At 72.2% G+C, this 461373-nt stretch carries 431 protein-coding genes, 10 tRNA genes, 1 other RNA gene and 2 pseudogenes (2 of these 444 running past the window's edge); 229 read left to right on the forward strand and 215 right to left on the reverse strand.

Features of this window, described 5'->3' with window-relative positions; translation table 11 throughout:
- Both recO and BIU94_RS04620 read left to right on the forward strand, forming a co-directional pair.
- A protein-coding gene (gene recO / locus BIU94_RS04615) for a DNA repair protein RecO (RefSeq protein ID WP_071254696.1) crosses the window boundary here: on the forward strand, positions 1-198 show its end. 651 nt of this gene lie to the left of the window's left edge; 198 of the gene's 849 nt are visible here — the last part of the coding sequence; its start codon lies beyond the left edge, outside the window; it ends in the stop codon at positions 196-198.
- A complete protein-coding gene (locus tag BIU94_RS04620) occupies positions 195-992 on the forward strand; it encodes an isoprenyl transferase (RefSeq protein WP_071254699.1) in 798 nt (265 codons plus the stop codon). Before recO ends, BIU94_RS04620 begins: the two co-directional genes overlap by 4 nt.
- Before the next feature lie 67 nt (positions 993-1059).
- Here BIU94_RS04620 and BIU94_RS04625 read toward each other — a convergent pair whose 3' ends face one another.
- Positions 1060-2007, reverse strand: a complete 948-nt coding sequence (locus tag BIU94_RS04625; RefSeq protein WP_071254702.1) for a LysR family transcriptional regulator — start codon at positions 2005-2007, stop codon at positions 1060-1062.
- Between the two features lie 70 nt (positions 2008-2077).
- Here BIU94_RS04625 and BIU94_RS04630 point away from each other — a divergent pair, with 70 nt between their 5' ends.
- The 3 genes from BIU94_RS04630 (at position 2078) to BIU94_RS04640 (ending at position 5501) form a co-directional block, all read left to right on the forward strand.
- Positions 2078-3133 carry an aminotransferase class V-fold PLP-dependent enzyme gene (locus tag BIU94_RS04630; protein WP_071254705.1) on the forward strand — a complete coding sequence of 352 codons (1056 nt, stop codon included), beginning with the start codon at positions 2078-2080 and terminating at the stop codon, positions 3131-3133.
- Between the two features lie 107 nt (positions 3134-3240).
- Positions 3241-4626 carry a glycine--tRNA ligase gene (locus BIU94_RS04635; protein WP_071254708.1) on the forward strand — a complete coding sequence of 462 codons (1386 nt, stop codon included), beginning with the start codon at positions 3241-3243 and terminating at the stop codon, positions 4624-4626.
- A gap of 140 nt (positions 4627-4766) precedes the next feature.
- Positions 4767-5501, forward strand: coding sequence for a DsbA family protein (locus BIU94_RS04640; RefSeq protein WP_071254711.1), 735 nt, complete (start codon positions 4767-4769; stop codon positions 5499-5501).
- 406 nt (positions 5502-5907) lie between these two features.
- On the opposite strand, the gene BIU94_RS04645 is transcribed toward BIU94_RS04640, so the two are convergent.
- Positions 5908-6393, reverse strand: a complete 486-nt coding sequence (locus tag BIU94_RS04645; protein ID WP_071254714.1) for an aminoacyl-tRNA deacylase — start codon at positions 6391-6393, stop codon at positions 5908-5910.
- Between the two features lie 47 nt (positions 6394-6440).
- Here BIU94_RS04645 and dusB point away from each other — a divergent pair, with 47 nt between their 5' ends.
- From dusB to BIU94_RS17985, 12 genes are all read left to right on the forward strand, one after another.
- Positions 6441-7604 carry a tRNA dihydrouridine synthase DusB gene (gene dusB, locus BIU94_RS04650; RefSeq protein ID WP_071254717.1) on the forward strand — a complete coding sequence of 388 codons (1164 nt, stop codon included), beginning with the start codon at positions 6441-6443 and terminating at the stop codon, positions 7602-7604.
- A complete protein-coding gene (locus tag BIU94_RS04655; RefSeq protein ID WP_071254720.1) occupies positions 7601-8881 on the forward strand; it encodes a deoxyguanosinetriphosphate triphosphohydrolase in 1281 nt (426 codons plus the stop codon). Before dusB ends, BIU94_RS04655 begins: the two co-directional genes overlap by 4 nt.
- A gap of 183 nt (positions 8882-9064) precedes the next feature.
- The gene (dnaG, locus tag BIU94_RS04660) at positions 9065-10981 is read left to right on the forward strand and encodes a DNA primase (protein ID WP_071254722.1); all 1917 of its coding nucleotides are present in this window, start codon (positions 9065-9067) and stop codon (positions 10979-10981) included.
- A gap of 796 nt (positions 10982-11777) precedes the next feature.
- Entirely contained in the window at positions 11778-13394 is a 1617-nt protein-coding gene (locus BIU94_RS04665; protein WP_071254724.1) for an ABC transporter substrate-binding protein, read from the forward strand.
- A gap of 131 nt (positions 13395-13525) precedes the next feature.
- The gene (locus BIU94_RS04670) at positions 13526-14584 is read left to right on the forward strand and encodes an ABC transporter permease (protein ID WP_254782941.1); all 1059 of its coding nucleotides are present in this window, start codon (positions 13526-13528) and stop codon (positions 14582-14584) included.
- A 2-nt stretch (positions 14585-14586) separates the two neighbouring features.
- Entirely contained in the window at positions 14587-15582 is a 996-nt protein-coding gene (locus BIU94_RS04675; protein ID WP_071254729.1) for an ABC transporter permease, read from the forward strand.
- Positions 15579-17309 carry an ABC transporter ATP-binding protein gene (locus tag BIU94_RS04680; protein ID WP_254782932.1) on the forward strand — a complete coding sequence of 577 codons (1731 nt, stop codon included), beginning with the start codon at positions 15579-15581 and terminating at the stop codon, positions 17307-17309. Before BIU94_RS04675 ends, BIU94_RS04680 begins: the two co-directional genes overlap by 4 nt.
- A 148-nt stretch (positions 17310-17457) precedes the next feature.
- A complete protein-coding gene (locus tag BIU94_RS04685) occupies positions 17458-18408 on the forward strand; it encodes an ATP-binding cassette domain-containing protein (protein ID WP_071254731.1) in 951 nt (316 codons plus the stop codon).
- Positions 18405-19406 (forward strand): D-isomer specific 2-hydroxyacid dehydrogenase family protein, encoded by a 1002-nt coding sequence (locus BIU94_RS04690; protein WP_083404583.1) that lies wholly within the window; start codon positions 18405-18407, stop codon positions 19404-19406. The genes BIU94_RS04685 and BIU94_RS04690 overlap by 4 nt, the downstream gene beginning before the upstream one ends.
- 134 nt (positions 19407-19540) lie before the next feature.
- Positions 19541-19613 (forward strand) — tRNA-Asn (locus BIU94_RS04695).
- A gap of 161 nt (positions 19614-19774) precedes the next feature.
- A complete protein-coding gene (locus tag BIU94_RS18070) occupies positions 19775-21307 on the forward strand; it encodes a hypothetical protein (protein ID WP_139196304.1) in 1533 nt (510 codons plus the stop codon).
- Positions 21304-22014 (forward strand): pentapeptide repeat-containing protein, encoded by a 711-nt coding sequence (locus BIU94_RS17985; RefSeq protein ID WP_254784752.1) that lies wholly within the window; start codon positions 21304-21306, stop codon positions 22012-22014. Before BIU94_RS18070 ends, BIU94_RS17985 begins: the two co-directional genes overlap by 4 nt.
- A gap of 31 nt (positions 22015-22045) precedes the next feature.
- Here BIU94_RS17985 and BIU94_RS04710 read toward each other — a convergent pair whose 3' ends face one another.
- The gene (locus tag BIU94_RS04710) at positions 22046-23533 is read right to left on the reverse strand and encodes a glycosyltransferase family 39 protein (RefSeq protein WP_071254739.1); all 1488 of its coding nucleotides are present in this window, start codon (positions 23531-23533) and stop codon (positions 22046-22048) included.
- Between the two features lie 56 nt (positions 23534-23589).
- On the opposite strand from BIU94_RS04710, the gene BIU94_RS04715 reads away from it, so the two are divergent.
- The gene (locus BIU94_RS04715; protein WP_071254775.1) at positions 23590-24069 is read left to right on the forward strand and encodes a hypothetical protein; all 480 of its coding nucleotides are present in this window, start codon (positions 23590-23592) and stop codon (positions 24067-24069) included.
- A gap of 40 nt (positions 24070-24109) precedes the next feature.
- Here the strand turns inward: BIU94_RS04715 and def are convergent, their stop codons facing one another.
- Positions 24110-24685 carry a peptide deformylase gene (gene def, locus BIU94_RS04720; protein WP_071254778.1) on the reverse strand — a complete coding sequence of 192 codons (576 nt, stop codon included), beginning with the start codon at positions 24683-24685 and terminating at the stop codon, positions 24110-24112.
- 39 nt (positions 24686-24724) lie between these two features.
- On the opposite strand from def, the gene BIU94_RS04725 reads away from it, so the two are divergent.
- From BIU94_RS04725 to BIU94_RS04750, 6 genes are all read left to right on the forward strand, one after another.
- Positions 24725-25639 carry a multidrug DMT transporter permease gene (locus tag BIU94_RS04725; protein ID WP_175472191.1) on the forward strand — a complete coding sequence of 305 codons (915 nt, stop codon included), beginning with the start codon at positions 24725-24727 and terminating at the stop codon, positions 25637-25639.
- A 139-nt stretch (positions 25640-25778) separates the two neighbouring features.
- A complete protein-coding gene (locus tag BIU94_RS04730) occupies positions 25779-26990 on the forward strand; it encodes a glycosyltransferase (RefSeq protein ID WP_071254780.1) in 1212 nt (403 codons plus the stop codon).
- Between the two features lie 9 nt (positions 26991-26999).
- Positions 27000-27074, forward strand: a tRNA-Ile gene (locus tag BIU94_RS04735).
- A 1-nt stretch (position 27075) separates the two neighbouring features.
- A complete protein-coding gene (locus tag BIU94_RS04740) occupies positions 27076-28206 on the forward strand; it encodes an AI-2E family transporter (RefSeq protein ID WP_254782930.1) in 1131 nt (376 codons plus the stop codon).
- Complete coding sequence (locus BIU94_RS04745; RefSeq protein ID WP_071254786.1) at positions 28203-29030, forward strand: DUF1684 domain-containing protein; 828 nt, start codon at positions 28203-28205, stop codon at positions 29028-29030. Before BIU94_RS04740 ends, BIU94_RS04745 begins: the two co-directional genes overlap by 4 nt.
- A 194-nt stretch (positions 29031-29224) precedes the next feature.
- Positions 29225-29725 (forward strand): DUF3145 domain-containing protein, encoded by a 501-nt coding sequence (locus BIU94_RS04750; protein ID WP_071254789.1) that lies wholly within the window; start codon positions 29225-29227, stop codon positions 29723-29725.
- A gap of 743 nt (positions 29726-30468) precedes the next feature.
- Here the strand turns inward: BIU94_RS04750 and BIU94_RS04755 are convergent.
- From BIU94_RS04755 to aceE, 6 genes are all read right to left on the reverse strand, one after another.
- Positions 30469-31713: a beta-ketoacyl synthase gene (locus BIU94_RS04755; RefSeq protein WP_071254792.1), complete on the reverse strand. Its 1245-nt coding sequence runs from the start codon at positions 31711-31713 to the stop codon at positions 30469-30471.
- 86 nt (positions 31714-31799) lie between these two features.
- The gene (locus BIU94_RS04760) at positions 31800-32048 is read right to left on the reverse strand and encodes an acyl carrier protein (protein ID WP_017886710.1); all 249 of its coding nucleotides are present in this window, start codon (positions 32046-32048) and stop codon (positions 31800-31802) included.
- 186 nt (positions 32049-32234) lie between these two features.
- Positions 32235-33314, reverse strand: a complete 1080-nt coding sequence (locus BIU94_RS04765; RefSeq protein ID WP_254782929.1) for a beta-ketoacyl-ACP synthase III — start codon at positions 33312-33314, stop codon at positions 32235-32237.
- The gene (locus tag BIU94_RS04770; RefSeq protein ID WP_071254795.1) at positions 33311-34270 is read right to left on the reverse strand and encodes an ACP S-malonyltransferase; all 960 of its coding nucleotides are present in this window, start codon (positions 34268-34270) and stop codon (positions 33311-33313) included. Before BIU94_RS04770 ends, BIU94_RS04765 begins: the two co-directional genes overlap by 4 nt.
- 133 nt (positions 34271-34403) lie before the next feature.
- On the reverse strand, positions 34404-35633 hold the full coding sequence (locus BIU94_RS04775; RefSeq protein WP_071254797.1) for a CdaR family transcriptional regulator: 1230 nt from the start codon (positions 35631-35633) through the stop codon (positions 34404-34406).
- A gap of 7 nt (positions 35634-35640) precedes the next feature.
- Positions 35641-38385, reverse strand: a complete 2745-nt coding sequence (gene aceE, locus BIU94_RS04780) for a pyruvate dehydrogenase (acetyl-transferring), homodimeric type (RefSeq protein WP_071254800.1) — start codon at positions 38383-38385, stop codon at positions 35641-35643.
- Positions 38386-38626: 241 nt separating this feature from the next.
- Between aceE and BIU94_RS04785 the strand changes: the two genes are divergently transcribed.
- The gene (locus BIU94_RS04785; RefSeq protein WP_071254803.1) at positions 38627-39115 is read left to right on the forward strand and encodes a peroxiredoxin; all 489 of its coding nucleotides are present in this window, start codon (positions 38627-38629) and stop codon (positions 39113-39115) included.
- Between the two features lie 46 nt (positions 39116-39161).
- On the forward strand, positions 39162-40088 hold the full coding sequence (locus tag BIU94_RS04790) for an alpha/beta fold hydrolase (protein ID WP_083404584.1): 927 nt from the start codon (positions 39162-39164) through the stop codon (positions 40086-40088).
- 7 nt (positions 40089-40095) lie between these two features.
- Here BIU94_RS04790 and BIU94_RS04795 read toward each other — a convergent pair whose 3' ends face one another.
- The 10 genes from BIU94_RS04795 to BIU94_RS04840 all read right to left on the reverse strand — a co-directional run bounded on the left by BIU94_RS04795 (position 40096) and on the right by BIU94_RS04840 (position 48382).
- The gene (locus tag BIU94_RS04795) at positions 40096-41682 is read right to left on the reverse strand and encodes an alpha/beta fold hydrolase (RefSeq protein ID WP_071254806.1); all 1587 of its coding nucleotides are present in this window, start codon (positions 41680-41682) and stop codon (positions 40096-40098) included.
- The gene (locus tag BIU94_RS04800) at positions 41679-42626 is read right to left on the reverse strand and encodes an amino acid--[acyl-carrier-protein] ligase (protein WP_071254809.1); all 948 of its coding nucleotides are present in this window, start codon (positions 42624-42626) and stop codon (positions 41679-41681) included. The genes BIU94_RS04795 and BIU94_RS04800 overlap by 4 nt, the downstream gene beginning before the upstream one ends.
- Positions 42623-43924 (reverse strand): acyl-CoA dehydrogenase family protein, encoded by a 1302-nt coding sequence (locus tag BIU94_RS04805; RefSeq protein ID WP_217639476.1) that lies wholly within the window; start codon positions 43922-43924, stop codon positions 42623-42625. The genes BIU94_RS04800 and BIU94_RS04805 overlap by 4 nt, the downstream gene beginning before the upstream one ends.
- Positions 43921-44208: an acyl carrier protein gene (locus BIU94_RS04810; RefSeq protein ID WP_071254812.1), complete on the reverse strand. Its 288-nt coding sequence runs from the start codon at positions 44206-44208 to the stop codon at positions 43921-43923. The genes BIU94_RS04805 and BIU94_RS04810 overlap by 4 nt, the downstream gene beginning before the upstream one ends.
- Positions 44209-44293: 85 nt before the next feature.
- Complete coding sequence (locus tag BIU94_RS04815; protein ID WP_071254815.1) at positions 44294-44671, reverse strand: holo-ACP synthase; 378 nt, start codon at positions 44669-44671, stop codon at positions 44294-44296.
- A 27-nt stretch (positions 44672-44698) separates the two neighbouring features.
- Entirely contained in the window at positions 44699-45250 is a 552-nt protein-coding gene (locus BIU94_RS04820; protein ID WP_071254817.1) for a hypothetical protein, read from the reverse strand.
- A complete protein-coding gene (locus BIU94_RS04825; RefSeq protein WP_071254819.1) occupies positions 45247-46227 on the reverse strand; it encodes an aldo/keto reductase in 981 nt (326 codons plus the stop codon). The genes BIU94_RS04820 and BIU94_RS04825 overlap by 4 nt, the downstream gene beginning before the upstream one ends.
- Before the next feature lie 50 nt (positions 46228-46277).
- A complete protein-coding gene (locus BIU94_RS04830; protein WP_071254821.1) occupies positions 46278-46811 on the reverse strand; it encodes a hypothetical protein in 534 nt (177 codons plus the stop codon).
- A gap of 54 nt (positions 46812-46865) precedes the next feature.
- On the reverse strand, positions 46866-47738 hold the full coding sequence (locus BIU94_RS04835) for a hypothetical protein (protein WP_071254823.1): 873 nt from the start codon (positions 47736-47738) through the stop codon (positions 46866-46868).
- Positions 47738-48382 (reverse strand): SatD family protein, encoded by a 645-nt coding sequence (locus tag BIU94_RS04840; protein WP_071254825.1) that lies wholly within the window; start codon positions 48380-48382, stop codon positions 47738-47740. Before BIU94_RS04840 ends, BIU94_RS04835 begins: the two co-directional genes overlap by 1 nt.
- A gap of 85 nt (positions 48383-48467) precedes the next feature.
- On the opposite strand from BIU94_RS04840, the gene BIU94_RS04845 reads away from it, so the two are divergent.
- From BIU94_RS04845 to BIU94_RS04870, 6 genes are all read left to right on the forward strand, one after another.
- Positions 48468-48543 (forward strand) — tRNA-Val (locus BIU94_RS04845).
- 355 nt (positions 48544-48898) lie between these two features.
- Positions 48899-49867: an aminoglycoside phosphotransferase family protein gene (locus BIU94_RS16980; RefSeq protein WP_083404585.1), complete on the forward strand. Its 969-nt coding sequence runs from the start codon at positions 48899-48901 to the stop codon at positions 49865-49867.
- 113 nt (positions 49868-49980) lie between these two features.
- A complete protein-coding gene (locus BIU94_RS04855; protein WP_071254830.1) occupies positions 49981-50307 on the forward strand; it encodes a hypothetical protein in 327 nt (108 codons plus the stop codon).
- 49 nt (positions 50308-50356) lie between these two features.
- On the forward strand, positions 50357-50566 hold the full coding sequence (locus BIU94_RS04860) for a hypothetical protein (RefSeq protein WP_071254832.1): 210 nt from the start codon (positions 50357-50359) through the stop codon (positions 50564-50566).
- A 237-nt stretch (positions 50567-50803) separates the two neighbouring features.
- On the forward strand, positions 50804-51646 hold the full coding sequence (locus tag BIU94_RS04865) for an NAD(P)-dependent oxidoreductase (protein ID WP_071254834.1): 843 nt from the start codon (positions 50804-50806) through the stop codon (positions 51644-51646).
- Between the two features lie 35 nt (positions 51647-51681).
- Positions 51682-52221 (forward strand): cysteine hydrolase family protein, encoded by a 540-nt coding sequence (locus BIU94_RS04870; RefSeq protein ID WP_071254837.1) that lies wholly within the window; start codon positions 51682-51684, stop codon positions 52219-52221.
- 81 nt (positions 52222-52302) lie between these two features.
- Here the strand turns inward: BIU94_RS04870 and BIU94_RS04875 are convergent, their stop codons facing one another.
- A complete protein-coding gene (locus tag BIU94_RS04875) occupies positions 52303-52752 on the reverse strand; it encodes a DUF4279 domain-containing protein (RefSeq protein ID WP_071254841.1) in 450 nt (149 codons plus the stop codon).
- Positions 52753-52884: 132 nt separating this feature from the next.
- Between BIU94_RS04875 and BIU94_RS17275 the strand changes: the two genes are divergently transcribed.
- The gene (locus tag BIU94_RS17275; RefSeq protein ID WP_139195931.1) at positions 52885-53211 is read left to right on the forward strand and encodes a hypothetical protein; all 327 of its coding nucleotides are present in this window, start codon (positions 52885-52887) and stop codon (positions 53209-53211) included.
- A 48-nt stretch (positions 53212-53259) separates the two neighbouring features.
- Here the strand turns inward: BIU94_RS17275 and BIU94_RS17735 are convergent, their stop codons facing one another.
- Positions 53260-53757 carry a transposase gene (locus BIU94_RS17735; protein WP_071254844.1) on the reverse strand — a complete coding sequence of 166 codons (498 nt, stop codon included), beginning with the start codon at positions 53755-53757 and terminating at the stop codon, positions 53260-53262.
- 211 nt (positions 53758-53968) lie between these two features.
- On the opposite strand from BIU94_RS17735, the gene BIU94_RS04885 reads away from it, so the two are divergent.
- Both BIU94_RS04885 and BIU94_RS04890 read left to right on the forward strand, forming a co-directional pair.
- Positions 53969-54613 (forward strand): hypothetical protein, encoded by a 645-nt coding sequence (locus tag BIU94_RS04885; RefSeq protein WP_071254845.1) that lies wholly within the window; start codon positions 53969-53971, stop codon positions 54611-54613.
- A gap of 93 nt (positions 54614-54706) precedes the next feature.
- Positions 54707-55486, forward strand: a complete 780-nt coding sequence (locus BIU94_RS04890; RefSeq protein WP_071254846.1) for an alpha/beta fold hydrolase — start codon at positions 54707-54709, stop codon at positions 55484-55486.
- Positions 55487-55532: 46 nt separating this feature from the next.
- Here the strand turns inward: BIU94_RS04890 and BIU94_RS04895 are convergent, their stop codons facing one another.
- The gene (locus BIU94_RS04895; RefSeq protein ID WP_071254848.1) at positions 55533-56168 is read right to left on the reverse strand and encodes a flavin reductase family protein; all 636 of its coding nucleotides are present in this window, start codon (positions 56166-56168) and stop codon (positions 55533-55535) included.
- Between the two features lie 221 nt (positions 56169-56389).
- On the opposite strand from BIU94_RS04895, the gene BIU94_RS04900 reads away from it, so the two are divergent.
- Positions 56390-57412 (forward strand): phosphotransferase, encoded by a 1023-nt coding sequence (locus BIU94_RS04900; protein ID WP_139195930.1) that lies wholly within the window; start codon positions 56390-56392, stop codon positions 57410-57412.
- Positions 57413-57553: 141 nt separating this feature from the next.
- On the opposite strand, the gene BIU94_RS17740 is transcribed toward BIU94_RS04900, so the two are convergent.
- Positions 57554-57709 (reverse strand): hypothetical protein, encoded by a 156-nt coding sequence (locus BIU94_RS17740; RefSeq protein WP_175472193.1) that lies wholly within the window; start codon positions 57707-57709, stop codon positions 57554-57556.
- Positions 57710-57777: 68 nt separating this feature from the next.
- On the opposite strand from BIU94_RS17740, the gene BIU94_RS04910 reads away from it, so the two are divergent.
- The 4 genes from BIU94_RS04910 (at position 57778) to BIU94_RS04925 (ending at position 59736) form a co-directional block, all read left to right on the forward strand.
- Positions 57778-57984, forward strand: a complete 207-nt coding sequence (locus BIU94_RS04910) for a hypothetical protein (RefSeq protein WP_071254862.1) — start codon at positions 57778-57780, stop codon at positions 57982-57984.
- A gap of 25 nt (positions 57985-58009) precedes the next feature.
- Positions 58010-58459, forward strand: a complete 450-nt coding sequence (locus BIU94_RS04915) for an AAA family ATPase (protein WP_071254865.1) — start codon at positions 58010-58012, stop codon at positions 58457-58459.
- A gap of 108 nt (positions 58460-58567) precedes the next feature.
- Positions 58568-59263 carry a YafY family protein gene (locus BIU94_RS04920; protein WP_071254868.1) on the forward strand — a complete coding sequence of 232 codons (696 nt, stop codon included), beginning with the start codon at positions 58568-58570 and terminating at the stop codon, positions 59261-59263.
- Between the two features lie 98 nt (positions 59264-59361).
- Positions 59362-59736 (forward strand): VOC family protein, encoded by a 375-nt coding sequence (locus BIU94_RS04925; protein ID WP_071254872.1) that lies wholly within the window; start codon positions 59362-59364, stop codon positions 59734-59736.
- 115 nt (positions 59737-59851) lie between these two features.
- Here BIU94_RS04925 and BIU94_RS04930 read toward each other — a convergent pair whose 3' ends face one another.
- Complete coding sequence (locus BIU94_RS04930) at positions 59852-60346, reverse strand: N-acetyltransferase (RefSeq protein ID WP_071254874.1); 495 nt, start codon at positions 60344-60346, stop codon at positions 59852-59854.
- Positions 60347-60625: 279 nt separating this feature from the next.
- Between BIU94_RS04930 and BIU94_RS04940 the strand changes: the two genes are divergently transcribed.
- The 3 genes from BIU94_RS04940 (at position 60626) to BIU94_RS04950 (ending at position 63651) form a co-directional block, all read left to right on the forward strand.
- Positions 60626-61084 (forward strand): HAD family hydrolase, encoded by a 459-nt coding sequence (locus BIU94_RS04940; protein ID WP_175472194.1) that lies wholly within the window; start codon positions 60626-60628, stop codon positions 61082-61084.
- A gap of 73 nt (positions 61085-61157) precedes the next feature.
- Positions 61158-62438 carry an MFS transporter gene (locus BIU94_RS04945; RefSeq protein WP_071254884.1) on the forward strand — a complete coding sequence of 427 codons (1281 nt, stop codon included), beginning with the start codon at positions 61158-61160 and terminating at the stop codon, positions 62436-62438.
- A gap of 250 nt (positions 62439-62688) precedes the next feature.
- The gene (locus tag BIU94_RS04950; protein ID WP_071254887.1) at positions 62689-63651 is read left to right on the forward strand and encodes a helix-turn-helix transcriptional regulator; all 963 of its coding nucleotides are present in this window, start codon (positions 62689-62691) and stop codon (positions 63649-63651) included.
- A 95-nt stretch (positions 63652-63746) separates the two neighbouring features.
- On the opposite strand, the gene BIU94_RS04955 is transcribed toward BIU94_RS04950, so the two are convergent.
- The 5 genes from BIU94_RS04955 to BIU94_RS04975 form a co-directional block, all read right to left on the reverse strand.
- On the reverse strand, positions 63747-64121 hold the full coding sequence (locus BIU94_RS04955) for a hypothetical protein (RefSeq protein ID WP_071254890.1): 375 nt from the start codon (positions 64119-64121) through the stop codon (positions 63747-63749).
- A 25-nt stretch (positions 64122-64146) separates the two neighbouring features.
- Positions 64147-64863 carry a YafY family protein gene (locus BIU94_RS04960; RefSeq protein WP_071254892.1) on the reverse strand — a complete coding sequence of 239 codons (717 nt, stop codon included), beginning with the start codon at positions 64861-64863 and terminating at the stop codon, positions 64147-64149.
- 25 nt (positions 64864-64888) lie between these two features.
- The gene (locus BIU94_RS04965) at positions 64889-65233 is read right to left on the reverse strand and encodes a nuclear transport factor 2 family protein (protein WP_254782927.1); all 345 of its coding nucleotides are present in this window, start codon (positions 65231-65233) and stop codon (positions 64889-64891) included.
- A gap of 150 nt (positions 65234-65383) precedes the next feature.
- A complete protein-coding gene (locus BIU94_RS04970) occupies positions 65384-66013 on the reverse strand; it encodes a GrpB family protein (protein ID WP_071254898.1) in 630 nt (209 codons plus the stop codon).
- Positions 66014-66078: 65 nt separating this feature from the next.
- Complete coding sequence (locus BIU94_RS04975) at positions 66079-66537, reverse strand: hypothetical protein (RefSeq protein WP_071254900.1); 459 nt, start codon at positions 66535-66537, stop codon at positions 66079-66081.
- 184 nt (positions 66538-66721) lie between these two features.
- On the opposite strand from BIU94_RS04975, the gene BIU94_RS04980 reads away from it, so the two are divergent.
- From BIU94_RS04980 to BIU94_RS04985, 3 genes and pseudogenes are all read left to right on the forward strand, one after another.
- Complete coding sequence (locus tag BIU94_RS04980) at positions 66722-67258, forward strand: phosphoribosyltransferase family protein (protein WP_217639477.1); 537 nt, start codon at positions 66722-66724, stop codon at positions 67256-67258.
- A 171-nt stretch (positions 67259-67429) separates the two neighbouring features.
- Positions 67430-67660 (forward strand): annotated as a pseudogene (locus BIU94_RS18255) (GNAT family N-acetyltransferase); the annotation flags it as partial.
- A 215-nt stretch (positions 67661-67875) separates the two neighbouring features.
- Positions 67876-68238 carry a hypothetical protein gene (locus BIU94_RS04985; protein WP_071254919.1) on the forward strand — a complete coding sequence of 121 codons (363 nt, stop codon included), beginning with the start codon at positions 67876-67878 and terminating at the stop codon, positions 68236-68238.
- A gap of 21 nt (positions 68239-68259) precedes the next feature.
- Here BIU94_RS04985 and BIU94_RS17280 read toward each other — a convergent pair whose 3' ends face one another.
- The 3 genes from BIU94_RS17280 to BIU94_RS05000 form a co-directional block, all read right to left on the reverse strand.
- Positions 68260-68811: a hypothetical protein gene (locus BIU94_RS17280; protein ID WP_071254923.1), complete on the reverse strand. Its 552-nt coding sequence runs from the start codon at positions 68809-68811 to the stop codon at positions 68260-68262.
- Between the two features lie 305 nt (positions 68812-69116).
- Positions 69117-69644 (reverse strand): hypothetical protein, encoded by a 528-nt coding sequence (locus BIU94_RS17285; protein ID WP_071254926.1) that lies wholly within the window; start codon positions 69642-69644, stop codon positions 69117-69119.
- Between the two features lie 107 nt (positions 69645-69751).
- Positions 69752-70588, reverse strand: a complete 837-nt coding sequence (locus BIU94_RS05000) for an alpha/beta fold hydrolase (RefSeq protein WP_071254929.1) — start codon at positions 70586-70588, stop codon at positions 69752-69754.
- Positions 70589-70825: 237 nt separating this feature from the next.
- On the opposite strand from BIU94_RS05000, the gene BIU94_RS05005 reads away from it, so the two are divergent.
- The gene (locus BIU94_RS05005; RefSeq protein ID WP_071254932.1) at positions 70826-71140 is read left to right on the forward strand and encodes a hypothetical protein; all 315 of its coding nucleotides are present in this window, start codon (positions 70826-70828) and stop codon (positions 71138-71140) included.
- A gap of 17 nt (positions 71141-71157) precedes the next feature.
- Here BIU94_RS05005 and BIU94_RS05010 read toward each other — a convergent pair whose 3' ends face one another.
- Positions 71158-71490 (reverse strand): hypothetical protein, encoded by a 333-nt coding sequence (locus BIU94_RS05010; RefSeq protein ID WP_071254937.1) that lies wholly within the window; start codon positions 71488-71490, stop codon positions 71158-71160.
- Positions 71491-71606: 116 nt separating this feature from the next.
- On the opposite strand from BIU94_RS05010, the gene BIU94_RS05015 reads away from it, so the two are divergent.
- Together BIU94_RS05015 and BIU94_RS05020 are read left to right on the forward strand one after the other, a co-directional pair.
- Complete coding sequence (locus tag BIU94_RS05015; RefSeq protein ID WP_254782940.1) at positions 71607-72542, forward strand: AraC family transcriptional regulator; 936 nt, start codon at positions 71607-71609, stop codon at positions 72540-72542.
- Between the two features lie 207 nt (positions 72543-72749).
- Positions 72750-73304 (forward strand): DapH/DapD/GlmU-related protein, encoded by a 555-nt coding sequence (locus BIU94_RS05020; protein ID WP_083404590.1) that lies wholly within the window; start codon positions 72750-72752, stop codon positions 73302-73304.
- A 52-nt stretch (positions 73305-73356) separates the two neighbouring features.
- On the opposite strand, the gene BIU94_RS18260 is transcribed toward BIU94_RS05020, so the two are convergent.
- From BIU94_RS18260 to BIU94_RS05040, 5 genes are all read right to left on the reverse strand, one after another.
- On the reverse strand, positions 73357-73728 hold the full coding sequence (locus BIU94_RS18260) for an isoprenylcysteine carboxylmethyltransferase family protein (RefSeq protein ID WP_368073083.1): 372 nt from the start codon (positions 73726-73728) through the stop codon (positions 73357-73359).
- A complete protein-coding gene (locus tag BIU94_RS05025) occupies positions 73668-74276 on the reverse strand; it encodes a hypothetical protein (RefSeq protein ID WP_368073082.1) in 609 nt (202 codons plus the stop codon). Before BIU94_RS05025 ends, BIU94_RS18260 begins: the two co-directional genes overlap by 61 nt.
- Before the next feature lie 99 nt (positions 74277-74375).
- Entirely contained in the window at positions 74376-74522 is a 147-nt protein-coding gene (locus BIU94_RS17745) for a hypothetical protein (RefSeq protein WP_175472195.1), read from the reverse strand.
- A gap of 73 nt (positions 74523-74595) precedes the next feature.
- Positions 74596-75495 (reverse strand): SDR family oxidoreductase, encoded by a 900-nt coding sequence (locus tag BIU94_RS05035; RefSeq protein ID WP_071254946.1) that lies wholly within the window; start codon positions 75493-75495, stop codon positions 74596-74598.
- A 1-nt stretch (position 75496) separates the two neighbouring features.
- Positions 75497-76717 carry a zinc-dependent alcohol dehydrogenase gene (locus BIU94_RS05040; protein ID WP_071254949.1) on the reverse strand — a complete coding sequence of 407 codons (1221 nt, stop codon included), beginning with the start codon at positions 76715-76717 and terminating at the stop codon, positions 75497-75499.
- A gap of 145 nt (positions 76718-76862) precedes the next feature.
- On the opposite strand from BIU94_RS05040, the gene BIU94_RS05045 reads away from it, so the two are divergent.
- Entirely contained in the window at positions 76863-77117 is a 255-nt protein-coding gene (locus BIU94_RS05045) for a Rho termination factor N-terminal domain-containing protein (RefSeq protein ID WP_071256265.1), read from the forward strand.
- A gap of 46 nt (positions 77118-77163) precedes the next feature.
- Positions 77164-77382 (forward strand): hypothetical protein, encoded by a 219-nt coding sequence (locus BIU94_RS05050; RefSeq protein ID WP_071254952.1) that lies wholly within the window; start codon positions 77164-77166, stop codon positions 77380-77382.
- Positions 77383-77397: 15 nt separating this feature from the next.
- On the opposite strand, the gene BIU94_RS05055 is transcribed toward BIU94_RS05050, so the two are convergent.
- Positions 77398-77661 (reverse strand): hypothetical protein, encoded by a 264-nt coding sequence (locus tag BIU94_RS05055; protein ID WP_071254954.1) that lies wholly within the window; start codon positions 77659-77661, stop codon positions 77398-77400.
- A 74-nt stretch (positions 77662-77735) separates the two neighbouring features.
- Between BIU94_RS05055 and BIU94_RS05060 the strand changes: the two genes are divergently transcribed.
- The gene (locus BIU94_RS05060) at positions 77736-78698 is read left to right on the forward strand and encodes an SDR family oxidoreductase (RefSeq protein WP_071254957.1); all 963 of its coding nucleotides are present in this window, start codon (positions 77736-77738) and stop codon (positions 78696-78698) included.
- 60 nt (positions 78699-78758) lie between these two features.
- Here the strand turns inward: BIU94_RS05060 and BIU94_RS05065 are convergent, their stop codons facing one another.
- Positions 78759-79985, reverse strand: a complete 1227-nt coding sequence (locus tag BIU94_RS05065) for a cobalamin-independent methionine synthase II family protein (protein WP_071254959.1) — start codon at positions 79983-79985, stop codon at positions 78759-78761.
- 82 nt (positions 79986-80067) lie between these two features.
- Between BIU94_RS05065 and BIU94_RS05070 the strand changes: the two genes are divergently transcribed.
- Positions 80068-81099 (forward strand): transporter, encoded by a 1032-nt coding sequence (locus BIU94_RS05070; protein ID WP_071254962.1) that lies wholly within the window; start codon positions 80068-80070, stop codon positions 81097-81099.
- A gap of 65 nt (positions 81100-81164) precedes the next feature.
- Here BIU94_RS05070 and BIU94_RS05075 read toward each other — a convergent pair whose 3' ends face one another.
- Genes BIU94_RS05075 through BIU94_RS05085 form a run of 3 tightly spaced genes read right to left on the reverse strand, consistent with a single transcriptional unit; the run spans position 81165 to position 84514 of the window.
- Positions 81165-82559, reverse strand: a complete 1395-nt coding sequence (locus tag BIU94_RS05075) for an extracellular solute-binding protein (RefSeq protein WP_071254964.1) — start codon at positions 82557-82559, stop codon at positions 81165-81167.
- Positions 82556-83509: a carbohydrate ABC transporter permease gene (locus tag BIU94_RS05080; protein ID WP_083404591.1), complete on the reverse strand. Its 954-nt coding sequence runs from the start codon at positions 83507-83509 to the stop codon at positions 82556-82558. Before BIU94_RS05080 ends, BIU94_RS05075 begins: the two co-directional genes overlap by 4 nt.
- Positions 83510-83512: 3 nt before the next feature.
- Complete coding sequence (locus BIU94_RS05085) at positions 83513-84514, reverse strand: carbohydrate ABC transporter permease (protein ID WP_083404592.1); 1002 nt, start codon at positions 84512-84514, stop codon at positions 83513-83515.
- Positions 84515-84679: 165 nt separating this feature from the next.
- On the opposite strand from BIU94_RS05085, the gene BIU94_RS05090 reads away from it, so the two are divergent.
- A complete protein-coding gene (locus BIU94_RS05090) occupies positions 84680-85933 on the forward strand; it encodes an ROK family transcriptional regulator (protein ID WP_071254967.1) in 1254 nt (417 codons plus the stop codon).
- Positions 85934-85966: 33 nt separating this feature from the next.
- Here BIU94_RS05090 and BIU94_RS05095 read toward each other — a convergent pair whose 3' ends face one another.
- On the reverse strand, positions 85967-86527 hold the full coding sequence (locus tag BIU94_RS05095; RefSeq protein ID WP_071254968.1) for a histidine phosphatase family protein: 561 nt from the start codon (positions 86525-86527) through the stop codon (positions 85967-85969).
- A 346-nt stretch (positions 86528-86873) separates the two neighbouring features.
- Between BIU94_RS05095 and BIU94_RS05100 the strand changes: the two genes are divergently transcribed.
- The 3 genes from BIU94_RS05100 to BIU94_RS05110 all read left to right on the forward strand — a co-directional run bounded on the left by BIU94_RS05100 (position 86874) and on the right by BIU94_RS05110 (position 90917).
- Positions 86874-87842 carry a hypothetical protein gene (locus BIU94_RS05100; RefSeq protein ID WP_071254973.1) on the forward strand — a complete coding sequence of 323 codons (969 nt, stop codon included), beginning with the start codon at positions 86874-86876 and terminating at the stop codon, positions 87840-87842.
- Between the two features lie 157 nt (positions 87843-87999).
- On the forward strand, positions 88000-89370 hold the full coding sequence (locus BIU94_RS05105; RefSeq protein ID WP_071254976.1) for an alpha/beta fold hydrolase: 1371 nt from the start codon (positions 88000-88002) through the stop codon (positions 89368-89370).
- Positions 89367-90917 (forward strand): GMC family oxidoreductase, encoded by a 1551-nt coding sequence (locus BIU94_RS05110; RefSeq protein WP_071254978.1) that lies wholly within the window; start codon positions 89367-89369, stop codon positions 90915-90917. The genes BIU94_RS05105 and BIU94_RS05110 overlap by 4 nt, the downstream gene beginning before the upstream one ends.
- A gap of 146 nt (positions 90918-91063) precedes the next feature.
- Here BIU94_RS05110 and BIU94_RS05115 read toward each other — a convergent pair whose 3' ends face one another.
- Positions 91064-91630 (reverse strand): GIY-YIG nuclease family protein, encoded by a 567-nt coding sequence (locus BIU94_RS05115; protein WP_071254980.1) that lies wholly within the window; start codon positions 91628-91630, stop codon positions 91064-91066.
- A 60-nt stretch (positions 91631-91690) separates the two neighbouring features.
- Positions 91691-92536 carry a siderophore-interacting protein gene (locus BIU94_RS05120; protein ID WP_071254982.1) on the reverse strand — a complete coding sequence of 282 codons (846 nt, stop codon included), beginning with the start codon at positions 92534-92536 and terminating at the stop codon, positions 91691-91693.
- 200 nt (positions 92537-92736) lie between these two features.
- Here BIU94_RS05120 and BIU94_RS05125 point away from each other — a divergent pair, with 200 nt between their 5' ends.
- From BIU94_RS05125 to BIU94_RS05165, 9 genes are all read left to right on the forward strand, one after another.
- Entirely contained in the window at positions 92737-95394 is a 2658-nt protein-coding gene (locus BIU94_RS05125; protein WP_071254990.1) for a phosphoenolpyruvate carboxylase, read from the forward strand.
- A gap of 155 nt (positions 95395-95549) precedes the next feature.
- Complete coding sequence (locus BIU94_RS05130) at positions 95550-96755, forward strand: Bcr/CflA family efflux MFS transporter (protein ID WP_254782926.1); 1206 nt, start codon at positions 95550-95552, stop codon at positions 96753-96755.
- 60 nt (positions 96756-96815) lie between these two features.
- Positions 96816-97151, forward strand: coding sequence for an STAS domain-containing protein (locus BIU94_RS05135; protein ID WP_071254999.1), 336 nt, complete (start codon positions 96816-96818; stop codon positions 97149-97151).
- Positions 97148-97564: an ATP-binding protein gene (locus BIU94_RS05140; protein ID WP_254782925.1), complete on the forward strand. Its 417-nt coding sequence runs from the start codon at positions 97148-97150 to the stop codon at positions 97562-97564. Before BIU94_RS05135 ends, BIU94_RS05140 begins: the two co-directional genes overlap by 4 nt.
- 95 nt (positions 97565-97659) lie before the next feature.
- On the forward strand, positions 97660-98622 hold the full coding sequence (locus tag BIU94_RS05145; protein ID WP_071255001.1) for a helix-turn-helix domain-containing protein: 963 nt from the start codon (positions 97660-97662) through the stop codon (positions 98620-98622).
- Between the two features lie 31 nt (positions 98623-98653).
- The gene (locus tag BIU94_RS05150) at positions 98654-99208 is read left to right on the forward strand and encodes an alpha/beta hydrolase (protein WP_071255003.1); all 555 of its coding nucleotides are present in this window, start codon (positions 98654-98656) and stop codon (positions 99206-99208) included.
- A gap of 116 nt (positions 99209-99324) precedes the next feature.
- A complete protein-coding gene (locus BIU94_RS05155; RefSeq protein ID WP_071255005.1) occupies positions 99325-100476 on the forward strand; it encodes a hypothetical protein in 1152 nt (383 codons plus the stop codon).
- Between the two features lie 29 nt (positions 100477-100505).
- Complete coding sequence (locus BIU94_RS05160) at positions 100506-101351, forward strand: Nif3-like dinuclear metal center hexameric protein (protein WP_071255007.1); 846 nt, start codon at positions 100506-100508, stop codon at positions 101349-101351.
- Positions 101352-101353: 2 nt separating this feature from the next.
- Complete coding sequence (locus BIU94_RS05165) at positions 101354-102088, forward strand: zinc ribbon domain-containing protein (protein WP_071255010.1); 735 nt, start codon at positions 101354-101356, stop codon at positions 102086-102088.
- A gap of 74 nt (positions 102089-102162) precedes the next feature.
- Here BIU94_RS05165 and BIU94_RS05170 read toward each other — a convergent pair whose 3' ends face one another.
- The 4 genes from BIU94_RS05170 to map form a co-directional block, all read right to left on the reverse strand.
- Complete coding sequence (locus BIU94_RS05170) at positions 102163-103053, reverse strand: alpha/beta hydrolase fold domain-containing protein (protein ID WP_071255011.1); 891 nt, start codon at positions 103051-103053, stop codon at positions 102163-102165.
- Between the two features lie 55 nt (positions 103054-103108).
- Positions 103109-103469, reverse strand: an RNA gene (gene rnpB / locus BIU94_RS05175) — RNase P RNA component class A.
- A 384-nt stretch (positions 103470-103853) separates the two neighbouring features.
- Complete coding sequence (gene ppgK / locus BIU94_RS05180) at positions 103854-104603, reverse strand: polyphosphate--glucose phosphotransferase (RefSeq protein ID WP_071255014.1); 750 nt, start codon at positions 104601-104603, stop codon at positions 103854-103856.
- A 22-nt stretch (positions 104604-104625) separates the two neighbouring features.
- Positions 104626-105489 carry a type I methionyl aminopeptidase gene (map, locus tag BIU94_RS05185; RefSeq protein ID WP_071256271.1) on the reverse strand — a complete coding sequence of 288 codons (864 nt, stop codon included), beginning with the start codon at positions 105487-105489 and terminating at the stop codon, positions 104626-104628.
- 232 nt (positions 105490-105721) lie between these two features.
- Between map and BIU94_RS05190 the strand changes: the two genes are divergently transcribed.
- The 6 genes from BIU94_RS05190 (at position 105722) to BIU94_RS05215 (ending at position 115739) form a co-directional block, all read left to right on the forward strand.
- Complete coding sequence (locus BIU94_RS05190; protein ID WP_071255015.1) at positions 105722-105901, forward strand: SPOR domain-containing protein; 180 nt, start codon at positions 105722-105724, stop codon at positions 105899-105901.
- Positions 105902-105990: 89 nt separating this feature from the next.
- Positions 105991-107328: a type I glutamate--ammonia ligase gene (glnA, locus tag BIU94_RS05195; protein ID WP_071255016.1), complete on the forward strand. Its 1338-nt coding sequence runs from the start codon at positions 105991-105993 to the stop codon at positions 107326-107328.
- Positions 107329-107344: 16 nt separating this feature from the next.
- Positions 107345-110293, forward strand: coding sequence for a bifunctional [glutamine synthetase] adenylyltransferase/[glutamine synthetase]-adenylyl-L-tyrosine phosphorylase (locus BIU94_RS05200; RefSeq protein ID WP_071255017.1), 2949 nt, complete (start codon positions 107345-107347; stop codon positions 110291-110293).
- A 778-nt stretch (positions 110294-111071) separates the two neighbouring features.
- Entirely contained in the window at positions 111072-112688 is a 1617-nt protein-coding gene (locus tag BIU94_RS05205) for a glycosyltransferase family 2 protein (RefSeq protein ID WP_071255020.1), read from the forward strand.
- On the forward strand, positions 112681-114309 hold the full coding sequence (locus BIU94_RS05210; RefSeq protein WP_071255022.1) for a glycoside hydrolase family 26 protein: 1629 nt from the start codon (positions 112681-112683) through the stop codon (positions 114307-114309). The genes BIU94_RS05205 and BIU94_RS05210 overlap by 8 nt, the downstream gene beginning before the upstream one ends.
- Entirely contained in the window at positions 114306-115739 is a 1434-nt protein-coding gene (locus tag BIU94_RS05215; RefSeq protein WP_071255024.1) for a UDP-glucose/GDP-mannose dehydrogenase family protein, read from the forward strand. The genes BIU94_RS05210 and BIU94_RS05215 overlap by 4 nt, the downstream gene beginning before the upstream one ends.
- Before the next feature lie 711 nt (positions 115740-116450).
- On the opposite strand, the gene glnA (BIU94_RS05220) is transcribed toward BIU94_RS05215, so the two are convergent.
- Entirely contained in the window at positions 116451-117875 is a 1425-nt protein-coding gene (gene glnA / locus BIU94_RS05220; RefSeq protein ID WP_071255026.1) for a type I glutamate--ammonia ligase, read from the reverse strand.
- Positions 117876-118056: 181 nt separating this feature from the next.
- Here glnA (BIU94_RS05220) and BIU94_RS05225 point away from each other — a divergent pair, with 181 nt between their 5' ends.
- The gene (locus BIU94_RS05225) at positions 118057-118512 is read left to right on the forward strand and encodes an RDD family protein (protein WP_071255030.1); all 456 of its coding nucleotides are present in this window, start codon (positions 118057-118059) and stop codon (positions 118510-118512) included.
- Positions 118513-118634: 122 nt separating this feature from the next.
- On the opposite strand, the gene BIU94_RS05230 is transcribed toward BIU94_RS05225, so the two are convergent.
- Positions 118635-119348 carry a DUF4191 domain-containing protein gene (locus BIU94_RS05230; protein ID WP_071255035.1) on the reverse strand — a complete coding sequence of 238 codons (714 nt, stop codon included), beginning with the start codon at positions 119346-119348 and terminating at the stop codon, positions 118635-118637.
- 128 nt (positions 119349-119476) lie between these two features.
- Here BIU94_RS05230 and BIU94_RS05235 point away from each other — a divergent pair, with 128 nt between their 5' ends.
- A complete protein-coding gene (locus BIU94_RS05235) occupies positions 119477-120292 on the forward strand; it encodes a hypothetical protein (RefSeq protein WP_071255037.1) in 816 nt (271 codons plus the stop codon).
- Between the two features lie 106 nt (positions 120293-120398).
- Here the strand turns inward: BIU94_RS05235 and sucB are convergent, their stop codons facing one another.
- From sucB to BIU94_RS05250, 3 genes are all read right to left on the reverse strand, one after another.
- Positions 120399-121904 (reverse strand): 2-oxoglutarate dehydrogenase, E2 component, dihydrolipoamide succinyltransferase, encoded by a 1506-nt coding sequence (gene sucB, locus BIU94_RS05240; protein ID WP_071255039.1) that lies wholly within the window; start codon positions 121902-121904, stop codon positions 120399-120401.
- 49 nt (positions 121905-121953) lie between these two features.
- A complete protein-coding gene (gene lpdA, locus BIU94_RS05245; RefSeq protein ID WP_071255041.1) occupies positions 121954-123327 on the reverse strand; it encodes a dihydrolipoyl dehydrogenase in 1374 nt (457 codons plus the stop codon).
- A 154-nt stretch (positions 123328-123481) separates the two neighbouring features.
- Positions 123482-124978: a leucyl aminopeptidase gene (locus BIU94_RS05250; protein WP_071255043.1), complete on the reverse strand. Its 1497-nt coding sequence runs from the start codon at positions 124976-124978 to the stop codon at positions 123482-123484.
- A 75-nt stretch (positions 124979-125053) separates the two neighbouring features.
- Here BIU94_RS05250 and BIU94_RS05255 point away from each other — a divergent pair, with 75 nt between their 5' ends.
- From BIU94_RS05255 to BIU94_RS17295, 6 genes are all read left to right on the forward strand, one after another.
- The gene (locus tag BIU94_RS05255; protein WP_071255045.1) at positions 125054-125983 is read left to right on the forward strand and encodes a proteasome assembly chaperone family protein; all 930 of its coding nucleotides are present in this window, start codon (positions 125054-125056) and stop codon (positions 125981-125983) included.
- 130 nt (positions 125984-126113) lie between these two features.
- The gene (locus BIU94_RS05260; RefSeq protein WP_071255047.1) at positions 126114-127433 is read left to right on the forward strand and encodes a nitrate/nitrite transporter; all 1320 of its coding nucleotides are present in this window, start codon (positions 126114-126116) and stop codon (positions 127431-127433) included.
- 195 nt (positions 127434-127628) lie between these two features.
- Positions 127629-128885 (forward strand): RNA polymerase sigma factor, encoded by a 1257-nt coding sequence (locus tag BIU94_RS05265; RefSeq protein ID WP_111041774.1) that lies wholly within the window; start codon positions 127629-127631, stop codon positions 128883-128885.
- A 6-nt stretch (positions 128886-128891) separates the two neighbouring features.
- On the forward strand, positions 128892-130151 hold the full coding sequence (locus tag BIU94_RS05270) for a MurT ligase domain-containing protein (protein WP_071255049.1): 1260 nt from the start codon (positions 128892-128894) through the stop codon (positions 130149-130151).
- Positions 130148-130921, forward strand: a complete 774-nt coding sequence (locus BIU94_RS05275; RefSeq protein ID WP_071255053.1) for a type 1 glutamine amidotransferase — start codon at positions 130148-130150, stop codon at positions 130919-130921. Before BIU94_RS05270 ends, BIU94_RS05275 begins: the two co-directional genes overlap by 4 nt.
- Positions 130922-131273: 352 nt before the next feature.
- The gene (locus BIU94_RS17295; RefSeq protein WP_139196306.1) at positions 131274-131531 is read left to right on the forward strand and encodes a peptidoglycan-binding protein; all 258 of its coding nucleotides are present in this window, start codon (positions 131274-131276) and stop codon (positions 131529-131531) included.
- A gap of 68 nt (positions 131532-131599) precedes the next feature.
- Here BIU94_RS17295 and BIU94_RS05280 read toward each other — a convergent pair whose 3' ends face one another.
- On the reverse strand, positions 131600-131824 hold the full coding sequence (locus BIU94_RS05280) for a hypothetical protein (protein WP_071255055.1): 225 nt from the start codon (positions 131822-131824) through the stop codon (positions 131600-131602).
- Positions 131825-131992: 168 nt separating this feature from the next.
- Here BIU94_RS05280 and BIU94_RS05285 point away from each other — a divergent pair, with 168 nt between their 5' ends.
- Entirely contained in the window at positions 131993-134119 is a 2127-nt protein-coding gene (locus BIU94_RS05285; RefSeq protein ID WP_071255059.1) for a type IIA DNA topoisomerase subunit B, read from the forward strand.
- A 698-nt stretch (positions 134120-134817) separates the two neighbouring features.
- Here the strand turns inward: BIU94_RS05285 and BIU94_RS05290 are convergent.
- The gene (locus BIU94_RS05290; RefSeq protein ID WP_071255061.1) at positions 134818-137304 is read right to left on the reverse strand and encodes a DNA topoisomerase (ATP-hydrolyzing) subunit A; all 2487 of its coding nucleotides are present in this window, start codon (positions 137302-137304) and stop codon (positions 134818-134820) included.
- A 77-nt stretch (positions 137305-137381) separates the two neighbouring features.
- On the opposite strand from BIU94_RS05290, the gene BIU94_RS05295 reads away from it, so the two are divergent.
- Positions 137382-138545 carry an alkaline phosphatase family protein gene (locus BIU94_RS05295; protein ID WP_071255063.1) on the forward strand — a complete coding sequence of 388 codons (1164 nt, stop codon included), beginning with the start codon at positions 137382-137384 and terminating at the stop codon, positions 138543-138545.
- Positions 138546-138573: 28 nt separating this feature from the next.
- Here BIU94_RS05295 and sepH read toward each other — a convergent pair whose 3' ends face one another.
- A complete protein-coding gene (gene sepH / locus BIU94_RS05300) occupies positions 138574-139599 on the reverse strand; it encodes a septation protein SepH (RefSeq protein ID WP_175472105.1) in 1026 nt (341 codons plus the stop codon).
- Between the two features lie 275 nt (positions 139600-139874).
- On the opposite strand from sepH, the gene BIU94_RS05305 reads away from it, so the two are divergent.
- A complete protein-coding gene (locus BIU94_RS05305; RefSeq protein WP_031263038.1) occupies positions 139875-140174 on the forward strand; it encodes a DUF4193 domain-containing protein in 300 nt (99 codons plus the stop codon).
- Between the two features lie 293 nt (positions 140175-140467).
- Here BIU94_RS05305 and BIU94_RS05310 read toward each other — a convergent pair whose 3' ends face one another.
- On the reverse strand, positions 140468-140899 hold the full coding sequence (locus BIU94_RS05310) for a DUF3093 domain-containing protein (RefSeq protein WP_071255067.1): 432 nt from the start codon (positions 140897-140899) through the stop codon (positions 140468-140470).
- A 65-nt stretch (positions 140900-140964) separates the two neighbouring features.
- On the opposite strand from BIU94_RS05310, the gene dut reads away from it, so the two are divergent.
- From dut to dxs, 5 genes are all read left to right on the forward strand, one after another.
- Positions 140965-141456, forward strand: a complete 492-nt coding sequence (gene dut, locus BIU94_RS05315) for a dUTP diphosphatase (protein ID WP_071255069.1) — start codon at positions 140965-140967, stop codon at positions 141454-141456.
- On the forward strand, positions 141453-142169 hold the full coding sequence (locus BIU94_RS05320) for a DUF3710 domain-containing protein (protein ID WP_254782924.1): 717 nt from the start codon (positions 141453-141455) through the stop codon (positions 142167-142169). Before dut ends, BIU94_RS05320 begins: the two co-directional genes overlap by 4 nt.
- Before the next feature lie 44 nt (positions 142170-142213).
- A complete protein-coding gene (locus tag BIU94_RS05325) occupies positions 142214-143026 on the forward strand; it encodes a DUF3159 domain-containing protein (RefSeq protein WP_071255071.1) in 813 nt (270 codons plus the stop codon).
- Positions 143027-143153: 127 nt separating this feature from the next.
- Entirely contained in the window at positions 143154-145991 is a 2838-nt protein-coding gene (locus BIU94_RS05330; protein ID WP_071255074.1) for an aconitate hydratase, read from the forward strand.
- A 111-nt stretch (positions 145992-146102) separates the two neighbouring features.
- A complete protein-coding gene (dxs, locus tag BIU94_RS05335; protein WP_071255076.1) occupies positions 146103-148040 on the forward strand; it encodes a 1-deoxy-D-xylulose-5-phosphate synthase in 1938 nt (645 codons plus the stop codon).
- A 132-nt stretch (positions 148041-148172) separates the two neighbouring features.
- Here the strand turns inward: dxs and BIU94_RS05340 are convergent, their stop codons facing one another.
- From BIU94_RS05340 to BIU94_RS05355, 4 genes are all read right to left on the reverse strand, one after another.
- Positions 148173-150317: a 3-hydroxyacyl-CoA dehydrogenase NAD-binding domain-containing protein gene (locus BIU94_RS05340; RefSeq protein ID WP_083404649.1), complete on the reverse strand. Its 2145-nt coding sequence runs from the start codon at positions 150315-150317 to the stop codon at positions 148173-148175.
- Positions 150314-151525: a thiolase family protein gene (locus tag BIU94_RS05345; protein WP_071255078.1), complete on the reverse strand. Its 1212-nt coding sequence runs from the start codon at positions 151523-151525 to the stop codon at positions 150314-150316. The genes BIU94_RS05340 and BIU94_RS05345 overlap by 4 nt, the downstream gene beginning before the upstream one ends.
- A gap of 126 nt (positions 151526-151651) precedes the next feature.
- Complete coding sequence (locus tag BIU94_RS05350; protein WP_071256281.1) at positions 151652-152836, reverse strand: HRDC domain-containing protein; 1185 nt, start codon at positions 152834-152836, stop codon at positions 151652-151654.
- A gap of 161 nt (positions 152837-152997) precedes the next feature.
- On the reverse strand, positions 152998-153579 hold the full coding sequence (locus BIU94_RS05355; RefSeq protein WP_071255080.1) for a DUF3000 domain-containing protein: 582 nt from the start codon (positions 153577-153579) through the stop codon (positions 152998-153000).
- Between the two features lie 23 nt (positions 153580-153602).
- On the opposite strand from BIU94_RS05355, the gene BIU94_RS05360 reads away from it, so the two are divergent.
- On the forward strand, positions 153603-154826 hold the full coding sequence (locus tag BIU94_RS05360; protein WP_083404596.1) for a S9 family peptidase: 1224 nt from the start codon (positions 153603-153605) through the stop codon (positions 154824-154826).
- A 233-nt stretch (positions 154827-155059) separates the two neighbouring features.
- Here the strand turns inward: BIU94_RS05360 and BIU94_RS05365 are convergent, their stop codons facing one another.
- The 3 genes from BIU94_RS05365 to BIU94_RS05375 form a co-directional block, all read right to left on the reverse strand.
- Positions 155060-155479, reverse strand: a complete 420-nt coding sequence (locus BIU94_RS05365) for a DUF6188 family protein (protein ID WP_071255085.1) — start codon at positions 155477-155479, stop codon at positions 155060-155062.
- Positions 155480-155802: 323 nt separating this feature from the next.
- Complete coding sequence (locus BIU94_RS05370; protein ID WP_071255087.1) at positions 155803-156252, reverse strand: SufE family protein; 450 nt, start codon at positions 156250-156252, stop codon at positions 155803-155805.
- Positions 156249-157160, reverse strand: coding sequence for a sulfurtransferase (locus BIU94_RS05375; protein ID WP_071255089.1), 912 nt, complete (start codon positions 157158-157160; stop codon positions 156249-156251). Before BIU94_RS05375 ends, BIU94_RS05370 begins: the two co-directional genes overlap by 4 nt.
- A gap of 135 nt (positions 157161-157295) precedes the next feature.
- Between BIU94_RS05375 and zapE the strand changes: the two genes are divergently transcribed.
- Both zapE and BIU94_RS05385 read left to right on the forward strand, forming a co-directional pair.
- Positions 157296-158318, forward strand: coding sequence for a cell division protein ZapE (gene zapE, locus BIU94_RS05380; RefSeq protein ID WP_071255091.1), 1023 nt, complete (start codon positions 157296-157298; stop codon positions 158316-158318).
- A gap of 545 nt (positions 158319-158863) precedes the next feature.
- Positions 158864-160138, forward strand: coding sequence for an ammonium transporter (locus BIU94_RS05385; RefSeq protein WP_071255094.1), 1275 nt, complete (start codon positions 158864-158866; stop codon positions 160136-160138).
- A gap of 194 nt (positions 160139-160332) precedes the next feature.
- Here the strand turns inward: BIU94_RS05385 and BIU94_RS05390 are convergent, their stop codons facing one another.
- Positions 160333-161304 (reverse strand): aldo/keto reductase, encoded by a 972-nt coding sequence (locus tag BIU94_RS05390; RefSeq protein WP_071255096.1) that lies wholly within the window; start codon positions 161302-161304, stop codon positions 160333-160335.
- A gap of 338 nt (positions 161305-161642) precedes the next feature.
- On the opposite strand from BIU94_RS05390, the gene BIU94_RS05395 reads away from it, so the two are divergent.
- Positions 161643-162611, forward strand: a complete 969-nt coding sequence (locus BIU94_RS05395) for a beta-ketoacyl-ACP synthase III (RefSeq protein WP_071255098.1) — start codon at positions 161643-161645, stop codon at positions 162609-162611.
- Positions 162612-162774: 163 nt separating this feature from the next.
- Here BIU94_RS05395 and BIU94_RS05400 read toward each other — a convergent pair whose 3' ends face one another.
- A complete protein-coding gene (locus tag BIU94_RS05400) occupies positions 162775-163644 on the reverse strand; it encodes a hypothetical protein (protein WP_175472106.1) in 870 nt (289 codons plus the stop codon).
- Positions 163645-163682: 38 nt separating this feature from the next.
- On the opposite strand from BIU94_RS05400, the gene BIU94_RS05405 reads away from it, so the two are divergent.
- Positions 163683-164345 carry a hypothetical protein gene (locus BIU94_RS05405; protein ID WP_071255100.1) on the forward strand — a complete coding sequence of 221 codons (663 nt, stop codon included), beginning with the start codon at positions 163683-163685 and terminating at the stop codon, positions 164343-164345.
- A gap of 23 nt (positions 164346-164368) precedes the next feature.
- Here BIU94_RS05405 and BIU94_RS05410 read toward each other — a convergent pair whose 3' ends face one another.
- The 5 genes from BIU94_RS05410 to BIU94_RS05430 all read right to left on the reverse strand — a co-directional run bounded on the left by BIU94_RS05410 (position 164369) and on the right by BIU94_RS05430 (position 169009).
- Complete coding sequence (locus BIU94_RS05410) at positions 164369-165292, reverse strand: hypothetical protein (RefSeq protein WP_071255102.1); 924 nt, start codon at positions 165290-165292, stop codon at positions 164369-164371.
- A 547-nt stretch (positions 165293-165839) separates the two neighbouring features.
- Complete coding sequence (gene fliW, locus BIU94_RS05415) at positions 165840-166217, reverse strand: flagellar assembly protein FliW (protein WP_071255104.1); 378 nt, start codon at positions 166215-166217, stop codon at positions 165840-165842.
- Entirely contained in the window at positions 166214-167095 is an 882-nt protein-coding gene (flgL, locus tag BIU94_RS05420; RefSeq protein WP_071256290.1) for a flagellar hook-associated protein FlgL, read from the reverse strand. The genes fliW and flgL overlap by 4 nt, the downstream gene beginning before the upstream one ends.
- A 2-nt stretch (positions 167096-167097) precedes the next feature.
- On the reverse strand, positions 167098-168519 hold the full coding sequence (flgK, locus tag BIU94_RS05425) for a flagellar hook-associated protein FlgK (protein ID WP_071255106.1): 1422 nt from the start codon (positions 168517-168519) through the stop codon (positions 167098-167100).
- A 4-nt stretch (positions 168520-168523) separates the two neighbouring features.
- Positions 168524-169009: a flagellar protein FlgN gene (locus BIU94_RS05430; RefSeq protein WP_071255108.1), complete on the reverse strand. Its 486-nt coding sequence runs from the start codon at positions 169007-169009 to the stop codon at positions 168524-168526.
- Positions 169010-169468: 459 nt separating this feature from the next.
- Between BIU94_RS05430 and BIU94_RS05435 the strand changes: the two genes are divergently transcribed.
- The 17 genes from BIU94_RS05435 (at position 169469) to BIU94_RS05515 (ending at position 184125) form a co-directional block, all read left to right on the forward strand.
- Entirely contained in the window at positions 169469-170287 is an 819-nt protein-coding gene (locus BIU94_RS05435; protein WP_071255110.1) for a sigma-70 family RNA polymerase sigma factor, read from the forward strand.
- Between the two features lie 119 nt (positions 170288-170406).
- Positions 170407-171264: a flagellin gene (locus tag BIU94_RS05440; protein ID WP_071255112.1), complete on the forward strand. Its 858-nt coding sequence runs from the start codon at positions 170407-170409 to the stop codon at positions 171262-171264.
- Between the two features lie 93 nt (positions 171265-171357).
- Positions 171358-172755, forward strand: coding sequence for a flagellar filament capping protein FliD (gene fliD / locus BIU94_RS05445; protein ID WP_071255115.1), 1398 nt, complete (start codon positions 171358-171360; stop codon positions 172753-172755).
- 10 nt (positions 172756-172765) lie between these two features.
- Positions 172766-173236, forward strand: a complete 471-nt coding sequence (gene fliS / locus BIU94_RS05450) for a flagellar export chaperone FliS (RefSeq protein ID WP_083404599.1) — start codon at positions 172766-172768, stop codon at positions 173234-173236.
- Entirely contained in the window at positions 173226-173540 is a 315-nt protein-coding gene (locus BIU94_RS05455; protein ID WP_071255120.1) for a hypothetical protein, read from the forward strand. Before fliS ends, BIU94_RS05455 begins: the two co-directional genes overlap by 11 nt.
- 447 nt (positions 173541-173987) lie before the next feature.
- Positions 173988-174332, forward strand: coding sequence for a flagellar basal body protein (locus BIU94_RS05460; protein WP_071255122.1), 345 nt, complete (start codon positions 173988-173990; stop codon positions 174330-174332).
- Positions 174329-174724 carry a flagellar basal body rod protein FlgC gene (locus BIU94_RS05465; protein WP_071255124.1) on the forward strand — a complete coding sequence of 132 codons (396 nt, stop codon included), beginning with the start codon at positions 174329-174331 and terminating at the stop codon, positions 174722-174724. Before BIU94_RS05460 ends, BIU94_RS05465 begins: the two co-directional genes overlap by 4 nt.
- Positions 174724-175065 carry a flagellar hook-basal body complex protein FliE gene (gene fliE / locus BIU94_RS05470; RefSeq protein ID WP_071255127.1) on the forward strand — a complete coding sequence of 114 codons (342 nt, stop codon included), beginning with the start codon at positions 174724-174726 and terminating at the stop codon, positions 175063-175065. Before BIU94_RS05465 ends, fliE begins: the two co-directional genes overlap by 1 nt.
- The gene (gene fliF, locus BIU94_RS05475) at positions 175065-176735 is read left to right on the forward strand and encodes a flagellar basal-body MS-ring/collar protein FliF (protein ID WP_071255130.1); all 1671 of its coding nucleotides are present in this window, start codon (positions 175065-175067) and stop codon (positions 176733-176735) included. Before fliE ends, fliF begins: the two co-directional genes overlap by 1 nt.
- On the forward strand, positions 176732-177781 hold the full coding sequence (gene fliG / locus BIU94_RS05480) for a flagellar motor switch protein FliG (protein WP_083404600.1): 1050 nt from the start codon (positions 176732-176734) through the stop codon (positions 177779-177781). The genes fliF and fliG overlap by 4 nt, the downstream gene beginning before the upstream one ends.
- Positions 177774-178412 carry a hypothetical protein gene (locus BIU94_RS05485; protein WP_071255134.1) on the forward strand — a complete coding sequence of 213 codons (639 nt, stop codon included), beginning with the start codon at positions 177774-177776 and terminating at the stop codon, positions 178410-178412. Before fliG ends, BIU94_RS05485 begins: the two co-directional genes overlap by 8 nt.
- Positions 178409-179752 carry a FliI/YscN family ATPase gene (locus tag BIU94_RS05490; protein WP_071255136.1) on the forward strand — a complete coding sequence of 448 codons (1344 nt, stop codon included), beginning with the start codon at positions 178409-178411 and terminating at the stop codon, positions 179750-179752. The genes BIU94_RS05485 and BIU94_RS05490 overlap by 4 nt, the downstream gene beginning before the upstream one ends.
- Positions 179752-180183 (forward strand): flagellar FliJ family protein, encoded by a 432-nt coding sequence (locus BIU94_RS05495; protein ID WP_071255138.1) that lies wholly within the window; start codon positions 179752-179754, stop codon positions 180181-180183. The genes BIU94_RS05490 and BIU94_RS05495 overlap by 1 nt, the downstream gene beginning before the upstream one ends.
- Positions 180180-180923, forward strand: coding sequence for a C40 family peptidase (locus BIU94_RS05500; RefSeq protein ID WP_071255140.1), 744 nt, complete (start codon positions 180180-180182; stop codon positions 180921-180923). The genes BIU94_RS05495 and BIU94_RS05500 overlap by 4 nt, the downstream gene beginning before the upstream one ends.
- A complete protein-coding gene (locus tag BIU94_RS05505; RefSeq protein ID WP_139195926.1) occupies positions 180920-182392 on the forward strand; it encodes a flagellar hook-length control protein FliK in 1473 nt (490 codons plus the stop codon). The genes BIU94_RS05500 and BIU94_RS05505 overlap by 4 nt, the downstream gene beginning before the upstream one ends.
- Before the next feature lie 30 nt (positions 182393-182422).
- Entirely contained in the window at positions 182423-182863 is a 441-nt protein-coding gene (locus BIU94_RS05510) for a flagellar hook assembly protein FlgD (protein WP_071255145.1), read from the forward strand.
- Between the two features lie 86 nt (positions 182864-182949).
- Complete coding sequence (locus BIU94_RS05515; protein ID WP_071255147.1) at positions 182950-184125, forward strand: flagellar hook protein FlgE; 1176 nt, start codon at positions 182950-182952, stop codon at positions 184123-184125.
- 76 nt (positions 184126-184201) lie between these two features.
- On the opposite strand, the gene BIU94_RS05520 is transcribed toward BIU94_RS05515, so the two are convergent.
- Complete coding sequence (locus tag BIU94_RS05520) at positions 184202-185413, reverse strand: ROK family transcriptional regulator (RefSeq protein WP_071255150.1); 1212 nt, start codon at positions 185411-185413, stop codon at positions 184202-184204.
- Between the two features lie 285 nt (positions 185414-185698).
- On the opposite strand from BIU94_RS05520, the gene BIU94_RS05525 reads away from it, so the two are divergent.
- The 6 genes from BIU94_RS05525 to BIU94_RS05550 are packed head-to-tail and all read left to right on the forward strand — an operon-like array spanning position 185699 to position 193890.
- Positions 185699-186940: an ABC transporter substrate-binding protein gene (locus tag BIU94_RS05525; protein ID WP_217639478.1), complete on the forward strand. Its 1242-nt coding sequence runs from the start codon at positions 185699-185701 to the stop codon at positions 186938-186940.
- Positions 186937-187878 (forward strand): carbohydrate ABC transporter permease, encoded by a 942-nt coding sequence (locus BIU94_RS05530; protein ID WP_217639479.1) that lies wholly within the window; start codon positions 186937-186939, stop codon positions 187876-187878. Before BIU94_RS05525 ends, BIU94_RS05530 begins: the two co-directional genes overlap by 4 nt.
- Position 187879: 1 nt before the next feature.
- Positions 187880-188773, forward strand: a complete 894-nt coding sequence (locus BIU94_RS05535) for a carbohydrate ABC transporter permease (RefSeq protein ID WP_071255156.1) — start codon at positions 187880-187882, stop codon at positions 188771-188773.
- A complete protein-coding gene (locus BIU94_RS05540) occupies positions 188770-189906 on the forward strand; it encodes a Gfo/Idh/MocA family protein (RefSeq protein WP_071255161.1) in 1137 nt (378 codons plus the stop codon). Before BIU94_RS05535 ends, BIU94_RS05540 begins: the two co-directional genes overlap by 4 nt.
- Positions 189903-190751 (forward strand): ThuA domain-containing protein, encoded by an 849-nt coding sequence (locus BIU94_RS05545; protein ID WP_083404602.1) that lies wholly within the window; start codon positions 189903-189905, stop codon positions 190749-190751. The genes BIU94_RS05540 and BIU94_RS05545 overlap by 4 nt, the downstream gene beginning before the upstream one ends.
- Entirely contained in the window at positions 190744-193890 is a 3147-nt protein-coding gene (locus BIU94_RS05550) for a glycoside hydrolase family 2 TIM barrel-domain containing protein (protein ID WP_071255164.1), read from the forward strand. Before BIU94_RS05545 ends, BIU94_RS05550 begins: the two co-directional genes overlap by 8 nt.
- Positions 193891-193998: 108 nt before the next feature.
- Here the strand turns inward: BIU94_RS05550 and mtnN are convergent, their stop codons facing one another.
- Positions 193999-194712: a 5'-methylthioadenosine/S-adenosylhomocysteine nucleosidase gene (gene mtnN / locus BIU94_RS05555; RefSeq protein ID WP_083404603.1), complete on the reverse strand. Its 714-nt coding sequence runs from the start codon at positions 194710-194712 to the stop codon at positions 193999-194001.
- Positions 194713-194843: 131 nt separating this feature from the next.
- Here mtnN and BIU94_RS05560 point away from each other — a divergent pair, with 131 nt between their 5' ends.
- Positions 194844-195404 (forward strand): DoxX family protein, encoded by a 561-nt coding sequence (locus tag BIU94_RS05560; RefSeq protein WP_071256301.1) that lies wholly within the window; start codon positions 194844-194846, stop codon positions 195402-195404.
- Between the two features lie 60 nt (positions 195405-195464).
- Here the strand turns inward: BIU94_RS05560 and BIU94_RS05565 are convergent, their stop codons facing one another.
- The 3 genes from BIU94_RS05565 to BIU94_RS05575 form a co-directional block, all read right to left on the reverse strand.
- Complete coding sequence (locus BIU94_RS05565) at positions 195465-197045, reverse strand: Na+/H+ antiporter (RefSeq protein ID WP_071256302.1); 1581 nt, start codon at positions 197043-197045, stop codon at positions 195465-195467.
- Positions 197046-197209: 164 nt separating this feature from the next.
- Positions 197210-198784 carry a UDP-N-acetylglucosamine 1-carboxyvinyltransferase gene (locus BIU94_RS05570; protein ID WP_175472108.1) on the reverse strand — a complete coding sequence of 525 codons (1575 nt, stop codon included), beginning with the start codon at positions 198782-198784 and terminating at the stop codon, positions 197210-197212.
- Between the two features lie 91 nt (positions 198785-198875).
- On the reverse strand, positions 198876-200003 hold the full coding sequence (locus BIU94_RS05575) for a hypothetical protein (RefSeq protein ID WP_083404604.1): 1128 nt from the start codon (positions 200001-200003) through the stop codon (positions 198876-198878).
- Positions 200004-200129: 126 nt separating this feature from the next.
- Between BIU94_RS05575 and BIU94_RS05580 the strand changes: the two genes are divergently transcribed.
- The 13 genes from BIU94_RS05580 to csrA all read left to right on the forward strand — a co-directional run bounded on the left by BIU94_RS05580 (position 200130) and on the right by csrA (position 210670).
- Complete coding sequence (locus tag BIU94_RS05580) at positions 200130-200432, forward strand: flagellar FlbD family protein (protein ID WP_071255167.1); 303 nt, start codon at positions 200130-200132, stop codon at positions 200430-200432.
- A 1-nt stretch (position 200433) separates the two neighbouring features.
- The gene (locus tag BIU94_RS05585; RefSeq protein WP_071255171.1) at positions 200434-201258 is read left to right on the forward strand and encodes a motility protein A; all 825 of its coding nucleotides are present in this window, start codon (positions 200434-200436) and stop codon (positions 201256-201258) included.
- Positions 201259-201260: 2 nt separating this feature from the next.
- Positions 201261-202190 carry a flagellar motor protein MotB gene (locus tag BIU94_RS05590; protein ID WP_071255173.1) on the forward strand — a complete coding sequence of 310 codons (930 nt, stop codon included), beginning with the start codon at positions 201261-201263 and terminating at the stop codon, positions 202188-202190.
- Positions 202191-202291: 101 nt separating this feature from the next.
- The gene (locus BIU94_RS05595; protein ID WP_083404605.1) at positions 202292-203173 is read left to right on the forward strand and encodes a flagellar motor switch protein FliM; all 882 of its coding nucleotides are present in this window, start codon (positions 202292-202294) and stop codon (positions 203171-203173) included.
- Complete coding sequence (fliN, locus tag BIU94_RS05600) at positions 203170-203874, forward strand: flagellar motor switch protein FliN (protein WP_071255179.1); 705 nt, start codon at positions 203170-203172, stop codon at positions 203872-203874. The genes BIU94_RS05595 and fliN overlap by 4 nt, the downstream gene beginning before the upstream one ends.
- Before the next feature lie 10 nt (positions 203875-203884).
- A complete protein-coding gene (locus BIU94_RS05605) occupies positions 203885-204424 on the forward strand; it encodes a flagellar biosynthetic protein FliO (RefSeq protein ID WP_071255182.1) in 540 nt (179 codons plus the stop codon).
- Between the two features lie 68 nt (positions 204425-204492).
- On the forward strand, positions 204493-205239 hold the full coding sequence (gene fliP, locus BIU94_RS05610) for a flagellar type III secretion system pore protein FliP (protein WP_254782939.1): 747 nt from the start codon (positions 204493-204495) through the stop codon (positions 205237-205239).
- 9 nt (positions 205240-205248) lie between these two features.
- Positions 205249-205521, forward strand: a complete 273-nt coding sequence (gene fliQ / locus BIU94_RS05615) for a flagellar biosynthesis protein FliQ (protein WP_071255183.1) — start codon at positions 205249-205251, stop codon at positions 205519-205521.
- A gap of 3 nt (positions 205522-205524) precedes the next feature.
- On the forward strand, positions 205525-206283 hold the full coding sequence (locus tag BIU94_RS05620; RefSeq protein WP_254782923.1) for a flagellar biosynthetic protein FliR: 759 nt from the start codon (positions 205525-205527) through the stop codon (positions 206281-206283).
- Between the two features lie 6 nt (positions 206284-206289).
- A complete protein-coding gene (locus tag BIU94_RS05625; RefSeq protein WP_071255184.1) occupies positions 206290-207468 on the forward strand; it encodes a flagellar biosynthesis protein FlhB in 1179 nt (392 codons plus the stop codon).
- A complete protein-coding gene (locus BIU94_RS05630) occupies positions 207465-209519 on the forward strand; it encodes a flagellar biosynthesis protein FlhA (RefSeq protein ID WP_071255186.1) in 2055 nt (684 codons plus the stop codon). Before BIU94_RS05625 ends, BIU94_RS05630 begins: the two co-directional genes overlap by 4 nt.
- Complete coding sequence (locus BIU94_RS05635) at positions 209494-210405, forward strand: hypothetical protein (RefSeq protein WP_071255188.1); 912 nt, start codon at positions 209494-209496, stop codon at positions 210403-210405. The genes BIU94_RS05630 and BIU94_RS05635 overlap by 26 nt, the downstream gene beginning before the upstream one ends.
- A 4-nt stretch (positions 210406-210409) precedes the next feature.
- Positions 210410-210670 (forward strand): carbon storage regulator CsrA, encoded by a 261-nt coding sequence (csrA, locus tag BIU94_RS05640; RefSeq protein WP_071255195.1) that lies wholly within the window; start codon positions 210410-210412, stop codon positions 210668-210670.
- Between the two features lie 272 nt (positions 210671-210942).
- On the opposite strand, the gene BIU94_RS05645 is transcribed toward csrA, so the two are convergent.
- On the reverse strand, positions 210943-213108 hold the full coding sequence (locus tag BIU94_RS05645; RefSeq protein WP_071255201.1) for an acyl-CoA dehydrogenase: 2166 nt from the start codon (positions 213106-213108) through the stop codon (positions 210943-210945).
- Between the two features lie 230 nt (positions 213109-213338).
- Between BIU94_RS05645 and BIU94_RS05650 the strand changes: the two genes are divergently transcribed.
- The gene (locus BIU94_RS05650; RefSeq protein ID WP_139196308.1) at positions 213339-214820 is read left to right on the forward strand and encodes a peptide MFS transporter; all 1482 of its coding nucleotides are present in this window, start codon (positions 213339-213341) and stop codon (positions 214818-214820) included.
- Positions 214821-214974: 154 nt separating this feature from the next.
- Here BIU94_RS05650 and BIU94_RS05655 read toward each other — a convergent pair whose 3' ends face one another.
- From BIU94_RS05655 to BIU94_RS05675, 5 genes are all read right to left on the reverse strand, one after another.
- Positions 214975-215259 carry a hypothetical protein gene (locus tag BIU94_RS05655; RefSeq protein WP_071297234.1) on the reverse strand — a complete coding sequence of 95 codons (285 nt, stop codon included), beginning with the start codon at positions 215257-215259 and terminating at the stop codon, positions 214975-214977.
- Between the two features lie 401 nt (positions 215260-215660).
- The gene (locus BIU94_RS05660; protein WP_071255212.1) at positions 215661-219038 is read right to left on the reverse strand and encodes an ATP-binding protein; all 3378 of its coding nucleotides are present in this window, start codon (positions 219036-219038) and stop codon (positions 215661-215663) included.
- Positions 219035-219817: a DUF4194 domain-containing protein gene (locus BIU94_RS05665; RefSeq protein ID WP_139195924.1), complete on the reverse strand. Its 783-nt coding sequence runs from the start codon at positions 219815-219817 to the stop codon at positions 219035-219037. Before BIU94_RS05665 ends, BIU94_RS05660 begins: the two co-directional genes overlap by 4 nt.
- The gene (locus tag BIU94_RS05670) at positions 219814-221340 is read right to left on the reverse strand and encodes a DUF3375 family protein (protein WP_071255216.1); all 1527 of its coding nucleotides are present in this window, start codon (positions 221338-221340) and stop codon (positions 219814-219816) included. Before BIU94_RS05670 ends, BIU94_RS05665 begins: the two co-directional genes overlap by 4 nt.
- Before the next feature lie 101 nt (positions 221341-221441).
- Positions 221442-221514: transfer RNA gene (locus BIU94_RS05675), tRNA-Val, on the reverse strand.
- 215 nt (positions 221515-221729) lie between these two features.
- Here BIU94_RS05675 and BIU94_RS05680 point away from each other — a divergent pair.
- From BIU94_RS05680 to BIU94_RS05720, 9 genes are all read left to right on the forward strand, one after another.
- Positions 221730-221801: transfer RNA gene (locus BIU94_RS05680), tRNA-Gly, on the forward strand.
- Positions 221802-221883: 82 nt separating this feature from the next.
- A tRNA-Cys gene (locus tag BIU94_RS05685) sits at positions 221884-221957 on the forward strand.
- Positions 221958-221972: 15 nt separating this feature from the next.
- A tRNA-Val gene (locus BIU94_RS05690) sits at positions 221973-222047 on the forward strand.
- A gap of 161 nt (positions 222048-222208) precedes the next feature.
- Complete coding sequence (locus tag BIU94_RS05695; protein ID WP_071255220.1) at positions 222209-222637, forward strand: hypothetical protein; 429 nt, start codon at positions 222209-222211, stop codon at positions 222635-222637.
- 148 nt (positions 222638-222785) lie between these two features.
- The gene (locus BIU94_RS05700; protein WP_071255223.1) at positions 222786-223391 is read left to right on the forward strand and encodes a TetR/AcrR family transcriptional regulator; all 606 of its coding nucleotides are present in this window, start codon (positions 222786-222788) and stop codon (positions 223389-223391) included.
- 34 nt (positions 223392-223425) lie between these two features.
- On the forward strand, positions 223426-225027 hold the full coding sequence (locus BIU94_RS05705) for an FAD-dependent monooxygenase (protein WP_071255226.1): 1602 nt from the start codon (positions 223426-223428) through the stop codon (positions 225025-225027).
- Between the two features lie 3 nt (positions 225028-225030).
- A complete protein-coding gene (locus BIU94_RS05710) occupies positions 225031-225387 on the forward strand; it encodes a hypothetical protein (protein WP_071255228.1) in 357 nt (118 codons plus the stop codon).
- A 79-nt stretch (positions 225388-225466) separates the two neighbouring features.
- Positions 225467-225808 carry a hypothetical protein gene (locus tag BIU94_RS05715; RefSeq protein WP_071255232.1) on the forward strand — a complete coding sequence of 114 codons (342 nt, stop codon included), beginning with the start codon at positions 225467-225469 and terminating at the stop codon, positions 225806-225808.
- Positions 225809-225831: 23 nt separating this feature from the next.
- The gene (locus BIU94_RS05720; RefSeq protein WP_139195923.1) at positions 225832-226140 is read left to right on the forward strand and encodes a hypothetical protein; all 309 of its coding nucleotides are present in this window, start codon (positions 225832-225834) and stop codon (positions 226138-226140) included.
- A 96-nt stretch (positions 226141-226236) separates the two neighbouring features.
- Here the strand turns inward: BIU94_RS05720 and BIU94_RS17305 are convergent, their stop codons facing one another.
- Entirely contained in the window at positions 226237-226422 is a 186-nt protein-coding gene (locus BIU94_RS17305) for a hypothetical protein (RefSeq protein WP_139195922.1), read from the reverse strand.
- A 176-nt stretch (positions 226423-226598) separates the two neighbouring features.
- On the opposite strand from BIU94_RS17305, the gene BIU94_RS05725 reads away from it, so the two are divergent.
- From BIU94_RS05725 to BIU94_RS05780, 12 genes are all read left to right on the forward strand, one after another.
- Positions 226599-227141 (forward strand): hypothetical protein, encoded by a 543-nt coding sequence (locus BIU94_RS05725; protein ID WP_071255235.1) that lies wholly within the window; start codon positions 226599-226601, stop codon positions 227139-227141.
- A 187-nt stretch (positions 227142-227328) separates the two neighbouring features.
- Positions 227329-228081 (forward strand): hypothetical protein, encoded by a 753-nt coding sequence (locus tag BIU94_RS05730; protein ID WP_071255237.1) that lies wholly within the window; start codon positions 227329-227331, stop codon positions 228079-228081.
- Positions 228082-228337: 256 nt separating this feature from the next.
- Positions 228338-229216 (forward strand): hypothetical protein, encoded by an 879-nt coding sequence (locus BIU94_RS05735; RefSeq protein WP_071255239.1) that lies wholly within the window; start codon positions 228338-228340, stop codon positions 229214-229216.
- 95 nt (positions 229217-229311) lie between these two features.
- Positions 229312-229962 (forward strand): SMI1/KNR4 family protein, encoded by a 651-nt coding sequence (locus BIU94_RS05740; RefSeq protein WP_139195921.1) that lies wholly within the window; start codon positions 229312-229314, stop codon positions 229960-229962.
- Between the two features lie 116 nt (positions 229963-230078).
- Complete coding sequence (locus tag BIU94_RS05745; RefSeq protein WP_071290530.1) at positions 230079-230321, forward strand: hypothetical protein; 243 nt, start codon at positions 230079-230081, stop codon at positions 230319-230321.
- Between the two features lie 335 nt (positions 230322-230656).
- On the forward strand, positions 230657-231421 hold the full coding sequence (locus tag BIU94_RS05750; protein ID WP_254784760.1) for a DUF1684 domain-containing protein: 765 nt from the start codon (positions 230657-230659) through the stop codon (positions 231419-231421).
- A 55-nt stretch (positions 231422-231476) separates the two neighbouring features.
- Positions 231477-232976: an ABC transporter substrate-binding protein gene (locus BIU94_RS05755; RefSeq protein WP_302846884.1), complete on the forward strand. Its 1500-nt coding sequence runs from the start codon at positions 231477-231479 to the stop codon at positions 232974-232976.
- A 65-nt stretch (positions 232977-233041) separates the two neighbouring features.
- Positions 233042-234004, forward strand: a complete 963-nt coding sequence (locus tag BIU94_RS05760) for an ABC transporter permease (RefSeq protein WP_071255250.1) — start codon at positions 233042-233044, stop codon at positions 234002-234004.
- Entirely contained in the window at positions 234001-234906 is a 906-nt protein-coding gene (locus BIU94_RS05765; RefSeq protein ID WP_083404608.1) for an ABC transporter permease, read from the forward strand. The genes BIU94_RS05760 and BIU94_RS05765 overlap by 4 nt, the downstream gene beginning before the upstream one ends.
- Complete coding sequence (locus tag BIU94_RS05770; protein WP_217639480.1) at positions 234903-235712, forward strand: ABC transporter ATP-binding protein; 810 nt, start codon at positions 234903-234905, stop codon at positions 235710-235712. The genes BIU94_RS05765 and BIU94_RS05770 overlap by 4 nt, the downstream gene beginning before the upstream one ends.
- Positions 235713-235714: 2 nt before the next feature.
- Positions 235715-236500: an ABC transporter ATP-binding protein gene (locus tag BIU94_RS05775; protein ID WP_071256331.1), complete on the forward strand. Its 786-nt coding sequence runs from the start codon at positions 235715-235717 to the stop codon at positions 236498-236500.
- Between the two features lie 151 nt (positions 236501-236651).
- A complete protein-coding gene (locus tag BIU94_RS05780) occupies positions 236652-237911 on the forward strand; it encodes an ice-binding family protein (RefSeq protein ID WP_083404609.1) in 1260 nt (419 codons plus the stop codon).
- Between the two features lie 80 nt (positions 237912-237991).
- On the opposite strand, the gene BIU94_RS05785 is transcribed toward BIU94_RS05780, so the two are convergent.
- Both BIU94_RS05785 and BIU94_RS05790 read right to left on the reverse strand, forming a co-directional pair.
- A complete protein-coding gene (locus BIU94_RS05785) occupies positions 237992-238810 on the reverse strand; it encodes a DNA-formamidopyrimidine glycosylase family protein (protein ID WP_071255253.1) in 819 nt (272 codons plus the stop codon).
- A 68-nt stretch (positions 238811-238878) separates the two neighbouring features.
- On the reverse strand, positions 238879-239085 hold the full coding sequence (locus tag BIU94_RS05790) for a hypothetical protein (protein ID WP_071255255.1): 207 nt from the start codon (positions 239083-239085) through the stop codon (positions 238879-238881).
- A 111-nt stretch (positions 239086-239196) separates the two neighbouring features.
- On the opposite strand from BIU94_RS05790, the gene BIU94_RS05795 reads away from it, so the two are divergent.
- Positions 239197-239268: transfer RNA gene (locus BIU94_RS05795), tRNA-Gly, on the forward strand.
- Between the two features lie 88 nt (positions 239269-239356).
- Here the strand turns inward: BIU94_RS05795 and BIU94_RS05800 are convergent.
- Both BIU94_RS05800 and BIU94_RS05805 read right to left on the reverse strand, forming a co-directional pair.
- Entirely contained in the window at positions 239357-240130 is a 774-nt protein-coding gene (locus BIU94_RS05800) for an FAD-binding oxidoreductase (RefSeq protein WP_175472109.1), read from the reverse strand.
- Complete coding sequence (locus BIU94_RS05805) at positions 240127-240720, reverse strand: molybdopterin-dependent oxidoreductase (protein ID WP_071255258.1); 594 nt, start codon at positions 240718-240720, stop codon at positions 240127-240129. The genes BIU94_RS05800 and BIU94_RS05805 overlap by 4 nt, the downstream gene beginning before the upstream one ends.
- 178 nt (positions 240721-240898) lie before the next feature.
- Between BIU94_RS05805 and BIU94_RS05810 the strand changes: the two genes are divergently transcribed.
- Both BIU94_RS05810 and BIU94_RS05815 read left to right on the forward strand, forming a co-directional pair.
- Positions 240899-241321, forward strand: coding sequence for an SIP domain-containing protein (locus BIU94_RS05810; protein WP_083404610.1), 423 nt, complete (start codon positions 240899-240901; stop codon positions 241319-241321).
- 93 nt (positions 241322-241414) lie between these two features.
- The gene (locus tag BIU94_RS05815; RefSeq protein WP_071255263.1) at positions 241415-241945 is read left to right on the forward strand and encodes a Dps family protein; all 531 of its coding nucleotides are present in this window, start codon (positions 241415-241417) and stop codon (positions 241943-241945) included.
- 48 nt (positions 241946-241993) lie between these two features.
- Here the strand turns inward: BIU94_RS05815 and BIU94_RS05820 are convergent, their stop codons facing one another.
- The 3 genes from BIU94_RS05820 to BIU94_RS05830 are packed head-to-tail and all read right to left on the reverse strand — an operon-like array spanning position 241994 to position 245774.
- On the reverse strand, positions 241994-242818 hold the full coding sequence (locus BIU94_RS05820) for a glycosyltransferase family 2 protein (protein ID WP_071255267.1): 825 nt from the start codon (positions 242816-242818) through the stop codon (positions 241994-241996).
- Between the two features lie 56 nt (positions 242819-242874).
- Entirely contained in the window at positions 242875-244368 is a 1494-nt protein-coding gene (gene rfaE2 / locus BIU94_RS05825) for a D-glycero-beta-D-manno-heptose 1-phosphate adenylyltransferase (protein ID WP_071255269.1), read from the reverse strand.
- Positions 244365-245774, reverse strand: coding sequence for an aldehyde dehydrogenase (locus tag BIU94_RS05830; protein WP_071255270.1), 1410 nt, complete (start codon positions 245772-245774; stop codon positions 244365-244367). The genes rfaE2 and BIU94_RS05830 overlap by 4 nt, the downstream gene beginning before the upstream one ends.
- A gap of 133 nt (positions 245775-245907) precedes the next feature.
- Between BIU94_RS05830 and BIU94_RS05835 the strand changes: the two genes are divergently transcribed.
- Complete coding sequence (locus tag BIU94_RS05835) at positions 245908-246987, forward strand: glycosyltransferase family 9 protein (protein ID WP_071255271.1); 1080 nt, start codon at positions 245908-245910, stop codon at positions 246985-246987.
- A gap of 817 nt (positions 246988-247804) precedes the next feature.
- Here BIU94_RS05835 and BIU94_RS05840 read toward each other — a convergent pair.
- The 7 genes from BIU94_RS05840 to BIU94_RS05870 all read right to left on the reverse strand — a co-directional run bounded on the left by BIU94_RS05840 (position 247805) and on the right by BIU94_RS05870 (position 254688).
- Positions 247805-248509 carry an SDR family oxidoreductase gene (locus tag BIU94_RS05840; protein WP_071255273.1) on the reverse strand — a complete coding sequence of 235 codons (705 nt, stop codon included), beginning with the start codon at positions 248507-248509 and terminating at the stop codon, positions 247805-247807.
- Between the two features lie 85 nt (positions 248510-248594).
- On the reverse strand, positions 248595-249995 hold the full coding sequence (locus tag BIU94_RS05845) for a PfkB family carbohydrate kinase (RefSeq protein ID WP_071255275.1): 1401 nt from the start codon (positions 249993-249995) through the stop codon (positions 248595-248597).
- A complete protein-coding gene (locus BIU94_RS05850; RefSeq protein WP_071255278.1) occupies positions 249992-250615 on the reverse strand; it encodes an SIS domain-containing protein in 624 nt (207 codons plus the stop codon). Before BIU94_RS05850 ends, BIU94_RS05845 begins: the two co-directional genes overlap by 4 nt.
- Positions 250612-251949, reverse strand: coding sequence for a glycosyltransferase (locus BIU94_RS05855; RefSeq protein WP_071255280.1), 1338 nt, complete (start codon positions 251947-251949; stop codon positions 250612-250614). The genes BIU94_RS05850 and BIU94_RS05855 overlap by 4 nt, the downstream gene beginning before the upstream one ends.
- Positions 251946-252947: a glycosyltransferase gene (locus tag BIU94_RS05860; RefSeq protein WP_071255282.1), complete on the reverse strand. Its 1002-nt coding sequence runs from the start codon at positions 252945-252947 to the stop codon at positions 251946-251948. The genes BIU94_RS05855 and BIU94_RS05860 overlap by 4 nt, the downstream gene beginning before the upstream one ends.
- Before the next feature lie 137 nt (positions 252948-253084).
- The gene (locus BIU94_RS05865; protein WP_071255285.1) at positions 253085-254113 is read right to left on the reverse strand and encodes a glycosyltransferase family 9 protein; all 1029 of its coding nucleotides are present in this window, start codon (positions 254111-254113) and stop codon (positions 253085-253087) included.
- Positions 254110-254688: an HAD-IIIA family hydrolase gene (locus tag BIU94_RS05870; RefSeq protein ID WP_071255287.1), complete on the reverse strand. Its 579-nt coding sequence runs from the start codon at positions 254686-254688 to the stop codon at positions 254110-254112. The genes BIU94_RS05865 and BIU94_RS05870 overlap by 4 nt, the downstream gene beginning before the upstream one ends.
- A gap of 101 nt (positions 254689-254789) precedes the next feature.
- On the opposite strand from BIU94_RS05870, the gene BIU94_RS05875 reads away from it, so the two are divergent.
- The 5 genes from BIU94_RS05875 (at position 254790) to BIU94_RS17010 (ending at position 260039) form a co-directional block, all read left to right on the forward strand.
- Positions 254790-255782 (forward strand): glycosyltransferase family 9 protein, encoded by a 993-nt coding sequence (locus BIU94_RS05875; protein WP_071256337.1) that lies wholly within the window; start codon positions 254790-254792, stop codon positions 255780-255782.
- 49 nt (positions 255783-255831) lie between these two features.
- Positions 255832-256188, forward strand: coding sequence for a PRC-barrel domain-containing protein (locus BIU94_RS05880; RefSeq protein ID WP_071255290.1), 357 nt, complete (start codon positions 255832-255834; stop codon positions 256186-256188).
- Positions 256189-256267: 79 nt separating this feature from the next.
- Positions 256268-257305: an SGNH/GDSL hydrolase family protein gene (locus tag BIU94_RS05885; protein ID WP_071255292.1), complete on the forward strand. Its 1038-nt coding sequence runs from the start codon at positions 256268-256270 to the stop codon at positions 257303-257305.
- A 117-nt stretch (positions 257306-257422) separates the two neighbouring features.
- Positions 257423-257881 (forward strand): NUDIX domain-containing protein, encoded by a 459-nt coding sequence (locus BIU94_RS05890; protein WP_071255299.1) that lies wholly within the window; start codon positions 257423-257425, stop codon positions 257879-257881.
- A gap of 112 nt (positions 257882-257993) precedes the next feature.
- Positions 257994-260039 (forward strand): collagen binding domain-containing protein, encoded by a 2046-nt coding sequence (locus tag BIU94_RS17010; RefSeq protein WP_175472110.1) that lies wholly within the window; start codon positions 257994-257996, stop codon positions 260037-260039.
- Between the two features lie 358 nt (positions 260040-260397).
- Here BIU94_RS17010 and BIU94_RS05900 read toward each other — a convergent pair whose 3' ends face one another.
- Together BIU94_RS05900 and BIU94_RS05905 are read right to left on the reverse strand one after the other, a co-directional pair.
- Positions 260398-261771 carry an MFS transporter gene (locus tag BIU94_RS05900; RefSeq protein ID WP_071255305.1) on the reverse strand — a complete coding sequence of 458 codons (1374 nt, stop codon included), beginning with the start codon at positions 261769-261771 and terminating at the stop codon, positions 260398-260400.
- Positions 261772-262014: 243 nt separating this feature from the next.
- Positions 262015-262722, reverse strand: a complete 708-nt coding sequence (locus BIU94_RS05905) for a hypothetical protein (RefSeq protein ID WP_071255308.1) — start codon at positions 262720-262722, stop codon at positions 262015-262017.
- A 720-nt stretch (positions 262723-263442) separates the two neighbouring features.
- Here BIU94_RS05905 and BIU94_RS05910 point away from each other — a divergent pair.
- Entirely contained in the window at positions 263443-263658 is a 216-nt protein-coding gene (locus tag BIU94_RS05910; RefSeq protein WP_071255311.1) for a hypothetical protein, read from the forward strand.
- Between the two features lie 4 nt (positions 263659-263662).
- Here the strand turns inward: BIU94_RS05910 and BIU94_RS05915 are convergent, their stop codons facing one another.
- Both BIU94_RS05915 and BIU94_RS05920 read right to left on the reverse strand, forming a co-directional pair.
- A complete protein-coding gene (locus BIU94_RS05915) occupies positions 263663-264406 on the reverse strand; it encodes a membrane protein insertase YidC (protein ID WP_071255315.1) in 744 nt (247 codons plus the stop codon).
- A 58-nt stretch (positions 264407-264464) separates the two neighbouring features.
- The gene (locus BIU94_RS05920) at positions 264465-264773 is read right to left on the reverse strand and encodes a hypothetical protein (RefSeq protein ID WP_071255317.1); all 309 of its coding nucleotides are present in this window, start codon (positions 264771-264773) and stop codon (positions 264465-264467) included.
- Positions 264774-264839: 66 nt separating this feature from the next.
- Here BIU94_RS05920 and ybaK point away from each other — a divergent pair, with 66 nt between their 5' ends.
- From ybaK to pdxT, 8 genes are all read left to right on the forward strand, one after another.
- Entirely contained in the window at positions 264840-265325 is a 486-nt protein-coding gene (ybaK, locus tag BIU94_RS05925; protein ID WP_071255320.1) for a Cys-tRNA(Pro) deacylase, read from the forward strand.
- A gap of 96 nt (positions 265326-265421) precedes the next feature.
- A complete protein-coding gene (locus BIU94_RS05930; RefSeq protein ID WP_071255322.1) occupies positions 265422-268028 on the forward strand; it encodes an ATP-dependent Clp protease ATP-binding subunit in 2607 nt (868 codons plus the stop codon).
- A 636-nt stretch (positions 268029-268664) separates the two neighbouring features.
- Entirely contained in the window at positions 268665-268901 is a 237-nt protein-coding gene (locus BIU94_RS05935; RefSeq protein ID WP_071255327.1) for a hypothetical protein, read from the forward strand.
- Positions 268902-269632: 731 nt separating this feature from the next.
- Positions 269633-270175, forward strand: a complete 543-nt coding sequence (locus BIU94_RS05940; protein ID WP_071255331.1) for an adenine phosphoribosyltransferase — start codon at positions 269633-269635, stop codon at positions 270173-270175.
- Between the two features lie 192 nt (positions 270176-270367).
- Complete coding sequence (gene thrS / locus BIU94_RS05945; RefSeq protein WP_071256340.1) at positions 270368-272272, forward strand: threonine--tRNA ligase; 1905 nt, start codon at positions 270368-270370, stop codon at positions 272270-272272.
- Between the two features lie 182 nt (positions 272273-272454).
- Positions 272455-273000: an HIT domain-containing protein gene (locus BIU94_RS05950; protein ID WP_071256342.1), complete on the forward strand. Its 546-nt coding sequence runs from the start codon at positions 272455-272457 to the stop codon at positions 272998-273000.
- Positions 273001-273012: 12 nt separating this feature from the next.
- Positions 273013-273933: a pyridoxal 5'-phosphate synthase lyase subunit PdxS gene (pdxS, locus tag BIU94_RS05955; RefSeq protein WP_071255335.1), complete on the forward strand. Its 921-nt coding sequence runs from the start codon at positions 273013-273015 to the stop codon at positions 273931-273933.
- Entirely contained in the window at positions 273930-274523 is a 594-nt protein-coding gene (gene pdxT, locus BIU94_RS05960) for a pyridoxal 5'-phosphate synthase glutaminase subunit PdxT (RefSeq protein WP_139195874.1), read from the forward strand. The genes pdxS and pdxT overlap by 4 nt, the downstream gene beginning before the upstream one ends.
- Positions 274524-274604: 81 nt before the next feature.
- Here pdxT and BIU94_RS05965 read toward each other — a convergent pair whose 3' ends face one another.
- Positions 274605-276062, reverse strand: a complete 1458-nt coding sequence (locus tag BIU94_RS05965; RefSeq protein ID WP_071255345.1) for a lipopolysaccharide assembly protein LapB — start codon at positions 276060-276062, stop codon at positions 274605-274607.
- The gene (locus BIU94_RS05970) at positions 276062-277390 is read right to left on the reverse strand and encodes an AAA family ATPase (RefSeq protein WP_071255347.1); all 1329 of its coding nucleotides are present in this window, start codon (positions 277388-277390) and stop codon (positions 276062-276064) included. Before BIU94_RS05970 ends, BIU94_RS05965 begins: the two co-directional genes overlap by 1 nt.
- A gap of 166 nt (positions 277391-277556) precedes the next feature.
- Here BIU94_RS05970 and BIU94_RS05975 point away from each other — a divergent pair, with 166 nt between their 5' ends.
- The 9 genes from BIU94_RS05975 to BIU94_RS06015 all read left to right on the forward strand — a co-directional run bounded on the left by BIU94_RS05975 (position 277557) and on the right by BIU94_RS06015 (position 286707).
- Positions 277557-278324, forward strand: coding sequence for a YebC/PmpR family DNA-binding transcriptional regulator (locus tag BIU94_RS05975; protein WP_071255350.1), 768 nt, complete (start codon positions 277557-277559; stop codon positions 278322-278324).
- Positions 278325-278326: 2 nt separating this feature from the next.
- The gene (gene ruvC / locus BIU94_RS05980; protein WP_071255353.1) at positions 278327-278974 is read left to right on the forward strand and encodes a crossover junction endodeoxyribonuclease RuvC; all 648 of its coding nucleotides are present in this window, start codon (positions 278327-278329) and stop codon (positions 278972-278974) included.
- Positions 278971-279588, forward strand: coding sequence for a Holliday junction branch migration protein RuvA (ruvA, locus tag BIU94_RS05985; protein WP_071255356.1), 618 nt, complete (start codon positions 278971-278973; stop codon positions 279586-279588). The genes ruvC and ruvA overlap by 4 nt, the downstream gene beginning before the upstream one ends.
- Positions 279585-280628 carry a Holliday junction branch migration DNA helicase RuvB gene (gene ruvB / locus BIU94_RS05990; RefSeq protein ID WP_071255359.1) on the forward strand — a complete coding sequence of 348 codons (1044 nt, stop codon included), beginning with the start codon at positions 279585-279587 and terminating at the stop codon, positions 280626-280628. The genes ruvA and ruvB overlap by 4 nt, the downstream gene beginning before the upstream one ends.
- Positions 280629-280718: 90 nt before the next feature.
- Positions 280719-281120: a preprotein translocase subunit YajC gene (gene yajC, locus BIU94_RS05995; RefSeq protein ID WP_071255365.1), complete on the forward strand. Its 402-nt coding sequence runs from the start codon at positions 280719-280721 to the stop codon at positions 281118-281120.
- 90 nt (positions 281121-281210) lie between these two features.
- Positions 281211-282962 carry a protein translocase subunit SecD gene (secD, locus tag BIU94_RS06000; protein WP_071255369.1) on the forward strand — a complete coding sequence of 584 codons (1752 nt, stop codon included), beginning with the start codon at positions 281211-281213 and terminating at the stop codon, positions 282960-282962.
- Positions 282962-283966, forward strand: a complete 1005-nt coding sequence (gene secF / locus BIU94_RS06005) for a protein translocase subunit SecF (RefSeq protein ID WP_071255373.1) — start codon at positions 282962-282964, stop codon at positions 283964-283966. The genes secD and secF overlap by 1 nt, the downstream gene beginning before the upstream one ends.
- Positions 283966-284313: a rhodanese-like domain-containing protein gene (locus tag BIU94_RS06010; protein WP_139195873.1), complete on the forward strand. Its 348-nt coding sequence runs from the start codon at positions 283966-283968 to the stop codon at positions 284311-284313. The genes secF and BIU94_RS06010 overlap by 1 nt, the downstream gene beginning before the upstream one ends.
- Before the next feature lie 69 nt (positions 284314-284382).
- Positions 284383-286707: a bifunctional (p)ppGpp synthetase/guanosine-3',5'-bis(diphosphate) 3'-pyrophosphohydrolase gene (locus BIU94_RS06015; RefSeq protein ID WP_254784763.1), complete on the forward strand. Its 2325-nt coding sequence runs from the start codon at positions 284383-284385 to the stop codon at positions 286705-286707.
- On the opposite strand, the gene BIU94_RS06020 is transcribed toward BIU94_RS06015, so the two are convergent.
- The 3 genes from BIU94_RS06020 to deoC form a co-directional block, all read right to left on the reverse strand.
- Entirely contained in the window at positions 286694-287245 is a 552-nt protein-coding gene (locus tag BIU94_RS06020) for a type IV toxin-antitoxin system AbiEi family antitoxin (protein WP_175472111.1), read from the reverse strand. The two genes, BIU94_RS06015 and BIU94_RS06020, sit on opposite strands and share 14 nt — an antisense overlap.
- An 83-nt stretch (positions 287246-287328) precedes the next feature.
- Complete coding sequence (locus tag BIU94_RS06025; protein WP_071256355.1) at positions 287329-288282, reverse strand: ROK family protein; 954 nt, start codon at positions 288280-288282, stop codon at positions 287329-287331.
- Positions 288283-288403: 121 nt separating this feature from the next.
- Positions 288404-289135, reverse strand: coding sequence for a deoxyribose-phosphate aldolase (gene deoC, locus BIU94_RS06030; RefSeq protein WP_083404615.1), 732 nt, complete (start codon positions 289133-289135; stop codon positions 288404-288406).
- Positions 289136-289178: 43 nt separating this feature from the next.
- On the opposite strand from deoC, the gene BIU94_RS06035 reads away from it, so the two are divergent.
- The 4 genes from BIU94_RS06035 to BIU94_RS06050 all read left to right on the forward strand — a co-directional run bounded on the left by BIU94_RS06035 (position 289179) and on the right by BIU94_RS06050 (position 293369).
- Complete coding sequence (locus BIU94_RS06035) at positions 289179-290711, forward strand: SDR family oxidoreductase (protein WP_071255380.1); 1533 nt, start codon at positions 289179-289181, stop codon at positions 290709-290711.
- Positions 290708-291292: a GDSL-type esterase/lipase family protein gene (locus BIU94_RS06040; RefSeq protein WP_071255382.1), complete on the forward strand. Its 585-nt coding sequence runs from the start codon at positions 290708-290710 to the stop codon at positions 291290-291292. Before BIU94_RS06035 ends, BIU94_RS06040 begins: the two co-directional genes overlap by 4 nt.
- Entirely contained in the window at positions 291292-291723 is a 432-nt protein-coding gene (locus BIU94_RS06045; RefSeq protein ID WP_083404616.1) for a DUF6804 family protein, read from the forward strand. Before BIU94_RS06040 ends, BIU94_RS06045 begins: the two co-directional genes overlap by 1 nt.
- Positions 291724-291815: 92 nt before the next feature.
- The gene (locus BIU94_RS06050) at positions 291816-293369 is read left to right on the forward strand and encodes a stealth conserved region 3 domain-containing protein (protein ID WP_071255384.1); all 1554 of its coding nucleotides are present in this window, start codon (positions 291816-291818) and stop codon (positions 293367-293369) included.
- Positions 293370-293922: 553 nt separating this feature from the next.
- Here the strand turns inward: BIU94_RS06050 and BIU94_RS06055 are convergent.
- The 5 genes from BIU94_RS06055 to BIU94_RS06075 form a co-directional block, all read right to left on the reverse strand.
- Positions 293923-294882, reverse strand: coding sequence for a phosphodiesterase (locus BIU94_RS06055; RefSeq protein WP_071255387.1), 960 nt, complete (start codon positions 294880-294882; stop codon positions 293923-293925).
- A 177-nt stretch (positions 294883-295059) separates the two neighbouring features.
- The gene (locus BIU94_RS06060; protein WP_071255390.1) at positions 295060-296757 is read right to left on the reverse strand and encodes a ubiquinol-cytochrome c reductase cytochrome b subunit; all 1698 of its coding nucleotides are present in this window, start codon (positions 296755-296757) and stop codon (positions 295060-295062) included.
- Positions 296757-297821 carry a ubiquinol-cytochrome c reductase iron-sulfur subunit gene (locus BIU94_RS06065; protein WP_071255395.1) on the reverse strand — a complete coding sequence of 355 codons (1065 nt, stop codon included), beginning with the start codon at positions 297819-297821 and terminating at the stop codon, positions 296757-296759. The genes BIU94_RS06060 and BIU94_RS06065 overlap by 1 nt, the downstream gene beginning before the upstream one ends.
- A 33-nt stretch (positions 297822-297854) precedes the next feature.
- The gene (locus BIU94_RS06070; protein ID WP_071255400.1) at positions 297855-298664 is read right to left on the reverse strand and encodes a cytochrome c; all 810 of its coding nucleotides are present in this window, start codon (positions 298662-298664) and stop codon (positions 297855-297857) included.
- A 21-nt stretch (positions 298665-298685) separates the two neighbouring features.
- A complete protein-coding gene (locus tag BIU94_RS06075; protein WP_071255404.1) occupies positions 298686-299324 on the reverse strand; it encodes a heme-copper oxidase subunit III in 639 nt (212 codons plus the stop codon).
- Between the two features lie 70 nt (positions 299325-299394).
- Here BIU94_RS06075 and trpD point away from each other — a divergent pair, with 70 nt between their 5' ends.
- Positions 299395-300450, forward strand: coding sequence for an anthranilate phosphoribosyltransferase (gene trpD, locus BIU94_RS06080; protein WP_071255407.1), 1056 nt, complete (start codon positions 299395-299397; stop codon positions 300448-300450).
- A 247-nt stretch (positions 300451-300697) separates the two neighbouring features.
- Here the strand turns inward: trpD and glpK are convergent, their stop codons facing one another.
- Together glpK and BIU94_RS06090 are read right to left on the reverse strand one after the other, a co-directional pair.
- Positions 300698-302209, reverse strand: a complete 1512-nt coding sequence (gene glpK, locus BIU94_RS06085; RefSeq protein WP_071255408.1) for a glycerol kinase GlpK — start codon at positions 302207-302209, stop codon at positions 300698-300700.
- A gap of 191 nt (positions 302210-302400) precedes the next feature.
- Positions 302401-303126 carry an MIP/aquaporin family protein gene (locus BIU94_RS06090; RefSeq protein ID WP_071255410.1) on the reverse strand — a complete coding sequence of 242 codons (726 nt, stop codon included), beginning with the start codon at positions 303124-303126 and terminating at the stop codon, positions 302401-302403.
- A 305-nt stretch (positions 303127-303431) separates the two neighbouring features.
- Here BIU94_RS06090 and dhaK point away from each other — a divergent pair, with 305 nt between their 5' ends.
- Genes dhaK through dhaM form a run of 3 tightly spaced genes read left to right on the forward strand, consistent with a single transcriptional unit; the run spans position 303432 to position 305816 of the window.
- Positions 303432-304433: a dihydroxyacetone kinase subunit DhaK gene (gene dhaK, locus BIU94_RS06095; RefSeq protein ID WP_071255412.1), complete on the forward strand. Its 1002-nt coding sequence runs from the start codon at positions 303432-303434 to the stop codon at positions 304431-304433.
- A gap of 55 nt (positions 304434-304488) precedes the next feature.
- The gene (dhaL, locus tag BIU94_RS06100; protein WP_071255417.1) at positions 304489-305115 is read left to right on the forward strand and encodes a dihydroxyacetone kinase subunit DhaL; all 627 of its coding nucleotides are present in this window, start codon (positions 304489-304491) and stop codon (positions 305113-305115) included.
- Positions 305112-305816, forward strand: a complete 705-nt coding sequence (gene dhaM / locus BIU94_RS06105) for a dihydroxyacetone kinase phosphoryl donor subunit DhaM (RefSeq protein WP_071255420.1) — start codon at positions 305112-305114, stop codon at positions 305814-305816. The genes dhaL and dhaM overlap by 4 nt, the downstream gene beginning before the upstream one ends.
- Positions 305817-305881: 65 nt before the next feature.
- Here the strand turns inward: dhaM and BIU94_RS06110 are convergent, their stop codons facing one another.
- Positions 305882-306763, reverse strand: a complete 882-nt coding sequence (locus BIU94_RS06110) for an SDR family oxidoreductase (protein WP_071255422.1) — start codon at positions 306761-306763, stop codon at positions 305882-305884.
- Between the two features lie 89 nt (positions 306764-306852).
- Between BIU94_RS06110 and BIU94_RS06115 the strand changes: the two genes are divergently transcribed.
- Positions 306853-307431 (forward strand): TetR/AcrR family transcriptional regulator, encoded by a 579-nt coding sequence (locus BIU94_RS06115; protein ID WP_071255423.1) that lies wholly within the window; start codon positions 306853-306855, stop codon positions 307429-307431.
- A 139-nt stretch (positions 307432-307570) separates the two neighbouring features.
- On the opposite strand, the gene BIU94_RS17750 is transcribed toward BIU94_RS06115, so the two are convergent.
- The 4 genes from BIU94_RS17750 to BIU94_RS06130 all read right to left on the reverse strand — a co-directional run bounded on the left by BIU94_RS17750 (position 307571) and on the right by BIU94_RS06130 (position 309484).
- Entirely contained in the window at positions 307571-307726 is a 156-nt protein-coding gene (locus BIU94_RS17750) for a hypothetical protein (RefSeq protein WP_175472112.1), read from the reverse strand.
- Positions 307727-307872: 146 nt separating this feature from the next.
- Positions 307873-308139 (reverse strand): hypothetical protein, encoded by a 267-nt coding sequence (locus tag BIU94_RS06120; RefSeq protein WP_071255426.1) that lies wholly within the window; start codon positions 308137-308139, stop codon positions 307873-307875.
- A 118-nt stretch (positions 308140-308257) separates the two neighbouring features.
- On the reverse strand, positions 308258-308713 hold the full coding sequence (locus BIU94_RS06125) for an NUDIX hydrolase (RefSeq protein ID WP_071255429.1): 456 nt from the start codon (positions 308711-308713) through the stop codon (positions 308258-308260).
- Between the two features lie 9 nt (positions 308714-308722).
- Positions 308723-309484, reverse strand: a complete 762-nt coding sequence (locus BIU94_RS06130) for an SDR family oxidoreductase (RefSeq protein WP_071255432.1) — start codon at positions 309482-309484, stop codon at positions 308723-308725.
- Positions 309485-309637: 153 nt separating this feature from the next.
- Between BIU94_RS06130 and BIU94_RS06135 the strand changes: the two genes are divergently transcribed.
- Positions 309638-310111: an NfeD family protein gene (locus BIU94_RS06135; protein WP_071255435.1), complete on the forward strand. Its 474-nt coding sequence runs from the start codon at positions 309638-309640 to the stop codon at positions 310109-310111.
- Positions 310108-311343: an SPFH domain-containing protein gene (locus tag BIU94_RS06140; protein WP_071255438.1), complete on the forward strand. Its 1236-nt coding sequence runs from the start codon at positions 310108-310110 to the stop codon at positions 311341-311343. Before BIU94_RS06135 ends, BIU94_RS06140 begins: the two co-directional genes overlap by 4 nt.
- Before the next feature lie 64 nt (positions 311344-311407).
- On the opposite strand, the gene BIU94_RS06145 is transcribed toward BIU94_RS06140, so the two are convergent.
- The 9 genes from BIU94_RS06145 to BIU94_RS06185 all read right to left on the reverse strand — a co-directional run bounded on the left by BIU94_RS06145 (position 311408) and on the right by BIU94_RS06185 (position 322291).
- Positions 311408-311758, reverse strand: a complete 351-nt coding sequence (locus tag BIU94_RS06145) for an RNA polymerase-binding protein RbpA (protein WP_071255441.1) — start codon at positions 311756-311758, stop codon at positions 311408-311410.
- A 125-nt stretch (positions 311759-311883) separates the two neighbouring features.
- Positions 311884-313476, reverse strand: coding sequence for an apolipoprotein N-acyltransferase (lnt, locus tag BIU94_RS06150; protein ID WP_254784766.1), 1593 nt, complete (start codon positions 313474-313476; stop codon positions 311884-311886).
- Positions 313477-313487: 11 nt separating this feature from the next.
- Complete coding sequence (locus BIU94_RS06155; RefSeq protein WP_071255446.1) at positions 313488-315932, reverse strand: RNA helicase; 2445 nt, start codon at positions 315930-315932, stop codon at positions 313488-313490.
- Positions 315929-316681: a twin-arginine translocase subunit TatC gene (tatC, locus tag BIU94_RS06160; RefSeq protein WP_071256367.1), complete on the reverse strand. Its 753-nt coding sequence runs from the start codon at positions 316679-316681 to the stop codon at positions 315929-315931. Before tatC ends, BIU94_RS06155 begins: the two co-directional genes overlap by 4 nt.
- 601 nt (positions 316682-317282) lie before the next feature.
- Entirely contained in the window at positions 317283-318254 is a 972-nt protein-coding gene (locus BIU94_RS06165; RefSeq protein ID WP_139196311.1) for a YafY family protein, read from the reverse strand.
- The gene (locus tag BIU94_RS06170; RefSeq protein WP_071255451.1) at positions 318247-319287 is read right to left on the reverse strand and encodes a YafY family protein; all 1041 of its coding nucleotides are present in this window, start codon (positions 319285-319287) and stop codon (positions 318247-318249) included. Before BIU94_RS06170 ends, BIU94_RS06165 begins: the two co-directional genes overlap by 8 nt.
- 71 nt (positions 319288-319358) lie before the next feature.
- The gene (locus BIU94_RS06175) at positions 319359-320282 is read right to left on the reverse strand and encodes a hypothetical protein (protein WP_071255460.1); all 924 of its coding nucleotides are present in this window, start codon (positions 320280-320282) and stop codon (positions 319359-319361) included.
- Positions 320283-320324: 42 nt separating this feature from the next.
- Complete coding sequence (locus BIU94_RS06180; protein ID WP_071255463.1) at positions 320325-321536, reverse strand: tRNA (adenine-N1)-methyltransferase; 1212 nt, start codon at positions 321534-321536, stop codon at positions 320325-320327.
- A complete protein-coding gene (locus BIU94_RS06185; RefSeq protein ID WP_254784767.1) occupies positions 321533-322291 on the reverse strand; it encodes an HAD family phosphatase in 759 nt (252 codons plus the stop codon). Before BIU94_RS06185 ends, BIU94_RS06180 begins: the two co-directional genes overlap by 4 nt.
- A gap of 150 nt (positions 322292-322441) precedes the next feature.
- Here BIU94_RS06185 and BIU94_RS06190 point away from each other — a divergent pair, with 150 nt between their 5' ends.
- Positions 322442-323374 carry a proteasome assembly chaperone family protein gene (locus BIU94_RS06190; RefSeq protein ID WP_071255474.1) on the forward strand — a complete coding sequence of 311 codons (933 nt, stop codon included), beginning with the start codon at positions 322442-322444 and terminating at the stop codon, positions 323372-323374.
- Between the two features lie 935 nt (positions 323375-324309).
- On the opposite strand, the gene mshC is transcribed toward BIU94_RS06190, so the two are convergent.
- From mshC to BIU94_RS06205, 3 genes are all read right to left on the reverse strand, one after another.
- Positions 324310-325554, reverse strand: a complete 1245-nt coding sequence (mshC, locus tag BIU94_RS06195) for a cysteine--1-D-myo-inosityl 2-amino-2-deoxy-alpha-D-glucopyranoside ligase (RefSeq protein ID WP_071255477.1) — start codon at positions 325552-325554, stop codon at positions 324310-324312.
- Complete coding sequence (locus BIU94_RS06200) at positions 325551-326381, reverse strand: undecaprenyl-diphosphate phosphatase (RefSeq protein WP_071255480.1); 831 nt, start codon at positions 326379-326381, stop codon at positions 325551-325553. The genes mshC and BIU94_RS06200 overlap by 4 nt, the downstream gene beginning before the upstream one ends.
- Before the next feature lie 61 nt (positions 326382-326442).
- Positions 326443-327759, reverse strand: coding sequence for a M20/M25/M40 family metallo-hydrolase (locus BIU94_RS06205; protein ID WP_071255483.1), 1317 nt, complete (start codon positions 327757-327759; stop codon positions 326443-326445).
- A gap of 161 nt (positions 327760-327920) precedes the next feature.
- Here BIU94_RS06205 and BIU94_RS06210 point away from each other — a divergent pair.
- Positions 327921-328006, forward strand: a tRNA-Leu gene (locus BIU94_RS06210).
- A gap of 78 nt (positions 328007-328084) precedes the next feature.
- Here BIU94_RS06210 and BIU94_RS06215 read toward each other — a convergent pair.
- The 6 genes from BIU94_RS06215 to BIU94_RS06240 all read right to left on the reverse strand — a co-directional run bounded on the left by BIU94_RS06215 (position 328085) and on the right by BIU94_RS06240 (position 335733).
- Positions 328085-329542: an HD domain-containing protein gene (locus BIU94_RS06215; RefSeq protein ID WP_175472113.1), complete on the reverse strand. Its 1458-nt coding sequence runs from the start codon at positions 329540-329542 to the stop codon at positions 328085-328087.
- A 161-nt stretch (positions 329543-329703) separates the two neighbouring features.
- Positions 329704-331032 (reverse strand): NAD(P)/FAD-dependent oxidoreductase, encoded by a 1329-nt coding sequence (locus BIU94_RS06220; protein WP_071255486.1) that lies wholly within the window; start codon positions 331030-331032, stop codon positions 329704-329706.
- Positions 331033-331091: 59 nt separating this feature from the next.
- Positions 331092-331289, reverse strand: a complete 198-nt coding sequence (locus BIU94_RS06225) for a hypothetical protein (protein WP_111040920.1) — start codon at positions 331287-331289, stop codon at positions 331092-331094.
- A 7-nt stretch (positions 331290-331296) separates the two neighbouring features.
- Entirely contained in the window at positions 331297-333087 is a 1791-nt protein-coding gene (locus BIU94_RS06230; protein WP_071256370.1) for a DEAD/DEAH box helicase, read from the reverse strand.
- A 179-nt stretch (positions 333088-333266) separates the two neighbouring features.
- Positions 333267-334511 carry a DNA polymerase IV gene (gene dinB / locus BIU94_RS06235; RefSeq protein ID WP_071255501.1) on the reverse strand — a complete coding sequence of 415 codons (1245 nt, stop codon included), beginning with the start codon at positions 334509-334511 and terminating at the stop codon, positions 333267-333269.
- Positions 334512-334569: 58 nt separating this feature from the next.
- Entirely contained in the window at positions 334570-335733 is a 1164-nt protein-coding gene (locus tag BIU94_RS06240) for an acyl-CoA dehydrogenase family protein (RefSeq protein WP_071255505.1), read from the reverse strand.
- 23 nt (positions 335734-335756) lie between these two features.
- Here BIU94_RS06240 and BIU94_RS06245 point away from each other — a divergent pair, with 23 nt between their 5' ends.
- Entirely contained in the window at positions 335757-336551 is a 795-nt protein-coding gene (locus BIU94_RS06245) for an SGNH/GDSL hydrolase family protein (protein WP_071255509.1), read from the forward strand.
- A 99-nt stretch (positions 336552-336650) separates the two neighbouring features.
- On the opposite strand, the gene BIU94_RS06250 is transcribed toward BIU94_RS06245, so the two are convergent.
- The 3 genes from BIU94_RS06250 to BIU94_RS06260 form a co-directional block, all read right to left on the reverse strand.
- A complete protein-coding gene (locus tag BIU94_RS06250) occupies positions 336651-337991 on the reverse strand; it encodes a serine hydrolase (RefSeq protein ID WP_071255514.1) in 1341 nt (446 codons plus the stop codon).
- A gap of 33 nt (positions 337992-338024) precedes the next feature.
- Positions 338025-339257, reverse strand: a complete 1233-nt coding sequence (locus BIU94_RS06255) for a D-alanyl-D-alanine carboxypeptidase family protein (protein WP_083420800.1) — start codon at positions 339255-339257, stop codon at positions 338025-338027.
- Between the two features lie 173 nt (positions 339258-339430).
- Positions 339431-340249: an RNA methyltransferase gene (locus tag BIU94_RS06260; RefSeq protein ID WP_071255518.1), complete on the reverse strand. Its 819-nt coding sequence runs from the start codon at positions 340247-340249 to the stop codon at positions 339431-339433.
- A gap of 108 nt (positions 340250-340357) precedes the next feature.
- On the opposite strand from BIU94_RS06260, the gene BIU94_RS06265 reads away from it, so the two are divergent.
- Genes BIU94_RS06265 through BIU94_RS06275 form a run of 3 tightly spaced genes read left to right on the forward strand, consistent with a single transcriptional unit; the run spans position 340358 to position 342725 of the window.
- Entirely contained in the window at positions 340358-341206 is an 849-nt protein-coding gene (locus tag BIU94_RS06265) for a Sir2 family NAD-dependent protein deacetylase (RefSeq protein ID WP_254782863.1), read from the forward strand.
- A 42-nt stretch (positions 341207-341248) separates the two neighbouring features.
- A complete protein-coding gene (locus BIU94_RS06270) occupies positions 341249-341887 on the forward strand; it encodes a histidine phosphatase family protein (protein ID WP_071255524.1) in 639 nt (212 codons plus the stop codon).
- Positions 341888-341945: 58 nt separating this feature from the next.
- On the forward strand, positions 341946-342725 hold the full coding sequence (locus BIU94_RS06275) for a hypothetical protein (protein WP_071255526.1): 780 nt from the start codon (positions 341946-341948) through the stop codon (positions 342723-342725).
- Between the two features lie 422 nt (positions 342726-343147).
- Here BIU94_RS06275 and BIU94_RS06280 read toward each other — a convergent pair whose 3' ends face one another.
- Both BIU94_RS06280 and BIU94_RS06285 read right to left on the reverse strand, forming a co-directional pair.
- The gene (locus BIU94_RS06280; RefSeq protein WP_071256372.1) at positions 343148-344215 is read right to left on the reverse strand and encodes a glycosyltransferase family 1 protein; all 1068 of its coding nucleotides are present in this window, start codon (positions 344213-344215) and stop codon (positions 343148-343150) included.
- An 8-nt stretch (positions 344216-344223) separates the two neighbouring features.
- Complete coding sequence (locus BIU94_RS06285; protein ID WP_083404619.1) at positions 344224-345228, reverse strand: alpha/beta fold hydrolase; 1005 nt, start codon at positions 345226-345228, stop codon at positions 344224-344226.
- Between the two features lie 114 nt (positions 345229-345342).
- Here BIU94_RS06285 and treS point away from each other — a divergent pair, with 114 nt between their 5' ends.
- From treS to BIU94_RS06350, 13 genes are all read left to right on the forward strand, one after another.
- Complete coding sequence (gene treS / locus BIU94_RS06290) at positions 345343-347052, forward strand: maltose alpha-D-glucosyltransferase (protein ID WP_071255528.1); 1710 nt, start codon at positions 345343-345345, stop codon at positions 347050-347052.
- Positions 347053-347087: 35 nt separating this feature from the next.
- Complete coding sequence (locus tag BIU94_RS06295) at positions 347088-347843, forward strand: exonuclease domain-containing protein (protein ID WP_071255532.1); 756 nt, start codon at positions 347088-347090, stop codon at positions 347841-347843.
- A 75-nt stretch (positions 347844-347918) separates the two neighbouring features.
- Positions 347919-349046: a DUF475 domain-containing protein gene (locus BIU94_RS06300; protein WP_071255536.1), complete on the forward strand. Its 1128-nt coding sequence runs from the start codon at positions 347919-347921 to the stop codon at positions 349044-349046.
- Positions 349047-349110: 64 nt separating this feature from the next.
- Positions 349111-349698, forward strand: coding sequence for a TerD family protein (locus BIU94_RS06305; protein ID WP_071255543.1), 588 nt, complete (start codon positions 349111-349113; stop codon positions 349696-349698).
- A 19-nt stretch (positions 349699-349717) separates the two neighbouring features.
- Positions 349718-350299, forward strand: a complete 582-nt coding sequence (locus tag BIU94_RS06310) for a TerD family protein (protein ID WP_071255545.1) — start codon at positions 349718-349720, stop codon at positions 350297-350299.
- A gap of 31 nt (positions 350300-350330) precedes the next feature.
- Positions 350331-350909, forward strand: a complete 579-nt coding sequence (locus BIU94_RS06315; RefSeq protein WP_071255549.1) for a TerD family protein — start codon at positions 350331-350333, stop codon at positions 350907-350909.
- 49 nt (positions 350910-350958) lie between these two features.
- On the forward strand, positions 350959-352176 hold the full coding sequence (locus BIU94_RS06320; protein ID WP_071255551.1) for a toxic anion resistance protein: 1218 nt from the start codon (positions 350959-350961) through the stop codon (positions 352174-352176).
- Between the two features lie 18 nt (positions 352177-352194).
- Positions 352195-352752: a hypothetical protein gene (locus BIU94_RS06325; RefSeq protein ID WP_071255553.1), complete on the forward strand. Its 558-nt coding sequence runs from the start codon at positions 352195-352197 to the stop codon at positions 352750-352752.
- Positions 352749-353309, forward strand: coding sequence for a TerD family protein (locus tag BIU94_RS06330; RefSeq protein ID WP_071255556.1), 561 nt, complete (start codon positions 352749-352751; stop codon positions 353307-353309). The genes BIU94_RS06325 and BIU94_RS06330 overlap by 4 nt, the downstream gene beginning before the upstream one ends.
- Complete coding sequence (locus BIU94_RS06335; RefSeq protein ID WP_071255560.1) at positions 353306-354163, forward strand: hypothetical protein; 858 nt, start codon at positions 353306-353308, stop codon at positions 354161-354163. Before BIU94_RS06330 ends, BIU94_RS06335 begins: the two co-directional genes overlap by 4 nt.
- 3 nt (positions 354164-354166) lie before the next feature.
- A complete protein-coding gene (locus BIU94_RS06340) occupies positions 354167-355333 on the forward strand; it encodes an HpcH/HpaI aldolase/citrate lyase family protein (protein WP_071255562.1) in 1167 nt (388 codons plus the stop codon).
- Complete coding sequence (locus BIU94_RS06345) at positions 355330-357966, forward strand: phosphoribosyltransferase domain-containing protein (protein ID WP_071255565.1); 2637 nt, start codon at positions 355330-355332, stop codon at positions 357964-357966. Before BIU94_RS06340 ends, BIU94_RS06345 begins: the two co-directional genes overlap by 4 nt.
- Positions 357963-358772 (forward strand): HAD family hydrolase, encoded by an 810-nt coding sequence (locus BIU94_RS06350; protein WP_071255570.1) that lies wholly within the window; start codon positions 357963-357965, stop codon positions 358770-358772. The genes BIU94_RS06345 and BIU94_RS06350 overlap by 4 nt, the downstream gene beginning before the upstream one ends.
- 140 nt (positions 358773-358912) lie before the next feature.
- Here BIU94_RS06350 and BIU94_RS06355 read toward each other — a convergent pair whose 3' ends face one another.
- The 3 genes from BIU94_RS06355 to glgA all read right to left on the reverse strand — a co-directional run bounded on the left by BIU94_RS06355 (position 358913) and on the right by glgA (position 361258).
- The gene (locus BIU94_RS06355) at positions 358913-359161 is read right to left on the reverse strand and encodes a type B 50S ribosomal protein L31 (RefSeq protein WP_017887280.1); all 249 of its coding nucleotides are present in this window, start codon (positions 359159-359161) and stop codon (positions 358913-358915) included.
- Between the two features lie 105 nt (positions 359162-359266).
- Positions 359267-360049 (reverse strand): ABC transporter ATP-binding protein, encoded by a 783-nt coding sequence (locus tag BIU94_RS06360; RefSeq protein WP_071255577.1) that lies wholly within the window; start codon positions 360047-360049, stop codon positions 359267-359269.
- Positions 360050-360058: 9 nt separating this feature from the next.
- Entirely contained in the window at positions 360059-361258 is a 1200-nt protein-coding gene (glgA, locus tag BIU94_RS06365) for a glycogen synthase (RefSeq protein ID WP_071255581.1), read from the reverse strand.
- 47 nt (positions 361259-361305) lie between these two features.
- Here glgA and BIU94_RS06370 point away from each other — a divergent pair, with 47 nt between their 5' ends.
- A complete protein-coding gene (locus BIU94_RS06370) occupies positions 361306-362547 on the forward strand; it encodes a glucose-1-phosphate adenylyltransferase (RefSeq protein ID WP_071255584.1) in 1242 nt (413 codons plus the stop codon).
- 100 nt (positions 362548-362647) lie between these two features.
- The gene (gene serB / locus BIU94_RS06375) at positions 362648-363286 is read left to right on the forward strand and encodes a phosphoserine phosphatase SerB (RefSeq protein ID WP_071255589.1); all 639 of its coding nucleotides are present in this window, start codon (positions 362648-362650) and stop codon (positions 363284-363286) included.
- A 13-nt stretch (positions 363287-363299) separates the two neighbouring features.
- Here the strand turns inward: serB and fabG are convergent, their stop codons facing one another.
- Entirely contained in the window at positions 363300-364013 is a 714-nt protein-coding gene (fabG, locus tag BIU94_RS06380; protein WP_071255594.1) for a 3-oxoacyl-ACP reductase FabG, read from the reverse strand.
- A 189-nt stretch (positions 364014-364202) separates the two neighbouring features.
- Here fabG and BIU94_RS06385 point away from each other — a divergent pair, with 189 nt between their 5' ends.
- The 3 genes and pseudogenes from BIU94_RS06385 (at position 364203) to BIU94_RS06395 (ending at position 365898) form a co-directional block, all read left to right on the forward strand.
- Positions 364203-364625 (forward strand): DUF3099 domain-containing protein, encoded by a 423-nt coding sequence (locus BIU94_RS06385; RefSeq protein ID WP_071255599.1) that lies wholly within the window; start codon positions 364203-364205, stop codon positions 364623-364625.
- Positions 364625-364831 (forward strand): annotated as a pseudogene (locus BIU94_RS06390) (hypothetical protein); the annotation flags it as partial. The gene BIU94_RS06385 and the pseudogene BIU94_RS06390, both read left to right, overlap by 1 nt.
- A 98-nt stretch (positions 364832-364929) precedes the next feature.
- Positions 364930-365898, forward strand: coding sequence for an SURF1 family protein (locus BIU94_RS06395; RefSeq protein WP_083404621.1), 969 nt, complete (start codon positions 364930-364932; stop codon positions 365896-365898).
- A 631-nt stretch (positions 365899-366529) separates the two neighbouring features.
- On the opposite strand, the gene BIU94_RS06400 is transcribed toward BIU94_RS06395, so the two are convergent.
- Positions 366530-368128, reverse strand: coding sequence for an ABC-F family ATP-binding cassette domain-containing protein (locus BIU94_RS06400; RefSeq protein WP_071255601.1), 1599 nt, complete (start codon positions 368126-368128; stop codon positions 366530-366532).
- A 115-nt stretch (positions 368129-368243) separates the two neighbouring features.
- On the opposite strand from BIU94_RS06400, the gene BIU94_RS06405 reads away from it, so the two are divergent.
- Complete coding sequence (locus BIU94_RS06405) at positions 368244-368843, forward strand: biotin transporter BioY (RefSeq protein ID WP_071255604.1); 600 nt, start codon at positions 368244-368246, stop codon at positions 368841-368843.
- A gap of 364 nt (positions 368844-369207) precedes the next feature.
- Here the strand turns inward: BIU94_RS06405 and BIU94_RS06410 are convergent, their stop codons facing one another.
- The 5 genes from BIU94_RS06410 to sufB are packed head-to-tail and all read right to left on the reverse strand — an operon-like array spanning position 369208 to position 373406.
- A complete protein-coding gene (locus BIU94_RS06410) occupies positions 369208-369537 on the reverse strand; it encodes a metal-sulfur cluster assembly factor (protein WP_071255608.1) in 330 nt (109 codons plus the stop codon).
- Positions 369537-370310, reverse strand: coding sequence for a Fe-S cluster assembly ATPase SufC (gene sufC / locus BIU94_RS06415; protein ID WP_071255612.1), 774 nt, complete (start codon positions 370308-370310; stop codon positions 369537-369539). Before sufC ends, BIU94_RS06410 begins: the two co-directional genes overlap by 1 nt.
- 55 nt (positions 370311-370365) lie before the next feature.
- On the reverse strand, positions 370366-370695 hold the full coding sequence (locus BIU94_RS06420) for a non-heme iron oxygenase ferredoxin subunit (protein WP_071255622.1): 330 nt from the start codon (positions 370693-370695) through the stop codon (positions 370366-370368).
- Positions 370692-371987, reverse strand: coding sequence for a Fe-S cluster assembly protein SufD (gene sufD / locus BIU94_RS06425; protein WP_071255625.1), 1296 nt, complete (start codon positions 371985-371987; stop codon positions 370692-370694). The genes BIU94_RS06420 and sufD overlap by 4 nt, the downstream gene beginning before the upstream one ends.
- Positions 371988-373406 carry a Fe-S cluster assembly protein SufB gene (sufB, locus tag BIU94_RS06430; RefSeq protein WP_071255626.1) on the reverse strand — a complete coding sequence of 473 codons (1419 nt, stop codon included), beginning with the start codon at positions 373404-373406 and terminating at the stop codon, positions 371988-371990. It lies immediately after the preceding gene.
- A gap of 251 nt (positions 373407-373657) precedes the next feature.
- Between sufB and BIU94_RS06435 the strand changes: the two genes are divergently transcribed.
- The gene (locus BIU94_RS06435) at positions 373658-374632 is read left to right on the forward strand and encodes a heme A synthase (RefSeq protein WP_071255631.1); all 975 of its coding nucleotides are present in this window, start codon (positions 373658-373660) and stop codon (positions 374630-374632) included.
- A 372-nt stretch (positions 374633-375004) separates the two neighbouring features.
- Here BIU94_RS06435 and BIU94_RS06440 read toward each other — a convergent pair whose 3' ends face one another.
- Positions 375005-375931 (reverse strand): heme o synthase, encoded by a 927-nt coding sequence (locus BIU94_RS06440; protein ID WP_071255633.1) that lies wholly within the window; start codon positions 375929-375931, stop codon positions 375005-375007.
- Positions 375932-376366: 435 nt separating this feature from the next.
- On the opposite strand from BIU94_RS06440, the gene tkt reads away from it, so the two are divergent.
- The 6 genes from tkt to pgl all read left to right on the forward strand — a co-directional run bounded on the left by tkt (position 376367) and on the right by pgl (position 384719).
- Positions 376367-378460: a transketolase gene (gene tkt, locus BIU94_RS06445; RefSeq protein ID WP_071255634.1), complete on the forward strand. Its 2094-nt coding sequence runs from the start codon at positions 376367-376369 to the stop codon at positions 378458-378460.
- Between the two features lie 156 nt (positions 378461-378616).
- Positions 378617-379729, forward strand: a complete 1113-nt coding sequence (gene tal, locus BIU94_RS06450; RefSeq protein ID WP_071255638.1) for a transaldolase — start codon at positions 378617-378619, stop codon at positions 379727-379729.
- Entirely contained in the window at positions 379729-381327 is a 1599-nt protein-coding gene (locus tag BIU94_RS06455; RefSeq protein WP_071255641.1) for a glucose-6-phosphate isomerase, read from the forward strand. The genes tal and BIU94_RS06455 overlap by 1 nt, the downstream gene beginning before the upstream one ends.
- A 23-nt stretch (positions 381328-381350) precedes the next feature.
- Positions 381351-382889 carry a glucose-6-phosphate dehydrogenase gene (gene zwf / locus BIU94_RS06460; RefSeq protein ID WP_071255644.1) on the forward strand — a complete coding sequence of 513 codons (1539 nt, stop codon included), beginning with the start codon at positions 381351-381353 and terminating at the stop codon, positions 382887-382889.
- Positions 382886-383830, forward strand: coding sequence for a glucose-6-phosphate dehydrogenase assembly protein OpcA (locus tag BIU94_RS06465; protein WP_071255648.1), 945 nt, complete (start codon positions 382886-382888; stop codon positions 383828-383830). Before zwf ends, BIU94_RS06465 begins: the two co-directional genes overlap by 4 nt.
- Before the next feature lie 118 nt (positions 383831-383948).
- Positions 383949-384719, forward strand: a complete 771-nt coding sequence (gene pgl / locus BIU94_RS06470; protein ID WP_071255650.1) for a 6-phosphogluconolactonase — start codon at positions 383949-383951, stop codon at positions 384717-384719.
- 608 nt (positions 384720-385327) lie between these two features.
- Here the strand turns inward: pgl and BIU94_RS06475 are convergent.
- From BIU94_RS06475 to polA, 15 genes are all read right to left on the reverse strand, one after another.
- Positions 385328-385693, reverse strand: a complete 366-nt coding sequence (locus BIU94_RS06475) for an RNA polymerase-binding protein RbpA (protein ID WP_071255653.1) — start codon at positions 385691-385693, stop codon at positions 385328-385330.
- A 3-nt stretch (positions 385694-385696) separates the two neighbouring features.
- Positions 385697-385948, reverse strand: a complete 252-nt coding sequence (gene secG, locus BIU94_RS06480; RefSeq protein ID WP_017887256.1) for a preprotein translocase subunit SecG — start codon at positions 385946-385948, stop codon at positions 385697-385699.
- 82 nt (positions 385949-386030) lie between these two features.
- Complete coding sequence (gene tpiA, locus BIU94_RS06485; protein ID WP_071256380.1) at positions 386031-386810, reverse strand: triose-phosphate isomerase; 780 nt, start codon at positions 386808-386810, stop codon at positions 386031-386033.
- The gene (pgk, locus tag BIU94_RS06490; protein ID WP_071255656.1) at positions 386807-388024 is read right to left on the reverse strand and encodes a phosphoglycerate kinase; all 1218 of its coding nucleotides are present in this window, start codon (positions 388022-388024) and stop codon (positions 386807-386809) included. Before pgk ends, tpiA begins: the two co-directional genes overlap by 4 nt.
- 3 nt (positions 388025-388027) lie before the next feature.
- A complete protein-coding gene (gap, locus tag BIU94_RS06495) occupies positions 388028-389032 on the reverse strand; it encodes a type I glyceraldehyde-3-phosphate dehydrogenase (protein ID WP_071255659.1) in 1005 nt (334 codons plus the stop codon).
- A 236-nt stretch (positions 389033-389268) separates the two neighbouring features.
- Positions 389269-390249: a DNA-binding protein WhiA gene (gene whiA / locus BIU94_RS06500; protein ID WP_071255661.1), complete on the reverse strand. Its 981-nt coding sequence runs from the start codon at positions 390247-390249 to the stop codon at positions 389269-389271.
- A 73-nt stretch (positions 390250-390322) separates the two neighbouring features.
- Positions 390323-391222: an RNase adapter RapZ gene (rapZ, locus tag BIU94_RS06505; RefSeq protein ID WP_071255664.1), complete on the reverse strand. Its 900-nt coding sequence runs from the start codon at positions 391220-391222 to the stop codon at positions 390323-390325.
- A gap of 163 nt (positions 391223-391385) precedes the next feature.
- Positions 391386-393485, reverse strand: a complete 2100-nt coding sequence (gene uvrC / locus BIU94_RS06510; RefSeq protein WP_071255669.1) for an excinuclease ABC subunit UvrC — start codon at positions 393483-393485, stop codon at positions 391386-391388.
- Positions 393486-396512 carry an excinuclease ABC subunit UvrA gene (gene uvrA, locus BIU94_RS06515; RefSeq protein ID WP_254784771.1) on the reverse strand — a complete coding sequence of 1009 codons (3027 nt, stop codon included), beginning with the start codon at positions 396510-396512 and terminating at the stop codon, positions 393486-393488.
- A gap of 48 nt (positions 396513-396560) precedes the next feature.
- Positions 396561-397475, reverse strand: coding sequence for an SDR family NAD(P)-dependent oxidoreductase (locus BIU94_RS06520; RefSeq protein ID WP_071255671.1), 915 nt, complete (start codon positions 397473-397475; stop codon positions 396561-396563).
- A complete protein-coding gene (gene uvrB / locus BIU94_RS06525) occupies positions 397465-399537 on the reverse strand; it encodes an excinuclease ABC subunit UvrB (RefSeq protein WP_071256386.1) in 2073 nt (690 codons plus the stop codon). Before uvrB ends, BIU94_RS06520 begins: the two co-directional genes overlap by 11 nt.
- Positions 399538-399597: 60 nt before the next feature.
- Positions 399598-400200, reverse strand: coding sequence for a dephospho-CoA kinase (gene coaE / locus BIU94_RS06530; protein ID WP_071255673.1), 603 nt, complete (start codon positions 400198-400200; stop codon positions 399598-399600).
- Between the two features lie 125 nt (positions 400201-400325).
- Positions 400326-401783 carry a 30S ribosomal protein S1 gene (gene rpsA, locus BIU94_RS06535; RefSeq protein WP_071255676.1) on the reverse strand — a complete coding sequence of 486 codons (1458 nt, stop codon included), beginning with the start codon at positions 401781-401783 and terminating at the stop codon, positions 400326-400328.
- A 158-nt stretch (positions 401784-401941) separates the two neighbouring features.
- Positions 401942-403621 (reverse strand): DUF885 domain-containing protein, encoded by a 1680-nt coding sequence (locus BIU94_RS06540; RefSeq protein WP_071255678.1) that lies wholly within the window; start codon positions 403619-403621, stop codon positions 401942-401944.
- Positions 403622-403840: 219 nt separating this feature from the next.
- Positions 403841-406513: a DNA polymerase I gene (gene polA, locus BIU94_RS06545; protein ID WP_071255682.1), complete on the reverse strand. Its 2673-nt coding sequence runs from the start codon at positions 406511-406513 to the stop codon at positions 403841-403843.
- Between the two features lie 43 nt (positions 406514-406556).
- Between polA and BIU94_RS06550 the strand changes: the two genes are divergently transcribed.
- A complete protein-coding gene (locus BIU94_RS06550; RefSeq protein WP_071255685.1) occupies positions 406557-406982 on the forward strand; it encodes a PaaI family thioesterase in 426 nt (141 codons plus the stop codon).
- A 72-nt stretch (positions 406983-407054) separates the two neighbouring features.
- Here the strand turns inward: BIU94_RS06550 and BIU94_RS06555 are convergent, their stop codons facing one another.
- The 5 genes from BIU94_RS06555 to BIU94_RS06575 all read right to left on the reverse strand — a co-directional run bounded on the left by BIU94_RS06555 (position 407055) and on the right by BIU94_RS06575 (position 410622).
- Complete coding sequence (locus BIU94_RS06555; protein ID WP_071255689.1) at positions 407055-407525, reverse strand: GNAT family N-acetyltransferase; 471 nt, start codon at positions 407523-407525, stop codon at positions 407055-407057.
- A gap of 96 nt (positions 407526-407621) precedes the next feature.
- A complete protein-coding gene (locus BIU94_RS06560; protein ID WP_071255692.1) occupies positions 407622-408227 on the reverse strand; it encodes an ANTAR domain-containing response regulator in 606 nt (201 codons plus the stop codon).
- A 115-nt stretch (positions 408228-408342) separates the two neighbouring features.
- Positions 408343-408424, reverse strand: a tRNA-Leu gene (locus BIU94_RS06565).
- Positions 408425-408436: 12 nt separating this feature from the next.
- Positions 408437-409942: a cell wall metabolism sensor histidine kinase WalK gene (locus BIU94_RS06570; RefSeq protein ID WP_071255699.1), complete on the reverse strand. Its 1506-nt coding sequence runs from the start codon at positions 409940-409942 to the stop codon at positions 408437-408439.
- Positions 409939-410622: a response regulator transcription factor gene (locus BIU94_RS06575; RefSeq protein WP_254782889.1), complete on the reverse strand. Its 684-nt coding sequence runs from the start codon at positions 410620-410622 to the stop codon at positions 409939-409941. Before BIU94_RS06575 ends, BIU94_RS06570 begins: the two co-directional genes overlap by 4 nt.
- Positions 410623-410772: 150 nt before the next feature.
- On the opposite strand from BIU94_RS06575, the gene BIU94_RS06580 reads away from it, so the two are divergent.
- A complete protein-coding gene (locus BIU94_RS06580; protein ID WP_071255706.1) occupies positions 410773-411213 on the forward strand; it encodes a hypothetical protein in 441 nt (146 codons plus the stop codon).
- Between the two features lie 147 nt (positions 411214-411360).
- Positions 411361-411903: an HdeD family acid-resistance protein gene (locus BIU94_RS06585; protein WP_175472115.1), complete on the forward strand. Its 543-nt coding sequence runs from the start codon at positions 411361-411363 to the stop codon at positions 411901-411903.
- Positions 411904-411912: 9 nt separating this feature from the next.
- On the opposite strand, the gene BIU94_RS06590 is transcribed toward BIU94_RS06585, so the two are convergent.
- From BIU94_RS06590 to BIU94_RS06670, 17 genes are all read right to left on the reverse strand, one after another.
- On the reverse strand, positions 411913-413013 hold the full coding sequence (locus tag BIU94_RS06590) for a VIT1/CCC1 transporter family protein (protein WP_071255725.1): 1101 nt from the start codon (positions 413011-413013) through the stop codon (positions 411913-411915).
- 256 nt (positions 413014-413269) lie between these two features.
- Complete coding sequence (pyk, locus tag BIU94_RS06595; RefSeq protein ID WP_071255729.1) at positions 413270-414715, reverse strand: pyruvate kinase; 1446 nt, start codon at positions 414713-414715, stop codon at positions 413270-413272.
- A 140-nt stretch (positions 414716-414855) separates the two neighbouring features.
- Positions 414856-416313, reverse strand: a complete 1458-nt coding sequence (locus BIU94_RS06600) for a glutamate synthase subunit beta (protein WP_071255732.1) — start codon at positions 416311-416313, stop codon at positions 414856-414858.
- Between the two features lie 59 nt (positions 416314-416372).
- Positions 416373-420977 carry a glutamate synthase large subunit gene (gene gltB, locus BIU94_RS06605; protein WP_139196315.1) on the reverse strand — a complete coding sequence of 1535 codons (4605 nt, stop codon included), beginning with the start codon at positions 420975-420977 and terminating at the stop codon, positions 416373-416375.
- Between the two features lie 183 nt (positions 420978-421160).
- Positions 421161-422171: a prolipoprotein diacylglyceryl transferase gene (gene lgt / locus BIU94_RS06610; RefSeq protein ID WP_083404623.1), complete on the reverse strand. Its 1011-nt coding sequence runs from the start codon at positions 422169-422171 to the stop codon at positions 421161-421163.
- A gap of 99 nt (positions 422172-422270) precedes the next feature.
- A complete protein-coding gene (trpA, locus tag BIU94_RS06615; RefSeq protein WP_071255734.1) occupies positions 422271-423065 on the reverse strand; it encodes a tryptophan synthase subunit alpha in 795 nt (264 codons plus the stop codon).
- Complete coding sequence (gene trpB / locus BIU94_RS06620; RefSeq protein WP_071255735.1) at positions 423062-424276, reverse strand: tryptophan synthase subunit beta; 1215 nt, start codon at positions 424274-424276, stop codon at positions 423062-423064. The genes trpA and trpB overlap by 4 nt, the downstream gene beginning before the upstream one ends.
- A 98-nt stretch (positions 424277-424374) precedes the next feature.
- On the reverse strand, positions 424375-425160 hold the full coding sequence (gene trpC, locus BIU94_RS06625; protein ID WP_071256393.1) for an indole-3-glycerol phosphate synthase TrpC: 786 nt from the start codon (positions 425158-425160) through the stop codon (positions 424375-424377).
- Between the two features lie 16 nt (positions 425161-425176).
- Positions 425177-425416: an HGxxPAAW family protein gene (locus BIU94_RS17755; protein ID WP_071255737.1), complete on the reverse strand. Its 240-nt coding sequence runs from the start codon at positions 425414-425416 to the stop codon at positions 425177-425179.
- Positions 425413-426147 carry a Trp biosynthesis-associated membrane protein gene (locus BIU94_RS06635; protein ID WP_071255739.1) on the reverse strand — a complete coding sequence of 245 codons (735 nt, stop codon included), beginning with the start codon at positions 426145-426147 and terminating at the stop codon, positions 425413-425415. Before BIU94_RS06635 ends, BIU94_RS17755 begins: the two co-directional genes overlap by 4 nt.
- Positions 426144-427688: an anthranilate synthase component I gene (locus tag BIU94_RS06640; protein ID WP_083404624.1), complete on the reverse strand. Its 1545-nt coding sequence runs from the start codon at positions 427686-427688 to the stop codon at positions 426144-426146. Before BIU94_RS06640 ends, BIU94_RS06635 begins: the two co-directional genes overlap by 4 nt.
- Positions 427685-428110 carry a phosphoribosyl-AMP cyclohydrolase gene (gene hisI, locus BIU94_RS06645; RefSeq protein ID WP_071255742.1) on the reverse strand — a complete coding sequence of 142 codons (426 nt, stop codon included), beginning with the start codon at positions 428108-428110 and terminating at the stop codon, positions 427685-427687. The genes BIU94_RS06640 and hisI overlap by 4 nt, the downstream gene beginning before the upstream one ends.
- 76 nt (positions 428111-428186) lie before the next feature.
- Entirely contained in the window at positions 428187-428942 is a 756-nt protein-coding gene (gene hisF / locus BIU94_RS06650; protein ID WP_254784774.1) for an imidazole glycerol phosphate synthase subunit HisF, read from the reverse strand.
- A gap of 11 nt (positions 428943-428953) precedes the next feature.
- The gene (gene hisG, locus BIU94_RS06655) at positions 428954-429793 is read right to left on the reverse strand and encodes an ATP phosphoribosyltransferase (protein ID WP_071255748.1); all 840 of its coding nucleotides are present in this window, start codon (positions 429791-429793) and stop codon (positions 428954-428956) included.
- Positions 429794-429839: 46 nt separating this feature from the next.
- Positions 429840-430103 carry a phosphoribosyl-ATP diphosphatase gene (locus tag BIU94_RS06660; protein ID WP_071256418.1) on the reverse strand — a complete coding sequence of 88 codons (264 nt, stop codon included), beginning with the start codon at positions 430101-430103 and terminating at the stop codon, positions 429840-429842.
- A gap of 101 nt (positions 430104-430204) precedes the next feature.
- On the reverse strand, positions 430205-430864 hold the full coding sequence (gene rpe, locus BIU94_RS06665) for a ribulose-phosphate 3-epimerase (protein ID WP_071255751.1): 660 nt from the start codon (positions 430862-430864) through the stop codon (positions 430205-430207).
- A 71-nt stretch (positions 430865-430935) separates the two neighbouring features.
- Positions 430936-431535, reverse strand: coding sequence for a TetR/AcrR family transcriptional regulator (locus BIU94_RS06670; RefSeq protein WP_071255752.1), 600 nt, complete (start codon positions 431533-431535; stop codon positions 430936-430938).
- Positions 431536-431597: 62 nt separating this feature from the next.
- On the opposite strand from BIU94_RS06670, the gene BIU94_RS06675 reads away from it, so the two are divergent.
- The gene (locus BIU94_RS06675) at positions 431598-432251 is read left to right on the forward strand and encodes an NAD(P)-dependent oxidoreductase (RefSeq protein WP_071255759.1); all 654 of its coding nucleotides are present in this window, start codon (positions 431598-431600) and stop codon (positions 432249-432251) included.
- A gap of 40 nt (positions 432252-432291) precedes the next feature.
- Here BIU94_RS06675 and BIU94_RS06680 read toward each other — a convergent pair whose 3' ends face one another.
- The 3 genes from BIU94_RS06680 to BIU94_RS06690 all read right to left on the reverse strand — a co-directional run bounded on the left by BIU94_RS06680 (position 432292) and on the right by BIU94_RS06690 (position 437829).
- Complete coding sequence (locus BIU94_RS06680) at positions 432292-433860, reverse strand: RsmB/NOP family class I SAM-dependent RNA methyltransferase (protein WP_254782891.1); 1569 nt, start codon at positions 433858-433860, stop codon at positions 432292-432294.
- Complete coding sequence (locus BIU94_RS06685) at positions 433857-434792, reverse strand: methionyl-tRNA formyltransferase (RefSeq protein ID WP_071255762.1); 936 nt, start codon at positions 434790-434792, stop codon at positions 433857-433859. Before BIU94_RS06685 ends, BIU94_RS06680 begins: the two co-directional genes overlap by 4 nt.
- A 67-nt stretch (positions 434793-434859) precedes the next feature.
- Positions 434860-437829: a DEAD/DEAH box helicase family protein gene (locus BIU94_RS06690; RefSeq protein WP_071255764.1), complete on the reverse strand. Its 2970-nt coding sequence runs from the start codon at positions 437827-437829 to the stop codon at positions 434860-434862.
- Positions 437830-437991: 162 nt separating this feature from the next.
- On the opposite strand from BIU94_RS06690, the gene BIU94_RS06695 reads away from it, so the two are divergent.
- Positions 437992-438447 (forward strand): DUF4383 domain-containing protein, encoded by a 456-nt coding sequence (locus BIU94_RS06695; protein WP_139195890.1) that lies wholly within the window; start codon positions 437992-437994, stop codon positions 438445-438447.
- Between the two features lie 302 nt (positions 438448-438749).
- Here BIU94_RS06695 and BIU94_RS06700 read toward each other — a convergent pair whose 3' ends face one another.
- The 14 genes from BIU94_RS06700 to BIU94_RS06765 form a co-directional block, all read right to left on the reverse strand.
- Complete coding sequence (locus BIU94_RS06700) at positions 438750-440732, reverse strand: hypothetical protein (RefSeq protein WP_071255768.1); 1983 nt, start codon at positions 440730-440732, stop codon at positions 438750-438752.
- A gap of 9 nt (positions 440733-440741) precedes the next feature.
- Positions 440742-441956 (reverse strand): methionine adenosyltransferase, encoded by a 1215-nt coding sequence (gene metK, locus BIU94_RS06705; RefSeq protein WP_111040525.1) that lies wholly within the window; start codon positions 441954-441956, stop codon positions 440742-440744.
- Between the two features lie 5 nt (positions 441957-441961).
- Positions 441962-442225, reverse strand: a complete 264-nt coding sequence (gene rpoZ / locus BIU94_RS06710; protein WP_017887186.1) for a DNA-directed RNA polymerase subunit omega — start codon at positions 442223-442225, stop codon at positions 441962-441964.
- Positions 442226-442314: 89 nt separating this feature from the next.
- Complete coding sequence (gene gmk / locus BIU94_RS06715; RefSeq protein ID WP_071255773.1) at positions 442315-443238, reverse strand: guanylate kinase; 924 nt, start codon at positions 443236-443238, stop codon at positions 442315-442317.
- Positions 443235-444116 (reverse strand): orotidine-5'-phosphate decarboxylase, encoded by an 882-nt coding sequence (pyrF, locus tag BIU94_RS06720; protein ID WP_254782893.1) that lies wholly within the window; start codon positions 444114-444116, stop codon positions 443235-443237. Before pyrF ends, gmk begins: the two co-directional genes overlap by 4 nt.
- A gap of 2 nt (positions 444117-444118) precedes the next feature.
- Complete coding sequence (gene carB, locus BIU94_RS06725; RefSeq protein WP_071255776.1) at positions 444119-447397, reverse strand: carbamoyl-phosphate synthase large subunit; 3279 nt, start codon at positions 447395-447397, stop codon at positions 444119-444121.
- The gene (carA, locus tag BIU94_RS06730) at positions 447397-448596 is read right to left on the reverse strand and encodes a glutamine-hydrolyzing carbamoyl-phosphate synthase small subunit (protein WP_071255778.1); all 1200 of its coding nucleotides are present in this window, start codon (positions 448594-448596) and stop codon (positions 447397-447399) included. Before carA ends, carB begins: the two co-directional genes overlap by 1 nt.
- Positions 448593-449138, reverse strand: coding sequence for a hypothetical protein (locus tag BIU94_RS06735; RefSeq protein ID WP_071255780.1), 546 nt, complete (start codon positions 449136-449138; stop codon positions 448593-448595). Before BIU94_RS06735 ends, carA begins: the two co-directional genes overlap by 4 nt.
- Positions 449139-449151: 13 nt before the next feature.
- Positions 449152-450510, reverse strand: coding sequence for a dihydroorotase (locus tag BIU94_RS06740; RefSeq protein WP_071255785.1), 1359 nt, complete (start codon positions 450508-450510; stop codon positions 449152-449154).
- A complete protein-coding gene (locus BIU94_RS06745; protein WP_071255788.1) occupies positions 450507-451484 on the reverse strand; it encodes an aspartate carbamoyltransferase catalytic subunit in 978 nt (325 codons plus the stop codon). Before BIU94_RS06745 ends, BIU94_RS06740 begins: the two co-directional genes overlap by 4 nt.
- Positions 451484-452071, reverse strand: a complete 588-nt coding sequence (gene pyrR / locus BIU94_RS06750; protein WP_071255790.1) for a bifunctional pyr operon transcriptional regulator/uracil phosphoribosyltransferase PyrR — start codon at positions 452069-452071, stop codon at positions 451484-451486. Before pyrR ends, BIU94_RS06745 begins: the two co-directional genes overlap by 1 nt.
- A 24-nt stretch (positions 452072-452095) precedes the next feature.
- On the reverse strand, positions 452096-452548 hold the full coding sequence (gene nusB / locus BIU94_RS06755; RefSeq protein WP_071255795.1) for a transcription antitermination factor NusB: 453 nt from the start codon (positions 452546-452548) through the stop codon (positions 452096-452098).
- An 11-nt stretch (positions 452549-452559) separates the two neighbouring features.
- Positions 452560-453123 carry an elongation factor P gene (gene efp / locus BIU94_RS06760; RefSeq protein ID WP_071255797.1) on the reverse strand — a complete coding sequence of 188 codons (564 nt, stop codon included), beginning with the start codon at positions 453121-453123 and terminating at the stop codon, positions 452560-452562.
- A 97-nt stretch (positions 453124-453220) separates the two neighbouring features.
- Positions 453221-454912 carry an AarF/ABC1/UbiB kinase family protein gene (locus BIU94_RS06765; protein WP_139195891.1) on the reverse strand — a complete coding sequence of 564 codons (1692 nt, stop codon included), beginning with the start codon at positions 454910-454912 and terminating at the stop codon, positions 453221-453223.
- A gap of 157 nt (positions 454913-455069) precedes the next feature.
- On the opposite strand from BIU94_RS06765, the gene BIU94_RS06770 reads away from it, so the two are divergent.
- The gene (locus BIU94_RS06770; RefSeq protein WP_071255801.1) at positions 455070-455384 is read left to right on the forward strand and encodes a hypothetical protein; all 315 of its coding nucleotides are present in this window, start codon (positions 455070-455072) and stop codon (positions 455382-455384) included.
- Entirely contained in the window at positions 455384-455563 is a 180-nt protein-coding gene (locus tag BIU94_RS06775; protein ID WP_071255804.1) for a hypothetical protein, read from the forward strand. The genes BIU94_RS06770 and BIU94_RS06775 overlap by 1 nt, the downstream gene beginning before the upstream one ends.
- Before the next feature lie 13 nt (positions 455564-455576).
- On the opposite strand, the gene aroB is transcribed toward BIU94_RS06775, so the two are convergent.
- The 6 genes from aroB to alaS form a co-directional block, all read right to left on the reverse strand.
- Positions 455577-456674: a 3-dehydroquinate synthase gene (gene aroB / locus BIU94_RS06780; protein ID WP_175472116.1), complete on the reverse strand. Its 1098-nt coding sequence runs from the start codon at positions 456672-456674 to the stop codon at positions 455577-455579.
- Positions 456671-457207, reverse strand: a complete 537-nt coding sequence (locus BIU94_RS06785; RefSeq protein ID WP_071256435.1) for a shikimate kinase — start codon at positions 457205-457207, stop codon at positions 456671-456673. Before BIU94_RS06785 ends, aroB begins: the two co-directional genes overlap by 4 nt.
- A 71-nt stretch (positions 457208-457278) precedes the next feature.
- Entirely contained in the window at positions 457279-458499 is a 1221-nt protein-coding gene (gene aroC, locus BIU94_RS06790) for a chorismate synthase (protein WP_071255808.1), read from the reverse strand.
- Between the two features lie 89 nt (positions 458500-458588).
- Positions 458589-460097, reverse strand: coding sequence for an endolytic transglycosylase MltG (gene mltG / locus BIU94_RS17315; RefSeq protein ID WP_175472117.1), 1509 nt, complete (start codon positions 460095-460097; stop codon positions 458589-458591).
- 91 nt (positions 460098-460188) lie between these two features.
- Positions 460189-460632: a Holliday junction resolvase RuvX gene (ruvX, locus tag BIU94_RS06800; protein WP_071256450.1), complete on the reverse strand. Its 444-nt coding sequence runs from the start codon at positions 460630-460632 to the stop codon at positions 460189-460191.
- A gap of 8 nt (positions 460633-460640) precedes the next feature.
- A protein-coding gene (gene alaS / locus BIU94_RS06805; protein WP_071255811.1) for an alanine--tRNA ligase crosses the window boundary here: on the reverse strand, positions 460641-461373 show its end. Its footprint extends 1925 nt past the window's final position; only the last 733 of its 2658 coding nucleotides appear in the window; its start codon lies off the right edge, out of view; its stop codon occupies positions 460641-460643.

The following is a 461373-nucleotide window of genomic DNA, read 5'->3' on the forward strand; positions in this document are numbered from 1 at the left end:
GGCGTGGTCGCGGCCTACGCCCAGTGGCACCTGGAACGATCGCTCCGGTCCCTGCCGCACGTCGACCGCACCGAGCACCCACTGCCGGTGCCGCAGACGCACGGCGGACCCGAGGCGACGGCGCGTGCGGTGGCCTCGACCCCGGCACCCGCCGTCCCCGATCCCGATCCCGCTGTCGAAGGAGCCCCCACCGCATGAGCCCCCGCCCTCCCGCCGACGCCGAATCGTTCCGCCCGGTCGACTGGACCGGCGAGACGCCCCCGGCGATCCCGGCCCGGTTCGTTCCCGAGCACGTGGCGATCGTCATGGACGGCAACGGTCGGTGGGCGAACGGTCGTGGGCTGACGCGCATCGAGGGGCACAAGGCCGGCGAGGCGTCGCTGCTCGACGTCGTCGCGGGTGGGATCCAGATCGGCGTGCGGCACATCTCGGCGTACGCGTTCTCGACGGAGAACTGGAAGCGCTCCCCGGAAGAGGTCCGCTTCCTGATGGGCTTCAACCGCGACGTCATCCGGCGTCGGCGCGACCAGCTGCACGAGTGGGGTGTCAAGGTACGGTGGGCCGGCCGGCGGCCCCGACTGTGGCGGAGCGTCATCGACGAGCTCGAGGCCGCCGAGCGGATGACCGCGGCCAACGACGTGCTGACGCTGACGATGTGCGTCAACTACGGCGGCCGGAACGAGATCGTCGACGCCGTGCGGGGCATGGCCGAGGACGTCGCCGCGGGCCGGCTCAAGCCGAGCCAGGTCACCGAGAAGGCCCTGGCAAAGCGGCTGTACGTGCCGGAGATGCCCGACGTCGACCTGTTCCTCCGCAGTTCGGGGGAGCAGCGCACCAGCAACTTCCTGCTCTGGCAGTCGGCCTACGCCGAGATGGTGTTCCTCGACCGGCTCTGGCCGGACTTCCGTCGCACCGACCTGTGGGGTGCGATCGAGGAGTACGCCCGCCGCGACCGTCGCTACGGCGGCGCGGTCGACGCCCCGACGGCCTGACCCAGCCCGAGCGCGCGAACGAGTCCGCGAGCCCGGAACCCCGAGACACCGAGAGCCCGAGCCCCGTTCAGCCGGGCAGCGGTCCGTCGAGCAGGTGCGCCGACGCCCGCACGGCGTCGAGGGTCGCCCGGACGCTCGGCACCCGGTCGGCCCCGCGTGCCACGACGACCTCGACCCGGCGCGCGAGCTCGTCGTCCGCCGGGGCCACCCGCACCTGAGGCGGCAGGACGGTGGTGACGAGTGCGAGCCGGGGGAGCAGTGCCACCCCGAGCCCCGCGGCGACGAGGCCGACCACGGCGGCGGCGTTGTCGGTCTCGAGCACGATGTCCGGCGTGAAGCCCGACGCGGCGCACGAGGCGAGCAGGTGCCCCCGGCAGCGCGGACACCCGCCGATCCAGCGGGCGTCCCGGAACGCGGCGAGGTCGACGACCTCGTCGCGGTGCTCCGGCGCAACGGCGTCCCGGGCGGTGACGAGCGCCAGTGGGTCGCGCCCGAGCGCCCGGGACCACAGCGCCGGGTCGGTCCCGGTGTCGTCGCCGACGTGGGTGAACGTCAGGGCGACGTCGACCTCGCCGCTCCGGACGAGCTCGAGGGCCTCGGGCGGCTCGACCTCGACGTACGAGGTCGTCACACCCGGTGCGGTCGTCGCCATCGCCGCGAGCACGGCGGGCACCAGGGTCGACGAGGCGCTCGGGAACCCCGCCAGGCGCACCCGGCCCCGGCTCAGCCCGCCGACGGCATCGAGGTCCTCGCGCGCGGCGCTCAGCGCGGCCTGCACGTGCAGCGCGTGGTCCGCGAGCACCCGCCCGGCGTCGGTCAGCGTCGCACCCCGCCCGCCGCGGCCGTCCTGCCCGGAGCGCAGCACGAGCGTGTGGCCGAGGCGCTGCTCGGCCCGGGCGAGCAGCTGGCTGACCGCCGGCTGGCTCGACCCGAGGGCGGCGGCGGCGCGGGTGATCGAGCCACCGTCGGCCACGGCACGGAGGACCCGGAGCAGCTGGGGATCGATCTCGTCCATCACATGATGTTATCGCCGGCACAACGGATCGGCCCTGGTGTGATGGGGTGCGAGCGGCGACGCTGGCCGCATGGACTCCTTCCCCGCCGGCCGCGGCTACCTCGCGGCGTGCACCGCAGGACTGCCGACCCGCGCGACGCTCGCCGCCCAGCGCGCCGACCTCGACGCGTGGTCCCGCGCCGAGACGTCGCCGGCCCGGTACGGCGCCCTGGTCGAGCAGGGCCGTGCGCTGTTCGCCGCCCTCGTCGGCGTCCCGGCGGAGCGGGTCGCGACCGGCTCGCAGACCTCGGTGATGGCCGCCGTCGTCGCCGACGCGCTGCCGGACGGCGCTGAGGTGGTCGTGCCCGACGGCGACTTCAGCTCGGTCGTCTTCCCGTTCCTCGCCCAGGCGCACCGCGGCGTCCGGGTGCGGCACGTCCCGCTCGACCGGCTCGCTGCGTCCGTCGGTCCCGACACCGCCCTCGTCGCGTGGTCCGCGGTGCAGTCCGCCACCGGCGCGGTCACGGACCCCGGTCCGGTGGTCGCCGCCGCCCGGCGGGTCGGCGCCCTGACCCTCTGCGACCTCACGCAGGCAGCCGGCGTCCTGCCCGTCGACGCCGCACCGTTCGACGTGACGTTGACGCACGCCTACAAGTGGCTCTGCGCCCCGCGCGGCGTCGCGTTCATGACGCTGTCCGACACCGCGCTCGGGCGGCTCCGGCCGGTCCAGGCCGGCTGGTACGCAGGCGAGGACGTGTGGTCCTCGTGCTACGGCCCCGCCATGCGCCTGGCCGACGACGCGCGTCGCTTCGACGTCTCGCCGGCCTGGCAGGCGTGGCCCGGTGCGGTGGCCGCCCTGCAGCACGCCGTCGCGCTCGACCAGCGGTCGGTCTGGAGGCACGCCACCGGTCTCGCAGACCGGCTGTGCGACACCCTCGGGTCACCCCGGCAGGGTGACGGGCAGGCGATCGTCACGTTCGCGGACGCCGACGGGTCGGCCCTCCGGGCACTCACCGCCGCAGGGCTCACGGCCTCGGGCCGAGCCGGGCGGCTGCGGATCGCGTTCCACCTCTGGAACGACGAGGCGGACGTGACCGACGTGGCGGCCGCACTGGCCGGGGTGGACGCGACCACGTCGGCGGCGTGAGGGGCGTCGGCGGACGCGGGGCGGGCCTCCCGGGCCACGAACGCCGGTAGTCTTGCCCGGACCGTTTCCGCACCGAGCACCCAGCTCGGCGACCTCTGGAGCACCCTTTGGCACAGCCCTCCCGTCTCGACAGCGTCATCGCCCTGGCCAAGCGCCGCGGCTTCGTCTTCCAGTCGGGCGAGATCTACGGAGGTTCCCGCTCCGCGTGGGACTACGGGCCCCTCGGTGTCGAGCTCAAGGAGAACATCAAGCGCCAGTGGTGGCAGCGGTTCGTCCGTGGCCGCGGTGACATGGTCGGCCTCGACTCCGCCGTGATCCTGCCCCGCAAGGTGTGGGAGGCCTCCGGGCACGTCGCGACCTTCACCGACCCGCTGGTGGAGTGCCTGCACTGCCACCACCGGTTCCGCGAGGACCACCTCATCGAAGCGTTCGTCGCGAAGAAGGGCCGCGACCCCGAGGGCCGCATGGCCGAGATCGCCTGCCCGAACTGCGGCACGCGCGGTGAGTGGACCGAGCCCCGCGAGTTCTCCGGGATGCTCAAGACCTACCTCGGCCCGGTCGAGTCGGAAGAGGGCCTGAACTTCCTGCGCCCCGAGACCGCGCAGGGCATCTTCGTCGACTTCGCGCAGGTCGTCACGACCAGCCGCATGAAGCCCCCGTTCGGCATCGGCCAGGTCGGCAAGGCGTTCCGCAACGAGATCACGCCCGGCAACTTCATCTTCCGCACCCGCGAGTTCGAGCAGATGGAGATCGAGTACTTCGTGCCGCCGGCCGAGGCGGGCGAGCACTACGAGCAGTGGATCACCGACTCGGTCGCGTTCTACACCGACCTCGGCATCGACCACGAGAACCTGCGCCGCTTCGACGTGCCGGACGGCGAGCGGGCGCACTACTCCGACGCCACCGCCGACATCGAGTACCGCTTCGGCTTCACCGGTTCGGAGTGGGGCGAGCTGATGGGCGTCGCGAACCGCACCGACTTCGACCTCAACAACCACATCGAGTCCTCCGGCCAGGACCTGCGGTTCTTCGACCAGGCCGCCAACGAGAAGTACGTGCCGTACGTCATCGAGCCGTCGTTCGGTCTGACCCGTGCGCTCATGGCGTTCCTGCTCGACTCGTACCACGAGGACGAGGCCCCGAACGCGAAGGGCGGCGTCGACAAGCGCACCGTGCTGCGCCTCGACCCGCGCCTGGCGCCCGTGAAGGCCGCCGTGCTGCCGCTGTCGCGCAACGAGCAGCTCTCGCCCGTCGCTCGCGGCCTGGCCGACGACCTGCGCAAGAACTGGAACGTGGACTTCGACGACGCCGGAGCCATCGGCCGTCGCTACCGTCGCCACGACGAGATCGGCACCCCGTTCTGCATCACGGTCGACTTCGACACGCTCGAGGACAAGGCCGTGACCGTGCGCGAGCGCGACACCATGGGCCAGGAGCGCGTCTCGCTCGACCAGCTGCAGGGCTACCTGGCGCAGCGGCTGCTCGGCGCGTAGCGGTTCGCCGCGGGCCGGCGCGGCCCGGCGCAGATGCGCTTCGCACAACCAAAGTCACCTCGAACCGCGCGATCCCGCGGCGCGAGGTGATTTTGGTTGTGCGGCGGGAATGCGCCCGCACGCCGCGCGTTGGGCTGAGCATGAACGACTCCGTGAAGGTCGATGTCTGGTCGGACATCGCCTGCCCCTGGTGCTACATCGGCAAGCGCAAGTTCGAGGCCGGCGTCGCCGCGTTCGGCGCCTCGTCGGACGGGCGGCCCGTCGAGGTCGAGTACCACTCCTTCGAGCTGAGCCCGGACACCCCCGTCGACTTCGAGGGGACCGAGGCCGAGTTCCTGTCGGGACACAAGGGCATGCCCGTCGACCAGGCGCAGCAGATGCTCGACCAGGTCAGCGCGATCGCCGCCGGCGTCGGACTCGACTACGACTTCGAGGCGATGCACCACACCAACACGGTGAAGGCACACCAGGTCATCCACCTCGCCAAGCAGCACGGCAAGCAGCTCGAGATGGTCGAGCGGCTGTTCACCGCCTACTTCGAGCGGGGTGAGCACGTCGGACAGGAGTCCTCGCTCGCCGACCTGGCCGCCGAGGTCGGCCTCGACCGTGACGAGGTCCTCGCCACGCTCCGCGACGACGCGCAGCTCGCGGCCGTCCGCGCCGACCAGGCCCAGGCGCAGGCGTTCGGCATCAACGGCGTGCCGTTCTTCGTCATCGACGGCAAGTACGGCGTCTCGGGCGCCCAGGACCCGACGGCGTTCGAGCAGGTGCTCCACCAGGTGGTCGCCCTGCGCGAGACGACCCCGGACGAGGTCGCCTCGGCGGCCGAGCGTGCGGCGGACGACGCGAGCGCGGACGCGGCGGTGACCCGGTGACGGGCGCGACGGTGTCCGTGGGTGCCGCGCCGGGCCTCCCGGCCGACGGTGCGACGGCGGCCGCGCAACCCGCACTGCTCACACTCGTGACGCCGGGCGGTGCGCCCGTCTGCGAGGGCGACTCGTGCTTCGTGCCAGGCGCTGAGGGTGACTGGACCGAGGTGCCGGACTGAGGTCCGGCCTCCGCTCCCCGGACTGCGCCCCTGTGCGGGCGTCGCGCCCCGGCACTGCCGGGCGCGTCGCCCGCACGGGGGCGCGATGGGGAGGGCGCCGTGCGACGGCCCTGCCGGGCGGGACGCCCACGCGGCGGCACGCTCGGAACTGCGCCCCGACGCGGTCGTCGTGCCCCGGTCCTGCGGGGCGCGACAGCGGTGCGGGGGCGCGTCCGGTCGGGCGCCGGGACTGGTCAGCCGCGTTGCGGTTCCTCGTCGGTGATGTCCGCGACCGTCGCGCCGTAGGCGGCGACGAGGGCGTCGGCGTCGACGAAGGCGCTCGCACCGTGGCGTCCTGCCCCGAGGGCGACCCGGCGGCCGAGGACGCGCTCGTCGGCGTACACCGGCAGGTCGCCCGTGGCGCCGATCGGCGTGATCGTGCCACGTTCGTAGCCCGACGCCTCGAGCGCGGTGGCGGCGTCGGGCATCGACAGCTTGTTGACGCCGACGACCGTGCGGAGCTTCTTCCAGGCGATGCTGCGGCCGCCGGGCACGAGCGCGAGCAGGTAGCCGCCGTCGTGCCGCTTCACGACGAGGGTCTTCACGATGTCGCCGGGCTCGATGCCGAGCAGCTCGGCGGCTCCGTGCAGGGAGTCGGCGGCCGGGCGCTCGACGACCTCGACCGCCAGGCCGCGGGCCCGGGCGTCGGCGTCGAACCGGGAGATGGCGTCGCTCGTCATGTGGAGAACGCTACCGGCGAGCACCGACGTGGGAAGATGGGACAGGTATGACGATCACACAAGCACCCGCGCGCATCGGCGGCCCCCTGCGCATCGGCCCGATCGAGGTCGACGTCCCGGTCGTGCTCGCGCCGATGGCGGGGATCACGAACATGGCGTACCGCCGGCTCTGCCGCGAGTACGGCGCCGGGCTCTACGTGTGCGAGATGATCACCTCGCGCGCGCTCGTCGAACGCACGCCCGTGTCGATGCAGCTCATCCAGCACCACGAGTCCGAGACCCCGCGGTCGATCCAGCTGTACGGCGTCGAGCCGAACACCGTGGCCGAGGCCGCCACGATCCTGGTGGGCGAGGACCGTGCCGACCACATCGACCTGAACTTCGGGTGCCCGGTGCCCAAGGTCACCCGGAAGGGCGGCGGCGCGGCCCTGCCCTGGAAGACCGAGCTGTTCAAGGAGCTGGTCACCAAGACCGTCCGCGCTGCCGGTGACGTCCCGGTCACCGTGAAGATGCGCAAGGGCATCGACGAGGACCACCTGACCTACCTCGACGCCGCGCGCATCGCGCGCGACGCGGGTGTCGCCGCGGTCTCGCTGCACGCCCGCACCGCGAACGAGCACTACTCCGGGAAGGCGGACTGGTCGGCGATCGCGACCCTGAAGGAGACCGTCACCGACATCCCGGTCCTCGGCAACGGCGACATCTGGTCCGCCGCCGACGCCGTCCGGATGGTCCAGGAGACCGGCGCCGACGGCGTGGTCGTCGGCCGCGGCTGCCTGGGCCGTCCGTGGCTGTTCGGCGACCTGGCCGCGGCGTTCCGGGGCGAGGGGCTGCGCTACATGCCCTCCCTGGGCGAGGTCGCGGTCGGCTTCCGTCGGCACGCCGAGCTGCTCGTCGAGTTCTTCGGGTCCGAGGAGCACGGCTGCCGCGACGTCCGCAAGCACGTGGCGTGGTACTTCAAGGGGTACCCGATCGGCAGCGACGTCCGGTCCGCCCTGGCGATGGCCTCGAGCCTGCAGGAGATCGACGACCTGCTCGGGCAGCTCGACCACGACGCGCCGTACCCGGGCGCCGACGCCGAGGGACCGCGCGGCCGCGCCGGACACCCGAAGCGCACCGCCCTGCCGGACCGCTGGCTCGAGAGCCGCGACGTCGACGCCGAGTTCCGCAAGGTCCTCGCCGCCGCCGAGCTGCACCACAGCGGCGGATGAGCGCCTTCGCCTCGTACGGGCCGGCCGACGCCGAGCGCTGGCTGCCCGAACAGCACGGCAACCGCCGGTCCGACTTCGCACGCGACCGTGCCCGGCTGCTGCACTCCAGCGCGCTCCGGCGCCTGGCCGCCAAGACGCAGGTGCTCAGCCCGACGGCCGGCCTCGACTTCGCCCGCAACCGGCTGACGCACTCGCTCGAGGTCGCGCAGGTCGGCCGCGAGCTCGCCGACTCGCTCGGCCTCGACCCCGACGTGGTCGACACGGCCTGCCTGGCGCACGACATCGGCCACCCGCCGTTCGGCCACAACGGCGAGACCGCCGTCAACGCGTGGGCGGCCGGCATCGGCGGCTTCGAGGGCAACGCCCAGACCCTCCGGCTGCTCACCCGGCTCGAGCCGAAGGTCTACGGCGACGACGGGCAGGCCTACGGGCTCAACCTGACGCGCGCGTCGCTCGACGCCAGCTGCAAGTACCCGTGGCCGGCCTCGCAGGGCGTGTCGGAGTCGTCGTCGGGTCGGACGAAGTTCGGCTTCTACGACGACGACCACGACGCCTTCGCGTGGCTCCGCGCCGGGGCACCCCGCCGGCAGCGGTGCATCGAGGCGCAGGTCATGGACCTGTCCGACGACATCGCGTACTCGGTGCACGACTTCGAGGACGCCGTCGTCGCCGGGTTCATCGACGTCGCCGCCCTGGGCGACCGGGTCGGCGAGAACGACATCGTGAGCGCCATGCACGCGTGGGTCGGCGACGACCTGAGCCGAGACGAGCTGCTCGAGGCGTTCGACCGGCTGCGCGCGCTGCCGCTCTGGATGACCGCGTACGACGGATCCCGTCGCGACGCCGCGCGTCTGAAGAACCTGACGTCGCAGCTCATCGGCCGCTTCGCCCGGACGGCGACCGCGGCGACGCGGGCCGCGTACGCCTCGGGCTCGCTCGTCCGGTTCGCCGCGTCGGTCGTCACCCCGCCGGAGATCATCGGCGAGATCGCGGTGCTCAAGGGCATCGTCGCGGCCTTCGTCATGACCCACGGCGACCGCCAGCCCGTGTACGAGGACCAGCGGCGGGTGCTCACCGAGCTCCTCGACGCGCTGGCGGCCTCGGGTGACGCAGCCCTCGAGCCGGGCTTCGCCGCCGACTGGCGTGCGGCCGGCGACGACGCCGGGCGGCTCCGCGCCGTGGTCGACCAGGTGGCGAGCCTGACCGACCAGGGCGCGATCGCGTGGCACCGACGGCTGGTCGTCGGCGAGCGGGAGACCGTCCACATCCCGGTGTGAGCGGCCGTCGGCGCGTTCGGTGTGGACGCGGGTCGGCGCCCGTCGGCACGCTCGGTGTGGACGCCGGTCGGCGCCGGTCGGCACGCTCGGCGTCGGCAGCGGTCGGCGCCGGTCGGCGCCGGTCGGCGCGCTCGGTGTCGGCGCCGGTCGGCCGAGGTCGGTCCCAGGAACTAGGATCGAGGGGTGGCTGGCAGGATCGCGCGGAACGACATCGACGAGGTCCGCTCGCGTGTCAACATCGCCGACGTCGTCGGCGACTACGTCACGCTGAAGAACGCCGGCGTCGGGTCGATGAAGGGCCTCTGCCCCTTCCACGACGAACGGTCGCCCTCGTTCCACGTGCGGCCCCAGGTCGGTCGGTACCACTGCTTCGGTTGCGGTGAGGACGGCGACGTCTTCAGCTTCATCATGGCGCAGGACCACACCACCTTCGCCGAGGCGGTCGAGCGCATGGCGGCGAAGATCGGCTTCACGCTGCACTACGAAGAGGGCGACGGGCCGCGCACCGACTACAACACGCGCGCCCGGCTCATCGCCGCGAACGAGGCGGCGCTCGAGTACTACACGTCCCAGCTCACGACGGCCGCCGCCGAACCGGCCCGCCGGTTCCTGGGGGAGCGCGGCTTCGACCCCTCGGCCGCGCAGCACTTCGGCGTCGGCTTCGCGCCGAAGTCGTTCGACATGCTCAAGGACCACCTGCGGGGGCGGGGCTACACGATGGAGGAGCTCGTGTCCGCCGGGCTCGTCAGCCAGGGCGACCGCTCACCGTACGACCGGTTCCGCGGGCGACTGATGTGGCCCATCCGCGACGTCACCGGGGCGACGATCGGGTTCGGCGCGCGCCGCCTGCTCGAGGACGACAAGGGCCCGAAGTACCTCAACACGCCCGAGACCCCGATCTACCACAAGAGCCAGGTGCTCTACGGCCTCGATCTTGCCCGCCGCGACATCGCGAAGCAGAAGCAGGTCGTCATCGTCGAGGGCTACACCGACGTCATGGCGTGCCACGTCGCCGGCGTCACCACCGCGGTGGCCACGTGCGGCACGTCCTTCGGCGTCGACCACATCAAGGTGCTCCGCCCGATGCTCGGCGACCTGGCCGGCGCCGACCCGAACGCCAACGGCGAGGTCGTGTTCACGTTCGACCCGGACGAGGCCGGGCAGCGCGCCGCCTCGCGCGCGTTCGCCGAGGAGCAGCGCTTCGCCGCGCAGACGTTCGTCGCCGTCGCCCCGGGCGGGCTCGACCCGTGCGACCTCCGGCTCGCCCGCGGTGACGACGCCATCCGCCGGCTCGTCACGAACAAGCGCCCGATGTTCGAGTTCATGATCCGTCGCACGCTCGACGGCCACGACCTCGAGACCGTCGAGGGTCGCGTCAGCGCCCTGCGCGCCGCGGCGCCCGTGCTCGCCGGCATCCGCGACCGTTCGCTCACCCAGGGGTACGTCCGCGAGCTCGCCGGCTGGCTCGGCATGGAGATGGCCGAGGTCCGCCGGTCGGTCGAGACCGCCAGGCGTCGCACCGGGTCCGGCACGGACGACCGCAACGGAGGCCCGGGGCACGACCGCGGGTCCGGTCACGGTGGTGAGGCGGCCGGCCCGGTCGACGAGCCGGTCGCAGGGATCCGGTCGCTGCCGAACGACCCCATCAGCCGGATGGAACGCGACGCCGTCATGGCGATGGTGCAGCAGCCGGTCTCCGTCGGGGCGCCGCTGCTCGGACTCGCCGCCTCGGCCACGTTCTCGACGCCGATGCTCGCCGTCGTGCGGGACGCCGTCGTCGCCAACTCGGACGTCATCACCGCGGGGGACTGGCTCGACCGGCTGCTCGCCGATGTGCCGGCGCCGCTGCGGACGCTGACCCACGAACTCGCCCTCGCCCCGATCCCGGCGCGCAACGACGAGGACCTGGCGGCCTACTGCCGGAGCATCGTCGTGGCCCTGGTCGAGCGCGACCTGCTCGCCCGCAAGGCGTCCCTGCTCGGGCAGCTCCAGCGCACCGACCCGCACCAGCAGGCCGACCGACGCGCCGAGCTCCAGCGGCAGCTCGTCGACATCGACGCCCAGCGCATGCGGCTCCGCGCCGACTCCGAGGCGTCTTAGCACCCGCTGCGGGGGCCGCTGTCGGCCCGGGCCGAGGTCGCGCAACGCGCCACGAGCGGGGTGCCCTGGTCGCACGTTCAGCTGCTCGCCGAGCGTCGGCGCGGCAGTTCGTGCGACCTCGGGCGCCCGCGATCCCGCTCGGGTCAGGGGAAGCGCACCGCCACCCCAGGCACCACTGCCCTTCGCCATCCCGCCGGTCCGCGCCGAGGTCGCGCAACGCGCCGTGCACGGGGTGCCGTGGTCGCACGTTCAGCTGCTCAGGGAGCGTCGGGGCGGCAGTTCGTGCGACCTCGGGCGCCGGCGCTCCGGCGCAGGAGCGGCGGATCGGCAGTTCGAGCGACCTCGCGCGCCGGCGCTCCGGAGCAGGAACGGGGGCAGCGCCCGGCCCGGCCCACGTGCCGAGGTCGCGCAACGCGCCGCGTGCGGGGCGTCGCGGTCGCACGATCAGCTGCTCGGGGAGCGGCGGGGCGGCACTTCGTGCGACCTCGGGCGCTGGCGCGCCGACGCAGGCGCCTAGGGGCGGCACTTCGTGCGACCTCGGGTGCCGGCGACGACCGCGCGGCGACGGGGAGAGCGCCCAGTTGCACGACGCAACCTTCGTGCGTGACACGCCGCTCGGGAACGCCGGAATCATGCACCACACGACAGGAGCGTGCGTTACAGCGGTGTAAACAATCGGCCCTCGGTTCGGTCGGTTCCGTGACAGGGTGATACCAATGAGCGTTCCTGGTCGGCCACACAGACGATCCACCCCCGGCCCAGGACCCTTGCAATCACGACCAGAGAGGCAGCGGACATGGCATCCGTGACCAAGTGGGGCAAGCGCGGCATCGCGCTCGGCGCCGGTGCAGCAGCGACGGCGCTGGTGCTCACCGGCTGCGCGAGCAGCAGCGTGAGTGACACCGAACTGAACGGCCTGAGCATCGGGACGACGGACAAGATCACGTCCCTCGACCCGGCGGGTTCCTACGACAACGGCTCCTTCGCCGTGCAGAACCAGGTCTTCCCGTTCCTGATGAACACCCCGGTGGGCAGCCCGGACGTCGAGCCCGACATCGCCACGAAGGCGGAGTTCACGAACCCGACCACGTACGAGGTCACCCTCAAGGACGGGCTCGAGTTCGCGAACGGCAACAAGCTCACCTCGAGCGACGTGAAGTTCTCGTTCGACCGCGAGTTGAAGATCAACAACGAGAACGGCCCGCAGTCGCTGCTCGCCAACCTCAAGAGCATCGACACCCCGGACGACACGACCGTGGTGTTCAACCTCGACCACGCCGACCAGACCTGGCCGCAGGTGCTCTCGAGCCCCGCGGGCCCGATCGTCGACGAGGACGTCTTCAGCGCGACGAAGCTCACCAGCGCCGACGACATCGTCAAGGGCAAGGCGTTCGCCGGGCAGTACCAGATCAGCTCCTACAAGGAGAACCAGCTGATCCAGTACAAGGTGAACCCGAAGTACGACGGCGTGCTCGGCAAGGCGAAGACCGACGAGGTGACGGCCAACTACTTCACGAAGGAGACGGACCTCAAGCTCGCCGTGCAGAAGGGCGACGTCGACGTGGCGTACCGCTCGCTCACGCCGACCGACATCTCGGACCTGCGCAAGGACGACAAGCTCACGGTCACCGACGGCCCCGGCGGCGAGATCCGCTACGTGGTCTTCAACTTCAAGACCCAGCCGTTCGGCACCGGTCAGGACGACGCCGACGAGGCGAAGGCCCTCGCCGTGCGCCAGGCCGCCGCTGACGTGGTCGACCGCGCCGCCCTGGCGAAGGAGGTCTACAACGACACCTTCACCCCGCTGTACTCGATGGTGCCGGACGGCCTCACCGGTGCGGTCCAGCCGTTCAAGGACATGTACGGCGACGGCGACGGCGGTCCGGACGTGTCGAAGGCGAAGAAGACCCTCGCCGACGCGGGCGTCACCGGCAAGGTGCAGCTCGACATCCAGTACGCGCCCGACCACTACGGTTCGGCGTCGGACGACGAGTACGCGCTGCTGAAGACCCAGCTCGAGGACTCCGGCCTGTTCACCGTCAACATCCAGTCGACGGTCTACACGACCTACGCCCAGGAGCGCACGAAGGACGCCTACCCGGAGTACCAGCTCGGCTGGTTCCCCGACTTCTCCGACGCCGACAACTACCTGTCGCCGTTCTTCACCAAGGAGAACTTCGTCCAGAACCACTACGACGACTCGGTCATCCAGGACCTCATCGCGAAGGAGCAGGCGGAGTCCGACCCGGACAAGCGTGCCGACCTGATCGAGCAGGCCCAGGAGCGCGAGGCGTCGCAGATCTCGACGCTGCCCCTGCTGCAGGGCAAGTCCGTCGCGGTCGCGAGCAAGGACGTCAAGGGGCTCCAGCTCGACGCCTCGTTCAAGTTCCGCTACGCCACGCTGAGCAAGTAGGCACGGAACACCGAGCCCTCCGCGCAGGCCGCGGGCGTCCCCACGAGGAACGCCCGTGGCCTGCGCACGGCTGAGAAAGGCACCCCACGACCGTGACCCTCACGAACCCCGAGGCGATCGAGACCGACCCGATCAAACCGCAGGCACAGCGACGTGCCGGTGGTGGCGGCGGCGGACTCGGCCGGTACATCCTCGTCAGATTCCTCCTCATCATCCCGACCGTCTTCATCCTGGTGACGCTCGTGTTCTTCCTGATGCGTGTCATCGGGAACCCGATCACCGCCTCGGTCGGTGGTCGCCTCACCCCGACGCAGCTGCAGGAACGCCTGCACGCAGCCGGGTACGACCGGCCCGTGGTCGTGCAGTACCTGGAGTACCTCGGCAAGCTGCTGCGGGGCGACTTCGGCTCGGCCTCGACGGACAACCGCCCGGTGACCGAGATCATCCTGCAGTACGGCGGCGCCACCGCCGAGCTCGTCTTCTACGCGCTCGTCGTCGCCCTCGTGCTCGGCATCCCGCTCGGCATGCTCGCGGCCTACCTGCGGGACAAGTGGCCGGACGTGCTGCTCCGCGCCCTCGCGATCCTGACCTACGCGACCCCGGTGTTCTTCGGCGGTCTGCTGCTCAAGCTCGTCTTCTCGGTGTGGCTCGGCTGGCTGCCGCTGGGGGACCGCGCCTCGTCACGCGTCCAGCTCGTCCTCGACGGCATCCCCGGCGCGAGCGGCATCTACATCATCGACGCGCTCCGCACCGGCAACGCCGAGATCATCGGTGACGTGCTCCAGCACGCGGTGCTGCCGGCGCTGACCCTCGGCCTGCTGACGGCCGGCATCTTCCTGCGGCTCGTGCGCGCGAACATGATCGGCTCGCTCGGCTCCGAGTACGTCGACGCCGCCCGGTCGCGCGGTGTCCGCGAGTCCCGACTGGTCCGCACGCACGCGTTCCGTCCGGCGCTCGTGCCGATCATCACCGTCATGGGCCTGCAGATCGCGATGCTGCTCGGCGGCTCGGTGCTCACCGAGACCACCTTCGGCTGGCGCGGCCTCGGCTTCGAACTCAACCAGTACCTGTCCGCCCGTGACTTCGTCGCGGTGCAGGGCATCGTCGCGATGCTCGCGGTCATCGTCGCCGTGACGAACTTCGTCGTCGACGTCATCGCCGCCCTGATCGACCCGAGAGTGAGGTTCTAGAGATGGCTGACACCTCCCTCGTCGACCGCCACGAACCGCTGTGGAAGCGGCTGCCCGTCGTGGTCCAGCTCCGCCGGAGCACCGGCTGGCAGCGCGCCATGCTCATCGTCGGCGTGGTCGTCTGCGCCCTCTACCTCGTCGTCGCGATCGCCGCGCCGCTCATCGCCCCGTACGGCTTCGGCCAGCTGCAGGGCGACGACGGCGTGAGCTTCCCGCGCACCGGATCCCCGAGCCCCGAGCACATCTGGGGCACGACGGTCGGCGGCTTCGACGTGTTCAGCCGCGTCGTCTACGGCGCCCGCACGGCGGTCCTCGTCGTCATCGTCGCCGTGGTGGTGTCGATCATCGTCGGTGTCCTGCTCGGCATGGTGTCCGGGTACCTCGGCGGGTGGCTCGACCGCATCCTCGTCGTGGTGGCCGACGCGATCTACGCGTTCCCGTCGCTGCTCCTGGCGATCGTCGTGTCCATCGTCATCTCGGGCGGACGGTCGAGCTACAGCGGCGGCATCCTCGCGGCGGCGATCTCGATCACCGTCGTCTACGTGCCGCAGTACTTCCGGGTGGTCCGCGCCGAGGCCGTTCGCCTGAAGAACGACGCCTTCGTCGAGTCGGCGCGCGTGATGGGCACGAACCCGTGGCGCATCATGACCCGGCACGTCCTGCGGAACTCGACCCGGTCCCTGCCGCTCATCCTGACGCTCAACGCGAGCGACGCGATCCTGACCCTGGCCGGCCTCGGCTTCCTGGGCTTCGGCATCGGACCGACGGCCGGTGCCGAGTGGGGCTACGACCTCAGCCGAGCCCTGGCCGACGTCGCGTCGGGCGTGTGGTGGACCGGCGTGTTCCCCGGTGTCGCGATCGTCGTGCTCGTCCTCGGCGTCACGTTCATCGGCGAGAGCCTCAACGACATCTCCGACCCGCGTCTGCGCGCACGCCGCCGGCTGAAGCAGCTGGTGTCCCGCAAGCAGGCGACCGACACGGAAGGGGCGGCCGCATGACGGACGCAACCCCGGGCCTCCCGGCCGACGACGCGACCGACCGACGCACCGCCCCCCGCGGGACCGGTGCCGAGCCCGTCGCCGTCGTCGACGACCTGACCGTCACGTTCGCGACCGACAACGGCGCCGTCGACGCGGTGAAGGGCGTCAGCATCGACGTCCGTCCGGGCGAGGTCCTCGCCCTCGTCGGCGAGTCCGGGTCCGGCAAGTCGGTCACGGCGCGCAGCATGCTCCGCCTCATGCCGGAGACGGCGACCCTCGGCGGAGCCGTCTACCTCGACGGCACCGACGTGGTGAGCGTCGGCGCGCAGAAGCTCCGCGAGTTGCGGGGCACGGCGGGCGCGATGGTGTTCCAGGAGCCCTCGACCGCGCTGAACCCGGTGTTCACGGTCGGGTGGCAGATCGCCGAGGGCCTGCGCGCCCACGGCGGCGTCTCGAAGCAGGAGGCCCGCGAGAAGGCGATCGACTACCTGCGCCGCGTCGGCATCCCCGACCCGGAGACGCGTGTCGACCACTACCCGCACCAGTTCTCCGGCGGGCAGAAGCAGCGCGTCGTCATCGCGAGCGCCCTGGCCCTCGAGCCGAGCGTCATCATCGCCGACGAACCGACCACCGCGCTCGACGTCACGGTGCAGGCCGAGATCCTCGACCTGCTCCGTCGGTGCCGCGACGAGTTCGGCGCCGCCATCGTCATCATCACGCACAACATGGGCGTCGTCGCCGACCTCGCCGACCGCGTCGCGGTGATGTACCAGGGCGAGATCGTCGAGGAGGCCACCGCGACGGACCTCTTCTCGAAGCCGCAGGCCGACTACACGAAGCGGCTGCTCGCGGCCGTGCCCCGGCTCGAGGCGTCGACGGGCACCGCCCGCCGCGCCGCGATCACCGAGGACGTCACCCCGCTCGTCGAGGCGAAGGGGCTCGTCATCGAGTACCCGGGCCGCCTCGGCTCGCCCGCCTTCACGGCGGTCAAGGGCGTCGACCTGGCGATCCGTCCGGGCGAGGTGCTCGGCCTGGTGGGGGAGTCCGGCTCGGGCAAGACCACGATCGGGCGCGCGATGGCGGGCCTGACGAAGGTCACCGGCGGGTCGCTGAACGTCCTCGGCGCCGAGATGCGCGGGTTCCGCGAGCGGGACTTCAAGCACCTGCGGAAGGACATCGGGTTCGTCTTCCAGGACCCGGCGACGTCGTTCAACCCGCTGCTCACCATCGCCGAGTGCGTCGCCGAGCCGCTCGTGGTGCACGGCGTGGTGTCGAGCCCCCGGGCGGCCCGGAAGCAGGTCGACGAACTGCTCGAGGCCGTCCAGCTGCCGGCCGCCTACGGCGAGCGGTACCCGCACGAGCTCTCCGGTGGTCAGCGCCAGCGTGCCTCGCTGGCCCGGTCGCTCGCGCTCCGGCCGAAGCTGCTCATCGCCGACGAGCCGACGAGTGCGCTCGACGTGTCCGTGCAGGCCCGCGTGCTCGAGCTCTTCCTCGAGCTCCAGCAGGACCTCGGCTTCGCCTCGCTCTTCATCAGCCACGACCTGGCGGTCGTCGGCGCGCTCTCCGACCGCATCGCGGTGCTCTACCGGGGCGACCTGGTCGAGTCGGGGACGACGGCACAGGTGCTCGGTTCGCCGCAGCACCCGTACACGCAGCGACTCCTCGCGTCGCTCCCCGTGCCGGACCCGGCGGAACAGGCGGAGCGACGGCGTACGCTGGAGCGACTGGAGAACGTCGGGTCCTGATCCGACGCGACCACACTGGAGGCCCGGCCCGCGTCGACGACGCACGCCGGGCCTCCAGGGTGGTCGCCTCCACCGCAGCACGCACGACGGTCCCGCAGGTGGCGGCCCGTCGCGGACCGCCGCCAGGGGGCGGCGTGGAAGGGGATCCATGATCGCGGTCAACGGACCGGCGGTCGTCGCCGACGACGTCTCGATCGAGTACCGGGGCGGACGCGGCGCCGAGACCATCCGGGCGGTCGACGGCGTCAGCCTGACCGTCCGCCAGGGTGAGATCCTGGCACTCCTGGGGGAGTCCGGCTCGGGCAAGTCGACCTTCGCCGCCGCGATCGCCGGTCAACTCGGCGCCCACGGCGAGGGCGAGGGGGCCCTGCGCCGGCACATCGTCGGCGGCGAGCTGACGGTGCTCGGACAGAAGACCCGCGGCCTGCGCGCGTCCTCGCGCAAGGCGGAGCGCCTGAGCGGCCGCATCGGCTACCTGCCGCAGGACGGCGCCGATCGGTTGAGCCCCGACCTGACCGTCGGCGAGGCGATCGCCGAGCCGATCTACGCCAGGGACCGCCGGTTCGACCGCCGCGAGGCCGGGCTCATCGTCGCGCGGCTGGTGGACGCCGTGCACCTGCCGCTCGGCATCATGCGCCTGAACACGTGGGAGCTCTCGAGCGGGCAGCGCCAGCGCGTCGCCCTCGCCCGGGCGCTCGTGCTCGAGCCGCAGCTGCTCGTCGCCGACGAACCGGCCCGCGGTGTCGACGTGCTCGTCCGCCAGTCGGTGCTCGAGGCCCTCGCGACCCTGCAGCGGAACCGGCACTTCTCGGCCGTCGTGGTGTCGAGCGACCTGCGCGAGGCCCGGGCCCTGGCCGACCGGGTGGCCGTGATGTCCGACGCGCGCCTGGTCGGGCTCGGCACCTTCGACGAGGTCCTGGACAACCCGGTCGACCCCTACGTCCGCACCCTGGCCGCGACGGCCGCGCGCGGCGTGAAGCGTCGTCCAGCACCCACCGCACCGCGCCGCTCGTCGGCGCCGCGCCGACCGGTCGCGGCCGCGAACGCGCCCGTCACCGCCGGTACCGGCCCCCGCGCCGAGCGACAGGAGACCCCGTGAACCCGTCCAGCCGCGGCCACCGCGCCGTCGTGCCGACCGGCGGCGGTGCGCTGCCCGTCGAGGTCCCGACCCCCGGCCCCGTCGCCGTGCTCCCCGAGCCGACCGACCTGCACGTCACCGCCGTGACCGAGGCGGGCGGCACCGTCGCGCCGCTCGACGCCGACACCCGCGGGGTCGTCTGGCTCGACGCGCACGACCCGGCCGGCCTGGCCGACGCCCTCGACACCGCTCCCGGCATCGGCTGGGTGCAGCTGCCCTTCGCCGGCGTGGACGCCTTCGCGCACCTCATCGAGGAGCACGGCGACCGGGTGCTCTTCACCTCGGCCAAGGGCGCCTACGCCGAGCCGGTGGCGGAGCACGCGCTGGCGCTCACGCTGGCGACGCTCCGCGTGCTGCAGCGCCGGGCGCGGGCGACCTCGTGGGCCACCGAGCCCGAGGGCGTCTCGCTCTACGGCCGGAACGTCGTCGTCATCGGCGCCGGCGGCATCGCCGTCGAGTACCTGCGGCTCGTGGCCCCGTTCGACGTCGACGTGACCGTCGTGCGGCGCTCGGCCGACCCCGTGCCGGGTGCGTCACGCACCGTGACGACCGACCGCCTCGACGAGGTGCTGCCCGACGCGGACGTCGTCGTGGTCGCGGCGGCCATGACCTCGGGCACGACGAAGCTCCTGGGGGAGCGGCAGTTCGGCCTCATGAAGCCGAGCGCACGACTGGTGAACATCGCCCGCGGTGGCCTGGTCGACACCGACGCCCTCGTGGCGGCACTGCGCGCGGGCGAGATCGCCGCGGCCGGTCTCGACGTCACCGATCCGGAACCGCTGCCGGACGACCACCCGCTGTGGTCCGAGCCGGGCGCGCTCATCACGCCCCACCAGGCGGACACGCCGGAGATGGTCGGCCCGCTGCTCGCCGAGCGGATCCGCCTCAACACGACGGCGTTCCTCGGCCGGAGCGCGGACCGGTTCGTCGGCGTGGTGGACCCGGCCGCCGGGTACTGAGCGGCGGAACGGCCCGCCGTGCCCCGCTGCGAGGTCGCGGCGCGCCCGGGCGGCGTGTCCGATGCGGCGGTGGGCCTCGCGGTACTGCTATGCTGTTACCCGTTGTTCGCACGTCATTCGCCAGCGGACAGTGATCCTCGATAGCTCAATTGGCAGAGCAGCCGGCTGTTAACCGGCAGGTTGTTGGTTCGAGTCCAACTCGGGGAGCGACAGGCCCTCACCCCTCGGGGTGGGGGCCTTCTGCGTTCCCGGGGCCTTCTGGGTTGCCGGGGTTTCTGGGTTGCCGGGCCTCCTGGGTTTCCGGCCGGTCGGCGCCGCCGCCGCCGCTCGGGGGCGCGATCGGACTCCGCGATAGCATTTCCCTTGCTATGACAATGACTCGGGTGCCGCTGCACGCCCGCCCGGGCCGCCGGGCCGGCACGGGGGTCGCCGCCCGCCTCGACCGGGTGCTGTCCTCGCGAGCCGCCTTCGTCGTGGTGCTCGTCGTCTTCGTGCTGATGGGCTTCGGCTTCGCCGCGGTCTTCCACGTGCACGCCACCGCTGCTCCCGACGAGCGCGGGCACGTCTGGAACATCCTGCTCTACGCCGAGCGCCCGCTCGGTGCGGGGCCGTTCCTCGACCGGATGGACACGTCCCAGCTCTGGATGGGCGAACTCGTCCGCTCGCCCCTGTACCTGTACCACTACCTCATGTCGTTCCCGGCACGGGTCGCGCTCGGCCTCGGCCTGGGGTACGAACAGGTGGTCGTCGTACTCCGGGCCGTCGACGTGCTGTGGACGGCCCTCGGGCTCGTCGCGCTCCGGTCGCTGTTCCGCGGCGCCGGTGTCCCGACGTCGATCGGGCTGCTCGCCGTCGTCGCGACCGCCTTCACCGGCCGGTTCGCCTGGCAGGCGGCGACCGTCAGCTACGACGGTCCGGCGATGGCCGCGCTGTTCGTGTTCGCCGCCGTGGCCGTCCGGTTCGTCCGCGGCGGCGGGCTGCGCACCCTCGGCTGGCTCGTCGTCGCCGCCCTCGCCGCGCTGCTCCTGAAGTACTCGCAGGCACCCTTCGTGCTCGCCGGCGGGTTCTTCGCGGTGCTGCTGCGCTACCGGGCGGACGGCTGGACCTGGCTGCGGCAGCCGGTGGCACGCACCGTCCGCGGCGCGCGGGAGCGGCCGTGGGCGACGGCGACCCTCGTCGTGGTCGGCGGTGTGCTGGCAGCCCTCGCCGTCGAGCGCTTCGGGGTGAACCTGCTGCAGTTCCACGCGGTGAACCCGTCCTGCACCGCGCTGCACACGCGCGCGGACTGCATGGACTACGCGATCTTCCGGCGCAACTACGCGGCGACGAGGGCGCACGAGCTCGCCGAGGTGGCCGGCACGCTCCCGCCGTTCGACCCGGTCGCGTTCCTCGGCTCGTGGGTCGCCACGTACTTCAAGTCGCTCTTCTTCTTCTGGGGTGCGTCGCTGCCGTGGCAGCCGGAGCCCGCGGTCGTGCTCGCCGGCGCCGTGGCCGTCCTCGTCGCGGCCGTGGTCGCCGCCACCCAGCTGCGACGCGTGCTCGCGAACCCGGCGCTCGCGTGGTGCGCGGCCGTCGCCGGCACCTACGTGTTCGCGGTCCTCTGCTTCAACGCCGCGACGATGGTGAACCTCGGGCAGACGTACGCGTTCTCCGGGCGCTACCTGCTGCCCGCGATGCCGCTCGCGGTCGCCGTCGTGCTCGTCGGTGTCCACTCGTGGCTGCGCCGCCTGCCGCGACGGGCACGGGTGGTGCTCACGGTCGTGGTCGGCGTCGTGCTCGCGGCGCTCTTCGTCCTGTACAACCCGGTGAGCGCGTTCTTCCCGTCGGCACGCTCGGCCGCCTGGTACTCCGGGTGGGCGCTCGAGGTGCTGCCGCACTGGTTGACCGGGGTCGACCCGTGACCGGGCGCCCGCGTGTGCGGGGCGTGGTCGTCGGGATCGCGTCCGTCGCCTTCGTCGCGGCGATCGGGGTCGCGGCGTTCCTGCGGCCGGGCAGCGACGGCGGCAGCGTGCACGAGGTCGACGGCTGCGCCGTCGTCTCCGCCCCGGGCCCCGAGGTCGCGACGTCCTGTCCGGCGGCGCGGCTGTCCGGCGTCGACCTGGCCGCCGCGGACCTGCGGCTCGCGCAGCTCGAGCGGGTCGACCTGCGCGCCGCCGACCTGTCGGACGCCGTGCTCTACGGCGCGGACCTGCGCCGGGCCGACCTGCGCGGGGCGGACCTGCGCGGCGCCGACCTGCACGCGGCCGACCTGCGCGCCGCCGACCTCCGCGACGCCCGGCTGTCCGCCGCGGACCTGTCGTCCGCGCGGCTCGACGGGGCCGAGCTCGACGGCGCGGACCTGTCCGGTGCACGGATCGAGTCCCTCGACGCCCCCGACACGCTCCTGGACCCCCCGCCGATCGCACTCCGGAGCCCCGACGGTCGGCCGGTCCGCACCGTCCTGCGCCTCGCGCTGCCGACGGGGGTGACCGCACCGCGCTGCACCGACCGGGTGGTGACCGCCGCCGTCGGCGAGACGAGCGTGCGGTGCCGACTGCAGACCGACGCACGGCTCGGCGGCCGGCTCGAGGTCCCCGTGGTCGTGACCGTCAGCGGTCCCACGGGCTGAGTGCGCCCCCGCACGCCGGGACGGTGGTCCGTCAGCGCTCGATGCTCAGGGTGCCGTCGACGTTGTTGTCGACGATCGTGCCCTGCTCCGGCACGTAGACGTCGAGGTAGTCGAGCCGGAAGTGCTCGAGCTCGTCGGCGTGCTCGTCGAGGAACGTCCGCACCTGCGCGGGCATCGTCCGGCGCGTGTCCGAGCCGACCACCACGGCGTCGAACGGGCCGTTCTCCGGTCGCATCGAGCCGCGGTCCCCGAAGTAGATGCGCCACGTGTTCGCGCTGAAGCGGCTGAACAGGACGCCCTCGGTGCCGTGCCCCCGGACGGTCAGCGCGTCGGTCAGCAGGGCGATCCCGCTCGGCCGGGTCTCGGCCACGGCGACCCCGAGCCGCCCCACCGGGACGAGCAGCCCGGCGACGAGCACGAGTGCCGCCACGCGACCGAGCGGCGGTCGCACCGACGCCAGGCGCGCGTACCCGATCGCCGCGAGGGCGATGACGAGCGGCATCCACGCGTCGTAGTAGTAGGGGAGCGACACGTTCGCGACGACGACGTAGAACACGAGGAACACGCCGAGGGCGATGCCGAGGTAGGCCACGAGCCGGTCGGGGCGGACGGCGAGCGCGCAGACGACCCCGACCACGAGCAGGCCGAGGAGCAACCAGCCGGTCCCGGCGAACAGGAACGCGAAGTTCGCCCACCACGGCGCGCGCTCGAACACGGTCCCGAGGATCGTCGTCGGGTGGCCGTGCGCGTTCTGCTGCGCCTGGAAGGCGAGCATGTGCCCGATCGCGGAGAACAGCCCGACCGGCAGGTAGAGCAGGACGAACACGACGACGAACGGCACGCCGCCCCAGAGCGCCCCGACCCCGAGGTCCTTCCAGCGACGCGCCAGCAGCGGCAGCGCCCCGATCGCGAGGACCAGGACCGCCGTGGAGACCTTCGAGGTGACTGACAACGCGAGCAGGGCCCCGGCCGCGGCGACCCACCAGCGGTTGCCGGTCCGCATCCAGCGCCAGGCGGCCGCGAGCGACGCCACCGCGAAGAACACCATGAGCGGTTCGAGCATCGCGAACCGGTCGATTCGAGCGCCGATCACCGACCCGGCGTCGGCCCAGGTGGCCCCGGCGGCACGCGGGGTCAGCCACCAGGCGCCCGCGGCGAGCAGCCCGGTCCAGAACCCGACTTCGCGCCGGAGCCAGACGAACAGCACCGCACCGGTGGCGAGCATCGCGACCGCGGCCACGAGCCGCGGACCGAGCGGGCCCTGACCGACGAGGAGCTGCGCGATGCCGTAGAGGTACTTCGCGGTCGGCGGGTGCTCGAGGTTGAGCGAGAAGTCGCCGTGCACGTAGGCCCAGCTCGCCCGCAGGTAGATGAACTCGTCGTTCACGATCGTGGCGCGCCCCAGGTGCCAGAACGCGACGAACAGCGCTGCGGCGGCGACCACGACGAAGGCGGTGCCGCGCAGCGGACGGGAGTGCAGACGGGGGATGACGACCTCCAGGGCGCAGGGCTCCGTCAATCATGGCAGGACCGACCGTGCGGGTCCTGTCGGCGTGTTGCTGTTAGCGTTCTCAGGTGCTCCGATCCCGTCCGCCCCGTGCCGCGCTCCTCGGCGTGCTGCTCGTGACGGTCCTCGCGGCCTGCAGCGGGCAGGGAGCCGACGCCGATCCGACCGAGGGGCCGACCGGCTCCGAGAGCGTCGTCAGCGACGGCGCATCACCCGTCGTGTTCGCCTTCGAGTGCGACGACGGCGGCGACCGCGAGCGCTACACGACCTACTCCGCGGTGTGGGAGGCCGAGCGCTCGTCGTGCACGGCGCACCGGCTCACCGGAGCGGTGCCCTCGGAGCAGCAGCAGGCGGCGGTGCGTGCCGCGGGCGGGGCCGCGACCCTCGTCGAGCTGGCCGCGACGTGCGCGGACACCGGCACCGCACCGTGGACGACCGCGGTGACCACGCGGCGCGGGGCGCAGCTCGCCGCAGCGCTCCTGCGGTACTGCCCCGGGCACCCGGAGACCGACCAACTGCGGGACGCGCTCATCACGTACCGGGGCTGAGCCGGGCCTCCCGGTCGCCCGTCGGGTGCTCGAGCGGGCGTCAGCCCTCGGGGTGGTCGCGACCGGGCAGCCACGACTGGCCGGGGCCGCCCCAGCTGCTCTTGCGGATCGCCTTCGCGACCTGCTTGCCGTACGGGTGCACGAGGCGGTCGGCGTACAGCCAGCCGTCGAGGTGGTCGTACTCGTGCTGGAAGATGCGCGCGAGCCAGCCGTGGGCCTCGACCTCGAACGGCTCGCCGTGCTCGTCGACCGCACGCAGCAGGGCGCCCTCGGACCGGCGCAGCGGGAAGCGCTCGCCCGGGATCGACAGGCAGCCCTCGGACTCGTCGTCCTCGTCGAGCTCCTCGACGGACTCGGGGACGGGGGGCGTCGTCCACAGCACGGGGTTGACGGCGACGCCGCGGTGCAGGACCTCGTCGTCGTCGGTGTACGAGTACACGAAGAGGCGCTTGCCGACGCCGACCTGCGGGCCGGCCAGGCCGACACCGGGGGCCAGGTCCATCGTCTCGTACATGTCGGCGACGAGCGTGCGGAGGTCGTCATCGAACGCGGTGACCTCGGCTGCACGCTCGTGCAGGACGGGTTCGCCGGTGATGCGGATCGGGAGAACGGCCATTCACCCAGGTTATCCGGCGGCGGACGGTAGCCTCGACGCGTGACGACGGACCTCCAGCTGCCGGATGCGGTCAACAACCTGACCCCCTTCCAGGCGCTCATGATCCCCGTCGCCCTGATCGGCGCGGTCTTCCTGTCGCTCGGCGCCCAGTTCCAGAGCCGCGGGGTGCAGCGGGTCGAGGCGCGCCTCGGTCGGCAGTCGAAGGGCCTGAGCGTCCGGCACGTCGTCGGGCTGCTGTCGAGCGGCTACTGGGTCCTCGGCACCCTCATGCTCGGCATCGCCGTCGTCCTGCAGCTCGTCAGCATCACGAACGCACCGCTCATCGTCGTGCAGCCGCTCGGCGCGGTCGCCCTCGTCATCACGACGTGGTTCTCCTCGCGGTCGTCCGGGGTCCCGCTCGGGCAGGCGGCACGGCGCGCGGTCTGGACCTGCATCATCGGCGTCGGCATCTTCGTCGGCATCGCCGCCTTCGTCGGGCACGAGAGCGCCATCACCCGGCAGCAGCTCGTCACCGTCCTGGTGGTGCTCGCCGTCGTGCTCGTCCTCGTGCTGGCGACCTTCCGCCTCGTGGCGAAGCACCGCAACGCGCTCTACTACATCGCCGGGGCCGGGGTCCTCTACGGGTTCGTGGCCACCCTGGCGAAGGTCGTGCTGAACCGGTTCGTGAACGGCACGTTCGACTGGCTGACGGTGCTCGCCATCGTCGGCGTGGTCGTCGCGGCGTCGCTCGGCGGGTACTTCGTGCAGAACGCCTACTCGAGCGGGTCTGCCGACCTCGTCATCGCGGGCCTCACCGTCATCGACCCGATCGTCGCGGTCGGCATCGGCGTCGTCGTGCTCGACGAGGCCGCCGGGGCGCCGTGGTTCGCCGTCGCCGGGTTCGTCGTCGCGGCGGCCATCGCGATCACCGGGGTGTTCCTGCTCGCGAAGCACCACCCGGAAGCCCGGCGCTGACCCGCGGGGCCGCGTGCCCCGTCGCCGAGGTGCGTGCTCCGTGACGCCCGCATCCGCCGCGCGGCTGACGCGGGCGTCGATCCTGGTGCGCTAGCGTTCCAGACCGACCCGCTTCCCCCATGAGAGGACGACGCCCGCCGTGTCAGGAGACGCCACCACCGCCGCCCCCGGACCGACGGACGCGACCGGCGACACCCGCCGCCTGCGCGTCATGATCGCCGCCGACACGTTCCCGCCCGACGTCAACGGCGCGGCGACGTTCGCCGAGCAGCTCGCCGTCGGACTCGCCGAGCGCGGGCACGAGGTCCACGTCGTCGCCCCGGCGTCGAGCAGCCACCACGGCACCTTCGACGAGGAGCACCAGGGCGTGACCCTCGTCGTCCACCGCCTGAAGTCCTACAAGTGGCCGCTGCACGCCTGGCTCCGCTTCGTCTGGCCGTGGAGCGTCCGCAAGTGGACCGGCCCGATCCTCGACGCCGTGCGGCCCGACGTCCTGCACATCCAGTCGCACGTCGTCATCGGCCGCGGCATCGTGCACGAGGCGAAGGAGCGCGGCATCCGCGTCGTCGCCACGAACCACTTCATGCCCGAGAACCTGCTCGAGTACACGCCGTTCGGCAAGTGGACCCTGCCGATCGCGTTGAAGATCGCCTGGAACGACGCAGCGAAGACCTACCGCCAGGCCGACACCATCACGACCCCGACGAACCTGGCCGCCGACTACCTGCGCCGGGCCATCGCCGGCCAGCAGGTGCTCGCGATCTCCTGCGGCATCGACGCGACCCGCTACGTCGCCCGTCCGGGACGCCCGCCGGGCAACGACGTCGTCTTCGTCGGCCGGGTCGCGCCGGAGAAGAACCTCGACGTCCTGGTGCGCGCGATGGCGCTGCTGCCCGGCTCGCTCGGCGCCACGCTGTCGATCGTCGGCGACGGCGAGATGATCCCGAAGCTCACGGCACTGGCGAAGGAGCTCGGCCTCGAGGACCGGGTCCGGTTCCTCGGGTTCGTCTCCGACGAGGACAAGCGCACCGCCCTGACGAACGCCACCGTCTTCGCGATGCCGTCGACCGCCGAGCTGCAGAGCATCTCGTCGCTCGAGGGCATGGCCTCCGGGCTGCCGGTGGTCGCGGCCGACTCGATGGCGCTGCCGCACCTCATCGACGGCAACGGGTACCTGTTCGCCCCGGGCGACGAGCACGACCTCGCCGCCAAGCTCGAGGCCGTGCTCACCGCGTCGGACGCCGACTACACCGCCATGCGTGACCGCAGCCTCGCGATGATCGAGGCACACGACATCAACCGCACGCTCTCGACCTTCGAGGCGCTGTATCGTGGGGAAACGGTGGCCTGACGGCTTCCGGGGGCGGTAGCCAAGCTGGTCAAGGCAGTCGGCTCATAACCGAACGATCCGCGGGTTCAAGTCCCGCCCGCCCCACGTGCAGTTGAAACGCAAGCGCGATGACGACCCCGACGGCGTCGGCCCCACACCGAACGTCACCTTCGAGGTGACGCGAGGTGGCACCGGCGTGCGCGTGAACGCCTTCCGCCTCGGGTTCATGGGCGCGATCGGCGTGCTCGTCGCGCTGCTCGCGGGCTCGATCATCCACGAGCTGAGCACGGTGCTCGTCTACATCGGCGTCGCCCTCTTCCTCGCGCTCGGCATCGACCCGCTCGTCTCGTTCCTCGAGCGGGTCATCCCGCGCTGGGCGGCGATCACGATCGTCGTCGTCGGCGTGCTCGCCGCGTTCGCCGGGGTCGTTCTCGCGGTCGTCCCGATCCTCGTCGAGCAGGCGACGAACCTGATCCAGAACTTCCCCGAGATCGTCGACGACATCTCGAAGCAGCAGTGGGTGCAGGACCTGTCGAAGCAGCTCGCCGGGTCCTTCGACATCGACCACGCCCTCGACTCGGCGCAGACCTTCGTCGAGAACCCGGGCAACCTGCTCAGCGTCGGTGGCGGGATCCTCGCCGTCGGCAGCGGCATCCTGTCCGGGGTGACCGGCGCGCTGATCGTGCTCATCCTCATGCTGTACTTCCTGGCCTCGATGCGCGGCATGAAGCGGGCCGCTTACCGGTTCGTGCCGGCGTCGCGACGCGAGAACTTCATCGACGTGAGCGAGCAGATCACCCAGGCGGTCGGCCGCTACGTCGTCGGGCAGGTCTCGCAGGCGCTCATCAACGGCGTGCTCAGCCTCGGCTGGCTGCTCATCATCGGCGCGCCGCTGCCGGTGCTGCTCGCCTCGTTCGCGTTCCTCGGCTCGCTCATCCCGCTCGTCGGCACCCTGAGCGCCGCCGTCGTCATCTCGGTGCTCTGCCTGTTCGCCTCACCGGTGACGGCCCTCGCCGCAGCGGTCTACTACCTCGTGTACATGCAGGTCGAGGCCTACCTCATCTCGCCGCGCATCATGTCCCGCGCGGTGCAGGTCCCCGGCGCCCTCGTGGTCATCGCCGCGGTCGCCGGCGGCACGATCGGCGGCGTACTCGGCGCCCTCGTCGCCCTGCCCGTCGCCGCGTCGGTGATCATCATCGTGCAGAAGGTCATCTACCCGCGGCAGGAACTGGCATGACCGGCACCACCGACGCCGCGTTCAGCGAGCACGTCGCCGGTCGCGACCGGTGGGCGCGCGGTCCGCGCGGCCCGCTCGCGCTCGTCAACGCGCAGCGCGTCGACCTGCCGCAGCCGGTCTGGCCGGTGCCGGGCACCTGGGCGCCCGCGTCCGGCGGCCTGACGGTCACGGCCACGGCGGACGACGGCGTCGTGGTCGACGGGGTCCCGGTCGACGGCACCGTGCTCGTCGCGGGCGACACCGCGGTCGTCCCGTCCGAGGTCGCCTTCCCCGACGGGATGGCCGGCACGGTCTCCGGGTCCACGCTGCGCGTCTGGGACCCGCGCGCCGAGCCGATCGGCCGCTTCGCCGGCATCGCCCGGTTCGCGCGGTCCGACGACGTGGTCACCACCGGCAGCTACGTGCCGGTCGACGACGGCGACGACCAGGAGGCCCGGGGCAGCGTCCTCGACGCAGCCGGCGACGCGCTCCCGGTCGCCGGGCACGTCGAGACGGCCTTCGGCACGACGACCGTGCGGTTCGTCGCGGTCCGGTCGGCCGCGTTCCGCGGCGCTGCCCGCCTGCAGCTCATCGTGCAGGACGCCACGAGCGCCCTGCCCGAGGACGACCCCGGCAGCTCGTACTCGATGGGTCGGTTCCTGTACCTCGACGACCCGGGGCACGCCGCGTCGGTGGAGCTCGACTGGAACCTGCTCGTCCTGCCCCCGTGCGCGTTCTCGTACCAGTTCGCCTGCCCGATCCCGCCGCCCGAGAACCGCGTGCCGGTGCCGATCGCCGCGGGGGAGCGCCACCCCGTCGACGCGGACGGCGCCGTCCTGCACTGACGGCGGCGGTGTCGTCGCGCACCGGTCGGTTAGGGTCGCTGCGGTCCTTGCCGTTCCCAGCGGGGACGCTGCATAATGGGCGTGTCCTTCTCGGACATCACAATCGGATACCGATGGTTCCGCGGCCGCTCGGCCCACGGATCCTCCACACAGCAGGTCGATGGGGAAGTCGCACCTGACGTATCGGAGGAACCGTGAACGGAACGACGACCGGGGTGCTCTACGTGCACTCCGCACCACGCGCGCTCTGCCCGCACGTCGAATGGGCAGCAGGTCGCGCCATGAACCGTGCCGTGAACTTCTCGTGGCTCGACCAGCCGGCGCAGGACGGCGCCCGTCGCACGGAGTTCACGTGGTCCGGTGCGGTCGGCGCGGGTGCCGCGATCGCCTCGGCGCTGCGCGGGTGGGAGCACCTGCGGTACGAGGTCACCGAGGAACCGACCGACACATCGGACGGCGGTCGGTGGATGCACACGCCCGACCTCGGGGTGTTCTACGCCCAGACCGACGTCACGGGCAACATGGTCATCCCCGAGGACCGCGTCCGCTACGCCATGGAGGTCGCCGGCAGCAACGCCCTCGAACTCCACCGCGAACTCCGGCTGGCGCTCGGCCAGGCCTGGGACGACGAGCTCGAGCCCTTCCGCCACGCCGCCGAGGGGAACCCCGTCGTCTGGCTGCACCGGGTCGGCTGACCGCGGGCTGGTCCCGTTCGGTCGTGTTCGGTCTGGCGTCCGGTCTCGTCCGGTCTCGCAAAAGCGACAGTCTTCGCCGAACAGTTCGCGTGCACCTGTCGCTTTGACGGCACCGTCGCCGTCGGGACCGGGAGCAGTGTCGCTTCTGCGGTACCGACGGCGTGCGGCTCCGGGCGCGGTCCGCAGCGTTCGTCGAGGTTGGTACCCGAGCCGCCGCCGCCGTCTTGCTCGCGATAGCGACAGTCTTCGGCGAACAGTTCGCGTGCACCTGTCGCTCTGACGGCACCGGCGCCGTCAGGACCGGGAGCAGTGTCGCTTCTGCGGCACACCGACGGCGTCCTCCCGGAACCGCGGTCTGCAGTGCTCGTCGAGGTTCGTTCCCGAGCCGCCGCCGTCTTGCTCGCGGAAGCGACAGTCTTCGGCGAACAGTTCGCGGGAGCCTGTCGCTCTGACGGCACCGTCGCCGTCGGGACCGGGAGCAGTGTCGCTTCTGCGGCACCCACGGCGTCCGGCTCCGGGCGCGGTCCGCAGCGCTCGTCGAGGCTCGTTCCCGAGCCGCCGCCGCCGTCTTGCTCGCGGAAGCGACAGTCTTCGGCGAACAGTTCGCGTGCACCTGTCGCTTTCGCGGCACCCACCACTCGGCACCCACCACCCACCGCCGACGCCCGCGCCGACCCGGCCCGGGAACGACAGGAGGCCCGCCCCGACGACGCGGGGCGGGCCTCCTGGCCGGGTGTGACGGATCAGACGCTGCGGAACGCGACCACGGCGTTGTGCCCACCGAAGCCGAACGAGTTGCTCACCGCGAGCAGGTCGCCGGACGGGAGCGGCCGGGGCTCGCGCGCGACGTCCATGACGATCTCCGGGTCCTGGTCGTTCAGGTTGATCGTCGGCGGGGCGACGCGCTCGTGCAGCGCGAGGACGGTGAAGACCGCCTCGATCGCACCGGCGCCACCGAGCAGGTGCCCGGTCGAGGCCTTGGTGGCCGACACGACGACGTCGTCGAGGTGGTCGCCGAAGACCCGGCGCATCGCGTGGTACTCGGCGACGTCACCGACCGGGGTGGAGGTGGCGTGCGCGTTGACGTGGACGACGTCCTCGCGGCTCGCGCCGGCGTGTTCGAGCGCGGTGATGACGGCGCGGGCGGCGGCGCTGCCCTCGGGGTCCGGCGCGGTGATGTGGAAGGCGTCGGAGGTGATGCCGGCTCCGGCGACTTCGGCGTAGATCGTGGCGCCGCGTGCCTCGGCGTGCTCCTTCGACTCGAGGATGAGCGCTGCTGCGCCGTCGCCGAGCACGAAGCCGTCACGCGTGACGTCGTACGGACGCGACGCGGTCTCGGGGGAGTCGTTGCGGCGCGACAGGGCCTGCATGGCCGCGAAGGCCGCGAGGGGCAGCGGGTGCAGGGCGGCCTCGGCGCCACCGGTGATGACGATGTCCGCGTCGCCGTCGGCGACGTGGCGGTACGCCTCGGCCAGGGACTCGGTGGAGGACGCGCACGCCGACAGGTAGGTGCGGGCGCCACCTCGGGCACCGAACTCCATCTCGATGGCGGCGGCGGGGCCGTTCGCCATGAGCATCGGGACCGTCATCGGCAGGACGCGGCGCGGGCCCTTCTCGCGCAGGGTGTCCCACGCGTCGAGCAGGGTGTTCACGCCCCCGATGCCGGTCGCCCAGTCGACGATGAGGCGCTCGGGGACGACGGACTCGGCGTCGATGCCGGCGTCGGCCCAGGCCTCACGTGCGGCGACGAGCGACAGCTGCGACGACGGGTCGAGGCGCTTCGACTCCGGACGGGTGAGCTGGTCGGTGAGGAACCGACGTGCCTGACCGGCGAACTCGACGGGGAGTTCGAGCTCGGCGTAGCGCGGGTCCTCGATGCGGGTGATGCCGGACTTGCCGGCGAGCAGCGCTTCCCACGTCTCCGGGGCGGTCGCTGCGAGCGGTGAGATCGCACCGATGCCGGTGACGACGACGGTCTTCTTGGTCATGAACGACGGGTTCTTTCGTTGGGGTGAACGAGATGAGCGCCGCGGCCGAGGGGGACCCGCGGGCCGCGGCGCTCAGGAAGCTCGTGTCAGGCCTGGGCCTTGACGATGTAGTCGACCGCGTTGCCCACGGTCTTGAGGTTCTTGACCTCTTCGTCGGGGATCTTCACGTCGAACTTCTCCTCGGCGTTCACGACGATGGTCATCATCGAGATCGAGTCGATGTCGAGGTCGTCCGTGAAGGACTTGTCGGCGGCGACGGTGTCGGTGGCGATACCGGTCTCGTCGTTGATCAGCTCGGCCAGGCCGGCGAGGACTTCTTCGTTGGACAGGGCCATGAGTTTCTCCTTGGGGGGTGTCGTTTGACCGTGGACCAGCCTAGGGCACGAGTGGCACTCGCGCCCGGAGGCTGATCGGGTGGTCGCTCCCGCGGTGCCGGAGCGACCTGGTCGCATCGGCGGTGGTGCTGCCGGGGCGACCTGGTCGCGTCGGCGGTGGTGCTGCCGGGCGACCGGATGGATGGGCTAGGGGAGGACGACCACCTGCGCGCCGAACACCAGGCCGGCGCCGAAGCCGATCTGCAGGGCGAGACCGCCCGACAGCTCGGGGTGCTCGTCGAGCAGGCGGTGTGTGGCGAGCGGGATGCTCGCGGCGGAGGTGTTGCCGGTGGTGGTGATGTCGCGGGCGATCATCACGGACTCGGGCAGGCCGAGCTGCTTGGCGAACTCGTCGATGATGCGGATGTTCGCCTGGTGCGGGACGAACGCGGCGAGGTCGGCCGCGGTGACGCCGGCGGTCTCGAGCGCCTGTCGGGCGACCTTGACCATCTCCCACACCGCCCAGCGGAACACCGTCTGGCCGGCCTGGCGCATGGTCGGGCGGGGTGCGCCGGCCTCCCACTCGTTGTAGGTGGCCGTCATGCCGATGGCGTCCCACTTGGAGCCGTCGGAACCCCAGATCGTCGGCGCGATGCCGGGGAAGTCGCTCGGGCCGACGACCGCCGCACCGGCGCCGTCGCCGAGCAGGAACGAGATGGAGCGGTCGGTCGGGTCGACGAGGTCGCTGAGCTTCTCGGCGCCGACGACGAGCACGTGGTCGGCGATGCCGGACTTCACGAACGAGTCGGCCTGGGCGATGCCGTAGGCGTACCCCGCGCACGCGGCGCTGATGTCGTAGGCCGCGGCCGGCGTCGCGCCGATGCGTTCGGCGAGCAGCGACGCGAGCGACGGGGTCGCCACCGTGTGCGACACCGTGCTGACGAGGATCACGCCGATCTGCTCGGGGCGCAGCCCGGCCTTCTCGATGGCCTCGCGCGCGGCGGTCTCGGCCAGGTCGACTGCCTCGACGTCGCGCCCCGCGCGCTTGCGCGTGATGATGCCGGTGCGCTGGCGGATCCACTCGTCGGACGAGTCGATCGGTCCGACGAGGTCGTCGTTCGGCACGACGTTCTCGCCGCGGGCCGCGCCGAAGGCGAGGATGCGGGTGTACTCGTGGCCGCGGCGCTGCTGCAGGAGCGGTCGCCCGGTCGGTGCGGCGCCGGTCGTGCCCGCGGTTCCGGACGGGAGGCCCGTGGTGGCGTCGGTCGGGTCGGTCACGTCGGTCATGCGGTTGCGTCTGCTTCCTGGGTGGATCCGGTCTCGTCGGCCGCCTGCTGCAGCAGGTCGATCGCGGCGGGCAGGTCGTCGGGGGTCTTGATCGCGACGGTCGGCGTGCCGCGCAGGCCGCGCTTCGCGAGGCCGACGAGGGCCCCGGCGGGGGCGAGCTCGACGATGCCGGTCACGCCGGCGGCGGCGAACGACTCCATGACGGCGTCCCAGTGCACCGGGTTCGCGATCTGCTGCACCATGAGGTCGACGAAGCGGCGGCCGTCGTCGACGCGCGAGCCGTCGGCGTTCGTCCAGATCGGCAGCGTCGGGTCGTGCACGGTGGCGGCTGCGGCCACCGGGGCGACGCGGGCGACGGCGGAGGTCATGTACCGGGTGTGGAACGCCCCGGCGACGGCGAGCGGCACGACGCGGGCCCGCGCGGGCGGGTCGGCGGCGAGGGCGGCGATGGCGTCGGCGGCGCCGGCGACGACGGTCTGACCGCCACCGTTGTGGTTCGCGGGGACGAGCCCGTGTGCGTCGAGGGCGGCGGCGACGGCGTCGGCGTCCCCGCCGAGCACGGCGGCCATCGACGTCGGCTCGAGGGCCGCGGCGTCGGCCATCGCCCGCCCGCGTGCGGCGACGAGGGCGACCGCGTCGGTCGGCTCGAGCACGCCGGCGACGGCGGCGGCGGTGAACTCGCCGACCGAGTGTCCGGCGACACCGCCGACCAGTCCGCGACGACCGTCGGCGAGCAGCGCGTCGGCGGTGACGAGACCGGCGGCGACGATGAGGGGCTGGGCGAGCGCGGTGTCCTTGATGGTGTCCGCGTCGGAGGTCGTGCCGTGCGCGGCGAGGTCCACCCCGATGGACTCGGACCACTGGCCCACTCGTTCACGGACGGCGGCGTCCTCGAGCCAGGGGGCGAGGAAGCCGGGGGTCTGGGAGCCCTGTCCGGGCGCGACGACGACGATCACCGGACAATCCTGTCGCCGATGGCCCGCGGGGCTCGTGTGGACATCCGACACGAAACCCCGCGGGACGTTGTGGTGATCCTCAGTCCGGCGCACCGGTGCAGTCCAGCGCGGCGGTCCGGCGCAGCGGTCCTGTTCAGCGGCGCGGCGCGGTGCGCCGGCGACCGGCGGCCGACTCGGACATCGCACCCAGGATCAGGGCGGACTGCACGATGAGGGCGTCGCGGGCGTGCGTGGCGTCCCACCCGATGATGTCGGCCACGCGCCGCAGGCGGTATCGCACCGTGTTCGGGTGCACGAAGAGCTCACGGGCGGTGGCCTCGAGCGACCGACCGGTGTCGAGGTAGCACCACAGGGTCTGCAGGAGCTCGGTCGACTGGTCCTTGAGCGGGACGTAGATGCGCTGCACGAGGGCGGAACGGGCGAGCGGGTCGCCGGCCAGTGCACGTTCCGGCAGCAGGTCGTCGGCGAGGGCCGGACGCGGCACCCCGCGCCACGCCCGTGCCACGGCGAAGCCGGCCAGGGCGGCCTTGGCGCTCGTCGACGCGTCGACGACACCGGGGACCTCGTTGCCGAGCACGAGGTGGCCCTCACCGAACAGCGGTTCGAGGGCCTGCGCGATGGTCGTGAAGGAGACGGGCTCCTCACCCTCGGGCACGTCGTCGCGCGGGGTGGCCCGGCCGATCACGACGACGAGCCGCGAGCCCTGCACCCCGACGAGCACGTCGGCGTCCAGGTGGCGTGCGGTGCGTCGGACCTGGTCGACCTCGAGCTGCTTCGGCGCGGTGCCGACGAGCACCGCGACCTCGCCGTGGCCGTGCCACCCGAGGGCGGCGATGCGGGACGGCAGTTCGTCGTCGTACTCGCCGGACAGGATCGAGTCGACCACGAGCGCCTCGAGCCGGGCGTCCCACAGCCCGCGGGCCTCGGCCGCCCGGGCGTAGACGTCGGCGGCGGCGAAGGCGATGTCCCGCGAGTACTTGAGGATCGCCTCCTGCAGCATCTCGTCGTCGGCGGCGCGTTCCTCGACCACGGTGACCACGACGCGGATGAGCTGCAGGGTCTGCTGCAGGCTCACCGAGCGGAGGAGCTCACGCGGTGCCGAGCCGAAGACGTCGGCCGCCGCGATCCACGGCGTCGACGCGGTGCCCTCGAGCCAGCTGATGAACGAGGTGATGCCGGCCTGGGCGACCAGACCGACGGCGGAGCGACGCCCCGGCGGCATCTCGCTGTACCACGGCAGGGTGTCCTCGAGGCGCTTGATCGTCGCGGTCGAGAGTTCGCCCGACACCTGCCGGAGCCAGGAGAGCGCGCGTTCGCGGTCGCTCTGCTGGGCTCCGGCAGGGTCGGTGCGGGGTGTCGTCACCGGGTGATCAGCTCTCGCCGCCGGCGCTGCCCGTGGTGCCGGCGGTCACGTCGTGCAGCCGGTACTTGTCGATCGCCTGCTGCACGAGTGCCTGGTCGACCTTGCCCTGCTTCGCCAGCTGCTGCAGCGTCCGCACGACGACCGAGGGGCCGTCGATGTGGAAGAAGCGGCGGGCTGCCGGACGGGTGTCCGAGAAGCCGAAGCCGTCGGCGCCCAGCGTGGCGTAGTCGGTCGGGACGAACGGACGGATCTGCTCCTGCACCGCGTGCATGAAGTCGCTCACGGCGACGACGGGGCCCTCGGTGCCGAGCAGGCGCTCGGTGACGTAGGGCGTACGCGGCGATTCGCCCGGGTTGAGGAACGCCTGCTGCTCCGCGTCGAGACCGTCGCGGTAGAGCTCACCCCAGCTCGTGACGCTCCAGACGTCGGCGGAGACGCCCCAGTCCTCGGCCAGCAGCTGCTGTGCCTCGAGGATCCACGGCACCGCCACACCCGATGCGAGCAGCTGGGCCTTCGGCCCGTCGTGCTCGCTCGGCTTGAGCAGGTACATGCCCTTGACGATGCCCTCGGCGTCGACGCCCTCCGGTTCGGCCGGCTGGACGATCGGCTCGTTGTAGACCGTCAGGTAGTACATGACGTTCGGGTCGGCGTGCTTCGCGCTGCCGTCCTCGTTCGTGCCGTACATCCGGTCGAGGCCGGCCTTGACGATGTGCCCGATCTCGTAGCCGTACGCGGGGTCGTACGCCACCACGGCCGGGTTCGTCGTCGCGAGCAGCAGCGAGTGGCCGTCGGCGTGCTGCAGGCCCTCGCCCGTCAGCGTCGTGCGACCGGCGGTGGCGCCGATCATGAAGCCGCGGGCCATCTGGTCACCGGCGGCCCAGATCGCGTCGCCGGTGCGCTGGAAGCCGAACATCGAGTAGAAGACGTAGACCGGGATGAGCGGTTCGCCCTGCGTCGAGTACGAGGTGCCGACGGCGGTGAACGCCGCGAGGGCACCGGCCTCGTTGATGCCGACGTGGATGATCTGGCCCTGCGGGCTCTCCTTGTAGGCCAGGAGGAGCTCACGGTCGACCGACGTGTAGTGCTGGCCGTTCGGGTTGTAGATCTTCGCCGTCGGGAAGTAGGCGTCCATGCCGAACGTGCGGGCCTCGTCCGGGATGATCGGCACCACGCGGTCGCCGAAGTCGGGCGAGCGCAGCAGGTCCTTCAGCAGACGGGCGAACGCCATGGTGGTGGCGATCTCCTGCTTGCCGGAGCCCTTCTTGACGACCTGGTACTTCGAGTCCTCGGGGAGGGTGATCGAGGTGTACTTGGTGCGGCGCTCCGGCACGTACCCGCCGAGCGCGCGACGACGCTCGTGCATGTACTGGATCGCCTCGTCGTCGTTGCCCGGGTGGTAGTACGGCGGCGTGTAGGGGTTCTCCTCCAGCTGGGCGTCGGAGATCGGGATGCGCATCTCGTCGCGGAACTGCTTGAGGTTGTCGAGCGTGAGCTTCTTCATCTGGTGGGTCGCGTTGCGGCCCTCGAAGCTCGGGCCGAGGCCGTAGCCCTTGACCGTCTTCGCCAGGATGACCGTCGGCTGGCCCTTGTGCTCGGTCGCGGCCTTGAACGCGGCGTAGACCTTGCGGTAGTCGTGGCCACCGCGCTTGAGGTTCCAGATCTGGTCGTCGGAGTAGTCCGACACGAGCTCGAGCGCCTTCGGGTCGCGCCCGAAGAAGTTCTCGCGGACGTACGCGCCGTTCTCGGCCTTGTACGTCTGGTAGTCGCCGTCCGGCGTCTGGTTCATCAGGTTGAGGAGCGCGCCCTCGGTGTCGCGGGCGAGCAGGTCGTCCCACTCGCGGCCCCAGACGACCTTGATGACGTTCCAGCCCGCACCGCGGAAGAACGCCTCGAGCTCCTGGATGATCTTGCCGTTGCCGCGGACCGGACCGTCGAGACGCTGCAGGTTGCAGTTGATCACGAAGTTCAGGTTGTCGAGGCCGTCGTTCGCGGCGACCTGGAGCTGCCCGCGGGACTCGACCTCGTCCATCTCGCCGTCGCCGAGGAAGGCCCAGACCTGCTGGTCGGAGGCGTCCTTGATGCCGCGGTTCGACAGGTACTTGGCCTGCTGCGCCTGGTAGATCGCGTTGATCGGACCGATGCCCATCGACACGGTCGGGAACTGCCAGAAGTGCGGCATGAGGCGCGGGTGCGGGTACGACGAGAGGCCGCCGCCGGCGTGGGACTTCTCCTGCCGGAAGCCGTCGAGCTGGTCCTCGCCGAGGCGCCCTTCCATGTAGGCACGGGCGTACATGCCGGGGGAGGCGTGGCCCTGGAAGAAGACCTGGTCGCCGCCGGACTCGTGGTCCTGCGCGCGGAAGAAGTGGTTGTAGCCGACCTCGTACATGGCGGCGCTCGACGCGTACGTCGAGATGTGGCCGCCGACGCTGATGCCCGGCCGCTGCGCGCGGTGCACCGTGATCGCCGCGTTCCAGCGGATCCACCGGCGGTAGCGGCGCTCGAGCTCTTCGTCCCCGGGGAACTCCGGCTCGTTCTCCGGCGCGATGGTGTTCACGTAGTCCGTCGTCGGGACCATCGGCACACCGAGGTGCAGTTCCTTGGACCGCTTGAGCAGGCTCAGCATGATCTCGCGACCGCGCTGGTGGCCGTGGGTCGCGACCAGTCCGTCGAGGGACTCACGCCATTCGGCGGTCTCCTCGGGGTCCTGGTCGTTCGCCCCGGTGCTGTACGGGTCCTGGTCGTTCACCGTCACCCTTGACCTCGTTCGTTCTCGTGGTGGTGGACATGGCGGCTCCGGTGGTCGGGTCACGACCGGCTGGGGCCCCGTCCACTCTAGGCCCCAGCACCGACGGCGATGCTGATGGTGTCGTGCACGTGGACGGGTGCTTGCATTCGGGTGACGTCGGCGTACGATTGCCGATCGTGCGTCCGCGACCCGCGAGCGCACGGACCGACGGGCACACCCGACGCCCGAGGAAGAAGCACACGCACCGATGGCACTGGAGATCGGCTCACTCGCGCCGGACTTCGAGCTCCCGAACCAGTTCGGCGAGCACGTCCGACTCAGCGACTTCCGCGGCACCCGCCCCGTCGCCCTCGTCTTCTTCCCCCTCGCGTTCTCGTCGAACTGCACGAACGAGCTCTGCGCCCTGCAGGACAACGTCGCGATGTTCCAGGACCAGCGTGTCGAGCTCATCGGCATCTCCGTCGACTCGAAGGCGACGCTGCGCTCCTTCGCCGAGGTCAACGGCTACGACTTCGAGCTCCTCGCCGACTTCTGGCCGCACGGCGCCGTCTCGAAGGAGTACGGCGTGTTCCTCGAGCACAAGGGCTTCGCCACCCGCGCGACCTTCGTCATCGACGTCCAGGGCCGCATCAAGGCGTCGATCATCACCGAGCCCGGGCTCCAGCGCGACGTCGCCGAGTACAGGGCGGCGCTCGACCGGCTCGCCGCCTGCTCCGCACCCGTCCCCGTCGGCTAGCGTTCCGAATCCCTCCGAGACGCTCCCGCGTCGGACAGGAGGCCCGGTGCACACCACCGACAGCGACCCGCGACCGCGCGTGGTCGCCCCTACCGCGTACGCCCCGTACCCGGTGTCGCCGACGCCGGACACGTGGCGGCTGCGTCGGAGCGTCGTGCCGACCGCGACCGGACCGGTCGTCGTGCACCACCGGCCCGGCCCGGAGCCGCTCCTGCTGCTGCACGGTGTGGCCGGTTCCTGGTCGACCTGGACACCGCTGCTCACCGCGGCGCACGGGGTCGGTGACCGCGGCCTCGTCCTCGTCGACCTGCCCGGGTGGGGGTCCTCTCCCGCACCCGACGGCCCGTTCGACCTGGACGACGTCGCCCGCGTGCTGACGACGGTGCTCGACGCCCTCGCGGTGCCGACCGTGGACGTCGTCGGGCACTCGATGGGGGCCTTCGTCGGCATGCACCTCGCCGTGGCCGCACCGGACCGGGTGCGCTCGGTGGCGCTGGTCTCCGGCACCACCGTCGCGACCGCCGCCGCGGCACGCCGCCCGCTGCGCGGTCTGCGCACCCTGCCGGCCTTCACCCTGCTGCGCGCCGGACTCGCCGTGACGGGCGAGGCCGGGCGACCGATCCTGCGCGGGTGCGCGCGGGTGGGACTCCTGCCGCTGCTCGCCGCCCCGGTGTTCACCGCCGTCCGGCGGTTGGACCCGAGCGTCCTCGACGCCTTCGTCGAGGAGCTCCGGCCGACCCGCTTCGTCGACGCCGCCCGTGCCGCCGCGCGCTACGACCTCGAGCGTTGGCGGGCGGTCGCCGTCCCGGTCACGGCGATCGCCGGGCGCGACGACGTGTTCGCCCGCCGGTCGGACCTCGACGCCCTGCGTGCGATCGTGCAGCAGACGCGGACGGTGCTGCTCGACGCGTGCGGGCACTTCGCCCACGTCGAGCAGCCGGACGCGGTCGCCCGCGCCCTCGGTCTCGCCTGAACGCGACTCAGGCGTGCACCGGGAAGGTCTCGGCGACCCGGGTGCGGACCTCGGCGACCACGGCATCGCGCATCGCCCGCGAGAACAGGGCGTGGTCGCCGTCCTCCACCCGCACCACGGACACGGAGCCGCGGCGGCCCGTGCCGCCGTACCGACGTTCGGCCCGGCGTCCGCCGAGCCGGTCGAACAGCTCGGCGTCCTCGGGGGCCACGATCACGACGACGTCGGTGCCGTGCTCGACGAGCGGCCGCACGTGGGCGACGACCCCGCCGGCGCGGTCACGGCGGGCCAACCGGTCGCGCACCGACCGCGGGACGACGCGGTTGTACCGCTCGCGCACCCAGCGCCGTGCCGGGGACGGTGCGTCGATCGCGCGCACCGCGTCGGCGTAGGCGCCGGGCTCGGCGGGACGGCGACGGTAGTCGTTCGGGCTGATCTCGACGACGAGTCGCGGCGGCTCGTCGACCGCGCGACCGGCCAGCCACGCGCCGGCGCACATGCCGACGAGCACGAGCCGGTCGGCGGGCGTCCCGAGCGCGGCGACGACCGCGGACTGGTCCTCGAGCCACTCGCCGGCGAACAGGAAGCTGCGCTCGTCCTCGTGGACGCCGGTGCTCTCCCCGGTGGCCCGGCGGTCGACGCGGACCACCCGGGCGCCGTCCCGGGCGAGCGCCCGGGCGAGGTCGACCTGGTAGTCGGTGGCACCGACGTGGTGCTCGGCGCCGCCGTTGTGCAGCACGACGACGGGGGCGTCGTGGTGCTGCGCCGAGGACACCGTCTCGACCGCGAAGAGCCCCTGCGGACCCATCCGGACGATGCGTTCGGAGACCCGGCCGTCCACGTCGAGCACCTCGTCGAGCACGGGCGGGGTGACGACCACGCGGGCGTCGGGTGCCCAGGCGTCGAGCCAGGCGACGGCGGCGTCCACCGCAGCGCCCGGGATCCGCGCCTGGACGCTCGTGCCGTCGAGGAGCTCGGCGCTGCCGACGACCTCGGTGGTGGGCACGGTGCCCAGGGCCCGTGGTGCCCGGCTGCCCGGACGGACGAGCGCCACCGTCGGGCCCGTCCGCGGCGCGAAGGCGAGGGCGCCGATCACGGCCGCCTCGTCCGTCGTCACGTCCATGCCGATGAGGCTCTCGGTGCCGTCGACCACGCGGTCCTCGCCGATGGTGAGCGCGGCCAGGGCGCGCTGCCGACGGAGCCACGCACGACCGGAGGCCGGCGCGTCCCACACGACCAGGCCGTCGGTGTCCCCGGCGGCGGCCGCCGCGACGAGCGCCGCGGAGGCGAGCCCGACGAAGGCGACGTGCCGGACCCCGGTCGTGCGCAGCACGGCCGCCGCACGGCGTGCGGACCGGACCTGCGCGTCGGGGTCGGTGTCGGGGGTGGAGTCGCCACGTCCCGACGGGTCGTAGCGCACCGAGGCGATGCCACGGGCCTCCAGACGGTCCGCGAGCAGCCGGAGCGTGCGGTAGGCGATGACGCCCTCCTGCCCGAGCGGCGGGCAGATGACGACGCCGGCGCGCGCGGCGGCCGGTGCCTGCACCGCGAGCCGGATGGCGGGCGACCCGGACCAGCCGTGCCGGGTGCTCACAGTGCGAGCGCCGCGCGGACCGCCTCGGGCCATGCGTCGGGGTCGGTGCCGTGCGCGGCGAACAGCGCGATCGTGATCCGCTCCAGGCCGAAGGCGACGCAGGCGCTGTGCGCGACCTCGCCGTCGGCGGTGCGGATGCCGAACGCGGAGCCGAAGTGGTCCTCGTGCAGGTTCGCGGAGCTGATCGCGGTCGCGGGGTGGTCCGGCCCGTAGACGGGCGTGACGAACTCGAACTTCAGCGACTGCTCGACCTGGTTCCGGGCGAGGATCTGCCCGACGCGGCCGAAGAACGGGTCGTTCGCCGGCACGACGTCGATCGCGAGCCCGAAGGACTCGAGCAGGGCGCGCATGCCGGGGATCCGACCGTCGCGGTGCGCGCGGGCGGCCTCCGGCGTGCCGATGACGACGAACTCGTGCATGTGGAAGGCCTGCAGGCGCATCGGGTCGAGGGACGGCTCGCGGCGGAACGAGTCGCCGACGATGTCGAACGTGCGCCCGGACTGCGGCACGGTGTCCCCGACCAGGCCGTACACCGGGTGGCAGACCGCCGGGGTGAGCATGAGGTCGGCCGGCTCGAGGAAGTCCTCCCAGCGGTCGCCCCGCTCGCGGGCGGCGAGGAGTGCCCGGTGCGTGCGGTCGTCGCCGGTGAAGGCGGACACCGAGGCCGCGAGGTCCGGGAAGGACGCGATGTAGTCGGTGCGCTCGAACGCGGTGAGCGTCTCCACCGGCGGGAAGCGGAGCACGTCCGCGCCCAGGTCGGCCTGGCTGCGGACCCCGGCGGCGTCGACCGCGGCGTACACGCGCTCGAACACGCCGGTGCGCCCGTACAGGCCGGGGGAGCCGAGGTCGATGAGCACGCCGTCGTCGAGCAGGCGGGAGCGGAGGGCGGCGCGCGCCGCGTCGAGATCCGGCACGGCGCCGGTGGTGGGTTCGGTGATCGTCACAGGATCACTCCCGTCATGAGTGAGAGGTCGGCGTCGTTGGCGAGGAGACGGTCGTTGCTCACCATGACGGCGGCACCGTGGGCGTCTCGGAGGTGTCGGGCGGTGCTCATCGGACCGGAGGCCGCGTAGCCCGCGATCCCGATGATGCGCATCGCCTTCGTGGTGATGTCGGCGACGCGTTCGGACGCGCCGATCTTCAGGGCGTTGGCGGCCAGCGCGAACGCGCTCGAGGTGAGCACGTCCGGGTCGTCCGCCGCGGCGTCGTACCGTTCCGCGGCGTGCCGCACGGCATCGGCCATGGTCTGCAGCTCGACGAGCAGCTCGGCGAGCCGGAGGGCGCCGGGCGGGGTCGTGCCGACGGCGGCGCGCGCCTGCCGGCGGACCGCCGTCCGCGCGCGCTCGGCCGCACCGGCCGCGATGCCGAGCCAGACCGAGGCCCAGAGGACGTGCGAGACCGGCAGCACCGTGTGCGCCGAGATCGTGGCGTAGTCGTCGCGGAACACGTGGTCGACGGTGGTCTCGGCGTCGAGGATCCACCCGTTGCTGCACGTGCCGCGCAGGCCCATCGTGTCCCAGGTCGAGGTCTGCGACAGCAGCATCTCGTCCGTCCGGCAGACGAGCAGCCGCTGGTCGGACGCCGGAGCGTCGGGCGAGCGCCGGGCGGTGACGAACACCGCGTCGGCCTCGGTGGCGTAGGAGATGACCGGTGCGTCCTTCCGCAGACGGATCCGGCCGTCGTCGGTGGGCTCGATCGCGCAGGACGAGCTCCGGGCGTCGCCGCCGATGCCGCGCTCGGTGGTGGCCGACGCGACGAGTGCGCCGGTGCGGACTGCCTCGAGGGCGTCGAGCACCCCGCGGCCCTCGCCGCCGTGCCGCCAGAGCGCCATCACCTGGCTGTGGTGCATCGCGAACACCATGCCCGTCGCCGCGCAGGCGCGGCCGAGCTCGGTGGCGATCGACGACAGCTCGGTGACCGACGCCCCCTCGCCGCCGTGGGCGACGGGGACCGCTGCGGCGAGCAGTCCTGTCTCGCGCATCGCGGCGATCGCCTCGCGCGGGGGGCGGGCGTCGCGGTCGACCTCGTCGGCGAACAGGGCGGCGGTCGCCGCGACGGCGGCCGTGCGCTCGGTGAACCGGTCCGTCGCCGTGCCCCGCGCGGTCGCGGTGCCCGCCGGCGGCCGGGGCGCCGACGCCGGCGCGGTCGCGGTGCCCGTCCCCGGCTGGGGTGCGGTGGTGGACCCGGTCGCGGTGCCGGTCTCCGTCGTCGTGACGGTGCGCGTCGGCGCGGTCAACGTCACGACGCCTGCTCCGCGGCGGCCGCGATCGACTCGATGGTGGCGAAGGTCGCCCGGTGCAGCACGGCGTCCGGGAACTCGACGTCCAGGTCGGTCTCGACGGCGAGCATGACGTTGACCGTCGCGTGCGAGGTGAGCCCGAGCGCGTAGAGGTCGGCCGTCGGGCCGAGGTCGTCCACGTCGACGGTGAGGCGTCCGTGGTCGGCCAGTGCACGTCGGACGGCCCGGTCGACGTCCGGGTCGGCGAGTACGACGAACGTGCTGGAGGTGTTCGGGTCCTGGTCCATGTCGGCAACGATAAGGAGGACCGGGCATCGGGAAACCGCCGTGCGGGTGCGCGAAACCGCACTGCTGCTCGGCGGTCCGCAGGGGTCACCGCTCGCTGAGCGCCACCGCCGTCGCGATCGCGAGCCCGCGCTCGTGCGCGAGCGACACCGCGATCGGCCCGCAGCCGACGGCCTCTGCCAGCGCGGCGGCCGTGCCGGCCAGCTCGACCGACGGGGCGCCGTCGGCGTCGAGCACGATCGCGACGTCGCGCAGGGCCACGGGTTCGCCGGCGGCCGGGCGGAGGAGCTTGACCACCGCCTCCTTCCCGGCGAAGCGCGCCGCCAGCCGCTCCGGGTCGTCCGCGGTGTCCGACCGCTCACGCGCGGTGAAGAGCCGGTCGAGGTAGCGCTCGCCGTGCGCAGCGATGCCTGCGGTCACGTCCTCGACCGCGGCCAGGTCGGTGCCGGTGCGGATCGTGGTCATGGGTGCAGGCTACGCAGCGGCACCGTCTCAGCGGTACTGCGGCGGCCAGTCGAACGGCGTCGGGAGCCGGGGGACCTCGCCGATCGTGGTGACGACGAGGACGACCTGTCGGCGGTCGGTGAGCGCGATCGACCGCGGGTTGCCGATGCGGCGGTGGCCGTCCACCCACACGGTCAGCTCGCCGCGGAGCCCACCGACGTGCTCCGGACCGAGCGAGACGCCCCACTCGTCGAAGAACTGCCCGATCGTGAACGTCCGCTCGTCGGGGGACTCCACGTGCACGATCCCCGAGGTGTCGTGCGTGTGGATCTCGGCGGCGAACCGCGCCTTCGCGGAGTGTCCGACGTTCGCCGGCACGGTGACCGGCTCGTCGCCGTCCAGGATCGTCAGGTGCGTGTGGACGTGCTCGGCCAGCCGCTCACCCCACACGTTCCGCAGACCCGCCGCCTCGGCCCGCGCGGTGAGGTCGGTCGGCCGCTCCCACGGCGGGACGGCACGGGTCGTCGCCGCACCGGGCGCGGCGCAGCCGGCCAGCAGCAGGACCGCGGCCACCGCGACCGCGACGCTCCGGAGTCTCACCAGCGGTCGTGGACGCTCGCGCGGAACCACGTGTCGTACAGGTCGTGCACGGTGGCGTCGAGGCCCTCGACCGGCGGCAGGTCACCGGCGGCCGCGTTCGACCGGGCCTGCTCCGGGTTGCGGGCACCCGGGATGGCCGCGGTGACGCCGTCCTGCGCGATGATCCACGCGAGTGCCGCCTGCGGCACCGAGACGGCGTCGGGCAGGGACGCCGCGAAGGTCTGCGCCGCCCGCACGCCGTCGTCGTAGTCGACACCGCTGAAGGTCTCGCCCTGGTCGAAGGCCTCGCCGTGGCGGTTGTAGTTGCGGTGGTCGCCCTCGGCGAACGACGTGTCCGTCGTGTACTTGCCGGACAGCAACCCCGAGGCCAACGGGACACGCGCGAGGATGCCGACCCCTGCCTCCCGGGCCGCCGGCAGGACGCGGTCCAGCGGCTTGAGCCGGAACGCGTTGAGGATGATCTGGACACTCGCGACGCCGGGCCGGGCGATCGCGGCGAGCGCCTGGTCCGCGGTCTCGACGCTGACGCCGTAGGCGGCGACCGAGCCGTCGGCGACCAGCGCGTCGAGCGCGTCGTAGACGGCGTCGTCCTCGTAGACCGGGGTCGGCGGGCAGTGCAGCTGCACGAGGTCGAGGGTGTCCTGCCGCAGGTTCGTGCGGGAGCGGTCGACCCACTCTCGGAAGTTCGCGGCCACGTAGTTGCCGGGGACCTGCTCGGCGCGACGGCCCATCTTCGTGGTGACCGTCAGCGGGACGTCCGGGTTCGCGGCGCGCCACGCGCCGATGAGCTGCTCGCTGCGACCGTCGCCGTAGACGTCGGCGGTGTCGAACAGGGTGACGCCGGACTCGACGGAGGCGTCCATGACGGCGTCCGCGTCGGCATCCGAGACGGGACCCCAGTCATCACCGAACTGCCAGGTGCCGAGGCCGATGGGGGAGACGGAGCGACCGGTGTGGCCGAGGGAGCGACTCTGCATGGGGTCGAGCGTAGTCAGGGGCGCACGAGCGGGGTTCAGCCGAGCGGGGTTCAGCCGAGCGTGGCGACACCGCGGCGCAGGAGCGCTCGCGCTGCCCGGGCGCGGGGGATGACCCAGACGGCCGCCCAGAGGACCATGCCGCTCCAGAGCAGGACGAGCATCGTCGTGATGAGCGTGCCGTGCTGGTCCCGCATCGACCAGGTCATCGCGATCCACAGCACCCCGAGGACGACCTTGCCCCATCCTGCGCCCTCGCGGTCCGCCTGCGCCTGGACGAGCGGGATCCACTGCTCGGCCGGTACCCCCTCGGGCACCCGGCCGTCGGCGACCCACTCACGCACGAGCACCGACCGTTCGTAGCCGCCCTCGGCACGCCAGGCGCGGCGCTGCAGGAGGACGGCGATCGCGGCCCCCGCCACCGCGGTCGGGATGCCGACCGAGACCAGGACGGTGGTGGTCGCCTCGGACCACGACGACAGGACCAGCATGACGAGCACCACGGCGAAGGCCGCGCCCGTCACGGCGGCGCCGAGCAGGCGGAGCCGCCCGGCTTCGTCGAGGACACCGACTCCGACACCGTTCACGAGGGAGAGGGTACCCGCGGCAGCCGGGACGGCGGTGGTCGGACGGGATCGGTGTCAGCCGCGAGCGAGCAGCCAGCAGAGGCCGGCCGCGGCGAAGGCCATCGACCAGCTCACCAGGCTGCCGATGAGGAAGTACTCCGCCTGGTACCCGGTCGTCTCGCGCCGGATCTCGGGGAACCGCACGATGCCCTTCGCGGCGATGAGCGCCGCCACCACCGGGAAGGCACCCGCCAGGGCGAAGCCCGCGAGCAGCAGCCGTTCGATCGGACCGATCAGTCGGCCGCCCTTCAGGGTGACCGAGCCGGGGGACCGCTCGCCCGTACCCTGCCCGTCGTCCCCGGGCAGGCGCGGCGTCCGGTGGCGGAGGAAGCGCAGGCGCGCGGGACGCGAGGACGTCGGGTCGGCGCGCGCGTCGGGTGCGATCCCGGGCGGCAGCGCCTGGGCGACCACCACGTTCGCGGAGTCGACCAGGAACAGCGCCGACCCGACACCGCCGACGACCGCGGCGAGGGGGACGCTCCCGACGAACGCCGGACCGGCGTCCCGGTGCCAGTCGACCACGAAGCCCGACGCGTCCGGGAACGGCGCCCACAGCAGCAGCGCGACGACGGCGACGGCGAGCAGGACCGCCGGCCACGACCCGGACCGCCGCCAGCGGGGGAGGCGAGTCGCGGCAGCAGCGTGGTCGTCGTCGTCGTCCGCGCGGACCGGGAGCGTCGTCGCGACCCAGAGCGCTGCCAGCACGACCACGACGAGGACGGCCCACGTCGGCAGCCCGAGACCCGCGGCCGCGACGACGACCACGCCGGCCCACAGGACGACGACCACCGACGTGGTCACCACCCGCCGCCGCGCCGGACCACCACCGGCGCGCGCCCGGACGACGTCGGCGAGCCCGACGAGGGCCAGGAGGACCCCGGCGAGCATCAGCGGCCCCCGTCGGCGAGGACGCGCAGGCCCTCGACCACGGCGGCGACACCGGAACGCTGCACCGACTGGGACACCGCCGACGGGGTGATGCCCTCAGCCGCCGCGATCTGCGCCTGGGTGCGGCCCTGCAGCAGACCGAGGGCGACCCGCCGCGCACGTGGGGTCAGCCGTGACAGGACGTGGTCGCGGCTGAGGAACCAGGCGTCCACCAGTCGCTCGGTCGGGCCGAGCCGGTCCTCGGAGTCGTGGTACCAGGACCGCAGGAACGGAGTCCGGCCGTCCTCGCGGCGATGGGTCTCGTTGATGGCGTCGCGGGCCGACCACCAGCCCGGGCCGTCCTGCAGGGGACCGACCGCGCCGTCGCCCACCGCCCGGACCGGCCCCCGCCCGATGCCGAGGCGGACCTGCACCGTCGGCGGCAGGGCGAGGATCGCGGCCGTCGTCGCCACGAGGGCGTCGGCCAGCGTGGCGTAGACGGTCTGGAACTCGTCGCCGACGGTGGCGCGCAGCGGATCGAGTGCGTCGACGTCCGCGGTACGGTCGAAGGCGGCCTCGACCGCGTGCTGGGCGGCGGCCCGGTCGTCCAGCTTGCGGGAGTCGACCAGGTCGACGATCACGGCGAACACCGAGGTCTCGGACATGGGTTAAGCGTAAACCTTCATTTCGGCGAAAGTAAGGTGTGGGCTGAACGGGGATCGATCGTCCGTTCCCGTAGGATCGACGCGAGGGCCTTTAGCTCAGCTGGTAGAGCGCCACGTTTACACCGTGGATGTCGTCGGTTCGATCCCGGCAGGGCCCACCACGACAGCGGTGGTCCCGGGCTGCGATCACGGCGCTGACGAGGAACTGCCGAGGCGCCGCAGTCCGGGCGGGGCGCACAGGATGCGCCAGCGAGGAAGGACCGTCCGCCGACCGCTCGTCCGAGACGCCGGCGGTGTCTGGTTCCGCGCGGCTGCCATCCGGGAGCGTCAGCGTCCGCATGCCCTCCCCGCAGCGCGACGAGCATCGGACCTCGAAGCCGCGGTTCTGGGCGGCATCGCGGAACGGTCCGGAGCGGTACCGGCCAGCGAAACCGATCGGACCCGGATGCGAACGGCTCGCAGCGATCCCTTCGTTCGTCCCGGACCGCGGAACGAGGTCCGCACCCGACTCCGGTGATGCCTCCGGTGCTCGCGCTGTGGCCGCGGCGCCGGGTTCGTAGACTGCTGCACATGTGGCCGACGGTGGAGGCATGGCGGAGCACCGTTCCCGAGCTGCTCGCCTGCGCTGCGGCCCGTTGGGGCCTGACGCTCGGGCGCGTGCGCGTCGGCGGGAGCGCGTCGCACGTGGTCTCCGTGCGTACCGCCGCCGGACGAGATGCGGTCCTGAAGCTCTCCTTCCCGCATCGCGAGGCGCGTGACGAGGCTTCGGCGCTTCGATGGTGGGACGGCTCAGGGGCGGTTCGACTGCTCGAGGGAGACCTCGACGATCCGTTCGTGCTGTTGCTCGAACGGTGCGATCCGGGCGTGCGGCTGGCCGACCGGCACGATCTGTCGCCGGAACGCCGGCTGTCGATCGCCGCGAGTGCACTGACCCGGTTGTGGTCCCGCACAGCGTCCAGCGATCCCGGCACGACCACGATGCCCGTCCCGTCCAGACCGTTCGAGCGCCTGGCCGACGTCACCGCCGAGTGGGCCGACCTCGTCGAGGAGCGCGTGCGCACACTCCGGCCGGATCTCGACCTCGTCGCGGTCGCTCGTGGGAACGCGCTGCTTCGTGAGCTCCCCGTGACGGCCCCTCGGACTGTGGTCGTGCACGGCGACTACAACCCCGGCAACCTCCTCACCGCGACGCGAGAGCCGTGGCTCGTCATCGATCCGAAACCCATGGTCGGCGACCCGGCGTACGACCTGGGCCCGATGCTCATGCAGATCAACGACCCCTTCGCGCTCCTGGACACCGAGGGGCACCTGCGGGCTCGCATCTCGTTGCTCGCCGACATGACCGGAGAGTCACCGGTCCGGATCGCCGCCTGGTGCGTGGCACGCCTCGTCGAGTCGTCGCTCTGGTACGTCAGCCGGTCTGAACCAGCGGCAGCGCGCGACACCATCGAGCGTGCGATGGTGCTCGACGCACTCGTCGTCTGATCCGACCGCTCAGCCGCGGGGAGGGGCTGCGAACCGCGCCCTCTGTCTCTGTCAAGAGCATCTCGCTGGCCGATCCATTGACGAGACAGGTCCTCCTGCGGGATGTTCGTGGCATGCGTGAGTGGAACGGTCTCCAGATCCCGGTGGCTGATCTGCGTCTCGTGTTCGATCGGATCCTTGCGCACGTCGAGCGTGTGAACGGGGAGTCGGTCGTGCTGCGTGAGGACTACTTCTACTCGCTCCCCGCTCCGGATCTGTACGACGTGTCGAGCGACCCACCCGAACCCACGATCGGGCAGTTGACCGAGTCGTGGGACAACTTGACGTCGGCGATGGACGCGGATCGGACGGTGATGTGGGAACTCGTGTGGCTCGGCGACGTCCTACGAGCCATCGGGCATCTCCTGCCCGACGGCGAGCAGCGTTCGACAGACCGGTAGCCGATCGGCTTCCGGACGTGCGGGCGTCGCTCCCGGTACCGTTCGTTCCGTGAAGACAGGTGTTCCCGTCATCGCCCTGATCGGCGTGGTCGTCGGTGCGCTCGGCTTCGCCTCCGTGACGTCAGGCCTTCCGATCCTCGGATGGTTCATGATCGTTGCAGGCTTCGTTGCTGCTGCAGTCACGGTGTCATCCAGGGTGCGTGAGAACCGCCGGCTGTTGCGCCGCTGGGCTGACGAAGATGATCGCGAGCAGGACTGACTGGCCGTCTCGGGAGCGGATCGTCCACCGAGACGTCGAGCCGAGGTCTGCGGCGAGGCTGATGGCGGCGCGAGCGCGCGGCGCGGTGACCAGAAGTGCGGAGTTCTGCCCGGGGCATCGAGCGTCCCAGAGGGGGACTCTTCGTGGCGCCGCTGCCGGCTGGCGGGTTCCGGACGTCGCAGCCCGTCGTCACCGCCCGTGGTCGGTGCGCAGCGACGGCACTGCCACGATGGTGCTGTGCGCATCCTCGTGGCCGGTGGTTCCGGTGTCCTCGCCCGATCGGTCGTCCCCCTGCTCCTCGCAGCGGGGCACGACCTGACGCTGACGTCCCGCTCGGCGGAGAAGGCGCGACTGCTCGAAGGTCCTGGCGTGGACGCGGCGGTGCTCGACGCGCTGGACCGTGACGGCACGATGGCGACGGTCGCGAGCGCGGAACCCGACGTCGTCTTGCACCTGATGACGGACCTCGGCACGGGGAACTCGGCCAGCAACGCGCGACTCCGGTCGACGGGGACCCGGAACCTGGTCGACGCGGCACGAGCAGCCGGGGTGGACCGGATCGTCGCGCAGAGCATCTCGTGGGTCTACCCGCCCGGCACGGAACCGGCCACCGAGGCGGACCCGTTGGACCCGGACGCGGCAGAACCCCGCCGAACGACGGTCACCGCCGTGCGCGCGCTGGAGGACGCCGTTCAGGAGGTCGGCGCAGGGGTCGTGCTGCGGTTCGGGCAGCTGTACGGACCGGGGACCTGGTACTCGGCCGAGGGTCGGTTCGGCGAGGCCGCTCGTGCGGGCCTGCTCCCTGCGACCGAGACCGTGACCTCGTTCGTGCACGTCGATGACGCCGCAGCGGCCGTGGTCGCCGCACTCGGCTGGACAGCCGGTGTCCGGAACGTCGTCGATGACGAACCAGCATCCGGAACCGCTTGGGTCCCGGCCTTCTCGGCAGCAGTCGCCGGCCCGACCCCGCGTGTTGAGCAGACCGGCGACCTCGGGCGGCCGGTGTCGAACCAGCTCGCCCGCGAGTCGGGCTTCACGCCTCGCTGGTCGAGCTGGCGGACGGGCTTCGCCCGCCCGTGATCGGGCCACGCCCTGGTGGCAGCGATACTCGTGGGATGACTCGTGCTCTCGTCCTCGTCGACATCCAGCGTGACTACTTCCCAGGCGGAGCGTTCCCTCTCATCGAACCGGAGGCAGCGGCCACCGCGGCGCGTACGGTCCTCGAGAAGTTCCGTGCGTCTGGTGAGCTCGTCGTGCACGTCTTCCACGTCAGCACCGACCCTGACGCCTCGTTCTTCCGCCCCGGGACGGCTGGAGTGGAGTTCCATCCGTCGGTCGAACCGGCCGAGGGTGAGGTGGTGCTCGAGAAGCACCGGCCGAACAGCTTCATCGACACCGGCCTGCGTGGCGTCCTCGATGATGCCGATGTCACCGAGCTGGTGATCGTCGGGATGATGAGCAGCATGTGCATCGACTCGACCACACGGGCCGCTCACGAGCTCGGGTACCGGAACATCGTGGTGCCTGACGCCTGCACGGCGCCGGACCTGCGGTACGGGGACACGGTCGTGCCGGGCGCGGCTGTGCACGCCGCGTTCATGGCCGCGCTCGACGGCAGCTTCGCGACCCTGACGGACAGCAGCTCGCTCAGCTGATCGGCCGGCTCCTCGGTCTCGTCGTCCCGTGCCCCATCCATCAGTGGACAATTGCGAGCGCCACTTGCTCGCGACACGTGTTCACCAGATGTCGCGGTAGGTGATGTCGATCTGCTTGGTTGACGCGGGTGTCAGTTCGAGATCCAGACCTGCGACCGCGACCTGTCGCACAGTTTCCGCAGGGACGGTGAAGGTGTTCTCCTTGTGGTCGGTGATGAGGGCCACGGAGAGTGTGACGTCGTAGCCTTCATCGCGTAGTTGAGCAAATAGGTCCGCCGCATCTTCTGGCAGCAACCGCAAGATCCAGTGCACCCGCCCCCAAGGGTCCTGCCCGTGCTCTGCGCGGATCTCGTGAACGTGGCGGTTGCTGAACAGATTCCAGATGGAGACGTCGAAGGTGCGGGGACCATCGCCCTTGAGGTCGCCGATCTCGTACTGCTCGTCGGGACTGACACCCAGGAGCTGCGTCACTTCTGCCGAAGAGCCACGCTGGCCGTGGATCTGCAGCTCCACCTGAATGCTCTTGATCACGTCGGCAGTCTCCCACTCGGGCGACGGCGCCTGCGCCGAGTGCGCGGACGACCAATGTGCTGTCCGACCCTTCTATGGGTGATGTCAAGTGATCATCGTTGTGGCGAGGCTCGGGGACTAGCGTTTCCGAACGTGACCAACAGCTTCGTGACCGCGCGTTTCTCTCCTGGACCCTGGTGGGGCTTCAACGGAGTGGACGTCCTGGAGCTCGACGACGTCTCACTGGTCCGACGGCGCTTCAAGCTGTTGCGTGGCCGCGTGCCGACCGCAGTCTCGCTGTCCTCCGTCGCCCTTGTGTCGGTGGAGGTCCGGTCAAGAAAGCGCGGTGGTGATGCTCAGTGGGTTCGCATGGTCCTGCTTCTCGGCGGGGCTCGTAGGACTTTCACCGGACGAGTGCGTGATGGGCGGCCTTTCGCCCAGGCGCTTGCTCGTCGGGTGACTACGGCGCCCACCACCTGAGCCTCCTCGCGAGATCAGCTGACTGAATGCACGCTTTCCCTCGTGATGTCAGGCGGTCATTGTGGCGGTGAGGTGTCGGTAGATCTGTCGGGCGATGTAGCGCTTGAGCATGCGCTTGACTCCTCTCGCGGTCTTCCCTTCGGCGAGACGACGTTGCTTGTATGCGCGGGTGTCGGGGTCGTAGGAGAGCCTGACGCGGGCGACGGTGTCGAGCGCGGAGTTCAGCCGTCGGTCGCCGTGCCGGTTCAGTCGGTGTCGGCTGGTGTTGCCGCTGGAGGCGGGGATCGGGGCCGGGCCGGCCAGCGACGCGAACGCGGCTTCGCTGCGGACTCGGCCCACATGCGAGTACGCGGTGAGGAACACGGCGGCTGAGACGGGGCCGACGCCGGCGATGTCCAGTACAGACGGTGCCAGAGCGGACACGTGCAGTCGGAGCGCGTCCTGGTTGGCTTCGAGCTTGCCGGTCAGGTCGATGACGTCGCGGGCGAGGCGGACCGCTTCGTCGCGGGCGATGAGCCTGTCGATGTCGTCGCTGGGGTGGTGCACCAAGTCCCGCTGGAGCCAGCGATGAGGTGCATCGGCGCTGCGGCCCCCCGCGCGTTGTGAGGACGGTAAAACCGCGCAGACGTTCTTCGAACTTGCTCGTAGGCACTTCCCGGACGCGCTTCCTCGCCGGTACGGCAGTACGGAACCGCTTGAGCACCGGTGGGAACCCGGCGGGGCGGAAGCGTTCGTCACCTCCCTCAACGAAGAGCCGATGGTTGGTGCCAGGATCTCGTGGACGGGGAGCGGCCTGGTCGCAGACGGAAGCCTCGGCTCGTTCTTCTGGGAGGACGCGGTGGTGACGTCCCACTCCCTGACGATCCTCGCGAATGCCCTCGACGACGTCCGTCACCGCGAATCGGTCGTGCGGTTGTTCAGCGCGTTCGCCAGCCGGATCGACGCCGTGTACGCATCCGCTTCAATCCTGCACGGCGCGGAGTGGTCCGGTCGCCAGCTCTGGTATCCCACCTCCGCAGAACACGAGCTCGGCCTCGGCCCTCGTGGCATCTGGAAGGGGTTGCCGCCGACACCGACGTGGCTGTCGTGGTTCGGTACCGACTACGCCGACGAGATCGGACCTCACCTCTCGTTCGGCTCGGTGCAACGCCACGACAGTGGCCTCTTCCACCGGGCCGCGATCGAGCCGGCCGATCGAGCGGATCTCGCACGTCTGCTGACCCCCACGACGCCACCCGGCAGTCGCCGATGGTTCGGCCTCCACAGGCCACGACAGCGACAAGCACCCGAGCCCGACTCGTGGCTTCCGATCGAGTACCTCGCCACCACATCGCAATCGGACCCGACGACGTATCCGACAGCGGAATCCGCCCCGATTGTTCCCCGGATGCTGCGTACGTGACCTGGGCAAGACGCCGCAGACCCAACTGCAAGAGAAGCCCACACGCCCGAGGGGCGATCGGCTATCGGTACGGGCTGCTCGTAGGCTTGCTGGGTGATCGCGCGAGTTCTTGGTTCTGGTCGTCCTCTCGTCGCCCTCCACGGTTTCGGGGTGGACCACCGGATCATGCTGCCGCTGGCGGATGCGGTGCAGGACCTGCCTTGGCGGATGGTGTTCCTCGACCTGCCGTGGGCTGAAGCCGCCGCGGCGACCGCAACCGCGACGAGCGCGGTCGACGTGGCCGACGGCGTCCTCGCCAACATCGACGCCCACCTCGGCGACGAGCCCTTCGCCGTCATCGGGAACTCATTCGGCGGCATGATCGCCCGACATGTCGCCCACGAACGCCGAGACCACGTCCTCGGCGTCGCGACCCTGGCGGGCGTCGTGCATCCGGCACACGCAGATCGCGCCGTCCCGGAGCGCACCGTGCTGCACACCGAACCGTCCGTCCTCGAAGCCGCCGGTGACGCGCGAGAAGCATTCGCAGAGGTCAGCGTCATCCAGGACGCCGCCGCGTTCACAGCGTTCGAGCGGTACGTACTGCCCGGTCTCCGTGGCGCCGACCCTGCTGTGATGGACCGCATCGCCGCCGACTACGCACTGGATGCCGTGCCGGAGGAGCGCCACCCGGAACCGTTCACCGCTCCGGCGCTGCACCTGTTCGGTCGGCAGGACGACGTCGTCGGCTACGAGGACGGTCTCGCACTCCGGGACCACTACCCGCGAGGGAGCTTCGTCGTCCTCGACGGTGCTGGACACAACGTGCACCTCGAGCAACCCGGGATCACCGCCGCTCTGATCCGAGACTGGCTCGCACGGATCGACCGGTAGAGGATCGGCTAGTGAGACGTCAACCTGAGGACGGCGGTGTCCAGGGTCAGCGGTACCACTCCTCGTCGATCGTGGCGAGTCTCGACGGCCGCAGTTCCCCGGCCAGGCCGTAGAAGCGCTGGAAGGCCATGATGAGCGGGCGCCACCGGTCCGGGTCGATGCGGTCCGTCGTCCCCGCTGCGCGGATGTCCTCATGCACGTGGACGCGGGAGACCGCGGCTTCGAACAGGAACGTCGCGTCATCGCCCGGCTCCTGCCCCGCGAGCGTGTGCGCGTCGACGACGCGTGCTTCGAGGTGCACCGGGCACTCGTCGATCCGCTCGGCGCGGACGGTGTCCCCGGGCCGACCGTGCAGGCCGGCTGTCGCGAGCTTGTCCGGGACGTGCCGGTAGCCGACCCGCTCCTTCCCGACCGGGACGGGATCGCGCCCGGTGGTGAGGGCGAGGGCGTCCACAGCCGAGACCAGCGGGGCCGAGGGCAGGTTGATGACGCACTCTCCCGTCTCCAGCAGGTTCCTCGCGGTCTGGGACCGGCCGCCCATGCCGAGCACGGCGGTGTGTCCGAGCCAGAACACCGACGACATCGGTGCGGTGTTCGTCACGCCCTCCGCGTCGACGGTGCTCAGGAGGACGACGGGTGTGCCGAAGTAGAGGATCGCGGGATCGATCTGGGTGTGCTGCACGGGCTGCTCTCTGTCGGGGCCCGCGTCGGTCGCGAGCACCGCTGAGTCTCGCGGTCTGTGCACGCGAGGGCTGGCGGGTTCCGGACGTCGCAGCCGGGCACCCCTGTCGGTGGCTGTCCCGTCCCGTCGGCCCTGCGTCCACGAGGCGGTGCGCACCTCGGTGTGGGGGATGATCGAGTGGAGCAACGGACGGGATGCTCGTCTCGTGGAACGGGGGATCGATGACGATCGAGATGTTGTGGGAGCAGGACGAGCCGGACGAGGTGCTCCGCGATCGCTTCGGCTTCGCGGACGCTGCGGCGGTGGGCGACTGGGTCGTCTCGATGCTCGACCGGCACTGGGACATCCGGGTCGGCTCCCCGGAGCGGGTCGTGTTGAGCGACCGCAACGCCCTCGCGTGGGTGCGCCGGGGCGACGAACGACTCCTGCTGAAGTGGTCGGTCGCCCCTGAGCGATCCGAGCGGCTCGCGTTCGTCGCGCAGGTCACCGCGTGGCTCGGCACGCTCGGACTGCCCGTGTCGGCTCCGGTACCGGCGACCGCCGGCGACCTGCAGCTGACGGACGAGGGCGTGTCCATGAGCCTCCAGCGCGTCATCGACGGATCGCACCTGGACGTCGAGGACGCAGCACAGGTCAGATCGGCCGGGGCGACACTCGCTCGACTGCACGATGCGCTCCGCTCCTGGCCCGCGCAGGACCCGCGGCCCGAGGTGCTCGCTGTGCCGACACCGCTCACGGAGCAGGTCAGCGACTGGATCGCTTCCGAGCCGCCGACGCTGTCGCCGCGTGCTCGGGACGTCCTGGGGTGGCTGCTCGGACGAGCGCCGGCCGATCTGCCGCCTGTGCAGATCGTGCAGGGCGACTACCGCGCTGCGAACATCCTGTGCGCCGGCGGCGCGGTCGTCGGGGTCCTGGACTTCGAGGAGCTCCGCGTCGACCACCGGATCGTCGAGCTCGCCCGTTCAGCGGTCCTGCTCGGCACGCTCTTCCGGGACTGGGGGCCCGTGTCGGAGTCCGTGCGGCAGCGGTTCCTGGACGGCTACCGGACGGTCGCTGTCCTCACCGACGAGGAACTCCGGTGGTGGCGGGTCCTCGTCCTCTGGTACTCCTTGGCACTCGTGCCTCCCGGCGACGACCCCACCGGCTGGGGGCGAGCAGCGGTCGAGGCCCTCGGGCACGCGACGAGAGAGCATCGCACCGCTCCGACGTCCCCGGCTCAGCGGACGTCGCGCGCGCCGTCATGACCGCCGTCGGACGGCCATCCCGATGCTCCCGACGAGCAGGACCGCTCCTGTGACGACGGCGAGCGGTGTGCCGAGGAACCCGCTTCGACGGGAGCACCTGCTGACACCCGCACGGCGGCACGGAACCGGTGCTGACGCGGATCAGGGACGGTGATCGTTCCGTCGCCGGTGGTTGCGTTCGTCGTCCGCGAGCCTGCTCGCGGTGTCCGCAGGAACGCCGGGCCCCACGCCGTTCCCGGCATCCTGCCCCCTCCCGACCGCGGCCAGCACTCCGAAGAACCAGTTGACGAACCGCATGGCGCCCTCCTCTGCGTCGACCCTCGTGACCATCCTGGCCGACCGCCGCTCTCGACGCACGGTGATCCGTGCCTCCTGAACGGGCCGCCGGCGGCGGCATCGTCGACGTGCATCCCGGCCAGACGATCTCCTTCGCGCCCGGCGGGGAGCACTTCCACGCTGCCCGTCAGGACAGCTTCATGGAACACATCGCTGTCCTCGAAGCTGCCGACGATCCCACCCGGACCGACTCCTGGCTCGAACTGAACACCGACGACGACAACGGCACGAACTGAGAGATCGAGCAGCTACCGTGTCGCCATGGCGAGGCTCTTGATCACCGGCATGTCCGGAGCGGGCAAGTCGACCTTGCTCGGCGAACTCGAGCGCCGTGGTCACCACACCGTCGACACGGACCATCAAGGATGGAGCGACGGCGACGGCGGTCCGTGGAAGACCGACCAGATGGCGCACCTCCTGCAGGCCCGAGACCACGTCGTGGTCGGTGGGACTGCAGAGAACCAGGCCGACTTCTCCGATCGCTTCGACCACGTCGTCCTCCTCAGCGCTCCGCTCCACGTGCTGCTCCACCGTGTTCGTCACCGGCAGGACAACCCGTACGGGCACGCCGCGCACGAGCGTGCGGCGTGCCGACGTCACGTTGCCGAGGTCGAACCGCTCCTGCGCCGCGGAGCCGACATCGAGCTCGACGGTCGGAAGCCTGTCCACGAGCTGGCGGACGCCGTCGAGTCGATGATCCGCGGCGCGTGAGCGAGCGCTCGGTCGTCCCCTGCCGCGGCAGGACGGGCCACCGGACGCGGTGGAAGCGAGCGGAGTGGCTCCCCGCGCAGCGAGGGCATCCTGTCGGAAGATGGGTCGGTGAACCGCACCGATCGCCTCTACGGTCTCGTGGAGGAGCTGCGGGCCGTGTCACCTCGGCCGAGGAGCGCCCGTCGCCTCGCTGAGCGCTTCGAGGTGTCCGTGCGGACCATCGAGCGGGACCTCGCAGCGCTGCAGCAGTCGGGTCTGCCGATCTGGGCGGAGCCCGGCCGGACCGGTGGGTACGTCATCGACGCCTCGGCGACGCTCGGCCCCGCGGGGTTCACGCTGGACGAGGCCCTCGCGGTGCTGATCGGGCTCGGCACGCTCCGGCACAGCCCGTTCCGGCAGTCCGCCCGGACGGCGGCCCGGAAGATGCTCGCGGTGATGCCGGACCAAGATGCGGCACGCGCGAGCGCCTTCGCATCCCGGGTGCACTTCCTGGAGAGCGACGAGGACACGACCACGCCGGTCGCGTTCGCCGAGGCCCTGCGCGCGGACCGGGTCGTCCAGCTGCGCTACCAGGACGCGGGCGGTGCGGAGTCCACCCGGGACGTCGAACCGCTGGGGTCGATCGAGAAGGAAGGGCAGTGGTACCTGATCGCCTGGTGCCGGCTCCGACACGGTGTGCGGGCGTTCCGCGGCGACCGGATGCTCTCGGTCAGGGTCACCGACGAACGGCCCCCGACGCGCACGCTCCGCGCCGAGGACCTCGCGATCCAGTACGGACGACTCAGGTCCGTCATCGACGACTGAACCGGAGCGGACGACTTCCGCGAAACACCGACAGGACGGTGTCGCGACGACCAGCGATGCTGGGGATCCCATCCCACACGCACCACCGGAGGAACCCCATGTCGTTCACGTCCATCCGCATCGTCACCGACGACCTCGACGGTCTCGTCGCCTTCTACGAGCAGGTCACCGGCCGGCAGGCCGAGCGCCCCGCCCCGGTCTTCGCGCAGTTCAGCGGTCCCGGCGCGAACCTCGCGATCGCCAGCACCGAGACCGTCGCGATGCTCGACGGCGCGCTCACTCCCGCGACGAACCGATCCGTGTTCATCGAGTTCGAGGTCGCGGACGTCGACGGCGCGTTCGCCGGGCTCGGACTCGCGGACGACGACGTGGTCCTCGAGCCGACCACGATGCAGTGGGGCAACCGCTCCGCACTGGTCCGGGACCCGGACGGCAACGTCGTCAACCTGTTCAGCAAGCCGACCGCCGAGTAGACGGAGGGGGTCACCGAGCGAGCGGCCACGTCGTGCTGGAGGAGTCGACCGGTTCGTCGTCCCCGCGACGAGCCCGCTCCGCATCCCTCTGCCGGCGGAACGCTCGACCGAGAAGTCAGCGGACCAGCCGCACCGTGGTCTCGATCGGTCCGAAGCTCGACGTGGCGCCGTCGGCGGCGAACCCGTTCCGTCGGTAGAAGGCGTGCGCGCGGGGGTTGTCGGCCGCGACCCACAGTGATGCCGGTCGCCGCCCGAGCGCCGCGTCCAGGAGCGCTTGCCCCGCTCCGTTGCCGTGGGCGCGCGCGAGCACGTACAGCATCGTCAGCTCCTCGGGACGGACAGCGTCGGGACCCGGCGTCGAGTCCGTTGCGCCGAACCCGACGAGGCCGGACTCGTCCGCGGCGACGACGGTCGTCGAGGCGTCCCGCTCCAGGATCGCCTGCCACATGTCGACACGTCGCTCGACGCTGAACCAGGTGTCGGTGTCGGGATCGTCGACGAAGCGTCCGTAGGTCTCGCGCCACGAGGTGGCGTGGACGCGGGCGATGCCCGCTGCGTCGGCGAGCGCCGCCGGCCGGATGACGAGTGCAGTGGGGTCGGTCGCTTCCACACCTCGACCGTAGCGACGACGACCGCTCTCGTCGACAGCGTTGCGGAGGTCGCCGGGAGCGGCTCGGTGTCAGACTGCTCCCGTGCGTGACGGTGGGGTGGTCGTCTTCGACTTCGACGGGGTGCTGACGAGTCGGGACACGATGGTGTTCGTCTGTCGGCTGCGCCTCCTGGGCGACCCACGTCGACTCGTCACTGCGGTCCCGTCGCTCCTGCGACGGTCGTTCACTCGCAATGCCGGGGTTCGTCAGCGGTCGGACCGGGCACTCGTCGAGGGGCGTTGCGTGGTCTGGACCGCGCAGGGTACGAGGACCTGACCCGGGTCGTGGTGTCGCGCTTCGTCGACGCTGGTTGGCTGCGGCACGACCTGGTGGCGGAGTTGCGGTCGGCGGCATCGGGAGGCCGGACGGTGGTGGCGACCGCGAGCGAGTCGATGCTCGTCCGCGCGTTCCTCGACGTGCTCGACGTCCGCGGTGTCGCGGTCCTCGGGTCGGAACTCGAACTGACGGCACGCGGGCTCCGGTTCGCTGTGCACAACGTCGGCGAGCAGAAGCTCGCCACCCTCCGAGCGGCTCGCGTCCCGCTGGCCGCAGCGAGGTTCTACACGGACTCCGTGACGGACCTCCCGGTGGCAGCCGCGAGCTCCGAGACCGTCTACGTCGGTGCGGACGACGAGGCGCTGCGCCGTCTGCCGCGGTCCACGCCCTGGCACCCCGCAGGTTCCTCCAGCGACCGGTAGCCGATCGTCACTCGGGACGGCGCGCTCGTCGTGCGACCTTGCTCGGGGGGACGCGGTCTGCCAGCGTTGGCGCATGGGCGACGACGTGACCACGCTGGGTCGGGTGCCCGGGTTCCGCTCGTACTGGTCCGCTGCGACCGTTTCGTCGTTCGGGTCAGCGGTGAGCGCGGTGGCGGTCCCGGTCCTCGTGGTGCGGGTGCTGGACGCCAGTCCGTTCGAGGTGGGGCTGGTGAACGCTGCCCAGTTCCTGCCGTACGCCGTGTTCGGCCTGGTGGTCGGCGTCTTCGTCGACCGCTTCCGGCGGAAGCCGCTCCTGGTCTGGGCGAGTGTCGGTCGCGGCGTCAGCCTCGCGGCGATCCCGGTGCTCTGGTCGGTCGGGCTGTTGGACCTCTGGGTGACGGCGGCGGTGTTGTTCGTGTTCGGCATCCTGTCCGTCGTCGGCTTCGCCGCGACCCAGTCGCTCCTGCCCCGGATCGTGCCCGCCCCACTCCTCCTGACGGCGAACGCGCGGGTGGACCAGAGCGAGGCGGCGGCGCAGACGGCGGGTCCGGCGCTCGGAGGGGTCCTGGTCAGCGTCGTGACGGCGCCGGTGGCGATCGCGCTCGACGCGGTGAGCTACTTCGTCGACGCCGTCCTCGTCGCCCGGGTCCCCGTCGTCGAGCAGGAGCGGACCCGCGACGGGGGAACGAGCGAGCAGGAGGGGACCCGCTCCGGGGGAACGGGACTTTGGAGCGACATCGTCGACGGCCTGCGTTGGACGTACGGCCATCCGACGCTCGCCCCGTTGGCGTTGTCCACGCACCTCTGGTTCCTCGCCAACGCCGCCGGGCTGACGGTGTTCGCGATCGTCGCGCTCCGGACGCTCGCGCTCCCAGCGGCGGTGTACGGCGCCGTCATCGCCGTCAGCGGCGTGGCGATGCTCGTCGGTGCCAGCGCCGCGCCGCGCCTCGGAGCGCGCTTCGGTGCCGGTCGGACGATCATCGGCGCTCGGGCCGCGTACCCGGTCGCCTGGGCGGCGATCACGCTCGTGACCGTCGGGATCGGTGGCGCAGCACCGCCGACGACGGTGGTGGTCCTCTTCGTCGCGTTCGCCGTGCACGGCGTCGCCGCGGGCTGTGAGAACGCGAACGAAATGAGCCTGCGCCAGACGGTCACCCCCGACGCGCTCCTCGGGCGGATGAACGGCACCATGCGCAGCGCGAACAGGACGCTCGCGGCCGCGGGAGCGGTGGGCGGTGGGGCACTCCTGACCGTCGCTGGACACGGTGTGGCCCTGCTCGCGGTGACCCTCGTGTCCGCCGCAGCCGTCGTGGTGGCCGTGTGCTCGCCACTGCGGACGGAGACGGACCGGTAGGGGATCGGGGTGCTCGCCACCGCCGGTGGGCTGCTCACCCGCTGGGTCGCGGCGCTCGACGCCCGACCGGCAGGACCGGCCCGGAACGAGTCGCCGCGACGAGACGGCCCACGGTGGACTTCCCGGCTCCGGGCATCCCGGTCAGGATCACGATCGACACGTGGCCATCCGACCACACGGCGGTCGATCCCGCGCCCGACAGGGAGCCCACGGGCGAGGAAGCTCAGGCACGAGGTGAGAGCATCGGAGCATGACCGTCACCGAACCGGACGTCCGCCGCGTCGTCGAGACGTCGGGCAGTGACCTCGACGCCGCTCGAGCGATGTTCGAGTCGGCGTACGGTGCGTCGGGCTTCCTGCCGGAGCGGACGGAGCGGCAGTTCGGGTACCGGTTCCGCGCGGTCGGCGACGCGACGCTGACGTTCGACGCGAAGCGCTTCGACGCCCGGATGATCGGCGAGGTCGACGCGACGAGCCACTACTTCGTCACCTGGGTCAGCGACGGTGGCGGCGTGGTGGACGTCGGCCGTGACGAGGTCGTGCTCGCTCCCGGCCGTCCCGTGGTGTTCCCGAGTGAGCGGGCGTTCCGCTTCGACCTCGAGGACGTGCGGCAGAACGTGGTGCAGTTCGACCGGCGGACACTCGAGAAGGTCGCCGCCGAGGTGCACGGGGTCGAGCCGGCGCCGATCGTGTTCGACCACGCGCTCGCCCCCGACCGCGAGGCCGTGCGCACCTGGAACACGGAGCTCCGCGAAGCGGCCGCCGTGGTCCTCGGGCCTGCCCCGGTGACGCCCCTGGCGATGGCTGCGGCAGCGCGTCGGACGGCCTTCGCACTGCTCCGCACGTTCCCGCACGTCACACTCGCGTCGAAGGCACCGGTGCCGCCCACCGCGAAGGGCCGGGTCAAGCGGGCCGTCGAGTACATGCACGCCAACGCCGACACCCCGATCTCCACGACCGACGTCGCCGAGTACGTCGGCCTCAGCGTCCGCGGGTTGCAGCAGGGGTTCCAGCGACAGGTCGGCCAGTCGCCGAACGCGGTCCTGCGGGGCATCCGCTTCGACCGCGTCCGCGCGGAGCTGCAGTACTCGTCGGTCGGTGAGACGACCGTCGCCGCGGTGGCCCGCGAGTGGGGCTTCGCGCACGCCGGCCGCTTCTCCGCCGCGTACGCGCGGCGGTTCGGCGAGTTGCCGAGCGAGACGCTCCGTCGCTGACCGGCGGGGGTCGGGACCACAGGACGGACGGGAGGCACGGTGCCAGCTGGCACCGTGCCTCCCGTCCGTCTCCCGGTCGTGTCCGCGATCCGGGCTCAGGCACTCGTGGTGAGCCGCAGGACCAGGACCGCCAGCGCCGTCAGTGCGACGACTGCTGCGATCCCGAGCACGGGGGACCACGCGCCGGTGCGGCCCTGCTGCGACCGGCGGATCCCGACGACCGCGCCGACGGAGACGGCTGCGATGCCGCCGAAGGAGGTCAGCCCCTCGCTGACGAACCACCCGGTGTCCGAGCAGCCCGTGCGCGGGAACTCCGAGCACAGCGCGTAGGCGCGGAGGTTCAGGTCGAACACGAACAGGGCGCAGCCGAGCACCACGACGACCCCGGCGACCCCGAGGGCCCAGGTGAGGACGAGGTCGAGGCGGGACGACCAGCGGCTGCGGGGTGCTCGTGGGGGATCCGTCGTCATCCGCTCTGCTCCCGGGGTGTGGTCGTCACACGAGGCCGCGCGTCGGCCACTGCGTGAGGTCATCATCCCAGAGGGCCGGATCCCGGAGCGGCGGGCGCTCGTCGAGGATCTCGAGGGCGGTGATCCGCTCGATGCGGAACCCGCGGACGGCTCCCCGCAGGCGGCACCATCCGGCGAGGACCCAGGACTCGCCGGCGCGGAGGATGCCCATCGTCTCGACGACGCGCACTGTGGTGACCGGTGTGCCGGTGTCGTCGTCCGGCTCGCCCACGTAGGTGAGCCGGACGACGCTGCGTGCCGCGATGACGTCGCCCAGGATCCCGAGCGGTACCGCTGCGCCACCGGCAGGGGCGACCGCGTCGACGACGCGGATCCTGCTGAGCGCGTCGTGCACGGCGTCGTGGTGCTCCGCACGCATGACCGCGCGGACCTTCGCCGCTGCCCGCATCGCCGCTGATCGGTACGGCGAGGACTCGAGCAGGCCGAGGCCGGCGAGGACCGCGAGGGTCTCACCGTCGGAGAGGTTGAGCGGCGGCATCGAGTACTCGCGGAGGATCGAGTACCCGCCGGAGGCTCCGGCATCGGCGTAGATCGGCACCCCGGCGAGCTGCAGGGCCGCGAGGTCGCGTTCGATCGTCCGCTGGGACACCTCGAAGCGCTGGGCGAGCCGAGCAGCGGACCACGGCCGCCGTGCACCTCGCAGGACGTCGACGAGGGCGTACTGCCGCTCGGCTCGCTTCATGCCGTGATCCTGGCAGGTGCCGGTGTCACTCGGTGTCCGCGCTGCGCATGCTGCGCTGGCCGCCGGCGGACCAGACCCGGCGGACCCGGCCGTCCTCGTCGAAGTCGAAGACGTCGACCCCACCGACGTGGACGTCTCCGGCGTGCATGTCCCAGATGAGCCGGCCGTGGTTCCCGTCGACGGCGTCGGCGATGGTGGTGAACACCGCGTCCGGGTGCTGCCCGTGCCACCAGTCGAGGTAGCGAGCGAAGTCCGCGGCGGTCCGGATGTCGTCCGCGGGGGTGGAACCGTCGGGTTCCGTCACGGCGAAGCGGATCCGGAAGTCCGCCGCGCAGAGTTCGCGGGCGAGCGAGGCATCACCGTTCCACATGGGCAACCACCGGTCCAGGGAGCTGCGAGCGGATGGGATCGGGGGGTGTGTGGTCGAGTCGTCGTTGTGCATCCGTCCACCGTCGTCGACGACTGCGACAACGGTGTGTCGGTGTTCGGAGCCCCGTTCCACCGGAACCAGGGGCTTCGGTCAGTCGAGGAAGCCCGCCGCGCGGAACGCCCGGTCGTAGACGTCGAGGACCACCGCTTCCTTCCGCGCGTTGTAGTCCGTGACACGCTGCGCCGTCCCGTGCGCGGCGGCACGCTTGGCCGCCGCGTACCGTTCCCGGTCGGCGGCGTCCGTGCGCAGCCAGTCGCGGAACACGACGTGCTTGACGAGTTCGGGGCTGTCCGGGCCGAAGACGTGCACGTTGGTGGCGACACCCCGGCCGGCGGACGCGTCCCCGCCGACGGGGTGGACGCCACGCACCAGACGGTGCTCGTGCCACCACGGTTCCCGGACCGTCAGCACGAAGCCGGCGTCCTGCAGCCGGGGGAGCCAGCCGTCCTCCGCCGCGGGGTCGGCGACCGTGAGGTCGAGGTCGATCACCGGTTTCGCGGGCAGGCCCGGCACGGCCGTCGACCCGACGTGCTCGATGCGGACCGCCCGCGTGCCCAGCGCCGCGCGGATCCGGTCGGCGATCCGCTCGGCCAGATCCGGCCAGGACGCGTCGTACTCCACCACCTCGATGGCGGTGGGCGTCGGCTCGACCACCCACGGGCTCGCACCAGGGGGCACCGGGGGTTCGTCGAAGCGCAGGATCTCGTCACGGCTCGGCACGCCGGAAGCCTAGCGACCTCGACCCGCTGCGCCGGAGCGAGCCCGGGCGCTGCCGACACCTCGGGTCAGCGGCTGTCGCCGATGCCCCCACCGACCCAGGTCGACTGCAGGGTGTCGTCGGTGAGGCTGCAGTTGTAGATGGCGTACGGGTCGTCGTGCCCGTCGAGGAACTCGAAGGGGTAGATGAGCTGGTACTCCCCGTTGGCAGCCGTGTACCCGGACGGGTCCTCGGTGAACGTCAGCCGCACGCCGGCGTCGGCGGCGCCGGTGCTGCACTGCTCGTAGATGTGCTGCGCGAGCGCCGAACCGCTGGCGGTCGACGTGGGCGTCGGGGTCGGCGTCTCCGGCACGGTGGTCGCTGTCTCCGAGGGAGTGGGAGCCGGGGTCGACGTCGTGACGTCGGTGGCCTCCGTCGCGGAGGCCGAGGGCGCCGGTGTCGGGTCCGCCGAGGAGCACGCGGTGAGGGCGGCTGCGACCGTCAACACGGTCAGGACGGTTCCGGCGAGACGGACGGGCATGGTCACGGTTGCTCCTCGAGTGCGGGTGCGCAGGGACGGTGACGGAGGAACGCGCACCCTGGTCCCCCCAGGCACTCGGGCCTCGGCACGGCGCCCCACCCGATGTCCTCGAACATCGTCCCGGCGCCTGCTGGAACCCTGGGAGCAGGAGGAGCCCGTGGTCGCCCCGCTGCTCGGTAGCGTGGTCCTCGTGATCGACGACGAGGCGGTGGACCGTGGGCGTGCGGTCGTGCTCGACCAGCTCCGGTGGATCGACGGGGCGGCCGACACGTGGACGATGCTGCGCTCTGGAGCGGGGCTCGCGGCGATCGTCGGAGCGCTCGCCGCGTCGGCGGGTGCGGCTTCCCCGGACGTCGTCGTCGGCATCGAGTCGCGGGGCTTCGTGCTCGCTCCCGCCGTCGCGCTGGCGCTCGGGGTCGGGTTCGCCCCGGTCCGCAAGGACGGAGCGGTGTTCCCTGGTCCGCTCGTCGCGCGGCGCACCGAGGTCGATTACCGCGGCAACCGCCGGACGCTCTCGGCGCGGCGGGACCTGTTCGCTCCGGGGCAACGGGTCGTGCTGGTCGACGACTGGATCGAGACCGGGAGCCAGGCATCCGCCGTCGCCCGCCTGGTCGAGGAGTGCGGGGCCGAGCTCGTCCTGGTGGTCGTGGTCGTCGACGAGACGGACCCAGCGACGCGCGTGGGCCTGCCGCCGATCACGAGCCTCGTGCGTGCCGCCGAACTGTGACCCGTGGCGGTCCAGCTGCCCGGGGCGGTATGATGACGACCACGAAACCTCCACCGCTCGCGGTGGAGGTTTTCTCGTGTGACCACTCCGACAGCAGCCCTCACCGTCAACCGAGCCGACGCTCCGGACCGACCCGTGCTCGACCAGCTCTGGACCATGTTCCGGCACGAGATGTCCGCGTTCACCGCGGCGCTCCCCGACGCGCACGGGCGGTTCCGTCAGGAACGTCTGGACGCCGGGTTCACGCGTTCCGACCACGCCGTGCACCTGTTCCGTCTCGGGTCCCACCCTGTCGGACTCGCGGTGCTGCGCGGCCTGGACGCCGACGAACGCGTGATCAGCAGCTTCTTCGTCGTGCACGGCGCGCGCCGGTCGGGCATCGGCCGGGAGGCGGTCCGTCGCCTGACAGGACAGCGTCCCGGTCGCTGGTCCGTCGCGTTCCAGGACGCCAACACCGTCGCGTCGGCCTTCTGGCGGTCCGTGGCCGCGGAAGCCGACGACGAGTGGGTGCTCGAACACCGGGCCGTGCCCGGGCGGCCGGAGCTGGCTCCGGACGCCTGGGCATCTTCGCCGTCCGCGTGTCGGGTCCCGCAGCCGACAGAACCTACCCTGGGGGGATGCTCTCCCGACGTGACGCCGCGATCCGACTCGACATCCCGATCGAGATGGCGGTCCACCACGGGATCCCGGCACGCCTCAGCGAGGCCGAGCTCGACGCGATCGACCAGGACCCGCCGGCGTGGCTCGCGCAGTCCCGAGCGAACCGGACCGGTGCCAAGAAGGTGTGGACCCGCCTGGAGTGCGTCGTCTGCGGTTACGCGGAGTCGGCGAGGCCGAAGAAGTGGTGGCCCGAGTGGGACTACCTGATGTGCGACTACCACGCGCCCTACCAGGCACCCGAACCCACCGCAGGGTTCACCCGCCGCGAGGTCGAGGGCGTGGGGAGCCGTTTCGTGGCACTGGTGGACGAGCGGCCCTGATCGCTTCACGGCCGTCCGCAGTCACCCCTCGAGCAGCACCCGTCCCCGCACCGGCCGACGCAGGAGTACCAGGTCCTCGGGAAGCCGGTCGGCGGCGACGGTGAAGACCTCGGGTCCGAGGTCGCCGAAGCCCGCGACGCCGTCGGGGAAGGCGTGCACACGCAGGGCGTACCGCACGCCATCGACCTCGACCGCTCGGATCGGCCACACGTCCTGATCGGGCAGCTGGGCGCCGAGCGCCTCCGCCTCGACGTCGACTGCGCGGGCCGCAGCGAGCGCTGCAGGACGCTGGTCCTCCGACTCGATCGGTGGCAGGCGCGCGGCGAGGAACGCCCAGGCGGCGCTCGCAGCGAGCGTGAGCGCATCGGTGGCGACGCCGTGCGCGAACCCCTCGTCGGTCAGGCGTTCTCCCGTCCGGACGATCGTGCGCACGGTCATCCGCACCGGGCCGAGGTCGTCGTGCAGGGTCGCGGTGACGCCGGTGTCCGGGTCCGTCGTCGACCATGCCACCACCTCGGCCGTCGTCGCCCCGGCGGGGACGAGTGCGGTGGTCAGCGCTGCGTCGTGGTCCATCGCCGCAGTCTGCTCCCCGTGCCCCGCACGGGGCAACGGGTCCGGTCCGTGACGGCGACACCCAGGCCCGCGACACCCGGACCCGCGAGACCCGGGCCGGCGACTCCCGGGCCCGCGGCCGCGGCCCCCACGACCGCGGCCGCGTCCACCCGGATTCCCCGCACGTCTCCACTGTCCCGCGGGGCGGCGCCCGGTGCATCCGCCTGCCGGGGGAACTGTGTCGCCGGACACACGGTCCCTGCGGCGGATGCGGGACCGTGTCCGTGCGCGCGGTGTCGGTGCGCCCGGTGTTGGTGCGCCCGGCGTCAGTGCGCCGGGTCGACGCGTGCGCGTGCGGTCGACGGGCCGCCGCACTGCTCGGACCCGCCGGTCCGGGTCCACCGCAGGGTCACCTCGGCCGTCCGGAGCGTCCGACCGCGGTCGTCGAGCAGCGCGATCCGCGCCCGCGCCGGTGCATCGGCGATCCCGACGACGTTCCAGACATCGCCGTCGTGCTCCGTGGCGGGGAACAGCGGGTCGGCAGGCGCAGGTGTCCCCGTCGGCGGTGCGGCCGGCGTCGCGGCGCCCGGTCGCGGTGCCGCTGCGGCGTCGCTCGGCGCGAGCGGAGCGTCGTCCGACGGCGCGAGGGACGGCGCGGTGGTCGGCGTGCACCCGGCGCCGGAACAGTACGCGATCCGTGCGACGCGGTCGGCCTCGGCACCCTCGAGCCGCAGTTCGACGGTGTTCGTGTACCCGATCGCCGGGCACGCCGTCCCGGGTCCGAGCGCGCAGCCGCTCGTCGCCGCGAGGAGCAGCGCTGCCCCGACCGTTCCGAACCCCCGAGCCGTCCGCACGGCTCCAGGATGCCGCACGTGTTCCGGAGGCGCCAGGGGGCCGACCCCGGACACGCAGGAGACGTCGGGTCCTGGAACGGACCCGACGTCTCCTGATGGCGCTGGTGCTACTTCTGCAGGAACTCCAGCACGACGCGGTTCCACTCGTCCGGGTGGCTGACGTTCACGCCGTGCGGGCCGCCCGCGACGACGTGCAGCTCGGAGCCGGCGATCGCGGCGTGGGTGCGGGCACCGGAGCCCTCGAAGGGCACCGTGGCGTCGCCGTCACCGTGGATGACGAGCGTCGGGACCGTGACCTTCGGCAGGTCCTCGCGGAAGTCGGTGTTCGCGAAGGACGCCATGGCTTCGAGGGCGGCGGTCTTCGACGCCTGCTTCGCGAGGGCCAGGGCCTCCTGACGGTCCTGCTCGGAGACGACCAGGGTGCCGTCGACCGAGAAGAAGTCGGTGGTGAACTGGTCGTAGAAGGCGTCCTCGTCCTTCGTCAGGCCGGCCGTCATCTCCTCGGCCTGCGACTTCGGCAGGGGACCGTCGGGGTTGTCCGACGTCTGGAGCAGGTACGGCGGGACCGCCGAGGCGAAGACGACGCTGTGCACCCGCTCGGTGCCGTACTTGCTGAAGTAGCGTGCGACCTCGCCGCCGCCCATCGAGAAGCCGACCAGGGTGACGTCCTGCAGGTCGAGCTCGGTGAGCAGGGTGTGCAGGTCCTCGGTCAGGTGGTCGTAGTCGTAGCCGGTCTTCGGCTTGTCGCTGCGCCCGAAGCCGCGGCGGTCGTACGTGACGACCCGGTAGCCGGCGTCGACGAAGGCGGGGACCTGCTTGCTCCAGGACTCGCCGGACAGCGGCCAGCCGTGGATCAGGACGACGGTGCGGCCGGAGCCGCCGGTGTCGTCGACGTGCAGGTTGGTGTCCTTGAAGAGCCCGTGGTGGGCGGTGATCTCGGTCAAGATGCGTTCCCTTCCCGCACCGCACGGAACGGCGGCGCCCCTCCGTTCGTACCAGCGTGGAGCCGTGAGCAGTACGGGAACCGGACACCGCCCGTGGCGCGGCACCGCGGAGCACGGGGACCTGGGGGACCCGGTCGGTCGTACATGTGTGCCGCTCACCTGCCGCGGCCTAGTGTTCGGGGAGATCCGGAACCCGTCACCGTGGCGGGCGCTCCTCGTCACCTGGGAGCCGTCGCCGTGAAGTACCTCAACTACGCGGGCACCGTCCGTGTCCTGACCGGCGACGCGATCGCCGAGGCGGTGATCCGCTACGCCGCGGCGCTGCACCAGAGCCGTCTGAGCGACGTCGTCTCCGTCCCGACGGTCGACGACTACGGCTCGGCGGCCACGGTCGAGGTCCTGCTCGCTCCCGCCGTCGCGGTGGCCGTCGAGCCGGCACCGGACGACGACCTCGAACCCGACGGCGACGCGTTCCTGCGCGAGATCACCAGTCGCACCGAGGCCGTGCTGGCCATCGACGCCCCCGTGCACCGGTCCGACTTCGGCCGGTGACGCTCCCGACGGGGACGCTACGGGCGCTGGTCGCCCGGCAACAGGTCGTCCCGCTGGTCGGCGTGGATCGGCTCGTGGTGGGTGAAGGTCGCCGCGGCGGCCTGCAACCGCGCCACGAAGTCGCCGTTCTCCAGTTCGAGCTCGTCCTCGTCGGCGTCCTCGACGACGAGTTGGCTCGACGGCCCGATGAGCACCTTCGTCGTCGTCATCGTGCCGTCGGCGGCCACCGCGGGGATCGCGATCGTGTCGGCGCGGCTGCCGCCGGCGAGCGCCGCGGCGTACTCGATCACCGCGTCGGCGACGTCGTCGCTCGTCAGGATCGTCGAACGGTCGTACTGGATCGTCTTCATGGGTGGTGCCTCCGGACGTCCATCCTGTCCACCGGCCCCTCGCGCGGACCCAGGAACGCCCTGCGGTGTGCGTTGCGCGGATGGCGACATGTCGCGAGGATCATCACGTGCCCGAGATGATGCACCGCTCCCAGCGGGAGATCACGACCGCCGAGCCCTCGGCCGCCGCCGAGGCGTTGTCGCGCACGTACACGACGCACGACCTCGTCGTCGTGGCGGGTTCCGGGCCGTTCGTCTTCACGGAGCGGGTCCGCGGCACGGCGCTGCTCTCCCTCGGGTCGACCGGGTGCACCGGCGTCCTGAGCGGGTCCGTCGAGCCCGGTACGACGATGATGATCGTCTGGCTGAAGTCCGGCTCCGCGGCCGTCGACGACGAGCCGGTGCCGATCGGCAGGCCCGTCCTGTACCGACAGGAGCCGCAGCGCTTCCGGTGGGAGGACTTCCAGCACGACGTCCTGCGCATCGACCGGTCGGTCGTCGAGCAGGTCGCCGCCGAGCGCGGGGACTGGCGGCCCGGGCCGCTCCGGTTCCGCCCGCACCACGTCCCGGAGGGGCCGGCGCTGGCGGCGTGGTGGCTGACGGTCCGTTCCGTTGCCGAGCACGTCCTGCGTGGGCCGAGCGAGGTGTCGGCGGCCCGCGAGCACGAGCTGGCCCGGTTCGCCGCCGCGGGGCTCCTCACGGCGATCCCGCACTGGCCGGTGGGGCAGCAGGAGCCCGCCCTCGCCTCGACGGCCCGGTTCGCCCGCGCCGAGACCTTCCTGCTCGACCACGCCACCGAGTCGATCACCGTCGAGGACGTCGCCGCGGCAGCCGGCCTGAGCGTGCGGGGTCTGCAGGCCGCGTTCCAGCGACACCACGGGATCACGCCGACGATGTACCTGCGGCGGATCCGGCTCCTGCTCGCCCGTGAGCAGCTGCAGGCCGGCGGCGACCGCAGCGTCGCGGAGATCGCCCGGGCGACCGGCTTCGCGCACCTCGGCCGCTTCGCGGGCAGCTACCGTGAGGAGTTCGGCGAGCTCCCGCGCCAGACCGCGCAGGCCGCCCGCGACTGACCGGCCGCCCGCACGCCCGGCGGTGTCCACCGGCACGCCCCGGCGGCCGCCGGCCGCCCGCGGGCGCCCGTCGACCGACCACACCCCGGCGGGGTACCGCAAGGATCGCGCAACCGCGCAGGCCCCCGATGGTCGGGCCGGTGGCCGCGCCCGTACGGTGCCGCAGTGGGCGTCCGACCGGCGGCGTCCCGACCCTGCGGAGGCCGCATGACCGCCACCACCCAGCCCGGCCTCGGGTCCCGGCTGCGCGAGGACGTCGCGTACGCCCGCGAGCACCTGCTGCTGACCGCGCTCCTCGGCTCGCCGCTGCTGCCGCGGGTCGCCCGGCGCGCACTGCTCACGGCGGTCGGCGCGCACGTCGAGTCGGGGCCGGGGGCCGGCTTCTCGCTCACCGGCGACCCGCGCAACCTGACGATCGGCCGCGGAGTGTTCTGCAACCGCGGCGTGACGGTCGAGGCGGTCGCACCCGTCACGATCGGCGCTGGCACCGCCATCGGCATGCAGGTGCTCATCATGACGAGCCACCACGCGATCGACGACCGCGGCCGGTGGGACGACACCGCGTCGGCGCGGCCGGTGGTGATCGAGGAGCACGTCTGGATCGGCGGCCGCGTGACGGTCGTGCCCGGCGCGCACATCGAGCACGACGTCGTCGTGGCCGCCGGCGCGGTGGTCGTCGGGCGCCTCACGGCGCACGGCGTCTACGCCGGGGTGCCCGCCCGGCGGATCCGCGACCTGCCGGCTCCGGACGCGACCCGCTGACGGACGGGAGGCCCGTGGCGACGCCGCCACGGGCCTCCTGTCCGTCCCGTCGTCACCGCACGGACGACGGAACCGGTGGTCGGGGGACCCAGCAGCGCACCTGCGCGGCGTAGCGCCGGAAGTCGTCGCCGAAGCGACGCTCGAGGTCCGCCTCCTCGAGCGGCCGCACGACGCAGTTCCACACGACGGAACCGGCGACGGCGTAGACGACGACGAGCCACGAACCGAGCAGCAGGCCGACCGCGACGCCCTGCGTGATGCCCGCGAGCGCCATGGGGTTGCGGACGGACCGGTACGGGCCGGCGACGACCAGGCGGTTCGCCGACGCAGACGGCAGGGGCGTGCCGTCGCCGAGCGTCGACATCACGGCGGCCGCGGCGATGCCGAGGGCGCTCGCCCCGAGGAGCACGACGACACCGAGCATCGCCGCCCCGGTCCGGACAGCCGGGGGAGCGGCGGGTGCAGCTGCCAGCGGTGCTCCGCGGCCGCGACGAGGAGCGGGAACACCCCGAGGAACAGGCCCCAGAACACGACGATCTGCAGCACGGTCCCGCGCACGTGGCGGGAGCGGGGGGCCTGCGGGTCGGCGGTCGCGAACCGCAGGGGACCGGACGTCACCCACTCGGTCGGCACGCGGCCGAGCAGGACCAGGCACAGGGCGAGCGCCGACCCGACGGCCGCTGCGGTCATCACCAGGACGCCCCAGCCGGCCTCACGCGTGGCGGTCGCCCAGCACGCCAGGGCAGCGAGCACCAGCACGGTCCAGCCGGTGCTCACCACGGCGGCCCAGCACAGCCCCGCCGCAGCCAGCGCCGAGGCGACCACGAAGAGCGGGACGTCGACGACGGCCACCGCGACGGGGTCGAGGGACCCGAGCGTCACCTGCCGGACGGACGGGACCGAGGCGACGGCGAGCCACCAGACCGCCCCGCCCGCGGCCTGCAGTGCGAAGTACCGCCGACCCCAGGACATGGCTGCACCGTAGCAGCGCGGTGGCTGCCGGACGGACGAACGGGAGGCGCGGTGCCGTCCGGCACCGCGCCTCCCGTTCCTCGCGTGGAGCGCCCTCGGTCAGTCCTGACCGTTGATCTGCCCGAGCCACCGTCCGAAGGACGGGGTGCGCTCGTCGCGCAGGCTGGACAGGGTCGACTTCGGCAGGCAGGTGCGGTCGTCGTCGATCCCGGCGCTCTTGTGGAGGTCGTGGAGGTCGAGGCTCATGGTGTGCTCCTTCGCGTTCGGTGCAGTGTTCGACACCGGGCGGGCGGATTCCATTCCCGCCCGGTGCTGGTGGTCAGGGGGTGACCATGCCCCCGTTGACGTTCAGCGTCTCGCCGGCCACGAAGCTCGACTCCTGCGAGGCGAGGAACACGTAGGCCGGTGCGAGCTCGGCCGGCTGGCCGGCGCGGCCCATCGGGGACTCGCTCGAGCCGAACTCCGGCAGCGTCGACGGGTCGACCCCGCCGCTCGGCTGGAGCACGGTCCACGTCGGGCCCGGGGCGACGATGTTCACGCGGATGCCGCGCTCGACGAGCAGCTGCGACAGCCCCTTCGAGAAGTTGTTGATCGCACCCTTCGACGCGGCGTAGTCGAGACGGTCCGGCGCCGGCTGGTAGGCCTCCATCGACGCGGTCGTCGTGATGGTCGCGCCCGGCTGCAGGTGCGGGAGCGCCGCCTTGACGAGCCGGAAGAGCCCGAACAGGTTGACGTCGAACGTCGCCTCGAACTGCTCGTCGGTGATGTCGAGCAGGTCCGGCTGCCAGCGCTGCTTGCCGGCGACGCTGACGAGCGCGTCGATGCCGCCGAGCCCGGCGACGGCCTGGTCGACGAGTTCCTGGGCGTACGCCTTGTCGCGCAGGTCGCCGGGGATCGCCACGGCGGTGCGCCCGGCGGCCCGGATCTGCTCGATGACGTGGTCCGCGTCGGACTGCTCCTCGGGCAGGTAGGCGAGCGCGACGTCGGCGCCCTCACGGGCGAAGGCGATCGCGACGGCGCCGCCGATGCCGGAGTCGGCGCCGGTGATCAGGGCCTTCCGGCCGGCGAGCCGGCCGGTGCCGCGGTAGCTCGTCTCACCGAGGTCCGGCACCGGGTCCATCTCGGACTGGAGGCCCGGCTCGGCCTGGGTCTGCGGTTCCGGCTTGACGTCGGGGTAGCGCGTGCGCGGGTCCCCGAACTCGTACTGGTCCTCGGGCATGTCAGTTGGCCTCCAGTTCGACCTTGATCCAGCCCGGCTCGCGCCGGTCGAATGCTTCGTAGGCGTCGATCGCGGACGCGATCGGCTCGTGTTCGGTGATGAGTGCCGTCGGGTCGAACTGTCCGGCGGCGACCATGTCGATGAGCGGCGGGGTCACCGAGTGGTGGTCGCAGTTGCCCATGCGGATGGTCAGGTTCTTGAGCATCGCCTCGCCGATCGGGTACTGCTCGGCGGTCGGGCCGTAGACACCGATGATGCCGATGCGGCCGTACTTGGCGACGGCGGCGACCGCCCAGCGGGACACCTGCGACGGGCCGTCGCCGGGCTTCCACTGCTGCGCGTCGCCGTGGCCCTGCGGGGCTGCGTCGGGAGCGACGGCGGCGACCTCGGCGTCGAACGCGTCGGCCTGCTCCTGGTCCACCGCGGCCGGACCCCGCTTCGGGCGCTCGGCGTCGACCCCGACGGCGTCGATGACGCAGTCCGCGCCGACACCGTCGGTGAGCGCCATGATCGCCTCGACCGGGTCCTCGTGGTTGTAGTCGACGACCTCGCAGTGCTGGGACAGCGCGGCCGCCAGGCGGGTCTCCTCGCCGTCGACGACGATGACGCGAGCCGCACCCTGCTTGTACGCGGAGGCGGCGGCGAACTGCCCGACGATGCCCGCACCGAACACGACGACGACGTCGCCGCGGGTGACGCCGGCGAGCTCGGCGCCGAACCAGCCGGTCGGGAAGATGTCGGAGAGCAGGATCGCCTGCTCGTCGGAGACGTTCTCGGGCAGCGGGTGCATCGTGTTCCGGGCCCACGGCACGCGGACGTACTCGGCCTGCAGGCCGTTGATCGGACCCGTCGAGGCGGGGCCGCCGAAGAACGCGGTGCCGGCCTGCGGGCCGTTGCTGTTCGAGCGGTCGCACTGCGCGGTCTTGCCCATCCGGCAGTACCGGCACGCGCCGCACGACACGGTCGAGTTGATGACGACGCGGTCGCCGGGGCTGAAGCCGCGCACGGCGTCACCGACCTCGGTGACGACCCCGACGGCCTCGTGGCCGAGGATCGTGCCCGGCTCCATCGGTGCCATGGTGCCGCGGACGAAGTGCAGGTCGGTGCCGCAGATCGCGCTGCGGGTGATCCGGACGATCGCGTCCTCCGGGTCCTGGATGGTCGGCTGGGGGACGTCCTCGAGTCGGATGTCGCCGATGCCGTGCCACACGACTGCGCGCATTGGTTCTCGCTTCCTCTTGGTCGACGCGTCCACGGTTCGACGCGCTCGGCGACCAGTGAACGCCGAAGCCGCTGGACGCCCCGGCAGCGCCATCCGTCCGACGCACTCGGCCACCGCCGGGGTGGCCGCGCGTACGGTGCGTGCCATGCCGGACCAGCTGAAGAAACCCGAGATGTACGACGCGCTGCGCGAGCAGGGTGCGTCGAAGGAGAAGGCCGCGCGGATCAGCAACGCGGCTGCCGCCCGGGGGACGAAGGCCGTCGGGCGGAAGGGCGGGGAGTCCGGCTCGTACGACGACTGGACCGTCGCGGACCTGCGGAAGCGGGCGAAGGAACTCGGGCTGACCGGCTACTCGTCGAAGCGGAAGGCCGAGCTCGTCGAGGAACTCCGCGACCACTGACCCCGTCCACGTCCGGGTCCGGTCACGTTTCCGGCAGAATGGTCGCGTGAACGAGACGGGCATGCCGCGCTTCCGACGGATCTGGTCGACGATCCAGGTCGGCGTCCTCGCCGTCGCCGTCGTGTTCTGCATCGTGATGCTCGTGATCGGACAGGGCAAGCTCGACCGGGTCTACGCCGTCGCCGCGGTGTTCTTCGGCATCGCTCTGCTCGGGCACAGCACCTACCTGTGGCTGCTGGCCCGGAACGCCCGCGGCCGACCCTGACCCGCGCTCCTCGCCCTACTCGGCGATCCGGATCGCCAGGGGCACGAGCAGCCCGGCCACCCAGACGCACACCATGAGGAGCGCGCCGACCGCGATGAACCGCCGGCGACGCCGGAGCTTCGGGCTGCGTTCCTCGCCCCACATCTGCGCACGCACGAGCACCCGGTTCGCCTGCTCGACGACCTTCCGGACCTCGGGATCGTCGAGCTCGAGGGCACCGGATCGGGCGTGTTCGGCAATGACCGCGGCTTCGTCGACGGTCAGGTCGTCCTTGCGCATGCCCCATCTTCGCACCGCACCCCCGGCGGCGCTCCTGTGCGTGGGCGCACCGGCGAGCGCGTAGGAGTGAAGTCATGGCTCATCGGTACCGCGGGAAGATCGTCGTCGTCACAGGAGCATCGAGCGGCATCGGCAGGGCAGCCGCGCACGAGTTCGCCCGGCAGGGCGCCACCCTCGTGCTCGCCGCCCGCGGGCACGACTCGCTCGAGGCCGCAGCGGCCGAGTGCCGCGAGCTCGGCGCCGAGGCGGTGGCGATCCGCACCGACGTCGCCGACGAACACCAGGTCAAGGACCTCATCAGCACCACCACGACGCGGTTCGGCCGCATCGACGTCTTCGTCGGCAACGCCGCCCTGTTCGTGTACGGCCTGTTCGAGCAGACGCCCACCGAGGCGTTCAAGCGCGTCGTCGACACGAACCTCTACGGCCACCTCAACGCCATCACGCACCTGCTGCCGCACTGGAAGCAGCGCGGGAAGGGCACCTACGTCCTGGTCGGGTCGATCCAGTCGCTGCTCTCCGCGCCGTACCAGTCGGCCTACGTGACGAGCAAGCACGCAGCCCTCGGTCTCGTCGACGTCCTCGGCGACGAGTTCGCGCACACCGGCATCCACTTCACCACGCTGCTGCCGTCGACGATCGACACCCCGATCTACCAGAACGGTGCGAACTACACCGGCAAGAACTCGCACCCGCTGCCCCCGACGGTCTCGGTCGAACGTGCCGGCCGCGCCGTGGTCCGCGCCGCGACCCACCCGAAGCGCTACCGCTACGTGGGGCGGATCCAGGCCTCGCTCGTGCCGCTGCAGTACGTGTTCCCGGGCCTGTTCCACAAGATCACGAAGCCGATGGTGGAGACGTTCGCCCTCCGCGGCCGGCAGGAGCCCACGGACGGCAACCTGTACGCACCGGCCGACGCCGGCAACGCCACCGACGGCGGCTGGGTCGCGAAGCGTCGGCGGGTCACCCGCCCGCTCGTGTGGCTCGGTGCGGCCGCCGCGGTCGGCGCCGTCGTGCTCGGCCGCTCGCGCCGGTAGTCGCGGGCCACGTCGGACGGGAGGCGCGGTGCCAGCTGGCACCGCGCCTCCCGTCCGTGATCAGAAGAGCGTCGCGCTCGCCCGCCGCGCGCCCTCGCCGAGGGACTCGAGCTTCGCCGCGGCGATCTGCGGGTGGATGCGTCCGCCGAGGCCGCAGTCGGTGCCGGCGATGACGCGCTCACGGCCGACGACCGAGGCGAACCGCTCGATGCGCTGCGCGACGAGGTCCGGGTGCTCGACGACGTTCGTGGCGTGGCCGACGACGCCCGGCACGATCACCTTGCCGTCGGGCAGGGCGACGTCCTGCCAGACCGTCCACTCGTGCTCGTGGCGGGCGTTCGCGGCCTCGAACGAGTACGCGCCGGCGTCGATGTCGAGCATGAGGTCGACGATGTGGCGGAGCTCGATGTCGGTGGTGTGCGGGCCGTGCCACGAGCCCCAGCACAGGTGGAAGCGGACGCGGCTCGTGTCGAGTCCCCGCAGGGCGTGGTTGAGCGCCTCGACCCGGATGCGGGTGAACGCGCGGTAGTCCTCGACGCTCGGTTCCGGGTTGATCTGGTCCCAGTTCTCGGCGATGGACGGGTCGTCGATCTGCAGCACGAGTCCGGCGTCGAGGACGATCCGGTACTCCTCGCGCAGGGCCTCGGCCCAGGCCCAGATGTGCTCCTCGTCGGTGGCGTAGTACTCGTTGGCGACCCGCGCGGCGGACCCGGGGGACAGCGCCGTGATGAAGCCGTTCGCGGCACCGGCGGCCTCGACCGCGTGCCGGAGGTTCGCGGCGTCGGTGCGCGCGGCCTCGTGCCCGGTGTAGGCGATCGGTCCGGTCGTGGTCGGGAAGGCCGTCGCGTTCTTGCCGGTGCCGATGCCCGACCCCGGGTCGGAGTAGGCCTCGCGGAAGATCGTCCAGTCCCGGCGGTCCGGGAAGCTCGTGAGCCGGACGTGTCCGGGCTCGGACCGGACCGGCTCCTGCGTGAAGACGTCCTCGTCGGTCAGGCTGAGACCGCTGACGCGCTGGAACGAGTACCCCCACCACGCGCCGTAGTCGACGCTGTTCGACATCGCCTTGCCGAACTCGCCGTCGCCCGGCTGCGTGATGCCGAGGGCGGTCTGCCGGGCGACCACGTCGTCGACGGCCGCGCTCGTCAGCGCGCGGACCTCGTCGGTGGTCTCGAGCGTGAAACCGTCCTCGGCGACGGGCCGCGCGGCGTTCGCGGCGATGAGGTCGGGCGTCCGGGGGAGCGACCCGGCGGTGGTGGCCTGGACGTGGTCGGTGTTCTCGAAGGACATGGTGCCCAATCTGCCACGGCGCACCCCCGGCAGGGCCCGCGTGACGCCGGGAGACGACGCGGTGCGGGAGGATGGGAGACCCATGCCGACAGCACGCCCGACCTCCCGCATCCCGCTCAACACCCTCGCCGCCCCGTTCGGCCTGGCCGGCTTCGCGGAGTCCTGGACGTACGCGGCACCCGTGCTCGGTGTGCCCGACGTCGTGCCGCAGGTGTTCTGGGGCATCGCGGCGGTGGCGTGGGTCTGGTTGCTCGGCGCGCACGTCCTCCGGGGTGCCCGGGTGGCCGAGCGCCTGGTCGACCAGCTCCGGCACCCGGCGCAGGGGCCGATCGCGGCGCTCGTCCCGGCGACCGCGATGCTGCTCGGGGTCGACCTCGCGCGGGTCTGGCCGACCGGGGGCCGCGTCCTCGTCCTCGTGGCGGTGGCCGTCGCAGCCGGGTTCGCGGCCTGGCTGCTGAGCACCTGGTTCGAGGGGCGCCTGACCCTCGAGGCCGTGCACGGCGGCTACCTGCTGCCGACCGTCGCGGCCGCGCTCGTCGCCGCCGTCGCCACGCACGAGATCGGTGTGACCGGGCTGTCCTGGGCGTGCTTCGGCGTCGGTGTCTTCTTCTGGGGCGTCATGACCGGGCTGCTGCTCATCCGGCTGTCGTTCCGCGCCGCGCTGCCCGACCCACTCGTCCCGACGATGGCGATCCTCGTGGCGCCGCCAGCGGTCGCGACGGTGTCCCTGTTCGCGCTCACCGACGACGCGCTCACCCTGCCGGTGCAGGCGATCGCCGGCCTCGGCGTGCTCATGTTCCTCGTCCAGCTCGCACTGCTGCCGCGGTACGTGCGCCTGCCGTTCTCGCTCGGCGCCTGGTCGTTCGTGTTCCCGGCCGCGGCGGTCGTGACCGCGGCCGTGGAGTGGTTCCGTGTGCTCGACCTGCCGGTGGCCGCGGTGCCGACGACCGCCCTGCTCGCGCTGCTCTCCGCGCTCGTCGCCGTGGTCGGGGTGCGGTCGCTGCACCTCGCCGCGCGCCACCTGCTCGGGCAGGCCGAGTCGGTGCTGCAGGCCGCCGACGACGAGGACGCAGCACCGGCAACCGGACCGGCCGCAGGACCGACGGCTCGCTGACGCCGGACGACGTCCCCGGCGTCGTGCGGCGTCGTGCGGCCGGGGGAGTCCGTCCTGGGGTGCGGTCAGACCTGGACGCGGTCGTAGTCCGCCGGCAGGCGGAACGGCGCGTACGTCTGCATCATCGGGTCGACCCGGGCCTGTGCCCGTTCGACGGCCTCCTGCGGGGTCGCGGAGCCGATCAGGACGCTCGACCGGGCGTCGGCGAGCGAGTCCCACCAGGCGCCGCCGACGGGCAGCGGCGGTCGGCAGGTGGAGTCGCCCATGCTCTCGACGAAGAACCGGATGGACTTCGCCGAGGCGGTCGGGTCGCGGAGCGCCTCGACGTTCGACGGCACGCTCGTGGCGGGCACCATGTACGTCTTCTGCCCCTGCCGCCCGGTGAAGTACTTCATGACCTCCCACACGGCACGGGTCTTCTTCGACCCCTTCGGCAGGCACAGCGCGTAGCCGCCCGACCAGGTGTACGACGGGTCGCCGGCGGACTCGGTCGGCAGGTACGACATCGTCCAGTCGAGGTCGTCGGGCCCGTAGTTGTCGAAGGTCTGGATGGTCGAGGGGACGCTCACCATGAAGGCCATCCGGTCGGCCAGGAACGCCATCTGTCCCGGCGGGTGACCGGTGGGCTCGTAGGTGGCCTTGAAGGTGTCGGCGGCGCGGTAGCCGTAGCGGTCCGCCCAGTCCGCGTAGAACTCGAAGACGCGGCGGACACCGGCGGAGTCCATCGTCATCCGCGACGCCTGCTGGTCGTAGTAGGACGCCCCGAGGCCGAGCCCCCAGGTGAACGGCCACCCCTCGCCGTACCAGGGCAGCAGGCCGACGTGCGTGTAGTCGCTGCCGGACTTCTTCGTGACCTTCTCGCTGACCTCCCACACGCGCTCGAAGGTCGACGGGCCGTTCTGCTCCCAGTCGAACTCGTCCGGGTCGACGCCCGCGTTCCGCAGCATCCGGCGGTTCACGAACATGCCGCGGGCGTCGGTGTCGTGCGGCAGCCCGTACGTCGCGCCCTCGTACGTCAGCTCGCCGACGGTGAACCCGAGCCACTGCTGCAGGAACTCGTCCTTCGGCTGGTCCTCGTAGCGGTCGATGAGCTCGTCGATCGGTTCGATGAGGCCGATCGCGGCGTACTGCGCGGCGCTGAACCGGTCGAGCAGCCAGAGGTCCGGGGCGGTGCCCCCGCGGACCGCCGTGATGATGCTCGTCGCGTCGCCGGTGCCCTGCGACGGCACGACGTCCACCTGGACGTCGATCTCCGGGTGCAGCCGGGTGAAGTCGTCGATGACCTTCGTCTGGAACGGCACGAAGGTGCCGGTGACGCCCCAGAGCGACACCCGGTTCGGGTCGCTGCTGCGGCCGCCGGAGCCGGTGGAGCAGGCCGCCGCGAGCAGGGCGAGGGCGCCGGCACCGCCCGTGGCGGCCGCTCCGCGCAGGAAGTTCCGCCGGGTGAACGCGTCGGTCATTTGAAGCTCCCGATCTGGACGCCGCGGAGGAAGCTCCGCTGGAAGAAGAAGAACAGGACGACGAGCGGCAGGATGATGAGGATCGACGCCGCCATCAGCTGGTTGAACTGGAAGTCCGCGGCGTTGTTCAGCCGGAACACCTGCAACCCGATCGACAGCGTCTGCACGCGCTCGTCCTGCAGGTAGATGAGCGGCCCGAGGAAGTCGTTCCACGCGCCGACCGCGGCGAAGATGCCGACCGTGACGAGCGCGGCCTTGGCCTGCGGGAAGACGATGCGCCACAGGATCCGCCACTCCGACGCACCGTCCATCCGTGCGGCGTCGAGCAGGTCCTTCGGGATCTGCAGCAGGAACTGCCGCAGCAGGAACACGTAGAAGGCGGACCCGAACAGGCTCGGCACGATGAGCGGCAGGAAGGTGTTGATCCACCCGAGCCGGGCGTACAGGTCGAACATCGGGATGAGCGTGACCGGGAACGGGATGAACAGCGTCGCGAGGACGACGTAGAACACCTTGTCGCGGCCGCGCCAGTCGATGCAGGCGAAGCCGTAGGCGATGACGAGGTTCGAGACCATCGAGAAGAGCGTGACGGCGGCGGTGATGACGAGCGTGTTCCGGAAGAACGTGAAGAACGGCATCGCGTCGACGGCCTTGCCGAAGTTGGACCAGTCGATCCACTGCGGGAACCAGGTGGGCGGGAAGGCGCCGAGTTCGGTGTTCCCCTTCAGCGCCGAGATCACCATCCAGTAGATCGGCACGAGGAACAGCAGGCTCATGGCGATGAGCACCGCGCGGGCGCCGATCGACGACCAGGGGGACCGGACGGAGCCGTCCGCGTTGCGCGACCGCTCGGCGTCGCGGTCGCGTCGGCCGCGCCCGGACGGACGGACGGCTTCGAGCGAGGAGGTGACGGTGCCCCGGTCGGGGCGGCGTTCGGTTCGCAGGCTCATCGGTCACTCCCCGGTCACGTCGTAGTTGACGAAGCGCTTGGACAGCCAGTACACGAGCCCGGACAGGACCATCCCGGCCAGGAACAGCAGCACGGCCATCGCGCTCGCGAAGCCGAGCTGCGCGTACCCGAACGCGTTCTTGTACAGGTAGAGCATGTAGAACAACGTCCCGTTGTCCGGGCTGCCGAGGCCGCCCGTGCCGGACGAGATGATGTACGCCTCGGTGAACACCTGCAGGCCGTTGCTGATCCCGGTGATGAGGTTGAACAGGATCGCCGGCGACAGCAGCGGCAGCGTCAGCGCGAAGAACTGTCGGACCGGTCCGGCGCCGTCGACGCGAGCGGCCTCGTACAGCGACTTCGGGATCCCGCGCATGCCGGCGAGGAAGATGAGCGCCGCGTTGCCCGCCCCCATCTGCGCGAGTGCGATGATGACGAGCTTCGCGGTCGTCGGGTCGCCGAGCAGGTTCGTCGCGGGGATCCCCACGAGCTTCATCGCCTGGTTCACGATGCCGGTCTGCGGGTTGACCAGCACCACGAAGATGAACGCGAGGGCGAAGGTCGGGATGAGCGACGGGATGTACAGCGCGGTGCGGTACCAGCTGATCTCGCGGACGTCCTGGTTCATCGCGATCGCGATGACGATCGCGACGACGATGCCCACCGGCACCGCGATGACGGCGTAGAACACCGTGTTGCCGACCGCGGTGTGGACGAGCGGGTCGATGAACGCCGCCACGTAGTTGGCGAAGCCGACCCAGGTCGCGTCCGCCATGCCGGAGTAGCGGGTCAGGCTGATGCCGAACGAGTACAGCAGCGGGTAGGCGACGAACACGAGCACGCCGACGATCCACGGCGAGATGAACGCGATGCCGATCCGCAGCCGGCGCTTCTCGGCCGGTGTCCACGGATGCCGCTCGCGTGGTCGTCGCCGCTGCGTGGCCGTGGTGCGACCGGTCGTGGTCGGACGTGGTGGTGCGGTCCCGGTTCGTGTCGTGGTCGTCACGAGCGTCCCCTCCTGCCCCGGGGGACCCCGATGTCCCACGGGCGAATCCGTCACCGGGCAGACGTTCCTGTTCGTCGGCGCGGTTCAATCCAATTGATTGACAAATTCGTTTGGGGAGCGATGCTATGGATCATGGCCGTGCCGCGTCAACCCTCTCGTCGCAACGTGCTGCATGGCGGAACGGAGCGTGTCGAGCGCGGGGAGCGGGCGGGACTGCGCGGCGAGTCGGGGACCGGCACGAACCTCGTGCACGTCGGCGAGCACAATCGCGCGCTCGTCGTCGACCTCGTCCGCCGGCGGGGGCCGGTCACCCGGGCGGACCTCGCCCGGTCGACCGGCCTGAGCGCCCAGACCGTGACGAACATCGCCGCGACGCTCGTGCGGGGCGGGCTCCTGCGGGAGTCCCCGGACGGCGGCCGCGGACTGGAGGTCGTCGCCACCGCCCGCACCGCCGTCGGCGTCCACCTCGACCCGGCGCACCTCGTCGTCGTCCGCACCGACCTGACGGGCCGGGTCCTCGCCGAGGACCACGTCGACCTCGACGCCGTCAACGACCCCGGCGCGACCCTGGACACCGCCGCCGCGGCGGTCGGACGGGTGTGCGACGGTGCTGCGGTCGACGGCATCGGCCTCGCCGTGCCGGGCCCGATCGACCCGGACGGCGTCCGTACCGGAGCTCCCGCACAGCTGCCCGCCTGGTGGCACCTGCCCGTCGCCGCCGAGCTCGCCGCCCGCACCGGAGCACCGGTCCGACTCGAGAAGGACAGCACCGCCAGCGCCCTCGGCGAGGTCTGGGCCGGTCCCGCGCCCGACGACCTGGTGTCCGTGTTCCTCGGCCACGGCATCGGCGCGGCGACGGTCGCGCACGGCGAGGTCGTCCGCGGAGCGAGCGGCAACGCCGGCGAGTTCGGCGGCGTGCCCGTGCACGCCCACGGCGGCTGGACCGAGGTCTGGGAGGCCTGCCAACCCCTGCAGCAGGTCCGGCGGGCGATCGACGCCGGACTGCTGTCCGCCGCGGTGCCGCTCGACCGTGCCGTCGACGTGCGCCGCGCGTTCGCCCGGCTGTGCGCCCTGCCCGGCGCCGCACCGCTCGTCGCCGAGGCCGGCGCCGCCCTCGGGTCCGCGCTCGCCCTGGTCGTCGAGCTGCTCGACGTGCCCCGCGCCACGATCGGCGGCAGCGCGGCACTCGCCGGCGGCGACGTCTTCCTCACCGCCGTCCGCCGTCGACTCGCCGAGCGCCTGCCGTCCGGCCCGTTCCCCACGGTCGCGTTCACGGACCACGGCGAGGCCGCCGTGGCACGAGGCACGGCCTGCTCCGTCCTGCGCGCCGGCCTGGCGACGCCGGTCCCGCTCGCGTCCGGCACCGGTCGTCGGCCGGGAGGCCCGGTGCCGGCCCGCAGCATCGCCCACCCCTGGTGAGCGGTCGCGTCGCGCACCCCGCACCCGGAGCGGTCAGCGTGGTCCGACCCGTGCCCACCCGCTCGTGGCGCACCACCGCTGCGGGTCGAAGGTGAAGACGCTCCCCATGCCCGGCTGGTCCAGCGCACGCGAGACCGGCACACCGTGCAGGTCCGCGAGCAGCAGTGCCCCGACCGCCCCGTGCGACACGATCGTCACGTCCCCGCCCGCGGCGAGGTGACGGACCGCGGCGACGATCCGCGCCTGGGCGTCGACCGCGCGCTCCCACCCGCGCACCGACGACCCGGGCGCGGCGAAGAACGCGTCCACCACGCCCTCGAACTCGCCGAGGGGCAGGTACCCCGTGGCACTGCGGTCGATCTCCCCGAGTCGGGCGTCCTGCTCGGGGTCGATCCCGACCGCCCGACCGAGGACCGCCGCGGTCTCGACGGCCTTCCGCTCCGTGCTCGAGACGATCCGGCGGACCCCGGGGTGCCACGCGACCGCGGCCGCTCCGGCTGCCCGGGACCTGCCCTCGGGCGAGAGGCCCCACGACTCGATCGGGGCAGCGGGGTCCACGACGACCTCGGCGTGGGTGAGGAACGACGACACCATCGGGCGATCCTGCCACGGGGTGCGGCGGGGCGGGGCGGGGCGGGCGCGGGAGTGCGGGTGTGGCGGCGGTCGGTGCATGCGGGTGCACCGGGCGACGGAACACTTGTCGTTCGTCACGTGGTCTGTCGCAGCATGCGCCTGCATCCGGTGCGTGTGCATCGGGCGACGGAACACCGGTCGATCGACGCGTGGTCTGTCGCAGCATGTGCGCGCACGGACCTCCCGCCGCGAGCACGACCCGCCGCCCTCGCAGAAGCCACGCATCCGGCGCCAGCACGCCGACCGCCCCCAGCCACCGAGGCCAGTCCCGCCCGCCGGTGTCGGTGGCCGTCCCTACGGTGTCGACGTGGCCGAACCCGTGGATGCGTGGTGGCGCCGCCGGCAGTGGTCGCGCGGCGCAGCGGTGCCGTACGCCGTCGGGGCGTTCCGCGCCGAGTGGGCGTCGTACCCGGTGCTCGTGCGGCAGTACCACCCGGAGTGGAACCACGGCGTGGTCCTGTCCCAGGTGCCCCCGGCCGCCGAGGTCCTGCTGACCTGGGAGTGCGACGTCGGCCACGTCTTCGTCGCCACCCCCGCCGAGCAGCGCGGCCGACCCGGGCGGGAGCGACGCCGGTCGGTGTGGTGCCCGGAGTGCGCAGTGCAGGCGCAACCGCAGCGCTGGCCGGTGCTGCCGTCCGACTGGCCCGAGCAGGTCCCGGTGCCGCAGCGCGTCGTCCGTGCGACCGGGCGGCAGACGCTGCCGGCGGCGCCCGCGCGCGGGGTGCCGGCCGGGGCGGTCGCCTCCACCCGGTCCCGGTCGCGTCGGTCCGTCACCGGAGTCCCACGCCAGGCGGGTCAGGCGCCCGCGCGCACGATCTGCGCGAAGACGCCCCGGCTGCCGTCCGGGGAGTCCTTCACGAGCGTCTGCGCCCCGGCGACGGCGTCGGCGGTCGAGGCAGAGCTCCGTGCGGCGCTGTCCGACCGGTTCGCGTTCACCTTCGACCACACCGCGATCCGGCTCGACCGCCCCTTCTTCGAACACGTCGAGGTCTGGCCGGACATCGTGCTGCCCGAGCTGCGCGTCGCCATCGAGTACGACTCCACCGGGCGCCACGGCCTCGAGCACGTCGGACCGCGGCAGGAGACCGACCGGCGGAAGGACCGGGCCGTCCGCGGTGTGGGGTGGGAGGTCGTCCGCATCCGCACCGGGCGGCTCCAGGCGCTCGGGCCGCACGACCTCGAGGTGTCCGGCATCTCGCGGGCGACCATCGAGCGGTTGGCCGACACGCTCCGGACGATCCGCGGCGCGCTGTTCGTCGACGCGTACGCGCGATGACGGCGGCGGAATCGATGACGGGCACGGAGCCGATGACGACCTTCGGTGCGGTGACCGGACACCTCACGGCGGCGACACGCGCGGTCCTGTACCCCGAACGAGCCGCCGGGGTACGGCGCGCCTGGGACCGCTCCCGCACGGCGGGTAGGCAGGACAGGTGACCGTTGCCTTCTGCCTCCACGCCCTCGGATCGAGTTCCGAGGAGTTCGTCCCGCTCCGCAAGGAGCTCGTGGGCGACCTCGACCTGATCGGTGTCGACCTGCCCGGCTTCGGCCGCAGCCCCGCGTCCTCCGGGACGACGGTCGAGGAGATGGCCGTGCTGGTCGAGCGCGCGATCGGTGCCAGCGGTGCCACCGACTGGGTGCTGCTCGGCCACTCGATGGGCGGCAAGGTCGCGACCGTCGTCGCCGACCGCACGATGTCCGGCGCGAACGGCCTGTTCGGCCTGCGCGCCGTGGTCCTGCTCGCGGCGTCGCCGCTCGCGCCGGAGCCGATGGACGAGGAGCGCCGCCGGTCGATGCTGGCCTGGGCGGCCGACGGGCCGATCGACGCCTCGGCCGCCGTGGAGTTCGTCGACGCGAACACCGCGTCGACCCTCGCGCCCGACCGGCACCTCACCGCCGTGCAGGACGTCGAACGGACCGACCCCGAGGCCTGGACCGACTGGCTCACCCGCGGCAGCCGCGAGGACTGGTCCGACGCTCCGACGAACCCGGTGCCCGCACTCGTGTTCGCCGGCGCCGAGGACGGCGACCTCGACGCCGACGCGCAGCGGCGCCTGACGCTGCCGCACTGGCCGGATTCCGAGCTCCACGTCGTCGACGGTGCCGCGCACCTGCTGCCGTGGGAGCAGCCGGAGGCCGTCGCCGAGCGCATCCGCGACTTCTGCTCCCGCCGGCTGCTGGCCGGGCCGGTCGTCCCGCAGGAGACCGCCCGGGTGATCGCCTCGCCGCGCGTGAGTGCCAGGACCCGCGGCGTCTTCGCCGCGCGTGCGCTGCCGGACGACCCCGCCGCCGGACCCCGTGCACTCACGGCCCTCCAGCTCGAGACCCTCCGGGCCATCGCCCGGATCGTCGTGCCGCAGCCCGGTGAGCGACAGGTCGACCTCGCCCTGCGGGTCGACGCGCAGCTCGCCGCTGGCGAGGGCGACGGCTGGCGCACCGACGGCATGCCCACCGACGCCGAGGCGTACCGCGGCGCGCTCGACGTGCTCGCCGCCCCGGCGCGTGACGGCGGTCTCGACCAGGCCCTCGAGGCGGTCGCCGCCGGCCGGTACCGCGCCGACGGATGGCTCGACGCCGCGCAGCTGCGCACCTGGTTCGAGGACGCGAGCGTCGACCTCGTCAAGCAGTGGCTCGCGCACCCCGCGACGATGGCCGAGATCGACTACGACGGCTTCGCCAACGGTGGCGACGGTGTCCGCAAACAGGGCTTCCAGCTGCTCGGCGCCGACCAGCGCGAAGCCTGGGAACCCCGGCCGACGGGCACCCCCGCGACCGGAACCACCACGACTGGAGCAGCACGATGAGACTCGACGGACAGCGCACGTACGGCACGGACGACGTCGTCGACGTGGTCGTGGTCGGCACCGGGGCCGGCGGCGCACCGCTGCTCGCCTCGCTCGCACGGCGCGGCCTGCGCGTGGTCGCCCTCGAGGCCGGCAGCAACACCGAGCCCGGCGAGCACACCCCGGACGAGTCGACGGCGGCGGCCCAGATCAACTGGATGGACGAACGCCTGAGCGGCGGCGGCGCCCCGACCGCGTTCGGCCCGAACAACAGCGGCACCGGTGTCGGCGGCTCGACGCTGCACTGGGGTGCGTTCACCCCGCGGCCGTCGGAGCACGACCTGCGCCTGCGGTCGGAGAGCGGCGAGGGCCAGGACTGGCCGATCGCGCACGCCGAGCTCACCGAGTGGATCGAGCAGGTCGAGCACGACGTCGGCGTCGCCGGTCCCGCGCACTACCCGTGGGACCCGGCCCGCCGCTACCGCATGGCCCCGCCGGCACGGAACGCCTCGTCGGACATGATGATGCGCGGTGCTGCCGCCGCCGGCATCACGGCGACGGACGCGCCGGTCGCGCTCACCACCGAGGACCGTCACCAGGAGCACTTCGGCCTGCGGCACGCGTGCGTGTCCTGCGGCTCGTGCCACCAGGGGTGCCGCAACGGCGCCAAGGTCTCGATGGACACCTCGTACCTGCCGGCCGCCGTGGCGTTCGGCGCCGAGATCCGGCCGGACTCGTTCGTGCACGGCATCGAGCTCGACGCGTCCGGGCAGGTCGCGGCGGTCGTCTACACGCACGACGGTCGCGAGGTGCGGCAGCGCTGCAAGGCCCTGGTCCTCGCCGCCGGCGGTGTGGAGACGCCCCGGCTGCTCCTGCACACCGGGATCGCGAACGGCAGCGGCCAGGTCGGCCGCAACTTCACGGCGCACGGCGCGACGCAGGTGTGGGGACGCTTCGACCAGTCGATGCGGTCCTACCGCGGGTACCCGTCCTCGATCATCACCGAGGACTTCGTGCGTCCCGCCGACGCGGACTTCGCCGGCGGCTACCTGATCCAGAGCCTCGGGGCGCAGCCGCAGACCTTCGCGAACACCCTGGTGCGCGGCGGCGGGCTGCGCGGCGCCGAGCTCGTGCAGGCGCTGCACGACTACCCGTACTCGGCGGGGGTCGGGATCAACGCCGAGTGCCTGCCCTACGAGGACAACCGCCTCGAGCTGTCCGACGAGCTCGACGAGCACGGCGTCCCGCGCGCCCGGGTCTCGTTCACGCCGGGCTCGAACGAGGAAGCCATCCGCGCACACGCCGTCCGCACGATGACGACCCTGGTCGAGGCCGCCGGCGGGAAGGACGTCCGTGTGCTCGAGCGCACCGCGCACACCATCGGCACGGCCCGGATGGGCACCGACCGCGCGAGCTCGGTGGTGGATGGCGACGGTCGTTCGTGGGACGTCCCGAACCTCTGGATCTGCGACAACTCGGTGTTCCCGAGCGCCGTCATCGCGAACCCCGCGCTCACGATCATGGCGCTCTCGCTCCGCACCGCCGACCGCATGCTGCAGGCCGCTTGACGGGCAGCGCCGTCACCGAGTGAGCAGAAGACGTCGAGTCCACGCCCCGGACCCGTCCTTTTCTGCTCACTCGGCGAACCGCAGCCGCACCACGCCGAACGAAGTGCCCGCACCGCACCACAGCGCGCACCGCACCGCGCCGTCCGTCAGCCCCGCAGCGCGAGCGCCTCGCTCGTCCACCGGGCGTGCAGCTCCCACGGATCGGACACCCCGGCGGCGACCCGTTCGACGTGCGCGAGCAGCTCGGGCGTCACCCGGAACCACTCCGTGCGCGGGTAGCGCGTCGCCGCGAAGCGGGCGTGGCGTCGGCGCTCGAGCGTGCGGTCGCCGCGCTCGAACCCGAGGAGCTCCTGGTGCGGGATCGCCGCGAGCCGCTGCCGCGGGTTCGTCGTCGTGCCGATCTTGATGCGGTCGCCGAAGTCGTCCCGCATCCGCAGGTAGTAGACGACGTCGACGCGCGGGGGAGCGAGGTCGCCGTCCGGCACGTCGCCCCAGCGCCACTCGCACGTCGAGCACACCGCACCGGACGGGTACCGCACGCCGACCCGTGCACCGCAGACCGGGCACGGGCCGGGCAGCAGGTCCTCGACGCCGGTGTGCTCGGCGGCGAGGTCCGCGACGAGCGCGACGTGTCCCGCGCACAGCGGGACGCCGCCGAGCGCCGGGGCGGACGTGCTCCGGCACCCGGGCACACAGCACGTGGAGGCGACCATGCCGGGAACGTTAACCCGACCCACCGACGCGGGACGGGCCTCCCGACCGGACCGCGGCGGTCAGTCCGTGAAGATGACGCCCACGGGTTCGCGCTTCTCCTCCTGGAAGCGGTCCTCGGCCCGGCCGAGCGCCCAGTAGGCCGACAGCGACATCTCGGACTTCTCGAGTCCCCAGTCGTCCTGCAGCAGCCGACGGATCGCCTTCATCGCGGTCCGCTCGCCGTGCGCGAAGACCTGCACCGGCCGGGAGGCGCGCTCCAGCGAGCGGGCGGCCTCCAGCAGGAGCGTGCCCGGCGCGGCGCCGGTGGCGTCGCGGTGCAGCCACCGCAGGTCGACCCCGGGCGGGTGCGCGACCTGCTGCTCGTCGGCCGGCCCGGCGACCTCGACCAGGGCGACGCCCGTGGCGGAGTCGGGCATGGCCTCGAGCGCGGCGGAGATCGCCGGCAGGGCGCTGTCGTCGCCGAGCAGCACGTGCGTGACCGCGGGGTCGGCGCTCGGGGCGTAGCCGCCGCCGGGGCCCGAGAGGGCGAGACGGTCGCCGGGGCGGGCCGCGGCGGCCCAGGGACCGGCGAGGCCCTGGTCCCCGTGCACGACGAAGTCGATCGCGATCGTGCGGGCGTCGTGGTCGACCGAGCGCACGGTGTAGGTGCGGCGCGACGGACGGTCCTGCTTCGGCAGGGTCTCGCGCAGCGCGTCGAGGTCGAAGGGCGGCTCGAGGCCGAGTCCGGGCTTCGCCACCAGGAGCTTGACGTACTTGTCCGTGGCGGCGAGGTTCCCCGGGTCGGCGGCGGCCACGAAGTCGTCGAAGGCGGGGCCGCCCAGGTGCACGCGCACCATGTGCGGCGAGAGCCGTTCGGTGCGGTCGACGACGAAGACGTGCTGGGGACGTTTGGGTTTCGCGCTCATCGGAGCCGAGCTTCCTCCCACTCGGTCGGCATCCGCTGTGTGCCCTGCGGCGACGAGCACACCACGGTCGTGCGCGCCGTCGGCCGTCACCCTCGACGCCCGGCCGCGGTCCGTCCGGACGGTCGTCGTCACGCGTCCGCGGAGGCCGCTACGCTGCTCGGGACCCGGGACGCGTTCCCGGCAGACCCGGAGAGGACTCCATGACGGCGATCGACGGATCCGCGCGCCACGAGCGTGCGCGGGACGACGTCAGCGGGGCGGTCGACAGCGACCTGCGCGCCGACGTGCGGTACCTCGGCAACCTGCTCGGACGCGTGCTGCGCGAGAACGGCGGCGACGAACTGCTCTCCGACGTCGAGACGCTACGCGCCGCCGTCATCGACGCCTACGAGGGCGACCACGCCGACGGCGCCGCCCGCGCCGAGGCCCTGGTGTCCGCGATGTCGGCCGAACGGGCCGAGGCGGTCGCGCAGGCGTTCACGACGTACTTCCACCTCACGAACCTGGCCGAGGAGCACCACCGGGTGCGCGTCCTCCGGCAGCGCGGCGACGACGGCGGGCACGCCGGTGACTCGTTCCCCGCGACCTACGCACAGCTCGTGGCCGAGGTCGGCGAGGCCGAGGCCGCCGAGCGGCTGCGGACCCTGCGCTTCCACCCCGTGCTCACGGCGCACCCGACCGAGGCGCGCCGTCGCGCGGTGACGACCGGCGTCCGGCGCATCAGTGATCTCATCGACGAGCGGGACCGGGCGCGCAACGCCACCGCCCGCGCGGAGAACGAGCGTCGGCTGCTCGAGGAGATCACCACCCTCCTGCGCACCTCGCCGCTCCGCACCACGCGGCCGACCCCGCTCGACGAGGTCCGCACCGCGATGAGCGTCTTCGACCAGACCCTGTTCGAGATCGTGCCGCAGGTGTACCGCCTGCTCGACGACCGGCTGCAGGGCGACGACGCCGGCCGCGTGCCGGTCACCGCCCCGGCGTTCGTCCGCTTCGGCACGTGGATCGGCGGCGACCGCGACGGCAACCCGCACGTCACCGCCGACGTCACCCGCCAGGCCGCCGAGATCGCTGCCGAGCACATCCTGCTCGGGCTCGCCCGCGCCGCCACCCGCATCGGCAGCACCCTGACGCTCGACGCGAACGAGACCCCGGCCGACGCCGGCCTGACCGCGCTCGTCGCCGCGCAGGAGTCCCTCGACCCGGGCATCGCGGAGCGCATCGGCATCCGCGCGCCGAACGAGACCCACCGTCGCGCGCTGCTCTTCGCCGCTGCGCGCATCGACGCGACCCGCCTCGGCGAGACGCCGCTCGCCTACCCGGGCCCGGAAGCGCTCCTCACCGACCTGCGCACCATCCAGACCTCCCTGGTGCACGCGGGCGCCTCCCGGCCGGCGAACGGCGAGCTGCAGAACCTCATCTGGCAGGTCGAGACCTTCGGCTTCCACCTCGCCGAGCTCGAGGTCCGGCAGCACTCGCAGGTGCACCGGACCGCCCTCGCCGAGATCCGCGCCGGGGGAGCCCGCAGCGAGACCACGGAAGAGGTCCTCGCGGTCTTCCGGACCATCGCCGCGCTGCAGGCCCGGTTCGGCGTCCGTGCGGCCAGCCGGTACATCGTGTCCTTCACGCAGTCGCCGGCCGACCTGGCGAACGTGCACGAGCTCGCCGTCGCCGCGCTCGGTTCGGTCGAGGCGGCGCCCGTCCTCGACGTCATCCCGCTGTTCGAGACCTTCGCCGACCTGCACGCCAGCGTCGACATCCTCGACGAGGCCGTCCGCACCGAGGCGTTCCAGCGCCGCCTCGCCGCGACCGGCCGTCGCCTCGAGGTCATGCTCGGCTACTCCGACTCCTCGAAGGACGTCGGCCCGGTCTCCGCGAACCTGGCGCTGTACGACGCGCAGGCGCGGATCGCGGACTGGGCCCGCGACAACGACGTCGAGCTCACGCTGTTCCACGGCCGTGGCGGCTCGCTCGGCCGCGGAGGCGGTCCGGCGAACGAGGCCGTGCTCGCGCAGCCGCCGGGGTCGATCGACGGACGGCTCAAGCTCACCGAGCAGGGCGAGGTCATCTTCGCCCAGTACGGCGACCAGGACATCGCCGCCCGCCACCTCGAGCAGATGGCCTCGGCGACGCTGTTCGCGTCGTCGCCGTCGAACGAGTCCCACACCGAGCAGGCGGCGCAGCGCTTCGCCGACCTCGCGCAGCGGCTCGACGACGTCTCGCGCGAGGCGTTCTACGGGCTGGTCAAGGCGGACGGGTTCGCGCCCTGGTTCGCCCGGGTCACCCCGATGGAGGAGATCGGTCTGCTCCCGCTCGGCTCCCGCCCCGCCCGACGCGGGCTGAGCGTCGAGTCCCTCGAGGACCTCCGCGCGATCCCGTGGGTGTTCTCCTGGACGCAGGCGCGCATCAACCTCGCCGGCTGGTACGGCCTCGGTTCCGCGCTCGAGTCCGTCGGCGACGTCGAGGCCCTGCGCGCCGCCTACCGCGACTGGCCGCTGTTCGCCGCGATGATCCGCAACGTCGAGATGTCGCTCGCCAAGACCGACGAGCACATCGCGCGCCGCTACCTCGAGCTCGCGGACCGCGACGACCTCGCCGCCGCGGTCCTCGACGAGATGCTCCGCACCCGCGACTGGGTGCTCCGCGTCTCCGGTGGCAGCGACGTGCTGGCAGACCGTCCGGTGCTGGCGCGGGCCGTCCGCCTGCGCAGCCCGTACGTCGACGCACTGTCGCACCTGCAGCTCCGTGCGCTGCGGTCGATCCGCACCACCGGCAGCACCGACCCGACGGACGCCGACCACCGGCTGCTCCTGCTCACGGTCAACGGCATCGCAGCCGGTCTGCAGAACACCGGCTGACGCGTCCGCCGCCCGGGTCGCGTGCACCGCGTGCGTCGGACGGGAGGCCCGGTGCGGCCGGCCGCCGTCCCTCCCGTCCGCCTCGGCGCGCGTCCCGGGCACGCGCGGACGACGCGCACGTGACGGTCCGCCCCGGTCCGCGTAGCGTGGCGGTCGTGACGACGGGGCGCCAGCGGAGGACCACGACGACGCTGCCGCCGATCGTGCCGCTCGCGCTCGTCGTCGGTGTGTCGCCGTTCGCCACGGACATGTACATCCCGGCACTGCCCGCCATCGCGCGCGACCTCGGCACGACGCCGGGCACCGTGCAGCTCTCGCTGACCGCCTTCCTCGTGGCGTTCGCGGTCGGGCAGCTGCTCGTCGGCCCGGTGAGCGACGGCGTCGGCCGACGCCCGATGCTCGTCGTCGGGACCGCGGTGTTCGCCGCGGCGTCGGTGGCGTGCGCCCTCGCCCCGGACGTCGTCGTGCTCGTCCTCGCGCGCATCGCGCAGGGGCTCGGCGGTGCCGCCGGTGCGGTGGCGGGTCGCGCGATGGTGTCCGACGTGGCGAGCGGGACGCGGATGGCGCGGGTGTTCGGCACCCTCGCCGCGATCAACGCCATCGGGCCCGTGGTGGCGCCGCTGGCCGGGGGAGCGGTGCTGACGGTCGGCACCTGGCGGCTCATGTTCGTCGTGCTCGCCGCCCTCGGGCTGCTGCTGTGCGCGATCGTGGTGCTGCGGTTCCACGAGACCCTGCCCGCCGAGCGCCGCGGGGGCGCCGGGTTTGCCGCGAACGGTCGACGGATCCGCGAGCTGCTCGGCATCCCACGGTTCCGCGCCTACGTGCTCAGCGGCGTGCTGTCCACGGTGGGGTTCTTCGCCTACATCGCCACGAGCTCGTTCGTGTTCCAGACGGAGTTCGGGTTCTCCGAGGGCGGGTACACGCTCGTGTTCGCGACGAACGCATCGATGATGGTCGTCACCACCCTGGTGTTCCGGCGGGTCGTCGGGCGGTTCTCCGAGGACGCCCTGCTCACCGCCGGCCTGGTGGTCGGCACGACGGGTGCCACGGGGGTGCTCGTCGCGGCGTGGACCGGCGCCGGCCCGGTCGTGGTGTGGTGCGCCCTCGCGGTCGTCACGGCGGCGTGGGGCTTCGTGCTGCCTGCGGCGATGACCCGGACGCAGCACGTCGGCGCGGCGCACCCGGGGACCGCCGCGGCCCTGCAGGGCGGCCTCACCTTCGGCATCGGCGGCCTCGGCACTCCGCTCGCGGGCGCGCTCGGCGGCACGGCGCTGGCGATGGGCGGGGTCATGGCGGCGCTCATGGCGGCCGCCGTGGTGGTGCAGGTCACCGCGACGCGGCGGCACGCCGGGCGGACCTGACGGTGACGAACCGGTAGGTTGCATGGTGCAAGGCGAACCGACACGAGGGGACCACACGGCATGGACATCGTCGTACACGAGGCGGAGACCGACACCGCCGTCCTGGAGTGCAGCGGACGGCTCAACATGGTGTCAGCGCCGTCGTTCCGCGAGACCGTCGCCCAGGTGGTCGGCAACGGCCGCGCACGGATCGTGGTCGAGCTCTCCGCCGTCGAGTTCATGGACTCGTCCGGCCTCGGCGCGCTCGTCGGCAGCCTGAAGACCGCTCGGCAGGCCGGCGGCGACCTCCGACTCGCCGCACCGTCCGAGCAGGTGCAGATGGTCCTGAAGCTCTCGAACATCGACAAGATCCTGCGCACGTACCCGGACGGGGACGCCGCGGTCGTCGGCTGGTGAGCACGGTGACGACCGGCGAGCACCTGCTCGAGCTCGCGTGCCCGCCGGACGACGTGTCCGCGGTCCACACGTTCCTCTCCGGGGTCTGGGACCGCGAACCGACGGTCTCCGCCGAGGACCGTATGGCACTCGAACTCGCGCTCGTCGAACTCACCTCGAACGTCATCGAGCACGGCGCGCACGAGCACGGCGTCTCCTGCCAGCTCCGGCTCGCGATCGGGGACGACCGGGTCGACGCGCTGCTGTCGGACGACGGCTCGCCCGCGACGGTCGACCCGGACGCGGCACGGCTGCCGGAGGACCTCGCCGAGAGCGGTCGCGGGCTCGCCCTGGTGCGCATGGTCGTCGACGACCTGCGCTACGAGCGCGTCGACGACCGCAACCGCTGGACGGTGGCGCGTGCCCGTCGCTGACCGGGTTGTCCGCGACGCGCAACGACGGGGCCGTTTCCCGCACCACGACGGCGCCGATTCCCGCCGATGACGACCGCCGTGTCACGATTCGCACGATGACAGTCGAACCAGCCGATCCGCGGATCAGCTTCGAGACGTCGGGGGCCGACCTCGAGGCGGCCCTGCACATGTACGAGGACGCCTACGAGGGGACCGGCTTCGACGCGACCCGGACCGACCGGGCCTTCGCCTACCGGTTCCGGGTGGTCGGGGACGACGTCATGTCCTTCCGCTCGACCCGCTTCGACGCCCGCATGCAGGGCGAGATCGACGACGGCGGCGAGTACGTCGTCAACTGGACCACCGAGGGCGGCGGCCGGATCGACATCGGCCGCGACGAGGTCGCGCTGCGCCCCGGCCACCCGGTGATGTTCCCGACCGGACGACCCTTCGCCTTCGACCTGCAGGACGTCCGGCAGAGCCTGGTGCAGTTCGACCGGTCGTACCTCGAGGGCATCGCGGCCGAGGTGCACGGCACCCAGCCCGGTCCGCTGGTCTTCGACCACACCGCGGCGCCCGACCCCGAGGACCTCCGCGGCTGGAACGCCCAGGTGCAGCGTGCGGCCGCGACCGTGCTCGGGACCGGCCCGGTGTCCGCCCTCGCCTTCGCCGAGACGGCCCGGGCGACCGCCCACAGCCTGCTCCGGACCTTCCCGCACCAGGTGCTCGCGCCCGAGGTGACCCTGCCCCAGGGCGCGACCGGCCGTGTCCGCGAGGCGATCGAGTACATGCACGCCTACTCGCACACCCCGATGTCGACGACCGACGTCGCCGAGTACGTCGGCCTGAGCGTCCGCGGTCTGCAGCAGGCGTTCCAGCGGCAGGTGGGCACCGCCCCGAACGCGATGCTCCGGGGCATCCGTCTCGACCGGGTGCGCGAGGAGCTCCGTCGCTCCTCGGCCGGTGAGACCACCGTGGCGGCCATCGCCGTGCGGTGGGGCTTCGCGCACCTCGGGCGGTTCTCGGCGGCGTACGCGTCCCGGTTCGGCGAGTACCCGCGCGAGACGCTCCAGCGCTGACGACCGGCCCGGTCGCCGCTACGCTGTCGCGGTGCGCAGACCTCGACCGTGGGTGATCGTCCCCGGGATCTGGAACTCCGACCCGGAGCACTGGCAGTCCGTCTGGCAGGACGACCGCGGCGCCGGTGCCGTCCGCATCGACCCGGCGTCGTGGACCGACCCCGACCCGGCCGACTGGCGGGCGGCGATCACGCGTGCCGTCCGGTCCTGCCCGGAGCCGCCGGTGCTCGTCGCGCACAGCCTCGGCGTCCTCGCCGTGGCGGACTGGCTCGCCGCCGCCGCCGCGGGGACGGCCGCCGGCGCGTTCCTGGTCGCGCCGCCCGACCCGGCCGCGCCCGGGTTCCCGGAGGCCGCAGGGGGCTTCGCCGCCCCGCGACCGCTGCCCGACGGCGTGCGGGTCCCGACGCGGATGGTCGTGAGCGACGACGACCCGTACTGCTCCGTCGACCGGGCGACGGCCTTCGCACGCACCCTGGGTGCGACGGTGCTGCGGGTCGGCGCGCTCGGCCACGTCAACGTCGCGAGCGGGGTCGGTGCGTGGCCGGCGGGGCGCTCGCTCCTCGACGACCTCGAACACGCGCTCTGACGAGCACCCGCACCACGGCCGACACGCCGTTCACGTTCCGTGCGACATGTCACCGAACCCGGCGACACACCGCGGATGTCCGACGATCCGGGTCCTGCGATATTTACCCTTCGGACATGGAGACCCAGTCCGGCGCACGCACCCCGCTCGTGGACCCGTTCGGTCGCGAGCTCGAGGAGTGGCTCCGCGACGCCCCGGCGACGCGGACGCCGTACGTGGCGGACCTCGTGGTCCCGCCTGTCACCGGCCCCGTGCAGCGGCCCGACCTCGCACCGGCCACCCCGGTCGAGGACCGTCGCCGCACGCCCGCCCACAGTGCACCTGCCAGCGCCGAGCGCGGTGCACACGCCGGAGCCGGGCGCGGGGCACACGCCGGCGCCGAGCGCGGTGCCGACGCCGGTGCGACCCCGACGTCCGAGGCTCCGGTCCCCGAGGCCACGGCGGCGACGTCGTCGGCGGGTCTGTCGGCAGCGACGACCGCGACCCCGGCCCCGGCCCCGGCGTTCCGCCGCGACCGCGTGCGCGACCACGCCCGGCACGCCGCCTCGTGCGCGCCGTCGTTCCCGGAACCGCCGGAGCGGATCGCCCTGCGCATCGAGGACCTGGCCGTCGAGGTCGCCTCGTCGACCGGTCGCAGCGCCGTCGAGCGCATCGTGCTGCTCGAGGACGAGGTCCGACGCCGCGACGAGGACCTCGCACGCCTCGCGGCCTGGGAGGCCACCGTCGCCGGCACCGACGACCCCGAGGTGCGCGCCGCCCGCGACTTCGCCCGCACGGTGTTCGCCGACCTGCTCGCCGACGCCGCCCTCGAGGCCGACCGCCGCGACCGCGCCGCGGCCCGCCGTGCCGCGACGACACCCGTCCCCCTCGTCGTCGTCCCGGCACCCGGGCCGACCGGCCGCAGCACGCCGGGACTGCGAGCCGACGTCGCGACGGCGCGCCCGGCCGTGGAGCTGGTGCTCCCGGAACGCGACGAACCCGTGCGTCCGGTGGCGGGCCTCCCGGCCGTGTCACCGGTGTCCGCGAACACGCGACCGACGCCGCTCGTCCAGCCCGCCACCGGGCCGACCGTCATCGACCGCGCTGCGTTCGCCGCCGCGCTCACGGCGCACCAGGGCCGGACCGCGAGCACACCCGTCGTCCTGCCGGACGCGGTCGTGCCCGCCGGACCCGTCGTGCACGAGCCGGCTCCGCAGCAGGCCGAGGCGGAGCGCCCGGGCTGGTGGTCGCGTCTCGTGGCCCGGCTGCTGCACCTGCTCGGCCGCTGACGGGGCGGACGCCTCGGTAGACTGACGGGATGCCGACGCTCCGCGAACTCCAGGCCGTGATCGAGGACCTGTGGCCCGCCGCGGGCGCGGAGTCCTGGGACAGCGTGGGCCTGGTCGCCGGAGACCCCGATGCCGTCGTCGAGCACGTGCACCTGGCCGTCGACGCCGTGCCGGCCACCGCGCGCGAAGCGGTCGGCCTCGGAGCCGGGCTCCTCCTGACGCACCACCCGCTGCTGCTGCGCGGGGTGACCACGATCGCCGAGACCACCTACAAGGGCAGCGTGCTCGCGACCCTGGTGCGGGGCGGCTGCGCCCTGGTCGCCGCCCACACCAACGCCGACGTCGTCACCACCGGCACCTCGGCCGTGCTCGCCGACCGCATCGGCCTGACCGAGCAGCGCCCGCTCGACGCCGGATCCGACCCCGCGACCGGCATCGGCCGCGTAGGCGTGCTGGCCGAGCCGACCACGCTCGGTGCGCTCGCCCGGCGGCTCGTCGACCTGCTGCCGCCGACCGCCACCGGCGTCCGCGTCTCCGGGGACTTCGACCAGCCCGTCCGCACCGTCGCACTCTGCGCCGGTGCCGGCGACTCCCTGCTCGGTCACCCCGCCGTGCTCGACGCCGACGTGTACGTCACCAGCGACCTCCGCCACCACCCGGCGTCCGAGTTCCGCGAACAGGCACTGCTCCACGGCGGACCGGCCCTCGTCGACACGTCGCACTGGGCCACCGAGTGGCTCTGGCTCGACGTCGCGGCGGCGCAGCTGCGCGAGGCCGCCGGCGTCCGCGTCACCGTGAGCGACCTCCGCACCGATCCGTGGGACTTCGCCGTCCTGCCGGCCGCCGAACCCACCACCCCCACTGAAGGAGTCTGACCATGAAGGCAGCACCCGAGGACCAGGTCATCCTCCTCGACCTCCAACGACTCGACAACGACGTCACCCGGATCGCGCACCGCATCACGTCGCTGCAGAAGGGCGACCAGCTCACCGAGCTCGGCACCAGGGCCGCCGGGCTCCGCAGCGAGCTCGTGGCGGCCACCGGCGAGGTCGAGGACGCCGAGCGCGAGCTCGCCCGCCTGGAGTCCGACACCGCGACCGCCCAGGCCCGCATCGAGCGCGACACCACCATGCTGCAGAACGTCTCGAACTCGAAGGACGCCGCCGGCCTGCAGAGCGAGCTCGAGTCGCTGCAGCGGCGCATCGGCGGCCTCGAGACCGCCGAGCTCGAGATCATGGAGAACCTCGACGTGCTCCGCGCGCGGGTGGGCGACGTCGAGGCGAAGCTCGCCGACGTCGACGCCGCACGCGCCGGGCTCGTCGCCGACCGTGACGCCGAGATCGCACGGCTGACCGGCGACAAGGACTCGGCCGAGCAGAGCCGCGCCGCCGTCGCCGCGAAGGTGCCGGCCGACCTGCTCGCGCTGTACGACCGGCAGCGCGCCCGCTACGGCTTCGGCGCCTCGCTGCTGCAGGGCGGCGTGTCCACGGCCTCCGGGGTGTCGCTCACCAACTCGGACCTGCAGGACATCCGCCGTGCCGCTCCGGACGACGTCGTGCTCTGCCCCGACAGCGACGCGATCCTGGTGCGCACGGCCGAGTCTGGCCTGTAGCCGAGACCCGGCCCTGGCCCGGGCAGGGCCGGGCCGGGATCGGCCTGCCCGAGCCGCGCCCCGTCGCCCGCGTCTCAGGCGCGCAGCGCGGCGACGATGCGGTCGCGGGCTGCTGCGGCGGGACGGGTCGGCAGCAGCGGGAACACGTGCACGGCCCCGCGGCGTTCGACGAGCTCGACGTCGACGCCGGCGGCCCGGGCCCCCGCGGCGAGCAGGTGCGCGTCCGGGTTGAGGACGTCGCGCGTGCCCGTGAGCAACAGGACCGGGCCGAGCCCGGTCGGGTCGCCCGCCAGGGGACTCACCGCCGGGTTCGTCACGGGGAGGCGCCCGGCCCACTGCGCGCCGAGGTGGCGGAGCCCGTCGACACCGAGCCACGGGTCGGACGGCAGCACGTCGGCGACCCGCGGGTTCGCCATCGTCAGGTCGAGCGCCGGCGCGAGCAGGACGGTGCGCACGGCCCGGTGTCCGCGGTCGCGGAGGGCGAGCGCGGCGGACAGGGCGACCTGGCCGCCGGCCGAGTCGCCGGCCAGGCGCACCTCGTGGCCGGACGCCGTCGCGGCCTCGAACAGGTGCACGACGAGCGCGACGGCCGCCGCGGCGTCGCCGTGGGGGAGCAGCGCGTACAGCGGCACGGTGACGGTGGTGTTCGACTCGGCGGCGACCTGCGCGACGAGCGCCCAGTGCTGCCGGCTGATGTCGTGCACCCACCCGCCACCGTGGACGTACACGGTCTCGCCGACGGGCGTCGACCGGGTGGGCCTGACGGTGTACACCGGTCGACCGTGCTCGCGACGCACCGTGACGGCGACGTCCGGGCGCAGCCGCAGGCGCTCCGGCGGGACGGCCGGTTCGGGGTGCCGACCGTGGCGGCGGACCTCGCGCGCCGCGCCCTCGACGGTCCGGTAGGGCCGGTTCGCCCGCGTCGCGCGCAGGTACGACGGCGCGAGGGCTTCGGGCAGGTACACGTCAGCGCCTTCCGACGGTCGCCACCGCGGGCGGCAGCCCGCAGCGTGGTGTGGGCGAATGGGCCGGCCGTACGCCGGGTTCTGTCCCGCCGCTCGCGCGGCGGTGACGGCCATCTCTCTCGGACCGACGTTGCCGTCGGCCTCCAGCGGTCTACCCGAGGACTCGGCGAGCAGCCTCAGCGTCCTCTGTCTGACCTTGCTCCGGGCGAGGTTTACCGAGCGGATCCGGTCACCCGGACCCCTGGTGGTCTCTTACACCACCGTTTCACCCTTACCGACGTCGCCGCCGGCGGTCTGCTTTCTGTGGCACTGTCTCGCGGATTGCTCCGGGTGGGTGTTACCCACCGCCCTGCTCTGTGGAGCCCGGACGTTCCTCGGCACTCCCGGAGGAGTGACGCGACCGTCTCACCGACCCATTCGCACGGCAAGCCTAGCGCGTGCGACCCGGGGCCGGCCCCGCCGAGGTCGCACGGAGTGCCGCCCGGACGGCTGACGTGCGGCACCTCGCGCGACCCGGGCGACGCGCCCGCGGCGTGTCGTGCGACCCCGCCGCCCGGGCACGCAGGCTCGCGGGCTCGCGGCCCGTGCACGCCACGCGTGCGGCACGGGGCCGGAGCCGCCGAGGTCGCACGGAGTGCCGCCCGGACGGCTGACGTGCGGCACCTCGCGCGACCCGGGCGACGCGCCCGCGGCGTGTCGTGCGACCTCGCCGGCCGTGCACATCGCCCGTCATGGCCGACGAGCACGCCGAGCACGCCGAGCACGCCGGGCACGCTGGCCTCGCCGCTCGGCCAGGTGCGTCAGGCGCTCTGCGCCGCCAGGGTCGCCGCGCCGATGATGCCCGCGTTGTTGCGGAGCGTCGCCGGGATGATGTCGGCCTGCAGGTCGAGCAGCGGCAGGTACTCCTCGTGCTGCTTCGAGACGCCGCCGCCGACGACGAAGAGCTCCGGGGAGAGCAGGGCCTCGAGCGTCGAGTAGTAGTGCTGCAGGCGCTTCGCCCAGTGCTTCCACGACAGGTCGTCGCGCTCCTTGGCTGCGAACGAGGCCCGCGACTCGGCGTCGTGGCCGTCGATCTCCAGGTGCCCGAGCTCGGAGTTGACGATGAGCACGCCGTCGTTGATGAGCGCGGTGCCGATCCCGGTGCCGAGCGTCGTGACGATGACGAGGCCGTCCTTGCCCTTCGCCGCACCGAACTGCTGCTCGGCGAACCCGGCGGCGTCGGCGTCGTTGACGAAGTGGATGGAGCGGCCGAGCTCCTTCTCGAACAGCGCCTCGGCCTCGAAGCCGATCCACTTCTTCGAGACGTTGGCGGCCGACATCGTCTTGCCGTCACGGACGATGGCCGGGAAGCACACGCCCACCGGGACGTCGGCGGCCGGGGCGAGCTCCTCGACGATGGACTTCGCGACCGCGACGATGTCGTGGGGCTTCCCGCCCTCGGGGGTGGCCTTCTTGATCCGGTCGGTCGTCAGTTCGCCGGAGGCGACGTCGACGATCGCGCCCTTGATGCCCGTACCGCCGATGTCGACGCCGACTGCGAGGGTGGTCATGAGGAGCCTTTCGGTGGGGGTCTCAGGAGACGGTGAGGAGTTCCGCGCCGCGCTCGGTGACGACGAGGGTGTGCTCGAACTGGGCGGTCCAGGACTTGTCCCGCGTGGAGACCGTCCAGTCGTCGGACCAGATGTCCGCCGCCACCCCGCCGAGCGTCAGCATGGGCTCGATGGTGAACACCATGCCCGGCTCGATGACGGTGTCGTACTGCGGGGCGTCGTAGTGGGGGATGATCAGGCCGGAGTGGAAGGCCCGCCCGACGCCGTGGCCGGTGTAGTCGCGGACCACCCCGTAGCCGAAGCGCTTCGCGTACGCCTCGATGGCGCGGCCGATGACGTTGACCTGGCGACCGGGCGCCACGGCCTTGATGCCGCGCTCGAGGGCGAGTCGAGTGCGGGTGACGAGGTCCTCGACCTCCTGCGAGGCCTGCCCGACGACGAACGTGCGGTTCGTATCACCGTGCATGCCGTCCTTGTAGGCGGTGATGTCGATGTTGACGATGTCGCCGTCCTGCAGCACGGTGTCGTCCGGGATCCCGTGGCAGATCACCTCGTTGAGGCTCGAGCACAACGACTTCGGGTACCCGCGGTAGCCGAGCGTCGAGGGGTAGGCGCCGTGCGCGACGACGTACTCGTGCCCGATGCGGTCGAGCTCGTCGGTGGTGACGCCCGGGCGGATCGCCGCGGCGACGGCGTCGATGGCCCGCGAGGCGATCCGGCCCGCGGTGCGGATCCGCTCGACCTCGTCCGGGGTGTAGGTGTCGCCGAGTCCGTGCTCGTGCGGTTCGACCCTGCCGACGTACTCCGGCCGCTCGATGTCCCGCGGGACGGCCAGCTGGGGGGAGACGCGGCCGGCGGTCAGGTGTCCGTGTTCGTCCCGGGGCATGCGGACCACTCTAGCCGGGGCCGCGCCCGACGCCGCGCGGGTCCCGAGCGGCCGCCCACGTGTGCGCCGGGACGCGACCGCCTGGAGGCGCGGCACCGGTCCGCCGGGCGCAGGCCGGGCCTCCAGGCCGTCACCCCGGGCGCGGGGCGCCCCCGACAGCCGACCGCACGGCCACCAGCGCGGCGCGGCGGCGCGCGGACCACCGACGCGCCGCGTCGGTACGGTGGGCGGCATGAGTGACGAGCGCATCGAGTCCCAGTGGTGGTTCAACGACAAGACCGGCCAGGTCGAGCAGGGGCCGCAGTCGCCGCAGCGTGACCGCATCGGCCCCTTCGCCACGCGCGAGGAGGCGCAGCACGCGCTCGACCGCATCGCCGCGAACAACGAGAAGTGGGACGCCGAGGACCGCTGACCCGTCCGGCCGCACCCCGTCCGTCCCACCGGACCACTAGCCTGGGACCAGGCCCGCCCGCGGCCACCCGATACACGGAAAGGTCGTGCATGGACAAGCAGACGGACTTCGTGCTCCGCACCATCGAGGAGCGCGGGATCAAGTTCATCCGACTCTGGTTCACGGACGTCATCGGGACGCTCAAGTCGGTGGCGATCGCCCCGGCCGAGGTCGAGGGCGCCTTCGCCGAGGGCATCGGGTTCGACGGCTCCGCGATCGAGGGCCTCACCCGCAGCTACGAGGCCGACGTGCTCGCGCACCCGGACCCCTCGACGTTCCAGATCCTGCCGTGGCGCGGCGAGATCGACCCGACCGCGCGGATGTTCTGCGACATCACGACCCCGGACGGGCAGCCGGCCGTCGCCGACCCGCGCAACGTGCTGAAGCGCACCCTGGCCCGGGCGAGCGACCGCGGGTTCACGTTCTACACGCACCCCGAGATCGAGTTCTACCTGCTCAAGAGCCGCGAGTGGCGGGACGGCGGCCCGCAGCCCGTCGACCAGGCCGGTTACTTCGACAACGTGCCCGGCGGCAGCGCCCACGACTTCCGCCGCCGCTCGGTGCGGATGCTCGAGGACCTCGGCATCTCGGTGGAGTACAGCCACCACGAGGCCGGCCCCGGCCAGAACGAGATCGACCTGCGGTACGCGGACGCGCTCACGATGGCCGACAACATCATGACCTTCCGCACCGTCGTGAAGGAGGTCGCGATCGAGCAGGGCGTCTACGCGACGTTCATGCCGAAGCCGATCTCCGGCCAGCCCGGCTCGGGCATGCACACCCACGTCTCGCTGTTCGAGGGCGACCAGAACGCGTTCTACGAGGCCGGCGGCCAGTACCAGCTCTCGCAGACCGCCAAGCACTTCATCGCCGGTGTGCTCAAGCACGCGCCGGAGATCACCGCCGTGACGAACCAGTTCGTCAACTCGTACAAGCGCCTGTGGGGCGGCGACGAGGCCCCCTCGTTCGTCACCTGGGGCCACAACAACCGGTCCGCGCTCGTCCGCGTGCCGCTGTACAAGCCGAACAAGGGCCAGTCGTCGCGCATCGAGTACCGCGGCATCGACTCCGCGGCGAACCCGTACCTGGCGTACTCGCTCCTGCTCGCCGCCGGGCTGAAGGGCATCGAGGAGGAGTACGAGCTCCCCGCCGAGGCCGAGGACAACGTCTGGAGCCTCAGCGACTCGGAGCGCAAGGCCCTCGGCTACAGCCAGCTGCCGGCGAGCCTCGACCACGCGCTGAGCCTGATGGAGGACTCCGAGCTCGTCGCCGAGACCCTCGGCGAGCAGGTGTTCAACTTCGTGCTCCTCAACAAGCGCCAGGAGTGGAAGCGGTACCGCGACCAGGTGACGCCGTTCGAGCTCGACACCAACCTCGGCGCGCTGTAGGCGGAGTGCGCACCAGATGACCGGTCGGACGACGACGTCACGATCCGAGTTGGCGCGCCTGGGCTTCGCCGAGTTGTCGGAGAGCCTCGAGCGGATCGCCGACCTGCGCGAACGGTTCGGGGCCGACGTGCCCCTGCCCGTCGACGGCGGGGGCGCGCTCTGGGGCGTGACCGCGGACCCGGACGGTGCGCTGCGGTCGCTGGAGCGCCTGCTCGAGCGCGCCCCGGACGCGCTGCGGCCCGTGCTCGCCGACGAGGCCGCGACCGAGCGCCTGGTCCGCCTGCTCGGTGCCTCGGTCGGGCTCGGCGAGTTCCTGCACCGTCGGCCGGCGGAGCTCGACCTGCTCCTCGAACCGGTGCGCGAGCCGTGGTCGCAGGAGCGCTACACGGAGTCGCTGGTGCGGGCGGTGGACGGCACCACGGGCGAGGACGCCCGCGTCCGCCTGCGGGTGCGCTACCGACGGCACCTCGCCCAGATCGCGCTGTACGACGTGCTGCACGCCGCCCCGACCGAGGCGTTCCCGAGCGTCGCCGCCGGGCTCGCCGACCTGGCCGGCGCCGCGCTCGAGGCAGCGGTGCAGGTCGCCCGGCGCGAGGTCCCGTTCCCGGCCGACGACGTCGCCGCGACCCCGCTCGCGGTCATCGCGATGGGCAAGGCCGGCGCGCGCGAGCTGAACTACGTGAGCGACGTCGACGTCATCTTCGTCACCGAGGCCACCGACGCGGTGCCCACCGACCGCGCGGTGCTCGTCTCCACCCGGATCGCGATCGCCGCGACGCACGCCATCACCGACCTCGCCGCCGAGCCGGCCCTGTGGGAGGTCGACGCGAACCTGCGGCCCGAGGGCAAGGACGGCGCGCTCGTCCGCACCCTCGACTCGCACGTGGCCTACTACGAGCGCTGGGCGAAGGGATGGGAGTTCCAGGCTCTGCTGAAGGCGCGGCCGATCGCCGGGTCGGCCGACCTCGGCCGGCGCTACGCCGAGGCCGTCGCACCCTTCGTGTGGAGCTCGTCCGGCCGGCCCGGCTTCGTCGAGTCCGTGCAGCGGATGCGCGAGCGCGTCACCGAGCACATCCCGGACGCGGACGTCGACCGGCAGCTCAAGCTCGGCCCCGGCGGCCTGCGCGACGTCGAGTTCACGGTGCAGTTGCTGCAGCTCGTGCACGGCCGCGACGACCCCTCCGTGCGGGTCCGGTCGACGCTCGAGGCGATGGACGCCCTGACCGACGCCGGGTACGTCGGCCGGGCCGAGGCCGCCCGCTTCGGACCCGACTACGCCCTGCTGCGCGTCCTCGAGCACCGCATCCAGCTGCGCCGCCTGCAGCGCACGCACCTCATGCCGACCGACGAAGAGGAGCTGCGGGTCCTCGCCCGGTCGAGCGGCGTCGCGACGTCCGCCGCGGCACTCGAGACGCGCTGGCGTGCCGTCAAGCTCGAGGTCCGCGGTCTGCACGAGCGGTTGTTCTACCGTCCGCTGCTGTCCGCCGTCGCGGCCGCCGACGGCGTCGCCCTGACGAACGACCAGGTGGTCGACCGGCTCGGGGCGATCGGCTTCGTCGACCCGGCCGGCGCGATCCGGCACATCCGCGCCCTGACGCAGGGCACGAGCCGTCGCGCCGCCATCCAGCGCAACCTGCTGCCGGTGCTCCTGCGGTGGATGGCCGAGGGGCCGGCGCCCGACCGTGCCCTGCTGGCCTTCCGCCGCCTGAGCGACACCCTGGGGGAGTCGAGCTGGTTCCTCCGGATGCTCCGCGACTCGTCCGGCGCGGCGCACTCACTGACGACCGTGCTCTCCGAGTCGGCGTTCCTCGCCGGACTGCTCGAACGGTTCCCGGAGGCCGTCGCCTGGCTCGACGAACCCGAGTCCCTGCTCCGGCCCCGCCCGATCGAGTCGCTGCTCGCCGAGATGACCGCGACGACCGCCCGGCACGGCAACGACGTCGACGGGTCCGCCGCGCTGCTGCGGTCGGCCCGACGGCGCGAGACGCTGCGGCTCGGCATGGCCGCGGTGCTCGGACACCTCGACGTCGACGGCCTCGGGCCGGCCCTCAGCGACGTCACCGAGGCCACGCTCGCCGGTGCGCTCGCCCTGGCCCGCCGCGACGCCCCCGAGGGCCTGGAGTTCGGGATCATCGCGATGGGCCGGTTCGGCGGCCGCGAGCTCGGCTTCGGCTCGGACGCCGACGTGCTCTACGTCCACCGGGCACCCGACCTGGCGCCCGAGGTGGCGTCCCGCGCCGCCCAGGCGATCGTGCGCGAGCTGAACCGGCTCACCGAGGACACGATCCACCCGCTCGACCTCGACATCGACCTGCGCCCCGAGGGGAAGAACGGACCCGTCGTCCGCACCCTCGAGTCGTACGGCGCGTACTACGCCCGCTGGTCGCTCACGTGGGAGGCGCAGGCGTTGCTGCGTGCCCGCGGCGCCGTCGGCGACGAGCAGCTGCTCCGCGACTTCGAGCACCTGGCCGACCGCACCCGCTACCCGGACCACATCGACGACAACGAGGTCCGCGAGGTCAGGCGCATCAAGGCCCGCGTCGAGTCCGAGCGGCTGCCGCGCGGCGCCGACCCGGCCCGGCACCTCAAGCTCGGTCGGGGATCGCTGAGCGACGTGGAGTGGTTCGTCCAGCTCCTGCAGCTGCAGCACGCGCTCGAGGTCCCGGCGCTCCGCACGACCTCCACCCTCGAGGCGCTCCACGGTGCGGTCGCCGCGGGCTTCGTCGCCGCCGAGGACGGCGAGCGGCTCGGGGCCGCGTGGCGGTTCGCGTCGCGCACCCGGAGCGCCCTCGTCCTGTGGTCGGGGAAGACCACCGACGTGCTGCCCGTCGACCGCGTCCAACTCGAGGGTGTGGCGCGGCTGTTGGAGTACCCGCCGGGGTCGGCGAGCGAGCTCGAGGAGGACTACCTCGGCGTCACGCGCCGCGCGCGGCAGGTGTTCGAGCGCGAGTTCTACGGCGCCTGAGCCGGCGCCCGAGCCGGCGCCTGACCCGGCGCCTGAACCGGCGCCTGAGCCGTCGCCTGAGCCGGCGTCCGGACGGCTGCGAGGCCCCGGTTGCAGTTCCGCGCGTCGGAGGTCGTTCCGCGCGTCGGGAGCTGTTCCGCGCGTAGAAGGCCGTTCCTTCCGTCTGACCATGCGCGGAACAGCTTCCCATGGCACGACCGATGGGAAGGACCGACGGGACGAGCGTCAGGGGCGGACTGCCGAGGGTGATCACCCGTGGCGCGGCAGGCATCCCGGCCCCTCCCACGCGTGCCCCGACACGCCCGGGCAGCAGAGTTCACGCCGTGCAGACCCGACCCGCGCAGGTGAATTCGTGATGACGCCGGACGTCCCCCGTTCCGGCCCTCCGTGTACCCCGGCCAGCGACCGTTACCGCGCCGTGATCGGTGTAGCGGTCCAAGTCGACGCTGATCGCAACGGCTGACGACGGCAGTGCACGCAACCACCTGCTGACCGGGGGTTTCCCGGGTCGGCGAGCCGTGCCTCCCGTCCGCTGCCCTCGGGCAGCAGGGTGACCGGCAGGGTGAACGCGGTCCGCCGGAGTGCTGTCAGCACGACGGGGGACCACGATGGCGACACCGGAGGGGGACCGGCGTGTACCCCGTAACGCGCCGGTAACACCCCCGCTCGGGGGCCGCGTTGCGCGGGGGTCCGCGGTCTGCATCAATGGGGTCACCCGAACCGACCCTGATTCCCCGATGGCGCGGAATCTCCACCTCGAACGTTGAAGCAGGGATCGATGTTCACCTTCATTCTGCAGATCAGGCAGATGGTCGAAGGGCACCCCGAGTTCTACCTGTTCGCCGTGTACTCCGCGGTGATCTGGTTGCTCTGGCTGCTCAAGGTCGTCCTGTCCGCCCGCTACCGCCCCTTCACCGGCACCTTCGTCGGTACCACCAGCGTCGTCGTCCCCGTCGTGGACGAACCGCTCGACCTGTTCCGCGACGTCATCGGTCGCATGGTCGAGCAGCGACCCGGCGAGATCATCGTCGTCATCAACGGTGCCCGCAACGAGGCACTCGAAGCCGTCTGCGACGAGTTCGCCCCACTCGTCCGCTGGACCCACACGCCCATCCCGGGCAAGCGCAACGCCGTCAAGGTCGGCACCGAGATGTCGAACGGCGACATCACCGTGCTCGTCGACTCCGACACGGTGTGGACGCCCGGCACCCTCGACGAGCTGCTCAAGCCGTTCTCGGACGAGTCGGTCGGCGGTGTCACGACCCGGCAGCGCATCCTCGAGCCGGAGCGCAGCTGGATCACCCGCTGGGCCGACTGGCTCGAGAACTCGCGTGCGCTGTACTCGATGCCCGCGCAGAGCGTCCTCGGCCAGATCGGCTGCCTGCCGGGCCGGACCATCGCGTTCCGCCGGAACATCCTGGTGCGGGTCATGGACCGCTTCATGCACGAGAAGTTCATGGGCGTGTTCCTGGAGGTCTCGGACGACCGCACGCTGACGAACCTCACGCTCAAGGAGGGGTACCGCACCGTCTACCAGTACACGTCGCTGGTCTACACGGACGCCCCGCTGCAGGTGAAGAAGCTGTTCAAGCAGCAGCTCCGCTGGGCCCGCGGCTCGCAGTACAACACGCTGCGGATGCTGCCCTGGATGCTCGGCCACGCGCCGATCCTCGCCGCCTTCTTCATCACCGACATCATCCTGCCGTTCATGCTCTTCGGCGTCATCGCCGGCTGGATCTACCGCGCCCTCACCGGGCAGGGCGAGAACCTGTACCAGGGCATCCTGTCGCAGTACGGGTTCTCGACCGGCTTCGTCTACGTGGCGGCGCTCATGGTCGTCTCGTCGGTGCTCAGCATGGCGATCCGGCAGATGCGCCACCTCGCCGAGAAGCCGAGCGACTTCTTCCGCCTGCCGATGTTCATCATCGTGTCGACGTTCTTCCTCATGCCGATCCGGCTCATCGGGTTCTTCCGCCTGGCGCACGCGTCCGGCTGGGGGACCCGGGCCGGCGCCTACGCCGGCGGCCCGATGCAGGAGGACCCGTCCGACGCCGCCCTGCCCGCAGGCTTCGGCGCGGCACCGGTCAGCCCGGTCGACGCGGCCACCGGGCCGCTCGCCGGCGGGACGCACGCCGCCGACGGTGTCGCCCGTGTCCGGGGTGACGACCAGGTGGCCGCCGACCGCGCGTTCGACGAGCTCTTCGGTGCCGACGCCACCACCAACTCCACCGCGACCGTCCTGGCGACCCGGCGCGAGGCCGCCGCGTCGCAGGCGGCGTCCGCAGCCGCGCGGACGACCGCCCCGACCACGACCCGCCGGTACAACCCGTACGCCGCGATCCCGTACGTGATCGGCATCGCGATCTTCGCCCTGGAGGCGTTCCTCATTGTCTGACATCATCCGATCCTCGAGCGCCTGGTGGGCGCAGTCGAGCAAGCACGCCCGCCGCACGGCCATCGGGACGACCGCGATCGTCCTGACCCTCGGCCTCATCACCTGGTCCGTCTGGGTGTCCCCGTCCGGCCCCGTCTCCACCGCCGTGCACCAGGCGCTCGGGGTCGAGGCGCCTAAGTCCACCAAGGTCTCGGCCGCGGAGCTGCAGACCAAGCTCGACGCCGCCCAGAAGCGCATCTGGGCACTCGAGGGCAAGCTCGACTCGCGCACCGCGCAGTCCGGCTCGCGCGGAGACCAGATCGACCAGCTGCAGGCGCAGATCGCGTCGCTCCGGTCCCAGCTCGGTGCTGCCTCCAGCTCGGGAGGCGCGTCCTCCGTCGACGCCGCGGGTTCCGGTTCGTCCGGTGGTTCCGCCTCGGGCGTCGGTGCCGGCAGCGGGTCCGGCTCGGGTTCCGGCGGCGGCGGTGCCGCCGGTGGTGTCGGCGGCGTCGGGTCCGACAACGGATCGGGCAGTGGGCCGGGTTCCGGTGCGGGCAACGGCTCCGGTTCCGGGAACGGCTCCGGCGGCGGTACCGGCACCGGAGCCACCAACCCGAACCCCGGTCCGTCCACGGACCCCGGCCCGACGCCGGTCGACGTCCCGACAAAGGCCGAGGTGCTCGCGCAGCAGTCCCGCTGGTACGGCCTGTACACGGCGCAGTCGCCCTTCAACTGGGCCGAGTACGACGACGTGTCCCGCCAGGTCGGCCGGGCCACGAACATGGTCGGCTTCTTCCAGGGCTTCGACCAGGACTTCAACCAGAACGCCGTCCAGCGGTCCTGGGCCAACGGTCGCCTGCCGATGATGACGTGGGAGTCCGTCCCCGCACTGACCGGCAACGACCAGCCGTACGTCGAGGGCTACACCAACGAGGACATCACCTCGGGCAGCTTCGATGCCTACCTGACGAAGTACGCGAAGGCCCTCGCGGCCAACGGGCAGCCACTCGTCATCCGCTTCGACCACGAGATGAACGGCCAGTGGTACAACTGGTCCGAGTCGGCGAAGCAGCAGAACGCCGCCGGTTCCTACAAGCGGATGTGGCAGCACGTCTGGCAGGTCTTCGAGGACAACGGCGCCAACCAGTACGCCATCTGGGACTGGTCGCCGTCGCGCATCGACAAGCTCGGCAACCCGAAGTACCAGACGCTCGACTACATGCAGCAGTACTACCCCGGATCCGAGTACGTGGACTGGGTCGGCATGAGCGGCTACTACCGCGACACCGCTGAGCAGCCCACCTTCGCGAACACGTTCGGTGCCACGCTCGCCCAGATCCGGCAGATCGCGCCGGGCAAGGGCATCGTGCTCAACGAGATCGGCGCGACCGAGACCGGGGGCAGCGTGTCGAACTCGCAGAAGACGCAGTGGATCACCTCGCTCTTCGACGCTGTCGCCGACCCCGCCAACGCGGACATCGTCGGCTTCGCCTACTTCAGCGAGACCGCCACCACCATCGTCGACGGCAAGCGCACGACGAACGACTGGCGGCTCAACTCCCGCGCCGACTCCCTGGCGGCCTTCGCCGAGGGCATCAAGCGCACCGACATCGACTACGACCTGCAGGAGGTCACGCCATGACCGCGTCCGCTTCTTCCGCCGCCACCCCGTCCGCCGACGTCCGTCCCGCTCCCGTCATCAGCGTCATCGGCACCGGCTACCTCGGCGCCACCCACGCGGCCGCCATGGCCGAGATGGGCTTCGAGACCATCGGCGTGGACGTCGATCCGGCGAAGCTCGCCGCGCTGTCGGCCGGCGAGGTCCCGTTCTACGAGCCGGGGCTGCCCGAGCTCATCACGAAGCACGTCGCCAGCGGCAAGCTCCGCTTCACCGCCTCGCTCGCCGAGGCCGTGGCGGCGGCCGACGTCCACTTCGTCTGCGTCGGCACCCCGCAGCGTGCCGGGTCGCACGCCGCGAACCTGACGTACGTCGAGGCCGCGACACGCGGTGTCGCCGAGCACCTCACCCACCCGGGTCTGATCGTCGGCAAGTCGACCGTCCCGGTCGGCACCGCCGCCCGGCTGCGGGGCATCGTCAGCGAGTTCGCCCCGGTCGGCATCGCCGCGGAGCTCATCTGGAACCCGGAGTTCCTGCGCGAGGGCAAGGCCGTTGACGACACCCTGCACCCGGACCGCCTGGTCTGGGGTGGCGCGTCCGAGGCCGCCGACGCCGTGATCCGCGAGGTCTACGCCGCACCGATCGCCGAGGGCACCCCGGTCATCACGACCGACCTCGCCACGGCCGAGCTCGTCAAGGTGAGCGCGAACGCGTTCCTCGCCACGAAGATCTCGTTCATCAACGCCATCTCCGAGATGTGCGCGATCACCGGCGCCGACGTCACCACGCTGGCCGACGCCCTCGGCCACGACGCCCGCATCGGTCGGAAGTTCCTGAACGCAGGGCTCGGTTTCGGCGGCGGCTGCCTGCCGAAGGACATCCGCGCCCTCATGCACCGCGCCAACGAGCTCGGCGCGGGCCGCGTCGTCGGACTCATGCAGCAGGTCGACGAGATCAACATGGGTCAGCGCGAGCGCGTCATCGACATGACGATCGAGGCCCTCGGCGGGTCCGTCCTGAACCGCCGCGTCGCGGTGGTCGGGGCCGCGTTCAAGCCCCTCACCGACGACGTCCGCGACTCGCCAGCGCTCAACGTCGCCGCGGCGCTGCACCTGCGCGGCGCCCAGGTGACGCTCTGGGACCCCGAGGCGCTCGAGACCGCCCGGCGTTCCTTCCCGACGCTGACGTACGCGACCTCGATGGAGGACGCCGTCGAGGACGCCGACGTCGTGCTCGTGCTCACCGAGTGGGACGAGGTCGTCACGGCCGACGCCGCTCGGCTCGCCGACCTCGTCGGCCGCCGCGTGGTCGTCGACGCGCGCAACTGCCTCCCGGTCCAGGACTGGGTCCGAGCGGGGTGGTCCGTCCGTTCCCTGGGACGGCCCACGCCGGTCACGGGTGCACCCGTGAGCGTCGCAGCGGGGACGAACGACGCCGTGGCCACGGCCCGGTAGTCACCGCAGGCGTAGCGGGGTCCGTGCCGGGGGCGGCGCGGACCCCGTTCCTGCGTGCGGGGGCGGGGGTGGAGTGCGGAGTGCGGGGGTGCAGTTTCGCGCGTGGGAAGCTGTTTCGCGCGTGGGAGGTACTTCCGCGTGTAGGAAGCCCGATGTTCCCGCCACCTACGCGCGTTCTCGCTTCCCATGGCGCGGGCGATGGGAAGGAAGGTGCGCCGTGATCGGCACGGGTGCTGCTCGCGCACCGTCGTCCAGCGCAGTCGACGCCGCTGGCGTGCGGCGCTGGTGCCGTGCGACCAGCGGGGTGCTCGTGCTCGGAAGGGCCGGTCCCACCGCCGACCTCGGCGACCCGGACACCCAGGGGGCGACGGACCGCTGACCCGGGAGCGCGTCGCGCCCCGCGCGCATCCACGACGGACGTTCCGCAGAGCGCGCGGGCGAAGCGGTCCCGCGCACGGCAGGCAGTCCGGCGCGTCGGAGGCCCGACGTTCTGGCCTCCGACGCGCGATCCTGTTCCATCCAGCACGGGGGATGGGAAGAACCGCGCTGCGATGCCGTGCCCGAGCGCGCGGCCGAGCACACTCAGCACATCCGGCACCCCCGGCACACCCGCACACCCGGCACACCCGGCACGCCCGGCCCGGCCCAGCACAGCGGAAGGCCCCGCACCGGAGAACCGGTGCGGGGCCTTCGCCAGCGGGCAGGCGTGGATCAGACGCCGAAGTACAGCTCGTACTCGAACGGGTGCGGGCGCTGGGCCAGCGGGAGGATCTCGTTCTCGCGCTTGTAGTCGATCCAGGTCTGGATGAGGTCCTCGGTGAAGACGTTGCCCTTCGTGAGGAACTCGTGGTCCGCCTCGAGGGCCTCGAGGGCCTCGTCGAGCGAGCCGGGGACCTGGGGGATGCCCTTGGCCTCCTCCGGCGGGAGCTCGTAGAGGTCCTTGTCGACCGGCTCGTGCGGCTCGATGCGGTTCTGGATGCCGTCGAGGCCCGCCATCAGCTGCGCGGCGAACGCGAGGTACGGGTTGCCCGAGGCGTCGGGGGCGCGGAACTCGATGCGCTTCGCCTTCGGGTTGGTGCCGGTGATCGGGATGCGGATCGCGGCGGAGCGGTTGCCGGCCGAGTAGACCAGGTTGACCGGTGCCTCGAAGCCCTTGACCAGGCGGTGGTACGAGTTGATCGACGGGTTCGTGAAGGCGAGCAGCGCCGAGGCGTGCTTGAGGATGCCGCCGATGTACCAGCGGGCGACGTCCGACAGGCCGCCGTAGCCGTTCTCGTCATAGAAGAGCGGCTTGCCGTCGTTCCACAGGGACTGGTGGGTGTGCATGCCCGAACCGTTGTCACCGAACAGCGGCTTCGGCATGAACGTGGCGACCTTGCCCCACTGGTCCGCGGTGTTCTTGACGATGTACTTGAACTTCAGGATGTCGTCCGCGGCGTGGACCATCGTGTCGAACTTGTAGTTGATCTCCTGCTGGCCGCCGGTGCCCACCTCGTGGTGCGAGCGCTCGAGGGTGAAGCCGGCCTCGATCAGCTTGAGCGTGATGTCGTCGCGCAGGTCGGCGGTCTTGTCGACCGGCGAGACGGGGAAGTAGCCGCCCTTGTACGGGGTCTTGTTGGCGAGGTTGCCGCCCTCTTCGTCACGACCGGTGTTCCACGCGCCCTCTTCCGAGTCGACGGCGTAGAAGGACTCGTTCTGCGTGACCGAGTAGCGGACGTCGTCGAAGATGTAGAACTCGGCCTCGGGGGCGAAGAACGCGGTGTCCGCGATGCCCGTCGACGCGAGGTACTTCTCGGCCTTCTTCGCGACCTGGCGCGGGTCGCGGCCGTAGATCTCGCCGTTGCGGGGGTTGTAGATGTCGAACACCATGATGAGCGTGCGCTCGGCGCGGAACTGGTCGATGTACGCCGTCGTGACATCGGGGATCAGCTGCATGTCGGACTCGTGGATCGACGCGAAGCCACGGATCGAGGAGCCGTCGAACAGCTGACCAACCGAGAAGAAGTCCTCGTCGACGGTCGATGCCGGGATGTTGAAGTGCTGCTGCACACCGGGCAGGTCCGTGAAGCGGATGTCGAGGAACTTGACGTCGGTGTCCTTGATGAAGGCCAGGACCTCGGAGGAATCGCTGAACATGGGGCCGATCTCCAATGGGTTGGGTGATGTCGGAGGTACCGGTCAGGGCACCTCCGACGAGGCTATTGACACGGGGTTTCCCGGACATGACTGGATTGTTTCCGGCGTGTTACGCCCAGGCCGACGCCGGAGCCCGTCCCCTCCGGGGCTGCCGGTCCCCGCCGTCGCTTACGCTGGTGTGATGGCCCGCAACACCCCCAGCCCGTCCGCGTCCTCCGAGCACCCGGACGGGTGGCCGGGGAAGGACCTCGGTCTGCCCGAGGACGGGCCGCGGAGCGTCGGCCGGATCGGGCGACGGCTCGTCGCGCTCGTCATCGACGGCGCGCTGGCCGACCTCGTCGCCTACGTGACCGGGGTCTGGTCGCCGGTGCAGGGCACGGCGGACATCGCGCACTCCTGGGTGCAGATCGCCATCTTCGCCGGGCTCCAGGTGCTCTTCATCTGCCTGCTGTCCGGCTCGTTCGGCCACATCTGCGTCGGGCTCCGGCTGGTGCCGATGCGTGGCGGGTACATCGGCGTGTGGCGTCCGGTCCTCCGGACGGTGCTGCTCTGCCTCATCGTGCCGCCGCTCATCATCGACCGCGACAGCCGCGGCGCCCACGACCGGATCGCCGGCACGGTGCTCGTCCGCCGCTGAGCCCCGGCCGCTGGTCGGTACGGGCGCCCGTCCGAACCCGGACACGGTGTCTTCCCACCCCGGACACACGGAACGCCCCCGACCTGGCACGGTCGGGGGCGTTCCGTCGAGCGGTCTGCCGATCAGCGCGGACGCCCGGCGCGCGCACGCATCGGGTCCATGCCCTTCGGGATCGCCGACGCCGGGCTCTGCGTCAGGGAGTCGAGGCGGTTCGCGACCGCGAGGACCTCGTTGCGGTTCAGCGAGCTCTTGAACTTGTTCATCGCGCGGGGGAGCTTGTGCAGGGTCACGGCGTCGTCACCGTCGTCCACGTGGACGACGTGCACCGGGACGTTCGGCACGATGCGCTGGACCTTGCGGCGCTCCTCGCCGAGCTGGCGCGTCAGGTTGCCGCGCTGTCCCTCGGTGATCAGGACGACACCGGGGCGCCCCACGGCGCGGTAGACCGCCGACTGCGAGCGGCCGTGGACGGCGACGGGCATCTCGCTCGAACGCCACTGGCGGCGGAGCGAGTTCGTCAGCACGGCACCGACGGCACCGGGCTGCCCCTCGATCTGCCGGTAGGCGGCGCGCTCGGCCAGACGGCTCAGCACGATCAGGAACAGCAGGATGCCGAGCATCACGCCGGCGACGATCCAGAGGACGACCGCGAGCCAGTTCTGCCCCGGCAGCAGCAGTGCGAGCAGCACGCCGAGGACGACCGGCCCGACGAAGGCGAGCGCGAACCACCACACCGACTTCGGGTCCGCCCGACGGGTCATCTGGAAGACCTGGTACATCTGCTTGAGACGCCCCGGCTCCTTCGCCTTCTTGTCCGTGGAAGTGCTGCGTGCCATGCAGACAGGATACGGCCTGCGCCGCCCGGCGCGGACCGCACACGGTCCGGCTGTGGGCGAACGCGCGCTCTCCACAGGCTGACGGGGACGGCCAGGAGGCCCGGCTCCGCTCCGCCACGCTGGTCACCGTGCACACGACTCCAGCCCACCCCGGTGGCCGGTGCGAGCCGGACCTCGCCGAACGCTGGTCCGCACCGCCGGACGGCGGCGACGCGTGGGCCTGGGTGCTCGACCGCAGCGCCACCGTCGACCGGCACCTCGTCGCCGTCCACGCCGTCGCCCGCACGGCCGGGGGTGACCTCGTGGTCGACCTCGTCCGTCCGGGTGGGACACCCCTGGCACCGGCGCTCGACCGGATCGGTACCCTGACCACCGGCGTCGCGGTGACCCTGAGCGTGCCGCTGCTCGCGGTGGTCCTCGCTGCACGTGACGGCACCGTGCTGCTCGGCACCGCCGCAGCCGACGACGTCGTGGTGGACGACGCCGGCGCGGTGGTCCTGTGCGACCACCCGCCCGGCGCGACACCGACCGGACCGGGCGCGACGGCCCGACCCTCCCCGGCGACCTCCGACGCCGCACGCACCGCCGCCCTGGCCGCCCGCACGGTGTGGGACCGTGTCGACCCCGCCGATCCCGCTCGCGCGATCGTCGATCCTGCACTCGAGGCAGCCGTCGACGGCGACCGACGCGCGGCGGTCGCCGCGCTCGACGCGGTCCGCGCGAGCGCCGCCCCGCGGCCCTTCCGCTGGGACCCGGCTCCGGCCGACCTGGTCTTCGCGGCACCCGCCCCGGCTCCGACCCCGCCGACACCGTTCGCCCGCCTGCAGGACGCCGTCGAGCACGGGCTGCCGATCGGCGACCGCCGGGTGCCGCTGCGGCGCCTCCTGATCGTGGCCGTCGTCGTCGTCGGCAGCGTCGTCGCCAGCGTCCTGCTCGCCCCGTGAACGACGAGCGCTCGTGGACGACGAGCGCTCGTGGACGACGAGCGCCCGTGGACGACGACGGCCCCGGTCCCACGAAGGGGACCGGGGCCGTCGGCGGTGGTGCGGGTCAGTACCCGAGGTTGGGGGCGAAGTTGCCCGCTTCCAGACGGTTCTTCACCGCGACGAGGTAGCGCGACGCGTCCGCCCCGTCGATGATGCGGTGGTCGTACGACAGCGCGAGGTAGACGAACGACCGGATGGCGATGGCCTCCTGGCCGTCCACCTTCACGACCGCCGGACGCTTCGTCACGATGCCCGTGCCGAGGATCGCCGACTGCGGCAGGAACACGACGGGCGTGTCGAACAGCGCGCCACGCGAACCGGTGTTGGTCAGCGTGAACGTGCCGCCGGCGAGCTCGTCGGGCTTGAGCTGGTTGTTGCGGGTACGCTCGGCCAGGTCCGCGATCGACTTCGAGAACTGTGCGAGGTCGAGCGACGCGGCGTCCTTGATCACCGGGGTGAGCAGGCCGCGCTCGGTGTCCACCGCGATCGAGACGTTCTCGGTCTCCGGGTAGACGATCTCGTCGCCGTCCACGGTCGAGTTGATCTTCGGGTGGGCCTTGAGCGCCTCGGAGGCCGCCAGGGCGAAGAACGGCATGAAGGAGAGCTTCGAACCGGTCTTCTCGAGGAACTCGGCCTTGTTGGCGTCGCGGAACTGGGCCACCTTGGTGACGTCCACCTCGACGACGCTGGTGAGCTGCGCGGTCGACGTCATCGACTGCACGGCACGCTCGGCGACGACCTTGCGCAGGCGCGTCATCTTCTCGCGGGTGCCGCGCAGCGGCGACACCTCGGCGACGAACGGACCGGAGGCGGCGGCGGGTGCTGCCGAGCCGGCGGCGGCCGGGGCCTTCGCGGCGGCGGCGAGCACGTCCTCCTTGCGGACACGCCCGCCGACACCCGAACCGGTGACGGTGGACAGGTCGACGCCCTGCTCGTTGGCGAGCTTCCGGACGAGCGGGGTGACGTAGCCGGAGGCGGCGCCGTCCTGCGTCGGGTTCGGCACCGCGGCGGCGGTGGTGCCACCGGCCGCGGGAGCCGCGGCGGCCGGAGCCGGCACGGCGGCGGGCGGAGCCGGGACGGCGGCGGGCGGCGGAACGGGCGCGGCCTGCGGCACGGGAGCGGCGGCGGGCGGTGCCGACGGGGCCTGCGGTGCTGCGGGCTGGGTCTGACCGGCCGGGGCGGGCTCGGGCTGGGCGGGCGCCGGGGCGGGGGTCTCGGACTCCTGCTCGGTGCTCGGCTCGGCCTCGGGCTCCTCGGCCTCGGCAGCGGCGGCGTTCGACGAGTCCGCGTCGGACGAACCCTGGTCGGAGGAACCGGAGTCGGACGAGCCGGAGCCGTCGCCGATCTTCACGAGGGCGGTACCGACCTCGACGGTCTCGTCCTCGGGGACGAGGATCTCCTCGATGACGCCGGCGATCGGCGACGGGATCTCGGTGTCGACCTTGTCGGTCGAGACCTCGAGCAGCGGCTCGTCGACCTCGACCCGGTCACCGACGTTCTTCAGCCATCGGGTCACCGTGCCCTCGGTGACGCTCTCGCCGAGCGCCGGGAGGTTGACGGATTCGCTCATCGGGTGGACTCCTCTTCGCAGGGGTGGTTCGTGGTGGTGGTCATGGTGTTCACAGGGCGTGCAGCGGCTTGCCCGCGAGGTGCAGGAAGGCCTCGCCGAGGGCTTCGTTCTGGGTGGGGTGGGCGTGCACCAGGGGAGCGACGTCCTCCGGGTGGGCCTCCCAGTTCACGGCGAGCTGTGCCTCGCCGATCAGCTCGCCGACGCGCGCGCCGATCATGCTGACGCCGACGACCGGGCCGTCGACGACACGCACGACCTTCACCGAACCGGAGGTGCCGATGATGTGGCTCTTGCCGTTGCCGGCGAGGTTGTACTCGTACGAGTCCACCTTGTCGGCGCCGTACTGCTCTTCGGCCTTCGACTGCGACAGGCCGACCGAGGCGACCTCGGGGTCGGAGTACGTGACCTTCGGGATGTTCTTGTCCTCGATGATCACCGGGTTGAGCCCGGCGATCTCCTCGGCGACGAACATGCCCTGCTGGAAGCCGCGGTGCGCGAGCTGCAGGCCGGGGACGATGTCGCCGACGGCGTAGACGTTCGGCAGGTTGGTCGCGAGGCGCTCGTTCGTGGTGACGAAGCCACGGTCCATGGCGACGCCGACCTCCTCGAAGCCGACGTTCTGCGTGACCGGGCCGCGACCGACCGCGACGAGGAGGACGTCCCCGTCGAAGGTCTTGCCGTCCTCGAGGGTGACGACGACGCCGTTCTCGTGCTGCTCGACGCCCTGGAACCGGACACCGAGCGAGAACTCGATGCCGCGCTTGCGGAACGCGCGCTCGAGCTGCTTCGACATCGACTCGTCCTCGGCCGGCACGAGGTGCGGGAGCGCCTCGACGATCGTGACCTCGGCGCCGAAGGACTTCCAGACGCTGGCGAACTCGACGCCGATGACGCCGCCGCCCAGGATGACGACCTTGTTCGGCACGTAGTCCATGCGGAGGGCGGTGTCGGAGGTGATCACGCGGCCGCCGATCTCGAGCCCCGGCAGGGACTTCGAGTAGGAGCCGGTCGCGAGCACGACGTTCTTGCCGGTGACGGTCTGGTCGCCCACCTGGACGGTGTTCTGCGACGTCAGGCGGCCCCAGCCCTCGACGACGGTGATGCCGCGGGCCTTGATGAGGCCCTGCAGGCCCTTGTACTTCGAGTTGATGACGCCCTGCTGGTACTCGATGACCTTCGGCACCTCGACGCCGGCGAACTCGGCGATGACGCCGTACTTCTCGGCGTCACGGGTCCCGTCGGCGATCTCGGCGGCGTGCAGCAGCGCCTTGGTGGGGATGCAGCCGCGGTGCAGGCACGTCCCTCCGAGCTTGTCGCCCTCGATGAGCGCGACGCTCATGCCGAGCTCGGCGGCCCGCAGCGCTGCGGCGTACCCACCGCTCCCGCCACCGAGGACCACGACGTCGTAAGTCTGTTCCGTCACCTGGTGCAACTCCCTCGTGCGTGTCGGGCCGGTCGGGCCCGCGTGGACACCGCGGTGGCGGCGTCCGACGGTCGGACCGCGTGGTTCCGGTCCCGTCCCGTGCAGTACCGGTGGGAGGCGCTGCGACGCGCACTGCCCACCGGTACCAAACCTACTACTCGGACTGGAGGTCTTCTGCGAGCGCGATGAGCGTGCGGACCATCACGGCCGTCGCACCCTTGCCGAGCCAGCCGTAGCCGCCGCCCTTGTGCTCCGACGGGCCGGCGATGTCGAGGTGCGCCCACGGGATGCCCTCGCCGACGAAGCGCTCCAGGAACGCGCCGGCCAGCAGCATGCCACCGGCCGTGTTGCCGACGGTGGCGTTGAGCATGTCGGCGATCTCGCTGCCGAGTCGGGCCCCCATCTCCTCGGGCAGCGGCATCGGCCAGATCGGCTCCGCGACGGTGCCGGCGATCGCGCGGACACGCTCGACCAGGTCGTCGCTGCCCATCAGGCCCGTGGTGCGCTCACCGAGCGCGACGACCTGGGCGCCGGTCAGCGTGGCGACGTCGACGATCGCGTCGGGGTGCTCGAGCGATGCAGCGGCCATCGCGTCGCCGAGCACGAGACGGCCCTCGGCGTCGGTGTTCGTCACCTCGACGGTCTTGCCGTTCTTCAGCGTCAGGACGTCGCCCGGGCGGGTCGCCGAACCCGAGGGCATGTTCTCGGCGAGGGCGAGCCAGGCGGTCACGCGCACGTCGAGCCCGAGCCGGGCGGCGGCGACGGTGGCGGCCAGGACGGTCGCGGCACCGGTCATGTCGGTCTTCATGCCGAGCATCGACGCGGCCGGCTTGAGCGAGAGGCCGCCCGAGTCGAAGGTGATGCCCTTGCCGACGAGGGCGAGGTGCTTCGTCGCCGACTCCGGTGCGTAGCGGACGACCACGAGCCGCGGCGGGCGGACCGAGCCGCGGCCGACGCCGAGGATGCCCCCGAAGCCCTGCTCCTCGAGCGCGTGCTCGTCGAGCACCTCGACGGTAAGCGGCAGGCCGTCGGCGAGTCCGGTGGCGACGTCGGCCACGTCGGACGGACCGAGGTCGCCGGCGGCGGTGTTCACGAGGTCACGGACGAGGGCGGCGGCGTCGCCGACGACGGTCGGGCGCACGGTCGCGTCGGTGACGTCGGCGGGGGCCACGACCTCGATGCGCTGCTCACCGCGGGTCGGGCCGGTGCTGCCGGCGCCCTTGTGACGCGTGAAGGCGTAGGCGCCGAGCGCGGCGCCCTCGAGCGCGGCGTCGACGAGCTCCGCGGAGTCGGTCGGCAGCGCGAGGACGATCGAGGCGGCGTGCGGGAGCTGGCGGACGGCGCTGCCGGCCGCTGCGCGGACCGCTGCGGCGTCGGCGGACGAGCCGAGCCCGACGAGCGCGATCGACGACGCCGTGACGCCGGTGCCCGGGATGCGCACGAGCTGGTCCTTGGCGCCCGTGACGCCGATCGCGGCGAGGTCGAGGTCGGCGAGGGCCGCCACGGCACCGAGCGCGCTCGGCGCGACGGTCGCACCGGCCGTCGCGTCGGCGGCGGCACCCGACGGAGCGGGGCGGACCCCGACGACGAGGACGTCGGCGGCGGTGGTCTCGGGGGAGGAAGTGGTGGTGGAGAGCGTCGGTCGGACCATGCTCCAAGCCTATCCACGCGGTGTTCGCTGACGGCGTGGCCTGCGCGCACGGGACCGTCGGACGCCCCGCCTAGCATGGGGACGGTGAACCACCCCGAGGAGCTCTACACCTTCGACCCGGACGCCCCGAGCGTCCCCGTCGGGCTGCACCTGGTCGCCGGACTGACCGGGTTCGCCGACGCCGGCGCCGCGGTCGCGCAGGTCACCACCTCGGTCCTCGAGGACCTGGACACCCAGCTCGTCGCCGAGTTCGACCCCGACGCCCTGCTCGACTGGCGAGCCCGTCGGCCGGTGATCACCTTCGAGCACGACCACATCGCCGCGGTCGAGCCGCCGCGCCTCACGCTGCACCTCGTCCGTGACGAGATCGGGCAGCCGTTCCTCTTCCTGTCGGGCTACGAGCCGGACTTCCAGTGGAACCGGTTCGTCCGCGCCGTCACCGAGCTCGCCGAGCGCCTGCAGGTCGTCGACACGACGTGGGTGCAGGCGATCCCGATGCCGGTGCCGCACACCCGGCCGATCAACCTCACCGTGTCCGGCACCCGGGCCGACCTCGTCGAGCAGATGAGCGTCTGGAAGCCCGAGACCCAGGCGCCGGCGAACGTCCTGCACCTCGTCGAGCACCGCCTGGCCGAGTCCGGCGCCCAGGTCACCGGGCTGGTGCTGCTCGTGCCGCACTACCTGTCCGACACCGAGTTCCCCGACGCCGCCGTCGCGGCGCTGTCCGGCATCGCGGCCGCCACCGGCCTCATCTTCCCGACCGACGCCCTGCGTGAGTCGGGTCGCGAGTTCCTGACGCGGGTCGACGAGCAGGTGGCCGGCAACGGCGAGCTCGAACGGCTCGTCTCCGTGCTCGAGGAACGCCACGACACCTACATGGAGGGCAACCCGGTCGGGTCGCCGCTGACCGGCGTCGACGGTCAGGTCCCGACGGCCGACGCGATCGCCGCCGAGCTCGAGCGCTTCCTCGCCGACCGCCGGAGCCAGGGCGAGCCCGGGGAGTGACCGGCCAGGAGGCCCGGGGGGCCTCCGCCACGCACGTCGCCACCGAGCGCGACATGCGTCGTCCATCCGCCCCGCGTCGCCGAGACCGGCAGGCGTCCCCGAGGGGCACCGGCGTCGGTAGCCTGTCCTGGTGAACTCCCGTCGTGCCTTCCTCATCTGGGGGGTCGCGGTCCTCGCCTACGTCCTCGCCGTCGTGCAGCGCTCCTCGCTCGGGGTGTCCGGTGTCGACGCCCAGGAGCGGTTCGCGGTCTCCGCAGCGGTGCTGTCCACCCTCGCCGTGGTGCAGATCGCCGTGTACGCCGCCCTGCAGATCCCGGTGGGGATCGCCCTCGACCGCATCGGACCCCGCCGGCTGCTCGTCATCGGTGCCGTCCTGCTCGTCGTCGGCCAGGCGGTGGTCGCGGTCTCGCCGTCGATCGTGCCGGCGATCGCGGGCCGCGTGTTGGTCGGTGCCGGCGACGCGATGACGTTCATCTCGGTCATCCGGCTCGTCCCGATGTGGTTCAGCGGCCGGATCCTGCCGCAGATCTCCCAGTGGACCGGCAACCTCGGCCAGGTCGGCCAGATCCTGTCGGCGTTCCCCTTCGCGGTGCTCCTGCACACGGCGGGGTGGACCCCCGCGTTCGGCGTCGCCGCGGCCGCGAGCGCGGTCGGGCTCGTGCTCGTCGTCGTCTTCGTGCGGAACGGTCCGGTCCCCGCGCGGACCGGGTCCATCCCGCTCCCGGGTTCCTGGGGCGGTGCGTTCCGGACGTTCGGGCACGCGCTCCGCCGCCCCGGTACCCAGCTCGGGTTCTGGTCGCACTACGTCACGCAGTCGTCCGGGACCGTGTTCTCGCTGCTCTGGGGCGTGCCGATGCTGCGCGGGCTCGGCTACACCCCCGGCGAGGCCGCGGGGTTCCTCACCGTGATCGTGCTCGTCGGCTTCGTCGCCGGTCCCGCGCTCGGCGTGCTCTGCGCCCGCTTCCCGATGCGGCGGTCGAACCTGGTGCTCGGGGCGGTCGTCCTGCTCGCCGTGGTGTGGACGGCGATCCTGCTCTGGCCGGGGCACCCGCCGACCTGGCTGCTCGTGCTGCTGGTCGTCGCCATGGGCATCGGCGGCCCGGGATCGCTCATCGGGTTCGACTTCGCGCGCACCTTCAACCCCGTCGGGTCGCTCGGCTCGGCGAACGGCATCGTCAACGTCGGCGGGTTCCTGGCGGCCTTCGTGATGATGTACCTCATCGGGCTGGTGCTCGACGTCGCGGCCGGGGTCACCGGCGAGACCGTCTTCGCGTGGGACAACTTCCGCGTCGCGCTCACCGTGCAGTACCTCGTCGTCGGGTTCGGGGTCGCCATGTTGCTGCACGCACGCCACCGGACACGGCGCCAGCTGCACGCCGAAGAGGGAATACGCGTCGGCCCGCTCTGGGTTGCCCTCGTTGCACGCCTGCGGAAGCGGTCCGTGCAATAATGATCACGGACCCGTTCGGGCCCCCTTGTCCGCCAGTGCTCTCCAGAGCGCCGTCGAACGCGGGGGACTTGACATGGGTCCTAGTGCTGCCCGGAACGGTAGGACTCGTCCGACGCGGGGAACCGCGGCGCGGGGCCTGGGGCGGCGAGGGAGGCCACGACCCCACGAACGTGGCACGACGAGAGAGGTGATCGCATGGCTGCCCGGAGCACGACGATCGATCCCACGAAGGACAACGCACCCGAGGGCACCGCGGACGAGACCGCGGAGACCGAGGGCACGGCCGCGCCGAAGAAGCGCGCCACGAAGGCCCCCGCCAAGAAGGCACCGGCGAAGAAGGCCGCCCCGAAGGCGAAGAAGACCGACGCCGTCGACGAGGCCATCGCCTCCGACGAGCCCGTCGAGGAGCCGACCGACGAAGCCGACGAGACCGAGGACAAGACGGTCAAGCCGGACGCCGCAGCGGCGGTGGCCGCCGGTGCACTCGTCATCTCGCAGACCGACGACGACGAGGCGCCGGTCTACTCGACGACCATCACCGGTGCGACCGCCGACCCGGTCAAGGACTACCTGAAGCAGATCGGCAAGGTCGCCCTGCTCAACGCCGAGCAGGAGGTCGAGCTCGCGATGCGCATCGAGGCCGGCCTGTTCGCCGAGGACAAGCTGCAGCACGCGACCGGGCTCTCGAAGCCCGCCGAGCGCGAGCTGCGCTGGGTCGCCCGCGACGGTCAGCGTGCGAAGTCGCACCTGCTCGGCGCGAACCTCCGCCTGGTCGTGTCGCTCGCCAAGCGCTACACCGGCCGCGGCATGCAGTTCCTCGACCTCATCCAGGAGGGCAACCTGGGCCTGATCCGTGCGGTCGAGAAGTTCGACTACACCAAGGGCTTCAAGTTCTCGACCTACGCGACGTGGTGGATCCGCCAGGCAATCACCCGTGCCATGGCCGACCAGGCCCGCACCATCCGCATCCCGGTGCACATGGTCGAGGTCATCAACAAGCTCGCCCGCGTCCAGCGTCAGATGCTGCAGGACCTCGGTCGCGAACCCACCCCGGAAGAGCTCGCCCGCGAGCTCGACATGACCCCGGAGAAGGTCGTCGAGGTCCAGAAGTACGGCCGTGAGCCGATCTCGCTGCACACGCCCCTGGGCGAGGACGGCGACTCGGAGTTCGGTGACCTCATCGAGGACACCGAGGCGGTCGTGCCGGCCGACGCGGTGGGCTTCACGATGCTGCAGAAGCAGCTCGAGAGCCTGCTCGACTCCCTGTCCGAGCGCGAGGCCGGTGTCATCCGCATGCGCTTCGGCCTCGGTGACGGCCAGCCGAAGACCCTCGACCAGATCGGTGACACGTTCGGCGTGACGCGCGAGCGCATCCGTCAGATCGAGTCGAAGACGATGGCGAAGCTCCGCCACCCGTCCCGGTCCCAGTCGCTCCGCGACTACCTCGAGTAAGCCGGCATGCGGTTCTTCATCCCGATCCTGATCGGGCGGATCCTCCGCGCCCTCGCCCGTGCGCGGGGCGGCGGGTCCGCCTACCCGGGCTACATCGTGCTCAAGCTCGTGCCGGAGTTCCTGCAGCACGTGACGAAGCAGTTCCCGAACGGCGTCGTCTTCGTGCTCGGCTCCAACGGCAAGTCGACGACGACGCACATGATCTCGGACATCGTCCGGGCCCACGGGCTGCGGGTCTTCACGAACCCCTCCGGTGCGAACCTGCCGCAGGGCATCGCGTCGGCGCTGCTGTCCGAGGTTTCGCTGACCGGCAAGCTCAAGGCGGACATCGGCATCCTCGAGGTCGACGAGGCCTTCGCGGTCGAGCTCGCCGGCATCCTGTCGCCGTCGACGGTCACGATGCTCAACGTCCAGGTCGACCAGCTCTACCGGTTCTTCGAGACCGAGCGCGTCGCGGACATGATGCTCGACACGGCTGCCCTGGCGTCGCGCAACGTCATCACGAACCGTGACGACCAGTTCCTCGACGCCTACGCCACGTCCGGCGACCAGCGTGTGCTGCGCTTCGGCGCGAGCGCCGAGGTCGTCGCTGCGGCCCCGAACGGTCTGCAGAACGCCGACGACTTCGACCGCCAGGACGGTCAGGCGAACGAGGCGGACGCCGAGGTCGTCGTGAACACCGGCGACGGCGCGACGATCCGCTTCGACGGCGCCGAGATCCCGGTCCGTCTGCCGGCCCGTGGCCTGCACTACGCGGTCGACGCCGCCGCGGCCACCGCGACGGCGAGTGCCGCCCTCGGCGCGCAGTTCCGCGCGGACGCCGTGACCAAGGCCTTCGGCACGATGAAGCCGGCGTACGGCCGTGGCGAGCGGCTGCCCATCGCGGGTGAGTCCGCCGAGTTCACGATGTTCAAGAACGCCGCGAGCCTGCAGCTCAACCTCGACGCCCTGCCGGACCAGCCCGAGCAGGTCCTCATGGCGATCGACGAGGGCACGCCCGACATCTCCTGGATCTACGACATCGACTTCTCGAAGCTCGACCACGTGGACGTCGTCTCCGGTGACAAGGCGTGGCAGATCGCGATCGCGCTCGAGCATGCCGGTGTCCGCATCGGCCGGGTCGAGCCCGACGTCGAGGCAGCCATCAAGCACATGGAGCAGCTCGGCTCGACGACCCGCGGGACGAAGAACTTCATCGTCAACTACGAGATCATGATGATCGCCCGCAAGGCCCTCGGCCACCCGGACATGGAGAAGACCGCATGACGGCCGACCGGCTGACCATCCTGCACGTCTACCCCCGTCAGATGGGCGTCTCGGGGGACCGCGGCAACGTCGCGGCCATCGTCCGCCGCGCAGCCGCAGCGGACATCGCGACCGAGGTCGTCGAGTACGCACCCGGCGACGTGCTCCCCACGACGGCCGACGTCGTCGTGATCGGCAACGGGCCGCTCAGCGCGATGCGGTCACTCGGCGCCGACGTCACCCGCATCGCGGAACCGCTCCGTGCCCTCGCCGCATCGGGCGTGCCGGTCGTGGCGGTCGGCGGCGGGTTCGACCTCGCGACGAACGAGGTCGTGCCCACCGAGGGAGCGCCCGTGCAGGGCTTCGGTGTGTTCGACGCCCGCGCCGTCCGAGGTGCGGAGCGTCGGGTCAACTACTTCGTCCTCGACACCCGCTACCCGCTGCTGCCGGGAGCGCCGACGCGCCTCGCCGGCTTCGAGGACCACGCGACGCGCATCGAGCTCGCAGACGGCGTCGTCCCCTTCGCGGACGTCGTGTCCGGCGGCGGCAACCAGGCCGGTTCCCCGGTCGAGGGCGCGATCGTCGGGACCTCGTTCGGCACCCACACCCAGGGGCCGATCCTGCCGCTCAACCCGCAGCTCACCGACGGTGTGCTCGCCGCGGCGACGACGCGCCTCGGTCGGGAGTACGCGCCCGACCCCGAGGGGACGGCGGCCATCGACCGCTACGCCCGCGAGGCACGCGCGACCGTCGACCGCTACGTCGACAAGGCGTTCAAGCGCATCGCCTGACGTCGAGATCGATCGACGCCGACGAAGGCCGGGTCCGGGAGGGCCCGGCCTTCGTCGTGCCCGGCACGATGGCAACGGACGGCAACGCCTTCCCCACTCGACCAACATCTGAAATGTCGGAGACTGGAAAGGGAGGCTTCATGCACCACAACAAATTCGTCCTCGCCCTGGTCGGTGCGCTCGTCGTGACCATCACTACCGCCGGAGCGGTCGTCCGAACCGCTCCTGCGGAGGCAGCATCAACGCGGATCAGTTCGGCCTGCAGTGCCGTGCCGACGACCACGACCGAGTTCGACGGGATACCGGGGACCATCTTCTACAAGCGACTCCAGTGCCTCGGCACCATGGCACCATGGCACCGGGGCAGTGGGCCTACAGCGGGCCGATCGATGGGGTGATGGGTCCGAACTCCTGGAAGGCAGCATCGGCGCAGCTCGCCCGCGGTGGGTACTACGACGCACCTGCTCTGTACGGATGGGAAAGCGCCGATGTCGTGAAAGCCCTGCAGCGGTGGGCTGCCGCGCACGGCCGGTACAGCGGACCGATCGACGGTGTGTGGGGCCCGAACAGTTACCGTGGCGCGGCCTGGGCGTTGAACCGCGAGTTCTGACGCGAGCACAGAACGACAGGAGGCGCGGTGCCCGCTGGCACCGCGCCTCCTGTCCGTCGCTCTGAACGCTACTTCGACTCGTAGAGTCGGCTGCTCTCGTCGTGCCACTCGATGGCGGTCGCCGCGAGCTTGTCCTTGAACTCGGCGCCGTGGTGGGCGCAGAAGAAGAGCTCGCCGCTCGACATGGTGGCTCGGATGTAGGCCTGCGCCCCGCAGCTGTCGCAACGGTCGGCGGCGGTCAGCTGGTGGTTGCTGACTTCGTCGATGGAGGGGTCCTGCACGGTCTGGGTCATTGCTGTGCTCCTCACGGATCGCAGGTGGTGCCGGGTGGTTGCACCATTTCAACACGTGATGCCTGAGAACGATGCATCCTGCAGCACTGTTTCGCTCAGCGCGGACCGGTTGTCCCCAGTGCGAGTGTCCTCGTCAGGGGTGTCGGTGCGGCTCGCTAGCCTTGGAGCGTGAGCTCCGACTACTCCGCACGCCATCTCTCCGTCCTCGAAGGGCTCGAGGCGGTCCGGAAGCGTCCCGGCATGTACATCGGCTCGACCGACTCCCGCGGGCTCATGCACTGCCTGTGGGAGATCATCGACAACTCCGTGGACGAAGCCCTGGCGGGGCACGGTGACGAGATCGGTGTCGTGCTGCACGCCGACGGCTCGGTCGAGGTCCGCGACACCGCGCGCGGCATCCCGGTCGACGTCGAGCCGAAGACCGGGCTGACCGGGGTCGAGGTCGTGTTCACCAAGCTGCACGCCGGCGGCAAGTTCGGATCCGGCTCCTACGCGGCCTCCGGTGGTCTGCACGGGGTCGGCGCATCCGTCGTGAACGCCCTGTCGGAGCGGCTCGACGTCGAGGTCGACCGCGGCGGCAAGACCTACGCCATGTCGTTCCACCGGGGCGAGCCCGGCACGTTCGACGACGCGAAGGGGATCGGCCCGGACGCACCCTTCACCCCCTTCACCTCGGGCAGCGAGCTCCGCGTCGTCGGCAAGGTCAAGAAGGGCGTCACGGGCTCCCGCATCCGCTACTGGGCCGATCGGCAGATCTTCACGGCCGACGCCCGCTTCAGCACCGACGACCTCGTCACCCGCGCCCGACAGACGGCGTTCCTCGTGCCGGGGCTCGGCATCACCATCACCGACTCGCGGGTGTCCTCGATCGAGGCTGCCGCCGCACGCGCCGAGTCGACCGGCACCACCGTGGAGACCGGCCCGGTGGTCGAGCGCTTCCGGTACGAGGGCGGCATCGGCGAGTTCGTCGAGCACCTGGCGGTCGACACCGCCATCACCGATGTCTGGCGCATCCAGGGCACAGGCACGTTCACCGAGACGGTCCCGATGCTCGACGACAAGGGGCACATGGTGTCCACGTCGGTCGAGCGTTCCTGCGAGGTCGACGTCGCGCTCCGCTGGGGCAGCGGGTACGAGACCGTGTTCCGGAGCTTCGTCAACATCATCGCGACGCCGAAGGGCGGGACCCACCAGGCCGGGTTCGAGTCCGGTCTCGTCAAGGCGGTGCGGGCACAGGTCGAGGCGAACGCCCGCAAGCTCAAGGTGGGGCAGGACAAGCTCGACAAGGACGACGTCCTCGCGGGCCTGACCGCCGTGTTGACCGTCCGGCTGCCGGAGCCGCAGTTCGAGGGACAGACGAAGGAGATCCTCGGCACCCCGGCCGTGCGCAAGATCGTCGACCAGGTGGTGTCGAAGCGGATGACCGAGCTCCTCACCTCGACGCAGCGCACCGAGAAGGCGCAGGCGGCGACCCTCCTCGAGAAGGTCGTCTCCGAGATGAAGACCCGCATCTCCGCCCGCGCCCACAAGGAGACCCAGCGCCGCAAGAACGCACTCGAGAACTCGTCCCTGCCGACGAAGCTCGCCGACTGCCGTTCCCAGGAGACCGAGGGCACCGAGCTGTTCATCGTCGAGGGGGACTCGGCGCTCGGCACGGCGAAGCTCGCCCGGAACAGCGAGTACCAGGCGCTGCTGCCGATCCGCGGCAAGATCCTCAACGTGCAGAAGGCGTCCGTCTCGGACATGCTGTCGAACGTCGAGTGCGCCTCGATCATCCAGGTCATCGGTGCGGGCTCCGGCCGCACGTTCGAGATCGACCAGGCGCGCTACGGCAAGGTCATCATCATGTCCGACGCCGACGTCGACGGTGCGCACATCCGCACCCTGCTGCTGACGCTCTTCTTCCGGTACATGCGCCCGATGATCGAGCAGGGACGGGTCTTCGCGGCCGTGCCGCCGCTGCACCGGGTCGTCGTCGTGAACAGCGGCAAGCCGAACGACACGTTGTACACGTACTCCGAGCAGGAGCTCCAGCGGGTCCTCAAGAAGCTCGAGAAGACCGGCAAGAAGTACCAGGAGCCCATCCAGCGCTACAAGGGCCTGGGGGAGATGGACGCCGACCAGCTCGCCGAGACCACGATGGACCGGACCCACCGCACCCTGCGCCGCGTGAACATCAGCGATGCCGAGAGCGCCGCCAAGGTGTTCGAGCTGCTCATGGGCAACGACGTCGCCCCGCGCAAGGAGTTCATCCTGGCCGGCGAGGGGCTCGACCGGGACCGCATCGACGCGTAGGGGCGACGTGCCGGCCGCCGGCCGCGCCGTGCGGCTGGCTGGCTCCTCGGCGGCATGGCTGTCCGGCTGGCTGTGCAGCTGCGCGGCGGTAGGCGGTGCTACGAGGGCGACTTGGTGGCGCGAAAGCGTCTCGGTGCCGGGAATGCGGCGGTGGCGCTCAAGTGCGGCGGTGCCGCGAAAGCGACCCGGTCCTGCGCGAGCGACTCCGAGCCGCCGTCGTACGCGCTCTGTTCCGCGAGAGCGACAGGATCCCGCCGACAGTTCCCGCCGTTCTGTCGCTTTCGCGCGGCAGGGCAATGGGGCACCCGCTCTCGCCCCGCCGCCGCCGCGCCGCCGCCCCGCCGCGCCGCCTCGCTTCCGCGTGGTGGCGACGGGGCCGCTCCGCGACCTACTTCTGCGTGGACGGACGGGAGGCCCGTGGCGGGGTCGACCCGCGCCTCCCGTCCGTCAACTGCGCCGGTTCCTTCGCGAAAGCGACAGTCCTGCACGAACCATTCGCGCAGGACTGTCGCTTTCGCAGCACCAGCCCACCGCGGCCACTGGCCGACGGCCGCAGCCCGCAGCGACGGCCGCAGGCCGCAGGCCGCAGCCCCGCAGGCCGCAGCCCGCGGGCCGCCGTCCGCAGACCGCCGCTGCGGCAACCGCAGCAGCGGCAGCCGCAGCACCGGCAGCCGCAGCGCGCGGGAGCGGTTGCGCTCCTACGCCTCGCCGGCGGTGCCGTCGAGCGTCGCGGCGCTGCCGCCGATCGAGCCGATGACGGCCTCGAGCGGCGCCCCCGACCCGTCGCGCTTCGACAGCCAGTCCGGCAGCGTGCGTGCTGCGCCGTCGGTGCCGACGGCGTGCGGCGGAGCGATGCCGGCCCAGCCCACGGTCAGGCCGTCCTCGCCCTTCAGGAACGCGTGCGCCCGGACACCCTGCGTGGCACGGCCCTTCGCCGGGAACTCGGACAGCGCCGACACCTTCGCCCGACCGGCGTCGGTGCCGGGCAGCGCGGTCGAGGTCGTCGACACGGTGGCGACCACGGCCTCGTCGGACCGGGAGACGGACCCGAACCAGACGACCGCGGCCCCCGCCGCGAGTGCGACGCCGGCGACGCCACCGGCCGGCAGGCCCTGCGGCCGCACGGCCGACGCCGGGAACCGCAGCAGCTGCGCGTTCGACGTGATGAACACGAGGTCGTCGGACTCCGGAGCCTGCGCAGCGCCGACCACGGCGTCGCCCGGCTTGAGACCGATGGCGGGGAACTCCGGCTTGTCGGGCCAGGCGCCGGGCACGACCCGCTTCACGACGCCCTGCACGGTGCCGATCGCGAGCGAGTCCGACGAAGCGCCGGACAGGTCGACGAGTGCCACGACGGTCTCGCCCTTGGTCAGGGTGAGGAAGTCGGTGACCCGCACGCCGGCGTCCAGCCGCACCGCCGCGGGCGGGACCGCCGGGACGTCGACGGGCGACATCCGCAGCACCCGACCCGTGGAGGTCAGCGCGCCGACCTGCCCGCGCACGGAACTCACGATCGCCGAACGGACGGCGTCGTGCTTGGAGCGCTTCGGGACCCGCACGATGCCGAGCTCGGACGTCGGGATGTCGACGCGCACGAGCCGCCCGGTGGTCGAGAGCAGCACACGGCACGGTGAGTCGGCGATCTGCAACGACTCGGGGTCCACCGCGGCCTTGCGGCCGCCCCGCACCGGGGCGTCGGCCTCGGTGAGCAGGGTCCGGCGCGGGGTCGCGAACCGGTCGGAGACCTCGGTCAGCTCGAGCGCGACCTGGGCGCGCAGCCGCTCGTCCGACGCCAGCAGTTCCTCGAGGGCGGCGATGTCGGCGAGGAGCTGGTCGCGTTCGGCCTCGAGCTCCATGCGCGAGAACTTCGTCAGGCGGCGCAGGCGCAGTTCGAGGATGTACTCGGCCTGGACCTCGGACAGGTCGAAGACGTCACGCAGGCGGTTGCGCGCGGCCTCGGAGTCGTCCGAGGTGCGGATGACCTGGATGACCTCGTCGATGTCGAGGATCGCGACGAGCAGGCCCTCGACCAGGTGCAGCCGTTCCCGACGCCGGGCCAACCGGTACTGCGACCGGCGGGTGACGACGTCCAGACGGTGCTGCACGTACACGTCGAGGAGCTCGCGCAGCCCGAGCGTGCGCGGGGAGCCCCCGACGAGCGCCACGTTGTTGATGCCGAAGCCGTCCTCGAGCGGGGTGTGCTTGTACAGCTGCTCGAGCACGGCGGTCGGGTTGAAGCCGCTCTTGATCTCGATGACCAGCCGCAGCCCGTGGTTGCGGTCGGTCAGGTCCTTGACGTCGGAGATGCCGACGAGCTTCTTCGACTGGACGCCGTCCTTGATCTTCTCGATCACGCGTTCCGGCCCGACCAGGTACGGCAGCTCGGTCACGACGAGGCCGACCCGCCGCGGGGTCAGGTTCTCGATGCTGACCTTCGACCGGGTGCGGAACGAACCGCGCCCCGTCGCGTAGGCGTCGCGGACCCCGGACAGCCCGACGATCGTGCCACCACCGGGCAGGTCGGGGCCGGGGACGAACTCCATGAGCTCGTCGAGCGTGGCGCCGGGGTTCATGAGCAGGTGCTTCGCGGCCTCGACGACCTCGCCGAGGTTGTGCGGTGCCATGTTCGTCGCCATGCCGACCGCGATGCCGGAGGCGCCGTTGACGAGGAGGTTCGGGAATGCCGCGGGCAGCACGCCCGGCTGCATGATCTGGTTGTCGTAGTTCGGGACGAAGTCGACGACGTCCTCGCCCAGGCCCTCGGTCATCGCCATCGAGGGCTCGGCGAGCCGCGCCTCGGTGTACCGGGCCGCGGCGGGACCGTCGTCGAGCGAGCCGAAGTTGCCGTGCCCGTCGACGAGCGGCACCCGCATCGTGAAGGGCTGGGCCATGCGGACGAGCGCGTCGTAGATGGCACCGTCGCCGTGGGGGTGCAGCTTGCCCATGACCTCGCCCGTCACCCGGGCGCTCTTGACGTGTCCGCGGTCCGGCCGCAGGCCCATCTCGGCCATCTGGTACAGGATCCGCCGCTGGACCGGCTTCAGGCCGTCGCGGGCATCCGGCAGTGCGCGCGAGTAGATGACGGAGTACGCGTACTCGAGGAACGACCCCTGCATCTCCTCGGAGACGTCGATCTCCTCGATGCGCTCACCGTCGGGCAGCCCGACTGCGTCCGTGCGTGCCATGGCACCTTTCTGGGCGGACAGACCGCGCTGGCTGGCCAGCGTCGTCTGGAAGACCGCGGTCTGGAAGACTCTGTGGAATGGGAACCAGCGTACCGACGGCCCCCGACGCCGCCGCGAACCTCGCCGACGTCCTGCCGAGTTGCCTCGTCGCGCTCGGCGCTGCGGACGACACGTGGTTGCGCGAGAGCGGCCTGGAGGCCCGGATCACCCTCCGCCCCGCCCGTTCCGCGGTCGTCGTGCTGGTCGACGGCCTCGGTGCCGGCGCGCTGTCCGCGCGCGCCGGACACGCCCGCTGGCTCGCCGCCGCGAAGGGGACCGGCACCGCGAAGAAGCTGCGGAGCGGGTTCCCGACGACCACGGCCGCCGCGCTCACGACGCTCACGACCGGGCGCTCGCCCGGCACTCACGGGGTCGTCGGCTACAGCGGTTGGGAACCCGGTTCCGGCACCGTCGTCAACCTGCTGAGCGGGTGGGACAGCCAGGTCCCGGCGGGGTGGCTGCTGTCCGACACCCTGTTCACCAGCGCGACCGGGCTCGGCGTCGACCCGGTGGTGGTCGGTCCCGACCGCTACCGGTCGTCGGGCATGACCGCGAACGTGCTCGGCGGGGCACGCTACGTCTCGGCCGACTCGATCCCGGACCGCGTCGACGCGGCCCTCGCTGCGACGGCGACCGGCCGCTCGCTCGTCTACCTGTACGTGCCGGAGCTCGACTCGATCGGGCACAAGCACGGCTGGCAGTCGGACCGGTGGACCGCGTCGCTCGAACTGCTCGACGGGGAGCTCGCCCGGCTCGACGCCCGGTCGGCTGCCGACGTCGGCGTGCTCGTGACGGCGGACCACGGCGTGCTCGACGTCCCCGAGCACGCGAACATCGCCATCGACCCGCTGCTGCTCACCGACGTCGTCGGCGTCGCGGGGGACCCGCGTTGCCGGCAGTTCACCGTCGCCCCCGGCACCGACGTCCGGGCACTGGTCGGTGCCTTCCGGGCGAAGTACGGCAAGAAGGCCTTCGTGGCGAGCCGTGACGAGGCCGTCGAGGCGGGCTGGTTCGGCACCGTCGACCCGCGGGTCGCGCCGCGGATCGGCGACGTGGTCCTGGTCGCCCGTGGTTCCTGGGCCTTCAACGACGACCGGGCACTGCGTGCGAACGAGACGCCTCGCCGGATGGTCGGCCAGCACGGCGCCATGACGGACGACGAACTGTTCGTCCCGCTCCGGCTCGCCGGAGCCTTCGCCTAGGCGACCGACCGCCGCGGGACGGCCCGGGTCAGGCGGGGTCGTCGTCCGGACGGGTGCCGAAGACGATCTCGTCCCAGCTCGGCATCGACCGACGGTTGCGCTTGCGACGCTCCTGACGCCCCTCGGCCTCGGGGGCGGAGGTCGGACGGTCCTCGGCCGGCTGCGGCGCCGTCCCGCGGGCGTCGTCGTCCTCGAACCCCTGCAGCGGGATGTCCACGACGCTGATCGACGTGCCGCGGGGCTCGTCGCGCTGGTCCGTGAACGAGGCGGCCTCGCGCTCTCCGCGTCGGCGACGCAGGGCCTCGAGCAGGTCGGCGGTCTCGTTGCCGGGCGCTCGCTCGTCCACCACGGCCTGGCCGATGCGGGGCAGCGGCGCACGCAGGGGCGCGCGGTCCACGGGCTCGGGCTCGGCGGGGGCCTCGTCGGGCTCGTCGACGCGGAACGCGCCCGAGTCGAAGCGGGTGCCGTCGTCGTCCGGCTGCTCGTACTCGACGGCGCGCAGGCGCGGGGCGATGCCTTCGTCCTCGGTGTGCGACAGGCGGTGGGCGTCGCCGTTGTCCGGCACCAGGGTCGACGTCTTCGGGTCGAAGCGCCACTGCGCGTCGTGCTCGACCTCGGCCGCCGTGTAGCGCACGCGCACCTGCCAGCCGCTCTCCGGGTGCTTCCAGGAGCCCCAGGTGATCGCGGTGGCCTCGCCGGCCTCGAGCTTGGCGGTGATCGCCTCGCCGAAGGTGTCGGGGGCCTGGTCGTCGACCGGGGTCACCGGGACGCGGTGCGAGGCGTCGAGGATGAACGCACGTTCGGCGAGCACCGGGCCCTCGAACCGACGCACGTACTCGACGTCCACGTCGAGCGCGGCGGCGACGTCCGCGGCGTCGGCGCCGCCACGGATGCGTGCCTGGACGTCCTTCGGGGAGACCCGCTTCTGCGGTCCCGCCTCCGGGTTCGCCTGGCGGACCTGCCCCGGCAGCGACGACGTGACGGGCAACCGGAACTCGGTGCCGCCGTCGGTCGCCAGGAGGAGTGCGCCGGACTCGACTCCGATGACTCTCACGTCTTGCATGGTTCCGCCTTCCGAGCATCGCGTACGGTCGTGCGTCGTACCCCGTGAGTATGCAGTCACCGCGCGGCGTTCCGTGGGAGGCGCACGGGCGTGCCGCGGACTGCGCGACGGACGTTGTCGGACAGCGGGAATGTCCGGTGTCGACCGCGGGTTGCAGGGCCACGACGACCCGCCGAAGCACTCGGTTTGCGCTCCGGCGGGACGTGGTGCAAACTGTCGCCGCCGATCACCCGGCGACGACCTCTCGATACGAGAAATGGATGGGCATGGCCACCGATTACGACGCCCCCCGGAAGACCGACGACAACTCCGACTCGGAGTCGATCGAGGCCCTCAAGGAGCGCGTTCCCGACAAGATGTCGGGGGTCGTCGACGATGATTCGGACAACCCCGGCAGCTTCGAACTCGCCGGACAGGACCTCAGCGACGTCGACCTCGACGTCGTGGTGCTGCCCCCGCAGGTCGATGAGTTCACCTGCGTCGAGTGCTTCCTCGTGAAGCACCGCTCCCAGCTCGACCACGAGTCGAAGCTCGGACCGGTCTGCGCCGAGTGCGCAGCGCTCTAGACGCACCGATCACCGAAGGCCCGTTGTTCCCCGGAGCAGCGGGCCTTCGCCGTCCCCGCAGTTCCGCGCGTGGTGTGCTGTTCTGCGCGTGGTGTGCTGTTCTGCGCGTGGTGGGTCGAATCGCGCGTGGTGAGTCGGATCGCGCGTAGGGAGCCCTTCCTTCCGGCCTCCTACGCGCGATTTGTCCTCCTACGCGCGGGACTGCTGCGCGGAACAGCCACCCATGCGCGGAACAGCTTCCCACGCGCGAACAGCCACCCACGCGCGGAACTGCACCCGCGCGGAACCGCCCGTCAGGACCGCAGCGCCTCGACGACCTTGGCGGGCTGCCGGACGCTGACGAGCCAGTACGGCGTGGGGTCGGCGTCGTCGCGGACCTCGACCTTCACGACGTCGCGCACGTACCCGCGGAAGAGCGTCCACGCCCGGGCGTCGAGCCGCGGCCCGCGCTGCGTGGTGGCCTCGGCGCCCTCGTACGCCTCGACCGAGCCGACGAGTGCCCGGGGGAGTCGTGCCCGACCCGCGCGGAACTCGGTGTCGGTGACCTCGACGACGGGGGCGAGGACCCAGAGCAGGACGAGCACGCCGAGGTACATCCCGATGGCGACGAGCACGCCGGCCAGGACGCTGATGGGCAGGAAGACGAGCAGGGACGCCGGGATGACGAGGGCCGTCGCCAGGTAGAGCGCCGGGGGCGCCCAGAGTCGTTCGCGGTACAGGGTCACGGGTCCATTCGACCACGACTCGGCCGAGGTCACGGTCTGGTCACGCTCTGCACTACCCTCGTCACGTGACCGAACCAGTCGACGTCCTCTGGACCGGGGAGAACGCCCCCGGCCACGCACACCCCGGCGACGCCGGTGCCGACCTCGTCTCGACCGAGGCCTTCGTGCTGCAGCCGGGTGAGCGACGCCTGGTCGGCACGGGTCTGCGGATCGCACTGCCCGACGGCTACGCGGCGTTCGTCGTCCCGCGCAGCGGCCTCGCGGCGAAGCACGGCATCACGATCGTGAACGCGCCGGGGACCGTCGACGCCGGCTACCGCGGCGAGGTCAAGGTGGCGCTGCTCAACACGGACCAGACCGAGCCGTACGCGGTGCAGGTCGGCGACCGGATCGCACAGGTGATCGTGATGCCGGTGCCCCGGGTGACGTACACGCGGGTGGACGAGCTGCCCGACAGCGTCCGCGGCCAGGGCGGTTTCGGTTCGTCGGGCTACGGTGACCGGAGCGGTGCCGCCAGCGGCGCCGCCGGAGACGTTCAGGAAGGAACGCGCGCATGAAGTTCGGCCGACGCAAGCGTGACGAGGTCGAGGTGGCGGAAGCCGTCGTCGACGACGTCGAGGTGGCGGACACCACGCCCGAGGTCGACATCGCGATCGATGCCGACGCAGACCTCGACGAGGTCGACGAGGTCGCCCCGACGGACAAGTCCGCGCCCGGCGACCGCGCCGAGAACGGCCCGCACGACGAGACCGAGGCGAACCTGGTCCGTCCGTACGTGGACCTCGGTGGCGTGAAGGTGCTGCCGCGCGAGGGCCTGCACCTGCGCCTCGAGGTCGAGGAGGGTTCGCAGCGCGTCGTCGCGGTGGGCCTGGACTTCGACGACTCGACCCTGCAGGTGCAGCCGTTCGCCGCCCCGCGGTCGACCGGCCTCTGGCACGAGATCCGTGCGCAGATCGCGGACCAGATCGAGCAGCAGGGCGGCACCGTGACCGAGGTCGACGGCCCGTTCGGCCCGGAGCTCCGCGCCTCGGTCCCGGTCGCGGCGGACGGCGGGGTCGCGGGCATGCGCCCGGCGCGCTTCGTCGGCGTCGACGGCCCGCGCTGGTTCCTGCGCGGCGTGATCGCCGGCAAGGCGGCCGAGCAGCCCGACGACGCGTCCGACATCGAGGAGCTGTTCCGCAGCGTCGTCGTCGTGCGCGGCACGACGCCGATGCCGCCGCGCGACCTCATCCCGCTGCACATGCCGAAGTCGACCCAGACCGCGATCTGACGCGTCACCACGTCGACCGACGACACGATCTGCCAGGAGGCCCGGTGCCGGACCACGACGACTCCCCGCGACCCGACGGGGTCACCGACGACCTCCGTGGCGCGTCGGCCGGCCGACCGGCGTCCGACGACCCCCTCGCGTCGGAGCACGCGGAGCCGCTGTCGCTGAACGCGCAGCTCCGCGACGCGGTGCGGAACGCCGGCATCGGCCAGGTCGCCCCCGGCGAGGCGCCGTCCGGCCGTGCCCTGCTCACCGCGGTCGGCGGCGTGCGCGGCCTCGCCGAGTCGGTCCTGCCCGGTCTCGCCTTCCTGGTCGTCTACGCCGTCACGAAGGAGCTCGTGCCGAGCGTCGTGATCCCGGTGGTGATCGGTGCGGTGTTCGTCGTGCTCCGGCTGCTGCAGCGGCAGTCCCTCGCGATGTCGCTCGCCGGCATCCTCGGCGTGGCGATCTCGGCCGGTCTCGCGCTCATCACGGGCAAGGCCGAGAGCAACTTCATCCCGGGCATCGTCATCAACGCCGTGTGGCTCGTCGGGCTGCTCGTGACGCTCGCGATCCGTCGTCCGCTCATCGGGCTGATCGTCGGGTTCCTGCTGCCGCCGAACGCGGACGGCTCGCACCAGGACTGGCGCGCCGACCCGGCCAAGCGCCGGGTGCTGACGGTCGCGACCTGGATCTGGGTCGGCCTCTTCGCGGTCCGGCTGCTCATCGAGGTCCCGCTCTACGTGACCGCCCAGGTGGAGCTGCTGGCCGGGATCAAGCTCATCACCGGCGTCCCGCTCTACGCGGCCGTGCTCTGGGTCACCTGGCTGCTCGTCCGCACCGTGTTCCGTCGCGAGGACGACACCGCCGCGGTGTAGAGTTGTCTCGACATCGAGACAGTTCCCGCGGGCGCTCCGGCGGCCACGGGATTAGGTTTGCCTTGCTGGTGGGACGGTCCACGGCCCGCGAAGATGAGGGCAAACCGATCAGTAGGGAGGCGGCACGGTGGCTGCAGTCAATAGCTTCGGCTCGAAGGACACACTGTCGGTTGGGGGTGTCGACTACGCGATCCACCGGATCGACACGGTTCCCGGTCACGAGAAGCTGCCGTACAGCCTGAAGGTGCTGCTCGAGAACCTGCTCCGCACCGAGGACGGCAAGAACGTCACCGAGGCGCAGATCCGCGCCCTGGGCTCCTGGCAGCCCGACGCCGAGCCCGACACCGAGATCCAGTTCTCCCCGGCCCGAGTGGTCATGCAGGACTTCACCGGCGTCCCCTGCATCGTCGACCTCGCCACCATGCGCGAGGCGATGGCGGAGATCGGTGGCGACCCGAACAAGATCAACCCGCTGTCCCCGGCCGAGATGGTCATCGACCACTCCGTCATCGCCGACCTGTTCGGCCGCGAGGACGCCCTGCAGCGCAACACCGACCTCGAGTACGAGCGCAACGGTGAGCGCTACCAGTTCCTCCGCTGGGGCCAGACCGCGTTCGAGGACTTCAAGGTCGTCCCGCCGGGCACCGGCATCGTCCACCAGGTCAACATCGAGTACCTGGCCAAGGTCACGTACACGCGCCAGTTCGACGGCGAGACGTACGCCTACCCGGACACGCTCGTCGGCACCGACTCGCACACCACGATGGTGAACGGGCTCGGCGTGCTCGGCTGGGGCGTCGGCGGCATCGAGGCCGAGGCCGCGATGCTCGGCCAGCCCGTCTCGATGCTCATCCCGAAGGTCGTCGGCTTCAAGCTCTCCGGTGAGATCCCGGCTGGTGTGACCGCGACCGACGTGGTGCTCACCATCACGCAGGAGCTCCGCAAGCACGGCGTCGTCGGCAAGTTCGTCGAGTTCTACGGCGAGGGCGTCAGCGCCGTGCCGCTCGCGAACCGCGCCACCATCGGCAACATGTCGCCGGAGTTCGGGTCGACCGCCGCCATCTTCCCCGTCGACGACGTCACGCTCGACTACCTGCGCCTCACCGGTCGCGACGAGGCCCAGATCGCCCTGGTCGAGGCCTACTCGAAGACCCAGGGCCTGTGGCACGACGCCTCGGTCGAGCCGAACTACTCCGAGTACATGGAGCTCGACCTGTCCACGGTCGTGCCCTCGATCTCCGGCCCGAAGCGCCCGCAGGACCGCATCGAGCTGTCGAAGGCCAAGGACCAGTTCGAGGTCGACCTCGCCAACTACGCGAGCATCGACCACAGCGAGCAGGACAAGGCCGTCGCCGACACCTTCCCGGCGTCCGACCCGGTGGCAGCGGCCCCCGGTGACGAGCACGCCGTGGACGACCTGCAGGACGCCCCCGGTTCCGAGGTCCCCGTGCACGCCTCGAGCGCGCCCGGCACCGTCTCGAAGCCGACCTCGGTCGCGATCGCCGACGGTGCGCCGTTCACGATCGACCACGGCGCCGTCGCGATCGCCGCGATCACGTCGTGCACGAACACGTCGAACCCGTCGGTCATGATGGCCGCCGGCATCCTGGCCCGGAACGCCGCGAAGAAGGGCCTCACCGCGAAGCCCTGGGTGAAGACCACCCTCGCGCCCGGGTCGAAGGTCGTCACCGACTACTACGAGAAGGCCGGTCTCACGACCTACCTCGAGCAGCTCGGCTTCTACACGGTCGGCTACGGCTGCACCACCTGCATCGGCAACTCGGGCCCACTGCCCGAGGAGATCTCGCAGGCCGTGCAGGACAACGACCTCGCCGTCACCGCGGTGCTCTCGGGCAACCGCAACTTCGAGGGGCGCATCAATCCCGACGTGAAGATGAACTACCTGGCGTCCCCGCCGCTGGTCATCGCGTACGCCCTGGCCGGGTCGATGCACTTCGACTTCGACAAGGACGCCCTCGGGCAGGACCAGGACGGCAACGACGTCTACCTGACGGACATCTGGCCCGACGCGGCCGAGGTGCAGCAGGTCATCGACACCTCGATCGACACCGAGATGTTCACCCACGAGTACGGCTCCGTGTTCGAGGGCGACGACCGCTGGAAGAACCTGCCGACCCCGACCGGTGACACCTTCGAGTGGGACCAGGAGTCGACCTACGTCCGGAAGCCCCCGTACTTCGAGGGCATGACGATGCAGCCCGACGCGGTGTCGGACATCTCCGGCGCCCGCGTGCTCGCGAAGCTCGGCGACTCGGTCACGACCGACCACATCTCGCCGGCTGGTTCGATCAAGGCCGACAGCCCGGCGGGTCAGTACCTCGCCGAGCACGGCGTCGACCGCAAGGACTTCAACTCCTACGGCTCGCGTCGCGGGAACCACGAGGTCATGATCCGCGGCACGTTCGCGAACATCCGTCTGCGCAACCAGCTGCTGGACGGTGTCGAGGGCGGCTACACCCGCGACTTCACGACGCCCGACGGTGACCAGTCGTTCATCTACGACGCCTCGCAGCACTACCAGGAGCAGGGCATCCCGCTCGTCATCTTCGGTGGCAAGGAGTACGGCTCCGGCTCGTCGCGCGACTGGGCGGCCAAGGGCACGAACCTGCTCGGCGTCCGTGCGGTCATCACCGAGAGCTTCGAGCGGATCCACCGCTCGAACCTCATCGGCATGGGCGTCGTCCCGCTGCAGTTCCCGGCGGGCGAGACGGTCGAGTCCCTCGGGCTCGACGGCACCGAGGTCGTCTCGATCTCCGGGCTGACCGAGCTGAACGAGGGCCGCACCCCGAAGACGGTGCACGTCACCGCGACGCCGAGCGAGCACTCGCCGGCCGGCAAGCAGCCGATCGAGTTCGACGCGGTCGTCCGCATCGACACCCCCGGTGAGGCCGACTACTACCGCAACGGCGGCATCCTGCAGTACGTGCTCCGCTCGCTCGTCTGACGCGACCCGGATACTGCCTGGAGGCGCGGTGCCAGCTCTGGCACCGCGCCTCCAGTCCGTTCCGTCCCCACGCGAATAGAGTGGGCCGACAGCCCCACGAAAGGAGCGCCCGTGAGCCTGCTCAGCAGCATCACGTCGCCGCGCGACCTGAAGCGTCTGTCCGACGCGCAGATGACCGACCTCGCCGCCGAGATCCGGCGCTTCCTGGTCGCCGAGGTCGCGAAGACCGGTGGGCACCTGGGGCCGAACCTCGGCGTCGTCGAGTTGACGCTGGCGATGCACCGCGTGTTCGACTCGCCGAGCGACCCGTTCGTCTTCGACACCGGGCACCAGTCGTACGTGCACAAGCTCGTCACCGGCCGGCAGGACTTCTCGAAGCTGCGCGAGCGGGGCGGCATCGCCGGGTACCCGCAGCGGAGCGAGTCCGAGCACGACATCGTCGAGTCCTCGCACGCGTCGTCGTCGCTGTCGTGGGCGGACGGCATCTCCCGCGCCTTCGGGCAGACGGGGCAGACCGACCGCACCGTCATCGCGGTCGTCGGGGACGGCGCGCTCACCGGCGGGATGACGTGGGAGGCGCTCAACAACATCTCCGACGACAACGACCGTCGACTCGTCATCGTCGTGAACGACAACGGTCGCTCGTACGCGCCGACGATCGGCGGCATGGCGCGGTTCCTCAGCTCGATGCGGACGCGGCGCGAGTACCGGGCGCTGTACGAGACCTCGCGGGCGGTGGCCGACCGGTTCGGTGCGCCGGGGCGCGCGGTGTACCGGGGCATGCGGGGCGGCCTGCACGGGTTCCTGTCACGCTTCACGAACAACGAGGCGCTCTACTCGAACCTCGACATCAAGTACATCGGTCCGGTGAACGGGCACGACCAGCGCGCGGTGGAGGCCGCACTCCGGCAGGCCAAGGCGTACGGCGCCCCGACGATCGTGCACGCGATCACCGAGAAGGGCCACGGCTTCGAGCCGGCCCTGCGCGACCAGGCCGACCAGTTCCACGCCGTCGGCCACATCGACCCGGAGACGGGGGAGTCGCTCGACACGGCGTCCGGGCCGTCGTGGACCTCGGTGTTCGCGTCGTCGCTGGCGGACGCCGGCTCGGCGGACCCGCGCGTCGTCGCCATCACCGCCGCGATGCTCCGGCCGACCGGGCTGCACCTGTTCCAGGAGCAGCACCCCGACCGCGTCTACGACGTCGGCATCGCCGAGCAGCACGCCGTCACGACCGCCGCGGGCCTGGCCTACGGGGGACTCCACCCGGTCGTGGCGCTCTACGCGACGTTCCTCAACCGGGCGTTCGACCAGGTGCTCATGGACGTCGCCCTGCACAAGGCGGGCGTGACGTTCGTGCTCGACCGTGCCGGCATCACCGGCCCGGACGGCCCGTCGCACCACGGCATGTGGGACCTCGCACTGCTCCAGGTGGTGCCGGGCATCCGCATCGCCGCACCCCGCGATGCCGCGACCCTGCGCGAGGAGTTCCGCGAGGCCGTCGCGGTCGACGACGCCCCGACGGTGGTGCGCTTCCCGAAGGGCCAGGTCGGACCGGACATCCCCGCGCTCCGACGGCTGTCCGACGGGGTGGACGTGCTCCGCGACGCGCCCGAGGGCTCACCCGACGTGCTGTTCGTCGCCGTCGGGTCGATGGTCCCCACCGCCCTCGAGGCCGCCGCGCTGCTCGAGGCGCAGGGCATCGGCGTCACCGTGGTGGACCCGCGCTGGGTGGTGCCGATCCCGTCGTCGCTCATCGAGCTGTCCCGGACGCACCGTCTCGTCATCACGATGGAGGACGGCGTGCGGGTCGGCGGCGTCGGCACGCGCCTGCGGCAGGACCTGCGGGCCGCCGGCGTCGACACCGGGGTGAACGAGCTCGGTCTGCCGGAGGAGTTCATCGACCACGCGACGCGCTCCGAGATCCTCGCCGACGTGGGGCTCACGGCGCAGGCGATCGCCCGCGACGTCATCGACCAGGTCGTCGGCACGAAGCTGCCGCAGGCGAAGCCCGCCCGCTCCCGCGAGTCGGCCGCGTCCGACCGCTGAGTCGCGCTGGCGGCTGCGCCGCGCGGGCGGTCGTCGTCGGCTCGACCGTACCCCGCACAACCGGGGTCACCCCGAACCACGGCGATCCGCGGTTCGGGGTGACCCCGGTCGTGCGAGACGGACTGGCGCCGGCTAGCGGGAGGCCGGGCCGACGATCGGCGGCTGGTGGAACGTGCCGCCGAAGACCCGCTCGGACGCGCCGGAACGGTCGAGGTACGGGCTGATGCCACCGGCCTGGAACGGGTAGCCGGCGCCGAGGATGAGACCGAGGTCGATCTCCTCGACGTGCTGCACCACACCGTCCTCGAGCATGCGGTGCACCTCGTCGGCCAGGGCGTCCTCGAAGCGTCGCTGCATCTCGGCGGCGTCGACCGGGTCCGCGTCCTTCTTGGACGGCGCGACCAGCTTCACGGCGGCGGGGTCGTACCCGGTCGCGTTGCCCTTCTTGTCGCGGGTCAGGATCGTCCCGTGCTCGGCGATCTTCCCCAGCCCGTCGCCGGGATAGAAGCGCTCAGGCCACGCGGCGTGGTGCGAGTCGAGCACGTGCGCGCCGACCGGCAGCCCGACGAGTTCGAGCAGCTCGAACGGTGACATCGGCAGGCCGAGCGGTGCGGCGCCCTGCGCGACCGTGTCGAACGAGGTGCCCTGCTCGACGCCGCGCATCGCCTCACCGAGGACGCGTGCGAGCACCCGGTTGACGACGAAGCCCGGCTGGTCCGCGGTGATGATCGCGGTCTTCTTCAGCGTCTTCGCCACGGCGAGGGCCGTGACGAGGGTCTCGTCCGAGGTCGCCCCGGTGCGGACGACCTCGAGGAGCGGCATGACCGCGACCGGGTTGAAGAAGTGGAAGCCCACCAGGCGCGACGGGTCGGCGAGCACCGAACCCATCTCGGACACCGACAGCGACGACGTGTTCGTCGCGAGGATCGCGTCCGGCGCGATGACCGCCTCGACGCGACGGAGCACGTCCTGCTTGACGGACATCTCCTCGAAGACGGCCTCGATCACCCAGTCGGCGTCGGCGAAGGCGTCATACGACACCGAGCCGCTGACGAGTGCGGTGATGCGGTTCGCGTCGTCTGGGGAGATCCGGCCCTTGTCGAGCAGTTTCGCGACCTCGCCACGGATCCGCTCGACCCCGGCGTCGACGCGGGACTGGTCGACGTCGGTGATGACGACGGGGACGCCCAGACGGCGGGCGAACAGCAGCGCGAACTGGGACGCCATGAGCCCGGCGCCGAGGACGCCGACCTTCGTGATCTTCTTCGCCTCGACGCCCTCGGGCGCTCCGACGGGCTTCTTCGCGCGCTTCTGCACGAGGTCGAACGCGTACATCGACGCGGCGAACTGGTCGCCGGAGATGAGGTCGGCGAGGGCGTCGTCCTCGTCCGCGAAGCGCTCGTCGAGGGAACCCGACTTCGCGGCAGCGACGAGGTCGAGCGCCCGGAACGGCGACTTCGGGACCGTGCCGATCTTCGACGCGACCTGGTTCCGCGCGACCTTGACGACGGTGCCCCAGGCGGCCTTCTCGAGCATGCCCGGCTCGTTCTTCCGCACGACCTTGGTCGCGCCGGTGATGACGCCGTCGGCCCACGCCACGGCCGAGGGCAGGAACGTGACCGACGGGATGAGCGCGTCACCGATGCCGAGCTCGACGGCAGCAGGACCGTCGAGCAGACGGTTGTTCTTGAGCGGGTTCTCGACGATGACGCGGAGTGCCTTCTCGGGCCCGATCAGCCGGGGGAGCAGCGTCGCGCCGCCCCAGCCGGGGATGATGCCGAGGAAGACCTCGGGCAGCCCGATGCCCTGCGCGGCCGAGGAGAACACCCGGTACGTGCAGTGCAGGGCGATCTCGAGCCCGCCGCCGAGCGCCAGCATGTTCACGAAGGCGAAGGAGGGGACCCCGAGGTCGGAGAACTTGCGCAGCGTCGCGTGCCCGAGGGCCGCGAGGTCGTGCGCCACCTGCCGCGACGGCACCGAGGCCGCCTGCGACAGGTCGGCGCCGGCGGCGAAGCAGTACTCCTTGCCGGTGATCGCGACGCCCTGGATCGTGCCGGCGGCCGCCTCGGTCTTCAGGGTGTCGAGCACCCCGGAGAGCTCGCGCAGGGTGCGCGGGCCGAGGGTGTTCGGCCGCTTGTGGTCCTTGCCGTTGTCGAGGGTGATGAGCGCCAGCGTGCCGCCGGACGGCATCGTGACGTGCTTCACGTACGAGTGCGTGACGACCTCGTCCTCGCTCAGTTCGGTCAGTCGGTCGTTCTCGACGGTGCTCACGATCAGGCCGCCTTCCGGGCCGCGCTGCGCGACCAGTTCGGGTTCTCCCAGATGACGGTGCCGCCCTGGCCGAGTCCGATGCACATCGTGGTGATGCCGTACTTGACGTCGGGACGCTCGGCGAACTGCGCGGCGAGCTGGGTCATCAGGCGGACGCCGCTCGACGCGAGCGGGTGGCCGACGGCGATCGCGCCGCCCCACGCGTTGACGTTCGCGGAGTCCTGGGCGATGCCGTAGTTGTCGAGGAACGCGAGCACCTGGACGGCGAACGCCTCGTTGATCTCGAACAGGCCGATGTCGTCGATCGACAGGCCGGCCTTCGCCAGGGCCTTGTCGGTGGCGGGCACCGGTCCGACGCCCATGACCTCGGGTTCGACGCCGGCGAAGGCGAACGAGACCATGCGCATCTTCGTGGGCAGGCCGTGCTGCTTCGCGCCGTCCTCCGACGCGAGCAGGCTCATGGTCGCCCCGTCGTTCAGTCCGGCGGCGTTGCCGGCGGTGACCCGTCCGTGGGGCCGGAACGGCGTCTTCAACGCGGCCAGCGCCTCCAGGGTGGTGCCCGGCCGCGGCGGCTCGTCGGTGCTGACGACGTCCCAGCCGTCGCCCTTGTTGACCTCGACCGGGATGACGTCGGGCTGGAGCTTGCCGGCGGCCCAGGCGGCGGCGTAGCGCTGCTGGGACTGGACGGCGAAGGCGTCCGTGCGGTCCTTCGTGATGGCGGGGAAGCGGTCGTGCAGCCGTTCGGCGGTGGCGCCCATCACGAGCGCGTCGCTCGAGACCATGCGCTCCGCGACGAAGCGGGGGTTCGGGTCGGCGTTGAAGCCCATCGGGTGGCGTCCCATGTGCTCGACACCGCCGGCGATCGCGACGTCGGCCGCGCCGAAGGCGATGGCACCGGCGAGCGTCGTGACGCTCGTCATCGCACCCGCGCACATGCGGTCGATGGCGTACCCGGGCACCGACTTCGGCAGCCCCGCGAGCATCCCGACCGTGCGGCCGAGCGTCAGCCCCTGGTCACCCTGCTGCGTGGTGGCCGCGACGGCGACGTCGTCCACCGCCGCTCCGTCGAGCTGGGCGTTCCGGTCGAGCAGGCCGCGCATCGCGTGCACCGCGAGGTCGTCGGACCGGGTCTTCCAGAACACCCCCTTCTCGCCGGCTCGTCCGAACGGTGTCCGTACGCCGTCCACGAAGACGACGTCTGATGCCTTTGGCAACTGGGCCTCCAGATCCTCATCGATCGGGCCGGACCGCTGGTCGGTCCGGCCGGGCCGGGCCTCGCCCGGCGACGCTCCCGACGCTATGCCCCCAGGCTGGGCGGCCGCATGCCGGTTGGGCGGTTCCTACGACGCGTCGTCGTCCGACGACGCCGGCTGCTGTTCGGCAGCGACAAAGGCCGACGCGATGATCGACGCGGTCTCCTCAACCTGCCACGGGCGGGCGTCGTGGGACGCGAGCACCGCCCCGACGGTCTCGGTCGCGATCGGCGTCGGCGGCTCCCACGAGACCTGACGCAGGGTCTCCGGCGTGAGGACGTTCTCGAGCGGGATGTCGAGCTCCTCGGCGCGGGCGGTGACGGCGGCGCGAGCGGCCTTGTACCGCCGGTCGGCGGCGGGGTTGCGGTCGGCCCAGGCACGGGGCGGGGGCAGCGTCGCCTCGCCGGTGCCGCGGAGCTTCGGCAGGTCCTCGGTGGTGCGGCCCTCGTCGACGGCGGCCCACCAGCGGTCGAGCTCGGAGCGGCTCGCCCGGCCGGTGAACGCCCGGAGACCGGCGAGCTCGCTGCGGGACGCCGGTGCCGCTGCCGCGGCGGCGACGATCGCGGCGTCGGGGATCGTGCGACCGGGGGCGACGTCGGCGTCGCGGGCGTAGGCGTCCCGTGCCGTCCACAGCGACCGGGCGATCGCCAGCGCCCGGGCGCCGCGCAGGGCGTGCATGCCGGACAGTCGTCGCCACGGCTCGGCGCGCTGGGGCTTCGGTGCGCGGGTGAGCACGGCGGCGAACTCCTCGGCGGCGATCCGCGTCTTGCCGGCCACCTCGAGCTGCTCGGCGAGGGCGTCCCGCAGGTCGGGGAGCAGTTCGACGTCGAGCGAGGCGTACACGAGCCACGACTGCGGCAGGGGACGCGTCGACCAGTCGGCGGCGGAGTGCGCCTTGGCGAGCGTGATGCCGAGCAGCTGCTCCACCACGGCTCCGAGGCCGACGCGCGGGAACCCGGCGATGCGGGCACCGAGCTCGGTGTCGAAGATGCGCGTCGGGACGAGGCCGACCTCCTGCAGGCACGGCAGGTCCTGCGAAGCGGCGTGGAAGAGCCACTCCTCGTCGACGATCGCGGCCTGCAGGTCGGAGAAGTCGCCGATCGCGATCGGGTCGAACAGGAACGCGCCGGCACCGCGACGGAAGACCTGGATGAGGTACGCGCGCTGCGAGTACCGGTAGCCGCTGGCCCGCTCCGCGTCGACCGCGACGGGGCCGTGTCCGGCGGCGATGGCAGCGACCGCGGCGAGGTAGTCCTCGCGCGACTCGATCACCTTGACGGCGTCGTGGGCGTCCTCGAACGCCGGCGACGACGCAGCCGGGGACGACCCGGCCGGCGATGACGCGGCCGGGGACGACGCGGCCGGGGACGACCCGGCCGGGGACGACGCGGCCGGGGACGATCCGGCCGGGTCTGGGGTTCGGTTCGGGTCGGTCACTTGGCGAGCCTCCTCGGGGCCAACAGGGTCACACCGTCCGAGGCGGGAGGCAGACCGGCGAGCATGGCGACGATGTCCTGCCACGCCCGGACGTGCGGGGTGAGGTCCTCGCCCCGCGGCGTCCACGATGCGCGGAGTTCCAGCTGAGCGCCGTCACCCTGGGCGGCGAGGTCGCCGTACCCGCGCGAGATGATCTTGGTGGCCGTCCCGGAGGCGTGGTCGTACACGGCGCCGTGCGCCTCGAGTGCGTCGACGAGCCAGCTCCACGTGACGTCGGCGACGAACTCGTCGACGCCGATCTCCGGTTCGAGCGGTGCCTGGGCGAACGTCACGATGCGGAACGCCCCCTGCCAGCCGTCGGGTTCCTCCGGGTCGTGCAGGGCGATGAACCGGCCCGTGCCGAGGTCCGACTCGACGCCGTGCGCGGTGCCCGAGACGTCCGCCGCCAGGGCGATCGAGAACGGCGCGATGCGCGTCGGCGAGGGGATCTCGGTGACCGTGGTCTCGGCGCGGCTGCTGACGGAGGACACGAACGCGCGGAGCCGCGCGAAGGCGTCGGGCTCTCGGGTTTCGGACACGCTTGCAGACTAGGCTCCGGAGCATGTCCCGATCCGCGCGACCCGCCGGTGACGGCGTCCAGGACACCGCCCGCTCGGCCGGACTCGTCGCCCTCGGTGCGGGTGTCGCCGCCGCCCTGGTCGGCACGGCCGTCGTCGGCGGTTTCGTCGCCGCGGTCGCACGAGCCGTCGTCACGCCCGACCGGAAGCGCACCGAACGCGTCCCGATCCACGCCGTCGACCGTGTGCGGGGGACCGTCACGCTCGAACGCACGCCCGACACCGAGCTGCAGGGCCGCTACAGCCTGTGGTTCGGCGGCGGCACCGGCCACATGCGGGTCGGCGACGTCGTCGCGACGACCGACACCACGGTCACCCGACGCATCATCGCCATCGACGCCGGTGACCCGACGACCGCGCGCCGCGGACGCTGGGGCGGCTGGTTCTACCTGACCCCCGGCGAGCTCGACGTGCCGGTCGAGGACGTCGACGTCCCCACCCCGAACGGTCCCGCGCCGGCCTGGGTCGTGCGCGCCGACGACCCGGCGGCGCCGTGGGCGGTCCTCGTGCACGGCCGCGGCGTCACCCGTGCCGAGACGATCCGTGCGGTGCCGGTGTTCCGCGCCGCCGGCTACTCGGTCGTGCTCGCGTCGTGGCGGAACGACGGGGTCGCCCCGCCGAGCATCGACCGTCGCTACGGGCTCGGCAGCACCGAGTGGGAGGACATCGACAGCGTCCTCCGGTGGCTCACCGCGCAGCACGCGACGAGCGTCGTGCTCATGGGGTGGTCGATGGGCGGCGCGGTGGTGCTGCAGACCCTGGTGCGGTCGCGGTTCGCCGACCTCGTCGACGGGGTCGTCCTCGAGTCGGCCGTCGTCGACTGGCACGCGGTCCTCAAGTCGCAGAGCCAGCTGCTCCGCCTGCCGCGCCCGGTGCGGAAGGTCGCCCAGCGCCTGCTCCGCACGCCGGTGCTGCACCGCCTGACCGGGCTCCGGCAGCCCGTCGACCTGCGGGAGCTCGACATGGTCGCCCGCGCCGACGAGCTCACGGTGCCGATCCTGCTGCTGCACAGCGACGACGACGGGTTCGTGCCGTCGTCCGCCTCGCACGCCCTGGCCGCGGCCCGCCCGGACCTGGTCCGGCTCGAGGTGCAGACCACCGCGCGGCACACCAAGCTCTGGAACCACGACGCCGACTGGTTCGACGCGCGGATCCTCGCGTGGCTCACCGAGGTGGTCCAGCGGCGCGGGGCGGCCAGCGCGCGGTAGACGCGACCGGACGAAGACGGGCGCGCCCCGCTCAGCGGTGTCGCACCAGCGGCACGCGGGGCGCGCCGACCGAGCCTGCGAGGGAGGTGTGCCAGCTGGCACCGCGCCTCCCGTCCGTCCCGGGTCCGTCCGGCACTTCGTGAGCAGGAACGGTCGGGTCGCGATCACGCACCCGACCATTGCTGCTCACGATGTGGTGGCGCACCGCCCGCAAGACTCGGCCGGTGGAGACGTCAACCGGCTCGTCCGGGGCGGTCCCCAGACGGGAGCGAGATGAACAGCTCGCCCCCGCCGAGTACGATCGCTCGGACCGGCGGCGTCTCCGGCCCGGAGTAGTGCCACGATTCGTGGTGGTCGTCAGCGTGCGCTCGGAGCGTCGTTCCCGACGCGAAGTCGATCCGGAGCGTGCTCCCGTCGATCTGCGCCGCCGAGACCGTCTGTGTGTGCAGGTGGAGCGCTGGGAGCAGGGAGTCCTTGTCCTCGGGATCCACCTGGACGGTCTCGCCGTCCACGCTGCCCACGCGGAACGGGGTCTCGAACGAGACCATGCTCCGGTTCGAGAACGCGAGGGTGAGCCTGAAGTCGACCCAGATGAGGTCGACGGTCTCCCCGACGAGTGCGAGGTGGACGTCGTCGGCGGTCAGTTCGGCCATGCGCCACCCGCTCCCGGCCGACGACGCGCGCGCCGTCGTGGCGACTCGAGGCCGTCCGCCGCGCTGACCGAGGTGCCGGTCGGAACGGTCCCGTCGATCTCCGCCATGATCGCCCCCCCTTGGTACTGACTCCATGGTGGCACGGGAGCCGACCGGCGTCCCGGAGGACGGCGTGCGCACCGGGTGGGCGACGGACGGGAGGCGCGGCGCCAGCTGGCACCGCGCCTCCCGTCCGTCCCGGGTCCGTCCGGCGCTTCGTGAGCAGGAATGGTCGCGTCACGGTCACGCACCCGACCGTTCCTGCTCACGAAGCGCGAGTGCGTCTACGCAGCCGCCGCCTGCACCTGCCGCTGCACGCGACCGAGCATGCCGACCATGCCGCGGATGCGCAGCGGGCTGACCGCCTCGGTGAGCCCGATCGTCAGCGGGTAGTCGGCCGGCACGGCGAGCACCTGCGCCACCGTCAGACCGGACAGGCCCTGCGCGAGGATCGAGGCGAAGCCGCGCGTGGTCGGCGCCTCACGCGGCGCGGTGGCGTGCATGCGGACGACGTCGGGGGCGTCGCCGTCCTCGCCCACGGTGACCGTGATGAAGACGGGGGACTGGCACTCCTCGACGCGTTCGAGTTCGTCCTCGTGCCCCTGCAACCGCTCCGGCAGGGCGGGCAGCTCGTCCGAGAACTCGAGCAGGAGCTGCAGGCGGTCCTTCTGGCCGAGGGCGAGGAAGTCGTCGCGGATCTCGGCGAGGGTGGCGGGGAGGGTGGCGTCGTTCATCGGTTCGGGACTGCACCCGGCTCGGAACCCTGCACGATGGGGACGCGGACGGCGCTGCCCCACTCCGTCCACGAACCGTCGTAGTTGCGGACGTCGTCGTAGCCGAGCAGGTGCTGCAGGACGAACCACGTGTGGCTCGACCGCTCGCCGATGCGGCAGTACGCGATGACCTGGTCGGCGTCACCGATGCCGGCACCCTCGCGGTAGATCGCGTCGAGCTCGGCGCGCGGCTTGAAGGTGCCGTCCGGGGCGGCGGCGGTCGCCCAGGGGATGTTCACGGCGGTGGGGACATGTCCGCCGCGCAGCGCGCCCTCTTCCGGGTAGTCCGGCGCGGTGGTGCGCTCACCGCTGTACTCCGGTGCGCTGCGGACGTCGATGAGGGGCTTGCCGAGGTGGGCGAGGACGTCCTCCTTGAAGGCCCGGACGGTCTCGTCACGGCGCTCGACCACGGGGTACTCGACGGGCGTGACGGCGGTCTCGTCGGTGGTGAGTGCGCGGTCCTCGGCGATCCACTTCGCGCGGCCGCCGTCGAGCAGGCGGACGTCCTCGTGGCCGAACAGCGCGAAGACCCACAGGGCGTACGCGGCCCACCAGTTGTTCTTGTCGCCGTAGATGACGACGGTGGTGTCGCGGCCGATGCCCTTGCCGCCGAGGAGCTCGGCGAACGCGGCACCGTCGACGTAGTCGCGCTGCACCGGGTCGTTGAGGTCGGTGTGCCAGTCGATCTTCACCGCGCCGGGGACGTGCCCGGTCTCGTAGAGCAGGACGTCCTCGTCGGACTCGACCACCACCAGGTCGGGTGCGCCGGTGCCGGCGTCGAGCTGCTCCTGCAGCCACTCGGTGGAGACGAGGCGCTCGGGGTGCGCGTAGGCGGCGAACTTCTCGGACGGGTCGACCGGTGCGGTCATGGTGGGCTACCTCCAGGTGGTGATCCGGCACCGGACTAGGATCGGTCGTCGGTGCCTGTGGGCAACGGTACGCGGACGTGCCGTGCTCCAGCCGCAACGTGACACCCCACGACATGCTTCCCGGAAGGGCCGTCCTTGCCTGAACACGCTTCGGTGCCGAGCCACCTCGTCGACCGTGATCCGCAGGTGACCCCGCAGCAGATGGCCGCCGCACTCGTGCCGCCGCCGCAGTTCGCGGACGCCTCGTTCGGGTCCTACCGACCCGACCCCGACTACGCCTCGCAGGCCGACGTCCGCGACGCCGTCGCCGCGTTCGTCGCCGCCGGCCCCGCCGACACCCCGCGTCGGGGGCTCTTCGGCCGGCGGAAGGCGGCCGCGGAACCCGCCGAGAAGTCCGGCGTGTACCTGGACGGCGGCTTCGGCGTCGGCAAGACCCACCTGCTCGCGGCGGCGTACCACGCGGCCAGCGGCCGGAAGACGTTCGGCACGTTCATCGAGTACACCGCGCTCGTCGGGGCCCTCGGCTTCCAGGGCACGGTCGACCTGCTCCGCGGGACCGCCCTGGTCTGCATCGACGAGTTCGAGCTCGACGACCCGGGCGACACGATGGTGATGACGCGCCTCATCAAGGAGCTCACCGAGACCGGCACCCGCTTCGCGGCGACGTCGAACACGCCGCCCGGCGCACTCGGCGAGGGCCGGTTCGCCGCCCAGGACTTCCTGCGCGAGATCCAGGCGATGTCGGACCGCTTCGAGACGATGCGGATCGACGGCCTCGACTTCCGCCGCCGAGCGGTCGACGAGTCGGCGCAGGTCGTGTCCGACGTGCCGGCCGCGCTGCCGTCCGGTTCGGTGACGCTCGACGACTTCGGTGCCGTCGTCGCGCACCTCGGCTCCGTGCACCCGTCGAAGTACGTCGCCCTGGTCGAGGGCCTCGACGCCGTCGGGCTCACCGACGTCCGGGCGTTCGCGGACCAGACCGACGCGCTGCGCTGGGTGGCCCTGGTGGACCGGCTGTACGACGCGCAGGTCCGGATCGTGGCCTCGGGCACGCCGCTCGACCAGGTGTACCCCGAGGCGATGCTGCAGGGCGGCTACCGGAAGAAGTACCTGCGCGCCGCCTCGCGCGTGGTGGCGCTGACCCGCGCCCTGGACTGAACCCCTGACGGCCGGGAGGCGCGTGGCGGGTCCGCCACGCGCCTCCCGGCCGTCCGTGGTCGGGTCGGAGTGGCGCGGTGGTCCGGGCTCCGCGCCCGGGCGGCGCGGGTGGCGCGGGTGTGGTGGGGCGCCGGGTGACGCGAGCTCCGCGCCCGCCTGCGGTCGTCGCGCCCCGAGGAGCTGGGGCGCGACGGCCGCGACGGGGCGCGGCGTCCGGTCTGTCGCCGGAGCTGACGCCCGGGATCCGGCCGGGGCCGGCGCGAGCTGCGCGCCCGCCTGCGGCCTTCGCGCCCCGGAGAGCCGGGGCGCGACGACCACGGCGGGGCGCAGTGCACGACGGCTGTCGGGCACCGTCCGGACGGACCGCGCCGATGGACGGCCCCTGTCCAGGGGTCATCGGGCCAGTCGAAACACGACGTTTACAAAGCGCCGCGTCGCGTTACATCCGCGAAACAGTTCGTGCTCCCTCGTGAAACCTCGCCTCGCCAGACTCGGTCACACCCGAGGCGGTCCCAGAACCGCTCGTGCAATCGAGAGGTGAACAGATGCTTGATCAGGGCAACACGACCTTCGTGTTGGTGATGGCGGCGCTGGTGTTGTTCATGACACCCGGCCTGGCCTTCTTCTACGGCGGCTTGGTGAAGGCCAAGTCCGTCATCTCCATGATGATGATGTCGTTCGGCGCGATCGCACTCGTGAGCGTCCTGTGGGTCGTCTACGGCTACGCGATCGCCTTCGCCAACCACGGTGACGGCACGGCGGTCTCGGGCGTCGTCGGCTTCTTCAGCATCGACTGGAACCAGATCGGCCTCGGCCAGGCCTTCGAGGAGGCCAAGTCCTCGGACATCCAGGCCGCCTACCCGTCGATGGCCTTCGTCGGCTTCCAGGCCACGTTCGCGATCATCACCGTCGCGCTCATCTCCGGCGCCATCGCCGACCGCGCCAAGTTCGGCGCCTGGATGGTCTTCGCCGGCGTCTGGGTCACGGTCGTGTACTTCCCGGTCGCCTCGTGGGTGTTCAACCTCACCTCGGGCTGGGCCGCCACCTGGGGCGTCATCGACTTCGCCGGTGGCACCGCGGTGCACATCAACGCCGGCGCCGCGGGCCTGGCACTCGCGATCGTCCTCGGCAAGCGTGTCGGCTTCGCCAAGGGTGCGCACAAGCCGCACAACCCGCCCTTCGTCCTGCTCGGTGCCGCGATCCTGTGGTTCGGCTGGTTCGGCTTCAACGCCGGCTCCGAGGGCGCCGCCGACGGCATCGCCGCGATCGCCTGGGTGAACACCCTCGCTGCCCCGGCCGCCGCCATCCTCGGCTGGCTGCTCATCGAGAAGCTCAAGGACGGCAAGGCCACCTCCGTCGGCGCCGCCTCGGGTGCCGTCACCGGTCTCGTCGCGATCACCCCGGCCTGTGCCGCGCTGACCCCGGGCTGGGGCATCCTGCTCGGCTTCCTCGCCGGCATCGTCTGCTGCTTCGCCATCGACTGGAAGTACCGCCTCGGCTTCGACGACTCGCTCGACGTGGTCGGCGTCCACCTGGTCGGCGGCATCTTCGGCACGCTGTTCCTCGGCTTCTTCGCCAACGACACCGGCCTGATCTACTCCGGCTCGTTCGAGCAGCTCGGCAAGCAGGCCGCAGCGGCCCTCGCCGTCGGTGCGTACTCGTTCGTGCTCGCCTTCATCATCGGGTTCGTCATCGAGAAGACGATGGGCTTCCGCGTCACCACCGAGGACGAGGTCGCTGGCATCGACACCGCCGTCCACGGCGAAGAGGGCTACGTGCTCTCCGAGGAGCGGGACGACAGCCCGCTCCGGGTCGGCTAGGACACCACCACCACGACGGGCCCCGCGCGGAAGCGCGGGGCCCGTCGTCGTGTGCCCGGCCACTCCGGGTGGGTCGGCGCGGGTCGGCGTGGTCCGGACCCGGGACGGGAGGCACGGTGCGCGTCGGACGCGCACCGTGCCTCCCGTCCGTGGCCGGTCGTCGGGCCGCCACCGGCACCGTGCGTCAGATCAGGTCACCAGGCGTAGTCCTCGGGCGAGGTCGCGTGGCCCGGGAAGAGCTCGTCCAGCCGGTCGAGTGCCCGCTGGTCGAGGCGGACGTCCACCGCGCGGACCGCGGACTCCCACTGCTCCATCGTGCGCGGGCCGGTGATCGGGGCGGTGACGCCCGGCTGGTGCAGCAGCCACGCCAAGGCGAGCTCGCCCGGGGTGTGCCCGAGCTCCTTCGCGAACGACTCGTACGCCTGCAGCTGGTCGCGGTGTGCATCGACGTACTCGGCGCTGCGGCCGGAGAGCCGCCGCGAGCCGTTCTCGGTCTTCTCGATGACGCCTCCGAGCAGCCCGCCCTGCAGCGGCGACCACGGGATGACGCCGAGGCCGTAGTGCTGCGCGGCCGGCAGGACCTCGCGTTCGACGTCACGGACGACGAGGTTGTAGATCGACTGCTCGCTCACCAGGCCGAGGAAGTTGCGGTGGGCCGCGGCCTCCTGCGCCTGGGCGATGTGCCACCCGGCGAAGTTCGACGACCCGACGTAGAGCACCTTGCCCTGCGCGACCGCGAGCTCCATCGCCTGCCAGATCTCGTCCCACGGGGTGTCCCGGTCGACGTGGTGCATCTGGAACAGGTCGACGTGGTCCGTCTGCAGGCGGCGGAGGCTGGCGTCCAGCGACTGCCGGATGTTCAGCGCCGAGAGCCGGCCGCCGTTCGGCCAGTCGATCATCTCGCCGTAGGCCTTCGTCGCGAGCACGGTCTTCTCGCGACGGCCGTGGCCCTTCGCGAACCAGCGGCCGATGATCTCCTCGGTGGCACCCTTGCCCACCGAGCCGCCGTAGCCGTTGGCGGTGTCGAAGAAGTTGACGCCGAGCTCGTGGGCCCGGTCCATGATGGCGTGCGAGTCGTCCTCGCTGGTCTCCGGGCCGAAGTTCATCGTCCCGAGCACGGCTCGCGAGACCGACAGCCCTGTCCGTCCGAGGTGTGTGTAGTCCATGCACCCGGTCTACGGGCCGGACCCCGTCGGCGGAAGGCCCTGGGAGTACCGGTCGGGGCCGCGGCGAGCGGACCCGGCAATGGTGACGGTCGCCGTGTCCGAGGGTTCAGTGACTCGAGCGCTGCGTGACGGCTCTGGGCGCGGCGTGGTGAGTCTGGGCGCGTCGTGGGGGCTCGGGGCTCGGCGCGACGACTCGGAGGCAGCCTGGGGACTCGGGACGCGGCACGGTCGCTCGGGACAACGGTCCACCGCGGTGCTGCCGTGTTGCGGCCGCTCGACGCCGCGGATCATGCCTGCACGGGCATGAGGCCGTCCGGCAGGGGAGTAGCGTGCCGAGGGTGAACACCCCAGCACTCCGTGGCAGCCGGATCCTCGGGTTCGGTCACCACCAGCCCGAACGCATCCTGACCAACGACGAGCTCTCCACGATGGTCGACACGAACGACGAGTGGATCCGGACCCGAACCGGGATCGAGACCCGGCACATCGCCGGCCCCGACGACACCGTCACCTCGATGGCGATCGAGGCCGCGCGCAACGCCCTGGCCGACGCCGGCGTCGCGCCGTCCGCTGTCGGCCTCGTGATCGTCGCCTCCACGACGCACCGCGACCGCGCGCCCTACACCGCCGGCCGGGTCGCCGCGGCGCTCGGCATGACCAACGGCCCCGCCCCGATCGACATCAACACCGCGTGCAGCGGCTTCGAGTACGCCCTCGCCCTCGCCGACCACGCCATCCGCGTCGGGTCCGCCGACGTCGCGGTCGTCGTCGGGTCCGAGATCCTGTCCGGCATTGCCGACTGGACCGACCGCTCGACCTGCGTGCTCGTCGGCGACGGCGCCGGAGCCGCCGTGCTCGGCGCGACCGAGACGCCGGAGATCGGCCCCGTCTCGTGGGGGAGCGTGCCCCACCTGCAGGACGCAGTCCGAGTCTCCGGCGACCCGGAGCACTTCCAGCAGGAAGGCCGCTCCATCTACCGCTGGGCCATCACCGAGGCCGAGGGCCACGCCCGCGCCGTCGTCGAGGCCGCGGGACTCACCCTCGACGACATCGAGGTCTTCGCGTTCCACCAGGCGAACCTGCGCATCATCGAGCCGCTCGTGACCGCCCTGGGCGGTGAGTCGAAGTTCGTCGTGCGGGACGTCGTCGAGTCCGGCAACACCTCGGCCGCGAGCGTGCCGCTCGGCCTGTCGAAGGCATGGGCGCGCGGCGACCTGCCGGAGGGTGTGCCGGCACTGCTGTTCGGCTTCGGCGGCGGGTTCGCACACGCCGGTCAGGTCGTCCGGACGCCGGTGCGGTCCTTCTAGGACGGGCGGGCTCGCCGACACCGGTGCGGCGTCCCGCCCCGGACCGGGGACGTTCGCCGAGGCCGAGGCCGAGGCCGGGACCAGAGCCCCGGGCCCGGCTTCGGGCCGGGGCCCAGCTCCAGGTGGGTCGCCCGACACCAGGCTTCGGGTGGGTCCTCCGGCGTCAGGCGGCTGGTCGGTCGTCCGGCCAGAGGTCGTCGTCCTGCGCACCGTGGGACTTCTTCGACGCCTTGATCGCCTTCCGCGCCTCGCGCTTCGAGCCGGCGACCTCGAGCACGATCGGGAACTGCGCCGGCGGCATGCCGAAGCCCGTCCGCGAAGCCTGGATCACCTTGCGCCCGAGCGCGTGGTTGCCGAGCCCGCCGACGGCCGCTCCGATGCCGAACGGGAGGGCCCGCCCGAGGATCGTCGAACCCTGCCGAGCGGCGAACCGCTTGACGAACTGCGAGCGGACCTGGCCGCCGATGCCGCTGACGACCTGCTTCGGCAGCGAGGCGGTGACCATCTCGCCCCAGAACGCCGTCCGCGCCTGACCACCGGCCGCCTGACCCGCGAGCTGCTTGATGAGCTGCGTACCCGGGGCGCCGAGGATCATGGCCATGACGAGCGTGCGGGCGCGTTCCGGGTCGTCGAGCGCGATGCCGTGCACCTCGGTGACCGACTGGGCGAAGAGCGCCGTGGTCTCGAGGAACCCGACGGTCTCCGCACCGCTCAGGCTCAGCGCTGCCGCCATCCCGACGCCGGGGATGACCGCACTCGCGCCCACCGCTGCGCCGCCGGTGGTGACGGCCGCGAGGTATTGGCGCTCGAGGATCTGGATCACCTCGGCGGGGGTGGCGTCCGGGCGACGGCGTCGGATGGCGTTGACGTGGGCGACCACGACCGGGCGCTGCACACTGATCACACGGTCGAGCCACTTGACCCATCCGGTGTTCTCGGCGACCGGGATCCGGTGGTCGTCGTCGGGAGCAGTGGGGACGACCGGGGCGTTCGGCAGCGGCACGATCGCCTGGTTCTTCGGGGCACGAGCCATTCGTCCACCGTACGCCGAGGACGTGGGAGGCTGCCGGGATGGACGACGGCACCGTGAGCACACCGGCCCTGGACGAGGCTCGGCGCACCGCCGGCTTCCGCACCGTCGCGGAGGTCGTGGCACTCGCCCCGGAGGTGCTCGTGCTCGACCCCGCGTCCGTGCTGCTCGGGACCGGTGCGACTGTCCACCCCGGCGTGGTGCTGCACCCGTCGACGACCCTGGAGACCCGGGACGGCGGGACGATCGTCGTGGAGACCGGCGCCCGCCTCGGTCCCGGACCGGTCACGGTCGTCGCGCACGGTGCCCACGTCCGGGTCGGTCGCGGTGCCGAGCTCGGCCCGGGACCCGTGACGATCACGGCGTACCGCTCGGAGGTGACCGCCGCGTCGGTGGACACGGAGGTGGACGTCGCGATCGGTGCCGCCGCCCGGCTGCGCGGCGGGTGCGTGGTCGAGGCGCCGGCCGACATCGGCGCCGGTGCTCAGGTGCTCGGCTCCGTCTCGCTGCGGGACGCCGTGCTCGCGGCGGGAGGGGACCACCGTGAACCCGACCCGGACCGTCGTGCGGGCGTCGTCAAGGGCAGCGGCCGCGTGCACGGCGTGCGGATCGGCGTCGGCGAGGTCGCCGTGGTGACCGGGGGCGCCACCCCGCCCGAGGTCGAGCGGCAGCGGGCGCACCACCCCGACGCGCCTCGCCGCTGAACGGGACGGCGGCTGGGTGTCCGTCATCGGCACGGCACCTCCGCTCGCCGCAGCGCCGTCCGGACCCGGTCGGCCGACAACACGTCCGTGAAGGAGAGCCGGACGACCGTCCGGACCTCGGGGAAGGAGCGGACGAAGTCCTCACGACGTTTCTCCTGCCAGTGCGCGTCCTCCACGGAGCGACCGCCGAGCATCGCGGGGTCCTCGTACTTCGCGCGGCCGTCGATCTCGACGACGACGCCCTGTGCCGGGAACCAGAAGTCGACGATCGCGCTCTGCGTGCCCGGGCGACGGAACGGGTGCTGTTGGACGTACTCCGGCGCTGCGAGTTCCCGGCACCGCACGCGGAACAGCGACTCAGCCGGCGATCCGGACAGGCCCGACCCCATGCCGATCGCTGTCGCTGCCTTCGTTCGGGCAGCGGTCAGGGTGGCGACTTCTCCGTCCAGGGCAGCGGCAGTCGTCTGTCGGTGCGCGAGGACGTGGTCGACTACCGGCAGGGCGACAGCGAGCGGCCGGGTCGCTGCGACGTCGACTGCGGTGCGTGGAGCGGTCGTGACGAGCACACCCGCCACGTCGAGCGCCGCGGACGGCGGTCTCGCGAGCACGCCGTGGCGGACGAACCAGCTGGACACCCGCGTGTGCGACGTGGTCGCGTCGAGGACGTGCACCTTCGGCGGGGGAGCACCGAGCATCGGGTAGCCGAGCACGGCCGCCGCAGACTGGTGGGACACCACGTCACCCGGACGGAGTCGGTGAAGTGCCGCACGCACCATGACGTGGTGCCGTTCGCCGGGTCGCAGCCCCGCGAGCGCGCCCGGACGGACGAGCACGCCGGGCCGGATGCGTTCGAGGACCCCGCGTCGGACGTCACGTTCGAGCGCCCGTCGTTCGGAGGGCGGCAAGCCGGTGGTCCGGATCAGTTCGATGTCGATGGCGCTGGTCACGACGCCAGCGTCGCTGAACGGGGCTCCGCTCGGGGTGCCTCGGCGCCGCTCTGTGGAGAGTCACGGCGACCAGCTGAGGTGTGCAGGAGTGGGGCCACCCGATGCGGGTGCACCAGTCGACAGGACACCAGGTGATCGGCGCGTGGTCTGTCGCCCGATGCGCGTGCAGCGGGTGCGTGGGCATGTTGCGACCAAGCACGTGACGATCGACCTGCGCATTGTCGCAAAGTGCGTGCTCACCGCTGCCAACCGCTGCTGCTGCCCGCCGCTGCCGCCCACCCACCCGCTGCCACCCGCCGCCGCTGCTCGGCGCCGTCGACTGCTGCTCAGCGCCGATCGTCGCCACTCCGGACCGCCGTTGCCGTCCGATGCAGGGGCATCAATCGACAAGACACGAGGTGATCGTCGCGTGTTCCGTCGCTCGATGCGCGTGCATCTGGTGCGTGTGCATGTTGCGACCGACCACGTGACGATCGACGCGCGGAACGTCGGAAAGTCGGTGCGAACCGAGCAGGCCCCCCAGCTGTCGTACCGCGTCGCCGAGCCCCTACGCCCGCGCGAGCTCCGCCCGCAGCGGCAGGTCGCTGTCCTCCAGGATGACCTGGGCGCCGGCGCCCGTGCGGGCGTTCACGACGATCGGTGCGAGCAGGTTCACGGTGGTGCCGGACGAGTCCGCGCCGCCGGGGTTCGCCACGACGAGCAGCATGGCGTCGGCGGGATCGGTCAGCGAGAGCCCCGCCGCCTGTTCGTCGGTGAGCTCCGGTGCGTAGGACGGCAGGTGCACCGCGGCGTCGAGCACGAACAAGCGCGAGGAGTCGCCGACGAGCGTGAACAGGCCCTCGGCGCCGTCGACCGGGGTCAGGGTGAAGACGTCGGCAGGGGCGAGGCCGAACGGCGGGACGGCGAAGGTCAGGGGGATGCTCATCGGAGGTAGTCCATCAGGGTCGGCTGCAGGACCTTCGCGGTGACGGCGAGGGCTGCCTGGTAGTTGGTCTGCTGCACCTGCAGGTCGAGCACGGCCTTGGCGAGGTCGACGTCCTCGATGCCGGAGCGGCGGCCCTCGAGGGCGACGGTCGCGGTCTTCAGCGAGTCCTGGGCGGCGAGGGCGGCGGCGTGCCGGACGCCGACGTCGGCCTGGGCGCCGCGCACGCTGCTCAGCGCGGCGTCGACGTCGTTGATGCGCGGGTTCACGTTGGTCCCGTTCTGCAGGTCGCTGACGATGGAGTCGATCATGCCGAACACGGACGTCGCACCGGTGCCGAACACGGCTTCGCCGGAGGTGTCGACGCGCACGGTGCTGCCGTCGCCGACACGTCGCGAGACGGCGGTGCCCGACGCCGCCCACCCCGTCGCGGGGTCGTACGCGGACGCGTCGGTCGACGACCCGGCGAAGACCGAGCGGGTGCCGTAGGTGGTGTTCGCGCGGGCCTCGAGGTCGGCGCGCAGGGACCGGAACTGCGTGACGAAGGCGTCGCGGTCGGTCTCGCTCATGGTGCCGGAGTTGGCGGCCTGCACGGTCAGGTCCCGCACGCGGTTGAGCGTCGAGTAGACGCTCGACAGGGCGCTGTCGGTCTGCGCGAGCCACCCGACGGCGTCGTCGGCGTTCCGCGTGTACTGCGCGGTGGCGGCCTGTTCCTTGCGGACCTGCATCGCCGACGCCGTGCCGCTCGGGTCGTCCGACGGCTTCTGGATCGCCTGCAGCGTCGTCGCCTGCTCGGTGAGCTGCGCGACGCGTGCGGCACCGGCCTGCAGCCGGTCCGCGGCCGCGGCCATCGACATCTGGGTGGTCACCCGGGTGATCACGATCACGCCCTCCCGACGAGTCCGGTGCGGTTGATGATGGTGTCGAGCATCTCGTCGACGGCCGTCAGGACACGTGCCGCGCCCTGGTAGGCGTGCTGGTAGGTCAGCAGGGCCACGTTCTCCTCGTCGAGGTCGACGCCGGCGCTCGACTGCTGCTGCGTGCGTGCGTTGGTCAGGGCGAGTCCGGTGAGCGTCGACTCCGTCGCGGCCGACCGGGAGGCGGTGCCCACCCCCGCCACGAACGTCGCCCAGGTGCGGTCGGCGCCGTCCGACGCCGCCCCGAGTCGCGAGAGCGCGTCGGCGAACGAGTCGTCGAGCTGCCCCGCCGCGTTCCGCGTCGCCAGGCCGCCGGCGTCGGTCGGCACGACGGTGAGGCCCTGCGCGGCGGGCCCCCCGGCGGTGATCGCGAAGAACGGGGCGCCGGTCGCGCCGTCCGGGGTGGTGCCGGTGGCGTGCACGGCGTTCACCGCGGCGGCGAGCTGTGTCGCGACGGCGTCGTACGCGGCCGAGGCCTCGGCCAGTGCACCGCCGGTCCCGCTGCCGGACGTCGGCGCGAGGACGGCGAGGGCGCCGCCGATCGAGCCGCCCGACAGCGCGACCGCGCCACCGGAGCCGGAGGTCCAGGACAGGGTCACGGCGGCGCCGTCGGCGAGCCGCGTCCCGCCGCCGAGCGCCACGGCACGGGCGTCGGTGCCCTGCACGAGCGGGTTGCCGCCGAGGAGCACGTCGACGGTCCCGTCGGCGTTCGTGCGGGTGGTCCCGCCGGCGAGCGTGGCGATCTGCTCGGTGAGCTGGTCGCGCTGGTCCATGAGCTCGTTCGCCGAGCCGCCGGAGGCGACGGCGGTGCGGATGCGCCCGTTCAGGTCGGCGACCTGCTTCGCCGCGTCGTTGAGCTGCGCGACCTGTCCGGTCACGGTCCCGCGGACCGAGGACCACTGCGCGTCGACGGCCTTCGACCCGGTCGCGAGCACGGAGGCGACCGTCGCGGCGGCGGCGAGCACGGTGCTGGCGGCTCCGGGGTCGTCCGGGTGGCTCGCGAGCTGCCCCCACGACGACCAGAACAGGTCGAGTTTCGCGCTCAGCCCGTCCGAGCCGGGCTCGTGCAGCCCGGTCTCCAGAGCGCTCAGGGCGCTCGCGCGGGCCCCGGCGTAGGCCGACGAGCCGGCGGCGACGCGGACGCCGGCGTCGAGGGTGAGCGAGGCGAGCCGGGCGATGCCGTCGACGGACACACCCTGTCCGGCGAGGGCGGCGGTGCCGCGCACGAAGCCGGTCTGCGGCGCCGGGACCGAGGTCTGGGTGATGCGCTGTCGCGTGTACCCGGCGGTGCCGGCGTTCGCGATGTTCTGCCCGGTGACGTCGAGTCCGGCGCGGGCGGCGGCGAGGCCGGAGTACGCGGTGGCGAGGGATCCGAAGGTGCTGACCACGGTGCTACAGGGTCCCCTCGAACAGGCGTGCGCCGTCGGTGCCGGAGCCCGACGAGCCGCTCGCGTCGTAGGTGGCTGCACCCGTCACGGTCCCGGCAAGGGTCTCCTCGGTGGCCTGGGCGGCGGTGCGCAGGAACCGGTCGTTCTCGTCGCGGAGGGCCGCGATCTGCGTCGTCAGCTCGACCATCGCGGCGAGGTGCGCGGCGAGGATCTCGCCCCACGGGCCGCTCGGTGCGGCGGCGACGACCTCGCGCAGGGGAGCGTCGGCGGGGACGCCCCACTCCTCGGCGACCTCGGCGCTCGACGCGGCGCGCTCGAGCCCGGTGCTGCGCAGACGGTCGAGGACCTGCTCGACCTCGCGGCTGGCGTGCGACACCCAACGGGACCGGTCGGCGGAGAGCAGCAGCTGCTCCTCCTCGAGCTTGAAGGTGAGCAGCTCGAGCAGTTCGCGTTCGCGCCAGAGCACGGCGGACAGGTCGTTCACGGTCATCAGCTCCTCCCAGGGTGCGGGTCTCGTCGTGGGCCGCAGGTCGGTCCGGGGTCGATCCCCGGTCCGTCATCCTGCGGACACCAGGACCTATCGACGCCCGTGGGCCGGCCGTAAGCGCGGGCCGCCGGAGTACACCCCGACACCGTCGTCACGGGGTACCGGTGCGACCACGACGGGGGACAAGAACGTCGGTTCTCCACCCGCTGTCCTCCCAAATGCCGACCGCTCGAAGGGTCCCGGACCCCCGCACTGGGGACGGTGCGGGACCTGTGCGGCCCGCGTCCACCCGATACATTCAGAAACGCACCGCGGGGGACACCCCGCACCGCGTGTCCCGAGCGCGGCGTGTACCACCCGGACGGATCCGGGGGGTTCTTCGGCGTACGCACCGGCCATCCGAGGCCGGCGTCCGTCGCGCCCAGGGACGGGTCGAACTCAGCAGCTCGATCGAGGGACAGCATGGACCGCACCGAACGCAACGCGATGATCGTGGAGCACCTGCCGCTCGTCGGCTACATCGTCGCCGACGTCCGCTCCCGTGCCACGCACCTGGACCGCGACGACCTCGCCGCCGTCGGTTCCCTCGCCCTCGTCGCCGCCGCGGACGCGTTCGACCCCACGCTCGGCGTGCCCTTCGGCGCGTACGCCCGCACCCGGGTCACCGGCGCGATCGCCGATGACATGCGCTCCGCCGACTGGGCGTCCCGCGGCACCCGGAAGCGGATCCGCGAGACGCTCGCCACGCAGGAGGCCCTGTCCGCACGGCTCGGCCGGAGCGTGGGCGTGCAGGAGATCGCCGACGCGATGGGCGTCGACCGGCAGGCAGCCGCCGACGCGATGAGCGACGCCGCGCGCACCGTCGCCCCGCTCGACGAGACCGTCCACGACCTCGTCGCCGCCGAGCTCCCGCTGCCCGGCGACGACCTGCTCGAGACCGAGAAGCGCCGCTACCTCGTCGCCGCCGTGCAGGCGCTGCCCGAGCGGATGCGCTTCATCGTCGAGGCCGTCTACTTCGGCGACCGGACCGTCACCGACGTCGCGACCGAGCTCGGCATCACGCACTCGGCCGTCTCGCAGCAGCGCTCCGAGGCGATGCGGCTGCTCCGCGACGGACTCTCCGCGCACTACGGCGACGGCGGCCCGGCCCCGGAGCACGCGTCGCGGACCACCGCGGCCCGGCGCAGCGCCTACCTGGCGCGCGTCGCGACGAACGCCGCCGCAGGGGTGGCCCGGGCCGTGCACGACGCGGCGTCCGGGCCGGCCGTGGCGGCCAGCTGAGACGTCGGCAGGAAGAAATCCCGCCGATCCCCTAACGACTCCCGGCGCCCGGTCGAGAGTCACCCATGTCAGCCCACGGACGGGCAGACGCACGACCCAGATTCACGGAGGAACACACCATGGGTATGTCCATCAACACCAACCTCTCGGCACTCAACACGTACCGGAACCTCAACGCGACGCAGAACGACCTGTCGAAGTCCCTCGAGAAGCTCTCGACCGGTCTCCGCATCAACCGTGCTGCCGACGACGCTGCCGGTCTGTCGATCTCCGAGGGGCTGAAGTCCCAGGTCGGTGGCCTCACGGTCGCCGCCCGCAACGCGCAGGACGGCATCTCCGTCGTGCAGACCGCTGAAGGTGGCCTCACCGAGACCCACTCGATCCTCCAGCGCATGCGCGACCTGGCCGTCCAGGCCGGCAACGACTCGAACAACGAGGACTCGCGGAAGGCGATCACGACCGAGGTGGGCCAGCTCCAGGAGGAGCTCCAGCGCATCTCGGACTCGACCAACTTCAACGGGATCAAGCTGCTCGACGGCAAGGCCGCCACCAGCAGCACCGTCGACGGCACCGGCAAGCTGACCTTCCAGGTCGGCGCGGACGGCACCGCCGCCAGCAAGATCGATGTCGACCTGACCGGTGCCGACGTCAGCAAGGTGGCGGGTGCGGTCAAGGACCTCGACCTGACCTCGGGTGACTCGGCCCGCACGGCGATCGGCACGATCGACGCGCAGATCAAGGCCGTCTCGGAGGCCCGTTCGAACCTCGGTGCGGTCCAGAACCGCTTCGACCACGCCATCAACGTGACGAACGTCGCCAAGGAGAACCTCACCGCTGCTGGTTCGCGCATCACCGACGTCGACATGGCGCAGGAGATGGTCAAGTACACGCGCGACAACATCCTGAGCCAGGCCGGCACCTCGATGCTCGCACAGGCGAACCAGAGCACGCAGGGCGTGCTCTCGCTCCTGCGCTAGCACCCCTGACGCCGCTCACCGGGACCGTTCGGGTGCCCCGGTGGGCGGCGTCGTCCGCATCCGACCGCCACCGCACACCGGCAGGAGCCATCGATGTCGTCCGTCTCCTCGGCGAACAGCCTGGCCATCGACGGCCTCGTCAGCGGGCTGAAGACCACCGACCTCATCAACTCGCTGATGAGCGTCGAGGCCGTCCCGCAGACGCTGCTGAAGTCGAAGCTCGCGAGCACGAACTCGTTCATCTCGTCGCTGCAGACGATCAACTCGCTCGTGCAGACCCTGGCGACCAGGGCCACCGCGGCCCAGAAGACGAGCTCGCTCGACGTCTTCACCGCGACGAGCTCGACGCCGACGGTCAGTGTCGTCGCGGGACCCACCGCGGCGAAGGGCTCGATCGACTTCACCGTCGGCACGACCGCCGCCGCGCAGGTCGGGGTGACCGCAGCGATGGCGACCTGGTCGTCCGCCGCCGAGCCGATCACGATCGTCGGCGCCGGCGGCAAGCAGACCACCGTCACGCCCGCCTCCGGGTCGCTCGACGACGCGGTCTCGGCCGTCAACGCAGCCGCCGCGGGGGTGACCGCGACCAAGGTGTCGGCCGGCACCGACGCCGACGGCACCAAGCTCTACCGCCTGCAGCTCACGTCGACGTCGACGGGTGCTGCCGGCGCGTTCTCGCTCTACCGCGGCAGCGGCGCGGACGTCACCGCCGGCACCGCGACGGACGTGTTCGCGCAGCCCGGGGCCGCCGTCGTCACGACCGCACGCGACGCGAGCGTGACGCTCTGGGCCGGCACCGCGGCGGCGCAGACCGTCACGAGCGCCACGAACACCTTCACCGGACTGCTCCCCGGCGTCGACGTCACGGTGACGAAGCCGTCGACGGACCCGGTGACGATCACGGTCGCGCAGGACACGACGAAGGCGCAGGCCGTGGCCTCCGGTCTCGTCGACGCGCTCAACGCGATCACGAGCTACTACGGCACGAACACCGCCGTGACGAGCACGACGAGTGCGACCACGGGCACGACGACCACGAAGGCCGGGGTGCTCACCGGCGACGCGACGACCCGCGACGTCGTGCAGCGTCTCACGAGCACCATGTCGGCGCCGATCGGCGGGAAGTCGCCGTCGTCCATCGGGATCGTCATCCAGAAGGACGGCACCTTCACATTCGACCCGGACGCCTTCCAGAAGGCCCTGGCCACCGACCCGCAGGGCACCCAGGCGGTGCTCTCCGGGGTGGCCGCGAACGTCGGCGCCGCCGCGACCACCGCGTCCGACAAGTACAACGGGTCGATCACGACCTCCATCACCGGCCAGCAGTCGATCGCAAAGGACCTCAACACCCAGATCGACAGCTGGTCCGACCGCTTGACCCGCCGTCGGGCGACCCTGCAGGCGCAGTACTCGGCCCTCGAGACGAGCCTCAGCAAACTCCAGTCCCAGTCCAGCTGGCTCACCAGCCAGCTGGCGTCGACGTCGAGCTGACGGGAACACCATGACCTTCGACCTCCAGGCCGCCGCGTTCCGCCAGGCCGCCCAGCCCCGCTCCGTGACCGACCAGCGCCGCGCCCAGTACACGAACGAGGCCGTGCTCTCCGCGACGCCGGCGCAGCTCGTCACGATGCTGTACGACCGGCTGCTGCTCGACCTGCACCGCGCCGAGGCCGCCCAGACCACCGCCGACTGGGAGGCCGCCCGCGAGCAGCTCCTGCACGCCCAGGCCATCGTCGGCGAGCTGTCCTCGACCCTGCGCATCGACGTGTGGGACGGCGGCGAGGGCCTGCTGGCGATCTACAACTACGCCTCGACCTCGCTCATCACGGCCAACGTGCACCGCGACGTGCAGGCGACACGCGACTGCATCCGCATCCTCGAGCCGCTCCGGCAGTCCTGGCACGAGGCCGCCGCCTCGCTGCCGGCCACCGCAGCACCGCAGGCGACCGGCGGGGCGCTCGGTGTCGCCTGACCCCGTCACCGACCGCGCCGCATGGGAGGACCTGCTCGCCTCCCTGGAGCAGGACGCGGCCGGGCAGACGGCTGGCCCCGTGGCCGGCGCGACGGTCGTGACCGACTGGTCGGAGCCGACCGGGCTGGGACCGATCCCGCGTGACCTGGTGGGGCGGGCCTCCCGACTGCTCGCGGCGCAACGCGACCGACTGGCCGTGCTCGAGGCCGACCGGCGGGCGACGCTCGAGCACCTCGGTGCGCTCCGCGCCGTCGACGCGACGCGGGAGCCCCGCGGATCCGTGTACCTCGACGCCTCGGCCTGACCGCTCCGCCGCGACACCGTCGACGTCGCGCGACAGCGACTTCGTCGTCGGACAGCGCTCGTCCGGCGCCGTCCGGCACCCCGCGCTCGGTACGGCAACCGGGAGCGCGACACCGTCGACGTCGTCGGACAGCGATCTCGTCGTGCGACAGCGCGCGGCCGACGCCCGCCGGACGTGCGCGACAAGACCGACGTCGTGCGACAACGATCTCGTCGCACCACAGCGACGGCAACGGCGACCCCGACCCAGCCCCCCGACCGAGCCCCCCGACCCGCACCCCCGACCCGCACCCACCCCCGTTCGGGGCGACGCCTAACGCGGCACTCGACGGTCTCCGATAGCGCCCTCCGAGCACGGATCGCTCACCAGTTCGGCCACGGATCGGCCACCACCGCACGGCGACGTCGCACCACTCCCGCGACGCGCCATGACGAGGGGACCACTCCCGTGTTCGATTCCGTGACGAGCGTCGCGCTGCAGAGCGCACTCGACGGCCTGTCGATGCGCCAGCGCGTGATCGCGAACAACATCGCGAACATCAACACCCCCGGCTACCACGCCGAGAAGGTCCGGTTCGAGGACACCCTGGCGCAGTCGATCGTCGACGGTGACGGCCACGTCGCCCCGACCACCACGCGGAGCCTCGAGCCGACGAACACGAACGGCAACAACGTCGACCTCGACGAGGAGACGCTGTCGAACGTCGACACGGTGCTGCGGTACCAGTTCGCGACGCAGGCGGTCGGTGGCGAGGCCACGGCCCTGCGTGCGGCGATGCGGACGAACTCGTGACGACCTTCGACGCGATCGGCATCGCGAGCACCGGTCTGACCGTGCACCGGAAGTGGCTCGACGCGATCTCCGACAACATCGCCAACGCCAACACGGTGAAGTCGATGGACGACACCGCGTTCCAGGCCCGCTACGTCGAGGTCCAGGAGGGCAACGGCGTCTCCGGCGCGTACGTGAAGGGCGCCGCGTTCGGCAGCGCCGCCGGCCGCGTGACCTACGACCCGGACAACCCGCTCGCGAACGACGAGGGCTACGTCCGCATGCCGGACATCGACCTCGGCACGCAGATGGCGGACCTCATCATGGCCCAGCGCGGCTACCAGGCGAACGCCGCCGTGGTCGACCGTGCGAAGACCGCCTACGAGGCGGCCCTGCAGATCGGGAAGAACTGATGCCCATCGACGCCGTGAACGGTGTGACCACCAACGCGATGACGAACGCCCTGACCAGCGTCTCCGGCACGTCGAGCGACAGCGCGACGACCGGCGCGGCCGGCGCGACCGGCACCGGCGGCAGCGGCTTCGCCGCGAGCCTGACCGGTGCCGTCGACGGGCTGCAGGCGCTGCAGTCCGACTCGAAGACGCTGGCGCTCAAGGCCGTCACCGGCAACCTCGACGACATCCACGACGCGACCATCGCCGCCACCCGCGCGCAGGTCACGCTCGAGCTCGTCGCCGCCGTCCGCAACAAGGGCGTGGACGCGTTCAACGAGATCATGAGGATGCAGGCCTGATGCCCGTCGCCGTCAAGAACGTGCTCGCGCGCCTCGGCGCCTACGTCAAGGGCTTCTCCGCCGCGCAGCGCACCATCGCGATCCTCGTCGTCGCGGCCCTCGTGCTCGGCGGGATCGCCCTGGCGTCGTGGCTCGGCAAGGCGTCCTACGCGCCGCTGTTCACCGGGCTCGCCGCCGCCGACGCCAGCTCGATCACGGACCAGCTGCAGACCGACGGTGTGCCGTTCCAGCTCACCGACGGCGGGGCCACGATCCTCGTGCCGCAGGCGCAGGTGTACTCGGAGCGCCTCAAGGCCGCGTCGAACGGCCTGCCGTCGTCGAACGAGGGCGGGTACTCGCTGCTCGACCAGATGGGCGTGACGAGCTCGGAGTTCCAGCAGGACGTCACGTACAAGCGCGCGATCGAGGGCGAACTCGCCAAGACCATCGGCGCGATGGACGGCGTGCAGACGGCGACCGTGCAGCTCGCGATCCCGGAGAAGTCCGTGTTCGTGTCCGAGGAGAAGGACCCGACGGCGTCGGTGTTCATCGCTCCGGAGAACGGCACGCAGCTGACGAGCGACCAGGTGCAGGCCATCGTGCACCTGACGAGCGCCGCGGTCGAGGGCATGCAGCCCACCGACGTGTCCGTCGTCGACGCGAAGGGCCAGACGCTCTCCGCCGTCGGCACCGGCGCGACCGGCAGCGGCGCCGACCAGGCCGCCGACTACGACGCCGCGACGAGCAAGAAGATCCAGGACCAGCTCGACACCACGCTCGGCGTCGGGAACGCCAGCGTCGTCGTGTCCGCGACGATGAACCAGGAGTCCGGCACCCGCACGTCGGAGAGCTACGCGACGCCGACCTCGGGTCCGGTCGCGCTCAACGAGTCGAGCTCGACCGAGGAGTACGGCGCCGGGTCCGGCGCCGGCCGCGGGGCGACGGGCGTGCTCGGACCGGACAACATCGCCGTCCCGAACGGCGACGGCGCCGACGGCACCGGCGACGACGGCTACACGAACGAGTCGGCGACGAAGAACAACGCCGTCGACCACACCACCGAGACCACGCAGATCCCGGCGGGCGCGCTCAGCCGGCAGACCATCTCGGTCGCGCTCAACGCGAAGGCCGACGCCGTGCAGAACGCGAACCTGCAGAGCATCAACGACATGGTGGCCGCCGCTGCCGGCGTCGACCCCGCCCGGGGCGACCAGGTGAAGGTCGCGATGATGGACTTCGACACCAGCGCGAAGGACGAGGCCGCCAAGGCGCTCGAGGCGCAGCAGCAGGCCGACCAGCAGGAGGCCCTCTGGTCGACCATCCGCACGGCGGCGATCGTCATCGGCGTCATCCTCGCGGTCATCGCGCTCGGCGTGGTGCTCGCCCGCCGCAGCCGCAAGCAGGAGCGCGAGGCAGTCGACCTCGGCGAGCTCGACGCCTTCGCCGGCGAGACCTTCCAGCTGCCCCTCGCGGTCGACGGTGCGCCGGACCTCGCGACGCTCGGCGCCGGGGACGCCCCGACGGCCGTCCTCTCCGCGATGCCCGCGGGCGACGCCCCGACCGAGGTGCTCCGCACCGAGGACATCACCGCCGAGCGCCGCCGCCAGGACATCTCCGCCCTCGCCGAGCGCGACCCGAAGCGCACGGCCGAGCTCCTCCGCGGGCTCCTCGACGACCGGGCGGGCGTGTGAGCCTCGTCCCGATCGGCGGCGGCTCCGGCCCGCAGGCCGAGCGCACGCTCTCCGGCGCCCAGAAGGTCGCCCTCATCCTCATGCAGATGGAGACCGACCGGGCCGCCGAGGTGATGAAGCAGTTCACCGAGATGGAGGCCGAGGAGATCTCGGCCGAGATCGTCCGGATGCGCCGCGTCGACGACAGCGTCGTCGACCAGACGATGTCCGAGTTCCACCGACTCACGACGAGCGGCCGGATGCAGAAGCGCGGCGGCAAGGACACCGCGCTCGGGTTGCTCGAGGCGTCCTTCGGTGCCGAGCGCGCCGCAGGCGTCATGGACCGGCTCGCCTCGAACCTGGCCGGCCAGTCCTTCGACTTCCTCGACGACGCCGAGCCCGGCCAGGTCATCAGCCTGCTCGAGGGCGAGCTGCCGCAGACCATCGCGCTGGTCCTGGCGCACCTCGCGCCCGGACAGGCCAGTGCCGTGCTCGCCGGCGTCGACGACCGGGTCCGGACCGACGTCGCGCAGGCGTTCGCGACCATGGGCAGCGCCACCCCGGAGGCCGTCGCGATCGTCGCCGGGGTGCTCCGGCAGCGCGCCGGCGCCGTCGTGTCGCCGCGCGAGAGCGTCGAGGTCGTCGGGGGCATCGCGCCGCTCGTCGACATCATCAACCGCTCCGACGTCGCCACCGAGAAGGCCGTGCTCGACGGGCTCGAGGCCCGCGACCCGGAACTCGCCGAGGACATCCGCTCGCGCATGCTCACCTTCGAGGACATCGTCAAGCTCGAGGCCCGCGACATCCAGCAGGTCCTGCGCGGCATCGACTCGAAGCTCCTCGCCACCGCGATGAAGGGCGCCGCCGGCCCGGTCGTCGAGACCATCCGCGCGAACGTCTCCGAACGCAACCGCTCGCTCCTCGACGACGAGCTGCAGGCCATGGGGCCGGTCCGTGTCTCGCAGGTCGAGGAAGCGCGCGCCGAGGTCGTCCGTTCCGTGCGCGAGCTCGAGGCCCAGGGCGTCGTGACCGTGCACCGCGCCGAGGAGGACGAGCTCGTTGACTGACACCACGACCGTGCAGCGCGTCGCCTTCCCGGTGATCGGGGACCCGGCCGGCCGCGAACGCGCCACGAGTGCGGACGTGCGCGGCCACGCCGCCGGGTACACCGCCGGGTTGCGCGCCGCGCAGGCCGAGACCGACGCGCTGCGCGCGCGGCTCGAGGCCGAGCACGCCAGCCGGGTCGCCGCGCTGCAGGCGGACACCGCCCGCCGCGTCGCCGTCCTCGACGCCGCGGCGACCGCGCTGCTGTCCCGCGTCGCACCCGTCCTCGACGACGCCGAGGCGTCCGTCGCCAGCGCGGCCCTCGACCTGGCCGAGGCCGTCGTCGGGTACGCGATCCGTGCCTCCCGGCCCGCCGACACGACGGGTGACGGCGAGGAGGCGGGGATCGCCGCCGGCGCGCTCGCCACCGTCGAGCGGGCGCTCGCGTCCGTCGACCGCACGGTCGCCGTCGCGGTCCGGCTGAGCGTCGGCGACGCGGCCCGCGTGGCCGACCTCGACCTGCCGGTCCCGGTCGTCGCCGACCCGGCGCTGCACGACGGCGACGCCGTCGTCGACCTGCCGGACGGACTGCTCGACGCGCGGATCGCGACGGCGCTCGACCGCGCCCGCACCGCACTGGAGGGCGACCGGTGACCGCGACCCTGCTCCGTCCCCGCGGCCTCGACGACGCCGTCCGCCTCGCCGCCCCGCAGCGGGTCGGCGTCGTGACGAGCGCCGTCGGCCTCGGCCTGACCGTCGCGGGCCTCGAGGCCTCCGTCGGCGAGGTCGTGCTCGTCGGGCCGGAGGACGGCGAGCAGACCGCCGTCGAGGTCGTCGCCACCGACGGTTCCGGCGTGCGTTGCATGCCCCTCGGTCGGCTGACCGGCGTCACCACCGGCACCCCGGCGCGCCCGACCGGCCGCCCCGTGCTCGTGCCGACCGGCGCCGGACTGTTCGGCCGGGTGCTCGACGGCCTCGGCCGACCGATCGACGGCCGCGGGCCGCTGACGGCTCCGGACGGCGGGCCGGTCGCGCTCGTGCCGCTCGACCACGCCACCCCGGACGCGATGGCCCGCACCCGCATCGACACCCCGATGCAGCTCGGCGTCCGCGTGCTCGACACCCTGACCACGGTCGGTCGCGGACAGCGCATGGGCCTGTTCGCCGGCTCCGGCGTCGGCAAGTCGTCGCTGCTGTCGATGATCGCGCGGGGGAGCGACGCGGCCGTCAACGTCATCGCGCTCGTCGGCGAGCGCGGTCGCGAGGTCCGCGAGTTCCTCGAGGACGACCTCGGCGCCGAGGGGCTCGCCCGCTCGATCGTCGTCGTCTCGACCTCGGACGAGCCGGCCCTCATGCGCCTGCGCGCCGCGTTCGTCGCGACCCGGATCGCCGAGTCGTTCCGCGACGCCGGCCAGGACGTCGTGCTCATGATGGACTCGCTCACCCGCGTCGCGATGGCGCAGCGCGAGATCGGCCTGTCGGTGAGGGAGCCGCCGGCAACCCGGGGCTACCCGCCGTCGACCTTCTCGGTGCTCGCCGGGCTGCTCGAACGCGCCGGGACGGACCGGGTCGGCAGCATCACGGGCATGTACACGGTGCTCGTCGACGGCGACGACCACAACGAACCGATCGCGGACGCGGCCCGCAGCATCCTCGACGGGCACGTCGTGCTCGACCGCAAGCTCGCGATCACCGGGCACTTCCCGTCGGTCGACGCCCTCGGGTCGGTCTCGCGCGTCGCGTCGAAGGTCACCGACCCGGCGCAGCGCGCCGCCGCGACGACGCTCCGGAAGGTCATGGCCGCGCGCCGCGCCGCCCAGGACCTGCTCGACGTCGGCGCCTACCAGCGCGGGACGAACCCCCTCGTGGACGCAGCGGTCGACCACCAGGGCGCGATCGACGCGTTCCTGCAGCAGGGCATGGACGAGCGGGCCACGGCGGCGTCGTCGTGGCAGCGGCTCGGCGGCCTCGTGCAGCAGCTGGGGGTGGCGTGATGGCCCGCCGCTTCCCGCTCGCCGGACTCCTGCGCCTGCGGCACGCCGAACAGGACCGTGCCGCGGCGTCCCTCGCCACCGCGAACGAGCGGGTGCGCGACGCCGCCGACGCCCGGATCGCCGCCCGTCGCAGCCTGGCGGACACCGAGGGCACGCAGCCGATCCAGGACGCCGCGACCCTGAGCGCCGTCGCCGCGGCCCGCGCCGCGACCCGGGGGATGCTCGAGGAGCTCGACGCCGTCGTCCGCACCCGTCAGGCCGACGCCGACCGCGCCCAGGAGGCGTACACCGCTGCCCGCCGGGCCGCGGTCGGCCTCGAGAAGCTCGAGGGCAAGCACGTCGAACAGCAGGCAGCCGAGGAGCTCCGCGTCGAGCAGGACGCCCTCGACGAGATCGCGGCACGCCGCCGCACGGAAGGTGGTGCCCGGTGAGCGTCGAGGCCGTGCTCTCCCGGATCTCCGAGATCCGGTCCCAGATCGACTCCCTGCGGGGCACGCAGGCCGTCGCGCCGTCCTCGACCGCCGGGTCGGCGTCCACCGCCGCGTCGTCGAGCGCCTTCGCCGACGCGCTGGCGACCGCGACCGACGGCGGGACCGGCGCGGGCGTCGGGTCGACCTCGACGGGTACGGCCGCCGCCACCGCGACCCCGGCGACATCGGTCGACGCGGGGAAGGACACCCTGGCCACCGGCAGCGGCGCCACCGGCTCCGACGTGGTGGCCGACGCGAAGAAGTACCTCGGCGTGCCGTACGTGTTCGGCGGCACGACCACGTCGGGGATGGACTGCTCGGGCCTCGTGCAGACGGTCTTCAAGGACCTCGGTGTCACGATGCCCCGGGTCGTGCCGGACCAGGCACGGATGGGCGTCGAGGTCGGCTCCCTGCGCGACGCGCAGCCCGGCGACCTCATCGTGCCGAAGGGGGAGCAGCACATCGTCATCTACGTCGGCGACGGCAAGGTGCTGCACGCGCCGCGCCCCGGCAAGGACGTCCGGATCGTCGACAACTGGTACTCCGACGCCGACATCGCGACCATCCGCCGCATCGTCCCCGCACAGCCGTCCGCCGCGACGGCAGCGACCGCAGCGACCGCGGGCACCGCGGCGCGGAGCGCCACCGACCTGCAGACCGCCGCGCTGCTGTCCATGATGCAGTCCGGGAGCGCCGCATGAGCATGACCATCAGCACCCAGCCCGCCGCGCCGGCCCCCACCGGCGTCGGACGACCGACGGTGGACCCGGCGGACGGCGGCTCGTTCGACGCCGCGCTGTCCGCGGCCGTGGCGACCGACCGCCGCGGTGCCGACCACGGCGCCGACCGCAGGGGCGACCGCGCCGCGGGCCGCGCCGCGCAGCCGACGACGGGCCGCGACGACACCGCTCCGGACCCCGACGGCGTCGACCCGGGGGCGGTGCCGCCGGTGCCGCCGCTGGCGCTGGTGCCCGTCGCGCTCGTCCCCGTCCTGTCGGCGTCCGCCTCGGCCGAGGTCACCGCGGACACGCTCGCGACGACGACTGCGCCCTCGCCGGCGTCGACCGCTCCCGCGGCGCTCCTGCCGACGTCGGACGAGTCGACGGACGAGTCGACGGACGCTTCGACTGCCTCGTCGACCGACCCGTCGACCGCGGCCGGAGCCCTCCGCGCGGCGGAGCCGGCCGTGACCGCCGCCGCCCCGTCGACCACGGCCCAGGCCCGTCCCGCCGACCCGACGACCGCTGCGGCTGCGGCTCCGGCTCCGGCCGTGGCCGTCGGTGCAGCGGCACCGGCGTCGGCACCGGCGCCGACACCGGCGCCGGCCCCGACACCCATCGGCGGCGCGGTGCCCACGGCCGCCGACGTGCCCGCCGCACCGGCTGCACCCGCCGACGAGGCAGTGGCGTCGACCGTCCCCGCGGTCACCCCGGACCGGCTCGGCGTCGGTAGCGGTGTGCCCACCGCCACGGTGACCACGGTCGCTGCCGCCGGCGCCGTCCCCACCCGGCCGACGACCCCCGCGGTCGTGCCCGACACCGCCGGAGCGACCCCGTCCTCCGCACCCGCCACCACCACCGGTCCCGTCGTCGCACCGGCAGCCGACGCTGCCGACGCGAACGGCGCCCGGACCGGCTCCGAGGACCAGCCGCAGCGGTCGACGGCGGGCGACCAGGGCCTCCCGGCCGTCCCCACCGCCCGCGCTGCCGCGACCACCGTCGCGTCGTCCGCCGCACCCGCGCCGGCCGCGACCTCCGCGCCGGTCGCGCAGCAGCTCGCCCGACCGGTCTTCTCGCTCGCCCAGGCCGGGCCGGGCGAGCACGTCGTGACGGTGCAGCTCACGCCGGACGCCCTCGGACCGGTCACGGTCCGCGCCCACGTCACCACCCACGGCATGCACGTCGAGCTGTTCGCCGCCTCGGACGCGGGCCGCGACGCGGTCCGGCAGGTCCTGCCCGACCTGCGCCGCGACGCCGCCGGCAGCGGGGCCGCCACCACGCTCGACCTGTCGTCGCAGAACCACCCCGACACGTCCCCGGGTCGCGACCAGCGCCCGGCCGCCGGCCCGCCGCGTGCGGAGACCGGCCTGGAGGCACGGCCCACCCCGCGCACCCAGCCCACCACCACGACCCCCAGCGTCCGCACCGCGGGACTCGACGTCCTCGCCTGACCGGCCCACGAACGAGAGACAGGAACCGACATGCCCGTCGACGGCATCACCGGCAGCGTGGACCAGGCCACGCAGGCAGCGGCCCTCGCCGCGAACGCGAGCAACAAGAAGTCCCAGACGATGGACTCCGAGGTGTTCATGAAGCTGCTCGTCACGCAGCTGCGGAACCAGGACCCGTCCTCGCCGATGGACACGAACCAGATGATCAGCCAGCAGACGCAGCTCGCGATGATGGAGCAGATCACCAACCAGACCACGACGGGGAACGAGAACTTCTCGTTGCAGATGCGGATCGCCGCCGCGAACCTCGTCGGCAAGCAGGTGAGCTACACCGACGCCGACTCGGGGAAGTCCGTCACCGGGACCGCCTCGGCCGTGTCGTACGCGAAGAGCGTGCCCACGGTCACCGTGAACGGGAAGGAGGTCGCCCTCGACGTGATCTCCGGCATCACCACCACCACGACTCCCTGACCCCTCGGTCGCTCCGTCCGCGGTCCTCCTCCGCTCTCCCTCTGCTCTTCCTCCGTTCTTCCTCCGTTCTTCCGAAAGGACGCACCATGCTCCGCTCGCTCTACTCCGGCATCTCCGGCCTCCGCTCGCACCAGCAGATGCTCGACGTGACCGGCAACAACATCGCCAACGTGAACACCGTCGGCTTCAAGTCGTCGACCACCGTCTTCCAGGACACCCTGTCGCAGATGACCCAGGGTGCCGGCGGACCGCAGACCGGCATCGGCGGCACGAACCCGGCACAGATCGGCCTCGGCGTGCAGGTCGCCGGCGTGTCGACGAACTTCGCGCAGGGCTCCGCGCAGGCCACCGGCAAGGCGACCGACCTGATGATCTCCGGCGACGGCTTCTTCGTCACCCGCCTCGGCAACGACACGGTCTACAGCCGCGCCGGCGCGTTCGACTTCGACGCGAACGGCCGCCTGGTCACCGCCGACGGCAAGATCGTGCAGGGCTACTCGGCCACGAACGGCGTCGTGAACGAGGGCGGCGAGCTCTCGGACATCCGCCTGCCGCTCGACGCCGCGGCCCCCGCGACGGCGACGACCGCGGCCACGGTGAGCGGCAACCTGCCGTCGGACACCCCGGTCAACCAGACGCTCAACCGCGACGTCACCGTCTACGACCAGAACGGCACGAAGCGCACGCTGTCCCTCGCGTACACGCGCACCGCCGACGGCTGGAACGTCTCGGGTTCGGACGGCACGGGCAACCCGGTGCGCGGCGCGATCACCTTCGCGGCCGACGGCTCCATCGCCTCGGGCTCGACCATGACGGTCAACGGCGTCCGGGTCGACATGACCCAGCTCACCGGCTTCGCGGGACTCACCACCGCGTCGATCTCGTCGCAGAACGGCCGCGAGGCCGGTGCCCTGCAGGGCTACTCGATCTCGAAGGACGGCACGGTCACGGGCACGTTCTCGAACGGCGCGTCGCTCGCGCTCGGACGCATCGCCCTCGCGACGTTCGCCAACCCTGCCGGCCTCGAGAAGACCGGCGCCTCGGGCTACCGCGCCACCGCGAACTCGGGCCAGCCGGCCGTCGGCACGCCCGGTTCCGCCGGCGTCGGCTCGCTCGCCTCGGGCACGCTCGAGATGTCGAACGTCGACCTGTCGCAGGAGTTCACGAACCTCATCGTCGCGCAGCGCGGGTTCCAGGCGAACGCCCGCATCATCACCACCTCGGACGAGGTGCTGCAGGAGCTGACGAACCTGAAGCGCTAGTCGGCGCGCTGACCGTTGGTGAGCGGTGTCGGTCGGGTCCCCGCGGGGGACCCGACCGTCGCCGTCCCCGGCGCCGTCAGTCCGGCACGAGGGCCGTGGCGCGCGGGCTGAGGAAGTGGTCCATCACGAGTTCGGCGGCCCCCTGCGCGGCGATCTGTTCGCCGACCCCGGACCCGACGACCCGGAACCCCGGGCGCGAGACGATCAGTTCCTGCTGGACCGCGGTCTCGAGCACGGGGGCGAACGACCGCTCGAGCCGACCCCACGTCGGGCCCCCGAGGACGACGAGCGGCACGTCGATGAAGTTCGTGAGCACACCGATGCCCACGGCGAGCCGTCGGGCGGCCCGTTCGAGCAGGTGGAGGGCGTCGTCGTCCCCGTCGTCGGCCAGGGACGAGAGCGCGCTGCAGGCGGCGTCGATCGCCAAGTAGTCGTCGAGGTCCGGCAGCGGGACGATGCCGGCGTGCGCCGCTTGGATGGCCAGCGCCTCGGGCACGCAGGCGGCCGCGAGCCCGCCGCGTCGACCGGTCCAGCCGAGGTCCTCCGCCGACGGGTCGACGAGGATGTCGCCGATCTCACCGATGTTGTTGCTCGCGCCGCGGAACACCCGGCCGCCGGAGACGACCGAGGCGCCGACACCCGACCCGAGGTAGACGAACAGGAAGTCCGACGCGGCGGTGTCGCGCAGCTCGGCGGTCGCGGCGGCGGTGACGTCCTTCTCGAGCAGGACGGGCAGACCCGTGGCGTCGTGCAGGTCCGCACGCAGACGGACGTCACGCCAGAGCGGCAGCTGCGGTGGGTCGAGGACGACGCCGGCGTCCACGTCGAGCGGACCGGGTGCGGCGATGCCGAGGCCCAGGACACGCGAGCGGTCGACCCCGGCATCGCGGATGAGCCGGCCGGTGGCGACCGCGACGAGCGTGATGACCTCGTGCGGGTTCGTCGCCTGCGGCGTCGGCAGGTGCTGCGTGCGCAGGACCGAGCCGGCGACGTCGAGCAGCAGGATCGTGAGACGGGCAGGGTCGACGTGCACGCCGATCGCGAACGCCCCGGCGCCGTTGACGGCGAGCGGGATGCTCGGCCGCCCCCGGACCGTGAGCGCCGGCTCGTCCTCGCGGATCATCTCGGCGTCGATCAGCCGCCGCGTGATGTTCGACACGGTCTGCGAGGCGAGACCGGACCGCCGTTGCAGTTCAGCGCGACTCTGACCCGACTCGCGTCGGAGCAGGTCGAGCACCACCGCCTGGTTGTAGTCACCCAGGCGGAGGAGGTTGCTGCCCTTGACCATCCGCGCCTTCCGCAGTCGTGTCGATCACAGCAGTGTGCCACTTCTGCCGTTCATCCATCGAATGGGATTAATACGGGCCGATCTCTTGACGACCGATCTCGGAGCCACCTAGCCTGACCGCACGCTTTAACCCATTCGATAGGCAAAGTGGCCGACGGGGGCGAGCGGAGAGGCAGCGCAATGAAGCGACACCGCCGTACAGCCGCACTGATCACCCTCCTGCTCGCGGGCGGAGGACTGACCGCCTGCTCCTCGAGCAGCAGTGCCGGCGGCTCCACGGACGACGTGACCATCACCGTCACCGAGTTCCAGCAGACCCGCATCGACGTCGTCAAGGAGCAGATCCCGGGGTTCGAGGCCGCGATGAAGAAGCAGGGCAAGGACATCACGGTCAAGCTCGTCGGGGACGTCCTGACGGACGACCAGTTCAAGACGAAGATGACGCAGCAGCTCATCGCCGGTGAGGCCCCGGACCTCATCGACCTCGGCGACAGCCTGGTGCCGGGCTTCGCCGGCGCCGGTTACCTGGCGCCGCTCGACGACTACCTCGACTCGTGGGACGGGTGGGACCACTACTACCCGCAGTTCAAGAAGGCGATGGTCCGCCAGGACGGCCACATCTACGCCCTCGTGCACGACACCGGGGTGCAGAACCTGTTCTACCGCAAGGACCTGCTCACGAAGATGGGCATCGAGACCTCGCAGCCGGCCACCTGGGACGACCTCATCGCCCGGCTCGTGCAGATCAAGGACGAGACCGGGGACACCCCGATCGTCGTGCCGGCCGGTACGGCCTGGGGCGGCAGCACCTGGACCGAGGGCTTCCAGCCGATCCTCGGCGGGACGACGAAGGACTACTACAGCCTGAAGACCGGCAAGTGGAACCTCGACAGCGCCGGCTTCCCGGCCGTGTTCGACCTGTACAGCGAGCTCTACAGCAAGGGCCTGCTGCCGGTCCAGGACCTCGAGAACCCGAACCCGTGGGAGCCGACCAAGTACGTCAAGTTCCCGGAGGGGAAGATCCAGGTCGCGGCCCAGGGCACGAACGGCTGGAAGTTCGACTGGGGCCCCGACGGTGCCGCTCCGATCGAGGGCCTCGACGAGAAGGTCGACACCTGGCAGTACCCGGCCCTCCGCGACGGCGACGAGCCCTTCGGGTGGAGCGGCCTCGGCTCCGGCTACGCGATCCCCGCGAAGTCCGAGCACAAGGACGCGGCGATGCTCTTCGCCCAGTACCTGTCGCAGGGCAAGCCCCTGGCCGACCAGCTCGTGGCCTCCGGTGCCGCAGCACCCCGCGACGACCTCGCGGACGTGGCGCCGTACTCGAAGGAGCCGAAGCTCCTGCAGGCCGGAGAGGACCTGAAGACGAGCGTCTACGTCCCGACGGGTGACGGTTCCGAACAGGTCGCCCAGGCCGTGGCCTCGGCGACGGAGCTCATCATCACCGGCAAGGCCGACGGCGCGCAGGCGTACGCGGCGTTCAAGAAGAACGCGGCCGACCTGCTCGGACCGGACCTGGTCAAGTGACGACGTCCACCACGACGGTGGCGGCGACGACGGTGCAGCCGTCGCCGCCGCCCCCGCGGCGACGACGCCGACGCACCGGTCCGCTCGTGCTCCTGCTGCTCGGGCCGGCCGCGGCGCTCATCGTGCTGTTCATCGTCGCGCCCGCCTTCTACGGGATGTACCTGAGCTTCACGAACACGCAGCTCACCGGGTTCGCCGCACGCGACCCGAAGTTCGTCGGCTTCGACAACTACGTCTACCTGCTGACGAACTCCGAGTTCCTGCGCTCGCTCGGGCACACCGGCGAGTTCGTGCTCTACTCCGCGATCATCGGGCAGACGGTGCTCGGCATGGCGGCGGCACTCCTGCTCAGTCGCCCGTGGATGCGCGGCAAGGGCTTCTTCGGTGCCGCCGTGCTCATGCCGATGGTCGTCCCCGAGGTGGTCGCCGCCCTGACCTGGGCGAGCGTCCTGTCGAACAACTCCGAGGGCACGCTCAACCGCCTGACGCAGCTGTTCGGGATGGGCGAGACGGACTGGCTGCAGGTCGTCCCGATGGCGGCCATCATCACCGTGAACATCTGGCGTGGCATCGCCTTCGCGATGATCATGTTCCAGGCCGCACTGGAGGACGTCCCGGTGGAGCTCATCGAGGCCGCGCGGATCGACGGCGCCCGGGCCGTGCAGGTCTTCCGGCACGTGACCCTGCCGCTCATCCGCGGACCGGTCTTCCTGTACCTGCTGCTCACCACGATCAGCACCGTGGGCACGTTCGGCCTGGTGTACTTCCTGACGCAGGGCGGCCCGGGCGGCCAGACCCGGCTCGCGGCGATCTACATCTACGAGCGCGCGCTGCAGTTCTCCCAGATCGGCATCGGCAGCGCCGCCTCGATGATCCTGCTCGTGATCGTCCTGGTGCTCGGTCTCGTCTACGTCCGACTCGCGAAGGTGGAGGTCTGACATGACCGCGATCACCGACCGTCCGACGCCGCTCGGCGTCACCGAACCCGGCCCGGCACCGCGTCGCCGACCGTTCCGGGCGCTCACCGTGGTGCAGCGCACGCTCGCGTACGTGCTCGTCACGATGCTCGCACTGTTCTGCCTGGTCCCGTTCCTGTGGGTCCTGCTCAGCGCGTTCGACAGCGCTGCCGGGCCGAACGTGCAGCTCCCGACGCTGTCGCTGACCAACTTCGCCGCGTTCTTCGCCGACTCGGGCACGCCCCTGCTGCTCTGGAACAGTCTGGTGATCGGCGTCGGGGCGACCGCCCTGAACCTGGTCCTCGGGCTTGCCGGCGGGTACGCGCTCGCACGGTTCGAGTTCCCCGGGCGCCGGCTGTTCATGTTCGGCATCCTGCTCATCCGCGTGGTGCCGGCGCCGGCGACGATCGTCGCCCTGTACCTGATCCTGGTGAACCTCAAGCTGACGAACACGCTCTGGGGGCTCATCCTGGTCGAGGCGGTGCTGCAGCTCCCGGTGACGCTCTGGCTGCTGAAGGGCACGATCTCGGCCGTGCCGATCGAGCTCGAAGAGGCCGCCTGGGTGGACGGCACCAGCCGGTTCCAGGCGATCTGGCGGATCGTGCTGCCCCTGGCCGGCCCCGGTCTCGGTGCGGCGGCGATGCTGACCTTCATGGGCGTGTGGGGCGACTTCCTCACCCCGCTCGTGATGTTGCAGAGCCAGGAGCTCTACCCGCTGTCCATCGGCCTGTTCCGGGCGTTCAGCGAGAACCACCAGGTCGACTGGGGGCTGCTCGCGGCGACGTCGATCGTCTACGTCCTGCCGCCGGCCGTGCTCTACGTGTTCGTGCGGAAGAACCTGCTCCGGTCGAGCCTCGGCGGGGCGGTGAAGGGATGAGCGGCCAGGACCGCCTGCCGGTCGTCGTCGTCGGTGCCGGCGCGATGGGCGGCGACTGGATCCGGATGCTCGCCGCCTCGCCGGTCGCCGAACCGGTCGGCGTCGTCGACCTCGACCTCGACGCCGCCCGACGGGCAACGGCGTCGGCTGGGCTGCCGGACGCGGTCGTCGGCACGTCGGTGTCCGACGTCGCCGGGGCCAGCGGCGCCCGTGCGGTCGTCAACGTCACGGTCCCGCAGGCACACCGCGTCGTCAACGAGGAGGCGCTGCGGGCGGGGTACCCGGTGCTGTGCGAGAAGCCCCTCGCGCCCACCGTGGCCGAGGCGCTCGCGCAGGTCGCCCTCGCCGACCTCACCGGCAACCTGCTGGTCGTCAGCCAGTCGCGGCGCTACTTCCGGCACCTCACGGCGTTCCGTGCCGCGGTCGCCGCCGTCGGGCCGCTCGGGGCGGTGGGCGCGCGCTTCTTCCACGCCGACCACGAGCCCGGGTTCCGGGAGCAGATGGCGCACCCACTGCTCGTCGACATGTCGGTGCACCACTTCGACATGCTCCGGTTCCTGGTCGACGACGAGCCGGTCGCGGTTCGCTGCAGCTCGTGGAACCCGCCGTGGAGCTGGTTCGCGGGCCACGCCTCCGCGTCGGCCGAGTTCGAGCTCGCCTCCGGCGCCCGGTTCGTCTACACCGGCAGCCGCGCGACCCCCGGACTGCAGACCTCGTGGAACGCCGACTGGCACGTGCACGGCGAACACGGCGCCGCCGGGTGGGACGGCGACGAACGGGTGACGCTCGACGTCCCCGGGGCGGGCTTCGACGTCGTCGACCAGCGGGAGGGCATCGAGGGGTCCCTCGAGGACTTCGTCCGCGCCGTGCGCACGGGGACCACCCCGCAGAACGAGGTCCGGCACAACGTCCGGAGCCTGGCCATGGTCGAGGGCGCGCTCCGGAGCAGCGCCGACGGCGGACGCCGTGTGGCGGTCACCGACCTGCTCGAGGACGCCCTCGCGCACGCCGTCGCGCACGAGCCGCACCAGGACGTCGCCGCACGGTTGCGCTCGTGGACGAGCGCGGCCGACGGGATCGAGACACCGGCGTGGGGATCCGCCCCCGCCATGAGCGCAGGAGGCGCACGATGACCGAGACAGCACCGATCCGGGTCGTCGTCTGGGGAGAGAACCGGCATGAACAGGTCAACCCGGTCGTCCGCGAGATCTACCCCGACGGCATGCACACGACCATCGCGGACGCCGTGCGGACCCTGCTCGACGGCGACGCCACGGTGACGACCCGGGTCCTCGACGACCCGGAGCACGGCATGACCGAGGACCTGCTCGCCGAGACCGACGTGTTGCTGTGGTGGGGCCACACCGCGCACGACGAGGTCGCCGACGAGGTCGTCGACCGGATCCAGCGGCACGTGCTCGAGGGGATGGGGATCATCGTGCTGCACTCCGGGCACCACTCGAAGATCTTCCGACGGCTGATGGGGACGACCTGCAGCCTGCGGTGGCGCAACGACCAGGACCGGGAGCTCGTGTGGACCGTCTCGCCGCGGCACCCGATCGCCGCCGGTGTGCAGCAGCCGATCGTGATCCCCGGGCAGGAGATGTACGGCGAGTTCTTCGACGTGCCCGAGCCCGACGAGCTCGTCTTCGTCAGCAGCTTCTCGGGTGGCGAGGTCTTCCGCAGCGGCATCACGTACCGGCGTGGCTACGGACGGGTGTTCTACTTCAGCCCGGGGGACGAGGTGTACCCGGTGTACCACCACCCGGACGTGCAGCGCGTCATCGCGAACGGGATCCGGTGGGCGCGGCCGGAGCAGCCGAGGGAGTCGTACCTGGTCACCCCGATGTACCTGCCCGGCCGGTTCGACCAGCCGGTGCTGACGGACGCCGACGGCGAGCTGATCGACTACCACACACGGGAGCGGATCGCCGTGGCGGCACCCGTCGCGGCCCCCGGAGGACGCTCCGATGGGTGAGCACGACGCCCGGTACCTCGACGACGTCGGGCCGGGCAGCGGTCGCCGCCGTCCGGCACGGTCGTGGCTGCACTCCGACGCACCGACTGAGTCGCTCGGGGGCGCGTGGCGGTTCCGGTTGCTCCGGGGTGCGCCGGGGACCCTCGGCGCGCCCGACGTCCTGCCACCCGGAGAGGCGGTCGACGCCTTCGCGGAACCCGCGTTCGACGACACGGGCTGGGACTCGCTGACCGTGCCCGGACACTGGGTGCTGCAGGGCGACGGGAAGTACGGCTCGCCGCAGTACACGAACGTGCAACTGCCGTTCCCGCAGGACCCGCCGTTCTCCCCGGACGAGAACCCGACCGGTGACCACCGACGGACCTTCGACCTCCCCACGCCGTGGGTCGACCGCGCCGTCACCGAGGCGGTCGTGCTGCGGTTCGACGGCGTGGAGTCCCGGTACCGGGTCTGGGTGAACGGCGTCGAGATCGGCGTCGGCACCGGCTCACGACTGGCGCAGGAGTTCGACGTCACCGACGCTGTCCGCGCCGGCACGAACACGATCGCCGTCCGTGTGCACCAGTGGTCCGCCTCGACCTACGTCGAGGACCAGGACCAGTGGTGGCTGCCGGGCATCTTCCGTGACGTGACCCTGCAGGCCCGTCCGGTCGGTGGCATCGAGGACGTGTGGCTCCGCGCCGAGTACGACCACGAGAGCGGTACCGGGCGCATCGTCCCGGAGGTCCGGGCGGGGGACGGAGCCTTCCCCGTGCGGCTCTCGGCACCCGGACTCGACGTCGACGTGGTGTGGACCGGTCCCGGCGACGTGGCCCCGGTCGAGGTGGGAACGGTCGCGCCGTGGACCGCCGAGCAGCCGCTGCTGCACGACGTCCGGGTGACGAGTGCCGGTGGCGCCGAGACGATCGACCAGCGGATCGGCTTCCGGACGGTGTCGATCGTCGGCGACCGCTTCCTGGTCAACGGACGGCGCGTGGTCCTGCACGGCATGAACCGTCACGACACGCACCCCGACCTCGGCCGGGGCTTCGACGAGGCCTTCGTCCGTCGCGACCTCGCGCTGATGAAGCAGCACAACGTGAACGCCATCCGCACGGCGCACTACCCGCCGCACCCGCGGGTGCTCGACCTCGCCGACGAGCTCGGCTTCTGGGTGGTGCTCGAGTGCGACGTCGAGACGCACGCGTTCCACCACGGCGGCAGCGGCCTGGCCCCCGGGGTCGACGAGTGGCTCGGCAACCCGAGCGACGATCCCGCGTGGCACCGGACGTACCTCGATCGGATCGAGCGCACCGTCGAGCGCGACAAGAACCACCCGTCGGTCGTCATGTGGTCGCTCGGCAACGAGTCGGGGACGGGCGCGAACCTCGCCGCGATGGCCGACTGGGTGCACGCGCGTGACCCCGAGCGGCCGGTGCACTACGAGGGTGACCGCGCCGGCGCCTACGCAGACGTCTACTCACGGATGTACGCGTCGATCGCCGAGGTCACCAGCATCGGCGACGACTCGACCGCGGCGCTCGAGGGCGCGTCCGTCGCGGAGTCGGTGCGGCAGCGGACGAAGCCGTTCCTGCTCTGCGAGTACGTGCACGCGATGGGCAACGGTCCCGGCGGCATCGACCGCTACGAGGACCTGGTCGACCGGTTCCCACGACTGCACGGCGGCTTCGTCTGGGAGTGGCGCGACCACGGCATCCGTTCCCGGACGCCCGAGGGGACGGAGTTCTTCGCACACGGTGGAGACTTCGACCCGTCCGCGGTGAACGACGGGAAGTTCTGCATGGACGGCATGGTGCTGTCCGACGGCACGCCGACGCCCGGTCTCGTCGAGTTCGCAGCGGTGGCCGCGCCGATCCGCTTCGGCTTCGCGGTGGTCCGGCGCAGCAGCACCGGCACCGGCACACGGGTCGTGGCGGTCACCGTGTCGAACACGCGGCACTCGGCCGACGCGTCGGACCTCGTCTTCCCCTGGCGGGTGGAGCTCGACGGGGTCGTGCGCTCGTCCGGTGTGCTGTCCGTCACCGGTGCGGACGGCGGTCCGCTCGCGGCCGGCGACGCGACGGTCGTCGAACTCGAGGTCGCGGTGCCGACCGGCGCGGAGCTCGGCGGCGAGACGTGGCTGACGGTGTCGGCGGCCCTTGCGGGCGCCACGCCGTGGGCTGGACGCGGCCACGTCGTCGCGGCGGGCCAGCACGCCGTGGTGAACAGTGCCTCCCGGCCGACGCCGACCCGCAGCCGGACGCTGGCTGAGACCGGGCTCGACCCCTTCGAGGCGTTCGCGCTCGGACCGGCCACGTTCCGGGCCGGGTACCTGAGCGCGCTGTGCGACGCCCCGGTCGACGGCCCCCGGCTCGAGCTGTGGCGAGCGCCGACCGACAACGACGCCGGGTCGCACATGGGCAGCTACGACGAGAGCGACCCGATGGCGGGACGCGGCCTCGGCGTGCCGGGGCCGTCGCACGCGAGTGCGTGGCGCGAGACCGGGCTGGACCGCCTGCGCTCCAGGGTGATCGACCTGCGACGCACCGACACCTCGCTGCAGCGCACCACCCGGTGGGCGGCGGCGGACACCCGCGAGGCGGTGACGCTCGAGGAACGCTGGCAGGTCGACGGCGAGCAGGTGGTGCTCGACGTCTCCATCGTGCCGTCGGCACGGTGGCGGGCGGTCTGGCCGCGGATCGGCGTGCGTTTCGACCTGCCGGTCGAGGTCGACCGTGCGCGGTGGTTCGGGACGGGACCGGGGGAGTCGTACCCGGACTCGCGGCGGGGCGTGCTCGTCGGCCGGTACGAGGCGCCGGTCGACCAGCTGACGTTCCCCTACGCGGTGCCGCAGGAGAGCGGGCACCGCAGCGACCTGCGGCAGCTCGACCTGGCGGCGGGGGACCGGGACCTGCTGCGGGTGGACGTGCGACCGGACACCCGCGGCCGTCTCCCCGGGTTCACGCTCGCCCGGCACACACCGCAACAGGTCGACCGCGCGGGACACCAGCACGAGCTGCCGGTGCCCGAGCGGACGTACCTGTTCGTCGACGCCGCCCAGAACGGGCTCGGGTCGCGGGCGTGCGGGCCGGACGTGTGGCCGGACGCCCTGCTCCGGTCCGAGGCGCGGACGCTGCACCTGCGGTTCTCCGCGCGGTGAGGGGCGCCCGGTGAGCAGAAGACGACGGGTGTGCTCGTGGGACCCGACGTCTTCTGCTCACTGGACGTCGGGCCCACCCGGCCCCGCCCTGCGTCAGGCCGCAGCTCCTCAGGCCGTCAGGCCGAGGACGATGTCGTGCACGACCCGGGCCGCCCGGGCAGCCGCGTCGTCCAGGTGCTCGCGGAACTCGTCGCCGTCGGGGGCGCACAGGTCGCTGATGCACCGGACCGAGACGAACGGCATGTCGTGCACGTGCGCGAACTGCGCGATCGCCGCCGACTCCATGTCGACCGCGGCGACGGTGGGGAAGGCGTCGCGGAGCAGGCGGGCGCGGCCCTCGGTGACGAAGACCTCGCTCGAGCCGATGGTCGCGGCCAGCACCCGGTCCCCGGTGTCGGCGTCGCGTGCGAGCGCGAGCAGCCGGTCGTCCGGGGCGTAGCCCGTCGGCATGCCCGGGACCTGGCCGAGCGCGTAGCCGAAGGCCGTCGCGTCGGCGTTGAGGTTCACGTAGCGGTCCCCTACGACCACGTCGCCGATCGCGACGCCGTGCATCAGCCCGCCGGCCGTGCCCACGCTGATCACCGGCACGCCGGGACCGTAGTCGTGGAAGCAGTGCGCCACGGTGGCGGTGGCGTTCGTGAAACCGATGCCGCTGCGGCGCACCGCGACGGTCGCGCCGTCGATCTCGAGCAGGTGGTGGTCGTCGTGGCCGCCGACCGGGCCGTCGAGGACCGGCGTGCCGTCGAAGAGCGAGGCGAAGGCCGCGACCTCTTCACTCATGGCGGCGATGACGACCGCGATCGGGCGTTGGTGGGGGAGCACTGATCGATCCTCGCACGCGCCACGGACGTCGCGGACACCGGCACGTCCCGGACGGCGTGCCGCGGCGTACGGTCGGCGACACCGCGGTCGTCCCGCTCGGGGCGGGCCGCACCGACGACCAGGAGGATCGCATGAGCCAGCACGTCACCACCGCTTCGGTCACCGCCCGCACCCTGCTCCGCGTCGCGCTGGGGGCGGTACTCGTCTCGCACGGCTCCCAGAAGCTCTTCGGCGCGTTCGGCGGGGGCGGGATCGAGGGGACCGCCCAGGGCATGCACGCCATGGGCTTCCGGCCCGGCCGCCGCAACGCCGTGCTCGCGGGGATCGGCGAGGCGGGTTCCGGAGCGGCGCTGGCCCTCGGGCTCGCCACGCCGATCGCGGGCGCCGGGGCCGCCACGACCATGGGCGTCGCGTCGAGCGTGCACACGCCGAACGGGTTCTTCAACGCGGACGGCGGCCTCGAGTTCCCGGCGTTCCTCGGCTTCACGGCGGCGATGTTCGCCCTGGGCGGCCCCGGTCCGGTGTCGCTCGACCACGCGACGCGGCACGTCCTCGACCGGCCGTGGCTGCGCGCCGTCGCCCTCGTCGCGGTGCCGGTGGCGATCGCGGTGCAGGTCACGCAGCGGCGGCGGGCACTCGCGTCCGACCCCGCGCCGAGCGGCGACGCCACCGGCGACCAGCCAGACGCGTAGCGCGCAGTCCGCCGCAGGCGGCGCTCGGCGATCCGGCGACGGCGCGCCGCACCCCTGTGGTCACGGGGGTGTGATGCCGCCGAGCCGGGCTTCTTCCGCGTCGTAGCCGGCGCGCACCTGCCGGAGGACCAGGTCGTCGATCTCGTCGGCGTCGCGGAGGCGCAGCAGCGTCGCCGCCTTGTGCTGCACGAGCGCGAGTTCCAGGGCGACGGCGCTGTCGTGCCGCTGCACGGCGGGGTGGTCGTCGTCGTCCTCCTCGCGGGCCTGGATGACGTCGAGGTGTGCCTCGTAGTCCTTCCGCACCCGCTCGACCGTGGCGCGGTCGGCACCGGCGGAGCGGGCGAGGCGGGGGAGCGCGGCGAGCGCTTCCTCGATGGCCGTCCGTTCGGCGTACCGGCGCTCCTCGCCGACGGACTCGTCCTCGGGCAGCGCGGCGGCCCGGAGCACCGCGGGCAGCACGAGCGCCTGCCCGACGATGGTCACGACGACGACCCCGGCGGTCACGAAGACGATGAGGTCGCGGTCCGGGAACCCGCTGCCGGACTCGAGGGTGCGCGGCACGGCGACGGCCATCGCGAGCGACACCGCGCCGCGGAACCCGGCGAAGCCGCTCACCAGCCGGTCGCGGTGCCCTTCGCGCGGTGCGCCGCCGGTGCGCCGGGTGACGACCCAGACGGCACCGCCCGCGGCGTTGAGGAAGGCGAAGCGCACGAGCACGAGGACGGCGGCGACGGCGAGGATGATCCCGCCGGCGCGCAGCAGGTCGCGGGGTTCGAGCGCGCGGGCGGCGACCATCGCCTCGATGCCGACCAGCACGAACAGCGCTCCGTTGAGCAGGAAGGTCAGGAAGGACCAGAACGCGCGGACCTGCTGCCGGGTCTCGGCACGGTCGAGCTTCGGACCGACCTGGCTCACGACGATCCCGGCCGCCACCACCGCCAGGACGCCCGAGGCGCCGATCGCCTCGGCCGCCAGGAACGCGGCGAACGGCACGAGCAGGGTGACGAGGTTCTCGAGCACGACGGTGTCGACCCGTCGGAGCACCAGGGTGCCGACCCACGCCGCGGCGAGACCGGCCGCGACGCCGCCCAGGTAGGACAGCGCGAGCATGCCGGACACGCCCCAGAAGGTCAGCTCCTGCGTGCCGACTGTCACCGCGACCGCGATGCCGTAGACGACGAGGGTGGTGCCGTCGTTGACCAGGCTCTCCGCGCGGAGCACCGTCACGTTGCGCCGGGGCAGCATCTTCGTGAGCACACCAACCGCGGTGGCGTCGGTCGGCGCGACGGCGGCACCGAGCACCCAGGCCGGCCCCCACGGCATGCCGAGCAGGTGCAGCAGCACGGCGACCGCGCCCGCCGTCACGACGACGAGCAGGGTGCCCATCAGCACGATGCCGCGCAGGTTCTTCCGGATCTCGCGCAGCGACGTGGTGAGGCTCTCCCAGTACAGCAGCGCCGGCAGGAAGAGCAGCAGCACGGCGTCGGCGGGCAGCTCGACGTGCGCGAACGCCGGTACGAAGGCGAGCAGGGCGCCGAAGACGAGCAGCAGCACGGGCGGGGCGACCCGCAGGCGGTCGGCGAGCCCGGCCGTCAACGCGATGGCGAGGCCGAGCACGACCACCAGTTCAGGACCCAGCACGCGCACTCCTCGTTCGACCGACACTCCAGTCAACGCGGATCACGTGGGGGATGCACACAGTGAGCAGAAGACGTCGGGTCGAAGGTGCCGACCCGACGTCTTCTGCTCACTGGACGTGCGCGAGCGCGAACGTACCGCGCGTGCGCGAGCGTGCCGCGCTCGCGTCAGTCGTGGAACGTCTCGATCGACGCGCCGAGCGAGTTGAGGCGCTCCTGCAGCTGCTCGTAGCCACGGGCGATGATGCCCACGTTGCGGAGCACGCTCTCGCCCTTGGCCGCGAGCATCGCCAGCAGGATGACCACGGCGGGCCGGAGCGCCGGCGGGCAGCTGATCTCGGCGCCGGAGAAGTGCGTCGGGCCCGTGACGTCGAGCCGGTGCGGGTCGCGCAGGGTCACGCTCGCGCCGAGGCGGGTCAGGTCGAGCAGGTGGATCGCCCGGCCCTCGTACACCCAGTCGTGCACGAGCGTGGTGCCCGATGCGCAGGCGGCGATGACGACGAAGAACGGCAGGTTGTCGATGTTCAGGCCGGGGAACGGCATCGCGTGGATCTTGTCGATCGGCGCGTGCAGCTCGGACGGGTGGACGGTGACGTCGACCAGGCGGGTGCGGCCGTTCGCGGCGGCGTACTCCTCGCTGACGTCGAAGCGCAGGCCCATCTCGGCGAGGGTGGCGAGCTCGATCTCGAGGAACTCGATCGGTGCGCGCGTGACGGTCAGGGTCGAACCGGTGACGATGCCGGCGGTGAGCAGGCTCATGGCCTCGACCGGGTCCTCGCTCGGCCAGTAGTCCACGACCTCGTCGATGCGGCTCTTGCCGGTGATGCGGAGCGTGGTCGTACCGATGCCCTCGATGCGCACCCCGAGCAGCTCGAGGAAGAAGCAGAGGTCCTGCACCATGTAGTTGGGGCTGGCGTTGCGGATGACGGTCTCACCGTCGCGGGCGGCCGCGGCGAGGATTGCGTTCTCGGTGACCGTGTCGCCACGCTCGGTGAGCACGACGGACTTCGTCGGGACGGCCTGGTTCGCGACGCCGACCTCGTACCAGCCGGAGGTCGCCTCGACGTCGACGCCGAAGGGGCGCAGCGCGATGAGGTGCGGCTCGACGGTGCGGGTGCCGAGGTCGCAGCCGCCGGCGTAGGGGAGTCGGAAGGACTCGAAGCGGCCACTGAGCGGACCGAGGAACATGAGGACGCTCCGGGTGCGACGGGCGGCATCGGCGTCGATCGCGTCGAGGCGCAGGTCGTCGGGTGCGACGATCTCGAGCGTCTCGCCGTCCTCGCTCCAGGTGACGCTCGCGCCGAGGCTGCGGAGCACGTCGATGATCCGGTCGACCTCGACGATGCGCGCCACCTTGTGCAGGCGGGTGACGCCGCGGTTGAGCAGCGAGGCGCAGAGCAGCGCGACGGCGGCGTTCTTGCTCGAGTTGACGGCGATGGAGCCGCTCAGCTTGCGACCGCCCTGCACGCGCAGGTGGGCGCGCTGCGGGGCGCCGCCGATCGAGACGATCTGCTGGTCGAGGGCGTCGCTGATGCGTGTGAGCATCTCGAGGGACAGGTTCTGGCCGCCCTGCTCGATGCGGTTGATCGCGCTCTGGCTCGTGCCGACGCGTTCGGCGAGCTGCGCCTGGGTCATGCTGCGACCCTTGCGGGCGCCCCGGATGAGGGCGCCGACCTCGCGGAGCGGCGCGGCGGTGGTGGCTGCCGGGGCGATCGGCGTGACGACGGAGGTGGTGTCGGACATGTCGTCACGGTAACACGCTCATGAGATAAAACGAGGGGTACAGCACCCAGGGTGTTCACATGGAGCGCGGGAATACACCGTCCATGAGAAGTCAGGCGCGGTGCCAGCCGAGATCGTTGTCGTCGAACACCCAGTCCTCGGTCGCCCCGGGCACCGGTTGCGGATCGCGGAGCCAGACCGTGGCGCCGGGCGTCCACCCGGCGATGACACTGGCCGCTCCGGCCCCGACCGGTACCCCCGTCCCGGCGGCGCGGAGCCAGCAGAGGACCGTCAGGTGGACGGCGTCGTGTTCCTCGGCGACCCCGGCCCAGTCGGGGGTCACCCAGTCGCCGTCGCGCCCGGTCGTGTGGTACCAATCGTGCCGCCGGGTCGTGCCGCTGACGTCGACCGACCACCGCCGGCACAGTGCGGCCCAGTCGTCCGCGTCGTCGACCACCAGGACGCGCGCACCGGGCGACGTGTGCACGGGCGCGACCGCGGCGCGTTCCCAGCCGAAGTCGTCCTCGACCGCCCACAGGCCGACCGGGCCGTTCGCGCCGTGCGCGGCCGTCGTGGTGACGAGCCCGTCAGGAGGGGTGGACCACCACGAACCGCCCACCGCTGCGTCGGCCGGGCGCCGTCGATCGCGCGGGCGCACCGCTGCGACCTCGTCCTCGAGTGCCGTGCGCCAGGCGGCGAGCGCGCGGCCCGCGGCGTCCGGTCCCTCACCGTGCTCGGGGTGGCGGCCGTGCTCGCCGTGGAACACCGTGCTCCACTGCGGGGCACCGCGCGGCGCGTCGAGCACCGCCCGGACCGCCGGCAGGCCCGCCCAGGCGGTGGCCAGGCGTGCGACGACGGGTGCCAGAGCGGGATCTGCGAGCACGACGTCGGCCGCGTCCGGTTCCTGCCACGACATCGCGCTGGCGGTGGTGTCGGCAAGCGCGCGGAGGACGTGCCGCACGCCGACGTCGGACGGCGTGACCGTCGCGAACGCAGCGTCGAGCGCCGCCGCGACCTCGGTGACGGGCGGCGCCGGCTCCGGGACGGGTCGGGGGTCGGTTCCGGCGCCGAACAACGAGACGCCGTCACCGCGCTCCCGCGCCAGGTGGTACTCGGCCCAGAACCGCACCTGCCCGAGACGCTCCGCCGCGGGCCCGTCGGCGTCGAGCACCTGGTCGAGCAGTGCGGAGCAGAACCGCCGGCCACGAGGGCCGACGGTCAGGTCAGTGGTGGTGAGCACCGGGCCAGGGTAGTGCCCACCGCTAACGCCGCCGCCGACCCCGCCGATAGTCCTCGGTGCAGCCCACGGACGGGCGGCATCCCGCCCCACGGACGGCGGCGGGACGATCGAGAACCAGGACGGGCCATGATCGTCGTCACACGACTGAACGGCAGCGGATTCGCTGTGAACCCCGATCTCGTGGAGCGCATCCAGGAGACGCCGGACACGACGCTCATCATGGTCGACGGGGCGAAGTACATCGTCCGCGAGTCCATGGCCGACGTCATCGACCTCATCGCCGCGTACCGCGCCCGGATCGTCGGGATGGCCTACGGCACCGACATCTCCGTCGGCGCACTCCGCGACGCGACCGGCCCGCAGCCGACCCTCGCCCCGGTGGCACCGATCCACCCGCAGCACCCGCGCGTGCAGGACGGGGGGCGCTGACGTGGACATCGCGACCATCATCGGGATCCTCCTGGCCTTCGGCGCCCTGTTCGGCATGGCGCAGATGGAGCACGTCGAGATGGCGGGGCTCTTCCTGCCCGCGCCGATGCTCCTCGTCTTCGTCGCCACCATCGGCTGCGGGGTCGCGAGCACGACGCTCAAGGACGCCCTCGCCGCGTTCAAGGCCGTGCCGAAGGCGTTCACCGGCAAGGTCACCCCGCCGCAGTCCGTCATCGACGACGTGGTCGGCCTGGCCGAGACGGCGCGGGCGAACGGGCTGCTCGCCCTCGAGCAGGAGGCCGACAAGCACGACGACCCGTTCATGAAGAAGGCGCTGCAGAACATCGCCGACGGCACCGACGGTGACGAGCTGCGGATCCTGCTCGAGGACGAGATCGAGTCGAACAACGCGCCGATGCGGAGCGCGAGCGCGTTCTTCATGGGGCTCGGCGGCTTCGCGCCCACCGTCGGCATCATCGGCACCGTGGTGTCGCTGACCCACGTGCTCGCGAACCTCGGCAAGCCGGACGAGCTCGGCCCGCTCATCGCGAGCGCGTTCGTCGCGACGCTGTGGGGCCTGCTCACCGCGAACTTCCTGTGGCTGCCGTTCGGCGGCAAGCTCCGGAAGCTCGCGCAGCTCGAGACGGACCGGCAGACCCTGCTCATGGAGGGCCTGCTCGCGGTGCAGGCGGGCAGCCAGCCGCGCCTGCTCGGCGAGCGGCTCAAGGCGATGGTCCCGCCGGCGGCCCGGGTCGACGCGGCTGCGGGCAAGGGCGGCAAGGGCGCGAAGAGCGTCGACGCCGACGACCAGCAGCTGGCGGCCTGACGATGAGCGCCAACCCCCGCGGGCGTGGCCGTGGTCGCGCGAAGAAGTCGCACGACGAGGCCGAGCACCCCGACGAGCGCTGGATGGCGTCCTACATGGACATGATCACCGTCCTGATGTGCATGTTCCTCGTGCTGTTCGCGATGTCGACGGTGGACCAGCAGAAGTACATCCAGCTGAAGAACTCGCTCGCCACCGGCTTCGGCGAGGTGAAGTCGCAGAAGGTCGACACCGCGTCCGGCACCGTCGTGACGAAGGACCAGGTCGAGGACGGCTCCGGGTACTCGACGGACAAGTCGCAGGCCGACCACTCCACGGCCTCGTCCGGCACGAAGGACACGAACGTCGACCCAGCCTCGACGGTGGTGCCGACGACCGCGTCGAAGCAGGACCTCGCGGCGGCGAAGCGCGAGCTCGACGACCTGACGAAGCTCGAGCGTGCGATCCAGCGCAACCTGTCGAAGGCCGGACAGACCGCGAACGTGCAGTTCACGGTCGACGCCCGCGGGCTGACGGTGCGCCTGGTCGGCAGCGAGACCTACTTCGGCACGAACAGCGCCGACCTGTCCGCGCAGGCCGAGGGGATCATGGACGCGATCGCGCCGGTGCTGCGGACGAGCCACCACGACGTCAGCATCGAGGGCCACGCCGACCAGCGGAACTCGACGGCGCCCTACGCCACGAACTGGGAGCTCAGCGCGGCGCGGGCGACCGGGGTGCTCCGCGACCTGGTCGAACGGGGCGGCATGCCGGGCGACCACGTGCAGAGCGTCGGGTTCGGGTCGAGCCGGCCGCTGGCGAAGGGTGGCACCGAGGCCGACCTCGCCCTGAACCGCCGCGTCGACATCGTGGTGCTGTCGAACGCCGACCAGGACGTCAGCGCCCTCATGCCGGCACTCGCGAAGGCGCAGGACGGAGCGACCGCCGGCTGACGCAGACGCACAGGGCGGAGCGACCGCCGGGGAGCCCTCGACCGCCCCACTACGGGGTACAGCACTGACGGCCGGCACACAGCCGACCGATAGACGCACCCGTGACCGAGACCCTGACCGCGCCCGAGGTGTACGACTTCGCGCGCCCGTCGACGCTCGCCCGCGAGCACGCCCGGGTCCTCGAGCTCGCCTTCGAGACGTTCGCCCGGCAGTGGGGCACGCAGCTCACCGCGAAGGTGCGCGCCGTGAGCCAGGTCACCTGCGAGCAGGTGCAGATGACGACGTACGACGAGTACGCCGCCTCGCTGCCGGCGCTCACCGGCATGGTGCTGCTGCCGATCGCCCACCTCAGCGCGAAGGGCGTGCTGCAGGTGCCCCTCGACGCCGCGCTCACCTGGGTGTCGCACGCGCTCGGCGCCTCGAAGCCGCTGCCGACGCCGGAACGCACCTTCACGCCGATCGAGCAGGCGCTCGTGCGGAAGATCGTCGAGGACGCCCTCGACGACCTCCGCTACTCGTTCGGCGGGCTGCTCGTGCACGAGGTCGCCACGGGTGGCTTCCAGTTCAACTCGCAGTTCGCCCAGGCCGCGCAGAAGGCCGACCTGATGATCGTCGCGTCGTTCTCGATCCGCGTCGGCGACCGGGTGGCGCCCGGCACCCTCGCGCTGCCCGCCGAGGCGTTGCTGCCGCAGCTCGGCGAGACCGCCTCGACGCCGTCGCCGGCGGACGCCCAGGCGCTGCTCGACGCGCAGCTCGCCGGTGTGCCGGTCGGGGTCGGGCTGCGGTTCGCGTCGGCGACGGTCCTGCCGCAGCAGGTGCTCCGACTCGCCGTCGGCGACGTCCTGCCCCTGCCGCACCCGCAGCACCGGCCCCTCACCATCGCCGTCGACGGCGAGCCCGTCGGCACGGCCGCGGTCGGCGCGAACGGGTCGCGCCTGGCCGGCATCGTCGTCACCACCACCACATCGGAGCAGCACGCATGACCGTCACCACCCTCCAGACCGCTGCGGCCGAGTCGCTCGCGGCGCAGCTCCCGACGGCCGCCCCCCTGGGTGCGGTGCTCCTGCCGGGAGGCGCGACCAGCGCCGTCCTCGACGCGGCGGCGGACGCCGTGGTCGCGTCGTTCGTCGGCGGCCTGTCGGCCGACCTGGCCCTCGTGCTCACCGACCTCGAGGCGATCACCGCCGCGGGCGGGACCGAGCACGGCATCGTGGCGGTCACCGACGTCCTGCGCCCCTCGCTCGAGGCCGCGGCGTCCGTGCTCGGCGTCGGCGTCCTCGGCGAGGCGAGCCGCGAGTCGGCCGCGTCGCTGCTCGCCGACCCGGACACCGTCGTGTTCGAGCTCACCGCCGGCGGCGTCCCCGGGGGCTGGTTCGGGCTGCGCGTGCGCGAGAACGGCACGGTGTCGGCGGCGGTGGCCCCCGCGGCCCTGCCGACGGGCAACCTCGGCCGCATCAACAACGTCGAGATGACGCTCACGGTGGAGATCGGACGCACCCGGATGTCGGTGCGCGACGTGCTCGGCATGGAGCCGGGCGCCGTCGTCGAGCTCGACCGCAGCGCCGGTGCCCCGGCCGACGTGCTGCTGAACGGGCGGCTCATCGCGCACGGCGAGGTCGTCGTCGTCGACCAGGACTACGCCGTCCGCATCACCCGCATCCTCGACGTCGCCGAATCCGTCTGAGCCGCCGACCGTGGACACCCTGCTCATCACCCTCCGCGTCGCGCTCTCGCTCGGCGTCGTGCTCGCCCTCATGTGGGTGCTGCACCGCGCCAGCCGCAAGCGCTTCACCGGCGGGCGGACCTCCGGGCGCCGCGCGGCCTCCGTCGAGGTCGTCGGGCGGCAGGGGATCGGCGGCAAGGCGAGCGTCGTCGTGGTCGACGTCGAGGGGGAGCGCCTCGTCCTCGGGGTCTCCGAGCACGGCGTCACCCTGCTCACGAGCGGGCAGGCGCCCGCCCCCGAGCTCACCATCGTGACCGGTCCCGTCACGCTGCCGGTGCGTCCCGCCCCGTCGGCCGACGCGTTCCGTCAGGAACTCGCGCTGCACGCGGACGCCACCCCGGGCCTCCCGTCCGACACCGCGGTGACCGCGGAACCGCTGCCGATGCGCCCCCGCAACCGACGCCAGCAGCGCACCGTCGTCCCGACGGCGGCGCAGCTGCAGGGCTCGATCCTGTCCGCGGACACGTGGCGGCAGGCGGCGTCCGCGCTGCGGAACCGGCGGGCCGGGTGACCGCCGTCCGCACGGCGCGCGTGCTGGCCCTCGTCCTGCTCGGGGTGACCGTCGTCGCCGGCGTCCTCATGGTGACCGCGACGGGCGCGCACGCCGCGGGCGCGGTCGGGCCGACCGCCCCGGCGACCCCGACGCCGCCCGCCGGCGGGGACTTCAGCGTCAGCGTGAACGGTCCGGACGGCGGTCCGTCGTCCGCCGTCGTGACGCTCATCGGCATCACCCTGCTCAGCGTCGCACCGGCGCTCATGCTCATGATGACGTCGTTCACGAAGATCTTCGTGGTGCTCGCGATGACCCGGAACGCGCTCGGCCTGCAGTCGATCCCGCCGAACCAGGTGATCGCCGGCCTCGCCCTGTTCCTGTCGCTGTTCGTGATGGCACCCGTGATCGGGCACATCAACGACGACGCGCTGCAGCCCTACCTGGCCGGGCACCTCAGCTTCGACCAGGCCGTCGAGATCGGCACGAAGCCGCTCCGGACCTTCATGCTCCACCAGACGCGCGACGAGGACCTGGCGCTCATCACCCGCGCCGCCGGCCTGGACAACCCCGCGTCGACGGCCGACGTGCCGATGACGACCGTCATCCCGGCGTTCATCATCTCGGAGCTCCGCAGCGCGTTCATCATCGGGTTCGTCATCTTCATCCCGTTCCTGGTCATCGACCTCGTCGTCTCCGCGGCGCTCATGTCGATGGGCATGATGATGCTCCCGCCGGTGATGATCTCGCTGCCGTTCAAGATCCTGCTCTTCGTCCTCGTCGACGGCTGGGGCCTCATCATCCGGTCGCTCATCGAGAGCTACCACGTTGTCTAGGGGGCGCGCGTGAACCAGCAGGCGGTCATCGACCTCGTGCTCCAGGCCCTCCTGGTGGCCGGCAAGCTCGCCGCGCCCGTCCTCGTGACGTCCCTCGTGGTCGGCTTCGCCATCTCGCTCTTCCAGTCCGTGACGCAGATCCAGGAGGTCACGCTCTCGTTCGTGCCGAAGGCCGTCGCCGTCGCGATCGCCCTCGTCGTCTGCGGCAACTGGATGATCTCGGAGATGGTGTCGTTCACCCACGTCGCCTTCGACATGATCCCGAAGCTGCTCGGGGCGTAGCCGGTGGAGCTCGCGTTCGACGCCGACCGACTGGAGGCGACCATGCTCGCCGGCGTCCGGTTGGTGGCGTTCCTCGTGATCGCCCCGCCGTTCTCGTACCGGGCGTTCCCGGGCGCGGTGAAGGTGATCCTCGGGCTCGGCCTGGCCATCGGCGTCGCACCGCGCGTCGCGGTGGGCTACGAGTCGCTCGCGACCGGGCCGTTCCTGCTCGCGCTGCTGACGCAGCTGCTGGTCGGGCTCGGGCTCGGGTTCCTCGTGTTCCTGGTGTTCGCCGCGGTGCAGTCCGCCGGCGCCCTCATCGACCTGTTCGGCGGGTTCACCCTGGCGCAGGCGTTCGACCCGCAGTCCCAGGTGAACGGCGCCCAGTTCACCCGGCTGTTCCAGATGGCGGCGCTCGCCCTGCTCTTCACCTCCGGCGGGTACCAGCTCATCGTCGGCGGCCTCGTGCGCTCGTTCGACGCCGTGCCGCTCACCGGTTCCTTCGGGGTGGACGCACTCGCCCCGCTGCTCGTCACCGCCGTGTCGCAGATGTTCCTGGCGAGCCTGCAGATCGCCGGTCCGCTCGTCGTCGTGCTGTTCCTGGCCGACGTCGGCCTCGGGCTGCTCACCCGCGTCGCCCCGGCGCTCAACGCGTTCCAGCTCGGGTTCCCGATCAAGATCGGGCTCACCGTGCTCTTCGCCGGTGCGCTCTTCATGGCCCTGCCCTCGGTGGTGTCGTCGCTGACCGGCGACGCCGTCCAGGCGATCACGGGACGGGGGTGACCAGCGATGTCCGACAGCGGTGAGAAGTCCGAGAAGGCCACCGACAAGCGCATGCGCGAGGTCCACCGGAAGGGCCAGCTCGGGCGCTCCCAGGACCTCGGCGCGTGGGTCGGCATCGCCGTCGTGGCGATGATGGTCCCGTCGGTGATCGGCAACGCGGCGGCGGCGGGGACCTCGCAGCTCGCGGCCGTCCGCACCGTCATCGCGAACCCGACGATCGGCACCGTCGACCAGGTCTTCCACGACGCGATGGCGAGCATCGGGGCGACGCTCGGTCCGCCGCTCGCCGTCGTCCTCGTCGCCGTCACGGCCGCCGCCGTCGCGCAGGGCGGCGTGCACGTCCGGAAGCTCATGCCGGAGCCGTCGCACTTCGACCCCGTCGCCGGCCTCAAGCGGGTGTTCGGCGTGCAGGCGCTCTGGAACGGGGTCAAGGCCCTGCTCAAGACCACCGTCGTCGGCCTCGTGCTCTGGTTCGCCGTGCAGGGCCTCATGCCCGTGCTCATGACGAGCGGCTCGCTCCCGCTGTCCGCCGTGCTCGAGGCCGCTGCCGACGGCGCCGGCACCCTGCTCCGGGCCGCGATCGTCGCCGGACTGCTGCTCGCGGCCATCGACGTCTTCGTGGTGGTCCGGCGCAACCGCAAGCGCACCAGGATGACGAAGCGCGAGGTCAAGGACGAGCACAAGTCGAGCGACGGCGACCCGCTCGTCAAGGGACAGCGCCGCTCCCGGCAGCTCGCGATGAGCCGCAACCGGATGATCGAGGCGATCGGCACCGCGGACGTCGTGATGACGAACCCGACCCACTACGCCGTCGCCCTGCGGTACGAACCCGGCAAGTCTGCGCCGCGCGTCGTCGCGAAGGGAGCCGGACCCGTCGCCGACGTCATCCGGTCCCGTGCCGAGGACGAGCGCGTGCCGATCGTCCGGGACGTGCCGCTCACCCGGGCGCTGCACGCCGCGTGCGAGCTCGGCCACGAGATCCCCGCCGACCTCTACACGCCGGTGGCGCGGGTGCTGTCCTTCGTGATGGCGCTCAAGGCGCGCGGTGCGGCGGCCGGCACGCATGCGCCCCCCGTTCCCACCACGGCCGCCGAGGTCGCCACGGTGATCGACCCCGCGACCCTGACCGGCGACCTCCGTCCCCGCAAGCTCCGACCACCCCGCCCCGAAGGACTCCCCGCATGAACCGCAAGGACCTGCCGAAGCTCGTCGTCCCGGTGTTCATCGTCGGCATCATCCTGCTGCTGATCCTGCCGGTGCCGTCGTTCCTGCTCGACTTCCTCATCATCATCAACATCCTGTTGGCGCTGGTGATCCTGCTCACGACGCTGTTCGTGAAGAAGCCGCTCGACTTCTCGGTGTTCCCGTCGCTGCTGCTCGTGGCGACGCTGTTCCGGCTCGGGCTGAACGTGGCGTCGACCCGGCTCGTGCTCGGCGAGGGGTTCGCCGGCGACGTCATCCAGGCGTTCGGCCACGTCGCCGTGTCCGGCTCGATCATCATCGGCGCGGTGATCTTCCTCATCCTCATCGTCATCCAGTTCGTCGTGGTGACGAAGGGCGCCGAGCGCGTCGCCGAGGTGGGCGCCCGGTTCACGCTCGACGCGATGCCCGGCAAGCAGATGGCGATCGACGCCGACCTCAACGCCGGCCTCATCACGGACGAGCAGGCGAAGGAGCGCCGCGCCGCGGTGTCCGCCGAGGCCGACTTCTACGGCGCGATGGACGGTGCGTCGAAGTTCGTCAAGGGCGACGCCATCGCCGGCATCCTCATCATCGTCATCAACCTTGTCGGCGGCATCGCGATCGGCATGCTGCAGAACGGGCTCTCCGCCACCGACGCCCTGTCGAAGTACGGCATCCTCACGATCGGCGACGGCCTCGTCACCCAGATCCCCGCGCTGCTCATGGCGGTGTCCACGGGCATGATCGTGACGCGCTCCGGCGCGGAGTCGGAGATGGGCGCGTCCGCCGCGACGCAGCTGTCGCAGTCGCGGAACGCGCTGCTCATCGCCGGTGTCGCCGCGATCGCCATGGGCTTCATCCCCGGCATGCCGATCCTGCCGTTCCTGCTCGTCGGCGCGACGCTGCTGTTCACCGGGTGGCGCATCGGCCAGAACGTCGCGAAGGCCGAGCGCGAGGCCGCGCAGCAGCAGGCGCTCGAGGCGTCGGCCCCGTCCGGCGACACCCCCGAGGACCTCGTCGAGCAGATGCGCGTGCACGCGCTCGAGATCCTGCTCGCCCCCGACCTCGTGGACATGGTCAGCGGCGCGTCGGACGACCTGCTCGGCCGGGTCCGGGCGCTCCGCCGCAAGGTCGCCGTCGACATGGGCGTCGTCGTCCCGCCGGTGCGCACCCGCGACAGCATCGACCTGCCCCCGTCGACCTACGCGATCCGCATCGCCGGGGTCGAGGCCGGCCGCGGCACCGCCCCGGCGCGGAGCGTCCTGGCGCTCGGCGACCACCTGGACGGCCTGCCCGGCGACACGACGGTCGAACCCGTCTTCGGCCTGACCGGCAAGTGGGTCCCCGCCGAGCTGCGGCACGCCGCGGAGATGACCGGGGCGACCGTCATCGACCGGGTCTCGGTGCTCGTCACCCACCTGCAGGCCGTCATCGGCGACAACGCCGCCCGGCTCCTGACCCGCGAGGACGTCAAGGTCCTGACCGAGGGCGTCAAGCAGGTCAACCCGGCCGCGGTCGAGGAGCTCGTCCCCGGCATGCTGTCGATGGCCGAGCTGCAGCGCGTGCTGCAGGGGCTGCTCGCCGAGCGGGTGCCGATCAACGATCTCGGGCGCATCTGCGAGGCCCTGACGCTCCGCGCGAAGGCGTCCACCGACCCCGAGGGGCTCGTCGAGGCCGCCAGGGCCGCCCTCGGTCCGGCCCTGGCCGCACGCCACGCCGACGCCGGCACGCTGCGCGTCATCATGATCGACCCCCTGCTCGAGCAGGCGATGCTCGAGGGGCTGCGGCCGTCGGAGCAGGGCACCCAGATCGTCATCGACGCGCACCGCATCGAGCAGGTGCTCGGCTCCCTGCGCGACGCCGTGCGCAGCGTCGAGGACCAGGGCCTGTCCGCCGTGCTCGTCTGCGCCCCGCAGCTGCGCCCCGCCGTGCACCGCATGGTCGCGGCGCAGTCGAACGGCCTGCCGGTGCTCTCCTACCAGGAGGCCACCGCCGCGGGCTCCACCATCGAGACCGTGGGAGTCGTCCGTGCCGCCGACCCGATCGCAGCGTAGCGGCGCGACGCTCGAGGCCCTGCGCGACGCCGTCCGGGCCGAGTTCGGGCCGTCCGCGCGCATCGTCGCCGCCGAGCGCGTCACCACGCCCGGCATCGGCGGGCTGTTCCGCAAGGCACACGTCGAGGCCACCGTCGAGGTCCCCGACCCGACGGACCCGCCGACCGCGCAGGTCACCATCGCGAGCACGCCGGTGCAGCGGATCGGGATCGCGGCGCTCCTGGCCGACGCCGAGGCGACCGAGGCCCGCATCGCCGGCACCGACGGCACCGCGACGACCCGAGCCGACGCGTTCGCCTCGGTGCTCGACGGCTTCGCCCTGGACGGCATCACGGGGAGCGCCCCGCGCCCGACGCGCGCGCTGCCGGAGCCGGACGCGCCCCTGGACGTCGACCCGCGCCTCCAGGCCGCCACCGACGCGCGGCCGGGAGGCCCGACCAGCGTCCCCGACACGGCCCGCGCCGTGCGCGTGGCCCGGCCCGCCGCCCCCGCCGTGCGGTCCGCGGACGGCGACCTGGTGCTGCTCGTCGGCCGGCCGAACGACGTCGACGCCGCCGCCGGGCTGTTCGCGCTCCGCTACGGCCTGCAGCCGAGCGACGCCGCCGACCGACGCTCGGCGATCCTGGCGCGGGCCGACGGCGTCCGCGACGGCCACGCCGTCCTGGCGGTGGCCGCCTGGGACGACCGGGCGACCGGCGACGGCGTCGAGGCCGACCAGGTCTGGGTCGTCGTCGACGTCGGCCGGAAGCCCGAGGACGCCGCGGCGATGCTGTCCGCCGTGGCCGACCGGCTGCCCGTCGCCGGCGTCGTCGCCATCGGGGCGGGGGAGACCGCCACGCCGGAGTCCGTCGACCTGCTGGGGGTCCCGGTCCTGTCGCTAGGCTGAGCGGGTGCTGGTACTCACGCGGAAGGTCGGCGAGCGGATCCTCGTCGGTGACGACATCGTCATCACCGTCCTCGACGCCCGGGGCGACGGGGTGCGGATCGGCATCGACGCCCCGCGTGGGGTGAAGATCCAACGCGAAGAGGTCGTGCGCGCCGTCACCGAGGCGAACGCCGAGGCAGCGGCCGCCGCCGCCGGAGCCGACGACGACGCCGAGGCGCGACTGCGCCGGGCGCTCGGCGACCGCGGCGGGGCCGACCAGGCGTAGTCCGGGCGAGGGCTCGCCGGCTGTGCGCTCGGGCTGCGCGCGGCTGTTGCTCGGGTGCCCGCGCACGGTCGCTGCCGCGCAGTGATCGTCGAGCGCGCCCCGCGGCGGGCGTCGCGTCCCGTCTCTTCGGGGCGCGACGACGCTGGCAGGGCGCGGACCGGATCCGGCGAGGGTCGGCCGTGCCACGGCGCTGTGGACTCGCGCGCGGCGGAGTGGGGCCCGCGGGGACGAGCCGACCCGTGCCTCCCGGCCGGACCGTCCCCACCGAGCGGCTACGCGCGGGGCTTCTTCTCCTGCTCGGGCAGACGACCGGCGGCGGCCTCGGCGGCGAACCACGCCGCGGCCTCGTCCTGACGTGCCTGCTCCTCGCCGAGGGCGATCGGCGCACGCACGTGCCCGTCCTCGTAGCCGAAGGTCTCGAGCAGCCGGGGCACGATCGGCCGCAGCCGGGCCACGAGCCGGTCGACCCCGGCCGACACCGCCCGGGCCCGCTGCGCCGACAGCCGCCCGTGCACCAGGTACCAGTCCAGGTGCTGCTCGAGCAGGCCGAGGGCGAACAGGTCGCGGAGCCAGACGAGCACCCGCCGGGTGTCGCCCTCGGGGACCTGCTCGAGGGCGTCGGTGAACGCGTCCCACTGCATGAGCTCGGCGTGCGCCTTCGCCGCCTCGATGAGCTCGTGCTGCGAGCGGTTCAGCAGCCGCGCCGCGCGTGCACGGTCCTTGCCCGCGGAGGCGAGACGCACACCGATCTCGGCGACCATCGTCTCGACGCGACCCGCGAGCAGGGCGCGCTGTGAGCCGGCATCGCGCAGGTCGGCGACGGACCGCGCGAGCGACCCACGGTCGGCGACGCTCTGCCCGATGCGGCGCACGCCGCTCGCGTCCGCCAGCTTGCCCGCGGCGATCGACGCCGCGAACCGTGCGGTCGCGGCCGGGTCCTTCGGCGCCTTGGCGCGGAACTCGGTGAGCAGCCGCTTGCCGACGAGCTGCAGCAGGACGGTGTTGTCGCCCTCGAAGGTGACGTAGACGTCGAGGTCGGCGCGGAGCCCGGTGAGCCGGTTCTCGGCGAGGAAGCCGGCGCCGCCGCACGCCTCGCGGCACTCCTGCAGGGTGTCGAGCGCCGACCACGTCGACATCGACTTGAAGGCCGCGGCCTGGGTCTCCAGGTCCTCACGGCGCTCGGGGGTGTCCTGCCGCCCGCTGAACACGTCGTCGAAGGTACGCAGGAGCTGCTCGTGGGCGAACGACTGCGCGAACACCGTCGCCAGGCGCGGGATCAACCGACGCTGGTGCCGGCCGTAGTCGAGCAGCACGCCCTCGGTGCCGTCCCCGGTCGGGAACTGGCGGCGCTGCGCGGCGTAGGTGAGCGCGATCTGCAGCCCGATCTTCTGCGCCACCACCGCGGCCCCGTCGAGCGAGACCCGGCCCTGCACCAGGGTGCCGAGCATCGTGAAGAAGCGCCGACCGGGCGAGGCGATCGGCGATGAGTACGTGCCGTCCTCGGCGACGTCGCCGTAGCGGTTGAGCAGGTTCGTGCGGGGGACCCGGACGTGGTCGAAGTGCAGCCGGCCGTTGTCGATGCCGTTCAGGCCGCCCTTGTAGCCGTCGTCCTCACCACCGACGCCGGGCAGGAACGCCCCGTCGGCGTCGCGGAGCGGCACGTAGAACGCGTGCACGCCGTGGTCGACGCCCTGCGTCACGAGCTTCGCGAACACGACCGCGGCCTTGCCGTGCAGGGCGGCGTTGCCGATGTAGTCCTTCCACGCGCCGCGGAACGGCGTGTGGATCTCGAACTCCTGCGTCTCCGGGTCGTAGGTGGCGCGGGTGGCGATGCTCTGGACGTCCGAGCCGTGCCCGGTCTCCGTCATCGCGAAGCAGCCGGGGACGTCGAACGAGACGATGCCCGGCAGGAACTCGCGGTGGTTCCGCTCCGTGCCGAGGTGGTGCACCGCAGAGCCGAACAGACCCCACTGCACACCGGCCTTGATCTGCATCGACGGGTCGGCGGTGGTGAGCTCCTCGAACGCGGCGAGGTTGCCGCCGTGGTTGCTCTGGCCGCCGAACTCCTCGGGGTACGGCCGCTGGATCGCCCCGGCGTCGACCAGGATGCGCAGCTGGTCGAGCGTGCGGGCACGCGCGTCGGCGTACGCCATGCCCTCGATCTTGTGCATCGCCGGGTCGAGCGCGAGCCGCCGCGAGATGCGGCGGTCGTCCGCCCACCGGCCGAGCAGGAGCTGCTGCACCACGGCGACGTCGATCTGCACGTCCGTGTCCGTGCCCGCGGTCGGTGTGCCGCCGGCGGGGTCACCGGTCGCGTCGGGCTTCGGCGCACCCTCGGTGACGACGCCGGGGGCGGGCGCCGCGTCGGCGTCGGCGTCGGTCGGGGCGGCGGCCCCGGCGGGGCGGGCGGCGGAACGTGCGGGTGCGGTGTCGACCATGGTCGGGGTCCTCCTGGGAACTGCGGTGTCCGGTGGCGCTCCGTCCACGCTAGACAGCCCGGCCGTGTGCCGCTCGACAACCGTGCCGGGGGCACAACGGGCGAGCGCCGACCGCGCGGACCGGTCGTGGGAACCCTCCAACCGACGGACCCGTCGGCGGGACGCCCGGTGGACGCGAGCCGCCCTCGGGGAATCGGCGGAAGCTGGACCGAGCGGGCATCATGGCCGTCATGTCCCGCACCACCCCGTCACACAAGTCCCGCACCGAGCAGCCGGATCGGGGTGGCCGCACCTTCTTCGGACAACCGTTCGAGCTCTCCACCCCGTTCGCCGTCGAACTGTGGGAGCGCTTCTCGTTCTACGGCATGCAGGGCATCGTCCTGCTGTACATGTACTACACGGTCACCGAGGGCGGCCTCGGCATCAGCGAGGGCGTCGCGACCGGCATCATGGGGGCCTACGGCGGCGCGGTCTACCTGTTCACCATCATCGGAGCCTGGATCGCCGACCGGCTGCTCGGCGCCGACCGGACCCTGTTCGGCAGCGCCGTCGTCGTCATGCTCGGGCACATCGCCCTCGCGCTCATCCCCGGGGTCGCCGGGGTCGGCGTCGGCCTCGTGCTCATCGCGCTCGGGTCCGGCGGACTCAAGGCGACCGCCACGACGATCGTCGGCGGCCTCTACCGCCGCGACGACGTCCGCCGCGACGCCGGGTTCTCGCTGTACTACCTCGGCGTCAACCTCGGCGCCTTCGCCGGCCCGCTGCTCACCGGGCTGCTGCAGAACACGCTCGGCTTCCACTACGGGTTCGGCCTCGCCGCGGTCGGCATGGCCGCGGGGCTCACGCAGTACGCGGTGCGCCGGAAGCACCTGCCCGAGGTCGTGCGCGACGTCACCAACCCCGTCGACCGACGCCGGCTGCCGCTCATCGTCGTGGGAGCGGTCGTCGCCCTGGTGCTCGTCGTGGTCGCCGTGCTGACCGGTCTGCTGACCGTCGACACCCTGCCCCTCGTCGTGGTCGCCGTCGTCGTGCTCGCGACCATCGGCTACTTCGTCGTGATCCTGTCGAGCGGGATCACCCCGCAGGAGCGCTCGCGCGTGTTCGCCTTCATCCCGCTGTTCATCGGCAGCGCGGTCTTCTGGTCGCTGTACCAGCAGCAGTTCACCGTCGTCACGATCTACTCGGACCAGCGGCTCGACCGGTCCGTGTTCGGCTCGGAGATGCCCGTGTCGTGGGTGACGTCGATCAACCCGGTCTTCATCATCGTGCTCTCCGGCGTCTTCGCGGCGCTCTGGACCCGGCTGGGCGACCGGCAGCCGTCCACCCCGACGAAGTTCGGCCTCGGCACCGGCATCATGGGCGTCGCGTTCCTGCTCTTCCTGCCGTTCGTCGGCACCGGCGAGAACGGCACCCCGCTGCTCGCACTCGTCGGCATCCTGCTCGTGTTCACGCTCGCCGAGCTCCTGCTGTCGCCCGTGGGCCAGTCGGTGGCGACGAAGCTCGCGCCGGCGAAGTTCCAGACGCAGATGGTCGCGCTGTTCTTCCTCTCGGTGTCGCTCGGCACCGCGGCCACCGGCGTCCTGTCCCAGTACTACGACCCGGAGCACGAGGCGCCGTACTTCACGGTGCTCGGACTCGTCGCGGTCGCGGTCGGCGTCGTGCTCCTGCTCGTCACCAAGCCGGTGCTGAGGCTCATGCGCGGCATCCGCTAACCTGAGACCAGCCGTACGCTCGCAACCAAGGAGTCACCCCATGCTCGAACTCATCGCAGGCATCATCATCGGCGTCGGCGTGCTCGGCGGCGTGGGCTGCTGCATGGCCGTCGCCGCCATGATGAAGAGCGGGTCCGAAGAGTACTGACCCGGACTACTCCGCGGTGTCGGTCGTGACCGGCACCAGTTGACGACTCAGGACGGTCGCGCGCTCGAAGGGGCCGCGGCCGTCCTTCGTCCATGCGGGTTCCTCGAACGCGACGGTCCAGGTGCGCTGCAGCCCGCCGATCTGGCTGCCGCCCGGCGCCACGATCACGCCGATCGGCTCGTCGGCCCACTGCTCGCCGCCGCGGTCGGTGTCGACCACCTGCACGAGGGCGCCGATCCCGAGCCCGGGGCGGTCGTCGGGGCGGGGGCTGGGGGAGCGTCGTCCGAACACGCGCCCACCGTACCGGTGGGTGGTCACGGAACGTCTGAGCCGTTCCTGTCGACACGCCGACGTCCGGCCGCCGGGCGGCCGCAGGCCCTCGGCCGAGGCGTCACCAGGCGACGCGTCGTGACCAGCGCGCGGAGGTGAGCGGGGTGTCGCGACCGGCGGGGCGACGGTCGGGAGGCCCGTGGCGGGCCGGCACCGCGCCTCCAGGCCGGCGCCGGCCGCGTCCGGGGCGGCCGCCGAGCGGCCAGGACACCCCGCCGCCACCGCCTCGGGTGGTCAGGAACTGTCGGCGGCGCGGGCGCCGGCCGACAGTTCGCGACCGCTCGGCGGTCCTGAGCGGGGTGTCGCGACCAGCCGACACGACCGGCCGCCGCCGCCCGCCCCGCCGCCCGGCCCCACCGCCGTCAGACGGCGGCGGGCTCCACGCGGGTGATCTCGGTGATGGACGAGTGGCCGGTCTCGGGGTGCTTGCGCATGGACAGGAGCCGCTCCATCGACGGCTCGAGCGCCGTGACCTTGTCGAGCGGCGCACTGACGACGAGCTGGAACCCGAGCCGGAGCCACGCGGTGACCGCACGGCCGGCGAACTCCGAGTCCGCCTTGATGAACGCCTCGTCGAGGAACACCGGCGCGAACCGGGGCCGGGGCCGGGTCTCGTCGCCGAGCTGGTACCGCAGCGCGGCGCCGACGATGAACGCCACGAGCTCCTGCGTCTCACCGCCGGACTTGTCGCCGAGCGAGGAGTAGACGCCGAGGTCGGCACCGGACGTGTCGTACCGGACGGCCGTGATCTCCATGTGCCGGCGGACGTCGAGCACCGCGTCGCGCTGCGTGGTCCGGCCGCCGCGCGGCACGGACGGGTCGGGCCGGATGACGGCCATGAAGCGCCGGAGCCGGCGGAACCGGGTCTCGAGCACGTCGTCGGTCAGCTCGGTGTCGACCGAGGCGGACAGGGCGCGGAGCTCGCGGCGGAAGGCGGTGACGTCCTCGCGGGTGACCCGGCGGATCTGGATCTTCAGGCGGTCCCGGTTCGCGCCGAACGGCAGCTCCCGCAGGATCTCGTTGACCGGTTCCAGGCGTTCCTCGATCTCGACGACGGCGCGGTCGAAGGCGCCGGCGAGCGGGACGAGGTCCTCGCCGCTCCACTGCGACAGCCGTCGACGCCACTCGCTGCGCCGGGCGTGCAGGCCGGTCGCCACGATCTGGTCGAGGATTGCGTGGTAGTCCGGGTACGACGCGACCCCGGTGCCGAGGTTCGGGTCGGGCCAGGCGTCCTGGTACCGCTGGAACGTCAGCGTCAACGAGGTCGAGGCCGCCGCGGCGCCGTCGAGCGCCTGGGTCAGCCGTTCCTCGAGCCGGCGCTTGAGCCGGCGGGTGGCGTCGTCGAAGCCGTCGATGCCGTCGGGCGCCCCGACCTCGTCGAACGTCTCGGACAGCAGCCTCGCCTGCGCGTCGTCGGGCAGTGACTCCGGGGTGTCGTCGAAGCGCGCGAGGATCTCGGCGGCGGCGTCCTGGCCGTCGACGAGGACGGCGTGCCGCTCGTCGAGCCGGGTGACGGAGCGGCGTGCGGCGGCCCGGCGGTCGGCCGCCTCGTCGAGGGACGCCCGGAGCCGACTGACCGCCGAGCGCAGGGTGCGCAGCCCGTCGTCGGCTGAGAGCAGTGCCTGCCGTTCCTCGTCGAGGCGCGCGAGGGACTCGCCGGTGCCGGAGACGTCGATCGCGGCCCACGTGACGTCGACCACGTGCTGGTGCGCGGCGCGGAGCACGTCGAGCGTGGTGAGGTCCTGCGCGACGTCGGTGCGGCGGGCCTCGAGCGTGGCGAGGTCCTGCGCGATCGAGGCGAGCTCCTGCTCGACCGCGGCGACGCGGGCCTCGTTCGTGAAGCCGATGACGTTCGACTGCCGGCGGTCACCGTGCGCGCCACGACGGCCGTCGCGCAGCTGTCCGGATTCGGTGACCCGCCGTCCGCCGCCGCCGAGGTCCGATGCCGAGCTGACACAGCGGGCGTCGGTGCGGTCCGACTCGATCCGCTCGCGCACCCAGGTGCTGAACGGCGACGGCTTGATCGCGAGCTTGCCGGAGACCATGGCCGGGTCGCCGTCGAGGTCGAGGTGCGGGCCGGTCGGCACGCCCTCGAACTGCACGCGGACGGGCAGGCGCAGCGCGTCGATCGCCTCGCTGAAGTCGGCCAGGCGGTCCTGGTCGACGAGCAGCGTGCGGGCGACGGGGGCCAGGACCGACTCGATGGCCGTGCGCCAGCGCTCCTCGCCGGGCAGGACGTCGAGCAGCTCCGCCACGAACGGCAGTTCGGACGGGTCGATGCCGGCGGCGCGGGCCATGGCGAGCCGGGCCTCGTGCATCGGCAGCGGCATCGCGCCCTGCCGGTGCTCGAGCGACTGCCGCTCCTGCCGCAGGGACCGCTCGCGGTCGAGGAGCGGGTACTCCTCGCGGGTCAGGGCGTCGCGGCGGTCGTCCAACGACGAGCGCGCAGCCGCGTACGTCCCGAGGAAGTCGTGGGACGCCCGCTGCGCGCTGGTGAAGCCCGCTTCCGACGAGAGCGACGCCGACAGCCCGAGCACGGCGGTGCGCTCGTCGAAGGTCGTGCGGGTGCGGACCACGGCGTCGCGTTCGCGTCCGAGCCGGTCGATGCGGTCCTCGAGGTGCGCGAGCGCGTTGCCGCCCTGGTCGCGGAGCCGGGCCTCGGCGTCGCGGAGCTCGATGTCGACCGCGGTGTGCCGGGCTTCGGCGGCCTCGACCTCGGCGCGGGCCGCGGTGCGCTCACGCGCGTTGCGGGCGACCTCGTCGTCGAGCAGCGCACGCTTCCGGGTGGCGGTCCAGTGCGCGAACGGGGAGACCTCGGCGCCGGTGGCGATGCCGTCGAGTGCCGCGGCGGCCTCGGTCGCGCGCGCGATCTCGTCGTGCAGGTCGGTGATGGGGGAGAGGATGCGCACCTTGCGTTCCTCGGTGTCCATCGCCTCGTACGCCTCGTCGAGCGCCGAGAAGTGCGCGAGGGCGCGGTCGGCCGCCTCGTAGGTGCCGGGGGTCTCGAGCACGAGCGACTTGTAGAGCGCGTCGACGGTCGGCAGGTGCTGGCCGGCCTGGATCCGGGCGAGCAGGCGCATCGCCCGGTTGCCCCCGCCGGAGTCGCCGATGCCGAGGCGGGTCTGCAGCGTGTACGCGAGCTCCTGGTAGGTGTCGCGGATGACGAGCCCGGGCACCCGGCCGGTCAGCTCGAGGTGGTGGAACCGCGACGGCACGAACTCCTCGAGCCGGCGCAGGTCGAAGGTGTCGTCCACCGTCGCCATGGTCATCTGGATGTCGCCGACGCCCCGTGCGCGCTTCGGCACGATGTACGCGCGCAGCACCGTGAAGCGCCGCTCGTCGTCGTTCCGGAACGTGACCGCCGCCGCACCCCACGTGGTCTGGTCGTCGCCGCGCAGGTTCACGTCGCGCAGGGCCCCGGACTCGGGGTCGCGCCGGGTGTCGACCTTGCCGCGCAGGTAGGTGAGCAGGTTGCGCTGGTCCGCGCTGCGGGCGCGACCGGTGGTGGCGTCGTTCGAGGCGCCGTTGAACGGCACGTCGGACGGCATCATCACGGCCAGGTAGGCGTCCATCAGGGTGGACTTGCCGGTGCCCGAGGCGCCGGAGATGAGGGTCGCCGTGCCGGACAGCTCGACCTGCCGGTGGCCGTGGAAGCCACCCCAGTTGACGACCTGCATCGACTCGGCGCGCCACTGCGCGACCGTGTCGAACAGCGCGGGGGTTGCGAACGTGTCGGTCACGCTTCCGTCTCGCCTTCGTCGTCGGTATCGGTGTCGGTGTCGGTCGGGAGGCCCGGGTCGTCGCCGTCGCTCGGCTCGCCGCCCGGGGCGGTCGCGTCCGTCTGCGCGGTGGTGGTGCGCAACCAGGCGTCGAGTTCGAGCAGGCGTTCCAGGGGGAGCAGCACCTCGACGACGCTCGCCACCCGGAAGCGGTCCGGGTCCGAGGTGCGGATGAGGATGCGCGCGGTGACGAGACGCTCGATGGCCTTGGCGACCCGGCCCTCGTCGCGGGTGCGGTCGGTCGCGGTCGCCGGACGGAAGCCCGCCACGTGCCCGAGGATCTCGGACCGGTCGACCACGACCTGGTCCGGGCCCGGTCGGGCGTCGGCACGCAGGCGCATCCGCAGGTAGACGAGGACGATCGTCTCCTCGCGGGTGTACGGCAGGTCGCGGAGCAGGGTCGGGAACGTGCGGCGCTGGCTCTCCGAGCGGGCCTGGCGCTTCCAGGCGACCTCGCGGTCCCGGTCGACGTGCAGCTCGAGGAACAGGTCGTTCAGGCGGGACCGCAGCTGGTACTCGGCGTCGAGGACAGCCCGCCACTCGTCGGGGTGCGTGCGGGAGCTGACGTACGAGTGCCGCAGCAGGGCCACCAGGGCGCGGCGCTGGTGCTCGTCGAGCCGGCCCTCGTCGCCCTCGAAGAGGGCGAAGCTGGACTCGTCGCGCTCGTCGTCCTGCATCACGGATGCGGGGTCGTCGTAGGGGACCGTGTCGTCGACCGGTGCCGGCGTCGTGTCGCTCACCGTGCCTCCTGTGCGTTCTCGTCGTGTGCGTCGCCGACCGGTGTGCGCTCGTCGGCGAGAGCGGCGGTGGGCATGTGGAAGGTGACGGGGCTGCCGTCGGGCCGGACCGTGCGGTGCTCGGCGACGTGCGCGGCGGACTCGAAGTCCTCGCGCCCCGTCAGCAGGTGCGCCAGGCCGAAGAGCTCGACCGGCCGCCGCTGCTCGGGCGGCAGCCCGTGGAACGCGTCGACGCTCGAGTCGGCCTCGGCGAAGCGGAGCGCCGCGCGCAGCTCGGTCAGGAGCGGGCCGCCGTGCCTGCGGAGCATGTCGACGTCGAGGTCCTCGAAGACGTCGTCGTCGGGCTCCTCGATGGGCGGCGGCACGGACTCGGCGTCCGGGTCGTAGAAGCGCTCGCGCAGCGTGCCGACCTCGGCGGCCGCCGGCAGGAGCGGCAGCGGGATGCGGTCGCGCGCGCCGCCCTGGTCCATCAGCGTCGCGAGGCCGCGGTTGATCGAGCGGAGCACGGCGTCGAGCTCGCGGTCGCGCACCACGTCGTGGGCGACGATCTGGTCGCGGAGCGTGGCGGTGAGCTGGCGGCGCTGCGCGAGGACGTCCTCGATGCCCTGGCGCAGGATCGTCACGGTGTTGCGGAACGCCCGCCGCTCGCCAGCGCCGAGCCCCTGCGCGAACGGGTGCGACAGGATCGTCGCGATGTCGTCGCGGAGCCGCAGCAGCAGGGCGTCGTCGCGGAGGAGCTCGAACGCGCCCTCGAAGGCGCGGCCCTCGGGGGTGGCCTCCATCAGGTTGTCCGTGCGCGCCAGGTAGTCGTCGAGGATCTCGCCGATGGGGCGGACCTCTTGCCGGAAGTCCTCGACGATCGAGCGGTGCATCGTCGCGACCGCTTCCTCGACGCGCTTGAAGTCGCTCGGCAGCTGGCGGATGAGGTCCGAGATGTTCGTGTACCCGTCGCGCATCCGGTCGTCGTCGACGGCCACCACGTCGTCGCCGTGCTCGAGCCGCTCGCGCTCGGCCTGCAGCTCGGCGATCTGGGCGTCGATCCGGCGGATCTGCACGTCGGGATCGGGCTCGGCGCGGGCCGCCCACCGGTGCACCGCGTCGACGATCATCGCCAGCCGGCTCTCGCTGATGAGCGCGCGGTCGGCCGACAGGGCGTCGACGAGGCTCAGCGCTTCGAGCGCGTGGCTCGTCAGCGAGTACTGCTCGTCGCCGTCGGGGGAGTTCGAGCGGACGAGCCACTGCGCACCGACCCACTCGCGGCACAGCGCGCGGCCGTTCGGTCGGGCCTCCTGCTCGCCCTCGGCCTGCTCGCTGGCGGGGACGCGTGCGCCGGCGGCCTGCAGGCGGGCGACGTGCTCCTCGACCTGCAGGTGCATGCGGTCGGCGGGGACGTACTGCACGTCGCGGTCGAACACCGTGCGGAACACGGCGAGGACCGTGGCGCTGGTCGGCCGGGACATGAGCCGCAGGGTCGGACGGTCGAGGACCGCTCGGACCCGGGCGAACTCGAGGTCGACGTCGGTCATGCGCCCCTTCGTCCGATCGTGCTGGTGGTCCGGCCCGCGTGCTGCGGACCGATGAGATGACAAGAGCCCGACGCTGCTGCGTCGGGCTCTTGTGTCAAGGGTGGGCGATACCAGACTCGAACTGATGACCTCTTCGGTGTGAACGAAGCGCGCTACCAACTGCGCCAATCGCCCCCTGCACTGTTCGTGCGAGTCGATAGTAGCGGATCTGCGGCGGTGCACCGAACACGGCGCGCGCCCCGGGTGTGGCGCGGCGTCCGACGGGCCTGGCGAGGGGTCCCGATCCGCATGAACACGGGGGACACGCCCGGTGAACGGGATCGATTTTGGCGGAAGTGCCCCGGTGCGTATAGAGTTTACGTCGTCGCCGCGACAGCGGAACGACAAGTGCGGATGTGGCGCAGTGGTAGCGCATCACCTTGCCAAGGTGAGGGTCGCGAGTTCGAATCTCGTCATCCGCTCGAGTGTGGTCTTCTCCGGAAGACCGCGACTCACCAGAGGGTATCCCACCGTTCGGGTACTCACGGAGACGTGAACCTCGATGGTGGGGTGGCCGAGAGGCTAGGCAGCGGCCTGCAAAGCCGTCCACGCGGGTTCGAATCCCGTCCCCACCTCCAGTTCCACACTCCTCTGGGCGATTGGCGCAGCGGTAGCGCGCTTCCCTGACACGGAAGAGGTCACTGGTTCGATCCCAGTATCGCCCACCACGACGAAGACCCCCGGGAAACCGGGGGTCTTCGTGTTTCTCCAGGCGTTGCTCGAGGCTCGGATCAGGTGCCGTGGCACGGTTCCGGCACGATCCGCGAACGCTCCCGCCGCCTTCCGTTCTTCCTGCCGCTCGTCTGCCTGATGGTCAAGGACTGCACCCGTGCCCGACCCCGCCGACAGCGACGCCTTCGATGCCGACTCCTGGCCAGGAGCACTGTCCAGCTCCTGGCCCGACGAGGAGACCCCGCAACGCGCCGACGCGGAGATGCACCGCAAGCGGTCCACCTACCGGAAGGTCGCCCGCACCGGTTTCGTCCTCGCGCCGGCGATGTTCTTCCTGCCGCTCGTCGTCCCGTTGGTGGCTCGCGAGTGGCACTCCTGGGTCATCATCTGCATGACCGCAGCGTGGGCGGTACTCGTCTCGGCATGCTCCTTCGCCGCGATGGCGAACACCAGACCCGGCGGTCATCCCGGCATCCACCAGACGTGGGCGGTGCCTGCAGCCGTCATCGCGATGGTGCCCGGCGGGCTCGCCGCCTTCTTCCTGTACGGGGCCGTCATCCACGGGCTCTTCCTGCTGTCCAGGTGAATCCACCTCGAGGGGAACCACCCCGCGTACGACTTCGCTGACGCCGCCGCGGACCTCCGCCACGCAGCCGCCATGTGGTCCGGCACCGTTTGCAAGTTGCCCAATGGGCATGATTGCGCATTGGGCAAGTTCTGGTTACGGTGAGTCCATGGCAGCAACCCCGTCGCTCCGCGACCAGAAGAAGGCGGCACTCCGCGACGAACTGAGCGTCACCACCGTGCTGCTGGCACGCGAGCGCGGCCTCGACAACGTCCGTGTCGAGGACATCGTCCGCCAGGTCGGCGTGTCCCGCCGGACGTTCGGCAACTACTTCTCGAGCAAGGAGGACGCGATCGCCGACCGCCACGTGCAACGTGTCCGGGCGGCGGCGACCGACCTCGCACAGCACCCGGACGACGAGCCGCTGTGGGCGGCGGTCACCGCGGTCCTGCTGGCTCCGTACCGGGCACGAGCGGCAGGGTCGTCCGGGGACGACCAGAGCGGCCTGATGGCCGTGCTCGCGACACCCGGCATGCAGTCCGCGGTCGATCGTGGCGCCCGGACCGCGAACAGCGTCCTCGCGCAGGCGATCGCCGCACGGCTCGGTGTCGAGCGCGACGATCCGCTGTCGGCAGCCGTCGCGGCGGCAGCGCTCTCCACCCTGCTGACCACCTTGGAGTCCTGGGCGTCGAGCAGCGACGCGGGCTCGCTCGAGCCGATGCTCGTCGCTGCCTTCCAGCGGCTCGGCAGCGGCTTCGACCGCCTGCACGTCTGACCTCCACCCGCACCGTCCGGAAAGGCTCTTCCTCATGTACGACGTCCTCATCGTCGGTGGCGGCCCCGTGGGCGTCTTCGTCGCCTGCGAGCTGCAACTCGCGGGTGCGAACCCGCTGGTCCTCGAACGTCTCCCCGCGATCAACCAGTGGGACAAGGCACACGGCCTCACCGGCCAGGTCGTCCGTCTGCTGGACCAGCGCGGCCTGTTCGAGCGGTGCGCAGGGGTGGCCGAGCCGTCCCCGGCTCCGGCCTTCTTCTTCGGCGCGCTCCCCGTGCCGCTGCACGTGCTCGGCGAGCGCAACCCGATGTACCTGCTGCACATCAACCAGCGCGACCTGGAGCGCGTCCTGAACGAGCGCGCCGCCGAGCTGGGCGTGGAGATCCGTCGCGGCGTCGAGCTGCGGTCCTTCCTGCAGCACGACGACCGCGTCGACGTCACCGTCGTCGACACCACGACCGCGGCCGAGAGCACGCTGTCGGCTCGGTACCTGATCGGGAGCGACGGGGCGCGGAGCACCGTCCGCAAGCAGTCCGGCATCGGTTTCCCGGGGAACACCGACCGCCACGTCGTGGACCGCACGGCGCTCATCGCCCCGACCGACGCGCTGGTCGCAGCCGGCCCCGGGAAGGTGCGCGTCGCCGGACTTGGCGAGATCGCGGCAGCGTTCCACCGGACCGAGACAGGAGTCGCGACGATCGCCCTCCACGACCCCGAGCACCCGCTGGTGTACACCGCGGAGTGGGAGGACGAACCCGAGGGCAGCTTCCCCGGTGACGGGGCAGCGATGACCCTGGCCGAGATGGAGGACAGTCTCGAACGCGTCCTCGGTGTCCGTGTCGCCCTCGCGCCTCCCGCGCAGGGACACGCCGCCCTGTTGCGTCGGCTCTCCGGCAGGAACACCCGCGTCGCCGACCGCTACCGGGACCGTCGCGTGTTCCTGCTCGGCGACGCTGCCCACGTCCACTCCGCGGCAGGCGGCCCCGGGCTGAACCTCGCACTGCAGGACGCCGCGAACCTGGCGTGGAAACTCGCCGCCGACCTCGCGGGCACGGCGCCGGCAGGGTTGCTCGACACCTACGAGGCAGAACGCCGGCCGCTCGGACAGCGGGTCTTCATGCAGACGCAGACGGCGCTCATGGCGCCCGGGTCGGACGTCACGGCGCTCCGCGACCTCTTCGCCGAGCTGCTCACCGACACGGGCACGGTGCAGCGCATCGCGGACCTGCTCGCAGGCGCCGACGTCCGCTACGAGACGGGTGCCACCGATCCCGACGGCCCCACCGGCTGGTTCGCGCCGTCCGCGCAGCTCACCCTCGCCGACGGCACCCGTCGCCGGGTCCCCGAGATGCTCCACGCCGCACGTCCCGTCCTGCTCGACGACGACGGCAGCCTGCGCGACGCTGCTGCGCCCTGGTCGGACCGGGTCGACCACGTCGAACTGGCACCGGGGAGCGGACTGGCACCGGGGAGCGGACTGGCACCGGGGAGCGGACTGCCGTCGATGCTGATCCGACCCGACGGCTTCGTCGCGTGGTCGCGGACCGACCCCACCGACGTCGGGACGGCACTCCGGACCTGGTTCGGGGAACCGCGCGGCGCTGCTGTCAGCGCCGCCGCGACGAGTGGGGCGTAGCCCGTGGACGCCGCCGTCGTCGGCGCCGCGATCATCTCGATCAGCGGCGCGGTCCTCTCGACAGCCGCGATCTGGGGCATCGTCGCCGCGCTGCTGGACCTCCGCGGAACGACACCCGGAGCAGCTGCCGCACGTGTGCACGCCGTCACGGGGTCCGTGATCGTGATCGCCGGCCTCGTGACCCACGTGCTCGGCTTCTTCCCGGAGGCGTTCGTGCTCATCTACGCCGGCGGTGCATCCGCAGTCGTCGCCGCAGCCTCGGCAGCGTGGTCCGGTGCGCATCGCCGCCTCCGCAGCACGGTGCCCACCGTGCTCGTCGTCGTCGGTCTCGTCGCGCTCACGGTCGGACTCCTCGTCTGACCGAGGGACGTGGTTCCGCCCTGCTGTGGACACCGGTGCTCCCGGGGTGCGGCGCAGTAGTGTGCCGGTAGGGGGAACCATGACCATCGCATCCGGACGTCCGCGCCGCTCGAAGGCACTACCGCTCGGCATCACCGCACTCGTGTTGCTCGTCCTGCCGTTGCTCGCGCTGCCGCTCCTGTTCGCCGTCGCGGACCCGTACCTGGCGGTGCCGGTCCTCGGGCTGCTCGGTGTCGCCACCGCGGCGCTCGGCGTCGCCGCGGTCGTCGTCGGCATCCGCGGGCGGCTGGCCGCCGTTCCGTTCCGCTCCGCCGTGACGGGAACGGGCTTGGGGGCCGTCGCCGCCGTCTTCGGCGGCGCACGCGTGCTCGGGACGCTCGGCTTCGTCGCCGACCTGGCCTCGGGGTCGGGGTCGGCATGACCGACGGGCCGACCATCGCGGCGATGAACAGTGACCGGACCACCTTCCGGCGCATCGCACGGATCGGGTTCGTGCTCGCACCGGCGATGTTCCTCCTGCCGGTGATCCACCCGCTGGTGACCCAGGACGTGCACCCTGTGCTGATCATCTGCATGACGGCCGCGTGGGCGGTGCTCGTGTCCGCGTGCTCCTTCGCCGCGATGGCGCGCACCAGGCCCGGCGGTCACCCGTGGGTGCACCAGGCGTGGGCTGCTCCCGTCGCGCTGGTCGTCATGGTGCCGGGCGGCCTCGTCGCCGTGGTCGTCCAGGGCCTGGTCATCTCAGCGCTCTAGCAGGCTCCCGGTCGATTCCTCGTTCGGGGACTCCTGCGCTCGGCGCGCAGACCCCGGGTCACCCGAGCAACGCCGATCCGAGCCGAGGCGAGCGGGCTACCGCCGCGAGCGCAGGAGCAGCACGATCCCCGTCACGATCTCCCCGATGCCGAACACGACGGCGATCTGCGGGATCAACGTGTCCTGTGATCGCGGGGAGAGGAAGAACAGCGAGGCGAACACCACGACGAAGAGGCACCCACCACCGAGCAGAATGAGCCCTCGGCGTCTGGACGGTTGCACGCGCTCAAGAGTAGTCGCCGAGGCAGCAGTCGTCCGCGACCTGCTGGCACGCGAGGGTGGCGTCCTCTACCGTCGACAACGGAACGGGGAGGGACCATGCACGATCACGGCACGGCGGGAAGCGGCAGCGGTCCGGACGAGCGGGACCAGCGACAGCCCTCCCGCGGAGTCCCGGCGTGAGCCGCCTCGCCGACTGGTGGCGTCGGGTGAACGCCACACCGCAGCCGAGCCCCTCCGACCCCGGCCGTGCGGCCGTCGCCTACCCGGAGCTGAGCCGCACCGACCGCGCCGCCTTCCTCCGCTGCGAGGGGTACCTGCTGTGGGAGATCGTCGACTCGCGTTCCTCCGGGCGGCAGATCGCCGGTCGCGGCGACGCCCCGGCGACGAACGGGTGGGTCGTCGTGCCCGGTCGCGTCCACTCCGGGCTCATCGAGGACACGAAGGGGAAGGGGCCGGGCCCCGCGGTCATGGTCGCCGTGGTGCAGTGGCTCGTCGACGCGGGAGCACTCCGGCCGCTGACGGCGAGCGTGCGCGCGGCCATCGCCGAGTCCACCGTCGCGGAGCGACTCCGTGACCTGCCCGAGTACCACCGCACCGAGGCCGACGCCCGCAGGGCGTGGGACGACGACCTGTGGGAGGTCGACCCACAGCGGATGCTCGTCGTCTACCCGCACCTGGCAGCGGCGAACGCCGACTGGCGGCGAGCGGCAGGGCGCTGACGGACGCGTCGCGCGTGCGATACGACGCGGTGTCGGACAGGAGGCACGGTGCCGGGCCGCCACGGGCCTCCCGTCCGCCTGCTGGTCGCGCAGGTGAGCCGACGCTCCGCACGTCCCCGGTGCTGGGGGTGCCGGCACCGGGGTGCCGGCCCGTAGCGTCGACGGGCAGGGGAAGGACCGACACGGGATGACACGACGCGCCGGCTCCGTTCCGGACGCGCTCGAACGCATCCGGACGGTCGCGCGCCACGACCTCGCGGAACGGCGGGCAGTCGACCGGGACGACGTGGCAGGCGTGCTCGAGACGCGACTCGGGGCACTCCGGCGGGCTCCGCGGAGCCTCGTCCTGCAACTCGGCGTCGAGGTGCAGCGCCCCCGGCCCTGGTGGTCACGCTTCGGGCTCGGGCTCGACCAGTACCTCGACCGGACGCCGTTCGAGCCGGTCCGGTCCCTCGCCGGTCGGACCGGCGCGGGCGCCGCGGTCGACGACCTCGTCTTCGGCACCGTCTACACGGCGGGCGCGTGCGGTCCACGGGACGCAGCGCCCTCGCTGCGCGACGTGCGGTCGGCGTTCGGCGTCACCACCGCGTTCGCCACCGCGCCCGGCACGCTGTTCCGCTGGCGGAGCCGCGTGCGGATCGTGCAGGTCACGGCGGCGCTCGAGCCCCTGCGCATCGCGCACGTCGTCGCGGAGCAGATCGCCGCGGAGTCTGCGGGGGAGTCCGGCTACTCCGCCGCCGACGGGTGGCACAGTCGGCACGCGCAGTCGCTGTTCCTCACTCGGTCGCTCGGTCGCTGGATGGTCGCTCCGCGGAGCGTGCCGGCACTCGCGGCGGGGCTGGTCCAGCGCATCCCGTGGCTCGACGACGTCGACCGCACCGAGGAACGGCTGCGGACGACCCTGGCGGTCGACGTCGCCCGCCCGGGCGTCAGCCGCTGAGCCGACCGTCCGCCACCGTCAGGACCCCTGCAGGCTCGCCTGCACGGCCGCGATGTGCGCCCCGAGTGCGCCGGGCGATCGGCGGTCGCGGCGATGATGCCGTCGATCGTGCGTCGACTGCGCGTCGCCCCCGCAACTCTCCTTCTTCATCGTCCGATCGTCGACTGCTGCGACCTGTTCTGGGGTGATCGCGGAGACGGAAGGCCATGCATCGACTTCGATAGTTTCGTATCGGAAGAAGCGAGGGGGACTGCACATGGCGGAGACCGAGTACCAACGCAATCAGCGGCTGATCCGAGAATCAGTGGAACGCACCGAGATCCAGGCCGAAGCAGCGGCCGTCGGGGCATCGAGCGCTGCCGCCTGGGCGGCGGAGACCAACCATCTGCAGGCGCAGCAGCTTGCTGTCTCCCGGGCCGCGCTCAGTTCGCAGGAACGCCATCAGTGGGCGATGTGGACCCAGACCAAGAACGGTCGGGCCTACATCGATTGGGAGAAGCGCGCGAATGCCATCATCGCTCGAGCTCGAGCGCGCCGGTTGCAGGTAGCAGAAGCATTCTCCGCGGACGTTGCAGAGCACATCAGCGAAGCGGATCGTGCTTCTCACGCATCCGGTGACTGGCTGCTGAAGTCCGACAAGGAGCGTGTCGCCCGCCGATGGGGAACGGCAGGAGGCTGGCTGCTGGTGCTCGTTGCGCTGTTCATCGTCGTGAACTTCATCCTTTCCTTGTTCCATGCCAGCGCGCCGTACCAGTGGCGCACGGTGCTGGTTGCGCTGGGGGTCGCGATCGCGCTCGTCATCGTCTCCGCGGCGAAGTCCGACTCCGACTGGACCGCACGGAACGAGTCGACAAGGAAAGCGGCTGCCTCTCGACGGTTCGAGGTGTTCGGCTTCGACCCGTTGGACGAGCCGGAACGAACACCAGCAGATTGGTTCGAGTCGGCTTCTGACCACTCGGAGTACTGGACGTCCTTCGCGAACCGAGCCGAAGAGTCGTACCCGACCCGGGACGAGCTCCCCAGGCTGTCGGAGCCGCGACCGCGCGCCGTCATGCCCGGTGATTCGCCTCGTGTGAAAGCGCTGCTCGCCGAGTGGGGAGCAACTCGGCCGACCGCGATGCACGACCATTCGTGACGCACGGTCGACCGTCGGACCGCCGCGCGCTCGGTGCTCGTCGGTCCCTGATCGAGAAAGCGGATCGGCGCGAGGGTCGTCGCTACGCTGAGCCGATGACCCCGGACCCCTCCGACACCACGGCCGTCCGCGTGCAGGCCGCCCTCGATCGCCTGGTCGGGCTCGTCCCCGGCGACCCGCTGCTGCGGGCACCGGCGACCGAGCGGGACCTCGCCGTCGCCGAGGCCCACCTCGGGCACCGCCTGCCCGAGGACGTCCGCGCGCTGTACCTGTTGCACGACGGGCAGCACCCGTACTCGGCGCAGGACCCGCGGTTCGCCGCCGGACTCGTCGTCGGGCAACCGTTCCTGCCGCTGACCGACGTGCTCGCGCAGTGGGACCAGTGGGACGGGTTCGAGGCGCAGGAGGACATGGACGAGTTCGCGTCCTCGACGCCGCAGGGCTTCGTGCAGCCGAAGTACGCCGTGCGCGGGTGGATCCCGCTCACCCACGACGGCGGCGGCAACCACGTCGGCGTGGACCTCGACCCGGCTGCTGCCGGCACGGTCGGTCAGGTCATCACGTTCGGCCGCGACGACGACGAGCACCAGGTCATCGCCCCGTCGCTGCTGTCGTACCTCGAGCAGGCGGCCGACCTGGTCGCGGCGGGCACGATCGTGCCCTCCGACGAGCAGGACGAACCGGGTTGGGCGATCACCGGCACGCTCTCGACGGTCTTCGACGCGACCGCGGAGCGCACCGGCTGACGACGGCAGGGGAGGCGGCGCGGCTCGCGACGTCCCCGTGCGTCGGCCGGGAGGCCTGGCGCCGGGCCGCCACGGGCCTCCCGTCCGCCACCTGGTCACGCGAGCGAGGAGACGACGTGGAGTTCCGGAAGACCCGAGGCCGCAGGGCCGTGCTCGGGCTGTTCCTGGTGGGGCCGCCCGCCCTGTACGAGGTCCGCGAGGGTGACACGACGACCACGGTGGTGTCCGATCAGCTCGCCGCTGCGCTCGGCGCCTCCGGGCGGGACTACCAAGAGGCACACATGCTCGCCGCCCACCTGTTCGACGCGGGTGACCCGTCCTGGGTCCAGTGGCCGTACGGAGGAGTCGTCCGCGACTGAGTGCACCGTCGGCCCGGCGGTGCCGCCGCCGACGACGAACGCGCGTGCCATCGAGTGAGCAGAAGAGGTCGGGTCGTCCGCCCGGACCCGACGTCTTCTGCTCACGAAGTGCGCCACGAACGCGCCGCCCCAGCCCACACGCCCCGCCGGACGCACACGCCCCTCTTCGTGAGCAGAAGATGTCGGGTGGCCCGCCCGGACCCGACATCGTCTGCTCACGAAGTGCCCGACGAACCCGCCGGCCGGGCCCGCCGGCACCCCCGACGCGCCCGACTGTTGCGCCGTGTGACGGCGGGTCGGGAATACCGAGTCGCACTCTGCGATTGTCGATCCCCGTGACGTCCGATCCCAGCACCACCGCGCCCAGCTCCACCGCCTCGAACACCACCGACGCCCCCGCATCGTGGGACGCCTGGCGCGAGGCCCGTCGGCAGCGCGTGACCGGCCCGCAGGGCGACCTCGCCCTCGTCCGGACCGAGTGGCTGCCGGGCGGCGCCGAGCCGGACCTGCAGGCGGTGCTCGACGGGCAGCCCGACACGGTCGTCGCGACGGCCGTGCACCGCCGCGACCTCGACACCGGCGCCCCGGAGCACGGGTACCGCCTCTGGGACGCGCAGTCCCCGGCGATCCGCTCCTACGTCGACACCCCGGTGTTCCCGTACGACCCGTCGTGGCGGATCACCGCGCACTTCGCGCCGGCCGAGCCCGGTCGGACGATCCCGTACGAGCACCTGCGCGACGCCGCCGGCGCCACCCGCGACCTCGTCGTGCCCGGAGACATCACGGCGACGATCGACGGGCAGGAGTACACCCTCAGCGCCTTCGACGACGACGGCACGCTGCTGCTCGTCTTCGGCGACCCGACCAACCGCAGCCACGACGACGCCGACCGCACGTACGGCACCGGCCGGTTCCTGTTCGTCGAGCGCCCGGAGGGGTCGTCGACGGGCCAGGAGTCGGACGTCGTCCTCGACTTCAACCACGCGTTCGTGCCGCCGTGCGGCTACAGCGACCAGTACAACTGCCCGCTGCCCCCGGCGCAGAACCGCCTGCAGGTCCCCGTGCACGCCGGCGAGCGGTACGTCGCGCACCGCGACTGACCCGGCCGCCGACCCCACCACCCAGCACACCCGCAGCACCACCACCAGGAGCCCCGTGAAGACCCGCATCCTCGCGCTCGCCGCCACCGGCGTCGCCCTCAGCCTCGCCCTCGCCGGCTGCTCGTCCCCGAACGGCGGCTCGTCGCGCGGTGCCGACGCCACCGTCGCGATCGGTTCGCTGTACGAGCCGACCAACCTGTCGAACGTCGACGGCGGCGGCCAGGGCGTCAACGAGGCCTTCCAGGACAACGTCTACGAAGGGCTGTTCCGCCTCGGTGACGACGGCAAGGTCACCCCGCTGCTCGCGAAGTCGTACGACACGTCGTCCGACGGCCTGACGTACACGTTCACCCTCCGCTCGGGCGTCACGTTCCACAGCGGCGCGGAGCTCACCAGCGCCGACGTCAAGCGCTCGATCGAGCGGGTCACCGCCGAGGACTCGCAGTCCTCGCGCAAGTCGAGCCTGGCCGTGGTGCGGTCGATCGAGACGCCGGACGACGACACGGTCGTGGTGCACCTGTCCGAGCGGTCGATCTCGTTCGTCTACAACCTGTCCTACGTCTGGATCGTCCCCGCCGACGAGACGAAGCTGAAGACCGAGGAGGACGGCACCGGGCCGTACACCCTCGGCACCTGGAAGCGCGGCTCCTCGCTCACCCTCGAGCCCTACGACGGGTACTGGGGGAAGAAGCCGGAGAACGGCGGCGTCGAGTTCGACTACTTCACCAGCGCCTCCACGTTGTCGAACGCGCTGGCGAGCGGCCGGGTCGACGTCATCACGAGCATCCAGTCGCCGGACGCGCTGTCCCGGTTCACCGCCGACGAATCCAAGTACACCGTCAGCGAGGGCGACTCGACCACGAAGGAACTCCTGGCGTTCAACGACGCGAAGGGGCCCTTCGCCGACGTCACGCTCCGCCGCGCGATCTCCGCAGCGATCGACCGGAAGGCCCTGCTCGAGGCGATCTGGGGCGACTACGGCACGGTGAACGGCTCGATGGTGCCACCGACCGACCCCTGGTACGAGGACCTGACGAGCGTCAACGCCTACGACCCCGCGAAGGCGAAGGAGCTGCTCGCCGACGCCGGCCACGCCGACGGCTTCACGTTCACCCTCGACACCCCGTCGTACGACCCGCACCCGGCCGTCGCCCAGTACCTGCAGAGCGCGCTGCGGAAGGTCGGCGTGACGATGGAGATCAACACGATCAGCGCCGACGAGTGGTACACGAAGGTGTACCAGCAGCACGACTTCGAGGCGACGCTGCAGGAGCACGTCAACGACCGCGACGTCGTGTTCTACGGCAACCCGGACTTCTACTTCGGGTACGACGACGAGACGGTGCAGCGCGACATCGCGGCCGCCGAGCAGGCGACCTCCGAGGACCGGCAGACCGAGCTGCTCGCCCAGGCGAACGAGCAGATCGTGCAGGACGCCGCGAGCGCGTGGCTGTACCTGTACCCGCAGATCGTCGTGTCGGACAAGGACGTCACGGGATACTGGAAGAACGGGCTGAACTCGCAGTTCCCCGTCTCCGGCATCACCGTCTCCTGACCCGCGCGGACCGCCGCACCCCGCATCCCGCACCCAGCACCCCCAGCAAGGACCCGCACCACCGCATGACCGCCTACGTCCTCCGCCGCCTCGGCATCCTCGTGCTCTCGCTCGTGGTCGCCCTGGTCGTGGTGTTCGCGCTGCTGCGGATCCTGCCGGGGGACCCGGCGAACGCGCTGCTCGCGGCGAACGCCACCCCCGACCAGATCGAGGCGGCGCGGCGCCAGGTCGGCTCGGACCTGCCGTTGACGCAGCAGTTCGTGCAGTGGGTCGGCCAGGTGCTGCACCTCGACCTCGGCACGTCGTTCACGAGCGGCCTGCCGGTCCTGCCCGACCTGGCGCAGCGCCTCGTCGTGACCGTCCCGCTGACGCTCATCGCGTTCGTGGTGGCCGTCGTCGCCGCGTGCCTGGTCGGGTTCGTCGCCGCGGCCCGCGCCGACCGCTGGTACGGCGTGCTGCTGTCCGGGGTGACTCAGCTCGGCATCGCCGTGCCGGTGTTCTGGATCGGCATCCTGCTCGTGCAGGTCGTGTCGCTGCGCTGGGGCCTGCTGCCGTCGAGCGGCTTCCCCCGCGACGACTGGACCTACCCGGGTGACGCGCTCGAGGCGCTCGCACTGCCGATCGTGACCGTCGCCGTCGTGATGACCGCGTCGATCGCCCGGTACGTGCGGAGCGCCGTGCTCGACGTGCTCGGGGCCGACCACATCCGGACGGCCCGGGCGCTCGGCGCCTCCACCGCCTCGGCGTTCCTGCGGCACGGCGTCCGGTCGGCGGTGGTGCCGGTCATCGCGGTGCTCGGCATCGAGCTCGCCTCGACGTTCCTCGGCGCCGTCGTCGTCGAGAGCGTCTTCGCCCTGCCCGGGCTCGGCAGGATGCTCATCACCGGCATCGAACAGCACGACTACCCGAGCATCCAGGGCGTCCTGCTCGTCTCGACGGTCGCCGTGCTCGTCATCGGCTTCGTCGCCGACGTGGTGCAGCGCGTCGTCGACCCGCGCCTGCGCGCGACCGTCTCGGGGAACCGATGAGCGCCCGCCGGTCGGTGTCCCTGACGGTCGGGACCGTGCTCGTCGGCGTCGTGCTCGTCGCCGCGCTCGTCTCGCTCGTCTGGACGCCGTACTCGCTGTACGACACGACGGGCGGTCGGCTCACCCCACCAGGGGCGGCGCACTGGCTCGGCACCGACACCCTCGGCCGCGACCTCGCGACCCAGCTGCTCGTCGGCGCCCGCATCGCGCTCGCGACGGGGGTCGGCGCCGTGCTCGTCGGCGGGGTCCTCGGCACCGCCGTCGGGCTCGTCGCGGCCTTCGCCCGCCCCTGGCTCGACGACACGCTCTCGGCCGTGCTCGACATCGTCATCGCGTTCCCGACGCTGCTCGTCGCGATGCTGCTCGTCGCCGCCCGCGGTGCCTCGCTCGGCACCGCGATCGTCGCGATCGGACTGGTGATGGCGGCGGTCGTCGCCCGGCTCGTCCGCATCCTGGTGCGCCGGGTGCTGCGGCAGGACTTCGTCACCGCATCGCGCACCTCCGGCACCTCGTGGCCGCGGATCGTCGTCGAGCACGTGCTGCCGAACGTCTGGCCGACCCTCGCGGTCAACCTGGCGCTGCAGTTCGGGCTCGCGGTGCTCGCCGAGGCGAGCCTGTCCTACCTCGGGCTCGGCGCCCCGCCGCCGAACGCGTCGTGGGGTCGCATGCTGCAGGACGCCCAGCAGACCGCCTTCGAGGCGCCAGCCGGCGTCCTCGCCCCCGGCCTCGCGCTCGTCGCCCTCGTCATCGGGGCGAACCTGCTCGCCGACGGCCTGCGCGACGTCGCGGACCCGACCCGTCGCCGGCGGCGGGCGGCGCGCCCGGCCGACCCGCGCCTCCAGACCGACACAGCGGCCAGCGCAACCACCGCGACCGGCGAGACGGACGGGAGGCCCGAGTGAACCCCGCCATCGAGGTCACCGACCTGCGCATCACCACCACCGACGGCGCGACGCTGGTCGACGGCGTCACCTTCGCCGTCGACGACGGTGCCCGCCTCGGCATCGTCGGCGAGTCCGGCAGCGGCAAGTCCCTCACCGCCCTCGCGGTGATGGGGCTGCTGCCGCCCGGACTCCGCGCCGAGGGATCGGTCCGCGTCGGCGGCGTCGAGGTGCTCGGGGCCCCGGAACGGACGCTCCGCGGCATCCGCGGCGCGGCCGTCGCCCCGGTGTTCCAGGAGCCGATGACGGCACTCGACCCGCTCATGCGCGCCGGTGACCAGATCGCCGAGCCGCTGCGGCGACACCGCGGCCTGCGCGGTGCCGCGCTCCGCCAGGCCGTGCGCGACGCGATCGACGACGTCGCCCTGCCGGACCCGGAGCGGGTCGCCGCCGCGTACCCGTGGGAGCTCTCCGGCGGGCAGCGGCAGCGCGTGGCGGTCGCGATGGCCCTGGCGTGCCGTCCGCGGGTGCTCATCGCCGACGAGCCGACGACCGCGCTCGACGTGACCGTGCAGGCCCAGGTCCTCGACCTGCTCGACCGCGCCGTCGCCGACCGCGGCATGGGACTGCTCTTCATCAGCCACGACCTGGCCGTCGTCGCCCGCACCGTCGACCGCGTCCTCGTGCTCGAGCACGGCCGCGCGGTGGAACAGGGCGACGTGCGCCGGGTCATCGCCTCGCCCGCCGAGCCGTACACCCGCCGACTCGTCGCGAGTGCACGCGCCCTGCAGGACGCCCTCGACGCCGGACGGGGGAACCCTTCGTGACCGTGCCCACCACCACCACCACGCCGCCGCTGCTCGCCGTCGACCACGCGTCGTTCGCCTACCCGGGGCGGAACGCCGCACTCGCCCTCGACGACGTCTCCTTCGCCGTCCGCGCCGGACAGCACGTCGGCATCGTGGGGGAGTCCGGTGCCGGCAAGACCACCGTGCTGCGCATGCTGCTCGGCCTGCAGGCACCGGACTCCGGCACCGTGACGTTCGACGGCGCACCCCTGGACCTGCGCGACCGTGCCGCGGTGCGGCGGTTCCGCGCGGCGGTGCAGCCGGTGTTCCAGGACCCGTACTCGTCGCTCGACCCGCGCCAGCGCGTGGACCGCATCGTGGGGGAACCGCTCCGCTCCCTCGGCGTCGCGAGCGGGTCCGAGGCATCCGACCGCGTCGAGGCCGCGCTCCGCGACGTCGGGCTCGACGGCGACGCCGGTCGCCGGTACCCGCACGAGTTCTCCGGCGGGCAGCGCCAGCGCATCGCCATCGCCCGCGCCGTCGTCGCGGGGCCACGGGTGCTCGTCGCCGACGAGCCGGTGAGCGCGCTCGACCTGACGACCCGGGTCGCCGTGCTCGAGCTCTTCGAACGTCTGGCGGCCGAGCACGGGATGACCATCGTGCTCGTGTCGCACGACCTCGCCGTGGTCGCCCGGCTGTGCGCCGAGACGGTCGTGCTCCGGCGCGGCCGCATCGTCGAGCAGGGCGCGACCTCGCGCGTGCTCGGTGCGCCCGAGTCCGCCTACACGAGCGCGCTGCTCGACGCGGTGCCGCGGCTGCCGCGCTGATCGACCACCGGCCCAGGGTGGCCGGACGCAACCGACGGGCCGGTCCTGGGGATCCCTAGGTGATCGTCGTTGCTGCGCACATACTCAGCAGACCGAGACTGCGCGCTCGTCGTCGACGACCCCTCGCCTCTCCGACAGGCAGGCATCCCCGATGACCAGACGCCCACGCACCCTGGTGCTCCTCGCGACGACGATCGGACTGGCCGCCGTCGGCGTCACCGGCACCGGCGCGACCGCTGCCTCGGCGGCGACCGTCATCGACGGCCCCGTCGGTCTGGGCACCGCAGCGCCCTACGGCGTGCTCGGCGCGAGCACCGTGACGAACACCGGTCCGACCGTCGTCACCGGCGATGTCGGGGTCTCGCCCGGCACCGCGATCACCGGCTTCGACGGAGCGCCCGGCGGCTCCGCCAGCGGGACGATCCACCGCGGCGACGCCGTCGCCGACCGCGCGCAGGACGCCACCACCACGGCCTACGACACCGCGGCGTCGCTCACCCCGACCACGACGGGCCTCACCGAGCTGAACGGCCGGTCGCTGGCACCGGGCGTGTACCGCGGGGACTTCCTCCAGCTCGCCGGCGGCGGCGCGCTCACCCTGGCCGGCGACGCCGACTCGGTCTGGGTGTTCCAGGCCGGTTCGACCCTGACGATCGGCGACGCGAGCCGGATCACCATCACCGGCGGCGCGTCGTCCTGCAACGTCTTCTGGCAGGTCGGCAGTTCGGCGACCATCGGGTCGGCGGCGCAGTTCCAGGGCACCGTGCTCGCTCGGCAGTCGATCACCGCGACGACCGGCGCCACCGTCGCCGGGCGGCTGCTCGCCCGCGCCGGTGCCGTGACCCTCGACACGAACACGATCACCGCCCCGACCGGCTGTCCCGCCGACGGCACGACCACGGAGACCACCGCTCCGGAGATCACGTCCGGCACGCCCTCGTCCGGAACCGTCGGGACGGAGTATTCGTTCCCCGTCACCGCGACCGGCAGCCCCGCGCCGACCTACACTGCGACCGGACTGCCGGACGGCCTGGTCATCGACAGCACCACCGGCGTCGTGTCGGGCACCCCGACCACCGCCGGCACCTCGACGGTGACGGTGACCGCGGACAACGGCACGGCACCGGCCGACACCGCGACCTACGTCGTCACGATCCGACCGGCCGCGACCGCGACCGCCGTGCCGAGCGTCGCCCCGAGCGCGACGCCGACCACCACTCCGGGAGCGACCACTCCGGCCGGCGGCCCGTCGGCGACCACGGTGCCCGTCGTGGGCGGTGGGACCGGTGAGCTCGCCTACACCGGTTCCGGGAGCGTGCTGCCGGGCAGCCTCGCCGCCGCAGCCCTCGTGCTCACCGGTGCGGTGGTGCTGACGGCCCGCACCCGTCGTCGCCGCGGCCAGACCCGCTGACGCAGGGGAGACCTGGGCAGGCGACCAGCGGCGCCCGACGGAGGTCGGGCGCCGCTGGTCCGTGACCTCGGCGTCGCTGGTCAGTGCTCCGGCACGCCCAGCGCGTCGCGGGGCTGGCAGCGCGGACACCACCAGGTGCGCCGCGGAGCGGAGCCGACGACCTCGATCGCATCGCGACCGACGACCGCCGTGCCGCAGCGCAGGCACGGCCGACCCGCGCGGCCGACGACCCAGTGCCGCTCGCCGCGCCGGAGCGAACCCGTCGTGACCTGGTAGGCGTCCGGGACGGTCGCGGAGCGGACGAGCATCCGTCGCGCGGACGCGAGCAGGGCAGGCACGTCGACCGTGCCGATCGGTCGGTCGGGGTGCAGCCCGCGCACGAAGCCGAGCTCGTTCACCCAGAGGTTGCCGAGCCCCGCGACGTTCCGCTGGTCGAGCAGGGCCGCCCGGACCGTCGCGTCGGGGTCGGCGAGCAGCCGGCGTGCCGCCTCGGCGGCGTCGAAGTCGTCGTGCAGCAGGTCGGGTCCGAGGTGTCCGACGACGCTGTGCTCGTCCACGGTGTCCACGAGGTCGACCACCGGCAGGTCGACACCCCAGACGGTGCGGCCGTCCTCGAGGCCGAGTCGCACCCGTGCCCGACGGACGACCTCGACCGGGGGCCGTCGACCCGGTCGCGTGGTCGTCCACGACCCCTGCATGCGCATGTGGGTGTGCAGGGTGGTGCCGTCGTCGAAGCGGGTGAGCAGGTGCTTGCCGTGCGTGGCGTGCTCCAGGACCCGACGGCCGGCGAGCGAGCGGCCCGCGGCGCCGCCACCACGGAGCTCCCCGCGCACGACCAGGGCGCCGTCGACGGCACGCAGGCGCGCGGCCAACCGGAACACGGAGTCACCCTCGGGCACGGCAGCACGCTACGACGGACGACCGACACCGTGCGGCGGCCGCGCGGCTGCGCGGCCGGGGTGTCCGGTCAGACCGGGCGGTAGATGGCGATCGGCGGCGTGCCGTCCTCGCCGGCGTCGTGCCCCTGCCCGGTGGCCAACCACGTACGGCCCTCGTGCTCGATGGTCGTCGGCAGGTCGCCGTGCACCAGGATGCGCACCGCGGGTTCGTCGCCGTCGAGGAGGTCGACGCCGTGCGCCTCGGTGCCGCCGGGGTTGTCGTGGACGTAGCTCATGGGACGATCGAACTCCGCGACGCCTGTGGAACGCCGGGAGCAGCGGGGACACGCCCGGTTTCCGCCCGGATCCCACGACCGGCACCCCGACCGGGTAGAGTGTGCACGTACGCGGATGTGGCGCAGTGGTAGCGCATCACCTTGCCAAGGTGAGGGTCGCGAGTTCGAATCTCGTCATCCGCTCGGAACAGCACGAAGGCCCCGGTCACCAGACCGGGGCCTTCGTCGTTCCGTGGCCGCGCCAGCGGGCACCACGCCCGCAGGGGCTCGGTCAGCCGGCGCCGCCGAACCGCTCGGCACGCACGTCGGCGGTGTCGTGGCCGAGCTCGTCGAGCCACTGCAGCACCTGCTCGACGAACGGCGTCGAGCCGCACACGTACACCAGCGCCCCGGTCTCCGGCGGGAAGACGGCCTCGGCGAGGCGGTCACGCGTGAGCCGGCCGGCCGGTGCCACCGCACCGTCCGGTGCGCGTCGGGAGTGCACGACCGTGACGTCGAGCGGCGCCGTCGGCACCGCGGCGGCGCGTTCGAGCTCGGCGCGGAAGAACAGGTCCTCCGGGGTGCGCACCGAGACGAGCAGCCGGAAGGGCGTCGGGTCGGCCGCGTCGGCGTGCGCCGTGGCGATCGCGGCGAGCGGCACGATGCCCGAGCCGCCGGCGATGAGCTGCACGGGGCGCGTCGACTCGCCGGGACGCCACACGAACCAGCCACCGAGCGGGCCCTGCACCTCGACGGCGTCGCCGACCTCGGCCGCGTCGACCAGGAAGGGGGAGACCTCGCCGTCCTCGACACGATCGACCGCGAGCACGACCGTCCCGGCTCCGCCGGAGGACGCGAGTGAGTAGGAGCGCGACGCCTGGTAGCCGTCCTCGGCCGTCAGCCGCACGTCCACGTGCTGCCCGGGCGCACTGCCCGGCCAGCCGGGGACGTCGAGGACGATCCGGCGGGCGTTCGGGGTCTCGGGCGCGACCGCGGCGATGGTCGCCGGGTACCAGGCGGGGCGGCGACGCGACCCGGGTGCGAGCGTGGGGGTGGGGTCCGTCACCAGTAGCGCTCTTCCTTCCACGGGTCGCCGTGCATGTTGTAGCCGTTCTGCTCCCAGAAGCCGGGCTCGTCCTCGCCGTTCATGACGATGCCGCGCACCCACTTCGCGCTCTTCCAGAAGTACAGGTGCGGCACGAGCAGTCGCGCCGGGCCGCCGTGCTCCGGGGTGAGCGGGGCACCGTCGGCCTCGAACGCGATCCAGGACCGCCCGCCGAGCAGCTCGTCGAGGGGCACGTTCGTGGTGTAGCCGCCGAAGCTGTGCACCATGCAGTGGCCGAGCGCGGTGTCGACCTGCGCGAACAGCTTGTCGAGCGGGACGCCGCGCCACGGCATGTCGAGCTTCGTCCAGTGCGTGACGCAGTGCACGTCGACGGTGACGTCCTCGACGCCGAGCGCGCGGACCTCGTCCCAGGACCACTCGTGCAGGCCGGACTCGGTCCGGATCGAGAAGCTCCACGTCTCCGGGGTGACGGTCGGCGTCGCTCCGGCCGACATCACCGGCCAGTCGGCGACGAGTGTCTGCCCGGGCGGCAGCCGGGTGTCGTCGCGGTCACGGCGGCGTCCGCCGAAGCCCCTGGTGAACGTGGCCATCGTGCTCCTGTCGTCCGCGGTCGCGTCTCGTCTGCGGCGGAGCCGGTCGCTCCATCCCAGTCGATCATGCTCCACGCGGGCGGCTCGGGTGCGCGCGACGCGGTCTCCGGACCGATGCGCGCCCGGAGCGCCGCCCGCCGCTCTTGTGGGCAGGTGAGGCTTGCCTTACCGTGGCAGCATGGCCCGGACCCGGCGACAGCCCACCGATCGCGTGCTCGTCGCCGGTGGCGCCGAGGACCTGCCGGAGATCCGTCGCCGCCTCGAGGACCTGCCCGAGAACGCCTACGGCCAGGTCTTCGTCGAGGTCGCCCTCGACGAACAGGTCTGCATCCTGCCCGCGCCGCCCCGACTGACGGTCACCTGGCTGGTGCGGTCCACCCGCGGCTCGCTCCTGCCGTCACTCGTCCTCGCCGACCACGGCGAGCTCCTGGCCGGGGCACTGGCCGGCTGGGCCGCCGAGTGGTGCGTCCCCGGCTGCGAACCGCGCACCGCCGTGTGGGTCGGGCTGGCCGACAGCCCGTGGGTCGAACGGGCCCGGTCGGTGCTCCAGATCGAGCTCGCCGACGCCGGCCAGCAGGTCGAGGTCGAGTACGGCGGGTGAGGTGAGCCTGCCCTTCCGAAGGCCAGCCTGGGCTTCGGAAGGGGAGCCTGCGCTTGCTTGTGCTGCGTCCGGACAGGGCGCATGGTGGTCCCCATGAGCACGCACAGCAGCAGCACCAGCACGGACGTCCGCACGTCGACCGCCGCGTCGTCGACCCCGTCGCCGTTCTCGACGACCCCGGAGCTCGCGGCCGGCGTGGCCCAGTTCCTCGCCCCGGTCGTCATCGACCTCGAGGCGATCGTGGTGAACGGCAAGCAGGCGCACTGGCACGTGCGCGGCCGCAACTTCGTCGGGGTGCACGAACTCCTCGACCAGGTCGTCGAGCACGCGCAGGAGTACGCCGACACCGCCGCCGAGCGGATCGTCGCGCTCGGCCTGCCGGTCGACGCGCGCCTGACCACCGTCGCCGCGCGCACCACCGTGCCGCCGCTGTCCGAGGGGTTCCAGCACTCGGACGTCACCATCACCGAGGTCATCGCCGAGATCGACGCGGCCCTGCTGCAGGTCCGCCGGGCCGTCGAGGGTCTTGACGAGGTCGACCTCAACAGCCAGGACGTCGCGATCGAGATCGAGCGCGGGCTGACGAAGGACCGTTGGTTCCTGCAGGCGCACCTCGCCGCCTGAGCCCGCCCGCACCGGGCGGGGCCGCTCACGGGCCGCACGTGGTGGGTGCTACCGTGCGGCGTCCGCCCACTCGTCGAAGACCACGTCCGGCGCGTCGACCCGGCGGTCGACCACGGTGGTCGGGGCCTCCAGGTGCACGGCACCCGAGGGCAGGATGCCGACCCCGCCGAACCGCTCCATGACGCGCCACTGGGCCACGACGTCCTCGCCGGCGTGGTCCGGCGGCAACACGTCCCAGAACCGGAACCCGCCGACGTCGTCGAGGGCCTGCCGGTCGTAGAGCACGCAGGCACCGACCCAGGCGACGCGGTACGGCACCCAACCGCCCGGCGGCACGTCGAGGTCCGCGGCGAGGTGCGTCGGGTTCGCGGCGTTGTGCAGCGACCACCGGTCGAAGCCCGGTGTGCCGCGGCGCACCACCTCGGGGACGACCGGGCCCTCCCAGCGTTCGAACACCGCCGTCTCCTGCGGCCGACGGTCGTGCAGGTAGGACAGGCCCTGCACGGCGCTCCCGACGAAGCCACAGTCCAGCGTGCGCAGGGCGTCGAGCATCCGCCCGACGGAGCCCGGCTCGAGCCAGACGTCGTCGTCGAGGAACAGCACCGCCGGTGCGGTGGCGTGGTCGAGCAGGAACTGCCGGTGCTCTGCCAGGCCGCGGCGTTCCGGGTGGGTGAGGAGCGTGACGGGCCGTCCCTGGGCCTCCAGGACGCGCAGCATGGCGGCGACCGCCGGCGCGGTGACGGCCTCGCCACCCGCCGACTGGTCGCTCACCACGACGCGGAACGCGACGTCCGTCTGGGCCGCGAGGCCGGCGAGCGTCGTGGCGAGCTCGGCCGGCCGGTCGACGGTCGGCACGAGCACGTCGACGTCCACCCTGGTGGTGTCCGCTGGATCGGGCTCCGTCGCCCACGACCCGGACCAGCGGGCGGTCACGGTGCCGGGTCCGGTTCGGGTCGGGCCGCGGCCTCGCGGATGCGGCGCACCACGGCGGTCGTGGAGTGCTCGGCGACGTAGTCGACCATCACGACCTCGCCGCCGTACCCGCGCACGACCTCGGTCTCGCTGAGCATCTCCGGCGAGTAGTCGCCGCCCTTGACGTAGACGTCCGGACGCAGGCGCTCGATGAGGGGGATCGGCGTGTCCGTCGGGAACACCGTCACCAGGTCGACGCACGCGAGCGCGGCGAGCACGCCGGCGCGGTCCTCGGCCGTGTTGATCGGCCGCTCCGGACCCTTCAGACGGCGCACCGAGTCGTCATCGTTGAGCGCGACGACGAGCAGGTCGCCGAGGTCACGGGCCTGCCGCAGGTACGTGGTGTGCCCGCGGTGCACGACGTCGAAGCAGCCGTTCGTGAAGACGACCCGGCGGCCGGCGGCTCGGGCGGCCTCGACGGCGATGGCGAGCTCGTCGTGGTCGACGACCGTGGCGGCGGGTGCCGTGACGGACTCGAGCAGGGCTGCGGCGCTGCACACCGAGGTGCCGGCCTCGCGCACGACGACGTCGGCGGCGGCCTGCGCGACCGCGACCGCGTCGCGGACCGGTGCGTGGACGGCCAGGGCCACCGTCGCGGTGGCGCAGAACGTGTCGCCGGCGCCGGACGCCTGCTGCTCGGAGGCGGGGACGGCCCGGGTGCGGAAGCCGCGGTCGCTGCCCGGCTCGAGCAGCACGGTGCCGTCCCGGTCCAGCGTCACGACGGCGTTGCGGGCGCCGGTCCGGGCGAACACGTCGTCGCGGGCGTCGAGGACGGCGGCGACCCGGTCGGTGCCGGTGCCGAGGTCGCGGCCGAGGAGCGACGCGGCCTCGCCGGCGTTCGGCGTCACCAGGTCGGGGTGCAGCCCCGCCCAGCGGGTGAGGTCGTGGGCGTCCACGACGACGGCGTCCGGCCGGTCGCGGTCGAGCACGGGGACGATGTCCTCGGCGCGGACGCCGAGGCCGTAGTCGCAGACCACCGCGGCGTCCGCCGAACGCACGGCTCGGGCGACGGCGTCGGCGAGCTGCGCCTGGTGGTCGTCGGTGGGGGTGCGGGCGAGGTCGTCGACGCGGACGACGACGCGGTCGCCGCCGACCACGCGCGACTTGGTCGTGGTGCGGGCACCGGGGATGACGACGAGGAACGCCGTGTCGACACCGGCGGTCTCGAGCCGCTCGCGCAGCACGTCGCCGGCCTCGTCGTCGCCGACGAGCCCGACCATGCGGACGCGGGCGCCGAGCGCGCGGGCGTTGACGGCGGTGTTCGCCGCGCCGCCCGGCACCGCGATGGTCTCGGTGACCCGCACGACGGGGGCAGGGGCCTCGCGCGAGACGCGCTCCGCTTCGCCGACGGTCCACCGGTCGAGGATGCAGTCGCCGATCACGACGACGAGCGGCTCGCGGTCGTCGACGGTCGCCACGAAGTCGCGGACGAGCCGCACGTCGGTGCTCACGCGGCACCGCCGGCGGTGCGCGGCTGGGCCGGTTCCAGGTGCACGACGGTCATCGTGGTCATCTCGTCGAGCAGGTGCGGGCCGTAGCCGAACCCGGCGCCCGAGGCCCCGCGCGGCTGCGCGCTGCCTCCGGGGGCCCCGCCGAAGACGGCGTTCACCTTGACGGTGCCGACGGGCAGCTCCGCCGCCGCGCGGAGGGCGTGCCCGGTGTCGTTGGTGAGCACGGTCGCCGCCAGGCCGTAGCGGTCGGTCGCGGCGAGGCGCAGGCCCTCGTCGAAGTCGTCGACGACACGGACGGGGGCGATCGGACCGAAGGTCTCCTCGGTCATCACGAGCATGTCGTCGGTGCAGTCGGTCAGCACGGTGGCCGGGTAGAAGGTGCCGGGGCCGCCGGGCGTGACACCGCCGGTCAGGACGGTCGCGCCCTGCTGCCGGGCGTCGTCGACGTGTGACTGCACGGTCTGCCGGAGCCGGTCGTCGACGAGCGGCCCGTAGGTCACGGCCGGAGCAGCGGTGCGACGGTCGGCCTCGGCGACGAGCGCCGCCACGAACGGCTCGGCGACGTCACGGTGCACGTACACGCGCTCGACGCTCGTGCAGATCTGGCCGGTGTTCGCGAAGGCACCGAGCGCGACCTGAGCCGCGGCCCAGGCCGGGTCGACGTCGGCGTCGACGACGACCGCGTCGTTGCCGCCGTTCTCGCGCACGACGTGGGCGCGGGTGCGCAGTGCGACCTCGCTGAGCCGGTCGCCGGTCGCGGTGGAACCGACGTGCGCGTACACGTCGATGCCGTCCTGCTCGAGGAGCAGCTCACCGGTCGCACCGTCGCCATCGACACCGACGAGCACGCCGTCGGGCAGGACCTCGGCGAGCAGGGCGTTCAGCCGGGCGATGGTCGCGGGGGAGCGCTCGCTGCCCTTGTGCACGACGGTGTTGCCGGTGACGATCGCTGCACCGAGGATGCCGCACGCCACGGCCACCGGGTCGTTCCACGGGGTGAGCGCGAGGACGACGCCGCGGGGGTGCGGGACCGCCCAGTCGGCGGCACCGAAGCCGCCGCGGAGCGCCTCGCCGCGGTGCACCGGCCCGAGCTCGGCGTACTGCACGAGCGTGCCGACGCCGGCCTCGACGCCGCCGAGCGCGTCCCCGGGGACCTTGCCGGTCTCGCGGGTGTTCAGGTCGGCAAGCTCCTGCGCGTGCGCGCGGACGTGCTCGGCCGCCGCACGCAGCAGGGCACCGCGTTCCGCCGGTGCGGTGCGGGCCCACGCGGGTGCAGCCGCCCGGGCGCGGGCGACCGCGTTCCGGACGTCCTCGTCGGACGAGCGGGGGTGGTTCGAGGCGACGGAGCCGTCGACCGGGTCGATCACCACGAGCTCGGCTGCGGCGGCGGGGGGTGCGATCGTCATGGGGTCCTTCCGGGGACGGGCGGGCCTCTCACGGTGCCCGGAAGTCGCTGGGTGTGGTCTCGGCATCGCGCTTCTCGACCATCCGGGCACCGGACTGGGCGTTCGACCGGGTCCCGACCGGTAGACGGGAAGCGTGCAACAGATCGGTGTGGGCGGAAAACGGTTCGAGGGTGTCGAGGAGATCGCGGTGCTCCGCGGCGGAGGACTGGGGGACCTCATGTTCGCCGTCCCGGCGCTCGAGGCCCTGGCCGCGGCGTACCCGGCCGCCCGGATCACCCTGCTGAGCACCCCGGTCGCGCCCGCCGTGCTCGAGGGCCGGACCGACGCCGTGCACGCCTTCGAGGAGCTCCCGGTCTCGCCCGGCGTCCGGGACGCCGGCGACGACGCCCCGTCCCTCGAGGACTTCACCGCGCGGCTGCACGGACGCTTCGACCTGGCCGTGCAGCTCCACGGCGGCGGGCGGAACTCGAACCCGTTCCTGCTGCGGCTCGGCGCCCGGCACACCGTCGGCACCGCCACCGAGGACGCCGAGGTCCTGGAGCGCTGGGTCCGCTACGTCTACTACCAGCACGAGGTGGTGCGGGGGCTCGAGGTCGCCTCGCTCGCCGGCGCCGAGCCGGTCACCCTCGACCCGCGCGTGCACGTCACCGAGGCCGAACGCGCCGCCGTGCGCACCCGGCTCGGCGTCGCCGGCCGGCTGGTCGCCGTCCACCCCGGCGCGACCGACCCGCGCCGCCGCTGGAGCCCGGACCACTTCGCCGCGGTCGTGCGCGCCCGCCTCGAGGCCGGCGACGACGTCGTGCTCGTGGGCGACGCCAGCGACGTCCCGGCCGCCGAGGCCATCCGCCGCGCCGTCGGCGAGGACCGCGTCCACGACCTGACCGGGTCGTTGCCCCTGCGCGAGCTGCCCGCCGTCCTCGCCGCCGCCGACGTCATGGTCGGCGACGACTCCGGCCCGCGCCACCTCGCCGTCGCGGTCGGGACACCCACCGTCGGCGTCTTCTGGTTCGGCAACGTCGTGAACGCCGGCCCGATCGACCGAGGCCGCCACCGCGTGCACATGTCCTACGTCACGCGCTGCCCGGTCTGCGGCATCGACGTCACCCAGGTCGGCTGGACCGCGGAGCGCTGCGAGCACGACCCGTCCTACGTCGACGAGGTCCGACCCGAGGCCGTCATCGAGGACGTCGCTGACCTGTTGCGCACGCTCTGAGGGCGGGGGCGGGGGCTTGCCCGCGAAAGCGACAGATTGCTGCGAACGTTCCGCGCGGATCTGTCGCTTCGGTGGGGCGGTCTCGCGCGGGCAGTCGGGAACTGTCGCTTCGGCGGGGTGGTCGCGAAAGCGACAGTTGCACGCGAATGTTCCACGCAGGTCTGTCGCTGTGCCGGGGTGGTCCCGTGCGGCGCGACGAGATCTGTCGCTTCCCCGGGGTGGTCGCGTCCGCCTGCCGGGCGGGAGGCACGGCGCCCGTCCGGCACCGTCCCTCCCGCCCGGCGGTCGCCAAAGCGACAGTTCCACGTGAACGTTCCACGTAAGTTTGTCGCTTTGCCGGGGTGGTCCCGTGCGGCGGGGCGGATCTGTCGCTTCCCCGGGGTGGTGGGGCCCGCCTGCCGGGCAGGAGGCGCGGCGCCCGTCCGGCACCGTGCCTCCCGCCTGGCGGTCAGGGAAGCGACAGTTCCAAGCGAACGTTCCACGCAGGCCTGTCGCTTTGCCGGGGCGGTCGTGCGCGGTGGGGCGGGATCTGTCGCTTCCCCGGGGTGGTCGCGTCCGCCTGCCGGGCGGGAGGCGCGGCGCCCGTCCGGCACCGTGCCTCCCGCCCGGCGGTCGCCAAAGCGACAGATCCCTGCGAACGTTCCGCGCGGATCTGTCGCGTTGGCGGGGTGGTCGCGCGCGGCGGCACGGGATCCGTCGCTCCGGCGGCATTGACGGCGCGGCCGGCCACGGTCGGCCGCCCGAACACGAGTGCGAACGCGACAGGACCCCGCGGGAGATCCGCGGGGTCCTGTCGCGTTCGCGTGGGGCGAGGGGCCTACGGCCAGCTCGGCTCCGTGGCGGGCATGATCGAGAGCTCGCGGATCTCGCAGCCGGCCGGCTGCGACAGGGCGAAGATGATCGAGTTGGCGACGTACTCCGGCTCGATGAGCTGGGCGTCCGGGCCCGGCTTGTACTGCTCGGTGCGGTCGGCGAAGAAGTTCGTCCGCATGCCGGCGGGGATGACGTTCGTGACGCCGATGCGGCCCGCGGTCTCGGCGGCGAGGGCCTGCGAGAAGCCGCGCACGCCGAACTTCGACGCGGAGTAGGCGGTGCCGTGGCCGACGCCGCGCAGGGCGAGCGACGACGAGACGGTCACGACGCGGCCGTGGGTGGCCTCGAGCGCGGGCAGTGCGGCGCGCACGACCGAGGCGGTGCCGATGAGGTTGACCGCGACGATCTGCTCCCACTTGCCCGACGAGATGGCGTCGATCGGTGCGGGGGTGTCGATGCCCGCGGCGGTGACGACCGCGTCGAGGCCGCCGTGGCGCTCGGCGGCGTCCCGGACGGCCTGCTCGACGGCCTCGGTGTCGGAGACGTCGACCGCGACGGCGTCGACGCCGTCGGCGACCGCGTCGACGCGCAGGTCGAGCACGATCGGGGTGCCGCCGGCCTCGGTGACGGCCGCGACGACCGCGGCGCCGAGTCCGGAGGCGCCGCCGGTGACGAGGACGCGGCCGATCGGGGTGGTGGGGACGGGCATGTGGTTCCTTTGCATCAGGACTTCGTGGGGACGTGGTGCAGTGACGTCGTGCGGTTCCGCCGGCGGACCGGCGGGGAGGTGTCGGTCAGCCGACGTGTTCGAGGGCCGCTGCCAGCCGGGTCGTCGAGCGACCCGGGTGGAACGGCACGGTGACGACGCGCCCGCCCCACTCGGCGAGCGTCGCCGACTCGGGCAGTTCGGCCGCGGTGTAGTCGCCGCCCTTCGCCCAGACGTCGGGGCGGAAGCGGCGCAGGGCCTCGTCCGGGGTCTGCTCGTCGAACACCACGACGGCGTCGACGCAGTCCAGGGCGAGGAGGAGCTCGACCCGGTCGTCCTGGGTCATGATCGGCCGGTCGGGGCCCTTCAGCGCTCGGACCGAGTCGTCGGAGTTCAGGCAGACCACGAGGCAGTCGCCGAGCGCCCGCGCCGCGGACAGCGTGCGGGCGTGTCCGGCGTGCAGCAGGTCGAAGCAGCCGCCGGTCGCGACGACGGTGCCGCCGGCGCTCCGGACGTCGTGCACGACGCGGAGGGCGTCGCGGTCCGCACCGGGCACGGCGATCGGTGCCGGGCCGGCGTCGGCGAAGAGCGCGGTGACGCCGCCGGCGGCCAGGTACTCCGAGGCCGCCTCGACACCCGCGGTCACGGCGTCGGCGACGTCGAGACCGGAGGCGAGCGCCACGGCGACGCCGGCGGCGAGCCGGTCGCCGGCGCCGCACGGGTCGCCGGCGGTGACGGAGGGTGCGGGCACGAAGCGGCTGCCGGACCGGTCGTCGGCGACGATCGCGCCGCGGTCGCCGAGCGTCACGGCGACCGCGCCGGCGCCCCAGCGCTCGACGAGGGTCGCGGCGGCGACGGTGGCGAAGGGCACGCCCTCACCCGGCAGGTCGGTGAACCGGCGCGCCTCCGAGGCGTTCGGCGTGGCGACGGCGACCCCGCGGACCGGTGCCGCGCCCTTCGGGTGCGGGTCCCACACGACGGGGATGCGCGACGCGGTGGCGGTCAGTGCGGCGCGCATGGCCTCGGCCGACGCGACGCCGCGACCGTAGTCGGCGACGACGACGGCGTCGACGGTGTCGAGTACCGCGGTCATCGCGTCGGTGACGTCCGGCACGGGCGGGGTCGCGCAGCCCTCGTCGATGCGGACGAGGGCGTGGTCGACGACGCGCACGCGGGTCTTGACCGGCGTCGGTGCACCCGACGGACCCTCGACGATCGTGACGTCCGGCAGCAGGTCGCGGATCTCCTGCGCGCGGATGTCGTCGCTGAGCACGGTGACCAGGGTGACGTCGTGGCCGTCCCGCGCGAGCATCGTCGCGACGAGACCGGCCCCACCGGCGCGGCGATCGTCGGTCGTCACGTCGACCACGGGCACCGGGGCGTCGGGGCTGAGCCGTTCGCTCGTGCCGGAGACGTCGACGTCGAGCAGCGTGTCGCCGACGACGGCGATGCGGAGCGTCCGAGCCGGCTGGACCGACCGGGCGCTCATCGGCGGCCGCCTCGGCGCAGCGCGGGCTCCATGGCCCGGCACAGGGCGTGCACGAGCACGAGTTGGGCCTCCTGCACGTGTGCGGACGGCCCCTCGATGGCGATGACGTCGTCGACGGCGTCGGCGAGGGGGTTCGGGCGGGGACCTGTCATGGCGATGGTCCGGGCCCCGACGGCGCGGGCGGCCTCGGCGGCGCGGAGCAGGTTCGGGCTCTTCCCGCTCGTGGTGAGCAGGACGACGACGTCGCCGGCGCGGGCGTGCGCCGACACCTGGCGGGCGAACACCTGGTCGAAGCCGTAGTCGTTGCCGATCGCGGTCACGGCTGAGGTCTCGGCGTGCAGGGAGATCGCCGAGTAGGCTGGCCGGTCACCGTCGAAGCGGCCGGTGAGCTCGGAGGTCAGGTGCTGCGCCTCGGCGGCGGACCCGCCGTTGCCCGCGGCGAGCAGGCGACGGCCGGCGACGAGTCGCGCGGCGATGTCGTCGGCCCAGTCGGCGATGTGGCCGTGGTGGTCGACGAGCGACGCGATCACGGGGACCGACGCGGCGATGTGGTCGAGCACCGCGCGTCCGCTCGCGGTGGTCGTCTGCTCGTCGATCCCGGTCTGCTGGTCGATGGTCATCGTGCGCTCCGCTCCGTCGGCTGTGCGGCACGGGCGACCCGGCCGGCGTGGGTGGGGGATCCGGTCGCACGCGTGCGTGCGGCCGTGGTGGGTGCGGTCGCGGCGGGGACGGCCCCGGCGAGGAGCCGCTCGTAGACGCGCTCGCTGTCGGCGGCGACCTTCTGCCAGGTGTAGCGCGACTCGGCACGCTCCCGTCCGGCGCGGCCGTAGGCCTCGCGGCGCTCCGGGTCGTCGAGCAGCGCACCGACGGCGGCGGCGACCGCGGCCTCGTCGCGCGGCGGGACGTGCAGGCCGGTGCGGTCCTCGACGACGGTGTCGATGAGGCCGCCGACGCTCGAGGCGACGACCGGGCGTCCGCAGGCCATGGCCTCGAGCGGCACGATGCCGAACGGCTCGTACCAGGGGGCGCACACGACGACGTCGGCGCTGCGGTAGACCTCGGGCATGTCGTGCTGGCCGAGCTGCCCGCGGAAGGACACGTGGTCGCGGATGCCGAGCGAGCGGGCCAGGGCGTCGAGCCGCTGGTACTCCGGGTCGTCGACCAGGTCGGCACCGGCGACACCGGCACCGCCGACGACGACGAGCTCGACGTCGCGGCCCTGGTGGACGAGTTCGGCGATCGCGGCGATGGTCGTGCCGACGCCCTTGCGCTGCACGAGACGCGACGCGGTGAGCACCCGCAGGGCGCGGCCGCGTGCCTCGACGGGGCCGTCCGGCCGGAACAGGGTGGTGTCGACGCCGCACGGCACGACGGAGATGCGCTGCAGCGGCACGCCGAGGGTCTTCAGCTCGAAGGCCTCGTCGGAGCAGGTCGCGATGACCTGGTCGACGGTGCGGCCGACGGCCGGCTCGACCCACTCGCGCTCGTCGGGGCTCGTGTCCGCCGACCCCTGGTGGCGCCGCTTGACGACGCCGAGGGCGTGGAAGGTGTGCACGACCGGGATGCGGACGCCGCCGGTGCGGGTCTGCACCTGCGTGACGGCCTCGAGGGCCGCGTGCCCGGACATCCAGAAGTGGGTGTGCACGACGTCCGGACGGTCGACGAACCACTCGGCGGCGAGCACCGCCGCGAACGTGCCCATGTAGGGGAACAGGTCGTCCTTCGGCACGTGTCGGGCGGGCCCGGCGTCGACGTGCACGACCTCGACGCCCGGACGCAGGAGCACCCGGACGGGCTGCTCGGCGTCGTCGCGCCGCGTGTACACCGTGACCTGGTGGCCACGGTCGGCGAGTGCCCCGGACAGCTCGGCGACGTGCACGTTCTGCCCGCCGGCGTCCACTCCGCCGAGCACGGCGAGCGGACTCGCGTGCTCGGACACCATCGCGATCCTCATCGCAGGCTCCCTTCGAGCGCGGCTCCCGTCGCGCGGTTCCGTCGTGCCGCCCGGTCGACGGCGTCGTCGAGCAGGTCGTCCCAGTCGGCGGTGAAGCGACCGAGTCCGTGGCGGGCGAGGGCGGCCGCGCGCGCGACCGCGCCCCGGCGTCGGGCCTCGTCCGGGTCGTCGAGCAGCACGGCCGCGGCGCGTACCAGGTCCTCGACGTCGGTCGAGACCGCCCCGGCTTCCGGGGGCACGGTCCTGGCGGCGTCCGTGGTGGCGAGCACCAGCACGGGCATCGCCATGTGCATGGCCTCGATGAGCGACAGGCCGAGCGAGGTCCACCGGTTCGGGTGCACGTAGGCACGACGCTCCGCGAGCGCGGCGTGCATCGGGTCGCTCGGCACGTCGCCCAGCGCGACCACGCGGTCGCCGAAGCCGAGCTCGGGCAGGCGCTCGGCGCCCATGCCCCAGACGTCGACCGGTGCGACGGCCGCGAACCGGGGGAGCAGGTCGGTGCCGACGACGCGGTTGCGGCGGACGGGTTCGTTGATGACGACGCCGAGTCGGTCGAGCGTGCCGGAGTACAGCGGGCCCGGGTCGACGACGCCGTGCTCGACGACGGTGGTGCGGGTGTTCCCGCAGTCCCACATGAGCGCGTTCCAGTGCGTCACGTGCGCGATCGTCAGGTCGTCACGGTCGCGGAACGGGTGCAGGCTGTTCGGCACGTCGACGCGGGGCGCGTTGTGCTCGACGAAGACCATCGGCACGTCGCGGCCGCCGAGCAGGCGACGGGCCTCGTCGTACTCCTCGGTGCGCTGGAGGACGACGACGTCGACCTCGGCGTCGGCGACGTCGGCCGGGTCGATCTCGATCGCGTTGTCGGGCCAGGCTCGGCCGCCGCGGCCGAGGCCCCAGCCGTCCCGGGCCGGGGTGGTCGGGATGAGGTACTCGTGCTGTCCGCGGACGAAGGCGTCCATCCAGCCGCCGTGGACGTGCCAGACGAGGATCCGCATGCGTGCTTCCGTTCGGGTCGAGAGGGTCGTGAGGGCCCGCGAGCGTCCGTCCGGAGGACTCGGGACGCGGACCGGGCCTTCGCCGGACGCTACGCACTGGCTTCTGGGCTGCCCCGCAGACTTCTCCGGTCCATCCGTCAAGCGCGGAGGAGCAGCCGATCGTGCGCTTCCAGGACGTCCTCGACGCGCACCGTGGACAGGCACGGGTGCCCGGGGACGGGGCACTCGCGGGCGCGGCTGAGGCGGCACGCCGCACCCTGGTCGCCGAGCAGTTCGACGTGCGGTGCGTACGGCGCCCACTTCGCCGCGGGCACGACGGGGGAGAACAGGCTGACGATCGAGGCACCGACCGCGGCGGCGAGGTGGGCCGGCCCGGTGTTGCCGACGACGACCACTTCGGCGCCCGCCAGGACGGCGGCGAGCTCCGCCGGACTCGTGCGACCGCCGAGGTCGATGCCGGTCTCCCCGGCGACGGCGGCGGTGAGGGCGCGTTCGCCCGGTGAGCCGGTCACGACGACGGGGACGCCGCGCTCGGCGTAGGCGGCCACGAGCGCCCGGTGGTGGGACTCCGGCCAGGACCGTGCAGGGACGCTGGCCCCCGGGTGCACGACGACGTACCGGTCGAGCGCGGCGACGGCGTCGGGCAGGGTCGCGTCGGTCAGCACCGCGAGCCGGCCGTCGTCGCCCGCGGGCAGCGGGAACCCGGCGGCGTCCGCGATCCGCAGCGCGCGCTCGGGCTCGGGGATCTCCTCCGGCAGGTCCTCGCCCGGGCGCAGGCGCACGTCGAGCAGCGAGCCGGGGTGGTCCACGGACGCACCGGACACCCGGGGCACACCGGCCAGCCGCAGCAGCACGGCGAGCGGCAGCGGGGACTGGTGGAAGGACGTCAGCACGACGGCCTCGTCGGGGCGTTCCTCGGCGACGAGCGCGCGGAACTCGGCGAGGACCGCGTCGTCGATCGGGCGTGCGGTCTCGGTCACCCACGGCGCCGCCCATACCCGCAGGCTGTCGACGCCCGGCAGCAGACCGCCGGCGGGCGCGCCCTGCGGTCCGCACAGCATCGTGACGTGCGCGGCCCGGGCGGCGACGGCACGGACGGCCGGGCCCGCGACGAGCACGTCGCCGAACGAGTCGAGCCGGGCGACGAGGACGCGCGGCCGGCTCACGCCCGTGCCGCCGCGACGTCCGGACCGGCGAGCCGGGTGGCCGCGCGGGCGATCACGAGGGCGACGGCCTCGTCGAGTCCGCCGGCCACGGTGGTCGCGGCGTCCACCTCCTGCTGCCGGGTGCGCGGGGTCGGCACGAGGACGCCCTGGGCACCGGCCGCCTCGGCCGCTCCGACGTCGGCGCCGATGTCGCCGACGACCACGAGGGACTCCGGCGGCAGGCCGAGACGCTCCGCGGCCTCGAGCACCATCCCCGGCCGCGGCTTGCGGCACACGCAGTCGTCGCCGGCGTCGTGCGGGCAGACGCACCAGACGTCGAACGGACCGACGAGCTCGTCGACGCGGGCGTTCGTCGCGTCGACCTGGTCACGGGTCGCCATGCCCTTGGCGACGACCGACTGGTTCGTGACGACGCCGACCGCCAGGCCGGCGGCACGGGCGCGCTCGACGGCGCGGCGGGCACCGGGCACGGGCACCACGAGGTGCGGGTCGGCATTGTAGGGGACGTCCACGACGATGGTGTCGTCGCGGTCGAAGAGCAGGCCGCGCACGGTGCGGTCCGGATCGAGGGGCATGACTCCGGCGTACCGACGACCACCAGTGCAGTGCCCCAGGAACAGCCAGGGAACGCGGTCGCTCCGCGGTGCACCAGGCGTTGCCGTCTACCATCGCGGCGGTGACCGCCCTCGAGAGCCTGCCGCCGTCCGACGGCCGCCCCGAACTCCTCGTCCTCCGTGCCATCAAGCTCGGCGACCTGCTCGTCGCCGTCCCCGCGCTGCGGGCGCTGCGTCGTGCCTTCCCGGACCACCGCATCACGCTCGCGACGACGGCCTGGCTCGCGCCCGTCGTCGAGCTCGTGTCCGGCGTGGACGTGCACCTCGCCCAGCACGGACTCGACCACCCGATCGCCGTCCCGACCGGGACCGTCGACGTCGCCGTCAACCTGCACGGCGCCGGCCCGGAGTCGTCCGACCTGATCGCCGCGCTCGCACCCCGTCGCGTCATCGGGCACGCCGACCCGACGCACGGCTACGACGGACCGGAGTGGCCCGAGGGCGTGCACGAGCGCGACCGGTGGGCGGACCTGCTCACCTGGCACGGGATCCCCGCCGACGCCGACGACGTCGCGATCGACCGTCCGGCGGCCCCGCCGGCCGCCGCGGACGGCGCCGTCGTGCACGTGGGTGCCTTCCACGGTGCCCGGCACTGGCCGACGGACCGCTTCGCCGAGGTGGTGCGCGGACTCCGCGACCGCGGCCTCGACGTCGTCCTGACGGGAGGCTCGGCTGACGTCGAACGCGCAGCTGCCGTCGCCGACGGGGCCGGGCTGGCGCCGGAGGCGGTGCTGGCAGGTTCCCTGGAACTGCAGGACTTCGCCGGCGTGGTCGCCGCCGCCCGCGTCGTCGTCACGGTGGACACCGGGGCGGCGCACCTCGCGACCGCCTACGGCGTCCCCTCGGTCGTGCTGTTCGGCCCGGCACCGCCCGAGGCGTGGGGCCCGCCGGCCTCCGGCCCGCACATCGTCCTGACCGACGCGTCGGTCCGGCGCGGCGACGTCTTCGCCGAGGACCCGGACCCGGCGATCCTCGCCGTGCAGGCGGCCGACGTGCTGGACGCCGTCGACCGGCTCGGGGTCAGCCGGGTGACCGCTCAGCCGACCGGCCTGTAGCGTCGACCGAGAGCCACCCGGACCCGCCGGGGGCTCGGAGGGAGCACCCGTGTTCGAAGCTGCGGACATCCGAGACTGGATCGGCCTGCCGGTCGTCGACGAGGCGGACGACAAGGTCGGCACGCTCGAGAGCATCTACTACGACACGGCGACGTCCGAGGCGTCGTTCGGTGCGCTGACGACCGGCATGGTCGGCTTCCAGAAGCTCCTGTTCGTGCCGCTCGTCGGCGCGACCGTGACGCCGAAGCACCTGCGCGTGACCTTCCCGAAGAAGCTCGTCAAGGACGCTCCGTCGATCCCGACCGACGGGCAGCTCGAGGCGGAGACCGAGCCGGTGCTGTACCAGCACTACGGCCTCGAGTACCGCACGGGCAGCGGTGGCGAGCGTCGTCTCGGACGCCGCTGACCCGGACCCGTCCCGCACGTCCCGATCCCGACCCGCCCGGAGGCCGCAACTGCTCCGCTCCACCAGGACGCTGCTCGCGGTGCTGTCCGCGCTCAGCGTCGTCGGCCTGGTCGTCACCGGGGCGGCACCGGGCGTCGGCACCGCTGCGTCGGCCGCCCCGATGTGGCCGGTGCCGCAGCCGTACCCGGTGACGTCGGACCCGGCCGAGCCGCTCGCGGACCTGCCGCCGGGCAGCGAGTACGTCGCGCTCGGGGACTCCTACTCCGCCGCGTACGGTCTCCGCCCGCTCACCGGTCTGCCGACGACCGCGTGCGTCCAGTCGGCGCGGGACTACCCGCACCGGCTGGCCGCGCGGTTCGGGCTCGCCCTGACCGACGTCACGTGCGCCGGTGCCACGAGCACCGACGTCGTCTCCGGACACCAGTTCGCCGGTGTCCCGCCGCAGATCGAGGCACTGTCCACCCGCACCCGGCTCGTCACCCTGACCATCGGCGGCAACGACGCGGACCTGTTCGGCACCGCGGCCTCGTGCCTGGCGCTCTCGGCGCACGGTCCGGTGTTCTCCGGCCGGGACGCGCCGTCGTGCGCGAGCAGCCTGGTGCGGGACGGCGTCGACCAGCTCGGTGTGACGATCCAGTCCCGGGTCGCGCTCGGCGTCGCCGACACCCTGGCCGCCGTGCGACGGGCGGCGCCGAACGCCGTCGTGGTGTTCCTCGGGTACCCCGCGATCTTCCCCGACGCCGAGCACACCCCGGCGAAGGGGTGCTTCCGGTCGGCGCTCGACCTCGGGTCGCTGACGGGCTCGTTCCCGTCGGACACGTTCCCCTTCACCGACCGGGACGTCGCCTACCTGCACGACGTGCAGGAGCAGCTGAACGAGGTGTCCCGCACGGCGGCCGACGCCGCCGGGGTCCGCTTCGTCGACGTGCTCGCGGACACCGCGGGGCACTCCGCGTGCGCCGCCCGTGACGACCGCTACGTCGCCGGCGTCACCCTGACCGGCACCGGCGACCTGCGCCGCATCGACCTCGAGGCGGGCGCGCTGCACCCGAACGGCCGCGGGGTCGCGTACCTGACCGACCGTCTGGCGACCGTCATCGGCGCCCTCGCCGGTTGACACCCGACCCGCGCGACGCCCGACCCGCGCGACGCCGGAGCCGCGCGTCGTCGGACGCGGGCGGTCCGGCGGCGGTGATCCGGGCCTCCCGGCCGACCGGTCGGTAGGGTCGCGGACGTGGTGGTGAGCGCCGGACTGTTGCTGCACCGGGCCGGACCGACCGGGCCCGAGGTGTTCCTCGTGCACATGGGCGGGTCCTTCTGGCGGAACCGGCCACGGGCGTGGTCGGTGCCGAAGGGACTCGTCGAGGGCGACGAGGAGCCGCTCGCGACCGCGTTCCGCGAGTTCCGCGAGGAGCTCGGCGTCCGCGCTCCGGTCCGTGCGGACGACGTGACCGACCTCGGCGAGGTGCGGCAGGCGTCCGGCAAGCGCGTCCGGGTCTTCTCGGCACCCGCACCTCGTGGCTTCGACGTCCCGACGGTGCGGAGCAACACGGTGCGGCTCGAGCTGCCGCGCGGATCCGGGCGGTTCGTCGACGTGCCGGAGGTCGACGACGCACGGTGGGTGGGGCTCGACGCAGCCCGCGACCTGCTCGTCGCCGGGCAGGTGCCGCTGCTCGACCGCATCACGATGTGACAACGCACCGGACGAGCGTCGGACGCCGTGGTTAGCCTGGCCGAGCGTCGGGCGGGCCGTCGCGGACACCAGGGGAGTACCGATGCGGCGCTGGCGCACCATCACGGCGGGGTTGACCACCCTCGCACTCGGCACGGGGCTGGCGATCGGTGGTGCCACGACGGCGTCCGCCGACCCGGCGGGGGACTGGGGCACGTTCACCCTGAGCGGGGCGAGCAAGGACTACACCGGCACGATGACCCTGGCCGGGTTCCCGGAGACCACGTTCACGTCGAACTCGCGGCAGTCGACCGTGGTCAGCGGGGCGTCGACGTGGCAGTCGGCGGACACGCCTGCAGGGGCGGCCTACGGCACAAGTCGGGGCCAGACGTACATGAACCAGCGGCCGAACGTCGACCGCCCGAACGCACAGAGCGCGTCGACGACTGTCTACACGTTCGCTGAGCCGACCCCCGGCGCCGAGAGCTGGTCGATCGTCCTCGGAGACATCGACGCCGACCAGGTCACGATCTCGGCCACGGTGCAGGGCGGTGCCGCGGCGACCGCCGACCAGCTTGGCTACCAGGGCTCCTACAATTCGTGTTCCCTCCCCGGCCAAGTCGGTTGGTCGTGCTCGCCCGATCCGGACGGAACAACGGGTCAGGACAACCCCACTTGGGATGCAGGCACCCGGACGCTCACGGGGAACGCCGCGGCGAACGACACTGCGGGCGCCACAGGTTGGTTCACCCCGACGGTGTCCCTCACCAGCCTGACGATCGCGTACCAACAGCGCAGCGGCTTTCCGGTCTATCAAACGTGGTTCGCGAGCCGGACCGCTGCAATCTCCGGGGTAGTGAAGCTCGATGGAACACCGATCCCTGGCGCAACCGTGACTGCAACGGCTCCGCGCGGCACCGTCTACACGACGACTACCGACGCTGATGGGAAGTACGCGTTCCCGTTCCTGCCGGTCATCGCGAACTACCGAGTGGAGGTCGCAGAGCCACCAGGGGCGGACGGTAGCGGCGTCGCGACCGGCGTGTCGTTGGCGAAGGATGGTGTTCCCGGAGGGTCCGATGAGGTCAGGAACTTCGCCTTCACCTCGCCCGCGGACACGACCTCGATCATCGGCACCGTCGAGGACGAAGCCGGCAACCCGGCCTCGAACGTCCCCGTCGTCGTCGACGTGCCGAACGGCGATCCGGTCATGACCACGACGAACACCGACGGCGTCTACGTGGTCTCCGACCTGCCGGCCGACGCGGCGGTCGACGTCTCGGTCGTCGGTTCGGAGGCCGACCCCACGACGGTGGACACCGGTGACGCCGGCGTGCCGGTGGTGCCGACCGACGCGATCACCGCCCCGCCGTCGGTCATCGCGACGGTCACGGGTCGCGTGACCCTCGACGAGGCCCCGGTCGAGGCCGGCCAGGTCGTCGAGCTCCTCGACGCGACGGGCGCGGTCGTCGGTTCGACCACGACGGACGCGGACGGCCGCTACACCTTCGCCACCGTCGCCGGCACCTACACCGTCCGCACGACGGTCCCCGTGCCCGGTGCGACCGGCGACACCACGAACACCGGCGTGACCGCGGGCGTCGGGGACACGGTCGACTCCGACCTGCCCTTCGAGTCGCCCGCCGAGCCGGCGGTCATCACGATCGACCAGCCCGGCACCGTCACGGACACGAACGGCGAGCCCGTCGATGCTGTGACGGTCGTCGCGACCCCGGAGGAGGACGACGCCGGTGGCCCGGTCACCGTGGTCACCGACGCCGACGGTGCGTTCGACCTCACCGGCCTGGCACCGACCACGACCTACGAGATCGCCCTCGACGTCGACGGCGTCGAGCCCGAGACGATCGTCACGCCGGACACCGGCTCGGCGACCCCGCTCGCCTTCGTGGTGCCGGCCGCCGAGACGACCCCGCCGACGAACCCGTCGCCGAGCGCGACCGCCGCGCCCGTGCCCTCGGCCACGCCGACGGTCCCGGGCGGCTCGGCGAACATCCCCGTGGACGACCCGTCCGACGCCGCGAACGGAGGGCCACTGGCCTACACCGGCGCCGACCTGACGCCGGGCCTCATCGCTGCCGGGGTGCTCGTGCTCCTCGGCGCTGGGCTGCTGACCTTCCGTGCGGTGCGCAACCGCCGCCGGTCGCACCTGCAGGACTGAGCGCGCACGAACGAAGGGCGGGTCGGCTGGTGCCGGCCCGCCCTCCGTCGTGTGCGGTGGGGCGGCGGTGCTGCGAGGTCGCAGGACCGAGGGGCGCGAGCTCGCACGACGCGCCGCGACCGGACCGTCGAGGTCGCTCTTCGTGCCGCTTCAAGCGCGGGGATGCGGCACGTTCTGCGACCTCAGTGCCGCGGGCGCACGGGCCGTGCAGCGGGCGCACCCGTGGGCCGTCCGGCGTACGACGTCGCAGGACACGCCGCGACCGGACCTTCGAGGTCGCACTTCGTGCCGCTTCGAGCGCCGGGATGCCGCACATTTCGCGACCTCGACGCCCCGGCCCGAGCCCGACCAGCCGCCCTCAGCTCAGCTCGGAGCTCCGCCGCTGCGTCCGGATCGAGCCGGTCGCGATGCCGATCGACCCAGTGACGGTCTGGATCGCCCGGCTGACGACGGGGACCGACGTGGTGACCACCGCGAGCGAGGACGTGATCGCCTCGAGCGACGACGTGGACAGGTGCTCCTGGTGGTGCGAGTGCACCGGGAACCCGCGCCGGGCCGCGAGCACGACTCCGAGCGAGCCGACGAGCACTGCGGCACCGGCGAACGGCAGGTACTGCAGCCCGACGAGTCCGAGCGCCTGCCCGCCGATGGCGGCGCCGCCGGCGATGCCGATGTTCGACGCGCCGTTGACGAGGGCGCCGGCGATGTCGGGGGAGACCCCGCCCGAGCGGATCGCGGCTGCCATGAAGAGCGTGCCGGTGGTGCCGTTCGCGGCCATCCAGACGCCGGCGACGACCATCGTGCCGACCAGCGAACCGTGCACGAACGGCAGGGCGGCGAAGGCGACCGCCATCGTGGCGACGGCGACGACGAGGGTCTGCCGCGGTGCCCGGTCGACGAACATGCCGGCGAGCCAGAGCCCGACGACGCCGGTGCCGCCGAGCACGAGCAGCGCGCCGCTGACCAGGGAGGCGTCGAGCCCGGCGTCGATGGCGTACGGGCCGATGTACGTGTAGACGACGTAGTGCCCGGCGAAGAGCAGCAGGTCGGCGACGACGACGGAGAGGAGTCCGGTGCGGGCCCAGGCCTTCGGCGAACCGATGTGCGGCGACGCTGCGCCGCTGACCGCCGGCAGGAAGAGCAGTGCGACGGCGGCGAGCACCGCGGCGGCGACGGCGACGGAGAACACGGCGGGGCGCCAGCCGATGTGCTGCGCGACGAAGGTGGCGACCGGGACGCCGAGCACGAAGCCCAGCGAACTGCCGGAGTACACGAACGCGATCGCCCGACCGGCCAGACGCGGCGGCACGATGCGCGTCGCGTAGGCCGAGGCCACCGAGAAGAACAGGGCGTGGGCGATGCCGCCGACGACGCGGCCGGCGCAGACGACCGCGAACGACGGCGCGAACGCGATCATCAGGTTCGAGACCGTGTAGCCGACGAGGGTCGCGACGAGCACGGTCTTGCGCGGCAGCTTCGCGGTGAACGCGGTGAGCGGCAGCGCCAGGATCGCCACGGCGGCGGCGTACACGGTGACGACGATGCCCATCGTCGCCTCGGAGACGCCGAGGTCGGCGCTCATGGTGCCGAGCAGCCCGACCGGCATGAGCTCGGTGGTGATGGCGAAGAACGTCGCCAGGCCGAGCACGGCGATGCCGACGATCGACTGGCTGGTGACGGTGATCGGCCGCGTGTTCGTCGACACGGCCGAGGTGGTGGTGTTGGTGGACACGATGCTGACCTCCTCCGGGGAACGGCGGAACGCGCGACGACGCCGTCGGGGACGGCGTGTGACCGGGGATCTGCGGGGCGCGCTCGCTGCTGGTGTGGATGATGTGGGTACGACTCCACGGCGAGTGCGCTGATCCAGTCTTGCACGCTCGACGGACCCTGGCGAGGGCCTCCGGGTGATTTCTGGGAGCGCTCCAACGTTTGTCAGCGAAGAGCGAACACGCCCGGCGCGCACGGCCCCGGATCAGTACTCGTTCGTCACCCGACCCTGTACCCCGCCACCGCGGAGCGCGATCGTCAGGGTCCCGCTCATCGACTGCGCGGACATCGACACCGACCCGTGCAGCGCCGCCTCGCGGGGGAAGCAGGCGGAGGTCGACTCGATCCGGTCCGCCGTCGCCACGAGGCAGATCGTCGACCGGTCCGTCCCGACCCCGGCCCAGACGTTCCACGGCGTCTCGAACGACCCGCCGTCGAGCGCCCGGTTCGTGAAGACGAGTCGGGTCGTGTGCAGGCTCACCGGCGCCTCGACCGGCCCGGGCAGCTGGTCGGCGAACGTCTGCGGCATGTCGAGGAGCTCCTCGAGCGTCACGGTCCCGGCGGTCGGCGTGATCGACGGCGCTGCCGGCACCTCCGGCAACGAGGTCCCGACGAGCGTGCCCGCCGCGAAGACGACCCCGATCGCCGCGGCCGCACCGAGCGCGATCCACAGGCGGGGCCGCGCACTGAACAGCGCCGTGCGCCACCGGGGCACCGGCTGCGGTCCGGTCGGGAGGCCCGGCGCACCTCCGCCGTCGCCGCCCACCTCGGCAGCGTGGTCGGGTCCGGCACCGTGGCCGGCCCGGTCGCCGGCGTTCGGCTCCGACGTCGTGCCGGGTGCCTCGTGCGAGGTCGACCACGACGCGGATGCTCCGTCGCCCGACGCGGCTGCCGAGGGTGCTGCGGAGTGCATGGCCGCGCGTGGCGCCGGGTCCCGACCCGCGGCCCGGCGAGGCCACGGGCCCGAAGCCGGACCAGTCGGCACTCCGGGGTCCGCCGTCACGCCAGGAGGTCCCGCCGTGCCCGGGCCTGCGCCCGGACCGGGACCCGAGGTCGTGTCCGGAGCCCGGACGACACCGGTGACGGTTCCCGGGCCCGGGCCCGCTGGAGTCCTCGAACCTGCACCCGAACCCGAACCCGAACCCGGGCCCGCACCCGCGGACTCGTCCGGACGCGCGGCCGTGTCCAGACCGCTCTCCGAGGTCGGGCGAGGGCCGGGGCCGGGGCCGGGGCCAGCCGACCCGAGCCGTGCGTCCGTCCCGGCCCCGTCGGGCGTGGTCGCTGCCGACCCGGCGCCGAACGCTCGTGCCCAGCCGGAGGTGCCCACGCCACCGGACCGCGGCGCCCGACCCGGCCGCGTCGACGAGGCGGGCTGTCCGCTGACCGCGGTCGGGCCTCCTGACCGGTGCCCGCCACCGCGACCGCGCCCGCGCTCGAGGTCCGCCAGCGCGATCCGGGCGCGCGCCGCGGCCTCCGGGGTCGAACCCGCTCCCCAGGCGACGGCCTCGAGCCGTGCCCGTTCCGCATCCACGTCGTCGTGGTCCATGCGCACTCCCGCTCTGCCGGACGTGGGTCCATCGTGGCACCGTCCGTGCGGGTGCGCGCACCCAGAACGAGGGAGTAGGCGTGACGCATGAGCACCGAACCAGCAGACCGGCACGACGTCGACCCCGAGACCCTCGAGCCGCTGAGCCACGACACGCAGTCCGGCGAGGCCGACTACGTCGCGACGAGTCCCGGCGGGTCCGGCACCGAACGCCACGTCCCGACCGCCGACGAGGAGCAGGGTCGCGGCACCGATTACGACCCCGTCGACCAGGGCCCGCAGCAGGAGGGGCAGGGCGGCTGACGCGTCACCGGATCGCGCGTCGGAGCACGGCGCGCTCCGCGGCGGTCCACGTCGCACTGGTGACGACGTAGAGGGCTGCTGCGAGCGGTGCGATCGCGGCGAACACCACCGAGATGAACGGTGCGACCCGACCGACGGTCTCGGCGGCGGCCGTCCCCGGGACGGCCGCTCCGGGCTCCGCCGGGGACACCGGGTTCCACCGCAGGTTCGCGCGCCGGCTCAGTTCGACGACGACCGCGAGCACGGCCAGCAGCAGCACGACCACCCACGCGTGCACCCACAGCGGCGACGTCAGGGTCACGACCAGGGAGTGTCCGAGCGGGACCCCGACGAGCGTGGCCTCGAGCAGGGCGTTCGCGGTGCCGCCGATGCTGCCGTGCGAGAACAGGGCGTAGACGAGCGAGAGCACCGGCGCCTGGGCCAGCACCGGCAGGCAGCCCGCCAGCGGCGAGACCTTCTCGTTCGTGTAGAGCTCCTGCACCGCGCGCTGGAGCGCCGCGGTGTCCTTGCCGTGTCGTTTCCGCAGGGCGGCGAGCAGGGGCGCGAGGCGACGACGGTCGCGTTCCGCGCGGACCTGCAGGACGGCGAGCGGCACGAGTGCGGCCCGGATCGCGATGGTGACGAGGACGACCGCGAGCGCGGCCGAGAAGGACCCCGTGACGGGGGAGAGCGCCGCGGTCAGGGCGGCGAGCAGGTCGGCGCCGCCGTGCAGCAGCGGGCCGACGAGGGGCAGGGTGGACAGGTCCATGACGTTCCGATCGATCGTGGGTGCGGGAGGCGTGTGCGGCCCGACCACCGATCGGTGGTCAGGCCGTGGCGACGACTCCCGGTGCCCGCGAGCGGACCTGTCCGTCGGCGTCCGGGTGGCTCCACGCGATGCGGGTCACGAGGTCCGGGACCGCTCTGGTGACGACGGACCCAGTACCGGCGGCGAGCAGCGTCACGAGCACGGCGAGCAGCACGCGTGCGAGCACGACGGCGGTCACGACCGCGGCGATGCCCAGCGCGGCGACGGTCAGCACGGGCACCACGCCCGGCGCGCCGGACGCCGTGGTCACCGGGAACCCGGTGACCAGCACGGCGAGGATGCGCAGCAGCGACGCGAGGACGGTCATGGTGCGATCAGCGTAGCGCCCGCGTGCCGCGCCGGACAGACGGGTCGCACGGGGGAGGATCACGACATGACCGCAGGTTCGCCGAGCACCCCAGCGACCGTCGCGCTCGAGGCGGCCGGGATCCCCTGGACGCCGCACGTGTACGAGCACCACGAGAGCGCCACCAACTTCGGAGAAGAGGCCGCCGCCGCCCTCGGGCTGCGCGAGGAGCAGGTCTTCAAGACCCTCGTCGTCTCGGTCGACGGCGCCCTCGCCGTGGCGATCGTGCCGGTGGCGAACCGGCTCGACCTCAAGGCGATCGCCGCCGCGGTCGGTGGCAAGAAGGCGACGCTGGCGGATCCTGCCCTCGCCGAGAAGCGCACCGGCTACGTCGTCGGCGGCATCAGCCCGGTCGGCCAGAAGACCCGGCTGCGCACCGTGCTCGACGAGTCGGCGCTGTCGTACGCGAGCATCTTCGTCTCCGGCGGGCGCCGCGGGTTCGACATCGAGGTCGCGCCGACGGACCTCGCGCGCGTCACCGACGCCGTCACGGCGCCGATCGCCCGGACCTGAGTCGGGTCGCCGCAAGTTCCTCGCGCACCCGGGAATGACCCGGGCCCTCCTGCGTTGCATTGAGTCGAAGGCACTCAAGTTCCCCAGGAGGTCCCTTTGCCAGACACGTTCGGCCCGACCGGCGGCAACGACTCGTTCGACGAGTTCCTCGCCCGCCTGCTCGCGGCACAGCGCACCGGTGACCAGCAGCGCGTCCGCGCGTTCGGCCGACCGGTCGACATCACCCGGCTGCTCAGCCGCCGGACCCACGAGCTGCTCCAGCACACCGCCGAGTACGCGGTCGCGCAGGGCCAGCGCGAGGTCGACGCACTGCACGTCCTGCACGTGCTCGTCCGCACCGAACCGTTCGACGCCGTCGTGCGCTCCGCCGGGGTCGACCCCGAGCGCCTCGCCGACGAGATCGAGCAGCGCCTGCCGATGGCGCACGAGCCGCTCGCCGAGCAGTCCGGTCGCCCGGCACTGACCGCCACCGCACAGCGCATCCTCGTCGAGGCGACGCAGGCCGCGCGCGGCTTCGGCAGCACGTACACCGACCCCGAGCACGTCTTCTTCGCGCTCGTGTTGGACCAGGAGACCGTGACCGGGCAGCTGCTCGCCAGCGCCGGCATCACCCCGCAGGTCATGCAGGACTACGCGGCACAGGCTGCCGCCGCCGCGAGAGAGGGGCGCCCCGTCCCCGGAACACCCGATGCCGTCGGCACCGACCAGGCCACCGACAGCGACACCCCGACGCTCGACCAGTTCGGCACCGACCTCACCGCCCGTGCCCGCGACGGGCACGTCGACCCGGTGATCGGCCGCGCCGACGAGATCGAGCAGACCGTCGAGATCCTGCTCCGCCGCACCAAGAACAACCCGGTGCTGATCGGCGAGCCCGGTGTCGGCAAGACCGCGATCGTCGAGGGCCTCGCCCAGCGCATCGTCGACGGTGACGTCCCCGCCCTGCTGCAGGGCAAGCGGGTCGTCGCGCTCGACCTGCCCGGCATGCTCGCCGGCACCCGCTTCCGCGGCGACTTCGAGGAGCGCCTCACGAAGGCGATGGACGAGATCGCGGCGCACGCCGACGAACTCATCGTCTTCGTCGACGAGCTCCACACCGTCGTCGGCGCCGGCGGCGGCGGTGAGGGCGGCGGGATGGACGCCGGCAACATCCTCAAGCCCCGGCTCGCCCGCGGCGACCTGCACCTGGTCGGTGCGACGACGCTGAACGAGTACCGCCGGATCGAGAAGGACGCCGCGCTCGAGCGCCGCTTCCAGCCCGTCACGGTGGGGGAGCCGACCGTCGAGGACGCCGTCGCGATCCTGACCGGCCTCGTCCCGCGCTACGAGGAGCACCACGGCGTCGTCTACACGCCCGAGGCACTGCGCGCCGCCGTCGAGCTCTCGCACCGGTACGTGACCGACCGGCACCTGCCCGACAAGGCCATCGACCTCGTCGACCAGGCCGGTGCACGCCGTCGCCTCGCCCTGTCGGGCGACGTCGACGTCGAGGCCCTGCGTGCCCAGGTCACCGACCTGACGGCCCGCAAGGACCGCGCGGTCGCCGAGGAGCACTACGAGGAAGCGTCCGACCTGCGCGACGAGATCGTCGGACTGGAGGCCCGGATCACCGCCGCCTCGTCGGCGGACGCCACCCGCGCCTCCCGTCCGGAATCCGCGGACACGTCGATCACGGAGGGTGACATCGCCGCCGTGGTGTCACGCGCCACCGGCATCCCGGTGACCCGCCTCGGTTCGGCCGACAAGACGCGGCTCGCCGCCCTCGAGTCCGAGCTGCACGACCGCGTCGTCGGCCAGGACGACGCCGTGCGGGCGATCGCGACCGCGGTGCGGCGCAGCCGGACCGGCATGGGCGACCCCCGTCGTCCGGTCGGCAGCTTCCTGTTCCTCGGCCCGACGGGCGTCGGCAAGACCGAACTCGCGAAGGCCCTCGCGTCGTCGCTGTTCGGTGACGAGTCCGCCATGCTCCGCTTCGACATGAGCGAGTTCGGCGAGCGCCACACGGTGTCCCGCCTGGTCGGCGCCCCTCCCGGGTACGTCGGCTACGACGAGGCCGGCCAGCTCACCGAGCGGGTCCGCCGCAACCCGTACTCGGTGATCCTGCTCGACGAGGTCGAGAAGGCCCACCCGGACGTCTTCAACCTGCTGCTGCAGGTGCTCGACGACGGCCGGCTCACCGACGGACAGGGTCGGACGGTCGACTTCCGGAACACCGTCATCATCATGACGTCGAACATCGGCTCGGAGTTCCTGGCCTCCCGCTCGGGAGCGCTCGGCTTCGCGCCGGTCGGCGCCACCGACGGGTACGCCGAGGACGACCTGCGGGCCCGCGTGATGGGCAAGCTCCGCGAGGCGATGCGGCCCGAGTTCATCAACCGCATCGACGAGATCGTGCTGTTCCGCAAGCTCGACCGGTCGCAGATCGCGTCGATCGTGTCCCTGCTCCTGCAGGACACCGCGCTCCGGCTCGTCGCGCAGGACATGGTCCTGTCGGTGTCCGACGCCGCGGTCGACTGGCTCGCCGAACACGGCTACGAGCCGGAGTACGGCGCCCGTCCGCTCCGCCGCCTCATCCAGCGCGAGGTCGACGACTGCATCGCGACCCTGGTGGTCGACGGCGCGGCCGGCGCGGGCGACACCGTCCGGATCGACGTCGCTGGCGAGACCCTGACGGCGACCGTCGCGGAGCACGCGGCACTGTAGCGACACCGCCCGCACGGGCACCCGCACGACGGCCCGGTACCGGTTCGGTACCGGGCCGTCGTCGTGTCCGCGGGCCGCCGCCCCGACATTCGCGAATGCAATTCCGGAAGAATGTGCGGGAAAGGCTTGCGCTCGGGAATGTCCTGCAGATAGTGTTCGAGCGTCGCGAAAGCCAGCGACCCGAACAGCTCGAGACCGAAAGGGGGCCGACCATGATGATTCCTGCAACCACTCCGTTCCGTGGGATGCGTGGCCGCGTCGGTACCCCGTTCCGCGTCCGCTGACCCGGGGCGTCCGACTCCCTCCCGACATCTCCGTCCGCTGACCTCGTCGTCGCGGACCGCCCGTGCCGAGCCGATCGCAGGCCGATCGCGCTCCGGTCACGGCGGATCCGCCGATCACCGATCGGCCGGTCGTCGCACACCTGATGTGCGACGGTCGGTCGGCGACGATCGGGGTCCGACGGTGTCGAGGTGCAGTCCGGCGCTCGTGGTCCGTGCATTCCCGTACCGCACCGTCCGGCATTCCCTGACGGTCGCGGCGCGCATTCCTGCGCATTCCCGTCGTCGCCCGACGACGGACGATTCCGTCGTGCCCGCGAGCCGGGCAGTTCCGTCGTGCCCGAAAGGCATCATCGTGTCCGTCAAGACCACCACCCGCCCACCCGATCTCCACCCGGCGCCGCGCCGGGTCTCCCTCGCCGACCGACTCGCGCTCCGCCTCGGTCTGGCCCTCATCATCTGGAGCCGCCGCACCCGTCGGGTCCGGCCGCGACCCGACCCGGCGACGCGCCTCCGCCTGCAGCGCGAACGGCAGGCCCGCGAGGACCGCTGGCTGCAGCAGGCCGCCGCCCCGCTGCGCCAGTGGCGCTGACGGCGCCGTGCTGCTGCGGCGCGCGGGCGCTCGGGTGCTCGGGTGCTCGGGTGCTCGGGTGCAGTTTCGCGCGTAGGCAGCTGTTCCGCGCGTGGTGAGGTGTTCCGCGCGTAGGCGGCCGTTCCTTCCGGCCCCCTACGCGCGGTTCCGCTTCCCATGTCGCGTGCGATGGGACGGAACGTTCGTGGCGGGGGTGGGGCGCGCCTCCCGAGCCCGTCGCCGTCGCGTCGGCAGGCCGTTCGTTCCGACTCCCCATGCGCGATTCCGCTTCCCATGCCGCGTGCGATGGGACGGAACGTGCGCGGCGGGGGTGGGGCGCGCCTCCCGAGCCCGTCGCTGTCGCCTCGGCAGTCCGTTCCTGCCGGCCTCCTACGCGCGATTCCGCTTCCCATGCTGCGCGCGATGGGACAGAACGTGCGCGGAGGGGGTGGGGCGTGCCTCCCGAGCCCGTCGCCGTCGGCGGTCTCGCGCATGGTGGGCGGTTCCGCGCATGGGCGACCGTTCGTTGCTGCTCCCTACGCGCGGTTCTGCATCCCATGCCGCCCGCGATGGGACGGAACGCGCGCGGCGGACCGGGCGTCGAACGTCGCACAGTCAAAGTCACCTCGGACCACGTCGCCGCACGGTTCGAGGTGACTTCGGTCGTGCGCAGCGCATCCGCGCCGACCCCACGTCCGCCGCCGCGCGGCCACCGTGTCGGACGCACCCCGGGCCTCCCGTACCGTTGTCGGGTGACCGAAACCGCAGCTGCACTCGTCGAACGCCTCACCGCCCTCGTACCGGACTTCCCGAAGCCGGGGGTGCTGTTCCGCGACGTGACGCCGGTGTTCTCGGACGCCGTCGCGTTCGGCCGCGTGTGCGAGGCACTCGCGGCACCGTTCGCGGTGGGGGCCGGGTTCGACGCCGTCGCCGGCATCGAGGCCCGGGGCTTCGCCCTCGCCGGGGGCATCGCCGCCCAGCACCAGGTCGGCGTGCTGACCGTGCGGAAGGCCGGCAAGCTGCCCGGCGAGGTGCTCAGCGAGCAGTACGCGCTCGAGTACGGCGAGGCCGAGCTCGAGCTCCGGCCCGGGCAGCTGCCCGCCGGCACCCGCGTGCTCGTGGTGGACGACGTGCTCGCCACCGGGGGGACCGGCGCAGCCACCATCACGCTGCTCGAACGCGCCGGCTACCAGGCGATCGGCTTCGCCGCGCTGCTCGAGCTCGACGGGCTGTCCGGGCGCGAGCGGCTCGAGCCGCGCCTGCCCGTCGCGACGCTCGGTGCCGTCCCGGCCTGATCCCACAGGCGCGTCCGCGGGCCCCGCGTGCGCACTAGTCTTGACGCACCAATTCGATCGAGGAGTCCCATCATCGTGACCGAGTCAGTCGCCCCCGCGCCCGCAGAGCTTCCCCAGGCACCCGAGCCCCGGACCGCGACGACGACCACGACGGGCACCGAGCTCTTCGACGGTGAGCGCGGCGTCGTCGCGATCCGTGTCGACGGCGTGCTGAAGGACCTCGCGGCCGAGGTCTTGGCCGGCGAGACCGCCGAGGCCGTCACCCTGCAGGAGCAGGACGGGCTCGACATCCTCCGGCACTCCGCCGCGCACGTGCTGGCGCAGGCGGTGCAGCAGATCAACCCGGACGCGAAGCTCGGCATCGGCCCGCCCGTCACCGACGGCTTCTACTACGACTTCGACGTCGCCGAGCCCTTCACCCCCGAGGACCTCAAGGCGATCGAGAAGGGCATGGACCGCATCGTCAAGCAGGCCCAGCGCTTCCGGCGCGTGGTCGTCACCGACGAGCAGGCGCGCGAGCTGATGGCGGGGGAGCCGTACAAGCAGGAGCTCATCGGGCTCAAGGGTGCGGCGACCGACGGCGACTCCGGCGAGAGCGTCGAGGTCGGCGCCGGCGAGCTCACCGTCTACGAGAACGTCGACCCGAAGTCGGGCGAGGTCGTCTGGCAGGACCTCTGCCGCGGCCCGCACGTCCCGCACACCCGCTGGATCGGCAACGCCGCGAAGCTCATGCGCGTGGCGGCGGCCTACTGGCGCGGCTCCGAGAAGAACCCGCAGCTGCAGCGCATCTACGGCACCGCCTGGCCCGACAAGGACCAGCTGAAGGCCTACCTCGTGCGCCTGGAAGAGGCAGCGAAGCGCGACCACCGCAAGCTCGGTGCCGAGCTCGACCTGTTCTCCTTCCCCGACGAGATCGGGTCCGGACTGGCGATCTTCCACCCGAAGGGCGGCATCATCCGCCGCGAGATGGAGGACTACTCGCGCCGTCGGCACGAGCAGGAGGGCTACTCGTTCGTCTACACGCCGCACATCACCAAGGGCGACCTGTTCGAGCAGTCCGGTCACCTCGGTTGGTACAAGGACGGCATGTTCCCGGCCATGCACATGGACGAGGCACGCGACGAGGACGGCAACGTCACCCGCCAGGGCGCCGACTACTACCTCAAGCCGATGAACTGCCCGATGCACATCCTGGCGTACCGGTCGCAGGCACGGTCCTACCGCGACCTGCCGCTGCGGATGTTCGAGTTCGGCACGGTCTACCGCAACGAGAAGTCCGGCGTCATCCACGGCCTCACCCGCGTCCGCGGCCTGACCCAGGACGACGCGCACATCTTCACCACGCCGGAGAAGATGAAGGAGGAGCTCACCACGACCCTCGACTTCGTGCTCTCGCTGCTGCGCGACTACGGCCTCGAGGACTTCTACCTCGAGCTCTCCACGAAGGACCCGGAGAAGTACGTCGGTGACGACGACGTCTGGGAGATCGCGACGAACACGCTGCGCGAGGTCGCCGAGGAGTCCGGGCTCGAGCTCGTCCCCGACCCGGCAGGCGCCGCGTTCTACGGCCCGAAGATCTCGGTGCAGGCCCGCGACGCCATCGGCCGCACCTGGCAGATGTCGACCGTGCAGCTCGACTTCAACCTGCCCGAGCGGTTCGGCATCGAGTACACCGCGGCCGACGGTTCGCGGCAGCGTCCGGTGATGATCCACCGCGCGCTGTTCGGGTCGATCGAGCGGTTCTTCGGCGTGCTCACCGAGCACTACGCCGGCGCCTTCCCGGCGTGGCTCTCGCCGGTGCAGGTCGTCGGCATCCCGGTCGCGGCGGAGTACGGCGACTACCTCGACGAGGTGGTCGCGAAGCTCCGGTCGCACGGCGTCCGCGCCGAGGTCGACCACTCCGACGACCGCATGCAGAAGAAGATCCGCACGCACACCAAGGCGAAGGTGCCGTTCCAGCTCATCGCCGGTGGCGACGACCGCGACGCCGGGGCGGTCTCGTTCCGCTTCCGCGACGGCCGACAGGACAACGCCGTGCCCGTCGACGAGGCCGTCGACCGGATCCTCACCGCCATCCGCGAGCGCGCGCAGGTCTGATGACCATCCCAGGAGGCACGGATCCCGTCCCCGGGACCGGCCGCGTCGTCGACGTGGCCGGTCCCGGGTCGCGGGCCGCTCCCGACGCGTCGGGCCCGGTCGGCGCGCCGGAGCCGACCGGTGTACCGGACCTGATCGGGGCGGCTGGTCCGGCTGGTGCCGGCGGGGTCGACGACCCGCTCGTGATCCGCGACGCCGCGACCGGCGCCGCGGTGCCGGACGCGTTCCAACGACTCTGGAACCCGCACCGGATGGCGTACATCGACGCCGGGCGCGAGGGCGAGGGCCGCGGCCACCGCGACGACTGCCCGTTCTGCGAGGCACCGCACAAGTCCGACGAGGACGCCCTCATCGTCGCGCGCGGCGAGCACGCCTACGTCCTGCTCAACCTGTTCCCGTACAACAACGGCCACCTGCTCGTCTGCCCGTACCGGCACGTCCCGCTCTACGACGAGGCGACCCCGGACGAGCTGCGCGAGATGGGGGAGCTCACACAGACCGCGATGCGCGTGCTCCGGCAGGTGTCCCGCTGCGACGGCTTCAACATCGGCATGAACCAGGGCGAGGTCGCCGGGGCGGGCATCGCCGCGCACCTGCACCAGCACATCGTGCCGCGGTGGGCCTCCGACGCGAACTTCTTCCCGATCATCGCCCGGACGAAGTCGATGTCGCAGATGCTCGGCGAGACCCGCCGACTCGTCGCCGAGGGCTGGCCCGCACAGCACTAGACTGTCGGCATCATGAGCGACAGCAGCAGCACCCCGAGCACCCCCGGCACCTCGATCACCGGCTCCGACCGCGTCAAGCGCGGACTCGCGGAGATGCTCAAGGGCGGCGTCATCATGGACGTCGTCGACGCCGAGCAGGCCCGCATCGCGGAAGAGGCCGGCGCGACCGCCGTCATGGCCCTCGAGCGTGTCCCCGCCGACATCCGCGCCCAGGGCGGCGTGGCCCGCATGTCCGACCCGTCGATGATCGAGGAGATCATCGCCGCCGTGTCGATCCCGGTCATGGCGAAGGCCCGCATCGGTCACTTCGTCGAGGCCCAGGTCCTGCAGGAGCTCGGTGTCGACTACATCGACGAGTCCGAGGTCCTGTCGCCGGCCGACTACGTCAACCACATCGACAAGTGGAAGTTCACCACCCCCTTCGTCTGCGGTGCCACCAACCTGGGCGAGGCGCTCCGTCGCATCACCGAGGGCGCGGCGATGATCCGTTCCAAGGGCGAGGCCGGCACGGGTGACGTGTCCGAGGCCACGAAGCACATCCGCACGATCAGCAAGGAGATCGCGGCGCTGCGCAACCTCAAGGAGGACGAGCTCTACGTCGCCGCGAAGGAGCTCCAGGCCCCGATCGACGTCGTGCAGGAGGTCGCCCGCACGGGCAAGCTGCCCGTCGTGCTCTTCACCGCCGGCGGTGTCGCCACCCCGGCCGACGCCGCGATGATGATGCAGCTCGGTGCCGACGGCGTGTTCGTCGGGTCCGGCATCTTCAAGTCCGGCGACCCCGCCAAGCGCGCCGCGGCGATCGTCAAGGCCGTCACCTTCCACGACGACCCGAAGGTCATCGCCGAGGTGTCCCGCGGGCTCGGCGAGGCGATGGTCGGCATCAACGTCGCCGACGTCCCCGCCCCGCACCGTCTCGCCGAGCGCGGCTGGTGAGTGCCCGGCCCCGCATCGGGGTCCTCGCGCTGCAGGGCGACTTCCGTGAGCACATCGCGTCGTTGACCGAGCTCGGCGCCGACGTGGTGCCGCTCCGTCGACCGGAGGAGATCGCGTCGCTCGACGGCGTCGTGATCCCCGGCGGCGAGTCGAGCGTGATGGACAAGCTGTCCCGCGCGTTCGGCGTCGCCGCCCCGTTGTCCGAGGCGATCCGCGGGGGACTGCCGACGTACGGCACGTGTGCCGGCATGATCATGCTGTCGTCGCGGATCGCTGCCGGGATCCCGGGGCAGCAGACGCTCGACGTGCTCGACACCACCGTGCGGCGCAACGCGTTCGGCGCGCAGAACGACTCGTTCGAGACCGACATCCCGATGCCGGACCTTGGCGAGGCCCCCGTGCACGCGGTCTTCATCCGCGCGCCGGTGGTCGAGCAGCACGGCGACGACGTGCACGTGCTCGGTGCCCTGCCGGACGGCCAGGTGGTGGCGGTGCAGCAGGGCAACGTCATCGCGAGTGCGTTCCACCCGGAGGTCGCGGGCGAGGACCGCTTCCACCGGCGCTTCCTGGACCTGGTCCGCACCGCCTGACCGCGGAGCGCCGCCGTGCACGGCGGGGCCGAGCGCCGAGCACCGAGCACCGAGCACCAGGCGACGGGCCCCGACCGGCGGTCAGGCGACGCCGAGTGCCGTCGCGACCTGCAGGCCGACGGTGCCCAGTGCCGCGGCGGCGAACACGCCCGCGAGCACGGCGTCCACCACGGCACGCGGTCGGCGTCGTCCGCCGTCAGCGCGCAGCAGCTCCGCCGAGAACCGGAACACGAACACCCGCGCGGCCAGCAGGAGCGGCACCGACCACGCAGCCCAGGAGCCGACGGACGGCGCCGACAGGGCGACGAGGAGCCACGCGGCGAGGGCGGCCAGGCCGCTGAGGAGCGCTCCGCTCCGGTCGCTGTCGTCCTCGCGGCGGCGTCCCCGGTCGGCGACCGTTCCGGCCCACAACCCCGATCGCACCTGGGTCCGTCGACGGGCGATCGTGATCGCGCTCCGCGCGGCCGATTCGAGCAGGAGCGCGACGGCGAGGACCGCGACGAGCGTGGCGACGGGGTCGCCGTCCGGTGGCACGATGCCGGCGAGCAGCACCACCGCGATGCCGGTTCCGACGATCCACGTGACGGCCGTCAGCACGAGGACGACCGGCACGAGCGGGATGCGACGCGCGGTCCGGCGGAGGAGGCCGCGGGGGAACGTCACGAACGAGTTCACCTCGGCCACCAGCACCCAGAGAGCCACGACTCCGGTGACCGCCCAGCCGAGGGCCTTCGTCACCACGTTCGCGCCGCCGCCCGCCGCCACGTGGGCGCCGAGGACCGAGGCGAGCAGCAACCAGGTGACGATCGCCACCGGGATGGACACGAGGTTCCAGACCCCGTGGTCCACCCGGCGGAGGGCCTCCCACGACGTCGGGTGCTGCGCGAGCACCTGGGCCGCGTTGGCGACCCGTCCCGGTGCGTGCATCGCCGATCCCGCCGCGAGCATCACCCACTCGTTGTTCGGGTCGAGTTCGAGGGCGCGGTCGAGGGCGGCCGTCGCCTGCGGCCGGTAGGTCTCGTCCGTCCAGGACAGGGCGCGGTAGCACCCGGCGGCGTCGGCGAGGAGCACGGCGTCGTGCGGGGCCAGTTCGAGTGCCCGGTCGAGGGCGGCCGCGGCCCGCGGCACGTCGGCGAGCGGCCAGATCTGCTCCTCGGTGATGGTGCGCTTGGCCCGAGACCACCGGGTGTGCGCGAAGGCCCAGAGCAGGTGCGCCTGCGCCCAGTCGGGGCTGCGGTCGAGCAGCCGGTCGGCCGCGCGCTTCGCCTCGAGCCGCTCGTTCGTGTTGAGGAGCGCGTTGAGTCGGGTCCACATCGCGCCAGCGTGCTCGGGGTCGATCGCCAGTGCGCGTTCCGCGGCGACCCGGCTCGCCGTGTGGTCGTGCCGCGCCCGTTCCGCTCGGGCGAGCGTCGCCCAGAGCCGCACGTCGTCCGGCGCGCTGGCGACCGCCGCCGCGAGGACCGTCCTGGCTTCGTCGGGGCGCCCGAACCCGAGCAGGGCGTCCGCGCGTTCGACGACGACGTCGACGGCGTCCGGCATCAGAGCTCGCGCTCCTCGCGCAGCCACTCGGCCATGTCGTCGTACTCGCCGCTGCTGTTCGAGTACTCCGCCACGTTGCGGGCGGCCTGTACCCACGGGCCGATGGAGGGCTTGACCTCCTTGAGGGCGTCGCGCAGGTCGGGCATCCGCACCGGTCGCACGGCGCCGGAGCGGATCGAGTCGGTCATGGCCTTCTCGGCCGCGGTCGTGACGAGGTGCTCGAGGTCGGCGCCGGAGAACCCGCGGGTCCGTCGGACGAGGTCGTCGAGGTCGATGCCCTCGATCGGGCGCTTCCGCAGGTGGCCGCGGAGGATCGCCTCGCGGGCGTCCTCGTCCGGCGGGCGCACCAGGACCATCCGGTCGAACCGGCCCGGGCGCTTCAGCGCGGCGTCGACGTCCCACGGGTGGTTCGTCGCGGCGAGCACGTAGACGCCGTCGTTCTGCGAGTCGACGCCGTCCATCTCGACGAGGAGCTGGTTCACGACGTTCCGGAACGACGACGAGGTGTTGCCGCTGCGCTTGCCGCCGATCGCGTCCATCTCGTCGAAGAACAGCACCGCCGGGGCGTGGCGCCGTGCCTCGCGGAAGACGCGGTGCACGTTCTTCTCACTCTCGCCGATGAACTTGTCGAGCACGTCCGTCAGCGTCACGGACAGGAAGTGCGCTCCGAGTTCGCCGGCGATCGCACGGGCCAGGAACGTCTTGCCGCACCCGGGCGGCCCGTACAGCAGCAGGCCCCCGCGGAGCTGCTTGCCGAACGCGGCCGCGATCTCCGGGTGCGCCATCGGCTGCAGGAAGGACTCGTCGATGCGGCGCTTCACGACCTCGAGGCCGCCGACGTCGGCGAGCCGGACGGTCTCGCGCCGGACCTCGACCACGGGGTCGGCGTCCTCGGGCACGGCGGCGACCGCCTCGCCGTCCTCGGTCACCGCCCGCTCGAGGAACGGCGGCTCGGTCGGGTCGGCGATCGACCGCTCGAGCGCCGACCAGTCGATGCCGTCGCCCTGCGCGGACGTCGCCGGGCCCGCCGTCGGCCCACCGCTCCCGGCCCCGCCGGCGGCCGAACCGGGGCCCTCCGAACCGGAGTCCGCCGCACCGGGGCCGTCCGCACCGACAGCTGGCGCCGCAGCGGCGGCCAGGGCGGACGCCCGCACGATCCCGGCGGCCTGCGCGTCGTCCGGTGCCTGCTGCAGCACGGTGCCCGCCTGCTCGATCGCCTCGCCGTGCCGTCCGGCGTCGGCGAGCAGTTCGGCGTACCGCAGGCGCAGCGCGCGGTCCTCGGGCAGCGCGGCGACGGCCGCGGCGAGTGCGGACAACGGATCGGTCATGCGTCCCCCTGGTGGTTCGTTCCCTGCCGCACCATCGTAGGGCGGTGGACGCGACCGACCGCCGGGTCCGCACCGGCGTGACGGAGCCGCGCCGTGCCTCCAGGCCGGTGGACGGCCCGTGGACCGCTAAAGTGGGCGGCACGTTCCGCAATACGCAAGGAGAACCGTGTCCGGGCATTCCAAGTGGGCAACGACCAAGCACAAGAAGGCGGTCATCGACCAGCGCCGTGCCAAGTCGTTCGCCAAGCTGATCAAGAACATCGAGGTCGCCGCGAAGATGGGCGGTGCCGACATGTCCGGCAACCCGACCCTGGTCGACGCCGTGCAGAAGGCCAAGAAGACCTCGGTCCCCAACGACAACATCGACCGCGCCGTCAAGCGCGGTGCGGGTCTCACGGGCGAGACCATCGAGTACACGACGATCATGTACGAGGGCTACGGCCCGAACGGCGTCGCGATGCTCATCGAGTGCCTCACGGACAACAAGAACCGTGCCGCGGCCGAGGTCCGGACCGCGATGTCCCGCAACGGCGGCACCATGGCCGACCCGGGCAGCGTCGCCTACAACTTCTCGCGCAAGGGCGTCATCTCGGTCACGAAGACCGACGGCCTCGACGAGGACACCGTGATGACCGCGGTGCTGGACGCCGGCGTCGAGGACGTCGTCGACCAGGGCGGCGGCTTCGAGATCATCACCGAGGCGAGCGACCTGGTCGCCGCACGCACCGCCCTGCAGGACGCCGGCATCGACTACGACTCGGCGGACGCCGAGTTCGTCCCCGGCCTCAAGGTCCCGGTCGACGCCGACACCGCCCGCAAGGTGTTCCGCCTGATCGACGCGCTCGAGGACTCCGACGACGTGCAGAACGTCTACTCGAACTTCGACATCCCCGCGGACGTCCAGGCCGAGCTCGACGAGGACGAGGGCGAGTAGCCGTGCTCCGTGTGCTCGGGGTGGACCCCGGGCTCACCCGGTGCGGCGTCGGCGTCGTCGAGGTCGCACCGAATCGGCGCGCACGACTCGTCCACGTGACGGTCGTGCGCACCCCGCCGGACATGCCGCTCGAGCAGCGGCTGCTCCGGATCGCCGACGGCATCGCCGCCGAGATCGACGAGCACCGCCCCGACGCGGTCGCCGTCGAGCGGGTCTTCGCGCAGGCGAACGTCCGCACCGTGATGGGCACCGCCCAGGCGGCCGGGCTCGCGCTGCACGCCGCGGCGGCGCGCGGCCTGCCGGTCGGGCTGCACACCCCGTCCGAGGTCAAGGCCGCCGTCACCGGCTACGGCAACGCCGACAAGCGGCAGGTGCAGACCATGATCGCGCGCGTGCTCGGGCTCGACGAGGCCCCGAAGCCGGCCGACGCCGCCGACGCGCTGGCGCTGGCCGTGTGCCATGCCTGGAGGCTCGGGTCACCGGACGTCGGCGGCTCGCGTCCGACGAACCTCACCCCCGCCCAGCGCGCCTGGCGGGACGCGCAGGCCGGCACCGCCGACACCCCGCTCGCCCGGGCCGCCGCCGCGGCCGCCCGGCCGCAGCGTGGCAGGTCGGCGTCGTCGGTGGGCGGCCCTAGGCTCGGAGCATGATCGCGAGTCTCCGGGGCACCTGCATCGACATCGCCGGCTCGGTCGTGGTGATCGAGGCCGGGGGAGTCGGGTACGCCGTCACGGTGACGCCCGCACACGCGCTGACGATGCGCCACGGTTCCGAGGTGTTCGTCCGCACGGCCATGATCGTGCGCGAGGACGAGCACCTGCTGTTCGGGTTCGCCTCGACCGACGCGCTGCAGGTGTTCGACCTGCTCCGCGGCGTCTCCGGGGTCGGACCGAAGTCGGCGATGGGCGTCCTGGCGCACATGGAACCCGCACAGGTCGCGAACGCCGTCGCGTCCGAGGACGACGGCGCCTTCCGCAAGGTCTCCGGCATCGGCCCGAAGACCGCCAAGCTCATCATCGTCGCGCTCTCCGGCAAGCTCGCCGCCTTCGAGCACGCGCCGACCGCCGCGACCGTGTCCGGCACCGCGCACCCCGCCGCCGTCGACGTCGTCGCCGCCCTGGTCGGTCTCGGCTGGCGCGAGGACGCCGCCCAGCGTGCCGTCGACGACACCGTCGCGACCGAGCCGGGCGTCGCCGCGATGGGCACCCAGGCGCTCCTGCGCGCCGCGCTGGGCGCCCTGCGGCCCGCCGGTGCCGGCCGGTGAGCGGCATCACCGCCGCCGGTGCCGAGTCCCCGGAGGAACTCGCGTTCGAGGGCGCGCTGCGACCGAAGTCGCTCGACGAGTTCGTCGGCCAGCGCAAGGTCCGCGGGCAGCTCGACCTGCTCCTCAAGGCGGCCGCGCTGCAGGACCGCACCCCCGACCACATCCTGATGGCCGGCCCGCCCGGTCTCGGCAAGACGACGCTCGCGATGATCGTCGCGCACGAGTCCGGTCGGCCCCTGCGCATGTCGAGCGGACCCGCCATCCAGCACGCCGGCGACCTCGCCGCCGTGCTCTCCTCGCTCGTGCCCGGCGAGGTCCTGTTCATCGACGAGATCCACCGCATGGCCCGCTCGGCAGAGGAGATGCTCTACCTGGCCATGGAGGACTTCCGCATCGACGTGATGGTCGGCAAGGGAGCCGGCGCGACGAGCATCCCGCTCGACCTCGCGCCGTTCACCCTCGTCGGGGCGACCACCCGCGCCGGCCTGCTGCCGAACCCGCTCCGTGACCGCTTCGGCTTCACCGCCCACCTCGAGTTCTACGAGAAGGACGAACTCGAGCAGGTCCTCATCCGCGCGGCCCACCTGCTCGAACTCGACATCGACCGCACGGCCCTGCGCGAGATCGCCGGGCGCTCCCGCGGCACGCCGCGCATCGCGAACCGACTGCTCCGACGGGTCCGCGACTACGCCCTCGTGCACCGCACCACCGACGGCATGGCCGCGGTGCAGGGCGCACTCGACCTGTACGACGTCGACGAGCTCGGACTCGACCGGCTCGACCGCGCCGTCGTCGAGACGATGCTGACCCGCTTCGACGGCGGGCCCGTCGGGCTGAACACGCTCGCGGTGTCCGTGGGCGAGGAGTCCGAGACGGTCGAGTCGGTCGTCGAGCCCTTCCTCGTCCGCGTCGGTCTCGTCACCCGGACCCCCCGCGGTCGCATCGCCACGCCGCTCGCCTGGCGCCACCTCGGACTGACCCCCGGGCAGGGCGCCGTGGCCACCCCGGCGCTGTTCGACGACCAGGACGCCACGGACTGACAGCGGATCACCGGACCGACACACCGCGTCCAGTGCCGTGCCCTAGACTGCTACGGCCCGAAACCGAAATACCAGAGAAGGCATCGCACCATGGACCAATCCGTCATCCTCATCGTCATCATCGTGGCGTTCGCGGCCTTCATGTTCTACAGCAGCCGCAAGCGCAAGAAGCAGCAGGCCGAGATCGCCGACAAGATGGTCCCCGGTGCCAAGGTCATGCTCTCCTTCGGCCTCTACGGCACCCTGCTCTCCGTCGACGACGAGAAGGTCACCGCCGACGTCGAGATCGCCCCGGGCACCGTCGTGACCGTGCACCGGCAGACGCTGTCCCGCGTGGTCGACGACACCGCGAACGACGTCGTGACCACCGCGACGCCCGAGGCCGAGGCGACGACGCCGGCCGAGCCCGGCGTGGTCGAACTGAACGGCGAGCCGGTCTACGGCGAGCGGGTCGAGGACACCGACCCCACGAAGCGCAAGTCCGACGACTGACGCCCTCGACCGCCGGGTCGACTGACCCGGCGGCCCTCCGACGCCGTCGCACGCTGTGCCGACGGTCCTGACAGAAAGACGAGACGACCGGTGGCACGATCGACACCCGTCAAGAAGGCGCTTCGCTCGCTCACCTGGTTGGTGATCCTGATGGCGATCCTCGCCGGCCTGAACACCGCCGCGTCGGTCCTCGCCGGCTCCTCGAAGGACGACACCGACAAGTGGTACCAGGGTGCGAGCTGGGTCCCCGAGCTGGCGCTCGACCTGCAGGGCGGCACGCAGCTGACCCTGGCGGCGCAGAACACCGAGGGTGGCTCCGTCACGCGGCAGCAGCTCGACCAGGCCGTCGAGATCATCCGACAGCGCATCAACGCGACCGGCGTCTCCGAGTCCCAGATCAACACGCAGGGCACGAACAACATCGTCGTGTCGATCCCGGGCAAGCCGGACCAGGCGACGATCGACCGGATCGAAGCCGCGGCGAAGCTGACGTTCCGCCCGGTCCTGTACACCCAGGCCGCGACGAACTCGTCCGTCGGTGACGCCGGTTCGTCCAGCGCCTCGCCGACGCCGTACTCGCCGCCCGCCTCGCTCGCCGCGACGCCGAGCACGAAGCCGACGAACGCGAGCGACCTCGCCTGGGTCACGCCCAAGCTGCAGGACCTGTACACCAACTACGACTGCTCGGCCCCGGACGACGTCACGACGGCGCCCGACGACGAGCCGCTCGTCACCTGCGACCAGGACGGCGCCGGCAAGTACATCCTCGGTCCGGTCGAGGTCTCCGGTGCGAACATCAGCAACGCGACCTCCGGCCTCGGCACCGACTCGCAGGGCACCTCGACGGGCCAGTGGGTCGTCAACCTGACGTTCGACGGCACCGGCACGAAGGACTTCGGGACGGTCACGAACCGCCTCGTCAAGCTGCAGCAGCCGCAGAACCAGTTCGCGATCGTGCTCGACGGCTCGGTGATCAGCGCGCCGACCACGAACGTCGCGATCCCGAACGGCAAGGCGCAGATCAGCGGCAACTTCACCGCCGACTCCGCGAAGACCCTCGCCGACCAGCTGAAGTACGGCGCGCTGCCGATCAACTTCCAGGTGCAGTCGAACGAGAACATCTCGGCGACCCTCGGCACCGCGCAGCTCGTCGGCGGTCTCGTCGCCGGCCTCATCGGTCTGATCCTCGTGATCATCTACTCGCTCATCCAGTACCGGGCGCTCGCGTTCGTCACCGTCCTGTCGCTCGGCGTCGCCGCCGTGCTGACCTACCTGGTGATCGCCATCATGTCCTGGCGCGTCGACTACCGCCTCTCGCTGGCGGGGGTCGCCGGTCTGATCGTGGCCATCGGCATCACAGCGGACTCGTTCATCGTGTACTTCGAGCGCATCCGCGACGAACTGCGCGACGGACGTGGCCTGGAGAGCGCGGTGGAGGCCGGATGGAAGCGTGCCCTCCGCACGATCCTGGCGTCGGACTCGATCAACTTCCTGGCCGCGGTCGTGCTCTACGTGCTCGCGGTCAGCGACGTGAAGGGCTTCGCGTTCACCCTGCTGCTGACCACCCTGATCGACGTGGTCGTCGTCGTGCTCTTCACGCACCCGATGATGCAGCTCATCGCCCGCAGCCGGTTCTTCGGCGAGGGCCACCGGTTCAGCGGACTCGACCCCGCCGCCCTCGGCGCGGTCTACCGCGGTCGCGCACAGTTCCGCGCGCCCGTCGTGGACGGCAAGCGCCAGCGCAGCGCGGGCGAGGCCCAGCGCCGCCAGACCATCGCGGAGCGGAAGGCCCAGCAGGCCTCCGGGCAGGACGGCACCACGCCGGACGGGAAGGACGACTGATGGCCAGCTTCAGCCAGTTCGGCAGCGACCTCTACACGGGCAAGCGCTCGTACGACATCGTCGGGCGCCGCAAGACGTGGTACCTCATCGCGGTCATCGCGATCGTGGTCTCGCTCGCCGTGCCGTGGCTCCGCGGGGGCTACCAGCTCGGCATCGAGTTCACCGGCGGCTCCGAGTTCACCCTCTCCGACGTCCGGAACACCGACCAGAGCATCGCGACGGACACCGTCGAGGAGATCGTCCCCGAGGGCATCCCGCGCGTCTCGCAGCTCGGCACGCACGGGCTCCGCGTGCAGACCGGTCAGCTGACCGACCGTGAGACCACCGAGGTGCGGGACGCCCTCGCGAAGGCGTACGACGTGCCCGACGAGCAGGTCGCCGCGACGTTCATCGGTGCCACGTGGGGCGCCGACGTGCTCGCCCAGGCCATCCGCGGCCTGGTGATCTTCCTCGCCCTCGCCGCCGTCGTGATGGCGCTGTACTTCCGCACCTGGAAGATGTCGCTCTCCGCGATGGTCGCGCTGCTGCACGACCTGCTCATCACGGCGGGCGTCTACGGCATCGTCGGCCTCGAGGTCACCCCCGCCGCGGTGATCGGCTTCCTGACGATCCTCGGCTACTCGCTGTACGACACCGTCGTGGTGTTCGACAAGGTCCGCGAGAACACGAGCCAGGAATCCCACCGCACCTTCGTGCAGTCGGTGAACCTGGCGGTCAACCAGACCCTGGTGCGCTCGATCAACACCTCGGTCGTCGCGCTGCTGCCCGTCGCGGCGATCCTCTTCATCGGGTCGTACGTGCTCGGCGCCGGCACCCTGCGCGACATCTCGCTCGCCCTGTTCATCGGCATCATCGTCGGCACCTACTCGACGATCTTCATCGCCTCGCCGATGTACGCGCACCTGCGCGAGAACGAGCCGAAGGTGAAGCAGGCCGACGCGAAGAAGACCGCCGCTGCGGAGAAGCGCCAGCGCGAGGTCGACGCGGCGACGGCGGACGTCTGATGCCGATCGACGTGCACGAGATCGACGTCGCCGAGGCGCGTCGCCGCCTCGACGCCGGCGCCCGGCTCTTCGACGTCCGCGAGCAGGGGGAGTGGGACGAGGTGCACGCCGCCGAGGCGACGCTCGTGCCGATGTCCGCCCTGGTCGACCGGTGGCAGGAGATCGACGGCGGCGGCGAGCCGGCCGTCGTCGTGTGCCACTCCGGCGTCCGTTCCGCCCGTGTCGTGGCGGCCCTCGAGCAGTCCGGTGTCCCCGCGGTGAGCCTGGCCGGCGGGATGGTCGCCTGGGAGCAGTCGGGGGAGCCGGTCGTCCGCGACGCCCAGGGCGAACCCCGTCACGAGCACTGACCGGACACGCGTAGTCTTGTCGGATCGAGCTCGGATCGAGCTCTCGGACCGAGTCCTGGGAGGCGCATCATGACGGACACCCGCGAAGAGCCGTCCGCGCCGAGCCGCCCCGGTTCCGCCCCGCGGCCCTCGAGTCCGATCGGGCCGAACACCACCGGCAACCTCGGCTCGCTCCGCTCCCTGCTGCCACGCCTGTTCTCGCGGGCGCAGCCGGCCGGCGCGGTGGACACGCTCATCCGCACGGTCCGGTCGCACCACCCGAAGGCCGACGTCACGCTCATCGAGCGGGCGTACTCGGTGGCCGAGCGTGCCCACGACGGGCAGAAGCGCAAGTCCGGTGAGCCGTACATCACGCACCCCGTCGCCGTCGCCCAGATCCTCGCCGACCTCGGTATCGGCGCGATCACCATCGCCGCCGCGCTGCTGCACGACACGGTCGAGGACACCGACTACCAGCTCGACCAGCTGCGCATCGACTTCGGCGACGAGATCGCGATGCTCGTCGACGGCGTCACGAAGCTCGACAAGGTCAAGTACGGCGACAGCGCCCAGGCCGAGACCGTCCGCAAGATGGTCATCGCGATGTCGAAGGACATCCGCGTGCTCGTCATCAAGCTCGCCGACCGCCTGCACAACGCCCGCACCTGGGGCTTCGTCGAGTCCGCCTCCGCCACGCGCAAGGCGAAGGAGACGCTCGAGATCTACGCGCCCCTCGCGCACCGGCTCGGCATCCAGATGATCAAGCTCGAGCTCGAGGACCTGTCCTTCGCGGTCCTGCACCCGAAGCTCTACGTCGAGATCGACAGCCTGGTGAAGGAACGCCAGCCGAAGCGCGAGCAGTTCGTGCAGACCGTCATCGGCACGCTCAAGAAGGACCTGAAGGCCGCGAAGATCCGCGGCGAGGTCATGGGCCGACCGAAGCAGTACTACTCGATCTACCAGAAGATGATCGTGCGCGGGCGTGAGTTCGAGGAGATCTACGACCTCGTCGGCATCCGGGTGCTCGTGCCGACCGTGCGCGACTGCTACGCGATGCTCGGGTCGGTGCACGCGCGCTGGACCCCGTTGCCCGGCCGCTTCAAGGACTACATCGCGACGCCGAAGTTCAACCTGTACCAGTCGCTGCACACCTCGGTGCTCGGGCCCCAGGGTCGCGCCGTCGAGATCCAGATCCGCACGCACGAGATGCACCAGCGCGCCGAGTTCGGTGTCGCCGCGCACTGGAAGTACAAGCAGCGTGCGGCCGGTCGTGACGTCGGTGCCTCGTCGACGACCGACGACCAGGACATGGCGTGGCTCGCCCACATCACGGACTGGCAGGCCGAGACGAGCGACCCGGGGGAGTTCCTCGACTCGCTCCGCTACGAGATCGGCGCGAAGGAGACGTACGTCTTCACGCCGCAGGGCAAGGTCATCGGCCTGCCGTCCGGCGCCACCCCGGTCGACTTCGCGTACGCCGTGCACACCGAGATCGGCCACCGCACGATGGGCGCGAAGGTGAACGGCCGGCTCGTGCCGCTCGAGAGCCAGCTGTCGAGCGGCGACGTCGTCGAGATCTTCACGTCGAAGAACCCGGACTCCGGCCCGAGCCAGGACTGGCTGCAGTTCGTCCGCAGCCCCCGGGCGCGGAACAAGATCAAGCAGTGGTTCACCAAGGAGCGCCGCGAAGAGGCGATCGAGCACGGCCGCGACGCCATCGCCCGTGCGATGCGCAAGCAGAACCTGCCGCTCCAGCGCCTGATGAGCCAGGACACCATCGCCGAGATCGCGTCGTCGATGCGGTACGAGGACGTCTCCGCCCTGTACGCAGCGATCGGCGAGGGCCACGTGTCCACGCAGTCGGTGATCGAGAAGGTCCTCGGCAGCGTCCAGACCGAGACCGAGACCGACGAGACCGAGCTGTCGTTCCCGCGGCAGGTCACGAGCCGGCAGCTCCGCACCAGCGACAGCGGCGTCCTCGTCCGTGGTGCCCCCGACATCCTGGTGAAGCTCGCGAAGTGCTGCACCCCGGTCCCCGGTGACCAGATCGTCGGGTTCATCACCCGCGGTCAGGGCGTCTCGGTGCACCAGTCGTCCTGCACCAACGTGAAGTCCCTGATGAACGAGCCCGACCGCATGATCGAGGTCGAGTGGGCGCCGTCGTCGAAGTCGGTGTTCCTGGTCCAGATCCAGATCGAGGCCCTCGACCGGTCCGGGCTGCTCAGCGACGTCACCCGGGTGCTGACCGACCACCACGTGAACATCCTGTCCGCGACGGTCTCGACGTCCTCGGACCGCCTGGCCCTCAGCCGCTTCGTGTTCGAGATGGGTGACACGATCCACCTGGACCGCGTGCTCAACGCCGTCCGGCGCATCGACGCCGTCTACGACGTCTACCGGGTCAGCGCCGGCTGAGCAGGTCCCGCAGGCGCCGCTCGGCCTGCCGGGCCATCGGGATCGTCCCGAGGCCGCGCAGCCGCTCGTGGAGCTCCTCCGCGGTCACGGCACCGGTGGCGAGCAGCCCGACGACGGCGTCGGACCGCGGGCCAGACGACGGTCCCGGTGTCCGGAGCAGGTCGAGGGCGGTGCGGACCGGGGTCGTGACCGGGACGCGCTGCTCGCCCACGCGGACCACGTCGTCGTCGTGCAGCGTGACCTCGCGCAGCCGGACGGCCGGACCGGTGGTCAGCCGCACCCGCGGGGAGACGCTGGCGTCCATCGGGTCGGGCGGGCGTGACAGCGCTCCCCAGATCCAGGCCGCCGTCCGTCCCGCGGCGGTGATCCGCGGGTCACGGAGCACCCAGGCAGCCGCCTCGGCCCGCAGTGACGGGTCCTGCGGCGTCGCTGGGGAGGCCCAGCACGGTCCGACCGCGACGAGCTCACCGGCGAGGACAGCACCGCGGAGTTCGGCTTCCGGCCAGTCGTCCGTGGTGACGAGACGGGACCGGGGCACCCCGTCATCCTGCCCGACCAGCACGACGGCGTCCGGCCCCTGTGGAGAGCAGACCGACCGGGCGCAGGGCCTCTCGCCGGCCCTCAGCGCAGGACGTCGGCCCGGTGCACCAGGGCGGCCGCGCCGATGAGCGGGCCGTCCTGCGACAGGGCGGTCGGCACGATCCGCACCTTGGTGACGAACCCGAACTCGACGCGCTCGGCGACGGCCTGGCGGGCGTACTCGAACAGGTCCGGCGTGACGTGCGAGAAGCCGCCGCCGATCGCGACCACCTCGAGGTCGACCAGGCTCGTGGCGGCTGCGATGGCCTGCCCGAGGGCCCGACCGCTCCGGCGCACCGCCGCGACGGCGATCTCGTCGCCGGCGGCGTAGGCGGCCGAGAGCTCCTCGCCGGTCGTGCCGGCGAAGCCCTGCCGGCGCGCCCACGCGACGGTCTTCGGTCCGCTGGCGATCGCCTCGAGGCAGCCGGTGCCGCCGCAGGCGCAGGGGTCGTCGTACCCGCCGCACTCGACGTGGCCGATGTGCCCGGCGTTCCCGGTGGGACCGCTGACGGTGCGGCCGTGCAGGATCAAGCCGCCGCCGACGCCCGTCGAGACGATCATGCCCATCACGTGGTCCGAACCCTGCGCGGCGCCGACCCAGTGCTCGGCGAGCGTGATCGCGAGGCCGTCCATGCGCAGCGTCACCGGGACGCCGGCGGGCACGAGGGCGGCGATGCGGTCGCGGAGCGGGTGACCGCGCCACACCGGCATGTTGAGCGGCGAGACGAGCCCGTGCTCCTCGTCGACCGGGCCGGCGGACCCGATGCCGACACCGACGAGCGTCGCGTCGGCGGGCAGGGTCGCGAGGGCGGCGGTCACGACCTCGTCGACCGCGGCCTGCAGCTCGTCCGACGTCCGCTCCGGGCCCGTCGGGCTGCGGAAGCGGGTGGCCGGCAGCACGACACCCTGGTCGGTGACGAGCGCCGCCTCGACCTTCGTCCCGCCGAGGTCGACGGCGAGGGCCAGGGTGGTGGACAGGGGTGCGGTGCTGGACATGCGCGCTCCGATGCGGCGGTCTGGAGGCCCGGTGCGGCCTGTGGACGCGACGTCGCGTCCGGCGGTCACCGGCCTGGTGCGGGGATGGGTCGGGTCGTCGGGGTCGGGTGCTGTTCGTCGGTCAGTACGACGAGGTGTCGTCGCCGAGCGACGACGCGGCACCGGTCTCGACGCGGTGGGCGACCTCGTCGAGGATGCGGGCGGAGGCGCTCGTGCCGATGCGGTCGGCGCCGGCGTGCACCATCTCGAGCAGGGTGTCGAGGCCGCGGACGCCGCCGGAGGCCTTCACGCCGGTGTCGGCACCGACGGTGCGCCGCATGAGGGCGATGTGCTCGGCCGTCGCGCCGCCGCCGGCGAAGCCGGTCGAGGTCTTCACGAAGGCGGCGCCGGCGGACTGCGCGGCACGCGATGCCGCGACGATCTCGTCGTCGGTGAGGAACGCGGTCTCGAGGATCACCTTGACCACGGTGGAGCCGGCGGCGTCGACGACCGCGCGGACGTCGCGCTCGACGCGCTCCCAGTCGCCGGACTTCGCCGCGCCGATGTCCTGCACCATGTCGAGCTCGAAGGCGCCGTCGGCCAGGGCCTGCAGCGACTCGGCGACCTTCGCCTCGGTCGAGGTGGTGCCGTGCGGGAAGCCGATCACGGTGCCGACGCCGACGCCGGTGCCCTGCAACCGGGTGACGGCGTGGGTGACGTCGCCCGGGCGCACGCACACGCTGAAGACCCGGTACGCGGCGGCTTCGTCGAGCTGGGCGTCCACGTCCGAGCGGGTGAGCTCCGGCTTGAGGATCGCGTGGTCGATGAGGCCGCGGACGGCGTCGGTCGTGACGGGGAAGGCTGCGTTGTCCACCGGGCAATCCTAGCCGTCAGGCACACCGCGTAGCGTGCGGTCCATGCAGGTCCTCGTCACCGGTGCCACCGGCTACATCGGCGGTCGTCTCGTCCCCCGTCTCCTCGAGGCCGGACACGCCGTGCGCGTGTTCGTCCGCAACCCCCGCAAGCTCCAGGACGTCCCGTGGAGCGGTGACGTCGACGTCGCCGAGGGCGACCTGCAGGACGCTGAGGCGGTGCGCGCCGCCGTCGACGGTGTCGAGGCCGTCTACTACCTCGCCCACGCGATGGGCGCCGACGGCGACTTCGAGGCCGCCGAGCGCGAGGCCGCCGAGACGATGGCGCACGAGGCGAAGGCCGCCGGCGTCAGCCGCTTCGTCTACCTCGGCGGGCTGCACCCGGACGGCGAACTGTCGAAGCACCTGCGCAGCCGCAAGGAGGTCGGTGACATCCTGCTCGGCTCCGGCGTCCCGACGGTGGCGTACCAGGCCGGCGTCGTCATCGGCTCCGGCAGCACCTCGTTCGAGATGATCCGACACCTCACCGACGTCCTGCCCTGGATGCCGGCACCGCGCTGGGTCCGCAACCGGATCCAACCGATCGCCGTCCGCGACGTCCTCTACTACCTGGTCGCGGCACTCGACGTGCCCGCCGACACCAACCGCACCTTCGACATCGGCGGCCCCGACGTGCTCCGGTACGGCCAGATGCTCAACGGCTACGCGGTCGAGGCGAAGCTGCCGCAGCGCCCGATCACGGTGCTGCCGGTGCTCACCCCGCGCCTCGCCGCGCACTGGTTCAACGCGGTGACGCCGATCCCGCGCAAGCTCGCGACACCGATCATCGAGTCGCTGCAGTTCGAGTGCGTCCAGCGCGAGCACGACATCGACGATGTCGTGCCGCAGCCCGAGGGCGGGCTCACCTCGTACCGCGGGGCCGTGCGCCTGGCGCTCAACAAGATGCGGTCGGGCCAGGTCGAGACGAGCTGGCGGAGCGCGACGCTCTCGAGCGCCTCGGCCGACCCGATGCCGAGCGACCCCGACTGGGCGGGTCACACCGTCTACGTCGACGACCGGAAGCGGCACTCGAACGCATCGGCGGCCGACGTCTGGCGCGTCGTCGAGTCCATCGGCGGCGAGAACGGCTGGTACTCGTTCCCGCTCGCCTGGGTGGCGCGCGGCTGGATGGACAAGGTCGCCGGCGGCGTCGGCCTGAGCCGTGGTCGACGCGACCAGCAGCGGCTCGAGCAGGGCGACGCGCTCGACTGGTGGCGCGTCGAACGCCTCGAGCGCGGGCACTACCTGCGGCTCCGCGCCGAGTTCAAGTCGCCGGGGCGCGCCTGGCTCGAGATGACCGTCACCCCGACGCCGGACGGCGGCAGCGACTACCACCAGCGGGCGATCTACTTCCCGCAGGGGCTCGCCGGGCGCCTGTACTGGTACGGCATCCTGCCCTTCCACGGCATCATCTTCCCGGGCATGGTCGAGCGCATCACGGCGGCCGCCGAGCGGGAGTCCGACAACACCGAGTCGACGCAGCGCAACCGGACCCAGCACAATGGGACCCCTGAGCCGGCGCACGAGGAGGCAGCATGACCGACGACCGCAGCCCCGTCCTCTTCCTGGGGGACAGCATCACCGAACAGGGCGCGTGGGACACGTGGCTCCCCGACGAGCACACCCTGAACCAGGGGATCGGCGGCGACACGACCGACGGGGTGCTCGGACGCCTCGACGCCGTCGTCGCCGAGCAGCCCGAGGTGATCGTGCTGCTCATCGGCACGAACGACTTCGGCAACCACCGGGCGAGCGCCGAGCACGTCGTCCGCAACGTCGAGACGATCCTCGTCACCCTGCGCCGCGAACTCCCCGGTGTGCGGCTGCTGCTCGTGTCGATCCTGCCCCGCCAGGCGGAGCACGCGGCGAAGATCGAGCAGGCGAACCGGCACCTCCGGCAGTTCGTCGCCACGTGCCACGCGCAGTACCTCGACGCGTGGCCGGCGCTGGCCGACGGCGACCGGCTCGACGAACGCTTCACCGACGACGGCCTGCACCTGACCGACGAGGGCTACCGCGCGTACGTGGCCGAACTCGTCCCCGCGCTCGAACGGGTCCGCGGCCTGCCGCCGATGTCCCGCTCGATCCAGGCGATCGACCTCGGCGAGGACGCGGACTGATGGCCGCACGGAAGGGGCGGCCCCCGGTGGGGTCGTCCCAGACCGGCGTGCCCACCCGGGCCGCCCCGGCGGCACGCACCACGCCCGCCCGCGAGACGCCGGGGTTCACCCGCCCTGCGCTCGCACCGTCGATGATCGCCGCCGTCGTGCTGCTGGCGTGCGTCGCGATCGTCGACTCGTCGGGCTTCGTCTTCGCCCGGTGGGGCGTGACCGTCCTCGCGCTCATCGTGCTCGTGTTCGCCGTCCGCGGGCGGACCTGGTTGGCCGCCGTGCTCATGGCGGCCGTCGCGGTCTGCTGGAACCCGTTGGTCACCGTGCCGATCCACGGCGAGGTCTGGGCGGCGCTGCAGCTCGTGGCGGCCGCGCTCTTCGTGGTGGTCGGCCTCGTCGTGAAGGTGCCCCGCGAAGCGGACGCACCACGGGCCTCCTGACCGTCGCACCGCCGCGTGCGGCACCGGGGTCCGCCGGACGGTAGGATCGGTCAGTCGGGTGCAGGACCCGGCACCGCACCCGAAGGGCATGGATGAACGACGAGACCGAGCCGGTGACCGAGAGTCCTCTGCTGACCCCTCGACCGTCCTCCGGCGGTCTCGACCGATCCGACGTCGTGGTCCGCAAGGGCCGCCTGACGTTGCTCAACGGCCACCTGACGCCGCAGCAGTCGATGATCGAGGACCTGCTGTTCCTCGACGACGCACTCACCGCCGGTGACGTCGACCACCTGCTCATCCGCGGCAACGACCAGCGGCCCGTCATCGCGATCGACGAACGCGACCGCCAGCGAGCCGAGAGCGCCGTGATGGCCGCGGCCGTCAACGAACCGTTCTACGCGAAGCCCCCGGGCGAGCCCGCCGTGCTCGTGACCGACGACGGCCTCGGCCACGTCGACGAGCCCGTCCTGCGGGTCTTCCGACCCCGCCTCGAGCCGCTCGGCCGCCTGCGCTACGGCGCGGAAACCAGCGTCCAGCTCGAGTTCTGGCGCGTCACCGACACCGAGGTCCTGGCGCCCGTCGAGAACGCCCTCATGCGTCGCAGCCTGCCGATCGACGAGTTCGTGCTCGTCGACATCGAGCGCTACGGCCGCACCTGGCGCACCGTCGAGCACATGTTCGACGACCACGTGTCGGACATCCGGTTCCCGATCGACATCGTCTTCTCGTGGGTGGACGGCAACGCCATCGAGTACCAGCGCGCCCGGCAGGCCGCCCAGTCGACCGCGGTGCTCGGTGAGGGCGACGACGCCCCCGCCCGGTTCCGGCAGATCGACGAGCTGAAGTACGCGCTCCGCTCGGTGCACACGTTCGCGCCGTGGATCCGCCAGATCTACATCGCCACGGACTCGCCGGCGCCGCACTGGCTGGCCGACCACCCGAAGGTGCGCATCGTCCGGAGCGAGGAGTTCTTCGCCGACCCCTCGGTCCTGCCGACGCACAACTCGCAGGCCGTCGAGTCGCAGCTGCACCACATCCCGGGCATCAGCGAGCACTTCATCTACTCGAACGACGACATGTTCTTCGGACGGCTCGTCGACCCGTCGGTGTTCTTCAGCCCGGGCTCCGTGACGAAGTTCATCCTCGCCGACACCCGCATCGGGCTCGGGTCGAACCACCCGGCACGGAGCGGCTTCGAGAACTCGGCGCGGGTGAACCGACGACTCCTGCAGCAGCGCTTCGGTGCGGTGACGACGCGGCACCTCGAGCACGCGCCGACGCCCCTGCGCTCCTCGATCATGACCGAGATGGAGCACGAGTTCGCCGACGAGTTCCGCGCGACGGCCGCCTCGCGGTTCCGCGCAGCGGACAACATCTCGGTGACGAACTCGCTGTACCACTACTACGCCCTGCTCACCGGGCGGGCGATCGTGCAGGAGAACGCGCCGGTCAAGTACATCGACACGACGATGCAGTCCGGCCTCCGCACCCTGGACGAGCTGCTCAAGAAGCGGAACGTCGACTTCTTCTGCCTGAACGACGGCAGCTTCCCCGAGGTCAGCGACGAGGAGCGGACGCAGCGCGTCACGGACTTCCTGGAGCGGTACTTCCCCTTCCCGGCGCCCTGGGAGCGCGACAGCGCGTAGGACGCACCAGCGTCCTGCTGGAGGGCTCGTGGCAGCGTCCCCTCGAGCCTCCCATCCGACCTGCCGCAGGGTGGGCGGCCGTCGAGTGAGCAGAAGACGTCGAGTCCGTACCTCGGACCCGACGTCTTCTGCTCACTCGAGGTGGGTCCGAGTGTCGCCCGCCGACCGCGCATCGCGCCGAGTGAGCAGAAGACGTCGAGTCCACACACCGGACCCGACGTCTTCTGCTCAGTGGAGTTGGGCGACCTAGGGGGAGACAGCGAGCCCCGCGCCGGAGCCCAGGCACGCGCTCTGCGCGATGACGGCCTCCCGGGAGGCCCGTGGCGGCCCCGCCACGCGCCTCTCGTCCGCCTCGAACGCACGCCCTCGCCCTTGGTGAGCGCAAGAGGTCGGATCCGCACCGCGGAACCGACCAATGCTGCTCACGAAGTGTGGCGAACGGACGGAAGCCACCACGCGCCTCCCGTCCACATGCCCCCACCACGGATGGTGAGCACGAATGGTCGGGTCCGCACCGCGGACCCGACCATTGCTGCTCACGAAGTGTGGCGACCTACCGGTGCACGGGGGAGACGGGAACGGTGTCGAGCGTGAACACCGGGATGCTCGACGTCACCGGGGCCGGCTCGACCGCAGGCGGGATGCGGACGCCGGCGGCTGCGAGCCGTGCTTCCGTCTCGGCTGCGGTGACCGGCTGGCCGACCGTCGAGTAGTGACCGATCGGCACCACCGAGTGCACGACGTTCCGGCCGTAGACGTGGACGAGGTTGAACGACTGGGCGCCGTCCCGTCCGCGCGTGCCGCCCTGGTACTCGGTGAGGTCCTGCGTGTAGCACGTGGCACTCGCGACGGACACCGGGACGCCGGCGAAGACCGCACTCGTCGAGTAGTGCAGGTGTCCGGCGATGATCGCCAGCACGTCGCTGCCCTCGACGACCTCGGCCAGGGCCTGCTGGTCGCGGAGCTCGACGAGGACGGTCAGGTCCTGCACGCTCGGCACCGGCGGGTGGTGCATCGCGAGGATGGTGCCGTGCGGCGCCGCCTCGGACAGGACCTCGGCGAGCCAGTCGAGCTGTTCGGGGGAGACCTCGCCGTGGTGGTGCCCCGGCACGCTCGTGTCGAGGGTGATCACACGCAGTCCGTTGACGTCGTAGACGAAGTCGACGGGGCGGTCGGTGGGCTGCAGGCCGAAGAGCTCCTGGCGGAAGGCCCCGCGCTCGTCGTGGTTGCCCATCGCCCAGATGACCTGGGCACCGATCCGGCGCGCCGCCGGTTCGACGATCTCGCGGACGCGGGCGTACGCGCCGGGCTCGCCCTTGTCGGCCACGTCGCCGGTGACGACGATCGCTTCCGGCCGGGTGCCCGAGGCTTCGATGTCGGCGATGATCTCGCCGAGTCGTGCGGCGGAGTCGACGTCCCCGTACAGGTCGCCGTCACCGGCCACGAGGTGGGTGTCACTGAGGTGGAGCAGGAAGTGGTTCGGCCTGGGGTGTTCGGCCGTCCGGCTGTCCAATGGGGTCTCATTCCGTTGGCGGATGCGTGGTGCAACACGTTGCCACACCGTCCTGGACGAGTCCAGCACGTGTCGGTGAACCAGCCGTGAACTGGGGGCGGCGTGTTGTGGCACCCAACGGGAACACCCCCCGCCCACAGAGTGGACGAGGGGTGCTCGAGTGCTTGCCGAGGAGTCTTACTTCACTCCGGGGCCGACCTGCGGGGCCTGGTGGCTGCCCTCGAGGTCCGGACCGTGGTGCGCGGCGTGTGCTGCCTCGAGCTCCGCCTTCGACACCGGCTCGATGCGGTCCTCGAAGAAGAACCGCGAGACGTTCGCGCGGACCTTCTGCACGGCGGTGATCTTGCCCTGGGCGTTCGGGCGGATCATCAGCGGCTTGTACTCGTTGAACTGCAGGAGCTTCCAGCGCTCGTACTCGTCGAGCTGCTCGTGCACCTCGATGTACTCGCCATGGGGGAGTCGGACGATGCGCCCGGACTCGTACCCGTGCAGGACGATCTCGCGGTCCTTCTTCTGCAGGGCGAGGCACACACGCTTCGTGATCCAGAAGGCGACGAACGGGCCGAGGACCGTCGTGGCCTGGATCACGTGGATCACGTGCTCGATCGACACCAGGAAGTGCGTCGCGATGATGTCCGACGAGGCGGCGGCCCAGAGGCTCGCGTAGAGCGTGATGCCGGCCGCGCCGATCGCGGTGCGCGTCGGGGCGTTGCGCGGGCGGTCGAGGATGTGGTGCTCGCGCTTGTCACCGGTGATCCAACCCTCGATGAAGGGGTAGAGCAGGATCGCCAGGATGAGCGCCACCAGGACCGCGATCGGCGCCAGGATGTTGAACGACACCGTGTAGCCGAACCACACGACCTCCCAGTGCGGCGGCACCAGACGGAGCGCGCCGTCGGCGAAGCCGATGTACCAGTCGGGCTGGGTACCGGCGGAGACCGGGGAGGGGTCGTACGGGCCGTAGTTCCAGATCGGGTTGATCGTGAACGTGGCCGCGATGAGGGCGATGATGCCGGCGACGATGAAGAAGAACCCACCGGCCTTGGCTGCGAACGCCGGGAGGATCGGGACACCGACGACGTTCTCGTTCGTCTTGCCCGGGCCGGCGAACTGCGTGTGCTTGTTGATGACGACGAGCACGAGGTGCACACCGAGCACGGCGACCAGGATCGCGGGCAGCAGCAGGATGTGCAGCGTGTACAGGCGGCCGACGATGTCGGTGCCCGGGAACTCGCCGCCGAACAGCAGGTAGGCGATCCAGACGCCGATCACCGGGACGCCCTCGATCATGCCGACGATGATGCGCAGACCGTTGCCGGAGAGCAGGTCGTCGGGGAGCGAGTAGCCCGTGAAGCCCTCACCCATGGCGAGGACCCAGAGCAGGAAGCCGAAGACCCAGTTGAGCTCGCGGGGCTTGCGGAACGCGCCGGTGAAGAAGACGCGCGCCATGTGCAGCATGATCGACGCCACGAACAGCAGGGCTGCCCAGTGGTGGACCTGGCGGACGAAGAGCCCGCCGCGGATGTCGAACGAGATGTTGAGCGTCGACTGCAGAGCGGTCGACATCTCGACGCCCTTGAGCGGCACGTAGGTGCCGTCGTAGACGACCTCGGACATGGACGCCTGGAAGAAGAACGTCAGGAAGGTCCCGGAGAGCAGCACGACGACGAAGCTGTACAGCGCCACCTCGCCGAGCATGAAGCTCCAGTGGTCCGGGAAGATCTTGCGGCCGACCTCCTTGACGAGGCCGGAGATGCTGGTGCGCTCGTCGATGTAGTTCGACACGCCGCCGATGATGCGGGATCCGCGCTGCGGCGCGGGCCGAGTGGCCGCGCCCGGCGCGTTCGTGGTCGTGGTGGTGGGGGTGCTGGTCATCAGCGTTCACGCTCCCAGAAGGACGGTCCGACCGGCTCGTGGAAGTCGCTCTGGGCAACCAGGTAGCCGTCGTCGTCGATCGCGATCGGAAGTTGGGGGAGGGGGCGTGCGGCCGGACCGAAGATGACCTCGCAGTTGTTCGCGACGTCGAAGGTGGACTGGTGGCACGGGCACAGCAGGTGGTGCGTCTGCTGCTCGTAGAGCGCGACCGGGCAGCCGACGTGGGTGCAGATCTTGGAGTACGCGACGATGCCGTCGTAGCCCCAGTTCTCCTGGCCCTTGGCGGGGTTGAGGTCCTTCGGGTCGAGACGCATGAGCAGGACGGAGGCCTTGGCCTTCTCCTCCAGCATGTGCTCGGAGTCGAGCATCCCGTCGGGGATGACGTGGAAGACCGAGCCGATGGTGACGTCGGAGGCCTTGATCGGCAGACCCGTCGGGTCCTTCGTCAGGCGCAGGCCCTGCTTCCAGAAGGTGTGCCGGAGCAGCTCGTTCGGGTCCTCTGCCGGGGCGAGGTCACGGACGAGGACGATGCCGGGCAGCGGGAAGGCGGCCAGTGCACCGATCATCGAGTTGCGGATCAGCTTGCGACGGCTGAAGCCCGACTCCTTGTCGGCGAGCTGGAAGGCCTCGACGGCCTTCGCGCGCGTCGCGTCGGTGCCGCGGGTGCCGTGCCGGAGCTCGGTGATCTCGCGGTCGACGACGAGCGACTTCGACCAGTAGACGGCCCCGAGGCCCAGGGCGATGAGCGCCAGGGCGATCGAGAGACCGAGGAAGAGGTTCGCGGAGCGGACCGTGCCGAAGTCGTTCGAGTCGATCGGGAAGGCGATGTACGCGGCGATCGACAGCACGCTGCCGACGATCGAGACGTAGAAGAAGGTCGCGACCTGGCGCTCGGCCAGACGCTGCTTCTTCGGGTCGACGTCGGTGCGGCGGGGGCGGTGCGGGGGCTCGCCCGGGTTCTCGAACGGGTCGGCGGGCAGCACCGCGATCCCGGGGGAGCTGGTCGTGCCGTGCTTCTCGACAGCCGAGGACGAGTTCAGCGTCTCGTCGTCGTGCTCTGCCATGGTGTTCCCTTCAGTGTCGTTCGACACGGACGATCAGTTGGACTTCGCGGTCAGCCAGACGGTCATCGCGACGACCGCACCGAGTCCGAAGATCCAGATGAACAGACCCTCTGCCACCGGACCGAGGGAGCCGAGTGCGAACCCGCCCGGCGACTTGTTGTCCTGCACGTACTTGAGGTACGTGATGATGTCGGCCTTCTGGTCCGGCGTCAGGTTCAGGTCGTTGAAGACCGGCATGTTCTGCGGGCCGGTCTGCATCGCCTCGTAGATGTGCTTGCCGGAGACCGTGGAGAGGTTCGGGGCGTACTTGCCCTCGGTCAGGGCGCCACCGGCACCGGCGACGTTGTGGCACATCGCGCAGTTGATCCGGAAGAGCTCCGCGCCCTCGGCGGCGTCGCCGTCCTGGCCGTCGGTCAGCTCGGTCGAGGGGACCGCCGGGCCGGGGCCGAGCGACGCGACGTACTCGGCGAGGGCGTCGACCTGCTCGTCCGTGAACTGCGCGGGCTTCTCCTCGGCCTGGGGACCCTGGGCTGCCATCGGCATGCGACCGGTGCCGACCTGGAAGTCGACCGACGCGGCGCCGACACCGATGAGGGACGGGCCCTCGCCGGTGCCCTGCGCGGACAGGCCGTGGCAGGTGGCGCAGTTCGAGGCGAAGAGCTTCTGTCCTTCGTTCACCTTCGACTGGCTCGTGGCCGCGATGGTGCTCGTGCTGTCGTCCGCGTTGGCCGAGGAGCTGAACAGCGCGTAGGCGCCGCCCGTGGTCATGAGACCGACGACGATGAGCGACACGGTCGCCATCGGTGAACGGCGGCCCTTCTTGGACTTGGTCCTGTTGAACATGTGCTGAGGGGTGTCCAGTTCCTACTTGAGAAGGTAGATGACGAAGAAGAGGAAGATCCAGACCACGTCGACGAAGTGCCAGTAGTACGACACGACGATCGCGGTGGTCGCTTCCTTGTGACCGAAGTTCTTGGCGGCGAAGCCGCGGCCGAGGGTCAGCAGGAAGGCGATGAGGCCACCCGTGACGTGCAGGCCGTGGAAGCCGGTGGTCATGTAGAACGCCGAGCCGTACGCGCTCGAGGAGAGCGTGACGCCCTCGTGCCAGAGGTTGGCGTACTCGAAGATCTGGCCGCAGACGAAGATCGCGCCCATCGCGTAGGTGACGAAGAACCACTCGGTCATGCCCCACTTGAAGGGGCTCCAGCTCGTGCGGTGCACCTGAAAGCGCTCGGCGGCGAAGACCGCGAACTGGCAGGCGAAGCTCGACAGCACCAGGATGATCGTGTTCACGGAGGCGAACGGCACCTCGAGCTTGGCGGTCTCGGTCGCCCAGAGCTCGGGGGACGTGCTGCGCAGCGTGAAGTAGATCGCGAACAGGCCGGCGAAGAACATGACCTCGCTGCCCAGCCACACGATCGTCCCCACGGCAACGGCGTTCGGCCTGTTCAGGGCCGGACCGCTGGCGGTTCTGGAGAGAGAGGTGCTAGTCACGTCACCCATTATGGCCGAAACCCCAGACAGTGTTTTCGCAGGACACTGGCGGGTCTCTCGAATTCACTACGATCGGGGCATGCTCGACGCTCTCACCTGGCCCACCGTCATCAGCGCGCTCATGGCGCGCACGGACCTGACGATCAGGCAGTCGGCATGGGCCATGGAGCAGATCGTCACCGGGCGCGCCACCGCCGCCCAGATCGCTGCCTTCGCGGTGGCGCTCCGCGCGAAGGGCGAGACCGTCGACGAGGTCGTCGGCTTCCGCGACGCGATCCTCGATGCCGCCGTCCCGCTGGACGTGGACCCGATGGCGCTCGACATCGTCGGCACCGGCGGCGACGTGGTCGGCACCGTGAACGTCTCGACGATGGCCGCGATCGTCATCGCGGGCGCCGGGGTCCCGGTCGTGAAGCACGGCAACCGCGCGAGCTCGTCGAAGTCCGGATCGAGCGACGTCCTCGCCGCGCTCGGACTCGACCTCACGATGGACGCGGTGCGCGTCGCGGACACGTTCCGGCGTGTCGGTCTGACCTTCGCCTTCGCGAACGCCTTCCACCCTGGGTTCGCCCACGCCGCCCCGGTCCGCCGCGAGCTCGGCGTGCCGACCGTCTTCAACTTCCTCGGGCCGCTCGTGAACCCCGCGCGGTGCGAGGCGAACGCGGTGGGCGTGGCGCAGCTCGGCCTCGTACCGATCATCACGGGCGTGTTCCAGACCCGTGGTGCGACCGCGCTCGTCTTCCGCGGCGACGACGGCCTCGACGAGCTCACGACGACCGGTCACAGCCACATCTGGGAGGTCACCGGCGGCCGGGTCATCGAGCACGACCTCGACCCGCGCGACCTCGGGATCGCCCGCGCGCAGACCTCGGACCTGCTCGGCGGCGAGCCGGAGCACAACGCCGCGGTCGTGCACCGGGTGCTGGCGGGGGAGACCGGCCCCGTCCGCGACATCGTGCTGCTCAACGCAGCGGCAGGCCTCGTGGCGTTCCGTCTCGCGCAGGATCCCGCCGAGGCCGACCGGCCGATCCTGCACCGGTTCCGCGAGCAGCTCCTCGTCGCCGCTGAGGCGGTCGACTCCGGCGCCGCCGCACGCAAGCTCGCCGACTGGGTCGGCACCGCCCCCGCCGCCTGACCCCGCTCCGCCGCGACAACGGTCCGGCGGAACCAGGTTCCGGCAGGTCGGAACCAGGTTCCGGACACAGCACCGCGGAACAGCGTGGTGCTGTGTCCGGAACCTGGTTCCGCAGGGTCCTGCGAGCCGGGGACCGGGGGCAGCGTGGGTCGGGGCGGGCGCCCCGCGCCCACCGCAACGGCCTGGAGGCGCGGTGCCGGTCCGTCGGACCCGCACCGCGCCTCCAGGCGGTCACGTCAGCAGCGGACTACTGGACGTCCTCGTCGACCCAGTCGAAGGTCTTCGTGACGGCCTTCTTCCAGAGGCGCAGCGTGCGGTCGCGCTCGGCGGCGTCGAGCTGCGGCTCCCAGCGCTGGTCCTCCTGCCAGTTGGCACGGAGCTCGTCGAGGTTGGCCCAGAAGCCGACCGCGAGGCCCGCCGCGTAGGCCGCGCCGAGCGCGGTCGTCTCGGCGACCACCGGCCGGACGACCGGCACGTCGAGGATGTCGGCCTGGAACTGCATGAGCTCGTTGTTGGCGGTCATGCCGCCGTCCACCTTGAGCTCCGTCAGGTCGACGCCCGAGTCGGCGTTGACGGCGTCGAGGACCTCGCGGGTCTGCAGCGCCGTCGCCTCGAGGGCGGCACGTGCGATGTGGCCCTTGTTGACGTAGCGGGTGAGGCCGACGATGGCGCCGCGGGCGTCCGGACGCCAGTACGGCGCGAAGAGCCCGGAGAACGCCGGCACGAAGTACACGCCGCCGTTGTCCTCGACGGTCTTGGCCAGGGCCTCGACCTCCGGGGCGCTGCCGATGAGGCCGAGGTTGTCGCGCAGCCACTGGATGAGCGAACCCGTGACGGCGATCGAGCCCTCGAGCGCGTAGTGCGTCTCCTGGTCGCCGAGCTTGTAGCCGACGGTGGTGAGCAGGCCGTTCTCCGACCGCACGATGTCGGTGCCGGTGTTGAAGATGAGGAAGTTGCCGGTGCCGTACGTGTTCTTCGACTCGCCCTTGTCGAAGGCGGCCTGGCCGAAGGTCGCGGCCTGCTGGTCGCCGAGGATGCCGGCGATCGGCACCTCGCGGAGCAGGCTCGAGGACTCGACGTGGCCGTAGACCTCGGACGAGCTGACGATCTCGGGGAGCATGGCCTTCGGCACGCCGAAGTCGGCGAGGATGTCGTCGCGCCACTGCAGCGTCTCGAGGTCCATGAACAGCGTGCGGGACGCGTTCGTGACGTCGGTCTTGTGCACGCCGCCGTCGGTGCCGCCGGTCAGGTTCCAGAGGACCCAGGTGTCGGTGGTGCCGAAGAGCAGGTCCCCGGCCTCCGCCTTCTCGCGGGCGCCCTCGACGTTCTCGAGGATCCACATGATCTTCGTGCCGGCGAAGTACGTCGCCAGGGGGAGTCCGACGATGGACTTGTAGCGGTCGGTGTCGCCGTCGGCGAGCTTGTCGACGATCGCCTGCGTGCGGGTGTCCTGCCACACGATCGCGTTGTAGACCGGCTTGCCGGTGTTCTTGTCCCACACCACCGCGGTCTCGCGCTGGTTGGTGATGCCGACCGCCGCGACGTCGTGCCGCGTGATGTCGGCGCGGGACAGTGCCTGGCCGATGACCTCGCGGGTGTTGTCCCAGATCTCGGACGGGTCGTGCTCGACCCAACCGGCACGCGGGAAGATCTGCTCGTGCTCCTTCTGTCCGGTCGACACGATCGAACCGGCGTGATCGAAGACGATCGCTCGGGTGCTGGTCGTGCCCTGGTCGATGGCGACGATGTAGTCGGCCATGGGTGCTCCTTACGGGTGTTCGGTGCTGCGGTCGGCCCCGTCGGTGGGACCGGCCGTCGTGAGGGGTGTTCGGTGCTGCGGTCGGCCCCGTCGGTGGGGCCGACCGTCGCGGGGTCGTGCGTGCTGGTGCCGGTCGGACCGTCGCGTCGTGTGCGTGCGGTGGTCGGTCCGGCCGTCGCGGTGGGCTCGCGTCAGGAGACGACGGGCAGCAGGACGGTCGACAGACCGGCCGCGATGGCACCGCCGAGCAGGGGGCCGACGACCGGCACCCAGGCGTAGGCCCAGTCGCTCGAGCCCTTGCCCTTGATCGGCAGGAAGGCGTGCGCGAGACGCGGGCCGAGGTCACGGGCCGGGTTGATGGCGTAGCCGGTGGGGCCACCGAGCGAGACACCGATCGCGATCACGAGGAAGGCGACGGGGATGGCGCCGAGCTCCGACGGGGTCTGGCCGTTCGTGAAGGCGAGGACCACGAAGACGAGGACGAAGGTGCCGATGATCTCGGTGACGAGGTTCCAGCCGTACGAGCGGATGGCCGGGCCGGTCGAGAACACGCCGAGCTTCGCGGCGGCGTCGGGCTCCTCGTCGAAGTGCTGCTTGTAGGCGAGCCAGACGATGACGGCACCGATCACGGCGCCGATGAGCTGCGCGAGCCAGAACAGGAACATCTCGCCGACGCTGATCTTGCCGAGGATCGCCTGCGCCAGGCTGACGGCCGGGTTGAGCTGGCCGCCGGACTTGTACGAGACCGTGACACCGGCGAAGACCGCGAAGCCCCAGCCGATCGTGACCATGAGGAAGCCGGCGCCGAAGCCCTTGGACTTCGTGAGCGAGACGGCGGCGACGACGCCGCCACCCAGGATGATGAGCATCGCGGTGCCGACGAGCTCTGACATGAACTTGACGCCGATGTCGTCCATCGGTGACCTCCAGGTGTGCTGGTTGGGGGCCCCGCTGCTGCTCGGGCACTCCCCATCGAGTGATTGGGGCGAGCATACTGCTGGGTTTTCGCTGGCGGCGATGCGGACGAACGCGATCCCGGCCGAACTGCACGAACGTGCATCAGCAGTGTGCGCCACACCCTCTCGCGACCACCCCGGAGCAGGAGCCCGGTGCACGAACGTGCAGGCTGGGGGCACGCCCGGCCGAGGTACGCTGAGCCGACTCCGGACGACGTCGGCGGTGTGCAGGCGTCCCCGGTCCCGCCGACCCGGAAGGCTCCGCCATGAAGAAGCTCATCAACGACCCGCACGACGTCGTCACCGAGTCGGTGCGCGGTTTCGCGGCCGCCCACGCGGACCGGGTCGTGCTCGTCGAGGACCCGGTCCACCTGCACCGCGCGGACGCACCGGTCGCGGGCAAGGTGGGTCTGGTCAGCGGTGGCGGGAGCGGTCACGAGCCACTGCACGCCGGGTTCGTCGGACCCGGCATGCTCGACGCCGCGGTGCCCGGCCCGGTGTTCACCAGCCCGACGCCCGACCCGATCGTCGCCGCCACCCAGGCCGTCGACGCGGGTGCCGGCGTCCTGCACATCGTGAAGAACTACACCGGCGACGTGCTCAACTTCGAGACCGCCGCCGAGCTCGCCGAGGTCGAGGGCATCCGCGTCGAGTCCGTCGTGGTGGACGACGACGTCGCCGTGCAGGACTCGCTGTACACGGCCGGTCGCCGCGGTGTCGCGGGGACCGTCGTCGTGGAGAAGTGTGCCGGTGCCGCCGCCGAGCGCGGCGACGACCTCGACGCGGTCGTGGCGGTCGCGCGCCACGTCAACCAGGTGACCCGCTCGATGGGGCTCGCACTCGCGCCCGGCACCGTGCCGCACGCGGGGGAGCCGTCCTTCACGCTCGGCGACGACGAGGTCGAGCTCGGCATCGGCATCCACGGCGAACCGGGCCGTGAGCGCATCCCCCTCGCGCCGGCGGACGAGCTGGTCGACCGCGTGCTCGAACCCGTGCTCACGGAGCTCGACGCACCGGCGGGGTCGCGGTTGCTGCTGTTCGTGAACGGCATGGGCGGCACGCCGCTGTCCGAGCTCTACATCGCGTACCGACGCGCCGCCGAGGTCCTGACGGACCGCGGGTACGAGGTCGCGCGTAGCCTGGTCGGGGACTACGTCACGTCCCTCGAGATGCAGGGCTTCTCGATCACCGTCACGGTGCTCGACGACGACCTGATCGCCCTCTGGGACGCCCCGGTGGACACCCCGGCACTGCGCTGGGGGCGCTGACCCACCGCACCACGACACCGAGCCCGTCCGGGCCGGACACACGAAGGGAACCGCATTGGCGCTCGACACCGCATGGGCCATCGACTGGGTACGCCGCACCGCCGCGACGATCGACGAGCACCGGGCGGAGCTCGTCACGCTCGACCGCGAGATCGGCGACGGCGACCACGGTGAGAACCTCGACCGGGGCTTCCGTGCCGTGGTCGAGGCCGTCGACGCCGGGTCCTTCGACACGCCCGGCGCCGTCTTCAAGACCGTCGCGACGAAGCTCATCTCCACGGTCGGCGGGGCCGCGGGGCCACTGTTCGGCACCGCCTACCTGAAGGCCGCACAGGCCGCCGGTGACGCGTCCGAGCTCGACAGCGACGCCCTGGTCGCCGTCCTCACCGCCGCCCGCGACGGCATCGTGTCGCGCGGCAAGGCCGAGGTCGGCGACAAGACCATGGTGGACGCCTGGAGCGCGGCCGTCGATGCCGCCGCGACCGCGGCCACCGCGGGGGAGTCGCCCGAGCGCGTGCTCGAAGCGGCCGCCGACGCCGCCGCCACCGGTGCCGAGTCGACCGACCCGCTCGTCGCCCGCAAGGGCCGTGCGAGCTACCTGGGGGAGCGTGCGATCGGCCACCGGGACCCGGGCGCACAGTCGTCGGCGTACCTCCTGCGCGCAGCGGTGGACGCAGCGTGACCGTCGGACTGCTCGTCGTCTCGCACAGCGCCGCGATCGCCACCGGGACCGTCGAGCTCGCCCGGCAGATGGCCGCGGACGTGCCGATGGTCGCCGCGGGCGGCACCGACGACGGTGGCATCGGCACCTCGTTCGACGCCATCACCGCGGGCATCGAGGAGCTCCGGCCCGCCGACGCGGTCGTCGTGCTCTGCGACCTCGGCTCCGCCTACCTCACCACGGACACCGCGCTCGACTTCCTGGACGACGACGACCGCGCACGGGTGCACGTCTCACCGGCGCCGCTCGTCGAGGGTGCGGTCGCCGCAGCGGTGGCCGCCCAGACCGGCGGCGACGTCGACGCCGTCCTGGCAGCCGCCGCGTCGGCGACGGCGGCTCCCGACGCGGGGGAGTCGCCCCTGCCAGGAGGCCCGGCACCGGTCGCGTCGACCGCCCCGGTCGACCGGGTGGCCGCGTCCGCCACCGCCGAGCTCGTCAACGAGTCCGGGCTGCACGCCCGCCCGGCGGCCGAGTTCGTGAAGACGGCCGCCCGCTTCGAGGCCGACGTCCGCGTCGACGGCGTGGACGCCAAGAGCCTGCTCAGCATCATGGCGCTCGCGTTGCCGAAGGGCGCCGTCGTCACGATCGCCGCCTCCGGCGCGGACGCGCAGGACGCGGTGGACGCGCTCGCGGAGCTCGTCCGGTCCGGATTCGGCGAGTAGCCCGCAGCCGACGGGGCCGTCTGGACCGGTTCGGTCCGGACGGGTTCGGACGGGTTCGGTCCGGTTCAGGGTTCGAGGCGCTCCAGGTCCGCCAGCAGCGACGGGTGGGACGGCTCCCAGCCGAGCTCCGCGCGGGTCCGGGCACTCGAGGCCGGCTGGTCCATGGCGAACACCGGGCCGATGGGGCCGAAGCGCTCGACCGGCACGGACTCGACCGGCAGTCCGAGCCGACGACCGATGACGGCGGCGATGTCGCGGACCGCGTCGCCCTCGTCCGCGACCGCGTGCCACGCCGTGCCGGCCGGCGCTGCCTCGAGTGCGAGCCGGAAGAGCACCGCGGCGTCCCGTGTGTGGACGGCCGGCCACCGCTGGGTGCCGTCACCGGGGTAGCCGGACACACCGGCGTCACGGGCCATCCCGGTGAGCAGGCCGGCGAAGCCGCCCTGGCCGTCCGCATGCACGGTGCGGGGGAGTCGGACGGCGCTCACCCGGACCCCGTCCTCCGCCAGACCGAGCGCCGCCTGCACCGTGCGGCCCCGACCGCCGACCGGTCCGTCGACCGGCAGTGGATCCGCCTCGGTCGACGCGCGACCGGCGATCCACGGGGTGCCGGACACCACGACGAACGGCTTGCCGGTGCCGCGCAACGTCGCCCCGATCGTCTCGATCGCGGCGGTCTCCTCGGCGATCGCGGCGTCGAGGGCACCGGCGGAGCCGAAGTCGTTCCGGAAGGCCAGGTGGACGACCCCGTCGGCGGTGGCTGCTGCTCGGCGGATGCCGTCCAGGTCGCCGAGGTCGCCCCGGATGCTCTCTGCACCGTGCTCGGCGAGGACGGCGGCGGCCCGGTCGGAGCGGGCGAGCCCGGTGACGCGGTGCCCGTTGGTCGTGAGTTCGCGGACGACGGCGGTGCCGACGAGTCCGGTGCCGCCGGTGATGAAGACGTGCATGTCCTGCTCCAGTGCTCGAACGTGATGGGACTGTTGTCGCATCACGGTAGCACTCGATGGGACCGCTGTCCCGTCGCTATGATCGTGCCATGGCGCGATGGGAACCCGGGGCACGAGAGCGGCTCGTGATGGCCGCTGCCGAGCTGTTCGCCGAGCACGGGTACGACGAGACCACCGTGACGCAGATCGCGGAACGCGCCGGCGTGACGAAGAGCACGCTGTTCCGGCACTTCCCGGACAAGCGCGAGATCCTCGTCGCCGGTCAGGCGACCCTCAGCGCTCTGCTGGCCGAGGGGGTGGCGGACGCAGGGGAGTCCGCGACACCGATGCAGGCCGTGGCGTCTGGGCTCCGCCGAGCATCGTCGGTGATGCAGCCGTGGAACCGCACCCTCGGACCGAGCATGGCCGCCGCGATCGCCGCGAACGCCGAGCTCCGGGAGCGCAGCATGCTCAAGAGCGCCGGGCTCGCCGTGGCGCTGTCCGACGCGCTCGAGGCCAGGGGGACGACGCCGACGACGGCGCGGGTCGCCGCAGAACTCGGCGTGCTCGCGTTCGAGCGGGGCTACACGGCGTGGACCGACGCGCCGGACGGCACCGAGGGCGATCTCGAGCACCACGTCATCGCGGCGTTGGAGGAACTCCGGGTCGCGACAGCGGCGCTGGGGTAGCGCCCCGGCGAACATGAGTTGACATAATATGCATTATCGGCGCTCCGCCAACGGGCCGGAAGTGTCTGGTGGACGACGATGGTCGAGTGGATCACGTCCACTCGACCATCGTCGTGCTGTCTCGTTCCGAGCGGGACGGTCAGTCCGCCGGTTCGGTCGGGACGTCCTCGGACTTGATCTCGAGCGACGGCGACTCGACGTCCTGCTCGTGCAGGTCGTCCTGGTCGGTGTCCGGCTGCTCGGGCGTCTCGCTCTGCGTGGTCTCTTCGGCTGGGTCAGGCTGGCTGTAGCTCATGTGCCGGACGCTACGCGCGCCCGCCTGGAGACATCCGCGGAACGTCAACGCCGAGGAACACGACGAACGGCCGGGAACACGACGAACGGCCGGGTCGCTCGCGCGGCCCGATCGTCCGTCCTCGGCCGCCGTGCGGCCCGCTGATGTCAGACCGTCGGCGGGTTGACGGCCACCAGCACGTACCCGATGATCCCGACGACGATGGCGATCACCGACAGGATGATGCCGGCGAGGACGACCCCGCGGCCACCGGAGCGTCGCCGAGCGACGAGCCCGAGCACGAGACCGACGATGCCGGCGAGGACGCCGATGATGGCGAGGAAGAACCCGCCGGCGACCCCGACGACTCCCAGCACCAGGGACGCGATCCCCATGGCGTTCGTCTGGACGGGCGCGTTGCCGTTGCTGGACATGAGACTCCTTCGATCAGGACGCCCGGAGCGACTGGGCGGCCGATCGGTGACGTCTCAACCAGGCTAGACCGCGAACACGGCGAACGTTCAGTTTCGGACGGACTTCCTGTCCCCTGGCTCAGGTCCCGCCGTGTCGACGCACGAGTTCCGGCAGTTCTGCGGGCTCGAACGGCTCCGTCGTCGTCTCGAGCTCGTCGGCGGTCCACCACCGGGCCCCGAGGATGTCGACCCGCTCGTCGTCCGTCCACCCGGCGTCGGACAGCGTGAAGCCCGTGGTGTGCACCACGTAGAACTCGGAGTGGCCCCGGTCGTGGTCGGCCTGGTCCCAGTCCACCGCGAAGTCCCACGACCAGACCGACTCCCCCGGCTCGTCGATGACGATGCCGGTCTCCTCGCGGAGCTCCCGGATCGCCGCGTCCCGGTGGCTCTCCCCCGGGTCGACGCCGCCACCGGGCGTGATCCACCGGTGGAACCCGTCCGACGACGGCGCGTTGGTGTCCATCAGGAACACCCGGCCCGCCGGGTCGAGGAGCAGGATGCGTGAGGTTCGGCGGAGGCCGGGCGTCGCGGTCATCCGCCGACGCTAGCGGGTGAAGCCGCTGACGTCACCGACGAGCTTCGTGTGGTCGGCCGGGATCGGCTCGACGGCGGCCAGGGCGATCTCGGCGGCGAACTCGGAGACGCTGTAGAGCTTGCCGACCTCTTCGCGGCGCCCTTCGATGGCACCCGGGTTGAGCCGGTTGAGCAGCGTCGCGGTGATCGTGCCCTCGATCATGTCGCCGGAGACGACGACGAACTCGATGCCGGCGGCCTCGAGCTGCGGGACGAGCTCGCGCAGGGCGAGTTCGCCGGCGCGCTTGCTCTTCGCCACCGGGACGTACTCGTCCATCGTCTCGGCGGTCTCGATGAAGTGCGCCTGGTGGCTCGTGACGAACACGACGCGGGACCCCGCGGGCATGTGCGGCACCGCGGTCTGCAGCATGTCGACCTGTGCGTCGCGGTTCAGGCGCAGCGCGTAGTCCTCGCCGAGCCCGGACTCCATGCCGCCCGAGGCGTTCAGGACGAGCAGGTCGATGCCGCCCCACTCGCGGACGACCGTGTCGACGAGTCCCTGCACCGAGTCGTGGTCGGTGAGGTCCGCGCCCACGGCGAGGGCCGATCCCCCGTCGGCGACGATCTTCTCCGCGATCTGCTCGGCGCGCTTCGCCTTGTTGCGGTAGTTCACGACGACCTTGGCGCCGGCCTCGGCCAGGTAGCCGACGGTGTCAGCACCGATGCCACGCGACGAGCCGGTGACGACGGCGCGCGTGTCGGCGAGGGATCCGGGGGCGAGGGGGTTGCTCACAGTCGTGTTCTCCTGGTGGGTTTCCGGCGGTCGGCCGCACCGAGCCTACCAACGGCCCGCACGGCTGTCAGACGACCTTGATATGTTGAACGGAGTTGTACCGGCCGTCGCGACGCTGCGAGCCGCTGCGCGCGACCGAGGGAGGGAGATCGCGTGAACGGGATCGATTGGATCCAGAGCACCGTCTGGATCGGACTCGTACTGCTGCTGGGGGTGGTCGAGGTGTTCACGCTCGACTTCATCTTCATCATGCTCGCGGCCGGTGCCGCCGGCGGGCTCGTGGCCGCGCTGCTCGGCGCCCCGTGGTGGCTCTCCGCCGTCATCGCCGCCGTGCTGGCGCTCGTGCTGCTCTCGCTCGTGCGCCCCCGTCTGCTGCTCGCGCTCGGTCGTGGTGCGGACCCGCACCGCACGAACGTGGACGGCCTCATCGGACTCCCCGGCACCGTCGCCGTGGCCTTCACCGCGTCCGCTCCCGGCCAGGTCCGCCTGGCCAACGGCGAGACCTGGAGCGCCCGCATCGCCGCCGACGCCACCGACCGCACACCGCCGCTCGGGACCCCTGTGGTCGTCGAGTCGATCGAGGGGTCGACAGCCGTCGTCCGCCTCGGAGAAAGGGCCACCTCGTGACCATCTCAGCCGGGACGATCGCTCTGCTCGTCCTCATCCTGGTCGTCGTCATCTTCGTGATCGTCGTCCTGTCCCGCGCGATCCGCATCGTGCCGCAGGCGACCGCGGGCATCGTCGAACGACTCGGCAAGTACCACAAGACTCTCAACCCAGGGTTGAACCTCCTGGTGCCCTTCATCGACCGGCTCCGCCCGCTGCTCGACATGCGTGAGCAGGTCGTCTCGTTCCCGCCGCAGCCGGTGATCACCGAGGACAACCTGGTCGTCTCCATCGACACCGTCGTGTACTTCCAGGTGACCGACGCCCGCGCCGCGACGTACGAGATCGCGAACTACCTCGGTGCCGTCGAGCAGCTCACGACCACCACGCTCCGCAACGTCGTCGGTGGCCTCAACCTCGAAGAGGCCCTGACGAGCCGCGACAACATCAACGGCCAGCTGCGCGTCGTCCTCGACGAGGCGACCGGCAAGTGGGGCATCCGCGTCGGTCGTGTCGAGCTCAAGGCGATCGAGCCACCCGTGTCCATCCAGGACGCCATGGAGCAGCAGCTCCGTGCCGAGCGCAGCCGTCGTGCCGCGATCCTGCAGGCCGAAGGCACGAAGCAGTCGCAGATCCTCGAGGCCGAGGGCCAGCGGCAGGCCGCCATCCTCGCGGCCGAGGGTGACGCGAAGGCACAGGTCCTGCGCGCCGAGGGTGAGGCCCAAGCGATCGCGACCGTCTTCGAGGCGATCCACACCGGTGACCCCGACGAGAAGCTGCTGTCCTACCAGTACCTGCAGACCCTGCCGAAGATCGCCGAGGGCACCGCGAACAAGCTCTGGATGATCCCGAGCGAGTTCACCGAGGCGCTCTCCGGCATCGCCAAGGGCTTCAGCACCGGTCGGACCGGCGGCGGGTCCGCTGCGGGTGGTGCGGGTGGCTCCGACTTCCTGTCGCGCATCTCGAAGCTCGCGAACGAGAGCCTGGCGAACACGACGGCTGCAGCCAGCGCGGACGCCGCCATGCCGCGGGCCGACGCCACGGCCGCGGACATCGTGCCCGAGTCCGACCTCGACGCCCGGCTCGCCGAGTCGAACCGCAGCGTCGACGCGCACCTGGCGGCCGCCGACGACGCGACCGCCCAGCAGACCGACGTGACGCTCGACAAGCCCGCCGACGCCCCGGGCACCGCGGACAGCTCGTCCGATGATGCCTCCGGTCACCGCACCAGCGACGGGTCCGGTCGCCGCTGACCCCGTGCACGAACGAGGACGCCCGCCCCGGTCGAACCGGGGCGGGCGTCGTCGTGTGGTGTGGTCAGGCGCCGCGTCGGGCGCGGAGGAACTGCAACCGCTCCTCGAGGAGCTCCTCGAGTTCCTCGCGCGAACGCCGTTCGAGCAGCATGTCCCAGTGGGTACGAGGTGCCTTGACGTCCTCTGCGGCGACCTCGACGGGGATGCCGTCGTCACCGAGCAGCCGGCCCTCGCGACCGGAGCGCGGCTCCGACCAGCTCTGCGGGACGTCCGCGTCGGCGGAGAAGACGATGTCGAACGTCTCCCCCGATTCCGTCTGGTAGACCGCGCGCTTGCGATCCGAGAGCTCGACGCCCTCTTCGCTCTGGAGGCTCTGACTCCCGAGCCGCATGCCGCGGAGACTCCGATCAGCCATGTGTGTGCTCCTCTCGCTCGTCTACCCCTCCACAACACTGTCCCACGCGGGGTCGTTCCCGACCCGGCGCATTCACAGTCCGTTCCCAGTGGGTGGGCGCGGCGACGGCCCCGGCACCGATCGGTTCAGTGGCGGAGGCGGCGACCCCACGGGGCGCAGGCGAGCAGGACGAGCAGCCCGCCGAGTGAGAGCAGCAACGCGATCGAACCCGACGCGAGCGACGCCGGCGTCGTCGAGGTACCGAGGGGCACGTCGGTGATCATCGACGTCGCGGTGTACGCGGGGACCCGGTCGATGGTGCGACCGGTCGGGTCGATGACCTGCGAGGCACCGACGGTCGAGATGTTGACGAGCGAGCGACCGGTCTCGACCGCGCGCATGCGGGCGATCTCGAGCTGCTGCAGGTTCTCGTCCGTCCCGGAGAAGTCCGCGTTGTTCGTCTGCGCGAAGATCACCTGCGCTCCCCCGCGCACCATGTCCGTGGCGAGCCCGTCGTCGACGACGTCGAAGCAGATCGCGATGCCCGCACGGACACCGGCGACGGACAGCACGTTCGGCTTCGTCCCCGGGGTGTAGTCACGCTGCAGCAGCCCGATCAGCGAGGGCGCGAGCTTCGAGAAGAACCACCGGTCCGGCACGTACTCGCCGAACGGCACCGGACGCTTCTTGTCGTAGGACGACTGCCAACCGTCGGCGGTCCACACGAACGAGGTGTTGTGCAGCACCCCCGAGGACGTCTGGGTGATCGCACCGGCGACGATCGGCGCACCGACGGAGTCGACCACCGAGTCGAGCGCCGACGCGATGACCCGCTCCCGCCGCGGGTCGTACTCGGCGGACGCCTCGGGCCAGACGACGACGTCGACGCCCCGGGCCTCGATGTCCGTGGCGGCCACCTGCGACGCCAGCACGTCGCCCGGCTCCGCGCGGTCGAAGTACCCGGCCGGCCCGTTCCCCTGCACGGCCTCGACCCGGATGGTGCCGTCGGTCGTCGCGGGCCAGGCCGGCACCGCGAGGACGGCCGCGACCAGCAGCCCGGCCGTGGCCACCCGCACCGGCACGCGCACCCGCACCCCGGGCGTCCGCGGCACGACGAGGGCGAGCGACACCACGACGGCGACGCAGTACACCACGACGAAGCTCAACCCGAGGATCCCGACCCAGGCGGCGAGGTGCGTGAAGGGACCCTGCGACTGCGACAGTCCGACCCGACCCCACGCGAAACCGCCGTACGGCCAGCTCCCCGAGAACCACTCGCGTCCGGTCCACAGTGCGGCGACGACGGCCGGGAGGCCCCACACACGCCCGGCGGACGAGGTCACCACGCGGGCGACCCACCGGTACGCGAGGGCGATGGCCACGATGCCGAGGGCGAAGAACGCCGCCTCGAACAGCGCCAGCGCGAGCCACGGGACCGGCCCCAGGTACCGCCCGGCCCACGAGATCGCGGGGACGAAGAACGCGGCGCCGGCGACGTACCCGAGCCAGGCGGCCCGGCGGGCAGGCTGGCCCATCGCCGCGAGCAGCAGGCAGGCGAGCGCCGGGTAGGTGAGGAACCACCAGCCCGGCGACGGGAACGACAGCGCGAACAGCAGCCCACCGATGACCGCGAGCGGCAGCGCCGAAGCGAGCGGCAGCGCGGCGAACGGACCGTCCGCGACCGCCCCGCGGCCGAGGCGAGCGCGCACCCCGCGCACACCGGTCTCCGGAACCCGCACCGTGCCTCCCGTCAGACCGCTGCGTAGGCGACGATGCCGCGGCGCACCGCGTCGGTCGCACGTCGGGCGGTCTGGGCGAGGTCGTCGTCACCGGCGTTCCGGATCTGGTCGAGCAGGTCGATGACCTGCTTCGACCAGCGGACGAAGTCACCGGCGGGCAGGTCGAGGGTGCGCAGGACGTCGTCGAGGGCCGAGCCGGACGCCCAGCGGAACATGCCGACCGCCATCGCCGGGGTGGGCGGCTGCGAGCCCGCCAGGCGGGCGTCGCGCTCGATGTCGTCGAGGCGCGACCAGATCGTCAGGGTCTCGTCGAGCGCCGGACGGAAGGCACCACGCGGCAGGGCGTGCTCGGTACCGGGGGCGTTGTCGCGACGGGGCTGGTAGATGATCGTGGCGGCCATCGCGGCGAGCTGCGCCGGCGTGAGGTCCTTCCAGACCCCCGCCTCGAGGCACTCGGCGACGAGCAGGTCGCGGTCACCGTAGATGCGCTGCAGCCGACGGCCGCCCGCGGCGACCGTGGCCTCGCCGTTGCCGGCGTCGACCAGGTACCCGAGCTGCAGGAGCACGTCGGTGACCCGGTCGAACGTGGTCGCCACGGCACCGGTGCGGGACCGGATCTGCTGGACCAGCTTGTCGTTGACGCGCTTGAGCTTCCACCAGCGCTCGGCCCACCGGGCGTGCGCCTCGCGGTCGGGGCAGGCATGGCAGGGGTGCCGCTGCATCTTGCGGCGGACCTCGGTGATCGCGGCCTGCCGTTCCTGGCGCGCACCGTGCGAGGCCTCGCGCCCACCGGGCACGTTCGAGCGCTCGAGGTCGGAGAGTTCGCGACGGAGCGCCGCGTACTCGGTGAAGTCGCCGAGGTGGCACTGCATCGCCTCGCGGTAGCCCTCGAGCGACTCCTGCTGCGACCGCACCTTGCGGGCCAGGTCCACCACGGACCGGTCGGCCTGGAACTGCGCGAACGAGGTCTCGAGGACCTCGCGCGTGCGCTGCCGTCCGAACTGGTCGATCAGGTTGACGGCCATGTTGTAGGTCGGCTTGAACGACGAGTTGAGCGGGTAGGTCCGCCGGCTGGCGAGCGAGGCGACGGCCTGCGGGTCGAGCCCGTCGGTCCACTGGATGACCGAGTGCCCCTCGACGTCGATGCCGCGGCGGCCGGCGCGACCGGTGAGCTGGGTGTACTCCCCCGGCGTGATCGGCACCCGGGCCTCGCCGTTGAACTTCTCGAGCTTCTCGAGCACGACCGTGCGGGCCGGCATGTTCACGCCGAGCGCCAGGGTCTCGGTGGCGAAGACGACCTTGAGCAGCTTGCGCTGGAAGAGGTTCTCGACGACCTCCTTGAACGCGGGGAGCATGCCGGCGTGGTGCGCGGCGACCCCACGCTCGAGCCCCTCGAGGAACTCCCAGTAGCCGAGGACGGCGAGGTCCTCGTCGGGCAGGGTGCGGCAGTGGTACTCCGCGGTCTCGCGGATCTCGTTGCGCTCCGGCAGTGTGGTGAGCGACAGCCCGGAGCGCAGGACGTTCCGGACGCCCTGGTCGCACCCGGCGCGACTGAACACGAAGAAGATCGCGGGCAGCAGCATCCGCTCGTCGAGCATGTGCGCGATGCGCTCGCGGTGCAGCTTCTCGGTCCGCGGCCCACGGCGGTCGTGGTAGCCGCCGCGGCCCCGGCCCCCGCGGTGACCGCCGCCGTGCCGCTCGCTGCGCGAGGCACCGCCGACCAGCCGGAGCAGCTCCGGGTTCACCCGGTTCGTCGCCGCGGCGCCGCTCGAGTCGAACAGGTCGACCATCTTCGACCCCACGAGCACGTGCTGCTCGAGCGGTACCGGACGGTCCTCGGACACGATCACGTCGGTCTCGCCGCGGACGGTCTGCAGCCAGTCGCCGAACTCCTCGGCGTTGGACACCGTCGCGCTGAGCGAGACGAGCCGGACCTCGGTCGGCAGGTGCAGGATCACCTCTTCCCACACCGCACCGCGGAACCGGTCGGCCAGGTAGTGGACCTCGTCGAGGACCACCCACGCCAGGTCGTCGAGCAGGTCGGAGTCCGCGTAGATCATGTTGCGGAGGACCTCGGTGGTCATCACCACGACGCGGGCCCGCGGGTTGACGTTCGTGTCACCGGTGAGCAGCCCGACCTCGGTCTCGCCGTACTCCTCGACGAGCTCGGCGTACTTCTGGTTGCTCAGCGCCTTCATCGGCGTCGTGTAGAACACCTTCGCCGTCGGCTGCCGCATCGCGAGCCAGATGGCGAACTCGGCGACGATGGTCTTGCCCGCACCGGTCGGCGCGGCCACCAGCACGCTCCGGCCCTGGTCGAGCGAGTCGCAGGCGGCGAACTGGAACGGGTCGAGGTCGAACCGCAGGTCGGAGCGGAACAGTTCGAGGTTGCGGGACCGGTTGCGCACCTTCGCCGCAGCGAAGCGCTCGGCGGCGCTGAGCTCGGCGGCGGTCACAGGCCGTACTCCTCGTCGAGCTTGGCCTGCCGCTTCGCGAGCCGACGGTCGTGGATCCACGTGATGGCACACGCGGCGAGGTACAGCACCGTCATCGGGATCGCCAGCAGGAACATCGAGATGAGGTCGGCGCTCGGCGTGACGATCGCGCAGAACACCAGGATGCAGATGATCGCGATGCGCCACGACTTCAGGATGGCCTTCGCGCTGAGCACCCCGACGAAGTTGAGCAGGACGAGGAAGAGCGGCAGTACGAACGCGATGCCGACCGCCACGATGAGCTTGATGACGAAGTCGTAGTAGGCCTTCGCGTCGACGATCGAGGTGTCCTGCGTCGACACGAAGCTGCCGAGGATGGTGACCACGTGCGGCAGGATGTACCACCCGAAGAAGCACCCGCCGAAGAACAGCGGGATCGCGGTGCCGAGGAAGCCCCACACGTACTGCTTCTCGCGCCGGACCAGTGCCGGCACGATGAACGCCCAGATCTGGTACAGCCACACCGGGCTCGAGATGACGACACCGATCGTGATCGCGATCTGCAACCGCAGGTCGAACGCCCCGGTGATCATCGGGAAGTTCAGCTCGGCCGTGTGCCCGCCGACCTCGGCCAGCTGGGTGACCGGGGCCCGCAGCGCGTCGAGGACGAACGGCGTGAGGAACCACCCACCGATCGCGGCGGCGACCACTGCGACGACGGCGCGGAACAGCCGGTTGCGCAGCTCGATGAGGTGCTGCCCGAGCGACATGCGGCCTTCGGCGTCGGTCTGCTGGCGCCCCTGCCGCTTCGCTCGCCCGCGCGCGGTCGTCGAAGCCATGCGTCGATCTTACGGTGTCGGGACCGACAGTCCGGCGCGCTCGGTGGGAACGCACACGGGACCCTCGGCGGGGCGGGCGTGCGCGGGTGTGCGGTGTGCCGGCGTGCGGGTGTGCGGTGGTGCGGTGGTGCGGTGGTGTGCTGTTCCGCGCGAGGTGTGCTGTTTCGCGCGTGGAGGGAAGTTTCGTGTCTGGTGGGCAGGAGCCGCTTCGGCACCGGGCCCGGAATTCCTTCCCATCGCACGTGAAGTGGGAAGCGGAATCGCGCGTGGTGGGCAGGAACTCGGGACCTCCTACGCGCGGAACTGCTCCCTACGCGCGGAACGACCACCCGCGGCGAGCAGCCCCGCGCCTGGCGGCACCGGTGTTCGAGACCACGAGTGCCGCGCGGCCCGACGGTCCTTCCCATCGCGCGCGCAGTGGGAAGCGGAATCGCGCGTGGTGAGCAGGAACTCAAGACCTCCTACGCGCGGAACTGCTTCCTACGCGCGGAACGACCTTCAACGCGCGAAACTGTCCCGAGAAGCCAGAACCTCAGCCCGCGTCGAGCGCTGCGGCCGCGAAGTCGCGCACGGCGGCGCGGGCGGCCGGCGGGTCGAGGACCACCGCGCGGCCGGGCAGCCCCGCCACGAGCCGCACCACCCCGTCGAACCCGTGCGACGCCGCGAGGCGGATGCGGACCCGGCCGTCGGCGTCGGGGGCGTCCGCGGTGTCGGCGAGGAAGTCCGCCACCAGGGGCAGCGAGGACGAGTCGAGCTCGACCGTCACGATGACGTCCTCGGCGGACTGCTGGAAGAGCGTGTCCGGCATGACGACCTGGTCGACGGTCTTCTCGACCGCACGGTCGTCGACCTGCACGGCGGACATCCGGTCGAGCCGGAAGGTGCGGAGCGCCTGGCGGTCGAGGTCCCACGCGCGGAGGTACCAGTCGGTGTCGATGGACTCGACCCGGAGCGGGTCCACGCGGCGGGTGCCGCCGCGGGAGCGCGGTCCGACGTACTCGAACGAGAGCCCACGGCCGTCGGCCATCGCCCGTCGGATGGTGGCGAGGGCGACGTCGTGCAGGTCCTGGCCGACGGCGACGGTCGACGTGGCTCCGCCGGCACCGCGGGACAGCTTGGCCATCAGGGCGCGGATGGCGTCGCGGTCGGCGGCCTCGGGCAGGGCGGAGAGGTACTGCAGGCCGGCGATGAGGGCGGAGGCCTCGCGGGCGGAGAGCCGCGGCGAGTCGTCGATCGCGACGAGGTTCGTCAGCACGATCATGTCGTTCTGGTCGAAGTCGTCCCAGGCGATGTCGAACAGGTCGCCGTGCTGGTACTGCATCGTCTCGCCGGGCACGCCGGACACCGCGATGAGCTCGACCGCACGGCGGATGCGGGACTCGGGCACCCCGAAGTGGCGGGCGGCCTCGGCGACGGAGACACGCTCGCGGTCGATCAGGTACGGCACGAGGGACAGCAGGAACGCGAGCTTGTCCTGCGCCTGCAGGGGCTGGGCGTCAGCCACGGGCGGGTTCCTCTCCGGCATCGGGGGTCGCGTGGTCGTCGACGAGGGCGCGGAGCCGGTCGAGCACGCGTGCGCGCAGGTCGTCGGGTTCGAGCACCCGGACCTCGGGCCCGAAGGCGGCGAGCTCCTCGGCGAGGATCTGCGGGTCGACGTGGTGGAGCACGAGCGAGCCGTCCGCGTCGGTCTCGGTGTCCCGTCGTCGGGTGAGGCGGCGTTCGGCGTCCGACCCGGGGATCACCGCGATCCGCGCCGTGCGGGTCGCCCAGATGCGCTCGAGCCCGGCGAGGGTTCGCTCCGCCGCGCCGGCCGGGGCGGTGTGCTGCCCGACGGCGTACTGGGAGACGGGCCCGACGATCCGCGAGAGCAGGTAGTTCTTGTCCGAGTCGGTCGCGAACTCGTGCGCCGCGAGCATCCAGCGGCCGCCGTGCTGCACGAGGGCGAGCGGCGCGACGTCGCGCCGGCGTGCGGCGTGCTGGCCGGGGGTGATGTAGTCGAAGCGGACGGCCGCGGCGCGGTCGAGTGCGGAGCGCAGCGGTTCGAACGCGGCGTCGCGGGCGCGGAGCCGGGGCGCGTAGGCGTCGACGCCGAGCTGGAGTGCGCCGTCGTCGTCCTCGGCACCGGCCGACCGCACCTTGAGCAGCCCGCGCCGCGAGTCGGCGGAGAGTGCGCCCTCGCGCCACGCCATCGCCGCGAGCGACAGCAGTGCCGACTCGTCGGGGGTGAAGCGGACGTCGACGGGCAGGTCGTACTCGCCCTTCGGGATCCGGTAGCGCAGCGTCTGGTTGTTGCCCGCCGCGCCGGGGGTCTCGATCGTCTCGAGCGGGATGCCGAGCTCGCGGACGTCGTCCTTGTCGCGCTCGAACTGGCGCTCGAGCGAGGCGTTGTCGCCGCCGGCGGTGAAGCGCTGCCGGTAGCCCTGCACGTTCGCCAGGATCTCGCCCTTGGTCAGCCCCGACTCCGTCGAGAGCAGCGCGAGCACGAGGCTGAACAGCCGCTCCTCGGCGGGCACACGGGGCACACGGGTCGCTGGCACGAGCCGATCCTACGGCAGCGCGGGTGCACCGGAGTGCACCCGCGCCGCGGTCGGTGGACGGTGTGGACGGGTCAGTTCGACAGCGATCCGAGCAGGTCGATGACGTACACGTCGACGGCGCCCTGCTCGTGCACGACGGCCAGGACCTGGTCGCCGACACGGTGGCCGACGAGGGCCTTCCGGACGCCCTCGGGGTTGAGCTGGCCCTTGGCGAGCGAGACGACCTGGGCACCCGCGCCGCCGGTCCAGCTCGAGCCCGTGGCGTCGGCGCCGACGGTCCACGGGACGACCAGGGCCTTGATCACCGCGTTGTCCTGCTCGGTGAGCACCTTGCCCGAGCCCTTGCGCAGCAGGTGGACCTCGTCCGAGGTCGGGGCGTCCCACGACGGGATCGTCACGCCCGGGGCGCCCGAGGGGGCGAGGACGACGGCCGGCATGCGGTCACCGGCGAGCTGCGGGGTGCCGGTCGCGCGGGCGTCGAAGGCGCGCTGCACGTCGATGACGGCGATCGCGGCGGACTCCGCCTTGCCGGTCGACGTCGCCGGGGCACCGTTCGCCGGGTTGTTCACCGCGCTCTTCGGCAGCGCGACGGCGAGCCGGTCACCGACGTGCGCGCACTCGACGGCCTCGCCGAGCGCGCCGTACGTGCTCGCACCCGCGGTGATCGGTGCCACCTGGTTCGTGTAGCCGCTCGTCGAGGCGACCTCGCCGTTCTTGCCGTCGAGGATCGTGTACGCGATCTGCACCGGGGTGCCCTCGTCGACCTGGCGGCCGTCGCCGTGGCGGAGGACGGACACCTGCGTGCCCTTCGTGGTGAGGCCGTTCGGGATCGACACCTTCGGCTCCTTGCCGAACGCGCCCGTCGCCGTCACGGCCGCGGAGGCGTCGCCGGGAGCGGCACAGCTCGAGGGGGTGGTACCGGCGCCGTTCGAGGCGCACGCCGTCAGCGACACCGCGAGACCGATGGTGACCAGGAGTGCGGGGATGGTGCGCACGGACCCTCTTTCCGTTCGATGCAGGACGGGCACGCCGTCAGCCTACCGTTCGTCCTCGTCGGCTCCGGACGAGACCGCGCCTGACGAGACCGCGCCGGACGAGTCCGCACCGGACGACACCGCACCGGCGGGGGCCACTCCGGCGGGGGCCGCACCCGAGGCAGCCTCGGCCGCAGCCACCTTCCGCGCCTGCGCTGCCGACTGCCGTGCGACCTTGCGGAGCTTCTTGTCGCTCGTCGCCCGCTCGCCGACCGCGCCGGGGGTCCAGGCCTCGACGTCCTCGTCGGAGAACTCGGCCTTGCCCGCGCGGCGCTTCAGGTTCGGCAGCACGGTGCCGTCCGCCAGGCGACGCGCCGTGACGAGGAAGCCGGTGTGCCCGACCATCCGGTGGTCCGGCCGGACCGCGAGGCCCTCGACGTGCCAGGTGCGCACCAGGGTCTCGCTCGGCATCGGGTCGGTGAAGCGGCCGGTGTCGCGCAGAGCCTCGGCGGTGCGCGACAGCTGGGTGACGGTCGCGACGTAGCAGACGATGAGGCCGCCGGGCACGAGGGCGTCCGCAGCGGCGTCGACGCACTCCCACGGGGCGAGCATGTCGAGCACGACGCGGTCGACGCTCTGCTCCTCGACGGCGTCGGGCAGCTCCTCGACGAGGTCGCCGACGGTCACCGACCAGTTGTCCGGCACGGCACCGAGGAAGGTGCCGACGTTGCCCTTCGCGATCGCCGCGAACTCCTCGCGGCGCTCGAACGACTGCAGCCGACCGGTCGGGCCGATCGCCCGGAGCAGGAACAACGACAGGGCGCCGGAACCGACACCGGCCTCGACCACGCGGGCGCCAGGGAAGACGTCCGCGAAGGCCACGATCTGCGCCGCGTCCTTCGGGTAGACGATCGCGGCGCCGCGCGGCATCGACATGACGTAGTCGTTGAGCAGCGGCCGCAGCGCCAGGTACTCGTCGCCGGTGCTCGCCCGGATGACGGAGCCGTCGGGCTGCCCGATGACGTCGTCGTGCCGGAGCACGCCGCGGTGCGTGTGGTACTCCCCCGCGGTCTCGAGCGACAGCGTCGTGAGCTTGCCCTTCGGACCGGTGAGCTGCACGCGGTCGCCGGCCCGGAACGGGCCGCGCGGCGGCGTGTGCGGGGCGCCGCCCGCGGTGTGCGGGAGCGCTGCGGTCGGGTCCGTGGTCGGTTCTGTGGCCGGACTGGAGGCACGGCTCGCGTCCGCCCCGTCGCGTGCGTCGTCGGCGTGGCTCATCGGGCGACCTCCTCGGTGTCCGCAGCGTGCGCCGGGTCCGGCACCGCGCCTCCCGTCGATCCGCCCCGTGCGGTCAGGGCCGGCGTCGTCAACTCGACCAGACGGTCCACGTCGACGCCGGCGAGCGAGGTGAGGTGCACGTCGCCGCCGCCGATCTCGGAGAGCGGGACGATGTGCTCGACGGCGACCGTGACGGCGCCGGAGGCGACGGCCGAGGCGACGCCGGTGGCGGAGTCCTCGATCGCGACGCACGCGGTCGGCTCGACGCCGAGCTGCGCTGCGGCGGACAGGTAGGCGTCCGGGTGGGGCTTCGGGCGGTCGACGTCGTCGCCGGCGACCACGACCCGGAAGCCGCGCTCGCCGAGTGCCTCTGCGGTGACGAGGGCCATCTTGCGACGGGACATCGTGACGAGGGCGGTCGGGATGCCGCGGGCGTGCAGCTCCTCGACGAGCTCACGGGCACCCGGGCGCCACGGCAGTTCGCCGCCGCGCAGGCGCTCCATCACGTAGTCGGTCATCCACTCGACGATCTCCTCGACCTCCATGTCGACGCCCTTGTCGCGCAGGATCTCGCCGGAGCGTTCGAGACCGCTGCCGACCAGGGCGAGGCCCTCGGCGTGGGTCCACTCGACGCCGTAGCGCCCGGTGAGCTCGACCTGGGACCGCTGCCAGATCGGCTCGGTGTCGACGATCGTGCCGTCCATGTCCCACAGGACGGCTGCGGGCAGGACGGGGGCAGGAGGATGCTCGGTCACGGGCGACGAGTCTACCGGGGGCGTTCCGCTGGGCGCGGACGCGCGCGGCCGGGCGGGACGCCTGGGCCTACAGTGGATGCCTGAATCGTGTCCGGCCGGGAGCGCCCGTCGCCCCGCCCCGCTCCGCGCCACCACCAGGAGGTCCGCTCCGTGCCACAGCACTCACCCTTCAGCGACGGTCGACTGCTCGTCGTCGCCTTCGAGGGCTGGAACGACGCCGGCGAGGCCGCGAGCGGACTCGCCCGACGCATCGTCGAGTCGCTCGACCTCGACGAGCTGCGTGAACTCGACGGCGAGCGGTACGTCGACTACCAGTTCAACCGGCCGACCGTCGGTCCCGACGAGAACGGCGACCGCGGCGTCCAGTGGCCGCGCATCGTGCTGCACGGCCCCGGCGCCGAGGGCGGCCCCGTGATCAGTGCGACCGGCTCCCCCACCGACCGTGACGTCTTCGTGCTCGTCGGCCCGGAGCCCTCGCGCACCTGGCGCGGCTTCTGCGCCGAGATCATCGACCTGGCCGACGTGTACTCGATCGACGCCGTGGTCTTCGTCGGTGCGATGCTCGCCGACGTCCCGCACACCCGCCCGATCTCGGTGTTCGTGTCGAGCGAGGACGCCGGCGTCCGTGCGGCGTTCGACGTCGACCGCTCGTCGTACGAGGGCCCGACCGGCATCCTCGGCGTCCTCGCCGACGCGATGGACAAGGCCGGGCTCACCACCCTGTCCCTCTGGGCGTCGGTGCCGCACTACGTGCACAACTCGCCCTCGCCCAAGGCGACGCTCTCGCTGCTCGACAAGATCGAGGAGCTCACCGACGTCACCGTGCCGCGCGGGTCCCTGCTCGACGACGCGACGGAGTGGGAGGAGGGCATCGACGCCCTCGCCGCCGACGACGAGGACATGGCCTCGTACATCGGCCAGCTCGAGCAGGCGCGGGACACCGTCGACTCGCCCGAGGCCTCCGGCGACGCCATCGCGCAGGAGTTCGAGCAGTACCTCCGTCGGCGCGAGCGCAAGGACGGCAAGGACGGCGGCACCGCCGGCGGCGAGGGCCCCTGGCGCCCGCCCCAGCCCCCGCAGTAGGGCGAGGGGCAGCCGGCCGGGGCTGAGGTCGCACTTCGGCCCGCATCCGGCTGCTCGATCCGGGCCGAATTGCGATCTCACCGGTGCCGGCGGCGCGCCATCCGGCGCTGGCGGGCGCCGAGGTCGCACGAACTGCCGCCCGCGGCGCCGGCGGGCGGCACCTTGCGCGACCTCGGTGGCACGCGTGCGGCACGTCGTGCCCACTCGGCGGGCGGGAGGCGCCCGATGGGGGTAGCCCGGGCCTCCCACCCGAAGCTCGGCGCGCGGGCGCCAGCGGGCGCCGAGGTCGCACGAACTGTCGCGTGCGGCGCGTCCACGCGGGCGCCGAGGTCACACGAACTGTCGCGTGCGGCGCCGGCGGGCGACACCTTGCGCGATCTCGGCGACCTGCACGCGGCGCGTCGCGACCACTCGTGGGCGGGAAGCGCTTGACGGGGGCGACCGGGGCCTCCCGCCCGACGCTCATCGCACGTCGGCAGGCAGGCACGCCGGCGGGCACGCGCGCCGTCATGCGCCGAGGTCGCACGAACTGTCGCCTGCGGCGCTGGCAGGCGACACCTTGCGCGATCTCGGCGGTACGCACGCGGCGCGTCGTGACCACTCGGCGGGCAGGAGGCGCCCGACGGGAGGCGACACGGGCCTCCCGCCCGATGCTCGGCGCGCACCGGCTCCGTGCGCACCGGCTTCGTGCGCACCGGCTCCGTGCGCACCGGCTCCGCGCACGCCGCCCCCACGCGCGCCGGCCACCGCCGAGATCGCACGAACTGTCGCATGCGGCGCCGGCGGGCGACACCTTGCGCGACCTCGGCGACCGGCACGCGGCGCGTCGCGGCCACTCGGCGGGAAGGAGCCGGACGGAGGACCGAAGGAGCCGGACGGCTGCCGGACGGGACGCGCGCGGCGGAGCCGTCCCGGGCCTTCCGTCCTTCCGACCGTCAGCCCAGGCGGATGCCGAGCAGGGCGTCGACCAGGTCGACGAGCTCGGGCGTGACCGCGGTGCCGCCCGCGATCGCGGTGTCGACCGCGGCGACGGCTCCCGGGGTGTCGAGGTCGTCGGAGACGCGTGCGCGGATGCGGGCCGCCACGTCGGCGGCGTCGTCGGCGTGTCCCGCGGCCGAGCCGGAGGCCCAGGCGTCCCAGGCCGCGAGCCGCGTGGTGGCGCTCGTGAGCTCGGTGTCGAACCACTCCCAGTCGTCCGAGTACTTGTGCGAGAGCAGTGCGAGGCGGATCGCCCGGGGGTCCGCACCGTCGTCGAGCAGCCCGCGCACGGTGACGAGGTTGCCGAGCGACTTCGAGATCTTCGTTCCCTGGTACGCGATCATGCCGGTGTGCACGTAGGCGTGCGCGAGGGGCTGGTGCGCGAGCGCGGCGGCGTGGCCGGCGCTCATCTCGTGGTGCGGGAAGACGAGGTCGCTGCCGCCGCCCTGCACGCTGATCGGCAGGCCGAGGCGGTCGCCGGCGATGACGCTGCACTCGATGTGCCAGCCGGGGCGGCCGGGGCCGATCTCGGTGTCCCAGGACGGTTCGCCCTCGCGCGCGGCGCGCCAGAGCAGTGGGTCGAGCGGGTTCCGCTTGCCGGGGCGCTCCGGGTCGCCGCCGCGCTCGGCTGCGAGTGCCAGCATGGTGTCGCGGTCGAGACCGCTCTCGTCGCCGAGCTTCCACGACTCGGTCGGGCGCGTCACGTCGAAGTAGAGGTCGTCGCCCTCGGCGCCGTCGGTCGGCACCTCGTAGGCGTAGCCGGTCTCCTGCAGGAACGAGACGGCCTCGGCGACGCGGTCGACCTGGTCGGTGACGGCCACGAAGTCGTCGGGTGGCAGGATCCGGAGCGACTCCATGTCGCGACGGAACAGGTCGATCTGCGAGGCGGCGAGCTCGCGCCAGTCGACGCCGTCGCGGGCGGCGCGCTCGAGCAGCGGGTCGTCGACGTCCGTGACGTTCTGCGCGTACTCGACGTCGAGCCCGGCGTCGCGCCAGGCGCGGCCGAGCGTGTCGAACGCCAGGTAGGTCGCCGCGTGCCCGAGGTGGGTCGCGTCGTAGGGGGTGATCCCGCACACGTAGAGCGCCGCGCGGTCCTCGCCACGGCTCGGGTCGACCGGCTTGCCGGTGGCCGTGTCGTGGACGACGGGTCGCGGCGCCGCACCGGCGACGTCGGGAAGGGACGGGGCCTGCCAGGCCCTCACGGCTGGATCACTCCGAGCGACAACAACACGATCAGAACGATACCCAGTGCGATCCGGTAGACCACGAAGGGCATGAAGCTCCGCTTGCTGATGTAGTTCATGAACGCCGCGATGACGACGAAGCCGACGAGGAACGCCACCACCGTCGCGATGAGCGTGTCGGCGATGCCGAACGGCGCGCCGGTGTCACCGAGGCTCGTCGCGGCCTCGTACAGGCCGGACAGGAACACGGCGGGCACGGCGAGCAGGAACGCGAACCGAGCGGCGGCCGGCCGGGTGTAGCCGAGTGCGAGGCCCATCGACACGGTGGCGCCGGACCGCGAGACGCCGGGGACGAGCGCGAGCACCTGCGCCAGGCCGATGAGCACGCCCCCGCCGAACGTCATGTGCTCGATGCGGCGTTCCTTGCGGCCGACGCGGTCGAGCACGCCGAGCACGACGCCGAAGACGATGAGCACGATCGCGACGATCCAGAGCGACCGGAAGGTGGTCTCGATGGAGTCCTTGAGCAGCAACCCGGCGATGCCGATCGGGATGGTGCCGATGATCACCAGCCAGCCGAGCCGGACGTCCGGGTCGCCCTTCGGCACGTCCCGTCGGAACACCGAGCGGAACCACCGCCCGATGATCCGGGTGATGTCCTTCCAGAAGTAGATGAGCACCGCGGTCTCGGTGCCGAGCTGCGTCACCGCGGTGAAGGCCGCCCCGGGGTCCTTCGCGTCGGGCAGGAACAGCCCGACGATGCGCAGGTGGGCGCTGGACGAGACCGGCAGGAACTCGGTGAGCCCCTGGACGAAGCCGAGGAAGATCGCCTCGAGGATGTGCATCGCACGGGCCTTTCGGGGTGCAGTGGATCAGGACACCGCCCGGAGGCGACCATGCAAGATATCAGTACGTGGCGAAGAGGTCGCCGAGGACGCGCCGCCCGAACGCGAGCGCATCGAGCGGCACCCGCTCGTCGACGCCGTGGAACATCGCCGGGAAGTCGACGCCGGCGGGCAGCTGCAGCGGGACGAAGCCGTAGCCCGCGATGCCGAGGGTCGACAGGGCCTTGTTGTCGGTGCCGCCGGACAGCAGGTACGGCAGCACCGGCGCCCCGGGGTCGTGCCGGCCGAGGACGTCGCGGACGGCGTCGACGAGGGGGCCGCCGAAGTCCTGCTCGAGGCCGACATCGCGGAACGAGGTCACGACCTCGACCTCGTCACCGGCCAGTTCGCGGACGCGCGCGAGCACGGTGTCCTCGTCACCGGGCAGGCAGCGGATGTCCACGAGGGCCTCGGCGGTGTCCGGGATGACGTTGTGCTTGTACCCGGCGGTGAGCACCGTCGGGTTGGACGTGGTGTGCAGTGCCGCGTGGATGAACCGCGAGGCGGACCCGGTGGCCAGGGCGACCTCGTCCGGGCCGGTCACCGCAGGGTCGACGCCGAGGAACCGGGCGACCTCGGCGACCATGGCGTCGGTCGTGGCGGAGAGGCGCACCGGCCATTCCTCGCTGCCGATGCGGGCGACCGCGGCGGCGAGCTTCGTGACGGCGTTGTCGCGGATGACGTGCGAGCCGTGCGCCGCCGTGCCGCGCGCGACGAGCTTCACCCACATGAGCGCCTTCTCGCCGGTCTGCAGCAGGTAGGCCCGCCGGTCGCCGAGGGTGATGGAGTACCCGCCGACCTCGCTGATCGCGGCGGTCGCGCCGGCGAAGACCTCGGGATGGTGCTCGACGACGTGGTGCGAGCCGAGGACTCCCCCGGCTTCCTCGTCGGCGAAGTAGGCGATCACCAGGTCGCGCTCGGGCGCCCCCTGCGCCGCGATGACGTCCGCCAGGGAGGTGAGCATCATCGCGTCCATGTTCTTCATGTCCACGGCGCCGCGGCCCCACAGCGAACCGTCCCGCACGACGCCGCCGAACGGGTCGACCGTCCAGTTGGCGGGGTCCGCCGGCACGACGTCGAGGTGGCCGTGCACGACGAGGGCCGGCTTGTCGCGGTCGCGGCCCGGTACCCGCGCCACGACGCTGACGCGGTCCGGCTCGGACTCGAACAGCTGCGGCTCGAGCCCCAGGCGACGCAGTTCGGCCTCGACGTAGTGCGCCGCCTCGGTCTCGCCGCGGGACTTGCCCTCGCCCCAGTTCGTGGTGTCGATGCGGATGAGGTCGCGGGCGATCGCCGCCGTGGCCTCGAGCTCGGGCACGGTCGGCTCCGGGTTCGTCATGGCTCCACGCTACCGGGCCGCTCCGACCCCGACAGGAGGGTCCGCGACCCGGGACGCGCCCGGGATGCACGCCCGTGTGCAGCGTGCCCTCGGAGCCGTGCTAGTGTCTTCTCTCGGCAGGAACGCCGGGTTGCACTCGGGAAACAGACACCAGACACCCTGTCCGGGTGGCGGAATTGGTAGACGCGCTAGCTTGAGGTGCTAGTGCCCGTATTAGGGCGTGGGGGTTCAAGTCCCCCCTCGGACACAGAGAACACACAGAACACGGAAACACGAAGACAAGGAATGCCCCCAGGCCAGTGGCCCGGGGGCATTTCCTGTTGAGTCAGTCGCCGAGCTGCTCCGACAGCCAGGCGCGTGCACCCTCGGCGTCCTCGAACAGGCCGTCGTCCTGTGCCGCAGCGGCGGCGTCGAGGACCTCGCGGAACCGGGGCCCCGGGGTGAGTCCCGACGCGATGAGGTCCCGCCCGGTCACCAGGCGGACGCGACGAACGGCGGCGTCCGCGCGCACCACCGCGAGCCACGCCCCAGCCGCCGAGGCCGAGGACGCCGGGCCCCGCCCCTGCGAGTCCGCCTCGCACACCCGTGCCCAGCACTCGGCCGTCGCGACCGATCCGCCCAGGCGGCGCAGCAGCCGGCGCGCTGCGGGCACCGAGGGCGCCGCACCGTCCGTCGAGTGCACCACCATGTGCTCGCGCACCACGGCGCCGATGCGGTCGGTCACGGTCCGGGGCACGCCGATCCGCCGCAGGAGGTCGCGGGCGGCCCGTGCTCCGGAGACCTCGTGCCCGAGGCTGCGGATCCGGACGGTGCCGTCGTCACCCCGGACCGTCTGCGTGCCGTCGCCGGCCTTGCCGAGGTCGTGCAGGAGGGCCCCGAGCACCACGACGGTGCGGTCCTCCCCGGTCACCCCGTCGGCCGTGCACGCGGCAGCAGCCGCGTCCGCCGCGAGTCCCAGGTGCACGTGCACCGGCCCCTCGGGGTGCCACCGGGGGTCCTGCGGGACGTCCCGGACGGCGGCGAGCTCCGGGAAGTGCCGCTCCCACCCGGTGTCGTGGAGGACCCGGAGCGCGTGCGACTGGTGGTCGCCCCCGGCCGCCTTCCGGATCTCCGGCCACACCCGCTCCGGCGCGATCGACGGGTAGGCGTCCGCGAGCGAACGCGCGAGCTCGATCGTCGACGGGTGGACGGCGAGGTCGAACCGCGCCACGAGCTGCACCGCGCGCAGGACCCGCAACGGATCGTCGCCGAACCGTTCGGACGTGTGCCGGAGCACGCCCCGAGCGGCGTCGTCGATGCCGCCGGACGCGTCGACGTACTCGTTCGTCGCCGGGTCCCACGCGACCGCGTCGACGGTGAAGTCGCGACGCGCGGCGGCGTCGGCGAGGGCGTCGTCGTCGCCGGTCCCCGGGACCACGGCGACGTCGACGTGCACGTCGTCGAGCACGACCCGGAGCACCTCGAACCGCCGGCCGGTCGTCACGACGACCGCGCCCGCAGCGCGCAGGGCGTCCACGACCGGGGCCGTGTCCGCGCCGTGGACCTCGACGTCGACGTCGTGATCGTCGTCCTCCGGGACCGCACGCCCGGCCGACCGCAACAGGGCGTCGCGGACCACGCCGCCGACCAGGAACGGGCGCCCGATGCTGCCGAGCGCCACGAGGACGGCGTCGACGGCCGTGCCGACACCCAGCGCACGTGCCGGGTCGGTGGGGCCGGGGCACCGGTGGAGACCGGTCGTGCGTCGCGCAGCGCCGCACCGGGTGCAGGAGGTGGTGGTCACGTGTGGCCTCTTCCGGGACCTCCGTGCAGCAGCACCGAGGGAGTCAGTCTGCCGCACCGGGCGCGTCGGCGCGACCACCGGACGGACGGGAGGCGCGGTGCCAGCCGGCACCGCGCCTCCCGTCCGCCCTGTCGGTGCGTCAGCGCTGCGTCAGCTCTGCGTCAGCTCTTCGACGCCTCGACGAAGTTGCGGCGCGGGTCGGTCTCCTTGATGAGGGAGGTCGCGTCGCGTCCGGAGACGGCGCCGGTCACCCAGCCGATGACGATCCGGACCTTGCGGTTCAGGGTCGGCATCGCGTACACGTGGTAGGCGCGGTGGGCGAGCCAGGCGAGCACGTTGGTCATCTTGATGCCCTTGATGTTCGCGGCACCCTTGCCGACGCCGTACGAGGCGACGGTGCCGATCGAGGGGTGGCGGTACTCCTCGAGCGGCTTGCCCGTGATCGTCGCCACGATGTTGTCGGCGGCGACGACGGCCTGACGCACGGCGTTCTGCGCGTTCGGCGGGTAGAACGCCGGCTGCTTGTCGGCGGTCAGATCGGGGACCTGGGCCACGTCACCGAGGCCCCAGACGCCGTCGACGACCTCGTGGGTGTCCTCGGCCTCGACCTGGAGCTTCGCGTTGGCGGCGAGGTGCCCCTTCGGGCCGCGCGGCAGGTCGGAGGCGTCGAGGAGCGGGTTCGGCTTGACGCCGGCGGTCCAGACGAGCAGCCCGGTGGGGACCTCGTCGCCGTCGGACAGCGTGACGACGCCGCCCTCGGCGCTCGGCATGGTGGTCTTCAGCCGGACGTCGATGCCGCGGGCGCGGAGCGACTCGAGGGTCCACTTCGACAGCTCCGGGCCGACCTCGGGCGCGACGCGGTCGAGCGCGTCGATGAGGATCCAGCGGGGCTGCTCGCCGGCGAGCGACGGGTAGGTCGCGATGGCGGCCTGCGAGACGTCGAACAGTTCGCCGATGGCCTCGACGCCGGTGTAGCCACCGCCGACGAAGACGCTCGTGAGCAGACGACGACGCTCGTCCTCGTCGCGGGTGGCTGCGGCCTTCGCGATGTTGTCGAGGAGCTTGGAGCGGACGTAGGCGGCCTCCTCGACGCTCTTGAAGCCGACGCCGTACTCCTCGAGCCCGGGGGTCGGGAAGGTGCGCGTGACGGAACCGAGGGCGACGACGAGCTGGTCGTAGCCGAGCGTGCGGTCGTCACCGCCGGCGGTCGCGATCGAGACGGTCTTGTCAGCCGAGGAGATCGCGGTGACCTTGCCCTGGATGACCCGGGTCTTGCGCAGGGCGCGACGGAGTTCGACCGTCACGTCCTTCGGGGCGATGTGACCGCCCGCGACCTCGGGCAGGAACGGCAGGTACGTGTAGTAGGTGTTCTGGTCCACCAGTGTGATCCGCATCGGCACGGTGGCCGCGTGCTTCTGCAGCTGCTTGACGGTGGAGTAGCCAGCGGAGCCGCCGCCGAGGACGAGGACGTGAGGGATCGAGTCTGCCATTCCTCCGGTCTACCGGATGACGGCCGTCAACGTCACCAGCGCCGCGCCTCTGGCGGGAATCAGCGTCGCTTCAGCCGCCACCAGGCGGTCTCGGCGAGCTCCACACCGGTGTACACACCGTGCGGGGTGCGCCGGGACTCGGTGAGCGAGAACCGTCGGAGCCGGTAGCCGCCGCCGAAGCGGTCGATGATCGCCTCGGGTGAGGACTCGGCGTCGCGCTTGACGTACCAGGTGCGGTCGTCGACCGGCTCGATCACGCCGCGGTCACCGTCGCCCACCGATGCGGGAGCGCAGCACGTCGATGCGCTTCTGGATCTGCTCGATGCTCGCCTGCGCCACGGCCGGACCGCCGCTGATCCGCCGGAGTTCGGCGTGGATCGCGCCGTGCGGCTCGTTCGAGTGGCGTGACCAGATCGACACGAGCCGGGCGAGCTCGGTGCGCTGCTCCTTGATCGTCATGTACATCGGGCGGTCCGGTTCGGCGGGCTTGGGCTGGCCGTCCTTGACGGTCCGGCCCTTCGAGCGCTTGGCCTGGGTGGCCTGCCGGGCACGCAGCAGGTCGCGCACCTGGTCGGGCTCGAGGAGCCCGGGGATGCCGATGAAGTCGAGTTCCTCGAGCGAGCCGACCTCTCCCCCGGTGCCGAACTCGCCGCCGTCGTAGAGGACGCGGTCGAACGACGCCTGCGAGTCGAGCGCCTCGAACGGCTGGACCTCGAGCAGGCTCTCGGACGCGCGGTCCTCCTTGTTGGCCTCGGCGACCATGGCGTCCTCGGGGTTGTACAACCCGTCGTCGGTGTCCTTCGGGCGGTCGAGCGCGTGGTCGCGTTCGAGCTCGAGGGACGCCGCCAGTGCCATCAGCCCGGGCACGCTCGGCAGGAAGACGCTCGCCGTCTCGCCGCGCCGGCGGGCACGCACGAAGCGGCCGATCACCTGGGCGAAGAACAGCGGCGTGCTCGCGCTCGTGGCGTAGACGCCGACGCACAGGCGCGGGACGTCGACGCCCTCGGACACCATCCGGACGGCGACCATCCAGCGCGAGGTGTCCTCGGCGAACGCGCTGATCCGGCTCGACCCAGCGGCCTCGTCGGACAGGACGACGGTCGGGCGTTCGCCGGTGATCTGCTGCAGGATCCGGGCGTAGGCGCGCGCGGTCGTGGTGTCGGTCGCGATGACCAGGCCGCCCGCGTCCGGCACGCCACGACGGACCTCGGTCAGGCGCTTGTCGGCGGCGGAGAGCACGGCGGGCATCCACTCGCCCTCGGGCGAGAGCGCCGTGCGCCAGGCCTGCGCGGTGATGTCCTTCGTGACCTGCTCACCGAGCGAGGCCGACATCTCGTCGCCCATCCGGGTCTTCCAGCGCATCTGCCCGGCGTAGGCCATGAAGAGCACCGGTCGGACGACGCCGTCCTTGAGCGCGCGGCCGTAGCCGTAGTTGTAGTCGGAGATCGAGGTGCGGATGCCCTGCTCGTCGGGGGCGTACTGCACGAACGGGATCGGCGCGGTGTCCGAGCGGAAGGGCGTGCCGGACAGCGACAGGCGGCGGGTGGCCCCGGAGAACGCCTCTCTGATGCCGTCGCCCCAGGTCAGTGCGTCGCCGCCGTGGTGGACCTCGTCGAGGATCACGAGGGTCTTGCCGCTCGCGGTGATCCGCTGGTGCACCTCGGGGTTCATGCCGACCTGGGCGTACGTGATCGCGACGCCCTGGTAGTGGCGGCCGAACATGCCGTCGCCGTTCTTGAACATCGGGTCGATGCGGATGCCGACCCGGTCGGCCGAGTCGGCCCACTGGCGCTTGAGGTGCTCGGTCGGCGCGACGACCACGATGCGGTCGACGGTGCCCCGGGCCAGGAGCTCGGTGGCGAGGCGCAGCGCGAACGTGGTCTTGCCGGCGCCGGGCGTGGCCGCGGTGAGGAAGTCACGCGGTTCGGTCTCGAAGTACTTCGTCAGCGCCTCGACCTGCCAGGCACGGAGCTTCGACGCGGTCCCCCACGCGGCACGGTCGGGGAAGGCCGGGGAGAGGTGCTGGACGGCGGAGTTGCCGGCCGCCTCGGCCAGCGCCGCGGCGTCGGCCTCGTCACGTGCTGCAGTCGCCCCGGCCGTCGCGGTCTGGTCGGTGTGTGCCGGTACCGCACCACCGTCGCCGGCCCGGTCGTCCCCGGCTTCGGCCCACAGCGTGGCGGGCTGCTGGTCGTCGTACTCCGCTGCGCTCACTGGACCTGATCCTACCGCCACGCTCAGTCCTGCCTGGCGTGCGGGGCGTGCCCGTCGCGGGTCCCCCGGACGAGCGATGCCGGCCGCAGCACGCCGGCGCCGAAGCGCGCGGCCACGGCGTCGACGGTCGTCTCGGTCTCGCGCCACGGCGCGTCGTCGTCCCACAGGGCGTTGCTGGCGGCCGCCGGCACGAGGTTCTCGCCGCGGACGCCGATGAGTCGGATGCGGTTGCCGGGCCGGTGCAGGACGTCGTACAGCTCGACGGCCTCGCGGTGCAGCCGCTTGGCGACGTCCGTGGGCTCGGCGAGGGTGCGGGACCGGGTGAGCGTGGTGAAGTCGGTGTACCGGACCTTCAGGGCAACGGTGCGTGCCTGCACGTCGGCGTGCCGCAGCCGGACGGCGACCTTGTCGGCCAGGCGGAGGAGTTCGCGTGCGACGTCGTCGCGGTCGGTCAGGTCGTGTCCGAAGGTGACCTCGTGCCCGATCGACTTCTCGCTGACGCCGGTGTCCACGACGCGCGGGTCGCGACCCCAGGACAGGTCGTGCAGCTTCTGGCCGCCGGCCGGCCCGAGCGCGGACACCAGGGACCCGAGCGGCGTCCGGGCGAGGTCGCCGACGGTGCGGATCCCCCGACGCTCGAGGGTCTCCTGCGTCTTGCCACCGACGCCCCAGAGCGCGGAGACCGGCTGCGGGTGCAGGAACGCGATGGTGTCGGCGGCCGGCACGACGAGCAGCCCGGCCGGTTTGGCGCGGCTGGAGGCGAGCTTCGCGACGAACTTCGTCGACGCCGCCCCCACGGAGCAGTGCAGGCCGGTCTCGGCGTGGACGGCGCGACGGATCGCCTGCCCGATCTGCCAAGGCGTGCCGTACAGGCGGAGTGCGCCGGCGACGTCGAGGAAGGCCTCGTCGATGCCGAGTCGTTCGACCCGTGGGGTGAAGCGGTCGAAGACGGCCATGACTGCGGCGGACTTCGCGCGGTACTTCTCGAAGTGCGGTTCGACGATGACGGCGTTCGGGCAGCGCCGCTTGGCGATCGCCATCGGCATCGCCGAGTTCACGCCGTAGCGCCGGGCCTCGTACGTGGCGGCGGTGACCACCGACCGGTCGGAGTCGTGGCCGACGATCACCGGCAGCCCCTGCAGGTCGGGACGGTCGAGGAGCTCGACGGAGGCGAAGAAGGCGTCCATGTCGACGTGCAGCACCGTCGCCGACACGTCGTCGACGGGGGTGTCCGAGACGAGCCGGTTGCTGCCGTCCTGCTTGCTCACGTGGCGATGATGCCAGGTGCCACCGACACCGGAGCGGCCCCGTGCGCGCGGCGGACCGTCACGGCAGCGGTCCGAGCACCGACGCGGCGATGGTCCGGGCCGCGGAGTCCCGGGTGGAAGGGTGGTACTGCCCCGCCCGCACGTCCCGCGCGAGCCGCGCCAGTTCGCTCGTCGACCGGAACGCCGAGCCGCCGGCGATCCGCATCGCCTCGTCGACCGCGTGCTGCGCCGCGTCCACCGTCCGTGCCTTCGTGCCGACGAGCAGCGGGAACCACCGGGCGCCGAGGTCGTCGCCCTCGTCGACCGAGCGAGCCAGCGAGTCCACCTGCATCGACACGGCGTCCACCGCACCGCGCACGTCCGCGATCGCCCGACGCACGTCCGGGTCCTGGGCGCGCGACGACCCGTCGGCCGCCACGCGACGGGTGACCGCCGACACCGCGAGGTCCAGCGCGCGCTCGGCGATCCCGACGTACACCGACGCGACGAGCAGCTCGAACGCCGCGAACACGCCGAAGACCAGCGGGTCCTGGTTCGGCCCGACCGGCAGCACCCGCACGATCCGCTCCGCGGGCACGTGCACCCCGAGCAGCCGGGTCCCGTGGCTCTGCGTCGCCCGCATGCCGAGCGTGTCCCACTCGTCCCCCTGCTCGACGTGCTCGTCGGACCGGAGCACGAACCCGTGCACGAGCCGCGGCTCCGGCCCGGAGTCGTCGCGGCCGAACACGCTGAGGACGTCCCACGCCGGTGCGAGCGAGGTGGACACCTTCGTCCCGGTGAAGCGGTACCCGCCGTCGCCGTCCGGCTCCGCCGTCGTCGACGAGTCGAACAGCACCGCGTCGTTGCCGGGTTCGCTCACCCCGAAGGCGAGCAGGTGGTCGTCCGCCGCGTGGTCCGTGACGGACTGGAGGAACGCCCCACCCCGCGTGGACACGGCCCGGGCCGCCTGCACCCAGACCTGGTGCATCCCCAGGCCGAGCGCCGTCGCCGGCGCGGCCCGGGCGAGCGTGCGCTGCACCACCGTCGTCGCCCGGAGGCCGAGGTCGGAGCCGCCCTGCTCCGCGGGCACGCCGATGCGCAGGTACCCCGCCGTGCGCAGTTCGTCGAGGTCCTCGACGCAGAACGCGTTGGCCGCGTCGTACCCGGGGGCACGCGCCGCGATGCGGGCGAGGAGGTCCTCCGGCGGGGTCCAGCCGACTGCGTCCCTGGTGGCCGATGTCATGGCACGAGACTAAGGTCCCGATCGTGTCAGCTCGTCATCCGTGGTCCAGGTACGTCGCGATCGGTGACTCGTTCACCGAGGGGATCGGCGACCCCGACCCGACCGTGCCCGGGGGCAACCGGGGCTGGGCGGACCGCGTCGCCGAGGTCCTGGCGCACGGGTCCGACGACTTCGCCTACGCGAACCTGGCGATCCGCGGCCGCCTGCTGCAGCAGATCGTCGACGAGCAGGTGGAGCCGGCGCTCGCGCTCCGCCCGGACCTGGTGACGGTCTCCGCCGGCGGGAACGACATCATCCGCCCGGGCTCCGACCCGGACGAGCTCGCGGAGCGGGTCGACGCGATGGTCGCCCGGCTGCGGAGCGACGGGGCCACGGTCGTGCTCTTCACCGGGCCGGACGTCGGCATGACCCCCGTGCTCGGCATGGTCCGCGGCAAGACCGCGATCTACAACGAGAACCTGCACGCGATCGCCCTGAAGCACGGGGCGCTCGTCGCCGACATGTGGGCGCTCCGCGTGCTCCGCGACCCGCGGATGTGGGCGCCGGACCGACTGCACCACTCCCCGACCGGGCACGCCACCGTCGCCGCCGCGGTCCTCGACACCCTCGGTGTCGCGCACGGACTCGAACCGTTCAACCCGGAACCGCTCGAGGCGAGGCCCTGGCGCGAGGCCCGCGCCGAGGACCTCGGCTGGGCACGGGAGTACCTGGTGCCGTGGGTCGTCCGGCGCATCCGGCACACGTCCTCCGGCGACGGGGTCTCCGCCAAGCGCCCCGAGCTGCAGGACGTCGTCGAGCACCGGTCCGACACGCCCTAGGCGTCGGTCGACGGGTGCCGACCGACGCGCCCTGCACGGTCGTCGCGCCCCGAGGAACCGGGGCGCGTCGTGTGCGGGGGCGGTAGCGTGTGGGGTCGCTCAGTCCGCGGGGCGGCGCAGCGTGAGCGGACCGTCGTGCAGCGGCACGGTCTTCCACGCCGTCGCGGTGTCGCCCGTCGACCGGTCCACCCGGACGTGCAGCAGGTGCGGGGTCTCGACGAACCGCACGTCGACGAGCACGGTCCGGCCGTCCGCCGCGACGGCGCCGCTCGCCGCCAGCGCCCCCTCGACCGCCCACTCCCCGTCGCCGACCGGCACGGACAGCGTCCCGCCGTCGACGTCGAGCGTCAGCCGCCACCCGGCGTCGTCGTGCGCCAACGGGCCGAGGTCCGCGGTGCCCGTGAGCGGGCCGCCGACGACCGCCGGCAGCCCCAGGGCGGCGAGTCGTGCCGCCAGGGCGGCGTCCGCAACCGTGTCCGTCGTGCCGCCGACGGCGGGCAGCAGGAGCTGCCAGACCGCATCGAGGACCGCCTGCATGTCGAGGCTCTGCCCGGTCATCGCGAGGACGACGTCCTGTTCCGGCAGGACGACGCAGAACTGGCCGTAGGCGCCGTCGCCGCGGAAGCCATGCCGGGCCATCCAGAACTGGAAGCCGTAGCCCTGGGACCAGTCCGGGTTCTCCTCGCCCGGGTTCTCGACCTGGGTCGAGGTGGCAGCGGCGACCCAGTCCTCGTCGAGGATCCGTTCGCCGTCCCACACGCCGCGCTGCAGGTACAGCTGGCCGAGGGCCGCGATCGCGGAGGTCGGGGCGTAGCAGCCGCTGAAGCCGAGCTCGGCGCCGGTGTCGTCGCGCCGCCACGCGAGGTCGTCGATGCCGAGCGGGTCGAGCAGCCGCGGCCGCAGGTACTCGACGAGCGACCCGCCGCTCACCCGCCGGACGATGGCTGCGAGCGTGTACGTGCACGGCTGGTTGTAGGCGAAGACCGACCCGGGCTCCTCGTCCGGCGGGGTGAGCAGGAAGCCCCGGACGGTGTTGGTCGCGTCGGCGGCACGGGCCCGGTCGAGCGTCTCCTCGCGGTGACCGCTCGCCATCGCGAGCAGGTGCCGGACCCGGATGCGGCGGCTGCGGTCGTCCGTGACGTCGGCGTCGAACTCCGGGAAGTACGACAGGGCGGTCGCGTCGAGGTCGACGAGCCCCTCGCGGACCGCGATCCCCACGGCGGCTGCCGTGAAGCTCTTGCTCAGCGAGTACAGCAAGTGCACGCGGTCCGGGCCGTACGGCGCCCACCAGCCCTGCGCGGCGACCTGCCCGTGGCGGAGCAGCACGAGACCGTGCGGCTCGACGCCGGGTGTGCGCTCCAGCGCGTCGACGAGGGCGTCGACACCGCGGGCGTCGATGCCGAGGGCGGACGGGGAGCTGCGCGGGAACGTCGTCGTCACGGATCCGACCCTACGGCCTGCCGGGCCGCGGCGTCAGGCTCCCTGGAACGGGTTCGTCCACCGCCACCAGACACCCGGGTCGTCGATGGTCCGCTCGAGCACGAGCGGGACCGTCACCGGGTCGTGGTCCGTGACGGTGAAGCGGACCGTCCCCACCCGCTCGCCCTCCGTGCCCAGGGTGACCTCGTCGAGGTGCGCCTTCGCGCGGACCTTCGTGCGGCCCCAGACCAGGACCTCGGACGCCTTCGCCGTGACCGCGTCGGCCTCGTCGTGCCACGGCGTCGAGAAGGTCCCGAAGGTCTGTCCGGCGTGGGTGAGCGTCACCACCTGGAAGTTGTCGGCCACCGACCGGAGCAGGCGCTGCACGTCCGCGTCGAGCGAGTCGTGGTCGACCCCGCCGAGCATGACGCCGATCACCGTGACGTCGCGTCCGCCGCGCTCGTACGTCGCCGCGAACAGCAGGCAGGCGCCGGCCTCGTCGAGGGTGCCGGTCTTGATCCCCTCGATGCCGTCGAGCCCCAGCAGCTTGTTCGAGTTCTCGATCGGCCCGACCGTCGGGATGGTGACGTCCTTCGTGCCGACGATCTCCCGCACCACCGGGTCCGCCAGGGCGAGCCGGCCGAGCTCGACCAGGTCGGTCGCGGTGGACGTGTTCGCCGGGTCGAGCCCGGTCGGCTCGTGGATCGTCGTGTCGTCGAGACCGTGCGCGTCGAGCCAGCGGTCCGCGGCCTGCTCGTAGGCGTCCATGGACCCGAACGCCCACAGCGCGAGGGCCCCGGCGTAGTTGTTCGCCGACTTCATGAGCATGACCTGGAACACCTGGTGCTCCGTCAGCCGCAGCCCGGCCGGCATCGGCGCGACCTCGCCGTTCTGTGCGAGGTACTTCGCGTAGAGCCCCTGCATCTGCTCCGTGAAGCGGATCGCCGGACCGGACTGCCCGCGCTCGAGCGGCTTCTCGTCGAGGACGACGAGCGCCGTCACCACCTTCGTGATGCTCGCGATGGAGCGCGGCTGCTCGTCACCGCTCGTCCGCAGGCTCTCCGGGAACCCCGTCGCCTGCACCGCCGTCGCACCGTAGCCCGGGAACCGCAGCGCGGGCACGCTCGACGTCGGCGCCGAGTACGTGGTGGTCGTGGCGCTCGCCGGGGCGAACGGCACGACGGCCGCGGCCACCAGGTAGCCGATCGCCAGGACGAGGACGGCGAGGACCGTGATCGTCACCGGCCTCCGGACGGCGGAGCGGGGGCGGCGGACGACTCGTGACACGGCACCAGAGCGTAGCGGTGTGCGGGACCGGCCACCCGGGGAACCGCCGCCGGTGTGGAGAAGGCGGGACGGGCCTCCCGACCGGGGCGCTGGGTGGCGGGTGGTGGGTAGTGGGTAGTGGGTAGTGGGTAGTGGGTAGTGGGTAGTGGGTAGTGGGTAGTGGGTACTGGGTGCTACGCGCTGCGGCGCTGGGCGTCCCGGACCGCCCAGAGGCCGACGGCGCTCGCCGCGGCGACGTTCAGCGAGTCGACGCCGTGCGCCATCGGGATCCGCACCGTGGTGTCGGCCGCCGCGATCGCGGCCGGGGTCAGGCCCTGGCCCTCGGTGCCCATCACGAGCGCGACGCGCTCGGGGACGTCGGCGACGAAGGCGTCGAGGTCGACGGACCGGTCGGTGAGCGCCATGGCGGCGACGTGGAAGCCCTGTGCCGTGAGCTCCTCGCCGGCCTCCGGCCAGTCACCGATCCGGGTCCACGGCACCTGCAGGACCGTGCCCATGCTCACGCGGACGCTCCGGCGGTAGAGCGGGTCGGCGCACCGGGGGCTGACGAGCACGGCGTCGGCGCCGAGCCCGGCGACGCTGCGGAACACCGCGCCGACGTTCGTGTGGTCGACGATGTCCTCGAGGACGACGACCAGGTGGGCGTCCCGCACCACGTCGGCGACGCTCGGCAGCGCGGGGCGGTGCACGGCGGCGATCGCCCCGCGGTGCATGCGGAAGCCGGTGAGCTCCTCGAGCAGCGCGTCGGGGCCGACGAAGACCGGGCCGTCGTGGTCCGCGACGAGCGGCAGGACGCTGTCCAGCCACTTCTCCTGCACGAGCACGCTGCGCGGCACGTGTCCGGCCCGGACCGCGCGCTCGATGACCGTGTTCGACTCGGCGATGTACAGCCCGCCCTCGGGCTCGGTCACCCGGCGCAGGGCCACGTCGGTCAGGCGGGCGAAGTCGTCGAGACGGGGGTCGTCGAGGGAGTCGATGCGGACGGGGTGCACGGGGCTCGTTCCGGTGGGGTGCGGGGCGGGGGTCGGAGGTGGGGCGGACCCGGTGGACCGGGTGGGAAGCGACCGGGACGGTCGGCTGTTGAGGGTACCGTGAACAGGGTGCTGGATGATGCTGCGTCGACGACGTCCGACGACCTCGACCGGGTCGTCGACCTGCTCGCGGGCAAGCGCCTCGCCGTGCTCTCCGGCGCCGGTCTCAGCACCGACTCGGGCATCCCCGACTACCGCGGCGCCGGCCGGGTGGTCCGCAAGCCGATGACCTTCCAGGAGTTCCGCGCCGACCCCGCGAAGCGGCAGCGCTACTGGGCCGGCTCGCACCTCGGCTGGCGCACCTTCGCGGCGGCGCGACCGAACGACGGCCACCGCAGCCTCGCCGCACTCGAGGACGCCGGCGTCGTCACCGGTGTCGTCACCCAGAACGTCGACGGCCTGCACCTGCGCGCCGGCTCCCGCCGCGTGGTCGAGATCCACGGCTCGATGGACCGGGCCGTCTGCCTGACCTGCGGCCAGGTCTTCTCGCGCGCCGACCTCGCCGCGACGATCGACCGCGCCAACCCCTGGATCGACGAGCCCGGCTCGGTGCAGCTGCAGCCGGACGGCGACGTCGAGATCACCGACGTCGAGCGCTTCGTCGTGCCCGACTGCTCGGTCTGCGGCGGCGTGCTCAAGCCGGACGTGGTCTTCTTCGGCGAGTTCGTGCCGGCCGAGAAGTTCCGCGAGGCGGTCTCCATCGTGGCCGACGCCGACGCCCTGCTCGTGGTCGGCTCCTCGCTGACCGTGAACTCGGGCGTCCGCCTGGTCGACCACGCCACCCGCCGGAAGAACCCGGTCGTCATCGTCAACCGGGGCGACACCCGCAGCGACCGGCGCGCCGTCGCCAAGATCGACGCCGGCACCACCGAGACGCTCGTGCACCTGGCCGAGCGGCTCGCGCCGACCGGGCGGTGACGACTTCGTCGTGCCGGAGCCCGCGTCTGCGATGATCGAGCGGTGACGACGCTCCTCTACCTGGTCCGGCACGGCGAGACCGACTGGAACGCGCAGCGCCGCATCCAGGGCTCCACCGACATCCCCCTGAACGACACCGGACGCCGCCAGGCGGCCGAGGCGGCCGAGCTCCTCGCGCGCCGCCGGTTCGACGCCGTGGTCGCCTCGCCGCTGTCACGGGCAGCCGAGACCGGCGCGATCATCGCCGACCGGCTCGGCCTCGACACGCCCGCCGAGTACCCCGGCCTGGCCGAGCGTTCGTACGGCGAGGCCGAGGGCCTCACCGACGACGAGGTCGCCGAGCGGTACCCGCACGACGACATCCCCGGACGCGAGTCCCGTTCGGCCCTGCTCGCCCGGGTGACCGAGACCCTCGGCGAGGTCGCGGTGCGGTTCGACGGCGGCGTCGTCGTGGTCGCGACCCACGGCGCGGTCATCCGCAGCGTGGTGAACGCCTCGGCGCCCGGCACGGTGGAACGACGCGGCACGCCGATCCGGAACGGGTCCGTCCACTCGTTCCGCTGGGACCCGGAGCGCTTCCACGCCGAACTGGTGCGCTTCGACGACCCGATCGACGTCGTCTCGGACGAGACGGGCGGCGCCCCCTTCGCCGCCCAGAACCCGCTCGAACGCCGCGACTGACCGGGGACTACGCTCCGACGGACCCGGACCGACCAGACGCCCGGGCGGAGGGATCGACATGCCGACCGACGGACCCGACGCCCACCGAGCCCCCGCACCTGCGCCCGACGCCGACCGTTCGCTGGCGCCCGACGCCGACCGTCCGCTGGCGCCCGACGACCTCGACCGGGCCTTCGGGCCCGACACCGGGAGCACCGCCACACGCTCCGGCCACCGGGTCCGCACGGCGGTCCTGATCGGCGGCGGCACCGTGGTCGTCGCCGGTGTCATCGTCCTGGTGCTCGGCACCATCGTCGGGTCGGTGCAGACCGGCATCGGCGGGGTGTTCCCCCGACCGGGCACGGCCCTCGACCGGTTCGTCAGCGACGCCCGCGACCTGCCCGGCGTGACCGACGTGCAGCGCCACCGGGCCGAGAAGACCGCGTTCGCGAGCTACGAGGTGTCGGCGACCGTGACCGCCGACCCGTCGCTGGAACCGGCGGCACGGGCCGAACTCGTCCGGGCGCTCAGCCGGGCGACGGACGAGGCGAGCGGCAACGGCGTCCACGTCGTCGCGATCGCCGACCTCGGCGTCCAGCAGGTCGGCGTCACCGAGCACGCCGACACCGCCGCCCGACGCCTGCAGCTGGCGGACACCCTCGACCGGATCGGCGGCGTCACCGCGGTGCGGTGCTCGTGGGGTCGCGGTGCGCAGTCGTCGGACGACGCCGAGGACCAGGCCGTCGTCGTCGAGACCCCGGGCCGGGGCCGCGCGGTGCCGCCGATCGTGGCCCGCGTGACCGAGGAGACGCAGCGGGTGTTCCCGGGCGCGAGCGTGCAGGTCCTGCCCGCGGGGTGAACCGGGACGCGGACGCGACCGTATCCGCCTGCCGGTCGCGAACGCCTTTGCCTGCCGATCGCGACCGCTCCTGCTGACGGGTCTCGGCAGTGGTGCCGCGTGCGCGCGAGCCGGGCGCAGCGCCGGGGTCGGGCCGTGCCTCCCGTCCGGACCGCAGGGCACTCGCAGCAGGTGCGCGCGCATCTTTGCTGACTGAGCAGAAGACGTCGCGTGAGCACGGCCGACCCGACGTCTTCTGCTCACTCGACGAGCGGTCCGCCAGCGCCGCGGACCTGCGGACCCGCGCACCTGGGCCGCCACGTCGAGTGAGCAGAAGACGTCGAGTGAGTACGGCCGACCCAACGTCTTCTGCTCACTCGACGAAACCCGCCGCGCGAGCGCCGCGCCCCGCGCCCCGCGCCGCGCCCGCCCCACGCCCGCACCTACCCCCGCGCCGCGACCGCCCGCTCGACCGCCTGCACGACCTGCTCGGCGGAGTCCTGCCACCGGAACCGCGCCGCCTGCTCGACCGACCGCCGCGAGGCGTCCTCCCACCGCGCCTCGACCCGGCGGACCGCGGCTGCGACGGCGGAGGGCGAGCCCGGGTCGAAGTACTCCGCGGCGTCTCCCCCGATCTCGCGGAAGATCGGGATGTCGCTCACGACGACCGGGGTCCCGACGCCCATCGCCTCGACGAGCGGGATGCCGAAGCCCTCGTCCCGTGACGCCGTCGCGAGCGCCGTCGCCGACCGGAGCACGGACAGGTACTCGTCGTCGGTGGCGCCGTCGTGGAACACGAGGGTGCCGGCCGGTGCGAGCGCCTCGAGTCGGGCACGGTCGGCGTCGGTCACGCGGGACATCAGGTGCAGGGTCCAGTCCGGTCCGAGCAGCGGGATCGCCGCTGCGAGCGTCTCGACGTTCTTGTACGGCATGAACGACCCCATGTAGACGAGCGACCGCTCCCGCGGGGCGTCGTCGGCACGGGGCGTCGCCGGGTCAGCGGCGTTGTACGCGACGGTGACCGGACGCCGGGTGAGCCGGTGCTCGGCGATGAGCCCGGCGGTCGTCTCGGACACGGTCACGACGCCGTCGGCGCCGTTCAGCAGGACGCGCTGCGGCGTCCACGACAGGTGGAACGCCCGCCAGCCGAGCCGCAGCGGCCACGAGAACTCCCGCGGGGGCGTGCGGTTGCGGTAGTAGATCAGGTCGTGCAGCGTGAGCACGAGCGCGTAGTGCCGACCGCGCGAGCCCATCGTCTGCATCGGCGAGAACACCGCGTCGAGGCCGAGGCGGTTCACCCGGCGCGCGACGAGCGGCTCCCCCGCGTCCGTCGGAGCGGGCAGCAGCTCCCACGGCAGGTGGTCCGGCAGCGACTCGAGCTGCCGCTCGTCGTGCACGAGCAGGACGTGGTCGTGCCGGTCCGGCAGGTGCGCGGCGATGCCGGCCGTGAACCGGCTGATCCCGTCGTGCCGTCCGATCCGCACGTAGCGGCAGTCGATCCCGATACGCAGCCGGCGGGTCACGCGTCCGCCCCGTCCGCCTGGTCGGTCGCCTCCGTCGCGGCCGGTCGGGAGGCCCGTTCCGCGCCCGTCGACCGGCCTGCGTCGGTGCGTCGGCCGCGTCCACGGCGCGGGGCCGGGTCCGCCATCCGTCGCAGGACCGCCTGCGCGGCGGGCGCCGGCGTCTCGTAGTGCACCAGGTGGCCGACCTCGGGGATGACGACGAGCTCGGCGTCGCGGAGCCGCCGCGCGAGCGCCTGCTGCTCCGGCACGGCGGTGATGTCGTCGCGCTCGGCGGCGATCATGAGCACGGGGACGTCGATGCGGTCGGCGTACTCGGACACGTCGTGGGTGACCGAGGTGCGGAACGCCTCGAGCACGCTGGTGCGGTTCGCGAAGGCCGAGAAGTACCGGTCGTGCTGGTCGTGGACCCAGCGCCGCAGGTCGCGGTCGTGCGACTTGAGCATGGCGAGGCTCATGACGCGCACGATGGCCGGGTTGCGGAGCAGTCCGAGCCCGATCGGCCGGGGCAGCACGGCTCCGGCGCGGTAGTAGCCGATCGCGATGCCGGTGGCGACGGCCCGGGGGCCCTGCAGCGCCGGGGCGGCGATCGGGTTCACCAGGACGAGCAGGCGGGTGTCGAGGCCGGCGGCCACGGCGGCGGCCACCACGATCGAGCCGAACGAGTGCCCGAGGACGACGGTGTCCCGGGTGAGGCCGAGCGCCGCGTGGAACCCGGTGACCCAGGCCACGTAGGACTCAATGTCCGAGACCGCGAGCGGGTCCGAGATGCCGAAGCCGGGCAGGTCCGGCACGACGACCCGCACGCCCTCGAGGTGCGCGGCGATGGTCTCGAGGCCGTGGTGGTCGCCACGGAAGCCGTGCACGGCGAGCACCGTCTGCTCGGCGTCGGCGGGGCCGTACTCCCAGTAGTGGGTGGTGCGGCCGTCGACCTGCACGGACCGGTGGACGACCGGGGTGGCGGCCATGAGCGACTGGTACGGGGAGAGCACGGGCGTTTGCATCGGCGCCAGTCTAGGGAGGCCGCTGGACGAATCCCCGGACACCCGGAGCATCGCGCGCCTATCGTGTCCGGGGCGGGCCGTGCGGCGGTCCGACGACCCACGACGAGGAGCACGGTGACCTTCACAGCCCCGATCCAGCTGCCCGGATTGACGCTCGACCCGCAGTGGTACAAGCGCTCGGTGTTCTACGAGTGCATGATCCGCTCGTTCGTCGACTCGAACGGGGACGGCATCGGTGACCTGCAGGGCGTCATCGGCAAGCTCGACTACCTGCAGTGGCTCGGCGTCGACGCCCTGTGGCTGCCGCCGTTCTTCCAGTCGCCGATGCGCGACGGCGGCTACGACATCCAGGACTACAAGGCGATCCTGCCGGAGTTCGGCACGCTCGACGACTTCCGCGAGCTCGTCACGAAGTCGCACGAGCGCAACATGCGCATCGTCATCGACATGGTGATCAACCACACGAGCGACCAGCACGAGTGGTTCCAGCAGTCCCGCGAGGACCCGGACGGTCCGTACGGCGACTTCTACGTCTGGCGGGACACCGACCAGGAGTTCTCGAACATCCGCATCATCTTCGTCGACACCGAGGAGTCGAACTGGACGTTCGACCCGGTGCGGCGGCAGTTCTTCTTCCACCGGTTCTTCTCGCACCAGCCCGACCTGAACTTCGAGAACCCGGCGGTCGTCGAGGCGGTCTACGACGTCGTCCGGCACTGGCTCGACATGGGTGTCGACGGGCTGCGGCTCGACGCGATCCCCTACCTGTTCGCGTCGGAGGAGGGCAACGGCGAGGGCGAGCCGGAGACCCACGAGTTCCTCAAGAAGCTCCGCGCGATGGTCGACGACGAGTACCCCGGCCGGGTGCTGCTCGCCGAGGCGAACCAGTGGCCGCGCGAGACCGCGGCGTTCTTCGGGACCGACGACGAGCCCGAGTGCCACATGGCGTTCGACTTCCCGGTCATGCCCCGCATCTTCTACTCGCTCCGCGCGCAGCACGCGAAGGAGCTCGCCGCGATCCTGTCCGAGACCCTCGACGTGCCGGACAGCGCGGCCTGGGGCGTGTTCCTGCGCAACCACGACGAGCTGACGCTCGAGATGGTGAGCGAGGAGTACCGCCAGGCGATGTACGGCTGGTACGGGTACGACCCGCGGATGCGGTCGAACATCGGCATCCGCCGCCGGCTCGCCCCGCTGCTCGACAATTCCCGCGCCGAGCTCGAGCTCATCCACGCGCTGCTGTTCTCGCTGCCGGGGTCGCCGTTCCTGTACTACGGCGACGAGATCGGCATGGGCGACAACATCTGGCTGCCGGACCGCGACTCCTCGCGCACGCCGATGCAGTGGACGCCGGACCGCAACGCCGGCTTCTCGACCGCCGACCCGGGCAAGCTCTACCTGCCGGTCGTGCAGTCGCTCGTCTACAACTACGCGCAGGTCAACGTCGAGGCGCAGCTCGCGCAGTCCCGTTCGCTGCTGCACTGGGTGCGCAACGTGATCCACGTGCGGAAGGCGCATCCCGTCTTCGGCATGGGGACGCTCGAGGTCCAGCAGACCTCGAACGAGTCCGTGCTCGCGTTCGTCCGGTCGTGGGAGGGCTCCGGACAGCAGTTCGGGCCGTCCGCCGAGGACGTGCTCTGCGTGTTCTCGTTCGCGACGAACCCGACGTCGGTCACCGTCTCCGCGCCGGAGTTCGCCGGTCGCCCGCTGTACGACCTGTTCGGCGGCGGCTCGTTCCCGTCCTTCGACGAGGACGGCGAGGTCACGCTCACCATGGGGACGCAGTCGTTCTACTGGCTGCACGTCGGCGCGCCGGTCCAGTAGGCAGTGGTGTCGGTGCGCACGGCTAGCCTGACCGCGTGACGTTCTCCACCGCCCCCACGGACACGCCCGCCCCGCCGCAGGACCTCGCCGGCCGCCCGTGGTGGCACGCGCTCGGGGTCTTCGACCTCGAGACCACCGGGGTCGACGTCGAGACCGCCCGGATCGTCACGGCGCACGTCGGGCTCATCGACATGACCGGGGCGTCCATCGTCGAGGGCGCGTGGGTCGCCGACCCCGGTGTGCCCGTCCCCGAGGGCGCCGCGGCGGTGCACGGCTACACGACCGAGCGCGCCCAGGCCGAGGGCCGTCCGGCGTCCGAGGTCGTCGCCGAGGTGATCGCCGCGATCGAGGCCGTGTTCGCCCGCGGCATCCCGCTCGTGATCTACAACGCCCCGTACGACCTCACCGTCCTCGACCGCGAGGCCAAGCGGCACGGCTTCGCCTCGCCCGTGATCGGCAACGTCGTCGACCCGCTCGTCATCGACAAGGCCCTCGACACCTACCGCAAGGGCAAGCGGACGCTCGAGGCCGCGTCCGAGACGTACGGCGTCACCCTCGACGACGCCCATGACGCCGGTGCCGACGCCGTCGCCGCGGGCCGGGTCGCCCAGGCCATCGCCGGGCGCTACCCGGAGGAGCTCGGCATCACCGCCGAGGAGCTCCACCGCAAGCAGGTCGGGTGGTGCGCCGACCAGGCGGCCTCGTTCCAGCAGTACATGCGCGCGAAGCGCGACCCGTCCTTCACGGCGGACGGCCGGTGGCCACACCGCGGCGCAGGAGCAGGCATGTAGCATGCAGCGGGGGCGATCGACGAGAGCGTCCCGATCCACCGTCGCACTGACGCAGCAACCGGGAGACCGTCACACGTGTTCTTGAAGACCTTCGGCTGGTCCCTCGTGATCACCGTCCTCGCCCTCGCCACGGCCCTGATCTACGGCAGCTGGAGCGCGGTGGCCATCACGCTGATCCTCGGCGTTCTCGAGATCAGCCTCAGCTTCGACAACGCGGTCGTGAACGCCCGCATCCTCGAGCGGATGAGCCCGTTCTGGCAGAAGATGTTCCTGACGGTCGGCATCATCATCGCCGTCTTCGGCATGCGCGTGCTCTTCCCGCTGCTCATCGTCGGTGTCACGGCGCAGCTCAACCCGGTCGAGGCCGTGCAGCTCGCCCTCGAGAAGGGCCCGATCGACGAGCCGGGCACCTACGCCTACCTGCTGCACGAGGCCCACCCGCAGATCGCCGCCTTCGGTGGGATGTTCCTGCTCATGATCTTCCTCGACTTCATGTTCGAGGAACGCGACATCCTCTGGCTCCGCTGGCTCGAGCGGCCGCTGCTCTTCATCGGCAAGCTGCCGATGGTGAACGTCGTCGTCGCCCTCGCGCTCCTCGCGCTGTTCGGTGCGACCTCCGGCGACCACCAGGCCGTCGTCCTCGTCGCGGGCATCGCCGGCCTCATCACGTACTTCCTGGTCACCGGTCTCGGCGGGCTCTTCGACGTCGGCGACCCCGAGGACGACGGCAACTCGTTCGAGAACACCGGCGAGATGGTCGCCGAGGCGAATCGCATCGGCAAGCAGCGTCGTCTCGGCCACGTCGCCGGGCGCGCCGCGTTCCTGCTGTTCCTCTACCTCGAGGTGATCGACGCGTCGTTCTCCTTCGACGGCGTCATCGGTGCCTTCGCCATCACGGCGGACCCGATCATCATCGCGCTCGGCCTCGGCCTCATCGGCGCGATGTTCGTCCGGTCGCTCACCGTCTTCCTCGTGCGGCAGGGCACGCTCGACGAGTTCGAGTACCTCGACCACGGTGCCCACTGGGCCATCGGCGCCCTCGCCGTGATCCTGCTCGTCACCATCACGACCGAGATCAACGAGGTCGTCACCGGCCTGATCGGCGTGGTCTTCATCCTCGCCGCGTTCTTCTCCTCGGTGGTGCGCAACCGTCGCAAGGCCGCGCACGCGCCCGTCGAGGACACCGCCGTCGCGACGCACTGAGCGTCGCACCGCCCCACACCGCGTCCGCCCCCGGACGTGGACCGACACCACGAAAGGTCACCCCATGGGACTCAGCCTGCAGAAGGGTCAGTCGCTCTCCCTGACGAAGAGCGACGGCAGCGCACTGACGCGCGTCCGACTCGGCCTCGGATGGGACGCCGTCGCCGTCAGGCGCGGGCTCTTCGGGGGCCGCAAGGCCGCCGACGTCGACCTCGACGCCTCGGCGATCTTCTTCGACGCCCAGGGCACCGCGGTCGACTACGTCTGGTTCAACCAGCTCCGCAGCAAGGACGGCTCCGCGCAGCACACCGGTGACAACCTCACCGGTGACGGCGCCGGCGACGACGAGACCATCCGCGTCGACCTGAGCGCCGTGCACCAGAGCGTCGCGCAGATCGTCTTCGTGATCAGCAGCTACAGCCGGCAGACCTTCGACACCGTCGAGAACGCGTTCTGCCGACTCGTCGACGACTCCACGGCCGGCTCCCCCGAGGTCGCCCGCTACCAGCTGACCGACTCCGGCCCGCACACCGCCATGGTGATGGCCAAGGTGTCGCGATCCGGCGGGGGCTGGAGCTTCAGCGCCATCGGCGACCGTGCGAACGGCCGGACCGTGCAGGACCTCGTCGCCCCCGCCTCCGCGGCGCTCTGAGCGGAAGGACCCGCACCAGATGGCTTCCCTCTCGCTCTCCAAGGGCACGAACCTCTCCCTCAGCAAGACCGACCCGGGCCTGCGCCGTGCGATGATCGGCCTCGGCTGGGACCCCCGCACGACGGCCGGTGAGCAGTTCGACCTCGACGCCTCGGCGCTCCTCGTCGCGGCGAACGGCAAGGTCCGCTCGAACGACGACTTCATCTTCTACAACCAGCTGCAGTCCGTCGACGGCGCCGTCGTCCACCAGGGCGACAACCGCACCGGTGAGGGCGACGGCGACGACGAGCAGATCCTCATCGACCTCGACGCCGTCGCGCCCGACGTCGAGCGCGTCGTCATCGTCGTGACCATCGACCAAGCCGAGCTGCGTCGGCAGAACTTCGGCCAGGTCCGCGGCGCGTTCTGCCGCGTCGTGAACGACGAGACCGGCAACGAGGTCGTCCGGTACGACCTCACCGAGGACGCCGCGTCCGAGACCGGGATGATCTTCTCGGAGATCTACCGGTACGACGGTGAGTGGAAGTTCCGCGCGGTGGGCCAGGGCTACGCCACCGGCCTGCGCGGCGTGGCCACCGACTACGGCGTCGTCCTCGACTGACGCCACCCCCGAACGAACGGAAGGCACGACCATGGCAGGACTCACCCTCGCGAAGGGCAACAACCTCTCGCTCACCAAGACGAGCCCCGGATTGACCGTCGCGACCGTCGGCCTCGGCTGGGACCCGCGCACCACCGCCGGTGAGCAGTTCGACCTCGACGCCTCGGCGCTGCTCGTCGGCGCCTCGGGCAAGGTCCGCTCCGACGCGGACTTCATCTTCTACAACCAGCCGCGCAGCGCCGACGGCTCGGTGGAGCACCAGGGCGACAACCGGACCGGCGAGGGCGACGGCGACGACGAGCGCATCGCCATCGACCTGCAGGCCGTGCCCGCCGACGTCGAGCGCGTCGTCATCGTGGTCTCGATCGACCAGGGCGAGGCGCGACGGCAGAACTTCGGCCAGGTCCGCAGCGCGTACTCGCGCGTGCTCGACCAGGACGGCACCGAGATCGTGCGCTACGACCTGTCGGAGGACGCCGCTCCCGAGACCGCGATGATCTTCTCGGAGCTCTACCGCAACGGCGCCGAGTGGAAGTTCCGCGCCGTCGGCCAGGGCTACACGACCGGCCTCGCCGGCATCGCGACGGACTTCGGCGTCCAGCTCGGCTGACCCCGCCGCACCCACCACACCCGCACCGACAGCAACCAGGAGCAGACCGATGCCCGGACCCCTCGCCCCGCCGGAGCCCGCCGACAACGCCGAGGACGCCCTCGTCCTCAAGCCGGCGGACGCCCCGGAGACCGTCACGCCGGACGACGCGCCGGGCATGGTCCCGGTCGACCCGGGTCGGCAGTCGCAGATCGCCGCACAGGCGCGCGACTTCGTGGACGAGGTCGCCGCGCTCGACCCCCGCTCCCCCGAGTTCGGCGACAAGGTCGACGGCATCACGTCGATCGCCGGTGGCGAGATCGCACGCTCCGGCGGCTTCTCGTCGCGCATGCTCGACCGCTCGCAGTCCTCGGTCGCGGGTGCCCGCCGCACCGGTGACAACGCGCAGGTGCGCGTGGCCTCGACCCTGGGCGACCTCCGCTCCACGGTCGAGGACCTCACGCCGAACCAGGCCGACCTCAGCACCGGCCGGAAGATCCTCGGCATGATCCCGGGCGGGAACAAGCTGGCGAAGTACTTCCAGAAGTACGAGTCGGCGCAGACCCAGCTCGACGCGATCATCAAGTCGCTCATGGCCGGGCAGGACGAGCTCCGCAAGGACAACGCCTCGCTCGCCGACGAGAAGGTCCAGCTGTGGGAGACCATGCAGCAGCTGAGCGAGTACGCCGTCTTCGCGAAGGCCCTCGACGCCGCCGCGGTGCAGAAGATCGACACGCTGCGGAACAGCGGCCGTGTCGACGAGGCGCAGAAGCTCGAGTCGGACGTGCTCTTCCCGGTCCGCCAGCGGCACCAGGACATCCTGACCCAGCTCGCGGTGTCGGTGCAGGGCTACCTCGCGATGGACCTCATCCGCAAGAACAACACCGAGCTCATCAAGGGCGTCGAGCGGGCCCGGACCACGACCATCGCCGCGCTGCGCACCGCGGTGATCGTCGCGCAGGCCCTGGCGAACCAGAAGATGGTGCTCGACCAGATCGACGCGGTGAACAACACCACGAACGCGATGATCCTGCAGACGAGCGAGATGCTGCGCGACCAGACGACGCGGATCCACCAGCAGGCGACGAACTCCGGCGTCAGCGTGGAGACGCTGCAGAAGGCGTTCGACAACGTGTTCCAGACGATGGACGCGATCGACACCTTCCGGTCCGAGGCCGCGAAGAACATGTCCTCGACCGTCGCGGCGCTCGAGTCCGGCATCGAACGCTCGAAGCCCTACCTCGAGCGTTCCCTGCAGTCCGACGACTCCAACCGTCCGCCCCGATGACCGAGGCGGTCACGGGCCGTGCGTGACCGGCTCCGCGGGCTCTTCGGCCGCGGTGACGACCCACGTCCGCCCGAGCCGGAGTCCGCGTCGTCGGTCGCCGCTGCCGCGGCGGCGCGCATCGACGTGCGCGGTTCCGGGGGCGCCACCGACGACGCCGCGACGGCCGCGGGTCTCGACGACCTGCGCACGGTCGTCCGTGCCGCCGGCGCCGAGCTCCCGACCGTGATCTCGTCGCGCGTCCGGCACGTCGAGGACCAGCTGCGCCAGGTGTCCCGCACCGTCGTCGCCCAGGGTGCGTCGACCGAGCAGCGGTACCTGTTCCAGGCGATCGTGGGCGACTACGTCCCGACGCCGGTGCGCACCTACCGCTCCCTCCCGCCGGAGGACCGCACGCCCGACAGCGCCACCACCCGGTCGCTGGCGGCCCAACTCGACGTCGTCGCGGAGACGGTGGAGGACATGCACGAACAGATCAGGAGCGGCGCCATCGCCGAGCTCTCCGCGCACGGCCGCTTCCTGCAGGGGCGTCTCGGCGAGGGCGACCCCGGCCTGCGACTGCCGGGAGCGGGCTCGTGACCGGGGAGCTCGTGCCCGGCGCGAACGCCGCGCTCACCGCCGAGAACCCCGACCTGACCGCCGTGGTCGTCGGGATCGCGTGGGAGCAGATCCCGAGCCGCGGCCCGTCCGCCGAGCTCGTGCCCCTGGCGATCGTCTGCGGCACCGACGGCCGTGTGCTCTCCGACGACGACCTGGTGTTCTTCAACCAGATCGACGACGCCTCGGCCGCGGTGCACTACCTGGACGAGTCCGACCAGGAGGAGATCGACGTCGACCTCCGCTCCGTGCCGGAGGCCGTCGACAAGATCGTCTTCGCGGTGTACCTCGACCCGGACCCGCGGTCCCCGAAGGACCTCGGGTCGATCCGCTCGATGGCGATCCGCGTGTGCGCGCCGGACGGCCGTGAGCTCGTGCGCTTCGCACTGCCCTCCGAGCGGAACCACACGATCGACGCCGTCATCCTCGGCGAGCTGTACCGGCACCGCGCCGAGTGGAAGTTCCGTGCCGTCGGGCAGGGCTACACCACGGGCCTCACCGGCCTCCGTGCCGACCACGGCATCGGCCGCGCGCGATGACCGAACGGCACCCGTACCTGCGACGACGCACGCGTCCGGCGCAGGACCATCCGTCGAGCGCAGGCGCCGGAGCGGTCGCCGACGGCCCACATCCGAGCACGAACCCGGGCACGGGCACCGGCGCGGGCACGGCTGCCCCGGTCAACCGCGGTGCCGGGCTGAGCCTCGGGTTCGACCGATCGCCGGCAGCACCGCCCGCGGCACCGCCCGCGGCACCGGCCACCACCCCGCCCGCCTCGCGGACCGCGCCCGCGACCGCCGACGCGACGCGCGCGCCGGGCCGCACGCCGGCGGCGCAGGGGACCGTCTCGGAACGCGTGCTCGAACGCCGACGTGCCCGCGCCTCCCGGGTCCGCCCCTTCCCGGCACCCGATCCGGCCGACGTCAGGATGCTCGGTCCGGAGACCCCGGTCGTGCGCGTCGACCGCCGGCGGTCGGCGGTGGGGGCGCTCCGCGTGTCCGGCGCGACCAGCGTGGCGTGGGAGACCGTCGACGGGATCGTCGGCGCCACGACGTCGGACGGCCGTGCCGCCGGGCGCGACATGCAGACGCCGGGCAACCGGCCCCTGGTCGGCTTCCACGACGGCGACGTCGTCGTCGCGCTCCGGCACGTCCGTTCGCTCCGCCGCGCCCTCGTGATGGCACGCGGCGACGACCGGGCCGTCGTGAGCCTGCACGACGGCACGGTGCTGGCGGTGGACGCCGGCGACCCCGAGACCATGACGATCACCGCGCTGTCGGTGCTCGACGGCGAACTGGAACTGCGGGCGGAACCCTTCCCGCGGGCGTCGCACGACGGCGACGTGTTCGCCGCGTTCGGGTTCGTCCTCTCCGCCCCGAACCCGAGAGGCTGACCGATGCGGCACTTCGCGAACCTGGACGACCACGGCGCGCTGTTCCTGCGCGAACCGGAGGACGTCGGACGCGACAGCGATCCGGCCCTGCGTGCCGTCGCGCTCGGCGCGACCCTGTACGTCCCGGGCATCCGGCCGGACCTGGTGCGCGACGTGCACCGGCAGACGGCGCTCGGTGCCGGGTCCCTGGTGCTCTGCCTCGAGGACTCCGTCGCCGACGACGACCTCCCGCTCGCCGAGCAGCAGGTCGAGCACGCGCTCCGACTGCTCGCCACCGAGGACGACCCGGCGGTGCTGCCGCAGCTCTTCCTGCGCGTGCGCAGCCCCGAGCACCTCGAGCGCCTCGTCGAGCGGTTCGGTGAGCGCCCGCTCGACGCGCTGAGCGGCATCGTGCTGCCGAAGTTCGAGGCGACCGACGGCGCCGGGGAACGGTACTTCTCCGTCCTCGACCGGGTGAACGCCACGCGGAGCGGCGGCCGACGGCTGCTCGTCATGCCGATCCTCGAGTCGCCGTCGATCATGCACCGCGAGACCCGGGCGACGACGCTCGCCGGCATCCACGAGCTGCTCGCCGCCAGACGGGCCGACGTGCTGGCGGTGCGCATCGGCGCGACCGACCTGTCGAGCGTCTTCGGGCTCCGGCGCCCGTCCGACCTCACCGTGCACGACGTGCACGTCCTCGCCTCCGTCATCGGCGACGTCGTCAACACACTCGGCCGCGCGAACGACGGGTTCGTCGTCGCGGGGCCCGTGTGGGAGCACTACCCCTCGTCGGACCGCGTGTTCAAGACCCAGCTCCGCACCACCCCGTTCCAGGAGGCCGGCGACCTGGCACTGCGCCGCCAGCTGCTGCTCGAGGGCTTCGACGGCCTGCTCCGCGAGGTGGCGCTCGACCGCGCGAACGGCCTCACCGGCAAGACGGTCATCCACCCGCGTCACGTGCCGCTCGTGCACGCGATGTCGGTGGTGACCGACGAGGAGTACTCGGACGCCTCCGACGTGCTCGCCCGGGAGTCGGGCGGGGTCGCCCCCTCGCGCTACGGCAACAAGATGAACGAGATGAAGCCGCACCACGCCTGGGCCGAGCGCACGATGCTGCGTGCCCGTGCGTTCGGCGTGTCCACCCCCGACGTGACCTACGTCGACCTGCTCGAGCGGAGCCTCCCGTGAACGTGCCCCTGCCGTCCCCCGCCGACCTGGGCCTGGCCGTCGTCGACGCCGACGGGCAGCAGGGCCCGACGGTGCCGCTCGGCGACCTCGTGCGCCTGGCGCTGCGCCGCAACCCGAAGCGAGCGCACCTGCTCGTCTCGACGGTGCTCGCCAAGCACGTGCCGACCGTGCCGGCGGTCGCGCTGCTCGCCGGCGAGGCCCTCGGCACCCTCGTGGCCGACCTGCTCGACGCCCCCGCACGTCCACGCTTCGACGACGCCGTCGTCGCACGGCTCGACGCGGTGCTCCGCGACCAGCGAGCGATCACCGAGCGCACCGATGCCGACGTCGACGTGGATGCCGACCTCGACGTGGACGTCGACCGCTCGTCCGGGCTGCACCGCGCGGCCACGACGCTCCGCACCGACCTCGCCGCGCACCGGACCGACCACCCGGACGTGCTCGTCCTCGGCTTCGCCGAGACCGCCACCGCCCTCGGTGCGCTCGTCGCCGAGACCCTCGGGTCCGCGTACCTGCACTCCACCCGGCACGACCCGCCCGGCTCCGTGCCGGCCGCGGGGTTCTCCGAGGAGCACTCCCACGCCACCGCGCACCGGCTGCTGCCGGCGGACGCCGACTGGCTGCCCCGGGACGGCACGGTCGTGCTCGTCGACGACGAGCTGAGCACCGGCCGCACCGCCCGCGAGACCATCCGCGCCCTGCACGCCGTCGCGCCGCAGCGCCACTGGGTCGTCGCGAGCCTCGTCGACCTGCGGTCCGCGGCGGACACCGCTGCGACCGCGGCTCTCGCCGACGAGCTCGGCGCCCGCGTCGACGTCGTCGCCCTCGGCCGGGGTCGGGTCGACCTGCCGGCGGACGTCCTGGACACCGCCGCGGCGCTCGTGGCCTCGGGCGCGAGTCGGCCGACGGACGGTGCCCGCACCGGGTCCGCGCCCGGGCTCCCGGAGCCGTCCCCGGTCCGCGTCGCCGCCCCGGCCACCACCGTGGACCGCCACGGCACCCCCGCGGCACGGGTCCGACAGCCGCGCACCGACGTCGAGGGCATCGCGGCCGACGTGCTCGCCCGGCTCGACCCGACCGCCAGGCGGGTGCTCGTGCTCGGCACCGAGGAGCACATGCACACGCCGCTCACGGTCGCCGACGCCCTCCGCCGGCAGAGCGGACGCGACGTCCGGTCCTCGACGACGACCCGCTCCCCCGTCGCGATCCTCGACGACCCGGCGTGGCCGATCCGCTCCGGCGTCCGGCACCGTTCCCACGACCGCACCGTCGACGGTCCGGGCGAGCGCTACGCCTACAACGTCCGCGGGTTCGACGCGATCGTCGTCCTGCCGGAGCCCGGCACGGACACCGCCGCACTCGAGGGCGACGACGGCCTGCTCGCCGCCCTCGGCGCGGTCGCCCCCCAGGTCGTCGTGGTCGACAGCCCGCTCGCCGGGACCACGGCGCACACCCCACCGCGACCGCTCACCGGGCCATCGTTCGGGTCCTACGAGCCCGACGACGTCACCTGGCTGCTGCAGGACCTGGCGGACGCCGAGCTCGAGGCCGACACCGCGTCGCGGGAGCGCGCGATCCAGCTCGAGGGCGCGAACTACGCGGAGTCGCTCCCGGTCGAGTACGTGCCGTCCGACGCCTACGAGGAGCTCTACCGCGACGCGCTCGACCGCTCGGCGGAACGCATCGCCGAGGCGGTCGGGGTCGTCACCGAACTGGTGCTCCGGGACCGCCCTCGAGCCGTCCTCGTCTCGCTCGCCCGCGCCGGCACCCCGGTCGGCGTCCTCATGCGCCGCTGGGCCCTCGAACACCACGACGTCCTGCTGCCGCACTACACGGCGAGCATCGTCCGCGGGGTGGGCATCGACGAGACGGCCCTGCGCTGGCTCGCCGCCCACCACGACCCCGAGCAGGTCGTGTTCGTCGACGGCTGGACGGGCAAGGGCGCCATCACCCGGGAGCTCACCGACGCACTCGACCGCTTCGCGGCGACGGACGGGCTCCGGTTCCGCAGCGACCTCGCCGTCCTCGCCGACCCGGCCGGCTGCACCCCGCTGCACGGCACCCGCGAGGACTACCTCGTGCCGTCCGCCTGCCTCAACTCCACCGTGTCCGGGCTCGTGTCCCGCACGGTGTTCAACCGCCGCTGGACGCCGGAGGGCACCCTGCACGGCGCGAAGCAGTACCGGGACCTCGCCGACCGCGACCGGTCCCGCTCCTACATCGCGACGATCGCCGAGCGCTTCCCCGACGTGACCGCCCGCGTGCAGGAGACGATCGACCGCGAACCGCCGACCGGCACCGCCCCGGAGCGCGCCGTCGACTGGCGGGGCATGCGCACCGTCGAGGCCGTCGGCGCGGAGTTCGGCATCGAGGACCTGCACCTCGTCAAGCCCGGCGTCGGCGAGACGACCCGCGTGCTGCTCCGCCGTGTGCCGTGGCAGGTGCTCGTCCGCGACCCGGACGACCCGGACGTCGCGCACGTCGTCGCCCTGTCACGGGAGCGCGGCGTCCCGGTGGTCGCGCGCCCGGACCTGGCGTACAGCTGCGTCGGGCTCATCCATCCCCTGGGGAGCCGTGTCGCGGAGACCGGCCACACCGCGACCGCCGACAGCACCGCGGCGGCCCGCGCATGACCGCGCTCGTCGGCTTCGACCTCGACCGCACCATCGTCTACTCGGCCGCCGCGCTGCTGCTCGACGGCCCGGACCACGAGGCCCCGCCGCTCGTCGTGGCCGAGGTGTACGACGGCGCTCCGCTGTCGTTCATGACCCGGCAGGCCGAGGGCGCCCTCGCCGAGCTCGCCGCCCGGGCGACCGTCGTCCCGGTGACGACCCGCACCGTCGCGCAGTACCGCCGGATCCGGCTGCCGCTGCCGGCCGGCGGCTGGGCGGTCACCACGAACGGTGCCGTCGTGCTGCACGACGGCGTCCCCGACGAGGACTGGACGACGTCCCTGCGCGCCGAGATCGACGCGACGTCGGCCCCGCTCGCCGAGGCCGAGCGCGGGCTGCTCGCCGCGGTGCCCCCGGCGGCGTTGCTCCGGCACCACCGTGCCGAGGAACTCTTCGCGTACGCGGTGGTCGAGCGTCGTGCGCTGCCCGACAACGCGCTCGCGGAGCTCACCGCCGCGATGACCGCGATCGGGTGGACCGTCTCGCTGCAGGGCCGGAAGCTCTACGTCGTGCCGACCGCCGTGCGCAAGGAGCGTGCCCTCGCCGCCGTCGCCGAGCGCATCGGCGCCACTCGGACCGTCGCGGCCGGCGACTCTCTGCTCGACCAGGCGATGCTCGTGTGGGCGGACGTCGCGATCCGGCCGGCGCACGGCGAGCTCGACGCCGCCGGGTGGACCGCGCCGGGCCTCGTCGTCACGGACGCCCGCGGGGTCCTGGCCGGCCAGGAGATCATCGACCGGGCTCGCGCGGCCGTCGACGCCGCCTGACGGAGCAGCGGGGGCGCGGGTTCCGGCACACGGACCCTGCGCTCACGCAGGACGCGAATCCAGCTCCCGCCGCGCCCCGCACACGCAGAACGGGCGGCCCTCCCGCAGGAGGACCGCCCGTTCCGGCGTACCGGGGCTGCTTACTTGGAGAAGCCCTTGAAGCGCTGGTTGAACTTCTCGACGCGACCGGCCGAGTCGAGGATGCGCTGCTTGCCCGTGTAGAACGGGTGCGAAGCGGACGAGATCTCGACGTCGATCACCGGGTAGGTGGCACCGTCGAGCTCGATCGTCTTGTCGCTGTTCGCGGTGGAACGCGTCAGGAAGGTCTCACCGGAGGCCAGGTCGCGGAAGACGATGGCGCGGTACTCGGGGTGGGTGTCGGTCTTCATGGGGATTCCTCTGTAGCGGTCGTGAGCAATTGCGCGAACTGCGCGGGAAGTCATCGGCTTGCGCCAGCCGTCCACGTTACCAGAGAGACGGCCGGATCGGGAGCGCTACGCCGCGCGCGCCGTCCAGCGATCCGCGTCCTTCGTGACGGTCAGCGCGATGCCGAACGCCTCGGTGAGGGTCGCGTCGGTCAGGACGTCGTCGATCGGGCCGGCCGCCTGCACGTGGCCGTCGGCCAGGACGAGCGCGTGCGTGAAGCCGGCGGGGATCTCCTCGACGTGGTGGGTGACGATCACGATCGCCGGCGAGTCCGAGCTCTGGGCGTAGCCGCCGAGGGTCCGGACGAGGCTCTCGCGGGCACCGAGGTCGAGCGATGCGGCGGGCTCGTCGAGGAACAGGATCTCCGGGTCCGTCATCACCGCGCGGGCGATCTGGACACGCTTCTGCTCGCCGTCGCTCAGCTCACCGAAGGTGCGGTCGGTGAAGGCGCCGAGGCCCCACTCGTCGAGCACGCGCTGAGCGCGACGGACGTCGAGCTCCTCGTACTCCTCGTTCCAGCGCCCCGTCACCGAGTACGCCGCGGTGAGCACGACGTCGATGACCTTCTCGGTCACCGGGATGCGGCGGGCGAGCGCGGTCGACGCGAAGCCGATGCGGGGCCGGAGCTCGAACAGGTCGGCCCCGCCGAGCTCGGTGCCGAGCACCTCGACGTCGCCCGAGGTCGGGAACGTCTGCGCCCCGGCGACCTGCAGCAGCGTGGTCTTGCCGGCGCCGTTCGCGCCGAGCACGACCCAGCGTTCGTCGTCCTGCACCTCCCACGAGATCGTGTCGAGGATGGTGGCCCCGTTGCGGACCACGGAGACGTCTGACAAGCGCACGACCGAGGGCATGCGACCAGCCTACGGGGTCCGGGCCAGCACCTCGTCGTAGACCTGCCGTGTCCTGGTGGCGATCGCGTCCCAGGTGAACTCGGTCTCGACGCGCAGGCGTCCGGCGCGGCCCATCAGCTTCGCCAGGCCCTCGTCGGCGAGCACCTCGGTGAGGGTCGCCGCCAGGTCCGCCACGAAGCGGTCGGGGTCGGTCGGGGTGCCCGTGCCGTCCTGGACCTGGTCGATCGGGACGATCCGGCCGGTCAGTCCGTCGGCCACGACCTCGGGGATGCCCCCGGTGCCGGTGCCGACGACGGGGATCCCGCAGGCCATCGCCTCGAGGTTGACGATGCCGAGCGGCTCGTACACCGACGGGCAGACGAACACGGTGCCGGAGGACAGCACGTTCACGATCTCGCGGTGCTCGAGCATCCGGTCGATCCAGACGACGCCCTCGCGCTGCTCCCGGAGGCCCTCGACGAGGCCGGTGACCTCGGCCATGATCTCCGGGGTGTCCGGCGCGCCGGCGCACAGGACGATCTGCACCTCGGCGGGCAGGGACGCCACGGCGCGGAGCAGGTAGGGCAGCCCCTTCTGGCGGGTGATGCGCCCGACGAAGACGACGCTGGGCCGCGAGGGGTCGATGCCGAGGGCACGCACGGCGTCCTCGTCGACGGTCGGCTTCCACTCGTCGATGTCGATGCCGTTGTAGACGACGTGCACCTTGGCGGGGTCGATGGACGGGTAGGACCGCAGGATGTCCGCGCGCATCGCCTTGGACACGGCGATGACGCCGTCGGCCTGCTCGAACGCCTCGCGCTCCATCCAGCTCGACAGGCGGTAGCCGCCGCCGAGCTGCTCGGCCTTCCACGGACGCAGCGGCTCGAGGCTGTGGGCGGTGACGACGTGCGGGATGCCGTGCGTCAACTGCGCGATCCGGCCCGCGGCGTTCGCGTACCAGGTGTGCGAGTGCACGAGGTCGGCGCCCTCGACGTCGGCCGCGATGGCGACGTCGGTGCCGAGTGCCTGCAGCGCACCGTTGGCCTGCTCGAGGCCGGCGGGGGTCCGGTAGGCCCAGACGTCGGCCTCGTCGCGGAACGCCCCGAAGGCGCGGACGCGCACCTCGGTGTCGGTCCCGGACCGCAGCGCCGAGGTCAGTTCGGCAACGTGGACACCTGCTCCGCCGTAGACCTCCGGCGGATACTCCCTGGTCAGTAGATCGACTCGCACCGGTTCAACGTAACGGGTTCCCAGTGCTGACGCCTACTGTGAGCGTCATGGCACCAAAGAAGGTATTCGGCATCGTGCTCGCCGGAGGCGAGGGAAAGCGGCTCATGCCGCTCACGGCCGACCGCGCGAAACCCGCTGTCCCGTTCGGCGGGAACTTCCGGCTCATCGACTTCGCGCTCTCGAACCTGGTGAACTCCGGTCTGCAGAAGATCGTCGTCCTCACCCAGTACAAGTCCCACAGTCTCGACCGGCACGTCGCCGAGACCTGGCGCATGGAGGGCCTGCTCGGCTCGTACGTCGCCTCGGTCCCCGCGCAGCAGCGCCTCGGCAAGCGCTGGTTCGCCGGCTCGGCCGACGCGATCCTGCAGTCGCTCAACCTGCTGCGCGACGAGCGTCCCGACATCGTGGTGGTCGTCGGCGCCGACCACGTGTACCGGATGGACTTCGACCAGATGGTCCAGGCGCACATCGAGTCCGGCCGCAGTGCCACGGTCGCCGCGATCCGCCAGCCCATCGGCCTCGCCGACCAGTTCGGCGTCATCCAGGTCGACCCGGACGACCCGACGAAGATCGACGCGTTCCTCGAGAAGCCGAAGGACGCGGTCGGCCTGGCCGACTCCCCCGGCGAGGTCCTCGCGTCGATGGGCAACTACGTGTTCAACGCCGACGCCCTCGTCGACGCCGTCCTGCGCGACGGCCAGGTCGAGTCCTCGGCCCACGACATGGGTGGCGACATCGTCCCGGACTTCGTGGCCCGCGGCGACGCCGGCGTGTACGACCTGCAGCGCAACGACGTCCCCGGCTCCACCGACCGCGACAAGTACTACTGGCGCGACGTGGGGACGATCGACTCGTTCTTCGACGCCCACATGGACCTCATCGCGCCGGTGCCGGTCTTCAACCTGTACAACCAGGACTGGCCGATCTTCAACCAGCAGACGAACCTGCCCCCGGCGAAGTTCGTCCGCGACGCGAACGGCAACACCGGCTCCACGGTCGACTCGCTCGTGTCGCTCGGCTGCCTGGTGTCCGGGGCGCAGGTCGAGCGCAGCATGATCGGCCCCTGGTGCGGCATCGACTCTGGCGCGAAGGTGCTCGACTCGATCGTCTTCGAGCGCGCCACCATCGGCGCAGGGGCAGTCGTGCACCGCGCCATCCTCGACAAGGACGTCGTCCTCGCCCCCGGCGCCCAGGTGGGCGTCGACCGCGAGGCCGACGAGGCCCGCGGCTTCACCGTGACCGAGTCCGGGATAACCGTGGTCGGCAAGGGCGTCCGCGTCGAGGCGTAGCGTCGGCCGCCCGCGTCAGCGGGTCCACCAGGACCGGACAGGAGGCACGGCTCGCGTCACACGACGCAGCCGCGCCTCCTGCTGTCGGTACCGTTGGTGCGTGCCCCGCTTCCTCGTCGTCCTCGATGCCGATTCCACCCTCCTCGAGGACGAGGTCATCGAACTCCTCGCCGACAGCGCCGGGACCCGGCCACAGGTGGCGGCGATCACGGAGCGCGCCATGCGCGGGGAACTCGACTTCGCCGAGAGCCTCCGGGAGCGTGTCGCGACCCTGGCGGGCCTCCCGGCCGACGTGTTCCGACGCGCACAGCAGGCGGTCCGCGTGACGCGGGGCGCCGACCAGCTCGTCCGCGGCGTGCACGCCGCGGGCGGGACCGTCGGGGTGGTGTCCGGCGGCTTCCACGAGGTCCTCGACCCGTTCGCCGAGCGGCTCGCGCTCGACCACTGCCGCGCGAACCGGCTCGGGGTCGCCGACAGCGTGCTCACCGGGCGCGTCCTCGGCGAGGTCGTCGACGCGCGCGCCAAGGCCGACGCCCTGCGGGAGTGGGCCGCGGCCGACGGGGTCGACGACGTCCGCACCGTCGCGGTCGGCGACGGGGCGAACGACCTCGAGATGATGCGGGTCGCCGCGCTCTCGGTGGCGTTCGACGCGAAGCCGCGCGTCCGCGAGCAGGCCGACGTCGCCGTGGTCGACCGCGACCTGTCGACGGTGCTCGCGACGCTCGGCCTGCGCGGCTGAGGCGCCAGGGGGGCTAGTGGCCCATCCCGAGGCCGCCGTCGACGGGGATGATCGCCCCCGAGACGTAGCCGGCGCCGTCGCTCGCCAGGAACAGCGTCGCGTCGGCGACGTCGTCGACGGTGCCGTAGCGCGCGGCGGGGATCTGCTTCTTGAACTCGGCCTGCAGCTCGGCGGGGAGCGCCGCCGTCATGTCGGTCTGGATGAACCCCGGCGCGACGACGTTCGCCGTGATGCCGCGGGAGCCGAGCTCGCGCGTGATCGACCGCGCCATGCCGACGAGCGCCGCCTTCGACGAGGCGTAGTTGACCTGCCCGACCTGCCCGTAGGCGCCGACGACGCTCGACATGAGCACGATGCGGCCGAACTTCGCCTTCATCATGCCCTTCGTCGCGCGCTTCACGACGCGGAAGGTGCCGGTGAGGTTCGTGTCGACGACGCTCGTGAAGTCCTCCTCGGACATGCGGAGCAGCAGCTGGTCGTTCGTGACGCCGGCGTTCGCGACGAGGACCTCGATCGGTCCGAGCTCGGCCTCGACCTGCGTGAAGGCCGCGTCGACCGAGGCCGTGTCGGTGATGTCGGCCTGCACGGTGAGCGCGCCCTCGGGACCGCCCTGGCCGCTGCGCGACGTCACGGCGACGCGGTGCCCGGCGGCGACGAACCGCGCTGCGAGCGCGTGGCCGATGCCGCGGTTGCCGCCGGTGATGAGGACGGTACGGGGGGTGGTCATGAGCGCTCCGTTCGGTGGTGGTCTGCCGGCGGGTCGCACCGGATCACCGGCGGACACGCCCGGACGAGCGTACCGGAGGCACCGCGGCCGTCCGGCCTGCGCACGACGCGCCGTCCGGCGTGCGCGCGCCGTGACCGCGCACGGCCTCGCGGGCTTAGGCTGGAGACCTGGTAGACGGAGACCATCTGTATGAAGAGCACGCACACGAGCATCACGACGCTCCCGGATTCGCCGGAGCAGGACCGGGCGCACCGCCTGTCCCGCTACATCTGGCAGATGGCCGTCAGGGTCGTCCTGTTCATCGTCGCCGTGCTGGTCTGGACGACCTGGCACTCGTGGTTCGCGGTCATCCCGATCGTCCTCGCGGCCGTGATCCCCTGGGTCGCCGTCGTCATCGCGAACGCGGGCAGCCGCACCGAGAGCGACATGGTCTCCCCCGCCGGCTCGATCGTGCTCTACGACGCGGTCGACCCGCGCCTGCGTGAACAGCAGGAGGACGCCCGCGCCCAGGCCTACCGCGACGAGCAGGACCGTCTGCGCGAGCAGGCCCAGAACGCGCAGGACGAGTGGCAGCGCAACGGCGACCGATCGAAGATGTGGGGTCACCGCTGATGGGCGCGACCTTCGACCTGCACACCGAGCCGGGTTCGACGCCGGTGTGCTCGCGGGCCGGCTGCACGTCGACCGCCGCGTGGCGCGTCAACTGGCGCAACCCGCGCATCCATTCCGCCGACCGCGTGAAGATCTGGGCGGCGTGCGACGAGCACCGTGACTTCCTGGCCGACTACCTGCGGTCCCGCTCCTTCCCGGTGCGCGTCACCGGCATGCACGAGGACGTCGACCACCTCGACGACGAACGCGACCCGTCAGCGGCTCCCAAGAACGACGTCGGGGTGCGCTCCACCGGCACCTCGCGATGACGGAGCCGTTCGACCCGCACTCCCGCTACGGCCGAAAGCACGCCGCCCGGCTGCAGCAGGCCACCGCGCACGTCCGACGCGACGACGAGTCCCCCCGCGACCCGGACGAGCCGTTCGTCGGGTGGCGCTTCGTCCGCAGCCGCCGCTGGCTCGGCTACTTCGCGATCGCCGTGGCCTTCGCGATCGTGTGCGCACTGTTCGGCATGTGGCAGTGGGACCGCCGGAACGAGGCCGTCCGCCAGAACGAGCAGGTCGCGCAGAACTACGACCACACCCCCGTCCCGCTCGACCAGGCGCTGCCGACGGCGTCGAGCTGGCAGGACGAGCAGGAGTGGCTCCGCGTCGCCGTCACCGGTCGCTACGACACCGACGCCCAGCTCCTCGTCCGCAACCGCGTGCACAACGGACAGCCCGGGTTCGAGGTCCTCACCCCGCTCGTCACCGCGGAGGGCCGCGCCTTCATCGTGGACCGCGGCTGGGTCCCGACCGGCAACGCGCAGGACGCCCCCGACCACGTGCCCGCTCCCCCGTCGGGCGAGGTCACCGCGATCGTCCGTCTGCAGGAGAGCGAGCCCCGCATCCCCGGCCGCACCGACCCGGCGCACACCGACCAGGTGCAGTCGGTGACCCTCGGCGACGTCGCGAAGAAGGTCGACACCCCGATCTGGACCGGCGCCTACGGCCAGCTCGCGTCGGAGTCCCCCGCCCCCGCCGAGGCACGTCCCCTCGGCTGGGAACGCCCGAACGCCGACACCGGCCTGCACCTGAGCTACTTCATCCAGTGGTTCCTGTTCGCGGCGGGGGGCTTCGGCTTCCTGGCGTACGTGATGGTGCAGGAGTACCGCAACCTCAACCAGGACGACCCCGAGGAACGCGAGCGCGCCCTCGAGCGGCAGCGCCGCAAGGACGCCAAGCCGAAGACCGACGCCGAGATCGAGGACGAGCTGCTCGCGTCGCGGCGCTGATCCGCGCGTGGGGTGTAGTTCCGCGCGTCGGAGGTCGTTCCGCGCGTAGGAGGCACTTTCGCGCGTAGGAGGCCGAACGTTCCGCCCAACTATGCGCGATTCACCTTCCCATGCCGCGCGCGATGGGAACTTCCGCGCGTGAGAAGACTTCCCGCCGCAGGGCGCTGCAGATGCGCGCGTGGCTGGCAGTTCCGCGCGTAGGAGGCCGAACCTTCCGCCCCACGACGCGCACTTCACCTTCCCATGCGGCGCGCGATGGGAACTCTCGCGCATGGTGAGCCTCGTCGCCCTCGGTGAACAGCTCTGCGCGTGGTGAGCAGTTCCGCGCGTAGGAGGCTCGACGTTCCGCCCACCGACGCGCGGTTCGTCTTCCCATGCCGAGCGCGATGGGACGTGACCTTCCGCCGACGACAACAACTCCCACTGCAGGACCAGCACAGCTAGGCCCCACGCCCCATCCCACGCAGACCGCGCACCGCACACACCACCGAGAGCCGACGTTCCACCCCACCACGCGCGGATCGACTCCCCGCCCGGACGTCGTCAGGTGCGCACACGACGGACGGGAGGCCCGCGGCGATCTCGCCACGGGCCTCCCGTCCGTCAAGCCGGTCCCACCAGACCAACGCGCCTAGGCGAGCTCGATGAGCTCCGCGTAGTCCTTGTTCCAGTGGTCCTCGGTGCCGTCCGGCAGGAGCAGCACGCGCTCGGGGTTGAGCGCCTCGACCGCGCCGGCGTCGTGGGACACCAGGACGACCGCGCCCTCGAAGCCGGCGAGGGCGTTGAGGATCTCCTCGCGCGACGCCGGGTCCAGGTTGTTCGTCGGCTCGTCGAGCAGCAGGACGTTCGCGCCCGAAACCACGATCATCGCGAGCGACAGTCGGGTCTTCTCGCCGCCGGAGAGGACACCGGCCTTCTTGTAGCCGTCGTCGCCGGTGAACAGGAATGACCCGAGCACGCGACGGGCCTCGGTCTCGTTGAGGTCGGTCGACGCCGACACCATGTTCTCGATCACGGTGCGGTTGACGTCGATGTTCTCGTGCTCCTGCGCGTAGTAGCCGATGCGCAGGCCGTGGCCGGGCTGGATCTCGCCGGTGTCGGGCAGGTCAGCGCCCGCCAGGATCCGCAGCAGCGTCGTCTTGCCCGCGCCGTTGAAGCCGAGGATCACGACGCGCGAGCCGCGGTCGATCGCCAGGTCGACGCCCGCGAAGATCTCGAGCGACCCGTAGGACTTCGACAGCCCCTCGGCCATGAGCGGCGTTCGGCCGCACGGGGCGGGCGTCGGGAAGCGGATCTTCGCGACACGGTCGGCGACGCGCTCGTCCTCGAGGCCGGCGAGCAGCTTGTCGGCGCGCGCGACCATCTGGTGCGCTGCGGCTGCCTTCGACGCCTTGGCGCCGAAGCGGGCGGCCTGGTCCTTGAGCGTGGCGGCCTTCTTCTCGGCGCCCGCGCGCTCCTTGCGGCGGCGCTCCTCGTCGGCGACGCGCTGCCGCTGGTAGAGCTTCCAGCCCATGTTGTAGATGTCGATGGTCTGCCGGTTCGCGTCGAGGTAGAACACGCGGTTGACGACCTCGTCCACGAGTTCGACGTCGTGGGAGATGATGATGACGCCGCCGGGGTAGGTCTTCAGGTGCTCGCGCAGCCAGACGACCGAGTCGGCGTCGAGGTGGTTGGTCGGCTCGTCGAGGATCATCGTCTCGGCGTCCGAGAACAGGATCCGGGCGAGCTCGATGCGTCGACGCTGGCCACCGGACAGGGTCTTCAGCTGCTGGTCGAGGATGCGGTCCGGCAGCTTGAGGTTCGAGGCGATCGACGCGGCCTCGGCCTCGGCCGCGTAGCCGCCGAGCGCGTTGAACTGGTCGTCGAGACGGCTGTAGCGGCGCATCGCCTTCTCGGCCACGGCCGCGTCGTCGCTCGCCATGTCGAGCGTCGCGAGGCGGATGCCCTCGACGAGCTCACCGAGCCCGCGAGCATCGAGGATGCGCTTGCGGGCGGTCTCCTCCGGGTCGCCGGAGCGCGGGTCCTGCGGCAGGTAGCCGATCTCGCCACCGCGCTCGATCTTGCCGTCCGTGGGCTGGGTCTCCCCGGCCAGGGCCTTGGTCATCGTCGTCTTCCCCGCGCCGTTGCGGCCGACGAGTCCGATCTTGTCGCCCTTCTCGACACGGAAGGAGACGTCCTCCATGAGGAGACGAGCTCCGACGCGGATCTCGAGTTCGTGCACGGCAAGCACAGTGGACGTCCAATCAGTTGGTGGTTTTGCACAACGACGTGTGCGGGAGGTGCACCGCTACGCTGACGGGACCGATGGTCCCGAACGGGACCAGCAGTCCATTCTAGGAGAATCCATGACGAACGCCACCGGGTTCGCTCCCCGCGCAGTCCTCGCCGACCGTCTCCGGTCGCACGGCCTGGCCACGAACGCCGCCCTGGTCGCCGGCGGAGCGCTCTTCACCGCCGCGATGGCACAGCTCGAGGTCCCGATGTGGCCGGTCCCGATCACCGGGCAGACGCTCGCCGTCGTGCTCGTCGGCGCGACGCTCGGCGCACGCCGCGGCATGCTCTCGCTGCTCGTCTACGCAGTCGCCGGACTCGCAGGCGCCCCGTTCTTCGCCGACATGCAGGGCGGCCTGCAGGCACTCGCCCTGCCGAGCTTCGGGTACGTCATCGGCTTCATCCCGGCCGCCGGGCTCGTCGGCTGGCTCGCGCGCCGCGACTGGGACCGTCACGTCGGTCGCGCAGCGGTCGCGATGCTGCTCGCCAGCGCCGTCCCGTTCGTGACCGGCCTCCCCTGGCTCGCCGTGGCGCTCGGCCAGCTCGGCGCCCCGAACGACGTCCAGTCGGTGCTCGCCGCCGGCCTGTACCCGTTCGTCGTCGGTGGCATCGCCAAGGCCCTCATCGCCGCCGGCGTCCTGCCGCTCGCGTGGAAGGCGCTCGGGCGCCGCTGAGCGTGCCGACGACGGCCCCGCACCGGTTCGGTGCGGGGCCGTTCTGCGCACGGGCGCCGAGGTCGCAGGACACGCCGCGAGCAGTTCGCCGAGGTCGCACGAAGTGCCGCCGGATCGCGTCGCGAGCGACAGATTGCGCGACCTCGGCGGCGCGCCCAGCGCGCAGCGCGCGTACGGCCGGGTGCCGAGGTCGCAAGAACCGCCGCCGGCGGTTCGCCGAGGTCGCACGAAGTGCCGCCAGATCGCGTCGCGAGCGACAGATTGCGCGACCTCGGCGGCGCGCCCCGCGCGTGACGCACCGACGAACGGACGGGAGGCGCGGTGCCAGCTGGCACCGCGCCTCCCGTCCGTCGGTGGGTCGCGACTAGATCGCGAACCCGAGGGCGCGCATCATCTCGCGCCCGTCGTCGGTGATCCGCTCCGGACCCCACGGCGGCATCCAGACCCAGTTGATGCGGAACGCGTCCACGATGCCGTCGAGGGCGTTCGCGGTGTCGCCCTCGATGACGTCGGTCAGCGGGCAGCCGGCGCTCGTGAGCGTCATGCTGATGACGAGCGCGTTCGCGTCGTCGTCCCAGGCGAGGTCGTAGATGAGCCCGAGGTCGACGATGTTGACGCCGAGCTCCGGGTCCTGGACCTCCTTGAGGCCCTCGACGACCTCGTCGAACTTCTCGGGTGCCAGTGCGGCGATCATCAGGCCTGCACCTCGGCGGCCGCGGCCTGCACGTAGCGGTCGTAGCCCTCGTTCTCGAGGCGCTCGGCGAGCTCCGGGCCGCCCTGCTCCGCGACCTTGCCGGCGACGAAGACGTGCACGAAGTCCGGCTTGATGTAGCGGAGGATGCGCGTGTAGTGCGTGATGAGCAGCACGCCGAGGCCGGTGGCGGCCTTGGCGCGGTTGACGCCCTCGGACACGATCTTCAGCGCGTCGACGTCCAGGCCGGAGTCGGTCTCGTCGAGGACGGCGAACTTCGGCTTGAGGAGCTCGAGCTGCATGATCTCGTGGCGCTTCTTCTCGCCGCCGGAGAAGCCCTCGTTGACGTTGCGCTCGGCGAACGACGAGTCCATCTTGAGGTCGGCCATCGACTGGCGGAGCTCCTTGATCCAGCCGCGCAGGGCCGGGGCCTCGCCGTCGATCGCCGTCTTGGCGGTGCGGAGGAAGTTCGACACCGTCACGCCGGGGATCTCGACCGGGTACTGCATGGCGAGGAACATGCCCGCACGGGCACGCTCGTCGACGCTCATCGCGAGGACGTCCTGGCCGTCGAGCGTGATCGAGCCGCCGACCACGTTGTAGCGGGGGTGCCCGGCGATCGTGTACGCGAGGGTCGACTTGCCGGAGCCGTTCGGCCCCATGATCGCGTGGATCTCGCCCTCGTTGATGGTGAGGTCGACACCCTTGAGGATGTCCTTCGTGCCCTGATCGGTGTCGATCGAGACCTTGAGGTCACGGATTTCCAGAGTGGACATTGCGTTCCTTCGGTTGCAGCTGTGGTGCGGCGTCAGCCGCGGGAAGTGTGGGGGCTCAGTCGACCGGGACGACGTCCTGGACGTCGACGTAGACGTCGCCGTCGCGGACCTCGACCCGGAAGACCGGGACCGGCTCGTAGGCCGGGAAGTTCTGCGGCTTGCCGGTGGTCAGTGAGAAGCGGGACCCGTGGGCCCAGCACTCGAGCGAGTCGCCCTCGACGAACCCCTCGGCGAGCGAAATGTCGCCGTGCGTGCAGGTGTCGCCGATCGCGTGGACTGTGCCGGCGGAGTCCTTCACGATGGCGACGGCCGTACCGCCGACGACGACCCGCATCGGGCTGTCCACCGCGATGTCGGCTTCGGCGCAGACCTTCTCGGCCATCAGGCGGTCGCCTCGGTGTTCTCGGACGCAGCGTCGGTGGGCTCAGCGGGTGCCGCGATGACCGAACGGCCCTCCGCCAGCTCCTGCTCGACGGCGGCGATGAGACGTTCCTCGAGCTCGGGCGCGCCGATCTTCTGGATGATCTCGACCAGGAAGCCGAGCACGACGAGGCGACGGGCCTCTTCCTCCGGGATCCCGCGGGCCTGCAGGTAGAACAGCTGCTCGTCGTCGAAGCGCCCGGTCGCGCTCGCGTGGCCGGCGCCCTCGATGTTGCCCGTCTCGATCTCGAGGTTCGGGATGCTGTCGGCGCGGGTGCCGTCCGTCAGCACGAGGTTGCGGTTCTGCTCGTACGAGTCGGTGCCGTCGCCGGCGCGCCCGATCAGGACGTCGCCGATCCAGACGGTGTGCGCCCCCTGGCCCTGCAGCGCGCCCTTGTAGTTGACCCGACCGCGCGTGTTCGGCGCGTCGTGGTTCACGTAGACCTGCTGCTCGATGTACTGACCCGCGTCGGCGAAGTAGACGCCGTACATCTCGGTGTCGGCGCCCTGGGCACCGAGGTGCGTCGAGGGGTTGACCCGGACGACGTCGCCGCCGAGCGAGACCACGACGTGCTTGAGGAAGGCGTCGCGGCCGACCTCGGCGAAGTGGGTCGCGACGTGCACCGCGTCGTCGTCCCAGTCCTGCACGCTGACGACCGTCAGCCGCGCGCCGTCCTGCACGACGATCTCGACGTTCTCGGTGAGGAGCGCGGAACCCCGGTTGTCGAGGACGACGATGCCCTGCGCGTGCGGCTCGGCGGTGATCACCGTGTGCGCCGCGCGGGGCTGGGAACCGAAGTCCGAACGGGTCAGCGTGATGAACTCGTTCGCGTCGGTGGCCGTGATCGTGACCGCGAGCACCGCGTCCCGCGCGGACCAGGCCGCCGCGGCGGCGCGGTCCTCGGGGAGCCCGGCGGAACCGACGCGGGGGTCGTCGCTGCGACCCCAGTCCACGTCGGCACCGTCGGACTGGCGCGCGAGGTACGGGTAGGCGGACCCGTCGAGTCCGCCGTCGAGCAGCGGCTGGAGCTTCGCGAGCGGCGCGAACTTCCAGTTCACCTCGCGCCCGGTGACCGCCGGGAACGCGTCGAGGTCACCGGACTGGAACCGCTCGGAGCGGGTCTGGACCGGGACGGTCTTGTCGGGGGCGTCCCAGCCGCCGTCGGAGTGGGCTCCGGCGCCGTGCTGGGTCCCGCCCTGGGCGGGGGCCGCGGGCTCGATCGGCTGGTCGATGTGGGGAGGGGTGGTGCTGGACATCTAGCCGACGGATCCTTCCATGCTCATCTCGATGAGCTTGTTGAGTTCGAGTGCGTACTCCATCGGGAGCTCACGGGCGATCGGCTCGATGAAGCCGCGCACGATCATCGCCATCGCCTCGTCCTCGGGCATGCCGCGGGACATCAGGTAGAAGAGCTGCTCCTCGCTGACCCGCGAGACCGTGGCCTCGTGACCGAGCTGCACGTCGTCGACCCGGATGTCGATCGCCGGGTAGGTGTCGCTCCGGCTGATCGTGTCCACCAGCAGCGCGTCACAGCGCACGGTGTTCGCCGAGTGGTGTGCGCTGGCGTCGACGCGGACCTCGCCGCGGTACCCGGCACGACCGCCACCGCGGGCGATCGACTTCGAGACGATCGACGACGTCGTGTACGGCGCCATGTGGACCATCTTCGCGCCGGCGTCCTGGTGCTGGCCCGGGCCGGCGAAGGCGACCGACAGGGTCTCGCCCTTGGCGTGCTCGCCGGCGAGGTAGATCGACGGGTACTTCATCGTCACCTTGGAGCCGATGTTGCCGTCGATCCACTCCATCGTCGCGCCCTCGTGCGCGATCGCACGCTTGGTGACGAGGTTGTAGACGTTGTTCGACCAGTTCTGGATCGTCGTGTACCGCACGCGGGCGTTCTTCTTCACGATGATCTCGACGACGGCCGAGTGCAGCGAGTCCGACTTGTAGATCGGGGCGGTGCAGCCCTCGATGTAGTGGACGTACGAGTCCTCGTCCGCGATGATCAGCGTCCGCTCGAACTGGCCCATGTTCTCGGTGTTGATCCGGAAGTAGGCCTGCAGCGGGATCTCGACGTGCACGCCCTTCGGGACGTAGACGAACGAGCCACCGGACCAGACGGCCGTGTTCAGCGCGGCGAACTTGTTGTCGCCGGCCGGGATCACGGTGCCGAAGTACTCCTCGAACAGCTCGGGGTGCTCGCGGAGCGCCGTGTCGGTGTCCATGAAGATGACGCCCTGCTGCTCCAGGTCCTCGCGGATCTGGTGGTAGACGACCTCGGACTCGTACTGCGCGGCGACACCGGCGACGAGGCGCTGGCGCTCCGCCTCGGGGATGCCGAGCTTCTCGTAGGTCTCACGGATGTCGGCGGGCAGGTCCTCCCACGACTGCGCCTGCTTCTCCGTGGAGCGCACGAAGTACTTGATGTTGTCGAAGTCGATGCCGGTCAGGTCGGCACCCCACGTCGGCATCGGCTTGCGGCCGAAGAGCGACAACCCCTTGAGGCGGTTCTTCAGCATCCACTCGGGCTCGCCCTTGAGGTTCGAGATGTCGGTGACGACCTCGTCCGAGACACCGCGACGGGCGGAGGCGCCGGCCGAGTCGGAGTCGGACCAGCCGAACTCGTATTGGCCGAGCCCTTCGAGCTCGGGACGGTCGATGAGCACGTCGGACATGGTCTCCTCGTTTCCTTCTCGCGGACAGCGTTCTCGGGTGTGAACCCGTGGCGTCTGGACGCCATTCCACCGCAGACCGCCGACAGGCGGACACGGTGCTGCTCCCTCGCAACGACAATGGTTCCACGCAGTCCGTGGAGTGATCGGCGAACTCGGCTCATTCGGAGCCGGCGCCTGCCTAGACTTGACTGCTGCTGAACCCTCGAATCCTACAGGTTCACTGCACGGAACAACAGGAAGGCACCACCCTCGTGACACGCGTCGGAACCCCCGTCGAGCAGGACGTCCGCTCCGAGCCGTGGTGGTCGCTCCCCCGCGTGGTCGACGCTCGCGTGGTCGCGCTCGCATGGGCGTCGTTCGTCGTCGAGGTCCTGCTGATCGGCACCGGCGGCCTCGTGCGGCTCACCGCGTCCGGTCTCGGCTGCCCGACCTGGCCGAAGTGCACCGCGGAGTCGCTCGTGTCCACGCCCGAGATGGGCATCCACGGGGTCATCGAGTTCGGCAACCGCCTGCTCACGTTCGTGCTCGTCGTCGTCGCCGTCGCGATGTTCCTGGCGGTCGTCCGGATGCTCCGCACCCGGCCCGAGCTGTTCTGGCTCGCGTTCGCCCAGGGCGTCGCGATCCCGGTGCAGGCCGTCATCGGCGGGCTGAGCGTCCTCACGAGCCTGAACCCGTTCGTGGTCGGCCTGCACTTCGTGGTCTCGGCCGCCCTCACCGCCGTCACCGCGGCCCTCGTCTACCGCACCGTGCACGGTCCCCGCACCGCCGACCGGCTCGTGCCCGCCTGGTACACCGGCGTCGTCCGCGCCACCGTCGCCGCGGTCGTCGTCACCGTGCTCGTCGGCATCCTCACCACCGGCAGCGGCCCGCACGCCGGCGCCGACGAGAAGGTCGACGGCGGACGCCTGCACCGCACCGGCTTCGACCCCGCGGTCATGGAGCACGTGCACGCCTGGCCGGCCTACGCCCTCTTCGCCCTCACCCTCGTGCTCGTCGTCGGCGCGGTGCGCCTGCGGCTGTCGAGCAAGTGGGCGCTCCTGCTGCTCGTCGTCGAGTTCCTGCAGATCGCGGTCGGCCTGACGCAGGCCCGGACGGGGCTGCCGGCCGGCCTCGTCGGCACGCACATGGTGCTCGCCGGGCTGCTCGTCGGCGCGACCACCGCCGTCGTGCTCTCGACCCGGGGCAGTGCCGGCCGCCTCGCCCTGCGGGAACCGCTCGACGCCTGACGCCCGGGCGCGTCGCGCCCTCGGCACCGTTCCGCGACACCCCACGAGTCGATCGACTCGTGGGGTGTCGCTCGTTGCGCACGCATCCGGTGCGTGCGCATCGAGCGTCAGTGCGCGCGACGATCGACCGGTGGATCGTCGCAGCACGCGTGCGCCCCGCGCCCCACGCCCACGCCCACGCCCACGCCCACGCGTGCACCGTGCGGCCGGGAGGCCCGGGGCGGCGCCGCCACGGGCCTCCCGGCCGCCGGTCGGGCACGTCGTGCGTCGCAGCGGACCGACGTCGGCCGGCACGCCCCGCGACGCACGAGGCGCCGCCGTCCCCGGCGGCGCCTCGACGACACGGACGTCGCCCAGCGGCGACGCCCCGGCCTAGAAGGTGAAGACCTGCGGCAGCAGCGGGTCGATGCCCACGGCGATGAAGAGCAGCGTCAGGTAGGTGATCGAGCTGTGGAAGACGCGCATCGGCTGCACGTGCTCGACGTGCTGGATCGCCCGCGAGTACAGCCGGTGGGCCTCGACGACGAACCAGATGCCGCCGGCCAGTGCGACGACCGTGTAGAGCGGCCCCATGTGCGCGACCGGGATGAGGAGGAGCGAGCAGACGAGCGTCGCCCAGGCGTACAGGACCACCTGCAGGCCGACGACGGTGCGGCCGCGGACGACGGCGAGCATCGGGACGTCGGCGGCGTCGTAGTCGTCGCGGTACTTCATCGAGAGCGGCCAGTAGTGCGGCGGCGTCCAGAGGAAGATGACCATGAACAGGATGACCGGGGCCCAGGTGAGCGACCCGGTGACGCCGGCCCAGCCGATGAGGACGGGCATGCAGCCCGCGGAGCCGCCCCAGACGATGTTCTGCGGGGTGCGGCGCTTGAGCCACAGCGTGTACACGAACACGTAGATGAGGATCGCGACGACGCTCAGCGCGGCGGCGAGCCAGTTCACCAGGAACCCGAGCACCGCCGTGGAGAGCACGGCGAGGACCCACGAGAACACGAGGGCCTCGCGGTCGGAGAGCTCGCCGGTGACGAGCGGCCGCGTGCTCGTCCGCTTCATGAGGCGGTCGATGTCGCGGTCGATGTAGCAGTTGAACGCCGACGCGGAGCCGGCGGACATCGCGCCGCCGAGCATCGTCCAGAAGACGAGCCACAGATCCGGCACACCGCGCTCGGCCAGGAACATCGTCGGCGCCGTGGTGACGAGCAGCAGCTCCATCACGCGCGGCTTCGTCAACGAGACGTACGCACGGACCTTGCGCGACAGGACCGAACGGGGTCGGTCGGTGTCTGGCCGGGTCACGGTGTCAGTCGGCAAGGGAACCTCAGTCTGTTCGCATCAGCTCGCACACTCGGTGGACGACTGCGGCGGCGTCCGGGCATGCGCTGACCCGGAATGTCCACGGGTCCCGATCAGTTTACGCGATGGAAGCGCCGCGACGGTGCCCCGCTCCGACATCCCGACCGGATCCGCGGCGGACCCCGACGCCGCCGACACGCCCGGCGGGGAGCACCGACGGCTGCCCGGGCGCCGACTTCGGAGGTCTCCTGAACCCCCTCTGAGTGCCGGGTCACTATGCTGGACATGCCCTCCCGCAGTGCGTGCCCCGATGACGTCGGCGTGACGAGCCGGTCGGCCGCCGCTCGACGGCGACACGACTCGGCCCCGGGATGGCCACATGTCCGTGCGATGGCACGAGCCCTCGCACATGTCGCATCAAGAAGGGTCAACATCCAAGTGGCTGAATTCACCTGGGACGCCATCGACCGGAAGGCCGTCGACACGGCCCGCGTACTCGCCGCCGACTCGGTCGAGGCCGCCGGCAACGGTCACCCCGGCACCGCGATGAGCCTCGCTCCGCTCGCCCACCTGCTCTTCCAGAAGGTGATGCGTCGCGACCCGAGCGACTCCACCTGGATCGGCCGCGACCGCTTCATCCTCTCCGCCGGTCACGCCTCGATCTTGCAGTACGTGCAGTTCTACCTGCACGGATACGGCCTCGAGCTCGAGGACCTCCAGCACCTGCGCAAGTGGGGCTCGAAGACCCCGGGTCACCCGGAGTACGGCCACACCGACGGTGTCGAGATCACCACCGGCCCGCTCGGCCAGGGCCTCGCCAGCGCCGTGGGCTTCGGCTACGCGCAGCGCTTCGAGCGCGGCCTGTTCGACCCGGAGACCGCCGACGGCGAGTCGCCGTTCGACCACTTCACCTACGTGATCGCCGGTGACGGCGACATGCAGGAGGGCGTCACGAACGAGGCCGCGAGCCTCGCCGGCCGCCAGCAGCTCGGTCGCCTCGTGGTCTTCTACGACTCGAACCAGATCTCGATCGAGGACGACACCGACATCTCCTTCTCGGAGAGCGTCCCGGACCGCTACGAGGCCCTCGGCTGGCACGTCCAGACCGTCGACTGGAAGCAGACCGGCGAGTACTCGGAGGACGCAGAGGCGCTCTTCGCCGCGGTCGAGGCCGCCAAGGCCGTCTCCGACAAGCCGTCGCTCATCGTCCTCAAGACGATCATCGGCTGGCCGTCGCCGACCAAGCAGAACTCCGGCAAGATCCACGGCTCCGCCCTCGGTGGCGAGGAGCTGAAGGGCCTCAAGGAGGTCCTCGGCTTCGACCCCGAGCAGACCTTCCACGTCGACCCCGAGGTCCTCGAGTACACCCGCGGCGCCGTCGCCAAGGGCCAGGCCGAGCACGCCGAGTGGCAGAAGACCTTCGACGCGTGGGCCGCGGCCAACCCGGAGAAGAAGGCGATCCTCGACCGCATCAACGCGGGCGAGCTCCCCGAGGGCCTCGAGGAGGCGCTGCCGGTCTTCCCGACCGACAAGGCCGTCTCGACCCGCGCCGCCTCCGGCAAGGTCATCAACGCCATCGCGCCGCTCATGCCCGAGTTCTGGGGTGGTTCGGCGGACCTCGCCGAGTCGAACCTCACCACGATCGAGGGCGCCAAGTCCTTCGGTCCGGCCGAGGCCTCGACGAAGGCCTGGAGCACCGACCCGTACGGCCGGGTGCTGCACTTCGGCATCCGCGAGCACGCGATGGGCTCGATCCTGTCCGGCATCGTGCTGCACGGGAACACCCGCCCCTTCGGCGGCACGTTCCTCATCTTCAGCGACTACATGCGTCCGGCGGTCCGTCTCGCCGCGCTCATGCAGGCGCCGGCGATCTACGTCTGGACGCACGACTCCGTCGCCCTCGGCGAGGACGGCCCGACGCACCAGCCGATCGAGCAGATCTCCTCGCTCCGTGCGATCCCCGGCCTCGACGTGGTCCGCCCCGCCGACGCCAACGAGGTCGCCTACGCCTGGCTCGAGATGCTCAAGCACACCGACCGCCCGGCCGGCATCGCGCTGAGCCGTCAGAACCTCCCCGTCTTCGAGCGTGGCGAGGGCGAGGCGTCGGGTGAGACCTTCGCGTCGGCGAAGAACGTCGCCAAGGGTGCGTACATCCTGGCCGAGGCGCCGAACGGCACCCCGGACGTGATCCTCATCGCGACCGGTTCCGAGGTCCAGATCGCCGTCGAGGCCCGCGAGCAGCTCAAGGGCGAGGGCATCAACGCCCGCGTCGTCAGCGCACCGTCGCTCGAGTGGTTCCGCGCCCAGTCCGAGAACTACCAGGACCAGGTGCTCCCGAAGGACGTCACCGCACGCGTGTCGGTCGAGGCCGGCATCGCCATGAGCTGGCGCGACATCGTCGGCGACAAGGGCCGCAGCGTCTCGATCGAGCACTTCGGTGCCTCGGCCGACTACCAGACGCTCTTCAAGGAGTTCGGCTTCACGACGGAGCACGTCGTCGCCGCCGCGAAGGAATCGATCGCGGCTTCCTGACCCACCGGGGCCGGGTCCGGTCACCCGGATCCGGCCCTTCTGCCGGGAGGCGCGGCTCGCCTCCGCCAGCCACCTCCCGGCCCCCCACACCACGACTCCACGGCTCCGGTCGTCGCCACGACGCCGGGCCGGTCGACGAAAGAAGAAGAGAAACACATGGCTGACACCACCCCCACCGCCGCCCTCTCCGCGGTCGGCGTGAGCATCTGGCTCGACGACCTCTCCCGTGAGCTCCTCGAGACCGGCAAGCTCACCGAGCTCATCGAGCAGAAGAACGTCGTCGGCGTGACGACGAACCCGACGATCTTCGCGTCGGCCCTCGCCAAGGGCGAGCGCTACGACTCGCAGGTCAAGGAGCTCGCCGCTGCGGGCACCGAGGTCACCGAGGCGATCTTCGAGATCACCACGCAGGACGTCGCGAACGCGTCCGACGTCTTCAAGCCGATCTACGACGAGACCAAGGGCTTCGACGGCCGTGTCTCGATCGAGGTCGAGCCGGGCCTGGCCCACGAGACCGAGAAGACCATCGAGCAGGCCAAGTTCCTGTTCGAGAAGGTCGGTCGCGAGAACGTCCTCATCAAGATCCCCGCCACGGTCGAGGGCCTCGAGGCCATCACCGAGGTCATCGGCGCCGGCATCTCCGTCAACGTCACGCTGATCTTCTCGCTCGAGCGCTACCGCGCCGTCATCGACGCCTACCTCGGTGGGCTCGAGAAGGCCAAGGCCGCCGGCCACGACCTCTCCAAGATCCACTCGGTCGCCTCGTTCTTCGTCTCGCGCGTCGACTCCGAGATCGACAAGCGCCTGGACGCCGTCGGCACCGACGAGGCCAAGGCCCTCAAGTCGAAGGCCGGCATCGCCAACGCGCAGCTCGCCTACCAGGTCTGGACCGAGGCGTTCGCCTCCGAGCGCGCCCTCGGCCTGCTCGAGTCCGGTGCGAACACGCAGCGCCCGCTGTGGGCCTCGACCGGCGTCAAGGACCCGTCGCTCCCCGACACGCTCTACGTGACCGAGCTCGCCGCCCCGAACACGGTCAACACCATGCCGGGCAAGACCCTCGACGCGACCTTCGAGCACGGCGAGATCCACGGCGACGCGATCGCCGGCTCGTTCGACGACGCGCAGCAGGTCCTCGACCAGCTCGCCGCGCAGGGCATCGACTACGACGACGTCGTGGCGCTCCTCGAGAAGGAGGGCGTGGACAAGTTCAACGTGTCGTGGGGCGAGCTCGTCGACACCGTCAAGGCCGCGCTCGAGGGCGCGAAGTAGTGACGGTTTCCATCGCAGCCAGCGGCGATGCCGCGCGGGCCATCGAACAGGTGGTCCCGCGGCTCGTCGCTGACCTGGTGGCCTCGGGCATCACCGCCCAGGACGCCGACCTGTGGGGAGCCGACGCCGAGGCCGAGGCGTCGAAGCGCCTCGGCTGGGTGGAGGCCGTCTCGGTCTCCCGCCCGCTCGTCGCCGAGGTGTCTGCACTGCGCGAGTCGCTCATCGCCGACGGGGTCGACCGTGTCGTCCTCGCCGGCATGGGCGGCTCGTCGCTCGCGCCCGAGGTCATCACCCGGACCGCGGGCGTCCCGCTGACCGTGCTCGACTCGACCGACCCGGCCCAGGTCCGGGCGGCCGTCGCCACCGACCTCGAGCGCACCGTGCTCGTCGTGTCGTCGAAGTCCGGCTCCACGCTCGAGACGGACTCGCAGCGTCGGGTGTACGAGCAGGCCTTCCGTGACGCCGGCATCGACCCCGCCCGCCGCATCGTCGTCGTGACCGACCCGGGCTCCGAGCTCGAGGCCACCGCGACCGCGGCCGGGTACCGCGTCTTCACCGCCGACCCGACCGTCGGCGGCCGCTACTCCGCGCTCACCGCGTTCGGCCTCGTGCCCTCGGGGCTCGCGGGTGCGGACATCGCGGAGCTCCTCGACGAGGCGGACGCCATCTCGGCACTGCTCTCCGTCGACCTCGACGAGAACCCCGGGCTCGTGCTCGGCGCGGTCCTCGCCGGGACGGAACCGCTGCGCGACAAGATCGCGATCGTGCCGGACGGCACCCACATCGTCGGCTTCGGCGACTGGGTCGAGCAGCTGATCGCCGAGTCGACCGGCAAGGACGGCCGCGGTCTCCTGCCCGTCGTCCTGCACCCCGACTCCCCCGAGGTCACCGCCGGCCTGCCCGACGTCCAGGTCATCCGCCTGGTCGGATCGCGCGAGGACGAGCGCCACGTCGTCGAGGGCGAGGTCGAGATCACCGGCACGCTCGGTGGGCAGATCCTCGTCTGGGAGTACGCCGTCGCGGTCGCCGGGCGTCTGCTCGGCATCAACCCGTTCGACCAGCCCGACGTCGAGGCCGCCAAGGTCGCGACCCGGGGACTGCTCGAGGACCGTCCCGTGCCGGCCGAGCCGGCGTTCTCCGAGGACGGCATCGCCGTCCGCGCGACGCCTGGACTGCCCGTCGGGACGACGCTCGCGGAAGCCGTGTCGGGCCTCCTGTCCGGACTCGACGCGACCGGCTACGTGTCGGTGCAGGCGTACGTGGACCGCACCGCGAACGGCGACCTCGAGTCGCTGCGCGACGCGATCGCGGCGCGCACAGGCCGCCCCGTCACCTTCGGGTACGGCCCGCGGTTCCTGCACTCGACCGGGCAGTACCACAAGGGCGGACCCGCGAACGGCGTCTTCCTGCAGATCGTGGCCGACGAAGCGGAGGACCTGGCGATCCCGGGCCGTCCCTTCTCGTTCGGCCGACTCATCCAGGCCCAGGCCGCCGGTGACGCGAGTGTCCTCGCGCAGCACGGCCGGCCGGTCCTGACCCTCACGACGTCGGACGTGCGCGCCGCCACCGCGGCCATCGCCTCCGCCGTCTCACACTGACCCCCGAAGGAGTTCACCGACTCATGTCACCGGTGGCTGTCACTCCGGAGCACAACCCGCTCCGACTGCCCACGGATCGTCGACTGAACCGGATCGCGGGACCGAGCACGCTCATCATCTTCGGCGTGACGGGCGACCTGTCCCGCAAGAAGCTGATGCCCGCGGTCTACGACCTGGCAAACCGGGGGCTGCTGCCCCCGGGGTTCGCGCTCGTCGGCTTCGCCCGACGCGACTGGGAGGACCAGGACTTCTCCCAGCTCGTGCACGACGCGGTCAAGGAACACTCCCGCACCCCGTTCGACGAGGACGTCTGGCGTCAGCTCGAACAGGGCATCCGCTTCGTGCAGGGCTCGTTCGACGACCCCGAGGCGTTCCGCGAACTCAAGCGGACCGTCGACGACCTCGACGCCGAGCGCGGGACGCTGGGAAACCACGCGTTCTACCTGTCGATCCCGCCGAAGATGTTCCCGGTCGTCACCGAACAGCTCAAGCTGTCCGGCCTGACCGAGAAGCGCGACGGCTCCTGGAGCCGCGTGGTCGTCGAGAAGCCGTTCGGCTCCGACCTCCGCACCGCGCGCGAGCTGAACGCGATCGTCGAGAGCGTCTTCGCCCCCGACGACGTGTTCCGCATCGACCACTACCTCGGCAAGGAGACCGTCCAGAACCTGCTGACGCTCCGCTTCGCGAACCAGATGTACGAACCCATCTGGAACTCGAACTACGTCGACCACGTCCAGATCACGATGGCCGAGGACATCGGCGTCGCCGGACGTGCCGCCTACTACGACGGCATCGGCGCAGCGCGCGACGTCATCCAGAACCACCTGCTGCAGCTCCTCGCGCTCACCGCGATGGAGGAGCCCGTCTCGTTCAAGGCCGCCGACCTGCGTGCCGAGAAGGAGAAGGTGCTCTCCGCCGTGCGCCTGCCCGAGGACCTGTCGACCGCCACCGCGCGCGGACAGTACGCCGGCGGCTGGCAGGGCGGCGAGAAGGTGCTCGGGTTCCTCGACGAGGCGGGCATGGACCCGCAGTCCGGCACCGAGACCTACGCGGCGATCAAGCTCGACATCGCGACCCGTCGCTGGCAGGGCGTCCCGTTCTACCTGCGTGCCGGCAAGCGACTCGGCCGCCGCGTGACCGAGATCGCCATCGTGTTCAAGCGCGTCCCCGAGGACGTCTACGGCAACAGCCAGTCGCCGCTCGGACAGAACGCGCTCGTCATCCGCGTGCAGCCGGACGAGGGCGTCACGCTCCGCTTCGGCTCGAAGGTCCCCGGCGTCGGCACCCAGGTGCGCGACGTGACGATGGACTTCGGCTACGGCCACGCGTTCACCGAGGCATCCCCCGAGGCGTACGAGCGACTCATCCTCGACGTGCTCCTCGGCGACCCGCCGCTGTTCCCGCGGCACCAGGAGGTCGAGCTGTCCTGGAAGATCCTCGACCCGATCGAGGAGTTCTGGGCCACGCAGGGCCAGCCCGAGCAGTACCGCCCCGGCACGTGGGGTCCGGCATCCGCCGACGCCCTGCTCGCCCGCGACGGCCGGACCTGGAGGCGTCCATGAAGATCGACATGCCGAACACCACGGTCTCGAAGATCCAGAAGAAGCTCGTCCACATCCGCGAGGAGGGCGGCGCCGTCGCACTCGGACGCGTCCTGACCCTCATCATCTCGACGGCCCTGGGCCACGAGGAAGAGGCGATCGAGGCCGCGAACGAGGCGTCCCGTGAGCACCCGATGCGCGTCATCATCGTGTCGAAGAACGACGGCGACACGAAGTCGCCCGGGCGCCTCGACGCGCAGATCCGTGTCGGCAGCGACGCGGGCGCCAGCGAGGTCATCGTGCTGCGCGCCTACGGCGAGACCGCGACCGACGAGGAGAGCCTGGTCACCGGCCTGCTCCTGCCGGACGCCCCCGTCGTGGCCTGGTGGCCGCAGACCGCCCCGGAGCAGCCGGCCGCCTCGGCGCTCGGCCGCATCGCCCAGCGCCGGATCACCGACGCCGCCGCGCAGAAGGACCCGAACGGGGCGATCGAGGCCCTCGGGGCCTCGTACGTGCCGGGCGACACCGACTTCGCGTGGACCCGCCTGACCCTCTGGCGGAACCAGCTCGCCGCGGCGCTCGACCAGCCGCCGTACGAGCCGATCACCGCGGTCGAGGTCAGCGGCGCGTTCGACAGCCCGTCGACGATCCTGCTCGCGGCCTGGCTGCAGCTGCAGCTCCAGGTGCCGGTGTCGGTCGTGACGTCGCCCCGTGCGACCGGTTCGAGCGGCATCCACGGCGTCAAGCTGGTGCGCGAGTCGGGCACCATCGACCTCGAACGGTCCCTGGTGGACGTGGCGACGCTCTCGATGCCCGGACAGCCGACCCACGACCTGTCGCTGCCACGCCGCAACCTGCGCGACTGCCTGGCCGAGGAACTCCGTAGACTCGACCCGGACGTCCTCTTCGGAGACGTCGTCAAGCACGGGGTCGCCCAGCTGCGCGAGACCATCGCCCGCTGAGCACCCCACACGGCCGTCCGGACCGGCCGTCGCCCGCACACCACGGGCGACGGCCGGAGGGACGGTCGGACCGAAGGCCGTCGCCCGACCGGTCGGCCGCCACGAACACGGGAGTCATGTGACCAACGAACGGCGGGTGCTCGTGCACCCGGACAAGCAGGCCCTCGGCGCTTCGGTCGCCGCACGCTTCATCACGAAGATCATCGACGTGCTCGACGAGCAAGAGCGCGCCGACATCGCCATCAGCGGTGGCTCGGTGTCGTCGCTGGTGCTCGCGGCGATCGCGCAGTCGCCGGCGCACGAGAGCGTCGACTGGTCCAAGGTCCACGTGTGGTGGGTCGACGAACGCTGGGTGCCCGCGGGTGACGCGGACCGGAACACCACCGGGACGCAGACCGACTTCTTCGACCACGTCGACATCCCCGAGGCGAACATCCACCCGATGGCCACCTCGGACGCCGGACTCTCGATCGACGAGGCCGCCGCGCAGTACGAGCGCGAGCTGCAGGACGCCGCGCCCGAGGGTGCCGTCGCTCCCCGGTTCGACATCACCCTGCTCGGCGTCGGCCCCGACGGTCACACGGCCTCGCTCTTCCCCGAGTTCCCGCAGCTCGCGGTGAAGGACCGCGCCGTCGTGTCCGTCGACGACTCCCCCAAGCCGCCGCCGCAGCGCCTGACCGTCACCTTCCCGGTGATCAACGCCTCCCAGCGGGTGTGGGTCATCCTGTCCGGTGCCGAGAAGGCCTCCGTCCTCGGGCTCGCCCTGGCCGGCGCCGCCGTGGACGAGGTCCCTGTCGGTGGCGTGCAGGGTCGGAAGCGCACGGTGTTCTTCGTCGACCAGGACGCCGCCCGCGACGTCCCCGAGAACCTCATCGCGTCGACGTACTAGCCACGTCGTCCTGACGACCACGAGACCCGGTGCCGATCGGCACCGGGTTTCGTGCGTTCCGGGCGCCGGGGCCGACGTGGCGGGGTTCCAGGCCGAGGTGCCGGGCCGCCTCGGCGCCGAGTGGTCACGACGTGCCGTCCGTGTGCCGCCGAGGTCGCACGACGTGTCGCCTCGTCTCGCGCCGAGCGGCACTTCCTGCGCCCTCGGCATCCACGACGTGGCATGTCGTGACCACTCGGCGACCCGGTTCGGGCCCCATCGGGGGCGCACCCACGGAGCACGTGCCGATGCCGCGTGGTCCCGTCGCGCCACCGTGGGGGCGCGAGGGTGCGGAACCTGTCGCCCGACTCCGCGCCGAGCGACAGGTCGTGCACACTCGGCGTCCGGATGCGGCATGTCGCAAGCACTCGGGAGGCAGGAGCCCGCGCGGGAGCCGGTGCCGGCGCTGCGCCTGCGCGTCCGCGACAGCTCGCCCCCGGGGCCGACAGTCGGGACGCCAGGACGCCACCGTCGAGGCGCAGCCCCCGACGAGACGAGCCCACGCAGCACCAGACGCACGAAGGCCCCCGGACCGGAACGGTACGGGGGCCTTCGTCGCGCTCGGTGCGCTAGTCCTTCTTCGCGGTGCCGCGTCGCTCGCGGAGCTGCTGGAGCGCGTCCTCGAGGAGCTGCGCTGCCTCTTCCTCGGTGCGGCGTTCCTTCACGTACGCGAGGTGCGTCTTGTAGGGTTCGGTCTTGGAGACCACGGGCGGGTTCTCCTTGTCGCGACCGGCCGGGAGTCCGGTGGACGGCGAGTCGACCGTCTCGGGGATCTCCTCGTCGGGGAGGTTCGCGGCGAAGTACCGGACGACCTCGTTGCCGAGGGCGTCCCAGTAGGAGATCGCCACACGCTCTGCCTGGACCCCGCGGTCCTGCTCCCCCATCGGGCCGGCGCCGACGCGGGACCCTCGGATTGCACTGCCTCCGCTAGCCATGGATCAGACCCCCGCCGTGAACTTGTTGATGAGACCGAGCACGATGATGCTGACGATCCAGACCAGACCGAGGATCACCGTGATGCGGTTGAGGTTGCGCTCGGCCACGCCGGACGCACCGAGGTTGCTCGTCACACCGCCACCGAACATGTCGGAGAGGCCGCCACCGCGGCCCTTGTGCAGCAGGATGAGGAGCGTGAGCAGGAGGCTCGTGATTGCGAGCAGGACCTGCAGCACGACGGAGAGTATCGCCACGACGTACCTTTCGTGTCAGTCAGCCGTATCAGTGTACCGGCCGCGCGGAGCACGGCCGGTACCTGGACGGGAGTGGTGCGGACTACAGCCCGACGTGCTGGCGGAAGCGCGCGATGGCCGCGAACTCCTGCACGTCGAGGGACGCGCCGCCGACGAGGGCGCCGTCGATGTCCGGCTCGCGGAGGAACCCGGCGATGTTGCCGGACTTGACCGATCCACCGTAGAGCACGCGGGTGTCCGCTGCGGCCTGCTCGCCCCAGACGTCGGCGATGCCGCGACGGATCGCCGCGCACTCGTCCTGCGCCTGCTCGGCAGTGGCGGCCTGACCGGAGCCGATCGCCCAGACGGGCTCGTAGGCGACGACGATCTCGGCCGGCTGCACCGCGTCGAGCACGACACGGAGCTGCTCGACGGGGACGACGCCGGCGCCGCGCTCCTCGCGCTGCGCACCGGTCTCACCGACGCACACCACGGGGACCAGGCCGTGCTTGACGGCCGCCGCGGTCTTCGCGGCGACGACCTCGTCGGTCTCACCGTGCATCGTGCGCCGTTCGGAGTGCCCGACGATGACGTACTGGGCGTCGAGCGCGGCGAGGAAGGCTCCCGACACGTCGCCGGTGTAGGCACCGGAGTCGTGCTGCGAGAGGTCCTGCGCACCGAAGCGGATCGACAGCTTGTCGGCCGAGATGAGCGTCTGCACGCTGCGCAGGTCGGTGAAGGGCGGGAACACCGCGACCTCGACGTCGTCGTGGTCGTGGCGTGCGTCCTTCAGCGTCCACGCGAGTTTCTGCACGGTGGCGATGGCCTGGAGGTGGTCCAGGTTCATCTTCCAGTTGCCGGCGATCAGGGGCGTACGAGTCATCGCGACCACCCCAGTGCCTCGAGGCCGGGGAGCGACTTGCCCTCGAGGAACTCGAGGCTCGCCCCACCACCGGTGGAGATGTGCCCGAACTGGTCGTCCGAGAACCCGAGCGACCGCACGGCCGCGGCGGAGTCGCCGCCGCCGACCACGCCGAGGCCGTCGACCTCGGTCAGGGCCTGCGCGACCGTCTTCGTGCCGGCGGCGAAGGCCGGGAACTCGAACACGCCCATCGGGCCGTTCCAGAACACGGTCTTCGACGCGGAGACCGCGGACGCGAACCGCGCCGCCGTCTCCGGACCGATGTCGAGGCCGATGCCGTCCGCCCCGAAGGACGACGACTCGATCGCGTCCGCGGCGACGGTCTCGTGCGACGCGTCGGCCGCGAACCCGGACGCCACGACGACGTCCGTCGGCAGGTCGATCGTCACGCCGAGCTCCTTCGCCCGCGAGAGGTACTCGCGGACGACGTCGAGCTGGTCCGCCTCGAGCAGCGACTTCGCGACCCCGTGGCCCTGGGCCGCGAGGAACGTGAAGAGCATGCCGCCGCCGATGCACAGGGTGTCGACCTGCGGCAGGAGGTGGTCGATGACGCCGAGCTTGTCGCTGACCTTCGACCCGCCGAGCAGGACCGTGTAGGGCCGCTCCGGTGAGGTGGTGAGTCGCTCGAGCACGCCGAGCTCGGTCTCGATGAGCGAGCCGGCCGCGGACGGCAGCGCCGACGCGAGCTCGTAGACCGACGCCTGCTTGCGGTGCACGACGCCGAACCCGTCGGAGACGAAGGCGTCTCCGAGGGCGGCGATGCGCTCCGCGAACGCGTGGCGGGCGTCGGCGTCCTTCGAGGTCTCCTCCGGGTTGAAGCGGAGGTTCTCGAGCAGCAGGACGTCGCCGTCCTCGAGGGCCTCGGCGGCAGCGGTGGCCTCGTCGCCGACGGTCTCGCCGACGAACGTGACCGGCTTGCCGAGCAGCTCGGACAGCCGCTGACCCACCGGCGCGAGCGAGAACTCCTGCGCGGGCTTCCCGTCGGGACGGCCCAGGTGGGAGATCACGATGACGCGCGCGCCGGCGGTGATCAGCGTGTTCAGGGTGCTCAACGACGCGCGGACGCGGCCGTCGTCCGTGATCGTGCCGTCCTTGAGCGGGACGTTCAGGTCACAACGGACGACGACGCGCTTGCCGGCGAGGTCGCCGAGGTCCTCGAGGGTGCGGAGGGCCATGTGTTACAGACGCTCGCCGACGTACTCGGTCAGGTCGACGAGGCGGTTCGAGTAGCCCCACTCGTTGTCGTACCACGAGGTGATCTTCACGAGGCCGCCGATGACCTTGGTCAGGCCGGAGTCGTAGATCGAGGAGTGCGGGTCCGTCGTGATGTCGGTCGACACCAACGGGTCCTCGCTGTAGAGCAGGATGCCCTTGAGCGGGCCCTCTGCGGCCTCCTTGTAGGCGGCGTTGATCTCGTCGACGGTGACCTCGGACTTGGTCTCGAGGGTGAGGTCGGTGATCGAACCGGTCGGGACCGGCACGCGGAGCGCGAAGCCGTCGAGCTTGCCGGCGAGCTCGGGCATGACCTGGCCGATGGCCTTGGCGGCACCGGTCGAGGTCGGCACGATGTTCAGCGCGGCGGCGCGGGCACGACGGGGGTCCTTGTGCGGGCCGTCCTGCAGGTTCTGGTCGGCGGTGTACGCGTGGACCGTGGTCATGAGGCCACGCTCGATGCCGAACTTGTCGTTGAAGACCTTGGCGAGCGGCGCGAGGCTGTTCGTGGTGCACGACGCGTTCGAGATGATGTGGTGGTTCGCCGGGTCGTACTGGTCCTCGTTCACGCCGAGCACGACGGTGACGTCGTCACCGGTCGCCGGGGCGGAGATGATGACCTTCTTGGCACCCGCGTCGATGTGCTTCTGCGCATCGGCGGCCTTGGTGAAGAAGCCGGTCGACTCGATGACGATGTCGACGCCCAGCTCGCCCCAGGGCAGGTTGGCGGGGTCGCGCTCGGCCAGGACCTTGATCGGCTTGCCGTCGACGACGATGCTGTCGCCGTCGAGCTCGACGGAGACGCCGAGACGACCCGTGACGGAGTCGAACTTCAGCAGGTTCGCCAGTGCGGCGTTGTCGGTGAGGTCGTTCACCGCCACGATCTCGAGGTCGGAGCCCTTGGCGAGGGCGGCCCGGAAGAAGTTACGGCCGATGCGGCCGAAGCCGTTGATACCGATCTTGACGGTCAATGGATCTCCTGGTGGGTGTGGAGCGCCCGGGGGGCGCTGCTTTCGGAGGCGCGCGCCCTGGCGGGCCCGCGTGTGGTGGACGATACGCCCCGTAACGTCGCCGTAACGACCCTAGCAGTCGGACCCCGCGCGACACCGCCGGATGACGGCAGCTGTGGGCAGGCCCACAGACGGACGGGAGGCGCAGTGCCAGCTGGCACCGCGCCTCCCGTCCGGAACGTCGTCACGACCGTCGCTCAGGCCCCCTCGAGCTCCTCGGGGACGCTCGCTTCGGTGCCCGGGATGCCGAGGTCGGACGCACGCTTGTCGGCCATCGCGAGCAGGCGGCGGATGCGGCCGGCGATGGCGTCCTTCGTCATGGGCGGGTCGGCGTGCTGGCCGAGCTCGTCGAGCGAGGCGTCGCGGTGCTGCAGGCGCAGCGTGCCGGCGTACTGCAGGTGGTCCGGGACCTCGTCGCCGAGGATCTCGAGGGCGCGCTCGACGCGGGCGCAGGCGGCCACGGCGGCCTGGGCCGAGCGGCGCAGGTTCGCGTCGTCGAAGTTGACCAGGCGGTTCGCGGTGGCGCGGACCTCGCGGCGCTGGCGCATCTCCTCCCAGTCGGCGGTGGTGCGCGCGGCACCCATCACCGTGAGCATCTGCCCGATGGCCTCGCCGTCACGGACGACCACGCGGTGCACCCCGCGGACCTCGCGGCCCTTCGCGGCGACGCCGAGCCGCGAGGCGGCGCCGACGAGCGCCATCGCGGCCTCGTTGCCCGGGCACGTGACCTCGAGCGCCGCGGCCCGACCCGGGTCGGTCAAGGTGCCGGACGCGAGGAAGGCGCCGCGCCAGATGGCGGCGAGGTCCTCGCGGTTGCCGGTCGTGAGCCGGTTCGGCAGCCCGCGGACGGGGCGGCGACGGGCGTCCATCAGACCGGTCTGGCGCGCGAGGGTCTCCCCAGCCTCGAGCACGCGGACCAGGTAACGGGTGCCCCGACGGGCGGACGCCGACGAGCCGACGGAGGCCTCGCTGCGGACGCCGTAGAGCTCGGCGAGGTCCTTGCGGACCCGGTGGACGATGATCCGGGTGTCGAGCTCGACCTCGACCGCGATCCGCCCCGAGATGACGTGCAGGCCACCCGCGAACCGGAGGATCGTGGCGAGTTCGGCGGCGCGGACCGTGTTGCGGCTCACGGCGACCCTGGCCAGTTCGTCCTTGACCTCGGCAGTCAACGGCACAGCATCATTCCTAACGTTTTCTGGTGGTCCCGCGGGTCCGGCACCCGTGCGTGGGGAGCGGCCGGAGGGACGGTCACTCCCGGCCGAGATCTCGGTTCTTCACCCGCACGGCGACGTTGGGCATCCCGCGGAGGAGACTCGCCAACTCGGCGACGATGGCGACCGAGCGGTGCTTGCCGCCGGTACAGCCGATGGCGATCGTAGCGTGTCTTTTGTTCTCGCGCTGGTACCCCTCGAGCACGGGCTCGAGCACGGAGGCGTACCGGTCGACGAACGGACGGGCTCCGGACTGGGCGAGCACGTAGTCGGAGACGGGTCGGTCGAGGCCGGTGTGGGCCCGCAGTTCCGGGACCCAGTAGGGGTTCGGCAGGAACCGGACGTCCGCCACCATGTCGGCGTCGGCGGGCAGCCCGTACTTGAAGCCGAAGCTCATCAGGGTCACCTGCACACCGACGAAGTGGTCGTCGGCGAACTTCTCGGTGACGGTGTTCGCGAGTTGGTGGATGTTCAGGTCCGAGGTGTCGATCACCATGTCGGAGGCCTCGCGCAGCCCCGCGAGCCGGGTGCGCTCCCGCGCGATTCCGTCGAGCAGGGTGTCCTCGGCCTGCAGCGGGTGCGGCCGGCGGACCTGCTCGAAGCGACGCACGAGGACGGCGTCGGTGGCCTCGAGGAACAGCACCCGGACCCGCGCCGACGTGCTCGACCGGACCTGCTCGACCGCCTGCTCGAGGTCGGTGAAGAACCGTCCGCCGCGGACGTCGACCACCGTGGCGATCTTCGGGATCTTCTCGCCCGCGCGGTCCGCGAGTTCGGTGAGCGGGGCGAGCATCTGCGTCGGCAGGTTGTCGACCACGTACCAGCCGAGGTCCTCGAGGGCCTTGCCGACCGTCGAGCGCCCGGCCCCGGACATGCCGGTGACGATGAGGATGTCGTGTTGCGACGCGTGCGGCGTCGTGGTGGCGCTGTCGGTCATCTGGGAGTGGGCTCCGTCGTGGCGGCCCGGGCGCGTCGCCCGGGGAGGTCTCGGCTGCGGGTCCAGGCTACCGTCCGGCCGACGGCCGGCCTCGCGGGACGTCCGGTTCCGGCAACGGATCCACCGTGGTCGACGGACGGGGGCCCGGGGGGCTCGTGGGGCGTCACGACGGTCGCTGCGGACCGTCGGCGGTCACGTCCGGCACCCGCACCGACCCGGACGGCACGCTGCCCGCGGGCGGGCCCGACGGCGCCTCGGCGCTGGTCGGGGCACCGACGCTCGTCGGGCCGTCGGCGCTGGTCGGGCCGGCGACGCTGGTCGGGCTCTCGGCGCTCGTCGGACCGTCCGCACTCGTCGGACCGTCGGCGCTCGTCGGGGTCTGCGCCAGCTTCGCGACGACCGCGGCCGCGGTGGCCGGTCCGACGCCGTTCACCTCGCCGATCTGCTCGGCGGTCGCCTCGCGCAGCCGCGCGACGGAGCCGAAGTGCTTGAGCAGCGCGTTGACCCGCGTCGGGCCGAGGCCCGGGATCTCGGACAGTCTCGACCGGACGTCGCGCTTGCGCCGGGTGCGCTGGTGGGTGATGGCGAAGCGGTGCGCCTCGTCGCGGATGCGCTGGATGAGGAACAGGGCCTCGGAGTTGCGCGGCAGGATCACCGGGAAGTCGTCGTCGGGCAGCCAGAGCTCCTCGAGGCGCTTCGCGATGCCGACCAGGGCGACGTCGTGCACACCGGCTTCGTCCATCGCACGCTTCGCCGCCTGCACCTGGGGCTGACCGCCGTCGACGATGAGCAGCTGCGGACGGTACGCGAAGCGCTTCGTCGGCTTCGACCCCTCGACGACCTCGTCGGTCGTGACGTCGGGGACGTCCGGCAGCTCGGCGTCCTCGTCGAGGCGGGCGAGCCGCCGCGACAGGACCTGGTACATGCTGTCGGTGTCGTCGGTGGTCTCCGCGATCGTGTACCGGCGGTACTGGTCCTTGCGGGGCAGGCCGTCCTCGAAGACGACCATCGAGGCGACGACGTTCGTCCCCTGCAGGTGCGAGATGTCGTAGCACTCCATCCGGAGCGGCGCCTCCGTCATGCCGAGGGCGTCCTGGATGTCGGCCAGCGCCGCCGAGCGCGTGGTGTAGTCCGCGGAGCGCTTGGTCTTGTAGAGCATGAGCGCCTGCGCGGCGTTCTGTGCCGCGGTGCGGGCGAGTCCCGCCCGGTCCCCGCGCTGCGCGGTGCTGAGCTTCGTGCCGCGACCGCCGCGCCGCTCGCTGAGCCACTGCTGCAGCGCGTCGGCGTCCTCCGGCAGGGCCGGGACGACGACCTCGCGCGGTGGCTCGTCGGTGACGTAGTTCGCCTGCACGATCTGCTCGACGAGCTCCCCCGTCGCGATGTCGAGTTCCTTGTCGACGACCCATCCGCGCACACCGCGGATGCGTCCGCCACGGACCGAGAACAGCTGCACCGCGGCGGCGAGCTCGTCCTCCGAGATGCCGAACAGGTCGAGGTCGACGGAGTCGCGGAGCACGACCGCGGACTTCTCGAGCACCGCCTCGAGGGCACCGACCTGGTCGCGGTAGCGTGCGGCCTGCTCGTACTGCATGGCGTCGGCCGAGGCGCCCATGCGCTGGCGCAGTTCGGTGATGACCCGGCGGTCGTAGCTGCCCATGAACCGGACGAACTCCTCGACGAGCGCGCGGTGCTCCTCGATGGTGACCTTCTGGGAGCACGGCCCGCCGCACTTGCCGATCTGACCGGGGAAGCAGGGCTTGCCGGTCTGCATCGCCCGCTTGTAGGACGAGTCCGAGCACGTCCGGATCGGGAACACCTTGATCATCAGGTCGATGGTGTCGTGGACAGCCCAGATCTTCGGGTAGGGCCCGAAGTACTTGGCCCCCTTGATCTTGCGGTTGCGCGTCACCATCACCCGGGGCGCCTCGTCCGCCATGGTGATCGCCATGTACGGGTACGACTTGTCGTCCCGGAACTTGACGTTGAACGGCGGGTCGAACTCCTTGATCCAGGTGTACTCGAGCTGGAGCGCCTCGATCTCGGACCCGACGGTCGTCCACTCGACGCTCCGCGCCGTCAGGACCATGCGCCGCGTCCGCTCGTGCAGGGTGGGCAGCGGGGCGAAGTAGTTGCTCAGCCGGGCGCGGAGGTTCTTCGCCTTGCCGACGTACAGCACCCGGCCGGCCTCGTCACGCCAACGGTAGACGCCGGGGTCGGTCGGGATCTCACCAGCCTTCGGGCGCCACGGGACGGTGTCCGCCACCTACCGAGCACCCGCCTTCTGCTTCGACCCCGCCTGCTTCTGGGTCGCCTGGCGCGCCCCGACCGCCTGCTGCTTGCCGACCCGGGCGTCCTGCGCGTCGAAGATCTCGCGCAGGAAGACGCCGGTGTGGCTCTCCGGGACGTCCGCGACGTGCTCCGGCGTACCCGTGGCCAGCACGGTGCCGCCGCCGGCACCGCCCTCGGGGCCCATGTCGATGACCCAGTCGGCGGACTTGATCACGTCGAGGTTGTGCTCGATCGTGATGACGGTGTTGCCCTTGTCGACCAGGCTCTGCAGCACCAGGAGGAGCTTGCGGACGTCCTCGAAGTGCAGACCCGTCGTCGGTTCGTCGAGCACGTACACCGTGCGGCCGTTCGACCGGCGCTGCAGCTCGGTCGCGAGCTTGACGCGCTGCGCCTCGCCGCCGGACAGCGTCGTGGCGCTCTGGCCGAGCCGGACGTAGCCGAGGCCGACGTCGACCAGGGTCGCCATGTAGCGGTGGATCGCGGAGATCGGCTCGAAGAACTCGGCCGCCTCGCTGATCGGCATGTCGAGGACCTCGGAGATGCTCTTGCCCTTGTAGTGCACCTGGAGCGTCTCGCGGTTGTACCGTGCGCCGCCGCAGACCTCGCACGCGACGTAGACGTCGGGCAGGAAGTTCATCTCGATCTTGATCGTGCCGTCACCCGAGCAGTTCTCGCAGCGGCCGCCCTTGACGTTGAAGCTGAAGCGACCGGGCTGGTAGCCGCGGGTCTTCGCCTCCGGGGTCTCGGCGAAGAGCTGGCGGATGCGGTCGAACACGCCCGTGTACGTCGCCGGGTTCGACCGCGGCGTGCGGCCGATCGGCGCCTGGTCGACGTGCACGACCTTGTCGAGCTGGTCGAGCCCCTTGACGCGGGTGTGCTTGCCCGCGATGTGCCGGGCGCCGTTGAGCTGGTTCGCGAGCACCTTGTACAGGATGTCGTTGACCAGGGTGGACTTGCCGGAGCCGCTCACGCCGGTCACCGCCGTGAAGACCCCGAGCGGGAAGTCGGCGTCGATCGTCTTGAGGTTGTTCGCACGGGCGCCCTGGACGCTGATCGTGCGCTTGAGGTTCACCTTGCGCCGCTCGGCGGGGACCTCGATCGCGCGTCGTCCGGCCAGGTAGTCACCGGTGACCGACTCGCGGTTCTCGATGATGCCCTCGTACGAGCCGGAGTGCACGACGCGGCCGCCGTTGACGCCCGCACCCGGACCGATGTCGACGACCCAGTCGGCGGTGCGGATGGTGTCCTCGTCGTGCTCGACGACGATGAGCGTGTTGCCGAGGTCCTTGAGCTTGACGAGCGTGTCGATGAGCCGACGGTTGTCGCGCTGGTGCAGGCCGATGCTCGGCTCGTCGAGCACGTAGAGCACGCCGGTCAGGCCGGAGCCGATCTGGGTCGCGAGTCGGATGCGCTGGGCCTCGCCACCCGAGAGGCCGCCGGCGCCGCGCGCCAGGGTCAGGTAGTTGAGACCGACCTCGAGCAGGAACTCGAGGCGGGCACGGATCTCGCGCAGTACGGCCGCGGCGATGTGCGCCTCGCGGTCGGTCAGCTCGAGCGTCTCCATGAACGCGTAGGCGTTGTCGAGGGACATGTCGGTCACGTCGGCGATGCTGCGACCGTCGACCGTCACCGCGAGGACCTCGGGCTTGAGGCGGGTCCCGTCGCACACGGGGCACGGGACCTCGCGCAGGTAGCCCTGGAAGCGCTGACGCTGCGAGTCCGACTCGGCCTCGGCGAACTTGCGCTCGATGTAGGGCATGACGCCCTCGAAACCGCTCGTGTAGCGCATCTCGCGGCCGAAGCGGTTGCGCCACGACACCGACACCTGGAAGTCCTTGCCGGTGAGGATCGCCGCCTGCACCGACGGGTCGAGCCGGTTCCACGGGGTGTCGAGGTCGAACCCGAGCTCCTTGCCGAGACCGGCGAGGAGCTTCTCGAAGTACGAATACAGCCCGCTCGTCCCGGTCCAGGGCAGCAGGACGCCGGACCGCAGCGAGGCCTCGGGGTCGCCGAGCACCAGGTCGGGGTCGACGGACATCCGGGTGCCGAGCCCGGAGCACTCCGGGCAGGCACCGAAGGGTGCGTTGAACGAGAAGGTGCGCGGCTCGATCTCGGTGAGCGCCAGCGGGTGGTTGTTCGGGCAGGACAGGTTCTCGGAGTAGGTGCGGACCGCCCCGGGCCCCTCGTGGTCGACGAGGTCGATGCCCACCGTGCCGTTCGTCAGGCGTAGTGCGGTCTCGAGGGAGTCGGTCAGGCGGCCGAGGATGTCGTCGCTCGACACGAGTCGGTCGACGATGACCGAGATGTCGTGCTTGACCTGCTTCTTCAGCTTCGGCGGGTCACTCAGCTGGACCCGCTCGCCGTCGACGATCGCTCGCGCGTAGCCCGACGCCGCGAGCTCCTGGAAGAGGTCGACGAACTCGCCCTTCTTCTTCGAGATGACCGGAGCGAGCACCTGGAAGCGGGTGCCGGACTCGAAGGCCATGAGCTGGTCGGCGATCTGCTGCACGCTCTGCTTGCTGATGACCTCACCGCAGGTCGGGCAGTGCGGCACACCGATGCGCGCCCAGAGCAGACGCATGTAGTCGTAGACCTCGGTGATCGTGCCCACCGTCGACCGCGGGTTGCGGTTCGTCGACTTCTGGTCGATGGAGACCGCGGGCGACAGGCCCTCGATGAAGTCGACGTCGGGACGGTCGACCTGGCCGAGGAACTGGCGCGCGTACGCGGAGAGCGACTCGACGTAGCGGCGCTGCCCCTCGGCGAAGATCGTGTCGAAGGCCAACGAGGACTTGCCCGATCCGGACAGCCCGGTGAACACCACGAGGGAGTCGCGCGGGATCTCGAGGTCGACGTTCCGCAGGTTGTGCACCCGGGCGCCGCGGACGCTGAGCGTCGTGGAGCTCGTGGGCGTCGTCACGCCGGGGAGGTCGGGATCGGTCGGCTCGCCGAAGGCGTTCCGGCCGGGGGTCGCAGTGCCGCGGTCAGAGGTGATTGTCATCGCCGACGATTCTACGAAGTGGGTCCGACATCCGCCCGCGCGTCGCGGTCAGACGCTTGCGTCGAGAGCGAACGCGACCCCGGCCGCTTGCTCGCTCGCGGTCCACAGCCGTGCTGCCTCGGTCCGGTCGTGGGCCCGCGGCTGCGCCGGCACGAGCGCAGGAGCGCCCGCGAACTGGAAGGGCCCGCCGGGACCCCAGTACTCGCCCGAACGGACACCGGCGCCGACGACCGCGTGCACGAGCGGGTGCGCGCCGACGTCCTTCCCCTGCGCGACCCAGCCCGAGCCGAGGCGCATCCAGGCGGGCTCCGACCGCGTCGGCGCGATGTCCGGACGGGGCGGCGCCGCGGCGTCGAGCGACAGTCCGGGGTGCGCGACGACGCTCAGGACCCGTGACCCGGCGTCGGCCAACCGTTGCGCGAGCTCGAAGCCGAAGAGCATCACCGCGAGCTTGCTGCGGGCGTACTGCCGGTGCCCCTCGTAGTGCCCGGACGCGAGCGGGTCGCGCCGGTCGAGCGTGGCGAAACGGTGCGCGATGGAGCCGAGGTGCACGACGCGACCGGTCTCCTGGTCGAGCAGGGGCAGCGCCAGCGCCGTGAAGGCGAAGTGTCCGAGGTGGTTCGTCCCGACCTGCAGCTCGACCCCCTGTGCGGTGTCCCGCCGCTGCGCGGAGCCGACCACGCCGGCGTTGTTGAGCAGCGCGTGCACCGGCCCGAGGTCGGTGAGGGCATCGACGGCCGCGCGCACGCTGTCGATGTCGGCCAGGTCGAGGTGCAGGTGCGCCAGGTCGGCGTCGGCCACGTGGCGGCGGATGCTGCGCTCCGCTGCCGCTCCACGCTCACGGTTGCGGGTCGCGAGGACGACCCGGTGACCGGCGGCGGCGAGCTGCTCGGCGGCGTAGTAGCCGAGGCCGGCGCTCGCCCCCGTCACGACGACGGTGCGACGGGCGGTGTCAGCGGACATGTCCGGCCGACTCCATCTGCCGCAGCGACTTCTTCAGGTCCTGGACCTCGTCGCGCAGGCGCGCAGCGAGTTCGAACTTCAGCTCCGCAGCCGCCTGCAGCATCTGGTCGTTCAGGTCGGCGATCGTGGCCTCGAGCTGGGTCGCGCCTTCGCCCGCGATGCCCTCGCGTCGCAGGTTCGGCGTGGGCGATCGTCGTCCGTCGGCGGCGCCGCGGCCGTTCAGCAGCGCCTTGGTGTCGTCGTTCTCGCGCTGCAGGACCTCGGTGATGTCCGCGATCTTCTTGCGGAGCGGCTGCGGGTCGATCCCCCGCTCGAGGTTGTAGGCGACCTGCTTCTCGCGTCGGCGGTCGGTCTCCTCGATCGCCGTCTTCATCGAGTCGGTCATCTTGTCGGCGTACATGAGCACCTGGCCCGACACGTTGCGCGCCGCGCGACCGATCGTCTGGATGAGCGAGGTCGACGAGCGGAGGAAGCCCTCCTTGTCGGCGTCGAGGATCGCGACGAGCGACACCTCGGGCAGGTCGAGCCCCTCGCGCAGCAGGTTGATGCCGACGAGCACGTCGTACACGCCCTGGCGCAGCTCGGTGAGCAGCTCCACGCGCTTCAGGGTGTCGACGTCGGAGTGCAGGTAGCGCACCCGGACGCCGGCGTTGCCGAGGAAGTCGGTGAGCTCCTCGGCCATCCGCTTGGTGAGCGTGGTGACGAGCACGCGCTCGTCCTTCTCGACGCGCTGCTTGATCTCCTCGAGCAGGTCGTCGATCTGGCCGTCGCTCGGCTTCACCACGATCTCCGGGTCGATCAGGCCCGTCGGACGGATGATCTGCTCGACGACGCTGTCCGTGACGCCGAGCTCGTAGCGGCCGGGGGTCGCGGACAGGTAGACCTTCTGGCCGACGCGCTCGAGGAACTCCTCCCACGTGAGCGGTCGGTTGTCGAGGGCGCTCGGCAGGCGGAAGCCGTGCTCGACGAGCGTGCGCTTGCGCGAGGCGTCGCCCTCGTACATCGCACCGATCTGCGGGACCGTGACGTGCGACTCGTCGATGACGATGAGGAAGTCGTCCGGGAAGTAGTCGATGAGGCAGTGCGGGGCCTCGCCCGCGGCACGGCCGTCCATGTGCCGCGAGTAGTTCTCGATGCCCGAGCAGAACCCGATCTGCTCCATCATCTCGATGTCGAACGTGGTGCGCATGCGGAGCCGCTGGGCCTCTAGCAGCTTGCCCTGGCCCTCGAGCTCGGCGAGGCGTTCGGCGAGTTCTTCCTTGATGGCGCCGATCGCCCGGTGCATGACGTCGGTGTCCGCGACGTAGTGCGACGCCGGGAAGATCGACACGGCGGGCAGGTCGTCGATCACGCTGCCGGTCAGCGGGTGCAACGAGGAGAGCGCTTCGATCTCGTCACCGAACATCTCGATGCGGATCGCGTGCTCTTCGTACATCGGGATGATCTCGATCGTGTCGCCGCGCACCCGGAACGTGCCGCGGGCGAAGTCGACGTCGTTCCGCTGGTACTGCATCGCGACGAACTTGCGGACGAGCTGGTCGCGCGAGATGGTCTGCCCGACGTGCAGGGCCACGGACGCGTTCATGTACTGCTCGGGCGTGCCGAGGCCGTAGATGCAGGAGACCGTGGAGACGACGACGACGTCGCGCCGGCTGAGCAGCGAGTTCGTCGTGGAGTGCCGCAGCCGCTCGACCTCGGCGTTCACCGACGAGTCCTTCTCGATGAAGGTGTCCGTCTGCGGGACGTAGGCCTCGGGCTGGTAGTAGTCGTAGTACGACACGAAGTACTCGACCGCGTTGTTCGGGAGCAGTCCGCGGAACTCGTTGGCGAGCTGTGCCGCCAGCGTCTTGTTGTGCGCGAGCACCAGCGTCGGACGCTGCACCTGCTCGATGAGCCAGGCCGTCGTCGCGGACTTACCGGTACCGGTCGCACCGAGGAGCACGACGTCGGTCTCACCGGCGTTGATGCGCCCGGCGAGCTCGGCGATCGCGGCCGGCTGGTCACCGCTCGGCGAGTACTCGCTGATGACCTCGAACGGCCGTATCGCCCTGGTCGGTTCGATCGCAACACCCATGACGTCAACGCTAGTCGGCACCACTGACACACGCCCGCGCGCCGGGTGTCAGGCGACGAGACGCGCCCAGACCTCGTCGGCCGACCGGACGGTGCGGTCCAGGTCCCCCGTCGCGTCGACGACGTGGTCGGCGAGGGCGAGTCGGTCCTCGTCGCTCGCCTGCGCGGCCACCCGGCGCTCTGCCTCGTCACGAGCCATCCCCCGGTGCGTGACGAGCCGCTCGACGCGCTGCGCAGCTGGCGCGTCCACGACCACGACGGCGTCGAAGCGGATCGGGCGGGAGCCACGTGCCTCGGCGAGCAGCGGGACGTCGTAGACGACGACGGCGTCGGGGTCGGCGGCGGCTGCGGCGTCGAAGGCCTGTTGCGCGAGCCGCCAGACCTCGGGGTGGGTGATCGCCTCGAGGTCCTTCCGCGCCGCAGCGTCGGCGAACACCACCGAGCCGAGTGCAGGCCGGTCGAGCGAGCCGTCCTCGGCGATGACGCCCGGCCCGAAGCGTTCCGCGACCCGGGCCAGTCCGGGACTCCCCGGTTCGACCGCCTGCCGCGCGAGACGGTCCGCGTCGACCACGACCGCCCCGTGCTCGGCCCAGCGTCGGGAGACCGTCGACTTGCCCGCGGCGATGCCGCCCGTGAGACCGATGATGCGCACCGACCCAGGTTACGACCCGCCGACGACGCTCGCGGCCCACGGCATCCGTCGAGCACGGTGCCCGAGAACGCCGGAAGCCCGGCACCACGAGGGTGCCGGGCTTCCGGTCGGGGTGACCCGCTCGATCAGTTGGTCGAGCTGAGCTTCTCGCGGAGCGCCGCGAGCGAGGCGTCGTCAGCCAGCGGGCTGGCGTTGTTCGACTCGCTCGTGAACGACGACGACGCGGCGGCGGGCAGGTCGAAGCCGCCCTGCGCCTCGTCGGCGATGGTCTTCGCGACCTGCGCCTTGTGGGCTTCCCAACGCGACTGGGCGGCCGCGTACTGGCCCTCCCACTCGGTGCGCTGGGTGTCGTAGCCCTCGAGCCACTCGTTCGTCTCCGGGTCGAAGCCGTCCGGGTACTTGTAGTCGCCCTTGTCGTCGTACTCCGTCGGCATGCCGTAGAGCGCCGGGTCGAACTCGGTGCCCTCCGGGTCCACGCCCTCGTTCGCCTGCTTGAGGCTGAGCGAGATGCGGCGACGGTCGAGGTCGATGTCGATGATCTTGACGAAGACCTCGTCGTTGACCGAGACGACCTGCTCGGCGAGCTCGACGTGCTTGTTCGAGAGCTCCGAGATGTGCACGAGGCCCTCGATGCCGTCGGCGACACGGACGAACGCACCGAACGGCACGAGCTTCGTGACCTTGCCCGGTGCGATCTGGCCGATCGCGTGGGTGCGGGCGAAGACCTGCCACGGGTCCTCCTGGGTCGCCTTGAGCGAGAGCGACACGCGCTCGCGGTCCAGGTCGACCTCGAGGATCTCGACGGTGACTTCCTGACCGACCTCGACGACCTCGCTGGCGTGCTCGATGTGCTTCCAGCTGAGCTCGGAGACGTGGACGAGACCGTCGACGCCACCGAGGTCCACGAACGCACCGAAGTTGACGATCGAGGACACGATGCCCTTGCGGACCTGGCCCTTGTGGAGGTTGTTGAGGAAGGTGGTGCGGGACTCGGACTGCGTCTGCTCGAGGAGCGCACGGCGCGACAGGACCACGTTGTTGCGGTTCTTGTCGAGCTCGAGGATCTTCGCCTCGATCTCCTGGCCGAGGTACGGCGTGAGGTCGCGGACGCGGCGGAGCTCGATGAGCGATGCCGGGAGGAAGCCGCGGAGACCGATGTCGACGATGAGGCCGCCCTTGACGACCTCGATGACCGTGCCGGTCACGACGCCGTCGGACTCCTTGATCTTCTCGACGTCGCCCCACGCACGCTCGTACTGCGCGCGCTTCTTCGACAGGATGAGGCGACCTTCCTTGTCCTCCTTCTGGAGGACCAGGGCCTCGACCTCGTCGCCGACCTCGACGACCTCGTTGGGGTCGACGTCGTGCTTGATCGAGAGCTCGCGCGAGGGGATGACGCCCTCGGTCTTGTAACCGACGTCGAGGAGGACCTCGTCGCGGTCGATCTTCACGACGGTGCCGGAGATGAGATCACCGTCGTTGAAGAACTTCAGGGTCTTCTCGACCTCGGCCAGGAAGTCATCAGCCGAACCGATGTCGTTGATGGCGACCTGCTTAGGAGCCTTGGTCGTAGTGGTTGTCATGTAGAGATTGCTCCGAACGGACATGAGTCGGGCCGTGGCGGGAGGGGGATCAGCCCCCGTGGTGCTCCGCCGTGGCGATTGGTGTGGTGACGCGGATTGCGCCGCACAAGTCTAACCGCACCGGCGGAAGCCCCACAACCGTGCGGGGACCCGGCGCGTCATCCGACCAGGGCGCTCCGCAGGGTGTCCAGCCCGATGCTGCCGAGGGACAGCGCGCGGTGGTGGAAGGCCTTCAGGTCGAAGGAAGAGCCCTCGCGAGCGGCGACCTCGTCGCGGATCGACTCCCACACCCGCTGGCCGACCTTGTAGGACGGCGCCTGCCCCGGCCAACCGAAGTACCGCGCCACCTCGAACCGGACGAACGCGTCGTCCATGTTGACGTTCTCGCGCATGAAGTCGAGGGCGTACTCCCACGTCCAGCCGCCGCCGTCGGGGTTCGTCTTCTGCAGGTGCACGCCGATGTCGAGCACGACACGGGCGGCGCGCATCCGCTGGCCGTCGAGCATGCCGAGCCGGTCGCCGTCGTCGTCGAGGAACCCGAGCTGCTCCATGAGGCGCTCGGCGTAGAGCGCCCACCCCTCGACGTGCCCGGACGAGCCGGCGAGCTGCCGACGCCACGTGTTCAGCTCGCCGCGGTTGTAGACGCCCTGGCTGATCTGCAGGTGGTGTCCGGGGACGCCCTCGTGGTACACCGTCGTCTTCTCGCGCCAGGTCCCGAACTCCGTCACGCCCTGCGGGACGGACCACCACATGCGACCGGCGCGCGAGAAGTCGTCGGAGGGGCCGCTGTAGTAGATGCCGCCCTCCTGCGTCGGCGCGATCCGGCACTCCAGGCGGCGGATCGGGTCCGGGATGTCGAAGTAGGTGCCGGCCATCGCCTCGATCGAGGCGTCGCTCGTCTCCTGCATCCACCGCTGCAGCGCGTCGGTGCCGTGGAGGACGCGGGACGGGTCGGCGTCGAGGACCTCGATCGCACGGGCGACGCTCGCGCCGGGCTCGATGCGGTCCGCGATGCGCTCCTGCTCGTCGCGCATCCGGGCGAGTTCCTCGAGTCCCCACTCGTAGGTCTCGTCGAGGTCCACGGTGGCGCCGAGGAAGCGGCGGGAGTGCAGCTCGTAGGCGTCGCGCCCGACCGCGTCCACCGGGGTGGCGAGCGGCAGGAGCTCGTGCTCGAGGAACCGCCCGAACGAACGGTAGGCGGCGGCCGCGACGGTGGCGCCGCGCTCGAGGTCGGCCCGCAGTGCCGCCGGCACGCTGCCGCCGTCGTCGAGCGCGGCGCCGTCGACCAGGCGGCGGAAGAAGCCGTCGTCGGCCCCGTTCCGGGCGGCCTGCTCGGCGATGAGCGCGACCTGGCGCTTGGCGGGGGTGACGTCCTCGCGCGTGCCCTGGAGCAGGGTCTCGCGGATGCCCTCGAGCGCGTCCGGCAGCGCGTTCAACCGTCCGGCGACGTCCTGCCAGTCCGACTCGGTGGCGGTCGGCATGAGGTCGATGATCTCGCGGACCGACTGCGCCGGGCTCGCGATCACGTTGAGGTCGCGCAGGTGGAGCTTCCGCTCGTGCGACTCGAGCACGAGGTCGAGCTCGGCACCGAGGTCGGCCTTGGTCACCGCGTCGACCGCGTCGACCGCCGGCGCCGCGTCGAGCGCGCGCTTGGCCACCCGGGCGGCGTCGGCCGTGGCGTCGGCCCCGGTCGGCGAGGTGTCGCCGTACTCCCCCGTGCGTCCCGGGACGCCGATGTACGTGGCGGTCATCGGGTCGAGGTCGACGAGGGTGGTCACCCAGTCCTCGGCGACACGGTCGACGGCGGAGGGCTGGCGGACGGGTCGTTCATCGCTCATGCCCCGACCCTACCGACTGGCACCGCCGCAGCACTTCCGCGCATGGTGAGCAGTTCCGCGCGTGGGCAGTCGCGCCGGACGCCCTCCCACGCGCGGATCTGCTTCCCACGCCGCGTGCGATGGGAGAGACCGACCACAGAAAGGACGGGAGGCCCGGTGCCAGCCGGCACCGGGCCTCCCGTCCGTGGTGTGGTCGCGACCCGCGTTCGCAGCGCGCGGCTAGTGCGCTGCGCTCTCCCAGTTCGGGCCCACCCCGACCGACACGTCCAGCGGGACGGTCAGTTCGGCGGCGGCGCCCATCCGGGTGCGGAGGATCTCCTCGACGCGCTCCTGCTCGCCGGGCGCGACCTCGAGGATGAGTTCGTCGTGCACCTGGAGCAGCAGGTGGGAGTCGAGGCCCCCGTCGCGCAGGTCGTCCGCGACGCCGAGCATCGCGATCTTCATGATGTCCGCTGCGGAGCCCTGGATCGGGGCGTTCAGCGCGGCACGCTCGGCGTTCTCGCGCAGCACGCGGTTCGGGCTCTTCAGGTCCGGGAACGGACGGCGGCGACCGAAGATCGTCTCGGTGTAGCCGTCCTCGCGCGCCTGCTCGACGACGTTGCGCAGGTAGTCGCGCACCGCGCCGAAGCGGGCGAAGTACTCGGTCATCAGCGTGCGGGCCTCGGACTGCTCGATGCGCAGCTGCTTCGAGAGCCCGAAGGCGCTCAACCCGTAGGCCAGGCCGTAGGACATCGCCTTGACCTTCGTGCGCATCTCCGGGGTGACCTCGGACGGGTCGACGCCGAAGACCCGGGCGCCGACGAAGCGGTGCAGGTCCTCGCCCTCGTTGAAGGCCTGGATGAGCCCGGGGTCGCCGGACAGGTGCGCCATGATGCGCATCTCGATCTGCGAGTAGTCGGCCGTGACGAGCGTCGTGTACGGCTCGGCGACGGCGAACGCTGACCGGATGCGGCGGCCGACGGCGGTCTTCACCGGGATGTTCTGCAGGTTCGGGTCGGTCGACGAGACACGGCCGGTGCTCGTGCCGGTCTGCTCGTAGCGGGTGTGGATGCGACCGTCGACGACCGCGGCGTCGAGCGTGTCGACGATCTGGCGCAGCTTCGTGGCGTCGCGGTGCTGCAGCAGCAGGCCGAGGAACGGGTGCGGGTGCTGCTCCTGCAGGTCGGCGAGGCTCGCCGCGTCGGTCGAGAAGCCCGTCTTCGTCTTGCGGGTCTTCGGCATCGCGAGCTCGGTGAACAGGACCTCCTGCAGCTGCTTCGGCGACCCGAGGTTGACCTCGTGGCCGATCTCTGCGAACGCCTGCTGGGCGAGTTCGGCGGCGCGCTCCCCCAGTTCCTTCGACAGCCCGGTGAGCACCGGACGGTCGATCCCGACGCCGATGGTCTCCATGCCCGCGAGCACCGAGACGAGGGGCAGCTCGATGTCGTCGAGCACGGTGAGCGAGGACTCGTCGATGCGGGCGCGCAGCGCGGTCGCGACCCGGAGCACGAACCAGGCGTGCACGCCGATGTTCACCGGGTCGGTCTCGGGCACGAGCTGGTTCGGGTCGGCGGTGGGGAGTTCCTCGCCGAGCTCCTGGTAGACGAGGTCGGCCAGGGGCTGGCCCTGCTTGCCGGGGTTGGCGAGCCAGCCCATGATCCGGGCGTCGCCGGCGACGCCGTTCACGGCGATGCCGACCGTGCCGAGGGCCTTGATCGCCGCCTTCGCGTCGTGGAAGTGCTTCGGGGCGTCGGACGCGAACCAGGCGGTGAGCTGTTCGTAGTCCTTCGCACCGCTGCCACCGGGGACCAGCACGGCGTCGTCGTGGGTGGCGATGCCGATCGCACTGAGCCGGCCGTCGATGACCTCGACCGCGACGCCGTAGCCGTTCGCCGCCTCGGTCGCGTTGCGGCGCTCGAGCCAGTAGCCGAGTTCCTCGTCGATGAGGGTCTTGACCGGCGGCGGGGTCGGGGCGCCGTCGTCGACCGAGCCCTCGGCCGCGGTGGCGTCGGACGGTTCACCCGAGCCGGCGACCTTGAACACGCGGTCGAGCAGGGTGCGGAACTGCAGCTTGGCGAACAGCTCGCGCACCGCGGTCTCGTCGAGGGGACGGAGCGCCACGTCGGCGGGGCCGACCGGCAGCTCGACGTCGGTGACCAGGCGGTTCAGCCGCCGGTTGCGGACCGCGCGGTCCTTCTGCTCGCGCAGGTTGTTGCCGACGACGCCCTTGATCTCGTCGGCGTGCTCGAGGACGCCGTCGAGGGAGCCGTACTGGGTGACCCACTTCACGGCGGTCTTCTCGCCGACCTTGTCGATGCCGATGAGGTTGTCGCTCGTCTCACCGACGAGTGCGGCGATGTCGGGGTACTGGTGCGGCTCGATGCCGTACCGCTCGTACACCTTGTCGCGGTCGTAGCGGGTGAGCTCGGACACCCCGCGGACCGACGGGTAGAGCAGCGTGACGTCGTCGTTCACGAGCTGGATCGAGTCACGGTCGCCGGAGACGACGTAGACCTGGAAGCCCTGGGCGGCACCCTGCGACGAAAGGGTCGCGAGGATGTCGTCGGCCTCGTAGTCCTCCTTCGTCACGGTGGTGATGCCCATCGCCTCGAGCGCCTGCTGGAGCAGCGGGATCTGGCCCTTGAACTCGGCCGGGGTCTCCGAGCGGGTGCCCTTGTACTCGGCGTACTCCCGCGTGCGGAAGGAGAAGCGGGAGATGTCGAACGCGACCGCGAGGTGCGTCGGCTTCTCGCGCTGCAGGAGCATGAGCAGCATCGAGATGAAGCCGTGGATGGCGTTCGTGTGCTGCCCGTCACGGTTGACGAAGCTGTCCACCGGCAGTGCGTAGAAGGCCCGGAAGGCGAGCGAATGGCCGTCGATGACCATGAGGGTAGGCTTTGCGGAGTCCGACACCCGGACAGCCTAACGACGCCATCCGACACGGGAGTCCGACCACGTGACCGACGAAGCGACCACCAGCACCGGCGTCGATGAGCGGCTCACCGAGCGGGGTGTCGGCGAGCTGGCCGAGAAGATGGGCATGGTCATCACCGAGCTCAGCGCCGAGCGTGCGGTGGGCACGATCCCGGTCGAGGGCAACCGGCAACCGGTCGGTCTGCTGCACGGGGGCGCGTACGTCGTGCTCGCCGAGAGCCTCGGGTCGATGGCGGCGAACGTGCACGCCGGTCCCGGCCGCTACGCCGTCGGCATCGAGCTGAGCGCCTCGCACTCGCGCAGCGCCACGAGCGGCACCGTCACCGGCACCTGCACCGCGATCCACCTCGGCGGCACGCTCACCACGCACGAGATCGTCCTCACCGACGACCAGGGCCGACGGTGCTCGACGGTGCGCATCACGAACATGATCCGCGAGCGGCGCTGATCCGCGAGCGGCGCTGATCCTCGGACCGCGCTGATCCTCGGACTGCACTGATCCCCCGACCGTGCCGGCGCGTCAGTCCTCCGGCGGACGCTGCAGCAGCAGGTGCGCGTCCCCGAAGCCGAGCCGCCGGTAGAGCCGCTCCCCGTCGACGCTCGAGTGCACGGAGGTCCGCTCGACCCCGAGGTCGTCGGCGAGCTCGAGCAGCGCGGTGACGAGCCGCCCGGCGACGCCGGCACCGCGCAGGTCCGGGTGCACGTAGACCGTCTGCACGTCCGCGGTCAGGCGACGCCCCGGACGGTCCGGCGTCGGTGGGCGCGACACGAGCGCGAGCCACGCCATCGCGAGCACGACGCCGTCACGCTCGGCCACCACGCACCGGTGGGTGTCCGGGTTCGCCGCAGCGAACGCGACCATCGCCTCGCGGTACGCGGCGGGCGTCGCCGCCGGCACCGCCCCGCCCTCGTCGACGCTCCACCGCCAGCGCAGGTCGGCCACCGCAGGCATGTCGTCAGGCCGGGAGGCCCGGATCACCACGTCGTCCACCGCTCCAGCCTGCCAGGTGGCCGGCTCTCGTGCCCCGGACGTGCAGGAGCGCCGCCGGACCGGGGTCCGACGGCGCTCCCCGAGCGACGGTGTCGCCTACTTCTTGGCGCTGAGCTGCTCGATGATCGCCTTGGCGACGTCGTGCATGGTCAGGCGGCGGTCCATCGAGGCCTTCTGGATCCAGCGGAACGCCTCGGGCTCGGTGAGGCCCATCTTCTCGTTGAGCAGGCCCTTCGCACGGTCGACGAGCTTGCGGGTCTCGAAGCGCTCGACGAGGTCGGCGACCTCGGCCTCGAGCGTGATGATCTGCTGGTACCGCGAGAGGGCGATCTCGATCGCGGGGAGCAGGTCGTTCGGGGTGAAGGGCTTGACCACGTAGGCCAGGGCGCCGGCCTCGGTCGCACGCTCGACGAGGTCCTTCTGGCTGAAGGCGGTGAGCAGGACCACGGGGGCGATGTGGTTCTTCGAGAGCTTCTCGGCCGCGGAGATGCCGTCGAGCTGCGGCATCTTGACGTCCATCACGACGAGGTCGGGTCGGAGGTCGGTCGCGAGCTGCACCGCGGTCTCGCCGTCACCGGCCTCGCCGACGACGTCGAACCCGTTGTCGCGGAGGATCTCCACGATGTCGAGGCGGATGAGCGACTCGTCCTCAGCGACGACGACGCGACGGGGTGCGGTTGCTGTTGCTTCTGAGTCACTCACGGAGGAGAGCCTACTAGACGGCGGAAGTGGTGCCGATCAGGGAGTTGCGCGCCGCGCGTGCCTGTGCGGTTCCACAGCGCGCCTGCCCGATCCAGGACGCTGCCGACGGTGCTTGTACGAGTGGCGGGACTTGAACCCGCACGCCGTGAGGCAGAGCATTTTGAGTGCCCCGTGTCTGCCGATTCCACCACACTCGCGAGGGCTCCAGGCTAGCAGGACCCGGGTACCGCCCCGGTCCTCGGCAGTGCCAGCTCGAACACCGCACCCCCGAGCGCCGCTCCGCCCGCGGCCTCCACGTACCGCAGGGTGCCGCCGTGCGCCGCGGCGATCCCCCGCGCGATGGGCAGCCCGAGACCGGCGCCGCCCGTCCGGGCGTCGCGCGACGCCTCGAGCCGGACGAGCCGGTCGAAGACCCGCTCGCGGTCGGCCGGCGGGATGCCCGGGCCGTCGTCCGCGACGCGGACCGCGACCTCGCGCCCGCGGTCCTCGAGCGCGATGACGACGGTGCCCCGACCGCCGGTGGCGCGTGCGGCGTTGTCGACCAGGTTGCCGACGACCTGGGCCAGCCGCTCGGCGTCGACGGTCGCCGGGACCGGGCCGGCGGGGACCGCGACGCGCAGGTCGACGGACGGCAGCCGCAGCCGGAGCCGGTCCCCCTCGGCGGCGAGCACCGCGCCGAGGTCGACCGAGCGCCGGTCGAGTTCGATGCCGCGGTCGAGCCGGGCCATCGTGAGCATGTCGTCGACGAGCCGTGCGGCCCGGTCCGCCTGACGCACGACGTGCACCGCGAGGGCCTCGCGGGTCGCGTCGTCGCCCCCGCCGCGCACGAGTGTGTCCGCCGCGGCACGGACGCCGGCGACCGGCGTGCGGAGTTCGTGCGCGGCGTCGGACAGGAACGAGCGGACCCGGGCCTCGGCGGCGACCGCGTCGTGCTCGGCCCCCTCGACCGCGTCGAGCATCTCGTCCATCGCGACGGCGACGCGGCCGATCTCGGTGTCCCGGCGCGAGGGGCGCAGGCGACGCCCACGGTCACCCGCGGCGATCGACCGCGCCGTGGTGGTCATGACGTCGAGGGGCCGCAGCGACCGGCGGACGACGAGCACCACGCCGGCGACCGCCACGCCCAGGAAGACCGCCGAGGCACCGCCCATCACCCACGCGAGCTGCACGAGCGTGTCCTGGACGTCCCGCGTGCCGGTCGTCAGTGTGATCCGGGTGCCGTCGTCGAGCCGGCTGACCAGGGTGAGCACGCCGTCGTCCTCCCGCAGCTGCGACGAGGTGACCGTCCGGCCCCCGTCGGAACCGGTCGCTGCCGACGGGGACGCCGAGGGCGAGGCCGAGGCGTCCGTCCCGGGGCGCCGGGCCGGACCGGGGACCGGGAGCGCAGCCGGGTCCGGTGGACCGGAGCGCAGTTCGTCCGGGGTCGGGCCGGCCTCGACCGCGGCGCCGTCGGGTTGCACGATCCGGACCGACAGACCCTGTGCGGAGAGCCGGTCCGCGAGGTCCTCGGCATCGACGGTGCCGACGAGCGCCGCGGCGGCCGAGGCCCGGTCGCGGAGCCGGTCCTCGACCTGGGCACGGAGACGGACCCCGAGCAGCGCCTCCACCGCGACCGCGAGGCCGGCGAGCAGGACCGCGAGCAACACCACGGTGGCGACGACGGTCCGCAGGCGCAGCGAGGTCGTGCGGAGGCCGCCGGTCCGCTGGTCGCTCACGCCGGCGTCCGGTCGTCGCTGAGCCGGTAGCCGAGGCCCCGGACGGTGTGCACGAGCCGGGGACCGTGCGCCTCCATCTTCCGGCGCAGCGCGCTGAGGTGCACCTCGACCACGTTCGCCGCGACCTCCTCGTACCCCCACACCTGCGTCGTGATCTGGGCCTTCGAGACCGTCCGGCCGCGGCTCTCGGCCAGGAAGCGCAGGAGGCGGAACTCCGTCGCGGTGAGCTCGAGCCGGACGCCCGCGCGGTGCGCCGTCGCGGCCTCGGGGTCCACGACGAGGTCGGCGACCTCGACCACCGACGGGATCCGCCCGCGGCGCCGGAGCACCGCCGTGACCCGGGCGACGAGCTCGGCCATCGCGAAGGGCTTCACCACGTAGTCGTCCGCGCCCTCGGCGAACCCCCGCAGCCGCTCGTCGAGTTCGTCGCGGGCCGTCATCATCACGACCGCCGCGTCGGAGGCCGACCGGATGCGCCCGGCGAGCAGGATGCCGCTCGGTCCGGGCATCATCCAGTCGAGCAGGACCAGGTCGGGGGCTGCGCGACGGAGGTCCTCGAGGACGTCGCGACCGTCGGGGGCCTCGGCGACGAGGAACCCCTCGGCGCGGAGGGTCGTCGCGACGGCGGTGCGGATGGAGTCGTCGTCGTCGACCACGAGGACACGGGCAGGAGCAGGCACGGCGGACACGGTAGGGCCTGCCGTCGGGTACGGAGCCTGGAGGACGCTGGAGAACCCCTGTGCTTCAGGTCTGCTTCAGATTCGGACTCGAGCGTCGTCCTCGTCGGTGGACCACACGGCCCACCTCCGACCCGAACAGGAGACACCACCATGCACGACGAACGAGACGACGAGACGACGGGGACGACCGGGACGACGGGGACGCGCCGCCGGGCGGTGCTGCGCCGGGTGGGCATCGGAGCGGCGGCGGCAGCGGTCCTCGTACTCGGCGGCGTCGGCGTCACCGCCGCCACCGCTGCGACGGGCGGGGCCACCGCCGGGCCCTCGGCGTCCGCGAGCAGCGGGCCGAGCGACGCGCCGGGCGACGACGCCACCGTGGTCCCCGGGCCGGCCGGACCCGACGCGGCAGCACCCGGGTGCGCCGCACTGCCGGGCGCCGGCGGCGGTGACGGGAAGACCCCGGCACCGCCGAAGCAGGGCGACACCCCGAAGCCGCCGAAGCAGGGCGACGCTCCCGCCGCACCGACGCCGGGCCGTCCCGACGCGTCGGCGACCGCGACCCCGCAGCCCGGCTCGGGCTCGGGCTCCTGACGTCGGGGCCGGGCGGTGCCGGGGCGCGACCCGAGCGGGTCGCGCACCCCGCGCCTCCCGGCCGCCTCGTCGGCCCGGACGGAACCGGAGGCGCCCGCTGCCGGGTAGCGTCGTGGACGTCAGCGGTCAGATCAGCAAGGAGTGCTCGTGGACTCTCGTGCCGTCCGCACGTTCCGGGTGTTCGTCGTCGTCACCGCGGTCGTCGCGATCGTGCTCGGCGTCACCGCGATCGCCTGGCCCCGCCCGTCGCTCGTGGTGGTGGCACTGGTGTTCGGTGTGTACCTCGTCGTCGCGGGCGCCCTGCGGGTGCTGGCGGCAGCGCGGGGACACGGCACGCCGACGCTCTGGCGGTGGACCTCCGGGGTGGTCGGGACGCTCGTCGCGGTGGCCGGACTGGTCGCCCTCGTCGACCCCGTCATCCCGCTGCTCGTCTACGCGGTGCTCGCGGGGATCGGCTTCGTCGTCGAGGGCGTCGCGTCGCTCGTCGGCGGCTTCGTCGGGCACCCCGGTTCGTCACGCGTCCCGACGCTCGTGAGCGGCGTGGTGTCGGTGCTCGCCGGGGTGGTCGTGCTGCTCGCCCCGGGGACGGCGCTCGCGGTCTTCACGGTGTTCGCCGGCATCGCACTCGTCGTCGTCGGCGCCGGGACGCTGCTGTTGCTGCCGCCGCGGGCCGCGGTCCGCCGCTGGTAGGGCTGCGGATCAGGCGTTGCCCGTCCCGAACAGCAGCCCGAGCGCGTAGGTCACCACCGCGGCCCCGAACCCGATCGCGAGCTGGCGCAGTGCGCGGCGACCCGGCGAGGCCCCGCTGAGCACACCGACGACCGCGCCCGTCCCGAGCAGGGCGAGCCCGACGAGCGCACCCGCGACGGCGATCGCCGCCCAGCCCTGCATGCCGAACAGGAACGGCAGCACGGGGATGACCGCGCCGGAGGCGAAGAAGCAGAAGCTCGACACCGCGGCACTGAGCCCGGTGCCGACGGCCTCGTGGTCCGCGGTGGTCACGATCCCGCCGGTCGCCGGGGACCGCTCGCCGATGCCGGAGAGCACCTGCGCGGCGTGCTCGGTCGCCTCGGCCTCCGACATGCCACGCGCCCGGTAGACGAGGGCGAGTTCGTTCGCGTCGACGTCCAGGTCGGCGACCGCGCGGCCCGCCTCGGGGTGCGGTGCGGACGCGTCGAGGAGTTCGCGCTGCGACCGCACCGAGACGTACTCCCCCGCCCCCATCGACAGCGCACCGGCGAGCAGTCCCGCGATCCCGCTCAGCAGGACGAAGTGCCGATCGGCGCCCGAGGCGCTGATCCCGATGATGAGCGCCAGGTTCGACACGAGGCCGTCGTTCGCGCCGAACACCGCCGCGCGGAACGTCCCCGACAGGCGCATGCGGCCCCGGTTCGCCAGCCCGCGGACGACCTCGCCGTGGATGCGCTCGTCGGCCGCCATCTGCGCGGTCGCATCGGCGTCGTCGGCGTAGGGCGAACGGTCCTCCGCCCGCTGCATGAGCGCGAGGACGAACACCGAACCGAACCGCTTCGCGAGCGACGCCAGGACCCGGGTGCGCAGGCTCCCCCGCTGCGGGCGGCCGACGTCCTCGCCGAGCAGGTCGACCCAGTGCTGCTCGTGCCGGCCCTCGGCCTCGGCCAGCGCAGCGAGGATCTCGCGTTCCTCGCCGGACCGGCGCGCGGCGAGGTTGCGGTAGACGGCGGCTTCGGCGCGCTCGTCCGCCAGGTACCGACGCCACCGGCGGACGTCGGCTGCGGTGGGTGCGGTGGCGGTGTCGTCCTGGAGGCTCACCCCGCCCATCCTGCCCGGCCGGCAGTCCGGTCGCGCCCCGGCTCCACCCCACCGAGCGCGCCCCGAGCGTCGACGCGCGTCGGGAATACCCCACGACCGCGCCCCGCGGACGCCGTCGCGCCCCGCTGTGCGGGGGCGCGACGACCGCGGCGGGGCGCACCACGGGGACGGCGGCGTCGGGACGCGACAGGGCGCGGACCGGAGGCTGCGCGCACCACGTGCGCCGTGCCTCCCGTCCGCGCCCTGTGGCGACGGATCCCGCGGATCAGTCCCGGACGTAGGCCGGGGCGGCCTCGGCGTGGGCGTCGCCCACGCGGTGCACCCGCAGGTCGTTCGTCGAGCCCTCGATGCCGGGAGGGGACCCCGCCGTCACGATGACGCGGTCGCCGGGCGCGGCGAGGCCGTTCTCGAGGAGGACGTCGTCGACCTGCGAGAAGAGCTCGTCGGTGTGGGTCTTGCGCTCCACCAGGAACGAACGGACACCCCAGGTGAGGGCCATCCGGCGGCGCGTGGCCTCGTTCGGGGTGAAGGCGATGATCGGCAGGCCGTGGCGGAGCCGCGACATGCGACGGGCCGAGTCGCCGGACTCGGTGAAGACGCAGAGGTACGAGGCCTCGGTGAACTCGGCGATCTCGACCGCGGCGAGCGTGATCGCGCCACCGAGGGTGCGCGGCTTCGTGCCGAGCGGCGCGATGCGCTCGAGGCCGTGGTCCTCGGTCGACTCGACGATGCGGGCCATCGTGCGGACGGTCTGCACCGGGTACTCGCCGACGCTCGTCTCACCCGAGAGCATGACCGCGTCCGCGCCGTCGAGGACGGCGTTCGCGACGTCGGACGTCTCAGCGCGGGTCGGGATCGGCGACGAGATCATCGACTCGAGCATCTGCGTCGCGACGATGACGGGCTTCGCCATGCGGCGGGACAGCTCGACGGCGCGCTTCTGCACGATCGGGACGGCCTCGAGCGGGAGTTCGACGCCGAGGTCACCACGGGCCACCATGATGCTGTCGAAGGCGTCGATGATCTCCTCGAGGGCGTCGACGGCCTGCGGCTTCTCGACCTTGGCGATGACGGGCAGGCGCTTGCCCTCCTCGTCCATGATCTCGTGCGCACGGTCGACGTCGGCGGCGTTGCGCACGAACGACAGCGCGATGAGGTCGGCGCCCTGGCGGATCGCCCAGCGCAGGTCGGCCTCGTCCTTCTCGCTCAGCGCGGGGACGTTGACGGCGACGCCGGGCAGGTTGATGCCCTTGTTGTTCGAGACGGTGCCGGCGACGACGACCTCGGTGCGGACGCTCACCCCGTCGGTGTCGAGCACGCGGAGGCGCACGCGGCCGTCGTCGATGAGCAGCGGGTCGCCGGGCTTGACGTCCTGGGGCAGGCCCTTGAACGTCGTGCCGCAGATCTCCTTCGTGCCGGGGACGTCCTCGGTGGTGATCGTGAACACGTCGCCGACGGCGAGCTCGTGCGGCCCGTCCGCGAACTTGGCGAGGCGGATCTTCGGACCCTGCAGGTCGACGAGGATCGCGACCGGCTTGCCGAGCTCCTCGGCGGCGCGACGGACGTTCTCGTAGTTGGCCTCGTGGACGCTGTAGTCACCGTGGCTGAGGTTCAGTCGGGCGACGTCGACGCCCGCTTCGATGATCTCCTTGACGGTCTCGTACTCCGACGTTGCCGGTCCGAGCGTCGAAACGATCTTTGCGCGTCTCAATGGATTCCTTCGTGGTGGTGGATGGAGCCTTCGGTTTCCACGCTGTGGGGCCGCGCGGAACGAACGAGGCCACCAGCACCCTACCGAGTACTGGTGGCCTCCCGCTCACGTCGAGGTGAGCATCTGGTGGTGGTCCGACATCAGACCGAGATCGCCCGGTCGGTCGCCTTGACCGGGGCCGGCAGGATCGTCGAGCCCTCGAGGTACTCGTCGACCTTCGCGGCGGCGGCGCGACCCTCGGCGATGGCCCAGACGATGAGCGACTGCCCGCGGCCGGCGTCGCCGGCGACGAAGACGCCAGGCTCGTTCGTCGCGTAGTCGGGGCGGCGGTCGATCGCACCGGAGACCGTCGTCGGCAGACCGAGCTGCGGCTCGATCGTCTCCGACTCGGGGCCGGTGAAGCCCATCGCGATGAGCACGAGGTCCGCCGGGATCTCGCGCTCGGTGCCCGCCTTCGGCACGCGTCGGCCGTCGAGGTACTCGGTCTCGGCGACCCGCAGTGCGCGGACCTCGCCGGCCTCGTTCGCCAGGAACTCGACGGTGGAGGCGAGGAAGTGCCGCTCGCCGCCCTCCTCGTGCGCGCTGGTGACCTCGAACACGGTGGGGAACATCGGCCAGGGCTGCTCGGACGGACGCTCGAGCGGCGGCTGCTTGCCGATCGCCAGGTTCGTCACGCTCAGGGCGCCCTGCCGGTGGGCCGTACCGATGCAGTCCGCACCGGTGTCGCCGCCGCCGATGACGATGACGTGCTTGCCCTCGGCCGTCAGCTGGTTGTCGACCCGGGTGCCCGCGTTCGCCTTGTTCTGCTGCACGAGGTAGTCCATCGCGAAGTGGACGCCCTCGAGGTCCCGGCCCGGGATCGGCAGGTCGCGCGGCACGGTGGCGCCGGTCGCGACCACGACGGCGTCGTAGCGCGACTTCAGGTCGTCCCAGGTGATGTCGCGCCCGATCTCGACCCCGGCACGGAACCGGGTGCCCTCGGCCTGCATCTGGGCGAGGCGCGCGTCGATCTGGCGCTTCTCCATCTTGAAGTCCGGGATGCCGTAGCGGAGCAGGCCGCCGATGCGGTCGTCCCGCTCGTAGACGGCGACGGTGTGACCGGCGCGCGTGAGCTGCTGCGCGGCGGCGAGCCCGGCGGGACCGGACCCGACGACGGCGACGGTCTTGCCGGTCAGGCGCTCCGGCGGGTGCGGCGTGACCCAGCCCTGCTGGAACGCCTCGTCGATGATCGAGACCTCGACCTGCTTGATCGTCACCGGGGGCTGGTTGATGCCGAGCACGCAGGACGCCTCGCACGGAGCGGGGCACAGGCGGCCGGTGAACTCCGGGAAGTTGTTCGTGGCGTGCAGGCGCTCGATGGCCTGGCGGCCCTCGCCCCGCCAGGTCAGGTCGTTCCACTCCGGGATGAGGTTGCCGAGCGGGCAGCCCTGGTGGCAGAACGGCACACCGCAGTCCATGCAGCGGCCGGCCTGGCGCTTGAGCGCGCCGGACTCCTGCTGCTCGTAGACCTCTTTCCAGTCCATGAGCCGCACGGGTACGGGTCGTCGGGCCGGGAGCTCGCGCTCCTGGACCTTGAGGAAGCCCTTCGGGTCAGCCACGGGTCGCCTCCGTCGTGTCGTTGCTGGTCGTGGTCGGTGGTGCGGGGTGCGTGCCGTGCTCAGCCACCGGTGACCTCGAGGATCCGGTTCCAGACCACGTCGCCGTCGGGGTCGAGCCCCTCGTCGACCGCCTGCTTGCGGGTCTCGAGCACCGCCGCGTAGTCACGCGGGAGCACCTTGACGAACTCGCTCAGGTCGCCGGCCGCGAGCAGGTCCGCCGCGAGGGTCGACCCCGTCTCGTCTGCGTGCCGGGTGAGCAGGTCGGTCACGATCTCGACGTCGGCGCTGTCGAGGGGCTCCAGCCGGAGCTCCCCGGTCGCGAGGGCGTCCGTGTTGACGTGCTCCTCACGCAGGCCGCGGACGTACGCGGTCCCGCCGGACATGCCCGCGCCGAGGTTCCGACCGGTCTCGCCGAGGATGAGCGCGAGGCCACCCGTCATGTACTCGAGCGCGTGGTCGCCCACGCCCTCGACGACGGCGGTGGCGCCCGAGTTGCGCACCAGGAAGCGCTCCCCCACGATGCCGCGGATGAACATGCTGCCCTGCGTCGCCCCGTAGCCGATGACGTTGCCGGCGATGACGTTCTCGGCCGGGTCGAAGCCGGAGCCCGCGTCCGGCCGGACGACGATCTCGCCGCCGGACAGGCCCTTGCCGACGTAGTCGTTGCTGTCGCCGACGAGCCGCAGCGTGATGCCGGCGGGCAGGAACGCACCGAGCGACTGCCCGGCGGAACCGCGGAGCGTGATGTCGATCGAACCGTTCGGCAGCCCGTGCTCGCCGTGGCGGCGGGTGACCTCGTGGCCGAGCATCGTGCCGACCGCGCGCTCGGTGTTCCGGATCGGCAGGTCGAGCGCGATCGAGCCGCCGTGGTCGAGGACGTCGGCGGTCTGCTCGATGAGCTGGACGTCGAAGTGCTGCTCGAGCTCGTGGTCCTGCGCGCGGTGGTGCCGGCGGGGCTCGGACGCGTCGAAGTGCGGTCCGGTGAGCACCGGGCCGAGGTCGAGGCCGGAGGCCTTCCAGTGCTCGAGTGCACGGTCGACGTCGAGCACGTCGGACTGGCCGATGGCCTCGTCGAGCGTGCGGAAGCCGAGCTCGGCGAGCAGCTCGCGGACCTCCTGTGCGATGAACTCGAAGAAGTTCACGACGAACTCGGGCTTGCCCGAGAAGCGCTTGCGGAGCTCCGGGTTCTGCGTCGCGACGCCCACCGGGCAGGTGTCGAGGTGGCAGACACGCATGAGGATGCAGCCCTCGACCACGAGCGGCGCGGTGGCGAAGCCGTACTCCTCGGCTCCGAGGAGCGCTGCGACGACGACGTCGCGACCGGTCTTCATCTGGCCGTCGACCTGCACGACGACGCGGTCGCGCATGCCGTTCAGCATGAGCGTCTGCTGCGTCTCGGCGAGACCGATCTCCCACGGCGTGCCGGCGTGCTTGAGCGAGTTGAGCGGTGACGCCCCCGTCCCCCCGTCGTGGCCGGAGACGAGCACGACGTCGGCCAGGGCCTTCGTCACGCCGGCGGCGACCGCGCCGATGCCGGACTGGCTCACGAGCTTCACGTGGACGCGGGCGGCGGGGTTCGCGCGCTTCACGTCGAAGATCAGCTGCTTGAGGTCCTCGATCGAGTAGATGTCGTGGTGCGGGGGCGGGGAGATGAGCCCGACGCCCGCGGTGGCATGGCGGGTCCGGGCCACCCACGGGTAGACCTTGGTCGGCGGCAGCTGGCCACCCTCGCCGGGCTTCGCGCCCTGGGCCATCTTCAGCTGGATGTCCGTGGCGTGCGTGAGGTACATGCTCGTCACGCCGAACCGGCCCGACGCCACCTGCTTGATGGCGCTGCGGCGCTCCGGGTCGAGCAGGCGGTCGACGTCCTCGCCGCCCTCGCCGGTGTTCGAGCGTCCGCCGAGGCGGTTCATCGCGATGGCGAGCGTCTCGTGGGCCTCCTTCGAGATGGACCCGTAGGACATGGCACCGGTGTTGAACCGTTTCACGATCGACTCGATCGGCTCGACGTCGTCGAGCGCGATCGGCGGGCGGACACCGTGCTTGAACCGGAACAGGCCGCGGAGCGTCATGAGCTCCTCGGACTGGTCGTCCACGGCGCTCGAGTACTCGCGGAAGATGTCGTACCGCCGCGCCCGCGTGGCGTGCTGCAGACGGAAGACCGTGTCCGGGTTGAACAGGTGCGGCGGTCCCTCGCGGCGCCACTGGTACTCGCCGCCGGTCTGCAGCCGCTCGTGCGAGAGCACCGCGCCGTCCTGCGGGTACGCCTGGGCGTGGCGCTCGGCGTTCTCCTTCGCGATGACGTCGATGTCGACGCCGCCGAGGATCGACGAGGTGCCGGTGAAGTAGCGGTCGACGAACTCCTGGCTCAGTCCCACCGCTTCGAACGCCTGGGCGCCCGCGTAGCTCGAGACGGTCGAGATGCCCATCTTCGACATGATCTTCAGGACGCCCTTGCCGAGCGCCTTGATGACGTTCTTGACGGCCTGCTCGGGGCTGATCCCGCTGATCATGCCGGAGCGCACGAGGTTCTCGCAGGTCTCCATGGCGAGGTACGGGTTGATCGCCGAGGCGCCGTACCCGATCAGCGTGGCCACGTGGTGGACCTCGCGGACGTCGCCGGCCTCGACGATGAGCCCGACCTTCATGCGCTGCTCGGTGCGGATGAGGTGGTGGTGCACCGCGGCGAGCAGCAGCAGCGACGGCACGGGCGCCTGCTCGGCGTTGCCGTCGCGGTCGGAGAGCACGATGAACTGCTTGCCGGACTCGATCGCCGCGTCGACCTCGTCGCACACGGCGGCGATGCGCTTCTGCATCGCCTTCTTGCCGGCGTCGACGCGGTAGAGCCCCTTGATCGTCACGGTGAGGTGGCGGCCGGAGCCGGTCTCGAAGTGCTGCACCTTGGCGAGCTGGTCGTTGTCGATCACCGGGAAGTCGAGCGTGATCTGCTTCGCGTGCTCGGGGCCGGCCGAGAGCAGGTTGCGCTCCGGCCCGAGGCCCATCCCCATCGACGTGATGACCTGCTCGCGGATCGAGTCGAGCGGCGGGTTCGTGACCTGCGCGAACTGCTGCGTGAAGTAGTCGAACAGCAGGCGCGGCCGCTGGGAGAGCACCGCGATCGGCGTGTCCGACCCCATCGCACCGAGCGGCTCCGCGCCGGTCTGCGCCATCGGCCGGAGCAGGATGCGGACCTCTTCCTCGGTGTACCCGAAGGCACGCTGTCGTCGGGTGACCGACGCCGGGGTGTGCACGATGTGCTCGCGGTCCGGGAGGTCGTTGAGGTTGATCCGACCGGCCCCGAGCCACTCGGCCCACGGACCCGACGCGGCCAGACCGCGCTTCACCTCGTCGTCCTCGATGATCCGGCCGGCCTCGGTGTCGACGAGGAACATCCGTCCGGGTCGGAGACGGCCCTTGCGCACGACCTTCTCCGCCGGCACGTCGATGACGCCGGTCTCCGAGCCCATCACGATGAGCCCGTCGTCGGTCACCAGGAAGCGTCCGGGGCGGAGGCCGTTGCGGTCGAGCGTCGCGCCGACGAGCGAGCCGTCGGTGAACGTGATGGCGGCGGGGCCGTCCCACGGCTCCATGAGCATCGAGTGGTACTCGTAGAAGGCACGGAGGTCCGGGTCCATCGCGACCTGGTTCTCCCAGGCCTCGGGCACCATCATCGACACCGCGTGCGGCAGCGAGCGACCGGTCAGCGTGAGCAGTTCGAGCACCTCGTCGAACGAGGCCGAGTCGCTGGCACCGGGGCTGACGATCGGCAGCAGCGGTGCCATGTCGCCGAGCAGCTCGCTCTCGAGCTGCGACTGGCGCGCCCGCATCCAGTTGCGGTTGCCGCGGACCGTGTTGATCTCACCGTTGTGCGCGATCGTCCGGAACGGCTGGGCGAGCGGCCACGACGGGAACGTGTTGGTCGAGTAGCGGGAGTGCACGATCGCGAGCTTCGACGCGAAGCGCTCGTCGCTGAGGTCCGGATAGAACGGCTCGAGCTGCAGCGTCGTGACCATGCCCTTGTAGACAGTGGTCCGGCTCGACAGGGACATGAAGTACAGGTCGTCGTCGTGCTCGGCACGCTTGCGCAGCCGGAAGGCCTGGCGGTCGAGCGCGATGCCGCTCCAGGGGTGGCCGTGCACGTCGTGCCGGACCGACGCCACGAAGAGCTGCTCGAACGCCGGCATGGCGGCGCGCGCCAGCGACCCGAGGACCTCGGGCCGGACCGGGACGGTGCGCCAGCCGAGGACCTTCAGGCCCTCTTCACGCGCGAGGCGCTCGACCGCACCCTTGACCGCGTGCCGACGGTCGTCGTCGGTGGGCAGGTAGGCCGTGCCGACGGCGTACTCCCCCGCTGCGGGCAGCTCGAACGGCACGACGGCCCGCAGGAACTCGTCGGGCACCTGGCAGAGGATGCCGGCGCCGTCGCCCGTCCCCGCGTCCGAGCCCACCGCACCGCGGTGCTCGAGGTTGCGGAGCGCGCCGAGGGCGGCGTCGACGATGTCGTGGCCCGGCGTCCCGCGCAGGGTCGCCACCATCGCGAGACCGCAGGCGTCCTTCTCGTTCGCCGGGTCGTAGAGACCCGTGGCGTCCGGGATCGCCGAGAAGCGGCGGTGCGGCGGCACGAGCGTCGTCGATGCCGGTGTCTGGTCTGGCTGGAGCGCCATGGGGAACCGTCCTCACGAGGAAGTGGAACAGGGACAGCGGTGGCCCGGTGGTGCGTTCCGCCCGAGCGGGCGGGACTGGTGCCCGTGCCCGCCGTCAGTGAGGTGCGCTGTCGGCCGGCGAGGAGTCGGCCCCGCTTGTGGCGGGGCCAGACGGGTGGTGCTGGTGGGACCCGAGCGGTCCGGTCAGCGCGGGGACGCGACCGGGTCGGTGCTCGGGACGTCCGTGGAGTGGTCGTGCGTGGAGTCGTCGTCCGCGTCGTCGTCGTGCTCCGAGAACGTGTTGTCGGAGTCTACATCGGACTTCGGGCCGGGCTGGCGGCCCGGCAGGTACGGGCTCGGCTCCTTGCCGGTGTGGCGTCGCGACTGCACGACGAAGATGACGATGCCGAGCAGGATCGCGGCGAAGGACATCCAGACGTTCGTGCGGATGCCGGCGAAGGTCTCGCTCGTGTCCACCCGGATCGACTCGAGGACGGAACGGCCGGTGCCGTACCAGATGAGGTACAGCGCGAGGACCTTGCCCCACTGCAGCTGGAAGCGGCGGTCGAGCAGCAGGATCACCGCGACGCCGACGAGGTTCCAGATGATCTCGTACAGGAAGGTCGGGTGGAACAGGGTGCCCTCGGGCAGACCGGCCGGGTACGCCGGGTTCGACGACTCGATCTGCAGACCCCACGGCAGGCTCGTCGGCATGCCGAAGAGCTCGTGGTTGAAGTAGTTGCCGAGCCGCCCGAACGCCTGGGCGAGCAGGACGCCCGGCACGACGGCGTCGATGAACGACGAGAACCGCAGCCCGACCTGGCGGCAGCCGATCCAGGCACCGACCGAGCCGAGGATGAGCGCGCCGAAGATCGCGAGGCCGCCCTCCCAGATCGCGAACGGCTTCCACCAGAGGATGCCGGGGCCGAAGTAGTCGCTGACGTGTGTGAGCACGTGGAACGCCCGGCCTCCGACGATGCCGGCCGGCACGGCCCAGATCGCGATGTCGATGATGATCCACCGCTCGACACCGCGCGCGTTGAGACGGCGGTTCGCGAGCACCACGGCCGCGACGATCCCGATGAGGATGCAGATCGCGTACGCGTGGATGCGGAAGTCGAGCGGCAGCGACCAGCCGAAGACGTCGCGCAGCCATGCGGTCAGGTCGAAGTACTGCCAGGCGGTGCTCGGGCTCGGGATGCTCAGGAGGGGCATGGAGGTGCGGTCGCCTTTCGGAACTGACTGGGCGCGGTGTCGACGTGGCGTCGGCCCCGCTCACTGTAGCGCGCGGGACGGGGCCGACAGGAACCGGGGCTACCCGCGGCGGGCGCCCGCGGTGAGGTCGGCGGCGCGGTCCGCGACGCCCTGCACGCCGAGGTCGGCGAGGGCACGGACGAACGCGGAACCGACGATCGCGCCGTCGGCGTACTCGAGGACCTCGCGGACCTGCTCGGCGGTGGAGATGCCGAGGCCGACGCACGTGCGCTCGACCCCGGCGTCACGCAGCCGGGACACGACGGTCCGGGCCGCGACGTCGACCCCGGCGCGGGCGCCGGTGACGCCCATCGTCGAGACCGCGTACACGAAGCCGCGGCTCGACTCGACGGCCTGGCGCATCCGCACGTCGGACGACGAGGGGGCGGCGAGGAAGACGCGGTCGAGGCCGGTGCGCTCGGACGCGGCGGTCCACTCGGAGGCCTCGTCCGGGATGAGGTCGGGCGTGATGAGCCCGGCGGCACCCGAGGACACGAGGTCGTCGGCGAACCGGTCGACGCCGTAGCGCAGCACCGGGTTCCAGTACGTCATGACGAGCACGGGGACGTCCACGCGCTCGGTGATCTGCTGCACGGCGTCGAAGACGTGGGCGACCCGGAAGCCGTTCGCCAGGCTCTCCTCGGCCGCGCGCTGGATCACGGGGCCGTCCATCACGGGGTCGGAGTACGGCAGACCGAGCTCGATGACGTCCACGCCGTTCTCGGCGAGGGCGACGGCCGCGTCGACGCTGGTCTGCAGGTCCGGGTACCCGGCGGGCAGGTACCCGACGACGGCACCGGCGCGCTCGGCGTTGGCGGTGTCGATCGTCGTGGCGACGGTCCGGTTCTGGCTCACAGCTGCACCGCGTTCTCGTCGAGGATGCCGAAGTACCGACTGGCGGACGCGACGTCCTTGTCCCCTCGGCCGGACAGGTTGACGAGCACGACCCCGTCGGGGCCGAGCTCCTTGCCGAGCTGCATGGCACCGGCCAGCGCGTGCGACGACTCGATCGCGGGGATGATCCCCTCGGTCTGGCTCAGCAGGCGGAACGCCTCCATCGCCTCGGCGTCGGTGATGGGTCGGTAGGTCGCGCGGCCGATCGAGGCCAGGTGCGCGTGCTCCGGTCCGACGCTCGGGTAGTCGAGGCCGGCGGAGATGCTGTGGCTCTCGATGGTCTGGCCGTCCTCGTCCTGCATCAGGTACGACTTCGTGCCCTGGAGCACGCCCTGTCGGCCGAGCGTGATGCTCGCGGCGTGCCGACCGGTCTCGACGCCGTCGCCGCCCGCCTCGAAGCCGTACAGCGCGACGGCCTCGTCGTCGAGGAAGGCCTCGAAGATCCCCATCGCGTTCGAGCCGCCGCCGACGCAGGCCGCGACGGCGTCCGGCAGGCGCCCGACGGTGTCGAGGACCTGCTGCCGGGCTTCTTCGCCGATGACCTTGTGGAACTCGCGCACCATCTCGGGGAACGGGTGCGGTCCCGCGACGGTGCCGAGCAGGTAGTGCGTCGACTCGACGTTGGCGACCCAGTCGCGGAGCGCCTCGTTGATGGCGTCCTTCAGGGTGCGGGAACCGGTCTCGACCGGGATGACCTCGGCGCCGAGCAGTCGCATTCGGGCGACGTTGAGCGCCTGACGCTCGGTGTCCACCGCGCCCATGTACACGACGCACTCCATGCCGAAGAGCGCGGCTGCGGTCGCGGTGGCGACGCCGTGCTGGCCGGCCCCGGTCTCGGCGATGAGCCGCGTCTTGCCGAGGCGACGGGCGACGAGCGCCTGCCCGAGCACGTTGTTGATCTTGTGCGACCCGGTGTGGTTCAGGTCCTCGCGCTTGAGGATGACGCGGGCGCCGCCGGCGTGCTTCGCGAAGCGGGGCACCTCGGTGATGATCGAGGGACGCCCGGTGTAGTCGCGCTGGAGCGCGTCGAGCTCCGCACGGAACTCGGGGTCGGCCCAGGCCGTGCGGAACGCCGCCTCGAGCTCGTCGAGGGCGAGCACGAGCGACTCGGGGACGAAGCGTCCCCCGAACTCGCCGAAGTAGGGGCCGTGCAGGTCGCGGAGTGAGGTCACGATGGGGTCTTCCGGGACGAGCCCGACGCGGCACGGAGCCGGAGCCGGACGGGGTGGGTCGTGCGGCCGCGGTCCGCGGCCGGGATGCGGTGTGGGGGTCAGCCGCGGTCGGCGGCGTCGATGAACGATGCGAGGGTGGCGGCGGGGTCGGCGCCGGTGACGAGGGCCTCGCCCACGAGCACGACGTCGGCGCCGGCCGCTCGGTAGTGCGCCACGTCGGCAGGACCGGCGACCGCGGACTCGGCGACCCGCACGACCCCGTCGGGGATGCGGTCGGCGAGCGACCCGAACAGGTCGCGGTCGAGCGAGAAGTCCGTCAGGTCGCGGGCGTTCACACCGAGGATGCGCGCACCGGCGTCGAGCCCGCGAGCGACCTCGTCGCCGGAGTGCGCCTCGACGAGCACGCGCATGCCGAGGGACTCGGCCAGGGTGTGCAGCTCGACGAGCTGCCGCTGCTCGAGCGCCGCCACGATGAGCAGCACGACGTCGGCTCCGGCCGCGCGGGCCTCGAGCACCTGGTACGGGTCGGCGATGAAGTCCTTGCGGAGCACCGGGATCGCGACCCGCTGCTTGACGGCCTGCAGGTCGGCGAGGCTGCCGAGGAACTTGCGCCCCTCGGTCAGGACGCTGATCGTCGACGCGCCGCCGCGCTCGTAGTCGGCGGCGAGCGACGCCGGGTCCTCGATCGGGGCCATCGACCCGCGTGAGGGACTGGCGCGCTTGACCTCGGCGATGACCTTGACGTGGTCACCGGGACGCAGGTGGTCGAGGGCGTCGAGCGGCGGCGCCACCTGGTCGAGGTCGCGTTCGACGTCCGTCACGGGACGGTCGAGGCGACGGGTGGCGGCGTCCTCGAGCGCGCCCGCGACGAGGGTCTCGAGCACGTTCGGCACGGGGTTCCTACTCGCCGTGGTGCTTGGGGACGAACTTCGGGCCGTCGACGCCGTAGCCGGCCTTCTTCATGACACCACCGACGATGAGGCCGATGAGCACGACGGCGGCGGACGCCCACACGCCCCAGGGCATGTCGAACCAGAAGAACAACGTGCCCGCAGCGAAGCCGATCAGCATGATGACGACGGCGGTCCAGGCTGCCGGCGAGTGGCCTTCGCCGAGTTCTGCGGGTTCGGTGTTGCTCACGGTGCTCCTCGTTCTGCTCCGGCGTCGTCGTCCGAGCGACGCCGTGTCGATCCTACCGTGTCGTCCCCGACGGGACGGGCGACCGCGCCGCCCGTGCTGCCCTGGTCGTCCGCGGCGGCCGTCCCGTCGAGCGTCGTCGGGTCCACACCGGCACTGAGGTCGTCCCAGTCGACGACGGCGTCGCGCTCGACCGGCGCCGACGCGCGGGCGTCCGCGGCAGCGCCGGCCGTCGCCGCGCCGTACTTGCGGCTCGGACCCGGCCAGGAGCGCTGCACGACCACCGCGACGACGCCGAGCGCCATCGCGAGCACCCCGCCGACGATGCCGACGACGGGCCACGGGGTCACGTCGACCTCGGTCACCACACGGCGCACGGCCCCGAGGTCGCTCACCCCGGCGACCTGGCCGATCGCTCCGCGGGCGGCCGCGACCGGGTCGCGCAGGGCGCTGATGCCGCTGACGACGACGCCGAGGCCGAGCAGGACCTCGACGAGGGCGAGGACGACGCGCAGCACCCGGCCGGCGATGGTCATCGCGAGGAACAGCGCCAGGCTCGCGATCGCCAACGCCGTGTACGAGGGCACCACGGCCGCGCCGTCGGCGTCGACCGTGCCGGTGACGGCGTCGCCCGCGTGCAGGTGGACGGTGAACCACGTCTGGGTCCAGGCCAGCATCACGACGCCGGCCACCAGGAGCCCGGCGACGACGACGATCGGGCGGGAACGCCTCATGCGCGCACCTCGCGCATCCGGTTCGCGGTGGCCACGGCGCGGAGCGGGGCGGCGGCCTTGTTGACGGCCTCGACGTGCTCGGTCTCGGGGTCCGAGTCCGCGACGAGACCGGCACCGGCCTGCACGCGGGCGACGCCGTCCTTGATGAGGGCGGTGCGGATGGCGATGGCGAGGTCGGCGTCTCCGGCGAAGTCGAAGTAGCCGACGACCCCGGCGTACGCGCCGCGGCCGGCGGGTTCGAGCTCGTCGATGATCTCGAGCGCGCGCGGCTTCGGTGCCCCCGAGAGCGTGCCGGCCGGGAACGTCGCGCGGAACACGTCGATCGCCGACGCCTCCGGGCGCACCGCGCCCTCGACGCTCGACACCAGGTGCATGATGTGGCTGAACCGCTCGACCGTCATGAACTCGGTGACCGCGACGGACCCTGGCTGGCAGACCTTCTGCAGGTCGTTGCGGGCCAGGTCGACGAGCATCAGGTGCTCGGCGCGCTCCTTCGGGTCGCCGAGCAGGTCCTCGCCCAGGCGGACGTCCTGCTCGGGGGTCGCCCCGCGCGGGCGCGACCCGGCGATCGGGTGGGTGATGGCCCGGCCGCCCTGCACCTTGACCAGGGCCTCCGGTGAGGCACCGACGATCCAGAAGCGCTCGTCGGCGGTGTCCGCGAGTGCGAGGAAGTACATGTACGGACTCGGGTTGAGCGTCCGGAGCACGCGGTAGACGTCGAGCGGGTCGGCGGTCACCTCGTGGTCGAACCGCTGCGAGATGACGACCTGGAAGACGTCGCCGTCGCGGATGAAGTCCTTCGAGCGCAGGACCGAGGCCATGTACTCGTCCGGCGTCGACCGGTGCACCGGGCTCGGCTCGGCGATGTCGAAGGCCTCGGCCACGGTCGCCACCGAGGGCTGCACGAGGTCGGCCTGCATGCGGTCGAGCCGGGCCTGCGCGTCGAGCCACAGCGTGTCGGGGTCGTCGACGCCGTCGTTCAGGGCGCTCGCGACGAGCAGCACCAGCCCGGTGCGGTGGTCGAGTGCGGCGAGCTCGGACACGAAGGACAGTGCCTGCCCGGGGACGTCGAAGTCCGACGGTGGGACGTTCGGCAGGTGCTCGAGCTGTCGGACGGCCTCCCAGCCGATGAAGCCGACGGTGCCGCCGACGAGCGGCGGCGTGCCGGGGACGCGCGGCGTCGCCCAGCGCTCGTGCAGCCGCGCGAGGACCTCGAGCGGCTGGCCCTCGAGGGACCCGACGGCACGGGCGGCGTCGATGCCGGTGTCGATCCAGGCGGCACGCTCGCCGTCCTGCGTCAGCACGCCGAAGCTGCGGACGCCGACGAACGACCAGCGCGACCACAGGCCGCCCTGGCCGGCGGACTCGAGCAGGAACGACCCGGGGCGGCCGTCGGCCAGCTTCCGGTAGACACCGACCGGCGTCTCGCTGTCGGCGTAGAGCGCGCGCACCACCGGCACGACCCGGTGGTCGCCGAGCAGGGCGTCGAACTCCGGCCGGGAGGTCGTGTGCGGCTGGTCGGACACGGTCGCGGCGGTCACCGGGTCGCCTCCGCAGCAGCGTCCGCGTCCGCGCTGGCGGACCCGGCAGACGACGGCGCGGACGCCGTCACCGGCGCGAGCGGGTCGACGTCGAAGCACCGGTGCGCACCGGTGTGGCAGGCGGCCCCGACCTGCTGGACGGTGACGAGCAGGGTGTCGTCGTCGCAGTCGAGCGCAGCGCCCCGCACGTACTGGGCGTGCCCGGAGGTGTCGCCCTTGCGCCAGTACTCGTTCCGCGACCGGGACCAGAACGTCACGCGCCCCTCGGTCAGGGTGCGTCGGAGCGCTTCCCGGTCCATGTAGCCGAGCATGAGGACGTCCTTCGACGACTCCTCTTGCACGATGGCGGGAAGCAGCCCGTCGGCTCCGAAGCGTGCACGGTCGAGGACCGCGTCGGTGTCGGTGCTGGTGCTGTCGGTCATGAGGCTCCTAGCCTACGGCGTGCCGGGACGCGGGCAGTGGGGTGTGGAGAACCGCGACGGGCGGCGCGCGGCCGCGTCAGCGGACGGCGTGGCCGGTCGCGCGGAGCGCGGCCTTGACGTCGCCGACCGTCATCTCGCCACGGTGGAAGACGGACGCGGCGAGGACTGCGTCCGCACCCGCGTCGACGGCGGGGGCGAAGTGCTCGACGCGACCCGCGCCTCCCGACGCGATGACCGGGACGGACGAGACGGCGCGCACCGCGGCCACGAGTTCGAGGTCGAACCCGTTCTTCGTGCCGTCGGCGTCGATCGAGTTGACGAGCAGTTCCCCGGCGCCGCGCTCGACGGCCTCGCGTGCCCACGCGACGGCGTCGAGGTCGGACTCGGTCCGCCCGCCGTGCGTGGTGACGACGAAGCCCGAGGGCATCCGGTCGGAGCGCTTGACGTCGAGCGAGAGCACGACGGCCTGCGCGCCGAACCGGTCGGCGATCTCGTCGACGAGCTCGTGCCGGGCGATGGCCGCGCTGTTCACACCGATCTTGTCGGCCCCGCACTGCTGCAGCCGCGAGACGTCGTCGACGCTGCGGACCCCGCCGCCGACGGTGAGCGGGATGAAGACCTGTTCGGCCGTCCGGGTCACGGTGTCGTACATCGTCGCCCGGTTCTCGACCGTGGCGCCGACGTCCAGGAAGGTCAGCTCGTCGGCACCCTGCTCGTAGTACCGCGCCGCGAGCTCGACGGGGTCACCGGCGTCCTGGAGGTCCAGGAAGTTGACGCCCTTGACGACCCGGCCGCCCTTGACGTCGAGGCACGGGATGACCCGGACCGACACGCCACCGGCGGTCACAGGCGTGCGGCGTGGATCGGGCTGACGAGGATCGCCCGAGCGCCGAGGTCGTAGAGCGCATCCATGATGAGGTTCGCGTCGTCGCGCGGGATCATCACGCGGACGGCGGCCCAGTCGCGGTCGTGCAGCGGCGACACGGTCGGCGACTCGATGCCGGAGGCCACCGCGGTGGCCTGCTCGAGCAGGGCCGTCGGCACGTCGTAGTCGAGCATGACGTAGCCGCGGGCGACCAGGACGCCCTGCAGGCGTCGGCGCAGGACGTCGACGCCGGGGATGGTCTCGTCGGTGGAGACGAGCACCGCGGTCGACTCGAGGATCACCGGGCCGAAGATCTCGAGCCCGGCCTGGCGGAGGGTGCTGCCCGTGGAGACGACGTCGGCGACGGCGTCGGCGACGCCGAGGCGGACGGCGCTCTCGACGGCGCCGTCGAGCTTCACGAGCGTCGCGGTCACCCCGTGCTCGGCGAGGAACGCGCCGACCAGGCCGGGGTAGCTCGTGGCCACCCGGACGCCGTCGAGGTCCTGCAGCGACCCGAAGCGCCCGGGCGTGCCGGCGAAGCGGAACGTCGAGTCGGCGAAGCCGAGCGCGTCGACCTCGTGCGCCTCGGACCCGGAGTCGAGCAGCAGGTCACGGCCGGTGATGCCGACGTCGAGCGCGCCAGACCCCACGTAGGTCGCGATGTCGCGCGGTCGGAGGAAGAAGAACTCCACCCCGTTGCGCTCGTCGAGCAGGTGCAGCGCCTTCGGGTCGCGGCGGCCGGCGTACCCGGCCTCGCGGAGCATCTCGGAGGCGGTCTCGGACAGGGAGCCCTTGTTGGGCACGGCGATGCGGAGCATCAGGGGGTCTGCTTTCTGGGAGGGGTGTCGGCGGCTGATCAGCGGATCAGAGATGTCGCCAGACGTCCGCCGGGGTGAGCCCCTTGGCGACCATGAGCACCTGGAGGTGGTAGATCAACTGGGAGATCTCCTCCGAGGTGCGCTCGTCGCCCTCGTACTCGGCCGCCATCCAGACCTCGGCGGCCTCTTCCACGATCTTCTTGCCGATCTGGTGCACACCGGCATCCAGTTCGGCGACGGTGCCGGAGCCGTCCGGGCGCGTGCGCGCCTTCTCGGTCAGCTCCGCGAACAGGTCGTCGAACGTCTTCACGCCGACCAGGCTACCGGTCTCCGCGGTCGCGGCCGACGCACCGTCCGGACGGGAGGCCCGGTGCGGCTCCGCGGGTCCGGTCGCGCCCGGCGCTCCCCCGGTCACGAGCGGGCCGCGGCGGCCGCCGCGCGCAGGTCGGCGATGCGGGCAGCGGGCTCGCCGCCGTAGACGGCCGAGCCGGCCACGAGCGTGTCGGCGCCGCTGCGGACGGCCTCGGCGACGGTGTCGACCGCGATGCCGCCGTCGACCTCGAGCCAGACGTCGAGCCCGGAGGCGTCGACGGCGGCGCGCGCGTCGGCGAGCTTCGGCATCACGGAGGGCATGAACGACTGGCCGCCGAAGCCCGGCTCGACGGTCATGAGCAGGATCATGTCGTAGGCGTCGAGGTGGTGCAGCACCGGGGTGATCGGGGTGCCGGGCTTCACGGCGACGGCGGCCCTCGCCCCGTTCGACCGGATCGCCGCGGCGGTGGCGACGGGGTCGGTGGCGGCCTCGAAGTGGAAGGTCACGCTCGACGCACCGGTCTCGGCGTACTTCGGGGCCTCGGTGTCGGCGTCGGTGATCATGAGGTGAACGTCGAGCGGCACCGGCGAGACCTCTTGCAGGCGCTGCACGATCGGCAGCCCGAGGGTCAGGTTCGGCACGAAGTGGTTGTCCATCACGTCGACGTGCACCAGGTCGGCGGTCTCGATGCGGTGCAGCTCCCGCTCGAGGTTCGCGAAGTCGGCGGACAGGATGCTCGGCGAGATGCGGATCGTCACCCGTCGAGCCTACCGGCGCGCACCTGCCCGGCCGCCCCGCACCGGTGCGCGCCACACCGTTCCGGGCGGACTCAGCCGTCGCCGAGGGCGCGCGTGCCGAGGTCGGACCGGAGCATCGTCCCGAGTGCTGCTTCGACCAGCCGCTCGCCCTGCGGGCGGTCGATCCGGCGCGACACGACGAGGGCCGCGATCCCCTGCATGGTGGCGGCGAACAGGAGCTTGAAGGTGGTCCGGGCGTCCTCGCCGGGCTCCGGCGCGGACGCACCGAGTGCGCCGTCGAGCACGGCGAACAGCGACTCGGCAGCGGTCCGCACGGATCCGGACCGTCCGGCCGTCGACGCCTGGAACATGAGGTCCATGAGCGCCGCGTCGTCGACGGCGAAGTCGACGTACGCCAGGGCGACCCGGCGGAACCGGCCGTCGAGGTCGCCCGACCCGGAGAGGGCCCGGCGCACCGCGCTGGTCAGTCGTTCGAAGCCGAGCACGGCGAGGGCGTCGAGCAGGGCCTGGCGGTCGACGAAGTGGCTCCGCGGCGCACCGTGGCTGACCCCGGCCCGCCGCGCCAGGTCACGGAGGGACACCCCGTCGACGCCGTCCTCGCGCAGGACCTGGACGGCCTCGTCGAGCAGCACGGCCCGCAGGTTCCCGTGGTGGAAGGGACGCTCCGGCATGCCACCAGCCTAGCGCGGTACTAGGCATTGCCTATTTTCTAGTCAGTGCCTAGCTTGGGCGCATGACACCTCGACAGCACCTGCTCGTGTTCGGCGCCACCGGACAGACCGGCCAGCACTTCACCCGGCTCGCACTCGACGCCGGACACCGCGTCCGCGCCGTCGTCCGGACACCGTCGAAGCTGGCGGTCCGGCACGACGACCTGCAGGTCGTGCAGGGCTCGGTCACCGACGGCCTCGACCTCGACGCGCTGCTCGACGGCGTGACGGGCGTGGTCGTGATGCTCGGGGACGTCGCCGCGCAGCGCGAGCGACCGGTCAACACCGCGTTCGTCCGCACGCTCGTGCCGGCCATGCGCCGGAGCGGCACCCGGCGGCTGCTGTACCAGGCCGGTGGGCTGAGTGCGCCTCCCGGCAAGCGGCTCGCGCCCGTGCTCCGCCTCGTCCGGTCGACGCTCGCGCGGGAGTACATCGGGCAGCACGCGGACAACGAGTCGGTGATGCGCTACCTCGACGCCGAGGCGCAGGACATCGCCTGGACGGTGCACCGCGCCGGCATCGGCTCGGACGGTCCCTCCAAGGGCGAGCTGCGCCGCTCGGCGCGGTGGATCAGCATCGGCACCTTCCGGGACTGCGCCGCGTACAACCTGCGCACCCTGTTCGACGACACGGCCGTGCACACGTGCGACGGCAGTGCCTACCGACGGTCGCGCTGAGCCCCGTCCCGGTCGGCGCGGTGGTCAGTCGGCGCGGTGGTCAGCCGACGCGTCGGAACAGCGCGATGAACATCGCGTCCGTCCCCACGCGGTGCGGCCAGAGCTGCACGGTGTCGCCGTCCGACACCCGCGGGTCGCGCGCGGCGACGCCCCGGACGATCGACGCCGTGTCGAGCTGTTCGAGCAGGTCGCCGTGCCGCCGCATGAGCGCGTCGACCTGCCCCCGGGTCTCGGCGAGGTGCGGCGAGCAGGTCACGTAGGCGAGCGTCCCGCCCGGCGCGAGGACGCGGACGGCCGCGTCGAGCAGCTCGGACTGCAGGGCCGCGAGCTCCTGGACGTCCTCTGGTGCCTTCCGCCAGCGCGCCTCCGGCCGACGCCGCAGGGCACCGAGCCCGGTGCAGGGCGCGTCGAGCAGGATGCGGTCGAAGGTGAGCCCGGTGCCGTCCCGCCCGTACCGCCGGGCGTCGCCCTCGACGACGCGCACGTGGTCGCCGAACACGCCGAGCGCGTTCCGCACGAGGCCGGCGCGCGCCGGGACGAGTTCGTTCGCGACCAGGGTCGCGCCGCCCTGCTGGGCCTCGGCCGCGAGCAGCGCCGCCTTCCCGCCGGGGCCGGCGCACATGTCGAGCCAGCGCTCCCCCGCGCGCACGGCCGACGAGCGGCTGAGCGCCAGCGCGGCGAGCTGCGAGCCCTCGTCCTGCACGCGCAGGCGTCCGGCGGCGACGCCCGGCACGCGGGCCGGGTCGCCGGAGATGCCCCGGATGCCGACGGGCGACACCGGTGACGCATCGGCTTCCGGCACGGGGTCGACGGTGCGGACGGGAGGCACGGTGCCGGTCGCCCCGTCGGCCTCCGGTTCGTCGTCGGCGGGCACCAGGGCCGCGGGCACGTCGTCCGCACCGGTCGCGTCGGCGAACACGGCGTCGGTGTCGTCGTCCGGGGCGCTGCGCGCGGTGGCCGTGGCGACGTCCTCGTCGGTGGCGAGTCCGGGCAGCGCCGCGAGCTGCACCCGCGGCGCGGCGTTGTCCGCCGCGAGCAGGGCGGCGAGCTCGTCGCGGGAGCGCTCGGCGGCCAGGGCGTCGCGCAGCGCCGAGACGACCCACGTCGGGTGCGACCACCGTGTCGCGAGCAGGGCGTCACCGCCACGTCCCTCGGTGATGAGCGCGTCCCACTCGTCGTCGGTCCGCGCGGCGATCTTCCGCATCACGGCGTTCACGAAGCCGGTCGCCCGGCGGGCGCCGACGTCGCGCGCGAGCTCGACCGTGGCGTCGACCGCGGCGTGCGTCGGGGTCCGCATCGCGAGCAGCTGGTGGGCACCGAGCCGCAGCACGTCGAGCACGTCGGCCTCGATGTTCTCCGCACGGCGGCCGGACGCGAGCGCGATGACGACGTCGTAGCGGCCGAGCATCCGGATCGAGCCGTAGGTCAGCTCGGTCGCGAACCCGGCGTCGCGGGCGGAGAGGCCGGCGCGGCGGATGCGCGTCGGCAGCAGCAGGTTCGCGTACGCGTCGTCGACCTGCACGGCGCGCAGGACGTCGAAGGCGACGCGACGGGCGTTCGCCGGACGGGGGCCGCGGCGGGCTCCCTGGTGCTTCGTCGGCTGGCTCATGCGAGGACCTTCCCGTCCAGTTCGCCGAGGCCCCGGGCCCAGGCGGCGGCGTCCATCGCCTTCTTGCCCGCCGGCTGCACCTCGGAGAGCACCAGCGGGTCGTCCGCGGTCCCGACCAGCAGCCGGCCGCCGTGGAGTGCCAGCGCACCGGGCGCGAGCTGCGGGGCGGGGTCCCCCGTGCCTCCCGTCAGCCGGTTGCTGCGGAGCAGCTTCACGCGGGTCTCGCCGAGGTGGGCGTACGCGCCGGGCTCGGGCGTGACGCCGCGCAGGCGTGCGTGCACGACCGCGGCGGGGGCGTCGAAGTCGATGCGGCCGTCCTCGATGGTGGTCTTCGGCGCCAGGGTCGGCGTCCCCGTCTGCTCGGTCGCCACCGCGGTGCCGGCGGCGATGCCGTCGACGACGCGCGCGACGGTCCCGGCGCCGGACTCGGCCATCGCCGCGAGGACCTCGCCGGAGGTCGCCTCCGGGTCGATGTCGAACGGGTCGGACGCGTACACGGGGCCGGCGTCGAGCTCCTCGACGAGTTGGAACACCGTCGCGGCGGTCCGGGCATCGCCCGCCATGACGGCGCGCTGCACGGGCGCCGCGCCGCGGTACGCGGGGAGGTCGGAGAAGTGCAGGTTCACCCAGCCGAGCCGGGGCGCGTCGAGGGCCGGCCGGCGGAGCAGCGCGCCGTACGCGACGATGACGCCGAGGTCGACGTCGAGGGCGACCAGCTCGGCGGTGACCCCCTCGTCGACCCGGACCGCCTCGATGACCGGCAGGCCGAGCTCCGCCGCGGCCTGCGCCACCGGCGTCGGCGTCAGGACCCGCTTGCGCCCCTGCGGCGTGGGCGGACGGGTGAGGACCGCAGCGATCTCGTGGTCGGACGCCGCGAGGCGACGGAGGGTGGGGACGGCCGCAGCGGGGCTGCCGGCGACGACGAGACGCATGGGGTCCATCGTCCCACGTGCGCACGGTCCGACCGTCCCCGCGCGGGCGGCCGGCACGGACTCGTCGTCAGGACCACTGGTCCCGCAGGGACGGGGGCGTCCTCGTCGCCCCGGAGTCGCGTCGAGCGCGCAGCAGCAGCACGAGCGACTCCGGCGAGTCGACCTCGTGGAGGCGACACGGACCGACGGAACGTGCCCAGTCGGCGGCGAACGCCTCGGCGTCCTCCCGCCGCCGACCGATGCCGGTGGGGACCGCCAGGCAGCGGCTGCGACGGGTGAGCGTCCGAGCCGCCCAGAGCGCGAGCGTGAGCAACGGCGCCCGTCGGAGTCGCGCGCGGTCCCCGCGTCCGGTCTCGAGCAGGAACCGCGGCGTCCGGACCGGACCGAACAGCTCCGCGAGCGCGGTGGTCACCGTTCGGCGGTCTGCGACCGTGCCGCCGACGGCCTCCATGGTGAACGCCACCGGCACTCCGCCGGCCACGGTCGGGGTGACCCTGATGTCGCCGTCCCCGTACGCGGGGACGCGTCCGGCACGGTGCAGGCCGTCCAGCACGACCCGGACGGCACGTCGGTACCCGAGGGCGGTGTCGAGCCGCTGCCGGAGCGCGGTGCCCAACTGGCGCGCGACGGGCCAGGCGACCGCGATCGCGACGACCACGACGGCCACGGTCCCGACGGCGCCGAGGACGGCACCGCCGCGCCACAGTTCCACGAGGACGCGCAGCGACTGGCCCACGACGGCGAGCACGAGCGCCAGGACCGCGCTCATCACAGCGGCCGCGGTGGGCCCGGTGGTGAAGGGAGCCACGTCCGGCTCGCGGAGGACGGTGGCGGTGCTCTCCCGGTCGGCGTACGGTTCACCGATGCGCCAGGCCCGGTGGGTCTGCTCGCGGGGCGGGAGGGCAGCCGCGACGTCGTCGTCGAGTGCCCGGACGGTCTGCCGCCGGTCCTTGCCGACGAGTGCGTCGAGTCGGCGGGCCTGCACGTCGGAGAGTGCGGTCCCGACGCCCCGGACGACCTGGGCGTCGTCCTCGCGGAGGAGTCCCCAGATCTGCTGGTGCTTGCGGTGCATCCGACTGACGTCCGGCGCGGCGAGGAGCGGGACGTCGGCGGGCAGGACCGCGGTGACGGTCCAGTTGTGGGCCACCTTGCGGGGCCAGGCCGGGTCGAGCCGGAGGGTGCGACCGCGGAGCTGCTGCGTGGCGGACGAGGTCGCCACGGCGGTGAGGTCGATCAGGGTGTTCGCCGCGGGGCAGTCCCAGCCCTCTCCGAGCAGTCCGCGCGTCCCGACCACCAGGCGGGTCGTGCCGTCCGTGAGCAGGACCGAGACACCGGCGACGACCGCGGCCGAACCGGTGCCGCCGGTGTCGACCTCGAGGACGTCGGGTCTGTCCGCCGACGGCGAGGCGACCAGCTCGGCGTCGAGCAGGCGTCGCAGGGCGGGCAGGAGGAGGTCGGCGTCGCGGGCGGCGATGCGGAGGTGCTTCGCGGTGACGAGCACGGGCCGGAGTGCGGCGGTGGTCGGGTCGGCGACGACGGTGCCGAACGTCCGGAGCGCACCGGCGCCGCGGCGTCCGCTGCCACGGGCGTTTCCGTGCGTGGCGTGGTCGGTGACGACGACGGCACGGAGGTGGTCCGCGGCGTCCTGTGCGAGTTCGAGTCGGAGGATCTCCGCGACGGCGCCGTCCTTCGCGGACGACGACGCGAGCACGGTGTCCACCGGGTCGCGACCGCGACGCACCCCGCGGTCCGTCAGGGTGAACCCGAAGTCGACGATGGACCGCTTGATGCGCTGCCACTGTTCGGCCCGGTCGGGGTCGGGCAGGAGCCGGTCGAGTGCGTACCGGGCGAGGAGCCGGAGGCGCTGCTCCGCGTCGGGAGCGTTCCGGGCACCGGGGTGCACGAGGGCGAGGAGCGGGTGACCGGGTCGGACCTCGGCGAGCATGCGCGCAGCGGACTCGGCGACCGCGAAGTCGGCGTCGAACGCGCGGGCGAGTCGTGCCTCCGGCGACGCCTGCCCGGGACGTCCTCCGTCGCGCTCGGGGTCGTCGGCCGGCGGTTGCAGGGTGTGCACGAGCCAGTCGGCGCCGTCGGGATCGTCGAACGTCGTGCCCACGAGCGCTTCGAGCCGTTCCTCGTGGTCGCGGAGGAACGCGCGTTCCTCGGCACTGGGTTCGACGAACCAGACGTGGTCGCGGTACGGGGCGAGGTTGCCCTCCTTCACCACGGCCGGGGTGGGGACCTCGTGGTCGACGTCCCCGAGCAGCGCGGTGTAGTTGTCGTGCGCGTCCCGGTCGTCGGTGGACGGCAGGGTCGCGGTCAGTCCGATGAGCAGGGGCTCACGGCCCGACTCCCGAATGCGTGCCGCCAGGTACGCGACGACCAGCGCCCAGTGGTCGAGCAGGTGGTGGCACTCGTCGAGGACGATCGTCTCGACACCGTGCGCGACGAGGCGGTCGACGAGGGCGCGCGCGTTCGGGTGGAGGGCGGCCTCGAGGAGCGCGGGGTCCTCGCGGGCGAGTCGTCGGCGGACGGCACGGGAGCGCCGCGCGATGCCCGTCCGGTACGCCGTCGGGTTCGCGGTCTCGAGGTCGGCGAGCCACACCGCCGCAGCCTGTTCGTCCCGGCCGCCCTCGACGAGTTCGCGGCGCCAGTCCGCGGCGGCGACGTCCGTGAGCGGGTTCCCCGTCTCGAGCACCGAGAGCATCTGGTAGGTCAGCGCGGTCAGGTCCCCGAGGTGCGCGGGGTCCTCGGAGACCGAGACCGACCGGCTGCCGTCGGAGGTGTCGAGGGCGGCCGCCGAGGCGGCCCACTGGGCGCGGATCGTCGCGGTCGGAGCGAGTGCGACGGCGCGCGCCCCGTGCCGTCCGGCGAGCAGGAGACCGAGCAGGGTCTTGCCCGACCCCGGCGGTGCGACCACGTGCACGGGGTCGCCCGGCACGACCGGCACCCGCTCGAGCACGTCCGCCTGGTAGCGCCGCAGCTTCCCCCGGTAGCGCCAGCCCGTGAGCGGACCGCGCCGTTCCCCCGTCGTCACTCCCCGAGTCTCCCACGGGTCGCGCCGGACTCCCCGCGCGGCCCCGGGACACCGCATCCGGTCGGCGGTCGGTCGTCCCACGTGCGCGTTCTGCGGATCGACCGCGAACCGGCTGGGAGCGAGGTGGGTACGGTCGCACCCACCACGATCAGGGAGACCACCATGTCCGATGTCACCACGTCCACCAACCGCTACGCCGGCTCGAGCATCCAGAAGGTCGCGCTCGTCGTCGGCATCGTGTTCCTGCTCGTCGGGATCGCCGGCTTCGTGCCCGGCCTGACCTCCGGGTCGCTCGCGGGCGCCGGCCACGACTCGATGGCGATGCTGCTCGGGATCTTCCAGGTCTCGGTGCTGCACAACATCGTGCACCTGCTGTTCGGTGTCGTCGGGCTGGCGGCCGCCGGTCGCGCCTCCGGGTCGCGCATGTACCTGGTGATCGGCGGGATCGTCTACTTCGTGCTCTGGATCTACGGGCTCTTCACCGCCGGTCACTCCTCCGGTGCGAACTTCGTGCCGCTCAACAACGCCGACAACTGGCTGCACCTCGTGCTCGCCGTCGGCATGGTCGCGCTCGGCATCGTGTTCCCGCGCATCCGGCAGCGCCCGGTCGGCGCCTGACGGCCGAACGAACGACACGACCCCGGGGCGCGCGCTCCGGGGTCGTGGTGTGTCCGGGGCCCGGCCACGGTGCCGGCCGGGCGGGGCGGCCGCCGGCGGTGCGGCCTCCGCGCCGACCTTCCACGACGTGATCGTTGTCGCACGACGTCGAGGACGTCGCACGACGTCGACGACCGGAGTGTGCGCCGCGGGCATCGCCTCGGCGCCGACGCTCCACGACGTGATCGCTGTCGCACGACGTCGATGTCGTCGATCGGCAACGCCCAACCCGAGCAGCGCCCACCCCGGCGCGCCCGCCAGCGTCAGACCTCGGTGAAGGGCTCCGCGTCGTCGAGCCGGGCCCGCAGCGCCGGTGCCGCACGTCGGCGGTTGCCACCGGGCAGCACCCGCCGGGTCGACGACCGGCGGATGACCTCGGCCTTGAGCGTCGCCGCCACCTCGGCGCCGTGTGCGTACGGGAAGCGCACGATCACCCGGACCGAGCCCGGCAGGGCGTCGTCCTCGACGGGCACCGGCCCGAGGACCGGACCGGCGGTGAGCCCCTCGAGCGCCTCGACCGCTGCGGTGACGGCCTGGTCGGTGCCGGTCAGCGTCGCCACCCGGACGGCGGGCGGGAAGTGCAGCTCGCGCCGGTCGGTCAGCTCGTCGTGCGCGGGGCCGTCGAGCCGCCACAGCGCCATCGCCGTCGCGAGCTTGCCGCCGATGCCCACCAGGTAGACCTCGGCGCCCGGTGCGCCCTTCGCCGCGGCGTCGGTCCAGAAGCGCAGGACGTCCTCCTGCACGCGCAGGCCTTCACGCGCGAGCATCTTCTCGCCGTCGAGCAGGAGCACACAGGCGTACCCGCCCGCGACGCTCGGTTCGGCCCCGCGGGTCGCGACCACGACGGACGGCTTCGCGGGGACCTCGTCGAGCGGTCGGGAACCGTCCGCCACGACGATCCGGGTGCCGGGGAAGGCGCGGCCGAGCTCGTCGGCGGTGCGCTGGGCGCCCTGGCCGACCGGCTTCACCGTGCCGTTGCCACAGGTCGGGCACCGGAAGCCCACGGCGAGGGCACCGCAGAACCGGCACTGCGGCGTGGCACCGCGGTGCGGGCTGCCGAGCGGTCCCCCGCACACCCGGCAGTGCGCGCGCTCCCCGCACTCCGCGCAGACCAGGCCGGTGCCGAAGCCCGGGCTCGCCACCTGCACCAGGACCGGGCCGTGCTGGCTCGCCTCGCGGGCAGCCCGCCACGCCGAGCTCGGGATCCGTGCCTGGGCCGCGTAGCCGTCGGCGCCGGTCTGCTGCAGGGTCGGGATCACCTTCGGCGTCTTCGCCCGGTACGGGGTGACCTCCTGCAGCCAGTGCAGTTCGACGAGCCGCTGGACGTCGGTGCTCCGGGCGTGCGACAGGAACAGCAGCGCCGCCCCGGACTGCGCCGCGCGCACCAGGGCGACGTCCCGCGTGTGCACGTACGGCGCCCGGGGCTCGGCGAACGAGGCGTCGCCGTCGTCCCACATCGCGATGAGGCCGAGGGTCGTCGCCGGCGCGTACACGGCGGTGCGGTTGCCGATCGCGACGACCGCGTGCGACCGGGCCTGCAGCAGGGCCTTCGCCCGCTGCCCGTTCGTCTGCTTCGCGTCGAACCGCACGACGCGTTCGGCGGGGAGCACGGCGAGCAGCGCGCGCTCGAGGTCGCCGACGTCACGGAAGTCCGGGACGGCGATGACCGCCGACTCCTCGGCTGCGAGGGCGTGCGCGGCCGCCTGCGCGAGCGTCGCGGCCCACCCGGGCACCCAGACGGGCGCGGACTCCGGACCGAGTGCGACCGGGTGCGGCACCGCGGCGACGGCGGCACGGCCGTGCTCGGCGACGACGCCCTCGAGCACGCCGTCGGTGTACCCGGTGACCGCTGGCGGGGTGACCGCGGGTGGTGTCCACGTGGTGTCGCGGGCGAGCCACGCCTTCTCGGCGCGGACCTGACGGGTCGGGACGGCGAGCCGGAGCACGTCCGAGGCGACCCCGGCGGCGCGGTCGGCCACGGCGCGGGCGAGGGTCCAGATCTCGGGCGCCAGGACCGGCACCGGGGACAGGACCGCCTCGACCTGACTGAGCTCGCCCGGGTACTCACCTTCGCTGACGATCTCGACGACGTACCCGTCGGACATCCGGGCGCCGGTGCGCAGCGGCACCTTCACCCGGACCCCCGCGACGCAGTCGTCCTCGAGCTCGGCCGGCACCCGGTAGTCGAACAGTCGGTCCAACTGCGGGAGCGGCGAGTCGAGGACGACCCGCGCGACGGTGGTCACGCGGTCGCCTCAGACGGCGGCGGTGACGAGCCCTGCTGCGGCGCGGAGTTCCTCGACACGGTCGAGCTGCTCCCAGGTGAACCCGGGGAGCTCGCGACCGAAGTGGCCGTAGGTCGCGGTCTGCGCGTAGCGCGGCTTGAGCAGGTCGAGGTCGCGGATGATCGCGGCGGGACGCAGGTCGAAGACCTGGCGGATCGCTGCCTCGATCGTGGCGTCGTCGACGTGCCCGGTGCCGAAGGTCTCGACGTACAGGCCGACGGGCTTCGCGCGCCCGATGGCGTAGGCGACCTGCACCTCGAGGCGGTCCGCGAGTCCGGCCGCGACGGCGTTCTTCGCGACCCAGCGCAGGGCGTAGGCGGCCGAGCGGTCGACCTTCGACGGGTCCTTGCCGCTGAACGCGCCACCGCCGTGCCGCGAGGCGCCGCCGTAGGTGTCGACGATGACCTTGCGTCCGGTCAGGCCGGCGTCGCCCTGGGGGCCGCCGATCTCGAACCGGCCGGTCGGGTTGACGATGACGTCGACGTGGGACGAGTCGAGGTCGACCAGGTCGAGGACCGGGCGGATGACGTGCTCGGTGATGTCGGCGGTCAGCTGGTCGAGCGTGACGGTCGGGGCGTGCTGCGTGGAGAGCACGACGGTCTCGACGGTCTTCGGCACGACGCCGTCGTAACCGATGGTGACCTGGGTCTTGCCGTCGGGGCGCAGGAAGGGCAGCTCGCCGGACTTGCGGACGGCGGCGAGGCGCTCGGCCAGCCGGTGCGCCAGCCAGATCGCGACCGGCATGTACTCGGGCGTCTCGTTCGTGGCGAAGCCGAACATGATGCCCTGGTCGCCCGCACCCTGGCGGTCGAGCGGGTCGACACCGGCGCCGCTGCGTGAGTCGAGCGACTCGTCGACGCCCTGCGCGATGTCGGGCGACTGCGCGCCGATCGAGACCTCGACGCCGCAGGTACGGCCGTCGAAGGAGACGTCGGACGAGTTGTAGCCGATGCCCGTGATGACGTCACGGACGAGCTTGGGGATCTCGACGTAGCCCGAGGTGGTGACCTCGCCGGCGACGTGCACGAGGCCCGTCGTGACCATCGTCTCGACGGCGACCCGGGCGTTCGGGTCGACCGCGAGCAGCGCGTCGAGGATGCTGTCCGAGATCTGGTCGCAGATCTTGTCGGGGTGCCCCTCGGTCACCGACTCGGACGTGAAGAGGCGCAGCGGAGCGTTGGTCACCGGGATCAGTCGGTGGGCTGCTGCTGCTTGGTGACGGTGAGCTTGTCCTCGTTGATCTCGTGGAGCGCGACGGACAGCGGCTTGTCGTCGATCGTCGAGTCGACGAGCGGGCCCACGTTGTCGAAGAGCGAGCCCTCGTGCAGGTCGGCGTAGTAGTCGTTGATCTGCCGCGCACGCTTCGACGCGAAGATGACCAGCGCGTACTTCGACTCGACCTTGCTGAGCAGGTCGTCGATGGGCGGGTCGATGATGCCCTGGGGGTTGGCCATGGTGTCTCCTGTCGACTGCGGATGTCGTGGGCGAGTGTCCTGCGCGCGGACCGCGAGGGCCCCGGCACGCACGCGCACCCGTGCACCCGTCAGGGCGCAGAGAACAAGTCTACGACCTCGCGTGCCGCCGTGCTGACATCCGAGTTCACGATCCGCACGTCGAACTCGTCCTGCGCGGCCAGTTCGACCTTCGCGGTCTCGAGACGGCGGGCCTGTTCCTCGGCCGACTCGGTCCCCCGGCCGATGAGCCGACGCACGAGTTCGTCCCAGGTGGGAGGCAGCAGGAACACCAGGACGGCCTCGGGCATCGCGTCGCGGACCTGTCGCGCGCCCTGCAGGTCGATCTCGAGCATGACCTTCTCGCCGGCGTCGAGCGCGCGGTCGATCGGCGGCCGCGGGGTGCCGTAGCGGTACGAGTTGTGCACCGTGGCCCACTCGAGCAGCTCGCGGTCGCGGATCATCCGGTCGAACTCGTCGTCGTCGACGAAGTAGTAGTGCACCCCGTCGACCTCGCCGGGGCGCGGCTTCCGGGTGGTCGCGGACACGCTCAGCTCGACGTCCGGGTACTGCTCACGGATGTGGGCACTGACCGTGCCCTTGCCGACGGCGGTCGGTCCGGCGAGCACGACGAGCTTCGACGCACCGCGCCGGCGCCCGCGTGCGGCGAGCCAGTCCGCCAGGGCGGTGCGCTGCCGGGAGCCGAGGCCGCCCAGGCGCTTCGACGGCGCGATGCGCAGCTCCCCCATGACCGCCTCGGCGCGCGCCGGCCCGATGCCGGACAGGCTCGTCAGCAGGTCGCGGACCCGCAGCGAGCGTTCCGCCGAGGTCGACTCGACGAGCTCGTCGGCCCACGCGGACCGGGCGACCTCGAGGGCGGAGCGCTCCCCCGACGCGATCGCGGCCTTCACCGCTGCCCGGGCGCGTCGCGCCGCCACCGCGGCCTGCGCGGCGGCGGCCCGGTCGACCTCGGGCGGGTTGCGGTGGGCGGGCTTGTCGTCGCGGTCCGACGTCATGCGACTGCCCCCAGTGCGGCCTCGATCCGGTCGGCGCGGTCGGCGACGAGGGCGGCGACGCCCTCGGGGCCGCCGGTGAGCAGCCCGCGGGACTCGCTCACGAGCACCTGCTCGGCGCGGGCGCCGTACAGCGCGCGGAGGTCCTCGATCCGCGCACCCTGGGCACCGAAGCCCGGAGCGAGCACCGGCGCGGAGCCGATGGCGTCCGCGTCGATGCCGAAGTCGTCGAGGTGAAGGGTCGCGCCGAGCACGAGCCCGACGTCCCCGAGGGCGTGGTCGCCCGCGGTCCGGTTGTCGTCTGCCACGTCCAAGACGATACCGGCAGCCACGCTGCGGCCCGCGCGCGGCCCCTCGGCGAGCACGGCGGTCTGCAGCACCCGGGCCTCGGGGTTGCTCGTCGCGGCGAGGACGAAGACGCCCGCACCGTTCCGGCGTGCCACGGCCACCGTGCCGGCGAGCGAGCCGTAGCCGAGGTAGGGCGACACCGTCATCGCGTCGGCCGCGAACGGCCCGTCGCGGTCGAGCCACGCGAGCGCGTAGTCGTCACCGGTGGTCCCGATGTCGCCCCGCTTCACGTCGGCGACGACCAGGAGGCCCGCATCGCGTGCCCGACGGATCGTCGCGTCGAGCGCGCGGTACCCCGCCACCCCCGCAGCCTCGAAGAACGCGACCTGCGGCTTCACGATCGCCGCGCGGCCGGCGGCCGCGTCGACCAGGGCCGCACCGAACGCGGTGAGGCCCTGCTCGTCGCGGCCGAGCCCCCACGCCGCCAGGGTGGCGGCGTGGGGGTCGATGCCGACGCAGAGGGGTGAACGCGACCCGATGGCGGCCGCGAGCCGGTCGCCGAAGGAGGCCGGGCCTCCCACGCGGGTGGTCACGCTCACCAGGTCGCGCGCTCGAGCGCGTAGTCCTGCAGGCTGCGGACGTTGAGCGGCGAGCCGATCGTCTCGATCGCCGCGACGGCCGCACCGATCTGCGCGATCGTCGTGAACAGCGGCTTGTCCGCCGCGACCGTGGCCGCACGGATCTCGTACCCGTCCGCACGACCGGCGGCACCCGACGGCGTGTTGATGACGATGTCGACCTCACCCGTGGCGAGCAGGTCGACGACGCTCTCGCCGCCCTGGCTGTACTTGCCGACGATCCCGACCTCGATGCCGTTGCGGCGGAGGATCTCCGCCGTGCCCTCGGTCGCGATGATCGTGAAGCCGAGCTGCTGCAGGCGGTGCACCGGCAGCACGATCGCGCGCTTGTCGGTGTCGGCGACGCTCACGAAGACCGTGCCGCTGGTCGGCAGGCCGCCGTACGCGGCGTCCTGCGACTTGAGGAACGCCCGCGGGAAGTCGCGGTCGATGCCCATGACCTCACCGGTGGAGCGCATCTCGGGGCTGAGCACCGAGTCGACGACCTGTCCCTCGCGGGTGCGGAAGCGACGGAAGGGCAGCACGGCCTCCTTCACGGCGACCGGCGACTGGGCGGGCACGAAGGCGCCGTCGCGCTCGGGCAGCATGCCCTCGGCGACGAGCTCGGCGACCGTGGAGCCGGTCATGATGCGGGACGCGGCCTTCGCCAGCGGGATGCCGAGCGCCTTCGAGACGAAGGGCACCGTGCGGCTGGCGCGCGGGTTCGCCTCGAGGACGTAGAGCACGCCGGCGCCGATGGCGAACTGGACGTTGAGCAGGCCCTGCACGCCGATGCCGCGGGCGATCTTCTCGGTCGCGTCGACGACGCCCTGGATCTCCGCGCGGCCGAGGCCGACCGGGGGCAGGGTGCAGGCCGAGTCGCCGGAGTGGATGCCGGCCTCTTCGAGGTGCTCCATGATGCCGCCGATGTAGAGCCGCTCACCGTCGAAGAGCGCGTCGACGTCGATCTCCACGGCGTCGTCGAGGAACCGGTCGACCAGCAGCGGGAGCTCCGGGCCGATGATCGCCTGGTCGGCCATCCGGTCGAAGTAGTCCGCGAGCGAGGCCGTGTCGTACAGGATCTCCATGCCGCGGCCGCCGAGCACGAACGACGGGCGGACGAGGACGGGGTAGCCGATCTCCTCGGCCACCGTGGTCGCGCTCGCCAGGTCGTGGGCCGTGCCGTTCCGCGGGGCGAGCAGACCGGCCGCGTCGAGGATGGCGGAGAACTGTCCGCGCTCCTCGGCCGAGTCGATGGCGCTCGGGCTGGTGCCGAGGATCGGGATGCCCGCGGCCTCGAGCGGCTTCGCCAGGCCCAGCGCGGTCTGGCCGCCGAGCTGCACGACCACGCCCACGAGCTCGCCGGACGCCGCCTCGGCCTCGATGACCTCGAGGACGTCCTCGGCGGTCAGCGGCTCGAAGTACAGGCGGTCCGAGGTGTCGTAGTCGGTCGACACGGTCTCGGGGTTGCAGTTGATCATGATCGTCTCGAACCCGGCGGCGCTCAGCGCGAACGACGCGTGCACGCACGAGTAGTCGAACTCGACGCCCTGCCCGATGCGGTTCGGGCCGGAGCCGAGGATGACGACCTTCTTGCGGTCGCTCGGGGCGACCTCGGTCTCGGTGTCGTACGACGAGTAGTGGTACGGCGTCAGGGCCGGGAACTCGCCGGCGCAGGTGTCGACGGTCTTGAAGACGGGCCGGATGCCCTGTTCGTGTCGGGTCGCCCGGACCTCGGCCTCCGTCGAGCCGCGCAGCGACGCGATCTGGACGTCGCTGAAGCCGTGCTCCTTCGCCCAGCGCAGGGTGTCCGCGTCGAGGGTCTCGGCGGCACGGATCTCGTCGGCGACCTCGTTGATGAGCACGATCTGGTCGATGAACCAGGGATCGATCTTCGTGGCCTCGAAGACCTCGTCCGCGGTGGCACCCGCCACCAGGGCCTGCTGCACCGTGACGATGCGGCCGTCGGTCGGCACCTGGGCCTTCGTCAGCAGGGCGTCCTTGTCGAGCTCCGCCGCCGGGGTGTCCCAGTGGAAGCTCGACCCGCGCTTCTCGAGCGAGCGCAGCGACTTCTGCAGTGCGGTGGCGTAGTTCCGGCCGATGGCCATCGCCTCGCCGACGCTCTTCATCGTCGTGGTCAGCGTGGCGTCGGCGGCCGGGAACTTCTCGAACGCGAACCGCGGGGTCTTCACGACCACGTAGTCGAGCGTCGGCTCGAAGCTCGCCGGGGTGACGCGGGTGATGTCGTTCTCGATCTCGTCCAGGCGGTAGCCGATGGCGAGCTTCGCGGCGATCTTCGCGATCGGGAAGCCCGTGGCCTTCGACGCGAGGGCCGACGAGCGGGACACGCGGGGGTTCATCTCGATGACGATGACGCGGCCGTTCGACGGGTCGACGGCGAACTGGATGTTGCAGCCACCGGTGTCGACGCCGACGCGACGGATGATGTCGATGCCGATGTTCCGCATGTTCTGGTACTCGCGGTCGGTCAGGGTCAGCGCGGGGGCGACCGTGATCGAGTCACCGGTGTGCACGCCGACCGGGTCGACGTTCTCGATGGAGCAGATGACGACGGTGTTGTCGTAGTTGTCGCGCATCAGCTCGAGCTCGTACTCCTTCCAGCCGAGGATGGACTCCTCGAGCAGGACCTCGGTCGTCGGGCTGGACTGCAGCCCGTCGCCGACGAAGCGGACGAGTTCTTCCTCGTTGTAGGCGAAGCCCGAGCCGAGGCCGCCCATGGTGAAGGACGGGCGGACGACCAGCGGGTACCCGAGGTCCTCCGCGAACTCCTTCGCTTCTTCCAGCGTGTGCGCGATGTGGCTGCGGGCGACGTCGGCGCCGGACTCGAGCACGAGCTCCTTGAAGAGCTGGCGGTCCTCGCCGCGCTGGATCGCCTCGACCTTGGCGCCGATGAGCTCGACGCCGTGCTTGGCCAGGATGCCGGCCTCGTCGAGCGCGATGGCCGCGTTCAGGGCGGTCTGCCCGCCGAGGGTCGGCAGGACGGCGTCCGGCTTCTCGATGCGGATGATCTCCTCGAGCGACGCGTTCGTGATCGGCTCGATGTACGTCGCGTCCGCGAAGTCGGGGTCGGTCATGATCGTCGCCGGGTTCGGGTTGACCAGGATGACCCGGACGCCCTCGGCCCGGAGGACACGGCAGGCCTGGGTGCCGGAGTAGTCGAACTCGGCGGCCTGCCCGATGACGATCGGGCCGGAACCGATGACCAGGACGGAGTTGATGTCTGCGCGCTTCGGCATCAGTTGGCTTCCTTCGTGACGTCTGCTGCAGGGGTGGTCGCGGTGGCGGTGGCCGGGTCGAGCGGCTGCCCGTCGCGACGCTCGCGCACCATGTCCGCGAACCGGTCGAAGAGGTACATGCTGTCGTGCGGTCCGGCGGCGGCCTCGGGGTGGTACTGCACGCTGAACGCTGGCACGTCGAGCGCGCGGAGGCCCTCGACGACGTTGTCGTTGAGCGAGTAGTGCGAGACCTCGACGCGGCCGAAACCGGCCGGCGACTCGAGGACCTCGCCGAGGGGCGCGTCCACCGCGAAGCCGTGGTTCTGGCTCGTGATCTCGACCTTGCCCGTCGTGGTGTCGAGCACCGGCTGGTTGATGCCGCGGTGGCCGAAGGGCAGCTTGTACGTGCCGAAGCCGAGGGCACGGCCGAGCAGCTGGTTGCCGAAGCAGATGCCGAAGAACGGACGGCCGCTCCGCAGCGACTCCTGCAGCAGCTCCACCTGCGCGTCGCTCGCGGCGGGGTCGCCGGGGCCGTTCGAGTAGAACAGGGCGTCCGGCGCCAGGGCCTCCAGCGACTCGGCGGAGATGTCCTGCGGCACCACGTGCACCTCGAAGCCGCGGGCGGCGAGGTACCGGGTGGTCGAGGCCTTCACGCCGAGGTCGAGCACGGCCAGGGTGCCGATCTGCTCGCCGACGGCCGGGACGACGTAGGTCTCGGGGGTCGACACGACCGACGAGAAGCTCGCCCCGGCCATGCCGGCCTGGTCACGCACGAGCTGCTCCTGCTCGGAGGCCGGCAGTGCCGCGTCCGCACCGCTGAACACGCCGCCCTTCATGGCGCCGGCGTCGCGGATGCGCCGGGTGAGGGCACGGGTGTCGATGCCGGAGATGCCGACGATGCCGTCGCGCACCAGGTGGTCGTCGAGCGTGGCGTTCGCGCGGTGGTTCGACACCACGCGGCTGGGGTCGCGCACCACGTACCCGGCGACCCAGATGCGACGGGACTCGGGGTCCTCGTCGTTCACCCCGGTGTTGCCGATGTGCGGTGCGGTCTGCACCACGATCTGCCCGGCGTAGGAGGGGTCGGTCAGCGTCTCCTGGTACCCGGTCATGCCGGTCGCGAAGACCACCTCGCCGAGCGTGCGCCCACGGGCGCCGTAGGCCCAGCCGTCGTACCGGGTGCCGTCTTCGAGGACCAGTACGGCCCGTTCGCGTGTCATGAGTTAGTCCCTTCGCCCGCGGTCTGCGGGGGTTCGTGCTTCGTCGACAGTCCCTGCATGGCGACGAGCGCTGCTGCGTCGCCCTCCGGGAACCGGAAGTAGGTGTCGAGGTCCGACGCGCCCGCGGCGCCGGTCGCCGTCCATCGCAGACGGACCAGTCCCCCGGGCTCGACCACGCGGTCGATCGCCCACGTCGCGCGGTCCGCACCGCGGACCGCCGCCGCCGCGATCCACCGATCCGGGGTGCCGGCGTGGTGGAGCACCACACCGGTGTCGTGGACGGTGACCCCGCCGCGGCCGCGGAACCCGAGCCCGCCGGCCGTCATCCGCTCGAGCGGCTGGTCGGCGCGGGTCGTCGCGACGGTGAAGCCGTCCCACGACCCGGCCGCCGGTCCGACGTCGGTCGGCACCGGGACGGGAGGCACGGCCTCCGTCTGCTTCCTCGCCCGCGTCCGCCAGGTGCGCGCCATGGCGACGAACAGTGCGGCGACGAGGACGAGGACGATCCCGCCGACGAGCCAGCGCAGGGCGTCGGCGCTCATGCGGACACCTCGCTCATGCGCGCGCCTCCGCCCGGACGGCCCTGGCGTGCGCGGCGACCGTCTCGGCGTCGACGAGTGCGCCGTCGAGCACGGTGGCCGCACCGTGGTGGAACGTCGCGACGACGCGACCCGGCAGCCGCATGCCCAGGTACGGGGAGTTCCGGGACTGGCCGGCGAGGTCGTCGACCGAGAAGTCGCGGACCGCCGACGGGTCGTAGAGCGTGAGCTCGGCCGGCGCGCCCTCGGCGATCCGCTGCCCGTGGCCCTCGACCTGCCCGATCCGCGCCGGTGCCTCGGACAGCACCCGGGCGACGTCGGCCCAGTCGAGCTGCCCGCTGTCGACCACGGCGGCCTGCACGACGCTGAGCGCCGACTCGAGCCCGACCATGCCGTTCGCCGCCGCGGGCCACTCGCAGCACTTCGCCTCGGCGGTGTGCGGCGCGTGGTCGGTCGCGACGATGTCGATGGTGCCGTCGGCCAGGGCGGCCCGGAGCGCGTCGACGTCCTCGCGCGACCGCAGCGGCGGGTTCACCTTGTAGCGGGCGTCGTACCCGGCGGCGCCGTCGTGCCCGGCGATGAGGTCCTCGGTGAGCACCAGGTGGTGCGGCGTGACCTCGGCCGTGACGGCGATGCCGCGGGACTTCGCCCAGCGGATCACCTCGACGCTGCCGGCGGTGGAGACGTGGCAGACGTGCAGGCGGGCACCGACGTGGTCGGCGAGCAGGACGTCGCGGGCGATGATCGCCTCCTCCGCGACGGCGGGCCAGCCGGCGAGGCCGAGCTCCGACGACAGCCGACCCTCGTTCATCTGCGCGCCGATGGTCAGCCGCGGTTCCTGCGCGTGCTGCGCGAGGACGCCGCCGAAGCCCTTGATGTACTCGAGCGCACGGCGCATGAGCAGCGGGTCGGCCACGCAGGAGCCGTCGTCCGAGAAGACCCGGACCCTGGCCCGGCTCGTCGCCATCGCCCCGATCTCGGACAGGTGCGTGCCCTGCAGCCCCTGCGAGACGGCACCGATCGGTCGGACGGTGACGTAGCCGGCGTCGTCCCCGAGGGCCTGCACCTGCTCCACCACACCGGCGGTGTCCGCCACGGGGTTCGAGTTCGCCATCGCGTTCACGGCGGTGAAGCCACCAGCGGCCGCGGCGCGCGAGCCGGTGAGGACCGTCTCGGACTCCTCGTGCCCGGGCTCGCGCAGGTGGGTGTGCAGGTCGACGAGACCGGGCAGGGCGACGAGTCCGTCGGCGTCCACGACGGTGGCGCCGGACGCGTCGAGCCCGGACCCGACCGCGGTGATGCGTGCTCCCTGCAGTCGGATGTCGGCACGCGTGCCGTCGACCAGCTGCGCGCCGCGGATGAGGTGGGCGGTCATGCGGTGGTCTCCTTCGAGGGTGCGGCGTTCGTGGTGTCGGAACCGGTGAGCGCGAGGTAGAGCACGGCCATCCGCACGCTCACGCCGTTCGCGACCTGTTCGACCACGGTCGAGCGGGGGTCGTCGGCGGCGACGCCGGCGATCTCGAGCCCGCGGTTCATCGGACCGGGGTGCATGATCAGCGTGCGCTCGGACAGCCGGGCGGCGCGTGCGGCGGTCAGGCCGAAGTGCCGGGTGTACTCGCGCTCGTTCGGGAAGAAGGCGTCGTGCATGCGCTCCTGCTGGATCCGGAGGGTCATCACGACGTCCGGGTCCTCGGCGAGGGCGGCGTCGAGGTCGTGGTGCACGGCGGCACCGAACGGACGCTCCACCGCGGGCAGCAGCGTCGGCGGGGCGACGAAGGTGACCTCGGCGCCGAGCGTGCGGAGGAGCCAGGCGTTGCTCCTGGCCACGCGGCTGTGCAGGACGTCGCCGACGATCGCGACGCGGACCCCGTCGAGCCCCTGGCCCCGGCTCGCGTCCCCGTGCAGGCGGCGCCGCATCGTGAACGCGTCGAGCAGCGCCTGCGTCGGGTGCTCGTGCGTGCCGTCGCCGGCGTTCACCACCGGCACGTCGATCCAGTCGGCGTCGGCGAGCACCCGCGGGGCACCGGACGCGCCGTGCCGCATGACGATGCCGTCGATGCCCATCGCGCCGAGGGTCTGCACGGTGTCCTTGAGCGACTCGCCCTTCGAGACGCTCGACCCCTTCGCGGCGAAGTTGATGACGTCGGCGGAGAGGCGCTTCGCGGCGGCCTCGAAGGAGATCCGGGTGCGCGTCGAGTCCTCGAAGAACAGGTTGACGACGGTCTTGCCGCGGAGCGCGGGGAGCTTCCGGACCTCGCGCTGGTTGACCTCCGCCATCTCCTCGGCGACGTCGAGGATGTGCACGGCCTGGTCGCGGCTCAGGTCCGCGGTGGAGAGCAGGTGTCGCATCACGCCGCCCCCTGCTCGATGACGACCTCGTCGGCGCCGTCGGTCTCGGTCAGGCGGAGCGTGACGCGCTCGTCGGACGCGGTCGGCAGGTTCTTGCCGACGTGGTCGGCGCGGATCGGCAGCTCGCGGTGCCCGCGGTCGACGAGCACGGCGAGCCGGACGGCGCGCGGCCGGCCGATGCCCTGCAGGGCGTCGAGCGCGGCACGCACCGTGCGGCCGGAGTAGAGCACGTCGTCGACGAGCACGACGACCTTGCCGTCGATCCCGCTCGTCGGGATGGTGGTCCGGTGCGGCGCGCGGCCGATGCCGTGGCCGAGGTCGTCCCGGTGCATCGTGACGTCGAGGGTGCCGAGGCGCTGGTCGCGCTCCGCCGCCCACTCGGGCTCGATGTCGGCCAGGACCGACGCCAGACGGTCGGCGAGGACCGCACCCCGGGTCGGGATGCCGAGGAGCACGAGGTCCGAGGCACCGTGGTTGGCCTCGAGGATCTCGTGTGCGATGCGTGTCAGGGCACGCGTGATGTCGGGTTGCTGCAGGACCGTTCTGGTACCCACGTCGACCCCCTTCCCCGCCTCACAGGACGGCATTAAAGGATGCTGACGTGGTCAACCCTAGCGGGACCCGGCGTCCCCTGCGACCGTCCGACCGGACGGTGCACGACCGCCGGAGACAGCTCCGAGCACGCCGTTGACGAACCCGGCGGAGTCGTCCGTCGACAGCGACTGCGCGAGTTCGACCGCCTCGGCGATCGCGACGGCGTCGGGCACCTCCGGGTTGAACCGGAGCTCCCAGACGCCCATGCGCAGGATGCAGCGGTCGAGCACCGGCATGCGCGCGATCGACCAGCCCTGGGCGTGGTCGACGATGACGGCGTCGATCTCGTGACGGGCCTCGTCGACGCCCGTCACGATCTGGCGCGCGTAGTCCCAGCTCGAGGCGCGCTCGGGCTGGTCAAGGTGGCGGACGGTCTCCGTGGCGAGGACGTCCGCGATGGGCAGCTCACGCACCTCGGCCACGTAGAGCATGTCGAGGGCGCGCTTGCGGGCCTTCGAACGAGCACTCATGTGGTCGGCGCCTAGGAGTTGACGCGGCCGAGGAAGCTGCCGTCGCGCGTGTCGATCTTCACCGTGGTGCCGGACTCCAGGTACAGCGGCACCTGGATGCGGTGACCGGTCGCGATGATGGTCGCGTCCTTCGTGCCACCGGAGGAGCGGTCGCCCTGCAGGCCCGGCTCGGTCTCGACCTCGGTCGTGATCGACGTCGGGAGCTCGACGTACAGCGGGTTGCCCTCGTTCATCGCGATGGTGACCATCGCGGACTCGAGCAGGTAGTTCTTCGCGTCGCCGACGACCGTCGCCGAGACCGGGATCTGGTCGTAGGTGTCGGTGTCCATGAACACGTAGGAGTCGCCGTCCTCGTAGAGGAACTGGTAGTCGCGGCGGTCCACGGTCGCGGTGTCGATCTTCGCGCCGGCGTTGAACGTGCGGTCGACGACCTTGCCGGAGACGACGTTCTTGAGCTTCGTGCGGACGAACGCGCCGCCCTTGCCGGGCTTGACGTGCTGGAACTCCACGACCGACCACAGCTGGCCGTCGATGATGAGAACGGCGCCGTTCTTGATGTCAGTGGTACTGGCCATGAGTCTTCGGTGTCCCGTTCGATCGTGTTGTGGAAGGTCTTCGGGCGCTGGGCCCCGGACGAGTGTACCGGACGCCCGCCCGCCGCCCGTGGCGTCGTCAGCGTCGTCGTCGGGCGCGCCACGAGTCGACCGCCGCCCAGCCGAGCAGCACGACGGCCGCTCCCCCGAGCAACGCACCGGCCGCCCCGGTCGACAGGGCGGCGGTCGGGCGGGCCGGGAGCGCCAGGTACACGATCGCCAGGATGCCCGCTCCCGCCCCGAGCAGCACGAGCAGGACGCGCCGGATCAGCCCGCTCACCGTCTCGCGGTCGCGGCTGTCGGCGAACAGCCGGATGTTCACGGTGAACTTCCCGGTCTCGATCGCCTCGCCGATGCGGTCGATGCGGCGCGGCAGCCGACGTGCCGCCGACACGACGCCGATGAGCTCCTTCGCCGCGAGGTCGCGCAGCTTCCCCGGACGCAGTTGATCGGTGAACTGCTGGCGGGCGAGCCCCCGCGACTCCTCGAGCAGGTCGAACGACGGTGCGAGCGTGCGGAGCGTCCCCTCGAAGATCGCCAGTGCGCGGGCCGCCGCGACGAAGTCCGCCGGGGCCTTCAGCCGGTAGCGCCCGAACACCTCGACCGCGTCGTCGACCGTCTCGACGCCGATCCGCGCGCCGGGGCCGAGCTCGTCGGCCACGAAGCGTGCGATGTCGCGTCGGAAGTCGGGCTCGTCGTGCGCGTCGCGCACCGGCGCCATCCGCAGGACCGCGTCGGCGATCCGCGTCGTGTCGTCCTGCAGGTAGGCGACCAACAGGTCCTGCACCGTGTCCCGGAGACCGGGGTCGAGCCTCCCGACCGAGCCGAAGTCGATCAACGCGGGCCGCCCGTCGGGCAGCACCAGGACGTTCCCCGGGTGCAGGTCGGCGTGGTAGACGCCGTCGAAGACGACCTGCCGGAGGAAGGCGCGGAGGATCGCGCGCATCGGCGCGTCGAGGTCGCGGTCCGCGCGCTCGGCGCGGATCGCGCTGAGCGTGTCGCCCTCCAGGAACTCCATGACGAGCACGCGTCGGCCGGACAGGTCGGGGTACGGGTCCGGGAACCGGACCTCGTCGGGGCGGGCGCTGCGGGCCTGGGCTGCGCGGAGCGCGGTGAGGTTCCGCAGCTCCGACACGAAGTCGACCTGCCGGACGAGGTCGTCGGCGTACTGCTGCGCGACCTCCTGCACGCCGACCTGCCGCGCCTCGGACGACCACCGGGCCATGAACCGGACCACCCGAAGGGCGATGTCGACGTCCCGCCGCACCGCGGCGTCGATGCCGGGTCGCTGGACCTTGACCGCGACCGCGGTGCCGTCCTGCAACCGGGCCCGGTGCACCTGGGCGATCGACGCGGCGGCGACCGGCACCGGGTCGAAGGCCGCGAAGACCTGGTCGACCGGGGCGCCCAGTTCCCGCTCGAGCAGCGCGCGCACCTCGTCGACGGGGGCCGCCGTGACGTTGCGCTGCAGGTGCGCGAGCCCCTCGGTCCACTCCTCCGGCAGCAGGTCGTCGCGGGTCGACAGCAGCTGCCCCATCTTCACGAACCCTCCGCCGGCCTCCTCGAGCGCCCGGCGCAGGTGCTCGGCCTGGCCCGCACGCAGCGCGGACGTCGCGGGGTCGTGCGAGAAGTCGAGCCGGCGGAAGGGCAGCAGGTGGTGCCGCCGGGCGATCGCGAGCAGTTCGGTGAAGCGACGGCCACGGGCGCGCAGCGTGCCGGAGTCGGTGTCGCGCGGTGCGGAGAGGTCGCTCAGACGGGGTGGGGTGGGCACGCCTGCCACTCTGCTCCCCGGGGCTGTGGCGGAGCTTTCCGCGCCGTGCGGGTGACGCCGGTCGCTCCGTCCTCCACAGACCGGAGGCACGGGCCGGCTCTCCACAGGTCGGGCACCGCGCGCCCCCGGGTCGCGTCGGCCGGGTCAGACTCGGCGCATGGAGACAGCACTGGTCGCGGCGTGCATCGCCGCCGGAGCGGCGATCGTCGCTGCGATCGTCAGTTGGTTCGGGGCGTTCCAGAACCGTCGGACGGCCGATCGTGACCACGCGTGGCGTCGCTTCACGTGGGCGGTCTCGCCGCACCACGACCGGAGAACACACAACATCTCGACAGCTGTGCTCCGCGAGCTGGAGTCCGTAGCGTGGTGGTCGAAGCAAGACCGTCGGCTCGCCGGCCGAGCACTCCGGAGACGAGCGATGTCCGACCGGCCGGACTCCGACGACCAGACGCAGCAGGAAGGACCACGGTGATGTCGATCTTGCGCCCCCTCCCGGATGCACCCGACCTCGACGACGACGACGAGGTCCTCTTCGCGTGGGACAACGGTGCCACCCTCGACGAATGGCGCGAAGCACGACGCACCGGCGTGGTGACCGTCTCGATGCGCGTGAAGTGGTGGTGGCGCCGCACCCGCCGCGTCCTGCGCTGAGCCGTCCGACCGGCTAGACCCCGACCTCCTGGTAGGCGGTGAAGAGCAGGTGGTCCTCGGGGCCCTCGAGGGTTGTCGGCTTCCCGACGCCGTCCAGGATGATGAAGCGCAGCATGCCGGCGCGAGCCTTCTTGTCCCGACGCATCGTCGCGAGCAGCCCCTCCCACCGGCCGAGGCCGTAGGTCGTCGGCAGTTCGAGCGACTCGAGGATCGTCCGGTGGCGGTCGACGGTCGCGTCGTCCAGGTGCCCGGTCAGGCGGGCGAGTTCCGCAGCGAAGACCATGCCGACCGAGACCGCCGCACCGTGGCGCCACTGGTAGCGCTCGGCGTGCTCGATCGCGTGCCCGAGGGTGTGGCCGTAGTTCAGGACCTCGCGGCGCCCCTGCTCGGTGAAGTCGTCGGTCACGACCTCGGCCTTCAGGGCGATGGCCAGCTCGACGACCCGCCGGAACTCGGGTGTGGTCGGGTCCGTCACCCGAGCGACGTCGGCCTCGACGATGTCCAGGATCTCCGGGACGGCGATGAAGCCGGCCTTCACGATCTCGGCGAAGCCCGTCAGGATCTCGTTGCGGGGCAGCGTCCGGACGAGGTCGAGGTCGACGACCACGGCACGCGGTGCCGAGAACGCCCCGACGAGGTTCTTGCCCTCGTTCGTGTTGATCCCGGTCTTGCCGCCGACGCTCGCGTCGACCATGCCGAGCACGCTCGTCGGGACCCCCACGTACGGCACGCCGCGCAACCATGTGGCCGCGACGAACCCCGCGAGGTCGGTGACCGCGCCGCCGCCGAGCCCGATGACGGCGTCGGTGCGGGTGAAGTCGGACTGGCCCATGATCTGCCAGCAGAAGGCGGCGACCTCGACGCGCTTGGCGCCTTCGGCGTCCGGCACCTCGGCGATGAGCGCGTCGAGCCCGGCACCGACCAGGAGCTCACGCAGCTCGTTCGCCCGTGCGCCGAGCGTCGGTGCGTGGACGATGAGGACCTTCGCGACCCGGGGTCCCAGGATCGCGGGCAGCGCGCCGAGCAGGCCGGCACCGACGGCCACGGTGTAGCCGTCCGCACCGCCGACGCGGATCTCGGTGGTCCCTGCGGGCAGGATCGGGTCGGTCACGGTGCTCCTTCGGTGGTGGGGTCGGCGCTCACGCCGGAGGCGGCGCTGCCGCGGTCGTCCCGGCGTCCGTCGCCGCGCAACCAGGCGACGACCTCGTCGACGACGCGGGACATCGGACGCCGCGAGGTGTCGACGACCACGTGCGCGAGCTCGGCGTACGTCGCGGCGCGTTCGTCCATGATCGTCTGCCAGGCGTCGATCCCGCCGGACGCCAGGAGCGGTCGGTCGGAGCCGGCGATGCGGTCGGCGACGGCCTCGGGTGAGACGGTGAGCAGGACGATGCGCGCGCCGACGAGTGCTGAGCGGGTGTCCGCGTGGGTGACGGCTCCCCCGCCGACGGCGATGACGCCGCCGGTGCGGAGCGCGACCCGGACGGCCTCGGCCTCGAGGGCACGGAACGCCGGCTCGCCCTGCTCCGCGAAGATGCCCGGGATCGGGCCGTGCTCGCGGACGATCACGCGGTCGGTGTCGGTGAACGGCACGCCGAGCGCCTTCGCGACGCGCTTGCCGACGCTGGACTTGCCGGCCCCCATCGGACCGATGACGACGACGGGTGCACCGCCGCCGGCAGCGGCACCCGTGCCGGGCGCGGCGCCGTCCGTGGTCACTGGGCGTCGGCCGGTGCCGCCGGCTCCGTCCGACGGGTGCGCAGCGTCTCCGGGATCGAGGCGAGGTACGCGTCGAGGTTGCGCTTCGTCTCGACGACGTTGTCGCCGCCGAACTTCTCGAGCACGGCGTCGGCGAGCACGAGCGCGACCATGGCCTCGGCGACGACGCCGGCGGCCGGGACGGCGCAGACGTCGGACCGCTGGTGGTGCGCGGAGGCCTCCTCGCCGGAGGCGACGTCGATGGTGTGCAGTGCGTGCGGCACCGTGGCGATCGGCTTCATGCCCGCGCGGACGCGCAGCACGGTCCCCGTGGACATGCCGCCCTCGGTGCCGCCGGCGCGGTCGGTCGTGCGGTGGATCTCGCCGTCCTCGCGGTACAGCTCGTCGTGCGCGGCCGATCCGCGGCGGCCGGCGGTCGCGAAGCCGTCGCCGACCTCGACGCCCTTGATGGCCTGGATGCCCATGATCGCGGCGGCGAGGCGCGCGTCGAGCCGGCGGTCCCACTGCACGTGCGAGCCGAGTCCCGGCGGGACGCCGTAGAACAGGACCTCGACGACACCGCCGAGGGTGTCGCCGTCCTTCTTCGCGGCCTCGACCTCGGTCACCATGCGGGCGGAGGTCTCCGCGTCGAAGCACCGCAGCTGGTCGTCGTCGAGGCGGTCGACGTCGTCGGGGAGCGGCAGCTCGGTGCCGTCCGGCACGCGGACTGTCCCGACCTGCAGCGTGTGCGCGACGGACCGCATGCCGAGCTCGGCCAGGAACGCCTTCGCGACGGCGCCGAGCGCGACCCGGGCCGCGGTCTCGCGGGCGCTCGCGCGCTCGAGGATCGGGCGGGCCTCGTCGAAGCGGTACTTCTGCATGCCCACCAGGTCGGCGTGCCCGGGCCGCGGACGGGTCAGGGGCGCGCTGCGGCCGCGGGACATCTCGGTCGACTCGACCGGCTCGGGGTTCATGACCTCGACCCACTTCGGCCACTCGGTGTTGCCGATGCGGATCGCGATCGGGCTGCCGATCGAGTACCCGTGGCGGACACCGCCGGAGACGTGCAGTTCGTCCTGCTCGAACTTCATGCGCGAGCCGCGGCCGTAGCCGAGCTTGCGTCGTGCGAGATCGGCGCGGATGGACGCGAACGACACCGGGACACCCGCGGGCAGGCCCTCGAGCATCGCGATCAGTTCGGGTCCGTGGGACTCACCTGCGGTCAACCAACGAAGCATGGACACCATCCTCCCACAGCCCCGCACGGCGAGACCCCGCAGCACCGCTCAGCGAGACCCCGCAGCACCGTGCTGCGGGGTCTCGTGCGTCACTGGTAGTCGGGGTGGGCGCGGAGCCAGGCCTGGAACTGGTCGACGGCGACGAGGTGTTGGTCGTAGGTGTCCGAGAACACCGTCTCGCCGGTCTCCAGGTCCACCGTGACGAAGTACAGCCACTTGCCCTGTGCCATGTTCGTGACGGCCTTGATCGCCACGTCACCGGGGTTCGAGATCGGTGCCGGCGGCAGCCCGCTGTGCTCGTACGTGTTGTACGGGTTCGACGCGTCGTCGCGCTCGGCGTCCGTCGTCGTCACGCGGTGCGTGTTGCCCGTGCCGTAGGCGACGGTCGCGTCGGACTGCAGCGGCATGTCGATGTCGAGCCGGTTCTGGAACACCCGGGCGACCTTCGGGTAGTCGGCTGCGAGGCCGGCTTCCTTCTGCACGAGCGACGCGAACACGATCGTGCGCTCCTGGTCGGCCTTCCGCACACCGGCGGCAGCCAGGTGCTCCTGCATCGTGTCGACCATCGCCTGGAAGTACTGCTGCGCCGACCAGCCCGGGTTGATCGGGTACGTGGCGGGGAACAGCCAGCCCTCGAGGGTGGTGACGCCGGACGGCAGCCCGTAGGCCGAGACGTCCTTCGCGGCCGCGGCGACCTCGGTCTTCGTCAGGCCGGCCTTCGACACCATGCCGGCCTCGATGTCGGCCAGGGCCGTGCCCTCGGGGATGACGATCGAGGCCTGCACGCGGTTCGAGTCGTCCTGCAGCGCGGCCAGCGCCGACTTGGAGCTCATCTGCTTCTTCATCGCGTACGACCCGGGTTGGAACTGGACGTCCGGGGACGCGAGCAGCAGCTTGTAGAAGACCTTCGAGTCCTTGACGACGCCGCTGCGCTGCAGCGTCGCGGCGACGTTCTCGCCGATGTCGCCCTGCTTGATGGTGATGGTCACCTTGTCCTTGCCGGACCCGGTGTAGTCGTCGGGCTCCTTCGAGCCGCTGAACGCCGAGACGAGCTGCTGCACCTTCGGCGCGGCGAACGCGTACGCGCTCACCCCGCCGGCGAGCACGATCGCGACGATGACGATGCCCGCGATGAGCGGCCCGCGTCGGCGCTTCGGTCGCGGTCCCCGCGGCTGCCGGGAGGCCCGACCGCGTCCGCCACGACCGTCACCGCCGTTGCCACCGCGTCCACCGCCCCCGGTGAGGTCGCCGCCGTCGCTCGCGCCGCCACCGGCCCCGGCGACCGTCGCAGCCGAGGGGACCTCGCCGGTCAGGAGCGCCTGCACCTCCGGGTGGAGTTCCTCCGGCCGCGAGGCGACCGGTGCGTCGGCCGGGGACACCGGCCGGTCGTCGCGCCGCGGGTCGTCGACGGTGTCGGGCTCGTCCCCGCGGACGGTGGCGTCACGCGGGTCGGTGTCCTCGGCGGAGGACCGGCGAGCACGTTCTGCCTCGAGAGCGCGGGCCTCGCGTCGGGACAGCGGACGGTCGGAGGGGGTCCTCCGCCGATCGGGGTCGTCGCCGGGCGCGATGATCGCGTTCCAGTCCAGATCGTCTGTCAACGGTCCTCGGTCTCTCGGTCGGGAACTCCACCTGGGTACCGCCGTCGACGGGTGACGGCAGGACAGCCGGGTGACGGTACGGACAGCCCTGTCAGGGAAGCGTGGCGCCCGGAGGGGCACCGGCACGGCGCTCGTGGTCGAGCGCGTGTTGCAGAATGATAACAGCGGCCGCTTGGTCGATCACGGCTCGGGACTTCTTCGTGTTCTTGCCGGCCTGGTGCAGACCCCGCTGCGCGGTCACCGTCGACAGGCGTTCGTCGACGAGCCGGACCGGTCGGTGGGCGGCGATCCGCGCCGCGAAGTCGCGGGCGTCCGCGGTCGACGGGGTGTCGCCACCGGACATCGACAGCGGCAGCCCGACGACCACCTCGAGCACGTCGTACTCGTCGGCGATCGCGAGGATGCGGCCGAGGTCCGTGTCGTCGTCGCGACGCACGGTCTCGACCGGGGTCGCCAGCAGACCGTCGCGATCGCACACGGCGACGCCGATCCGGGCACGTCCGACGTCCACGCCGAGACGGCGCCCGGACCGGATCGTCACGGTCAGCCCGCGAGCCGCGCGGTCACGGCGCGCAGCGCGGCCGGGAGCGCGGCGGCGTCGGTCCCGCCGCCCTGCGCGAGGTCCGGCTTGCCGCCGCCACCACCGCCGAGCACGCCGGCGGCTTCCTTGGCGAGCGGACCGGCCTGGACCCCGGCGGAGCGTGCGGCGTCGTTCGTCGCGACGATCACGATCGGCTTGCCGGAGACGACCGCACCGAGCACGACCACGGCGGCACCGTCGCCGAGCTGCGACCGGACGCCGGTGGCGAGCGAACGCAGGTCGTCGCCGGACTGCAGGCCGTCGACGGTCTCGGCCACCACGGTCGTCGCGCCGATCGTCGTCGCGGTGCGGGCGATGGAGGGGACGCGCTGCTGCAGGTTCGCCGACTCGTACTCGGCGATCTTCTTCTGCGCGGTCCGCAGGTCCTCCATGAGCGACTGCACGCGGGTGGGCAGGTCGGCACGGGGGGCCTTCAACGCACTCGAGAGCTGCGACACGATGGTGCGTTCCACCGCGAGGTCGCGGAAGCCCTCGAGCCCGACGAGGGCCTCGACGCGTCGGTTCGTCGAGCCGACGCTCGACTCCCCCACCAGGTTGACGAGCCCGACCTGGGCGCTCGACGCGACGTGCGTGCCACCGCAGAGCTCGCGGGACCACGGGCCGCCGATGTCGACCATGCGGACCTCGGCGCCGTACTTCTCGCCGAAGAGCGCCTGCGCACCGAGTGCCTTGGCC

Source organism: Curtobacterium sp. MMLR14_006, assembly GCF_001864985.1.
Taxonomy (GTDB): Bacteria; Actinomycetota; Actinomycetes; order Actinomycetales; family Microbacteriaceae; genus Curtobacterium.

Bases quoted from the DNA above. Each gene is read 5' to 3' on its own strand.
- BIU94_RS04620 (WP_071254699.1), top strand. From the start codon at position 195: ATGAGCCCCCGCCCTCCCGCCGACGCCGAATCGTTCCGCCCGGTCGAC.
- BIU94_RS04625 (WP_071254702.1), bottom strand. From the start codon at position 2,007: ATGGACGAGATCGATCCCCAGCTGCTCCGGGTCCTCCGTGCCGTGGCC.
- BIU94_RS04630 (WP_071254705.1), top strand. From the start codon at position 2,078: ATGGACTCCTTCCCCGCCGGCCGCGGCTACCTCGCGGCGTGCACCGCA.
- BIU94_RS04640 (WP_071254711.1), top strand. From the start codon at position 4,767: ATGAACGACTCCGTGAAGGTCGATGTCTGGTCGGACATCGCCTGCCCC.
- BIU94_RS04645 (WP_071254714.1), bottom strand. From the start codon at position 6,393: ATGACGAGCGACGCCATCTCCCGGTTCGACGCCGACGCCCGGGCCCGC.
- dusB (WP_071254717.1), top strand. From the start codon at position 6,441: ATGACGATCACACAAGCACCCGCGCGCATCGGCGGCCCCCTGCGCATC.
- BIU94_RS04655 (WP_071254720.1), top strand. From the start codon at position 7,601: ATGAGCGCCTTCGCCTCGTACGGGCCGGCCGACGCCGAGCGCTGGCTG.
- BIU94_RS04665 (WP_071254724.1), top strand. From the start codon at position 11,778: ATGGCATCCGTGACCAAGTGGGGCAAGCGCGGCATCGCGCTCGGCGCC.
- BIU94_RS04675 (WP_071254729.1), top strand. From the start codon at position 14,587: ATGGCTGACACCTCCCTCGTCGACCGCCACGAACCGCTGTGGAAGCGG.
- BIU94_RS04680 (WP_254782932.1), top strand. From the start codon at position 15,579: ATGACGGACGCAACCCCGGGCCTCCCGGCCGACGACGCGACCGACCGA.
- BIU94_RS04685 (WP_071254731.1), top strand. From the start codon at position 17,458: ATGATCGCGGTCAACGGACCGGCGGTCGTCGCCGACGACGTCTCGATC.
- BIU94_RS18070 (WP_139196304.1), top strand. From the start codon at position 19,775: ATGACAATGACTCGGGTGCCGCTGCACGCCCGCCCGGGCCGCCGGGCC.
- def (WP_071254778.1), bottom strand. From the start codon at position 24,685: ATGGCCGTTCTCCCGATCCGCATCACCGGCGAACCCGTCCTGCACGAG.
- BIU94_RS04745 (WP_071254786.1), top strand. From the start codon at position 28,203: ATGACCGGCACCACCGACGCCGCGTTCAGCGAGCACGTCGCCGGTCGC.
- BIU94_RS04755 (WP_071254792.1), bottom strand. From the start codon at position 31,713: ATGACCAAGAAGACCGTCGTCGTCACCGGCATCGGTGCGATCTCACCG.
- BIU94_RS04760 (WP_017886710.1), bottom strand. From the start codon at position 32,048: ATGGCCCTGTCCAACGAAGAAGTCCTCGCCGGCCTGGCCGAGCTGATC.
- BIU94_RS04765 (WP_254782929.1), bottom strand. From the start codon at position 33,314: ATGACCGACGTGACCGACCCGACCGACGCCACCACGGGCCTCCCGTCC.
- BIU94_RS04785 (WP_071254803.1), top strand. From the start codon at position 38,627: ATGGCACTGGAGATCGGCTCACTCGCGCCGGACTTCGAGCTCCCGAAC.
- BIU94_RS04810 (WP_071254812.1), bottom strand. From the start codon at position 44,208: ATGGACCAGGACCCGAACACCTCCAGCACGTTCGTCGTACTCGCCGAC.
- BIU94_RS04815 (WP_071254815.1), bottom strand. From the start codon at position 44,671: ATGACCACGATCCGCACCGGCACCGACCTGGCCGCGGTCGAGGACGTG.
- BIU94_RS04825 (WP_071254819.1), bottom strand. From the start codon at position 46,227: ATGCAGAGTCGCTCCCTCGGCCACACCGGTCGCTCCGTCTCCCCCATC.
- BIU94_RS04835 (WP_071254823.1), bottom strand. From the start codon at position 47,738: ATGCTCGCCGGGGTCCTCCTGGCCCTCGTCGGGCTCGCCGACGTCGTC.
- BIU94_RS04840 (WP_071254825.1), bottom strand. From the start codon at position 48,382: ATGTCCGAGACCTCGGTGTTCGCCGTGATCGTCGACCTGGTCGACTCC.
- BIU94_RS16980 (WP_083404585.1), top strand. From the start codon at position 48,899: ATGCCTCCGGTGCTCGCGCTGTGGCCGCGGCGCCGGGTTCGTAGACTG.
- BIU94_RS04855 (WP_071254830.1), top strand. From the start codon at position 49,981: ATGCGTGAGTGGAACGGTCTCCAGATCCCGGTGGCTGATCTGCGTCTC.
- BIU94_RS04870 (WP_071254837.1), top strand. From the start codon at position 51,682: ATGACTCGTGCTCTCGTCCTCGTCGACATCCAGCGTGACTACTTCCCA.
- BIU94_RS04885 (WP_071254845.1), top strand. From the start codon at position 53,969: ATGGTTGGTGCCAGGATCTCGTGGACGGGGAGCGGCCTGGTCGCAGAC.
- BIU94_RS04900 (WP_139195930.1), top strand. From the start codon at position 56,390: ATGACGATCGAGATGTTGTGGGAGCAGGACGAGCCGGACGAGGTGCTC.
- BIU94_RS17740 (WP_175472193.1), bottom strand. From the start codon at position 57,709: ATGCGGTTCGTCAACTGGTTCTTCGGAGTGCTGGCCGCGGTCGGGAGG.
- BIU94_RS04915 (WP_071254865.1), top strand. From the start codon at position 58,010: ATGGCGAGGCTCTTGATCACCGGCATGTCCGGAGCGGGCAAGTCGACC.
- BIU94_RS04925 (WP_071254872.1), top strand. From the start codon at position 59,362: ATGTCGTTCACGTCCATCCGCATCGTCACCGACGACCTCGACGGTCTC.
- BIU94_RS04945 (WP_071254884.1), top strand. From the start codon at position 61,158: ATGGGCGACGACGTGACCACGCTGGGTCGGGTGCCCGGGTTCCGCTCG.
- BIU94_RS04950 (WP_071254887.1), top strand. From the start codon at position 62,689: ATGACCGTCACCGAACCGGACGTCCGCCGCGTCGTCGAGACGTCGGGC.
- BIU94_RS04955 (WP_071254890.1), bottom strand. From the start codon at position 64,121: ATGACGACGGATCCCCCACGAGCACCCCGCAGCCGCTGGTCGTCCCGC.
- BIU94_RS04960 (WP_071254892.1), bottom strand. From the start codon at position 64,863: ATGAAGCGAGCCGAGCGGCAGTACGCCCTCGTCGACGTCCTGCGAGGT.
- BIU94_RS04965 (WP_254782927.1), bottom strand. From the start codon at position 65,233: ATGTGGAACGGTGATGCCTCGCTCGCCCGCGAACTCTGCGCGGCGGAC.
- BIU94_RS04985 (WP_071254919.1), top strand. From the start codon at position 67,876: ATGCTCTCCCGACGTGACGCCGCGATCCGACTCGACATCCCGATCGAG.
- BIU94_RS17280 (WP_071254923.1), bottom strand. From the start codon at position 68,811: ATGGACCACGACGCAGCGCTGACCACCGCACTCGTCCCCGCCGGGGCG.
- BIU94_RS05010 (WP_071254937.1), bottom strand. From the start codon at position 71,490: ATGAAGACGATCCAGTACGACCGTTCGACGATCCTGACGAGCGACGAC.
- BIU94_RS05015 (WP_254782940.1), top strand. From the start codon at position 71,607: ATGATGCACCGCTCCCAGCGGGAGATCACGACCGCCGAGCCCTCGGCC.
- BIU94_RS05020 (WP_083404590.1), top strand. From the start codon at position 72,750: ATGACCGCCACCACCCAGCCCGGCCTCGGGTCCCGGCTGCGCGAGGAC.
- BIU94_RS18260 (WP_368073083.1), bottom strand. From the start codon at position 73,728: ATGCTCGGTGTCGTCGTGCTCCTCGGGGCGAGCGCCCTCGGCATCGCC.
- BIU94_RS05025 (WP_368073082.1), bottom strand. From the start codon at position 74,276: ATGTCCTGGGGTCGGCGGTACTTCGCACTGCAGGCCGCGGGCGGGGCG.
- BIU94_RS17745 (WP_175472195.1), bottom strand. From the start codon at position 74,522: ATGAGCCTCGACCTCCACGACCTCCACAAGAGCGCCGGGATCGACGAC.
- BIU94_RS05035 (WP_071254946.1), bottom strand. From the start codon at position 75,495: ATGCCCGAGGACCAGTACGAGTTCGGGGACCCGCGCACGCGCTACCCC.
- BIU94_RS05040 (WP_071254949.1), bottom strand. From the start codon at position 76,717: ATGCGCGCAGTCGTGTGGCACGGCATCGGCGACATCCGACTCGAGGAC.
- BIU94_RS05045 (WP_071256265.1), top strand. From the start codon at position 76,863: ATGCCGGACCAGCTGAAGAAACCCGAGATGTACGACGCGCTGCGCGAG.
- BIU94_RS05055 (WP_071254954.1), bottom strand. From the start codon at position 77,661: ATGCGCAAGGACGACCTGACCGTCGACGAAGCCGCGGTCATTGCCGAA.
- BIU94_RS05060 (WP_071254957.1), top strand. From the start codon at position 77,736: ATGGCTCATCGGTACCGCGGGAAGATCGTCGTCGTCACAGGAGCATCG.
- BIU94_RS05065 (WP_071254959.1), bottom strand. From the start codon at position 79,985: ATGTCCTTCGAGAACACCGACCACGTCCAGGCCACCACCGCCGGGTCG.
- BIU94_RS05070 (WP_071254962.1), top strand. From the start codon at position 80,068: ATGCCGACAGCACGCCCGACCTCCCGCATCCCGCTCAACACCCTCGCC.
- BIU94_RS05075 (WP_071254964.1), bottom strand. From the start codon at position 82,559: ATGACCGACGCGTTCACCCGGCGGAACTTCCTGCGCGGAGCGGCCGCC.
- BIU94_RS05080 (WP_083404591.1), bottom strand. From the start codon at position 83,509: ATGAGCCTGCGAACCGAACGCCGCCCCGACCGGGGCACCGTCACCTCC.
- BIU94_RS05095 (WP_071254968.1), bottom strand. From the start codon at position 86,527: ATGGTGTCGTCGTTCCTCACCCACGCCGAGGTCGTCGTGGACCCCGCT.
- BIU94_RS05110 (WP_071254978.1), top strand. From the start codon at position 89,367: ATGAGACTCGACGGACAGCGCACGTACGGCACGGACGACGTCGTCGAC.
- BIU94_RS05115 (WP_071254980.1), bottom strand. From the start codon at position 91,630: ATGGTCGCCTCCACGTGCTGTGTGCCCGGGTGCCGGAGCACGTCCGCC.
- BIU94_RS05120 (WP_071254982.1), bottom strand. From the start codon at position 92,536: ATGAGCGCGAAACCCAAACGTCCCCAGCACGTCTTCGTCGTCGACCGC.
- BIU94_RS05125 (WP_071254990.1), top strand. From the start codon at position 92,737: ATGACGGCGATCGACGGATCCGCGCGCCACGAGCGTGCGCGGGACGAC.
- BIU94_RS05135 (WP_071254999.1), top strand. From the start codon at position 96,816: ATGGACATCGTCGTACACGAGGCGGAGACCGACACCGCCGTCCTGGAG.
- BIU94_RS05145 (WP_071255001.1), top strand. From the start codon at position 97,660: ATGACAGTCGAACCAGCCGATCCGCGGATCAGCTTCGAGACGTCGGGG.
- BIU94_RS05155 (WP_071255005.1), top strand. From the start codon at position 99,325: ATGGAGACCCAGTCCGGCGCACGCACCCCGCTCGTGGACCCGTTCGGT.
- BIU94_RS05160 (WP_071255007.1), top strand. From the start codon at position 100,506: ATGCCGACGCTCCGCGAACTCCAGGCCGTGATCGAGGACCTGTGGCCC.
- BIU94_RS05165 (WP_071255010.1), top strand. From the start codon at position 101,354: ATGAAGGCAGCACCCGAGGACCAGGTCATCCTCCTCGACCTCCAACGA.
- ppgK (WP_071255014.1), bottom strand. From the start codon at position 104,603: ATGACCACCCTCGCAGTCGGCGTCGACATCGGCGGTACGGGCATCAAG.
- map (WP_071256271.1), bottom strand. From the start codon at position 105,489: ATGCCCCGGGACGAACACGGACACCTGACCGCCGGCCGCGTCTCCCCC.
- BIU94_RS05190 (WP_071255015.1), top strand. From the start codon at position 105,722: ATGAGTGACGAGCGCATCGAGTCCCAGTGGTGGTTCAACGACAAGACC.
- glnA (WP_071255016.1), top strand. From the start codon at position 105,991: ATGGACAAGCAGACGGACTTCGTGCTCCGCACCATCGAGGAGCGCGGG.
- BIU94_RS05200 (WP_071255017.1), top strand. From the start codon at position 107,345: ATGACCGGTCGGACGACGACGTCACGATCCGAGTTGGCGCGCCTGGGC.
- BIU94_RS05205 (WP_071255020.1), top strand. From the start codon at position 111,072: ATGTTCACCTTCATTCTGCAGATCAGGCAGATGGTCGAAGGGCACCCC.
- BIU94_RS05215 (WP_071255024.1), top strand. From the start codon at position 114,306: ATGACCGCGTCCGCTTCTTCCGCCGCCACCCCGTCCGCCGACGTCCGT.
- glnA (WP_071255026.1), bottom strand. From the start codon at position 117,875: ATGTTCAGCGATTCCTCCGAGGTCCTGGCCTTCATCAAGGACACCGAC.
- BIU94_RS05225 (WP_071255030.1), top strand. From the start codon at position 118,057: ATGGCCCGCAACACCCCCAGCCCGTCCGCGTCCTCCGAGCACCCGGAC.
- BIU94_RS05230 (WP_071255035.1), bottom strand. From the start codon at position 119,348: ATGGCACGCAGCACTTCCACGGACAAGAAGGCGAAGGAGCCGGGGCGT.
- sucB (WP_071255039.1), bottom strand. From the start codon at position 121,904: ATGAGCGAATCCGTCAACCTCCCGGCGCTCGGCGAGAGCGTCACCGAG.
- BIU94_RS05250 (WP_071255043.1), bottom strand. From the start codon at position 124,978: ATGGTCCGACCGACGCTCTCCACCACCACTTCCTCCCCCGAGACCACC.
- BIU94_RS05255 (WP_071255045.1), top strand. From the start codon at position 125,054: ATGGGGACGGTGAACCACCCCGAGGAGCTCTACACCTTCGACCCGGAC.
- BIU94_RS05265 (WP_111041774.1), top strand. From the start codon at position 127,629: ATGGCTGCCCGGAGCACGACGATCGATCCCACGAAGGACAACGCACCC.
- BIU94_RS05270 (WP_071255049.1), top strand. From the start codon at position 128,892: ATGCGGTTCTTCATCCCGATCCTGATCGGGCGGATCCTCCGCGCCCTC.
- BIU94_RS05275 (WP_071255053.1), top strand. From the start codon at position 130,148: ATGACGGCCGACCGGCTGACCATCCTGCACGTCTACCCCCGTCAGATG.
- BIU94_RS17295 (WP_139196306.1), top strand. From the start codon at position 131,274: ATGGCACCGGGGCAGTGGGCCTACAGCGGGCCGATCGATGGGGTGATG.
- BIU94_RS05280 (WP_071255055.1), bottom strand. From the start codon at position 131,824: ATGACCCAGACCGTGCAGGACCCCTCCATCGACGAAGTCAGCAACCAC.
- BIU94_RS05290 (WP_071255061.1), bottom strand. From the start codon at position 137,304: ATGGCACGCACGGACGCAGTCGGGCTGCCCGACGGTGAGCGCATCGAG.
- BIU94_RS05295 (WP_071255063.1), top strand. From the start codon at position 137,382: ATGGGAACCAGCGTACCGACGGCCCCCGACGCCGCCGCGAACCTCGCC.
- BIU94_RS05305 (WP_031263038.1), top strand. From the start codon at position 139,875: ATGGCCACCGATTACGACGCCCCCCGGAAGACCGACGACAACTCCGAC.
- BIU94_RS05320 (WP_254782924.1), top strand. From the start codon at position 141,453: ATGAAGTTCGGCCGACGCAAGCGTGACGAGGTCGAGGTGGCGGAAGCC.
- BIU94_RS05360 (WP_083404596.1), top strand. From the start codon at position 153,603: ATGTCCCGATCCGCGCGACCCGCCGGTGACGGCGTCCAGGACACCGCC.
- BIU94_RS05365 (WP_071255085.1), bottom strand. From the start codon at position 155,479: ATGGCCGAACTGACCGCCGACGACGTCCACCTCGCACTCGTCGGGGAG.
- BIU94_RS05370 (WP_071255087.1), bottom strand. From the start codon at position 156,252: ATGAACGACGCCACCCTCCCCGCCACCCTCGCCGAGATCCGCGACGAC.
- BIU94_RS05375 (WP_071255089.1), bottom strand. From the start codon at position 157,160: ATGACCGCACCGGTCGACCCGTCCGAGAAGTTCGCCGCCTACGCGCAC.
- BIU94_RS05385 (WP_071255094.1), top strand. From the start codon at position 158,864: ATGCTTGATCAGGGCAACACGACCTTCGTGTTGGTGATGGCGGCGCTG.
- BIU94_RS05390 (WP_071255096.1), bottom strand. From the start codon at position 161,304: ATGGACTACACACACCTCGGACGGACAGGGCTGTCGGTCTCGCGAGCC.
- BIU94_RS05400 (WP_175472106.1), bottom strand. From the start codon at position 163,644: ATGGCTCGTGCCCCGAAGAACCAGGCGATCGTGCCGCTGCCGAACGCC.
- BIU94_RS05405 (WP_071255100.1), top strand. From the start codon at position 163,683: ATGGACGACGGCACCGTGAGCACACCGGCCCTGGACGAGGCTCGGCGC.
- fliW (WP_071255104.1), bottom strand. From the start codon at position 166,217: ATGAGCATCCCCCTGACCTTCGCCGTCCCGCCGTTCGGCCTCGCCCCT.
- BIU94_RS05430 (WP_071255108.1), bottom strand. From the start codon at position 169,009: ATGACCGTGAACGACCTGTCCGCCGTGCTCTGGCGCGAACGCGAACTG.
- BIU94_RS05435 (WP_071255110.1), top strand. From the start codon at position 169,469: ATGGACCGCACCGAACGCAACGCGATGATCGTGGAGCACCTGCCGCTC.
- BIU94_RS05440 (WP_071255112.1), top strand. From the start codon at position 170,407: ATGGGTATGTCCATCAACACCAACCTCTCGGCACTCAACACGTACCGG.
- fliD (WP_071255115.1), top strand. From the start codon at position 171,358: ATGTCGTCCGTCTCCTCGGCGAACAGCCTGGCCATCGACGGCCTCGTC.
- fliS (WP_083404599.1), top strand. From the start codon at position 172,766: ATGACCTTCGACCTCCAGGCCGCCGCGTTCCGCCAGGCCGCCCAGCCC.
- fliE (WP_071255127.1), top strand. From the start codon at position 174,724: ATGCCCATCGACGCCGTGAACGGTGTGACCACCAACGCGATGACGAAC.
- fliF (WP_071255130.1), top strand. From the start codon at position 175,065: ATGCCCGTCGCCGTCAAGAACGTGCTCGCGCGCCTCGGCGCCTACGTC.
- BIU94_RS05495 (WP_071255138.1), top strand. From the start codon at position 179,752: ATGGCCCGCCGCTTCCCGCTCGCCGGACTCCTGCGCCTGCGGCACGCC.
- BIU94_RS05505 (WP_139195926.1), top strand. From the start codon at position 180,920: ATGAGCATGACCATCAGCACCCAGCCCGCCGCGCCGGCCCCCACCGGC.
- BIU94_RS05510 (WP_071255145.1), top strand. From the start codon at position 182,423: ATGCCCGTCGACGGCATCACCGGCAGCGTGGACCAGGCCACGCAGGCA.
- BIU94_RS05515 (WP_071255147.1), top strand. From the start codon at position 182,950: ATGCTCCGCTCGCTCTACTCCGGCATCTCCGGCCTCCGCTCGCACCAG.
- BIU94_RS05520 (WP_071255150.1), bottom strand. From the start codon at position 185,413: ATGGTCAAGGGCAGCAACCTCCTCCGCCTGGGTGACTACAACCAGGCG.
- BIU94_RS05535 (WP_071255156.1), top strand. From the start codon at position 187,880: ATGACCGCGATCACCGACCGTCCGACGCCGCTCGGCGTCACCGAACCC.
- BIU94_RS05540 (WP_071255161.1), top strand. From the start codon at position 188,770: ATGAGCGGCCAGGACCGCCTGCCGGTCGTCGTCGTCGGTGCCGGCGCG.
- BIU94_RS05545 (WP_083404602.1), top strand. From the start codon at position 189,903: ATGACCGAGACAGCACCGATCCGGGTCGTCGTCTGGGGAGAGAACCGG.
- BIU94_RS05550 (WP_071255164.1), top strand. From the start codon at position 190,744: ATGGGTGAGCACGACGCCCGGTACCTCGACGACGTCGGGCCGGGCAGC.
- BIU94_RS05560 (WP_071256301.1), top strand. From the start codon at position 194,844: ATGAGCCAGCACGTCACCACCGCTTCGGTCACCGCCCGCACCCTGCTC.
- BIU94_RS05570 (WP_175472108.1), bottom strand. From the start codon at position 198,784: ATGTCCGACACCACCTCCGTCGTCACGCCGATCGCCCCGGCAGCCACC.
- BIU94_RS05580 (WP_071255167.1), top strand. From the start codon at position 200,130: ATGATCGTCGTCACACGACTGAACGGCAGCGGATTCGCTGTGAACCCC.
- BIU94_RS05590 (WP_071255173.1), top strand. From the start codon at position 201,261: ATGAGCGCCAACCCCCGCGGGCGTGGCCGTGGTCGCGCGAAGAAGTCG.
- fliN (WP_071255179.1), top strand. From the start codon at position 203,170: ATGACCGTCACCACCCTCCAGACCGCTGCGGCCGAGTCGCTCGCGGCG.
- fliP (WP_254782939.1), top strand. From the start codon at position 204,493: ATGGTGACCGCGACGGGCGCGCACGCCGCGGGCGCGGTCGGGCCGACC.
- BIU94_RS05625 (WP_071255184.1), top strand. From the start codon at position 206,290: ATGTCCGACAGCGGTGAGAAGTCCGAGAAGGCCACCGACAAGCGCATG.
- BIU94_RS05630 (WP_071255186.1), top strand. From the start codon at position 207,465: ATGAACCGCAAGGACCTGCCGAAGCTCGTCGTCCCGGTGTTCATCGTC.
- BIU94_RS05645 (WP_071255201.1), bottom strand. From the start codon at position 213,108: ATGGTCGACACCGCACCCGCACGTTCCGCCGCCCGCCCCGCCGGGGCC.
- BIU94_RS05650 (WP_139196308.1), top strand. From the start codon at position 213,339: ATGTCCCGCACCACCCCGTCACACAAGTCCCGCACCGAGCAGCCGGAT.
- BIU94_RS05670 (WP_071255216.1), bottom strand. From the start codon at position 221,340: ATGACCGACGTCGACCTCGAGTTCGCCCGGGTCCGAGCGGTCCTCGAC.
- BIU94_RS05700 (WP_071255223.1), top strand. From the start codon at position 222,786: ATGGCAGCAACCCCGTCGCTCCGCGACCAGAAGAAGGCGGCACTCCGC.
- BIU94_RS05705 (WP_071255226.1), top strand. From the start codon at position 223,426: ATGTACGACGTCCTCATCGTCGGTGGCGGCCCCGTGGGCGTCTTCGTC.
- BIU94_RS05715 (WP_071255232.1), top strand. From the start codon at position 225,467: ATGACCATCGCATCCGGACGTCCGCGCCGCTCGAAGGCACTACCGCTC.
- BIU94_RS05720 (WP_139195923.1), top strand. From the start codon at position 225,832: ATGAACAGTGACCGGACCACCTTCCGGCGCATCGCACGGATCGGGTTC.
- BIU94_RS05730 (WP_071255237.1), top strand. From the start codon at position 227,329: ATGACACGACGCGCCGGCTCCGTTCCGGACGCGCTCGAACGCATCCGG.
- BIU94_RS05735 (WP_071255239.1), top strand. From the start codon at position 228,338: ATGGCGGAGACCGAGTACCAACGCAATCAGCGGCTGATCCGAGAATCA.
- BIU94_RS05740 (WP_139195921.1), top strand. From the start codon at position 229,312: ATGACCCCGGACCCCTCCGACACCACGGCCGTCCGCGTGCAGGCCGCC.
- BIU94_RS05760 (WP_071255250.1), top strand. From the start codon at position 233,042: ATGACCGCCTACGTCCTCCGCCGCCTCGGCATCCTCGTGCTCTCGCTC.
- BIU94_RS05765 (WP_083404608.1), top strand. From the start codon at position 234,001: ATGAGCGCCCGCCGGTCGGTGTCCCTGACGGTCGGGACCGTGCTCGTC.
- BIU94_RS05780 (WP_083404609.1), top strand. From the start codon at position 236,652: ATGACCAGACGCCCACGCACCCTGGTGCTCCTCGCGACGACGATCGGA.
- BIU94_RS05790 (WP_071255255.1), bottom strand. From the start codon at position 239,085: ATGAGCTACGTCCACGACAACCCCGGCGGCACCGAGGCGCACGGCGTC.
- BIU94_RS05805 (WP_071255258.1), bottom strand. From the start codon at position 240,720: ATGGCCACGTTCACCAGGGGCTTCGGCGGACGCCGCCGTGACCGCGAC.
- BIU94_RS05810 (WP_083404610.1), top strand. From the start codon at position 240,899: ATGGCCCGGACCCGGCGACAGCCCACCGATCGCGTGCTCGTCGCCGGT.
- BIU94_RS05815 (WP_071255263.1), top strand. From the start codon at position 241,415: ATGAGCACGCACAGCAGCAGCACCAGCACGGACGTCCGCACGTCGACC.
- BIU94_RS05830 (WP_071255270.1), bottom strand. From the start codon at position 245,774: ATGACGATCGCACCCCCCGCCGCCGCAGCCGAGCTCGTGGTGATCGAC.
- BIU94_RS05840 (WP_071255273.1), bottom strand. From the start codon at position 248,509: ATGCCCGTCCCCACCACCCCGATCGGCCGCGTCCTCGTCACCGGCGGC.
- BIU94_RS05845 (WP_071255275.1), bottom strand. From the start codon at position 249,995: ATGAGCGCCCGGTCGGTCCAGCCGGCTCGGACGCTCCGCATCGCCGTC.
- BIU94_RS05850 (WP_071255278.1), bottom strand. From the start codon at position 250,615: ATGACCATCGACCAGCAGACCGGGATCGACGAGCAGACGACCACCGCG.
- BIU94_RS05855 (WP_071255280.1), bottom strand. From the start codon at position 251,949: ATGAGGATCGCGATGGTGTCCGAGCACGCGAGTCCGCTCGCCGTGCTC.
- BIU94_RS05860 (WP_071255282.1), bottom strand. From the start codon at position 252,947: ATGCGGATCCTCGTCTGGCACGTCCACGGCGGCTGGATGGACGCCTTC.
- BIU94_RS05870 (WP_071255287.1), bottom strand. From the start codon at position 254,688: ATGCCCCTCGATCCGGACCGCACCGTGCGCGGCCTGCTCTTCGACCGC.
- BIU94_RS05905 (WP_071255308.1), bottom strand. From the start codon at position 262,722: ATGCACTCCGCAGCACCCTCGGCAGCCGCGTCGGGCGACGGAGCATCC.
- BIU94_RS05910 (WP_071255311.1), top strand. From the start codon at position 263,443: ATGAGCACCGAACCAGCAGACCGGCACGACGTCGACCCCGAGACCCTC.
- BIU94_RS05915 (WP_071255315.1), bottom strand. From the start codon at position 264,406: ATGGACCTGTCCACCCTGCCCCTCGTCGGCCCGCTGCTGCACGGCGGC.
- BIU94_RS05920 (WP_071255317.1), bottom strand. From the start codon at position 264,773: ATGACCGTCCTCGCGTCGCTGCTGCGCATCCTCGCCGTGCTGGTCACC.
- ybaK (WP_071255320.1), top strand. From the start codon at position 264,840: ATGACCGCAGGTTCGCCGAGCACCCCAGCGACCGTCGCGCTCGAGGCG.
- pdxS (WP_071255335.1), top strand. From the start codon at position 273,013: ATGAGCGACAGCAGCAGCACCCCGAGCACCCCCGGCACCTCGATCACC.
- BIU94_RS05965 (WP_071255345.1), bottom strand. From the start codon at position 276,062: ATGCCGGACGCCGTCGACGTCGTCGTCGAACGCGCGGACGCCCTGCTC.
- BIU94_RS05970 (WP_071255347.1), bottom strand. From the start codon at position 277,390: ATGACCGATCCGTTGTCCGCACTCGCCGCGGCCGTCGCCGCGCTGCCC.
- ruvA (WP_071255356.1), top strand. From the start codon at position 278,971: ATGATCGCGAGTCTCCGGGGCACCTGCATCGACATCGCCGGCTCGGTC.
- yajC (WP_071255365.1), top strand. From the start codon at position 280,719: ATGGACCAATCCGTCATCCTCATCGTCATCATCGTGGCGTTCGCGGCC.
- secF (WP_071255373.1), top strand. From the start codon at position 282,962: ATGGCCAGCTTCAGCCAGTTCGGCAGCGACCTCTACACGGGCAAGCGC.
- BIU94_RS06010 (WP_139195873.1), top strand. From the start codon at position 283,966: ATGCCGATCGACGTGCACGAGATCGACGTCGCCGAGGCGCGTCGCCGC.
- BIU94_RS06015 (WP_254784763.1), top strand. From the start codon at position 284,383: ATGACGGACACCCGCGAAGAGCCGTCCGCGCCGAGCCGCCCCGGTTCC.
- BIU94_RS06025 (WP_071256355.1), bottom strand. From the start codon at position 288,282: ATGTCCAGCACCGCACCCCTGTCCACCACCCTGGCCCTCGCCGTCGAC.
- BIU94_RS06035 (WP_071255380.1), top strand. From the start codon at position 289,179: ATGCAGGTCCTCGTCACCGGTGCCACCGGCTACATCGGCGGTCGTCTC.
- BIU94_RS06040 (WP_071255382.1), top strand. From the start codon at position 290,708: ATGACCGACGACCGCAGCCCCGTCCTCTTCCTGGGGGACAGCATCACC.
- BIU94_RS06045 (WP_083404616.1), top strand. From the start codon at position 291,292: ATGGCCGCACGGAAGGGGCGGCCCCCGGTGGGGTCGTCCCAGACCGGC.
- BIU94_RS06050 (WP_071255384.1), top strand. From the start codon at position 291,816: ATGAACGACGAGACCGAGCCGGTGACCGAGAGTCCTCTGCTGACCCCT.
- BIU94_RS06060 (WP_071255390.1), bottom strand. From the start codon at position 296,757: ATGACCAGCACCCCCACCACCACGACCACGAACGCGCCGGGCGCGGCC.
- BIU94_RS06065 (WP_071255395.1), bottom strand. From the start codon at position 297,821: ATGGCAGAGCACGACGACGAGACGCTGAACTCGTCCTCGGCTGTCGAG.
- BIU94_RS06070 (WP_071255400.1), bottom strand. From the start codon at position 298,664: ATGTTCAACAGGACCAAGTCCAAGAAGGGCCGCCGTTCACCGATGGCG.
- BIU94_RS06075 (WP_071255404.1), bottom strand. From the start codon at position 299,324: ATGGGTGACGTGACTAGCACCTCTCTCTCCAGAACCGCCAGCGGTCCG.
- trpD (WP_071255407.1), top strand. From the start codon at position 299,395: ATGCTCGACGCTCTCACCTGGCCCACCGTCATCAGCGCGCTCATGGCG.
- glpK (WP_071255408.1), bottom strand. From the start codon at position 302,209: ATGGCCGACTACATCGTCGCCATCGACCAGGGCACGACCAGCACCCGA.
- BIU94_RS06090 (WP_071255410.1), bottom strand. From the start codon at position 303,126: ATGGACGACATCGGCGTCAAGTTCATGTCAGAGCTCGTCGGCACCGCG.
- dhaK (WP_071255412.1), top strand. From the start codon at position 303,432: ATGAAGAAGCTCATCAACGACCCGCACGACGTCGTCACCGAGTCGGTG.
- BIU94_RS06110 (WP_071255422.1), bottom strand. From the start codon at position 306,763: ATGCACGTCTTCATCACCGGCGGCACCGGACTCGTCGGCACCGCCGTC.
- BIU94_RS06115 (WP_071255423.1), top strand. From the start codon at position 306,853: ATGGCGCGATGGGAACCCGGGGCACGAGAGCGGCTCGTGATGGCCGCT.
- BIU94_RS17750 (WP_175472112.1), bottom strand. From the start codon at position 307,726: ATGAGCTACAGCCAGCCTGACCCAGCCGAAGAGACCACGCAGAGCGAG.
- BIU94_RS06120 (WP_071255426.1), bottom strand. From the start codon at position 308,139: ATGTCCAGCAACGGCAACGCGCCCGTCCAGACGAACGCCATGGGGATC.
- BIU94_RS06125 (WP_071255429.1), bottom strand. From the start codon at position 308,713: ATGACCGCGACGCCCGGCCTCCGCCGAACCTCACGCATCCTGCTCCTC.
- BIU94_RS06145 (WP_071255441.1), bottom strand. From the start codon at position 311,758: ATGGCTGATCGGAGTCTCCGCGGCATGCGGCTCGGGAGTCAGAGCCTC.
- tatC (WP_071256367.1), bottom strand. From the start codon at position 316,681: ATGTCGCTCGGGCAGCACCTCATCGAGCTGCGCAACCGGCTGTTCCGC.
- BIU94_RS06180 (WP_071255463.1), bottom strand. From the start codon at position 321,536: ATGAGCCACGCCGACGACGCACGCGACGGGGCGGACGCGAGCCGTGCC.
- BIU94_RS06200 (WP_071255480.1), bottom strand. From the start codon at position 326,381: ATGCACATCCTCGAGGCGATCTTCCTCGGCTTCGTCCAGGGGCTCACC.
- BIU94_RS06205 (WP_071255483.1), bottom strand. From the start codon at position 327,759: ATGACGAACCCGGAGCCGACCGTGCCCGAGCTCGAGGCCACGGCGGCG.
- BIU94_RS06220 (WP_071255486.1), bottom strand. From the start codon at position 331,032: ATGGCAGACTCGATCCCTCACGTCCTCGTCCTCGGCGGCGGCTCCGCT.
- BIU94_RS06240 (WP_071255505.1), bottom strand. From the start codon at position 335,733: ATGACATCGGCCACCAGGGACGCAGTCGGCTGGACCCCGCCGGAGGAC.
- BIU94_RS06275 (WP_071255526.1), top strand. From the start codon at position 341,946: ATGCCGACCGACGGACCCGACGCCCACCGAGCCCCCGCACCTGCGCCC.
- BIU94_RS06285 (WP_083404619.1), bottom strand. From the start codon at position 345,228: ATGCAAACGCCCGTGCTCTCCCCGTACCAGTCGCTCATGGCCGCCACC.
- BIU94_RS06305 (WP_071255543.1), top strand. From the start codon at position 349,111: ATGGGACTCAGCCTGCAGAAGGGTCAGTCGCTCTCCCTGACGAAGAGC.
- BIU94_RS06310 (WP_071255545.1), top strand. From the start codon at position 349,718: ATGGCTTCCCTCTCGCTCTCCAAGGGCACGAACCTCTCCCTCAGCAAG.
- BIU94_RS06315 (WP_071255549.1), top strand. From the start codon at position 350,331: ATGGCAGGACTCACCCTCGCGAAGGGCAACAACCTCTCGCTCACCAAG.
- BIU94_RS06320 (WP_071255551.1), top strand. From the start codon at position 350,959: ATGCCCGGACCCCTCGCCCCGCCGGAGCCCGCCGACAACGCCGAGGAC.
- BIU94_RS06335 (WP_071255560.1), top strand. From the start codon at position 353,306: ATGACCGAACGGCACCCGTACCTGCGACGACGCACGCGTCCGGCGCAG.
- BIU94_RS06340 (WP_071255562.1), top strand. From the start codon at position 354,167: ATGCGGCACTTCGCGAACCTGGACGACCACGGCGCGCTGTTCCTGCGC.
- BIU94_RS06350 (WP_071255570.1), top strand. From the start codon at position 357,963: ATGACCGCGCTCGTCGGCTTCGACCTCGACCGCACCATCGTCTACTCG.
- BIU94_RS06355 (WP_017887280.1), bottom strand. From the start codon at position 359,161: ATGAAGACCGACACCCACCCCGAGTACCGCGCCATCGTCTTCCGCGAC.
- BIU94_RS06360 (WP_071255577.1), bottom strand. From the start codon at position 360,049: ATGCCCTCGGTCGTGCGCTTGTCAGACGTCTCCGTGGTCCGCAACGGG.
- BIU94_RS06370 (WP_071255584.1), top strand. From the start codon at position 361,306: ATGGCACCAAAGAAGGTATTCGGCATCGTGCTCGCCGGAGGCGAGGGA.
- fabG (WP_071255594.1), bottom strand. From the start codon at position 364,013: ATGACCACCCCCCGTACCGTCCTCATCACCGGCGGCAACCGCGGCATC.
- BIU94_RS06385 (WP_071255599.1), top strand. From the start codon at position 364,203: ATGAAGAGCACGCACACGAGCATCACGACGCTCCCGGATTCGCCGGAG.
- BIU94_RS06395 (WP_083404621.1), top strand. From the start codon at position 364,930: ATGACGGAGCCGTTCGACCCGCACTCCCGCTACGGCCGAAAGCACGCC.
- BIU94_RS06405 (WP_071255604.1), top strand. From the start codon at position 368,244: ATGACGAACGCCACCGGGTTCGCTCCCCGCGCAGTCCTCGCCGACCGT.
- BIU94_RS06410 (WP_071255608.1), bottom strand. From the start codon at position 369,537: ATGATCGCCGCACTGGCACCCGAGAAGTTCGACGAGGTCGTCGAGGGC.
- sufC (WP_071255612.1), bottom strand. From the start codon at position 370,310: ATGTCCACTCTGGAAATCCGTGACCTCAAGGTCTCGATCGACACCGAT.
- sufD (WP_071255625.1), bottom strand. From the start codon at position 371,987: ATGTCCAGCACCACCCCTCCCCACATCGACCAGCCGATCGAGCCCGCG.
- sufB (WP_071255626.1), bottom strand. From the start codon at position 373,406: ATGTCCGACGTGCTCATCGACCGTCCCGAGCTCGAAGGGCTCGGCCAA.
- tal (WP_071255638.1), top strand. From the start codon at position 378,617: ATGGCTGACACCACCCCCACCGCCGCCCTCTCCGCGGTCGGCGTGAGC.
- zwf (WP_071255644.1), top strand. From the start codon at position 381,351: ATGTCACCGGTGGCTGTCACTCCGGAGCACAACCCGCTCCGACTGCCC.
- BIU94_RS06465 (WP_071255648.1), top strand. From the start codon at position 382,886: ATGAAGATCGACATGCCGAACACCACGGTCTCGAAGATCCAGAAGAAG.
- BIU94_RS06475 (WP_071255653.1), bottom strand. From the start codon at position 385,693: ATGGCTAGCGGAGGCAGTGCAATCCGAGGGTCCCGCGTCGGCGCCGGC.
- tpiA (WP_071256380.1), bottom strand. From the start codon at position 386,810: ATGACTCGTACGCCCCTGATCGCCGGCAACTGGAAGATGAACCTGGAC.
- pgk (WP_071255656.1), bottom strand. From the start codon at position 388,024: ATGGCCCTCCGCACCCTCGAGGACCTCGGCGACCTCGCCGGCAAGCGC.
- rapZ (WP_071255664.1), bottom strand. From the start codon at position 391,222: ATGACCGACAGCGCCACCACGACGCCGCACGCGTCGCAACACGACATC.
- uvrA (WP_254784771.1), bottom strand. From the start codon at position 396,512: ATGACAATCACCTCTGACCGCGGCACTGCGACCCCCGGCCGGAACGCC.
- BIU94_RS06520 (WP_071255671.1), bottom strand. From the start codon at position 397,475: ATGTCCGCTGACACCGCCCGTCGCACCGTCGTCGTGACGGGGGCGAGC.
- rpsA (WP_071255676.1), bottom strand. From the start codon at position 401,783: ATGACAACCACTACGACCAAGGCTCCTAAGCAGGTCGCCATCAACGAC.
- BIU94_RS06540 (WP_071255678.1), bottom strand. From the start codon at position 403,621: ATGAGCGATGAACGACCCGTCCGCCAGCCCTCCGCCGTCGACCGTGTC.
- BIU94_RS06580 (WP_071255706.1), top strand. From the start codon at position 410,773: ATGCACGACGAACGAGACGACGAGACGACGGGGACGACCGGGACGACG.
- BIU94_RS06590 (WP_071255725.1), bottom strand. From the start codon at position 413,013: ATGGGCGGGGTGAGCCTCCAGGACGACACCGCCACCGCACCCACCGCA.
- gltB (WP_139196315.1), bottom strand. From the start codon at position 420,977: ATGGCGCTCCAGCCAGACCAGACACCGGCATCGACGACGCTCGTGCCG.
- lgt (WP_083404623.1), bottom strand. From the start codon at position 422,171: ATGCCCCTCCTGAGCATCCCGAGCCCGAGCACCGCCTGGCAGTACTTC.
- BIU94_RS06635 (WP_071255739.1), bottom strand. From the start codon at position 426,147: ATGAGGCGTTCCCGCCCGATCGTCGTCGTCGCCGGGCTCCTGGTGGCC.
- hisI (WP_071255742.1), bottom strand. From the start codon at position 428,110: ATGACCGACAGCACCAGCACCGACACCGACGCGGTCCTCGACCGTGCA.
- hisG (WP_071255748.1), bottom strand. From the start codon at position 429,793: ATGCTCCGCATCGCCGTGCCCAACAAGGGCTCCCTGTCCGAGACCGCC.
- BIU94_RS06670 (WP_071255752.1), bottom strand. From the start codon at position 431,535: ATGCCGGAGCGTCCCTTCCACCACGGGAACCTGCGGGCCGTGCTGCTC.
- BIU94_RS06675 (WP_071255759.1), top strand. From the start codon at position 431,598: ATGACACCTCGACAGCACCTGCTCGTGTTCGGCGCCACCGGACAGACC.
- BIU94_RS06680 (WP_254782891.1), bottom strand. From the start codon at position 433,860: ATGAGCCAGCCGACGAAGCACCAGGGAGCCCGCCGCGGCCCCCGTCCG.
- BIU94_RS06685 (WP_071255762.1), bottom strand. From the start codon at position 434,792: ATGCGTCTCGTCGTCGCCGGCAGCCCCGCTGCGGCCGTCCCCACCCTC.
- BIU94_RS06695 (WP_139195890.1), top strand. From the start codon at position 437,992: ATGTCCGATGTCACCACGTCCACCAACCGCTACGCCGGCTCGAGCATC.
- rpoZ (WP_017887186.1), bottom strand. From the start codon at position 442,225: ATGGCCAACCCCCAGGGCATCATCGACCCGCCCATCGACGACCTGCTC.
- gmk (WP_071255773.1), bottom strand. From the start codon at position 443,238: ATGACGTCGGACCGCGACGACAAGCCCGCCCACCGCAACCCGCCCGAG.
- carB (WP_071255776.1), bottom strand. From the start codon at position 447,397: ATGCCGAAGCGCGCAGACATCAACTCCGTCCTGGTCATCGGTTCCGGC.
- carA (WP_071255778.1), bottom strand. From the start codon at position 448,596: ATGACACGCGAACGGGCCGTACTGGTCCTCGAAGACGGCACCCGGTAC.
- BIU94_RS06735 (WP_071255780.1), bottom strand. From the start codon at position 449,138: ATGAGCGCCGACGCCCTGCGCTGGCTCGTCGGCGGGATCGTCCTCGTC.
- BIU94_RS06740 (WP_071255785.1), bottom strand. From the start codon at position 450,510: ATGACCGCCCACCTCATCCGCGGCGCGCAGCTGGTCGACGGCACGCGT.
- BIU94_RS06745 (WP_071255788.1), bottom strand. From the start codon at position 451,484: ATGCGACACCTGCTCTCCACCGCGGACCTGAGCCGCGACCAGGCCGTG.
- pyrR (WP_071255790.1), bottom strand. From the start codon at position 452,071: ATGCCGTCCTGTGAGGCGGGGAAGGGGGTCGACGTGGGTACCAGAACG.
- nusB (WP_071255795.1), bottom strand. From the start codon at position 452,548: ATGAGTGCTCGTTCGAAGGCCCGCAAGCGCGCCCTCGACATGCTCTAC.
- efp (WP_071255797.1), bottom strand. From the start codon at position 453,123: ATGGCCAGTACCACTGACATCAAGAACGGCGCCGTTCTCATCATCGAC.
- BIU94_RS06770 (WP_071255801.1), top strand. From the start codon at position 455,070: ATGGAGACAGCACTGGTCGCGGCGTGCATCGCCGCCGGAGCGGCGATC.
- BIU94_RS06775 (WP_071255804.1), top strand. From the start codon at position 455,384: ATGTCGATCTTGCGCCCCCTCCCGGATGCACCCGACCTCGACGACGAC.
- BIU94_RS06785 (WP_071256435.1), bottom strand. From the start codon at position 457,207: ATGGGGGCCGGCAAGTCCAGCGTCGGCAAGCGCGTCGCGAAGGCGCTC.
- aroC (WP_071255808.1), bottom strand. From the start codon at position 458,499: ATGCTTCGTTGGTTGACCGCAGGTGAGTCCCACGGACCCGAACTGATC.